Annotated in this window: 348 protein-coding genes, 6 tRNA genes, 6 rRNA genes, 5 pseudogenes and 1 riboswitch (1 of these 366 running past the window's edge); of the genes and pseudogenes, 128 read left to right on the forward strand and 237 right to left on the reverse strand. The window is 72.5% G+C overall.

The window, feature by feature from the left end:
* Nucleotides 1-411 precede the first annotated feature (411 nt).
* Entirely contained in the window at nt 412-903 is a 492-nt protein-coding gene (locus tag OG823_RS10285; RefSeq protein ID WP_371479160.1) for a hypothetical protein, read from the reverse strand.
* A gap of 629 nt (nt 904-1,532) precedes the next feature.
* Here OG823_RS10285 and OG823_RS10290 point away from each other — a divergent pair.
* Entirely contained in the window at nt 1,533-2,006 is a 474-nt protein-coding gene (locus OG823_RS10290) for a hypothetical protein (RefSeq protein WP_371479161.1), read from the forward strand.
* On the forward strand, nt 2,003-2,356 hold the full coding sequence (locus OG823_RS10295) for a hypothetical protein (RefSeq protein ID WP_110673530.1): 354 nt from the start codon (nt 2,003-2,005) through the stop codon (nt 2,354-2,356). The genes OG823_RS10290 and OG823_RS10295 overlap by 4 nt, the downstream gene beginning before the upstream one ends.
* A gap of 718 nt (nt 2,357-3,074) precedes the next feature.
* Here the strand turns inward: OG823_RS10295 and OG823_RS10300 are convergent.
* Complete coding sequence (locus tag OG823_RS10300; RefSeq protein ID WP_371479162.1) at nt 3,075-3,455, reverse strand: winged helix-turn-helix domain-containing protein; 381 nt, start codon at nt 3,453-3,455, stop codon at nt 3,075-3,077.
* Between the two features lie 352 nt (nt 3,456-3,807).
* On the opposite strand from OG823_RS10300, the gene OG823_RS10305 reads away from it, so the two are divergent.
* Genes OG823_RS10305 through OG823_RS10315 form a run of 3 tightly spaced genes read left to right on the forward strand, consistent with a single transcriptional unit; the run spans nt 3,808 to nt 7,021 of the window.
* A complete protein-coding gene (locus tag OG823_RS10305) occupies nt 3,808-5,523 on the forward strand; it encodes a replication initiator (RefSeq protein ID WP_371479163.1) in 1,716 nt (571 codons plus the stop codon).
* The gene (locus OG823_RS10310; RefSeq protein ID WP_371479164.1) at nt 5,520-5,705 is read left to right on the forward strand and encodes a helix-turn-helix domain-containing protein; all 186 of its coding nucleotides are present in this window, start codon (nt 5,520-5,522) and stop codon (nt 5,703-5,705) included. The genes OG823_RS10305 and OG823_RS10310 overlap by 4 nt, the downstream gene beginning before the upstream one ends.
* A complete protein-coding gene (locus OG823_RS10315; protein WP_371479165.1) occupies nt 5,705-7,021 on the forward strand; it encodes a tyrosine-type recombinase/integrase in 1,317 nt (438 codons plus the stop codon). The genes OG823_RS10310 and OG823_RS10315 overlap by 1 nt, the downstream gene beginning before the upstream one ends.
* 171 nt (nt 7,022-7,192) lie before the next feature.
* On the opposite strand, the gene OG823_RS10320 is transcribed toward OG823_RS10315, so the two are convergent.
* Nucleotides 7,193-7,492 (reverse strand): hypothetical protein, encoded by a 300-nt coding sequence (locus OG823_RS10320; protein ID WP_371479166.1) that lies wholly within the window; start codon nt 7,490-7,492, stop codon nt 7,193-7,195.
* A 9-nt stretch (nt 7,493-7,501) separates the two neighbouring features.
* Nucleotides 7,502-14,419, reverse strand: coding sequence for a polymorphic toxin-type HINT domain-containing protein (locus tag OG823_RS10325; RefSeq protein ID WP_371479167.1), 6,918 nt, complete (start codon nt 14,417-14,419; stop codon nt 7,502-7,504).
* Nucleotides 14,420-14,489: 70 nt separating this feature from the next.
* Between OG823_RS10325 and OG823_RS10330 the strand changes: the two genes are divergently transcribed.
* Nucleotides 14,490-14,789: a hypothetical protein gene (locus tag OG823_RS10330; RefSeq protein ID WP_371479168.1), complete on the forward strand. Its 300-nt coding sequence runs from the start codon at nt 14,490-14,492 to the stop codon at nt 14,787-14,789.
* Nucleotides 14,790-15,340: 551 nt separating this feature from the next.
* Here OG823_RS10330 and OG823_RS10335 read toward each other — a convergent pair.
* Nucleotides 15,341-15,565 carry a hypothetical protein gene (locus OG823_RS10335; protein WP_371479169.1) on the reverse strand — a complete coding sequence of 75 codons (225 nt, stop codon included), beginning with the start codon at nt 15,563-15,565 and terminating at the stop codon, nt 15,341-15,343.
* On the opposite strand from OG823_RS10335, the gene OG823_RS10340 reads away from it, so the two are divergent.
* A complete protein-coding gene (locus OG823_RS10340) occupies nt 15,534-19,433 on the forward strand; it encodes a ricin-type beta-trefoil lectin domain protein (RefSeq protein ID WP_371479170.1) in 3,900 nt (1,299 codons plus the stop codon). The genes OG823_RS10335 and OG823_RS10340 overlap by 32 nt on opposite strands.
* A gap of 289 nt (nt 19,434-19,722) precedes the next feature.
* The gene (locus tag OG823_RS10345) at nt 19,723-23,697 is read left to right on the forward strand and encodes a beta-N-acetylglucosaminidase domain-containing protein (protein WP_371479171.1); all 3,975 of its coding nucleotides are present in this window, start codon (nt 19,723-19,725) and stop codon (nt 23,695-23,697) included.
* Between the two features lie 300 nt (nt 23,698-23,997).
* On the opposite strand, the pseudogene OG823_RS10350 reads toward OG823_RS10345, so the two are convergent.
* Nucleotides 23,998-24,501, reverse strand: a pseudogene (locus OG823_RS10350) (HNH endonuclease); the annotation flags it as partial.
* A 437-nt stretch (nt 24,502-24,938) separates the two neighbouring features.
* Between OG823_RS10350 and OG823_RS10355 the strand changes: the two are divergent.
* The 8 genes from OG823_RS10355 (at nt 24,939) to OG823_RS10390 (ending at nt 34,609) form a co-directional block, all read left to right on the forward strand.
* On the forward strand, nt 24,939-26,126 hold the full coding sequence (locus OG823_RS10355) for a mechanosensitive ion channel family protein (RefSeq protein WP_371479172.1): 1,188 nt from the start codon (nt 24,939-24,941) through the stop codon (nt 26,124-26,126).
* 246 nt (nt 26,127-26,372) lie between these two features.
* Nucleotides 26,373-27,563, forward strand: coding sequence for an ROK family transcriptional regulator (locus OG823_RS10360; protein ID WP_371479173.1), 1,191 nt, complete (start codon nt 26,373-26,375; stop codon nt 27,561-27,563).
* Nucleotides 27,564-27,724: 161 nt separating this feature from the next.
* Complete coding sequence (locus OG823_RS10365; protein WP_371479174.1) at nt 27,725-29,080, forward strand: ABC transporter substrate-binding protein; 1,356 nt, start codon at nt 27,725-27,727, stop codon at nt 29,078-29,080.
* A gap of 18 nt (nt 29,081-29,098) precedes the next feature.
* Nucleotides 29,099-30,082: a carbohydrate ABC transporter permease gene (locus tag OG823_RS10370; RefSeq protein WP_371479175.1), complete on the forward strand. Its 984-nt coding sequence runs from the start codon at nt 29,099-29,101 to the stop codon at nt 30,080-30,082.
* A gap of 2 nt (nt 30,083-30,084) precedes the next feature.
* The gene (locus tag OG823_RS10375) at nt 30,085-31,005 is read left to right on the forward strand and encodes a carbohydrate ABC transporter permease (protein ID WP_371479176.1); all 921 of its coding nucleotides are present in this window, start codon (nt 30,085-30,087) and stop codon (nt 31,003-31,005) included.
* Between the two features lie 11 nt (nt 31,006-31,016).
* The gene (locus tag OG823_RS10380) at nt 31,017-32,297 is read left to right on the forward strand and encodes a 6-phospho-beta-glucosidase (protein ID WP_371484409.1); all 1,281 of its coding nucleotides are present in this window, start codon (nt 31,017-31,019) and stop codon (nt 32,295-32,297) included.
* 121 nt (nt 32,298-32,418) lie between these two features.
* Entirely contained in the window at nt 32,419-33,456 is a 1,038-nt protein-coding gene (locus OG823_RS10385) for an N-acetylglucosamine kinase (RefSeq protein WP_371479177.1), read from the forward strand.
* Between the two features lie 208 nt (nt 33,457-33,664).
* Nucleotides 33,665-34,609: an alpha/beta hydrolase gene (locus tag OG823_RS10390; protein ID WP_371479178.1), complete on the forward strand. Its 945-nt coding sequence runs from the start codon at nt 33,665-33,667 to the stop codon at nt 34,607-34,609.
* 31 nt (nt 34,610-34,640) lie between these two features.
* Here OG823_RS10390 and OG823_RS10395 read toward each other — a convergent pair whose 3' ends face one another.
* Nucleotides 34,641-35,801, reverse strand: coding sequence for a PucR family transcriptional regulator (locus OG823_RS10395; RefSeq protein WP_371479179.1), 1,161 nt, complete (start codon nt 35,799-35,801; stop codon nt 34,641-34,643).
* Between the two features lie 241 nt (nt 35,802-36,042).
* Between OG823_RS10395 and OG823_RS10400 the strand changes: the two genes are divergently transcribed.
* The 3 genes from OG823_RS10400 to OG823_RS10410 all read left to right on the forward strand — a co-directional run bounded on the left by OG823_RS10400 (nt 36,043) and on the right by OG823_RS10410 (nt 39,762).
* Nucleotides 36,043-36,783: a polysaccharide deacetylase family protein gene (locus tag OG823_RS10400; protein ID WP_371479180.1), complete on the forward strand. Its 741-nt coding sequence runs from the start codon at nt 36,043-36,045 to the stop codon at nt 36,781-36,783.
* A 149-nt stretch (nt 36,784-36,932) separates the two neighbouring features.
* A complete protein-coding gene (locus OG823_RS10405; RefSeq protein WP_371479181.1) occupies nt 36,933-38,318 on the forward strand; it encodes a PHB depolymerase family esterase in 1,386 nt (461 codons plus the stop codon).
* A 73-nt stretch (nt 38,319-38,391) separates the two neighbouring features.
* A complete protein-coding gene (locus OG823_RS10410) occupies nt 38,392-39,762 on the forward strand; it encodes an SGNH/GDSL hydrolase family protein (protein ID WP_371479182.1) in 1,371 nt (456 codons plus the stop codon).
* A gap of 129 nt (nt 39,763-39,891) precedes the next feature.
* On the opposite strand, the gene OG823_RS10415 is transcribed toward OG823_RS10410, so the two are convergent.
* A complete protein-coding gene (locus tag OG823_RS10415; RefSeq protein WP_371479183.1) occupies nt 39,892-40,677 on the reverse strand; it encodes an alpha/beta fold hydrolase in 786 nt (261 codons plus the stop codon).
* Between the two features lie 153 nt (nt 40,678-40,830).
* Nucleotides 40,831-41,460, reverse strand: a complete 630-nt coding sequence (locus tag OG823_RS10420; RefSeq protein WP_371479184.1) for a DJ-1/PfpI family protein — start codon at nt 41,458-41,460, stop codon at nt 40,831-40,833.
* 266 nt (nt 41,461-41,726) lie between these two features.
* Here OG823_RS10420 and OG823_RS10425 point away from each other — a divergent pair, with 266 nt between their 5' ends.
* Nucleotides 41,727-42,197 carry a PPOX class F420-dependent oxidoreductase gene (locus tag OG823_RS10425; RefSeq protein WP_371479185.1) on the forward strand — a complete coding sequence of 157 codons (471 nt, stop codon included), beginning with the start codon at nt 41,727-41,729 and terminating at the stop codon, nt 42,195-42,197.
* Between the two features lie 590 nt (nt 42,198-42,787).
* Here OG823_RS10425 and OG823_RS10430 read toward each other — a convergent pair.
* Nucleotides 42,788-43,096 (reverse strand): AzlD domain-containing protein, encoded by a 309-nt coding sequence (locus tag OG823_RS10430; RefSeq protein WP_371479186.1) that lies wholly within the window; start codon nt 43,094-43,096, stop codon nt 42,788-42,790.
* Entirely contained in the window at nt 43,093-43,818 is a 726-nt protein-coding gene (locus tag OG823_RS10435; RefSeq protein ID WP_371479187.1) for an AzlC family ABC transporter permease, read from the reverse strand. Before OG823_RS10435 ends, OG823_RS10430 begins: the two co-directional genes overlap by 4 nt.
* Before the next feature lie 136 nt (nt 43,819-43,954).
* Here OG823_RS10435 and OG823_RS10440 point away from each other — a divergent pair, with 136 nt between their 5' ends.
* From OG823_RS10440 to OG823_RS10450, 3 genes and pseudogenes are all read left to right on the forward strand, one after another.
* Nucleotides 43,955-44,539, forward strand: coding sequence for a helix-turn-helix domain-containing protein (locus tag OG823_RS10440; protein WP_371479188.1), 585 nt, complete (start codon nt 43,955-43,957; stop codon nt 44,537-44,539).
* A 64-nt stretch (nt 44,540-44,603) separates the two neighbouring features.
* Nucleotides 44,604-44,732, forward strand: a pseudogene (locus OG823_RS10445) (DNA polymerase III); the annotation flags it as partial.
* A gap of 211 nt (nt 44,733-44,943) precedes the next feature.
* Nucleotides 44,944-46,812 carry a DUF4157 domain-containing protein gene (locus OG823_RS10450; RefSeq protein WP_371479189.1) on the forward strand — a complete coding sequence of 623 codons (1,869 nt, stop codon included), beginning with the start codon at nt 44,944-44,946 and terminating at the stop codon, nt 46,810-46,812.
* A gap of 173 nt (nt 46,813-46,985) precedes the next feature.
* On the opposite strand, the gene OG823_RS10455 is transcribed toward OG823_RS10450, so the two are convergent.
* Entirely contained in the window at nt 46,986-47,123 is a 138-nt protein-coding gene (locus tag OG823_RS10455; RefSeq protein WP_371479190.1) for a DUF397 domain-containing protein, read from the reverse strand.
* The gene (locus tag OG823_RS10460; protein ID WP_371479191.1) at nt 47,086-48,042 is read right to left on the reverse strand and encodes a Scr1 family TA system antitoxin-like transcriptional regulator; all 957 of its coding nucleotides are present in this window, start codon (nt 48,040-48,042) and stop codon (nt 47,086-47,088) included. The genes OG823_RS10455 and OG823_RS10460 overlap by 38 nt, the downstream gene beginning before the upstream one ends.
* A 182-nt stretch (nt 48,043-48,224) precedes the next feature.
* Here OG823_RS10460 and OG823_RS10465 point away from each other — a divergent pair, with 182 nt between their 5' ends.
* Complete coding sequence (locus OG823_RS10465; protein WP_371479192.1) at nt 48,225-48,689, forward strand: ATP-binding protein; 465 nt, start codon at nt 48,225-48,227, stop codon at nt 48,687-48,689.
* Entirely contained in the window at nt 48,686-49,111 is a 426-nt protein-coding gene (locus OG823_RS10470; RefSeq protein ID WP_371479193.1) for a hypothetical protein, read from the forward strand. Before OG823_RS10465 ends, OG823_RS10470 begins: the two co-directional genes overlap by 4 nt.
* On the opposite strand, the gene OG823_RS10475 is transcribed toward OG823_RS10470, so the two are convergent.
* From OG823_RS10475 to OG823_RS10485, 3 genes are all read right to left on the reverse strand, one after another.
* Nucleotides 49,080-49,763, reverse strand: a complete 684-nt coding sequence (locus OG823_RS10475) for a histidine phosphatase family protein (RefSeq protein ID WP_371479194.1) — start codon at nt 49,761-49,763, stop codon at nt 49,080-49,082. The two genes, OG823_RS10470 and OG823_RS10475, sit on opposite strands and share 32 nt — an antisense overlap.
* A 169-nt stretch (nt 49,764-49,932) precedes the next feature.
* On the reverse strand, nt 49,933-50,892 hold the full coding sequence (locus OG823_RS10480; RefSeq protein WP_371479195.1) for a GlxA family transcriptional regulator: 960 nt from the start codon (nt 50,890-50,892) through the stop codon (nt 49,933-49,935).
* A 165-nt stretch (nt 50,893-51,057) separates the two neighbouring features.
* Nucleotides 51,058-51,603 (reverse strand): RNA polymerase sigma factor, encoded by a 546-nt coding sequence (locus OG823_RS10485; RefSeq protein WP_371479196.1) that lies wholly within the window; start codon nt 51,601-51,603, stop codon nt 51,058-51,060.
* Nucleotides 51,604-51,789: 186 nt separating this feature from the next.
* On the opposite strand from OG823_RS10485, the gene OG823_RS10490 reads away from it, so the two are divergent.
* From OG823_RS10490 to OG823_RS10500, 3 genes are all read left to right on the forward strand, one after another.
* Nucleotides 51,790-52,245 carry a multiprotein-bridging factor 1 family protein gene (locus tag OG823_RS10490; protein WP_371479197.1) on the forward strand — a complete coding sequence of 152 codons (456 nt, stop codon included), beginning with the start codon at nt 51,790-51,792 and terminating at the stop codon, nt 52,243-52,245.
* 14 nt (nt 52,246-52,259) lie between these two features.
* The gene (locus OG823_RS10495) at nt 52,260-52,754 is read left to right on the forward strand and encodes a hypothetical protein (protein WP_371479198.1); all 495 of its coding nucleotides are present in this window, start codon (nt 52,260-52,262) and stop codon (nt 52,752-52,754) included.
* Between the two features lie 256 nt (nt 52,755-53,010).
* Nucleotides 53,011-53,433, forward strand: a complete 423-nt coding sequence (locus OG823_RS10500) for a hypothetical protein (RefSeq protein WP_371479199.1) — start codon at nt 53,011-53,013, stop codon at nt 53,431-53,433.
* 129 nt (nt 53,434-53,562) lie between these two features.
* Here OG823_RS10500 and OG823_RS10505 read toward each other — a convergent pair whose 3' ends face one another.
* Nucleotides 53,563-54,135, reverse strand: coding sequence for a nucleosidase (locus tag OG823_RS10505; RefSeq protein WP_371479200.1), 573 nt, complete (start codon nt 54,133-54,135; stop codon nt 53,563-53,565).
* 269 nt (nt 54,136-54,404) lie between these two features.
* On the opposite strand from OG823_RS10505, the gene OG823_RS10510 reads away from it, so the two are divergent.
* The 10 genes from OG823_RS10510 to OG823_RS10555 all read left to right on the forward strand — a co-directional run bounded on the left by OG823_RS10510 (nt 54,405) and on the right by OG823_RS10555 (nt 67,900).
* On the forward strand, nt 54,405-55,859 hold the full coding sequence (locus OG823_RS10510) for a hypothetical protein (protein WP_371479201.1): 1,455 nt from the start codon (nt 54,405-54,407) through the stop codon (nt 55,857-55,859).
* Between the two features lie 35 nt (nt 55,860-55,894).
* A complete protein-coding gene (locus OG823_RS10515) occupies nt 55,895-56,851 on the forward strand; it encodes a transporter substrate-binding domain-containing protein (RefSeq protein ID WP_371479202.1) in 957 nt (318 codons plus the stop codon).
* A 61-nt stretch (nt 56,852-56,912) separates the two neighbouring features.
* Nucleotides 56,913-58,286, forward strand: coding sequence for a hypothetical protein (locus OG823_RS10520; protein WP_371484412.1), 1,374 nt, complete (start codon nt 56,913-56,915; stop codon nt 58,284-58,286).
* A 5-nt stretch (nt 58,287-58,291) separates the two neighbouring features.
* Nucleotides 58,292-60,805 (forward strand): tetratricopeptide repeat protein, encoded by a 2,514-nt coding sequence (locus tag OG823_RS10525; RefSeq protein ID WP_371484414.1) that lies wholly within the window; start codon nt 58,292-58,294, stop codon nt 60,803-60,805.
* A 3-nt stretch (nt 60,806-60,808) separates the two neighbouring features.
* Nucleotides 60,809-62,212 (forward strand): PP2C family serine/threonine-protein phosphatase, encoded by a 1,404-nt coding sequence (locus tag OG823_RS10530; protein ID WP_371479203.1) that lies wholly within the window; start codon nt 60,809-60,811, stop codon nt 62,210-62,212.
* 104 nt (nt 62,213-62,316) lie between these two features.
* Nucleotides 62,317-63,672 carry a VWA domain-containing protein gene (locus tag OG823_RS10535; RefSeq protein WP_371479204.1) on the forward strand — a complete coding sequence of 452 codons (1,356 nt, stop codon included), beginning with the start codon at nt 62,317-62,319 and terminating at the stop codon, nt 63,670-63,672.
* Nucleotides 63,673-63,729: 57 nt separating this feature from the next.
* On the forward strand, nt 63,730-65,043 hold the full coding sequence (locus OG823_RS10540) for an FHA domain-containing protein (RefSeq protein WP_371479205.1): 1,314 nt from the start codon (nt 63,730-63,732) through the stop codon (nt 65,041-65,043).
* A 194-nt stretch (nt 65,044-65,237) separates the two neighbouring features.
* Nucleotides 65,238-66,155, forward strand: a complete 918-nt coding sequence (locus tag OG823_RS10545; RefSeq protein WP_371479206.1) for an ATP-binding cassette domain-containing protein — start codon at nt 65,238-65,240, stop codon at nt 66,153-66,155.
* Nucleotides 66,152-67,321, forward strand: coding sequence for an ABC transporter permease (locus tag OG823_RS10550; protein ID WP_371479207.1), 1,170 nt, complete (start codon nt 66,152-66,154; stop codon nt 67,319-67,321). The genes OG823_RS10545 and OG823_RS10550 overlap by 4 nt, the downstream gene beginning before the upstream one ends.
* A gap of 177 nt (nt 67,322-67,498) precedes the next feature.
* Nucleotides 67,499-67,900 (forward strand): globin, encoded by a 402-nt coding sequence (locus OG823_RS10555; protein WP_371479208.1) that lies wholly within the window; start codon nt 67,499-67,501, stop codon nt 67,898-67,900.
* 66 nt (nt 67,901-67,966) lie between these two features.
* On the opposite strand, the gene OG823_RS10560 is transcribed toward OG823_RS10555, so the two are convergent.
* From OG823_RS10560 to OG823_RS10580, 5 genes are all read right to left on the reverse strand, one after another.
* Entirely contained in the window at nt 67,967-68,710 is a 744-nt protein-coding gene (locus OG823_RS10560; protein WP_371479209.1) for a hypothetical protein, read from the reverse strand.
* 218 nt (nt 68,711-68,928) lie between these two features.
* Nucleotides 68,929-69,378 carry an acyl-CoA thioesterase gene (locus OG823_RS10565; RefSeq protein ID WP_371479210.1) on the reverse strand — a complete coding sequence of 150 codons (450 nt, stop codon included), beginning with the start codon at nt 69,376-69,378 and terminating at the stop codon, nt 68,929-68,931.
* Between the two features lie 158 nt (nt 69,379-69,536).
* Nucleotides 69,537-71,201, reverse strand: coding sequence for an energy-dependent translational throttle protein EttA (ettA, locus tag OG823_RS10570; protein ID WP_371479211.1), 1,665 nt, complete (start codon nt 71,199-71,201; stop codon nt 69,537-69,539).
* Nucleotides 71,202-71,447: 246 nt separating this feature from the next.
* Nucleotides 71,448-72,854, reverse strand: a complete 1,407-nt coding sequence (locus tag OG823_RS10575) for a Cys-Gln thioester bond-forming surface protein (RefSeq protein ID WP_371479213.1) — start codon at nt 72,852-72,854, stop codon at nt 71,448-71,450.
* A 344-nt stretch (nt 72,855-73,198) separates the two neighbouring features.
* On the reverse strand, nt 73,199-73,861 hold the full coding sequence (locus OG823_RS10580; RefSeq protein WP_371479215.1) for a single-stranded DNA-binding protein: 663 nt from the start codon (nt 73,859-73,861) through the stop codon (nt 73,199-73,201).
* 753 nt (nt 73,862-74,614) lie between these two features.
* Here OG823_RS10580 and OG823_RS10585 point away from each other — a divergent pair.
* Both OG823_RS10585 and OG823_RS10590 read left to right on the forward strand, forming a co-directional pair.
* Nucleotides 74,615-74,690, forward strand: a tRNA-Arg gene (locus OG823_RS10585).
* Nucleotides 74,691-75,039: 349 nt separating this feature from the next.
* On the forward strand, nt 75,040-75,849 hold the full coding sequence (locus OG823_RS10590; RefSeq protein ID WP_371479216.1) for an enoyl-CoA hydratase/isomerase family protein: 810 nt from the start codon (nt 75,040-75,042) through the stop codon (nt 75,847-75,849).
* A gap of 81 nt (nt 75,850-75,930) precedes the next feature.
* Here OG823_RS10590 and OG823_RS10595 read toward each other — a convergent pair whose 3' ends face one another.
* Nucleotides 75,931-76,725, reverse strand: coding sequence for a phytanoyl-CoA dioxygenase family protein (locus OG823_RS10595; RefSeq protein ID WP_371479217.1), 795 nt, complete (start codon nt 76,723-76,725; stop codon nt 75,931-75,933).
* 119 nt (nt 76,726-76,844) lie between these two features.
* Between OG823_RS10595 and OG823_RS10600 the strand changes: the two genes are divergently transcribed.
* Nucleotides 76,845-77,420 (forward strand): hypothetical protein, encoded by a 576-nt coding sequence (locus OG823_RS10600; RefSeq protein WP_371479218.1) that lies wholly within the window; start codon nt 76,845-76,847, stop codon nt 77,418-77,420.
* Between the two features lie 58 nt (nt 77,421-77,478).
* On the opposite strand, the gene OG823_RS10605 is transcribed toward OG823_RS10600, so the two are convergent.
* Entirely contained in the window at nt 77,479-78,720 is a 1,242-nt protein-coding gene (locus OG823_RS10605) for an acyl-CoA dehydrogenase family protein (protein WP_371479219.1), read from the reverse strand.
* A gap of 236 nt (nt 78,721-78,956) precedes the next feature.
* On the opposite strand from OG823_RS10605, the gene OG823_RS10610 reads away from it, so the two are divergent.
* The gene (locus tag OG823_RS10610) at nt 78,957-79,610 is read left to right on the forward strand and encodes a TetR family transcriptional regulator (protein WP_371479220.1); all 654 of its coding nucleotides are present in this window, start codon (nt 78,957-78,959) and stop codon (nt 79,608-79,610) included.
* Nucleotides 79,611-79,808: 198 nt separating this feature from the next.
* On the opposite strand, the gene OG823_RS10615 is transcribed toward OG823_RS10610, so the two are convergent.
* Nucleotides 79,809-81,833 (reverse strand): M3 family metallopeptidase, encoded by a 2,025-nt coding sequence (locus OG823_RS10615; RefSeq protein WP_371479221.1) that lies wholly within the window; start codon nt 81,831-81,833, stop codon nt 79,809-79,811.
* 263 nt (nt 81,834-82,096) lie between these two features.
* Here OG823_RS10615 and OG823_RS10620 point away from each other — a divergent pair, with 263 nt between their 5' ends.
* Nucleotides 82,097-83,830, forward strand: a complete 1,734-nt coding sequence (locus OG823_RS10620; protein ID WP_371479222.1) for a bifunctional 3'-5' exonuclease/DNA polymerase — start codon at nt 82,097-82,099, stop codon at nt 83,828-83,830.
* A pseudogene (locus OG823_RS10625) lies at nt 83,831-84,415 on the forward strand (dihydroxyacetone kinase subunit DhaK); the annotation flags it as partial. It lies immediately after the preceding gene.
* Nucleotides 84,416-84,478: 63 nt separating this feature from the next.
* Here the strand turns inward: OG823_RS10625 and OG823_RS10630 are convergent.
* Complete coding sequence (locus OG823_RS10630) at nt 84,479-85,696, reverse strand: PP2C family protein-serine/threonine phosphatase (RefSeq protein WP_371479223.1); 1,218 nt, start codon at nt 85,694-85,696, stop codon at nt 84,479-84,481.
* Between the two features lie 308 nt (nt 85,697-86,004).
* Here OG823_RS10630 and OG823_RS10635 point away from each other — a divergent pair, with 308 nt between their 5' ends.
* A complete protein-coding gene (locus tag OG823_RS10635) occupies nt 86,005-86,223 on the forward strand; it encodes a heavy-metal-associated domain-containing protein (RefSeq protein ID WP_371479224.1) in 219 nt (72 codons plus the stop codon).
* Between the two features lie 71 nt (nt 86,224-86,294).
* Entirely contained in the window at nt 86,295-88,586 is a 2,292-nt protein-coding gene (locus OG823_RS10640) for a heavy metal translocating P-type ATPase (protein ID WP_371479225.1), read from the forward strand.
* Between the two features lie 94 nt (nt 88,587-88,680).
* Here the strand turns inward: OG823_RS10640 and OG823_RS10645 are convergent, their stop codons facing one another.
* The 3 genes from OG823_RS10645 to OG823_RS10655 form a co-directional block, all read right to left on the reverse strand.
* Nucleotides 88,681-89,400, reverse strand: a complete 720-nt coding sequence (locus OG823_RS10645) for an SDR family NAD(P)-dependent oxidoreductase (RefSeq protein WP_371479226.1) — start codon at nt 89,398-89,400, stop codon at nt 88,681-88,683.
* Nucleotides 89,401-89,971: 571 nt separating this feature from the next.
* Nucleotides 89,972-91,282, reverse strand: a complete 1,311-nt coding sequence (locus OG823_RS10650) for a citrate synthase (protein WP_371479227.1) — start codon at nt 91,280-91,282, stop codon at nt 89,972-89,974.
* Nucleotides 91,283-91,496: 214 nt separating this feature from the next.
* Entirely contained in the window at nt 91,497-93,701 is a 2,205-nt protein-coding gene (locus OG823_RS10655) for an ATP-dependent RecD-like DNA helicase (protein WP_371479228.1), read from the reverse strand.
* A gap of 220 nt (nt 93,702-93,921) precedes the next feature.
* On the opposite strand from OG823_RS10655, the gene OG823_RS10660 reads away from it, so the two are divergent.
* Together OG823_RS10660 and OG823_RS10665 are read left to right on the forward strand one after the other, a co-directional pair.
* Nucleotides 93,922-94,713, forward strand: coding sequence for a VOC family protein (locus OG823_RS10660; protein ID WP_371479229.1), 792 nt, complete (start codon nt 93,922-93,924; stop codon nt 94,711-94,713).
* A gap of 146 nt (nt 94,714-94,859) precedes the next feature.
* Entirely contained in the window at nt 94,860-95,312 is a 453-nt protein-coding gene (locus tag OG823_RS10665) for an N-acetyltransferase family protein (protein ID WP_371479230.1), read from the forward strand.
* Nucleotides 95,313-95,376: 64 nt separating this feature from the next.
* Here OG823_RS10665 and rrf (OG823_RS10670) read toward each other — a convergent pair.
* From rrf (OG823_RS10670) to OG823_RS10695, 6 genes are all read right to left on the reverse strand, one after another.
* Nucleotides 95,377-95,493: ribosomal RNA gene (rrf, locus tag OG823_RS10670) — 5S ribosomal RNA — on the reverse strand.
* Nucleotides 95,494-95,583: 90 nt separating this feature from the next.
* Nucleotides 95,584-98,721 (reverse strand): 23S ribosomal RNA (locus OG823_RS10675).
* A 285-nt stretch (nt 98,722-99,006) separates the two neighbouring features.
* Nucleotides 99,007-100,530, reverse strand: a 16S ribosomal RNA gene (locus OG823_RS10680).
* Together the 16S, 23S and 5S rRNA genes form the textbook arrangement of a ribosomal RNA operon.
* Before the next feature lie 521 nt (nt 100,531-101,051).
* Nucleotides 101,052-101,858 carry a DUF3710 domain-containing protein gene (locus OG823_RS10685; protein ID WP_371479231.1) on the reverse strand — a complete coding sequence of 269 codons (807 nt, stop codon included), beginning with the start codon at nt 101,856-101,858 and terminating at the stop codon, nt 101,052-101,054.
* Between the two features lie 57 nt (nt 101,859-101,915).
* A complete protein-coding gene (dut, locus tag OG823_RS10690) occupies nt 101,916-102,383 on the reverse strand; it encodes a dUTP diphosphatase (protein WP_371479232.1) in 468 nt (155 codons plus the stop codon).
* Nucleotides 102,380-102,919 (reverse strand): PaaI family thioesterase, encoded by a 540-nt coding sequence (locus OG823_RS10695; protein WP_371484416.1) that lies wholly within the window; start codon nt 102,917-102,919, stop codon nt 102,380-102,382. The genes dut and OG823_RS10695 overlap by 4 nt, the downstream gene beginning before the upstream one ends.
* 205 nt (nt 102,920-103,124) lie before the next feature.
* Here OG823_RS10695 and OG823_RS10700 point away from each other — a divergent pair, with 205 nt between their 5' ends.
* A complete protein-coding gene (locus OG823_RS10700) occupies nt 103,125-103,571 on the forward strand; it encodes a DUF3093 domain-containing protein (protein ID WP_371479233.1) in 447 nt (148 codons plus the stop codon).
* A 300-nt stretch (nt 103,572-103,871) separates the two neighbouring features.
* Here OG823_RS10700 and OG823_RS10705 read toward each other — a convergent pair whose 3' ends face one another.
* The 4 genes from OG823_RS10705 to OG823_RS10720 form a co-directional block, all read right to left on the reverse strand.
* A complete protein-coding gene (locus OG823_RS10705; RefSeq protein WP_073924890.1) occupies nt 103,872-104,171 on the reverse strand; it encodes a DUF4193 domain-containing protein in 300 nt (99 codons plus the stop codon).
* Between the two features lie 482 nt (nt 104,172-104,653).
* Nucleotides 104,654-105,637: an acyl-ACP desaturase gene (locus tag OG823_RS10710; protein WP_371479234.1), complete on the reverse strand. Its 984-nt coding sequence runs from the start codon at nt 105,635-105,637 to the stop codon at nt 104,654-104,656.
* Nucleotides 105,638-105,885: 248 nt separating this feature from the next.
* Nucleotides 105,886-107,193 (reverse strand): sensor histidine kinase, encoded by a 1,308-nt coding sequence (locus OG823_RS10715; RefSeq protein ID WP_371479235.1) that lies wholly within the window; start codon nt 107,191-107,193, stop codon nt 105,886-105,888.
* Between the two features lie 134 nt (nt 107,194-107,327).
* Nucleotides 107,328-107,981, reverse strand: coding sequence for a response regulator transcription factor (locus OG823_RS10720; protein WP_371479236.1), 654 nt, complete (start codon nt 107,979-107,981; stop codon nt 107,328-107,330).
* 519 nt (nt 107,982-108,500) lie between these two features.
* Between OG823_RS10720 and OG823_RS10725 the strand changes: the two genes are divergently transcribed.
* Complete coding sequence (locus tag OG823_RS10725; protein ID WP_073924886.1) at nt 108,501-108,686, forward strand: hypothetical protein; 186 nt, start codon at nt 108,501-108,503, stop codon at nt 108,684-108,686.
* A gap of 88 nt (nt 108,687-108,774) precedes the next feature.
* Here the strand turns inward: OG823_RS10725 and OG823_RS10730 are convergent, their stop codons facing one another.
* Together OG823_RS10730 and OG823_RS10735 are read right to left on the reverse strand one after the other, a co-directional pair.
* Nucleotides 108,775-109,590, reverse strand: coding sequence for an inositol monophosphatase family protein (locus OG823_RS10730; RefSeq protein ID WP_371479237.1), 816 nt, complete (start codon nt 109,588-109,590; stop codon nt 108,775-108,777).
* A 63-nt stretch (nt 109,591-109,653) separates the two neighbouring features.
* The gene (locus OG823_RS10735) at nt 109,654-110,829 is read right to left on the reverse strand and encodes a ferrochelatase (protein ID WP_371479238.1); all 1,176 of its coding nucleotides are present in this window, start codon (nt 110,827-110,829) and stop codon (nt 109,654-109,656) included.
* Between the two features lie 145 nt (nt 110,830-110,974).
* Here OG823_RS10735 and OG823_RS10740 point away from each other — a divergent pair, with 145 nt between their 5' ends.
* Nucleotides 110,975-112,231, forward strand: a complete 1,257-nt coding sequence (locus tag OG823_RS10740) for an MFS transporter (protein WP_371479239.1) — start codon at nt 110,975-110,977, stop codon at nt 112,229-112,231.
* A 103-nt stretch (nt 112,232-112,334) separates the two neighbouring features.
* A complete protein-coding gene (locus OG823_RS10745) occupies nt 112,335-113,651 on the forward strand; it encodes a D-arabinono-1,4-lactone oxidase (protein ID WP_371479240.1) in 1,317 nt (438 codons plus the stop codon).
* 10 nt (nt 113,652-113,661) lie between these two features.
* On the opposite strand, the gene OG823_RS10750 is transcribed toward OG823_RS10745, so the two are convergent.
* Nucleotides 113,662-114,366, reverse strand: coding sequence for a hypothetical protein (locus OG823_RS10750; RefSeq protein WP_371479241.1), 705 nt, complete (start codon nt 114,364-114,366; stop codon nt 113,662-113,664).
* 648 nt (nt 114,367-115,014) lie between these two features.
* Here OG823_RS10750 and sepH point away from each other — a divergent pair.
* Nucleotides 115,015-116,091 (forward strand): septation protein SepH, encoded by a 1,077-nt coding sequence (gene sepH, locus OG823_RS10755; protein ID WP_371479242.1) that lies wholly within the window; start codon nt 115,015-115,017, stop codon nt 116,089-116,091.
* Between the two features lie 137 nt (nt 116,092-116,228).
* On the opposite strand, the gene OG823_RS10760 is transcribed toward sepH, so the two are convergent.
* The 5 genes from OG823_RS10760 to OG823_RS10780 all read right to left on the reverse strand — a co-directional run bounded on the left by OG823_RS10760 (nt 116,229) and on the right by OG823_RS10780 (nt 122,555).
* Complete coding sequence (locus tag OG823_RS10760; protein ID WP_371479243.1) at nt 116,229-117,080, reverse strand: sulfurtransferase; 852 nt, start codon at nt 117,078-117,080, stop codon at nt 116,229-116,231.
* A 110-nt stretch (nt 117,081-117,190) separates the two neighbouring features.
* Nucleotides 117,191-117,844, reverse strand: a complete 654-nt coding sequence (locus OG823_RS10765) for a thymidine kinase (RefSeq protein WP_371479244.1) — start codon at nt 117,842-117,844, stop codon at nt 117,191-117,193.
* A 36-nt stretch (nt 117,845-117,880) separates the two neighbouring features.
* Nucleotides 117,881-119,068, reverse strand: a complete 1,188-nt coding sequence (locus OG823_RS10770; RefSeq protein WP_371479245.1) for an alkaline phosphatase family protein — start codon at nt 119,066-119,068, stop codon at nt 117,881-117,883.
* 65 nt (nt 119,069-119,133) lie between these two features.
* Nucleotides 119,134-119,727: a DUF5998 family protein gene (locus OG823_RS10775; protein ID WP_371479247.1), complete on the reverse strand. Its 594-nt coding sequence runs from the start codon at nt 119,725-119,727 to the stop codon at nt 119,134-119,136.
* A gap of 95 nt (nt 119,728-119,822) precedes the next feature.
* Nucleotides 119,823-122,555 (reverse strand): GNAT family N-acetyltransferase, encoded by a 2,733-nt coding sequence (locus OG823_RS10780; protein ID WP_371484418.1) that lies wholly within the window; start codon nt 122,553-122,555, stop codon nt 119,823-119,825.
* 401 nt (nt 122,556-122,956) lie between these two features.
* Between OG823_RS10780 and OG823_RS10785 the strand changes: the two genes are divergently transcribed.
* Together OG823_RS10785 and OG823_RS10790 are read left to right on the forward strand one after the other, a co-directional pair.
* The gene (locus tag OG823_RS10785; RefSeq protein ID WP_371479248.1) at nt 122,957-123,235 is read left to right on the forward strand and encodes an HPr family phosphocarrier protein; all 279 of its coding nucleotides are present in this window, start codon (nt 122,957-122,959) and stop codon (nt 123,233-123,235) included.
* A 180-nt stretch (nt 123,236-123,415) separates the two neighbouring features.
* Entirely contained in the window at nt 123,416-124,186 is a 771-nt protein-coding gene (locus OG823_RS10790; protein WP_371479249.1) for a GNAT family N-acetyltransferase, read from the forward strand.
* A gap of 33 nt (nt 124,187-124,219) precedes the next feature.
* On the opposite strand, the gene OG823_RS10795 is transcribed toward OG823_RS10790, so the two are convergent.
* The 3 genes from OG823_RS10795 to OG823_RS10805 form a co-directional block, all read right to left on the reverse strand.
* Nucleotides 124,220-125,413 (reverse strand): RtcB family protein, encoded by a 1,194-nt coding sequence (locus OG823_RS10795; protein WP_371479250.1) that lies wholly within the window; start codon nt 125,411-125,413, stop codon nt 124,220-124,222.
* A gap of 389 nt (nt 125,414-125,802) precedes the next feature.
* Nucleotides 125,803-127,194 carry a M16 family metallopeptidase gene (locus OG823_RS10800; protein WP_371479251.1) on the reverse strand — a complete coding sequence of 464 codons (1,392 nt, stop codon included), beginning with the start codon at nt 127,192-127,194 and terminating at the stop codon, nt 125,803-125,805.
* On the reverse strand, nt 127,191-128,558 hold the full coding sequence (locus OG823_RS10805) for a M16 family metallopeptidase (RefSeq protein WP_371479252.1): 1,368 nt from the start codon (nt 128,556-128,558) through the stop codon (nt 127,191-127,193). The genes OG823_RS10800 and OG823_RS10805 overlap by 4 nt, the downstream gene beginning before the upstream one ends.
* A gap of 312 nt (nt 128,559-128,870) precedes the next feature.
* On the opposite strand from OG823_RS10805, the gene OG823_RS10810 reads away from it, so the two are divergent.
* The 6 genes from OG823_RS10810 to OG823_RS10835 all read left to right on the forward strand — a co-directional run bounded on the left by OG823_RS10810 (nt 128,871) and on the right by OG823_RS10835 (nt 135,997).
* Complete coding sequence (locus OG823_RS10810; RefSeq protein ID WP_371479253.1) at nt 128,871-131,321, forward strand: DNA topoisomerase (ATP-hydrolyzing) subunit A; 2,451 nt, start codon at nt 128,871-128,873, stop codon at nt 131,319-131,321.
* A gap of 277 nt (nt 131,322-131,598) precedes the next feature.
* Nucleotides 131,599-131,892: a WXG100 family type VII secretion target gene (locus tag OG823_RS10815; protein WP_371479254.1), complete on the forward strand. Its 294-nt coding sequence runs from the start codon at nt 131,599-131,601 to the stop codon at nt 131,890-131,892.
* Between the two features lie 73 nt (nt 131,893-131,965).
* Nucleotides 131,966-133,237 carry a hypothetical protein gene (locus tag OG823_RS10820; RefSeq protein WP_371479255.1) on the forward strand — a complete coding sequence of 424 codons (1,272 nt, stop codon included), beginning with the start codon at nt 131,966-131,968 and terminating at the stop codon, nt 133,235-133,237.
* Between the two features lie 15 nt (nt 133,238-133,252).
* The gene (locus OG823_RS10825; protein WP_371479256.1) at nt 133,253-134,194 is read left to right on the forward strand and encodes a hypothetical protein; all 942 of its coding nucleotides are present in this window, start codon (nt 133,253-133,255) and stop codon (nt 134,192-134,194) included.
* 157 nt (nt 134,195-134,351) lie between these two features.
* Complete coding sequence (locus tag OG823_RS10830; RefSeq protein WP_371479257.1) at nt 134,352-135,071, forward strand: hypothetical protein; 720 nt, start codon at nt 134,352-134,354, stop codon at nt 135,069-135,071.
* Between the two features lie 23 nt (nt 135,072-135,094).
* Nucleotides 135,095-135,997 carry a sucrase ferredoxin gene (locus tag OG823_RS10835; protein ID WP_371479258.1) on the forward strand — a complete coding sequence of 301 codons (903 nt, stop codon included), beginning with the start codon at nt 135,095-135,097 and terminating at the stop codon, nt 135,995-135,997.
* Nucleotides 135,998-136,142: 145 nt separating this feature from the next.
* Here the strand turns inward: OG823_RS10835 and OG823_RS10840 are convergent, their stop codons facing one another.
* From OG823_RS10840 to OG823_RS10850, 3 genes are all read right to left on the reverse strand, one after another.
* Complete coding sequence (locus OG823_RS10840; RefSeq protein ID WP_371479259.1) at nt 136,143-137,204, reverse strand: ABC transporter substrate-binding protein; 1,062 nt, start codon at nt 137,202-137,204, stop codon at nt 136,143-136,145.
* Nucleotides 137,205-137,346: 142 nt separating this feature from the next.
* Nucleotides 137,347-138,216 (reverse strand): ABC transporter permease, encoded by an 870-nt coding sequence (locus OG823_RS10845; RefSeq protein WP_371479260.1) that lies wholly within the window; start codon nt 138,214-138,216, stop codon nt 137,347-137,349.
* Nucleotides 138,206-139,081 (reverse strand): ABC transporter ATP-binding protein, encoded by an 876-nt coding sequence (locus OG823_RS10850; RefSeq protein WP_371479261.1) that lies wholly within the window; start codon nt 139,079-139,081, stop codon nt 138,206-138,208. The genes OG823_RS10845 and OG823_RS10850 overlap by 11 nt, the downstream gene beginning before the upstream one ends.
* 294 nt (nt 139,082-139,375) lie before the next feature.
* On the opposite strand from OG823_RS10850, the gene OG823_RS10855 reads away from it, so the two are divergent.
* Both OG823_RS10855 and OG823_RS10860 read left to right on the forward strand, forming a co-directional pair.
* A complete protein-coding gene (locus OG823_RS10855) occupies nt 139,376-140,983 on the forward strand; it encodes an ATP-binding protein (protein WP_371479262.1) in 1,608 nt (535 codons plus the stop codon).
* Nucleotides 140,980-141,672 (forward strand): response regulator, encoded by a 693-nt coding sequence (locus tag OG823_RS10860; protein WP_371479263.1) that lies wholly within the window; start codon nt 140,980-140,982, stop codon nt 141,670-141,672. Before OG823_RS10855 ends, OG823_RS10860 begins: the two co-directional genes overlap by 4 nt.
* 108 nt (nt 141,673-141,780) lie before the next feature.
* On the opposite strand, the gene OG823_RS10865 is transcribed toward OG823_RS10860, so the two are convergent.
* From OG823_RS10865 to OG823_RS10875, 3 genes are all read right to left on the reverse strand, one after another.
* Nucleotides 141,781-143,409: a cation acetate symporter gene (locus tag OG823_RS10865; protein WP_371479264.1), complete on the reverse strand. Its 1,629-nt coding sequence runs from the start codon at nt 143,407-143,409 to the stop codon at nt 141,781-141,783.
* Nucleotides 143,406-143,792, reverse strand: coding sequence for a DUF485 domain-containing protein (locus OG823_RS10870; RefSeq protein ID WP_371479266.1), 387 nt, complete (start codon nt 143,790-143,792; stop codon nt 143,406-143,408). The genes OG823_RS10865 and OG823_RS10870 overlap by 4 nt, the downstream gene beginning before the upstream one ends.
* 694 nt (nt 143,793-144,486) lie before the next feature.
* Nucleotides 144,487-146,601 (reverse strand): type IIA DNA topoisomerase subunit B, encoded by a 2,115-nt coding sequence (locus OG823_RS10875; RefSeq protein ID WP_371479267.1) that lies wholly within the window; start codon nt 146,599-146,601, stop codon nt 144,487-144,489.
* Between the two features lie 647 nt (nt 146,602-147,248).
* Between OG823_RS10875 and OG823_RS10880 the strand changes: the two genes are divergently transcribed.
* The gene (locus OG823_RS10880; RefSeq protein ID WP_371479269.1) at nt 147,249-147,482 is read left to right on the forward strand and encodes a hypothetical protein; all 234 of its coding nucleotides are present in this window, start codon (nt 147,249-147,251) and stop codon (nt 147,480-147,482) included.
* Nucleotides 147,483-147,781: 299 nt separating this feature from the next.
* Here OG823_RS10880 and OG823_RS10885 read toward each other — a convergent pair whose 3' ends face one another.
* The 7 genes from OG823_RS10885 to OG823_RS10915 form a co-directional block, all read right to left on the reverse strand.
* On the reverse strand, nt 147,782-148,711 hold the full coding sequence (locus OG823_RS10885; protein WP_371479270.1) for a trypsin-like serine protease: 930 nt from the start codon (nt 148,709-148,711) through the stop codon (nt 147,782-147,784).
* 197 nt (nt 148,712-148,908) lie between these two features.
* Nucleotides 148,909-150,498 (reverse strand): RNA polymerase sigma factor, encoded by a 1,590-nt coding sequence (locus OG823_RS10890; RefSeq protein ID WP_371479271.1) that lies wholly within the window; start codon nt 150,496-150,498, stop codon nt 148,909-148,911.
* Between the two features lie 570 nt (nt 150,499-151,068).
* Nucleotides 151,069-152,001: a FadR/GntR family transcriptional regulator gene (locus OG823_RS10895; RefSeq protein WP_371479272.1), complete on the reverse strand. Its 933-nt coding sequence runs from the start codon at nt 151,999-152,001 to the stop codon at nt 151,069-151,071.
* 147 nt (nt 152,002-152,148) lie between these two features.
* Nucleotides 152,149-153,039, reverse strand: coding sequence for a hypothetical protein (locus OG823_RS10900; protein WP_371479273.1), 891 nt, complete (start codon nt 153,037-153,039; stop codon nt 152,149-152,151).
* Entirely contained in the window at nt 153,036-154,385 is a 1,350-nt protein-coding gene (locus OG823_RS10905) for an ATP-binding cassette domain-containing protein (RefSeq protein WP_371479274.1), read from the reverse strand. The genes OG823_RS10900 and OG823_RS10905 overlap by 4 nt, the downstream gene beginning before the upstream one ends.
* 420 nt (nt 154,386-154,805) lie before the next feature.
* Nucleotides 154,806-155,549 carry an NUDIX domain-containing protein gene (locus OG823_RS10910; RefSeq protein WP_371479275.1) on the reverse strand — a complete coding sequence of 248 codons (744 nt, stop codon included), beginning with the start codon at nt 155,547-155,549 and terminating at the stop codon, nt 154,806-154,808.
* A 400-nt stretch (nt 155,550-155,949) separates the two neighbouring features.
* The gene (locus OG823_RS10915; RefSeq protein WP_371484419.1) at nt 155,950-157,890 is read right to left on the reverse strand and encodes a glycogen debranching N-terminal domain-containing protein; all 1,941 of its coding nucleotides are present in this window, start codon (nt 157,888-157,890) and stop codon (nt 155,950-155,952) included.
* Nucleotides 157,891-158,731: 841 nt separating this feature from the next.
* On the opposite strand from OG823_RS10915, the gene OG823_RS10920 reads away from it, so the two are divergent.
* Entirely contained in the window at nt 158,732-160,045 is a 1,314-nt protein-coding gene (locus tag OG823_RS10920) for an alpha/beta fold hydrolase (RefSeq protein ID WP_371479276.1), read from the forward strand.
* 77 nt (nt 160,046-160,122) lie between these two features.
* On the opposite strand, the gene OG823_RS10925 is transcribed toward OG823_RS10920, so the two are convergent.
* Nucleotides 160,123-161,718: a DUF4192 domain-containing protein gene (locus OG823_RS10925; RefSeq protein ID WP_371479277.1), complete on the reverse strand. Its 1,596-nt coding sequence runs from the start codon at nt 161,716-161,718 to the stop codon at nt 160,123-160,125.
* 228 nt (nt 161,719-161,946) lie between these two features.
* Here OG823_RS10925 and OG823_RS10930 point away from each other — a divergent pair, with 228 nt between their 5' ends.
* On the forward strand, nt 161,947-164,256 hold the full coding sequence (locus tag OG823_RS10930; RefSeq protein ID WP_371479278.1) for a RecQ family ATP-dependent DNA helicase: 2,310 nt from the start codon (nt 161,947-161,949) through the stop codon (nt 164,254-164,256).
* 439 nt (nt 164,257-164,695) lie between these two features.
* Nucleotides 164,696-165,364 carry a hypothetical protein gene (locus tag OG823_RS10935; protein WP_371479279.1) on the forward strand — a complete coding sequence of 223 codons (669 nt, stop codon included), beginning with the start codon at nt 164,696-164,698 and terminating at the stop codon, nt 165,362-165,364.
* A 344-nt stretch (nt 165,365-165,708) separates the two neighbouring features.
* Here OG823_RS10935 and OG823_RS10940 read toward each other — a convergent pair whose 3' ends face one another.
* From OG823_RS10940 to OG823_RS10950, 3 genes are all read right to left on the reverse strand, one after another.
* Nucleotides 165,709-166,413: a hypothetical protein gene (locus OG823_RS10940; protein ID WP_371484755.1), complete on the reverse strand. Its 705-nt coding sequence runs from the start codon at nt 166,411-166,413 to the stop codon at nt 165,709-165,711.
* Between the two features lie 169 nt (nt 166,414-166,582).
* Nucleotides 166,583-167,266 (reverse strand): ribonuclease HII, encoded by a 684-nt coding sequence (locus OG823_RS10945; RefSeq protein ID WP_371479280.1) that lies wholly within the window; start codon nt 167,264-167,266, stop codon nt 166,583-166,585.
* Between the two features lie 166 nt (nt 167,267-167,432).
* Nucleotides 167,433-168,155 carry a TetR/AcrR family transcriptional regulator gene (locus OG823_RS10950; protein WP_371479281.1) on the reverse strand — a complete coding sequence of 241 codons (723 nt, stop codon included), beginning with the start codon at nt 168,153-168,155 and terminating at the stop codon, nt 167,433-167,435.
* Between the two features lie 230 nt (nt 168,156-168,385).
* On the opposite strand from OG823_RS10950, the gene OG823_RS10955 reads away from it, so the two are divergent.
* Nucleotides 168,386-169,900 carry an MFS transporter gene (locus OG823_RS10955; protein ID WP_371479282.1) on the forward strand — a complete coding sequence of 505 codons (1,515 nt, stop codon included), beginning with the start codon at nt 168,386-168,388 and terminating at the stop codon, nt 169,898-169,900.
* 133 nt (nt 169,901-170,033) lie between these two features.
* Here the strand turns inward: OG823_RS10955 and OG823_RS10960 are convergent, their stop codons facing one another.
* From OG823_RS10960 to OG823_RS11020, 13 genes are all read right to left on the reverse strand, one after another.
* The gene (locus OG823_RS10960; protein WP_371479283.1) at nt 170,034-171,620 is read right to left on the reverse strand and encodes a DUF4153 domain-containing protein; all 1,587 of its coding nucleotides are present in this window, start codon (nt 171,618-171,620) and stop codon (nt 170,034-170,036) included.
* A gap of 563 nt (nt 171,621-172,183) precedes the next feature.
* Nucleotides 172,184-173,254 carry a carbohydrate ABC transporter permease gene (locus tag OG823_RS10965; protein WP_371479284.1) on the reverse strand — a complete coding sequence of 357 codons (1,071 nt, stop codon included), beginning with the start codon at nt 173,252-173,254 and terminating at the stop codon, nt 172,184-172,186.
* Complete coding sequence (locus OG823_RS10970) at nt 173,251-174,258, reverse strand: carbohydrate ABC transporter permease (protein WP_371479285.1); 1,008 nt, start codon at nt 174,256-174,258, stop codon at nt 173,251-173,253. The genes OG823_RS10965 and OG823_RS10970 overlap by 4 nt, the downstream gene beginning before the upstream one ends.
* 187 nt (nt 174,259-174,445) lie before the next feature.
* On the reverse strand, nt 174,446-175,804 hold the full coding sequence (locus OG823_RS10975) for an ABC transporter substrate-binding protein (protein WP_371479286.1): 1,359 nt from the start codon (nt 175,802-175,804) through the stop codon (nt 174,446-174,448).
* Between the two features lie 250 nt (nt 175,805-176,054).
* Nucleotides 176,055-177,260, reverse strand: coding sequence for a cytochrome P450 (locus tag OG823_RS10980; RefSeq protein ID WP_371484420.1), 1,206 nt, complete (start codon nt 177,258-177,260; stop codon nt 176,055-176,057).
* 64 nt (nt 177,261-177,324) lie between these two features.
* Nucleotides 177,325-178,578 (reverse strand): cytochrome P450, encoded by a 1,254-nt coding sequence (locus tag OG823_RS10985; protein ID WP_371479287.1) that lies wholly within the window; start codon nt 178,576-178,578, stop codon nt 177,325-177,327.
* A complete protein-coding gene (locus tag OG823_RS10990; protein WP_371479288.1) occupies nt 178,575-179,246 on the reverse strand; it encodes an ATP/GTP-binding protein in 672 nt (223 codons plus the stop codon). Before OG823_RS10990 ends, OG823_RS10985 begins: the two co-directional genes overlap by 4 nt.
* The gene (locus OG823_RS10995) at nt 179,227-179,610 is read right to left on the reverse strand and encodes a DUF742 domain-containing protein (protein WP_371479289.1); all 384 of its coding nucleotides are present in this window, start codon (nt 179,608-179,610) and stop codon (nt 179,227-179,229) included. The genes OG823_RS10990 and OG823_RS10995 overlap by 20 nt, the downstream gene beginning before the upstream one ends.
* Nucleotides 179,607-180,044: a roadblock/LC7 domain-containing protein gene (locus OG823_RS11000; RefSeq protein ID WP_371479290.1), complete on the reverse strand. Its 438-nt coding sequence runs from the start codon at nt 180,042-180,044 to the stop codon at nt 179,607-179,609. Before OG823_RS11000 ends, OG823_RS10995 begins: the two co-directional genes overlap by 4 nt.
* Entirely contained in the window at nt 180,041-181,630 is a 1,590-nt protein-coding gene (locus OG823_RS11005; RefSeq protein ID WP_371479291.1) for an ATP-binding protein, read from the reverse strand. The genes OG823_RS11000 and OG823_RS11005 overlap by 4 nt, the downstream gene beginning before the upstream one ends.
* 245 nt (nt 181,631-181,875) lie before the next feature.
* Nucleotides 181,876-182,448 carry a Clp protease N-terminal domain-containing protein gene (locus OG823_RS11010; protein WP_371479292.1) on the reverse strand — a complete coding sequence of 191 codons (573 nt, stop codon included), beginning with the start codon at nt 182,446-182,448 and terminating at the stop codon, nt 181,876-181,878.
* A gap of 1 nt (nt 182,449) precedes the next feature.
* The gene (locus tag OG823_RS11015) at nt 182,450-182,680 is read right to left on the reverse strand and encodes an RNA polymerase subunit sigma-70 (RefSeq protein WP_371479293.1); all 231 of its coding nucleotides are present in this window, start codon (nt 182,678-182,680) and stop codon (nt 182,450-182,452) included.
* A 31-nt stretch (nt 182,681-182,711) separates the two neighbouring features.
* On the reverse strand, nt 182,712-183,527 hold the full coding sequence (locus tag OG823_RS11020) for an SDR family oxidoreductase (RefSeq protein WP_371484421.1): 816 nt from the start codon (nt 183,525-183,527) through the stop codon (nt 182,712-182,714).
* 198 nt (nt 183,528-183,725) lie between these two features.
* Here OG823_RS11020 and OG823_RS11025 point away from each other — a divergent pair, with 198 nt between their 5' ends.
* On the forward strand, nt 183,726-184,400 hold the full coding sequence (locus OG823_RS11025; RefSeq protein WP_371479294.1) for a formylglycine-generating enzyme family protein: 675 nt from the start codon (nt 183,726-183,728) through the stop codon (nt 184,398-184,400).
* 143 nt (nt 184,401-184,543) lie between these two features.
* Here the strand turns inward: OG823_RS11025 and OG823_RS11030 are convergent, their stop codons facing one another.
* On the reverse strand, nt 184,544-187,432 hold the full coding sequence (locus tag OG823_RS11030; protein WP_371479295.1) for a vitamin B12-dependent ribonucleotide reductase: 2,889 nt from the start codon (nt 187,430-187,432) through the stop codon (nt 184,544-184,546).
* Nucleotides 187,433-187,713: 281 nt separating this feature from the next.
* Nucleotides 187,714-188,211, reverse strand: coding sequence for a transcriptional regulator NrdR (gene nrdR / locus OG823_RS11035; RefSeq protein WP_371479296.1), 498 nt, complete (start codon nt 188,209-188,211; stop codon nt 187,714-187,716).
* A 310-nt stretch (nt 188,212-188,521) separates the two neighbouring features.
* Here nrdR and lexA point away from each other — a divergent pair, with 310 nt between their 5' ends.
* Entirely contained in the window at nt 188,522-189,406 is an 885-nt protein-coding gene (gene lexA, locus OG823_RS11040; RefSeq protein ID WP_371479297.1) for a transcriptional repressor LexA, read from the forward strand.
* A gap of 137 nt (nt 189,407-189,543) precedes the next feature.
* On the opposite strand, the gene OG823_RS11045 is transcribed toward lexA, so the two are convergent.
* From OG823_RS11045 to OG823_RS11065, 5 genes are read right to left on the reverse strand one after another with little or no spacing between them, the layout of a single operon-like run.
* Entirely contained in the window at nt 189,544-191,655 is a 2,112-nt protein-coding gene (locus OG823_RS11045) for an ATP-dependent DNA helicase (RefSeq protein WP_371479298.1), read from the reverse strand.
* A gap of 12 nt (nt 191,656-191,667) precedes the next feature.
* Nucleotides 191,668-193,506, reverse strand: coding sequence for an IucA/IucC family siderophore biosynthesis protein (locus OG823_RS11050; RefSeq protein ID WP_371479299.1), 1,839 nt, complete (start codon nt 193,504-193,506; stop codon nt 191,668-191,670).
* Nucleotides 193,484-194,866, reverse strand: a complete 1,383-nt coding sequence (locus tag OG823_RS11055; protein ID WP_371479300.1) for a lysine N(6)-hydroxylase/L-ornithine N(5)-oxygenase family protein — start codon at nt 194,864-194,866, stop codon at nt 193,484-193,486. The genes OG823_RS11050 and OG823_RS11055 overlap by 23 nt, the downstream gene beginning before the upstream one ends.
* Nucleotides 194,867-194,881: 15 nt before the next feature.
* Entirely contained in the window at nt 194,882-195,643 is a 762-nt protein-coding gene (locus OG823_RS11060) for a GNAT family N-acetyltransferase (protein WP_371484422.1), read from the reverse strand.
* Entirely contained in the window at nt 195,535-197,556 is a 2,022-nt protein-coding gene (locus OG823_RS11065) for an IucA/IucC family protein (RefSeq protein ID WP_371479301.1), read from the reverse strand. Before OG823_RS11065 ends, OG823_RS11060 begins: the two co-directional genes overlap by 109 nt.
* 436 nt (nt 197,557-197,992) lie before the next feature.
* On the opposite strand from OG823_RS11065, the gene OG823_RS11070 reads away from it, so the two are divergent.
* Entirely contained in the window at nt 197,993-199,150 is a 1,158-nt protein-coding gene (locus tag OG823_RS11070) for a serine protease (protein WP_371479302.1), read from the forward strand.
* Between the two features lie 144 nt (nt 199,151-199,294).
* On the opposite strand, the gene hflX is transcribed toward OG823_RS11070, so the two are convergent.
* From hflX to miaA, 5 genes are all read right to left on the reverse strand, one after another.
* Nucleotides 199,295-200,800 carry a GTPase HflX gene (hflX, locus tag OG823_RS11075; RefSeq protein ID WP_371479303.1) on the reverse strand — a complete coding sequence of 502 codons (1,506 nt, stop codon included), beginning with the start codon at nt 200,798-200,800 and terminating at the stop codon, nt 199,295-199,297.
* A gap of 149 nt (nt 200,801-200,949) precedes the next feature.
* Nucleotides 200,950-203,364 (reverse strand): bifunctional (p)ppGpp synthetase/guanosine-3',5'-bis(diphosphate) 3'-pyrophosphohydrolase, encoded by a 2,415-nt coding sequence (locus OG823_RS11080; RefSeq protein WP_371479304.1) that lies wholly within the window; start codon nt 203,362-203,364, stop codon nt 200,950-200,952.
* Nucleotides 203,365-203,579: 215 nt separating this feature from the next.
* Nucleotides 203,580-204,470 carry a diaminopimelate epimerase gene (gene dapF / locus OG823_RS11085; RefSeq protein WP_371484423.1) on the reverse strand — a complete coding sequence of 297 codons (891 nt, stop codon included), beginning with the start codon at nt 204,468-204,470 and terminating at the stop codon, nt 203,580-203,582.
* A gap of 64 nt (nt 204,471-204,534) precedes the next feature.
* Nucleotides 204,535-205,038, reverse strand: coding sequence for a hypothetical protein (locus OG823_RS11090; protein WP_371479305.1), 504 nt, complete (start codon nt 205,036-205,038; stop codon nt 204,535-204,537).
* A 237-nt stretch (nt 205,039-205,275) separates the two neighbouring features.
* Complete coding sequence (miaA, locus tag OG823_RS11095) at nt 205,276-206,226, reverse strand: tRNA (adenosine(37)-N6)-dimethylallyltransferase MiaA (RefSeq protein WP_371479306.1); 951 nt, start codon at nt 206,224-206,226, stop codon at nt 205,276-205,278.
* 213 nt (nt 206,227-206,439) lie between these two features.
* On the opposite strand from miaA, the gene OG823_RS11100 reads away from it, so the two are divergent.
* Nucleotides 206,440-206,703 carry an antitoxin gene (locus OG823_RS11100; protein WP_371479307.1) on the forward strand — a complete coding sequence of 88 codons (264 nt, stop codon included), beginning with the start codon at nt 206,440-206,442 and terminating at the stop codon, nt 206,701-206,703.
* 65 nt (nt 206,704-206,768) lie between these two features.
* Here the strand turns inward: OG823_RS11100 and OG823_RS11105 are convergent, their stop codons facing one another.
* Both OG823_RS11105 and miaB read right to left on the reverse strand, forming a co-directional pair.
* Entirely contained in the window at nt 206,769-207,467 is a 699-nt protein-coding gene (locus tag OG823_RS11105) for a class III extradiol dioxygenase subunit B-like domain-containing protein (protein WP_371479308.1), read from the reverse strand.
* A 131-nt stretch (nt 207,468-207,598) separates the two neighbouring features.
* Nucleotides 207,599-209,098, reverse strand: a complete 1,500-nt coding sequence (gene miaB / locus OG823_RS11110; protein ID WP_371479309.1) for a tRNA (N6-isopentenyl adenosine(37)-C2)-methylthiotransferase MiaB — start codon at nt 209,096-209,098, stop codon at nt 207,599-207,601.
* Nucleotides 209,099-209,231: 133 nt separating this feature from the next.
* On the opposite strand from miaB, the gene OG823_RS11115 reads away from it, so the two are divergent.
* Complete coding sequence (locus tag OG823_RS11115) at nt 209,232-210,248, forward strand: TAXI family TRAP transporter solute-binding subunit (RefSeq protein ID WP_371479310.1); 1,017 nt, start codon at nt 209,232-209,234, stop codon at nt 210,246-210,248.
* 90 nt (nt 210,249-210,338) lie between these two features.
* Here the strand turns inward: OG823_RS11115 and OG823_RS11120 are convergent, their stop codons facing one another.
* Both OG823_RS11120 and OG823_RS11125 read right to left on the reverse strand, forming a co-directional pair.
* Nucleotides 210,339-211,796, reverse strand: a complete 1,458-nt coding sequence (locus tag OG823_RS11120; protein WP_371479311.1) for a sensor histidine kinase — start codon at nt 211,794-211,796, stop codon at nt 210,339-210,341.
* 6 nt (nt 211,797-211,802) lie between these two features.
* Nucleotides 211,803-212,645: a response regulator transcription factor gene (locus OG823_RS11125; RefSeq protein ID WP_371479312.1), complete on the reverse strand. Its 843-nt coding sequence runs from the start codon at nt 212,643-212,645 to the stop codon at nt 211,803-211,805.
* A 501-nt stretch (nt 212,646-213,146) separates the two neighbouring features.
* Here OG823_RS11125 and OG823_RS11130 point away from each other — a divergent pair.
* The 5 genes from OG823_RS11130 to OG823_RS11150 all read left to right on the forward strand — a co-directional run bounded on the left by OG823_RS11130 (nt 213,147) and on the right by OG823_RS11150 (nt 218,347).
* Nucleotides 213,147-213,920, forward strand: coding sequence for an amino acid ABC transporter ATP-binding protein (locus OG823_RS11130; protein ID WP_371479313.1), 774 nt, complete (start codon nt 213,147-213,149; stop codon nt 213,918-213,920).
* Between the two features lie 131 nt (nt 213,921-214,051).
* Nucleotides 214,052-214,957, forward strand: a complete 906-nt coding sequence (locus OG823_RS11135) for a glutamate ABC transporter substrate-binding protein (RefSeq protein ID WP_371479314.1) — start codon at nt 214,052-214,054, stop codon at nt 214,955-214,957.
* A 68-nt stretch (nt 214,958-215,025) separates the two neighbouring features.
* Nucleotides 215,026-215,676, forward strand: coding sequence for an amino acid ABC transporter permease (locus OG823_RS11140; RefSeq protein ID WP_371479315.1), 651 nt, complete (start codon nt 215,026-215,028; stop codon nt 215,674-215,676).
* On the forward strand, nt 215,673-216,524 hold the full coding sequence (locus OG823_RS11145; protein WP_371479316.1) for an amino acid ABC transporter permease: 852 nt from the start codon (nt 215,673-215,675) through the stop codon (nt 216,522-216,524). The genes OG823_RS11140 and OG823_RS11145 overlap by 4 nt, the downstream gene beginning before the upstream one ends.
* Nucleotides 216,525-216,649: 125 nt before the next feature.
* The gene (locus tag OG823_RS11150) at nt 216,650-218,347 is read left to right on the forward strand and encodes an FAD-dependent monooxygenase (RefSeq protein WP_371479317.1); all 1,698 of its coding nucleotides are present in this window, start codon (nt 216,650-216,652) and stop codon (nt 218,345-218,347) included.
* Nucleotides 218,348-218,405: 58 nt separating this feature from the next.
* Here OG823_RS11150 and rny read toward each other — a convergent pair whose 3' ends face one another.
* From rny to OG823_RS11185, 7 genes are all read right to left on the reverse strand, one after another.
* Nucleotides 218,406-219,860, reverse strand: a complete 1,455-nt coding sequence (gene rny, locus OG823_RS11155; RefSeq protein ID WP_371479318.1) for a ribonuclease Y — start codon at nt 219,858-219,860, stop codon at nt 218,406-218,408.
* A 288-nt stretch (nt 219,861-220,148) separates the two neighbouring features.
* Nucleotides 220,149-221,048, reverse strand: coding sequence for a recombination regulator RecX (gene recX / locus OG823_RS11160; protein ID WP_371479319.1), 900 nt, complete (start codon nt 221,046-221,048; stop codon nt 220,149-220,151).
* 7 nt (nt 221,049-221,055) lie between these two features.
* Entirely contained in the window at nt 221,056-222,198 is a 1,143-nt protein-coding gene (gene recA, locus OG823_RS11165; protein ID WP_371479320.1) for a recombinase RecA, read from the reverse strand.
* A 192-nt stretch (nt 222,199-222,390) separates the two neighbouring features.
* A complete protein-coding gene (locus tag OG823_RS11170) occupies nt 222,391-223,536 on the reverse strand; it encodes an AI-2E family transporter (RefSeq protein WP_371479321.1) in 1,146 nt (381 codons plus the stop codon).
* A gap of 266 nt (nt 223,537-223,802) precedes the next feature.
* Nucleotides 223,803-223,997 (reverse strand): DUF3046 domain-containing protein, encoded by a 195-nt coding sequence (locus OG823_RS11175; protein WP_371479322.1) that lies wholly within the window; start codon nt 223,995-223,997, stop codon nt 223,803-223,805.
* A 7-nt stretch (nt 223,998-224,004) separates the two neighbouring features.
* Nucleotides 224,005-224,688 carry a GNAT family N-acetyltransferase gene (locus tag OG823_RS11180; RefSeq protein ID WP_371479323.1) on the reverse strand — a complete coding sequence of 228 codons (684 nt, stop codon included), beginning with the start codon at nt 224,686-224,688 and terminating at the stop codon, nt 224,005-224,007.
* 214 nt (nt 224,689-224,902) lie between these two features.
* Nucleotides 224,903-226,459, reverse strand: a complete 1,557-nt coding sequence (locus tag OG823_RS11185) for a S8 family serine peptidase (RefSeq protein ID WP_371479324.1) — start codon at nt 226,457-226,459, stop codon at nt 224,903-224,905.
* Nucleotides 226,460-226,765: 306 nt separating this feature from the next.
* On the opposite strand from OG823_RS11185, the gene OG823_RS11190 reads away from it, so the two are divergent.
* Nucleotides 226,766-231,523 carry an ATP-dependent helicase gene (locus OG823_RS11190; protein ID WP_371479325.1) on the forward strand — a complete coding sequence of 1,586 codons (4,758 nt, stop codon included), beginning with the start codon at nt 226,766-226,768 and terminating at the stop codon, nt 231,521-231,523.
* Nucleotides 231,524-231,609: 86 nt separating this feature from the next.
* On the opposite strand, the gene OG823_RS11195 is transcribed toward OG823_RS11190, so the two are convergent.
* The 9 genes from OG823_RS11195 to OG823_RS11235 all read right to left on the reverse strand — a co-directional run bounded on the left by OG823_RS11195 (nt 231,610) and on the right by OG823_RS11235 (nt 244,914).
* On the reverse strand, nt 231,610-231,891 hold the full coding sequence (locus OG823_RS11195; protein WP_371479326.1) for a hypothetical protein: 282 nt from the start codon (nt 231,889-231,891) through the stop codon (nt 231,610-231,612).
* A 66-nt stretch (nt 231,892-231,957) separates the two neighbouring features.
* Entirely contained in the window at nt 231,958-232,329 is a 372-nt protein-coding gene (locus OG823_RS11200; RefSeq protein WP_371479327.1) for a helix-turn-helix domain-containing protein, read from the reverse strand.
* 302 nt (nt 232,330-232,631) lie between these two features.
* Nucleotides 232,632-233,147, reverse strand: coding sequence for a CinA family protein (locus OG823_RS11205; protein WP_371479328.1), 516 nt, complete (start codon nt 233,145-233,147; stop codon nt 232,632-232,634).
* Nucleotides 233,144-233,782: a CDP-diacylglycerol--glycerol-3-phosphate 3-phosphatidyltransferase gene (gene pgsA, locus OG823_RS11210; RefSeq protein WP_371479329.1), complete on the reverse strand. Its 639-nt coding sequence runs from the start codon at nt 233,780-233,782 to the stop codon at nt 233,144-233,146. The genes OG823_RS11205 and pgsA overlap by 4 nt, the downstream gene beginning before the upstream one ends.
* On the reverse strand, nt 233,779-235,269 hold the full coding sequence (gene rimO, locus OG823_RS11215; protein ID WP_371479330.1) for a 30S ribosomal protein S12 methylthiotransferase RimO: 1,491 nt from the start codon (nt 235,267-235,269) through the stop codon (nt 233,779-233,781). Before rimO ends, pgsA begins: the two co-directional genes overlap by 4 nt.
* Before the next feature lie 83 nt (nt 235,270-235,352).
* The gene (locus tag OG823_RS11220; RefSeq protein WP_371479331.1) at nt 235,353-236,240 is read right to left on the reverse strand and encodes a helix-turn-helix domain-containing protein; all 888 of its coding nucleotides are present in this window, start codon (nt 236,238-236,240) and stop codon (nt 235,353-235,355) included.
* A 306-nt stretch (nt 236,241-236,546) separates the two neighbouring features.
* Nucleotides 236,547-239,276, reverse strand: coding sequence for a DNA translocase FtsK (locus OG823_RS11225; RefSeq protein WP_371479332.1), 2,730 nt, complete (start codon nt 239,274-239,276; stop codon nt 236,547-236,549).
* Between the two features lie 158 nt (nt 239,277-239,434).
* Nucleotides 239,435-240,073 carry a response regulator gene (locus tag OG823_RS11230; RefSeq protein ID WP_371479333.1) on the reverse strand — a complete coding sequence of 213 codons (639 nt, stop codon included), beginning with the start codon at nt 240,071-240,073 and terminating at the stop codon, nt 239,435-239,437.
* 332 nt (nt 240,074-240,405) lie between these two features.
* Complete coding sequence (locus OG823_RS11235) at nt 240,406-244,914, reverse strand: HAMP domain-containing protein (protein ID WP_371484424.1); 4,509 nt, start codon at nt 244,912-244,914, stop codon at nt 240,406-240,408.
* Nucleotides 244,915-245,488: 574 nt separating this feature from the next.
* Between OG823_RS11235 and OG823_RS11240 the strand changes: the two genes are divergently transcribed.
* Nucleotides 245,489-248,053 carry a SpoIIE family protein phosphatase gene (locus tag OG823_RS11240; protein ID WP_371479334.1) on the forward strand — a complete coding sequence of 855 codons (2,565 nt, stop codon included), beginning with the start codon at nt 245,489-245,491 and terminating at the stop codon, nt 248,051-248,053.
* A gap of 416 nt (nt 248,054-248,469) precedes the next feature.
* Nucleotides 248,470-249,033 carry an acetate uptake transporter gene (locus OG823_RS11245; RefSeq protein ID WP_371479335.1) on the forward strand — a complete coding sequence of 188 codons (564 nt, stop codon included), beginning with the start codon at nt 248,470-248,472 and terminating at the stop codon, nt 249,031-249,033.
* A 192-nt stretch (nt 249,034-249,225) separates the two neighbouring features.
* On the opposite strand, the gene OG823_RS11250 is transcribed toward OG823_RS11245, so the two are convergent.
* From OG823_RS11250 to OG823_RS11305, 12 genes are all read right to left on the reverse strand, one after another.
* Complete coding sequence (locus tag OG823_RS11250; protein WP_371479336.1) at nt 249,226-250,071, reverse strand: phosphatase PAP2 family protein; 846 nt, start codon at nt 250,069-250,071, stop codon at nt 249,226-249,228.
* A gap of 96 nt (nt 250,072-250,167) precedes the next feature.
* A 5S ribosomal RNA gene (gene rrf, locus OG823_RS11255) occupies nt 250,168-250,284 on the reverse strand.
* Nucleotides 250,285-250,374: 90 nt separating this feature from the next.
* Nucleotides 250,375-253,496, reverse strand: a 23S ribosomal RNA gene (locus OG823_RS11260).
* 285 nt (nt 253,497-253,781) lie between these two features.
* Nucleotides 253,782-255,305 (reverse strand): 16S ribosomal RNA (locus OG823_RS11265).
* 694 nt (nt 255,306-255,999) lie between these two features.
* Complete coding sequence (locus OG823_RS11270) at nt 256,000-257,538, reverse strand: CoA-acylating methylmalonate-semialdehyde dehydrogenase (RefSeq protein ID WP_371479337.1); 1,539 nt, start codon at nt 257,536-257,538, stop codon at nt 256,000-256,002.
* Between the two features lie 174 nt (nt 257,539-257,712).
* Nucleotides 257,713-258,234: a bifunctional DNA primase/polymerase gene (locus OG823_RS11275; RefSeq protein ID WP_371479338.1), complete on the reverse strand. Its 522-nt coding sequence runs from the start codon at nt 258,232-258,234 to the stop codon at nt 257,713-257,715.
* A gap of 195 nt (nt 258,235-258,429) precedes the next feature.
* Nucleotides 258,430-259,824 carry an NAD(P)/FAD-dependent oxidoreductase gene (locus OG823_RS11280; protein ID WP_371479340.1) on the reverse strand — a complete coding sequence of 465 codons (1,395 nt, stop codon included), beginning with the start codon at nt 259,822-259,824 and terminating at the stop codon, nt 258,430-258,432.
* Nucleotides 259,825-259,910: 86 nt separating this feature from the next.
* Nucleotides 259,911-260,714 carry an ABC transporter permease gene (locus OG823_RS11285; protein ID WP_371479341.1) on the reverse strand — a complete coding sequence of 268 codons (804 nt, stop codon included), beginning with the start codon at nt 260,712-260,714 and terminating at the stop codon, nt 259,911-259,913.
* Nucleotides 260,714-261,658 carry an ABC transporter permease gene (locus OG823_RS11290; protein WP_371479342.1) on the reverse strand — a complete coding sequence of 315 codons (945 nt, stop codon included), beginning with the start codon at nt 261,656-261,658 and terminating at the stop codon, nt 260,714-260,716. The genes OG823_RS11285 and OG823_RS11290 overlap by 1 nt, the downstream gene beginning before the upstream one ends.
* A complete protein-coding gene (locus OG823_RS11295; protein WP_371479343.1) occupies nt 261,655-262,797 on the reverse strand; it encodes an ABC transporter ATP-binding protein in 1,143 nt (380 codons plus the stop codon). The genes OG823_RS11290 and OG823_RS11295 overlap by 4 nt, the downstream gene beginning before the upstream one ends.
* A gap of 75 nt (nt 262,798-262,872) precedes the next feature.
* The gene (locus tag OG823_RS11300; RefSeq protein WP_371479345.1) at nt 262,873-264,126 is read right to left on the reverse strand and encodes a PotD/PotF family extracellular solute-binding protein; all 1,254 of its coding nucleotides are present in this window, start codon (nt 264,124-264,126) and stop codon (nt 262,873-262,875) included.
* Nucleotides 264,127-264,200: 74 nt separating this feature from the next.
* The gene (locus tag OG823_RS11305; protein ID WP_371479346.1) at nt 264,201-265,718 is read right to left on the reverse strand and encodes a gamma-aminobutyraldehyde dehydrogenase; all 1,518 of its coding nucleotides are present in this window, start codon (nt 265,716-265,718) and stop codon (nt 264,201-264,203) included.
* A gap of 553 nt (nt 265,719-266,271) precedes the next feature.
* On the opposite strand from OG823_RS11305, the gene OG823_RS11310 reads away from it, so the two are divergent.
* Entirely contained in the window at nt 266,272-267,951 is a 1,680-nt protein-coding gene (locus OG823_RS11310) for a PucR family transcriptional regulator (RefSeq protein WP_371479347.1), read from the forward strand.
* 12 nt (nt 267,952-267,963) lie between these two features.
* Here the strand turns inward: OG823_RS11310 and OG823_RS11315 are convergent, their stop codons facing one another.
* From OG823_RS11315 to OG823_RS11325, 3 genes are all read right to left on the reverse strand, one after another.
* The gene (locus OG823_RS11315) at nt 267,964-269,139 is read right to left on the reverse strand and encodes a spermidine/putrescine ABC transporter substrate-binding protein (protein WP_371484426.1); all 1,176 of its coding nucleotides are present in this window, start codon (nt 269,137-269,139) and stop codon (nt 267,964-267,966) included.
* Between the two features lie 73 nt (nt 269,140-269,212).
* A complete protein-coding gene (locus OG823_RS11320; RefSeq protein ID WP_371479348.1) occupies nt 269,213-270,571 on the reverse strand; it encodes an aspartate aminotransferase family protein in 1,359 nt (452 codons plus the stop codon).
* A gap of 168 nt (nt 270,572-270,739) precedes the next feature.
* The gene (locus tag OG823_RS11325) at nt 270,740-272,185 is read right to left on the reverse strand and encodes a gamma-aminobutyraldehyde dehydrogenase (protein WP_371479349.1); all 1,446 of its coding nucleotides are present in this window, start codon (nt 272,183-272,185) and stop codon (nt 270,740-270,742) included.
* A 277-nt stretch (nt 272,186-272,462) separates the two neighbouring features.
* Here OG823_RS11325 and OG823_RS11330 point away from each other — a divergent pair, with 277 nt between their 5' ends.
* From OG823_RS11330 to OG823_RS11345, 4 genes are all read left to right on the forward strand, one after another.
* Entirely contained in the window at nt 272,463-272,936 is a 474-nt protein-coding gene (locus OG823_RS11330) for an Lrp/AsnC family transcriptional regulator (RefSeq protein WP_371479350.1), read from the forward strand.
* A complete protein-coding gene (locus OG823_RS11335; RefSeq protein ID WP_371479351.1) occupies nt 272,933-274,324 on the forward strand; it encodes an aspartate aminotransferase family protein in 1,392 nt (463 codons plus the stop codon). Before OG823_RS11330 ends, OG823_RS11335 begins: the two co-directional genes overlap by 4 nt.
* 212 nt (nt 274,325-274,536) lie before the next feature.
* Nucleotides 274,537-275,370 carry an ABC transporter ATP-binding protein gene (locus tag OG823_RS11340; protein WP_371479352.1) on the forward strand — a complete coding sequence of 278 codons (834 nt, stop codon included), beginning with the start codon at nt 274,537-274,539 and terminating at the stop codon, nt 275,368-275,370.
* Between the two features lie 16 nt (nt 275,371-275,386).
* Nucleotides 275,387-276,541 carry a hypothetical protein gene (locus tag OG823_RS11345; RefSeq protein ID WP_371479353.1) on the forward strand — a complete coding sequence of 385 codons (1,155 nt, stop codon included), beginning with the start codon at nt 275,387-275,389 and terminating at the stop codon, nt 276,539-276,541.
* A gap of 48 nt (nt 276,542-276,589) precedes the next feature.
* Here OG823_RS11345 and rlmN read toward each other — a convergent pair whose 3' ends face one another.
* From rlmN to rpsB, 6 genes are all read right to left on the reverse strand, one after another.
* Nucleotides 276,590-277,690 (reverse strand): 23S rRNA (adenine(2503)-C(2))-methyltransferase RlmN, encoded by a 1,101-nt coding sequence (gene rlmN, locus OG823_RS11350; protein WP_371479354.1) that lies wholly within the window; start codon nt 277,688-277,690, stop codon nt 276,590-276,592.
* Between the two features lie 254 nt (nt 277,691-277,944).
* Entirely contained in the window at nt 277,945-279,189 is a 1,245-nt protein-coding gene (locus OG823_RS11355; RefSeq protein ID WP_371479355.1) for a phosphatidate cytidylyltransferase, read from the reverse strand.
* Between the two features lie 164 nt (nt 279,190-279,353).
* Entirely contained in the window at nt 279,354-279,911 is a 558-nt protein-coding gene (frr, locus tag OG823_RS11360; RefSeq protein WP_371479356.1) for a ribosome recycling factor, read from the reverse strand.
* 102 nt (nt 279,912-280,013) lie between these two features.
* Nucleotides 280,014-280,769, reverse strand: a complete 756-nt coding sequence (gene pyrH / locus OG823_RS11365; RefSeq protein WP_371479357.1) for a UMP kinase — start codon at nt 280,767-280,769, stop codon at nt 280,014-280,016.
* Between the two features lie 251 nt (nt 280,770-281,020).
* The gene (gene tsf, locus OG823_RS11370; protein ID WP_371479358.1) at nt 281,021-281,860 is read right to left on the reverse strand and encodes a translation elongation factor Ts; all 840 of its coding nucleotides are present in this window, start codon (nt 281,858-281,860) and stop codon (nt 281,021-281,023) included.
* 129 nt (nt 281,861-281,989) lie between these two features.
* The gene (gene rpsB / locus OG823_RS11375) at nt 281,990-282,937 is read right to left on the reverse strand and encodes a 30S ribosomal protein S2 (protein ID WP_371479359.1); all 948 of its coding nucleotides are present in this window, start codon (nt 282,935-282,937) and stop codon (nt 281,990-281,992) included.
* A 652-nt stretch (nt 282,938-283,589) separates the two neighbouring features.
* Between rpsB and OG823_RS11380 the strand changes: the two genes are divergently transcribed.
* Complete coding sequence (locus OG823_RS11380) at nt 283,590-284,333, forward strand: murein hydrolase activator EnvC (RefSeq protein WP_371479360.1); 744 nt, start codon at nt 283,590-283,592, stop codon at nt 284,331-284,333.
* A 179-nt stretch (nt 284,334-284,512) separates the two neighbouring features.
* Here OG823_RS11380 and OG823_RS11385 read toward each other — a convergent pair whose 3' ends face one another.
* The 18 genes from OG823_RS11385 to proS all read right to left on the reverse strand — a co-directional run bounded on the left by OG823_RS11385 (nt 284,513) and on the right by proS (nt 302,296).
* Nucleotides 284,513-285,193: a TetR/AcrR family transcriptional regulator gene (locus tag OG823_RS11385; RefSeq protein WP_371484427.1), complete on the reverse strand. Its 681-nt coding sequence runs from the start codon at nt 285,191-285,193 to the stop codon at nt 284,513-284,515.
* A 386-nt stretch (nt 285,194-285,579) separates the two neighbouring features.
* The gene (gene whiG / locus OG823_RS11390; RefSeq protein ID WP_371484429.1) at nt 285,580-286,428 is read right to left on the reverse strand and encodes an RNA polymerase sigma factor WhiG; all 849 of its coding nucleotides are present in this window, start codon (nt 286,426-286,428) and stop codon (nt 285,580-285,582) included.
* A 531-nt stretch (nt 286,429-286,959) separates the two neighbouring features.
* Entirely contained in the window at nt 286,960-288,273 is a 1,314-nt protein-coding gene (dprA, locus tag OG823_RS11395) for a DNA-processing protein DprA (protein ID WP_371484431.1), read from the reverse strand.
* A 233-nt stretch (nt 288,274-288,506) separates the two neighbouring features.
* The gene (locus OG823_RS11400; protein ID WP_371479361.1) at nt 288,507-290,108 is read right to left on the reverse strand and encodes a YifB family Mg chelatase-like AAA ATPase; all 1,602 of its coding nucleotides are present in this window, start codon (nt 290,106-290,108) and stop codon (nt 288,507-288,509) included.
* A gap of 1 nt (nt 290,109) precedes the next feature.
* The gene (locus OG823_RS11405) at nt 290,110-290,652 is read right to left on the reverse strand and encodes a YraN family protein (protein ID WP_371479362.1); all 543 of its coding nucleotides are present in this window, start codon (nt 290,650-290,652) and stop codon (nt 290,110-290,112) included.
* A gap of 332 nt (nt 290,653-290,984) precedes the next feature.
* On the reverse strand, nt 290,985-291,311 hold the full coding sequence (locus OG823_RS11410) for a DUF2469 domain-containing protein (RefSeq protein ID WP_190213000.1): 327 nt from the start codon (nt 291,309-291,311) through the stop codon (nt 290,985-290,987).
* A gap of 54 nt (nt 291,312-291,365) precedes the next feature.
* A complete protein-coding gene (locus tag OG823_RS11415; RefSeq protein WP_371479363.1) occupies nt 291,366-291,839 on the reverse strand; it encodes an NUDIX hydrolase in 474 nt (157 codons plus the stop codon).
* A gap of 154 nt (nt 291,840-291,993) precedes the next feature.
* The gene (lepB, locus tag OG823_RS11420; RefSeq protein ID WP_371479364.1) at nt 291,994-292,773 is read right to left on the reverse strand and encodes a signal peptidase I; all 780 of its coding nucleotides are present in this window, start codon (nt 292,771-292,773) and stop codon (nt 291,994-291,996) included.
* 195 nt (nt 292,774-292,968) lie between these two features.
* Nucleotides 292,969-293,943, reverse strand: coding sequence for a signal peptidase I (gene lepB / locus OG823_RS11425; protein ID WP_371479365.1), 975 nt, complete (start codon nt 293,941-293,943; stop codon nt 292,969-292,971).
* A 246-nt stretch (nt 293,944-294,189) separates the two neighbouring features.
* Nucleotides 294,190-295,218 (reverse strand): signal peptidase I, encoded by a 1,029-nt coding sequence (lepB, locus tag OG823_RS11430; protein WP_371479366.1) that lies wholly within the window; start codon nt 295,216-295,218, stop codon nt 294,190-294,192.
* Nucleotides 295,219-295,357: 139 nt separating this feature from the next.
* On the reverse strand, nt 295,358-296,128 hold the full coding sequence (gene lepB, locus OG823_RS11435; RefSeq protein ID WP_371484432.1) for a signal peptidase I: 771 nt from the start codon (nt 296,126-296,128) through the stop codon (nt 295,358-295,360).
* Nucleotides 296,129-296,443: 315 nt separating this feature from the next.
* Nucleotides 296,444-296,794 carry a 50S ribosomal protein L19 gene (gene rplS, locus OG823_RS11440; protein ID WP_073925982.1) on the reverse strand — a complete coding sequence of 117 codons (351 nt, stop codon included), beginning with the start codon at nt 296,792-296,794 and terminating at the stop codon, nt 296,444-296,446.
* A 154-nt stretch (nt 296,795-296,948) separates the two neighbouring features.
* A complete protein-coding gene (trmD, locus tag OG823_RS11445) occupies nt 296,949-297,767 on the reverse strand; it encodes a tRNA (guanosine(37)-N1)-methyltransferase TrmD (protein ID WP_371479367.1) in 819 nt (272 codons plus the stop codon).
* Between the two features lie 212 nt (nt 297,768-297,979).
* The gene (gene rimM, locus OG823_RS11450) at nt 297,980-298,630 is read right to left on the reverse strand and encodes a ribosome maturation factor RimM (protein WP_371479368.1); all 651 of its coding nucleotides are present in this window, start codon (nt 298,628-298,630) and stop codon (nt 297,980-297,982) included.
* A 225-nt stretch (nt 298,631-298,855) separates the two neighbouring features.
* Entirely contained in the window at nt 298,856-299,095 is a 240-nt protein-coding gene (locus tag OG823_RS11455) for an RNA-binding protein (protein WP_371479369.1), read from the reverse strand.
* 2 nt (nt 299,096-299,097) lie between these two features.
* Nucleotides 299,098-299,529, reverse strand: coding sequence for a 30S ribosomal protein S16 (gene rpsP, locus OG823_RS11460; protein ID WP_371479370.1), 432 nt, complete (start codon nt 299,527-299,529; stop codon nt 299,098-299,100).
* 391 nt (nt 299,530-299,920) lie between these two features.
* Nucleotides 299,921-300,499: a hypothetical protein gene (locus OG823_RS11465; protein WP_371479371.1), complete on the reverse strand. Its 579-nt coding sequence runs from the start codon at nt 300,497-300,499 to the stop codon at nt 299,921-299,923.
* Between the two features lie 384 nt (nt 300,500-300,883).
* Nucleotides 300,884-302,296: a proline--tRNA ligase gene (proS, locus tag OG823_RS11470; RefSeq protein ID WP_371479372.1), complete on the reverse strand. Its 1,413-nt coding sequence runs from the start codon at nt 302,294-302,296 to the stop codon at nt 300,884-300,886.
* A gap of 219 nt (nt 302,297-302,515) precedes the next feature.
* Here proS and OG823_RS11475 point away from each other — a divergent pair, with 219 nt between their 5' ends.
* Nucleotides 302,516-303,358, forward strand: coding sequence for a class I SAM-dependent methyltransferase (locus OG823_RS11475; RefSeq protein WP_371479373.1), 843 nt, complete (start codon nt 302,516-302,518; stop codon nt 303,356-303,358).
* Between the two features lie 194 nt (nt 303,359-303,552).
* On the opposite strand, the gene OG823_RS11480 is transcribed toward OG823_RS11475, so the two are convergent.
* The 6 genes from OG823_RS11480 to OG823_RS11505 all read right to left on the reverse strand — a co-directional run bounded on the left by OG823_RS11480 (nt 303,553) and on the right by OG823_RS11505 (nt 312,142).
* Nucleotides 303,553-304,080, reverse strand: coding sequence for a GNAT family N-acetyltransferase (locus tag OG823_RS11480; protein WP_371479374.1), 528 nt, complete (start codon nt 304,078-304,080; stop codon nt 303,553-303,555).
* A 111-nt stretch (nt 304,081-304,191) separates the two neighbouring features.
* A complete protein-coding gene (gene ffh / locus OG823_RS11485; RefSeq protein ID WP_371479375.1) occupies nt 304,192-305,760 on the reverse strand; it encodes a signal recognition particle protein in 1,569 nt (522 codons plus the stop codon).
* A 318-nt stretch (nt 305,761-306,078) separates the two neighbouring features.
* Nucleotides 306,079-308,562 (reverse strand): [protein-PII] uridylyltransferase, encoded by a 2,484-nt coding sequence (locus OG823_RS11490; RefSeq protein WP_371479377.1) that lies wholly within the window; start codon nt 308,560-308,562, stop codon nt 306,079-306,081.
* Between the two features lie 127 nt (nt 308,563-308,689).
* Complete coding sequence (locus OG823_RS11495; protein ID WP_371479378.1) at nt 308,690-309,028, reverse strand: P-II family nitrogen regulator; 339 nt, start codon at nt 309,026-309,028, stop codon at nt 308,690-308,692.
* Nucleotides 309,028-310,377 (reverse strand): ammonium transporter, encoded by a 1,350-nt coding sequence (locus tag OG823_RS11500; protein ID WP_371479379.1) that lies wholly within the window; start codon nt 310,375-310,377, stop codon nt 309,028-309,030. Before OG823_RS11500 ends, OG823_RS11495 begins: the two co-directional genes overlap by 1 nt.
* A gap of 310 nt (nt 310,378-310,687) precedes the next feature.
* Complete coding sequence (locus OG823_RS11505; protein ID WP_371479380.1) at nt 310,688-312,142, reverse strand: hypothetical protein; 1,455 nt, start codon at nt 312,140-312,142, stop codon at nt 310,688-310,690.
* Nucleotides 312,143-312,797: 655 nt separating this feature from the next.
* Here OG823_RS11505 and OG823_RS11510 point away from each other — a divergent pair.
* Complete coding sequence (locus OG823_RS11510) at nt 312,798-313,517, forward strand: bifunctional DNA primase/polymerase (RefSeq protein ID WP_371479381.1); 720 nt, start codon at nt 312,798-312,800, stop codon at nt 313,515-313,517.
* 131 nt (nt 313,518-313,648) lie between these two features.
* On the opposite strand, the gene ftsY is transcribed toward OG823_RS11510, so the two are convergent.
* From ftsY to OG823_RS11530, 4 genes are all read right to left on the reverse strand, one after another.
* Complete coding sequence (gene ftsY, locus OG823_RS11515) at nt 313,649-314,845, reverse strand: signal recognition particle-docking protein FtsY (RefSeq protein ID WP_371479382.1); 1,197 nt, start codon at nt 314,843-314,845, stop codon at nt 313,649-313,651.
* 272 nt (nt 314,846-315,117) lie between these two features.
* Nucleotides 315,118-318,732 (reverse strand): chromosome segregation protein SMC, encoded by a 3,615-nt coding sequence (smc, locus tag OG823_RS11520; RefSeq protein ID WP_371479383.1) that lies wholly within the window; start codon nt 318,730-318,732, stop codon nt 315,118-315,120.
* A 309-nt stretch (nt 318,733-319,041) separates the two neighbouring features.
* Entirely contained in the window at nt 319,042-319,245 is a 204-nt protein-coding gene (locus OG823_RS11525; RefSeq protein ID WP_371479384.1) for a hypothetical protein, read from the reverse strand.
* 471 nt (nt 319,246-319,716) lie between these two features.
* Entirely contained in the window at nt 319,717-320,010 is a 294-nt protein-coding gene (locus tag OG823_RS11530; protein WP_371479385.1) for an acylphosphatase, read from the reverse strand.
* A gap of 147 nt (nt 320,011-320,157) precedes the next feature.
* Between OG823_RS11530 and OG823_RS11535 the strand changes: the two genes are divergently transcribed.
* Entirely contained in the window at nt 320,158-321,033 is an 876-nt protein-coding gene (locus OG823_RS11535; RefSeq protein ID WP_371479386.1) for a CAP domain-containing protein, read from the forward strand.
* Nucleotides 321,034-321,184: 151 nt separating this feature from the next.
* Here OG823_RS11535 and OG823_RS11540 read toward each other — a convergent pair whose 3' ends face one another.
* Nucleotides 321,185-322,576, reverse strand: a complete 1,392-nt coding sequence (locus tag OG823_RS11540) for a hypothetical protein (RefSeq protein WP_371479387.1) — start codon at nt 322,574-322,576, stop codon at nt 321,185-321,187.
* Between the two features lie 352 nt (nt 322,577-322,928).
* Here OG823_RS11540 and OG823_RS11545 point away from each other — a divergent pair, with 352 nt between their 5' ends.
* A complete protein-coding gene (locus tag OG823_RS11545; RefSeq protein WP_371479388.1) occupies nt 322,929-323,846 on the forward strand; it encodes a hypothetical protein in 918 nt (305 codons plus the stop codon).
* Nucleotides 323,847-323,888: 42 nt separating this feature from the next.
* Here the strand turns inward: OG823_RS11545 and mutM are convergent, their stop codons facing one another.
* The 9 genes from mutM to OG823_RS11590 all read right to left on the reverse strand — a co-directional run bounded on the left by mutM (nt 323,889) and on the right by OG823_RS11590 (nt 333,325).
* Nucleotides 323,889-324,758, reverse strand: a complete 870-nt coding sequence (mutM, locus tag OG823_RS11550) for a bifunctional DNA-formamidopyrimidine glycosylase/DNA-(apurinic or apyrimidinic site) lyase (protein ID WP_371479389.1) — start codon at nt 324,756-324,758, stop codon at nt 323,889-323,891.
* A gap of 116 nt (nt 324,759-324,874) precedes the next feature.
* Nucleotides 324,875-325,648 carry a ribonuclease III gene (rnc, locus tag OG823_RS11555; RefSeq protein ID WP_371479390.1) on the reverse strand — a complete coding sequence of 258 codons (774 nt, stop codon included), beginning with the start codon at nt 325,646-325,648 and terminating at the stop codon, nt 324,875-324,877.
* Nucleotides 325,649-325,668: 20 nt separating this feature from the next.
* Nucleotides 325,669-325,842, reverse strand: coding sequence for a 50S ribosomal protein L32 (rpmF, locus tag OG823_RS11560; protein ID WP_030056747.1), 174 nt, complete (start codon nt 325,840-325,842; stop codon nt 325,669-325,671).
* A 2-nt stretch (nt 325,843-325,844) separates the two neighbouring features.
* Nucleotides 325,845-326,492, reverse strand: a complete 648-nt coding sequence (locus OG823_RS11565; protein ID WP_371479391.1) for a DUF177 domain-containing protein — start codon at nt 326,490-326,492, stop codon at nt 325,845-325,847.
* A 190-nt stretch (nt 326,493-326,682) separates the two neighbouring features.
* Complete coding sequence (locus tag OG823_RS11570; protein ID WP_371479392.1) at nt 326,683-327,942, reverse strand: cell division initiation protein; 1,260 nt, start codon at nt 327,940-327,942, stop codon at nt 326,683-326,685.
* 185 nt (nt 327,943-328,127) lie between these two features.
* Nucleotides 328,128-328,616 (reverse strand): pantetheine-phosphate adenylyltransferase, encoded by a 489-nt coding sequence (gene coaD, locus OG823_RS11575; protein ID WP_371479393.1) that lies wholly within the window; start codon nt 328,614-328,616, stop codon nt 328,128-328,130.
* A gap of 46 nt (nt 328,617-328,662) precedes the next feature.
* Entirely contained in the window at nt 328,663-329,247 is a 585-nt protein-coding gene (gene rsmD / locus OG823_RS11580; RefSeq protein ID WP_371479394.1) for a 16S rRNA (guanine(966)-N(2))-methyltransferase RsmD, read from the reverse strand.
* A gap of 120 nt (nt 329,248-329,367) precedes the next feature.
* Nucleotides 329,368-331,590: an ATP-dependent DNA helicase RecG gene (recG, locus tag OG823_RS11585; RefSeq protein WP_371484434.1), complete on the reverse strand. Its 2,223-nt coding sequence runs from the start codon at nt 331,588-331,590 to the stop codon at nt 329,368-329,370.
* Between the two features lie 61 nt (nt 331,591-331,651).
* Nucleotides 331,652-333,325, reverse strand: a complete 1,674-nt coding sequence (locus OG823_RS11590; RefSeq protein WP_371479395.1) for a DAK2 domain-containing protein — start codon at nt 333,323-333,325, stop codon at nt 331,652-331,654.
* A gap of 342 nt (nt 333,326-333,667) precedes the next feature.
* Here OG823_RS11590 and rpmB point away from each other — a divergent pair, with 342 nt between their 5' ends.
* Nucleotides 333,668-333,853: a 50S ribosomal protein L28 gene (gene rpmB, locus OG823_RS11595; protein ID WP_014138233.1), complete on the forward strand. Its 186-nt coding sequence runs from the start codon at nt 333,668-333,670 to the stop codon at nt 333,851-333,853.
* 137 nt (nt 333,854-333,990) lie between these two features.
* Here the strand turns inward: rpmB and thiD are convergent, their stop codons facing one another.
* From thiD to OG823_RS11610, 3 genes are all read right to left on the reverse strand, one after another.
* Complete coding sequence (gene thiD, locus OG823_RS11600; protein ID WP_371479396.1) at nt 333,991-334,788, reverse strand: bifunctional hydroxymethylpyrimidine kinase/phosphomethylpyrimidine kinase; 798 nt, start codon at nt 334,786-334,788, stop codon at nt 333,991-333,993.
* 23 nt (nt 334,789-334,811) lie between these two features.
* Nucleotides 334,812-335,837 (reverse strand): 6-phosphofructokinase, encoded by a 1,026-nt coding sequence (locus OG823_RS11605; protein WP_371479397.1) that lies wholly within the window; start codon nt 335,835-335,837, stop codon nt 334,812-334,814.
* A gap of 281 nt (nt 335,838-336,118) precedes the next feature.
* Nucleotides 336,119-337,096 (reverse strand): thiamine-phosphate kinase, encoded by a 978-nt coding sequence (locus OG823_RS11610; protein ID WP_371479398.1) that lies wholly within the window; start codon nt 337,094-337,096, stop codon nt 336,119-336,121.
* A 209-nt stretch (nt 337,097-337,305) separates the two neighbouring features.
* On the opposite strand from OG823_RS11610, the gene OG823_RS11615 reads away from it, so the two are divergent.
* Nucleotides 337,306-337,539: an Lrp/AsnC family transcriptional regulator gene (locus tag OG823_RS11615; RefSeq protein ID WP_371479399.1), complete on the forward strand. Its 234-nt coding sequence runs from the start codon at nt 337,306-337,308 to the stop codon at nt 337,537-337,539.
* 20 nt (nt 337,540-337,559) lie between these two features.
* Nucleotides 337,560-338,117, forward strand: coding sequence for a DUF3515 domain-containing protein (locus OG823_RS11620; protein ID WP_371479400.1), 558 nt, complete (start codon nt 337,560-337,562; stop codon nt 338,115-338,117).
* 36 nt (nt 338,118-338,153) lie between these two features.
* On the opposite strand, the gene OG823_RS11625 is transcribed toward OG823_RS11620, so the two are convergent.
* From OG823_RS11625 to OG823_RS11635, 3 genes are all read right to left on the reverse strand, one after another.
* The gene (locus tag OG823_RS11625) at nt 338,154-339,305 is read right to left on the reverse strand and encodes a D-alanine--D-alanine ligase family protein (protein ID WP_371479401.1); all 1,152 of its coding nucleotides are present in this window, start codon (nt 339,303-339,305) and stop codon (nt 338,154-338,156) included.
* A gap of 107 nt (nt 339,306-339,412) precedes the next feature.
* The gene (locus OG823_RS11630) at nt 339,413-340,414 is read right to left on the reverse strand and encodes an NAD(P)H-dependent glycerol-3-phosphate dehydrogenase (protein ID WP_371479403.1); all 1,002 of its coding nucleotides are present in this window, start codon (nt 340,412-340,414) and stop codon (nt 339,413-339,415) included.
* Nucleotides 340,411-341,259: a lysophospholipid acyltransferase family protein gene (locus tag OG823_RS11635; protein ID WP_371479404.1), complete on the reverse strand. Its 849-nt coding sequence runs from the start codon at nt 341,257-341,259 to the stop codon at nt 340,411-340,413. Before OG823_RS11635 ends, OG823_RS11630 begins: the two co-directional genes overlap by 4 nt.
* A 231-nt stretch (nt 341,260-341,490) precedes the next feature.
* Between OG823_RS11635 and cofC the strand changes: the two genes are divergently transcribed.
* Both cofC and OG823_RS11645 read left to right on the forward strand, forming a co-directional pair.
* Nucleotides 341,491-342,189 carry a 2-phospho-L-lactate guanylyltransferase gene (cofC, locus tag OG823_RS11640; RefSeq protein ID WP_371479405.1) on the forward strand — a complete coding sequence of 233 codons (699 nt, stop codon included), beginning with the start codon at nt 341,491-341,493 and terminating at the stop codon, nt 342,187-342,189.
* Nucleotides 342,190-342,271: 82 nt separating this feature from the next.
* The gene (locus tag OG823_RS11645; RefSeq protein WP_371479406.1) at nt 342,272-342,508 is read left to right on the forward strand and encodes a hypothetical protein; all 237 of its coding nucleotides are present in this window, start codon (nt 342,272-342,274) and stop codon (nt 342,506-342,508) included.
* A 27-nt stretch (nt 342,509-342,535) separates the two neighbouring features.
* On the opposite strand, the gene OG823_RS11650 is transcribed toward OG823_RS11645, so the two are convergent.
* The gene (locus OG823_RS11650; protein ID WP_371479408.1) at nt 342,536-342,889 is read right to left on the reverse strand and encodes a hypothetical protein; all 354 of its coding nucleotides are present in this window, start codon (nt 342,887-342,889) and stop codon (nt 342,536-342,538) included.
* Complete coding sequence (locus OG823_RS11655; RefSeq protein WP_371479409.1) at nt 342,886-343,137, reverse strand: hypothetical protein; 252 nt, start codon at nt 343,135-343,137, stop codon at nt 342,886-342,888. Before OG823_RS11655 ends, OG823_RS11650 begins: the two co-directional genes overlap by 4 nt.
* A 136-nt stretch (nt 343,138-343,273) precedes the next feature.
* Between OG823_RS11655 and OG823_RS11660 the strand changes: the two genes are divergently transcribed.
* A complete protein-coding gene (locus OG823_RS11660) occupies nt 343,274-344,035 on the forward strand; it encodes a GntR family transcriptional regulator (RefSeq protein ID WP_371479410.1) in 762 nt (253 codons plus the stop codon).
* A 162-nt stretch (nt 344,036-344,197) separates the two neighbouring features.
* On the opposite strand, the gene OG823_RS11665 is transcribed toward OG823_RS11660, so the two are convergent.
* From OG823_RS11665 to leuC, 4 genes are all read right to left on the reverse strand, one after another.
* Nucleotides 344,198-344,911 (reverse strand): HU family DNA-binding protein, encoded by a 714-nt coding sequence (locus OG823_RS11665; protein ID WP_371479411.1) that lies wholly within the window; start codon nt 344,909-344,911, stop codon nt 344,198-344,200.
* A 133-nt stretch (nt 344,912-345,044) separates the two neighbouring features.
* On the reverse strand, nt 345,045-345,395 hold the full coding sequence (locus OG823_RS11670; protein ID WP_371479412.1) for a hypothetical protein: 351 nt from the start codon (nt 345,393-345,395) through the stop codon (nt 345,045-345,047).
* 147 nt (nt 345,396-345,542) lie between these two features.
* Entirely contained in the window at nt 345,543-346,139 is a 597-nt protein-coding gene (gene leuD, locus OG823_RS11675; protein WP_371479413.1) for a 3-isopropylmalate dehydratase small subunit, read from the reverse strand.
* 5 nt (nt 346,140-346,144) lie between these two features.
* Nucleotides 346,145-347,566, reverse strand: coding sequence for a 3-isopropylmalate dehydratase large subunit (leuC, locus tag OG823_RS11680; RefSeq protein WP_371479414.1), 1,422 nt, complete (start codon nt 347,564-347,566; stop codon nt 346,145-346,147).
* Nucleotides 347,567-347,800: 234 nt separating this feature from the next.
* Here leuC and ndgR point away from each other — a divergent pair, with 234 nt between their 5' ends.
* The gene (ndgR, locus tag OG823_RS11685) at nt 347,801-348,514 is read left to right on the forward strand and encodes an IclR family transcriptional regulator NdgR (RefSeq protein ID WP_266320902.1); all 714 of its coding nucleotides are present in this window, start codon (nt 347,801-347,803) and stop codon (nt 348,512-348,514) included.
* Between the two features lie 342 nt (nt 348,515-348,856).
* On the opposite strand, the gene OG823_RS11690 is transcribed toward ndgR, so the two are convergent.
* The 8 genes from OG823_RS11690 to OG823_RS11725 all read right to left on the reverse strand — a co-directional run bounded on the left by OG823_RS11690 (nt 348,857) and on the right by OG823_RS11725 (nt 352,452).
* Nucleotides 348,857-348,931, reverse strand: a tRNA-Gln gene (locus OG823_RS11690).
* A gap of 43 nt (nt 348,932-348,974) precedes the next feature.
* Nucleotides 348,975-349,050 (reverse strand) — tRNA-Glu (locus OG823_RS11695).
* Nucleotides 349,051-349,120: 70 nt separating this feature from the next.
* Nucleotides 349,121-349,196, reverse strand: a tRNA-Glu gene (locus tag OG823_RS11700).
* Between the two features lie 28 nt (nt 349,197-349,224).
* A tRNA-Glu gene (locus OG823_RS11705) sits at nt 349,225-349,297 on the reverse strand.
* A gap of 29 nt (nt 349,298-349,326) precedes the next feature.
* Nucleotides 349,327-349,398 (reverse strand) — tRNA-Gln (locus tag OG823_RS11710).
* Between the two features lie 210 nt (nt 349,399-349,608).
* A complete protein-coding gene (gltX, locus tag OG823_RS11715; RefSeq protein WP_371479415.1) occupies nt 349,609-351,120 on the reverse strand; it encodes a glutamate--tRNA ligase in 1,512 nt (503 codons plus the stop codon).
* A complete protein-coding gene (locus OG823_RS11720) occupies nt 351,113-351,913 on the reverse strand; it encodes a fumarylacetoacetate hydrolase family protein (RefSeq protein ID WP_371479416.1) in 801 nt (266 codons plus the stop codon). The genes gltX and OG823_RS11720 overlap by 8 nt, the downstream gene beginning before the upstream one ends.
* A 314-nt stretch (nt 351,914-352,227) precedes the next feature.
* Nucleotides 352,228-352,452, reverse strand: a complete 225-nt coding sequence (locus OG823_RS11725; protein WP_371479417.1) for a hypothetical protein — start codon at nt 352,450-352,452, stop codon at nt 352,228-352,230.
* 712 nt (nt 352,453-353,164) lie between these two features.
* Here OG823_RS11725 and OG823_RS11730 point away from each other — a divergent pair.
* From OG823_RS11730 to OG823_RS11765, 8 genes are all read left to right on the forward strand, one after another.
* Entirely contained in the window at nt 353,165-356,848 is a 3,684-nt protein-coding gene (locus OG823_RS11730) for a nitrate- and nitrite sensing domain-containing protein (protein WP_371479418.1), read from the forward strand.
* Nucleotides 356,849-356,858: 10 nt separating this feature from the next.
* Nucleotides 356,859-357,272 (forward strand): roadblock/LC7 domain-containing protein, encoded by a 414-nt coding sequence (locus tag OG823_RS11735; RefSeq protein ID WP_073926031.1) that lies wholly within the window; start codon nt 356,859-356,861, stop codon nt 357,270-357,272.
* 204 nt (nt 357,273-357,476) lie between these two features.
* Nucleotides 357,477-357,902, forward strand: coding sequence for a DUF742 domain-containing protein (locus OG823_RS11740; protein ID WP_371479419.1), 426 nt, complete (start codon nt 357,477-357,479; stop codon nt 357,900-357,902).
* Nucleotides 357,883-358,467, forward strand: coding sequence for an ATP/GTP-binding protein (locus OG823_RS11745; RefSeq protein WP_371479421.1), 585 nt, complete (start codon nt 357,883-357,885; stop codon nt 358,465-358,467). Before OG823_RS11740 ends, OG823_RS11745 begins: the two co-directional genes overlap by 20 nt.
* A gap of 350 nt (nt 358,468-358,817) precedes the next feature.
* On the forward strand, nt 358,818-362,366 hold the full coding sequence (locus OG823_RS11750) for a nitrate- and nitrite sensing domain-containing protein (protein ID WP_371479422.1): 3,549 nt from the start codon (nt 358,818-358,820) through the stop codon (nt 362,364-362,366).
* A gap of 10 nt (nt 362,367-362,376) precedes the next feature.
* Nucleotides 362,377-362,790 carry a roadblock/LC7 domain-containing protein gene (locus OG823_RS11755; RefSeq protein WP_073926031.1) on the forward strand — a complete coding sequence of 138 codons (414 nt, stop codon included), beginning with the start codon at nt 362,377-362,379 and terminating at the stop codon, nt 362,788-362,790.
* Between the two features lie 161 nt (nt 362,791-362,951).
* Nucleotides 362,952-363,641: a DUF742 domain-containing protein gene (locus OG823_RS11760; protein WP_371479423.1), complete on the forward strand. Its 690-nt coding sequence runs from the start codon at nt 362,952-362,954 to the stop codon at nt 363,639-363,641.
* The gene (locus tag OG823_RS11765; protein WP_371479424.1) at nt 363,622-364,206 is read left to right on the forward strand and encodes an ATP/GTP-binding protein; all 585 of its coding nucleotides are present in this window, start codon (nt 363,622-363,624) and stop codon (nt 364,204-364,206) included. Before OG823_RS11760 ends, OG823_RS11765 begins: the two co-directional genes overlap by 20 nt.
* A 124-nt stretch (nt 364,207-364,330) precedes the next feature.
* Here the strand turns inward: OG823_RS11765 and cimA are convergent, their stop codons facing one another.
* The 4 genes from cimA to OG823_RS11785 form a co-directional block, all read right to left on the reverse strand.
* The gene (cimA, locus tag OG823_RS11770; RefSeq protein ID WP_371479425.1) at nt 364,331-365,938 is read right to left on the reverse strand and encodes a citramalate synthase; all 1,608 of its coding nucleotides are present in this window, start codon (nt 365,936-365,938) and stop codon (nt 364,331-364,333) included.
* 437 nt (nt 365,939-366,375) lie between these two features.
* Entirely contained in the window at nt 366,376-367,488 is a 1,113-nt protein-coding gene (locus tag OG823_RS11775; protein ID WP_371479426.1) for a branched-chain amino acid aminotransferase, read from the reverse strand.
* 180 nt (nt 367,489-367,668) lie between these two features.
* Nucleotides 367,669-368,706, reverse strand: a complete 1,038-nt coding sequence (locus tag OG823_RS11780) for a 3-isopropylmalate dehydrogenase (protein ID WP_371479427.1) — start codon at nt 368,704-368,706, stop codon at nt 367,669-367,671.
* A gap of 120 nt (nt 368,707-368,826) precedes the next feature.
* Nucleotides 368,827-368,982, reverse strand: a complete 156-nt coding sequence (locus OG823_RS11785) for a hypothetical protein (RefSeq protein WP_371479428.1) — start codon at nt 368,980-368,982, stop codon at nt 368,827-368,829.
* Nucleotides 368,983-369,076: 94 nt separating this feature from the next.
* On the opposite strand from OG823_RS11785, the gene OG823_RS11790 reads away from it, so the two are divergent.
* Nucleotides 369,077-371,578, forward strand: coding sequence for a YfhO family protein (locus OG823_RS11790; RefSeq protein ID WP_371479429.1), 2,502 nt, complete (start codon nt 369,077-369,079; stop codon nt 371,576-371,578).
* 78 nt (nt 371,579-371,656) lie between these two features.
* Here OG823_RS11790 and OG823_RS11795 read toward each other — a convergent pair whose 3' ends face one another.
* From OG823_RS11795 to OG823_RS11890, 20 genes and pseudogenes are all read right to left on the reverse strand, one after another.
* Entirely contained in the window at nt 371,657-375,001 is a 3,345-nt protein-coding gene (locus tag OG823_RS11795; protein ID WP_371479430.1) for a S8 family serine peptidase, read from the reverse strand.
* A gap of 236 nt (nt 375,002-375,237) precedes the next feature.
* Complete coding sequence (locus OG823_RS11800; protein ID WP_371484756.1) at nt 375,238-375,405, reverse strand: hypothetical protein; 168 nt, start codon at nt 375,403-375,405, stop codon at nt 375,238-375,240.
* A gap of 319 nt (nt 375,406-375,724) precedes the next feature.
* Nucleotides 375,725-377,311, reverse strand: a complete 1,587-nt coding sequence (serA, locus tag OG823_RS11805; RefSeq protein WP_371484435.1) for a phosphoglycerate dehydrogenase — start codon at nt 377,309-377,311, stop codon at nt 375,725-375,727.
* Nucleotides 377,312-377,609: 298 nt separating this feature from the next.
* Nucleotides 377,610-378,608 carry a ketol-acid reductoisomerase gene (ilvC, locus tag OG823_RS11810; RefSeq protein WP_371479431.1) on the reverse strand — a complete coding sequence of 333 codons (999 nt, stop codon included), beginning with the start codon at nt 378,606-378,608 and terminating at the stop codon, nt 377,610-377,612.
* Between the two features lie 128 nt (nt 378,609-378,736).
* Nucleotides 378,737-379,261, reverse strand: a complete 525-nt coding sequence (gene ilvN / locus OG823_RS11815; RefSeq protein ID WP_371479432.1) for an acetolactate synthase small subunit — start codon at nt 379,259-379,261, stop codon at nt 378,737-378,739.
* A gap of 33 nt (nt 379,262-379,294) precedes the next feature.
* Nucleotides 379,295-381,148 carry an acetolactate synthase large subunit gene (locus OG823_RS11820; protein ID WP_371479433.1) on the reverse strand — a complete coding sequence of 618 codons (1,854 nt, stop codon included), beginning with the start codon at nt 381,146-381,148 and terminating at the stop codon, nt 379,295-379,297.
* Nucleotides 381,149-381,474: 326 nt separating this feature from the next.
* Nucleotides 381,475-384,426, reverse strand: a complete 2,952-nt coding sequence (locus OG823_RS11825) for a putative bifunctional diguanylate cyclase/phosphodiesterase (protein WP_371484437.1) — start codon at nt 384,424-384,426, stop codon at nt 381,475-381,477.
* A gap of 784 nt (nt 384,427-385,210) precedes the next feature.
* Nucleotides 385,211-388,279: an AAA family ATPase gene (locus tag OG823_RS11830; protein WP_371479434.1), complete on the reverse strand. Its 3,069-nt coding sequence runs from the start codon at nt 388,277-388,279 to the stop codon at nt 385,211-385,213.
* A gap of 131 nt (nt 388,280-388,410) precedes the next feature.
* The gene (locus tag OG823_RS11835) at nt 388,411-388,614 is read right to left on the reverse strand and encodes a hypothetical protein (RefSeq protein ID WP_371479435.1); all 204 of its coding nucleotides are present in this window, start codon (nt 388,612-388,614) and stop codon (nt 388,411-388,413) included.
* A gap of 296 nt (nt 388,615-388,910) precedes the next feature.
* Nucleotides 388,911-390,416: an Asp-tRNA(Asn)/Glu-tRNA(Gln) amidotransferase subunit GatB gene (gatB, locus tag OG823_RS11840; protein ID WP_371479436.1), complete on the reverse strand. Its 1,506-nt coding sequence runs from the start codon at nt 390,414-390,416 to the stop codon at nt 388,911-388,913.
* 77 nt (nt 390,417-390,493) lie between these two features.
* Nucleotides 390,494-390,733 carry a hypothetical protein gene (locus tag OG823_RS11845; RefSeq protein ID WP_079198072.1) on the reverse strand — a complete coding sequence of 80 codons (240 nt, stop codon included), beginning with the start codon at nt 390,731-390,733 and terminating at the stop codon, nt 390,494-390,496.
* Nucleotides 390,730-392,223, reverse strand: coding sequence for an Asp-tRNA(Asn)/Glu-tRNA(Gln) amidotransferase subunit GatA (gene gatA / locus OG823_RS11850; protein ID WP_371479438.1), 1,494 nt, complete (start codon nt 392,221-392,223; stop codon nt 390,730-390,732). Before gatA ends, OG823_RS11845 begins: the two co-directional genes overlap by 4 nt.
* Nucleotides 392,224-392,227: 4 nt before the next feature.
* Nucleotides 392,228-392,524: an Asp-tRNA(Asn)/Glu-tRNA(Gln) amidotransferase subunit GatC gene (gene gatC / locus OG823_RS11855; RefSeq protein ID WP_073926050.1), complete on the reverse strand. Its 297-nt coding sequence runs from the start codon at nt 392,522-392,524 to the stop codon at nt 392,228-392,230.
* A 223-nt stretch (nt 392,525-392,747) separates the two neighbouring features.
* Nucleotides 392,748-394,496: pseudogene (locus OG823_RS11860) on the reverse strand (putative bifunctional diguanylate cyclase/phosphodiesterase); the annotation flags it as partial.
* A 335-nt stretch (nt 394,497-394,831) separates the two neighbouring features.
* A complete protein-coding gene (gene ligA / locus OG823_RS11865; protein ID WP_371479439.1) occupies nt 394,832-397,252 on the reverse strand; it encodes an NAD-dependent DNA ligase LigA in 2,421 nt (806 codons plus the stop codon).
* 18 nt (nt 397,253-397,270) lie between these two features.
* Nucleotides 397,271-398,299, reverse strand: a complete 1,029-nt coding sequence (locus OG823_RS11870; RefSeq protein ID WP_371479440.1) for a methionine synthase — start codon at nt 398,297-398,299, stop codon at nt 397,271-397,273.
* A 185-nt stretch (nt 398,300-398,484) separates the two neighbouring features.
* On the reverse strand, nt 398,485-399,174 hold the full coding sequence (locus OG823_RS11875) for an SDR family oxidoreductase (RefSeq protein ID WP_371479441.1): 690 nt from the start codon (nt 399,172-399,174) through the stop codon (nt 398,485-398,487).
* Nucleotides 399,175-399,186: 12 nt separating this feature from the next.
* Nucleotides 399,187-399,714: a TIGR00730 family Rossman fold protein gene (locus tag OG823_RS11880; protein ID WP_371479442.1), complete on the reverse strand. Its 528-nt coding sequence runs from the start codon at nt 399,712-399,714 to the stop codon at nt 399,187-399,189.
* 70 nt (nt 399,715-399,784) lie between these two features.
* Complete coding sequence (gene mnmA / locus OG823_RS11885; RefSeq protein ID WP_371479443.1) at nt 399,785-400,939, reverse strand: tRNA 2-thiouridine(34) synthase MnmA; 1,155 nt, start codon at nt 400,937-400,939, stop codon at nt 399,785-399,787.
* Between the two features lie 116 nt (nt 400,940-401,055).
* A complete protein-coding gene (locus OG823_RS11890) occupies nt 401,056-402,240 on the reverse strand; it encodes a cysteine desulfurase family protein (RefSeq protein WP_371479444.1) in 1,185 nt (394 codons plus the stop codon).
* A gap of 237 nt (nt 402,241-402,477) precedes the next feature.
* Here OG823_RS11890 and OG823_RS11895 point away from each other — a divergent pair, with 237 nt between their 5' ends.
* Nucleotides 402,478-403,314: an IclR family transcriptional regulator gene (locus OG823_RS11895; protein ID WP_371479445.1), complete on the forward strand. Its 837-nt coding sequence runs from the start codon at nt 402,478-402,480 to the stop codon at nt 403,312-403,314.
* Here OG823_RS11895 and OG823_RS11900 read toward each other — a convergent pair.
* A complete protein-coding gene (locus tag OG823_RS11900; RefSeq protein WP_371479446.1) occupies nt 403,250-403,909 on the reverse strand; it encodes a trimeric intracellular cation channel family protein in 660 nt (219 codons plus the stop codon). The two genes, OG823_RS11895 and OG823_RS11900, sit on opposite strands and share 65 nt — an antisense overlap.
* Nucleotides 403,910-404,069: 160 nt before the next feature.
* On the opposite strand from OG823_RS11900, the gene OG823_RS11905 reads away from it, so the two are divergent.
* Nucleotides 404,070-404,423: a VOC family protein gene (locus OG823_RS11905; RefSeq protein WP_371479447.1), complete on the forward strand. Its 354-nt coding sequence runs from the start codon at nt 404,070-404,072 to the stop codon at nt 404,421-404,423.
* 24 nt (nt 404,424-404,447) lie between these two features.
* Here the strand turns inward: OG823_RS11905 and OG823_RS11910 are convergent, their stop codons facing one another.
* Nucleotides 404,448-404,897 (reverse strand): ATP-binding protein, encoded by a 450-nt coding sequence (locus OG823_RS11910; RefSeq protein WP_371479449.1) that lies wholly within the window; start codon nt 404,895-404,897, stop codon nt 404,448-404,450.
* A 266-nt stretch (nt 404,898-405,163) separates the two neighbouring features.
* Here OG823_RS11910 and OG823_RS11915 point away from each other — a divergent pair, with 266 nt between their 5' ends.
* Both OG823_RS11915 and OG823_RS11920 read left to right on the forward strand, forming a co-directional pair.
* A complete protein-coding gene (locus tag OG823_RS11915; protein WP_371479451.1) occupies nt 405,164-406,051 on the forward strand; it encodes a helix-turn-helix domain-containing protein in 888 nt (295 codons plus the stop codon).
* 10 nt (nt 406,052-406,061) lie between these two features.
* A complete protein-coding gene (locus tag OG823_RS11920; RefSeq protein ID WP_371479452.1) occupies nt 406,062-406,262 on the forward strand; it encodes a DUF397 domain-containing protein in 201 nt (66 codons plus the stop codon).
* A 76-nt stretch (nt 406,263-406,338) separates the two neighbouring features.
* Here OG823_RS11920 and OG823_RS11925 read toward each other — a convergent pair whose 3' ends face one another.
* From OG823_RS11925 to OG823_RS11955, 7 genes are all read right to left on the reverse strand, one after another.
* Nucleotides 406,339-407,385 carry an ABC transporter ATP-binding protein gene (locus tag OG823_RS11925; RefSeq protein WP_371479453.1) on the reverse strand — a complete coding sequence of 349 codons (1,047 nt, stop codon included), beginning with the start codon at nt 407,383-407,385 and terminating at the stop codon, nt 406,339-406,341.
* A 22-nt stretch (nt 407,386-407,407) separates the two neighbouring features.
* Nucleotides 407,408-408,490, reverse strand: a complete 1,083-nt coding sequence (locus OG823_RS11930) for an ABC transporter ATP-binding protein (protein WP_371479454.1) — start codon at nt 408,488-408,490, stop codon at nt 407,408-407,410.
* Nucleotides 408,487-409,485: an ABC transporter permease gene (locus OG823_RS11935; RefSeq protein WP_371479455.1), complete on the reverse strand. Its 999-nt coding sequence runs from the start codon at nt 409,483-409,485 to the stop codon at nt 408,487-408,489. Before OG823_RS11935 ends, OG823_RS11930 begins: the two co-directional genes overlap by 4 nt.
* 121 nt (nt 409,486-409,606) lie before the next feature.
* A complete protein-coding gene (locus OG823_RS11940) occupies nt 409,607-411,379 on the reverse strand; it encodes an ABC transporter substrate-binding protein (RefSeq protein ID WP_371479456.1) in 1,773 nt (590 codons plus the stop codon).
* Between the two features lie 219 nt (nt 411,380-411,598).
* The gene (locus OG823_RS11945) at nt 411,599-412,597 is read right to left on the reverse strand and encodes an ABC transporter permease (RefSeq protein ID WP_371479457.1); all 999 of its coding nucleotides are present in this window, start codon (nt 412,595-412,597) and stop codon (nt 411,599-411,601) included.
* A 602-nt stretch (nt 412,598-413,199) separates the two neighbouring features.
* Entirely contained in the window at nt 413,200-414,105 is a 906-nt protein-coding gene (locus tag OG823_RS11950) for an enhanced serine sensitivity protein SseB C-terminal domain-containing protein (protein WP_371479458.1), read from the reverse strand.
* 247 nt (nt 414,106-414,352) lie between these two features.
* Nucleotides 414,353-415,150 carry an enhanced serine sensitivity protein SseB gene (locus OG823_RS11955; RefSeq protein WP_371479459.1) on the reverse strand — a complete coding sequence of 266 codons (798 nt, stop codon included), beginning with the start codon at nt 415,148-415,150 and terminating at the stop codon, nt 414,353-414,355.
* 402 nt (nt 415,151-415,552) lie between these two features.
* A riboswitch (glycine riboswitch) is annotated at nt 415,553-415,658 on the forward strand.
* Nucleotides 415,659-415,865: 207 nt separating this feature from the next.
* On the opposite strand from OG823_RS11955, the gene gcvT reads away from it, so the two are divergent.
* The 4 genes and pseudogenes from gcvT to OG823_RS11975 all read left to right on the forward strand — a co-directional run bounded on the left by gcvT (nt 415,866) and on the right by OG823_RS11975 (nt 420,370).
* Entirely contained in the window at nt 415,866-416,987 is a 1,122-nt protein-coding gene (gene gcvT, locus OG823_RS11960; RefSeq protein WP_371479460.1) for a glycine cleavage system aminomethyltransferase GcvT, read from the forward strand.
* A 100-nt stretch (nt 416,988-417,087) separates the two neighbouring features.
* Nucleotides 417,088-417,465: a glycine cleavage system protein GcvH gene (gene gcvH / locus OG823_RS11965; RefSeq protein ID WP_371479462.1), complete on the forward strand. Its 378-nt coding sequence runs from the start codon at nt 417,088-417,090 to the stop codon at nt 417,463-417,465.
* A 131-nt stretch (nt 417,466-417,596) separates the two neighbouring features.
* Nucleotides 417,597-418,865, forward strand: coding sequence for a serine hydroxymethyltransferase (glyA, locus tag OG823_RS11970; RefSeq protein WP_371479463.1), 1,269 nt, complete (start codon nt 417,597-417,599; stop codon nt 418,863-418,865).
* A 165-nt stretch (nt 418,866-419,030) separates the two neighbouring features.
* Nucleotides 419,031-420,370, forward strand: a pseudogene (locus OG823_RS11975) (L-serine ammonia-lyase).
* Nucleotides 420,371-420,792: 422 nt separating this feature from the next.
* Here OG823_RS11975 and OG823_RS11980 read toward each other — a convergent pair.
* From OG823_RS11980 to OG823_RS11995, 4 genes are all read right to left on the reverse strand, one after another.
* The gene (locus tag OG823_RS11980; protein ID WP_371479464.1) at nt 420,793-421,332 is read right to left on the reverse strand and encodes an ATP-binding protein; all 540 of its coding nucleotides are present in this window, start codon (nt 421,330-421,332) and stop codon (nt 420,793-420,795) included.
* A gap of 150 nt (nt 421,333-421,482) precedes the next feature.
* On the reverse strand, nt 421,483-422,721 hold the full coding sequence (locus OG823_RS11985) for an Ig-like domain-containing protein (protein ID WP_371479465.1): 1,239 nt from the start codon (nt 422,719-422,721) through the stop codon (nt 421,483-421,485).
* A 365-nt stretch (nt 422,722-423,086) separates the two neighbouring features.
* Nucleotides 423,087-424,346: an Ig-like domain-containing protein gene (locus tag OG823_RS11990; protein ID WP_371479466.1), complete on the reverse strand. Its 1,260-nt coding sequence runs from the start codon at nt 424,344-424,346 to the stop codon at nt 423,087-423,089.
* A 195-nt stretch (nt 424,347-424,541) separates the two neighbouring features.
* On the reverse strand, nt 424,542-425,954 hold the full coding sequence (locus tag OG823_RS11995; RefSeq protein WP_371479467.1) for an Ig-like domain-containing protein: 1,413 nt from the start codon (nt 425,952-425,954) through the stop codon (nt 424,542-424,544).
* Between the two features lie 323 nt (nt 425,955-426,277).
* Between OG823_RS11995 and glgX the strand changes: the two genes are divergently transcribed.
* The 3 genes from glgX (at nt 426,278) to OG823_RS12010 (ending at nt 432,484) form a co-directional block, all read left to right on the forward strand.
* Entirely contained in the window at nt 426,278-428,590 is a 2,313-nt protein-coding gene (glgX, locus tag OG823_RS12000) for a glycogen debranching protein GlgX (protein ID WP_371479468.1), read from the forward strand.
* Nucleotides 428,591-428,678: 88 nt separating this feature from the next.
* Nucleotides 428,679-430,628, forward strand: coding sequence for an ABC transporter ATP-binding protein (locus tag OG823_RS12005; protein WP_371479469.1), 1,950 nt, complete (start codon nt 428,679-428,681; stop codon nt 430,626-430,628).
* Nucleotides 430,625-432,484 (forward strand): ABC transporter ATP-binding protein, encoded by a 1,860-nt coding sequence (locus tag OG823_RS12010; protein ID WP_371479470.1) that lies wholly within the window; start codon nt 430,625-430,627, stop codon nt 432,482-432,484. The genes OG823_RS12005 and OG823_RS12010 overlap by 4 nt, the downstream gene beginning before the upstream one ends.
* 112 nt (nt 432,485-432,596) lie before the next feature.
* On the opposite strand, the gene glgP is transcribed toward OG823_RS12010, so the two are convergent.
* Nucleotides 432,597-435,281: an alpha-glucan family phosphorylase gene (gene glgP, locus OG823_RS12015; protein WP_371479471.1), complete on the reverse strand. Its 2,685-nt coding sequence runs from the start codon at nt 435,279-435,281 to the stop codon at nt 432,597-432,599.
* Nucleotides 435,282-436,229: 948 nt separating this feature from the next.
* On the opposite strand from glgP, the gene OG823_RS12020 reads away from it, so the two are divergent.
* The 7 genes from OG823_RS12020 to pyk all read left to right on the forward strand — a co-directional run bounded on the left by OG823_RS12020 (nt 436,230) and on the right by pyk (nt 449,354).
* Nucleotides 436,230-438,185: an alpha-1,4-glucan--maltose-1-phosphate maltosyltransferase gene (locus OG823_RS12020; protein ID WP_371484438.1), complete on the forward strand. Its 1,956-nt coding sequence runs from the start codon at nt 436,230-436,232 to the stop codon at nt 438,183-438,185.
* A complete protein-coding gene (gene treS / locus OG823_RS12025; RefSeq protein ID WP_371479473.1) occupies nt 438,182-439,915 on the forward strand; it encodes a maltose alpha-D-glucosyltransferase in 1,734 nt (577 codons plus the stop codon). Before OG823_RS12020 ends, treS begins: the two co-directional genes overlap by 4 nt.
* 264 nt (nt 439,916-440,179) lie before the next feature.
* Nucleotides 440,180-441,670 carry a phosphotransferase gene (locus OG823_RS12030; RefSeq protein WP_371479474.1) on the forward strand — a complete coding sequence of 497 codons (1,491 nt, stop codon included), beginning with the start codon at nt 440,180-440,182 and terminating at the stop codon, nt 441,668-441,670.
* 40 nt (nt 441,671-441,710) lie between these two features.
* The gene (gene glgB / locus OG823_RS12035) at nt 441,711-444,179 is read left to right on the forward strand and encodes a 1,4-alpha-glucan branching protein GlgB (protein ID WP_371479475.1); all 2,469 of its coding nucleotides are present in this window, start codon (nt 441,711-441,713) and stop codon (nt 444,177-444,179) included.
* Nucleotides 444,180-444,452: 273 nt separating this feature from the next.
* On the forward strand, nt 444,453-446,588 hold the full coding sequence (pta, locus tag OG823_RS12040) for a phosphate acetyltransferase (protein ID WP_371479476.1): 2,136 nt from the start codon (nt 444,453-444,455) through the stop codon (nt 446,586-446,588).
* Nucleotides 446,585-447,811 (forward strand): acetate kinase, encoded by a 1,227-nt coding sequence (locus OG823_RS12045; protein ID WP_371479477.1) that lies wholly within the window; start codon nt 446,585-446,587, stop codon nt 447,809-447,811. The genes pta and OG823_RS12045 overlap by 4 nt, the downstream gene beginning before the upstream one ends.
* A gap of 112 nt (nt 447,812-447,923) precedes the next feature.
* Complete coding sequence (pyk, locus tag OG823_RS12050) at nt 447,924-449,354, forward strand: pyruvate kinase (protein WP_371479478.1); 1,431 nt, start codon at nt 447,924-447,926, stop codon at nt 449,352-449,354.
* A 94-nt stretch (nt 449,355-449,448) separates the two neighbouring features.
* Here the strand turns inward: pyk and OG823_RS12055 are convergent, their stop codons facing one another.
* The 4 genes from OG823_RS12055 to OG823_RS12070 form a co-directional block, all read right to left on the reverse strand.
* On the reverse strand, nt 449,449-450,765 hold the full coding sequence (locus OG823_RS12055) for a hypothetical protein (protein WP_371479479.1): 1,317 nt from the start codon (nt 450,763-450,765) through the stop codon (nt 449,449-449,451).
* Entirely contained in the window at nt 450,762-451,358 is a 597-nt protein-coding gene (locus tag OG823_RS12060; RefSeq protein ID WP_371479480.1) for a DUF6114 domain-containing protein, read from the reverse strand. Before OG823_RS12060 ends, OG823_RS12055 begins: the two co-directional genes overlap by 4 nt.
* A 130-nt stretch (nt 451,359-451,488) precedes the next feature.
* Entirely contained in the window at nt 451,489-452,148 is a 660-nt protein-coding gene (locus OG823_RS12065; RefSeq protein ID WP_371479481.1) for a DUF6230 family protein, read from the reverse strand.
* Nucleotides 452,149-452,881: 733 nt separating this feature from the next.
* Nucleotides 452,882-453,877, reverse strand: a complete 996-nt coding sequence (locus OG823_RS12070) for a tetratricopeptide repeat protein (protein ID WP_371479482.1) — start codon at nt 453,875-453,877, stop codon at nt 452,882-452,884.
* 418 nt (nt 453,878-454,295) lie between these two features.
* Here OG823_RS12070 and OG823_RS12075 point away from each other — a divergent pair, with 418 nt between their 5' ends.
* Nucleotides 454,296-454,997, forward strand: coding sequence for a TetR/AcrR family transcriptional regulator (locus OG823_RS12075; protein WP_371479483.1), 702 nt, complete (start codon nt 454,296-454,298; stop codon nt 454,995-454,997).
* 82 nt (nt 454,998-455,079) lie between these two features.
* Here the strand turns inward: OG823_RS12075 and OG823_RS12080 are convergent, their stop codons facing one another.
* The 3 genes from OG823_RS12080 to OG823_RS12090 all read right to left on the reverse strand — a co-directional run bounded on the left by OG823_RS12080 (nt 455,080) and on the right by OG823_RS12090 (nt 457,933).
* Complete coding sequence (locus OG823_RS12080; RefSeq protein ID WP_371479484.1) at nt 455,080-456,765, reverse strand: methylmalonyl-CoA mutase; 1,686 nt, start codon at nt 456,763-456,765, stop codon at nt 455,080-455,082.
* Nucleotides 456,766-456,944: 179 nt separating this feature from the next.
* Nucleotides 456,945-457,283 (reverse strand): DUF3817 domain-containing protein, encoded by a 339-nt coding sequence (locus OG823_RS12085; RefSeq protein ID WP_371479485.1) that lies wholly within the window; start codon nt 457,281-457,283, stop codon nt 456,945-456,947.
* 122 nt (nt 457,284-457,405) lie between these two features.
* Nucleotides 457,406-457,933, reverse strand: coding sequence for a MarR family winged helix-turn-helix transcriptional regulator (locus OG823_RS12090; protein WP_371479486.1), 528 nt, complete (start codon nt 457,931-457,933; stop codon nt 457,406-457,408).
* Nucleotides 457,934-458,417: 484 nt separating this feature from the next.
* Between OG823_RS12090 and OG823_RS12095 the strand changes: the two genes are divergently transcribed.
* Nucleotides 458,418-460,058, forward strand: coding sequence for a M4 family metallopeptidase (locus OG823_RS12095; protein WP_371479487.1), 1,641 nt, complete (start codon nt 458,418-458,420; stop codon nt 460,056-460,058).
* Between the two features lie 82 nt (nt 460,059-460,140).
* On the opposite strand, the gene OG823_RS12100 is transcribed toward OG823_RS12095, so the two are convergent.
* Nucleotides 460,141-460,479, reverse strand: a complete 339-nt coding sequence (locus tag OG823_RS12100; RefSeq protein WP_371479488.1) for a DUF3817 domain-containing protein — start codon at nt 460,477-460,479, stop codon at nt 460,141-460,143.
* Between the two features lie 267 nt (nt 460,480-460,746).
* Here OG823_RS12100 and OG823_RS12105 point away from each other — a divergent pair, with 267 nt between their 5' ends.
* Nucleotides 460,747-461,373 carry the 5' portion of a DUF2127 domain-containing protein gene (locus OG823_RS12105; RefSeq protein ID WP_371479489.1) on the forward strand. Its footprint extends 168 nt past the window's final position, so the window shows 627 of its 795 coding nt (coding positions 1-627); it begins with the start codon at nt 460,747-460,749; its stop codon lies off the right edge, out of view.

A 461,373-nucleotide genomic window follows, 5' to 3' on the forward strand; every position in this document is an offset into this window, starting at 1 on the left:
CGGCGGGGCCGCGCACCGGGCCGGACGCCCCGCATACGTCCATGCAGATCCGCAGCAGCCCGTTGGTGCCGGACTTGTTGGCCGGACTGGTCGGCGCCCGCGTAGGCGTTCCACTGTTGCGGGTCGCCGACGTCCGTGACGGGGCCGGGGCTGATGAAGCGCCCTGTCTCTGTTGCCTGCGATCCGACCGTAGGACGGTCGAAGGCAACAACTTGCTCCGCTGCGGGGAGGGAGTCCTTGCGCGTACACCTCGGCGATGTTGTGGATCTGCGAGTGCCAGAGCCGACCAAATCGCCTCGGACCTCCAGCAGCCGTGAAGACACAGCTGGAAGCAGTGGACAGACGAGGCTTCCTCAAGCGGCAGAGCGCCCGTCCGAGCAGCGCACTCACAAGATCACCGGACGGCGATCCTTAAATCAGACCCCGGCGGTCTGCCAAACTGTCGAGCAGTTGACGCGCAACCGCAGCCACAGCAGCATCCGAGTCCTGCGTAATCGATTCGATGATTCCCTTCGACGCCGCTACTGCCGCCCTCGAATTCTCTTCCCAGGAGACCTTTTCATCATAGGATGAACGATACTGCGGCGCGGCAGCAGCCGCGGCATCAGCCCATTGCCGCGTGGAATTCACAGCAGCAATCAACTCCAGAATCTCAATCCGGCAATTCACTTCGGGAAGTCTCGCCAATTCCATCAGAAATGGAATCACGCTAGCCGTGGCCTCCGTGAGAACAAATCCCAATTCACACACCCGATCCGCCAGCTCATCAATGGCATCACGGGCATCGTCCTCACCGACCCAAGCCAACTTTGAAAGCAGCGCCGGAAGTTCGACCGCTGAACCCGTAGCGTCGGAGAGTTCGCCCCATCGAACAGCAGAGAGTCGCTTGAGCGGCCTTCCCATTGCATCACCCTTGGAATAGATCAGTTACCTGGAACCTCGACATCACAGCCTGGCATTGCGGACACGCCGGGAGCAAATCCCTATATCGGGCGTGATCGAATGGCTTTCGGAGCATCGCTAGGCTACTGCTTCCGCGCACCAGGTCGCCAGCCTTCATCGCCTGGGCGATGCAGCCTATTTCGGCACACCCTCCGTGATGGCCAGTTTGACCAATAACTCGACGCAACGGCAGGGGGAGACTCCTCAATGCCTCACCCGTCCTGCGGGTACTGATATCGAAATAAGTATTCCCCGAAGGTGTCAACAGAACGCTCGCTACACCCTCATTCTTCCCAGGTGCAAGCCTGGCCAGATCGGTGTATGCCCGGAGATCACACTCCAAGCCATTCGTATTGTGGACCAGGACCGGCGTGGCCCCCGCCAGCACATAGTACGTGTGGCACGCGGTCGCTCGCTACCTGCATTTTCGCTGGTCAGGGGCTATATAACGGTCCGTCGAGGTGTGCCGATGTGCGTCGGTGTGCGTGATTGTTGCCGTCACTACTGCCGTCAGAGGTCTAGTCCATTGGGGAAGAGTCAACCGCCGCGCCGTCTATCCATCGATTGACATCCGAGCTACTGTGGATGTCATGACTGCGGCCTACGAGGACATGCCCTTCAGTGAGCTTCTCCACCATCCCGCCGCGACTACGCGTCGGCTCGATGCCGTCCGCGCGCTGCGGCTGCGCAGACGCGACGCGGAGGACCTGGCCCTGATGCGCGTCGACCAAATGGAGCGCGACACCACCGTCGTGGACTTCACCTCCCGCCTGCTCGCCGGGCTGGTCCGGACCGAGAACATCGGCGCCCTGCGCCAGGCGCTGCCCGAAGCCCTCCCCTGGAGCGCCTTCCTGCCCGCCGAGGACATCGACACCCTGCTCGCCGAGCTGGTCGACACGGCGCGCGGCGCGGTGGCCCTGGACAACCTCTCACCGATCGCACTGCTGCTCGCCCAGTGGAGGCACAGCGCCGAGATCTATGCGGACCCTGCCTTGCACGCACTGCTCACCCGTGAACCCGAGGGCGACCTCGGTCCCGTCCCCGCGCCCGGGGCAGCGGAGTGAGCCCGAAGCGCGGAGACCGGGCCGCGCCACCCCCGACCGGCGACGAGTACGACCTCCGGTTCGCCAACACCGAGGCCGCCGACGGCTGGGAACACCTGAGCCGCCAGGCACCGGGCAACCTGCGCCGCGCCTTCGAGCGGATCCGCGCCACTCCCCGCGCCGCCGACATCCCCGACCGCCAGCACCGACTCAAGGGCAAACTCGGTACCACCACCTACAAGGGGCAAACCCTGGAACGCTGGCAGTACGAAGTCACTGGTGGAGGACGTATCTGGTACCTGCTCGACGATGCCAACCGCACCGCCTGGATCACCTACGCCGGCACCGGCCACCCCAAGGCCACGGACTGACGTGCTCACGGGCGACTGTCCGGCAGAGCACGCACGACCCGCCCCCGGGTCAGCCCCTCTTCCCGTTGGATAGCCCGTTGGGATATCCAACGGGACAACTTGCTCTGCCAGGAGCCCGGTTCCGGTCAGCCCGTCGTGCTGGCCGGTTGTCGCTTCCGCTGCCCCACCGTCTCGTCGGCTCGGCTTGTCGCTGAACTGCTCGCGTCCTGACCGTCCCGACCGCGCGGGGGCGAGTTCGGGCAACTGCTGGTCGGAGTCCCGGCACACGGCACTGCTCGTCCGTGGGCCGGTCGCTCGGCGCGGGTGCGGTCAGTGGGTCGGCGCGACGTCGGCCGCCGCCCTCGGCGAGCGCGACGATAGAAACGAAGGGTCGGCCCCCTGGCCGACCCCGTGCCTGCGATCCGGCCGTAGGACGGTCGCAGGCGACAACTTGCTCCGCAAGGGGCAAGGACTCCTTACCCCATAACTTGCTCCGATCTGGTCGGTGCTGGGGTAAGCAGCGCTTACCGCACAACTTGCTCCCATCGGGCACCAGTCGAGCCCCGCTCACGACCCGGCGGACCGCTGACCGCCGACACCCGTGCATACCTCGGGGCCGGTCCGACCCTGGGTCGGTCGGCGACGTCGGGCCACCTCCAGCGGGCGGGGCCCGCCTTGAACCTCGTAGAGAAAATCTGGACGCACGACTCCAGCCCCTGGCCGTCCAGCGGCCGACGGGTCAGCGGTCTCGCTCGGTGCTGCCTGCTTCGAGGGCCTCGACGCGGGCACGCAGAGCGGTGAGCTGATCAAGCGTCTGGGCCAGTGCCAGCTCCAGCGCCTCGACGCGCGCCGCCGTCCCGCCGACGGGCGTGTTCCCCGCCGCCCCGTCATCTGAGTTGCCGTCGGCGTCGGGGTGGGCGACGAAGGCTCCCTTGCCGGGGCGGGAGATCGCGTAGCCGTCCTGCTTCAGCAGGGCCATGGCTTTCTGCACGGACAGGCTGGAGGCCCCGTACTCCGCCATCAGCACGGCCTGCGTCGGCAGCGCGTCCCCGGGGTTCAGCTCCCCGGAGCGGATCCGCTCCCGCAGGGCCTCGGCGATGACTTCGAACGTCAGCAACACCGTGCCGCCCGCCGGTTTACGTCCCCGCCGCCCCACCGTCACCGCAGGTCACCCCGCTTTCTCTGCGCCTCTATCACCGAAATCCGGCCGGTCCAAAACGGAGGACCGGGGCCACAGTACTCGCGTCGCCACCGGCCACCGAAATAGATGAGGAGGGATGCACTTGAATGCGCGCTTGAAGCGATGCTACCTTCACGCACCGCTGGTGAACACCACCGCTGACCAGGCCAGACGTCCCCGGCCCACCATCCGCGCCCGCCGCCACGCGCACCGTGCCCACGTGCGCCGACCACCCTGGTCGCCCCTCAATCGCCTCTCCTCTTCTCCCGACTCCTGCCGGAGGCCTGTCCCCATGCCCGCGCAGCTCCAACTCCCCACCCCCGCAACCACCTCCACTCCCGCCAGCACGGCGTTCGCCGCACCGGCGCTCACCACCAGCGCCGACACGTCCGCGAACAGGAACTCGGCCCTGGAACGCCGGGCGCGGCTGACCGCCAGGCTGGCCAAGCTCGCCGCCGCCGGATACCTCGCACCCCTGGCCCGGCAGATCGGCTCCCTGGGCGGCTGCGCCCGCCCGATCCGCATGACCGGACACCGCACCCGCCTGGACAGTGCCACCGGCCAGATCCTCGACCACCTCGACACCCGCCACCTGCCCGCCGGCGAACTCCTGGTGCGCTGCGGCAACCGCCGCACCACCCGCTGCCCCGCCTGCTCCACCCTCTACCGCTACGACACCTACCAGCTCATCGCCGCCGGACTACGCGGCGGCAAGACCGTCCCCACCACCGTCGCCACCCACCCTCGCGTCTTCGCCACCCTCACCGCCCCCGGCTTCGGCCCCGTCCACAACCAACCCGGCACCGCCCCCTGCACCTGCGGCACCCGGCACGACGACGGCGACCCGCTCCTCGGCACCCCGCTGAACCCGCAGCAGTACGACTACACCGGCGCGGTGCTGTGGAACGCCCACGCCCCCGCCCTGTGGGCCCGCTTCACCACCCACCTGCGCCGCGAGATCGCCAACGCCGCCGGACTCACCCAGCGCACCCTGCGCCACCACGCCACGCTCTCCTACGCCAAGGTCGCCGAATACCAAAAGCGCGGCCAGATCCACTTCCACACCGTCATCCGCCTCGATGGACCCACCGGACCCACCAGCACTCCGCCTGCCTGGGCCACCACCGAACTCCTCGACCATGCCGTCCGCGCAGCTACCAAGCGCACTCGCGTCCAGCACCAACACCCCACCACGTCCGGGGAGGCCGACCCGGCACAGTCGAGGGGGCACACGGCGTTCCGGTTCGGGCGGCAGATCGACGTCCGCGCGATCCGCAGCGCCGACTTCACCGGCGACGCCCCCGTCACCGACCGGCACGTCGCCGCCTACATCGCCAAGTACGCCACCAAGGGCGCCGAGACCACCACCGGCACCCTCGACCGCCGACTCCCCTTCCTCGCCGAACTCGCCCAGCACGACCTCACCGACCACGCCCGCCGCATGATCCACGCCGCCTGGCACCTTGGTGCCCGGCCCGAGCACGCCCACCTCCGCCTGCGCCAGTGGGCCCACATGCTCGGCTTCCGAGGCCACTTCTCCACCCGCACCCGCCGCTACTCCACCACCCTCACCCACCTCCGAGCCGAACGCACCGCCTGGCGCACCCACCAACCCGAAACCGCTGCCCCGACGCCGACCGACCCGGCAATGGTCGACCGGCACGCCGGACTGCCGATCGGTGGGGGCCGGTCGGTCACTGACCGGCACGGTGACCACGATGACCTGATCGCCGGTCACACCGACCGTGGCCCCGGTCACCCCGCCGGTCACCGCGCGAATGACGGGCGATCCGGCGGCGCGGACACGACGCTGGTGATCTCGCACTGGCAGTACGCCGGAACCGGCCTCCTGCCCGAACTCGCGCACCTCGCCGACCTCCTGGCCACCCCACCGCGCCCCCGGCCCGAGCAACCGAGCCGACCCAGGCACGCACAGCGCTCCGGTGACCGGGCCGGTCACTCCACTGACCCGCTGACCACCCCCGTCCAGACGGGGGCGATCGCATGACCGCCGACAGCGAACTCCTCACCGTCCCCGAGGTCATGGCCCGCCTCAAGATCAGCCGCTCCACCGTCTACGACCTCATCCGCACCCGGCAGCTCGCCTCCATCACCATCGGCCGCGCCCGCCGCATCCCCACCCACGCCCTGACCGCCCTCGTCCACCACCAACTCGAAGAGGCAGCCTGATGACCACCGGCCCCACCTCCACTCCCGGCACCGGCTCGCGCAGGGTCCGCGCCAACGGGGACGGCACCGTCTACCAGCGCAAGGACGGACGCTGGGAAGCCGCCGGATACGTCCTGGCCGTCGGCGACACCCGCAAGCGCGTCCGCGTCTACGGCGCCACCCGGAAGGAGGCGCTGGCTCAGCTGACCGAGAAGATCGCCACCAGCAACCGCGGCGTCCCCGTACCCACCGCACAGGGCAGCCTCGGCGCCTACCTGACGTACTGGCTGGAGAACGTCGCAGTCCACCAGCTCCGCGAGACCACCCACACCCGCTACACCGCCTGCACGAACCGCTACCTCATCCCCGGCCTCGGCAAGAAGAAGCTCGCCAAGCTCACCGCCAAGGATGTCCGCACCTGGCTCAACCAGCTCCGCACCACCTGCCAGTGCTGTGCACGCGGCCTCGACGCCGCCCGCGACCAGCCCCGCTGCTGCGCGACCAGCACGTGCTGCGGCAAGCGGCTCTCCCCGCTGACCCTTGCCTACATCCACTCCGTGCTCAAGTCCGCCTTGGAGCACGCCGTCCGGGAAGAGGAGATCCCGCGCAACGTCGCCCGAAACGTTCGCACCGGTACACCCCGGCCCCGCCGCTTCGAACCCCTCACCACAGACGAAGCCCGCACCTTCCTCGCCGCCGCCCAGGGCCACCGCCTCCACGCGCTGTTCGAACTCGCCCTCCGCACCGGACTACGCAAGGGCGAACTCCTCGGCCTGCGCTGGGAAGACCTCGACCATGGCAGCGGCACCGCCAGCATCCGCCGCACCCTCCAGCGCACCCGCACCGGCGGCCTGACCACCCTCCCCACCAAGACCGTCAGCTCCGAACGCCGAATCGCCCTCCCTGCCCCCTGCCTGCTCTCACTCCGCGCCCACCGGGAGCAACAGGCCCAGGAGAAGGAGAAGGCCGGCGCGGGCTGGGTGGCCAGCGGCCACGTCTTCACCCGGCCCGACGGCCACCCCATCGAACCCGCCACCCTCACACGCCACTTCAACGCACTCCTTCGCCGCTCCCACCTGCGGGCGATCCGCTTCCACGACCTGAGGCACTCAACCGCGACACTCCTCCTGGAACAGGGCGTCGAACTCGTCGTCATCAAGGAGCTGCTGGGTCACGCCCACATCGGCGTCACCGCGACCGTGTACGCCCACGTCCGACTCCGGCTCCAGCGCCAAGCCATCGACCTCCTCGGCCACGCCCTCCGCAAGCCGTCGGACACTACCGCCAAGCCCGACGACGGCGACGACCCGCCGCTTTGCGCAGCCCCCGTCCGCTGACGTTGCCGTCAACTACTGCCGTCAGGCTCCCATGAGAGACCAAAGCAGCCCCGCCGGAAAACCCGGCGGGGCTGCTTTCTGCATACCAGATTAGATTCCTTCATCGCGCGCAGGCGGATGCTGGAGGCTTATAGCTGCAACCACAATATGCGGCTCATCTGGAGATCATTGTCACGGAGTTCCTAGAATGCCTGCCACTGTTTCGTGAACCTGGGTGGCGATGCGAGTCAGTTGCCTGGCCTCGTCAGCTCCACGCGCAGCCCTTTCCATCTGCCACTCGATGAACATCGGAGCGAACCAGATGAGCTTCACGAGCCTCGAATCGATCATCTCCCCGGGCTGTGGGATCTGCGAAAGCAGTGCCACATAGGCCTCACCCGCATCCAGATCGAACTGCCCCGATCGGAGCTTCCCAAGGAATCCCGACTCGTCATCCCAGGCCGCATCTAGCAGCTCCAGCAACTCTTCCAAGACAGCCTCCTACGGCCAGAAGCCAACGATCGCATCCGCTGGCACATTTTGCCAGATTAGCACCTCAGAGTCCTTCCTGGCGTAGGCACTATGCCTCGGACTTGACGGGAAAGGCCCATCGGAGATATCCGTGTACCTAAATGGAATGCGGCGCAGGTCAATTGCCACCACCCCATTGCCTTGATTATATTTCCCAAAGGCGGTGGCCGGATCCTTACTCGTGGATATCCAGGGCGTCATCTTCTTTCCGGCCACGTGCGACAGTGGCGACACGCCAGCATTACTGGGATCCCGCGCCGTAAGGCCCACCGAATGGTCCTCACCCTGGGCGAGGGCTCGGTAAACGATATTTCCATCGGGATCCGGCCCAGCGGGAGGGCACGAATTGTGGACAAGGACTGGCGTGGTCCCTGCCAGCACATAGTACGTGTGGAGGTTGGCGACGGTCAGGTTGTGCGTGGTGACCGCATAGGCGTAGTTCCGCACAGCCTGGACCGTGAGCGTGCTGCCGTCCGCTCGGCGGAGGTGCTCGCCGGATCGGAGCTCGCCGGCGTCGACCCACTGGCGGCGGGTCTCGCTCCAGTACGGGTGGTGGTGAGTGGAGGTGATGACCGCCGCAGCCGCGGGCGGGCCTCGGGGGCTGGCGTCGCTGGTGAGGGTGAGGTCGGTGAAGTCCGTGTCGTCCGGCGTGGTGATCGTCGCGGTGACCGTCTCCGGGTGGGTCTCGCCGGTCTGCGGATCAGTTGCCGTCACGACGTCGCCGACGCGAACCTGATCGATGGGCTTGGTGGTGCCGTCCGCCATCAGGACGGCCGTGCCGGAGGGGAAGCTGTTGCGCGCTGTCGAGCAACTCGTGCCCGCCGCCTCGTCGACTTCCTCCTTGGCCGCGTGGGACTCCGTGCTCGCGGCATCGCCGGCCGTCTCCTTGGCCGCCTTTTCCTCCGCGGCCGTGGCGGCCGCCTTCTCTGCGGTTCTGGCCTCCTCGGCGGCGGTCTTGGCTCGAACGATCGCCTTCTCCGCGTCCAGTGCCGCGCGTTCGCCGGCGCGGATGATGTCGTAGGCCTTGTCTATCTCTTTGTAGATCTTGAAAGCCTTGATGCCGACCTTGACGGCTTTGAAGATCTTGCCCCAGGGCACCGCGTTGAGCGCGGTGTTGACACAGGCCATCACATCGCCCTTGGTGAAGCAGTCACGGGCGTCGTTGAAGCCGATCAGGTCACCGATCATGTCGATCACCTGGTGCTGGATCTCGTCGCGCTTGCGCTTGCCCTCGTTGATGACCTTCTGGGCGTTGTCGCTGTCGGCCTGCGCGGCCGTGACCTCCTGGTCCGTGGCCGAGGGTGGCGGCGTGGGGGTGGACGCCGGCTGGGTGTTGCGCACCGGGTCGGACGGGCCGCATACGTCCATGCACATCCGCAGCAGCCCGTTGGCGTCGGACTTGTTGACCGGACTGTTGTTGGCGTACGCGTAGGCGTTCCACTGCTGCGGGTCGCCGGCGTCCGTGATGGGGTCGGGGCTGATGAAGCGCCCTGTCTTGGGGTCGTACTCCCGGGCGCCGAGGAGGGTGAAGCCCGTGGCCGTCTCCTTGGTGCCGCCGACGAAACCCTTGTCGCCGGCCCAGACGCCGGCACCCGGCTGAGTGCCGCGCTCATTGCCGAACGGGTCGGTGGGACGGCGGACTTGGGCGAGCGTGCTGGAGTCGAACTGGACGCCGTTGGTGCCGTGCGGATCGGACGCCTGGTAGGCCAGGGTGGAGGCGCCCTTGGTGATCGTCCGGGTGACCGACAGGCCGTCCGGGGCCGCGTAGCTGCGGACGTCCGTCACGACACCGGTCGCGGTGTCGAGGGTCAGCTGGTCAGCGCCCAGATTGAGGGTGGTCTTCCCCGGATCCCGGCGGATCAGCTGGTTGCCGGAGCCGTCGTAGAGGTACTTGGTACCAAGGCTCTGCGCGGTTCCGCTGATCTGGTCGAGCTTGCCCTGCGGGTTCCAGGTCAGAGTCTGCGTACCCGGGGTACTGGTGATGGCTGCGGTGTTGCCCGACGCGTCGTAGGTGTACGACGTGACCGCGCTCCCGGCCGGGCCGGTCCGAGTGGACTTCACCAGTGCGTGCGGACCGCCCGTACCGCCGCCCGTGGCCGGATCGGTGGTAGGCGTGTTCGGACCGGTGGCGAAGGTCTGGGTGGTGGTGACGTCCTTGCTGGTGTCACCGGTGACGTCCTTCTGGACCAGCTTGGTGCGGTTGCCGGTCAAGTCGTACTCGTACTGCTGCCAGTACGGCGCGGGCCCTCCGACCTTCGGTGTGCCCGCGTTGGCGCAGCCACCGATGTTGGGAACGCTCGGCTGGGCGGCGACGGTCTGGGTGCCGGTGTCGGTCCAGGCCTGAGTGAGCCGACCCAGGTAGTCGTGGGTGAAGCACTGCAGGTCCGCCACCGTGCCGTCCTGGGCGTCACGGACGGAGGTGACCTGGCCCAGCGCGTTGTACGTGTAGTCGTTGACGTCGACGTCGGCGTTGGGCGAGTTCTGCTTGTTCACGATCGAGCGGGTGACCCTGCCCGTGGCATCGTCGATCGTCATCGTGGAGACGACCTGAGCACCGGACGAGCCGAGCGTGGTGCGGATGGGTCGGCCATACGGGTCGTACCGCACGTCCACGACGTACGGTGTGGCCGACAGTCCGACCGTGCCCGACAGTCCGGTCAGTTGGCCGACCGTGTTGAAGGCGAAGGTCAGGGTCTCCGCGCCCCTACCGGCCACGGTGGGGAGCTGGGTGGTCGCCAACCGGCCGGCCTTGTCGTACTTGTTGGTGGTGGGGTAGGTCCCGCCGAGTGCGTCTTCGGTCGAGGGGATCGTGATCTTGCTGCCGAGTTCGCGGTAGCCGATGTCGTAGCCCGTGACCTCGGACTTGTAGGCGTCGCGGGTGCCGGTCGGTCCTTGGGCGTATCGGGTCGTGGAGGTGGGCTTGCCGAGCACCAGACTGTCGTAGGTCCATGCCACGACCTGCTTGGCGGAGTCAGCGGCCGTGCCCTCGTAGGTTCCCGTCACACGGCCCAGCAGATCGGTGGCACTGGTGGTGCTCTCACCTCGCGCATCCGTGGTCGTGACGAGGTTCTTGGTGTCGTCGTACGTAGTGGTGCCGATGCCTGAGTCCGGGTCGGCACTCCTCACCGGCCGGCCGAGCAGGTCGTACTCGTAGGTCCACTGGTTTCCCACGGCGTCCCTACGCCACGCCTCCTTGCCGGACACCGTGTAGCCGTAGGTCGTCTCGTCGTACGCGCCGGTCGGGGTGTTGGCCCGGTACTGGCGCAGCGCCGTGGTCCGTCCCCGGCCGTCGGTGACCGTCGCGGTGGCGTAGCCACCGGCCGGCGGCACGGTTCGCGTCTCATCGGCGCCGACGTACTGGGTGCTGCTGCGCCACTGCTCGACGCCCAACGACTGGAAGATCGTAGCCGTGGTACGGCCTAGGCCGTCGTACTTCTGCACCGTCTGCGCCGGGATCTGACCGTCGGGGTTGACCCCGCCGTTGGGCATGAAGAGTGCGCCACTCGGTACGGCCTGGTCGTTGTAGTACGCGGCGCTGGTCTTGGTCTGCCAGCCGTGCGAGTCGAACAGAGCGTCCGTGATCATGCGGCCCGGTGCGCCGGACGGCGTCGAGGCCTGGGTCTGGCGAATCCGGCCCAGGCCGTCGTAGATCGTGAAGCTGGAGGTGTAGGTCCTCAGATCGCCCATCAGCGCCTGGGTCAGCACGGTCGAGGGCGCGTTGGTGCCGTTGAGGGCGTAGGAGAACGTCCGGTTGGGCAACGCACCCTTGCTCCGGTCATAACCAGGTTGCCAGGAGGCCGTGCCGCGGCCGAGGGCGTCGTAGTCCTGCTCGGAGACACGGCCGTTCTCGTCCTGGACCTTCACCGGCAGAGCGCGGCCGACATCCAGGGTGGTGACGTTCTGCCAGCCGAGCGGGTTGGTGTGGGTGATCACGGTCGGGAGCGAACCGGTGGCCGGACTGTAGGCGGTCCTGGTCTCAGCCCCGAGCTTGTGGGTGTCGTCCTTCCGGGTCGGGTCGATGGTGCTGAGGACGCGACCGTAGGCGTCGAAGGTCGCCTCTGCGGTGAGGCGGTACTTGGGAGTGGAGCCGTCATAGCCCTCCAGCACCTCGGTGGCGGTCTGCTCGAACTTGGTACCGGCCTGGCCCCACTCCAGGGAGTCGAAGTACGAGCGGGTGTCGGCCACCGTGTTGGCGGCGGTCGCACTCTGGTCGCAGCCGCCGGAGAGGATCAGGGTGCGCGAAGCGAGTTGGGTCAGAGCGCCGTTCGGGCCGGTCGCGTAGGTGAACGAGGTGCAGAGCATCTGCTCGGGGTGCGCCAGGTCCCCCTTGTCCTCCACGGTCAGCGGGCGGGCAAGGTCCGTGGTGTCGTAGGTGGACGCCTGTTCAGTGGTGCGCCAGGTGCCGTTCGCGAGCTTGGAACGTGTCGTGACCTTGCCGCTGGCGGTGGCCCTGGCGGTGATCGGCGGCATGCCGCCGGACTGCGCACGGGTCGCCGTGATCGCGCCGAGCCATGGGGTGGAGACCACGTCGGAGACCACACTCCCGTTGGCCTCGTCATAGGTGCGGGTGTCACGGATGTAGCCGGCCAGGACGTTCTCGTCGACGATGCTGCCACCCTGGACGTCCGGGACGGAGACGCTGCGCTTGGTACCGTCGGCGAGTACGTCACCGTCCATGCCGCGTAGGAATGTGGAGACCGACTGCGTGCGCGGCGCCTCGACGGCGCTGCCGGAGCCCGAGCGGGTGGTGACTGTCGCGTAGCCGCGGAACTGGTCCCAGGTCCGCATCTTGGGATCGGCGAGCTCGGAGTCATTGCGGTGCCAGGCCGCGCCGCCGCCGTACTCGTAGTCCACGACGGTGCTGACGGAGCCGGTCACCGCGTCCTGTTGGGTGACGGACTGGACGATGACCTTGTTGAACCAGTCGTACACGGGATCGGCTGCCGACTGCCCCGGCAGGTACCACCTCACCGGCATGCAGGCCATCGTGTTGCTGTCCTCGGAGGACGGCATGTGACCGGCAACGCGAGAGCATTCGGCAGGCTTGTAGACGACGTTGACCACGCCACCGGTCTCGGTGGTGATCTTCTGGATGCGCGGCCGTCTGTACGGCTCCACCGATGCGTGCGTGCCATCGGGGCGGATGATCTCGCCGTCGACACGGTTGGGGATCTGCAGCGGCTGGAAGGCGACTGCAGGGAGGGTGATCGGCGTCTTGCCGTTGCTGCCGGTGCGCTGCACCGAGTCCAGCCACAGTGCCGGGGACGTACCGTCGCCGGGATCCTGGAAGGACTGGTTCAGCGCGAAGGAGTCCACCGAGCGGTACGCGGTGGTGGTCGGGTCCCAGACCTCTGTGTCGATCTTCGTAAGGCGCCGGGTGCTCCAGAACGTCGGCGAGTACACGGTGCAGTCACCGGTCGCGTCACAGGTCTGGTCGATGGGTGTGTCGGGCCACGACTTCGCGTTGGCCTTCACCCGCTGCGCGGGATCACAGGTGATGGCGTCGGCCGGGATGCAACGCTCGGTCGTGCGGAACCACGCCTGGGCGGCCGGGTTGGCCTTGCCCTTCGCGGCGATCTGGTCGGGCAGGAGCTGGCCGTAGCCGACCCAGACGGGGTAACTCGCGCGCTCGTACTGAGTGCGGGTGCCGGCGCCCTGGTTCTGGCCGCCACCACGGGAGTAGGAGTTGTGCTCCTGCGCGTACCGATAGGTGATCAGGTTCTGGTGCGGATCGACGACGTAGTCCAGCGACCACTGCCAACCCATCTGCGACCAGGAGTTGGTCGCCGGGGAGGCGGACTTCATGCACGGGTCCTGACCACCGGGCCAGTACACCGGCACCGTGGAGACGGAGTCGGAGGCCGTGTCGGTGCCGTCACCACCGGGCAGGTGGTTCGCACCGAAGTAGAACTGGGTGCCGTCGACGGTGGTGATCCGCCATGCCTCGCCCGCCCACGCACTGTTGCTCCGACCGGTCAGACGCTCGACCCTGGTACCGTCCTCGCCCTGCAGGTGCCAGGCGCAGGAGGTGTCGTCGCGCACCAGTTGGCCGGCGTGGCCCGCGAGCGACAGGGACAGGAGGTCCCCACCCCAGCACTGGTCGCCGGAGTTCTCCACTCCAGCGTCCTTGCAGCCCTTGTAACCGCGCGTGATCGAGCCCGGCTGCCACTCCCAACCGTCACCGATCCACGACGGCTGCGCGTTCGTCGACGCCGTCCTCCCGTCCACCGCCGCCGAGTCGTAGGCCAGCGAGACGCTCGGGGCGGAGCCGCCCAGCGCGGACGGCATCTCCACCGTGTACCCGTACGTGAAGTTCGCCGCGTTCGCACCTGCCTGCCACGACGACGAAGGCGTCAACGGCGAGGCCGAGAAGTCGCCGGACGAACCCGACGGACCCGCCTCCACCGCCAGCGCCACCACCGGACCACCGCTCGGCGCGGCGGTCGGAGCGGCGAAGGCGCTCACAGAGGAGGAGGACTTCGTGGCCGACGACGCGGTGGCGGCAGACGTGACCGCCGGGACGTCGATGTCCGCGACCAGTCGCCCGGCGTCGTCGCGGTGTGACGCGACCGGCGTGCGGGTGGTGCAGCCAGCCGCTCCCGGAGTTGTCAGTGCGCAGCCCGGGAGCTGCACCACCCGTGCCCGGTCGGACCAGTTGGCGCCCGCCGCGCTGGCCCACGCGGACGTGTCAAGGCCCACCTCGACCTTACCCGCCGAGCCGCCCTCGCCCGTGTCCGCCACCGAGAGCAGAGCGCCGTTCACGCCGGCCGCGCGGGTCTTCGCCTCGTCGGCGAGCTCCACCCGCAGCTTTACGTCCCCGCCCTCGCCGGGTGCCAGTGGCGCCGCCTGCGCCGAAGCCGTCGAACCCGGTGCCTGCTCTACCCACACCGGCAGGGAACCAACCTGCACCGGCGAGTTCGCCGGCGCCGCGTCCCGAACAGCGGAGGAGGAGGCTGCAGTGGCGTCCGGCAGTACTGTCGTCGCCGCCCCCGAGGCCGGTCCCGCCGTCTCGGGTGGAGACCACTTCCTACCCGGATCGGCCGCGTGCCCGTCCGCCTTCGCGTCCACACCCTTCACCGGCGACGACTGCGGCAACGGCGTGTTCGGCGGGATCCACACCGCCGGCGGCTTCACCGCATCCGCCACTGCCTCCGTCGAAGGAATCGTCACCACCGACATCAGCACTGCCAGCGCCGACACCGCGGCCAACCGAGAACAACGTGAGCGCACGAACAGCCCAGCACGACGCGACAACTGATTCCCCCACAAAGCCCAGCACGACGAACACGGACACCGCCGGATCAGGGGCACCCTAGGAGCCGCCGCTCGACCCCGGGAGGGATTTCTCAGAATTTGCCGACGTGGCCAACATCACCTCCGGCGCAATGTGCTACGTCTAGAGACAATCCGGGCAGGCGGCCAATCAAGTCCGTTGACAGAGAAGAAAATATGAAGCGACCGTGGCGTCGATCCATGTAGATTTCACATCTCACGACGGGGACTCATGTCGCGACCACATCCGCCCGCAGAGATACCCAGGTCCCGAACCGCCCTGCGGCGGGGACCCTTCCGCTCGGCGCTGCTTCCGATGGCCGGCGCAGCCGTACTCTCGCTCGGCGCCGGCCTGCTCGTCGCTCCCATCGCGACCGCCGCTCCCGACAGGGGGCACGGACCTGCTGAGACCTCCTGGCCCGTCACGCCCGCACAGCCTGGTGCCGCGGGACAGGCCGAGGCCGTCAAGTCCGCCCAGGGCAAAGCGAGGAGCACCGGCCAGCGGACCGTCATCGATGCGCTGACCACGGGGAGTAGTCAGACGTTCGCGAATCCGGACGGCTCGCTCAGCACCGACACGAGCTCGGCGCCGGAACGGGTGAAGGGTGCGGACGGCGGTTGGCGCAGCATCGACGCGACGCTCGAGGCGAACGCGGACGGCACGCTCTCACCGACGGCCGTGCCCTCGACGCTGATGTTCTCCGGCGGCGGCAGCGGCCCGATGGCCACCATGGCGACGGTCGACGGCAAGAAGCTCGCCATCAGGGCGCCCTTCGACCTGCCCAGGCCGACCGTCGACGGTGGCAGCGCCTACTACCGCTCCGTCCTCCCGGACGTCGATCTTGAGCTGAGTGCCACCAAACTCGGCGGCTGGCGCCAGGTCCTGATCGTGCACACCGTGCAGGCCGCGGCCGACCCGAAGATCAGAAATCTCCACCTCGACGTCATCGCCGACGGACTGACGGTCAAGGCCGATGACGCAGGCAACCTCGCCGCCGTCGATGCCACCGGCGCACCCCGTTTCGCGGCTCCGAGCCCCGTCCTGTGGGACTCTGCCACCGCGCCGGCCACGGACTCGGCAGGGCCAATCCCGGAGAACGGCCAGGGCGAGTCGGCCGCCATGGCGGCTCCGGTACAGGCCGAGTCCGTCGAGACCGCCACCGCAACGGCGTCCAGCGCCGACGGCCCTGGTGCCGGTGCCAACGTGGGGCGGGTAGCGGTCTCCGCGAGCAGCACCGGCATGGACCTCGTGCCGGACACCTCGACACTCGGTCAGGGCACCGGCCCGTGGTACATCGACCCGGGCTGGAACCCGAGTGCTGACAACGGGATGCAGGCCTGGGCGCAGGTCCAGGAGTACTACCCGGAGACGATGGAGTACAACAGCACCGCGTCCAACCAGGACAAGCCGGCCGCCGGCTACTGCGGATACATCAACTCCGCCAATCCGTGCCCGGAGACCGGCCGTACCCGGGCGTACTTCCAAGTCGGCGTCAACTCGCAGATCTGGGGCACCACCGTCCTGGGGGCGAAGCTGTACGCCAGCATCGTCGCATCCTCCAGCCCATCGACCTCAACGCCGATGGGCCTGTACTCGACCGGCCCCATCAACCAGTGGACCCGATGGAACGCGCAGCCCTGCGGCACCGGTTCCACCATGCAGGGCTGCACCAAGATCGGCGGAAACTGGATCGCCGGTACCGGTGGCATCGAGTACGACGTCACCAGCCAGATGAGCACCGCCGCGGCCCAGCACTCGAGCGACTTCACCTTCGGTTTCGCCCCCGACGACGAGTACAACAAGTTGTACCGCCAGCGGTTCGCCAACAACCCCCACATCGTGGTGACGTACGACATCGCCCCGAGCATCGGCTCTCCGCGTACCAGCCCCACTCCGGGGTTCGCCCGGGACGCGTCCTCCGACCCGTGCTCCACTCCCAACACCACGAACCCGTGGGACAAGCCGGGCTGGGTCGGCCTGAACACCGACATCACACTCAAGACCGACACCTGGTCGCCCACGGGTGAACAGCTCTGGACCACGTTCCAGATCTGGGACGACGACAACGGCGGCCAGTCGCAGTTCCACGAGAGCGGGTGGAACGCCAGCTCCGGCGACGTCGCAGTCAGCGTCGGCCCGCTGATCGACGGGCACCAGTACGGTTGGACGGCCCGCACCGGCGACGGCACCCTCGGCAGCCAGAGCTCCAGGATGTGCTTCCTGCGCGTCGACCGGACGCCACCGACCGCCCGGGTCACGTCTACGGACTTCCCCGAATCCGGCACGCTCGGCGGACACCCGAAGTTCGAGAACGAGCCGGGGGTCTTCACGCTCAGCGGCACCGACCCGGCGCCGGCCTCTGGTGGCCGTTCATCCGGTCTGGCCTGCGCCCGCTGGACCACCGACCCGGTCCAGGCTGCGGCCACCGGCTGGCACTGCACCGATAAGGACGCCCACATCGTCACGATCGACAACGGGTCCGTGGACGTGTCGATCAAACCGGCGCACTGGGGAACCAACTTCGTCTTCCTTCAGACCATCGACGACGCCGGGAACATGTCCCAACCGGTCTCCTACAGCTACTACGCGCCGTCCAACCCGAACGGCCCGAAGCCGATCCTGGGCGACATCACCGGTGACCGGGCGGCGGACGTCCTGCTGCCCGACAGTTCGGGCAACCTGCGGCTGATCAGCGGCGGCGCCGACCCGTATCTTGCGCCGAACGCTCAGACGTGGTCGGCGCCCGGGGGCAACGGTTGGAGCACCGTCCAGACCACCCACCGCGGGTCGCTGACCGAGAGGACTGTCGACGACCTGATCGCCCACGAGACGACGCCACAGGATCCGAACCACAAGTACTCACCGAGCCTCTACCTGTACGCCAACGACAGCCAAGGCCGCTTCGACGGGCAGTCGCCGGGCGAGCTCTTCAAGCAGACCACCTGTCTGCTGCCCGACTTCTCACCCATCACCTGCTCGGACTACGGCTACGGTCCCGACTGGTCCAAGGTCTCCCAGATCGCAGCCCTCGGCGCCTTCGCCGGGGACTCGGCCTTCCAGGCAGGCACCGGCCTCTGGGGTCTGCCCCGTACCTCGCTGCTGTTCATCGAGGACGGCAGGCTCTGGTTGGGCACCTCGACGAGCGTCCAGATGCTCGATGGACCAGCCGTCCTGCTATCCAACAGCGACAACACCAAGGACTGGGACCACTACGACCTGGTCACTCCCGGTGCGGCCGAAGGCACCGATCAACCCACCGTCTGGGCACGGTCCAAGGTCGACGGCTCCCTTCACGCCTTCGCGATCAAGGGCGGGAGCACACCCGACCTGAGCGGCTTCAAGGACCCGAGCGCCGGCTTGATCGCCAACGGCGTCGACCCGAAGCTCTACCCTACGATCGGATCCGACGGAGACCTGAACGGTGACGGGATCCCCGACCTCTGGGCCGTGGACACCAACAAGCAGTTGGTCTCCTGGAACGGTGTCGGCAACAAGGCGCCGGACGGTCTCAGGACCGGCCCGACCGTGACGGGGCTGAGCCAGACCCCCGTCGTCGTGGGCAACCTCAACCGGCCCACCGCCAACTGGCTGGCCGCGCCGGACGGAAGCAACACCATCGCCGACGGGCAGGGCGGATTCGTCGGAACCGCCTCTGGCGTCGGTTGGTCCCAGGACTCCCCCGGTGGCCGCGACACCACGGTCGGCACCTTCACAAGGGACGGGAAATCGACCATCACCATGGGCGCCCCGGTCATCGACACCCGCAAGAGCTTCACCATCTCCGCCTGGGTCAAGCCCGGCTCTGACGGGGGCGTCATCGCCTCCCAGGACGCCGCGCACGGCAGTGACTTCATGCTGTACAACGACGGCGGCGGGGCCGCCTGGCGGTTCGCGCTGAGCTACGCGGACGACGACGGCTGGTCGTACCACTACACGGACAACCTCAATGCCGCGGCGACCGTTCGAACCGGAGTCTGGACCCAGATCACCGCCTCGTACAACAAGGACAGCGGGCTGATGGCCCTGTATGTCGACGGGACGCTCGCCGGCACGGGCTACCACCCCGCCTCCGACAGTTCCGCGCCCTCCAACAACTTCGTCCTGGGGCGCTACAAGGTCCGGAGCCAGGCGAGCACCACGTTCAACGGCAGTCTGAGCAGCATCGCGGTCTATCCCTTCGCCGTGGCTTCCGCCGCGCCGGGTACGTCCGGCGCCATCTCCTCCGGGGTGAACGGGGGAATGTGCGTCGACGACAACGCGGGTTCCACCAACGACGGTAGTGCGATCCAGCTCTACACCTGTAACGGCGGCCCGGCCCAGCAGTGGTCGCCGGCTTCGGACGGGTCGGTGCGGGTACTGACGGGCTGTCTGTCTCCGCAGAACTCGGGCCTCATCAACGGCACCCCGATCGAGTACCACTCCTGCAACGGCACGCCGTCCCAGGTGTGGATTCCGAACGCGAACGGGACGCTGTACAACCCGGCCTCCGGTCGCTGCCTCGACCTGCCGGGCTGGAACGCGGTCAACGGCAACCGCCTGCAGCTCTGGGACTGCCACTCCGGGGCGTCCCAGCAATGGATCATCCCGAGTCTGCGCACCGCGCCCCTCCCGGCGCCGCCGCAGTCCTGACCCTCCCCGGCCCGGCCGGGAGCACGACCGGGTGGACGGGCCCGTCGCCGAGACCGCGCGGCGGGCCCGTTCGTTCCTGCGCGACTCGTCCACGGACCCCGACACGTCATCAATCGAGACATATGAGGCATACACCCCCGCGACGTTGACACCGCCTGTCTCAGCTGGTGGGCTTTGGCCGCGACGTGGATCGCAGGTGGTGGGACGCGGCAGCGCGGCCCGGCGCGGTTCGCTGGCCACGTCGTCCGTCCGGCTCGTTGACCTGGGCACTCACCGCGAGGAGTCTCCTGTGCAGTCCCGTGTGTCCGTCGCCGCCGGCCGTCGGCTGAGGCAGCAGTTGGAGCAGAGCGCCGCCCTTCGGGACGTGCTCCACCACCCGGCGGCGCTCGCGGCGCGCCGGGCGACGGCCAGGACCGCGCGGCAGCTGGCACCACGGGCCGCGGACCGGATGATCGCGGATCTCAAGGGGACGGAGCCGCTGCTGGCGTCCGTGCGCGCGGAGCGCGGCACCGTCCACGGCACCGGCACCGTGCGGATCCCGGCTCCCCGGCGGCGGACCCTGCAGATGGCCGCGACGCTCTCGGCGGCGGCCGTGGTCGGCGGACTGCTGGTGAGCGGCCCGGTGTCGTACGCCGCGCCGCCCTCGTACGCGGCGGCGGCCGCCGACCTCACGGGTGAGACGGACGCGGCGCCGCAGACGCCGCTCGGCAGCGTCGCCGACCCGCAGGTGTTCCCGCGCCCGCAGCAGCAGAGCGTGGCCGGCCGGCCGGTGACCGTACCCGCCGAGGTGGCGCTGGTGCTCGCGCCCAAGGCGGACGACGGCGCCGTGGACGCGGTGCGCGAGGTGCTGGGCATCGCCGGTGCGAACACGCTGACCCCGCGACCCGACTCGCCCGCGCCGGCCGCCGGTTCGCTGGTGGTGTACGTCGGCGGCCCGGGCGAGGGCGCGGACGGCACGGTGGACCGGGTACTGCGCGAGCTGACGGTGGCGGCGGGCGGCTCGGACAGCGCGGCGCCCTCGCCGGGCGGGCTGCCGGCCGGCGGATACGTCCTGGCGGCCGGTCAGCTGCCCGCGCAGGGCGGCGGGACGTACGGCGCGGTGGTGCTCGCCGGGGTCGACGCCACCGGCACGTACTACGCGGCGCAGAGCATGCGGCAACTGCTGGCGGCCGTCCCGGGCGGCCAGGGCCAGGGCCCGACGGCCGAACCGGCCGGCGCGGGCAGCCTCGGCCTGCCCGGGATCGCCCTGCGGGACTGGCCGTCCGGAGCGCCGGTGCGCGGCACCGCCGAGGCCTTCTACGGCACGCCGTGGACGCAGCACCAGCGGCTGGAGCAGTTGGAGTTCCTCGGCCGCTCCAAGCAGAACTTCTACCTCTACTCCCCCGGCGACGACCCGCTGCGGCTGTCCCGCTGGCGCGACGCCTACCCCGCCGGCCAGGCCGCGGACCTCGCGGCGCTCGCCTCCGCCGCCCGCCGCGGCCACATCACGCTCGGCTACGCGATCGACCCCGGCCAGTCGTTCTGCTACAGCTCGGGCAAGGACCTCGACGCGCTGGTCGCCAAACTGGAGAGCCTGCGCAAGCTGGGCTTCGGCGCCTTCCAGCTGCAGTTCCTGGACGTCAGCTACGACGAGTGGCACTGCGGCGCGGACAAGCACACCTACGGAACCGGCCCGGCCGCCGCCGCGAAGGCGCAGGCCGAACTGGTCGGCAAGGTCCAGCAGCGGCTGGCCGCCGGGGGCGGGGCACCAGTGCCCCTCTCGGTGGTGCCCACCGAGTACCACCAGCAGGGCGCCACCCCGTACCGCTCGGCGCTGGCGGCCGCACTGCCCGAGGGCGTCCAGGTCGCCTGGAGCGGCGTCGGGGTGATCCCGGACCGGATCACGGCCGCTCAGACCGCCGACACCGGCTCGCTGTACGGGCACCCGCTGGTCACCATGGACAACTACCCGGTCAACGACTCCAGCCCGGACCGCCTCTACCTCGGCGCGTACACCGGCCGCGACCCCGAAGTCGCCACCCGCTCGGCGGTGCTGCTGACCGGCGCGATGCAGCAGCCGGTGGCCTCCCGGGTCGCGCTGGCCACGGCGGGCGACTTCGCCTGGAACCCGGCCGGCTACCAGCCGCAGCAGTCCTGGCAGGCCGCGCTGCGCTCGCTGGCGGGCCCCACCGCCGCCCCCGCCGGAGCCGCCGCGGCCCCGGCGGGCCCGGGGTCGGCGCTCGCCGCCGTCACCGCGCTGGCCGGCAACAGCTCCTCGTCCCCGCTGGCCAAGCAGGAGTCCGGCTACCTGGCCCCGCTGCTGGACCGGTTCTGGGCCGCGCTGGAGCCGGGCGCCCCGGACCCCGCCGCGGTGGCCGCCGCGGCGGCCCCGCTGCGCGAGGCGTTCACCGCGATGGCGAGCGCGCCGCTGACCCTGGCGGCCGATCCGGCGACGGCCGCGCTGGCCGCCGAGGCGGGGCCCTGGCTCACCTCGCTGCGCACCTACGGGCTGGCCGGGCAGTGCGCGATCGACATGCTGGTGGCGCAGCACGGCGGGGACGGCTCCGCCGCCTGGAAGGCCCGGGTCGCGCTGAGCGGGCTGCGCGAGCAGGCCGCGCAGAGCCCGGCGACGGTCGGCGCGGGCGTGCTCGGCCCGTTCCTGGAGCGGGCGGTCGCGGCCGCCGACACCTGGGCGGGTGTCGCCGGCGGCGGTGTCCGGGCGACCAGCACCCTGGGCAGCGCGGGCGACCACGCGCCGGTGCTCATGACGGACGGCGCGGCCGACAGCTTCTACTGGAGCTCGGCGCCCCCGCAGCCGGGCGACGCGGTCGGGCTGGATCTCGGCGACGGCCGTCCGGTGGGCAGCGTGACGCTGCTGATGGGCTCCTGGGGCAACGGCCCGGACGCCGCCACCGCGACGGACGACTACGTCCGGGACGGGGTGCTGGAGTACTCCACCGGCGAGGGCGGCTGGAAGCAGCTGGCCCAGCTGCGGAACCAGCGGAGCGTGACCGTGGCCGTCCCGGCCGGCGAGGTGGTGCGGGCGGTTCGCCTGCGTGCCACCTCGGCGCAGAAGACGGCGGTCGCGATACGCGAGTTCAGCGTGACGGCGCCGGGAGACGCCCCGACCAGCGTCTCCGGCGGCCCGGCCGCCGCCCCCGGCTTCTCGGCCGCGGCCGTGCTGGACGGCAACCCCGACACCGCCTACCGGGCCGCCGTCGCGCCGACCGCCGACGACGCCCCGCTGACCGTCGAGCTCGGCGAGGACCGCCCGCTGGACCGGCTGACCGTGCTCACCGACCCCGGCGTGCGGGCCACCGCGACCGTGCAGGTCCGCCACGCGGACGGCAGCTGGGTGCCGATCGGCACCGTCCAGCCCGGCTACAACGAGCTGCCCGCCGGCGGGCTGCCGGCCGGCGCGATCCGGCTGATCTGGAACCCCGGGGGCGAGCCGCCGGTGGTGAACCAGGTGATCCCCTGGTACGCCGACGCCCCGGCCGCCCGCCTCACCCTGTCGGACACCACGGTGGACGCGGTGACCGGCGCGAACGCCCCCGTCCAGACCCGCGCGCTCGTCGAGGCCGGCCGGCCGGAGGGGGTCAGCGGCGAGCTGCACACCGAGGTACCGGCGGTCGCGAAGGGGCTGACGGTCACTCCGGCGGGCGCGGTCAGCGTGCCGCGCGGCGGCAAGGTCGGCACCCCGCTGCTGGTCACCGCAACCGCCGAGACGCCCACCGGGACGTACGCGGTACCGGTCACGTTCACCGCCGGCGCGGCCACCGTCCGCCAGGTGCTGCAGGTGCACGTGGTGCCGCCGACCGGCGGCCCGGATCTCGCCGGCACCGCGACCGCCGACTCCTCGGGTGACGAGACCAAGGCCTTCCCCGCCTCGGCGGTCGCCGACGGCGACCCGAAGACCCGCTGGTCCTCCCCCGCGGCGGACGGCGCCTGGGTGCAGCTGAAGCTCCCGCAGGCCGTCCACCTGGGCGCGGCGGTGCTGCACTGGCAGGCCGCCTACGCCTCCTCGTACAAGCTGCAGACCTCGGCCGACGGCGTGACCTGGACGACGGTGGCGAGCGTCGACGACGGTGGCGGCGGGACGGAGACGGTGCGGTTCGACGCGCCGGACGCGCGGTACCTGCGGATGCAGGGCGTCTCCCGGGCGACCAAGTACGGCTACTCGCTCTGGGGCATCGAACTGTACGCGGTGGCCACGAGCACCCCGGCGGGTACGCAGGCGCAGTCGTCGCCCCCGGTCGCGCCCGGCGCCACGCCCCCGGCGTGATCGCGCCGCCCCGGCGTGGGCGCTCCGACGCGCGCCGGTCCCGGACGGACGGCGGGCCGCCGGCGCTCCCGCTGCGGGGGCGCCGGCGGCCCATGAGGCGTACCGGAGAATGACGGGGCAGGCCCTTGTGGAACGCGATCAGGCGGAGAGCGGTTCGGGCTGCTCGCCGCGGCGGGCCGATGCGGGGCGCGTGGTGGCGCCGTGCACCGGCGTGGGGTGGGCTGCGTGCGCCCGGCCGAGCTGCACCGGGTGAGCCCCGGCGTACTCGCTATGGTCGTGGTGCTCGTACTCACGGAACTGGTCGTTCGCCCCGTAGGGCTCCAGGTAGGGGCGCCAGCGCGGGTCCTTGATCCCGGTGCCGATGATGCGCCAGGCCAGGCCGCTGGGCGGGGCGGGCTGGTGCTTCATCCGCCAGCCGAGTTCGGTGAGGTGCCGGTCGGCCTTGGTGTGGTTGCAGCGGCGGCAGGCCGCCACCACGTTGTCCCACCGGTGCTGGCCGCCCCGGCTGCGCGGAATGACGTGGTCGACGCTGGTCGCGGCGGCCCCGCAGTAGACGCACCGCCCGTGGTCACGGGCGAACAGGGCGCGGCGGGTGAGCGGGACGGGCCCGCAGAAGGGGACCCGGACGAAGCGGGTCAGACGGACGACGGACGGCGCCGGAAGGGCGCTGGTGGCGCTGTGCAGAGTGATTCCCGAGTCCTCCAGGCTGACCGCCTTGTGGTTGAGGACCAGGATGAGTGCGCGGCGCATCGATACGACACCGAGTGGCTCGTAGGACGCGTTGAGGACCAGGACATGCGGCACGGATGCCTCCTTGGACGCCTGCGGCGCGTGGCTCGCGCCGGGACGAGCGGTTCGACCACGCAGCGGGTGCGTGATCTCCCCCAGTGTCGCCTTACGCGTTGGTACGGCGCCACCACTCCTGTGTAACGGACCTGACGTGGATTCCGGATGTGCTTTCGGTCATAACCGGTATGCCCAGGTGGTGGCCGGTTGCACACCCCCGCTCCCGGCCGGGCGCGGCGGGCCCCGCCGGGGCGGGCCGTCACCCGGCCCCGGCGGGCCGTCGGCCGGTCGGCGCAGCCCTGACTGCGCGTCCGGGCGCCGGCCGGGCCCGCGGCCGCGTGCGGGAGCGCCCCCGAGCGCCCGCTAGGCTGGTCCGGACGGTCCGCGGGCCCGGGAGCGAGCACAGCGCCGGGTGCCGGCGGCCCCGCCACCGCTCCCTTCAGGAAGGCCCGCACGTGTCCTGGTCCGCTGTCACCGGTCTTCTAGCCGACGCGGCCCCGGCTGCCGCCGGCACCACGACGACGGTCCCCGGCGAGTCACCGTCCGGGCTCGACCTCAGACTCCCCACCAGCGCGCAGGAGGTCGGCACCAGCACCAAGCAGGCCGCGAGCTGGCTGGACGCGCACTGGCAGGAATGGATCGCGAGCGGCGTGCGGATGGTCTTCATCGTGGTCCTCGCGCTGGTCCTGCGGGCCATGGTGCGCAAGCTGATCACCCAGCTGATCACCCGGATGACCAGGCCGCCCGAGGACGACGCGGCCGAGCCCAGCCGGCTCGGCGGGCTGCTGGCGAACACCGGGGTGGTCAACCCCGAGCGGCGCCGGCAGCGCTCGGAGGCGATCGGTTCGGTGCTGCGCAGCGTGGCCTCGTTCACCATCCTGGGCACGGCCGCGCTGATGGTGCTGTCGGCGCTGGGGATGAACCTGGCCCCGCTGCTGGCCAGTGCCGGGGTCGCGGGCGTGGCGATCGGTTTCGGCGCGCGCAACCTGGTGACGGACTTCCTCTCCGGCGTCTTCATGATCATGGAGGACCAGTACGGCGTCGGCGACGAGATCGACACCGGCGTGGCCACCGGCACCGTGCTGGAGGTCGGCCTGCGGGTGACGAAGCTGCGCGGGGGCAACGGCGAGATCTGGTACATCCGCAACGGCGAGGTGAAGCGGATCGCCAACATGAGCCAGGGCTGGTCGACCGCCTCGGTGGACGTCCAGGTCGGGTACAAGGAGGACCTGGTCAGGGTCGGCGCGCTGATCCACGAGACGGCGGAGGTGCTGGCCAAGGAGGCGCCCTTCGACGAGCTGGTCTGGGCCCCCGTCACCCTGCTCGGGCTGGAGTCGGTGGCGGCGGACTCGGTGGTCCTGCGGGCCGAGGCGCGTACGGCCCCGGGCAAGGCCTCGGTGGTCGCCCGGGCGCTGCGCCAGCGGCTGAAGAGCGCCTTCGACGAGGCCGGGATCAAGCTGAAGGAGGAGCCGCCCGCGGTGGCCGCCGGGCTCGCCGCCGCGGCCGCGAGCGCCGTGGTGGACGCCGCCCCGCCGTCGGTGCTGGCCGACCCCGCCTCGCCCCGGGCGCTGGCGACGGCGCCGATACCGGCACCGGCCCGCCCCGCCGACGAGAGCGGTCCCGCTCCCACGAAGTCCGGCTGACCGGCCGGCCCGCAGCACCGCCCGCCGCCCACCGGCGGCCCCCCGGAGCCCCGCTCCTCCGCTCGTCGGAGGGCGGGGCTCCGCGGCGTCCGGTAACGGATCGGCATCCACCTGCGGGGAGCCCATTGACACCCTCCGGAGCCGGGTTCTACGGTCCTCTCCAAGCGACTGGAAAGTTTCCTAACAGTTCTTGTCGCAACCACCCCGGCCGGTCGACCGCGCCCTGGACAGAGGAGGATCGACGCTGTGACCGAGAACACCCCCCGCATCCCCCTCGCCGGTACCCCCAGCCTGCTGCGCGCCATCAACGACCGGGCCGCACTGCAGTTGCTGCTGGAGAACGGCCCGTTGTCCCGGACCCAGATCGGCACCCTGACCGGGCTGTCCAAGCCGACCGCCTCGCAGTTGCTCGCCCGGCTGGAGGCGGCCGGACTGGTCGTACCGGTCGGCACCACCGCGGGCGGCCCCGGACCCAACGCGCAGCTCTACGAGGTCGACCCGTCCGCCGGGTACGTCGCCGGGATCGACGTCACCACCAGCCACGTCCGGGTCGCGGTCGCCGACATCACCGGCCGCACCCTCGCCGAGCACCGCGTCCCGTCCAGGGGCTGGCCGGCCGCCGCGACGGTCGAGCGGGTCGCCGAGGCGGTCGCCGACACGCTGCAGCGGGCCGGCCTGGCCCCCGGTGCGCTGCGCGAGGTCGTGGTCGGCCTCGGCGGCGCCCCCGACCCGGTCACCAGCAAGCTGCGCTACGCCTCGCACCTGCCGGGCTGGCACTCGCCGCGGCTGACCGAGGAGCTGTCGGCCGCCCTGGACGCGCCGGTCAGCATCGAGAACGACGTCAACCTGGCCGCCGTCGCCGAGCAGGCCTCCGGCGCGGCCCGGGGCTGCGAGGACTTCGTCCTGCTCTGGGCGGGCGAGGGCATCGGCGCCGCGATCGTCATCGCCGGACGGCTGCACCGCGGCTTCACCGGCGGCGCCGGCGAGGTCGGCTACATGCCCGTCCCCGGCGCGCCGGTGGTCCGGGACGTACGCCGCAAGAACTCCGGCGGGTTCCAGGAGCTCGTCGGCGAACCGGCCGTCCGGGCCCTCGCCCGGGAGCACGGCATCACCGCGCCGACCGCCGAGGAGGCGGTGCTGCTGGCCCTGGAGACCCCGGGCGCCGGCGACGATCTCCTCACCGCCCTGGCCGGCCGGCTCGCGGTCGGCCTGGCCGTGATCGTCTCCGTCGTCGACCCGCAACTCGTGGTGGTCTCCGGCGGCGTGGCGATCGCCGGCGGCGAACGCCTGCGCCTGCTCGTCGAGGAGGAACTGGCCCGGATCGCCATCTCCCGGCCCGAGGTGCGCAGCAGCGCCGTTCCCGGGTCGCCCGTGCTGCACGGCGCGCTCCAACGCGCCCTCGCCGCCGCCCGCGAGGCGGTCTTCTCCACCCACTGATCCACCCACGGATCCGCCCACCGACCCTCCCCGCACCGGCTCACCGCTCCACCCGAATCCGCAACCCGGGCCCGACCGGCCCACGCTCCGCTTCTCCCGACCCCCCACTGCGGGCCACCCGGCAATGGCGCCTGCCCGCACACCCCCAGGAGGACCTCGAAGTGCACGCCACCAGCTCCCGCAGAACCCGCCGTACGGTCGCCGCGATCACCGGCAGCGCCGTCCTGGCCCTCCTCGCCACCGCCTGCACCGGCACCAGCGCGGGCAGCGCGAACGACGGCTCGGCCGCCGGCAAGGACGTCACGATCAACTTCTGGCACGGTTGGAGCCAGGACAGCGAGACCAAGGCGATCAACGACAACATCGCCGCCTTCGAGAAGGCCCACCCGAACATCCACGTCAAGGCCGTCGGCAACATCACCGACGACAAGATCAACCAGGCGCTGCGGGCCGGTGGCGACGACGCGCCCGACGTGATCTCCTCCTTCACCACCAACAACGTGGGCACGTTCTGTTCGTCCAAGGTCTTCGCCGACCTGAACCCGATGCTCAAGAAGGACGGCATCGACGCCGCCAAGACCTTCCCGGCGGCGATGCTCAACTACACGCAGTACCAGGGCAACCAGTGCTCGCTGCCGCTGCTCGGCGACGCGTTCGGCCTGTACTACAACAAGACCGCCTTCGCCACCGCCGGCATCACCTCCGCCCCGAAGACCTTCAGCGAGTTCGCCGCCGACGCCGCCAAGCTGACCGTCCCGGACGGCGACGGCTTCAAGCAGCTCGGCTTCCTGCCGAACTACCACGGGTACGAGACCACCACCGAGCACTTCCTCGGCCAGTACGGCCCGACGTACTTCGGCGCCGACGGCAAGTCGGACATCGCCACCGACCCGAAGGTCGCCGCGATGCTCAACTGGCAGAAGGGCCTGGTCGAGCAGCTCGGCGGGTTCGACAAGCTGGAGAAGTTCCGCACCACCTTCGGCGACGAGTTCAGCGCCAAGAACCCGTTCGAGACCGGCCAGGTCGCGATGGCGCTCGACGGTGAGTGGCGGACCGCCTCGATCGCGGCCGACAAGCCGTCCATCGAGTGGGCCACCGCGCCGTTCCCGGTGCCGGACGACCAGGCCGACACCTACGGGCGCGGCTACCAGACCGGCACCATCATCGGCATCTCCCAGCACAGCCAGAAGCAGACCGCGGCCTGGGAGCTGGTCAAGTACCTGACCACCGACACCGACGCGGTGGTGAGCTTCGCCAACGCGATCCACAACGTGCCGAGCACCTTCGCCGCGCTGAACTCGCCGAAGCTGGACGCCGACGAGAACTTCAAGACGTTCATCGACATCACCAAGAACGCCCACTCCGGTACCACTCCCGCCAGCGTCAACGGCGGCGCGTACCTGGTCTCCCTCCAGCAGCTCGGCTACGACGTCGAGTCGGGCAAGCAGCCGGACGTCGCGGCCGGACTGGCCGCCACCGCCAAGGAAATCGACGCCGCCGTCAACCAGGCGAAGTAGCGATAGCGAGCAACACACATGGCAATCTCGTTCGGCTCCCGCAAGGCGAGTGCCGGACTGCCCGTCCCGGCGGCGCTTCGCAGCAAGCGCCGCCGGGAGGCGGCCCGCACCCTGGCCTTCCTCTCGCCCTGGCTGATCGGCTTCGGCTTCTTCTTCGTCTACCCCCTGGTCTCCACCGTCTACTTCTCCTTCACCCGGTACGACGGCTTCAGCGCCCCGGTCTTCACCGGCCTGAAGAACTGGTCGTACGTGTTCAACGACTACCCGGCGTTCTGGCAGGGCCTGCAGAACACCATGTGGCTGGTCGTGGTGATGGTCTCGCTGCGGGTGCTCTTCGGCCTCGGCATCGGGATGCTGATCACCAAGGTGAAGTCCGGTGTCGGCTTCTTCCGCACCGCGTTCTACCTGCCCTACCTGGCCCCGCCGGTGGCCGCGACGATGGCCTTCGCCTTCCTGCTCAACCCCGGCACCGGCCCGGTCAACCACGTGCTCGGCAAGCTCGGCCTGCCGCAGCCGGGCTGGTTCACCGACCCGGCCTGGTCCAAGCCCGCGCTGACCATGCTCGCCATGTGGGGCATCGGGGACCTGATGGTCATCTTCATGGCGGCCCTGCTGGACGTCCCGACGGAGCAGTACGAGGCCGCCGAACTCGACGGCGCCGGCCCGTTCCAGAAGTTCCGGTTCGTCACGCTGCCGAACATCTCCCCGATCATCATGTTCGCGGTGGTCACCGGCGTGATCCAGACGATGCAGTACTACACCCAGGCCATCGTGGCCGGGAAGGTCGCCAGCGGCATCATCGGCGGCTCCGGCCAGCAGTTCGAGCCCGGCTACCCGCACGGCTCGACCTGGACCCTGCCGCAGATGGTCTACAACCTGGGCTTCCAGCGCTTCGACACCGGCTCCGCCTGTGTGATCGCCCTGATCCTGTTCGCCATCTCGATGGCCTTCACGTCGATCCTCCTGCGCCGCAAGTCCGGCTTCATGGCGGGTGAGGACTAACCATGACTCTCAGCTCCACGCTCTCCACGTCCACGTCCGCCCCGGGGGCCGGCTCCGGCTCGGCGCGGGCCTCGTCCCAGGCGCTGCGGACCGCGCGGCGCAGGGCGGCCCTGCACTGGGTGGCGGTGCACTCGCTCGCGATCGCCGCCGCCCTGTTCTTCCTGCTGCCGTTCGTCTTCGTCTTCCTCACCTCGGTGATGACCGACCGCCAGGCGCTCACCACCAACCTCTGGCCCACCAGCTGGCAGTGGGGCAACTACCTCAAGGTCTGGGACACCCCCGGCTTCCTCACCTGGTGGCGCAACACGCTGCTCTACGCCGGCCTGGGCACCGTCCTGACCGTCGCCTCCAGCCTCCCGGTCGCCTACGCGCTGGCCAAGTTCCGCTTCCGCGGCCGCAACCTCGCCCTGATGGCCGTCATCTCGATGATGATGCTCCCGCCCCAGGTCACCATCATCCCGATGTACCTGTTCTGGGCGAAGCAGATGCACCTCAGCGGCACCCTGTGGCCGCTCATCATCCCGATGGCCTTCGGCGACGCCTTCTCGATCTTCCTCCTGCGCCAGTTCCTGCTGACCATCCCCAAGGAGTACATCGAGGCCGCCCGGATCGACGGCTGCGGTGAGTTCCGCATCCTTCTCAGGGTCGTCCTGCCGATGGCCAGGCCCGCGATCGCCGCGGTCGGACTGTTCCAGTTCTTCTACGCCTGGAACGACTACTTCGGCCCGCAGATCTACGCCAGCGAGAACCCCGGCGCCTGGACCCTCTCCTTCGGCCTCGAATCCTTCAAGGGCGCCCACCACACCAACTGGAACCTCACGATGGCCGCCACCCTCCTCGTCATGGCACCCGTCATCGTCCTCTTCTTCTTCGCCCAGAAAGCCTTCATCGAAGGCGTCACACTGACAGGGGTCAAGGGCTGATGTCCCGCACTCTGAAGCTCGCCATCGTCGGCGGCGGATCCACCTACACCCCCGAGCTGATCGACGGCTTCGCCCGGCTGCGCGACACCCTGCCGATCGGCGAACTCGTCCTGATCGACCCCGCGGCGGACCGGCTGGAGCTGGTCGGCGGCCTGGCCAGGCGGATCTTCGCCAAGCAGGGCCACCCGGGAACGGTCTCCACCACGACCGACGTCGCGGCCGGTGTGCAGGGCGCGGACGCCGTGCTGCTCCAGCTGCGGGTCGGCGGGCAGGCCGCCCGCGACCGGGACGAGACCTGGCCGCTGGAGTGCGGCTGCGTCGGCCAGGAGACCACCGGGGCCGGCGGGCTCGCCAAGGCCCTGCGGACCGTCCCGGTGGTGCTCGACATCGCCGAGCAGGTGCGCCGGGCCAACCCGGACGCCTGGATCGTCGACTTCACCAACCCGGTCGGCATCGTCACCCGGGCCCTGCAGAACGCCGGGCACAAGGCCGTCGGCCTGTGCAACGTGGCGATCGGCTTCCAGCGGCGCTTCGCCAAGCACCTCGGTGTCGACCCCGAGCTGGTCCGCCTCGACCACGTCGGCCTGAACCACCTCAGCTGGGAGCGCGGCGTCACGCTGCTCGACGCCCCCGGCTCGGGCACCGGACGGGAGGTGCTGCCGGAGCTGCTGGCGAGCCACGGCGAGGAGATCTCCGCGGACCTCCACCTGCCGCTGCCGGTCATCCGGCGCCTGGGCGTGGTGCCCTCGTACTACCTGCGGTACTTCTACCAGCACGACGTGGTGGTGGAGGAGCTGAAGGTCAAGGGTTCGCGCGCCTCCGAGGTCGCCGCCATCGAACGGCAACTGCTCGACATGTACGCCGACCCGGCGCTGGACACCAAGCCCGAGTTGCTCGCCCAGCGCGGCGGGGCGTTCTACTCGGAGGCGGCCGTCCAGCTGATCGCCTCCCTGCTGGGCACCGACGGGCGCACCACCGTGCAGGTCGTGAACACCCGCAACGACGGCATCCTGCCCTTCCTGCCGGACGACGCCGTGATCGAGGTACCGGCCGAGGTGGACGCCGCCGGGGTGCGTCCGCTGCCCCAGCGCCCGGTCGAGCCGCTCTACGCGGGTCTGATCGCCGGTGTGACCGCCTACGAGCAACTCGCCCTGGAGGCGGCGCTCAAGGGCGGCCGCGACCGGGTCTTCGACGCCCTGCTCGCGCACCCCCTGGTCGGCCAGCTGGAGCTCGCCGAGCAGCTGACCGACAGCCTGCTCGCGCACAACCGTGAGCACCTGAGCTGGGCCTGAGCACCCCCGCAGAGCCCGGACGGCTCCCGGAGCCCGGACCACCCACCTGTGCCGGGCCCGCAGCACCACCCAGAACCCCGGCCGGAACAGCGGCCTGGGCACGTACGAGCGCGGGGACCTGATGACCCACCAGCCCGAACCACTCCAGCCCGGCGTACTCGCCATCGACGCGGGCAACAGCAAGACCGACGTCGCTCTCGTCGCCGCCGACGGGACCGTCCTCGGCACCGCCCGCGGCGGCGGATTCCAGCCGCAGCTGGTCGGCGGCCCGCGGGCGGCGATCGTCTCCCTCGCCCCGCTGGTCGAGGCGGCGGCGGCCGCCGCCGGCCTCTCCACCGCCGACGGGGTGCTGACCGACCACGTCAGCGCCTGTCTGGCCAACGCCGACCTCCCGCTGGAGGAGCAGCTGCTGCAGAGCGCCCTGGAGGAGCAGGGGTGGGGAGCCAGCAGCGCGGCGGTGAACGACACCTTCGGCCTGCTGCGGGCCGGCACCGACGGTCCCCGGGGGGTGGCGGTGGTGTGCGGCGCGGGGATCAACTGCGTCGGGCTGCTGCCGGACGGGCGCACCGCGCGCTTCCCGGCCCTCGGTGAGCTGACCGGGGACTGGGGCGGCGGCGCCGGCCTGGCGACCTCCAGCATGTGGCACGCCGTCCGCGCGGAGGACGGCCGCGGCCCGGCCACCGCCTTGGCCCCCGCCATCGCCGCGCACTTCGGCCTGCGGAGCGCCGGCGCGGTCGCCGAGGCGCTGCACCTGGGGCAGGTCGAGAAGTGGCGGCTGCACGAGATCGTCCGGCTGCTGTTCACGGCCGCCGAGAGCGGCGACGCGATCGCGCTGGATCTGGTGGACCGCCAGGCGGACGAGATCACCCGGCTCGCGGTGGTCGCCCTCACCCGGCTCGACCTGCTCGGCGAGAGCACCCCCGTGGTGCTCGGCGGCGGTGTCCTGGCGTCCCGTCAGCCACTGCTGATCGACAACGTCACCGCTCGCCTGGCGGTCGCCGCGCCGCACGCCGTGCCGCGCGTCGTGGTCGCGCCGCCGGTCCTCGGCGCCGCCCTGCTGGGCCTGGACCACCTCGACGCCGCCGGCCTCGGCCGGGGCCCCGCCGCCCACGAGCGGCTGCGGGCCGCGTACTCGGCCGTGCAGCCCGTCGCGGCCTGACGCGCGGCCCCGGCGCCCGCCGTGGCCGCGCCGGGCCCGGCGCGCCGGCGTCCGCCGAAGCGGTCGTCCGGGCGGGTCCGCACACCCGTCCGGACGGCTCCTTCGGCGGACGCCGCCCGTCCGGCCCCGCACCGCCACTGGCCCCGGGCGCTGCGGCGTGGCAGCGTACCGGTGTCCACCCGCCGGGCCCGGCCGTGAGGGAGCAGCCATGCGGTACCGCTTCGACCCCGAACTCGCCGCCGCGCTGGCGATGTCCGTCGACGTCGACCTGTCGGATCTCGACGCCGCCCGGGCGGCCCAGGCGGCCGAACTGGCGGGCACCGTGCGGCGGGCCGACAGTCGCGGCGTGAGCGTCGGCGACCTGCGCGTCCCCGGGCCGCCCGGCGCTCCCGAGGTCGCCCTGCGCACCTACCGCCCCCAGGGCGTGGCCGGGCCGCTGCCCGTGCTGTGCAGCCTGCACGGCGGTGGATTCGTGCTCGGCGACCTGGACGTCGACCACGAGAGCAACCTCCGGTTCTGCCGCGAACTCGGGGTGTTCGTGGTCGCCGTGGACTACCGGCTGGCCCCCGAACACCCCTACCCGGCCGCCCTGGAGGACTGCTACGCCGCACTTCGCTGGATCGCCGGGAGCGCCGCCGCCGAGGGCCTGCGGCCCGACCGGATCGCGGTGTGGGGCGACAGCGCCGGGGCCGGCCTCGCCGCCGGCCTCGCCCTGCTGGCCCGCGACCGCGGCGGCCCCGCGCTCTGCTTCCAGCACCTGCACAGCCCGGCCCTGGACGACCGCCAGTCCACCCCCAGCGCCCTGAGCTGCACCGACACCCCGATCTGGAACCGGCGCAACGCCCGGATCGGCTGGGACGCCTACCTCGGCCCCGGGATCCCCGGGACGCCCGGGGTCCCGGTGTACGCCGCACCGGCCCGGGCCGACGACCTGACCGGGCTGCCGCCCGCGTACGTCGCCGTCATGGAGCACGACCCCCTGCACGACGAGGGGGTCGACCACGCCCGCGCCCTGCGGGCCGCCGGGGTCCCCACCGAACTGCACGTCTTCCCGGGCACGTTCCACGGCGCGGCCATGGTCGGCCACGCCGGCGTCGTGCAGCGGATGACGGCCGAGGCGCTCGCGGTGCTGCGCCACGCCCTGACCGGCTGAGCGCCCGCGCCCGGAGCCGGCGTCCGGCCGCTCAGGGCGTCGGATCGGCGGCCAACCGCCGGGCGTACAGGGCCAACTGAGCCCGGAAGCGGTCCTGCGGATCACGCAGCCGCCAGTCGAGCGCGCCTTCCACGTGGGCCAGTCGGGCCGCCACCGAGCTGTGGTGCAGGTGCAGTTCGGCCGCCGCCTGGCGAAGCGAGCCGGTGCGGCAGAAGGCGGCCAGCGCGGCGATGCTCAGCGCGCCGCCCTCCCGTCCGGCCAGCTCGTCCAGCGCCCGGACGTCCGGCTCCGCCCGCAACCGCTCGGCCGGGATCTGCGCCAGCAGCGCCACCGGCCCCAACTCGTCGTGGTCCACCAGTGCTTCGTCCGGCGCTCCCGCGCCGGCGAACCGCAGCGCCGAGCGGGCCTGCGCCCAGGACGCCGAAGCCGCCATCGGCTCGGCGGCCCCGCCGATCCCCACCCGCACCCCGCGGGCGGACTCCCGCAGGGCGGCCCGCTCGCCCAGCACTGCCCGCAGCTCGCCGGCCGGTGACGCTCCGCCGTCCCGGCGCTGCAGCAGCACCACGCCGAGGCGCCCCACCCGGGCCACCCGGACGGCCGCCGGCAGCGCGCCCCGGCCGAGCAGCGCCACCGCCTCCACCCCGGGATCGGCCGGATCGGCCCTCCCCTGCGGCGCGGTGGCGGGATCGACGGCGACCGCGACGACCCGCAGCGGCGGCTCCGGCGCCAGGCCGAGCAGCCGTAGCGCGCGGGCCCGGTCCTCCACCGCCTCCCGCTCGGAGAGCACCAGTTCCACCAGGGCCGGATCGGCCACGTGCGGCGGCTCGGCGCTCCGGGGCGGGCCGCCCAGCAGCCGAGCGGCGATCGCCATCCACTCCAGCACCAGATCGTCGAACGGGCCCGCCACACCGGGCCGTTCCAGCCAGACCCGGCCGCCTCCGGCCAGCCCTGCCTCGCCCGACACCAGCCCGGGCGTGCCCGGCAGGGCCACACCGTCCGGCCCGTACCGGGCGGTGCGCCCGTCGGCGAGCAGCAGCCCGGCCGGGCACTCGGCCAGGCCGGCGGTGGAGCGCGCCAGCATGCCTGGATCGAGGGCGCCACCGCGCAGCAGCGCCTCGAAGTGGGCGATCACCCGGACCGCGCTGGCCGCGTCCGCGTCGAGCGCCGACAGGCGCAGCAACAAGCCCTTCACAGCCGGAGTATAGGGAGACCCCGCGCTCCGCCGACAGGGCGCCGCGAGCCCCGGCCGCGCCGCCGGGCCCGCGGGCGGCGGGCCCGCGCACCGGTCGGACGGCGGCCGCCGTTGTCCCGACGCCTGTCGGATGCCCCGCGCCGACGCGCCGTGTCACCGTGTGGTCACGGCGCACCGAGCGCCGGCCGGGCCTCCCCCAGCGGATCGCTCGTCCCCCTGACCCACCACCCCGGGAAGCCACGTGTCCACGGATCCGAGCAGCTCCACCGCCGACGCGGCGCAGCCGGCCCGGCAGCTACGCGGCCTCGCCGCGCCGCCGCCGCCCACCGGCCTCTCGCCGGGATCCGGCGCGGTGGCGGCGCCCGCCGAGGCCGCCCGGCCCGACACCACGATCGTCGACTCGACCGGGCGCGGGGGCGCCTCGGTGGCGCTCACCTTCGACGACGGTCCCGACCCGGTGGCCACGCCGCGGCTGCTCGCGGTGTTGCGCGAGCAGCACGTCAGGGCGGTGTTCTCGCTCTGGGGCGAGCACGTCCGGGAGCATCCGGAGCTGGTCCGCGCCATCGCCGCCGACGGCCACACGCTCTGCAACCACACCATGCACCACGAGGACATGGGCAGCTGGGGCCCGGAGCGGATCCGCGCGGACCTGGCGCGGACCAGTGCGCTGATCCACCGGGCGGCCCCCGCGGCGCCGATCCGCCACTTTCGTGCCCCGTACGGGAGTTGGGGATCCACGCCGGAGGTCGCGGTCCAGCTCGGGATGCAGCCGCTGGGCTGGCGGCTGGCGATCGGGGACTGGGAGCCGCCCGGCACCGACGAGCTGGTCCGGCGACTGGTGGAGGGCATCACCCCCGGCGCCGTGGTGCTGATGCACGACGGCGGCGGCGATCGCACCCAGACGGTCGAGGCGGTGGCCCGGATCATCCCCGAACTCAGGTCGAAGGGATGGCACTTCGACACCCCCGCCCGGCACGGCTGACCCCCGCCCGCCTGGGCCGGCCCCGCCCGGCACCCGCCCGTCAGGGCCCCCTCGGCCGGGGCCGGCGTCCCCACCCGCCGGCCCCTCCGCTCCCAACGCGGCCCCCACCCGGCCGCGTGCGCCGCACCGCGAATCGAGAGGACAGGGACATGTCCGCACTCCAGGGCTCCACCGCACCCCCCACGAGGCGTCGAAAGCCGCTCCGGACGCTGCTCACCGTGCTGGCGGGCGCCGTCGCCCCGCTGCTGGCGGCGCTGCTCGCGCTCGCCGGGCCGGCCACCGCCGCGCAGCTCACCGAGGTCACCGGCTTCGGCCCGAACCCGAGCGGCCTGCGGATGTACGAGTACGTGCCGGCCAGTGCCCCCGCGTCCGGTGCTCCCGTCCTGGTGGCGGTGCACTACTGCACCGGTACGGGCCCGGCCTTCTTCTCCGGCACCGAGTTCGCCTCGCTCGCCGACCGCTACGGCTTCATCGTGGTCTACCCGTCCGCGACGCGCAGCGGCGGCTGCTTCGACGTCTCCTCGCCGCAGGCGCTCACCCACGACGGCGGCAGCGACCCGGTGGGCATCGTCTCCATGGTCCGCAGCGCCGTCCAGCGCCACGCCGCGGACGCCGGCCGGGTGTACGTCACCGGTGCCTCCTCCGGCGCCATGATGACCAACGTCCTGCTCGGGGACTACCCGGACGTCTTCAAGGCCGGCGCCGCCTTCATGGGGGTGCCGTTCGGCTGCTTCGCGACCACCGACGGTTCCGGCTGGAACAGCGCCTGCGCCAACGGCACCGTGAGCAGGACCCCGGCGCAGTGGGGGGATCTGGTCCGTGGCGCCTACCCGGGCTACACCGGCCCCCGGCCCCGGATGCAGGTCTGGCACGGCACCGAGGACACCACGCTGCACTACCCGAACTTCGCCGAAGAGATCAAGCAGTGGACCGACGTCCTCGGCGTGGGCCAGACCCCCGTCCTGACCGACCACCCGCAGAGCACCTGGACCCGGACCCGCTACGGCGCGAACGCCACCCAGGCGCCGGTCGAGGCGATCAGCGTCCAGGGCGCCGGCCACACGCTGCCCGCCACCGGCATGGCGGCGGCGGCCATCGCCGGCCTGGACGCCACCTCCGGACCGAGCGCCCCGCCCACCAGTACCCCGCCCACCAGTACGCCGCCCACCACTCCCCCGGCGAGCACACCTCCGCCCACCACCACCCCGCCCACGGCCGGCGCGTGCAGCGTCTCCTACACCACCAGCGCCTGGAACACCGGCTTCACCGCGGCCGTCACCATCACCAACACCGGCACCGCCGCCGTCAACGGCTGGACGCTGACCTTCACGCTGCCGACCGGGCAGGCCATCACCTCCGGCTGGAACGCGACCTACGCACCGTCCACCGGGACGGTGAGTGCCAGGAACCTCGCCTACAACGCCGCGCTGGCTCCCGGAGCCTCCACCTCGATCGGCTTCCAGGCCAACCACACCGGCGACACCACCAGGCCCGCCGGGTTCACCCTGAACGGCACCTCCTGCAGCATCAGCTGACGCCCCATCAGACGATCCATCGTTCCTGCGGCGGGGGGCGACCCCCGCCGCAGCCGTCCCCGGAGCCCGAACCATGAAACGAACGCCCTCGGTCGCCGCCCTGGCCGTCGCCGGTGTCCTCTGCGCGGCCGGCCTGGCCACCGCGCCCGCCACGGGCGGCTCGGCCGCCGCCGCCCCGGCGGACGCCGGCTCGCACCTCCCGCCGGGCCACTGGGTGAGCACCTGGACCGCGATGCCGCAGCTGACCGAACCCGCCAACCTGCCGCCCGCTCCGTTCACCCGCGAGAACCTGGTGCTGGACGACACCACGCTGCGCCAGACCGTCCACCTGTCGGTCGGCGGCCGGCACCTGCGGCTGCGCTTCTCCAACGCCTTCGGCGGCGCGCCGCTGCCCGTCACCGCGGTCTCGGTGGCCCTCCCCGCCGACGGCCGGGCGGGGGTCAGCGCGATCCGGCCGGGCACCTCCCGGTCGGTGACCTTCGACGGCCACGGCTCCACCAGTGTCCCGGTCGGCGCCCAGGTGGTCTCCGACCCGCTGGACCTCGACGTGCCGCCCGGCTCCAACCTGACCGTGACGACCTACCTCGCCCACGGCCAGGCCTCCGACGCCATCACCTCGCACCCCGGCTCACGGACCACCTCCTACCTGTTCCCCGGCGACGGGGTCGACGCCACCGACCTGCCCGGAGCCACCCCCGTCGACCACTGGTACCTCCTCAGCGGCGTCGAGACCTGGGCCGGGAGCGGCACCTCGGCGGCCGTCGTACTGGGTGACTCGCTCACCGACGGCAGGGGCTCCACCACCAACCTCAACGACCGGTGGCCGGACCAGCTGCTCGCCCGGCTCGAAACGGGCCCGGACTCCTCGGGCACCGCCGTCCTCAACCAGGCGGCCGGCGGCAACCGCGTGCTGAACGACGGCCTCGGCCCGAACGCGCTGGCCCGTCTGGACCGCGACGTGCTCGCCCAGAGCGGGGTGGAGTGGCTGGTCGTCTTCGAGGGCGTCAACGACATCGGTACCGCCGACGCCACGACCGCCGCCCAGCAACAGGTCGCGGACGACCTGATCGCCGCGTACGAGCAGATCGTGCGACGTGCCCACGCCCAGGGCATCCGGGTCTACGGCGCCACCCTGCTGCCCTTCGGCGGCAACACCGGTTACGACGACGCGGACGGACGGCGCGAGGCGGCCCGGCAGACGGTCAACCGGTGGATCCGCACCTCCGGCGGCTTCGACGACGTGGTCGACTTCGACCGGGCGGTCCGGGATCCCGCACACCCCGGGCAGCTGCTGGCGACCGTCGACAGCGGTGACCACCTGCACCTGAACCCGGCGGGGTACCGGCTGCTGGCCGACGCCGTGCCCGAGCGGCTGTTCCAGCGGCGGCCGCTGCCGGCCGACTTCGGCTACCAGGACGCCGCCCCCGCGCGCCGGAGCGGCTGAGCCGGGGCGGCCCGCCTGACCGGACCCCCGGAGTGGGCGGGGTGCCGCGGGCCGAACGACGTCGGCCCCGGCCCCGGCCCTCCGGTGCTCCGGTGCTCCGGTGCTCCGGTACTCCGGTGCGTCGCAGCGTCAGCGGGCGAGGAACGGCCGCAGTGCCGCGACGAGTTCGGTGGGCGCCTCCAGCGCGATGAGGTGGGCCGCGGTGGGGAACTCGACCAGCTCGGCGCCGGGGATCCCGGCGGCGTACCGGCGGGCGATGTCCTGGAAGTCGGCGACGTCGAGGCGACCGATTCCGACCAGCGTGGGAACGGCGATCGTGGCGAGGTCGCCCTCCGCGCCACCTCGGGAGTGTTCTCCGACGGCGTCCTGGTTCACCAGCGACGTCCGCAGCGGGGCGAGCACCTCCTCGACCAAGCCCGGGGCGACGTCCTCCCAGCCGCGGACCGGCCCGCGCAGCCACATGTCCAGGTTCACCCGGACGGCGGTGTCCAGGTCGCCCGCGGCCAGGGCAGCCGTCTCGGCCTCGTCGTAGGCGATCATCTCCGCCGACCAGTCGTAGCCGGGCCACGGCGGGGCGAGCAGGGTCAGCGACCGCACCCGGCCCGGTCGGGTGAGAGCGAAGTTCACCGCCACCCGGGCGCCCCAGGACGCGCCGACGAGGCGCACGCGTTCGTGACCGAGATGGTCCAGCAGGCGGCACAGGTCGTCGGTCTCACTGAACGGGCCGGCCGGGGGCGCGGACTCGCCGAAGCCGCGCAGGTCGTAGCGGATCACCGTGTGGTGCTCCGCGAGGGCGGGCACGACCGCGTCCCACATGTGGTGGTCGGCGACGCCGGCGTGCACGAGGACGACGGGCGGACCCTCGCCGGTGACGGTGTAGGACAGGTGGCCGAGGTCGTCGGCAAGGATGATCATCCGCAGATACTCGCAGTCCGTCGCCGCACCGGCCACCGCATATGCGGTCCCGCGGAACGACTGCGAACGCCCTCCGGCATGCGAACGCCCTCCGGCGTCACCCTGCGGACGATGGCCGGCCCGCCGTGCGCCCACCGGCACCGGGCCGCGTGGTCACCGTCCCTGGGCCAGGGCGCGGGCCCGTTCGAGCACCTCGGCCGGGGCCTTGGCCACGGAGCCGGTGTCGAACGGGGGCTGCGGGTCGTACTCGGTGTAGAGCTGGATCGCCTGGGCGACCGTGTCGTCGCTGATCAGAGCCGCCAGCCGGATCGCCATGTCGATTCCGGAGGACACCCCGGCGGAGGTGATGATCCGACCGTGGCGGACCACCCGTTCGGGGGTGTAGACGGCGCCGTACGCCTCCAGTTCGGCGACCGCGCCCCAGTGGGTGGCGGCGGTCAGACCGTTCAGCAGGCCGGCCGCGCCGAGCACCAGCGCTCCCGTGCAGACCGAGGTGGTGAAGCGGGTGCCGGCGTGGACGCGGCGGACCCAGTCGAGGAAGTCGGGGTCGCCCGCCACGGTCCGGCTGCCCGCCCCGCCGGGGACCACCAGGACGTCGCAGCGCTCCACCTCGGAGTACGCGGTCGGCACGTGCACGGGCAGTGCGCCCAGCACGTCCCGTACCGGCCCGGCTTCGGGGGCGACGAAGCGCACGGTGGCGCCGGGCACGTGGGCCAGGATCTCGTACGGTCCGATCGCGTCGAGCGGCTCGAAGCGGTCGAAGAGCGGGATCACGATGTCCATGCGCCGCATCCTAGTGCCGGACCTGCGCGCGCCCCGGGTTTGACGTGCGGTCAGGCCGCCTGCGGGCGGCGGCGGTCGCGGCGGCTGGCCGCCCCCGGGACGGTCGTCGGTTCGGGCTTCGCGCGGGGTGGCGCGGTGCGGCGTGCCGCCCCCGGGACGCCGGCGAGTGGTCCGCCCGACGGTCCGGCGTGGCGGGACGGTCCCGGAGCTCACGCCGGTGGCGGATCCGGGGCCCGACGCCGCCCGCGTCTTCTAGGCTGGCCGGCATGAGCCCTTCGATCGCCTCCAACACCCGTGTGACGCTGGCCGAGCTGCTGGACTTCGTCCGCCCCCGCCACCGCGCGATCCTTCTCACCCGCCGCTCCGACGGCACTCCGCAGGCCTCACCGCTGACCTGCGGGGTGGACGACGCCGGACGCATCGTGGTGTCCACCTACCCGGAGCGGGCCAAGGTCCGCAACGCCCGCCGGGACGCGTCGGTCAGCGTGGTCGTCCTGTCCGACGACTGGGACGGCGCCTGGGTGCAGGTCGACGGCGACGCCGAGGTGATCGACACTCCGGAGTCGGTGGAACCGCTGGTGGAGTACTACCGCAACATCGCCGGTGAGCACCCGGACTGGGACGAGTACCGGGCCGCGATGGTCAAGCAGGGCAAGTCACTGGTCCGGATCACCCCGCGCCGCTGGGGGCCGATCGCCACCGGTGGCTTCCCCTCCCGCCTGGTCGAGGACCAGTAGGCGCGGCGCCTGCGGACGGCCACTTCGACGTACCGGGCCGGGGCCGACCGTCCGTCAGGCCGCGGCGGGCGAGTTCACCTGCTGCTCACGGCCCCGACGCCCGGACGTGGTCCGAACCTGTCGCGGCCGTGGCTAGCATCCGGTGTGACCTCGACCGAACCGCCGTCCGAGCAGCCCTCGCCACCGCGCCCCACCGTCGGCCGGCTCGCCGCGGCACTGGCCGGCGGCGGCTGGGGCGCCGGTGCGCTCCGGCCGATGCCGGCGGTCGGTGCCGGCGTGCTGTTCCTCGGCCTGCTCTCGGCCCGGCCGGGTCCTGCGGTACGACCCGGAGGACCCGTCGGCCGGCCGAGCCGGTGACCGAGCTGGAGCGGCTGGTGGCGCTGCACCGCACCGGCGGCCTGAGCGACACCGAGTTCGCACGCGCCGGGCGCCGGTGTCCGTCGGACCGGTCGCGGTGAGCCGCGGCCCGCGGGCGTCGGCCCGGCGGACGGGGCGCACCCGCCCGCGCGGTCGCCCGCTGCCGTCCGAACCCGGTCGGCCGAGGGATCGGCCGCCGGGCCGGCCGGGGAGCGCGGTCGGCCCCGGAACCCTCAGCCACCTACCAACCTGGCCAGCGCGGTGACCACCACCGCGAGGCCGACGACCAGCAGGAACGGCGCCCGGCGCCAGACCGCGATCCCGGCGGCGGCCAGGCCGAGGGCTCGGGCGTCGAGGGTGAGCCCGCCTTCCTCGCCGAAGGTCTGCAGGGCGGTGAGGGCGGCCAGCAGGGCGACCGGGATCAGTGCGGCGTAGCGCCGGACGACGGGGCGCTCCAGCAGTCCGGCCGGGACGCTCAGCCCGAGCAGCTTGAGCAGGTAGCAGCCCAGCGCGGTGGCGCCGATGGCGATCCAGGCGGTCATCCGAGGTCCTCCGTCGGGTCGGCGGCCCGCTCGCGGCGGGTGAGCGCCAGCACGAGCGGTACGGCGGCGAGTGCGAGCAGCACCGGTACGCCGGTCGGCAGCACGACGGTGGCGGCCAGCGCCAGCGCGGCGCCCGCACCGGCGACCTTCAGCTCGGTCGGCCCCTCGCGCAGGCGGGGCGCGAGCAGTGCGAGGAACACCGCGGGCCCGGCCGCGTCCAGCCCGTACGCCGCCGGGTCGCCGAGGGCGTCCGCGCCCATCGCCCCGGCCAGGGTGCAGAGGTTCCAGGTGAGGAAGAGGCTTGCCGCGGTGACGGCGTAGCCGAGCCGGGCGGTACGGCGGTCGGGCTGGGTGAGCGCGACGGCGGCGGTCTCGTCGATCATGAAGTGGGCGGCGAACGGCCGCAGCAGCCGGGAGAACCCGAGGCCGGGCCCGAGGCGCAGCCCGTAGAAGGCGTTGCGGGCGCCGAGGAAGAGCGCGCCGAGCACGGCGGCCGGCAGGGCCGCGCCCGCGGCGAGCGCGGTGACCAGCGCGAACTGCGAGGCGCCGGTGAACACGAGCAGGCTCAGCGCGCAGGTCTGCCAGACACTCAGGTGCGCGGCGCTGCCGGCGACGCCGAACGCCAGTCCGGAGACGCCGACGGTGAGCCCGATGCCGAGCGAGTCGCGGACCACCGTGCGGGTGGCGGCGGTCGGCGGCCTGATGTCCTGTTCCACGCTCATCCGGGCATCCTGGAGTCCGTCACGGAGCAGCGCCGCCGCGAGGTGATGTTCGCCTTGGCGAACGTCCGTCCATTAGAGTGAACGAGATGAGCGCCACGTTCGTCAAGTCGAACGGGCAGACTTCTGGAGCGAACAGATGGCAGACGGTTCACCGGACGGGGACGACCGGCCCGCCCTCAACCCGATCGCCCTGATCGCGGTGTCGATCCGCCGCGAGCGCGAACGCACCGGCCTGTCGATGACCGAGCTGGCCAAGCGGGCCGGGATCGCCAAGTCGACCCTCTCCCAGCTGGAGTCGGGCACCGGCAACCCCAGCGTGGAGACTCTCTGGGCACTCGGTGTCGCGCTGGGCGTGCCGTTCAGCCGACTGGTCGACCCGCCGCGGCCGGCCGTCCGGGTGATCCGCGCCGGCGAGGGGCCGGTGACCCACTCGGAGCGTGCCGACTACGCCGCCACCCTGCTGGCCTCCTGCCCGCCGAACGCCCGCCGCGACATCTACCGCATCGAGGCCCAGCCCGGCGAGGCCCGCGCCTCGGACCCCCACATGCCCGGCAGTATCGAGCATCTGCTGATCAGTACCGGCCGCGCACTGGTCGGCCCCACCGAGGACCCGTACGAGCTCGGTCCCGGCGACTACATCGCCTACCCCGGCGACGCCCCGCACATCTTCAAGGCCCTCGTCCCGGACACCACCGCGGTGATCGTGATGGAGCACGTCTGAGCGGACGCGGCGGCCCGGCGAAATCCGGGTGCCCCGGTGACTCCCGCGCCCTACGCTCGGCCGGATGAGGAGCACGGGGACCGGGACGCTGCTGAACGTGGTCGACGTCGAGGCCACCTGCTGGGAGGACCGGCCACCGCCCGACGCGGTCAGCGAGATCATCGAGATCGGCCTCACCGTGGTCGACCTCGCGCACCGGGGCTCCTGGCCCGCCGAGGACGGCTCCTGACCGTGCCGACGGGCCGGGCCGGGCCGCACACGATGTCAGGGCCCCACGGTCCGGCGCGCGGCGTCGCGGTACCGGCGCCCGTCCGGCCGGCCGACTGTGCCCTTTCGTACCTGGCGCGGGGGCCGTGCCCCGTATATCCAGGAGAAGCCATGTTCTCGGCGATGAAGGGGTTGTGATGCGCGGTCAGGACGGTGCCGGAAAGGCTGCTGCGGAGAACGCTCCCGATCGGGCCCGCAAGCCCCCGGCGGCGGGCGGCGGGCCGCTCGGCGGGCTCCTTGCCCTGCAGAGCACGATCGGGAACGCGGCTGTCGTCCAGATGCTGCGGGCCGTCGGCCACCTGCCCGCCCAGGAGCAGCACCGGCACGGCGGCGGCTGCGGCCACCAGCAGGCGGAGCCGGGCCCCGTGCAGCGCTCCGCGGTCCCGGATGTGCTGCGTACGACCGGCCGGCCGTTGGACGGTGCCACCCGCACGGACATGGAGGCCCGGCTCGGTGCCGACTTCTCCGACGTGCGCGTCCACAACGACGCCGCCGCCAAGGCCTCGGCGGCCGAGGTGGGCGCTCGCGCCTACACCTCCGGCAGTCACGTCGTCCTCGGTGACGGCGGAGGCGACAAGCACACCCTGGCCCATGAGCTCACCCACGTCATCCAGCAACGCCGGGGGCCCGTCGCCGGCACCGACAACGGTTCGGGGCTGAGCGTCTCCGACCCCTCCGACCGTTTCGAGCGCGAAGCGGAAGCCACCGCCACCGCCGTGATGGCCCGCCCGCTGCCCGCCGTCGCGGAGCACCGGCACGCACAGGCTCCGGTCGGCGCCGGCGGGCCGCCCCTGCAGCGTGCCGCGCTCGCGGTGACCGGGGAGCCGGTGGCGGTGCAGCGGATCGTCAGGGTGAGCCCCCAGATGTACATGCAGGGCATGAACGTCACTCCCGGGACCATCACGGCGGGCCAGCTTCTCCAGTACGTGTTCTTCGCGGTCAAGGACGACCTCGCGCTGGCCTCCAGGCTCCCCAACACCACGACCGAGGAGGCGGCGGCCTTCCAGGCGGACATGGCCCGCGTGCGAACCCTGATGAAGCCCGGGACTCGCGACCTGCCGGCGGCGGTGGCCGCGGTCACCGCCCTGGTGGGGAAGATCAACGCTCACCTGGAGAACGCGGAGATCCACGGCGTGTACGAGTCGAACGTCAACCCCACGAGCCACCCCGAGGGGCCTGGCGCCATGATCCCGGTCCCGAACCGGAACACGCGCTACGCGACCACTCCGAGCGCCCCCTACACGCACACGCCGGCGCAGCACCAGCCGGACGAGCCGCGATGGGGGGACGACGAGACGATGTTCGCGAACATGGCGGCCGCTCTGGGGCCCGGAGTGTTCCAGGAGCCCGGGATGTACCCCGAGGTGGCGCCGAGGACGGCGACCGGAGGAACCAACCTCCCGCTGAAACGGCTCACCTGGCAACAGACGGTCGGCATGCTGCCGCGTCCGCTGCTCAACCTGCTGTTCGACGTGCGGTTCCAGCTGGAGGCACCCGTCGGATCACCGGTCGTGGTGGACGAGCGGACAAACGCCGAGACGGCGCCGGACGTACGGGAGAAGAGCCCCAGCAAGCCGGGGACACTGCGCAGCTGGCACCAGGACGCCTACGGCAGGCTGCCGAACACCAACTTCGACCCTGCCGCCGTCCCGGCGAACGCGGCACCGTTGCACGACAAGTACAGCGAGCACTCGCAGAGCGGCGCCGGATCGTCGATCACCACCGCGATCCCTGCACCCGTCGGGCTCGCCGAGTACACCGGCACGGGCAGCAACTGGGAGCACAACACCAAGGTGGTCCTCGACTACGTCAACAAGCGGGTCTATCTCACCCTGACGCATTACCAGTACTGGGCGCTGATTCCCTCGGAGCAGGGTGGTGCGCCGTACGCGTTCTGGCAGAGCCCCGGCCAGGATCTGGCCCAGGCCCGAGGCGCTCTCGGCCAGGAGCCGCGAGGAGATCGGGCGATCATGATGAGTCCGTGGCTGGAGATCGCCATGACGTGACGGCGCCCGGCCGTGAAAGCGTCCTCGTCGATGTTTGTGGGACGACGCGACGTGCGGCTGGATCGCCACTGGGCGGTGTCGTGTTCGGCCGGTGCTCCACCAGCCGCACATCCCGGATGCGCACCGCTCCCGGCATGATCCCCACGGCGAGGTCGGTGAGCACCTGCGGCCGGTCAGGAGCCGGCCGGGAACTCACCCTCCCGGACACCGGCCACGAACGCCTGCCACGCGTCGGCGCCGAAGACCAGCGCCGGACCCTCCGGGTCCTTGGAGTCACGCACGGGGACGAGGCCGGGGAACCCGGGGGCCACCTCGATGCACTCGCCGCCGTTGGAGCCGCTGTAGCTGCTCTTGCGCCACGCCGCTGCTTCGAAGTCCACGTTGGTCATGATCGTCATACCTCTCCATCTCGTCGATGATCAAGGCAGCAGACTCGCTGGTCGAGAGTGCGTCCGCCCGAAGCACATCATAGTCTCGACGATGACGGGCAATCAGTTTCGGTTCCTCACCGAAATGCCCTCGATCCAAGCTCTCCGAGTAGACCAGTTCATGTCCGTCAACCATGGTCAGAAGTGTCATCGAGATATCGGGCAGCGTCAGGTTCTCCAGATGGAAGGCAGCCACCTGGAGGATGACGTTCGGCCGCTGCGCGACGGCCAGCAGGCGCGCCAACTGCCCTCGCATCACAACAGGACCCCCGACCGTTCGCCGGATCGCGCTCTCGTCGAGAACAACCACCAGCAAGGGAGCGTCATCTGTCATGAAGCGGTGCTGGCGACTCATTCGGGCATTGACCCGCTCCTCGATCGAGAAAGCGTTCTCCGACCACGCCTCACGCGAGAAGAGGGCCCGCGCGTACTCCTCGGTCTGCAGGAGGCCATAGATTCGAGAAGCCTGGAACGTCCTGATGGCAGTCGCCTCCGCCTCCAAGTCGGCGAACCGCTTGAACCAATCAGGATGTTCGACATCACCGGCGTACCAGTCGACCCGCGACCACATCCGCAGCAGCGAGCCGTCCATCCGCAGTACCTGGTCGCAGCTTCGGGCGAAGTGCTCCTGCGGCACGCGCTGGCCGGACTCGACCCGGGTGACCAGCGTCCGGTCGCAGTGCAGGAGTTTGGCCAGTTCGGCCTGGGAGTAGCCGGCGGATTCGCGGGCGTGCTGCAGTTCGCCGCCGAACAGCACCGCCGAACTGACGGTCGAACCGGACTCGGGCCTGCGTCGCGGCATGCTCAACCCCCGTAGTGACGTGCGCCCCTGGCACCATCGATCGGTCGTCACGGTATCCCGGCACACCGATGCTTGTTAGCGGAACGGATCTGTTCCCTCGCTTTGCGTGAGGACGCGCGCCGGGGCTCGGCGCGCGTGCTCCGGAGCACACTCGATGGATCACGCCCGGAGGTGGCCCAGTCATGCCCGAAACCCTCGACAGAACACCGGCCCTGGACGGCGAGTACGTCTGCTGGCTGCCGCGCCATCGCAGATCGCCGGGGGCGGCACGCCGGCTGCTGCGGGACTTCCTGGCCGAAAGGGCCGGTGGCGGGCGGTTCCTGGAGACCGGGGAGCTGCTCCTCAGCGAGCTGGTCACCAACGCGGTCGAGCACGCCAGGGTGTCGGGGCGTCTGATCAAGGTGCGGTACGCACTGCGGGGCGGGCGGCTGCGGGTCGAGGTGCACGACCCCGTGCCGGAGCGTCCCACCGTCCGGCAGGCGGCGGTGGAGGACGAGGACGGGCGGGGCATGCTGCTCGTCCGGGAGCTGTCCGAGCGCTGGGGCTGCTGCCCGCGCGCGGGCGGGGTGGGCAAGTTCGTCTGGTTCGAGTGCGCTCCGGCGGATCTCCCCCCGGGCCACGAGGTCGCCCGCGAGGTCCCGGCGTGACGGGGGCGGCGGCGCGGCGGTGGCCGTGCATCGCCCGGCATCTCGGCGGAGCGGACGACCCCGGCGACACCACGTCGGCCGTTCTGCTGGACGCGGTCGAGTCCGCGCTCACGGCGGGGTCGGCCCGTGCGCGGACACTGGCGCAGGTGCTGGCCCCGGTCCGTGCCTACCTGCTGTGGGCGCTGGACGGATGGGAGGGTCCGGCGGAGCGGCCGTTCGAGGGCGGATCGGTCTTCGCCGGGGAGATCGGGCGCAGCGGTCGGCCGCCGGTGCGGGTACGGGTCGAGCTCCAGGCGCTCGGCGCGGCCGACGACCGTCTGGTGAACGCTCCTCCGGGGGCGGGGCGGCCCGCACCCGGCAGGAGCGCCGGGGTCACCGGGGTCGGCGGGGTCAGCCGGCCGGCGGGGTCTCGGGGCGGGTGACGACGAGCCCGGCGGGGCTGTCCTCGTCGGCGCCCTCCACGGCCGGGCCGCCGAGCGGCGAGCCCATCCAGGAGTGCGCCTTCCAACCGTCGGCCGGTGTGCCCTCCAGGACCACCACGCCGGTGTTGTCCAGCGGGTGGGCGGCGGCGAACGGTACGTCCACGTTCTCGACCCGGGCCGCCGTCCACATCCGGATCGCCGCGCCGTGGCTGACCAGGACGGCGGTCCGCACCCCGGAGCCGGCGGCCTCGGCGACCACCTCGTCGAACCGGCCCAGCGCCTCCGTACCGCTCTCACCACCGGGCATCCGCCGCTCGGTGTCGCCGAGGGACCAGGCGAACGCCGTCCGCATGTACGTGCTGCCCGCCTCGTCGTCGCCGCGCATCTCCAGGTCGCCGGCGGTCAGTTCGCGCAGCCCGTCCCGGATCCGGACCTCCAGCCCGAGTGCCTCGGCCAGCGGGGCGGCGGTCTGCTGCGTGCGGATCAGCGTGGAGGCGTACAGCGCCTCGACGGCCTCCCCCTCCAGCGCGGCCGGCAGCGCGGCCGCCTGCCGGTGGCCGCGCTCCGTGAGCTCGGCGCCGGGCCGGGCGGTGTCCAGCAGGCGGCCGAGGTTGGACGACGTCTCTCCGTGGCGAATCAGCAGCAGTCGCATGGTGCGGGTCCGGCTCCGATCTCGATCCTGTACGGGCGGCCGGTGCGGGCACCCGGGCCTCCATGGTGCCAGGGCGGGGCGCTCCTGACAGGCGGACGCGGGCGGCGGAGCGGTGGTGATCGCCACGCCGCGCACGGCCCGGCGGGCCCCGGACGGCGCGCGGCGGCCGTCAGCCCGCGTCCCGGCCCCGGAAGGTGCGGCGGTACTCGCGGGGAGCCAGGCCGATCCGGCGCACGAAGGCGGGGCGCAGCGAGACGGCGGAGCTGAAACCGCAGCGGACGGCGATCTCGTCCACCGGCAGGTCGGTCCCCTCCAGCAGCCGCTGGACGGCCAGCACCCGCTGCTCCGCCAGCCAGCGCTGCGGAGTGGTGCCGGTGGTCTCGACGAAGCGGCGGGCGAACGAGCGCTCCGACATCAGGGCGACGCCCGCCATCCGGCGGACCGTCCAGGGCTCGGCCGGCGCGGCCAGCACCTCCGTGCGGACCCGGGTCAGCGGGTCGTCGCCGGTCTCCTCGGGGACGGGCGAGGGGATGAACTGGGCCTGGCCGCCGGCCCGGAACGGCGCGGTGACCATGAAGCGGGCGATCGCGGCGGCGGCCTGCTGGCCGTGGGCGGAGCGGACCAGGTGCAGGCAGAGATCGATGCCGGCGGCGACACCGGCGGACGTCCAGATCTCGCCGTCGCCGGTGAACAGCACGGTGGGGTCGACGCGCACGGCGGGATGGCGCTCGGCGAGTTCGCCCGCGAGCGCCCAGTGCGTGGTGGCGTCGCGACCGTCCAGCAGTCCCGCGTCCGCCAGGACGAAGGCGCCCGAGCAGAGGGAGGCGACCGGGATGCCGTGCGCGTGGACGGCGCGCAGCGCGGCGTGGACGGCCGGGTCGACCGGCGACAGCGGGTCCTCGACTCCGGGCACCACCACCAGGTCACAGGTCAGCAGGGTGTCCAGGCCGTGGTCGGGGACGCGCTCCAGGCCACCGCCGAACCGGACCCGGGCGCCGTCGGGTCCGCAGATCCGCAGATCGAAGGCCGGCAGGCCGAGCCGTCCCGGGCGCCCGGACCACACCTCGCCGATCACCGAGTAGTCGAAGGCCCGTACGCGGTCGAAGATCAGGCAGCCCACTGTGCGCATGGCGGAAATCTATCGATCGGCGGCTCCCCCGGTCCTCACCGGCCCCTGACGACCCCCGCACGATGGGACGCAGGACGGACACCAGCGCCTTCGACGCCCGCTCACCGTCGCCCCCGACGGGCGGGCCGGCCGGCGCCGGATCGCCCGGCCGCCGCCGGCCGGCGCTCAGGGCGAGGGCTCCTCGGCCAGCGTGCGGCGGAGGTTGACCCGGGCGCGGTAGGTGAGGGTCTTGACCGCGCCGACCCGCAGGCCGATCCGGGTGGCGATCTCCTTGGAGCTCAGACCGCCCCAGTAGCGGAGTGTCACCGCCGTCCGCTGGTGGTCGTTCAGGGCCGAGAGCGCCGCGAATACCCGGTCGGCCTCGACGATCGCCATCACGAGATCCTCCACCCGAATACCCGCGTCGGTGTCGGCGACGGTCTCGAAGGCCGACTCCCGACGGGTCGAGCGCCGTTTGTCGTGGTCGAGCATCAGATTACGGGCGATGGTGATTATCCAGGCCCCCATGTCGGTGCCGGTGAACTGGTATCCGCCGATTCCCGCCATTGCCCTGACAAAAGTGTCCTGGGTCAGATCCTCGGCCAGTGCGCGATTCCCGGTGCGTCGCGTCAGGAATGACAGCACTCGACCCTGATAGAGCCGATACAGCTCGGTCCAGGCAGCGCTGTCGCCGGCCTTGGCGGCCTCGATCAGCGCCGGCGTGACAGTCATGCCGGACCTCCTTCGTGGGGAAGGGCTGCCACGTTAGGAGGCCACGTGCAGGCGTGCAAGCGATTCCATGGAATTGACCCGTCCGCATCTCATCAAGAAGCAATGACCTGTGATGATGAAGAGAACGGGGGCTTGCGAGCATGCAAGCGCACGCCTGCCGAAGGCACACGCGATAGCCTGCGCGCCATGCAGTTGACAGGTGACACCTCGGACGCGACCACCCCGGCCCAACGCTTCGGGGCCGTCGTCCACGAGGCCGCGCAACGAGCCGGCTACGACCTCACCCCGGGGACCGGCGGGCGCCTCGCACTGGCCCGGGAGACCGGAATGAGCGCTTCTGCGGTGGGCCGCATGCTGCGCGGCGAAACGCTTCCGAGACCCTCCCAATTCCAGCGAATTGCCCAGGTGGTGCACGTCGACCTGCACGAGCTGCTGGTGCGCGGCGGGATTGTTTCCGAGGATTCCGCAAACGATCTCGGTCGGGGTGTACGATCACCCATCACTCCCGAAGAAGCACTGGACAGCTGGGGTGTCACCCACCCCGTGATCCGAAAATTCCTCCTCGCCACCATTGCGCAGGGAATCACCCTGCAGCGGGAGAGCGGGCACGAAAGTCGCGGGGGAGGCGCTGCGCACATGTAGAGGTGAGGCCAGAAATGCCGAGAATCCCGCCGAGGACGACCGACGGTCTGCGCGCGGCCGCAGCGATCGGCGGCATCGCCTCGATCGTGGCCGGCTCCTACGACTCCCGTTGGATCCCCGCCCTCGGCTGCCTCGCCGTCGTCACCCTGTCCGTCACGGAGTTCGCGCTGGCCCGGGTGCGCCGCTGGCTCGCCGGGGCCCGGGCGCGGGAGGAGCGGCAGCTCGCCCAGGTCACGGCGCGGCAGGGCGGTCCCACCCGCCGGGAACCGGAGGATGACGAGACGTCCGACGCGCTGCTTCGCCTGCTCGAAGCCGTCCATCAGGAGTTGAACCTCGCCAACGAGGAGGCGGCCAGGGCCCGCGCCGACCTCGCCGACCTCACCCGCGAGTGGAACGCCCTCGTCCAGGAGTCGCTCTGCCGGCAGCTCGGCTTCTGCGGACCGCCCGGGCCGGACCGACCGTCACCCGGCAACCGCCCCCGGCCGCCCGGCCCGCCGGGACACCGCTGAGCGAGTGCACAGGAGCCCCACAAGCACCGGGCGCACCACGGGTCCCGGGCGTGCACGGTGTACGCGCGGTGACCCACACCGGGCGGCGGATCCGAAAGCACCACGCCCGACACCGTGTATCGGTCCGATGAACATTTCCCGGGCCGGTCGTATTGCCCGATTTGGCCGTTGCTCCCGGAAAGCACCGTCACTACGCTCTCCCGGCCCGGCCCGGTTCTCTCGGGCGGGTCTCGAACCACACAGGGGAGCACGCCCGATGGCGATCCGTAAGTCCACCATCCAGGAGCAGGTCGCCCAGGCGATCGCGTCGATCGAGCCGAACGACCGCCCGGTCGTCACGTTCCAGAGCATCACCGGGCCGAGCCCGTGGCTGATGAACGCCCTGGGCCTGATCGGCCAGCTCCTCGTCAAGTACTACTACGTGACGCTGACCGAGCGCGTGGTCGTGGTGCACCGTGCCTCGCGCATCTCCAACCGCCCGCAGGAGATCGTCCACGTCGTGCCGCTGGAGCAGGCCCGCCTGCTCGTCAGCGACGTGCGCCGCAACCCGCTCTGGAGCTCGCTGCGCTTCCAGTTCCCCGGCGAGGCCACCCCGACCCGCCTGAACGTCGGTCGCTACTGGCGTGCCGAGCTGGACGTCTTCGTCCCGGCCCTGACCGGGCAGCAGATCGCCGCCTGACCCGGCACCCGAAGCACGGTGAAGGGGGCCGGTCCCACCCGGGGCCGGCCCCCTTCACGCCGCTCCGGCGGATGCCGGGAGTGGCACGCCGGACGGTGACGGGGCCCGCGCGGCCCCCGGCTCACAGGCTCACAGGCCCCGGTCGTGGGCCCAGTCCGCGAGTACGCGGGCACAGGTGTCGACGGACTCGCGCCAGGTGCGGTCCGCGCCCGCCCCGGCCTCGTCGCTGACGTGCTTGACCAGCCGGATCGGCACCCCGGCCCGCTCGGCCACGGTCGCCAGCGCGTACCCCTCCATGTCGACCAGGTCGGCGCTGCGGGCCAGGCGTTCACGGGCCGCGGGATCGGAGACGAAGAGATCACCGGTGGCCAGCGTCGGACCCTTCTCGCCGACGGTGATCGGGGCGCCGTAGGTGCGGCCGGTCAGGGCGCGCAGCACCGGGGTGTCGATGTCGTGCTGGAGCACCTCGCCGATCTCGTGGGTGCCGGCCCAGCCCGGGCGCAGCGCCCCGGCGGTCCCCAGGTTCACGATCTCCGACGGCCGGTCGCCACCGGCCAGCACGGTCGCCAGCGCGGCAGTCGCGTTGATCTTCCCTATCCCGGTGAGCAGCACGGGAAGGCCCTCGCCGAGGTACGCCGCCTCCTCCTGGACGGCGACGACGAGGAGCGGGCGGTCGGGGGAGATCGTTCCGAGCAGACGCATGGCGCCATGGTACGGAGCGCGCCCGGATGACCGGAAGTGTCGGTTTCACCCCCTCCTGGCCTGACCGGTACCGCAACCGCATAGGGTGCATCCCGCGTCGCCCTGTTCGGGACCGCCCCCGGCACGGCCCGCCACGGGGAGCGGGGCGGGCCACGGGGCCGAAGCTCAAGATCGGCGCAAGTCCGGTGTGACTGTCACGACCGGCGGCCATACTGCTGGCAACGACCGGGCCCCGTACGCGGGCCGGGGGCTCTGGGGAGGGTGGGGCGGTGGCGACACCGGTACGTACGGAGGAGCAGGGTCCTGAATCGGTCGCGACCGGCGCCGCCGCGGTGCGGCCCGGCCGCCCGCCGGCCGGCCCCTCGACGGGGGCGCCCGGGTCGGTCGCCGCGAGCCGTCCGCGGACACGGCTGCGCCGGGTGGCCGACGCCCGGCACTCCGCGCCGGGGCGGTTGCGGCTCGCGGGGGCGCTGCTGGCGGTGCTCGCCGCGGTGTTCGGCGCGCTGACGCTCTGGCAGGTCGACTCGCGCGCTCGGGCGGCGGAGCGGGTGGTCTCCTACAGTCAGCCGCTCAGCCAGACGGCCGCCGACATCCGGCGCTCGCTCGCCGACGCCGACACCACGGCGGCGACCGGCTTCCTGCTCGCCGGAGCCGAACCGAAGGCCGTCCGGCAGCGCTACGAGGACGATCTGGCAACCGCCTCCCGACTGATCACCGAGGCGGCGGCGCGGACCACCGCCTCCTCCCCCGCCCAGGCGTGGCTCTCCTCGCTCAACCAGGGCATCCCCACCTACGCCGGCCTGGTGGAGACCGCCCGGGCGAACGACCGGCAGGGTTTCCCGCTCGGTGGCGCCTACCTGCGGTACGCCTCGCAGCAGATGCGCGGCACCCTGCTGCCGGCGGCCGCGAAGCTCGCCGCCGAGGAGGACCGGGCGCTGGCCCGGGACTACGCCGAGGCGGGCGCCGCGCCGTGGGCCGCCTACGGACTGGGACTGGTGGCACTGACCGCGCTGGTACTGGTGCAGAGGGTGCTGTTCCGGCGGACCAACCGGGTGTTCAACATCGGTCTGGTGGGCGCGACCGCCGCCGTGCTGGCCGCCCTGCTGTTCCTGGCGGGCGGCAGCTGGGTGGTCAACGACCGGCTGGCCCGGGCCAAGCAGGCGGGTTCGGTGCCGCTGGAGGCGCTGAACACCGCCCGGGTCGACGTGCTGACGGCCCGACTGGCGGAGAACCTGCACCTGGTCGCCCGCGGGTCGAGCACCATCTACGCGGACCTCTGGGCCGCGACCACCGAGGAGCTGACCGGCAAGGCGGCGCCGGACGGGCGCCCCGGACAGGGCGGGGCGCTGGCCGACGCGCAGCGCCTCGCCCCCGCCGAGGCCGCCGAGGCGCTCACCCGGGCCCGCACGGAGTACGCCACCTGGTTCGCCCGGCACGCGGCGGCGGTGACCAAGGAGTCCTCGGACGGCGACTACCAGGGCGCGGTGGACGCCACGATCACCGTCAGGGAGGCCGACGTCCCGAACACCTCGGACGCCTCCTTCGCCGCCACCGACCTGCAGTTGGAGAAGGCGGCGGTCATCGAGCAGGCGAGGTTCAGGCAGTCCGCGAGCGGTACCGCCGCCCTGCTGGAGACCCTGGCGGCCGGTGCGGGCGTGCTCGCCCTGCTGGCGGCGGTCAGCGCGGTGCGCGGCCTCGGCCGCCGACTGGCCGAGTACCGGTGACCGGTGGAGGGGCGGACGTGGTGAAGGGGCGGGAGATGACCACAGGAACGGTACGGGGACGAATCGGCGCCCGGGGCCGCGCGGTGGCGGCGGTGGCGCTGCTGACGGCGGCGGCCGGCCTGCTCGGCGCGGGAAGCCCGCGGGGGGCCGTGCTGCCGGCCGCCGTGGGCGGTGTGCAGGCGGCGCAGCAGGGCCCGCCGGCGGCGGATCCGACCTGCGACGTGACGAAGAGCGTGCCGGCGAGCCGCCAGGACGGCCCCGCCGTCCAGGCGATCAGGAACAACCGGAGCCTGGTCGTCGGCGTCGACCAGAACAGCTACCGGTGGGGGGCGCGCAACCCGTCCACGGGTGAGATCGAGGGCTTCGACATCGACCTCGCCAAGGCCATCGGCACGGCCATCATGGGCGATCCCTCCAGGATCACCTTCAAGGCGGTGCCGACGGCCGAGCGGGTCGAGTTCCTCCAGGACGGCAAGGTCGACATGATCGTCCGCACCATGACGATCACCTGCGACCGGCTCGGCCAGGTCGCCTTCTCCAAGCCGTACTTCAAGACCTCCAACCGCCTGCTGGTGCCCAAGGCGGCGGGCGTGAAGACCTTCGACGAGGCGTTGAAGGGCAGGACGTCCTGCGCGGCGCGCAGTTCCTCGGCCGAGGACGAGCTGAAGGCCAACCCGCGCGGCTCGACGCTCGTCTCCGTCGAGAACCAGCTGGACTGCCTGGTGCTGATGCAGCTCGGCAAGGTCGACGCGACGATGACCGACGACGGCCTGGCCGCCGGGCAGGCCGCCCAGGACACCACCGTCACCATGCTGGACGAGCGGGTCCGGCCCGGCTACATGGGCGTGGCGATGAAACTGGGCAACGACGACCTGGTCGCCCGGGTCAACCAGGTACTGGCCGACTACCAGGCGAGCGGGGGGTGGCGGGCCGCCTACGACAAGTGGCTCAAGCCCACCATGCACGACGACGCCGACCAGTTCCGGCCGTGAGGCCCCGGCGTGCGGCACCCCTGACGGAACACCGATGGCCGAGCGAGCGCAGAGAGAGGACGTGGCGGTGGCAGGATCTGCCGGTCCGGCGATGAACCGGGAGGAGGTGGACCGCGCACTGGCACGCCTGGGCGCGGAGCGCGACGCCGTCGAGGCGGCCCTGCTCTCGTTGCAGGACCACCCGGGCCGCCGACTGCTGGAGGGGGCCTCGCTGGCCGGTCGCACCGAGGAGCGCTGGTCCGTCGCCGGGCAGGGCCTGCCGCTGCTCTGGGCGCTCTTCGACCGCTACTCCGAGGCGCTCGCCTCGGCCCGGGCCGTGCGGGCCCGCCGGGCGAGGCCGGGCGCACCCGAGCTGGCCGAACTGAACGAGCTGCTCAGCGGGCCGGCCGTGGCCGTCCCCGGCGGCGCGCTGCCGGACGGCCCGCACCGGCTCGGCGCACCGGCCCGGCTGGTCGAGCACGTCAGCCTGGCCGACCTGATGAACCGGATGAACGGCTGGTACGCCACCGTGCTGGACGTGGTCGACGCCGCCGACGCCGTCTGGTCCGCGCTGCCCGCCCGGATCGACCTGCTGCTGGCCGAGCTGCGCCGGGTGCAGAGCCTGGCGGGTTCGCTCGGCGTACGGGCCGGCGCCCACCCGATCGGCGACGACCTGGTCGAACTGGACGCCGCGCTGACGGAGCTGCGCGCCGAGGTGCTGGCCGACCCGCTGGCCCTGTGGCGGCCCTCCCGGGTGCCGGCCCAGCGCGGCACCGCCCCGGAGGGGAGCGCGCCGACCGGTGCGGGCGGGATGGTCGACACCGAGCGGTTCGACCGGGCCGGCCGGGCACTGGACGGCATCCGGCTCGAACTGGAGGGCCTGCTGAGGCTGCGGGACGACGCGGAGGAGCGCCTGCAGCAGGTCGGCGACCTGCTGCGGCGGGCCGACGCGACGCTCACCGAGGCCCGCCGGGCACGCGGCGAGGTGCTGGCGAAGATAGCCGCCACCGAGGTGCCCGCGGTGCCGGGGCCCGCCTCGGCGATGCGCGAACGCGTCGTGCTCGCACTGGAGTTGCGACAGAGCGGGCAGTGGCACCGGCTGGCCCCGCTGCTGGACGAGCTGGAGGACGCCGCGGCCAAGGAGCTCGGCCGGGCCCGGCAGGCGCTCACCGAGGTGACCCAGCCGCTGGCCGTCCGGGCCGAGTTGCGCGGGCGGTTGGACGCGTACAAGGCGATGGCCGCCCGGCTGCGGGTCGCCGAGGACCCGGAGGTGATCGAGCGCTACGAGAAGGCCCGCTGGCTGCTCTGGAGCGCTCCGTGCGACCTGCGGGCGGCGGCCGGCGCGGTGGCCCGCTTCCAGCAGTCCCTGCGGCCGGTGGCCGAGAGCGCCCGACCGCCCGGCGGCGGATCACAGGACGGACCGGACGACGGTCGGAGCGAGGGGCAGGGGGCGTGAGTTCCATGAGCGAGGCGTGTGCGCGGCCGGACTGCACCGGCGGCGGGGTCATCGACGAGGACGGGTTCTGCACCGAGTGCGGGCTGGCGCCGGCCGTGGCCGTACCGGTCGGCGGCCCGGAGGCGTCCGGGGAGCCGGGCGCGGAGCCGGCCGGCGGCCCGGGATCGGCCTGCACCCGGGACTGCCCGGGGACGATCGACCCGGACGGCTACTGCGACGAGTGCGGTCTGGCGGCCGAGCCGGCCGGGCCCGGCCCCGGGCGGCCGCACCTGCCCTCGGCCCGGCTCGCCCCGGAGTCCTCGCGCTCGCTGCGCACCTCCCGCACGGGCTCCGCGCGCTCGATGTCCGGCCGCTCCCGCGCGCACCGCTCGACCCGTACCGGCAGCGGCCGTTCCCTGTCGGTGCGCAGCAGCCGGGCCGGCGGCAGCGCCGCCACCCGCAGCCGGCTGGGCGCGGGCCTGGTGACCGTCCCGACCGTGCCCGGCCAGGACCCTTCCCAGGCCGTCCTGACCGACCCGCAGGTGCCGGAGCGCAAGCGCTTCTGCTCCAGGTGCGACGCCCCGGTGGGCCGGGAGAAGAACGGCGCGCCCGGCCGGCCCGAGGGCTTCTGCACCCAGTGCGGCACGCCCTACTCGTTCACGCCCAAGCTGCGGCGCGGCGACCTGGTCGGCGGCCAGTACGAGGTGCTGGGCTGCCTGGCGCACGGCGGCCTCGGCTGGATCTACCTGGCGGTCGACCGCCGCGTCAACGACAAGTGGGTGGTGCTCAAGGGCCTGCTGGACACCGGGGACGAGGACGCGCTGGCGGTGGCCGTGGCCGAACGCCGCTTCCTGGCCGAGGTGGACCACCCGAACATCGTCCGCATCATCAACTTCGCCGAGCACCCCGACCCGCGCACCGGCTCGACCGACGGCTACATCGTGATGGAGTACGTCGGCGGCAAGTCGCTCAAGGACATCGCCGACGAGCGCCGCACCCCGGACGGCCGGCGCGAGCCGCTGCCGGTCGAGCAGGCGATCGCGTACGCGCTGGAGGCGCTGCCCGCGCTGGGCCACCTGCACAGCCGGGGGCTGGTGTACTGCGACTTCAAGATCGACAACGTGATCCAGAGCGAGGACTCGCTCAAGATCATCGACATGGGTGCCGTCCGCCGCCTCGACGACGACGGCCCGATCTACGGCACCGTCGGCTACCAGGCGCCCGAGATCGCCACCGACGGCCCCACCCCCGCCTCCGACCTCTACACGGTGGCCCGCACCCTCGCGGTGCTGAGCTTCGACTTCCAGGGCTACAGCACCACGTACCGCGAGGAGCTGCCCGGCCCCGAGGACGTCCCGCTCTTCGCCGCGTACGAGTCGTACTACCGCTTCCTGCTCCGCGCCACCGACCCGGATCCGGCCCGCCGGTTCTCCTCCGCCGAGGAGATGGCCGACCAGCTGACCGGCGTGCTGCGGGAGATCCTGGCGTTGCGCGACGACCGGCCGCGGCCCGCGCTGTCCACGCTCTTCGGACCGGAACTGCGGGTCGTCGACACCGAGCTGGTGGCGCTCGCCACGACACCCGGCGAACTTCGGGTCACCCCGCTCGACCCGGCCGCCGCCGCCCTCGCACTGCCCGTCCCCCGGGTCGACCCCGAGGACCCCAACGCCGGGTTCCTCGCCGCGCTGATCGCCACGGACCCGGACGAGGCGCTCACCGCCCTCGCCGGCGCCCCCGCCGAGTCGGTCGAGCGGACCCTGCGCGAGCTGCGGGCCCGTCTCGAACTCGGCCACGCCGCCGAGGCGCAGGAGTCGCTCGCCGCGCTGGAGAGCGACCACCAGGGCGACTGGCGGGTGGTCTGGTACCGGGGGCTGGCCGCGCTGACGGCCGCCGGCAGCGCGACCGGCACGGCCCGCACCGGGCAGCTGACCGCCGCCGCCGAGGCGTTCGACGCGCTCTACGACGCCTTCCCCGGCGAGGCCGCGCCGAAGCTGGCGCTCGGTGTCTGCGCCGAACTGCTCGGCAACGGCGAGGACGCCGCGGAGTTCTACCGCCTGGTGTGGACCACCGACCACGCCTACGTCAGCGCCGCCTTCGCCCTGGCCCGGGTACGGCTCGCGGCCGGGGAGCGCGCGGACGCCGTCCGAGCGCTGGAGTCGGTGCCCGCCACCTCCAGCCACCACACCGCCGCCCGGATCGGCGCCGTCCGGGCCCGGCTGCGCGAGCGGCCCGCCACCGATCCGCTCGGCGGGGACCTCGGCGCCTGCTCCGACCAGCTCACCCGGCTCGGCCTGGACGACCGGCGGCGGGAGGAACTCGCCGTCGAGGTGCTGGGCGCCGCGCTCGGCTGGGTGCTCGCCGGCCGCCCCGGCGCGGAGGGCGGGGAGCTCACCGTGCTGGGACAACCCGTCGCCGAACGGGAACTGCGCTTCGCCCTGGAACACTCCTACCGGGTACTCGCCCGGTTGGCCGACCGGGCGCAGGTCAGGATCGAGATGGTGGAACGGGCCAACCGGACCCGCCCCAGGACGTGGGTGTAACCAATGCCGCAGCAGACCGTGTGTCCGAGCTGTTCCGAGCCGCTGGATCCGCAGGACGTGTACTGCGGAGCCTGCGGCACCGGCCGCCACGACCCGGGACCGAGGGCGATGCCGGCCGGCTGGGTCGCCGGTCCGGGCCCGGCAACCGCCTCCGCCGGTGCCGGTGAGCGGGCCGGTGCCGGTGATCGGGCCGCCGCCGGGGATTCGCCGACCCTGCGGATGAGCCTGGCCCAGCGCCCCGGCCCCGGCCTGGTGCCGGGCGTGGACTGCGCGCACTGCGGCGCGCCGCAGGTCACCACCGACGGGTACTGCGAAGCCTGCGGCGGTGCCCAGCCCCGCCCGCGCGACCACATGGAGAAGGTGCTCGCGGGCGTCGCCGGGGTGAGCGACCGGGGTGTGCGCCACCATCGCAACGAGGACTCCTTCACCGTCGCCGCCACGTCGCTGCCCGGGGGCGTCCCCGCCGTGGTCGCGGTGGTCTGCGACGGCGTCTCCTCCTCCGACCGGCCCGACGAGGCCTCCGAGACCGCCGTGGACAGCGCCTCCGAAGCCCTGCTGACGGCGCTGGAGCGGGGCGAGGACCCGACCGTCGCGATGCGCGCCGCGATCGCCGAGGCCGCCCGCGCGGTCGCCGCCCTGGCCGAGGAGGGCGGCTCGCCCGCCCGGCCCGACGTCAACGCCCCGGCCTGCACCTACGTCAGCGCGGTCGCGGCCGCCGGCCGGGTCACCATCGGCTGGGTGGGCGACACCCGGGCGTACTGGATCCCCGACGACCGGGTCTCGGCCGAGCCGTTCCGGCTGACCCAGGACGACTCCTGGGCCGCCCGGATGGTCGAGGCCGGTTTGATGGCCGAGGCCGAGGCGTACGCCGACCCGCGCGCGCACGCGATCACCGGCTGGCTCGGCGCCGACGCCGAGGAGGTCGTCCCGCACACCCTGGACTTCACCCCGCACGTGCCCGGCGTCCTGCTGGTCTGCACCGACGGACTGTGGAACTACGCCGAGGCGGCCACCGACCTCGCGTACCTCGTACGCTCCGACGCCCGGACGGATCCGCTCGCGGCGGCCCGCACGCTGGTGACGTTCGCCATCGAGGCCGGCGGCCACGACAACATCACCGTCGCCGTGCTGCCGGTCCTGCCCGCCACCGATCTGGCCGGCACCGGGCACGCCGCCACCGTGGCGGACCTGCCGGTGACCGGCTCCCCGGCCGAACCCGAACCGCCGGAGCACGACGACACCCTGCCGGACATCCCCGTGATCGGCTCGCCGCGGGCACCGCTGCCGCCGCTCCCCCCGCGACCGCCCGTCCCGCCGCAGCCCGTCCAGCCGCAGCCCGTCCAGCCGGTGCCCCCGGCGGCGCCGCCCGCCGTACCCGCGCCGCCGCAGCACGCGCCCGCGCGCTGAGCGCCGCCGCACCGGACGCGCCGGACAGCCCGGCGCGTCCGCTGCGTCCGGTGCGGCCACCCGCGTCCTTGGACGTCCCGACCATCCGACAGGAGCCCCGAGCCATGGCCACTCTGGCAAAGTCGAATCTGCCCCGGTTCGACGTGGACATCTTCCAGAACGAGTTCCTCGCGGACGGCGCCCGCGAGGTCAACGCGATCGTCACCGTGACCGCCACCGGCGGGGGCACCTCGGGCGGCCGTCCGCTGCCGACCGACGCCGGTCCGCAGGGCGACGGCGCGGCGCAGTCCTCGGCCGTGGTGATCATGGTCGACTGCTCGGGCTCGATGGAGTACCCCGCGAGCAAGATGCGCGGCGCGCGGGACGCCACCGCCGCCGCCATCGACACCGTCCGCGACGGCGTCGCGTTCGCGGTGGTGGCCGGCACCCACGAGGCCAAGGAGGTCTACCCCGGCGACGGCGGCCTGGCGATCGCCGGCCCCGCCACCCGGAGCGCGGCCAAGGAGGCGCTGCGCCGGCTCACCCCCGGCGGCGGCACCGCGATGGGCGGGTGGCTGGCCAAGGCCGACCGGCTCTTCCTGACCCGGCGCGACATCCCCATCCGGCACGCGATCCTGCTCACCGACGGGAAGAACGAGCACGAGAGCGCCGCCGACCTCGACCGCGCGATCGAGCGGGTGACCGGCCACTTCACCGCCGACTGCCGGGGGGTGGGCACCGACTGGCAGGTGGCCGAGCTGCGGAAGATCTCCTCCGCCCTGCTCGGCAGCGTCGACATCGTGGCGGAGCCGTCCGGCCTGGTCGAGGACTTCCGCTCGATGATGGAGAACGCGATGGGCAAGCAGGTCGCGGACGTCGCCCTGCGGGTCTGGACGCCCGCCAACGCCGTGGTGAAGTTCGTCAAGCAGGTCGCCCCCAGCGTCGAGGACCTCACCGGGCGCCGGGCCGAGGCCGGCCCGAGGGCCGGTGACTACCCCACCGGCTCCTGGGGCGACGAGAGCCGCGACTACCACGTCTGCATCGAGGTGCCGGCCGCGGGCGTCGGCAACGTGATGCTCGCCGCCCGGATCAGCCTGGTGCTGCCGCAACCGGGCGGGGCGGCGCCCGAGGTGCTCTCCCAAGGTCTGGTCAAGGCCGTCTGGACGGACGACCTGGCCTCCTCCACCCGGATCAGCCCGCAGGTCGCCCACTACACCGGGCAGGCCGAGCTCGCCTCCTCGATCCAGGAGGGCCTGGCCGCGCACCGCGCGGGCGATCTGGACCGGGCGACGGCCAAGCTCGGCGCCGCCGTGCGGATCGCCCACGCGATCGGCAACGAGGGCACGTTCAAACTGCTGCAGAAGGTGGTGGATGTGGTGGATCCGAAGGAGGGTACGGTTCGGTTTCGTAAGGATGTCAGCGAGGCCGACTCGATGACCCTGGAGACCCGGTCGACCAAGACCGTTCGCGTCAAGAAGTGACCGGGCGCACGCCCGGCCGGAAGCGGCCCCAACAGGCTGGAAACGAGGGGGGACCTGATGCCGATCTGCCCGAGGGGCCATGAGTCGCAGGCCGAGGACTGGTGCGACTTCTGCGGCTTCCCGATGACACCGCCGCCCGGCCTGGCCGTACCGGGCCGGGTCGCGCCCGCCCCGGCGCAGCCCGCTCCCGCGCCGGCCCGGGCGTTCCCGGACGTCACCGAGGGGCTCACGGTCTGCCCGATCTGCCGCAGCCCGCAGACCGGCCGGTACTGCGAGGAGTGCGGGTACGACTACGACCTCTCCTCCCCCTCGCGCCGCCAACCGCCCGCGCCGGCGCCCGCGAGCCTCGCGCCCCCGGCTCCACCGGCACCCGCGGCGCCGGGCGGCATCCCGGCCGCGTACGGCGGTACCCGGGCACCCCAGCAGGCCCAGCAGGCCCAGCAGGCCCAGCAGCCGCCCCGGCCGCAGCAGCCGGGGGCCCCCTCCGGCGGGTACGGCTACCCGCAGCCGTCGTCCTACGAGCCGCGGGCCGAGTACGAGAAGCCCGCGCCGTACGAGCGGCCGACGTTCGAGAAGCCCGCGCCGTACGAGCCCCCCGCGCCGTACGAGCAGGCGCCGTACGAACAGCCCCGGTACGAGCAGGCCCCTTACGAGCAGCCGCAGTACGAGCAGCGCGGCTACGAGCAGCCCGGGGCCTACCCCGAACCCGCTCCGTACCAGGAGCCCGGCGGGTACCAGGAGCCCGGCCGTCCGTACGAGCAGCCGGGCGGGTACCGGCAGCCGGACGGGTTCGAGCGCCCCGGTGCGCAGGAGTCGGCCGGCGGCCCGGTCTACGCGCAGCCGGGGCCGACCCCGCAGGGTGAGGAGTTCGGCACCTCCTTCAAGCTCGCCCCGCCGCTCGTCCCGGGCTCGGCGCGGACCCCCGCGCACGGCGTCGCCTCCCCGGGGGCCGAGCAGACCCGCGGGACCTGGATGGCGGTGGTCTCCGCCGACCGCGAGTACTTCACCGACATGATGGCGCGCAGCGGTCCCGAGGCCGCCGGGCTGTTCTTCCCGCCGTACTGCCCGGAGCGGCGGATCCCGCTGACCGGGCGGGGCCAGCTGCGGATCGGCCGGCGCAGCCAGCAGCGCGGCACCGTGCCGGAGATCGATCTCTCGGTGCCCCCGGAGGACCCGGGGGCCTCGCACCAGCACGCGCTGCTGGCCGAGCAGGCGGACGGCAGCTGGGTGCTGGTGGACCAGGACTCCACCAACGGCACGACGGTCAACGGCGGCGCGGAGTCGGTCGCCCCGCACACCGCTATCCCGCTGAACGACGGGGACCGCGTGCACGTCGGCGCCTGGACCACGATCACGCTGCACCGTTCCTGAGAGATCCCCGCTGCGGGGCCGGGCCACAGCGGCCCGGTCCCGGTCGCGGTCCCGAGGCCGACGGGGCGCCGGCCCACCGCCGGCCCCCGCGGCCGCGGGCCGGCCGGAGCACTCCGGCGCGGGATGCGAACGATCTTCAATAAAATCGCACAGAGTGCTGCCGCGAACGTGCCCCTCCCCTACTGTCAGGGCACATGACTGCAGCTATCACCGCCGACGGCATACGTCAGCGGTACGGGGATGTCCAGGCTGTCGACGGGGTGTCACTCACCGTCGAGACTGGCGAGTTCTACGGAATCCTGGGGCCCAACGGGGCCGGCAAGACCACCACTCTGGAGATCCTGGAGGGGATCCGCCAGCCCGACGAGGGCCGCGTCGAGCTGCTGGGGCTGTCGCCCTGGCCTCGTAACAAGGAGCTGCTGCCGCGCATCGGCGTGCAGTTCCAGGCCTCCGCGTTCTTCAACAAGCTGACGGCGCGGGAGACCATCCGCACCTTCGCGTCCTTCTACGGGGTAGGTGCCAAGCGGGCCGACGCGATGCTCGAACGGGTCGGGCTCGCCGAGTCCGCCTCGGCCATGACCGACAAGATGTCCGGCGGCCAGGCCCAGCGCCTGTCCATCGCCTGCGCGCTGGCGCACGATCCGGAGCTCGTCTTCCTCGACGAGCCCACCACCGGGCTCGACCCGCAGGCCCGTCGCAACCTCTGGGACCTGCTGCGCGACATCAACGGCGAGGGCCGGACCGTCGTGCTCACCACCCACTACCTGGACGAGGCCGAGATCCTCTGCGACCGCGTCTCGGTGATGGACCACGGCAAGGTGCTGCGGACCGGGGCACCCGCGGCACTGGTACGCGACATCGACGACACCGTCCGGGTCAGCGTGGAGTCCGGCGTGCTCTCCCTGGAGTCCGCCCGCGAGCTGCTCACGGCGGCCGGCGCCGAGAGCGCCTCGGTGGAGGACGACGGCGTCTCGCTCACGGTCGCCACCCGCGCCCCCGCACCGGTGCTCGCCGTGCTCGCCGAGCACGGCGCCCTGCGTGGCCTGGAAGTACGCGGCGCCACCCTGGAGGACGTCTTCCTCCAGCTCACCGGACGGGAGTACCGCGCATGAGCGCCGAGGAGACGGCGACCGCCGCCGACCGTGGCAGTGTCCCCGCCCAGCGCACCGCCGGCCCCGGCGGTGCCCGGCCCGGTGCGGCCGACGAGCGGGTCAGCGCCTTCCGCAGCCTCTCCCGGGTGATGATCGTGGCGTTCGTGCGGGACCGCACGGCCGTCTTCTTCGTGATCCTCTTCCCGCTGATGTTCCTGCTGCTCTTCGGCACCCTGCTCAAGGGCGCCGGCAGCCCGCACGCCAAGGTCGCCCAGGTCGGCGCCGTCCAGCTGCTGGACTCGGTCCAGGGCGACGGGCGGACCGAGCTGGAGAAGGTCCTCAGCATCACCAGGACCGACGACGCGGCCGGGGCACTGGCCAAGGTCAAGAAGGGCGAGCTGGACGCACTCGTCCAGCAGGGTCCGGACGGCCGGATCGAGCTGCGCTTCAGCGCCGCCGACCAGGTCCGCGCCGCCAGCGTGCAGGGCATCGTGAACGCCGTGATCCAGCAGGCCAACCAGGAGGCCAGTGGCAAGCCGGCCGCCTTCACCCTGGACGCGGCCCAGGTCGAGGACAACTCGCTCAAGCCGATCCAGTTCCTCACCCCCGGCCTGCTGGGCTGGGCGGTCGCCACCGGAGCCGTCTTCGGGGCCTCGCTGACGCTGGTCTCCTGGCGCCAGAAGAAGGTGCTGCGCAGGCTGCGGCTCGCGCCGGTGAGCCCGGTCGCGATCATCTCCTCGCGGGTCGCGGTGAGCATCCTCACCGCGCTCACCCAGACCGCGGTGTTCCTGGGGGTGGCGACCACGCCCTTCTTCGGGCTGAAGCTGACCGGCAGCTGGTGGCTGATCATCCCGCTGGTGATCTGCGCCACGATCGCCTTCATGTCGATCGGCCTGCTGGCCGGATCGCTGGCGAAGACGGAGGAGGCGGCGAACGGCATCTCGCAGATCATCGTGCTGCCGATGTCCTTCCTCTCCGGGTCGTTCTTCCCGATGGACGACGCCCCGACCTGGCTGAAGACGCTCTCCGACGCCTTCCCGCTGAAGCACATGGTCACCGCCTCCCAGGCGGTGCTCAGCCGGGGCGGCGGACTGTCGGACGCGCTGCCCACCATGGGCGGACTGCTGCTCTTCGCCGCCGTCCTGACCGCGATCGCCTCCCGCTTCTTCCGCTGGGAGGACGCCTGAGCGGTGCGCCGGGTGCCTGTCGGGCCCCCGACGGACGCCCGGCGCACGGTCGACGAGCGCCCGGTGAGTTCCCGCTGAGCGTCCGGTGAGTTCCCGCTGAGTGCCTCCTGGCGCGGTCGGGGTCGTACGCCGAAAGTCCTGGTGTACGACCCCGACGGCGTCTGCGACCATGGTCGGGTGACTGAGATCGGGCATGACACACGCAGCGAGGAGACCTTTTTCGACGCGGTCGGCGGCGAGGAGACCTTCCGGCGGCTGGTGCACCGGTTCTACCAGGGCGTCGCCGGGGACGAGTTGCTGCGCCCGATGTACCCGGAGGACCTCGGCCCGGCCGAGGAGCGCTTCGCCCTGTTCCTGATCCAGTACTGGGGCGGCCCCCGCACGTACAGCGATCAGCGCGGACACCCCCGGCTGCGGATGCGGCACGTGCCGTTCAAGGTCGACCGCGCCGCGCACGACGCCTGGCTCCGGCACATGCGCACGGCGCTGGACGAACTCGCCCTGGCGCCGGACGCGGAGCGCCAGCTCTGGGACTACCTCACCTACGCCGCCGCCTCGATGATCAACACCGCCGGCTGACACCGCGCGACCGCCCCGACCGTCACACACGTGACGGCCGGCCCGGTGACGGGGGACGACCGGCGGTCAGCCCCGCAGCGGGCTGAGCCCGAGCCCGGCCCCCGGCGCGGAGACCGTCCGGACCGCGACCGACCCTGCCGGCGCGCTCAGCCGCAGCCACGCTCCGGCCCGGTGCACCGTGAGCGGCGCGGCCGGCTTCAGGAACCCGATCACGTACGAGGCGTGGGCGGCGCGCAGCGGCAGCGCGGGCACCGCGGTCAGCGGGCGGGACCAGATCTCGTCCGCCAGAGCGTCCAGTACGGCGCGGGTGCGGTGGTGCTCGGGCACCGCCTCGCTGCGCTCCCTGAACTCGCGCACCGCCGCCGTCAGCTCGGGCACGACCTCGACGGCCGGTGGCGCGGCCAGCAGCCGCCAGCCCGTCCGGGGCGGCAGCAGGCCGGCCCAGGCGGGGCCGGTGACCGGCGCGGGAAGCGTCACGGTGTTCGCGCCGTCGTCGATGTCGTCCAGCAGCCGTCCCGCCGAGACCGTGCGGTCCACCGGCGTGAGCGGCCCGGCCAGCCGAGCCGTCCGGACGGCCACGGCGCCCGAGCTGCCCAGTGGCAGCCGCCCGAAGACGGCGAGCACGCCCGGCGCCGCCTCCTCCTGCGCCGGGAGCCGCCCGGCCTGCCCGCCGGCCTGCCCGCCGCCCTGCCCGACGGCCTGCAGCCGCACCGCCGCCGCCCGGTCGAAGCGCAACAGTCGCACCAGGAAGGCGGCGAGATCGGCGGCCTCCCCGGCGTCGCCGAGGACGAGGCGGGCGGTACTGGTCAACGGTGGCTCACTCCGGATCGGCGATACGTGGCGGACGGACGGCGCCGGGTTCTCCCCGGACGGCGCCGCGCCCCACCCGGACGACGGCGCGATCGGACGCACTCGCGGCGGCCCGGAGAGGCTCCTTGCCGCGGGACGCGCCAGCCGCAGGGCGAGGAGTCCGCACGCGGCCGCGCGCCCGGCTGCACGGCGCAGGTGGCCGCGGTGGTCGGGGGCGGTCAGGCCGCGACGGCGGCCGCGGGCTTCTCGGCATCCATGAAACGGCCGAGGAAGTCGCGTTCCACGGCGCTGATCCGGCGCGGCCGGCCGGCCTGCAGGTCGTACGGGACGACGACGGTCGACGCCCGGACGTAGACCGTCTCGGTGCCGTCCTCGGCGGTGTCCTTGACCTCGTACGACACGCTCAGCGACGCGGCGCCGATCCGGGTGACCCAGGTCTCGATGGTGACCGGCTCCGGCCGGTGCACCAGGGGGAGCTTGTAGTCGATCTCGTGCCGGGCCACCACGGAGCCGCCCGCGAACTCCCCGGCACCCGCCTCGGCGGCCTGGGTGAACATGAAGTCGATCCGGGCCTCCTCCAGGTAGCGCAGGAAGACCACGTTGTTGACGTGCCCGAAGGCGTCCATGTCGGACCACCGCAGCGGGCAGGCGTAGATGTGGCGTGCCACAGGCGTTCTCCTCAAACTTCCGGTGCCCCGTCGGTCTCCGATGAGCCTACGGGCGGCGGCCCGGCAGACCGCCCCATGGGGCAAGCCTGCCGGGCCGGCGTTGCGAGAAGGTCGCCGTCGGGCGGCGTGCCCCGACGGCGGGCCTCCTCACGCGGTGATCAGCCCCGGGTCAGCTTCTTGTAGGTGGCCCGGTGCGGGCGGGCGGCGTCGGCGCCCAGCCGCTCGATCTTGTTCTTCTCGTACGAGTCGAAGTTGCCCTCGAACCAGAACCAGTTGCTGTCACCCTCGTAGGCGAGGATGTGGGTGGCGACCCGGTCCAGGAACCACCGGTCGTGGGAGATGACCACGGCGCAGCCGGGGAACTCCAGCAGGGCGTTCTCCAGCGAGCCGAGCGTCTCGACGTCGAGGTCGTTGGTCGGCTCGTCGAGGAGCAGCAGGTTGCCGCCCTGCTTGAGGGTGAGCGCCAGGTTGAGGCGGTTGCGCTCACCACCGGAGAGGATACCGGCCGGCTTCTGCTGGTCCGGGCCCTTGAAGCCGAACGCCGAGACGTAGGCACGGGACGGCATCTCGACCTGGCCGACGTTGATCCAGTCCAGCTCGTCGGAGACGACGGCCCACAGGGTCTTCTTCGGGTCGATGTTGGCGCGGCCCTGGTCGACGTAGCTGACCTTGACCGTCTCGCCGACCTTGATCGAGCCGCCGTCCGGCTGCTCCTCGCCGAGCAGCATCTTGAACAGGGTCGTCTTGCCGGCGCCGTTCGGGCCGATGACACCCACGATGCCGTTGCGCGGCAGGGTGAAGCTCAGGTTGTCGATCAGGACCTTGTCACCGAAGCCCTTGGAGAGGTTGTTCACCTCGACCACGATGCTGCCCAGACGCGGGCCCGGCGGGATCTGGATCTCCTCGAAGTCCAGCTTCCGCATCTTGTCGGCCTCGGCCGCCATCTCCTCGTACCGCGCCAGGCGGGCCTTGGACTTGACCTGGCGGCCCTTGGCGTTGGAGCGGACCCACTCCAGCTCCTCCTTGAGCCGCTTGGCGCGCTTGGCGTCCTTCTGGCCCTCGACCTTGAGGCGGGACTGCTTGGCCTCCAGGTACGTGGAGTAGTTGCCCTCGTAGCCGATCGCCCGGCCGCGGTCGAGCTCAAGGATCCAGCCCGCCACGTTGTCCAGGAAGTACCGGTCGTGGGTGACGGCGACAACGGTGCCGGCGTACTTGGCCAGGTGCTGCTCCAGCCAGTTCACCGACTCGGCGTCGAGGTGGTTGGTGGGCTCGTCGAGGAGCAGCAGGTCGGGGGCCTCCAGCAGCAGCTTGCAGAGGGCCACGCGGCGGCGCTCACCACCGGAGAGCTTGGTGACCGGCCAGTCGCCGGGCGGGCAGCCCAGGGCGTCCATGGCCTGCTCCAGCTGGGCGTCGAGGTCCCAGGCGTTGGAGTGGTCCAGCTTCTCCTGGAGCTTGCCCATCTCGTCGAGCAGTTCGTCGGAGTAGTCGGTCGCCATCAGTTCGGCGATCTCGTTGAAGCGGTCGAGCTGGCCCTTGACCTCGCGAACGCCGTCCTGGACGTTCTCGAGGACGGTCTTGGTCTCGTCGAGCGGGGGCTCCTGGAGGAGCATGCCGACGGAGTAGCCGGGCGAGAGGTAGGCCTCGCCGTTGGAGGGCTGCTCCAGGCCGGCCATCATCTTCAGCACCGTGGACTTGCCGGCGCCGTTGGGGCCAACGACGCCGATCTTCGCCCCGGGGAGGAAGTTGAGCGTCACGTCGTCAAGGATGACCTTGTCGCCGTGGGCCTTGCGCAGCTTGCGCATGGTGTAGATGAATTCCGCCACGTGAGATCGCTCCGGCGTCGTCGGGAGTATTCGGCTTGCAGCCTTCCATTGTGCCGCACCGGGCCGGACCTCCCGAACGCCCGTGGTAGCGGCCCCGGTCCGCCCGGCCCGCCGCGTGCGGACGGCCCGGTCCTGCGCGCGATTCGCGCAGGACCGGGCCGTCGGACACGAGCACCGGGGCGGAGCGTCACTCCGGGTCGGCACGCCGGCGCGGTTCGGGCCGCGCCGGCGGGGGTGTACCGCGGATCAGGCCGCGTTGCCGCTGTGGCGACCGCGACGGCGCAGGACGAAGACCGCGGCGCCACCGGCCAGGACCAGCGCACCGGCGACACCGGCGAGCACCGGGGTGGCGCTGCTGCCACCGGTGGCGGCGAGACCGCCGCCCGGGGTGGCGGAGGCGCTGGCGGTGGCCTTGGTGCCGGCGGGAACGGAGGCGGAGGCGGTCGCCGACGGCGAGGCCGAGGGGGTGGTCACGCTGGTGACCTTGCAGTCCAGGACGCCCTTGAACTCCTGGGCGAAGCCGTTGGGCCCGGAGACCTTGATGTCGTACGCGGTGTCCTCGGCGACCGGGACGAGCGCCTTTCCGGACTTGCCCGGCTGCACGGTGACCGAGGTGCCCGGCTGGACCGTGACGGTCGCGGGCTGGTCACCGGTGTTGGTGACCGTCACCTCGACGCCGCCCTGGGCGCAGTCGACCTCGGAGGTGGCGGCGAGGATCGCGCCCTTGGCCTTGGTCCAGGTGGCCTTGGCCGTGTCGGTGACGTTGAGCTTGCTGGAGCCGGCCAGGATCATGGTCTGGCTGTGGCTCTCGGTGGTGTAGCCCTTGCTCAGGAAGACCCGGCCGGTCGGCACCACGGTGCTGGCCGAGGCGCTCACGGTGGCGGAGCCGTCGGCCGCGTCGGCCGGGACGGCCAGGAAGAACTGGGTGTCCTTGGCGATCGGGCCCTTCAGGGCGCCGACCGGCTTGCCGTCCTTGTCGACCAGGGCGGCCTTGCCCGCGGTGTCACCGGAGACCGACAGCTTGACCTCGTCGGCGCTGCTGTTGAGCGTGAACGGGCCGAGCTTGTCGCCGGTCTTGCCGGCCACGGCCTCGGGGGCGATGGTGAGCGAGGGCTTCGGCTCGGCCGCGATGCCCTTGTTCGTGTCGCCCACCAGGTAGGCGGTGAGCTTCGCGGCGTTCGCGTTCTTCGGCGTGGCGTGGGTCTTGCCGTCCGAGAAGTGCCAGATCGCGGCCTGGGTGCCGGCCGCGGCGTCCTGCTTGGAGAGCTTGTCCGCGCCGACGGTCTTGGCGAGCGCCGTGAGGTCGGTGACCTTGGGGTAGGAGTTCTCCAGGATCCAGCGGATCTTGGCCGCGGCGTCCGCCTTGGCCGCCCCGCCGAGCGAGCTCGACTTCCAGTCGGCCTCCTGGTACTCCACGCTCTTGTCGAGCCGGACACCGTGGTCGATGTCGATGCAGTACGTCTGGATCGTGCCGTCCGCCGTCTTGAGGGTGAACAGACCGCCCTCCTCGGTGCGACCGGGCTCGACCGAGATCTCCTCGCTCTCCATGGTCGGCTGCAGGACGGCGGTGACCCCCGCCCCCGCGCCGTCGGCGGCCGTCGCCGAGCCGGTGCCCAGAAGGCTCCCGCCGACGACCAAGGTGGACGTGAGCATGACAGTAGCTATACGGGGAAGAGCCCCCCGCTGCCTGTGGAACATGTGTGATCCCTCCGGGCCGGGCGATGCCGATGGCAGCCCGCCCTGCATTGCCACGCCCCTGCGGCGCCGCTGCACTTGTGTGAACCATAGGCATCATATTGAGCCGCGAGGGCGCGCAAACCACCGTGCCGAATCCGGACGATACCGTATCTGTATCGTTATCAACCCCGAGATCGTCCGCTTCTTCTGACGATCAGCCAGCATCTCCCGAGGAATCGACGGAGCCCGGAATTGCGCCTTCGATAGGTCAAGAAGTATCTCGATCGGCACACTTGACGACTCCATGTGACACCTGACGCTCACACGACGGCCACCTCCCCGTCGGTGGACGGGCCACCCGCGGACCTCCCCTCGGCCGCCACCGACGCCCGCCTCGCGGCGACCGCCGCGACGATCCAGTCGGGCACCGGCGGCTCCTCCGGCACCCCGCCCTGCTGCTCCCGACCGGCTCCGGGAGCGCCGGCAAGACCCTCGGCGACGCCCGCCACCCCGCCCGCCACTCCCCCCGCGGCCAGTGCGGCGGGGCCCCGTTCGACGCCCCCGGGATCAGCGCCGATCGGCCAGGGCGCCGCCGAACCGCCCGACTGCTGCTCCGACTTGCTCCGGACCGCCCACCGGAACGCCGAGGTGCCGCGACTCAGGTCGTGTCCGACCGACCGGGCATCGATCTCCACCGCGCTGCGGCGGCGCTCCCCCTCGTCCCACTCCCTGACCCGCAGTCGGCCGCTCACCACCACCGGATCCCCCTTGCTCAACGAGCTGACCAGATTGGCCGCGAGCCAGCGCCAGGCGACCACCGTCACCCAGTGGGTGTCGCCGTCGACCCAGTCGCCCTTGACCCGGTCGTAGCGGCGCTCGGTGGCCACCAGCCGGAAGTTGGCCACCGGCACCCCGCCCGTCGTCCGGGCGTAGGTCACCGGCGAGGCCACATTGCCGACCATCGTCACCAGGGTCTCGTTCACAGGACACCCTCCGTTCGCAGCGATGCACCGTACGGAATCGACCGGTGCGAGACGAGCGTGCTCTTCACCGAAAATCCCCACAAGTGAGATCAGAAATCCTGTGGATAACTCCGCCTTGTGGAAAACCGGCGAAAATCCACGGGCTGAATATCGGATCGGTGAACGGGTGATGGACACGCCCTCCGCGCGGCACCCCGCGCGGCACCCCGCCCGGGCGCGCACCCCGGGCGCGGGGGCGACTCCCGGCGCCCGGGCGGGCCCCGGGCGCGCCGCCCGCCCGGGCGGCCACCCACCCCTACCTGCGGGGTCATGACAACACCGGGACCGTTCGCTGCCGCACGAAACACCCCGAACGAGTGGCTCCGGAAGCCATCCACCCACGTCATCCGACCGAAGGAACCCGAATAGGGCCCCCCACCCGCCCCCGGAACGGTGCTTTCTTCGGTCCGAATCCATAACGGGTGGGGCGACAGCCCCGTAACGACTGCACAACGTCCGGCGTCAGAGCCTGCCAGACCGCTGCACGCACGGCCTCCACCTGCGATTATCGGACCGCCCAACCGAAGCCGACACACCCCTGACGGTGCCGTCGGGCCCGGCGGAGGAACCGGGCAGCCTTATCCTGTCCCCAACAGGGCAAGGGTTCCGCCACCCCCAACCGCACCCCCACCCCGGGGCCGGGTACCGGGCGCCGAAAGGCATCCACCACTCGTCCTCGGCGACGGTCACGCCCTGTCCGGGTCGGCCGGTCACGCCCCCATAGCTCAGCGGATAGAGCACCCGCCTTCTAAGCGGTAGGTCGCAGGTTCGAATCCTGCTGGGGGCACCACGTGCTCCCGATCTGCGGGAACGCCGGGCCGTCGGGCTCCGGCCGGACACGCGCCACGGGCCCGGCCGGGACTCCCGCCGGGCCCCTCGCGCTCCACGACCGCCCGTCAGACCGTCCTCGCCCCCGCCGTCCCCCACCCGCCCCCCACCATCGCCCGGTCGGCCGGGCGGACCGCGCCGGACGGACCACGGAACAGACCGCGCGCCGGACGGACCGCACGGCGCAGGCCGACCAGGGCCGGGTGTCCGGTCCGGCGTCGGGGCCGTCATCAGGAGGCGGGCACCCGCTGCGCCGGCCGACCGCCCTGCGAGAGTGTCCGGGACACGACCAGCCACCGCCGGAGGTACCGATGACCGGATCAGCACTGCTCCAGGGGCGTACCGCCCTGCCGGCCGGAGTCGAGGGCCTGCGGGCGTACACCGGTCCGGACGGGGTCGCCGTGCTGGTGCTCGACCGCCCGCAGCGGCGCAACGCGCTCACCCTCGCGATGTGGCAGGCCCTGCCGAAGACGCTCGACCTGATCGCCGAACAACCGGGCGTACGGGCGCTGCTGCTCACCGGCGCGGCGGGCACCTTCAGCGCGGGTGCGGACATCGCCGAGCTCGCCGAGGTGTACGGCGACCCGGAGCGGGCCGACGCCTACCACGCCGAGAACGTCGTCGCCGAGGAGGCGCTGGCCGCCTTCCCGCACCCCACCATCGCCGTGGTGCACGGGGCGTGTGTCGGCGGCGGGTGCCAGCTGGCGGTCGCCTGCGACCTGCGCTTCGGATCGGACGGCGCCCGGCTGGGGATCACCCCGGCCAAGTTGGGCGTGGTCTATCCGGCGGTACCGACCGTCCGGCTGGCCCGACTGGTCGGCCCGGGGCGCGCCAAGTACCTGCTGTTCTCCGGCGAACTGGTGAGCGCCACGCGGGCTGCGGAGCTGGGGCTGCTGGACGAGGTGGTCGCCGACGCCGAACTGGACGACCGGGCGGTCGAGTTCGCCCGGCTGCTGACCAAGCGCTCACCACAGACGATCGGGGCCGTCAAGGCGGCCCTGGCCGGCCCTTCGGCGCAGGCCGCCGCGGCGATCGAGCCGTGGGCGCGGCGCTCGCGCGAGGCTCCGGACGTACGTGAGGGTTTGGCCGCCTTCCTGGAGCGACGCGAACCGCGCTTCTGAGCAACCGCCGTGGCGCCTCCCCGAACGCGCGACGCTCCGGCGCCCGTCGGTCGGCGCGGTCCGGGCCGGCCGGCGCGGGTTCTAGCGGTCCAGGCCGAGGCCGCGTCGGACGGCCGTCTCCACCGGGGAGTGGTCGCCGTCGGGGCGGTCCAACTCCAGCAGTCCCACCGGGTCCAGGCCCGGTTGGGCCATGAAGCGGGGCTCACCGCCGCGGTGCGGCTGGGCCGCGTGGACGAGGAAGGGGTGACAGAGGTAGACGTCGCCCGCCCGGCCGGTGGCGAGCACCGTGGGGCGGTCCGGGGCGTCCAGCCGTCCGGCCCGGTCGAGAACGCCGGCGAGCGACAGGCCGTTCATCCCGTCCTCGCCGACCGGCAGCAGGAACCGCGGCACGTCCAGGTGCGAGCCGGCCTTGATCCGGGTCGGCGCCTCGTCCTCGCCGACGTCCGAGAAGAGGAAGAGCATCAGCAGCGCCCGGCCGCGCGAGCGCAGGTTGGTCCAGTACCAGTGGGCGCCGTCCGGAAGATAGCTGCCCTCGACGTGCCAGCCGGCGTCGCCCGGATCGTCCGGGTGTGGGAACCGGACCGGGAAGGTGCCCAGGCCGGTCCGTGGGAGCCACCGCCCCCTGCCCACCAGCTGGTCGAACGCACCGTGCAGGACCGGGGTGTTGGCGGCCAGCCGGAACGGCTCGTCCGCGTAGCCGCCGAGCCTGACCACCGGCTTGGTCCGCGTCGTCCGGTCGGACGGGTCGAGCCCGGTCCGCTCCCAGAGCAGTGCCCGGCCGGCCTCGGCCAGCTCACGCGGGAAGGCCCCTTCGAGGTGCAGGTAACCGTCCTCGGTGAACCGCTCGATCTGCTGTTGCGTCAGCACGTCGCTCATTGGCGCAGTCTCGTCCAGGTCGCGAGCGGTCGGCCACCGATATTCGGCCCCGACGGAGGGGTCGCCGCCGACTTGTAGGATCGGCGGGCAACCTGATCCGACTGCCGCTGGAGAGCCCGATGACCGAGACCGCCTGGGCCCGGCGGGTCACCGACGGGGTCGAGCCCAAGAACGTGATCATCGCGGTGCTGCCGCTGGTCGGTGGCCTGCGCTACGGCTGGTCCGGTCTCGGGTGGGCCGCCTTCGCCGCGCTGTTCGCGGCCGTCGTGCCGACCTGGTTCATCCGGCGGGGCATGCGTCGGGGCCGGTGGGAGGACCGGCACGTCGGCCAGCGCAAGCGCCGGCTGGTGGTGATCCCCTTCATCATGCTCTCGGTGCTCACCAGCTTCGCCGTGATGCTCCGGCTGGACGCACCGGCCGACATGACCGCCATGGTGCTGGCGATGTTCGCCTCGCTGGTGCCGATCATGGTGATCACCGTCTGGTGGAAGATCTCCATCCACACCGCCGTGGCGAGCGGCGCGGTGGCCTGCCTGGCGATCGCGCTCGGACCGTGGTGGCTGCTGCTCTACCCGTTGGTGGCGGTCATCGGATGGTCCCGCGTGGTGCTCCGGGACCACACGAGGGCGCAGACCCTCGCCGGCGCGGCGGTCGGCGCGCTGACCGCCGGCCTGACCTTCTGGTCGGCGCGCTGACCGCCGGCCCGGCCCGCTGACCGGGGCCGGGCCACCGGGGCGGACCGCCCGGCCCCGGTCAGCGGATCGGCATCCCCGAGATGGTCCGGGCGATCACCAGGCGCTGGATCTCGCTCGTCCCCTCGAAGATCGAGTAGATGGCGCTGTCCCGGTGCATCCGCTCCACCGGGTACTCCCGGGTGTAGCCGTTGCCACCGAGGATCTGCATCGCCTGCGCCGTCACCCACTTCGCCGTCTCACCCGCGTACAGCTTGGACATCGAGCCCTCGGCCGAGGTGAACGGCTGCTGGTTGGCCGCCATCCAGGAGGCCCGCCAGACCAGCAGCCGGGAGGCGTCGATCCGGGTCTTCATGTCGGCCAGGGTGAACGCGACACCCTGGTTGTCGATGATCGGCCGGCCGAACTGCACCCGGGTCTTCGCGTAGTCGAGCGCGACCTCGTACGCGGCCCTGGCGATGCCGATGGCCTGCGCGCCGACGGCGGGGCGGGACGCCTCGAAGGTGGCCATGGCGGCGTTCTTGACCGAACCGGTCCTGCTGGGGGTGCCGGTGCCGGCCGCCCGCTCGCGGGCCCGGGCGAGCCGCTCGTCCAGCTTCTCCTTGCCGCCGAGCAGGCAGTGCCCCGGGATCCGGACGTCGTCCAGCACCACCTCGGCGGTGTGCGAGGCACGGATTCCGTGCTTCTTGAACTTCTGCCCCTGCGACAGGCCGGGGGTGTCCGGCGGGATCACGAAGGAGGCCTGCCCACGGGCCCCGAGCGCGGGATCCACCGTCGCCACCACCACGTGCACGGAGGCGATGCCGCCGTTGGTGGCCCAGGTCTTGGTGCCGTTGAGCACCCACTCGTCCTTGGCCTCGTCGTGGACGGCCCGGGTGCGCAGCGCCGAGACGTCCGAGCCCGCGTCCGGCTCGGAGGAGCAGAACGCGGCGACCTTGACGTCGTCGGGCGTGCCGAACATCTGCGGCGCCCAGGTGCCGATCTGCTCGTCGGTGCCGTTGGCGAGGACGGCCACGGCCGCGAGTGTGGTCCCGACGATCGACAGCCCGATGCCGGCGTCGCCCCAGAACAGCTCCTCCATCGCGATCGGGATGCCGACACCCGAGGGGTCGAAGTACTGCTGGGCGTAGAAGTCCAGCGAGTAGATGCCGAGTCTGGCCGCCTCCTGGATGATCGGCCAGGGCGTCTCCTCGCGCTCGTCCCACTCGGCCGCGGCCGGGCGCATCACGTCGGCGGCGAAGCCGTGCAGCCAGTCGCGCACGGCGAGCTGGTCGGTGCCCGGGTCCAGCGAGAAGGTGCTCATGGTGCCTCCGGTCGAAGAGGTCCGCGGGGAGTGGTGCCGCGGCGGGTGGAGCTGCGGGAAGTGGCGCCGCGGGGATTGGGCACCGGGGTGCAGGACGATGCCGGGGTTCGGGTCTCACCAAGGGGTGTCGGAGGTGTGTTACCGCCGGTAACATCGCTGGGAGTCTGCTACTGATACGTAGGAAATGTCAACGCCCACCCCGAAGCCGGCCACCGAACCCCCGCCAGGAGCCGCCCGTGCCGCCCGCCCCCGCCACCTCCGGCGAGCCCCGCAGGGAACAACTGCTGAACGCCGCCGACCGGGTCGTCCAGCGCGAGGGCCCGGGCGCGAGCATGAACGCCATCGCCGCCGAGGCCGGCATCACCAAGCCGATCCTGTACCGGCACTTCGGCGACCGTACCGGCCTCATCCGCGCACTCACCGAACGCCACACCGGGGGGCTGCTGGCCGCCGTGCGGGCCGCGCTGAACGAACCGCTGGAGCGGCGTGACCGCGTCGAGCACGTCCTGGACACCTACCTCGCGGGCATCGAGTCCCGTCCACAGGTCTACCGCCTGCTCACCCACCCCGAGACCGGCGATCCGACCGGGGCCGGCAACGCCCTGGCACCGGCCCTGCGGCAGATCGCCCAGGAGATCACCGACGCGGTGCTGCACCAGGTCGATCTCGGGCCGGAGGCGGAGCTGCTCTCCGAGGCCTGGGGCCGCGCCATCACCGGCATGGTGCTGGCGGCCGGCGACTGGTGGCTGGAGACCGGGCCGTGCCCGCGCCCCCGGATGGTCCAGGTGCTGGCCGACCTCCTCTGGGGCCGCCTCGCCGCCGCCTCGGATCTGCCCGGCGCCACCATGCCGGCCGTCCCGACGGCCGAGAGCGCCACTCCGGCCGACTGAACTCCACTGTGGGGCAGGGAGGTCAGCTGTGGGGCGGGGACGTCCGGCGCCATCGGCGCTCACCCTCGCCGTCGGCCGCGGGAGATCCAGGATGCGTCCGGTACGAGCACCGCGGTCACGGCCGCAGCCCGCCGAGCCGCCGGACGCTGAGCCGCCGGACGCCGGGGCCCGCCAAGGCGGCGGCGGACCCCGGTCCGGTCAGGCCAGACCCCGCCGGGCCAGCAGCGGGCCGGGCAGCGGGTCACGCCCGACCACCGCGCGGAAGCACTCCATCGCGTCCACGCTGCCGCCCCGGGAGAGCAGTTCGGCCCGGAAGATCTCCCCGCTCTCACGCACGCCGCGCCCGTTGCCGCGGAACCACTCCACGGTCTCGGCGTCGAGCACCTCGGACCAGACGTAGGCGTAGTACCCGGCGCTGTAGTCGTTCGAGAAGATGTGGTTGAAGTAGGTGGTGCGGTAGCGCGGCGGCACCGCCACCGACGTCAGACCGGCCTTCGCCAGCGCCTGGGCCTCGAACTCCTGCGCGTCGTCGATCGGCAGGCCCGCCGGGATGGTGTGCCAGGCCCAGTCGAGCAGGGCCGCGGCCAGGTACTCCACCGTCCGGAAGCCCTGCCCGAAGCCCTCCGCGGCACTCATCCGCTCGACCAGTTCGGCCGGCAGCGGCTCCCCCGTGACGTGGTGTTTGGCGTAGTTGGCCAGCACGGCGGGCCAGGTCATCCACATCTCGTTGACCTGGGAGGGGAACTCGACGAAGTCCCTGGGCACTTCGGTGCCGGCGAACAACGGGTAGCGCACGGCCGAGAACAGCCCGTGCAGCGCGTGGCCGAACTCGTGGAAGAGCGTGCGCACCTCGTCCCAGGTGAGCAGCACCGGCTCGCCGGGGGCCGGACGGGCGATGTTGAGGTTGTTCAGCACCACCGGGCGCCGGCCCAGCAGCTCCGACTGCGAGACCAGTTCGTCCATCCAGGCACCGCCGCGCTTGGAGGCCCGGGCGTGGAAGTCCCCCAGGAACAGGCCCAGCGAGCCGCCGTCCTCCTCGAACACCTCGAAGACTCGGGCGTCGGGGTGGTAGCCCACCAGATCCGGCCGCTCGGTGAAGGTCAGCCCGTACGCCAGGCCGGCCGCGAAGAACACCCCGTCGTGCAGCACCCGCTCCAGCTCGAAGTACGGGCGCAGCGCCGCCGCGTCCACGTCGTAGGACGTCTGCCGGACCTTCTCCGCGTAGTACGCCCAGTCGTGCGCGCCGATCTCGGTGATCCCGTCGGCCTCGGCCGCCTTCGCCAGCAGGGCGGCCTCCCGCTCGGCGTTGGCCACCGCCGGCGCCACCATCCGGGCGAGCAGCGCGTCGACCGCCGCGACGCTGCCCGCGGTCTCGTCCTCGACCACGTACGCCGCGTGGCTCGGGTGGCCGAGCAGCGCGGCCCGCTCCGCCCGCAGCCCGGCCATCCGGATCGCCAACGGGCCGTTGCTCTCCACCGCGCGGCCGAGCGAGGCCGCCAGCAGGCGCTCGCGCACGGAGCGGTCGGTGAGCGAGGCCAGCTCGGTCTGGTTGGAGAAGTTCTTCAGGCTGAGCACGTGAGCGCCGTCGTGGCCGAGCGCCCGGCCGTTCTCGGCCGCGGCCGCGACGGCGTCCGCCGACAGCCCGTCGAGCTGCTCGACGCCGTCCAGCACCAGCGCCCGGGCCCGGGTGTCGGCCGCGACGTTCTGCTGGAACGCCGTCGAGGCGGAGGCGAGTTCACCGTTCAACTCGCGCAACCGGGCCTGCTCGGCGGGGCCGAGCCGGGCGCCGGCCCGCACGAAGCGGGTGTGGTGGCGCTCGAGCAGCCGCAGCGCCTGCGGGTCCAGGCCGAGTGTCGCGCGGCGCTCGTACAGGGCCTCGATCCGGGCGAAGAGCGCGCCGTCCAGGTGGACGGCGTCCCGGTGGGCGGCGAGCCGGGGGCTGATCTCCGCGTCCAGCGCGTCCAGGGCGTCGTCGGTGTCGGCGGAGCTCTGGTTGTGGAAGACGGCGCCGACCCGCCGCAGCAGGGCGCCGGAACGCTCCAGCGCCACGAGGGTGTTGTCGAAGGTCGGAGCCTGCGGGCCGGCCGTGATCGCCGCGATCTCGGCGAGCTGGTCGGCCATGCCGCGCTCGAAGGCGGGCAGGTAGTGCTCTTGCCGGATCTCGGCGAAGGGCGGGAGTTCGTAGACCAGGGTGCTGGGCTCGAAGAAGGGATTCTCGGTCATCCCGCCGACCCTAGCCGGTGCCGTTCGCGCTGCCTACGGGCAGCCGACGGTCGGTCAGCGGACGACCGCCGCGGACGGGACGCGGCAGCCGGTGCGCCGGGGCGCTCCGCCCGCGCACCCGTCGCCCCGCGCACCCGGCGCCGCCGGTCCTCCGCGGCCGGCCCGCGCCTCACCCGCACTGTCGGACCCCGCCGCTACTGTCGAACACACCACCGTGGTGCCCGGCAGCCAGCGCCCGGCGCCCAGCAGCGAGAGAAGACCCCGTGCCACCCCGGATCGCCCTGGCCCCCGACCCGCACGGTCCCGGCGGCCGCCTCCAGCCCCTGGACGACGCCGGTGCGCCGCTCGGTCCGGCCGTCCACGCGGCCGATCTCGCCGCCGCCGTGGCCGACCACGAGGGCGCCTCCCACCCCCGATGGGTCTGGGCCTGCACGGACAGCGCGTACGTCCCGCTGCTGCCGCGGCTCCCCGACCGGCTGGCTCGCTGCCACGACCTGCGCCTGGTGGAGGCCCTGCTGCTGACCCAGGAGGGCCTGTTCGGGCGGCCCCGCTCGCTGGGCGCCGCCTGGGCCAGGCTGCACCGCCTCCCGGTGCCGCCCGACCTGCCGGAGTCGGCGGGCCCCGACGACCAGGACACCCTGTTCGCCCCGGACCGTCTGCAACTCCCGCCCGCCACCGACCCGCTCCAGGCCGTCGTCGCCGTGCACGCCGACCAGCTGCGCCGGATCCGGGCCGTCGCCGAACCTCCCGGCGCGGCGCCGGCCATCGCCGGGGCCCCCGCGGCCGCCCGCTTCCGCCTGCTCGCCGCCGCCGAGTCGGCCGGTGCGCTGATCGCCGCCGAGATGGCGTACGACGGTCTGCCCTGGCGCACGGACGTCCACGACGCGATGCTGACCGAACTGCTCGGTCCCCGCCCGCAGATCCCCGGCGCCCAGCCCTGGCGCCTGGCCGAACTCGCCGCCGAGCTCCAGCGGGCCCTCGGCGGGCGGCCGTTCAATCCCGACTCGCACACCCAGGTGCTGCGTGCCTTCGCCGACCAGGGCGTCCACCTGGGCTCCACCCGCTCCTGGGAGCTGCGCGGGGTCGACCACCCGGCGGCGGCGCTGCTGATCCGCTACAAGGAGCTGTCCCGGATCCACGCCGCCCACGGCTGGGCGTGGCAGGACGCCTGGGCACGCGGCGGCCGGTTCCGGCCCGAGTACGTGGTCGGCGGTGTGGTGTCGGGACGCTGGGCGAGCCGGGGCGGCGGCGCACTCCAGATCCCGCGCGTCCTTCGCGGCGCGGTGGTCGCCGACCCCGGCTGGCTGCTGGTGGTCGCGGACGCCGCCCAGCTCGAACCGCGGGTGCTGGCCGCCCTCTCCCAGGACGCCGGCCTGGCCCGCAGCGCCGCCGAGGGCGACCTCTACGCCGCGCTCGCCGCGACCGCCTTCCAGGGGGACCGGGCCAAGGCCAAGCTCGGCCTGCTCGGCGCGATGTACGGGCAGACCAGCGGCGACATCGGCCCGCTGCTCGCCACCCTGCGCCGGCGCTACCCGGCCGCGATGGGGTACGTGGAGGCGGCGGCCCGCACCGGTGAGGACGGCGGTGTGGTCGGCTCCCGGCTCGGCCGGATCTGCCCGCCGCCGTCCTCCGACTGGCTGGACCTCACCGAGGATCCGGACAGTACGGCCGACACCGGGGGCCGCTCGGCCCGCGCCCGGGGCCGGTTCACCCGCAACTTCGTCATCCAGGCCAGCGCGGCCGACTGGGCGCTGGCCCTGCTGGCGGCGCTGCGCCGTCGGCTGGCCGTCCTGGAGGCGGGCCCCGGCGACCGCCCGCACCTGGTGTTCTTCCAGCACGACGAGGTGGTGGTGCACACCCCGGCCAACCTCGCCGACCAGGTGGCCGCCGCCGTCGAGGAGGCCGCCGAGGAGGCCCGCGCCCTGGTCTTCGGCGACACCCCGGTCCGTTTCCCGCTCACCACCGCGATCGTCGACTGCTACGCCGACGCCAAGTGAGCCCCCGTGCCCGACCAGATGCTCGCGGCCGCCCGCGCCGTCGGGACGGGAGCCGGGGTGGTGTTCGTGGTGAAGAACTACACCGGCGACGTGATGAACTTCCGGCTGGCCGCGGAGCTCGCCACCGAGGAGGGCATCGAGGTCCGCACCGTGCTGGTCGACGACGACGTCGCGGTCGGCGCTTCCACCGCAACGGCCGGGCGCCGCGGCACCGGGGCCACCGTCCTGGTCGAGAAGATCGCGGGCGCGCTGGCGGAGCGCGGCGGCGGGCTGGACGCGGTCGCCGCGCTGGGCGAGCGCGTCAACGCGGCCTCCCGGTCCTTCGCGGTCGCCACGATGGTGGACGCGTACACCCCCGCGCTGGCCGCCTTCGAGCAGGCCGTCGACGGCGGGGCGGGTCTGGCGGACGCGGCCTCGGGCGCCGCCGACGCGGCCGAACAGGGCATGCGCGACACCGTCGCGCTCCAGGCCCGCAAGGGCCGGGCCTCCTACCTCGGCCCGCGCAGCATCGGCCACCAGGACCCGGGAGCCACCTCCACCGCCCTGCTGTTCCGGGCTCTGGCGGACGCCACCCGGCCGATCTGACGCCGCTCGGGGCGCTGCGGAATTCAGCCCGGCCACCGCGGGTTCAGCCCGGCAGCCGCGGGTTCAGACCGGCAGCCCGGCCCGCTCCGGTGCGGCGCCCTCGCCGGCCCTCCCGTCCGTCCGGCTGATCAGCAGCAGCAGGGCGTCGTCCCCGAGCTCACCGCCGGTGTGCCGCAGCAGGTCGGCGTAGAGCCGGGCGACCGCGGCCTCCAGCTCGGCCGGCGAGCGCGCCGCACCGCGCACCAGCGGGCCGACCCGTTCGGCCAGCGGGTAGAAGACCCCGGTGCTGTGGTGGCGGGCCTCGACGACGCCGTCGGTGCAGAGCACCAGCACGTCGCTGCGGTCGAAGGGCAGGTGCCAGCTGCGCGGTTCGCCCGGTGCCAGCCACCCGAGCCCCAGCGGGACCCAGGGGTCGGGGGACTCCAGCACGAGCACCGCGCCGTCCCCCGTGACCTGCACCGGCGGCACGTGCCCGTAGTGCAGCAGCTCGACCGCCCCGGGCGTGCGGAACTCCACGAAGAGCGCGGTGGTGAAGTCGCCGTCCGGCACGTGCCGCTCCACACTCGCCTCGATCCGGGCCGCCACCCCGGGCAGCCGCCCCTCGTCGTAGGCGGCCTCCCGGAACGCACCCAGGACGACGGCGGCGGTCTGCACCGCGCCCAGGCCCTTGCCCCGCACGTCGCCGACCAGCACCCGGGTGCCGTGCGGCGTCTCCAGCACCGAGTAGAGGTCCCCGCCGATCCGGGCCTCGTCGGCGGCGGAGGCGTACCGGACCGCCAGCCGCAGCGGGCCGACCGCGGGACCGGGCAGCCGCAGCAGGGCGCGCTGGGCGGCCTCGGCGACCGAACTGACGGCGGCGAAGGCGGCGGCGCGGCGCATCCTGATCTTCGCCACCCAGGCGCTGAACGCGGTCAGCACCACGTAGCTGACCATCGCGCCGAAGAGGAAGCGGTTGTCGTTGACGTTGTCGACCTCGTCGTAGTGGCTCAGGCCGAAGACGGTGACCAGCCCGAGGGAGCAGATCAGCAGCAGCTCGCGCGGCCGGAGCGTGAGGGCGGCGACCGAGGGGACGACCGTCATCAGCGGGGCCAGATAGCGGTCCTTGCCGGAGAGCAGGTCGGCCAGCGCCACCAGGAACATGGCGACCAGCGCCGGGGTGGCCCGCCGCATCCAGGAGATGTCCTGGAGGTCCACCGCCTGCAGGGCGCTGCGCCGGCGCCGTGCGGGGGCACCGGCAGCCTTCAGGTCCACGGGAGACTGGGCGCGACGGGTCCTGGGCACGTAACCGAACATAGCGGACGATCTACCCACCCGCCCGCGACTCCTCGGGCCCACCGGCCGCCCGGCAGGTGCGGCGCGCGGGCGGCGCTCCGGCTCGGCGACGCGCCGTTTCGCGGCTCTCCGGCCGGGATCCGGACGGAACGTGCCCGGGCACATACCCTCGGCAATCGAGCCGCCCTCCCGGTGCGGCCGGCGGCACCCTCCCCCAGCATCCGGAATACCCGGTGGGGGTATCGTGTTGTGAACAGACAGAAGCAGACAGAGCGAGCACGGGCCAAGGCCCGTGGATCCACCTCCCGGAGGTCCCGATGTCCAACACCATCACGTACAGCGTCACCGGTATGAGCTGCGGTCACTGCGAGAAGTCGGTCAGCACCGAGGTCTCCGCCATCCCCGGCGTCACGGAGGTGGCCGCCGACGCCAAGGCCGGGACGGTGACGGTGTCCTCGGCCGACCCGCTGGACGACGCCCGGGTCCGCGCCGCCGTCGACGAGGCGGGCTACGAGCTCGTCGGCCGCTCGGCCTGACCCCCCGGGGTACGGCGGGGCCGTCGCATCCCCCGGCCCCGCCGTACGCTCCGTACCAGGAGGAGGACGAGATGAGCACCACCACCCCCGGCGCCACCACCCCCGCCGCGCCGGCCGCACCCCCGGCGGGCGAACGCGTCGAGCTCTCGATCGGCGGAATGACCTGCGCCTCCTGCGCGGCCCGGATCGAGAAGAAGCTCAACCGGATGGACGGCGTCCAGGCGGTCGTGAACTTCGCCACCGAGCGGGCCAGGGTCGACTTCGGCCCCGGCGTGAGCGTGGCCGATCTCATCGCCACCGTGGAGCGCACCGGATACACCGCCGCACCACCCGCACCGCCCGCACCACCCGCCGCCCGGGACGCCGGCGAGCCGACCACGGCCACCCCCGATCCGCTCCGTGAGCGCCTGGTGATCAGCGCGGTGCTGACCGTCCCGGTGGTACTGCTCTCGATGATCCCGGCGCTGCAGTTCGACAACTGGCAGTGGCTCGCGTTCGCGCTGACCGGCCCGGTCGTCGTGTACGGCGGCCTGCCCTTCCACCGTGCCGCCTGGACCAACCTGCGGCACGGCGCCGCCACCATGGACACCCTGGTCTCGCTCGGCACCCTGGCTGCCTTCGGCTGGTCGGTCTGGGCGCTGTTCCTCGGCCGGGCCGGCATGACCGGCATGCGGCACGATTTCTCCCTCGCGGTCGGCCGCGGCGACGCCTCGTCCACGCTCTACCTGGAGACCGCCGCCGCCGTCACCGTGCTGATCCTGCTCGGGCGCTGGCTGGAGGCCCGCTCCAAGCGACGGGCCGGAGCCGCCCTGCACGCCCTGCTCGACCTCGGGGCCAAGGACGTCACCGTCCTCCAGGGCGGCCGCGAGGTGCGGCTGCCGGTCGGGCGGCTGACCGTCGGCACCCGCTTCGTGGTGCGCCCCGGCGAGAAGATCGCCACCGACGGCCTGGTGGTCGAGGGCGCCTCCGCCGTGGACGCCTCGATGCTGACCGGCGAGTCCGTCCCGGTCGAGGTGACGGTGGGGGACCGGGTCACCGGCGCCACGGTCAACGCCGGCGGACGCCTCGTGGTCGAAGCCACCCGGGTCGGCGCCGACACCAGCCTGGCCCGGATGGCCAGACTGGTCGAGGAGGCGCAGAACGGCAAGGCCGCGGCCCAGCGCCTGGCCGACCGCATCTCGGCGGTGTTCGTGCCCGTCGTCATCCTGATCGCCCTGGCCACCCTGGTCGGCTGGCTGCTGGTGAGCAACAGCCCCACCGAGGCTTTCACCGCCGCCGTGGCCGTCCTGATCATCGCGTGCCCCTGCGCGCTGGGGCTGGCCACACCAACCGCGCTGATGGTGGGCACCGGCCGGGGCGCCCAGCTCGGCATCCTGATCAAGGGCCCCGAGGTGCTGGAGACCACCCGCAGGGTGGACACCGTCGTGCTGGACAAGACCGGCACCGTCACCACCGGCAGCATGGCCCTCACCGCCGTGCACACCGCGGCCGGCGTCGACGCGGCGCAGGCACTGCGGCTGGCCGGCGCACTGGAGCACGCCTCCGAGCACCCGATCGCCCGGGCGATCGCCACCGCGGCCGCGGAGCGGTCGGGCACGCTGCCGGCCGTCGAGGACTTCCGGAGCGTTCCCGGCCTGGGCGTGCGGGGCGTGGTCGAGGGCCACGCCGTGACCGCCGGCCGGACGGCCCTGCTGGCCGATCTCGCACAGTCCCTGCCACCCGTCCTCGCCGAGGCCGTCGAGGCGGCCGAGGCGGCCGGGCGCACCGCGGTCGCGGTGGGCTGGGACGGCGAGGCCCGGGCCGTCCTGGAGATCGCCGACACGGTGAAGCCCACCAGCGCCCGGGCGATCGCCGAACTGCGCGCCCTGGGCCTGCGGCCGGTGCTGCTCACCGGTGACAACCGGAGGGTCGCCGAGGCGGTCGCGGCCGAGGTCGGCATCGACCCGGCGGACGTGATCGCCGAGGTGCTCCCCGAGGAGAAGGTCGCCACCGTGCGGAGGCTGCAGGCCGAGGGCCGCTCGGTGGCCATGGTCGGCGACGGCGTCAACGACGCGGCCGCGCTCGCCCAGGCCGACCTCGGCCTGGCGATGGGCACCGGCACGGACGCGGCGATCGAGGCGGGTGACCTCACCCTGGTCCGGGGCGACCTGCGCTCGGCGGCCGACGCCATCCGGCTCTCGCGCCGCACGCTCGGCACCATCAAGGGCAACCTATTCTGGGCCTTCGCCTACAACGTCGCGGCGATCCCGCTGGCCGCGGCCGGCCTGCTCAACCCGGTGGTGGCGGGCGCCGCGATGGCCTTCTCCTCGGTCTTCGTGGTCACCAACAGCCTCCGGCTGCGCCGCTTCCGGGCCGCCGCCTGACGGCCGAGGACCGCAGGAGGCAGACCCGCAGACCCGCAGACCGGCGACCGCGGGCCCGTGCCGGAGAACCGGTGCGGGCCCGCGGTCGTGCGGCTCAACGGCCGAGCAGTTCCCCGCCGTTGAGGTGGAGGATCTCGCCGGTGATGAAACCCGCCTCGGCGGAGGCCAGGAACTGCACCGCGGCCGCCACCTCCCCGGTCTCGCCGATCCGGCCGAGCAGCGTCCGGGAGGCCCGGCGGGCGACCTCCGCCTCGTCCAGCCTGGGCCCGAAGAACTCGGTGCCGGCCACCGTTCCGGGCGCGACGATGTTGGCCGTGATGCCGGAGGGGCCGAGCTGGGCCGCCAGGAAGTGGTTCCAGGCGTGCAGCGACGCCTTGGCGGCGCCGTACGAGCCGGCGCCGCGCAGGGCGGCGATCGAGCTGACCGTGACCACCCGGCCGGCGCCCTGGGTGAGCCGGTCGCGCACGGACTCGGTGAGCAGGACCACGGTCAGCACGTTGCGCTCGAAGTCGCCGCGCCAGCGGGCCAGCAGCGCGTGCGGGCCGGCGCCGGGCACCGTCTCACGGCTGCCCGCGTTGTTGACCAGGACGTCGATCCCGGCCGGCAGTTCGGCGAGCGCGTGCTCGACGGCGTCCGGGTCGGCGAGGTCGCAGACGAGTGGGGTCACGGTCGGGCCCAGGGCGGCGGCGGCCTGCTCCAGGACGGCCCGACGGCGCCCCACGATCACGACCTCGTCGCCCGCTTCGGCGAATCTCCGCGCGATCTCGTACCCGATGCCGGTACCACCACCGGTGACGACGACGTTCCTGGCCATCTGCGCACTCCCTCCCCGGCCCGGCCACCGCGCTGTCGACGCGCGGGCGGTCCGTACCGGAATGCCACGATTCCTATCACGCTGGGTCGCCGTGGCTGCGGGGAGGGTGACGTCGCGCGCGGTGGATGATGTGATATGAGGCTGCCATCGGGCGCCTACGGAGCGTGGCGAGAGACAGCTCACACCCCCCAGCCGTAACTTTGTGAGGGCTGATACGTCTTAGCTTTGTAGTGCGGCAGTTTTCGGCGCGCGACGGCGGGGCGTTTTCCCGTCGCGCCACCGCGCGGCTCCGGCTGCCGCCGACGGGGCTCCGGCGGGCCCCGGGACGATCGCCGCTGGTCGGCGGTCTTCGCGCACGACGCCGGGGGCGTGGCGGGTCAGGGGCGCTTTGAGCGGCCGCCCCTGACCGCAGCCGCCCCCGGACGTCGTGCGCCGAACGGAGCGGCGCCGCTCCGGGTGCGCCGACCCTTCGGACACACGTTCAGAATCGAACACACGCACAGGGGCCCGGCCGCAGCCACTCGGGAACGAGTGACGACGACCGGGCCCCTGCGGTACCGGCGGGCGTTGCTCAGCGCGCGTCGAGACCGACGTAGTCGCGGATCTCGGTACCGGTGTAGATCTGACGCGGGCGGCCGATACGGCTCGTCGGGTCGTTGATCATCTCGTGCCAGTGGGCGATCCAGCCCGGCAGCCGGCCGAGGGCGAACAGCACGGTGAACATGCTGGTCGGGAAGCCCATGGCGCGGTAGATCAGGCCGGTGTAGAAGTCCACGTTCGGGTAGAGCTTGCGCGAGACGAAGAAGTCGTCGTTGAGCGCGTGCTCCTCCAGCTTCAGCGCGATCTCCAGCAGCTCGTCGGACTTGCCGAGCTGGGCCAGGACGTCGTGCGCGAGGCCCTTGACCACGGCGGCGCGCGGGTCGAAGGCCTTGTACACGCGGTGCCCGAAGCCCATGAGCTTCACGCCGTCCTCGCGGTTCTTCACCTTGCGGATGAAGGAGTCGACGTCGCCGCCGTCCTTCTGGATCTGCTCCAGCATCTCCAGCACGGCCTGGTTGGCGCCGCCGTGCAGCGGGCCCCAGAGCGCCGAGATGCCCGCCGAGATCGAGGCGAACTGGTTGGCGTGGCTGGACCCGACCAGGCGCACCGTGGAGGTCGAGCAGTTCTGCTCGTGGTCCGCGTGCAGGATCAGCAGCTTGTCGAGCGCGTTCACCACGACCGGGTTGAGCTCGTAGTCCTCGGCGGGGACGGCGAAGGTCATCCGCAGGAAGTTCTCGACGTAGCCGAGGTCGTTGCGCGGGTAGACGAACGGCTGGCCGACCGACTTCTTGTAGGCGTAGGCCGCGATGGTCGGCAGCTTCGCCAGCAGACGGACGGTCGACAGGTGGCGCTGGCCGGCGTCGAACGGGTTGTGACTGTCCTGGTAGAACGTCGACAGCGCGCCGACCACCGAGGACAGCATCGCCATCGGGTGCGCGTCCCGGGGGAAGCCCTGGTAGAAGCGCTTGACGTCCTCGTGCAACAGGGTGTGCTGGGTGATCTCGTTGCTGAAGACCGCCAGCTGGTCGGCGTTCGGCAGCTCGCCGTTGATCAGGAGGTACGCGGTCTCGATGAAGCTGCCCTGCTCGGCCAGCTGCTCGATCGGGTAACCGCGGTAGCGCAGGATGCCGTTGTCGCCGTCCACGAAGGTGATCGCGGACTTGTAGGCGGCGGTGTTGCCGAAGCCGTTGTCCAGGGTCACCAGGCCGGTCTGCGGGAGCAGCTTCGAGATGTCGAAGCCGGCGTTGCCCGCAGTGCTCGGGACGACGGGGTACTCGTACTCGCCGCCCTGGTACCGCAGTACTACAGCGTCTGGACTGTTCTCGCTCACGCTCTTCCTCACCGACGAAATGAATCCTCATCCAAGGTGCCCTGACTGTCTCTACCATCCCCCATCTGGCGGACAGTTGCGCACCCGGGGTGGCCCGAAAGGGCCGTCCCCTACAAAACCCTTCGCCGCAGCCGGTATGAACCGGACAAGATCGGCACCACTCCAGGCTCTGCCCTAAATCTCTTCACGTCAAGAGAACTCTAGAGGCAAGGGACCCGTTGGAGAATCATCCAGTCGCCAGTCGGTGGTCCAGGGCGGAGTGCCTGCGACCTGCGCTGACCGTCCGAACCGCCTGTCCGATCGCTCTCCGTGACCCGACGAGCACAACCAGTTGTTTTGCCCTGGTCACCGCGGTGTAGAGCAGATTTCGCTGGAGCATCGTCCAGGCCGAGGTGGTGACCGGAATCACCACGGCGGGGTACTCGCTGCCCTGCGAACGATGGATCGTCACGGCGTACGCGTGCGCCAGTTCGTCGAGCTCGTCGAAGTCGTAGCCGATCTCCTCGTCCTCGTCGGTGAGCACGGTGAGGCGCTGGTCGTCGACGCTCAGCGAGGTCACCACGCCGACCGTGCCGTTGAAGACGCCGTTCTGCCCCTTCTCGTAGTTGTTCCTGATCTGGGTGACCTTGTCCCCCACCCGGAACGTCCGCCCGCCGAAGCGGCGCTCGGCCAGCCCCTCGCGCCCCGGTGTGACCGCGGCCTGGAGGAGCGTGTTCAGGTTGCCCGCGCCGGCCGGCCCCCGGTGCATCGGCGCCAGCACCTGGACGTCGCGCCGCGGGTCGAGGCCGAACCGCTGCGGGATCCGCCGCGCCACCACGTCGACCGTCAGACCGGCCGCCCGCTCGGTGTCGTCCTCCACGAAGAGGAAGAAGTCCGCCAGACCCTCCGTCCGGGGCGGCAGGCCCTCGTTGATCCGGTGCGCGTTGGTGACCACACCGGACTCCTGGGCCTGCCGGAAGATCCGGGTCAGCCGCACCGACGGCACGGGGCTGCCCGCCGCCAGCATGTCCCGCAGCACCTCGCCGGCGCCCACCGAGGGCAGCTGGTCCACATCACCCACGAACAGCAGGTGGGCGCCCGGCGCGACCGCCTTGACCAGCTTGTTCGCCAGGATCAGGTCCAGCATCGAGGCTTCGTCCACCACCACCAGATCCGCGTCCAGCGGCCGGTCCCGATCGTAGGCCGCCTCGCCGCCCGGCCGCAGTTCCAGCAAGCGGTGCACGGTGGAGGCCTGCGCCCCGGTCAGCTCCGACAGCCGCTTGGCCGCCCGGCCGGTCGGTGCCGCCAGCACCACCTTGGCGCGCTTCGCCAGCGCCAGCGCCACGATCGACTTGACCGTGAACGACTTGCCGCACCCGGGACCGCCGGTCAGCACCGCGACCTTCTCGGTCAGCGCGAGCCGTACCGACTGCTCCTGCTCGGGCGCCAGCTCGGCCCCCGTCCGCTTCGCCAGCCAGCCCAGTGCGGCCGTCCAGTCCACGTCCGCGAAGCCGGGCATCCGGTCGGTGTCCGCCCGCAGCAGCCGCAGCAGCTGGTTGGAGAGTGAGATCTCCGCCCGGTGGAACGGCACCAGGTACACCGCCGTCACCGGCTGCCCGCCCTCGCCGGGGACCGCCTCACGCACCACGCCCTCCTGCGCGACCAGCTCGGCCAGACAGTCGATCACCAGCCCGACGTCCACCTGGAGCAGTTTCACGCCGTCCGCGATCAGCCGCTCCTCGGGGAGGTAGCAGTGCCCCTGGTCGCTGCTCTGCGAGAGCGCGTACTGCAGACCCGCCTTCACACGCTCCGGGCTGTCGTGGGGGATCCCGACCGCCTGGGCGATCCGGTCCGCCGTCAGGAAGCCGATGCCCCAGACGTCCGAGGCCAGCCGGTACGGCTCGTTCTTCACCACACCGATCGAGGCGTCGCCGTACTTCTTGAAGATCCGCACCGCGAGCGAGGTCGACACCCCGACCCCCTGCAGGAAGACCATCACCTCCTTGATGGCCTTCTGCTCCTCCCAGGCCGCGGCGATCTTCTTGGTCCGCTTCGGTCCCAGGCCCGGCACCTCGATCAACCGGGCGGGTGAGTTCTCGATCACCTCCAGGGTGTCCACCCCGAAGGCCTCGACGATCCGCTCCGCGAAGCGCGGGCCGATCCCCTTGATCAGCCCCGAGCCCAGGTAGCGCTGGATGCCCTGGATCGTCGCCGGCAGCACCGTGGTGTAGTTCTCGACCACGAACTGCTTGCCGTACTGCGGATGCGACGCCCAGCGCCCGTGCAGCCGGAGCGACTCACCCGGCTGCGCGCCCAGCAGCGCGCCGACCACCGTCAGCAGGTCGTTGGCCCCCCGCCCGGTGTCGACGCGGGCGACGGTGTAGCCCGTCTCCTCGTTGGCGTACGTGATCCGCTCCAGTACCCCGTCCAGCTGGGCGAGCTGACGTGGCACGGCTGGTTGCTGCGTGGCCACGGAACCCCCTTGCCGGTGCGGGTGACCATCCGCCACGCACCGTACCGCCCGGGTACGACATGGCGGGAATCGCACCGCTCCCGTCGCCGCCGGTCGCCGCCCGCGCTGCGGCGACCGGCCACGGGTGGAAGGCTGGACCGGACGGGGAGGAAGACCATGTGCGCCCGCCCGCGGCGGGCCCGGCCCAGGAGCGCGCGCCATGCTGAGCACCGACCACGTCCCCGGCTCCCCCAACTGGCTCGACCTCGCCGCCGCCGACACCACGGCCGCCGGGGCGTTCTACACCTCCCTCTTCGGCTGGGAGCTGGCCTCGGCCGGTCCGGCCGCCGGTGGCTACGGCTTCTTCCGGCAGGACGGGCGGACGGTCGCGGCGCTCGGTCCGCTCACCGAGGACGGCGCCTCGCCCACCTGGACGGTCTACTTCGCCACCCCGGACGCCGACCGGACCACCGCCCTGGTGGAGCGCGCCGGCGGCAAGGTCCGGTTCGCCCCCTTCGACGTCTTCACCAACGGCCGGATGGCCGGCTTCACCGACCCGACCGGCGCCGACTTCGCCGTCTGGCAGCCCCGTGACACCCTCGGCCTGGACGCGGTGAACTCCCCCGGCGCGCTCTGCTGGACGGAGTGCTACAGCACCGACGCCGAGGCCGCGAAGACCTTCTACCGGGCCGTCTTCGACTGGCGGGAACAGGACCTCCCGTTCGGCGATCTCACCTACACCGTCCTCACCCCGGCCGGCGGGGGCACCGACGACGTCCAGGGCGGCATCATGCAGCTCGGCCCCGAACAGACCGCCGCCGGGACCACGTCGCACTGGCTGCCCTACTTCGAGGTCACCGACCCGGACGCCTGCGCCGCCGCCGCCGAGCGGCTGGGCGCGACCGTACGGATCCCGCCCATGGACGTGCACGGGATCGGCCGGCTCGCCCAGGTGATCGATCCGGGCGGCGCCGTCCTCGCGGTCATCAGGAGCGCCGAGCCCGGTCGGTGACGGCCTCTCACCCGCCTCCCGGCGGCCTCCGCGGGCCGCGGCGCCTCCACAGGGCGCCCGAGGGCCCGCGCGGGCCCCGGCGGGGGCCTCACGACCCGCCGCCGGTGCACCGGCGGCGGGCTCCCGGGCTCGCCTACCCTGTGGCCATGACCGACCTGTTGATCCGCCCGGCCACGTCCGAGGACCTGCCTGCCATCGTGGCCATGCTCGCCGACGATCCGCTCGGCGCGGTCCGGGAGTCCCCGGACGACCTGACGCCCTACCGAGCCGCCCTCGCCCGGATCCTGGCCGACCCGCAGCAGAGCCTCGTCGTCGCCGAACGCCACGGGCGAACGGTCGGCACGCTCCAGCTCACCCTGGTCCCCGGGATCTCCCGCCGGGGCTCGACCCGCACGATCATCGAGGGTGTGCGCGTCCACGCGGACGAGCGCCGAGGCGGGCTGGGCACCGAGCTCATCCGGTGGGCGATCGACAGGTCCAGGGAGCTCGGCGCCGACCTGGTCCAGCTGACCTCGGACGCCACCCGGACGGACGCCCGCCGCTTCTACGAGCGGCTGGGATTCGTCGCCTCGCACGTCGGGTTCAAACTCCCGCTGTGAACACCGGGGCACAAACGCAGACAACCCCCACCCGGAACCGGGTGGGGGTTGTCTGTGAATGATTGTTCGGCGGCGTCCTACTCTCCCACAGGGTCCCCCCTGCAGTACCATCGGCGCTGTGAGGCTTAGCTTCCGGGTTCGGAATGTAACCGGGCGTTTCCCTCACGCTATGACCACCGAAACACTATGAAACTGTCACCGCACCGCTCTCCCCGTGGCCCGGGAAAAACGGGGTCGTTGTTTCAGAACAACACAGTGGACGCGAGCAACTGAGGACAAGCCCTCGGCCTATTAGTACCGGTCAGCTCCACCCCTTACAGGGCTTCCACATCCGGCCTATCAACCCAGTCGTCTACTGGGAGCCTTACCCTCTCAAGGAGGTGGGAATACTCATCTCGAAGCAGGCTTCCCGCTTAGATGCTTTCAGCGGTTATCCCTCCCGAACGTAGCCAACCAGCCATGCCCTTGGCAGGACAACTGGCACACCAGAGGTTCGTCCGTCCCGGTCCTCTCGTACTAGGGACAGCCCTTCTCAATATTCCTACGCGCACAGCGGATAGGGACCGAACTGTCTCACGACGTTCTAAACCCAGCTCGCGTACCGCTTTAATGGGCGAACAGCCCAACCCTTGGGACCTACTCCAGCCCCAGGATGCGACGAGCCGACATCGAGGTGCCAAACCATCCCGTCGATATGGACTCTTGGGGAAGATCAGCCTGTTATCCCCGGGGTACCTTTTATCCGTTGAGCGACGGCGCTTCCACAAGCCACCGCCGGATCACTAGTCCCTGCTTTCGCACCTGCTCGACCCGTCGGTCTCACAGTCAAGCTCCCTTGTGCACTTACACTCAACACCTGATTGCCAACCAGGCTGAGGGAACCTTTGGGCGCCTCCGTTACTCTTTAGGAGGCAACCGCCCCAGTTAAACTACCCACCAGACACTGTCCCTGATCCGGATCACGGACCCAGGTTAGACATCCAGCACGACCAGAGTGGTATTTCAACGTCGACTCCACAACCACTGGCGTGGCCGCTTCAAAGTCTCCCACCTATCCTACACAAGCCGAACCGAACACCAATATCAAGCTATAGTAAAGGTCCCGGGGTCTTTCCGTCCTGCTGCGCGAAACGAGCATCTTTACTCGTAATGCAATTTCACCGGGCCTATGGTTGAGACAGTCGAGAAGTCGTTACGCCATTCGTGCAGGTCGGAACTTACCCGACAAGGAATTTCGCTACCTTAGGATGGTTATAGTTACCACCGCCGTTTACTGGCGCTTAAGTTCTCAGCTTCGCCGAGACGAATCTCGACTAACCGGTCCCCTTAACGTTCCAGCACCGGGCAGGCGTCAGTCCGTATACATCGCCTTACGGCTTCGCACGGACCTGTGTTTTTAGTAAACAGTCGCTTCTCGCTGGTCTCTGCGGCCGGCCCCAGCTCAGAGTGCAAGACTCATCACCAGTTCCGGCCCCCCTTCTCCCGAAGTTACGGGGGCATTTTGCCGAGTTCCTTAACCATAGTTCACCCGAACGCCTCGGTATTCTCTACCTGACCACCTGAGTCGGTTTGGGGTACGGGCCGCCATGAAACTCGCTAGAGGCTTTTCTCGACAGCATAGGATCATCCACTTCACCACAATCGGCTCGGCATCAGGTCTCAGCCTCAATGAGTGACGGATTTGCCTATCACTCGGCCTACACCCTTACCCCGGGACAACCACCGCCCGGGCTGGACTACCTTCCTGCGTCACCCCATCGCTCACCTACTACCCTGTTGGGTCAGCGGCTCCACCACGTCCCTTTGTCCGAAGACTCCGGGCCGGCTTCACGGCTTTAGCATTCAGAGGTTCGACGTTGGCGCTTCAAAGCGGGTACGGGAATATCAACCCGTTGTCCATCGACTACGCCTGTCGGCCTCGCCTTAGGTCCCGACTTACCCTGGGCAGATCAGCTTGACCCAGGAACCCTTGGTCAATCGGCGCAAGAGTTTCTCACTCTTGTATCGCTACTCATGCCTGCATTCTCACTCGTGTCCCGTCCACAACTGGATTCCTCCGCTGCTTCACCCGGAACACGACGCTCCCCTACCCATCACAGCCCCCGTTGGGGGTATTGCTGCAATGACACGACTTCGGTGGTGTGCTTGAGCCCCGCTACATTGTCGGCGCGGAATCACTTGACCAGTGAGCTATTACGCACTCTTTCAAGGGTGGCTGCTTCTAAGCCAACCTCCTGGTTGTCTCTGCGACTCCACATCCTTTCCCACTTAGCACACGCTTAGGGACCTTAGTCGGTGTTCTGGGCTGTTTCCCTCTCGACCATGGAGCTTATCCCCCACAGTCTCACTGCCACGCTCTCACTTACCGGCATTCGGAGTTTGGCTAAGGTCAGTAACCCGTTGAGGCCCATCGCCTATCCAGTGCTCTACCTCCGGCAAGAAACACGTGACGCTGCACCTAAATGCATTTCGGGGAGAACCAGCTATCACGGAGTTTGATTGGCCTTTCACCCCTAACCACAGGTCATCCCCCAGGTTTTCAACCCTGGTGGGTTCGGTCCTCCACGAAGTCTTACCTCCGCTTCAACCTGCCCATGGCTAGATCACTCCGCTTCGGGTCTTGGGCATGCAACTACGCATCTAAAAAGACGCTGCGCCCTATTCGGACTCGCTTTCGCTACGGCTACCCCACACGGGTTAACCTCGCTACACACCGCAAACTCGCAGGCTCATTCTTCAAAAGGCACGCAGTCACGAGACACACAGCAAGCTGCACGTCCGACGCTCCCACGGCTTGTAGGCACACGGTTTCAGGTACTATTTCACTCCGCTCCCGCGGTACTTTTCACCATTCCCTCACGGTACTATCCGCTATCGGTCACCAGGGAATATTTAGGCTTAGCGGGTGGTCCCGCCAGATTCACACGGAATTTCTCGGGCTCCGTGCTACTTGGGAGAAGCTCAAGTGAGCCGCTGATGTTTCGTCTACGGGGGTCTTACCCTCTACGCCGGACCTTTCGCATGTCCTTCGACTACACCAACGGTTTCTGACTCACCCAGCCGCCGGCAGACGACTGAAGAACTTTCCCACGACCCCTACTACGCAACCCCTGCCGGGTATCACACGTAACAGGTTTAGCCTCATCCGGTTTCGCTCGCCACTACTCCCGGAATCACGGTTGTTTTCTCTTCCTGCGGGTACTGAGATGTTTCACTTCCCCGCGTTCCCTCCACATACCCTATGTGTTCAGGTATGGGTGACAGCCCATGACGACTGCCGGGTTTCCCCATTCGGAAACCCCCGGATCAAAGCCTGGTTGACGGCTCCCCGGGGACTATCGTGGCCTCCCACGTCCTTCATCGGTTCCTGGTGCCAAGGCATCCACCGTGCGCCCTTAAAAACTTGGCCACAGATGCTCGCGTCCACTGTGCAGTTCTCAAACAACGACCAGTCACCCACCATCAACGCGTCACGACGCATCTCAAGTAGGACCGGCACTGAAGCAACGACCATGACAGCCGTTCCCTCAGGACCCAACAACGTGCCCGCCACGACCCAACCCCACCGGATGCTTTCCACGCGCCGAAGCGCAGTACTCGCGGTCGATGAGACCGAACCGTGCCGAATAGTCAACGTTCCACCCATGAGCAACCGTGTGAGACATTCGCTCACATCCGGCTATGTGCTCCTTAGAAAGGAGGTGATCCAGCCGCACCTTCCGGTACGGCTACCTTGTTACGACTTCGTCCCAATCGCTGGTCCCACCTTCGACGGCTCCTCCCCTTACGGGTTAGGCCACCGGCTTCGGGTGTTACCGACTTTCGTGACGTGACGGGCGGTGTGTACAAGGCCCGGGAACGTATTCACCGCAGCATGCTGATCTGCGATTACTAGCAACTCCAACTTCATGGGGTCGAGTTGCAGACCCCAATCCGAACTGAGGCCGGCTTTTTGGGATTCGCTCCGCCTCGCGGCATCGCAGCCCTTTGTACCGACCATTGTAGCACGTGTGCAGCCCAAGACATAAGGGGCATGATGATTTGACGTCGTCCCCACCTTCCTCCGAGTTGACCCCGGCAGTCTCCTGTGAGTCCCCATCACCCCGAAAGGCATGCTGGCAACACAGAACAAGGGTTGCGCTCGTTGCGGGACTTAACCCAACATCTCACGACACGAGCTGACGACAACCATGCACCACCTGTATACCGACCACAAGGGGGCGACCATCTCTGGCCGTTTCCGGTATATGTCAAGCCTTGGTAAGGTTCTTCGCGTTGCGTCGAATTAAGCCACATGCTCCGCTGCTTGTGCGGGCCCCCGTCAATTCCTTTGAGTTTTAGCCTTGCGGCCGTACTCCCCAGGCGGGGAACTTAATGCGTTAGCTGCGGCACCGACGACGTGGAATGTCGCCAACACCTAGTTCCCAACGTTTACGGCGTGGACTACCAGGGTATCTAATCCTGTTCGCTCCCCACGCTTTCGCTCCTCAGCGTCAGTAATGGCCCAGAGATCCGCCTTCGCCACCGGTGTTCCTCCTGATATCTGCGCATTTCACCGCTACACCAGGAATTCCGATCTCCCCTACCACACTCTAGCCTGCCCGTATCGAATGCAGACCCGGGGTTAAGCCCCGGGCTTTCACATCCGACGCGACAGGCCGCCTACGAGCTCTTTACGCCCAATAATTCCGGACAACGCTCGCACCCTACGTATTACCGCGGCTGCTGGCACGTAGTTAGCCGGTGCTTCTTCTGCAGGTACCGTCACTTGCGCTTCTTCCCTGCTGAAAGAGGTTTACAACCCGAAGGCCGTCATCCCTCACGCGGCGTCGCTGCATCAGGCTTTCGCCCATTGTGCAATATTCCCCACTGCTGCCTCCCGTAGGAGTCTGGGCCGTGTCTCAGTCCCAGTGTGGCCGGTCGCCCTCTCAGGCCGGCTACCCGTCGTCGCCTTGGTAGGCCATTACCCCACCAACAAGCTGATAGGCCGCGGGCTCATCCTGCACCGCCGGAGCTTTACACCAACCCCCATGCGGAGGAAGGTCATATCCGGTATTAGACCCCGTTTCCAGGGCTTGTCCCAGAGTGCAGGGCAGATTGCCCACGTGTTACTCACCCGTTCGCCACTGATCCACCCCGAAGGGCTTCACCGTTCGACTTGCATGTGTTAAGCACGCCGCCAGCGTTCGTCCTGAGCCAGGATCAAACTCTCCGTGAATGTCTGCTCGTAATCGAGCGGCCACTCGCGTTGAGCGGCGCGGCGACCCCCGGAATAGGGAAGTCCCGCGCACTGCGTCCTCGCTAGTGTTTTGTTACCAAAGGAATCTCCAACCCGGATCGAACGACCCGGGCCGGGGATGTCAACATATCTGGCGTTGACTTTTGGCACGCTGTTGAGTTCTCAAGGAACGGACACTTCCTTCGAGCCGCTCTCACGGTCTCTCCGGGCGCTTCGTTCTTTCGTGTTCCAAGCTTATCAGACGTTTTCCGCTCCGTTTTCCGGAGTTTCGTTTATCCGATATGCTCTGGCCTTTCGGCGCTCCCGAACTCTAGCAGAGTTTCTCGGGCCGCTTTTCCCGCCCGAATCCGAACCTGGGGTTCGAATCCTTCGGGGGAAGCCTGCTGCCACTGGGGCAACCCGGAGAACTGTACGGGGGTCGGTCGGCACAAGCAAATCGCCCCCGCCCCGGAGGTCCGGGGCGAGGGCGATCCGACGTGGGACGGCGCTTGAGCTGCGGTTCAGCGGACCTCGGTGATCTCCGGGCCGCGGGCGAACGGGTCGAGGGCGGCGCCGCCGAAGCGGGCTCCGGTGGCGTCCTCGACGGCGGTGGCACCGCCGTCGGCCACCATCTGGGCGTCCTCGGGCAGCTTGAGCACGATCGGGTCGCGCGGCGCCATCGGAACCTCGCCACGCACCACGACGGTCTGCTGGAAGACCTGCTCGAGGACGCCGGCCATCTCCGGCTGGACCGCGGCCTGTCCGGAGATCACGCCGCGCAGGAACCAGCGCGGTCCGTCGCAGCCCACGAAGCGGACCAGCTGGACACCCTGGGTGCCGTCCGGCAGCTGCACGGGGACCTGGGCGCGGAGGTGCCAGCCCAGCGGGCCCTCCTCCTCCTCGATCAGGCCGCCCTGGGCGGTGATGCCGTTGGCGATCTCCTCGCGGACCTCACCCCAGATGCCCTCGGACTTGGGGGCCGCGAAGGCCTGGAGCTGGATGGCACTGTTGCCGAGGACCAGCGTGGCGGCGACGATCGCGTCACCGGCGACCTCGACCCGCAGCTCCATGCCCTCGACCCCGGGGACCAGGAGACCTCCGAGGTCCACCCGGCCCTCCTCCGGCTGCTCCAGCTCGGAGTGGTCCCACGGGCCGTCCGGACGGGGGGCCGGCGGCAGGCCGACCCGCTCCGCCTGATCCGGCTCGGTCTCGTTCTCGCTCTCGGAGTCGGCGGAACCTTCGACGTCATCGGCCGTCTCGTCGGCGCTGATGGCGTCCTCGGCGAGCTGCTCGACAGCGTCCTCGCTCTTCTGGCGACGACGGAACACGGTCACTGTCCTTCCCGGTCGAAGACCGACACGAATACCTGCTCGGCCGCGGGCAGCCTAGACCGCCGCATGGCCACCGGTCGACCCGAACCCACCCTCGGCACGTGCCGACCCGGGCAGTTCGGCCACCTCGTGGAAGCGGGCCTTCTCGACCTGCTGGATCACCAGCTGGGCGATTCGGTCCCCACGGCGGAAGCTGACCCCCTCGCGCGGGTCCAGATTGACGACGATCACCTTGATCTCCCCACGGTACCCGGCATCGACCGTCCCTGGGGCGTTCACAAGGGCAACTCCGCAACGAGCTGCGAGTCCCGAACGCGCGTGCACGAACGCCGCGTAGCCGTCCGGAAGCGCCACGGCGATGCCGGTCGGCAGGACGACGCGTTCGCCCGGGGCCAACTCGGCGTCCACCGTGGTGCGCAGGTCGGCGCCGGCGTCGCCGGGCTGCGCGTAGGCGGGCAGCGGCAACTCGGGGTCGATTCGCCTGATCAGAACGTCTACCGGCGGACGGGCGGTGGTGCTCACGGATTCACCTCGAAGGCTCGGGCGCGCTTGAACAGATCAGGGTCGTCCAGGGCCTGCTTGATGTCCTCGGGACGACCGTGCTTGGTGAAGTGTTCCAGCTTCACCTGAACGAAGAGCGCCTGCGCCCGGATCGCCACCGGTCCGTCGGGGCCGCCGATCCGGCCCTCGGCCGCGCTGTAGATCTTCCGGCCGTGCACCCCGGTGACCCGGGCACGGATGTGCAGCACCGAGTCGACCGGGACGGGACGGACGAAGTCCGTCTCCAGCCGGCCGGTGACGGCCGGCGCGTGCAGCAGCCAGTTCAGCGAGCCGAGGGTCTCGTCGAGCGCGGTGGTGAGCAGGCCGCCGTGGGCCAGGCCCGGGCCGCCCTGGTGGTCCGCCCCGACGGTGAACTCGGCGGTGACCTCCAGGCCTTCCCCGGCCGTCACGGTCATCCGGAGCCCGGAGGGGACCAGGGGGCCGCAGCCGAAGCAGTGGTCGTAGTGCGGGCCCAGCAGGGTGCCGGGCGCCGGGGCCTCGGGCGCCCGGGGCGGCAGGACGGCGCCCTCGGGTGGCGTGGTCGGCGAGAGCGGGGCGAACGGGGCGGGCGGGACGGCAGAGCGCCCGACGGGCTGCTCCGAGCCCTTCGACGCCGGCTGGGAGGCTATGGATCCGGTCACGCGGCCACCCTACCGATGGGTAGGACCGGCCCGGCCGGGGGCGGCGTCCCCGGGCCCGCGCGGTGGCGCCCACAATGGAGGCATGTACGACGAACGCCTCACCGCTCCCCGCACCTGGTGGCTTCTCCCGCTCGCGATCGGGCTGACGCTCGCGCTGATCCTGCTGCGGGTCGGCGCCGTCCCCGCCCTGATCGGGCTGGTGGTCGGGATCGCGGCCGGCGCGGCCGCGGTCAGCAGCTACGGGTCGGCCCGGATCCGGGTGGTGCAGGGCTCGCTGGTGGCCGGCCAGGCCAGGATCCCGGTCGGGGCGCTCGGCGAGGCACACCCGCTGAGCCCGGTCGAGGCGGTGGCCTGGCGCGGAGTGAAGTCGGACGCCCGGGCCTTCATGCTGCTGCGCAGCTACGTGCCCACGGCGCTGCGGGTGGAGGTCACGGACCCGGCCGACCCGACGCCGTACCTGTACCTGTCGACCCGCTCCCCCGAGAAGCTCGCGGCCGCCCTGGCCGAGGCCCGGCGGCACGTCGCCTGAGACGGGCGCGACGGCCCCGGACGGACCCGGGAAACGGAGGAGGGACGGTTCCGCGACTGCGGGACCGTCCCTCCTTTTCCGGTACCACCGTTGCCGGCGGTGGTGCTGGTACTGCTGATGGAACCTTTACCGCCGGTACTTCCGGTACTGCTGCTACTGCGGTGTTCTGCAGGACCAGCCTGCCGGTGCGGCCGTCAGGACGGCCGCCGGATCTGCCTCCGACCCCGATGGCCGGGGCCGGACGGGGCGGTGTGCCGAGCCCACGCGGAGCGTGGGACCCGGGCCCTGACCGCCCGGTGCTCAGGCGCCGCAGTCCCGGCAGATCGGGTTGCCGTTCTTCTCGCTGTACAGCTGGCTGCGGTGGTGGACCAGGAAGCAGCTCATGCAGGTGAACTCGTCGGCCTGGCGCGGAAGCACCCGGACGGAGAGTTCCTCGTTCGAGAGGTCGGCGCCCGGGAGCTCCAGGCCCTCGGCCGCCTCGAACTCGTCGACGTCGACCGAGCTGGTCGACTTCTCGTTCCGGCGAGCCTTCAGTTCCTCGATGCTGTCCTCGTTGAGGTCGTCATCGGTCTTGCGTGGGGTGTCGTAGTCCGTTGCCATTTTTTCGCTCTCCCCCTCCGGGTGTCTGCTGTTGTGTGCGGGTATCTCCAGCGCACGTAACGCACGGCGGGCCGGTCTTGTGCCCGACCCGAGGGCGAGATTTTGCCTTACTTCAAGCCCTGTTACTCAATCGACACTCAGCCGGAGGCCCGTTGGGGTGATCCGGCCGGGCCGGGGCGACCTCACGCAGGGCCATCACCGGCCGCCGGCCGGCCCCCGTGAATGGACACCCACAGTGAGCGGCCACGCGGTCGGCCGCCGCCCGATCCCCTGCCCACCTGCGGAGATCGTCAATCCCGTCGAACCGTCCGAACACGGGCGTCGATCACGCAACGCGACCGGTGTGGCCCACGTCATGATCACCCTACGGGGTCGCCCGATCGTGTGGCGCAACCGGGTGTGACGTTGCTCACGTTACGAATCTTTCGGGCAAAATCTGGAAAATCCACCCACCACGGGCCCCTGTCGCGACCCGCCGCGACCTACTTCTTCGCCGCGTTGGCGGCACGGCGGGCCAGCAGGGCGGCCTGACGCTCGTCGAACCTGGTCGCCTGGGTGTCGAGCCCGTCCAGGAAGATCCCGAGCTCCTGCTGGGCCTGCAGGCCCTCGGGGCCGAGGCCACCGGTCTCCATGACCCTGAGATGGCGCAGCACCGGCTGGAGCACGTCGTCGTGGTGGATCCGGAGGTTGTAGATGCCGCCGATGGCGATCTGGGCGGCGGAGCGCTCGAAGCCCGGCATCCCGTGACCGGGCATCCGGAAGTCGATCACGACGTCGGCGATGGCCCGCATGGCGAGGTCGGGCGCGATCTCCAGGGCGGCCTTCAGCAGGTTGCGGTAGAAGACCATGTGCAGGTTCTCGTCGTTGGCGATCTTCGCGAGCAGCTGCTCGCAGAGCGGGTCGCCGGCGTAGTGGCCCGTGTTGCGGTGCGAGATCCGGGTGGCGAGCTCCTGGAAGGCCACGTACGCGACCGAGTGCAGCATGCTGTGCGAGTTGTCGGACTCGAAGCCCTCCGACATGTGGATCATGCGGGCCCGCTCCAGCTCCACCGGGTCCACGGCCCGGGTGGCCAGCAGGTAGTCGCGCAGCGCTATGCCGTGCCGGCCCTCCTCCGCGGTCCAGCGGTGCACCCAGGTGCCCCAGGCGCCCTCGCGGCCGAACATGGTGGCGATCTCGTGGTGGTAGCTGGGGAGGTTGTCCTCGGTCAGCAGGTTCACCACCAGCGAGATCCGGCCGAGCGGGGTCACCTTGGACTGCTCCAGGGACCACGCCTCGCCGCCGAGCACGCCGTCGAAGTCGCGGCCCAGGCTCCACGGGACGTACTCGTGGGGCATCCACTCCTTGGCGACCTTCAGGTGGCGGTTGAGCTCGGTCTCCACCACCTCTTCGAGGGCGAGGATCAGACGCGCGTCGGTCCAGGCGGCCGAACCGGTCGTTGCGGTGCGCTGCACGGGGGCGATGGTCACGGCTCTTGCTCCTGGGGGACGGGAACGCTGAGGGGCATACTCACTGGGCACTTGCGCGGACGCCTACGAGCTCACTTACGGATGCGTAGGTTACGACACCGTAAGTTGCTGGGACCGGAAATGACAAGCCGCCCCCGGCCAGCGCTTATGTCGTTCTGACACCGGCGGCCGGGGGCGGCGGATGGTCTGCGCACGGAGCGCGGCGACCCGGAGGGCGTGTGCGGGCGCGTACCGGCCCGCACGCGCGTTCAGGCGCCCGGGATGCGTACCCGCATGGTGAGGCCGCCACCGGCGCGCGGAGTGGCCTCGATGGCACCACCGTGCGCCCGGACCACCGAGCGGACGATGGACAGGCCCAGTCCGACCCCCTTGTCGCTGCGGGTCCGGTCGGCGCCCTTGACCCGGCGGAACGGCTCGAAGATGTGCTCCAGTTCGTAGCCGGGCACCACCGGGCCGGTGTTGCTGACCACCAGCTCGCCTCCCCCGCCGGGGACCGCCGCGGTGGAGATCTCCACCCAGCCGTCGGCCAGGTTGTAGCGCACCGCGTTCTGGACCAGGTTGAGCGCGATGCGCTCCAGCAGGACGCCGTTTCCGGACACGGTGGTCGGCGCGAGCGTGGCGCGCACCTCCACCTCGCGACGGGACGCCTCCGGACGGACCTGCTCCAGCGCCCGGGTGGCCACCTCGGAGAGCTCCACCGGTCGGCGGTCGAGCAGCTCGTTGTCGCTGCGGGCCAGCAGCAGCAGGCCCTCGACCAGCTGCTCGCTGCGTTCGTTGGTGGCGAGCAGCGTCTTGCCGAGCTGCTGGAGATCGGGGGACGCCTGCGGATCCGAGAGCTGGACCTCCAGCAGCGTGCGGTTGATCGCCAGTGGCGTGCGCAGTTCGTGCGAGGCGTTGGCGACGAACCTGCGCTGGGAGTCGAAGGAGCGGTCCAGGCGGTCCAGCATGCCGTCGAAGGTGTCGGCGAGCTCCTTGAGCTCGTCGTCCGGACCGTCCAGCTCGATCCGCCGGTGCAGGTCGGAGCCGGCCACCTCGCGGGCGGTACGGGTGATCCGGCCCAGCGGGCTGAGCACCCGGCCTGCCATCGCGTAGCCGGCGATGAAGGCGATCACGGCGAGGCAGAGCAGGACGGTGAGGGACTTGCGCAGCAGGGTGTCCAGCGAACGCTGGCTCGCCGCGTTGTGGTAGCCGGTGAACCACTGGTTGAAGGTCTGGGCGGTGACCGTCTGCCCGTCCGGCGTGGAGATCGTCACGCCCGGGCCGATGGCCAGCTTGGGCGGCCCGACCTCGTGGAAGGCCTGCTGGACGAAGAAGTACATCAGGAGCAGCAGCACGACGCCGGCCATCAGGAACATGCCGCCGTAGAGCAGGGTCAGCCGGATCCGGATGGTGGGCCGGAACGGCATCCAGGCGAGCAGCCCGTCGCCCGGGGTGTAGACCTGCGGCTGCGGGTGGATCTTCGGCGGACGCGGGGCCTGGGCGGGACGGGGCGGCACGGCGTGCGGGCCTCCGGCGGGCATGCCGGACGGCCCGCCGACCGGGGGCGGGGTGGTCATGACGGTCCTCTCGGGTGATCCGGGCGCGGGGCCCGGCGGAGCACTGGGCCGGTGAGGGCGGGGGCCGGTGAGGGCGGGGGCCGGTGAGGGCGGGGGCCGGTGAGGGCGGGGGCCGGTGAGGGCGGGGGCCGGGGTCAGATCCGGTAGCCGGAGCCGGGGACGGTGATGATCACCGCCGGGTCCCCGAGCTTGCGGCGCAGGGTCATCACGGTGACCCGGACGACGTTGGTGAACGGGTCGGTGTGCTCGTCCCAGGCCTTCTCCAGCAGTTGCTCCGCCGAGACCACCGCGCCGCCGGCCCGCATCAGGACCTCCAGCACGGCGAACTCCTTGGGGGCGAGCTGGATCGGCTTGCCGTCCCGGATCACCTCGCGGCGGCCGGGGTCGAGCGAGATCCCGGCGCGTTCCAGCACCGGCGGCAGCGGGACGGTCGCGCGCCGGCCCAGGGCCCGTACCCGGGCGACGAGTTCGCTGAAGGCGAACGGCTTGGGAAGGTAGTCGTCGGCGCCGATCTCCAGGCCCTCGACCCGGTCGCTGATGTCGCCGGAGGCGGTCAGCATGATCACCCGGGTGGCGAGGCCCTGCTCCACCACGCTGCGACAGACGTCGTCGCCGTGCACCAGCGGGAGGTCGCGGTCCAGGACGACCACGTCGTAGTCGTTCACCGCGATTCGCTGGAGGGCGGCCTCCCCGTCGTACACCACGTCGACGGCCATCGCCTCGCGGCGCAGACCGGTGGCGACGGCTTCGGCGAGCAGCTGCTCGTCCTCGACGACGAGTACCCGCACGATGGTTGTCCCTTCTCCAGGCACCCGGCCCACCGTGGACCGCCCCTCGCGGGCCGGGCCGCGAGGAACGCGGGCCGGGGTCCACCGGGAGCGGACGCACGACTCCGACGGTGGCTCCATCCTGCCTGGTTCGCGGGTAAAGCAGCTGTAAGGCCGCTCCGCGACCGGGCGGGCCCGTGCGGGGTACGGCCCGGGGCCGGCCGCCGGGCCGGCCGAACCGACGGACCGCGCTCCGCTTGGACCGTGACGCGGGCAACTTTCTTTCCCGGGGAGGTTTCCTGCGGCCCGGGGTGGGGAGGACACGTTCACACACCCGCGATCTGGCTCTTCGCCGGTCGCACCCACCCGCCGTGCGTTCATCCGCACCGGCCAGGGGCTGGGACGTCATCGGGAGCGGCCGCAGGCCGTCTCCGCGCCCGACCGGAGATCATCACCGGCCACGGACGCTTTCGTTGGCCCCGAACCCCTTCCGCCGGGGAACGCGCGAACGTGCACGTCCGACACAGTAAGGGGGCCCGTATGGACGCCTTCACCGCCGGAATCCTGCAGCGCATACAGAACGCCGAACAGGATCTGCACCGCGCAATCGAGTCCGGGGACGAGTTCCTGGCCGAGGTGGAGCAGTCCGAGCTGGACGATCTCCGCCGGCTCGCTGCCGACCACGGCGTCGACACGGTGCTGGAGCGGCACCGCGCCGCTGCCTGACCGACCCGACCCCGACCCGTAGCGGTCCGCGAAACCCAAGCCCTGGTACCTGCGTACCAGGGCTCTTCGCTGTTCCGGGCCCCCTCGCTCAGTCCCGCCAGGCGCCGAGTTCCTCAAGGCGGGCCTGGAGCGGCTCGAACACCCCGGGGGGCGCGGTGACGGTGAGCGCGCCGTCGGCGGGCCCGCCGGGGCGGCCGCCGCAGAGCGCGCCGGCCTCCGCGGCGATCAGGAGCCCGGCGGCCCGGTCCCAGGGCTGCAGCCCGCGCTCGAAGAAGCCGTCCAGGCGCCCCGCGGCGACGTCGCAGAGATCGACGGCGGCCGCGCCGCCCCGGCGGATGTCGCGGACCTCGGGCAGCAGGGCGAGCAGGACCTCGGCCTGTCGCGCGCGCACCGACTGCACGTAGTTGAAGCCGGTGCCGATGAGCGCCTGGCCCCAGGGCGGCGCGGGCCGGGTGCCGATCGGGCGGCCGTCGAGGTGGGCGCCACCGCCGAGCACGGCGTGGAACACCTCGCCCCGGGCGGGTACGGCGACCACGCCGACCACCGCCCGCCCGTCCAGTTCGGCGGCCACGCTGACACCCCAGGAGGGCAGCCCGTACAGGTAGTTGACCGTGCCGTCCAGTGGGTCGACGACCCAGCGCACACCGCTGGTGCCGGAGCGGTCCGCGCCCTCCTCGCCGAGGTAGCCGTCCTCGGGACGACGGCCGGTGATCAGCTCCAGGACGAGCTTCTCGGAGGCCAGGTCCATCTCGGTGACCACGTCGACGGGGCTGCTCTTGGTGCCCGCGACACCGAGGTCGGCGGGGCGCCCGTCGCGCAGCAGGGCGCCGGCCCGGTGGGCGGCGTCCAGGGCGAGGGCGAGCAGTTCGTCGAGCAGTTCGGGGCTGGGCTCGCGGCTGGGCACGGGTGTCCTCTCGATGGTTCGGCGGTGACTCGGCGGTGAAACGGGACGGTCGGGCGGGCCCGCTCAGGCCTCGGCGGCGGCCGGACGCGCGGCGCGCGGGTTGGGGCAGCAGGCCACGGGGCAGACGTCGTGGCCGGGGCCGAGCCGGCCGAGGGCGCAGCGCTCGGGCCGCTCGCCGCGCTCGGTCGCGGCGCGCTCCAGCAGGAGTTCGCGCACGGCCGCCGTGAACCGGGGGTCGGCGCCCACGGTCGCGGCCCGGGTGACCGGCAGGCCGAGCTCGGCGGCCCTGGCCGCCGCCTCGGTGTCGAGGTCGTACTTGACCTCCATGTGGTCGGAGACGAAGCCGATCGGCACCATCACCACGGCCGGGGCGCCGGCCTCGTGGACGGCCGCCAGGTGGTCGCAGATGTCGGGCTCCAGCCAGGGGACGTGCGGGGCGCCGCTGCGGCTCTGGAAGACCAGCTCCCAGGGGCGGTCCGCGACCCCGGTGGCCTCGGCGACGGCTTCGGCGACCAGCCGCGCGACCTCCAGGTGCTGGGCGACGTACGCGCCTCCGGGGGCGCCCCGGGCCGGGTCGTCGGGGGCGCCGGAGGTCTCGGCCATCGTGTCGGGGATGGAGTGCGTGGTGAAGGCCAGCCGGGCGCCGTCCCGGACGGCGGCCGGGAGTTCGGCGAGTGCGGCCAGGGTGGACTCGGCCATCGGGCGGACGAAGCCGGGGTGGTTGTAGAAGTGCCGCAGCTTGTCGATCCGCAGCGCGGGCAGGCCCTCCGTGGCGAGCTGCCCGAGCGCGTCGGCGAGGTTCTCGCGGTACTGGCGGCAGCCGGAGTAGCCGGCGTACGCGCTGGTGGCCAGCACGGCGACCCGGCGGTGCCCGTCCGCCGCGATCTCGCGCAGCGCGTCGACCAGGTAGGGGGCCCAGTTGCGGTTGCCCCAGTAGACCGGCAGATCGAGGCCGTGGCCGGCGAAGTCCTTGCGCAGGGCCGCGAGCAGCTCGCGGTTCTGCTCGTTGATCGGGCTGACGCCGCCGAACAGGAAGTAGTGCTTGCCGACCTCCTTGAGCCGCTCCGTCGGGATCCCGCGGCCGCGGGTGACGTTCTCCAGGAAGGGCACCACCTCCTCGGGGGCCTCGGGCCCGCCGAAGGAGAGCAGCAGCAGGGCGTCGTAGGGGGCGGCCGGGTCGTGGGCCGGAGCCCGGCCGGCCTCGGCGCCGGTGACTGAGGGTGTGCGCGCGTCGGACATGGCACTGATCCTGCCACTGCCGGGCCGCCGCTTGCGGGCGGGGGACGGCCACGATCTGTCCGGTTTATCTCGTTTGCCAAGTTACGTAAGCTGTCTACTCCAGCGATGTTCCTTACCGAGTGTTCCTTCCCCACGCGGAGCCCCAGTGCTGTCCAGCTACCGCCGGATCTTCGCCGCCCCCGGCAGTCCGGCCTTCTCCTCCGCCGGGTTCGTCGCCCGGCTGCCGATCTCGATGACCGGCATCGGCATCGTCACCATGCTGTCGCAGCTGCGCGGCTCCTACGCAGTGGCGGGCGCGGTGTCGGCGGTGCTGGCACTGTCGGCCGCGGCGGCCGGACCGCAGGTGTCCCGGCTGGTGGACCGCTACGGACAGCGCCGGGTGGCCCTGCCGGCGACCGCGATCACCATCGCCGCGGTCACCGCGCTGCTGCTCTGTGCCCGGCTCGGCGCACCCGACTGGACGCTCTTCGTCTTCGCCGCCGCCATGGGCGGCATGCCCAGCACCGGCGCGATGGTGCGGGCCCGCTGGGCCCATCTGTACCGCGACGACGGGCCCAGGCTGCACACCGCGTACTCGTTCGAGGCGGTGGTGGACGAGATCTGCTTCATCGTCGGCCCGATCCTCTCGATCGGCCTGGCCACCGCGGTCTTCCCGGAGGCGGGGGTGCTGCTGGCCGCGGTGTTCCTCACGGTGGGGGTGGTGCTGTTCACCGCGCAGCGCGGCACCGAGCCGCCCGTCCACCCGGCCGCCCACCGCTCGGGCGGCTCGGCGATCCGCACCGCCGGGCTCCAGGTGCTGGTGCTGACCTTCGTGGCGACCGGTGCGGTCTTCGGGTCGGTGGAGGTGGTGACGGTGGCCTTCGCGCAGGAGCAGGGGCACACCGCCGCGTCCAGCGTGGTGCTGGCGGTCTACGCGCTGGGCTCCTGTCTGGCCGGGGTGGTGTTCGGGACGCTCAGGCTGAAGGGCTCGATGGCCGTGCGGTTCACGGTCGGGATCGCGCTGATGGCGGTCAGCATGGTGCCGCTGGTGGTGGTCGGCCAGGCCGTCACCGGGACGGCCGGGCTGGTGGCGATAGGCGGCGCGCTGTTCGTCACCGGCATCTCGATCTCGCCGACCCTGATCACCGCGATGGCCCTGGTCGAGCGGCTCGTCCCGGCGGCGCAGCTGACCGAGGGAATGACCTGGACCACCACCGGACTGGCCCTCGGCGTGGCCGTGGGCTCCTCGGCGGCCGGCTGGGTGGTGGACGCCGCGGGCGCCCCGACCGGGTACTGGGTGCCGGTCGGCGCGGCCGCGTTCGGCGCTCTGACGGCGCTGGCCGGCCTCGGCCGACTGCGCTCGGGGCTGCCCGCCGTGGAGGCCGGCGACGATGCCCCGCAGACCGTAGACCTGGGGCGTTGAACTGGCTACGCTCCCTACCCACGGGTAGCGGCCGGGGCTGCGGCCCCGTGCGCCACCCCGGACAGTGCCGACACCGTTCGGCCCCGGAGCAGGAGGCGCAGCAATGCCCCAGGCCATCACCGCCGGTCGCTGGACCAACTGGGCCGGCAACCAGAGCGCCCACCCGGCCGAGGTGGCGACCCCTTCGTCCGCGGCCGAACTGGGCGAGCTGATCCGGCGGGCGGCCGAGGCCGGCCGCACGGTCAAGGCGGTCGGCTCCGGGCACTCCTTCACCGCGATCGCCTCGGCCGGCGACGGCGTGCTGGTCCGCCCGGAGGGGCTCACCGCCGTCCGGGAGCTGGACCGCGAGGCCGGCACCGTCACCGTGGAGTCCGGCCTGCCGCTCTCCCGGCTGAACCGCCTGCTGGAGGCGGCCGGTCTGTCGCTGACCAACATGGGCGACATCGAGGTGCAGACCGTGGCCGGCGCCACCAGCACCGGCACCCACGGCACCGGCCGCGACTCCGGGTCGCTCGCCGCGCAGATACGGGCGCTGGAGATCGTCCTGGCCGACGGCAGTGTGCGGCAGTGCTCGCCGACCGAGAACCCCGGGCTGTTCCAGGGCGCCCGGCTGGGGCTCGGCGCGCTCGGCGTGGTCACCGCGATCACCTTCGGCGTGGAGCCGGCCTTCCTGCTCACCGCGCACGAGCGGCCGATGCGCTTCGACGAGGTGGTCGACCGGCTGGACGACCTGGCCGCCGTCAACGAGCACTTCGAGTTCTACTGGTTCCCGCACACCGACCGCTGCTCCACCAAGCGCAACAACCGCAGCCAGGGGCCGGCCGCGCCGCTGCCACGGTTCAAGGCGTGGCTGGACGACGACTTCCTCTCCAACACGGTCTGGGAGGGTGCCTGCCGGGTGGGCCGGCGCTTCCCCGCCTCGATCCCGTCGATCGCGGCCGTGGCCAGCCGCGCGTGGTCCGAGCGGACGTACACCGACACCGCGTACCGGGTGTTCACCAGCCCGCGCACGGTGCGCTTCACGGAGATGGAGTACGCCGTGCCGCGCGAGGCGGCGGCGACCGTGCTGCGCGAGCTGAAGGCGCTGGTCGAGCGCTCGCGCTGGCGGGTCAGCTTCCCGGTCGAGGTGCGGTTCGCGCCCGCCGACGACCTCTGGCTGTCCACCGCGAGCGGCCGCGACAGCGTCTACATCGCCGTCCACCTCTACCGGGGCACCACCGACCAGGGCTACTTCACCGAGGTCGAGAAGCTGATGACCGCCCACCGGGGCCGTCCGCACTGGGGCAAGCTGCACACCCGGGACGCCGGGTACCTCGCGGACGTGTACCCGCGCTTCGGCGACTTCACCGCGCTGCGCGACGAGGTCGACCCGCAGCGGGTGTTCGGCAACGACTACCTGCGCCGGGTGCTCGGGGCGTAGGCCCGCTCCGTCAGGGCGTCGCGGTTGCGGCCGGCGAAGCGGTCCCGGACGGGTCGGCGGGGGTGGCGCCCGGCGCCGGGTCGGCCGATCCGCCGGTCTGCGGCGCGGGCGAGGCATGGCCGCTCCCCGACGGCGCGGCCGTCGTCGGCGCGGAGGTCGGGCCGGTGGTCCGGCTCGGTGCGGCGGACGGCGCCGAGGGCGAGGCGCCGGGTGTGTGCTCACCGGGCGCGGGCGCCGAGGGCGAGGGCGATCCGGTCGCGGGCGGGGCGGACGGCCGGTGGCCGACCGTGCCGCCGAAGGAGGTTCCCTCTCCCGTCCCGCCCCGGACGGTCGCCGAGACGGGCTGCCCGGTGGCCAGTTCGAAGGCCACGATCGGGACCATCGCCAGGACGAAGACCAGCGCCGAGACCGCCGTGAAGGACCTCCAGGTCCGCCGCCGGCCGGCTTTCAGCACCGGGGAGCGGTGCCAGTCGCCGTCGGCGGGCCCGGCCCCCTCGCCGCGGGCCGGTGCCGGACGCAGGGTGTTCACCATGTCACCGGGGCCCCGGTCGGTCGCCTCGCGCAGCTGCTGCCCGGTACGCCGGAAGACGTGTTGGAGGACGGCGCCGCTCGTGGTGGCGGCGATGCTCACCACCGCCGCGCCGGTGATCGTCCCGGCGACCCCCAGTTGGGAGGCGAGGACGGCGCCGACCACGGTCGCCAGTGCACTGGCCACGACCTGAGTCACACTCAGATCGATCCTCCGGCCGCCCTTCGCACCGTCGTCCGCCTTCGCCGCGGGCCCCGCCGGGGGTTTCGCGGCGGCCTTCTGGTCCGGCATCAATATCCCTCGGTCAGTTCGACTGTTCTTCGAACAAGTCATTCCATCTTGCACAAAGAAGGACACAAGGGGCGAATATCCGGTTCTCGGCGGTCGATATATGTGAAGATGATCACCGTCCGGTCGTCAACGGTCCGCCGTTGAAGGGCCCACTCTTGAGATTCCCGTGAATCGCGGGAGACTTGAGCGGCGAGCCGCCCCTCCGGATGCCACGAATGGAGTACTGTTCGTGGAGCCTGAGCCTTTGGTCGACTTGTCGACTGCCCATCAACCGGCAGATCCGCCAGCGACCACGGCGCGGGAACGCACGGCGACGCCCGTCCCGGATCGTCGCATCGCTCCACGTGCGAACTGTGGTGACCGTTGGCGGCTCACACCGCCAGTGCCGGGACACTCAGGCGCGACGTCGACCGCGACGTGGCAAAAAGGCAACCGTGCCACAGCGGCGCAGCCGGGCAGAAGCCCGACACGCCGGAGAACTCAGCAAGGTTGTGGCCAGTCGCCAGTGGGCAGGCCACACTCAGTACGGGAGCAGCGACGCAGGTGACGTCGGCAGGCACCACCCGGGAGGTAACCGTGCCCGAACTGCGCGTCGTGGCCGTCAGCAACGACGGCACACGGCTGGTGCTCAAGGCTGCCGACAGCACGGAGTACACCCTCCCCATCGACGAGCGGCTACGCGCCGCCGTCCGCGGGGACCGGCCGCGCCTCGGTCAGATCGAGATCGAGGTCGAGAGCCACCTCCGCCCCCGTGACATCCAGGCGCGGATACGAGCAGGCGCCTCCGCCGAGGAGGTCGCCCAGGCCGCCGGCATCTCGGTCGACCGGGTCCGCCGCTTCGAGGGCCCCGTGCTCGCCGAGCGCGCCTTCATGGCCGAGCGCGCCCGCAAGACCGCGATCCGCCGGCACGGCGAGTCCACCGGGCCCCAGCTCGGCGACGCCGTCGCCGAGCGCCTGACCCTGCGCGGCGCCGAGAAGGACACCGAGCGGTGGGACTCCTGGCGCCGCGACGACGGCACCTGGGAGGTCGTCCTCGGGTACCGCGCGGACGGCGAGGGCCGCTCCGCCAGCTGGACGTACGACCCGCCCCGCCGCCTGGTCCAGCCGAACGACGACGAGGCCCGCGCGCTGATCGGCGAGAACGTCGAGCGCGAGGAGGAACAGGTCTTCCCGTTCATCCCGCGGATCGCCCGGCTCCCCCACGACCGCCCGCTGCGCCCGATGATCGACCGGCCCTCGGCCGACCGGATCATGTCGTCGCGCGAGGTCCGGGAGTCCCGGGAGGCCACGGCCGAGGCGCGGGACTCGCTGACCAGCCTGCTGGACGTGGTGCCCGCGTTCCGGGAGAACCTCGCGGTCGGCCCCGCCCCGGCGGAACCCGCGGTGGCCGAGGTCGTCGAGGAGGTCGAGGAGCCTTCGGTTGCCCCCGCGGCCGGCATCGGCGCCGGTTCGGCGTACGCGGACATCCTGATGCCGCGCGCGGTCGCCCCGCACCGGGAACGGCTGGTCGGCACCACCGACCGGCAGGCCGAGGCGGACGGCGTGCGGCCCGGGCGGCGGGCCACGGTGCCCAGCTGGGACGAGATCGTCTTCGGCAGCCGGCGCAAGAAGCAGGAGTAGCAGGGCGGCAGTGGGCCGCGGCCACGAGGACCGGTACCGGGCCTCGGCGCCGGGCCCGCGCTGCGAGAGCGCTGTGCGACGGCGGCCGCCTCCCTCGGGAGGCGGCCGCCCTCTGCGTGTCGGGGTGTGACGCCCGGTCAGCCCGGGTGGGCGCCGGTGGCGGCGGGGCGGGCCGGATCGCCGCACCAGTCGCTCCACGAGCCCGGGTACAGCACCGCCGGGAGGCCGGCCGCCTCCAGCGCCAGGATCTGGTGGGCCGCGGTGACACCCGATCCGCAGTAGACCGCCACCTCCCGCTCCCCCGCGCCGAGCGCGGCGAAACGGGCGGCCAGCGCGGCGGCCGGCAGGAAGCGCCCGTCCGAACCCAGGTTCTCGGTGGTCGGAGCCGACACCGCGCCCGGGATGTGCCCGGCCCGCGGGTCGAGCGGCTCCAGCTCTCCGCGGTAGCGCTCGCCCGCCCGGGCGTCCAGCAGCAGACCGGTCCGGGCGAACGCGGCGGCGCCGTCCGCGTCGAGGGTGGGCAGGTGCCCGGGCACCGGCTTGAAGTCACCCTCCGCCGCCGGCGGCAGCCCGGTGCCGAGCGGCAGTCCCGCCTCCTGCCAGGCGGCCAGCCCGCCGTCCAGCACCCGCACGTCCGGGTGCCCGGCCCAGCGCAGCAGCCACCAGGCCCGGGCGGCGGACATCGCCGGGCCCGCGTCGTACACGACCACCGGGCGCCGGGCGTCGACACCCGCGCGGCGCAGTGCCGCGCCGAGGACCTCCGGATCGGGCAGCGGGTGCCGGCCGCCGGCGCCGGGCGGGGCCGCCAGCTCGCTGTCGAGGTCGACGAAGTACGCACCGGGCAGGTGGCCCGCCTCGTAGTCCCCCACCCGGGAGGTGCTGCCCAGCTGGAAGCGGATGTCGAGCAGCACCGGCGGCCGGGTGGAGGCGAGGGCCGTCTCCAGCTCGGCCACGGAGATCAGCGGGGAGTCCTGCGCGAAGTCGTCCATGGCGGCCATTCTTGCGCAGCGACCCGGACGGCGGGCCTCCTGTTAACACCATTGCCACATGCGGGCCCCCGCACGGGCCGCGGGCACGCCGCCGGCGACCGACGCTCCGCTCAGGCCTGCTGCTCGAACGGCAGGACGTCGGGCGAGAGCACCGAGACGCGGGCGGCCGCGGCGGTCAGCCGACGGCGGTGGTGGCGCCGGCAGAGCACCTCGTAGCCGATCTCGTCCTCGCTGACGCTGATGTCGCCGACCACGACCTGCGCGCCCTCGACCACCATCACGCCGCCGACGGTACGGGCGTTGTGGGTGGCCCGGGCGCCGCACCAGCAGAGCGCCTCGACCTGGAGGACCTCCACCCGGTCGGCGAGTTCGATCAGTCGCTGCGAGCCGGGGAACAGCCGGGTGCGGAAGTCCGTGGTGATGCCGAAGGTGAAGACGTCGATGCCCAGTTCGTCCACCACCCGGGCCAACTGGTCGACCTGCCCGGCCGCGTAGAAGTTGGCCTCGTCGCAGATCAGGTAGTCGACCCGGCCGCCGGCGGAGAGCAGCTGCACCACGTGGGCGTGGAAGTCGAACGCGTCCGTCACCTCCACCGCGTCAGCGCGCAGGCCGAGCCGGCTGGAGATGGTGGAGGCCCCGGCCCGGTCGTGGCGGGAGAAGATGATCCCCTGCCGGCCGCGGGCGGCGTGGTTGTGGTCCAGCTGGAGTGCGAGCGTCGACTTGCCGCAGTCCATCGTCCCGGAGAAGAACACCAGTTCAGCCATGGGTGGTGCAGAGGCCCTTCGGTTGGGGTGGGCGGCTCAGCCGCGGACTTCGAGCAGCGGTACGTGTTGCTCGGCCGGGGTCATCGACCCGTGCAGGCCGATCATCGTGGACTCGCCGGGCTCGCTGCGGGAGGCGGTGACCGCGATGTCGTCCCGGGCCGCCGCGACCACGTCGCCGATCCGCTGGTAGACCCGGTCGTCGACCACCGGGCCGAACCAGCCCGCCGCGATCGCCTGCTCCCTGGTCGCCACCCACATCCGGTCGCCGAGCACCTCGCTCCAGACGGTGTACACATCGGAGGCCGCGCCGGGCACCGCGTACACGTGCCGGGCCCGGCCCTCCCCGCCGAGCAGGGCGACGCCGGCGCTGAGCTCCCAGTCGTCGTCGAAGTCGATCCGGTCCTCCGGCGCGATGTCGATCATGCCGTGGTCGGCCGTCACGTACAGCGCGGAGCGCGGCGGCAGTTGCTCGGCCAGCCGCCGCGCCAGCCGGTCGACGGTGTTCAGCGTCATCCGCCAGTCGTCCGAGTCGACGCCGAACCGGTGCCCGGCGCCGTCCAGTTCACTGACGTACGTGTAGACCAGCGCCCGGTCGTTCTCGGCCAGCCACCGCGCCGCGAGATCCATCCGCTCCTCGCCGGTGGTGCGGCCGAGGAAGGTGCCGCCGGAGAGCGCCACCTTGGTCAGCGGGGTGTTCACGAACAGCGGCGAGGAGACCTGGCAGGTCGCCACGCCGGCCGCCTGGACCTGCTCGAAGACCGTCGGGTAGGGCTGCCAGACCCGCGGCTCGGTCGGCGGCTGCCAGCGCAGCTGGTTCATCAGGTAGCCGGTGCCGGGGACGGCGACGGTGTACCCGGCCAGCCCGTGCCGGCCCGGCGGCAGGCCGGTGCCGACCGAGGCGAGCGAGGTCGCGGTGGTCGCCGGGAAGCCGGCGGTGAGCGGGCGCCCGGCGCCGCCCATCGAGCTGCCGGTCAGCGAGCTGAGGAACGGCGCGTACTCGGGGTGGCGCAGCAGCAGCTCCCAGCCCAGACCGTCGACCAGGAACACGCAGACCCGGTCGGCGGGCGCGATCGGCAGGGCGGATCCGAAGCCGGGCACGCCGAGCCCGGCCGCCACCGAGGGCAGCAGGTCGCAGAGCGAGCCGCTGCCGTACAGCGGCGCGGGGGCGTCGGCCGGGTCCAGGATCTCGAAGGAGTCGTAGCCGTCGGCGGGTGCGAGTGTCATCGTGGAGTTCTGGTTCCTGGGGGCTTCGGGTCCGTGGTCAGGCGTCCGTGGTCAGGCGTCCGTGGTCAGGCCCGGCCGCTGCTGATCGTCGCCTCGGACAGTGCCCGGGCGAAGACCAGCGCCTGCGCGACCGTCTCCGGGCCGTCGCCGGCCTCGCTGACCCGCAGGGAGAGGTCGTCGGCCGTCGCGGAGCCGGTGTAGCCGTGGTCGGCGTCGCAGTTCGGGTCCGAGCAGCCGGCCGGCTCCAGGTCGAGCCGCTGGACGGCGCCCCAGCCGATGGTCAGGACCACCTCGCGCGGCAGGGTGCCGGGGGTGTACGTCTCGGGGTTGGAGACCATCCTGCTGAGCACCACCGAGCCGATCCGGTCCAGGCGGACGCTCTCGGTCGAGGTGGTCGCGTACGGCACCGGGCTGTCGGCGTCGCCGGACTGCTCGTCCGTGTGGCTGACCACGAACCGGGTCGGGGTGAGCACCAGCACGGTGACGTGCCGGCGTACCTCGTTGGCGTCGAAGGTGGTCTCCTGGTGGACCAGGTAGGAGCTGATCGGCTCGGAACCCACCGCGGACTCGACCGCCTCGGACACCAGGGCCGGGTAGTAGCCACTGCGCTCGATCGCCGTGCGCAGGTCCTGAGTGTTGGTGGTACCGGTCTTGGCCATAGCTCCATCCTGGCATGGTCCGCCGACGAAGCGGGCGGCACGGCGCCGGGGCGGCCGGCGCGCGGCACCCCGGGACGGGGCGCAACCAAGGAAGGTTACAGGGTGCTCATGGCGCGCGGGCCCAGATCGCTGCGTACCGGCAGCGGGGCGATCCGCACGCGCGCCCCCAGGATCGCCAGCCCGTGCGGCGCCACGACCACGGGTTCGAGGTCCACCGAGGCCACCTCCGGCAGGTCGTCGACCAGCCGCGACACCCGCAGCAGCACCTCCTCCAGCGCGGCGGTGTCCACCGGGTCCGAGCCCCGCCAGCCGAACAGCAGCGGCGCCGCCCTGACCTCCCGGATGAGACTCGCCACATCCTGGTCGGTGGCGGGCACCAGCCGGTGCGCGACGTCGCCGAGCAGTTCCGCCGGGGCGCCGGCCAGACCGAAGGAGAGGATCGTGCCCACCGCGGGGTCGACGGTCGCGCCGATCACGGTGTCCACCCCGCGCGGGGCCAGGCCCTGGACGACCAGCTGCGCCGGACCGGCGCCCCCGAGCAGCGCGTCCAGCTCCCGGTGGGCCCGGCGCAGGCCGGGCTCCCCGGTCAGGTCGAGCCGGACGCTGCCCAGATCCGGACGATGGCGCAGGTGCGGGGCGGTGGCCTTGAGCGCGACGGGGTAGCCGAGGGTGGCCGCGGCCCGGACCGCGCTCGTCTCGTCCGGTGCGGGCAGCGTCGGGTGGACGTCGATGCCGTAGGTGGCGAGCAACGCGTTGCCGTCCGCCTCGGGCAGGGTGATCCGGGCGCCGCCCGGCTGGAGCCGGGCCGCGACGGCCGCCCGGGTGCCGAGCGCCGCGTCCACCAGTCGGCGGGCGGCCCCCTCGTCCACGCCGTCCAGCTCGGGGACGCGCGCGGTCTCCTCGGCCGCGGCGGTCCGGCGGCGCCAGTCGGCGTACCGGACGGCGTGCGCCAGTGCGTGCACGGCCCGCTCCGGCGTCGGGTAGGCGGGCACCCCGCCCGGCCGCAGCCGGCCCGGCAGGTCGGTCAGCGCCAGGTGGGCGAGCACCAACGGCTTGCCCAACTCCCTTGCCCTGAGCGCCGCCTCCAGCAGCGCGTCGGCGATCTCCGGGTCGTCCGAGCCCGGGTCGCTCTCGTGCAGGCGGCCCCCCACGAAGGCGTGCGCGGAGGTGCCGATCGGCGGGATCGCCACCGCGATCACCGCGTCCACCGCCGGGTCGGACAGCGCGGTCTCCAGGGCGATCCGGAAGTTCTCCCCGGTGGCCGCGGTGGTCAGGTCGACCGGGGTGCGCGGGCGCAGCCCCGCCGAGAGGCAGGTGTCGTACGTCAGCAGGCCCATGGAGTCGGAGTTGCCGACCACCGCGACCCGGTCCCCGGGCGGCAGCGGCTGGCGGGCGAGCAGCTCACCGGTGTCGTACAGGTCGGTGATGGTGTCCACCCGCAGCACGCCGGCCTGCTGGAACAGCGCGTCGGCGGTGGCGTCGCGCAGGCCGCTGACGGCGGGCTGGACGGCGTGGCCGGGCGGCAGACTGCCGGTGTGCCTGGCCCCCTTGACCACCACCACCGGCTTGACGGTGGCCAGCCGGCGGGCGATCCGGGTGAACTTGCGGGGGTTGCCGAAGGACTCCAGGTACAGCAGCACCACCTCGGTGGCCGGGTCCTCCTCCCAGTACTGGAGCAGATCGTTGCCGGAGACGTCGGAGCGGTTGCCCACCGAGGCGAAGGAGGAGACGCCGAGGCCGCGCCGGTGGGCGGCCTCCAGCAGCGCGACGCCGATCGCCCCGGACTGGCAGAAGATCCCGAACCCGCCGCGCGCGGGCAGCACCGGCGCGAGCGAGGCGTTCAGCGGTCGCTCGGGGTCGGTGTTGATCAGGCCGAACGCGTTCGGGCCGATCACCCGCATCCCGGCCGCGCGGGCCTGGCGCACCAGCGCCCGCTGGCGGTCGCGGCCCTCCGGGCCGGTCTCGGCGTAGCCGGCGGTGACCACCACCAGGCCCTGCACGCCGTGCGCGCCGCAGTCCGCGACCGCGCCCGGCACCGCGGCCGCCGGGACGGCGATCACCGCGAGGTCCACCGGCCCCGGTATCTCCAGCACCGAGGGGTACACCGGCACGCCGTCCAGCTCGGTGCCCGGCCCGGCGTTGCGGTTCACCGCGTACACCGGGCCGCCGAAGCCCGCCAGGTCGTGCAGGATCGCCCGGCCCACCGTCCCCGGGGTGCGCGAGACCCCGACCACCGCGACCGAGCGCGGGGTCAGCAGCCGCTGGACCGAACGGGCCTCGGCGCGGTGTTCGCGGGCCCGCATGACCGCCAGCGAGGCGGCGGTGGGTTCCAGGTCGAACTCCAGGTGCACCACGCCGTCGGCGAAGCTGCGCCGCTGGGTGTAGCCGGCGTCGGTGAAGACCTTGACCATCTTGCGGTTCTCGGGGAGCACCTCGGCGATGAACCGGCGGATGCCGCGCTCCTGGGCGACGGCCCCGATGTGCTCCAGCAGGGCGGAGGCCACGCCCCGGCCCTGGTGGGCGTCCTGCACCAGGAACGCCACCTCGGCGGTGGTGCCCTGCTCGGAGGGCCGCCCGGTGGCGTCGATCCGGTCGTAGCGGACGGTCGCGATGAAGCGGTCGCGCACGACCACGGCCAGGCCCACCCGGTTGACGTAGTCGTGATGCGTGAAGCGCCGTACGTCCTTGTCGGAGAGCCGGGGGTAGGGCGCGAAGAACCGGAAGTACTTGGACTGGTCGGAGACCTGCTCGTAGAACTCCACCAGGCGCTGCGCGTCGGCGGTGGTGATCGGCCGGATCCGGGCCGTGCCGCCGTCGCGCAGCAGCACGTCCGCCTCCCAGTGCCGGGGATAGCCCGGCTCCTCGGTCGGCCGCTGCGGCTCGGCCGGCCGTCGCTGTCCGGCGTCGGCCGGTCCGTCGGCGGGCTCCGGCGCACCGGCCGGTTTCTGCTCGCCGGCCGGCCGGAGCGGGTCGGTCGGCCGGGCCTGCGGTACCGAGGAGTCGTCCACATTCGTCAGGTTATCCGGCGGCGAGCCGCATGGCGCCGGGCACGCGCCCACGGCAGTGTGGAGGCACGGCCACCGGCGCCCCCGCCAGGGCGGGAGCGCAGCTCGCAGGCCGTTCCCCCGCCATGTGCGCGACAGCACGGCAGCCCTTCACACATGCAACACTGGTCTAGACAACATGGCCGTCCCCGAAACATGGCCAGCAACACCGAAAGGCACGTCTCATGGCTGAGCGCCGCGTCACCATCGGTTGGGCCGAGGGCCTGCACGCCCGTCCCGCCTCCATTTTCGTCCGCGCCGTCACGGCCACGGGCGTGCCGATGACCATCGCCAAGCCCGGCGGCAAGCCCGTCAACGCCGCCTCCATGCTCGGCCTGCTGGGCCTGGGCGCCGAGGGCGGCGAGGAGATCGTCCTGGCCTCCGAGGCCGACGACGCCGCGCCGGCCCTCGACCGCGTCGCGAAGCTGGTCCACGACGGACTCGACGAACTGCCCGCCGCCTGAGCCGGCCCTTCCCACCCAGGGGTGCACCGGCGCCGGTGCGCCCCTGCGCCGTGTCCGGGCCCGCGCCCGTGGGGCGCCCGGGTCCGCCCCGACGCCGCGTCCGGGCCCACGCCGTCTCCGGGCCCGCGCCGTCTCCGGGCCCCCCCGTGGGGCTCGCCGGCGCACTGCGAGAATCGGGCCGTGCGTGAACTGACGACCATCGCCGAACTGCGCGACGCCGCCGAGGACGACGCCCTGCCGCTCTGGGCCGCGCAGGGTTTCGCCACCGGCGCCCGCGCCTGGACCCACGCCGGGGCGGTCGCCGTCGCCGGCCCCCGGCTCTCCCTCCGCGACCGCCTGGCCGTGCGCGGCCCGGCTCCCGCCGCCGCCCGCCTGGTGCGCCACGCGCTCGCCGAGGCCGGCCCCTCCTACCGGCCGGTCGGGGACACCGACCTGATCGCCTCGCTGCTCGCGGCCGTCCCCGGGCTGGCCCTGGTGGACACCTTCGGCTGGATGGAGATCGGCGGCTCCCGACTCGCCGCCCCCGCCGACGCCCACTGGCTGCGCCCCGACGAGCTGCCGCAGGCCGCCGCCCTGATCGCCGAGGCCTACCCCGGCTCCTACGCCCGCCCCGAGGACCGGTCGGGCGCCCGGACGGTCCACCGGTCGGGCGCCCGGACGGCCCATCGCTGGGCCGGCGTGCGGGACGGCGCCGGCCGCCTGACCGCCGTCGCCGCCGACGCCTGGAGCGCCCCCGAGGTCGGCTTCCTCGCCGGCGTCGCCGCCCACCCCCGGCACGGGCGCGGCCGCGGCCACGCCGAGGCCGCCTGCCGGCTGGTCCTGGACACCCTGCTGCGCCGCAGCGGCCGGGCCGCCCTGATGGTCGACGGCGACAACCCGGCCGCGATCCGGCTCTACCACCGCCTCGGCCTGCACTGGCGCGACGTGTCGGCCGCCGCCGTGGAGGGCTGACCGCCACCCGGCGGCCGCGCCGCCCGGGAGCGGTCAGCCCTTCACGCAGACCACCTGCTTGAGGTGGGCGACGACCTCCACCAGGTCCTTCTGCTGCGCCATGACCTTCTCGATCGACTTGTAGGCGCCCGGGATCTCGTCCACCACGCCGCTGTCCTTGCGGCACTCGACGCCCCTGGTCTGCTCCTCCAGGTCCTTGGTGGTGAACCGCTTCTTGGCGGCGCCCCGGCTCATCTTCCGGCCGGCGCCGTGGGAGGCCGAGTTGAAGGCCGCCTCGTTGCCGAGACCACGGACGATGTACGAGCCCGTGCCCATCGATCCGGGAATGATGCCGAGATCACCCGTACCGGCCCTGATCGCACCCTTGCGGGTGACGAGCAGGTCGACTCCGTCGTAGCGCTCCTCGGCGACGTAGTTGTGGTGACAGCTGATCACCTCGTCGAAGGCGACCTTCGCCCTGGCGAACTCCCGGCGCATCACGTCCTGGAGCAGGGCCATCATGATCGCCCGGTTGTGCCTGGCGTACTCCTGCGCCCAGAACAGGTCCTGCCGGTAGGCGGCCATCTGCGGGGTGTCCGCGACGAACACCGCCAGATCCCGGTCCACCAGGCCCTGGTTGTGCGGCAGCGAGCGGGCGACGCCCATGTGGTGGTCCGCCAGTTCCTTACCGATGTTGCGGGATCCGGAGTGCAGCATCAACCAGACGGAACCGCTCGTGTCGAGGCACACCTCGGTGAAGTGGTTTCCGGATCCGAGCGTCCCCATCTGCTGCGCGGCCCGCTCGCGCCGCCACTTCACCTCCGGCGCGATCCCGTCGAACCGCTGCCAGAAGTCGTCCCATCCCGCCGTCGGGGCGCCCTGCAGCGTGTGCGGGTCGACCGGATCGGCGTGCAGCCCCCGACCGACCGGGATCGCCCGCTCGATCCTGGAGCGCAGCCGGGAGAGGTCGTCCGGCAGGTCCTTCGCGGTGAGCGAGGTCCTCACGGCGCTCATCCCGCAGCCGATGTCGACGCCGACCGCCGCCGGGCAGACCGCGTCCTTCATGGCGATGACGGATCCGACGGTCGCGCCCTTGCCCAGGTGGACGTCGGGCATCACGGCGAGGCCGTGCAGCCAGGGCAGGGAGCTGATGTTGCGCAACTGCTGGAGGGCCTGGCTCTCGACGGTGGCCGGGTCGGCCCACATCCGGATCGGGATCCCGGCGCCGGGGATTTCGGTGTACGACATGGTTCAACGACCTCCGGGGTCGACTGGTTTCACGGGTGGTTCCGGGGGTGCCGCGCGTAGCTTCCGGCGGGGCTCGGGAAGGTCCGGGGGTACGGCGCCGCGATCGGGCGACAGCGCTCGGGCGCTGCGATCGGGCCGGCGGCGCTCAGGCGCTGCGGCGTCGTCGCGAGGCGGGACGGAGCGGTCTCGGGGAGCGCTGGGCGCCGGTGGTGCGCCGGGTGGGCTCGACCCGCATGGTGACCGCCTCCTCTCGTCGTCGCGTCGTCTCGTCGTCTCGCCGTGCGGGAGCCATCTACCCACGGACGGGGAGAGGGTCGCAACGCAATAAAGCACGAAGGGGCCCGGCGGAGTTGATGCCCCGCCGGGCCCCGTCCGGATCCGGTACGCCGTCAGGAGGTGATGACGGTGACCTCGCCGATGCCGAGCTTGCCGACCGGCTCGGCGATCTCGGCGGCGTCGCCGACGAGCACGGTGAACAGGCGGTCCGGCGGGAACGCCGCGACCACGGCCTCGGTGGCGGCGGCGGTGCCGAGTTCGGCGAGCCGGCGGTAGAACTCCGCCTGGTAGTCGTCGGGCAGCGCCTGCTCGACCTGGTCGGCCAGGGTGCCGGCGACCGAGCCCGCGGTCTCGAACTTGAGCGGGGCGACGCCGACCAGGAACTGGACGGCCTCGTCGCGCTCGGCGTCGGTGAGCCCCTCGGCGGCGAGCGTGCGCAGGATCGTCCAGGTGTCGGCGAGGGCCGGCGCGGTGGAGGCGGTGTCGACCGAGCCGCTGATCGCGAGCATCGCCCGGCCGGTGCCGTCGGCCGCGGAGCGCAGCGGCTGGGCGAAGGCGCGGACGCCGTAGGTGTAGCCCTTCTCCTCGCGCAGGACGCGGTCGAGCCGCGAGGTGAGGGTGCCGCCGAGGCAGTAGGTGCCGAGGATCTGGGCGGCCCAGCTGTCGTCGTGGCGGTCCGGGCCGATCCGGCCGATCAGCAGCTGCGTCTGGACGGAGCCGGGACGGTCGACGATGACGACCCGGCCGGTGTCGTCGGCGGTGACCGGGGCGTGCGTGCTCGGCCGGCCGGCGGTGCCGCTCCAGACCCCGAGGGTGCTCTCCAGCAGGGCCGGGAGGTCGGTGCCGGTGAGGTCGCCGACGACCACGACGGTGGTGGTGCCGGGGCGGATGTGGGCGTCGTAGAACGCCTTGACCGCCGGCCGGTCGATGGACCGGACCGTCTCGGCCGTGCCGCCGCGCGGGCGGGAGAGGCGGTCGGCGGCGTCGAAGAGGCCCGCGTAGAGGGCCTTGGCCGCACGGCGGGCCGGGTTGGCCTGCTCGTGGACGATCTCGTCGAGCCGGTTGGCGACGAGCCGCTCGATCTCGTCCTCGGGCAGGGCCGGGGCGCGCAGGGCGTCGGCGAGCAGCCCGAGGCCGCGCTGCAGCCGGGAGGCGGGGACTTCGAGCGAGACCCGGATGCACGGGTGGTCGGCGTGCGCGTCGAGGGTGGCGCCGGCGCGCTCCAGCTCGGCCGCGAACTGCTCGGCCGTCAGGGTGTCGGTGCCCTCGTTGAGCGCGCGGGCGAGGATGCCGGCGACGCCGTCGAGGCCCTCGGGCTCGGCCGCGAGCGGGACGTCGAGCAGCACGTCCACGGCGACCAGCTGCTGGCCGGGACGGTCGCAGTACAGCACGGTGATGCCGTTGGCGAGGGTGGTGCGCTCCGGCCGGGGGAACGCCCAGGGCGTGGGCGTCCCCGGCCGGGGCTGGGGGTGGAAGGTCATGACGGGGGTGGGGTCGGTGCTCATGCGGCCGTCTCCTCCTGGGTCTCGTCGGTGCCGGCTGCGTCGTCGTTGTCGTCCCCGGTGGTGGGCTCGTAGACGAGCACGGCGCGGTTGTCGGGGCGCAGCCGGGCCGCGGCGACGGCCTTGATCTCCTCGGCGGTGATGTCGAGGACCTTGGGCAGCGCCTCGTTCACCAGCTTCGGGTCGCCGAACAGGACGGCGTAGCGGCAGAGTTCGTCGGCGCGACCGGCGACGGTGGTGAGCCGGTCCAGCCACTCGCGCTCGATCTGGGCCTGGGCGCGCTCCAGTTCCTCGGCCGTGGGGCCCTCGGCCGCGAAGCGGGCGAGCTCCTCGTCGACGGCGGTCTCGATCTGCTCGATGGTCGCCTCGCCGGAGGTCTTGACGTCGAGCCAGCCGAGCGAGGGGGCGCCGGCCAGGCGCAGCAGGCCGAAGCCCGCCACCACGGCGGTGCGGTCGCGGCGCACCAGCCGGTTGTAGAGGCGGCTGGACTCGCCGCTGCCGAGGATGGTGAGCGCCAGGTCGGCGGCGTCGGCCTCACGGGTGCCGTCGTGCGGCAGCCGGTAGGCGGCCATCAGGGCGCGGGAGGGGACGTCCTCGTCGATCAGTTCGCGGGGCTCGGCGCCGATGACCTCGGGCAGGGTGCCGTCGCGCGGGGGCTGCTTGCCGTCGTGGGCGGGGATGGTGGCGAAGTACTTCTCGACCCAGGCGACGGTCTGCTCCGGGTCGATGTCGCCGACCACGGACAGCACGGCGTTGTTGGGCGCGTAGTACGTGCGGAAGAACGCGCGGGCGTCCTCCAGCGTGGCGGCGTCCAGGTCGGCCATGGAGCCGATGGGCGTGTGGTGGTACGGGTGCCCGTCGGGGAAGGAGAGCGCGGTGAGCTTCTCGAACGCGGTGCCGTACGGGACGTTGTCGTAGCGCTGGCGGCGCTCGTTCTTGACGACGTCGCGCTGGTTCTCCATCGAGGTCTCGTCCAGGGCGCTGAGCAGCGAACCCATCCGGTCCGCCTCCAGCCAGAGCGCGAGCTCCAACTGGTGGGCGGGCATGGTCTCGAAGTAGTTGGTGCGCTCGAAGCTGGTGGTGCCGTTGAGCGAACCGCCGGCGCCCTGGACGAGCTCGAAGTGCCCGTTGTTGGAGACGTTGGCGGAGCCCTGGAACATGAGGTGCTCGAAGAGGTGGGCGAGACCCGTGCGGCCCTTGACCTCGTGGCGGGAGCCGACGTCGTACCAGAGGCACACGGCGGCCACCGGGGTGAGGTGGTCCTCGGAGATCACGACCCGCAGGCCGTTGGCCAGGCGGTGTTCGGTGATGGCGATGGCAGCGCCAGTGCCTCCGGTGGAGGCGGCTGCGGGGGCCGGGTTGGCCATGCGCTCGGGTCCTTCCCGTCGTCGAGGTCGGGGGGTTCGGTGGGCTTCCCCCACCGGGGGTGCGTGGGCGTCCCCATTGTGGTGCAACGCGTGGGGCCCGTGGTTGTGTCCGCGCGGGGAGGGCGTTCGCCACGGGCGGAAGCGGCGCGCGCACGCGAGGCGCGGGTGGACGGACGGGAGGCCGTTCGGGCCCGGGGAGAGCCCTTGGCGGGGTCTGTCCGTCACAGGGTCCACAATGGGGGCGCTGAACGACCATGCCGACAGGTGTCGACGACAAGACGAAGCCGACAGACGTAAGGGAGCCCCGCCGCGATGGCCCGCCGCAGTTCGCCCACCCCGCCGCCCGGAGACTTCGAGGAGCGGATCCTCGATGTCGATGTCGTGGACGAGATGGAGGGCTCCTTCCTGGAGTACGCCTACTCGGTGATCTACTCGCGTGCGCTTCCCGACGCGCGGGACGGTCTGAAGCCGGTGCACCGGCGCATCCTCTACCAGGCCAACGAGATGGGCCTGCGCCCGGACCGGGCGCACGTGAAGTGCGCCCGCGTGGTCGGCGAGGTGATGGGCCGGCTGCACCCGCACGGCGACGCGTCCATCTACGACTCCGTCGTGCGGATGGCGCAGCCGTTCTCGATGCGGCTGCCGCTGATCGACGGCCACGGCAACTTCGGCTCGCTCGGCAACGACGACCCGCCGGCGGCTATGCGGTACACGGAGTCGCGGCTGACCTCGGCGTCGATGGCGCTGGTGGAGTCGATCCACGAGGAAACCGTCGACTTCGGGCCCAACTACGACGGCAGCGAGCAGGAGCCCTTGGTGCTCCCCGCGGCCTTCCCGAACCTGCTGGTGAACGGCACCTCCGGGATCGCGGTCGGCATGGCGACGAACATGCCGCCGCACAACCTGGCCGAGGTGGTGGCGGCGGCCCGGCACCTGATCAAGCACCCGTCGGCGGATCTCGACACCCTGATGCGCTTCGTGCCGGGCCCGGACCTGCCCACCGGCGGGCGGATCGTCGGGCTCTCCGGCATCCGGGACGCGTACGAGAGCGGCCGCGGCACCTTCCGGATCCGGGCGACCACCTCGGTGGAGAACGTCACGCCGCGCCGCAAGGGCATCGTGGTGACGGAGCTGCCGTACACGGTGGGCCCGGAGAAGGTGATCGGCAAGATCAAGGACCTGGTCAACGCGAAGAAGCTGCAGGGCATCGCGGACGTCAAGGACCTCACCGACCGCGCGCACGGGCTGCGGCTGGTGATCGAGGTGAAGAACGGCTTCGTGCCGGAGGCGCTGCTGGAGCAGCTCTACAAGCTGACGCCGATGGAGGAGACCTTCGGCATCAACAACGTGGCCCTGGTGGACGGTCAGCCGCTGACGCTGGGTCTGAAGGAGCTGCTGGAGGTCTACGTCGACCACCGCTTCGAGGTGGTCCGCCGGCGCAGCGACTTCCGGCGGCGCAAGCGCCAGGAGCGGCTGCACCTGGTCGAGGGTCTGCTGGTGGCGCTCGTCGACATCGACGAGGTCATCGCGATCATCCGCTCCAGCGAGAACGCGACGCAGGCCAAGGAGCGGCTGATCGAGCGCTTCTCGCTGTCCGAGACGCAGACCTCCTACATCCTGGACACTCCGCTGCGGCGCCTGACCCGCTTCGACCGGGTGGAGCTGGAGAGCGAGCAGGAGAAGCTCAACTCGGAGATCGCCGAGCTGACGGAGATCCTGGAGTCGGACACCCGGCTGCGCGGTGTGGTCTCCTCCGAGCTGGCCGCGGTGTCGAAGCAGTTCGGCACGGAGCGGCGGACGGTGCTGCTGGAGGCGGGCGCGGTGCCGGCCGCCTCGCTGGCGGTGCCGCTGGAGGTGGCGGACGATCCCTGCCGGGTGCTGCTGTCGTCGACGGGCCTGCTGGCCCGGACGGCGGACGGCGAGCCGCTGGAGGTCGCGCAGTCGCGGGGCAGACACGACGTGATCGTGTCCGCGGTGCCCGCGACGGCACGCGCCGACGTCGGCGTGGTGACGTCCGCCGGCCGGGTGCTGCGCCTGCCGGTGATCGATCTGCCGGGTCTGCCCCCGACGCCCTCGCCGACGCTGGCCGGCGGCGCGCAGGTCTCGGAGTTCCTGCGCCTGGAGACCGGCGAGCGGGCGATCGCGCTGACCACGCTGGACGAGTCCTCGCCGGGGCTGGCACTGGGCACGCTGCAGGGCGTGGTCAAGCGGGTGGTTCCGGAGTGGCCGTCGAACAAGGACGAGTTCGAGGTGATCGCCCTGAAGGAGGGCGACGAGCTGGTCGGCGCGGTGGAACTGCGCACCGGTGAGGAGGACCTGGTCTTCATCACCTCGGACGCCCAGCTGCTGCGCTACCCGGCGGGCCAGGTCCGCCCGCAGGGGCGTCCGGCCGGCGGCATGGCGGGGGTGAAGCTGGTGGACGGCGCCCGGGTGCTGTCGTTCACCGCGGTGGATCCCGCGGTGGACGCGGTGGTGGTGTCGGTCGCCGGCGCCTCGGGGACGCTGGCGGGTGAGGCGCAGACCAGCTGGAAGGTCACGCCGTTCGAGCAGTACCCGCGCAAGGGCCGCGCCACCGGCGGGGTGCGCTGCCAGCGGTTCCTGCGTGGCGAGGACGCGTTGGCGTTCGCCTGGGCGGGCGCCGCGCCGGCCAGGGCGACGACGGACAAGGGCTCGCCGGTCGAGCTGCCGGAGCGCGATCCGCGCCGGGACGGCTCCGGTACGCCGGTGACGACGCCGATCGCGGCGGTGGCCGGCCCGGCATAACGGCGGCCGGTCGGCCGGTCGGCCGGTGGGTCGGTCGACAGGAGGAGGGGGTGCCCCAGGGCGCCCCCTCCTCCTTGCGTTGCGGTGCCCCTTCGCGCGACGCGCCCCGGCGGCGGAGCGCCCGCGGGGGTCGGGGCTGGATGCCCGCGGGGGCCGGGGCTGCGCGGCCGTCCTCCGGGAGGGCGTCAATTCACCGATTTTTAGTCATGATTGGTAAAAGCTGATACAACGTTCGAGTCAAGAGCCGGTATCGGATGGATTCATCGGGGGTGTGGTCGTGGCCGACAGCTTCAGGATCGACCTGACGCGGATGCAGGCGGTGTCCCGGCAGCTCGGCGAGTGCGGTGAGCGCATGCGCTCCGTCACCCGGCGGCTGGAGCACCTGGGCGACTCGAAGCAGACGGGGACGGCGGCCCTGGACGGCGCCGTCGAGCACTTCGAGGACGAGTGGCACGGCGGCATCGGCCGGATGGCCGAACTCGCCGAGGACCTCCACCGGGGCCTCGACGGGACGCTCAAGGCCTATACGGAGACCGAGAGCGGTACCGCCAGGGGTTTCGGCGCGGCCTGAGCGGCGCGGGTGGCCCGGGCGGCCCGGGTGAAGAGTCGACGGGGACGACGGGGACGACGGGGATGCGGAGCGGATGAGCGACCACAACTGGCCCGGCCTGGGGTTCTGCCCGGCACCGGGCGATCTGGGCTCGATCGAGCAGGTGTACGCGAACGTGGACGCGGTGGCGCGCGAGCTGGACGAGCTGCAGCACGCCCTGGCGGACATCGGCAGGAGCGGGGGTGCCTGGGAGGGCGACGCGGCGGAGGCCTTCGCGGCGAAGCTGGGCGAACTGCCGAAGTACCTGGACACCGGTCACCGGTCCATGGCCGCCTGCTCGTTGGCGCTGAAGACCTGGCACACCCAGCTGGCCGGACACCTGGACACCGGCCGGTCGCTGGAGGCCCGGGCGGCCGAGCTCCGCAGCCGGGTGAAGCGGGAGGACGCGGAGCTGGAGGAGCTGGGCGCCTCACTGGACGGCTACCGGTTCGCGGCGAACCCCAACCAGGAGCAGTACGACGCCGAGTACGAGGAGTACCAACGGCGGCTGGCCGTCTGCAAGCGCGACCACGGGTCGCTGGACGAGGTCGTGGCCACGGCCCGCAGGGAGCTCGACGAGCACCGCGCCAACGCCGACGCGGCGGCCCGCGCGGTGCGCACCGCGGCCGAGAACCATCCGCCGGACCCGGGCTTCTTCGACAAGCTGCTCGGCGGTCTGCGGGCGGCCTGGAAGGGCGTCTCGGACTGGCTGGTCGAGCACGCCGACACGCTGTCCAAGATCTCGGCCGGGCTTGCCGTGGCGGCCCTGGCGGTCTCCTGGATCCCGGTCGTGGGACAGGTGGCGGGCGCCGTCCTGGGCGCCGGGGCGGTGCTGTGCAGTGCGGGTGCGCTGATCGGCCACGGTGTGGGCAAGGCCCGTGGCAAGGACGTCTCCTGGCTGGACATCGGCCTGGACACGCTCGGTGTCGTCCCGGGTGTAGGCGCCGTCAAGGGCTTCGCGACGGCCGGCAGGGTCGCCACGGCGGCCAAGGGGGTCGGGCTGGCGGGCAGGGCGCGGGCCCCGATCACCGCGCTGGCCGACTCCGTGAAACTGGCCCGGGGGGCGAGCGTCGGGGAGCGGGTGGCCGGCGCGGGCAAGGGGTTGTTCGAGATGACCGCCAACCCGATCTCCACCAAGGGCATCGGCCGGACGCTGGAGAAGCTCACCGGCCACGTGATCGACCCGAGGATCATCACCGGCTCGGTGAAGGGGCTGGGCCTCGGCCACAAGCTGCTGGGCGGCGAGGAGCAGGAGCTCCGCACCGTCGCGCCGGGCCCCGCCCCGCGCCCCGCGCCCGCCCCCTTCCTGCGCGCCGTGGCCGCCTGAGCAGAGGACCGACCGATGCAGCGGACCCCCGTACTTCCCGTCCACGGATCCCGGTTGGCGGCCCTCCCGGACGTCCGCGAGCAAGCCCGCCGGGACGCCGCCCGGCTCGGCCTCGACCTGCTGGACGACGCCGTCGCCACCCGGGTGGTCGCCGACCACCTGCGGCTGAGGAGCTCCGGCGGCTGGCACGACGAGCTCGGCGGTGTGCTGGTCATCGGCGGAGCGGTGGCGGCGGCGATCCTGGCCGGCTCGCTCGGCTCACCGGTGGAACCGAGGGCGGCGGCCGCGTTCGGCCTCGCCTGCGCGGCCGTGCCGCTCGGCGTCCTGGTCTGGTTCCTGGGCAACCGCCTGGGCGCCCGCAAACGCCTCGCGGCCGAGCGCTTCGCCGCCTACGACGCCCTGCTGGCGCGGGCCCGGCAGGGGGGCACGGCCGTCCCGGTGCCCGCCGGGTGGCACCCCGGGCCCGGCCGGGCGGAGAGCGGCGGGGACGCCCGGGGCCGGTCGCCGCTGCTGCCCGCTCAGGTGTTCGCGCAGGACCAGGAACTCCGGTGGACCGCCGCCCGCCTCGGCGCCGAGCACCGGATCGACTACCTGGACGAGCCGGCGGTGCGGGCGCTGCTGGCCGCGCAACAGCGGTCGGTCGGCCGGATCCGGCTCTGGGCCGGGCTGCTCACCCTCGGTCTGACGGCCACCGGCGGCGCGGTCGGGATCGGCCTGACGCTCACCGCGGGTTCCCCCGGGCGCAACGGCGTGCTCGCCGCGGCGGCGGTGCTCGGCCTGCTGACCGTGGTGCCGCTCGGGCAGCTGCTCAGGGCGGTGCGCGGCTGGCGCGGTGGCGTGCGCGACGGCGCCCGCGGCTACCTCGCGCTGCTGGCCGCGGCCCGCGCCCGCGGCGTGGCCGTGCCCGCACCGCCCTCCTGGCTGGACACCGCCGGTACGGCGAGGACCTGGCGCTGAGCCCGGCGCCCGCCCCGCCCGCCCCGCACTGACCACCAGCGCCGCCGGCCCCCGCCCGCACCACCAGCGCCGCCGGCCCCTGCCCGCACCACCGCCCACTCCTACCGCCCCTGGAGCCCCTGTGTCCCTGCCCGGAGGACCTGCCGCGACCGAGCCGGTGACCGTTGCCACGGCCGGCGACGGCGCCGACGAGCTGCCGTTGCAGGTGCGGTTCGTCGTACCCCCCGCCTTCCACGAGATACCGGTGCTCGGCACCGAGGAGCAGATCGCCGAGGGCCTGTGGGAGATGGTCTGCGAGGTGCTGGCCCCCGAGAGCGACGAGATCAGGATCGAGTGGGCCGCGATGCTGATCGCCATGATCCCGCCGATGGCCGAGGCCGGGGTGATGTACGCCGGACTCTGCCTGCTCGACGTCGACGGCCGGCCGAGCACCGCCAACGTGCTGATGACGATGAATCCGCTCGACGGCATCCGCTACGAGGAGGCCGTCGAGGTCACCCTGCGCGACCTCGCCCAGGGCCACCCGGAGGCCGAGGTGACCGAGATCGAACTCCCGGCCGGCCGGGCGGCGGTCATGATCGGCGGCGCCGTCACCCCGGTCACCGGACGGCAGGCGGCGGCAGCGGACGCCACCGTCTCCACCTCGGTGATCCAGGTGTACCTGCCGCTGCCCGACGAGCAGCGGATGCTGACCATGGAGCTCAGCACCCCGTGCGCCGAGGACTGGGATCTCTACTCGGCCGTCTTCGCCGACATCGTGCGCAGCATCCACCTGGAGTTCGCCGCGGTGGAGACCGGACCGGCGCTGCTGCCCGAGCAGAGGGCGTACCTGCCGGACGGCGAGACCCGGGCGCGGATCGCCGCCGCCTTCGGCTGATCGGCGGGGGTAGGCTCCGCCGGGTGAGCACCTGCGCGACGGCGTCGCTTGAACTGTCCGAGCCCCTGGCCGCCACCGCGGCGACGGCCCTCACCTGGATCCTGATCGAGCAGACCGGGCCCTGGGGTGCGAAGGCGCTGACCGAGAGCCACCTCGATCCGTCCCTCGGCCGGGCCCTGGACGCGGCCTGCGCCGGCACCGGCGTGCGGATCGCGCTGATCCGGCGGCCCGGGCGGCACGCGGACCGGCTGCCGGGGGCCCGGCACGAGGTGATCGTCGCGCACACCGTCCCGGGCCGTTCCTGGGTCCGGCGTGCCTCGGTCGGCGACCCGGCCGAACTGCTGGCGCTGGACTTCGGCGCCCTCGGAGCGGGCCGGCACCAGGATTTCGGTACCGCGCACCTCGGCGGGCCGGTGGCCCTGGTGTGCACCAACGGGCGCCGGGACCGCTGCTGCGCGCTGCTGGGCCGCCCGCTCGCGGCGGAGCTGGCGGCGGCCGGTCACAGCGAGGTCTGGGAGGTCACCCATCTGGGCGGGCACCGCTTCTCCCCCACCATGCTGGTGCTGCCGTACGGCTACGCGTACGGGCGGCTGACGCCGGAGAGTGCCAAGGAGGTGCTGTCCGCCACCGCCTCCGGGCACATGGTGCCGCAGTGGTCGCGCGGCTGCTCGGGCTGGGACCGGCCGGGTCAGGCGGCGGAGCAGGCCGTCCGGGAGCTGACCGGCGAGACCCGGGTGGACGTCCTGACGCTCACCCAGCAGCCGGCCGGCGAGGGGCGCTGGACGGTCGCGGTGCGCCACGAGGACGGCCGGGACTGGCAGGTGGAGGTCGTGCAGGGCGCGAGCGAGCCGCCGCGTCCGGAGAGCTGCGGCAAGGCGGCGGCGACGCCCTCCCGGATGGACGTGACGAGCGTCCGGGAGCTCTGACCGCGGCCGGCGCACGGCGGCACCGGCCACGGCGAGGTGACGGCCCCGCACCCGCTGTCCAAGGCGGTGCGGGGCCGTCACACCGTACAGCGGACCACCGGCCGGCGGCTCGGCCGGGTGGCGGTTTCGCGGTACGGAGGGCAGGTCAGCCGGTCGCGGCCCGGCTGACGAACTCGGTGGTGTAGGTCCTGGCGAGGTCGATGGACGCCGCCTTGCCCTGGACGTCCGGGTGGAAGGCGGCGAGGACGGCGAGCACCGTCCTCGGGCCGTCGGCGGGCATCACGCCGTCGGTGGTGAACATCGGCAGGGTCGCCTTGATCGCGGCGGCGTACTGCGCGGCGCCGCCCTGGCCGTAGTCGGCCGGCATCCGGGCGGCGATCTCCTCGGGCGAGTGGCTGGACATCCACTTCAGCGTCCGGACGAAGGCGTCGGCCAGCTTCTGGGTGGTGTCCTTGTTCTTCTCGACCCAGTCGGTGTTCATGTAGAGCGAGGACGAGGGGTAGAGGCCGCCGAGCGCCGCCTTGGAGCCCTCGGGCGTGCGCATGTCGTAGAGCACCTTGCCGAGGCCCTTGTCGAGGATGTTGGCGACCGTCGGGTCGGTGGTCATGCCGGCGTCGATGCTGCCCTGCTGGAGACCGGCGATGAAGGTCTGGCCGGCGCCCACCGCGACCGGGCTGAAGTCGCTCACCGCCACGCCGTTCTTGACGGCGAGGTACTTGGTGAGGAAGTCGGTGGAGGAGCCCAGGCTGGTGACGCCGAGCTTGCGGCCCTTGAAGTCCGCGCCGGACCTGATCGCGTCGGCCTTCTCGGTGGAGACCACCTCCACCTCGCCGGGGGCCTGCGAGAACTGCACCACCGACTCGACGATCTTGCCCTTGGCCTGAAGGTCGATGGTGTGGTCGTAGAAGCCGACCGCGCCCTGGACGTCGCCGGCGAGCAGCGCCGTGGTGGCGTTGACGCCGGCGGGCTCACTCATCAGCTCGACGTTGACGCCGGCGTCGGCGAAGTAGCCGAGCCGCTGGGTGAGCATGGCGGGCAGGTAGATGACCTTGTCCAGGCCGCCGACCATGATCTTGACCTTGGGCCCGTCGACGGACCGGCCGGCGGGCGCGGCGCCGGTGTGCGCGCCTCCCGCCGCGTCGTTGGCACAGGCCGAGAGGGGGACGAGGAGGACGGCGGCGAGGGCGACTGCGGCGGCTCTGCGCATGGGGTGGAGCCTCTCTGCGAGGTGGGGGAGGTACTGCCGGGGGTGGGGGGCGTGGGGGCCTGGTGGGGGCGCGAGCGGGGGCGAGGGCGCGGGCGAGGGCGAGGGCGGGCGGCTCACCCGTACGGAAGGCGGACCGAGCCGGTCAGCGGCCGTCGCCGGCGTCCGCGGGCTTCCAGCGGAAGAGCCGCTTCTCGGCGAACGTGAGCAGTCCCTCGGTGAACAGCGCGACCACCGCGAGGATGGTCATCGCCGCGTAGACGCCGGCGGCGTTGAAGGTGCCCTGGGCGGCCGCGACCATCAGGCCGAGCCCCTTGGTGGCACCGATGTACTCGCCGACGATGGCGCCGATCAGTGCGAAGCCGAAGCTGACGTGCAGGCTGGTGAAGATCCAGGTGGTGGCGGCGGGGATGACCACCTGGAGGGTCACCCTGCGGTTGTTCGCGCCCAGGATGCGGGCGTTGGCGACCAGGTTGCGGTCCACCTCCCGGGCGCCCTGGAAGGCGTTGAAGAAGACCGGGAAGAAGACCAGGACGACCGCCGAGGCGATCTTGGAGGCCGGGCCGAGGCCGAACCAGATCAGGAAGATCGGTGCCAGCACGATGCGGGGGATCGCGTTCAGCACCTTGATGTACGGGCCGAGCACGTCCGCCAGAAAGCGGATCCGGCCGAGCGCGATGCCGAGCAGCACCCCGCCGACGACACCGACGACCCAGCCGGTCATCGCCTCGTAGAGGGTGTAGGCGATCTGTTCGCCGAGCGAGCCCTGCGCGGTGCCGTGGGTGATCCAGAGCCAGATCTGGCTCCAGATCTTCGACGGCTGGGAGAAGTTGAACGGGTCGATGACGCCGTTGCGGGCGCAGAACTCCCACAGCCCGAGGAAGGCCGCCAGGACCAGCACCCGCGCGCCCTGGACGGTGAACCGCCGGTTGCGGGCGGCGCGCTCGCGCGCCTCGGTGCGGGTGGCCGCCGGTGCGGCGACGGCGGGAGGCTGGATCGTGGTCTCAAGCGGCATTGCCCGCTCCTCTCTCGCGGGTGATGCGGACCTCTTCGCCGAGCGACGCCCAGATCTCGCGGTAGATCTCGACGAACCGGGGTTCCAGCCGGACGGCCTCGACCGTGCGGGGGCGCGGCAGGTCGACGGTGAAGATCTCCTTGACCGTGGCGGGACCGGCCGTCATGACGACGACCCGGTCGGCGAGCGCGATGGCCTCGTCCAGGTCGTGGGTGACGAAGACGACCGACGAGCCGGTCCCGGCCCACAGGTCGAGCAGCTGGTCGGACATCAGGGCGCGGGTCTGCACGTCCAGGGCCGAGAACGGCTCGTCCATCAGCAGGATCTTCGGGTCGTTGACGAAGGTCTGGGCGAGTGCGACGCGCTTGCGCATACCGCCGGAGAGCTGGTGCGGGTACCGGTCCTCGAAGGCGGCCAGACCGACCCGGGCCAGCCAGTCGCGGGCGCGCTCCCGGGCCTCGGCGGCGGGCACCCCCCGGAACCGGGGACCGGCCATCACGTTGGACAGCACCGTCCGCCAGGGGAAGACGGCGTCCTGCTGGAAGACGAAGCCGACGTGCTCGTTGATCCCGTCGACCGTCTCCCCCTGCACCCGCACCTCACCCTCGGTGGGCTCCTCCAGGCCGCTGACCAGCGTCAACGTCGTCGACTTGCCGCAGCCGGTGGGGCCGACCACAGCGACGAACTCACCCTGCGCGACGGTCAGGTCGAGATCCCGGACGGCCGTGTGCAGCGAGCCGGACGGTGTCCTGAACCTCTTGGTCGCATTGGTCAGCTCGATCGCGGGGACGGCGACGGCGGAGCCGCCGGGCCGCGTCGGAGCGCTCGTGCCCCCTCCGACGACAGGTTTTCCTTGCTCGCTCATGAGACCTCCGGGATCCGGCGCCATCGCCGGGTTCTGTGCGGTGCTCCGGAGGTTAGAAGTGGCGTCGGCCACAGCGGGAGCCTTCTCGGCGTACTGCGGATTCCGTGCGTTGAGGGCTTTTCTGCTCGTTTTGCCTGCGCTACAACAGCGGGGGGCCGGCTGACAGAAACGCCACGGAAACGTAAGGTGTCCTCCCCCGCGCACCCGCTCCGGCCTGCGGCGACGCGCCCTGTCCGGTGCCCCGCCGCACCCGGCTGCCCGCCGGCACCGCAGCTTCGAGAGAGGAGGACCCGGATGAGGCGTCCGCACTGGCCCCGCCGGGTCTTCGCCCAGCTGCTGCTGAGCCAGACCGTGGTGACCGTGGGCGTCACCGCCGTGACCGCCGGGCTCTTCCTCGCCCCGGTCAGCTCCGAGCTGGACCGCGACGCGATGCAGCGCGCCCTGTCCATCGCGCAGTCCACGGCCGCCGACGAGAGCATCGCCCGGGCCGCCCAGGACCGCGACGCCGCCGCCGCGCAGTCCAACGCCGAGCAGATCAGGCTGGCCACCGGCGCGAGCTTCGTGGTGATCACCGATCTGGACGGCATCCGGCTCTCGCACACCGACCCGGGCCGGATCGGCCAGCGGGTCAGCACGGACCCGGAGCCCGCGCTGAACGGGCACAGCGTGACCGCCCTCCAGCAGGGCACCCTCGGCCGCACGGCGCGGGGCAAGGTGCCGCTGCGGCTCGCGGACGGCCGCATCGTGGGCGAGGTCTCGGTGGGGATCAGCGACGACTCGATCCGGCACCGGATGTTCGCCATGGTCGCGGGCATCCTGCTCTGCGCGGGCGCCGGGCTGGCAGCGGGCCTGGCCGCCACCCTGGTGCTGGCCAGGCACCTGAAGCGGCGCACGCACAACATCGCGCTCGCCGACATCTCGGCCCTGCTGGTGGAGCGCGAGGCGATGCTGCACGGCATCCGCGAGGGCATGGTCGCGCTGGACCGGCACGGGCGGATCAGGCTGGCCAACGACGAGGCCCGCCGGCTGCTGGCACTGCCCGAGGGCTGCACCGGCCGGCCGATCGACGCCGTCCTGCCGCCCGGCCGGCTCGCCGACGTGCTCACCGGGCGGATCGAGGGCGCCGACCTGCCCGCCGTACGGGGCGACCGGGTGCTGGTGGTGAACCGGATGGCCACCGACGAGGACGGCGCCGTGGTGACCCTGCGCGACCGCACCGAGCTGGAGTCGCTGGTCCGCGAGCTGGACACCACCCGCAGCCTCACCGAGGCACTGCGGGCCCAGGACCACGAGCACGCCAACCGGATGCACACCGTGCTCGGGCTGCTGGAGCTCGGGCGGCACGATCAGGCGGTGGCGTTCATCTCGGAGCAGTCCGGCTCGCACGCGGCGGTCGTCGCCAGGATCTCCGAGCAGGTCCAGGACCCGCACGTGGCCGCGCTGCTCGCGGGCAAGGCCGCGGTCGCCGCCGAGCGCGGCGTACGGCTGACGATCACGGCGGCCAGTCACCTGCCCGACGCGGCCCTGGACGCCCGTGCGCTGGTCACCGTGCTCGGCAACCTGATCGACAACGCCGTCGACTCGCTGAGCTCCGACGCCCGCCGGGCCGGGGTGGTCGAGGTGACCCTGCTCTCGGCCGGCTCCACCCTGCTGCTGGGGGTCGAGGACAACGGCCCCGGTGTCCCGTCCCGGCTCGCCGACCGGATCTTCGAGGAGGGCTGGAGCAGCAAGGACGCCCCCGCGCACCGCCCCCGAGGTCTGGGCCTGGCGATGGTCCGGCGCCTCGTCGAGCGCACCGGCGGCCGGATCGCCGTCGACCGGGGCCCGCTCGGCGGCGCCCGGTTCACCGTCGAACTACCCGAAGCCCTGCACCCCGTGGCAGCCCTGGAGGCGGCACCGTGATCGACATCCTGGTGGTGGACGACGACTTCCGGGTCGCCGACGTGCACGCCGCCTACGCCGCCAAGGTGCCCGGCTTCCGGGTGGTCGGCACCGCGCACAGCGCCGGCGAGGCGCTGGCCGCGCTGGAGCGCCGCCCGGTGGACCTCGTCCTGCTCGACCACCACCTCCCGGACGAGACCGGGCTCGAACTGGTCCGCCGGATGCGCGAACGGCGGATCGGCTGCGACGTCATGATGGTCACCGCCGCCCGGGACGTCTCCACGGTGCACGCCGCCATGCAGCACGGCGCCCTGCAGTACCTGGTCAAGCCGTTCACCTTCGCCGGGCTGCGGGACAAGCTCGTCTCGTACGCCGATCTGCGGCACGCGCTGGCCGGCCCGGCCGCCCGGGAGGCCTGCCAGGACGAGGTGGACCGGATGTTCGCCACCCTGCGCGGCGCCGCCCCGCCGGTGGCGAGCCTGCCCAAGGGGCACTCCGCGCCGACCACCGACCTGGTGCTCGGTGTGCTGCGCCGATCGGGCCGGCCGCTCTCCGCCCAGGAGGTCGCGGACGCCACCGGCCTGAGCCGCTCCACCGCGCAGCGCTACCTCAAGCAGTTGGAACGCGACCGGCGGCTGCGGCTCAGCCTGCGTTACGGCGACACCGGCCGGCCCGAGCACCGGTACGTCCTGCCGGCCGAGCGGCGCTGAGCACCGGAGGCGACGACCTACGACGGACCGAATGGCCGACGGCCCTTCACCTCTCCTCCCCTCGGAGAGACGTGAAGGGCCGTCGGCCACCGGGGCGCGGCGGACCGGTCAGGCGGCGCCGGTACCGGTCAGGGCACGGACCTCGAGCTCCGCGTACCGGTCGGCGTCCGGCTTCTCCCGGGAGACCAGCGTGCCGAGCCAGCCGGCCAGGAAGCCCAGCGGGATGGAGACCAACCCGGGGTTCTCCAGCGGGAACCAGTGGAAGTCGACGCCGGGGAAGACCGCCGTCCGACTGCCGGAGACCACCGGCGAGAAGATCACCAGCAGGACCGCCGGCACCAGCCCGCCGTACACCGACCAGACCGCGCCCCGGGTGGTGAAGCGCTGCCAGAACAGGCTGAACAGCAGCACCGGCAGATTGGCCGAGGCGGCGACGGCGAAGGCGAGACCGACCAGGAACGCCACGTTCAACTGCTGGGCGAACAGGCTCAGGACGATGGCCAGCGCACCGATGGCCACCGCCGCGATCCGGGCCACCAGCACCTCGCGGTGCTCCGTCACCGGCGGCTCGTCCGCCCGCCGCCAGGCCCGCGCGTACAGGTCGTGGGCGAAGGCCGCCGAGGAGGCGAGGGTGAGGCCGGCGACCACGGCCAGGATGGTGGCGAAGGCGATCGCGGAGATCAGCGCGAAGAGGATGATCCCCCAGGTGCTGCCGGTGCCGCCGCCGAGGTCGAGGGCCAGCAGCGGGACGGCCGTGTTGCCCGCCGGGTTGGCCGCCCGGACGGCGGGTGAACCGATCAGCGCGGTGGCGCCGAGGCCGAGCACGATGGCCATCAGGTAGAACGCGCCGACCAGGCCGATCGCCCACATCGTGGAGCGCCGGGCGGCGCGGGCGGTGGGCACGGTGTAGAAGCGGGACAGGATGTGCGGCAACCCGGCCGTACCGAGCACCAGCGCGAGCCCCAGGCTGAAGAAGTCGAGCCGGCTGGTGACCCCCGTGCCGTACTTGAGACCGGGCTCCAGGTAGCGCTGCCCGGCGCCGCTGCCCTGGGCGGCGGTCCGCATCAGGTCGGCCACGTCCCCGTGGAAGCGGACCAGCACCAGGACGGTGAGCAGCACGGAGCCGGCGATCAGCAGGAAGGCCTTGACGATCTGGATCCAGGTGGTGGCCCGCATACCGCCGACCGTCACGTAGACGATCATCAGGGCGCCGACACCGACGATCGTCCAGGTCTTCGCCTGACCGCTGTCGGTGCCCAGCAGCAGGGCCACCAGGCTGCCCGCGCCGACCATCTGCGCGATCAGGTACAGCAGGGTCACGACGATGCTGGCGCTCCCGGCCGCGGCCCGGACCGGGCGGTCGCGCATGCGCAGGGCGAGCACGTCGGCCAGGGTGTAGCGGCCCGCGTTGCGGACCAGCTCGGCGACCAGCATCAGCACGACCAGCCAGGCCACCAGGAAGCCGATGCTGTAGAGCACGCCGTCGTAGCCGTACAGCGCGATCAGGCCCGCGACGCCGAGGAAGGACGCGGCCGAGAGGTAGTCGCCGGAGAGGGCGAAGCCGTTCTGCAACGGGCTGAAATCCCGTCCGCCGGCGAAGAAGTCCTCGGCGGCCTGGCCCCGGCGGCCGACCCAGAGCGTGATGGCCAGGGTGACCAGGACGACGACGGCGAACAGGGCGATCGCGAGGCCGTGGTGCTGACCGGTGGGCGCGAGCGTGGGCGGGGTGGCGGTCATCGCAGGCGGTCCTGGGTGTTCCAGCGCAGTTCGAGGGCGGCTCGGTCGCGCTTGGTGCGGGCGTTGCGGGCGTAGAGCCAGGTCAGCAGGAAGGTCGAGGCGAACTGGAGCAGCCCGAGCACCCAGGCCACGTTGAGCGGCCCGGCCACCTGGCGGCGCATCAGCCCCGGTGCCGCGGCCTGCGCGGCCACGTAGAACAGGTACCAGCCGAGGAACACGCCGGTCACGGGGAAGACGAACGCCCGGTAGCTGCGCCGGATCTCCTGGAACGCCGCACTGCTCTGCACCGCCCGGTAGATCTCGGCGGCCTCGGCGGCATCGGGGGAGACCGGCCGAGCGGCGGGAGCGGCCGCCGCCGGGGCGGGCACGGAGGCGGCGGGCACGGGAGCCCCGGGGACGGGTACGTGAGCCGCGGCTACGGCCGGGACGGGTACGGGAGCCGCGGGTACGGACGAGGCCGTCCGCGCCGGCGCCGGGATCCGACGGGCCTTCGGCACGGAGCGGGCTGACCTGGCCGACCGCCCGGCCCACCAGTCGAACCGCTCGCCCTGATCGGGACTGTTCGCGTGCTGTTGTGGCACTGCTGCTCCTGGGCCGGCGCGCTCTGACCGCACCATGATGGTCGCGCCGCCACACCCCTCTGCGCCCGTTTGCACATACGTTCACTCGATGAGGTGAGGAATCACCTCGGACGGCCCAGAGCGGCGCGCCACCGGGTGACATCCGGCCCGCTCCGGAGGCGACCGGGGCGGGGCGACCGGCCGGGGACGACCGGGGCGAGGCGACCGGCCGGGGACGACCGGGGCGACCGGCTCTCGCCGGAGGCGAGTGCCCAGGAGCCGAGGCGGGCCACTACCGCGAGGACCGCGAGGACGTTGACGAGGCCGCTCATCGGGTTCTCCGTATCGGGCGGAAGGCCTGGTGGTGGCCCCTCCGACGCTACGGACCGCACGCCCCGGCGGGGTCGGGGCCAGGGTTGACGGGGAACACCGAGGGCTCTCCACCCTCGGGTGGAGAGCCCTCACGCAATGCGCGGCACCGCCGTGTGCGGCGGCTCGGGCGCCGGGGCGGCGCGGCTCAGGCGTCGATGCGGGAGCGGTCCAGGGTGGCCGCCGAGTCCACGATGAACTCCTTGCGCGGGGCGACGTCGTTGCCCATCAGCAGGTCGAAGATCCGCTCCGCCTGCACCAGGTCGCCGAGGTTGATCCGGCGCAGGGTGCGGTGGCGCGGGTCCATGGTGGTCTCGGCCAGCTGGTCGGCGTCCATCTCGCCGAGGCCCTTGTAGCGCTGGACCGGCTCCTTCCAGCGCTGCCCCTTGCGCTGGAACTCCAGCATGGTGCTGCGCAGCTCGGCGTCGGAGTAGGTGTAGTGGTACTTCTCCTGGCCGCGCTTGGGGTTGGTGAGCTCGATCCGGTGCAGCGGCGGCACCGCCGCGAAGACCCGGCCCTGCTCGATCATCGGGCGCATGTAGCGCTGAAACAGCGTCAGCAGCAGCGTGCGGATGTGCGATCCGTCGACGTCGGCGTCGGCCATGAAGATGACCCGGCCGTAGCGGGCCTGGTCGATGTCGAAGGTCCGCCCCGAGCCGGCCCCTATGACCTGGATGATGGCCGCGCACTCGGCGTTCTTGAGCATGTCCGAGACGGAGGCCTTCTGGACGTTCAGGATCTTGCCGCGGATCGGCAGCAGGGCCTGGAACTCGGAGTTGCGGGCCAGCTTGGCGGTGCCGAGCGCGGAGTCGCCCTCCACGATGAAGAGTTCGCTGCGCTCGACGTCGTCACTGCGGCAGTCGGCGAGCTTGGCGGGCAGCGAGGACGTCTCCAGCGCGGTCTTCCGGCGCTGGGCCTCCTTGTGCTGGCGGGCCGCGACCCGGGTGCGGGCCGCCGCGACGACCTTGTCCAGGACGGCGCGGGCCTGGAGCTTCTCGTCCTTCTTCGGGGAGGTCAGGAAGGCTTTGAGCTCCTTGGCCACGACCGCCGCGACGATCCGGTTGGCGGCCGAGGTGCCCAGTACCTCCTTGGTCTGGCCCTCGAACTGCGGCTCGGCGAGCCGGACGGTGACGACGGCGGTGAGGCCCTCGGTGGCGTCGTCCTTGGTGACGTCGTCCTCGGCGACCCGCAGCAGCTTGGCCGCCCGCAGGGCCTCGTTGACCGTCTTGGCCAGCGAGCGCTCGAAGCCGGTGACGTGGGTGCCGCCCTTGGGGGTGGCGATGATGTTCACGAAGGAGCGCAGCGTGGTGTCGTACCCGGCGCCCCAGCGCAGGGCGATGTCCACACCGAGGGTGCGGGTCACCTCGGTGGGGGTCATGTGGCCGAGCTCGTCCAGGACGGGGACGGTCTCCTTGAAGGTGCCCTCGCCGCGCAGCCGCAGGACGTCGCAGACCGGCTTGTCGGGCGCCAGGAACTCGCAGAACTCGCCGATGCCGCCGTCGTAGCGGAACGTCGACTCCTCGACCTTCTCGCTCTCCGTCAACCGCTCGTCACGCACGACGATGGTGAGGCCGGGGACCAGGAAGGCGGTCTGCCGGGCCCGGCTGTGCAGGCCCTCCAGGGAGATCCTGGCTTCCTTGAGGAAGATCTGGCGGTCGGCCCAGTAGCGGATCCGGGTGCCGGTGCGGCCCTTGGGGACCTTGCGGGCCCTGACGAGGCCGTTGGCGGGCTCGAAGGGCGCGTCCGGGCTGAGTTCGGTGAAGATGCCGGGGGTGCCCCGGCGGAAGCTGATGGCGTGGGTGTGGCCGTTGCGGTCGACCTCGACGTCCAGACGGGCGGAGAGGGCGTTCACCACCGAGGCGCCGACGCCGTGCAGACCGCCGGAGGCGGCGTAGGAGCCACCACCGAACTTACCGCCGGCGTGCAGCTTCGTCATCACGACCTCGACACCGGACAGGCCGGTCTTCGGCTCGACGTCGACCGGGATGCCGCGGCCGTTGTCCCGGACCTCCACCGAGGCGTCGTCGCGAAGAACGACCTCGATGCGGTCGCAGTGACCGCCCAGGGCCTCGTCCACCGAGTTGTCGATGATCTCCCAGAGGCAGTGCATCAGGCCGCGACTGTCGGTCGAGCCGATGTACATGCCGGGGCGCTTGCGGACCGCCTCCAGACCCTCCAGGACGAGCAGATGCCGAGCGGTGTAGTTGGACCCGTCGTCGCCGGACAGCAGGGCGGCCGACGGCGCGCTCTTCGCGGCGCTCATGCCCGCGCCCCGGTACGCCCGGCGGGCGCTTGGCGCACCGCACACCTGTTGCTGGTTCGCTCGCTCCGCTCGCTCACGCGGTGCTCTCCTCGGTGAAGTTCTGTCTCGTCGGTCACATCCGGCCCGGTCAGTGCATCACACCGGTCCGACAGCGGTTCCGTTCCGGTACCCGCTCCGGTACCACTGCGTGTGCGCTCCCCTTCGCTCGGTGCGCACACACCCCGGTCCGCGGCCCCTGCACGTCCGGCCCGGCCCGCGCAGCCTGTACGCGCTGCGCGAACAGACTCTGCGGTGGACGCGGAGCAGCCGAGCGCCATCTCCTCCCGAAATCACTGGCCCTGGCGGACCGTGGGGCGGAGCGCAGGCGCTGGAACTGCCGTGATGCAGGCTACCGGCGACGGGGCCGGGGCTTATGCTCCAACCCAGCAGAGGATTATGCTACGCGGACCTCGCCCCCCGTTCCGATCGGGAGTTCGAGTGATGAGCGGATCCTGGGAATCGGTACGCATGAACCACCGACGCCCGGGGCACCTCCTCATCAACACCAGCAGAATCCTCAAAGAAGAAAAGCCACGAGCGGGAACGTTTTCGGCCTGGTTGGATGTTGACCCTGGTACGACAGCTCGTCGAGCTAGAGAAGAGGCGACGTGACTACTGTTCTGACACCTGCGAGCCCGCTGACCGCGGCAGACCGCTGCGACCGCTGCGGCGCCCAGGCCTACCTGCGCGTCGTACTCGCGAGCGGCGGAGAGCTGCTCTTCTGCGCCCACCACGGGCGGAAGTTCGAGCCTGAGCTCAAGAAGATCGCCGTCGAGATACAGGACGAGAGCGGCCGTCTCACCACCGCGACCACCACCACGGCTTCCGAGGAAGAGCGCTGACCGGCGCTCCACCGACGAACCGCATCGGGTCGTGCCCGGCCGGCACGCTCCGATGAGCCGGACGACCGGCCCCAGCCAGGGGCCGCTCGTCCGGTTTTGACGTTCCCGGGCCCCGGTCCGATGGACATCGGACCGGGAGCCGCCGGACCGGCCACCCTGCCGGCCCGTCGGCGCTGCGTGTTGCCGTGGTCACTTTCTGACGTGACGTCGGAGCGTGGCCGTCCGGTCACGGCGCCCCGGATCGCACCGGGCGGCGTGCCCGGTTGGGTCGGGCCGCCGTGCGGCCTGCCCGCCCGCGGTCACAGCACGGCCTGCACGGCGTCGGCCACCGCCGACAGTCGCGTGTAGACGCCCGGGTGGGCCGCCTCGGCGCAGCCGGTACCCCAGGAGACCAGCCCGGCCAGGCGTCCGGCGACCACCAACGGGCCGCCACTGTCGCCCTGGCAGGCGTCCTTCCCGCCCTCCGCCTCACCGGCGCAGACCATGCCGCGCGCGTCGAAATGGCCGTCGGGACCGCCCGGATAGGCATGGGCACACGTCTCGTCCGCGACGATCGGCACGTCGACGCCACGGAGCGTGGACGAGTAGTGACCGTCGCCGACCGTGTCGCCCCAGCCGAAGACCTGCGCCCTGGTGCCGGCCGCGTAGGGCTCCGTCTCGCCCTGGCCGACCATGCCGACCACGGGCCTGCCGTCCTGCGGCCGGGCCAGGGTGAGCACCGCCACGTCGTTCATGTTGGCGACGAAGGAGTAGTCGGGGTGGATCCAGATGTTCTGGACCTCCACCTCACGACCCGTGGAGCCGCGCAGATCGTCCCGGCCGACCAGGACCCGCAGCCCCGGGCGGTCCACCCGCCGACCGTTGGTCTCGTCGTAGAAGCAGTGCGCGGCCGTCACCACCTTGGTCGCCGTCACCAGGGCGCCCCCGCAGAACTGGCCGGAGCGACCGGTACCGAACTGCTGGCGGCTGGCCAGCGCCACCACCCAGGGGTGATCGGCGGTGACGGTCGGCGCCCCGCCGACGATCCGGCGCTGCGGTTCCGCCGAGGCGGCCGGACCGAGCGCGAGCAGGGACACCGGCAGCACGGCCGCCAGGGCCAGCAGACCGGCCCGCCGCCCGCCGCGCGGCGGGCGGACACCCTTCGGCGAGGCGGCCGGCACCCCCGCGGCGTACGTCGCGGGGGTCTGCGGCGCGGCGGCGTCCGGCAGGGCGTCCCGCGTGTCCGTCATGTCCGGGTTGGGCAGCACCGTGTCTCCAGGTTGATTCGGTGGCAGGCAACCGGCACAGCGTAGTCGAGTGAACACGGCGTGCGACGGAACCGCGCATCGGAAACACCCGGACGAGCTACGGGGCGGGACGGCGGTTGACGCCAGGAGGCCCGGAGCGGCTGCTCCGGGCCTCCTGTGGCGTTCGTGAACCGCGGCGGCTAGTCCAGGTAGTCGCGCAGGACCTGCGAGCGCGAGGGGTGGCGAAGCTTGGACATCGTCTTGGACTCGATCTGGCGGATCCGCTCACGGGTGACCCCGTAGACCTTGCCGATCTCGTCCAGCGTCTTCGGCTGGCCGTCGGTCAGGCCGAAGCGCATCGAGACCACGCCGGCCTCGCGCTCGCTCAGGGTGTCGAGCACCGAGTGCAGCTGCTCCTGGAGCAGGGTGAAGCTGACCGCGTCGGCCGGTACGACCGCCTCGGAGTCCTCGATGAGGTCACCGAACTCGCTGTCGCCGTCCTCGCCGAGCGGGGTGTGCAGGGAGATCGGCTCGCGCCCGTACTTCTGGACCTCGATGACCTTCTCGGGGGTCATGTCGAGTTCCTTGGCCAGCTCCTCCGGAGTGGGCTCGCGGCCCAGGTCCTGGAGCATCTGGCGCTGGACACGGGCCAGCTTGTTGATGACCTCGACCATGTGCACCGGGATACGGATGGTGCGGGCCTGGTCGGCCATCGCGCGCGTGATCGCCTGGCGGATCCACCACGTCGCGTAGGTGGAGAACTTGTAGCCCTTGGTGTAGTCGAACTTCTCGACCGCGCGGATCAGGCCGAGGTTGCCCTCCTGGATGAGGTCCAGGAAGAGCATGCCGCGACCGGTGTAGCGCTTGGCCAGCGAGACCACCAGGCGGAGGTTGGCCTCCAGCAGGTGGTTCTTGGCGCGGCGGCCGTCCTCGGCGATGATCTCCAGCTCGCGCTTGAGCTTGGGGGCCAGCTTGTCCGCGGCGCTCAGCTTGTCCTCGGCGAAGAGGCCGGCCTCGATCCGCTTGGCGAGCTCGACCTCCTGCTCGGCGTTGAGCAGCGGGACCTTGCCGATCTGCTTCAGGTAGTCCTTGACCGGGTCGGCGGTGGCGCCGGCGACGGCGACCTGCTGGGCCGGCGCGTCGTCCTCGTCGTCGTCCGAGAGCACGAAGCCCTGCGACTCCTCCTCGGGCTCGGCCTCCTCGCCCTTGGCACCGGGAGTGGTCTCCTCGACCGCCTCCTCCTCGCCGAGAAGCTCCTCGCCGCCCTTGCCGACCGTCTTCTTGGCGACGGCCTTCTTGGCGGGCGCGGCGGCCTTCTTCGCGACGGTCTTCCTGGCGGGCGCGGCGACCTTCCTCGCGGCGGCACCGACCTCACCGGTCGAACCGGCCTCGGCCTGAGCGGCCGCAACGGCGACGACCGCCGGGGCCACCGGCGCACCCGGGGCGATGCGCACCGGGGGCTTGGTCGGAGCGGACGGGGTCCGAGTGGTGACGGCCTTGGTGGCGGTGCGCTTGGTGGTGCTCTTGGCCGCGACACTCTTGCGCTTGGCGGCGGCCGGCTCGGCCGCGCTGACCATGAGGTCCACGCCTTCCTCGATCAGCACCTGATTGAGGCTGCGCATGACGTTCTTCCACTTGGTGACCGGGATCTGGTCCGCCTCGAAAGCCTGACGCACGTCGTCACCGGCGATCTGCCCCTGGGCCTTGCCCCGCTCGATGAGCGCCAGCAGAGCCGCGGACTCGGCGATCTCGGGGGGGAGCGAACGGGATGTGCTGGCCGACACGAACAACCTCTCGGACGATGAGTGAACTCGAACCCGTACCGGACCGCCCGAGCGGGCGGGGAAGGATCACGCGTGGCGGGCACGCGGCGTCGATTCCGACCGACTCGGGCTTGCGGGCTGGGTTTGCAGGACGGCAGCAGCGCCGCAGACCAACACAGCATTCTGACATGGTGGTGGTATTCCGGAGCTGCTTCCGCTCCGTACACATCGCTGCCACCCGTCAAGTGTTACGCATGGCGTTGGTGGCGCGGGTCACACCCTCGGGTCGGGGTCCGAGACCCGTCCCGATCGGCTGCGGCCGCTCACCCGCCGCCGCACTCCCGCCGCCGCACTCCCGATGCGCCTCCTGTTCGCCGCCGGACACCTCGACCGGCATCGCGGTCCGCCCTCCCGGCCGACCGTCCGAACCCACCACGCCGGGTGAACGGGACGGCCCTCCGAGGGCTGCCGATGGGCATCCGGAGGGCCGTGGACCGCGGCGCGGGGCTTTTGCTCGTGAACGGCACCGGGTGTTCCGCACGGATCGTGCGCGGGATCCCGCCGGGGATCGCCGGTCGGATCGTCCGCCCGGGACGCTCAGTGCTCGCGCGGTGCGGGGACGGAGGGCTCGATCTCCGGGTGGACGGTGAGCAGCGCCCGGGTCGCCGCTTCGGCCGCCGTGCCGTCGCCCGTGCCCAGCGCGTCGACCAGCCGGATGTGCAGACCGACCGAGGACTCCGAGGGCCGCTCGCAGGAGGCGGACGCACCGCCGGAGACCTGGAGTGCGCAGGAGATGATCCCCGAGAGGTGCTCCAGCATCCGGTTGCCCGCCATCTGCAGGACCAGGATGTGCAGCTCGCCGTCGGCCCGCGCGAACGTGAGCTGGTCGGCCTGGGCGGTGGCGTGGCCCATGATCTCGGTCAGCTCGACCAGGCGCTGCTGGACGTCCTCCCGGCCGTGGCCGGCGGCCAGCCGGGCCGCCAGCGGCTCGATCGCCCAGCGGAGCTCGAACAGCTCGCGGCGCTGCTCGTCGCGCTGCGGACCGAAGGCGCGCCACTCGATGATGTCGGGGTCGAGCAGGTTCCAGTCGGCGACCGGACGGACCCGGGTGCCGACGTTGGGACGCGCGCTGACCAGGCCCTTGGCCTCCAGTACGCGCAGGGATTCACGGACGACGGTGCGGGAGACCTCGAACCGCTGGCCGATCTCCTCGGGGACGAGCGGCCGGTCGGCACCGAGATCCCCGGAGACGATCATCTGGCCGAGCTGCTGGACGAGCTGGCCGTGCAGGCCGCGGCCGCGGCTGCTGGTGGTCTTGCGTCCGACCCGGACGAGGTCGGACTCGACTCCGTCCCAGCGGGGCGCCGGCGGGGTCGGCCGGTCGGCGTAGGAGAAACGGTCCAGCTCACCGGGGCCGGGGGCGGGGCCGTCGGCCGGACGGGTGGTGGTCATGGTGGGGTGCGCAAGGGTACTCACACATCCTTTGTCGGCGATCGGCGGGCACAGCTTGAGAATTCTCGTGAAAAGCACACGAAAGGGTGATCGCCCGTGACCGGATAATTGACTTCTTATCAGGCAGAACCGCCTATTCCGCCCGGCTGTGGTCACATCGTCCTGACATGACGTCACCATCGTGCGGATGCGCGGAGATGGAGGGCCTCCGGGCGCGGCGGATCCTCAGAGCTCGCGGCGGCGCACCTGCGCCGCCAGGGCCACGAGCAGCAACAGGGCCGCGGGGACCGCCAGGGCCCCGATCAGCACCGGATCCGCCGGATCGAGCGGGCCGCCGCCCGCCGCACCGGCGCTCGCGCGGGCCCAGTCGAAGCCGTACCGGTCGAAGCCGTACGGGAAGGACAGCAGCTCGGCCACCGCGTCCGAGCGGCCGGTACCGCTCTGCCGCAGGAACAGGGCCAGCCCAGCCTCCAGCAGCACCGGCAGGGCGGAGAGCAGCAGGATGCCGGCCGCCGCGCTGCGGGTGAGCGAGGCGGTCAGCACGCCCGCGCCGCCGGCCGCGACCACCATGAGCACGAACGCGCCCAGGACCAGCGGCAGCCGCACCCCGGCGCCCGGAGCACCCGGGGCGAGAGCGGTGGAGGTGAGCGCGTCCGCGGTGCCGGCGGTCGCGGAGAAGGCCCCCGGGGTGAAGACCTGCCGGGCGTCCACCCCGGGCGCGAGCGCCAACCGGGTCACCACGGCGTCGAGCAGCAGGGTGACCACACCGAGCACGGCGGCGACCGCGCCGATCACGACGGTCTTCCCGACCAGCAGCCGTACCCGACGCAGGTACCCGACCCGCGAGGCCGCCAGACCGGGGTGGCGGACCTCGTGCCCGTACGAGAGCGCGCCCAGCACCCCCGCGCCGAGGGCCGCGATCGGGAGCGGCAGCAGCGGTACGGCCGCGGTCACCGGCCGCAGGGCCGCCACGAGCGTCAGCGGCCCGGCCGGCACCTGCCGGGCGAGCAGCGCCGCGACGGCCGCGTCGCAGAGCAGGACTGCGGCGAGGACGATCCAGGTCGAACGGAGGCCGCGCAACCGGCGGACCTCGTAGGCCAGTACGCGCACGGTCACTCGCTCCGGTGGTCGGTGCCGGGCCCGGGCAGGGGCGCGGGGTGGCGGACGGGATCCTCGGTGGGGCGGACCGCGGGACGGGCGCCGAGGTGGTCGGTGAGGTGGTCGGTGAGGTGGTCGGTGAGGTGGTCGGTGAGGTGGTCGGCGGGCCGGTCGCCGAGGTGGTCGGTGACGTGGCCGGTGAGGTGGTCGGCGGGCCGGTCGGCGAGGTGGTCGGCGGGGTGCGCCGTGGCCTGGTCGTCGGGGTGCGTCGTGGGGGGTGTCGCGACCCTGGTCCGTGCCGTCGATTCGGCGGCCGACCTACCGGACGGCACGACGGCCTCCCCCGCAGACGGGCCCGCGCCCGCCGACCGGAGCGCGTAGGACGGCTCCGCGGGGCGGCGCAACTGGGGTACGGCGGGCACCGGCTGGGCCGCGCGCCCCTGCTGGAGGCGCACATGGCCGGAGCGCCCGGAGGCAGCGGGCAGAACGGCCCGGACGGCGGGCTGCTCGGCCACCCGGTCCGCCAGTTCGTGCAGCAGGATGCCGTGCCGGTAGGCCAGTTCACCGATCTCCGTACGGCCGATCCCGGCCACCGCGATGCCCACCGCGCCCTCCCGGCGCACCTCGGCGCCCTGTTCCGCGAGCAGGTCGGCGAGCCTGGCCATCTGCGGGCCCCGGACGGCGACCTCGGAGCGAAGCCGCGTCGATCGGAACTCGGCGACGGGCTGGTCCGCGACCAGGCGGCCGTGCTCCAGCGTGACCACCCGGTCCGCGACCTCGGCCGCCTCCCGCGCGGTGCGGGTGGTCATCAGGACCGTCCCGCCCGCGACGGCGAAGGAGCGCAGGAACGAGTGGAACCACTCGACGTTCCGGGGTGACAACCCCTCGGTCGGCGCGTCCAGCAGCAGCGTGCCCGGATCTCCGAGCAGGGCCCCGGCGAGCGCGAGCCGACGGTTCATCCCCGGCGAGAAGGTCCGCAGCCGGTAGTCGGCGACCGTGGCCAGCCGGGTCTGCTCCAACAGCTCGTCGGCCCGCTTCGCCGGCACTCCGGCGGCGGCGGCGAGCATCCGCAGGTGTCCACGGGCCTTTCGCCCGGGGTGGCCGGCGACCGTGCGGGCGGCGGGAAGCACGACACCGACCTCCCGCTCGGGCCGGCGAAGACCTCGGTAGGTCCGGCCGTCGAAGAGCGTGACACCCTGACCGCGTTCGAGTTGGACCATCAGACGCAACGCGGTGGTCTTGCCCGCGTCCTCCGGCCCCAGGACGGCGGTCACCATGCCCGGCCTGGCGTCGAAGGTGAGATCGAGCAGGGCCGGGGGGCGGCCCCGGCGATAGCTCTTGGTCAGTCCGGTGATCTGGATCATCGCTGGCTGCTCCCATGCCCTCGGCCGACCGGGTCCGCGCGGCCCGGACTCCCCCGATGTCCCCGCGCCAGCACACTAGGTGCCCACAAGGGAGATCTCGGGCATTACGGGTGCGGCGGTCGACACAAGTCCGCCCACCTCACCCGATCAGGGGACAAATACGTCCGCCGGGGCAGGCGTCGGACAGCTGCGGCGAGACGGGCGGGGCACCGGCCGGGGCACCGGCCGGACCGCTACGAGGGCCGGGACGGGCGGGACACCGACCGGTTGCCCGGGACGAGCGGGCGGGCTGCCCGGACAGGCGGGCACCAAGACGGGGCGGGTGTCCGGTCGCGCGGGCACCCGGGCAGCGGCGGGTGTCCCGGCGCGCGCGGTCGGGCGGCCGCGGATGCTGCGCGACAGGGCGTCGGCGCGGTCGGGTCAGGACTCCGGGCGGAGCATCGGCGGGTTGAGGTCCGTTGCCCCGCCCGCGGTGAAGAGCTGCGCCGGACGGCCGCCCTGACGGGTCGTCGTACCGCCGGAAGGCAGCAGGAAACCCGGAGTGCCGGTGACCTTCCGGTGGAAGTTCCGCGGGTCGAGCGAGACGCCCCAGACCGCCTCGTAGACCCGGCGCAGCTCGCCGACGGTGAACTCCGCCGAGCAGAAGGCCGTTGCCAGCGAGGAGTACTCGATCTTGGAGCGAGCCCGCTCCACGCCGTCGGCGAGGATCAGCCCGTGGTCGAAGGCGAGCGGCACGCCGTCGACCGGGTTGCCGCCCAGCAGATCCGCGACCGGGGCCCAGCGGGCGCTGCTGGCGTCGCCGCCGGGGCGGGGGGTCGGCAGATCGGGCGCGAGCACCAGGTACGCCACGCTGACCACCCGCATCCGGGGGTCGCGTTGCGGATGGCCGTAGGTGGCCAGCTGCTCCAGGTGGGCTCCGGCCGAACCGTGCTCGGGCGCGGAGTGCGCCCGTAGTCCGGTCTCCTCGGCCAGCTCGCGGGACGCCGCCTCGGCGAGGCCCTCGTCGAGGCGGACGAAGCCACCGGGCAACGCCCAGTAGCCCTGGAACGGTGGCTCACCCCGTCGGACCAGCAGGGCGCAGAGCGCGTCCTCCCGCACCGTCAGCACCACCAGGTCGACCGTGACAGCGAACGGGGGGAAGGCCGACGGGTCATAACGCGACATGCGGACGATCATAGTCGTCTCTCTGACGATAAGCACAGGCCGCCCGACAGGCCCCGGGCGGTCCCCCTGGGCCGTCGCCTCCGGACGCCCGCCGGCGGCCGGGCCGGTCGGCCCAGCGGGGTGGCACCGACGCGACCGAGTGACCCCTGCCCGCCGGTGGGCGGGGCAACGGGCGCCCGCCGGTGGGCGAGGCGGGGGGCGTCTCGACGACAGGCCGGGCTCTCCCGGCGGGCAACACGACTGCGGCGCACCTCCCTGTGCTGCGGCGCACCTCCCTGTGCCACCCGTACCGGACCACACCGGGGCAAGGCAGCCCCGGCCGGCGCAACCCCGGCTCAGTGCCACCCGGCTAAGTGCCACCCGGCGCGGTGCCGAGCACCGCGCCGACGGGGCGGCGCCGTCAGCGGGATCCGAGCTGAAGCTCCGCGGACGCCTCCTCCACCACCGCCACACCGATCCGGCTCACCCGGACCGAGAACGGCTCCCCGGCCACCCGCAGACCGGTCAGCTGGAGTTCCCCGAGGGGCGCCGTGCTGGCGGGCCGGACGGTCACCCGTCCGGCCGGGGTGTCCGGTCGGACTCCGGCCAGGGCGAAGACCGCGTGGACCGCTCCCGCCGCCGAGACGGCCGCCGGGCGGCAGGCCGCCGGGTGCGGAACCGGCGGGCAGCCCGCCACCCGCTGCTCGCCCGCGTACATCTCAGGGAGGCGCCCCTCCAGGAAGGCCGAGGCTCCCAGCAGGCCCTCCAGCAGCGCGCCGGCCTCCCGTTCGAAGCCCGCTTCGGCCAGCCCCCCGACCGCGATCGCGGTCTCGTGCACCCGCACCGCTCCGCTTCGGTGACCGAGGGGGTTGAAGCGCGGGGACTTCGCACTGAGTGTCCGCAGGCCCCATCCGCAGTCCAACTCCGGCGCGGTGAGGCGCTGCGCCAGCATCCGGGTCTGCTCCCGGTCGAGCAGGCCCTCGTGCCGGCCCCCGTCGCCGGACAGCCCGGGATCCAGCAGGTGAACGAGGGAGGAGGCCAGCGCGGGCAGCGGCCGGCCCCCGGCGGCCAGCGCGGCGGCCGGACGGCCGCCCGAGAGGTCGTCGACCCAGAAGCGCTCACGGAAGCGCGAACGCAGGGCGGCCGCCCAGTCACGCCATTCCTCGGCCCCGGGCCGGCCGAACGCCTCCAACAGCTCCGCTCCGTGCAGCGCGGCACGCAGCGCTTGTGCCTGGACCTCGCTCCGGGCCGCCGGAGCGTTCGTCGCACGCTCCTCCACGGGGCGGCTCAGATCCGTCACGAAGCCCTCGATCAGGCCGGTGCGCAGCGTGCCGAGAGCGCGCTCGGCCGCTGGGAGCAGCTCGGCGACCTCCTGCCGCGGCAGGCCCCAGCGCCAGGCCTCGGCCAGCACGGTGACGAACAGCAGGGTGGCCTCGGTGGCCGTGCAGGACGGCGGCAGCTCGGGCCCCGCATGCCGCAGCGCGCCGGGAAGAAGGCCCTCCGGAGCCCGGCCCGGCCCGGCGGCGGGTTGCTGACGGCGGGCCAGCGCACGCAGCGTCCCGGCGGCCAGGCGGGTGCCGAGGGGCAGCATGAGTCTGGCCGCCCAGAGCGCGTCGGCGGCGGCCAGGCCCAGGCGCCAGGGGGCGCCGGAGGCGGCGTAGAGGTCGGTGGGCCGGTCCGGGTCGGCGAGCAGCAGGCCGCCCAGGGCGTCCAGCGAGCGTGGAACGAGCAGTTCGACACGCGGATCGTCGCAGCGCACCTCGACGTCCGACCAGGGAAGCGGCACTCCCGTACCCCGGCCGCCCGGGGGCCTGGGGCCGGGCCCGGTGCTCTCCAGCTCGGTCCGCAACTCCACGGACCACCGTGATCCCGGCTGGATCTCCAGATCCCATCGCAGCACCCCCGCACCGGCCAGGACGGCGTGCGGTGAGGGCTTGGCCGTCACCGTGGCGCTGCGCCCGTGCCCGCTCCAGCGCAGGCCCGCCGACTGCACCTGGCTGGGCAGGTCGGAGGAGCGCAGTCCGGCGGCGATCTCGGCGATCGGCCCGAGATCGGTGCCCATCGCCAGTTCGAGCGGCAGGCGGGCCGGGCGGCTCCCGCCGTTGCGCACGGTGATGGTCTCGACGCCGTCGGCATGTCGCAACCGCTCGACGGTGAGGGCCGGATCCGGGTCGGGATCTCCGGGCAGGCGGATCGCGCCGAGGAAGCGTGCCTCCGCGGCCGAGGTGAGCGTGCCCTGGAGCGGCAGCGGTTCGATACCGCCGAGCCGCAGCTCAAGTCGGGCCAGCACCCGGAGCCCCGACCGGTAGAAGCCGTGCAGGCCGTGCCCGCGCAGCTGGCCGTCCGGCCCGGACGCCGTCATCGCGGGCGCGTTGACGCAGACCACCGCGTGGTGGGCGGCCGCGGGCTGTGGACGGCCGGGGGCCGCAGCCCGCTGCGGTCCCGCCTGGGTGTGGTCCGGCCGTGCCGTGGGTCTCGGTGCGCCGACCACGGTCTCGGCCGGCGCGGCCTGGGGCGGCCTCGTGGTGGTCACCGGACTCTCCTCCTCTCGGCGGTCCGCCGGCCGAGAGGCCGGCAGGCCGCGATCATCTGCGGTGCTTGCGTGCGTGTGTGTCGCGTGTGCTTGGCATGTGCGTTGCGTGGGTGCCTGTGTGCGTGCCTGTGCCTGTGTCTGTTTCCGTGTCTGTGTACGTCTGCGATCTCGTGCTGTTCGACCTGCCGGTCCTACCCGGTCGGCGGTCGGACGGAACTGCCGAGCCGCCGGTCCTGCGGACCGGTGAGCTCCCTGTGCGGAGGTGGCTCCGCGTCGAGCCCCCGGTCCTGCGGACCGGCCGTCCTCGCCGCATCCGGCCCGCACCACGATGTGCCGGCCGAGTGGGGCACCGCGAACGACGCCGTCGCCCTGACGACGGCCCTCCGCAGGATGAAACGCCCCGGACCCTCGACAGGTCACGGCATCGGTTCGCCGCGGCCCTGCCCCGGTACCGCCCGGCCCACCCGGCGGGACGGCGCCGGGAACGGCTGCCACCAGCACGGGCTGACGCTCCGCAACCGCGTTCCACCGGCCCGGGGCCGATGTGCGGCGGCCACCGAACTGATGCCCGGCCGCCGTCAGGATACGGTGCCTTGGTCACGGGACCGGCACCGGCAACACCGGGGACCGCGCCCGTGACAACCGTGACCAGCTCGTACCGAGGAGTTGCATGTCCACCGCCAGTCGGCTGCCCGGAATCGTCACGACCGATCACGTCTTCCGCCTGCCTCTCGATCACACCACTCCCGAGGGCGAGCACATCGAGGTGTACGCCCGGGAGGTGGTCGCCGCCGGCCGGGAGAGCGACGATCTGCCCTGGCTGCTGTTCCTCCAGGGCGGCCCGGGCGGCAAGGCCGGCCGCCCACTCGGCCGGGACGGCTGGCTCGTGCGCGCACTCGACGACTACCGGGTGCTGCTGCTGGACCAGCGCGGCACCGGGCGCTCCACCCCGGCCACCCGGCAGACGCTGGCCCGGCGGGGGACGCCCCGGGCGCAGGCCGACTATCTCGCGCACTTCCGGGCCGACTCCATCGTCCGGGACGCCGAGCTGATCCGTCGCCGGCTGCTGGGCGACGACGGGCGCTGGAGCCTGCTCGGCCAGAGCTTCGGCGGTTTCTGCACGCTGACCTACCTCTCGATCGCCCCCGAGAGCCTGCGCGAGGCTTTCGTCACCGGTGGACTGGCGGGGCTGCACAGCTCCGCCGAGGACGTCTACCGCGCGGCGTACCCCCGGGTGATCCGCAAGAACGAGGCGCACTACGCCCGTTACCCGGACGACGTGGCCGCGGTGCGGCGGATCGCCGCGCACCTGGCCGGCTCCCCCGCCGAACTGCCCGACGGCGGACTGCTCACCGTCGAGGCCTTCCAGGCCCTGGGCACCCTGCTCGGCGGTGCGTCGGGCTCGGACACCCTGCACTACCTCCTGGAGGAGGCCTGGGTCGAGGGAGTGTCGGGCGCCGAACTGTCGGACACCTTCCTGGCCGAGGCCCAGGCCAAGCTGTCCTTCGCACAGGGGCCGCTGTACGCCGTACTGCACGAGTCGATCTACGGACAGCGGACGGTGGACCCGGCGGGAACGGGATGGGCCGCCGAGCGCGTCCGCGAGGAGTTCCCCGCCTTCGACGCCGCCGCCGCGCTCGACTCCGGGGCGCCGGTCCTGTTCACCGGCGAGATGATCTACCCCTGGATGTTCGAGACCGACCCCGCTCTTCGCCCGCTGCGGGAGACGGCCCGACTCCTCGCCGAACGCACCGACTGGCCCGACCTCTACGACCCGGCGCGGCTGGCGGCCAACGAGGTGCCGGTCATGGCGGCGATCTATCACGACGACATGTACGTGGACACGGCCGCCTCCCTGGAGACGGCGGGCGCCGTACGCGGCCTGCGGTTCTGGATCACCAACGAGTGGGAGCACGACGGTCTCCGGGTGAGTGGCGGCAAGGTGCTGGACCGCCTGATCGCGATGGCGCGCGGGGAGTTCTAGCCGGACGGCTCCCGGGCCCACCCGCCGGTGCGGAGCCGACGGGCGGGCGGGGTCCGCGACGGACGGGGCCGTCACGGTCAGGATCCGATCCGGGCGTTGCGGGCCCGACACCCGCCGCCGGGCGCGCCGGCGGCACGCCTCGCCTCCTCGCACCCTGCTCCCGACCCGTCGGCGAGCCCTTCGGCGGTGCGCCCGAGGATCCGCCGGCGCAGCCTGACCCGACGCGCGGACGGCCACCGGGCGGACGGCCGAGGGCCGGGCAGCGGGTCGGGGCCGCGGCCGGCCCCCGGGTGGGGACCTCCCCCGGGCTCGGGCTCGGGCTCGGGCTCGGGGCCGCGCTCGGCGCCCGGCCCCGCGCCCGGCCCTGACTCCTCCGCTGCCCGCACCGCCGCTTCCGCCCCCTCCGCGGACGGCGGTGCCCCGAGCGGCGTTCCAGGTGACGCTCCGGGCGGCGCTCCGGGCGCCGAGGGCGACCCCGGACTCGGCCGGGCCCCGGCGGCCCCTCTGCGTGCCCGCTCGGCCCGCAGGCCCTTCAGCAGGAGGTCGGGGGGCAGGCCTCCGTTCAACGATTCGTGGAGCAACTGCGCCAGCAGGTAGTACGGATCGAGCTTCAGCACCCGGGCCAGGGCGATCCGGGCCGTCGCGCTGTCCCCCGCGAGCCAGGACGTCCACGCGAGCAGGGTCAGCGGCGCCGACGCGCACTCGTCGTACGGAATCACGCAGCGCTGGGCGAGGAATCGCCAGAGCCGCTGGGCTCCGGCCAGTTCGTCGGGCTCCGCGAACTCGGCGGCCCGGTCGCGCAGGCGCTTGTCCTGGAGTCCCGTCAGCAGCAGGGCCGCCCGGTGCTCGTCGATCCCCCGCGCGCCGGCGATGAACTCCGCCATCACCTCGTCGAGCAGCGCGCCGGCCCGATCCCCCTCGGGCGTGTTCAGGCCGCCCGCGGGGTGGGCGAAGCGCTCCAGGGCGAGGCGCTGGCGCTCCGCCTCCGGCCCGTCGATCGGCGCCAGACCCGCCATGATCGCCTTACGGCTGCCACGCGGGGCCAGGCCGGCGAAGGTGGCGGCGGCGACCACCGGCCCGGGGCCGCTCGTGCGACGGATCACCGTGCCCGTCGGCTCGCAGCAACCCGTCCGGTTGCAGAGGAACGACCACCACCGGCCGTCCGAGACGCAGAGCGACTCCTTGACCTTCACTCCCCGCAGCTCGAAGGCGGCCCGCAGCTCCTCGGCCAGCGGTTCCAGGCGCTCCACCGTCGTCCGGCCCTCGCGACGGCGTCGCCCCGGACCGCGGGTGGCCGGATCGGCGCCGGTCGCACCATCGGCGGCGTCCGGGGCGTGGCCGGGGTCTTCGGGCCTGCCGGGATCCGGATCCTGACAGAGGTAGAGCAGCACCTGGGCCGGCTTCCCGCCCCGCTGCTCGGAGAGCCGGACCAGCAGCGCGGCCGTCTCGCCGGCCGCCTCCTGCCACTCCTCGGGGCTTTCGGGGATGTCCAGCCGGATCACTCCGCCCTGCTCCAGGTCCGCGCCGTGCAGCCCGACCGCGACGATGCTGTCGTCGGGGAAGAAGCCGAGGAGGTAGGGGAGCAGCTCGGCCATGTCCGCCGGGCCGCGCATCCTGACCGGCAGGTGGCCCGGAAGGGGATTCGATGACAGTGTGGAGCGTTCGTCGTTCATGGACGGAAGAATGCCGTGGTGCGTTTTCCCCCGCCGGAATTGGCGAATTCCTGTGGACAACTCCCGCCTGTGGATATCCGTCACCCATTCGGCTCGCACCAAAGCCACTCGCACGAGCGGGATTTGACGCCATCTCGTTTCACCGGCTTTCCGGTCCCCGTCGCGATCCACCGGGCCACCGCCCCGGGCCGTTGGCCGTTTGTCGGCCCGACCCTGTTACATGGACGCATGGATCAGCCCGAGACCCCCTCCAGCCCGACGGCCGACACCTCCGACACCTCCGACACCGCTGCCGACCGAAGCGGCGCCACGCCGGCGCCGGCGGCCCCCGACGCGCACGGCTCCGACGGCGCGGGTGCCGGCGGCACGTCCGGGCCCGAGCGGGCCGCCGTGCGGGCGCGGGCCGAGGCCGTGCTGCGCGAGCTGGCAGGCCCCTCCGCGACCCTGCGTGAGGACCAGTGGCTGGCGATCGAGGCCCTGGTCGTCGATCACCGCCGGGCCCTGGTCGTCCAGCGCACCGGCTGGGGCAAGTCCGCCGTGTACTTCATCGCCACCGCCCTGCTGCGCGGTCGCGGCGCCGGTCCCACGGTGATCGTCTCGCCACTGCTCGCCCTCATGCGCAACCAGGTGGAGTCGGCCGCCCGGGCCGGGATCCGCGCCCGCACCATCAACTCGGCGAACACCGAGGAGTGGGACGAGATCCAGGCCGAGGTCGCGGCAGGGGCCGTGGACATCCTGCTGGTCAGCCCCGAGCGGCTGAACAATCCCGACTTCCGTGATCAGGTGCTGCCCAAGCTGGCCGCCTCCACCGGCCTGCTGGTGGTCGACGAGGCGCACTGCATCTCCGACTGGGGCCACGACTTCCGACCCGACTACCGGCGCCTTCGCACCATGCTCGCCGATCTGTCGCCCGGGGTTCCGGTGCTGGCCACCACCGCCACCGCCAACGCCCGGGTGACCGCCGACGTCGCCGAGCAGCTGGGCACCGGCACCACGGACGAGCACGCGCTCGTGCTGCGCGGCCCGCTCGACCGGGAGAGCCTGAGCCTCGCCGTGCTCGCCCTGCCGGATCCCGCGCACCGCCTGGCCTGGCTGGCCGATCACCTGGACCGGCTGCCCGGCTCCGGCATCATCTACACGCTCACGGTGGCCGCCGCGGACGAGGTCACCGCCTTCCTGCGGGAGCGCGGTTTCACCGTCGCCTCGTACTCGGGGCGCACGGAGGACGCGGAGCGCCGATCCGCCGAGGCCGATCTGCTGGCCAACAGGGTGAAGGCGCTGGTGGCGACCTCGGCTCTGGGCATGGGCTTCGACAAGCCCGACCTCGGGTTCGTCGTCCACCTCGGCTCGCCCAGCTCCCCGATCGCGTACTACCAGCAGGTCGGCCGCGCCGGGCGCGGGGTGGACCGGGCCGAGGTGCTGCTGCTCCCCGGACGCGAGGACGAAGCGATCTGGCGCTACTTCGCCTCCCTCGCCTTCCCGCCGGAGGAGCAGGTCCGGCGGACGATCGACGCGCTGGCGCAGGCCGGGCGGCCGTTGTCGACGGCGGCGCTGGAGCCCCGGGTCGATCTGCGGCGGGCCCGGCTGGAGACCATGCTCAAGGTCCTGGACGTGGACGGCGCCGTGCGCCGGGTCAAGGGCGGCTGGACGGCCACGGGACAGCCCTGGGCGTACGACACCGCCCGCTACGCCAAGGTGGCGGCCTCCCGGGAGGCCGAGCAGCGCGCGATGCGCGAGTACGCGTCCACCTCCGCCTGCCGGATGGAGTTCCTGCGCCGCCAGTTGGACGACGAGCAGGCGGCTCCCTGCGGCCGCTGCGACAACTGCGCGGGCGCCCGGCACACCGCCGACGTGTCCGCCGAGGCGTTGGGGACCGCCCGTGCGGCACTCGGCCGCCCCGGGGTGACCTTCGAGCCCCGACGCCTGTGGCCGACCGGGATGGAGTCGCTCGGCGTCCCGCTCAAGGGCCGGATCCCGGCGGGCGAACAGGCCGAGACCGGGCGCGCCCTCGGCCGGCTCTCCGACATCGGCTGGGGCAACCGGCTGCGCGCGATGCTGGCCGATCAGGCGCCGGACGCGACCGTCCCCACCGATGTGGTGAACGCCCTTGTCTCCGTCCTCGCCGACTGGGCCCGCGGGCCCGGCGGCTGGGCCGGCCCGGCGACGGCCGAGGGCGGCCGGCTGGAGCGACCGGTCGGCGTGGTCACCCTGGCCTCGGCCGGGCGGCCCCAGCTGGTCGGCAGCCTGGGCGCGCAGATCGCGTCGATCGGCCGGCTCCCGCTCCTGGGCCGGGTCGAGTACGCGGCCGGCCACGCGCCGCAGGGCGGGCGGAGCAACAGCGCCCAGCGGCTGCACTCGCTGGCGGGCGCGTTGGTCCTGCCGCCGGCGTTGGAGAACGCGCTCGCCGAGGCGGCCGGCCCGGTGCTGCTGGTCGACGACCTGGTCGACTCGGGCTGGACGGTCACGGTCGCGGCCCGCCTCCTGCGTCGGGCCGGCGCGAGCACGGTGCTGCCCCTGGTGCTGGCCGTCCAGGGGTGACGCCTGCCGGGGCGGCCACCCGGCGGCAGGACCGCGGTGGCCCGGACCACGGTCCGGGCCACCGCACCGGGCAGGTCCGGCGGCCGTGCGAGGCGGGTGCGGCGCTGTGAGGGGCGGGCTCGGACGGCCGTGAGGGGCGGGGCGGGAGGGAGGCCGAAGCTGCGGCGGCGCCCTGCCGGGCGGTCCCTCGCCGGGGGAACGGCCGGGCGTCTGCAGCAAGACCTCCCGCCTCGGCCGAATGGCATCGCCGGCGCCGTGGAATATATCCGGCAGAACGTCGAGATTCGGACCGGATTCACCGGTCCGTCGTTGCCGGTCCGGCCCATCTGACGTGAGAATTGGAGCGTACCCACGTGCCTGGTCCGACGGACCCGGCCTTCGGCGTACGCGGGCACCCGTGTGCCCGACGGATCGGGGAAGGAGGATCGTGATCAACGGTATGGACCGAGATCGGTATCCCCTCGCCCGGAGCGCCGACCCCAGGCGCACCCTCGACCTCGAGAGCTGGACGGCAGCGGCCGTCCCGCTGCTGCGGGATCCGCGCGAGTTCGTGACCGAGCTGCACCGGCGCCACCTGCCGCAGCCGGGCACCGTGGTCGTGACCGTCCTGGACGCGCTGCACCAGGTCTCGGCCTCGGCCTCCTTCATGCCCCGGCCGCACCACCGCGACGGCTGGCAGCACCGCAACGCGATCCTGGCCCACCTGCGTCAGGTGATTCCGCACGGCCTGCGGCGTGCCGCGCCGACCCACACCGCCGTGCTGCTGCGCTGCCGGGACGGTGCGGCCGGCTGGTCACCGGAGGACGGCACCTGGATGTGGGCCCTGCACGATGCGGCGGCGCTGCACGGGCTGCGCTGCGGTTCGTACGTCACGCTCACCCCGGCAGGGTGGCGGATCCTCGGCGACGACCGCAGCGGACGCAGTCCGCACGCCGGGTCCTGGGTGGACGGGCCGGTGCACACCGTCACCGAGCTCCCGCCCCGAGCACCGGGGGTGGCCACGACGGACACCGCCACCACCACGACCCTCCCGGACCGGGGAGCCGAAGCGTGGTCCCCCGCCCGGGTGACCGGCGTGGAGCGCCCCAGACGCAGCGCCGCCCGCTGAGGCCCCGAAGGGCCGCAGCGGGCGCGGCGGACACGGCTGGCACGGACACGGCGGACCGCCGAGGCGGCGCCAGGACGAACGGGACGGACAGCTCGAACACCGCGGTCGGCACAGCACCGCGGGGCCGGGCCAGGCCAGGCCAGCCACGACGGACATCCGGAGCCCGGACACCCTCGGCATCACCCGATCGGCCCAGCACACCCGATCAGCTCAGCACACCCGATCGGCCCAGCGCACCCGATCAGCTCAGCACACCCGTCCGAACCGGCGCACCGACCGAACAGCGCACCCGATCCGGCGACAGCACCCGATCGAACCGGCGCCCGTCCCGGCACCGCCCCCGGTCACACCGGCGCCGGCCGTCCTTCCGCCGCGCCGGTGACGCCGGCCGGCCGGGCCCCACCGCAAACGACCACCAGGTCGTCGGCGTGCCCGAGCGCCGTCCGGAACGCCTGCGCGGCGCGGTCGGCGGAGGCGTCGTTGACGACGAGCACCACCACCTCCCGGCGGACAGGGCGAGCCGGGGCGGCGTCCGCGTAGAAGACGTCGGCCCCCTCGGAGAGCTGCGCCCAGTAGCGCTCCTCTCCGAACGACAGCTCGTGCGTGTGCCAGGGGTGCGGTTCGCCGACCGTCAGGACCAGGATGTCGCCCGGCTTGCGACCGGACTCCAACAGCTCGTCCACCATCTCGTCGGCGCGCTCCAGCGCGTCACCCGCGGTGGCGCCGACGTGCCGGACGGCCGGGGCGGGACGACGGGCGGCCGGGGCGGGACGACGGGCGGCCGGGCCCGGCTCGGTGGCCCGGACGGGCGGGGGCGGAGGCCCCGGCCTGGCGGCACGGGGCGGTGCCGGGCGGGGCGGCCCGGGGCGCGGCCCCGGCGTGGCGGCCACCGAAGTGGCCACGCCGAGGGAGTGGGTGGGGTTGAGGACAGGGAACGCGCTGCTGGCAGCAGGCGTGCGGAGGGCTTGTGCGTCCGACTCGCGGGGGAAGGGAACGCCGGGGCCCGGGATGCTCTCGTGAATATCCGGCTCCTCGGGGAAGACAGGCATACCCGGATATCTATCAAATGCCGCTCGGACGCGCACGGGCGCCCCACCCCTTGAACACCGGACGGCCACGCACCGACGGCTGGCCATCACCTCGGAGAGCGACGGGCACCGGGCCGGCGGACCGCTCGCCGCGCGGCGACAGGCGCCTCCCGCCGCTGCCGTCGAATCGTCAGAAACCCAGCGTGAGCTGCTCGTCCGCCGATTCGAGGGCGCGTCCGCGCTTGAGGTGACGCCACTGCGGCAGGGCGTCCAGGTAGGACCAGGAGAGCCGGTGGTGCTCGGTCGGGCCGAGTTCCTCCAACGCGGCGCGATGCACCGGGGAGGGGTAACCGGCGTTCTCGGCGAAGCCGAACGCGGGGTGGCCCTCGCCGATCTCGGCCATCAGGCCGTCCCGGTGCACCTTGGCGAGCACCGAGGCCGCGGAGACGCAGATGCACGACTGGTCCCCCTTGATCACCGTACGGACCTGCCAGGGCCCGCCGAGGTAGTCGTGCTTTCCGTCGAGGATCACCGCGTCGGGCCGGATCGGAAGCGCCTCCAGGGCCCGGACCGCCGCCAGTCGCAGTGCGGCCGTCATGCCGAGGTCGTCGCACTCCCGCGCGGAGGCGTGGCCCAGTGCGTACGCGCTGACCCAGTCGGCCAGCAGGGGCGCGAGGGCCGAGCGGCGGCGCTCGGTGAGCAACTTCGAGTCGGTCAGCCCGTCCGGCGGCTTGCGCAGTCCAGTGATCGCCGCGCCCACCGTCACCGGGCCGGCCCATGAGCCGCGCCCGACCTCGTCGAGTCCGACGACCACCTTGGCGCCGGCCCGGCGCAGGGAGCGCTCGACGGAGTGGGTCGGGGGGACGACAGGCATGGCGGGATCCGTTCGGTAGGGCTGCCTCCAGCGTACGGCCCGCCGTGCCCCGCCCGGGAGCGCGGTGCCGGGCGGTGGCGGACGGACGGACAGGCAGGCAGGCAGGCGGACAGGCGGACAGGCGGACAACACACGACAGCGGGCAGGGACGGCAACGCGCTACGCGCTACCGCCGCACCATCGGCATCAGCACCTCGTCCACCAGCTCGGCCGAGAAACCCGGCTCGAGCCGGTCGCCGCCGCACATCTTCACGCGGTACATCAGCATGGCCGGGGCGATGTCGGCGACCATGGCGTTGTCCGCGCCGGGGCGGACGTCGCCACGCTCCACGCCCCGGCCGAGGACGGCCAGGGTGGAGGTCTTGGTGGGGATGACGACCCGGTCGACGACGAAATCCCTGAACACCTGACCCTGCGCCGAGTGCCCGTGGTCCAGTTCGTTCATCAGCGCGTGCATCGCCCCGCCGGCCCGGGACTCCATCGCCGCCAGGTACCGGTCGATGAGCAGCAGCAACTCGCTCCTGACCGAGCCGAGATCCGGAACCTCGGCGGGCGGGGGAAGCGTCGCGTCCAAGGCGTCGAGGACGAGTTCCATCTTGGAGGCCCAGCGCCGGTAGAGCGCCGCCTTACCGGTTCGCGCGCTGGTCGCGACCCCCTCCATGGTCAGTCGCGCGTACCCGCCGCTGGTCAGGTGGTCGAGGGTGGCCTCGAAGATCGCCTCCTCCAGCTCCCGGCCGCGCCGGCGTACCGGCCTGGCCGGCCCGGCGACCGGTCCGACCGGCTCGCCCACCGGCATGTCCGCCGCCGGGCGGGCGATCAGCGTACGGCCGGTCGGCACCGTCTCGGCCGCCGGACCGCCAACCGCCTGCGGTAGCACCGTCTGACTCATCGCCACCAACCTTAGAGAACGCTTGCGTTCACAAATATCCACCGGCTAGGGTCCACCTTAGTGAACGCTGCCGTTCCTTCATAGCCCGTGCAGTCCACCGCACCCCGGACCGACGGGTACATCCGCACGCACACCGGGCGACGGGCTGCGGGAACCGGCCGGATCGCGGCCCGGCCCTCCGCCGGTGCCGGCCGACATCATACGAAGCAGTAGCCAGCAGGGGGCTCATCATGGCTGTCTCCGACACACTCAGCAAGAACTCACCACCGAGCGACGCGAGTCGTGGCAAAGGCATCACCCTGGCCGTGATCGCGGCCAGCCAGCTCATGGTGCTTCTCGACGCCACCATCGTGAACATCGCGCTACCGAAGATCCGGGACGCGCTGCAGTTCTCCACCACGGATCTCTCCTGGGTGATCAACGCCTACACCCTGACCTTCGGCGGCCTGTTGCTGCTCGGCGGCCGGGCCGGCGACATTCTCGGCCGGCGCCGGGTGTTCATCTTCGGCACGCTGCTCTTCGGCTTCGCCTCCCTGCTCGGCGGCTTCGCCCAGAGCGGCGGAATGCTGCTGGCCGCGCGCGCCCTGCAGGGCATCGGCGGCGCGATCTGCTCGCCGACCGCCTTCGCCCTGATCGCCACCAACTTCGACGAAGGGCCCGAGCGCAACAAGGCGTTCGGCGTCTCCTCCGCCGTGGCCGGATCCGGCGCGGCGATCGGCCTGCTCGCGGGCGGCCTGCTGACCGAGTACCTCGACTGGCGCTGGGTCTTCTTCGTCAACGTGCCGCTCGCGGCGCTGATCGCGATCGCCGCGCCCCGCTACATCACCGAGTCCGAGCGCACCTCCGGCCGGTTCGACCTCCCGGGCGCACTGACCTCCACCCTCGGTCTGGTGACCCTCGTCTACGGGTTCATCCGGGCGGCGTCCGACGGCTGGTCCGACGGCCTGACGCTGGCCTCGTTCGTCCTGGGCGTCGCGCTGATGGCGGTGTTCCTGGGCATCGAGCGGCGCACCAGGCAGCCCATCACGCCATTGCACCTGTTCTCCGACCGCAGCCGCACCGGCAGCCTGGTGATGATGCTCTGCCTGTCGGCGGCCATGTTCGGCATCTTCTTCTACATCACCCTGTTCGTGCAGGGACCTCTCGGCTACAGCCCGCTGCGTGCCGGCGTGGCCTTCCTGCCGGTCAGCGTGTCGATCATCTTCGCCGCACAGCTCGCCTCCAGCCTCCAGGTCAGGTACGGCCCCAAGCCGTTCATGGTCGGCGGCGGCCTCCTGGTCACGATCGGGCTCACCTGGCTGACCCGGATGAACGCCGAGAGCGGCTACGCCGACGGGGTGCTCGGCCCGATGCTGCTGTTCGGCTTCGGCATGGGGTTGATCTTCGTCCCGGCGATGCTGCTCTCGGTCACCGGGGTCGCCCCGGCGGAGACCGGCGCCGCCTCGGGCCTGCTGAACTCGATGCAGCAGGTCGGCGGCTCGCTCGGCCTGTCCATCCTCACCACGGTGTTCGCCCGCGCCGCCGCCGACAAGGCGGCCGAGCTCAAGGCGGCCGCGCCGACGGACGTCGCCCCGACCGGGGAACAGCTGGCGAGCGCCGGGAACCAGGTGCTCACGTACGGCATCTCGCACGGCTTCGTCATCGGCGCCGCGCTGGCCGCGGTCGCCCTGCTCGTGGCGATCTTCATGATCAAGTCCCGGCCGAACGGCCTGCCCGCCGAGAGCGCCGCGGGCGCGATGCTCTGACCGGCCCTCACGACCGGTCGCCCACAAGGCGGCCACGACCGACGGCGCAGGCCGGAAGGACTCCCCGCCTTCCGACCTGCGCCGTCGTCCGCTTCCCCCCGCTCCCTCGCAGTGCCCCGCGGTGCCCCCGCGGTCAGTAGTCGTACTCGTCCGACCGGTCGAAGCCGACCCGCCCGCAGGCGCGGCGCGGCTGGTCGTCCAGCGGACGCGCGGTGAAGACGTCCCGTGCACGGGTTTTCGCGAGACTGACGGCGTACCAGGGTTCGGAGCCGCCGGCCTCGGACCAGAGCGACTCCAGGGCGCAGGTGCGCAGGTCGTCGGGCAGGGCGTCCAGCGCGGGCACGGCGTCGACCGAGAGATCCCGGACGTTGCGCAGGTCGATCTGGCCGGTGCGCTCGTAGCGGGCCACGTTCTGCCGGGCGATGACGGCGTCGGGCCCGATCAGCCCGTACACGGCGACGGTGAGCGCGGCGCTGAGGACCACCGCGCGCGGCAGCCAGGCCGCCGAGCGCACCAGGCCGGTGGCGATGACCAGCAGGAACACCACGCCGAGCCAGATCTCCACGACCAGTACCCAGAGCCGCAGCCGGGTCAGGCCCGAGGCGTCCACGTAGAAGTACATCCGCACCAGCGCCGAGCCGACCACCACCAGGCTGAGCACGCAGAGCGTCCCGAGCAGCACCGTAGCCAGCCGGCGGTCGCCGGGCGTCGACCGGGGCGCCCAGCGCTTGGCCAGGGCGACCACGCCGAGCGTGAGGACGGTGACCACGGTGAGCTGCCAGAAGCCCTGCCGGGCGTACTCGGAGCGGCTCATCCCGGTGTTGGTCATGATGGCGTCGCGGCCGCCGACCAGGACGACCACCTGCACCACGGTGAAGACGGCGAACATCAGGTTCAGTGCGCCCAGCGGAAGCGCCCACTCCAGCCGGCCGCGCTCACGGCCCGGGCCGGTCCGCGCGAGGTCCCAGCGTCGCGGGCCGGCCGCGATGTGCGCGAAGGACAGCGCGGTGACGGTGCCGAGGACGAGCAGGACGAAGCGCAGCGGCAGTTCACCCAGGTCGAACGAGGGCGTCAGGCTGCTCATCACGTCGGCCATGGCCGCGTCGGCGCTCGCGAACAGGGCGCCGAAGACGATCAGCAGCACGGCTGCCACGACCAGTGCCTTCAGCAGTGGCAGCACCTTCTGCTTGGCCGGGTACTCGCGGCCGCGCAGGGCGTTCACCCCCCACAGGAACGAGGGCACGAGCTGCCACAGGACCCCGGGCAGCGCGAGCGTGACACCCGCCCAACGGCGTCCGCCGTGCAGGGCGAGCGAGGTGAGCGCCAACGCCGCGACGACGGAGAGCACGGTCGGCCATCCGGCGTCCCAGAGCGCGGGGATCACCAGCAGGACCACCGCGAGCGCACTCCACACGAGGGTCCAGGGGCGCACCCGGCGCCCGGCGGCGCGCGCGGTGAGCCCGGCGGCGGTGGCGGCGCCGGCCGCGCAGAGCAGCAGGTTGAGACCGAGCCCGTCGCCCAGCAGCCAGGCCGTCAGCAGCCCGGTGATCAGGGAGGCCAGCAGAACCCGGGGGGTGGCGGCCGCCCGGGGGCCGGGCGCGGTGTCGGTGATCAGCTTGATCTGCGGGGCGGGCTGGGGCCGGAACGGCGGCGCACCGTAGGGCGGCCGGACGGCGTACGGGTCGTGTCCGGCGGGCCCCTGCGGCCCGGGCGGGGGCACGTCGGACGGCGTTCCGCCCGGCAGTGGACCCTCGGGCGCGGGTATCCCGGGCATCGGCTGGTCAGGCGGCTGGTCGGACGGCTGGTTCGGCGACGGCTCAGGTGCGGACAGGCCGGACATCGGTCCCCCTCGGCAGGTCGGTGGGCATGCGGAAACCGCCCACGGGCAGTCCGCCGGCCGGCGCTGAGGAGCGCCGCGACATGACGCAGACTCTAGGGAAAACAGATCGTTCTGAACAAGTTCAAATCGTGCGCGGAGTGGTTGTGTCACTGAGCTGTGACAGAGCCGCGCCGGCCGTAGTGCCTCCTGGCCGGGGCGCGGGGAGTCGGGCCAGGGTCGCGGGCGGGCACGGCGGACGCGGGCAGACGCGGGCAGGCATGGGCGAGCGCGGGCGAGCACGAGCAGCCGCGGAGGTCAGGGACTCGGCTCCGCGCGGGGGCGCAGCGCGCGGACAGGCCCCGGGGCGCGCGCCCCGGGGCCTGTCCGCAGAGCCGGGTGCCGGCACCCGGGCGCGGGTCGAGGGGCGGCCCCGGAGCGGTTCGGCCCCGGACCGCCCGGGCGGCTCAGCCCTTGACCGACCCGGCCAGCAGGCCGCGGACGAAGTAGCGCTGCAGGCTGAAGAAGACCACCAGCGGGATGATGATCGAGAGGAACGCGCCCGCCGTCAGGAGCTCCCAGCGCCCGCCGAACGAGCCGGAGAGCTGGGCGAGGCGGACCGTCATCGGCGCGACCTCCGGCGTGCCGCCGGCGAAGGTCAGCGCCACCAGCAGGTCGTTCCAGACCCAGAGGAACTGGAAGATCGCGAACGAGGCCAGCGCCGGCGTGCAGAGCGGCAGCACGATCGAGCGGAAGATCTTGAAGTGCGAGGCTCCGTCGACCACCGCCGCCTCCATCAGGTCGCGCGGAAGCTGCGAGATGAAGTTGTGCAGCAGGAAGATCGCCAGCGGCAGCGCGAACATGGTGTGCGCCAGCCAGACCGGCGCGTACGTCCCGCTCAGGTTGAAGGCCGGGACGACGGTCAGCGACCCGAGGTGCGCGCCGCCCGAGAACAGCTGCAGCATCGGGATCAGCGCCATCTGCAGCGGCACCACCTGGAGCGCGAAGATGATGAAGAAGACGGTGTCACTGCCCCGGAACCTCACCCAGGACAGCCCGTACGCCGCCATCGCCGCGATCACCAGCGGGAAGATCGTCGCCGGCACGCTGATCGCCAGCGAGTTCACCATGTACGGCAGCAGGCCGCCGCTGACACCGAATCCGCCCTCGAAGAGCACCGTGTGGTAGTTGGAGAGGCCGAGGTCCGGGTGGGTGAAGACCTCCCACCAGCCGCTGGTCGCCACGTCCTGCTTGGGTCGCAGCGAGGTCGCCAGCAGCCCCAGGGTGGGGATGGTCCAGAGCACCGTCACGAGGATCACGAACAGCGAGCCGAACGGGCTGCTGAACGCCTTGCGCACCGGGCCGTGGGCGGGGGTCGTCCCGGTCTTCGCGAGGCGGCCGCCGCCGGCCGCCACCTTCCGCTCCGCGGGCGGGTCGGCGGGCGTCGCGGCCACGGCGGGCGTGGTCTCGTCGGGCGTGGTCTCGTCGGGCGTGGTCTCGTCGGGGTCGGCGGCCGCGGCCGCGCTGTGCTCGTTCATCGGACGGCACGCTCCTTGCGCAGCTGGACGATGTTGTAGGCCACCAGCGGCAGCACCGCGAGGAAGAGGATCACCGCGAGGGCACTGCCCCGGCCGGTGTTGAACTGCACGAACGACTGCGAGTACATCTCGTTCGCCAGGACCTGGGTGCCGAAGTTGCCGCCGGTCATCGTCCGGACGATGTCGAAGGCCTTCAGCGTGGTGATCATGACGGTGGTGAGCACCACCACCAGCGTGGTGCGGATCATCGGCACCGTGACGAACCAGAACAGCTTGAAACCGCCGGCGCCGTCCAGTCGGGCCGCCTCGGTGACCTCGTCCGGGATGGCCTTGATCGCGGCCGAGAGCACCACCATGGCGAAGCCGGTCTGCACCCAGACCATGACTGCCATCAGCAGGAAGGTGTTCAGCGGCTGGGAGAGCATCCAGTTCGGCGGGTGCTGCCAGCCCAGGCCGATCGCCAGCTGGCTGAGCAGGCCGATCTGCGGCTGAGAGGCGTCTCGGGCCTCGTAGACGAACTTGAAGATGATGCTCGCGCCGACGAGCGAGATCGCCATCGGCATGAAGATCAGCGACTTGTAGACCGACTGCCCGCGCATCCGGTCCACGAGCAGTGCGAGGACCAGTCCGAGGCCGGTCGCGGCCAGCGGCGCCACCAGCAGCCAGAGCAGCGTGTTGAACAGGACGTGGTGGATGCCGTCGTTGGTCAGCGCCCAGCCGTAGTTCTTGCCGCCGAGGAAGCGGGTGCTGTCGTCGTTGTAGAAGCTGAGGTACACCGTGCGCACCAGGGGTGCGACGAGTCCGATGATCAGCAGCAGCACGGCGGGGCCCAGGAAGACGCCGACCGCGAGCGGGCGGCCGAGCCGCCCGGAGGCGCGGCCGGCGACGTAGAAGACCACCAGCAGGATGCCGAGGAAGCCGGCGACGGCCCCGAGGCTGTTGCCGAGCTTGACGCTCGCGTCGGTCCACGCGCCGTCGGCGAGCAGAGCCCTGGTGACGGACATGGATGTTCGTCCTTCCTGGGATCCCTGGGGCCCGGTGGTACAGCGGCGGGACAGGGGTGGGGCGGAGACGGGGCTGCCGGTGGGCAGTGGGGCGGGCGGTGCGGGTGGGTGGCCCCGCACCGCCCTCGTCAGGTGGTCCTGGAGGGGCGGGCGCCGGCCGGTGGGCCGGCGTCCGCCCGTCGGGGGTCTACTGCGGCCAGGCGCCGTCGATGTCGCCGGCGACCCGCTGGATCGACTGGCCCTCGGCGAACCAGGCGGTGAGCGACTTCCACTCCTGCCCGGAGCCGACCGCGGCCGGCATCAGGTCCGAGGCGTCGAAGCGGAAGGTCGCGGTGGGGTCGGTCAGCGCAGCGGCGGAGAGCTGGTCGATGGGGTCGGTGTACAGGCTCTTGTCGACGCCCTGGTTGGCCGACACCCAGCCGGTCGCGGTCTTCACCCGGCTGCCGGCCCAGTCCGAGCTGGACAGGTAGTTCTGCACCGCCTGCACCTCGGGCCGGTCGGAGAACGCGGCGAGGAACTCGCCACCGCCCTCGACCGGGTTGGCGACCGAGGGGTTCACGGCCGGCAGGTGGAAGGCGAACACGTCGCCGTCCGGCGCGACCTTGGTGCCCTGCGGCCACTGGGCCTTGTAGAACGAGGCCTGCTGCAGCATCCCGCACTTGCCGGTGAGGATCGGCGCACCGGCGTCCTGGAAGGTGGTGGTGGCGATCGACTTCACGTCGCCGATGCCGCCGTTCACCCAGGCCGGGTTCTGCATCCAGCCGGCCACCGTCTGCATCGCGGTGGTGATCTTCTCGTCGCTGAACTTGACCTGGTGGCTGACCCACTGGTCGTAGACGTCACCGCCGTACGAGCCGAGGACGACCTCCTCCAGCCAGTCGGTGGCCGGCCAGCCGGTGGCCGTGCCGGAGCCGATGCCGCCGCACCAGGGCTTGAGGTCGCCGCCGGCCTTGGCCAGCTTGTCGCTGGCCGCCATCAGGTCGGCCCAGGTCTTCGGCTCCTCGATGCCGGCCGCCTTGAAGGTCTTCGGCGAGTACCAGACCAGCGACTTCATGTTGGCGCTCATCGGCGCCGCGTAGAAGGTGCCGTTGACCGAGCCGTAGGTCTTCCAGACCGGGCTCCACTTGTCCTCGTTGGCCACCGTGCCGGCCGGCGGCTTGACGACCTTGCCGCTCTTGACCATCTGGGCCAGCAGGCCGGGCTGCGGGATGATCGCGAAGTCGGGGGCGTTGCCGCCGCTCACCCGGACGGGGAGCTGGGACTCGAAGTCGTTGGAGCCCTCGTAGCTGATCTTGATGCCCGTACATTTGCTGAAGTCGGCCCAGGACTTCTCCAGGTTGTCCGACTCCGGGCTGAGGATCGAGGCGAACATGGTCACCTTGGTCCCCGAGTGCCCCGCGTAGGGCTGGAACTTCGCGCAGTCACCGGTGAGTGCGGCAGCCGAACCGGAACTGCCGCTCGAACCGCCCGAGCTGTTGGAACAGGCGGCGGTGAGCGCCAGGGCCAGGATCGCGGGGGCCACCAGCAGGCGGCGACGGGCGGTCATCGGCACATCTCGGCGGTGCTCGGAGTGGGGGTCATCGCGTCCTCCTGGCCGGGGCTTCAAACATTCAGCGATAAGGCGGAGCAACACTGCGTTGTGCACGTCATCGTCCGTACCCAGCGGTAGCTGGCTTGAAGACGTTAACGTAATGGCAACCTGTCGCCAAGGCATGCGTTCGACCTTCATCGCCCAGTGCCCCAGTCGTGACCCGCCCGTGCTGGAGGCCCCCGGCCGGCGGGGGCCTCCGAGGGGCTCAGAGCCGGACCGGAAGCTCCCGCAGACTGTTCACTATCAGTGAGGGGGACGGTGCCAGCTCGTCGTCCGCGACCGCCAGCGCGAGGGCGGGGAAGCGCTCGAACAGGGCCGGCAGCGCGACCCCGGCCTCCAGGCGCGCGAGCGGCGACCCGGGGCATACGTGCGGTCCGTGACCGAAGGAGAGGTGGCGCACCGGGTCACGGGTGACGTCGAACAGCTCGGCGGTGACACCGTGCTGCAGGGGATCACGGCCGATCGCGTTGTAGGAGATCAGCACCGGCGCACCCGCGGGTATCACCGCCTCGCCGACCGGTACGTCCTCGGCGGCGAACCGGAAGAGGAAGTTGCTGGTCGGGGGCGTCCAGCGGAGCGACTCCTCGACCACCGCCGCCCAGGAGACCTCGCCGGACCGGACCAGCGCCAGCTGCTCCGGATGGGTGAGCAGCGCCCGGACCGCGTTGGTGATCAGGTTGACCGTCGTCTCGTGGCCCGCCGCGATCATCACCAGCAGGGTGGAGACCACCTCCTCGTCGCTCAGCGCGCCGCCCTCGACGTCCGCGGCGAGCAGCGCGCTGGTCAGGTCCTCCGCCGGCTCCACCCGGCGCCGGGCGACCAGGTCCCCGACGAAGCCGTAGAGGGCGAGCCGGGTGGCGGGCACCTCCTCCGGGGCGGCGACGCTGCTGAACAGGCTCTCGTACAGGGCGCGCAGTCGGCCGTGGTCGCTCTCCGGGAACCCCAGCAGCGAGCCGATCACGCTCATCGGCAGCGGGAAGGCGAACCCGCCCTTGAGGTCCACCTCCGGCTCCCCCTCGGCCAGCGCGTCCAGCAACCGGTGGGTGATCGCCTCCACCCGGGGCCGCATCAGCTCGACCCGGCGCGGGGTGAAGGCCTGCGCGACCAGGGCGCGCAACCGCTTGTGCTCCGGCCCGTCGGCGGTGACCATGCTCGGGCCGGGCGCCGCCAGCGCGATCAGCGGCCAGGTCTCGGGGATCTCCCCCCGCTGGTAGGCCGCCCAGTGCGCGATGTCCTTCACCAGGCGGCGGTCGGTCAGCAGATCCCGGGCGGCCGCGTGCTGGGTGACGGCCCACGCCGCGACCCCGCCGGGCAGCTCGACCGGAGCGGCCGGCCCGGCCGCACGCAGGGCCGCGCCTTCGGCCGCGTTGTCACGGGCGAACGGGTCGAGAACGATCGGTGTGCTCAACAGGGGCTCCTTCGTGAGGTGGTGCGGCGGAAGTGCCCGGCCGCGCGCCGGGTGGCGCGGGCACCGGTCAGCCGTGGCCGACGACGGCACCGGGGGTGAAGACGGCGGGCAGCGCCACCAGGGCGCGCATCCAGGCCGACGGCCGCCAGACCAGGGCCTGCTCGGACACCCCGAGCCGGATGTCCGGCACGCGGTCCAGCAGCACCTCGATCGCGGTGGTCGAGATCACCTCGGCGATCTCCTGGGCCGGGAAGGGGCAGCGGTGGTCGCCGTGCGAGAAGCTCAGGTGCGCGTTGTTGCCCTCGGCGGCGCGGCCCGAGGCCCCCCGGACGGCCGGGTCCTGGTTGGCGGCGGCCAACCCCAGCAGCACCATGTCGCCGGCCGCGATCCGCCGGCCGCCCAGCTGGGTGTCGCCGGTGGCCCACCGCCCGGCGAAGATCTGGGTCGGGGTGTCCTCCCAGAGCACCTCGCTCAGGGCCTGGCTGACGCTGCGCCGCCCGCCGGAGAGCGCGGAGGCGAAGCGGTCGTCCGTCAGCATCAGGCGCAGCGCGTTGGAGATCCAGTTGGCGGTCGGCTGGTGGCCGGCCACCATCAGGACGGTCAGGTCCCGCATGAGCTCCTCGTCGGTCAGCCCGGCCGGGTGGGCCAGCATCCGCGAGGGGACGTCCGCCCCCGGGTTCTCGTGCTTGGCCGCGACCAGGTCGATCATGCTTCGGGCCATCCGGTGCTGGGCGTCGAGCGCGGCGGGGCCGCCGTCCAGGACGTCCAGGATGGAGCGGATCAGGACGGGCGTCTCGTCCTCGTCGATGCCGAAGATCCGGCAGAGCACCAGCAGCGGCAGCCGGTCGGCGTACTCGGCGACCAGATCGCACTCGCCGCGCCCGGAGAAACCGTCCACCAGGCGGTCGGCGACCTCCTCGCAGTGCTTGCGGACCTCGTACGGGTCCACCCCGGCCAGCGCGTCGGTCACGGCGCCGGCCCGGCGGCGGTGCTCCTCGCCCTCGGTGTAGAGCATCGAGGGCAGCGGCGCCACCATCGGCGTCAGCGGCCAGTCCTCGGGAATGTCCGGCCAGGCGTTCCAGCGCTTGGAGTCGCGGCCGAACAGCTTCGGCCGGCCGGTCACCAACTGCAGCTCCCGGTAGCCGAGCACCAGCCAGGCCGGGACGCCGCCGCCGACCTCCACCGGCGCGACCGGCCCGTAGCGCTCCCGCAGCTCCTGGTAGACCTGGGACGGATCGGTCTGGAAGCGCGGGCCGTACAGCGGGGCCGCGTCGGCGTGCGCGGGGCAGCCCGGCGGCGGGGTGAGGGCGGGCTCGGTCACTGGGTGCTCTCCTGTTCGGCTTCGGCCAGGGTGTGCAGATGGCGGACGAGCTCGATCAGCACCTGCTTGCTCGACTCGCGGTCACGCGCGTCGCAGTCCACCAGCGGCACCCGGTCGGGCAGGTCCAGCGCCCGGCGGACCTGGGCCAGGGTGTGGGTCGGTTCCGCGAAGACGTTGCGGGCGACGACGAAGGGCGTGCCGTGCTGCTCCAGCCGGTCGATGGCGTACCAGGAGTCGGCCAGGCGGCGGGTGTCCACCAGGACCACGGCGCCGAGCGCGCCGCTGAACAGGCGGTCCCAGAGGAACCAGAACCGCTCCTGTCCGGGCGCCCCGAACAGGTACAGCACGTTCCGCTCGGAGAGGGTGATCCGGCCGAAGTCGAACGCGACCGTGGTCGAGCGCTTCCCCGGAGAGGCCGAGGGGTCGTCGACGCCGACGCCCGCCCGGGTCATGGTCTCCTCGGTGTTGAGCGGACGGATCTCGCTGACCGCGCCGACCAGGGTGGTCTTGCCGACCCCGAAGCCGCCCACCACGACGATCTTCATTCCGTTGTCGGCGGCCGGGCCGAGCGCGGTCCGCGGTTCGAGCAGGGCGGTGCCCGGCCGCCCGGACCGGCCGTCGTCGGGCCGGGCGCTCTCGCGGCCGGCGTCAGAGCTGTTGGAGTCCATCGAGCACCTGCTTCAACGTGTCGAGATCGGGCAGCCGGGGAGCGGCTCCGGAGCGCCGGGCCGGGGAGAACCGGGGATGGCGCGCGCTCACCCGGCCGGCCTCCAGGAGGTCGCCCAGCAGGATCTTCGCGACGGACACCGGCAGCCCGAGGTCGGCGGCGATCTCCACCACCGCCGTCGGGGCGGCGCACATCCGCAGGATCCGGGCGTGCTCGGACTGCATGCCCGGCTGCGGCTCCTGCTCGGCGACGATCAGCGTGACCAGGTCGAGGGCGTTCTCCGCAGCGCGGCTGCGCCCTCCGGTGACGGTGTAGAGGCGATCCGGGTCGTCGTCGCGGCCCGGCAGCAACGGCGGCCCGCTCATGCCCGGGTGGTGGTGCCCGTGGCGGCGCCGCCGTCGGGATCGCGGGGCGGCGCACTGAGGTGGGTGCCGATCTGTTCGATCAGACCGTGCATGTTGTGGCCCACCACGCCGACGTCGGCGTCGTCGTCCGTGATCACGGCCAGGTGCGCGCCCTGACCGGCCGCCACGATGCACAGGATGCCGCCGTGGAACTCCGTCATCGACTGGCGTACACCGCCGCCGTGGTCGCCGAACTCGATGGAGGCGCCGTGCGCCAGGCTCTGCATGCCGGAGGCGATGGCCGCCAGCTGGTCCGCCTGGTCGGTGCTCAGCGCGGCGGTGTGACAGAGCTTCAGGCCGTCGGCCGAGAGCACCAGTGCGTGACGGGCACCGGGCGTGGCGGTCAGCAGGTTCTCCAGCAGCCAGTCGAGGTCGCGGTCGGTCGCGCTGCTCATCGGGAGTCGTCCTTCGGGGATGCGGGGGAATCGTCGGGGGTGTTCGGGGCCTGCAGGGCTCGGCGGAAGGCCCCGAACCGGGCGGCGGCCGGCGTCTTCGCCGGGCCGGCTGTGCCGGATCCGCCTGGGTGGGCGGTGGCGGGTGCAGGGCGTACGGGCGCGCCCGCGGGGGTCGCGGCGGCGAGGGTCTGGCCGCGCCGCCGCTGGGGCAGCCCGCCGTCCGCGGTCTCCGGCGACGCGTCGGCGGCCTGCTCCCGGCCGCCGGAGCGGCGCGGCTCGGCGACCGGCCGCTCCCGGAGCGGATCGGGCGCCCGGGCCGGGTCCGGCACCGGGTGGGTGATCAGCTGTTGGGGAATCAGCATGACGACGCCGGTGCCGCCTCGCGCGGACGGGCGGAACGAGATCTGCAGCCCGTGCTTGCGGGCCAGCGAGCCGACCACCGCCAGCCCGAGCCGGGTACCGGCCGAGAGGGTGCTGAGGTCGAGCGGCTCGGCGCAGACCGCCCGTTCGGCCCGGCGCAGCCAGCCGTCGCCGAGGCCGAGGCCGCCGTCCTCGACGGTGATCACCAGTCCGGCGTGCACCTCCTCGACGTAGACGTGCACCTCAGCCGGCGGGGCGGAGAAGTTGGTGGCGTTGTCGAGCAGTTCGGCGAGCGCGTGCATCACGCCCTCGGCGGCGTAGCCGGCCACGGCCGCGCCGCTGGCGTTGTGCAGCCGCACCCGCTGGTAGGCGGCGATCCGGCCGAGTGCGCCGCGCAGCACCGACTCGACGCCGATCGGCTTGGTCCAGCGGCGGCCGGAGCGGGCGCCGGTGAGCACGGCGATGCTGTCGGCCAGCCTGCCCGCCTGGGCGGTGGCGTGGTCGAGCCGCAGCAGGTCGCCGAGGACCTCCTCGTCGTGCCGGTGCTGCATCTCGCGCAGCTCGGCGTGCATGCTGGTGGCCAGTGCCTGGACGCGTCCGGCCGCGGTGGCGCAGACCGCCAGCGCCGCCGCCCGGACCCGCTCGCCGTGGCCGACCTGTTCGGCGACGGTGCGCAGCAGGGCGACGTGCGGGTGGCGGCGGTGCGCCGCCAGGGCGGTGTCGACGGAGGCGCCGGCCCGCAGGCGTTCGACCACCGCGGGCAGGATCTCGTCGGCCAGCCGGACGAGTTCGGCGCGTTCGGCGCCGGCCCTCTCGGCGCCGGCCAGGGCGGTCGCGAGTTCCGCACGGGCGGTGGCCGCCTCGGCGAGGGCGGCCGCCCGCTCGGCCCCGGCGGTCCGGGCGGCGGCGAGGGCCTCGGCGGCCTGCGCGCGGGCGGCCTCGGCGCCGGTCCGGGCGGTTTCCAGGGCGGCCCGGCAGTCGGCCACTTCGGCGGCGGCCCGGCGGGCCCGTCCGTCGGCGGAGGCGGCGACGCCCACCGCGATCAGCCACAGAACGACCACGGCACAGACCGCGGCGACGGTGAGCGGCTGGTGAGCGGCTGCGGCCCGGGCCACGGCGACCGGTCCGGCGACGGCCGCCAGCAGGACGGCGGCGGCCCCCAGCGCCGCGGTGCGGGGGGCCGGTCTCCGGGAGGGGCCGCGCTCGGATCTCGTGCGTGCTCTCATCAATCCGGTCCTCGGCAGCAGGCTTCGACGCAGGGCGGGCGACAGCGCACAGCCGCCCGGGTGCCGATGGCACCTCCGGACGGCTGATCAGTTCGCGCGATCGGCAGATCATATCCATTCATCGGACGTACTCAAGTGGCCAGTTGACGGACAGTCTGAGACGTCCACAGTCCCCACACGGATCGCCCGGCGCGAACTACCCCACGGGCGGCCGGGCGAGTACGGCCTCGATCGCTCGGCGCGAACTACCCCACGGGCGGCCGGGCGAGTACGGCCTCGATCGCCCGGCGCACCGCCGCGGGGTCCGCCCCGTGACCGGCGATCACCCGGGCACCCGCTCCACGGCCCTCGCGCAGCAGCCCCAGCACGAGATGACCCGACGCGATCTCGCCGGAGCGCAACCGGGACGACTCCCGGAGTGACAGCTCCAGCACCTTCTTCGCCTCGTCGGAGAACGGCAGCCGTCCGCCCTCGCTCCTGAACCAGCCCTTTCCGCGCTCGCTCGCCGGGGCCGGCCCGTCGAGCGCGCCCGCCCCGAACTCCGCCTCGACCGCCGCCCGGACCGCGTCCAGATCCACCCCGATCGCGGCCAGCGCCTGACCGTCGTCGGCATCGCCGCGCAGCCGGAGCACGGCCGCCCGGGCGGTGACGAGATCGAGCCCGGCGTCGATCAGGACGCGGGCCGCCGGGTCCTCCGTCTGCCGCAGCACCCCGAGCAGCAGGTGCTCGCCGCCGATCACGGTATGACGTAGGGCGGCCGCCTCCTCGCGGGCCTGGACGACCGCACTGCGTGCGGCCACGGTGAATCGCTCGAACATCTCAGCCTCCGTCCTTCTCGAAACCGCGCCTGGCGTACTTCTTGTGGACGGCCTGCCGGCTCACGCCCAGGCAGACCGCGATGTCCTGCCAGGACCAGCCCTGTCCACGGGCGTTGCCCACTTGGAGGTCCTCCAGGCGGTCCGCCAGATCGCGCAGTGCGCGGACCGCCCGAAGTCCCACGGCGGGGTCACGACTGCTCGCGGCAGCCGCGAGTTCCTTGGTGTCGCTCATGCTGTCAACCTAGGTTGACAGCACCCGGATGTCAACCCTGGTTGACGCCTCCGTCCCGGTCGCGCCGCTCCCGCCCGGAGCCCGGGCCCCGGCCGCCGAACCGCTCGGCCAGTGCCTGCGCGAAGGTACCCACCCCGTCGGCGCGCTCCGGCGTCAGGTTTCCACCCGCCCTCAGCTGCCGGAAGGCCGCACCGGGCAGCCGCACGGGCAGCAGCACCCGGCGCAGCCCGGCCGCCCGGAGGTAGGCCAGCGCCAGCTCGCGGTGCCCGAGCACCTGGGGCCCCCCGATCTCCGGCGCGTACCCCGCCGGCGCCCCGCCCACCAGCTCGACCAGCCGGGCCGCGACCTCCCGGACGTCCACCGGCTGGACGCGCACCCCGGCCGCCACCGGGACCACCGGCGACCTGGCGCTGACCTTCAGGACGGTCATCACCAGGTCGTGGAACTGGGTCGCCCGCAGGATCGTCCAGCCCACCCCCGAGTCGCGCACCAGCCGCTCGGCCGCCAGCTTCGCCCGGTAGTAGCCGATCGGCACCCGGTCCACCCCGACGATCGACACGTACACCAGGTGCGGCACCCCGGCCCGGCGCAGCGCCGCCGTCAGGTTCGCCGTCGCCGCGACATCCCCCTTGCCCTGGGTGGTCGCACAGTCGACCACCGCCGCCACACCGGCCACGGCGGCGTCCACCCCCTCCCCCGTGGTGAGATCCCCCACCACCCACGCGTGCCCGCCACCCGAACGCTGGCGGCGGCTCAGCACCCGCACCTCGTGGCCCCGTGCGAGCAGCAGGCGCACCACCTCGCTGCCCAGCGTGCCGGTACCTCCGGTCACCAGAATCGGCTTCATCACGACCTCACTCTCCTCGTCCTCGGGAACAACGACCGGACGGCCCCGCGGAGCGTGACATCGGCCCCGAACGGAGCAGGCCGTCGCCGCCCGAGCACCGCCGCGACCGGCCCGAAGCGGGCTGCGGCGGGCGAACGGCGGGTTCCTGCGGGCGAACGGCGGCCCGGACCGGCCCGGCGTCGGTATGATCACCGGTCCATGGAGACGAGCGCGGAACTCGGGATGACGCCCATCGCGGCCGGACGGGTGGTGCTGAGCGACCGGCGCACGCAACGGAGTTGGCCGGCCGACCTCGCACCGTACGAGCTGTCGGCCTTCCCGGTCACCCAGGACCGGTACGCCCAGGTCACCGGCCTGTGGCCGAGCAGTGTGCGGGGCGAGCGGCTGCCCGTCGAGGGGGTGTCCTGGCACGACGCCGTCCGGTTCTGCAACGCCCTGTCCCGCGCCGAGGGCCTGGCACCCGCCTACCGCCTCGACTCCGGCGCCGAGACCGTCGAGTGGGACGCGGCCGCCGACGGCTACCGGCTGCCGACCGAGGCCGAGTGGGAGTACGCCTGCCGGGCCGGCACCGAGCAGCCGCGGTACGGGCCGCTCGACGAGATCGCCTGGCACCGCGGCAACTCTCAGGAGCGGATGCACGAGGTGGGCGGCAGGCGGCCGAACGCCTGGGGGCTCCACGACATGCTGGGCAACGTCTGGGAGTGGTGCTGGGACCTCTACGACGCCGAGGTCTACGGCAGCTACCGGGTGCTGCGCGGGGGCGGGTGGTTCGACGAGCGCTGGAGCTGCCGCGCCTCGGTACGGCGCCGCAGCCACCCGACCTTCCGGATCGACGACGTGGGCTTCCGCGTCGCGCGCACCGCGGGGCGCTGACCCCGGGACACGGGACACGGGACAGCGGCGCACGCGGACACGCCGAAGGGGACCGGCCGTCGGCCGGTCCCCTTCGGGTCACTGCTCAGCAGGGCGCGCGGACCGGGCCGGGTACGTCACACCCGGCCCGGACCCGCCCGGTGTCAGCTGCAGCCGCTGGTCGAGCCGCAGCCCTCGCAGAGGTAGCAGCTGCCCGCGCGGCGCATCTTGGTGCCGCAGGAGAAGCAGAGCGGGGCGTCGGCGTTCAGGCCGAGCTGGATCTCCATCAGTTCGGTGGAGTTGTGCGCCTGGGCCGGGGCGGCCTTCGGCTGCTCGACGGCGGCCGGCCGGGCCGGGGCGACCGGTTCGACGGCGCGGGGAGCGGACTGGGCCAGGCCCTCGACGTCCAGCTCGTCGCCCTCCAGCGGCTCGTAGGAGCCGGTGTCCAGGTGCCGCTGACGCTCCTCGACCGAGTGGATGCCGAGCGCGGAGCGGGTCTCGAACGGGAGGAAGTCGAGTGCCAGGCGACGGAAGATGTAGTCCACGATCGACTGCGCCATCCGCACGTCCGGGTCGTCCGTCAGACCGGCCGGCTCGAAGCGCATGTTGGTGAACTTCGAGACGTAGGTCTCCAACGGCACGCCGTACTGGAGGCCGACCGAGACGGCGATGGAGAAGGCGTCCATCATGCCCGCGAGGGTCGAGCCCTGCTTGGACATCTTGAGGAAGACCTCGCCCAGACCGTCGTCCGGGTAGGAGTTGGCGGTCATGTAGCCCTCGGCGCCGCCCACCGTGAAGGAGGTGGTGATGCCCGGACGGCCCTTGGGGAGGCGCTTGCGCACCGGGCGGTACTCGACGACCTGCTGGACGACGGGGGACGCCTCGGCCTTGGGCGCCTCGACCGCGGGGGTCTTGGTCTTGGCCGAGAGCGGCTGACCGACCTTGCAGTTGTCGCGGTAGATGGCCAGCGCCTTGACGCCGAGCTTCCACGCCTCGAAGTAGATCTCCTCGATCTCCTCGACGGTGGCGCTCTGGGGCATGTTGACGGTCTTGGAGATCGCGCCGGAGATCCACGGCTGGATGGCCGCCATCATCCGCACGTGGCCCATCGCCGAGATGACCCGCTCGCCCATGGCGCAGTCGAACACCTCGTAGTGCTCGGGCTTCAGGCTCGGGGCGTCCACCACGTTGCCGTGCTCGGAGATGTGGTCGACGACCGCCTCGATCTGCTCGGGCTGGTAGCCGAGGCGCTTGAGGGCGCGCGGCACCGTGCCGTTGACGATCTGCATCGAGCCGCCGCCGACCAGCTTCTTGAACTTGACCAGGGCGAGGTCGGGCTCGACCCCGGTGGTGTCGCAGTCCATCATCAGGCCGATGGTCCCGGTGGGGGCGAGCACCGACGCCTGGGCGTTGCGGAAACCGTGCTGCGCACCGATGCGCAGCACGTCCTGCCAGGTCTCCGTGGCCGCGGCCCAGACCGGGGCGTCCAGCTCGTCCGACGGGACGGTGGCGGCGTTGGCGTCCGCGTGCTGGCGCATGACCCGCAGGTGCGGCTCGGCGTTGCGGGCGTAGCCGTCGTACGGGCCGACCACGCCGGCCAGCTCGGCGCCGCGGCGGTAGGCGGTGCCGGTCATCAGCGAGGTGATGGCGCCGGCCAGCGCGCGGCCGCCCTCGGAGTCGTAGGCGTGGCCGGTGGCCATCAGCAGGGCGCCGAGGTTGGCGTAGCCGATGCCGAGCTGGCGGTAGGCGCGGGTGGTCTCGCCGATCTTCTCGGTGGGGAAGTCGGCGAAGCAGATGGAGATGTCCATCGCGGTGATGACCAGCTCGACGACCTTGGCGAAGCGCTCGGCGTCGAAGCTGTCGTCGTCGCGCAGGAACTTCATCAGGTTGAGCGAGGCGAGGTTGCAGCTGGAGTTGTCCAGGTGCATGTACTCGGAGCAGGGGTTGGACGCGTTGATGCGGCCGGACTCCGGGCAGGTGTGCCAGTGGTTGATCGTCGAGTCGTACTGGATGCCGGGGTCGGCGCAGGCCCAGGCGGCCTCGGCCATCTTGCGGAAGAGCTTCTTGGCGTCGACGGTCTCGATGACCTCGCCGGTCATCCGGGCGCGCAGGCCGAACTCGGTGCCGTTCTCGACCGCGGTCATGAACTCGTCGGAGACCCGGACCGAGTTGTTGGCGTTCTGGTACTGGACGGAGGTGATGTCATCCCCGCCGAGGTCCATGTCGAAGCCCGCGTCGCGCAGGGCGCGGATCTTCTCCTCCTCCTTCACCTTGGTCTCGATGAAGGCCTCGACGTCCGGGTGGTCCACGTCCAGGACGACCATCTTGGCCGCGCGGCGGGTCGCGCCGCCCGACTTGATGGTGCCGGCGGAGGCATCCGCGCCGCGCATGAAGGAGACCGGGCCGGAGGCGTTGCCGCCGGAGGACAGCAGCTCCTTGGAGGACCGGATCCGGGAGAGGTTGAGGCCGGCGCCGGAGCCGCCCTTGAAGATCATGCCCTCTTCCTTGTACCAGTCGAGGATCGACTCCATGGAGTCGTCGACGGCCAGGATGAAGCAGGCGCTGACCTGCTGGGGCTGCTTGGTGCCGACGTTGAACCAGACCGGCGAGTTGAAGCTGAAGACCTGGTGGAGGAGGGCGTAGGTCAGCTCGTGCTCGAAGACCTCGGCGTCCTCGGGAGCGGTGAAGTAGCCGTTCTTCTCCCCGGCGGCGCGGTAGGTGAGCACCACCCGGTCGATGATCTGCTTGAGGCTCCACTCGCGCTGGGGGCTGCCCACGGCGCCGCGGAAGTACTTGGAGGTGACGATGTTCACCGCGTTCACCGACCAGCTGTCGGGGAACTCCACGCCGCGCTGCTCGAAGTTGATCGAGCCGTCGCGCCAGTTGGTCATGACGACGTCGCGGCGCTCCCAGGTGACCTCGTCGTAGGGGTGCACTCCAGGGGTGGTGTGGATGCGCTCGATCCGCAGACCGCCCTTGGGGGCCTTTCCGGCGCCCCTGGCCGCCTTGTCGGACTTGGACCCGCGTGCGGAACCGCTCGTCGTGTCTGTCACTTCTCGCTCCTCCTCCTGGGCAAACGCCCTCGGCGCCCCTTTGCTTCCGGGGTGCCGTTGGTTCGCTTCTCCTGGTGTGCGGGCAGTCGGTGGCGCCGGCTGCTCACGCACGGTTTGTGGTGTTCTGTGCCCAGCTTTCGGGCACGCGTCAGCCCCGAGGGGCCGGTCGGTACGGTTCTAGGTTCTAGTACCTCTGTGTTACGTCGGCGGGTCGCCGTACGCGTCGGTACGGTTCGCCGTGCCGGCGTGCGCGTCGGTACGGGTCGTGCGGTGCGCGCCGGTCAGGGCGCGGCGACGGGAGCCGGCACCGGGGTGCCGACCTCCAGGCTGAAGGGCCGCTCGGCGCGGAGCTCCGCGATGGCGGCCTCGAAGTCCTCGAGCCCGTCGTACGCCCGGTACACGCTGGCGAAGCGCAGGTAGGCGACGACGTCGAGGTCCTTGAGCGGACCGAGTATGGCGAGCCCCACGTCGTGTGTCGAGAGCTCCGCGCTGCCACTGGCCCGCAGGCACTCCTCGACCCGCTGGCCGAGCTGGGCGAGCGCGTCCTCGGTGACCGGTCGTCCCTGGCAGGCCTTGCGGACGCCGGAGATGACCTTCTCCCGACTGAACGGCTCGGTGACGCCGCTGCGCTTGATGACCATCAGCGCGGCCGTCTCCACCGTGGTGAAACGGCGGCTGCAGTCGGGGCACTGCCGGCGGCGGCGGATCGAGCTTCCGTCGTCGGTGGTACGACTGTCGACGACGCGACTGTCGGAGTGCCTACAGAAGGGGCAGTGCACCTTGAGGAATCCCTCCCTGGCATGACGTGCGGACCAGACAAGTCTACGCGATGAGGCGGGCCCGACCACAACCTGTGGACCCGAGGAGCAGACTAGCCACTACATGTAGCTCTCTGCGGCATCCGATGTACCAGGCGTGTCGCCCGGGATTAGACTTTGTCGAGTCGAACATTTAATCGATGTACAACAAAGCCTTGATCGAGTGTGCCAACTCTCGAATAATTCACTCGAACGTGTGTTTGGCGCAACCTTTCGATAGGTGCTGCCGTTGGGCTGGCGAAGGGGAGGACATCCGTCGAGAGGGGCCGCCGTGAACACGATCGAGAGCAACACCATCCCGGTGCAGGAACACTCCCAGCTCAAGGTGGGGCAGCGCACCACGAACCAGCAGAGTGTGGACCACAGCATGGACCGTAGCGAAGACCACCGCCTGGTCGGCCAGGCCGTCACGAGCGTCAGCCGCGTCCCGGACCAGTCGATCGAGCACTCCTCCACCCAGGACGGCGCTCTCGGCAACCCGGCCCCCACCCGCCTGCCGGGCCGCCCGCCGGGCATCCGTACCGACGAGGCCGGACTGACCGAGCGCCAGCGCCGCGTCATCGAGGTCATCCGGGATTCCGTCCAGCGCCGGGGCTACCCGCCGAGCATGCGTGAGATCGGCCAGGCCGTCGGCCTGTCGAGCACCTCCTCGGTCGCCCACCAGCTGATGGCCCTGGAGCGCAAGGGCTTCCTCCGCCGGGACCCGCACCGCCCCCGGGCGTACGAGGTGCGCGGGGTGGAGGTCAGCCGCCCGAACACCGCCGAGACGGCGGGCCGTCCGTCCACCTCCTACGTGCCGCTGGTCGGCCGGATCGCCGCCGGTGGCCCGATCCTGGCCGAGCAGACCGTCGAGGACGTCTTCCCCCTCCCCCGTCAGCTGGTCGGCGAGGGGGAGCTCTTCGCGCTCACCGTCCGCGGCGACTCGATGATCGAGGCCGCGATCTGTGACGGCGACTGGGTGACCGTCCGCCGGCAGCCGGTCGCCGAGAACGGCGACATCGTGGCCGCGATGATCGACGGCGAAGCCACCGTCAAGCGGCTGAAGCGCGAGGACGGCCGGATCTGGCTGATGCCGCACAACCCGGCGTACGACCCGATCCCCGGCGACAACGCGACCATTCTCGGCAAGGTCGTCGCGGTGCTCCGCCGGCTCTGACCCACCGGCACGTGGAACGCCGACACGGACGCCAGGGCGCACGACAGATGAAGGGGGCTCCGGCAGCGGCCGGAGCCCCCTCTGTCGTCCACTGTCGTCCTCTGCCGTCCGCCGCGGAGAACGCGCCGTCCTGACGGTCAGCCGCGCTTGGCGACCGGGCGCGGCTCGGGCGCCGAGGCGTCGATCGCCGCCAGCGAGCGGCGCACCTGGTTGCGGTCGGTGGTGTACCAGAACTCCGGCATCGAGGACCGGAAGAAGCCGCCGTACCGGGCGGTGGCCAGCCTCGGATCCAGCACCGCCACCACCCCCTTGTCGTCCGCCGCGCGGACCAACCGGCCGGCGCCCTGCGCCATCAGCAGCGCGGCGTGGGTGGCCGCGACCGCCATGAAGCCGTTCCCGCCGCCCTCCTCGACCGCCTTCTGCCGGGCGCTCATCAGCGGGTCGTCCGGGCGCGGGAAGGGAATCCGGTCCATCACGACCAGCTGGCAGGCCGAGCCCGGCACGTCGACGCCCTGCCAGAGCGAGAGCGTGCCGAACAGGCAGGCCGACGCCTCCGAGGCGAAATCCCGGATCAGCTCGCCGAGGGTGTCCTCGCCCTGCAGCAGGATCCGGTTGTCCAGCCGCTCGCGCATCGCCTCGGCCGCCGCCTGGGCGGCCCGCATCGAGGAGAACAGCCCGAGGGTCCGGCCGCCGGCCGCCCCGATCAGCTCCTCCAGCTCCGCCAGCATCTCCGGCCGGTCGGGCTCCCGGCCCGGCGGCGGCAGATGCCTGGCCACGTAGAGGATGCCCTGCTTCGGGTACGCGAACGGCGAGCCGACGTCGATGCCGCGCCAGTACGGCGGGCTGTCCTCGCCGACCTCCGGCTCGGACTCCTGCGGCCCCCGGAGGTCGGCCAGCCGGCCCTCGCCGGGCAGGCCCACCGAGGCCGCCACACCGTGGAAGTCCCCGCCGAGCTTGAGGGTCGCCGAGGTCAGGACGACCGAGCGCTCCTTGTAGAGGTTCTCCCGCAACAGCCCCGACACGCTGAGCGGCGCGACCCGCAGGGAGGCCGTGCCCAGGCCGAAGCGGTCCGGGCGCTCGATCCACACCACGTCGTACTCGGACTCCGACAGCAGGCGCTCGGCCGTCTCGTGCAGCGTCTCGGCGGAGGCCATCGCCTGCTTGCGGACCGCGTCCTCGTCGGTGAGCGCCTTGTCCCTGGTCTCCCCCAGCGAGGTGATCACCTGGCGGGCCGCGTCGCGGATCGCCGCGACCGCGTAGGAGAGGTACTCGGGCAGCTCCTCGACCCGGCCGGGCTGCGCCGTCTCCATCAGGCCGTGGTAGCTCTCGGCGGCGGCCTGCAGCGCGTCCACCGCCTTCTCGTTGGCGAGCCGGGCGGCCCGCTTCACCGTCCGGTTGACGGCGCCGACGGTGAGCTCCGCGGTGGCCGCGCCGGTCACCCGGTTCACCAGCTCGTGCGCCTCGTCCACGATCAGCAGCCCGTGCTCCGGCAGCACCGGGGCGCCCTCGATCGCGTCGATCGCCAGCATCGCGTGGTTGGTGACGACGATGTCCGCGAGCTTGGCCCGCTCGCGTGCCTTCTCCGCGAAGCACTCCGGGCCGTAGGCGCACCTGCTGGCGCCCAGGCACTCCTTGGACGTGACGGAGAGCTGCGCCCAGGCCTTGTCGGAGACGCCGGGGGTGAGGTCGTCGCGATCCCCGGTCTCCGTCTCGTCCGCCCAGTCGCGCAGCCGCAGGACGTCGCGGCCGAGCTTGCCGGTCGGACCACCGAGGGCGTCGACCGCGTCGAACAGGCCCTCGCCCTCCTCGCTAGGCGTGCCCTCGTGCGCGCGGTGCAGGCAGAGGTAGTTGGAGCGGCCCTTGAGCATCGCGAACAGCGGCCGGCGGCGCAGCACCGGGTGCAGGGCGTCGACCGTCCGCGGCAGGTCCCGCTCCACCAGCTGGCGCTGGAGCGCCAGGGTGGCCGTGGCGACCACCACCCTGTCGCCGTGCGCGAGCGCCGGGACGAGGTACGCCAGGGACTTTCCGGTGCCGGTGCCGGCCTGCACGAGCAGGTGCTCGCCGTGGTCGACGGCGTCGGAGACGGCCTCGGCCATCCGGACCTGGCCGGGGCGCTCCACGCCGCCGACCGCGGCGACCGCCGCGTGCAGCAGTTCCGGGAGACGGGCCCGGGAGGCCAAGTCGGCGGGGGCGGCTGCTGCCTCGGCGTCGTCGCCGGGCAGGGGCTGGGGTTGGGAGTCGTTCGTCATCGCCCTCCCACCCTACGGCGCGGGGGTGACAATCCGGCTCCGCTGTCCCGGCATCGCCTCGATCACGCCGGGGTGCAGTGCGTTGGGCACCTCGCCGTGCACGGCCGCGTGCGGGCGCCGGGGGCGGTCCCGGTAGCCGTCGAGCAGCAGGCGGTTGCGGTTCAGGCAGAGCCGGTCGATCACCGGGCGGAACAGGTCGAACAGCCGGAAGCGCTCGCCCAGCTCGGGGAAGCGTGCCTGGTAGTCGAGGATCTCGGCGCGCAGCAGGCTCCAGAACTCGGCCTCCGGCAGCCGCAGCCGGGGGTCGGACTGCCGGTCGAGCAGCGGGGCGAGGTAGCGGTAGACGCCGATGAACAGGCCGGAGTGGAGGAACTGGCAGAGGAAGTCCGGGGAGTCCCGCAGGAGGACGCCGCCGACCTCGGCCGGGACGCCGCGCAGTTCGGGCAGGTCCTGGTCGCTGAGGTTGACGTCGTCCACGAAGTCCTTGACCGCGAGGCGCACCGGGACGTCGTGCTCGTCGAACACCACGATGGCGTTCTCGCCGTGCGGTGAGAACACCGTGCCGTAGCGGTAGAGGAAGTGCAGCAGCGGCGGGAGCATCGCCCCGAAGAGCCGGGCCACCCACTCCCGCGCGCTCAGCCCGGAGCGGGCGATCAGTTCGACGGTCAGCGGACGGCCGTCCGCACCCGACTGCAGCAGCGCCGCAAGGGTGCGGGCCCGCTCACCGGGGTCGAGGAAGGGGCCGAGCGACTGGCGCCAGATCGCGCCGAGCAGTTCCTTGTACTGGTAGGGGGCTTCGGGAAGCTCCCGGTAGACCGGGTGGTCGACGGTCACCGAGGCGATCTCGCCGAGCAGGATCACCCGGCACTCGTCGCGCAGGAAGGCGTCACCGTCCCGCAGTCCGTGGATCCACTCGGTCACGGCGGGTGCGATCAGCGTGCGCTCGGTCGGCAGGCCCCGCCAGACCAGGGTGTTGAGGATCGCCAGCGGCAGCTTGACCGTACAGCGCTCGGGGCGGGTGACGTTGAAGAACGAGCGGATGGACTGCTGGGGCAGGCGCAGGTCCCCGTCCGAGGCCAGCGGGACGATCTCACCGCTGGCGATCCAGGGGGCGAACAGCGGGAGGACGGTCTCGTCCCACTGCCAGGGGTGCACGGGCAGCAGCAGGTAGTCGCCGGCGGCGTCGCCGAGCACCGCCCGCAGCGCCTGTGGATCGTCCAGTTCGGCGCGGTAGAGCTGCTCGGGATCCTCCAGTCCGGCCACGCCCCGGTAGCCGGCGAGCCGCTTGTGCACGGCGATCCAGGGCAACGGACGGGCGGTGCGCGCCTCCGGGGCCCAGCGGGCGGCGTCGGCGGCCGAGAAGCCCAGCCGGCCCTTGTTCGGGACGATCCAGGGGTGGCCGCCCTGCCGCCCCTCCAGCTCGGTGTGACTCAGCTCCGCCAGTTCGGCGGCGGTCGGCGCGGTGGCGAGCAGATGGGCGTCGGCGAGCAGGGTGGCCGTGAGTTCGCGGACCAGGTGGCCGGTGGTGTCCCCGCCCAGCCCCAGCGTGTGCCGGGCGAACTGCAGGAAGCGCAGCGGGTCGAGCTCGGAGTCGTGCGAGCAGTGCAGGGTGGCCGGGTCCACCTGCCAGCCGTCGTACGCGCCGCGGCGGGCGGTGAAGCGGTAGCCGACGGAGCCGGGGAGGTCGAGCCGGTAACGGCCGTCCCCCTCGGGGACGGGCGTGATCAGCTCCTCGTACGCGAACTCCCCGAGCATCTTGGCCAGCATCGCCCGGCGGGCCTGCTGCCAGTGCCCGGAGGTGAGTTGCGGGGGCAGGTACAGCGGCGGCTCAGCGGCTGGCTGCTGCGGCACGGGTCCACTCCTGGGGTCGCGGGAGGCCGGTTGCGGTGGGGGCGGTACTGGTGCTGCCGCCGGGGGCGAAGGTGGTCCAGGCGGTACGGCCGGGCAGCCGGTGGACGGTGCGCCCCGCGACGGAGTTGAGGATCACGGCGGCCCGGTACGCGCCGAGACCGAGATCGGGCGCGCCGACGCCGTGGGTGTGCAGTTCGGCGTTCTGAACGTACAGGCCGCCGGTCAACTCCGGGAGGGTGGCGACGCGATGGTCGAGGTCGACGCGGTAGCGGCCCGCCTCGTCCCAGTCGATCAGGGCGGCCAGTGGTTCCAGCGCGGCCGGCCGGGCGGCCCGGTAACCGGTGGCGAGGATCACCGCGTCGGTGCGCACCAGGTGCTCGGCGGCGGAGTCGACGTGCCGGCAGCGCAGTTCGAAGCCGCCGCACGGGCCGGGGCGCGCGTCGGTGACGGCGGTGCCGGGGGTGATCTCCACGGGCACGGCGTCGAGCGGGCGGCCGACGGTGCGCTCGTACAGGTGGTCGTGGATCTCGGCGAGGGTCTCGGCGCTGGCCGCCTTGTGCAGCTGCCACTGGGCGGCGACCAGGTCGTCCCGCACACCGGCCGGCAGGGCGTGGAAGTACCGGGTGTAGTCGGGGGTGAAGTGCTCCAGGCCGAGTTTGGAGTACTCCATCGGGGCCAGCGCCCGGGTACGGGTGAGCCAGCGCAGCCGGGTGCCGTCGCCGCCGCGCCGGCGCAGCAGGTCGAGGAAGACCTCGGCGCCGGACTGGCCGGAGCCGACCACGGTGATGTCCCGGGCGCCGTCCAGGGCGGCCCGGCGGTCCAGGTGGTCGGCCGAGTGCCAGGCCAGCGGGTGACCGTCGAGCGCGGCGAACGCCTCGGGGCGGACCGGACCGGTGCCGACCCCGAGCACGACGTTGCGGGCGAGGACCTCGGTGCGCCCGCCTGTGGCGGTGTCGGTCAGCTCCGCCCGGAACAGGCCGCCGGCCCGGTGCAGCGCGGTGACCTCGGTGCCGAAGCGGCAGGCGGCCAGTCGTTCGGCGGCCCAGCGGCAGTAGTGGTCGTACTCGCGCCGGGGCAGCTGGAAGCGCTCCGCGAAGTAGAACGGGAAGAGCCGCTCCTGCTCGCGCAGGTAGTTCAGGAAGGACCACGGGCTGGTGGGGTCCACCAGCGAGACCAGGTCGGCCAGGAACGGCACCTGCATCCTGGCGCCGTCGACCAGCATGCCGTGGTGCCAGCGGAACTCCGGCCGCGTGTCGCAGAACAGGGTGCTCAGGCCGGGCTCGCGGTCCGCGAGGGCGGCCAGCGAGAGGTTGAACGGGCCGATGCCGACGCCGAGCAGGTCGTAGGGAGGTGTGTCCATGGAGGAGGAGGTGTCCTAGGGGAGAGTCGGGGAGGCGTGCTCCGGGTGGCCGGAGGGCCGCTGCCGGATCATCAGGGCGGCGCGCTTGGCGGGGAGGTCGACCTCGGCGGCGAGGTGGAAGCCGGCCCGCTGGAAGGCGCGCACCGAGGGCAGGTTGCGCACGTCGGGCTCGGCGACGACCCGGTGGCAGCGCGGACGCACCTGGAGGATCCGCTCGGCGAGGGCGGCCAGCAGCAGCGTGCCGAGCCCCCGGCCGCGGGCCGTGGTGGGCCCGAGCAGCAGGTGGACGCCGGTGTCGTGCGGGCGCGCCGGGTAGTGCAGGGCGAGCGGATCCAGGTCGGCCCGGTAGACCTCCCAGTAGCTCATCGGGGTGCCGTCCAGCAGTCCCATGCAGGGCACGCTGCGGCCGTCACCGTCGAGTTGCTCCCGCAGGTGCTGCTCGGTGGTGGCGGGCGGCCCGTCCAGCTCCCAGAACGCCGCGACCTCGGGGTCGTTCATCCACTCCACGAGCAGCGGGAGGTCGGGGGTGAGGCGCACGGGACGCAGCCGGAAGTCGCCCGCGTCGGTGGGCACGGTGCCCCACCGGGCGACGCCGTCGAGCAGGTCGGCGGGTACGCGCCGGGCCGGCGATCCGGGGCGCGGCCGCGCCCCGGTCCGGGGGGAGGTGGTCACGCGGCGGCCGCCGGGTTGGCGATGTCGACGTACACCGACTGCGTCTCGACCGGGCCGACCAGTTCGTCCAGGCCGTGCAGCCGGGTCAGCAGGTTGGCCTTGCAGCGCAGCGTGGGCGAGTCCAGCAGGTGGGCCGGCAGCGCCGAACCGGTCGCCCGCGCGCGGGAGCCGGCCAGGAACCGGCGCAGGGCGGCGAGCAGCACGTGCTCGTCGGCGAGCCGCTGCGAGCCGAGGGCGCCGATCAGCCCGAGGACGTGGTTGATGCCGAGGTAGTAGGCGAACCGCTCGTCGGCGACGGCGTCCTCCACGAAGGTGTCGCTGGCGGCGCCGAGGCCGGGCAGACGGGCGTCCAGGTGTTCCGCGTGCGAGGCACGGAAGTAGTAGCCCTGGTTGTCGCGGTAGCGGCCGCCCACCGGCCAGCCCTCGGCGTCCAGCAGGACGAGGCTGTTCTGCTGGTGGGCCTCCAGGGCGATGCCGGCCCGGCCGTCCAGCCAGAGCACCGGCAGCACCACGGCGTCGAGGTAGCGCAGGAACCACTCGGTGGCCACCGTGGGCAGCGTGCGGCCGCACCGGGCGGAGAGCGCCCGCAGGATGTCGCCGAGCTGCGAGCGGACCAGCTCGGCGGGGCCGGCCGGCTGCTCGGCGACGAGTCCGGCCACGCACAGCGCCCGCTGGTCCGGCCCGAAGGGCTGTTGCCGCAGGACGGTGTCCAGTCCGCTCGGGTCCGCCGGTCCCTGCGGGCCGCCGAGCAGATCCACGCCGATCCAGGCCGGGTCCCGGACGATGTCGAAGCCGGGGTGGGCGGCCCGCCACTCGCCGCCGAGACCGCTCTCCAGCAGGCGGTGCACCTCCAGGCCGCGGTGCAGCTCCTTGCGGAGGTTCTCCCGACGGGAGTTGGTGATCCGCAGGCCGAGCGAGAGCTTGAGCATCCAGGGTGTGCCCGGGCGGTAGACCGTCCGCACGGAGGAGGTGGGGTACCAGGGCTCGCCGTGCGGACCGAGGTCGCGCAGCCGGCCGTCCGCCAGCAGTTCGGCGACGGCCGGGCGCAGGGCCAGCTCACGGGCCTGCCAGGGGTGCAGTGGCAGCGCGGCGGTACCGGGCGGGAGCAGGCCCGGGCTGCCGAGCAGGCCGGCGGTGATCCGTTCGGCGCTCTCGGCCAGCGCGGAGCCCGCGGCCAGCAGCTCGCGGTCGACGGCGTACCAGTGCAGCCGGAAGGAGCCGTGCAGCTCCGGGGAGTAGGCGGCGCTCTGGGCCGGCCCCAGGCCGTCGCGGCTCTTCGGGGTGGGGTGCAGCGGGTGGCCGAGGAGCAGGGCCTGTTCGGCCGTCAGGAACGGCGTGGCGACGGGCTGCGGGCCGGCCTGCCGCCGGTACGCCAGGATGTCGGCGGTCCGGGACACCGAGTCGGCGACCCGGGCGGCCAGGTCCGCGATCTGGCCCGGGTCGGGGCGCCGGGCGGCGGCCGCGGCGAGCAGCGCGGCGGCGGTGACGGCGTCCACCGGGGCGCCCGGCGCCCGGGCCCCGGCCGCCACGGGGGGCTGCTCACCGGCTGCGGGAGCCCCGGCGGCGCCGGTGAGCGCGGCGGGGCCGAAGCGGTGCCAGCCGCAGGGCGACCAGTGGCGGACGGGGACGGTGATCCGGGCGGCGCCGCCGAGTACGGGGATCCGGAGCCGGCCGTCGGGGTCGGGGGTCGCCCCGGTCTCACGGGTCCAGCAGCGCAGCAGCGCCTCCAGCGCGGCCTGCTCGGCGGCCACGGCCGGGTCCTGGTCCAGCAGCCGGTCGGGGTGGTCGCACTCGAGGTGCGGCCGGGCCGCGCCCGGGTGGTCGGCCGCGGGGCGGACGGTGCCGGGGTGTTCCGCGGCGGGCTCCGGCGGGCCGTCCTCCCGAGGGCGGTCGCGGTCCAGGGCGTGCGGATCGGGAGCGGTTTGCTCCGAGGCCGGCTGCTGTGGCACCGCCTGCTCCGGCAGGTACGGGGCTTCCGTCTGGGCTGCGGTCGGGGCTCCGGTGAGGGCGGTGCTCAAGGCTGCTCCTTGGGGCGCGTGGGACTGCGGGCGCGACAACGTCAGGGGTCGTCCGGCAGACGCCGTTCACCGCGCTTCAGGTAAGGGTTACCTATCCATGAGGGGTGATCACAAGAACGGCTCACTCGTTAAGGTGAAGACCGGGGCTTACTCACCCCCAGGAGGGATTCCCTCCTGTTCCAACGAGCCGGCGGCCCGTCGATCACGGCCGGTCAGGCATCGATGACCGGTGCACGTGATCCGCGACCGACCGGCGGACCACGCCGTCCGGCCGGTGGGGGACCGCCGGCCGGGCGGCGCACAGTGGGGGGAACACCGAGCCATGCCAAGGATCCGCCGGTCAGCCGGCCGGCCGCACGCGACGCCGGCCCGGCCGGCCCCACGCCGCCGGGCGGTCGCAGTCGGCGCCGCGCTCCTGACGACCGCCCTTCTCACCGTGACGGCCTGCGGCCCCGGCGGGGCCGACCCGCGGTCCGCCGGGTCGGGCGGCGGGGTGATCGGCGGCCTGACACTGCCGTCCGGTCTCCCGTCCGGCCTGCTCGACGGGCTGCCGAAGAGCTGGGACGACCTGAAGCGCTGGAGCTTCGAGGACTGGGACAACTGGGCCTCGCGGCACGTCTTCGACAATCCCGTCGTCAAGGACTTCTGGAGTCCGGACCGGATGGCCGACTCCAGGCCGGCCGACCCGGCACCGCCCGCGCCCGTCCCGGCCACCACGGGCCCCCCGATCGCTCCGGTCACCCCGACCGACCGGGCCACCGCGACCGCCACCCCTGCGACCGTCGCCACACCCTCCGCGGACGCCGGCGCCACCGATCCCGAGCCCGCCGTGGTGCGGGCCACCCCGGTGGGCCGACCGTATCTGAACCGGCCCTCGGGCAAGGTGTTCTTCACCGCCGACGGCGGCCGGGGCAACTGCTCGGCCACCGTGATCGCCGACCCGGCGCACCCCGGCCGGAGCAACCTGGTCTGGACGGCGGCCCACTGCGTGCACCGGGGCAGGGGCGGGGGCTTCTACCAGGACCTGGTGTTCGTGCCGGCGTACAACGACTCGGGAGCGGCCAGCGCCGGCCGGAAGGCACCACTGGGCCAACTCGCTCCCCTGGGAACCTGGTGGGCCGACACGGTGGTCCCGTCACCGCAGTGGACGGCCGAGGGTGGCGGCACGGGTGACGCGGCGAACCAGTACGACTTCGCCGTCATGCGGGTGCACGAGCAGAACGGGGACGGCAGGTCGCTGGAGGAGACGGTCGGCGCCGCCGTGCCCGTCTGGTTCGACGCGCCACGCGACACGCTGTCGGTCTCCGCCTGGGGCTATCCGCTCTACAAACCTTTCGACGGGCAGGAGTTGTACGGCTGCGACGGCGGCCGGCCGGCCCGGCTGTCGTTCGACGCCAAGCGCCCCCCGATGCTCACCATCGGCTGCGACATGACCCAGGGCGCCAGCGGCGGCGGCTGGTTCGCGACCATGCCGGACGGACGGACGGCGCTGGTGAGCGACACCTCGATCGGCACCGTGGACCACACCTCGTTGAGCGGGCCCTACCTGGAGGGCGTCGCCCGACAGGCCCTGGACTACATCTCCAGGAAGTAGCGCCCCCGACGGCGTGGTCGCCGCCTCCACCACGCCGATGCGACGCCGGTCACCGGAGGGGCACACAGCACGGCGGGCCCGGGACTCCTTCGAGTCCCGGGCCCGCCGTGACGCGGCCGGTCGGTCGGCCGGTGACGCGGGGCCTCAGCCCTGAGTCACCACACTGAAGCGCTCCAGCTCGGCCGCCAGCTCGGCGGCCACCTTGGCCTTGAGCAGCGTGCCCTCGCCGGTGTGCTCGGTGGAGAGCAGCTCGCCCTCGGCGTGCACCCGGGAGACCAGGTCGCCCCGGGTGTACGGCACCAGCACCTCGACCTCGATGGCCGGTCGCGGCAGCTCGTCGTCGATGAGGCGCAGCAGCTCCTCGATGCCCTGGCCGCTGCGGGCCGAGACCACGATGGCGTGCGGCTCACGGCGCAGCAGGCGCTGCAGGACGTGCGGGTCGGCGGCATCCGCCTTGTTGATCACCACGATCTCCGGCACGTTCTGCGCGTCGACCGAGACGATCACCTCGCGGACGGCGGCCAGCTGCGTCTCCGGCTCCGGGTGGGAGCCGTCGACCACGTGCAGGATGAGGTCGGCGTCGGCGACCTCCTCCATGGTGGAGCGGAACGCCTCCACCAGGTGGTGCGGGAGGTGGCGCACGAAGCCGACGGTGTCGGCCAGCGTGTACACCCGGCCGCTCGGGGTCTGGGCCCGGCGCACGGTCGGGTCCAGGGTGGCGAACAGGGCGTTCTCCACCAGGACGCCCGCGCCGGTGAGCCGGTTGAGCAGCGACGACTTGCCGGCGTTGGTGTAGCCGGCGATGGCCACGGACGGCACCTGGTGGCGCTTGCGCTCCTGGCGCTTGGTGTCGCGGCCCTTCTTCATGTCGGCGATCTCCCTGCGGAGCTTCGCCATCTTCTCCCGGATCCGGCGCCGGTCGGTCTCGATCTTGGTCTCACCGGGACCACGGGTGGCCATACCGCCGCCGGACGAGCCGGAACCGCCACCACCCATCTGCCGGGAGAGCGACTGACCCCAGCCGCGCAGGCGCGGCAGCATGTACTGCATCTGCGCGAGCGACACCTGCGCCTTGCCCTCACGCGACTTGGCGTGCTGGGCGAAGATGTCCAGGATCAGGGCCGTGCGGTCGACGACCTTGACCTTGACGACGTCCTCCAGCTGGATCAGCTGGCCGGGGGTGAGCTCGCCGTCGCAGACGACGGTGTCGGCGCCGGTGGCGGCGACGATGTCACGCAGCTCGCGCGCCTTGCCGGAGCCGATGTAGGTCGCCGGGTCCGGCTTGTCACGGCGCTGGATGACGCCGTCCAGAACCTCGGAGCCGGCGGTCTCGGCGAGGGCGGCGAGCTCGGCGAGCGAGTTGTCGGCCTCCTCGACGGTGCCGTCCGTCCAGACACCGACGAGCACCACGCGCTCCAGGCGGAGCTGGCGGTACTCGACCTCGGTGACGTCCTGGAGCTCGGTGGAGAGGCCGGCGACACGGCGCAGGGCCGCGCGGTCGCTGCGGTCGTGCTGGTCGCCGTCGTAGTGGCGGTCGTGGTCCTCGTCGATGGCCGCGAGGTCCTCGTCCATCAGGGCCTCGGCCCGGAGGTCGCCGAGGCGACGGGAGGAGTCACCGGATTGGTCGCGGGTTTCGAACGTGGAGGTCATTCTGTCCTTTGGGTGCTGGTGCGGGTGGCGGTGCGTGACCGCATCGAACGGTCGCACGTGGAGTCTGCCCGGCTGCCGCCCCGTTTACCTGTCGGGCGAAGTATGAGCTACCCCTCGGTACCGCGGGTGCCTGTGACGCTTGTACGTCCTCAGAACGCCGTGGACCTGCCGTGAATTCCCCATGATGGTCGCACGCCCGGTGCGGGCGGGTCACCCTGATTTCCGTCCCCCGGCTGCTCGGGCCGGCTGACGTCGTACACGCCGGAGACCCGCAGCATCGCGCGCATCACCAGCGGCAGGGCCTGCGCCGTCGGCAGTTCGACGGTGTAGGTGTGGCGCACCCGGAGTTCCTTCGGGGGCTCGACCTCCGCCGAGACGATCCCGATGCCCTCCGCGGACATCACCGCCGTGAGGTCGGCCAGCAGCCGGGGCCGGTTCAGTGCCTCGGCGCGCAGGGTGACGCGGTAGCCGGAGGGGGGAACGGCGTCCGCCACCCAGTCGACGCCGAGCGGGGGGCGTCCGTCGGTCCGCATCCGCTCGGCCGTCGGACAGCCCGTCCGGTGCACGGTGACGGCGCCGCCGCGGATCGCGAAGCCCGTCACCTCGTCCGGCGGGACGGGCGTGCAGCACCGGGCCAGCCGGACGGGCGCGCCGGGCAGGCCCTCCACGCTGACCGGCGCGGCGCCGCGGGCGGCGGCGGGCGGCGCCTGCGGGGCGGGCTGACCGTCCGCCCGACCGGTGCGCACCGCCGGCGCCCCGGCGGGGTGCTCCGCCAGCCAGCGTTCGATGGCCAGCCGGGCACCCGGGGTACGGGCGTACGCCAGCCACTCGGGGTCGGGGCCGGACGGCTCGCCCGCCGCGCCGCCGGGACCGTCCTCGGTGAGGACACCCAGCAGGTCGCCGTCCTGCAGCGCGGTGGAGAGCGCGGTGAGCCGGCCGTTGACCCGGGCACCGATACATCGGTGCCCGGTCTCCTCGCCGAGCAGGTAGGCGGCGTCGACGCAGCTGGCCCCGGCGCGCAGCTGAAGCGTTTCGCCGCTCTCGGTCACGACGGTGATCTCGCGGTCGCCGGCCAGCTCGGCGGTCAGGGTGGACCAGAAGGCGTCCGGGTCGGGCGTGTCCTGCTGCCACTGCAGCAACCGGCTGAGCCATCCGGGGCGGGCCGGATCGGTGCGGTCCAGCTCGTCGGGGACGACCTGCCCGGCCACCGGTGCCGCGCACTGGCCGCCGGGCTGCTCCGGCTCCCCCAGGGCGACCACGCCCGTCTCGGCGACCCGGTGCATCAGCCGGGTGCGGACCAGTACCTCGACCACCTCGCCGTCGACGGCGACGGCGGTGTGCAGGGACTGGTACAGGTTGAACTTGGGCGCCGCCACGAAGTCCTTGAACTCGCCCGGCAGCGGGGTCCAGCAGGTGTGCAGTTCGCCGAGCACGGCGTAGCAGTCCGCGTTGTCCTCGACCACCACCAGCACCCGCCCGAAGTCGGCGGGGTGCAGACCCTGCGGCGGCCCGTCCGGCCCGGCCCGGCCCGCGCGCTTCACCATGACCCGGTGGACCGAGACGCCGTGCCTGGGTCGCACGGTGACCTCGGCGGACACCCCGGCCTCGGCGAGCTGGCGGGCCAGCCCGGCCGTGAAGGGCTGGAGCAGGGTGTCCGGCCGCTCCTCGTGCGCGGCGACCAGTGCCCTGGTCCGGGCGTGCTCCTCGGGGTGGAGGGTGGCGAAGACGATGTCCTCCAGCTCGGCCTTCACCACCTGGATGCCCAGCCGCTCGGCCAGCGGGATCAGCACGTCCCTGGTGACCTTGGCGATCCGTACCTGGCTGGCGGGCTTCATGTGACGGATCGTCCGCATGTTGTGCAGGCGGTCGGCCAGCTTGATGACCATCACCCGGACGTCGTCCCCGGTGGCGACCAGCATCTTCCGGAAGGTCTCGGCCTCGGCCGCCGCCCCGAAGTCGACCTTCTCCAGCTTCGTCACCCCGTCGACCAGATAGGCCACTTCGGGCCCGAAGTCGGCACTGACCTGATCGAGGGTCACCTCGGTGTCCTCGACCGTGTCGTGGAGGAGCGAGGCGACCAACGTGGTGGTGCCCGCGCCGAGTTGGGCGAGGATCATGGTGACGGCCAGCGGGTGGGTGATGAACGGCTCGCCGCTCTTGCGCGTCTGGCCCCGGTGGCTGGCCTCCGCCGTCCGGTAGGCCCGGCCCAGCAGGGCGAGGTCCGCCTGCGGGTGGTGCCGGCGGTGGGCCTGCACGATCGGCTCGATGGCGTCCGGCAGCGGCTGGCGGCCGGTGGCGAGCAGGGCCGCCCGCCCCGCCCGGCCCAGGGCGCCCCGGCCGAGCCCGCCGAGCGGACGTCTGGAGCCGCTGGGCCGCGCAGGACCGGCCGCCACCGCGGGGGCGGAGTCACCGGGCGCGGGTGCACCCGGTCCCGGCCCGCCGGCGGGCGGGGCTGCGACGTGGAGCGCGGCACCGAGGGGTGCGGCGCCGAGGGGCAGCGCGGCACCGAGCGGCTGTGCGGCACTGAGCTGCCCAGTCTCGGGCTGCCCGGCTTCGATGGTCATCGGCACCTCCGGCAGCGATCACCGGAACGACTGCCGACCCGGTGGTCCATGCTACCGAGCACAGCACGTTCCGCGATGCCCCGCTTCCCTTCCGTCATCGGGATCACCCGATCGGGGGGATTCACGGCGGAACGAAATGGGCAAAACGAGCCACCACGGATCGGCCATCGCCCCGGCGGGCGAGGGCCGGGCCCGGAAACGGCGGGCGGCGCCGGTCAGCCGGCGAGCGCGAGCCACCCCGCGTCCAGCGTCCCGCTGCCGACGATCACCGCGGCGCCGGTCATCTCCACCCGGCCGTCCGGGTGCTCGGTGATGGCCAGGCTCCCGCCCGGCAGGTCCACGGTGTAGCTGACGCTCTCGCCGGTGACCGCCGGGTCGGCGCCGTCGCGGCGGGCGGTCGCCACGGCGACCGCGCAGGCGCCGGTGCCACAGGAGCGGGTCTCGCCCGAGCCCCGCTCGTGCACCCTCATGGCGACGTGCCGCGGGCCCCGGTCGACCACGAACTCCACGTTGACGCCCTCCGGGTAGACGCCGTCCGGGCTGGTCAGCGGCGCGGTCAAGAGGTCGCCGGCCTGGTCGAGGTCGTCGACGAAGGCCACCGCGTGCGGGTTGCCCATGTTCACGTTGCGGGCCGGCCAGCGCCGCGCGCCGACCGCGACCTCGATGTCGTCGGGGCCCGGCAGCAGCGCGCTGCCCATCTCCACGGTGACGGCCCCGGGGGTTCCGTCGGCGGCGTCCGGCGCGATCAGCACCCCTCGTACCCCGGCCCGGGTGGCGACGGCCAGCGGCCCGGGCTCGGCCAGGCCGGCGTGCACCAGGTAGCGGGCGAAGACGCGTACCCCGTTTCCGCACATCTCGGCGATGCTGCCGTCGGAGTTGCGGTAGTCCATGAACCACTCGGCCCGGTCGGCCAGGTGGGCGGCGGCCGGGTCGGCGGCCGAGCGGACCACCCGCAGCAGGCCGTCACCGCCGATGCCGGCCCGCCGGTCGCAGAGCGCGGCGACGGTCCGCGGGCCGATCGTCAGCAGCCCGTCCGGGTCGGGGATGATGACGAAGTCGTTCTGGGTGCCGTGCCCCTTGAGGAAGGGGAGGCCGGACGGCTGCAACGGGGATTCGCTCACACCGACGATGGTACCGAGCGTCCCGGGCGGACCGCGGTGGTGTCGGAGCTCAGGCGTGCAGGTGGACGACCCGCCAGACGGCCAGCGCGAAGCAGAGCAGAGCGATCAGCGTGTAGATCACGATGGCGCGCCAGTCGGCCCGGACCCCGGAGCCGCGACGCGGCAGGCCCGGCCACTTGTACCCGGCGTGCCGGGCGGCCATCGCACCCCAGCCGACCGAGGCGGCGGTGAGCAGCAGGCCGAGCATCCCGACCATCGCCCCACCGGAGCCGAACGCGAGCGGGAAGCCGAACATCAGCGAGCCAAGGGCCGCCAGCAGGGCGATCGGAAGCGTCTGCCACCAGCGGAGTCTTCGGCGCGGCCGGATCTCACGCTCGTGCACCACACCGCCCGGACCGAGGTCGTCGAGCGTCGGCAGGGCGAGCGCGTAGGAGGTGAGCCCGTCGAGGGGCGGCAGGTCGGGCAGATCCGCCAGAGTCGGTGCGCCGCTCTCGCCGGGCTCGATGCTGACGCTCATCCGCTGCTCGGTTTCGGGGCCGGTACCCGTCGACACGCGGCCTCCCCTGACAGTTCGACACGAGTCCGGACCACGGCCGGTGCGGCCGGCCCTCGCGGCCGGTCTCCTCTGTGTCGATGATGGCATGTCCAAGGTGGCCGACGGCCCGTCCCAAGGGGTCTTCGGGTGATCCGTGGCCATGACGTGATCCGGCTGTAACCGCTGGTTCGTCCTGCACGGGAAGCTGCGTGCGCAGCTGCACCACCTGTTGGCCGGATCCCGCCGCTGTGCGGCTCAGACCCGCCCTCCGGGCTGATGGCCGATCAGTTCCAGCGAGCGCTGGAGCAGCTCCGCCGGGTCCGCGCCCGCCGGGCGGGCCAGCCAGTGGATGCGATCGTCGCGGCGGAACCAGGACTCCTGGCGGCGGGCGAAGCGCTTGGTCGCGCGGACGGTCTCCGCTTTGGCCTCGTCCTCGGTGCACTCGCCGGCGAAGTGGTCCAGCACCTGCTGGTAGCCGAGCGCGCGGGAGGCCGTCAGGCCCGCGCGCAGACCGAGTTTCTCCAGTTCGCGGACCTCCTCCAGCAGACCCGCCCCCCACATCCGGTCGACCCGCAGGGTGATCCGCTCGTCCAGCTCGGGCCGGGGCAGCGCGACGCCGATCTGCACGGCGTCGTACACGGCGGTGTTGCCCGGCAGGTTGGCGGTGAACGGCAGACCGGTGATCTCGATGACCTCCAGCGCGCGCACGATCCGGCGGCCGTTGCCGGGCAGGATCGCCTCGGCCGCGGCCGGGTCGAGGCCGGCCAGCCGCCGGTGCATGGCGCCCGAACCCAGCTCCTCCAGCTCGCTCTCCAGCCGGGCGCGGACCGCCGGGTCGGTGCCGGGGAACTCCATCTCGTCGATCGCCGCCCGGACGTACAGCCCGGAGCCGCCGACCAGGACGGGGGTGCGGCCGGCGGCGAGCAGCCGGTCGATCTCGGCGCGGGCCAGGCGCTGGTACTCGGCGACGCTGGCGGCCTCGGTGACGTCCCAGACGTCGAGGAGGTGGTGCGGGACGCCGCCGCGCTCCTCGACCGTGAGCTTGGCGGTGCCGATGTCCATGCCGCGGTAGAGCTGCATCGAGTCGGTGTTGATCACTTCGCCGTCGAGACTGCGGGCGAGTGCGACGGCGAGGTCGGACTTGCCGGCGGCGGTCGCGCCGACCACGGAGACGACACGGGGCGGGGTGGAGGAAGAGCTGCTCACGGGCCAAGTCTCGCAAACCCGGCGCCGCGCCGGTCGGGTCGCGTCCGCCGATGCCCCACTACGGGACGATATGACTGGTATCAGCCGGTCCACCTGTTGGCGGGTGACCGCGGGCGGTGGAGAACGACTCGGCGTGGACCAGCGTTGAGAACAGCGAAGGATGAGCCGCCCCGCGGGTCCGGGCGGCCGGACGCGACGACGGGAGACGTCACCATGGGCATGATGGACAACCTCAAGGGCAAGGCCGAGGAGCTCAAGGAGAAGGCGAGCGAGCTGGCGGGCAAGCACAACGAGCAGATCGACCACGTGGTGGACAAGGCCGGCGGAGCCATCGACAAGGCCACCAAGGGCAAGTACAGCGGGAAGATCGAGCACGGCGCCACCAGGGCCAAGGGCGCGGTGGAGGACTTCGCCCACAAGCCCGCGGACCCGGCCGGCGGCGCCGGTACCGACACCGGCACCGGTCCTTCCGTCTGAGCGCCCGGGAGCGGGGCGACGCCCGAGGTCCTTCGCCCGGGGGCCCGGCCACCGAGCCGGTGGGCTCAGCCCCAGGAGGCGACGAAGTACCCGACTCCGTACGGGGCGTCCTGGTAGGTCAGGCGGGCGGTGAGCCCGGTTCCCTCGGCCGCGCCGGCGAGCACCTGCCAGGGCGCCCGGCCCTCGGCCAGCAGCTCGGCCGCCAGCCCGGCGTCCAGCCCGGCCAGCGCCGCGAGGTCGGCGGAGCCCAGCGCCCGCGCGACGGCGCCGTCGTACTCCTCGGCGCGCCCGTCCAGATAGCCGGGTGCCTTCAGCGAACGACGGGCGCTGCCGTCGCCCATCACCAGCAGGCCGACCCGGTCGGCGAGGCCGGCCAGGCCCTCCCCGAGCCCGGCCATCCGGGCGGCGGGTGAGTCGGCGGGCACCGCGCAGGCGTGCGTCGGCACGGCCGCGCCCGCCTGCTCCAGCAGCCAGGCCCCGATCGTGAGGGCCGGCGCCAGCTCCGGCCCGTCGACGCCTCCCGAGGGCAGCCGGACGACCCGCCCGACCCCGTAGCGGTGCAGCGACCCGACGCCGCCCTCGGTCCAGACCTCGGCCTCCGGTCCGGTCCCCACCACGACGATCAGCTCGGGACCGGCCGCCAGCAGGGCGGCGACCGCCTCGGCGCAGGCCGCGCGCAGCGGCTCCAGCTCGGCGGCCGCCCCGGCGGCGACCTCGGGCACGAGCAGGGGCGGGCAGGGGCAGACGGCGGCGGCTACGAGCATGTCGATCACTCTATCGGGGCGGCCGGCCGCACCGGGGCGACTCGGGCCCCGCGCCCGCCCCGCGGCAACGGCGCGGGGCCCGGAGAGGCGCTCCTCTCCGGGCCCCGCGCCGTCGTGCCGGCAGGTCGCCGTCAGTCGCCGCAGCAGGCGCCCGCCGGGGCGGCCGGGGCCGGCGCGGGCGCCCCGATGCCGGGCAGGCCCAGCATGACGCCGGCCGGCCTGGCGGCCGGTGCGGCCTGCCGCTTCTCCCAGGCGTCGCCCGCCCGGGTGCGGCGGACCGCGGTGGTCGGGCCCTCGGCGAGCAGGTGGTGCGGCGCGGCGTAGGTGATCTCGACCGTGACCACGTCGCCCGGCCGGACCGGACCGGCGGGCCGGGTGAAGTGCACCAGGCGGTTGTCGGGCGCCCGGCCGGAGAGCCGGTCGGTGCGGTCGTCCTTCTTCCCCTCGCCCTCGGCCACCAGCACCTCCAGGGTGCGGCCGACCTGCTTCTTGTTCTCGCCCCAGGAGATCTCCTCCTGGAGGGCGATCAGCCGGTTGTAGCGCTCCTGCACCACGGCCTTCGGGATCTGGTCCGCCATCTCGGCGGCCGGGGTCCCGGGGCGCTTGGAGTACTGGAAGGTGAAGGCGTTGGCGAACCGGGCCTCGCGGACGACGTGCAGGGTCTGCTCGAAGTCCTCCTCGGTCTCGCCGGGGAACCCCACGATGATGTCGGTGGAGATGGCGGCGTCCGGCATCGCCTCGCGCACCTTGTGGATGATCCCGAGGAACCGATCCTGGCGGTACGAGCGGCGCATCGCCTTCAGCACGGTGTCCGAACCGGACTGCAGCGGCATGTGCAGCTGGTGCATCACGTTCGGGGTCTCGGCCATCGCGGCGATCACGTCGTCGGTGAAGTCACGGGGGTGCGGCGAGGTGAAGCGGATCCGCTCCAGGCCCTCGATCCGGCCGGCGGCCCGCAGCAGCTTGGAGAAGGCCTCACGGTCGCCGAGGTCGGAGCCGTAGGCGTTGACGTTCTGGCCGAGCAGGGTGACCTCGATGACGCCCTCGTCCACCAGCGCCTCGATCTCGGCGAGGACGTCGCCGGGGCGGCGGTCCTCCTCCTTGCCGCGCAGCGCGGGGACGATGCAGAAGGTGCAGGTGTTGTTGCAGCCCACCGAGATGGCGACCCACGCGGCGTACGCGGACTCGCGCCGGGTCGGCAGGGTGGAGGGGAAGGTCTCCAGCGACTCCAGGATCTCCACCTGGGCCTGCTGCTCGACCCGGGCCCGCTCCAGCAGCGCGGGCAGGTGGCCGATGTTGTGGGTGCCGAAGACCACGTCGACCCAGGGCGCCTTGCGCACGATGGTGTCGCGGTCCTTCTGCGCGAGACAGCCGCCGACCGCGATCTGCATGCCCTTGTGGCGGGTCTTCGCGGGCGCCAGCTGGCCGAGGTTGCCGTACAGCTTGTTGTCGGCGTTCTCGCGCACCGCGCAGGTGTTGAAGACCACCAGGTCGGGATCACTCTCCGCCGGGGTGGCCTTGACGTATCCCGCGTCCTCCAGCAGCCCGGACAGGCGCTCGGAGTCGTGGACGTTCATCTGGCAGCCGTACGTGACGACCTTGTAGCTCTTCGATCCGCTGTCACCGCTCACACAGACCAGGGTAAGGGCACGGCGCCCGGCCTCTCCCGGGCCGGTCCCGGGCGCCCGGGCGGGGGCATCACAACTCGGCCCGTTCCCGGGGCTTCCCCTCCCGTTCTCCTCTCCGGGCTGGCAGTATCCCCCCATGGCCCCCTCCCCCAGCGCCCGTCTCGGCCGGGCCGCCCGTGCGGCGGCCCGCAGCCGGCTCTGGCGCGCCGTCCTGGCGATGGTGCTGGTGACGGGCGCGCTGGGCGGCTGGTGGATGTCCTCGGCCGGCGCCGCCGGCTATCCCAGGGGGGCGACGGGCTTCGCGACCGGTGTCCGGAGCGGGGTCTACGACCGGTACGGCCAGCTGCTGCAGAAGGAGGTCCCCCGGGCGATGCCCGGTGTGCGGCTGCGCCTGGACAACTCGCAGGGCTCCATCGACAACCTGGAGCGGGTCACCTCCGGCAGCGACGACTTCGCGATAGCGACCGCCGACTCCGTCGCCGGGTACGACGGTCCGGGCAAGGACCGGCTGCGCGCGATCGCCCGGCTCTACGACGACTACTTCCAGCTGGTCGTGCCGGCCGGCTCCCCGGTCAGGCGCACGGCCGACCTCAAGGGGCTGCGGGTCGGCGTCGGCCAGTCGCTGTCCGGGGTGAACCTGGTGACCAGGCGGCTGCTGGCCTCGGCCGGACTCGACCCGGACCACGACGTGAGACCGTCGATGCTGGGGGTCGGCGACGCCGCCGACCAGCTGCGGGCGGGCAACCTCGACGCGTTCTTCTGGTCCGGGGGGCTGCCCACCACCGCGCTGACCGACCTCTCCCAGCGCTTCCCGATCAAGATCGTGCCGCTCGGCGACCTGGTGGACGGCCTGCACCGGATGAGCGGCGACGGCACCGACGCCTACCGGGCGGCGACCATTCCCGTGAACACCTACCCGGGGACGCCGACCGAGCCGGTGGCCACGGTCGCGGTGCCGAACCTGCTGGTCACCCGGGCCGACGTGGACACCGATCTGGTGCAGGGCATGACCCGCGCGGTGATCGACAGCCGGGACCGGATCGGCGCCGAGGTGCACGCCGCCCAGCTGGTGGACCTGCGGACCGCCGTGTACACCGACCCGCTCCCGCTCCACGAGGGCGCCAAGCGCTACTACCGCTCGGTCAAACCCTGACCTTCCCACCGCCGCCGCCCCGCCTGGGACGCCCGCCCCGGGCGTCGGCCCGGCGGCCCGGCTGCCGGCCCGGCCGGATCGGCGGGCGGATCAGCGGGCGCGCCGTCCGCTGAGCGGCACGGCCAGCGTCACGGCCAGCCCGCTCGGCTCGACCGGGTCGAACGAGAGCTCGCCGCCGCCCGCCAGCAGCAGTGTCCGGGCGATCGACAGCCCGAGCCCCGAGCCGTCCACGTTCTGGTGGCGCGGACTGCGCCAGAACCGGTCACCGACCCGGGCCAGTTCCTCCTCGGTGAGGCCGGGCCCCGCGTCGGAGACGGTGACCGCGACCTCCTTGCGGCGCACGGCGACCAGCACCCGCACCCGGCCGCCGGGCGGGGAGAACTTCAGCGCGTTGTCCAGCACCGCGTCCAGCGCGCTCCCGAACCCGATCGGATCGGCCATGCCCAGGGCCAGCGGCGGCCCGTCCCAGGCGAGCTCGACGCCGCGCTGCTCGGCGACCGGGCGCCAGGCGTCGATCCGGGCCAGTCCCAGCGCGGCCAGGTCGGTCGGCTCGGGCTCGGGGCGGGCGTGCTCGGCGGTGGCCAGCCCCAGCAGGTCGTCCAGCACCCGGGCGAGCCGGACGCCCTCCTCGCGGACCGCGCCCAGCTCCTCCTCCCGCCCGTCCGGCAGTTCGAGGCCGAGCAGCTCGACCCGCAGCATCAGGGCCGCCAGCGGGTTGCGCAGCTGGTGCGAGGCGTCCGCCACGAAGGCCTTCTGCTGGTCCAGCGCGAGCACCACGTGGTCGGCCATCTCGTTGAACGAGCCGGCCAGGCGCTGCAGCTCGGGCGGTCCGCCACCGGGCGCGACCCGGGCGTTCATCCGGCCGGTGGCGATGTCGTGGGTCGCCCGGTCCAGGGTGCGCACCGGGCGCAGCACCCACTCGGTGAGCCGGATCGCCAGCAGGACGGCGACGATCATCGCGACCGCCTCGCCCCCCGCGATGACGAACCAGCCGCGCATCATCCGCTCCCGCAGCGGACCGGTGGGGGACTCGATGAGCACCACCGCGACCACGTCGCCGTCCCGGACCACCGGCGCGGCGACCGCGAGTGTGCGGTCCGGGGTCCACGGCCAGACCTGGGGCGGGTTGTGGCTGCGGCGCCCGTCCAGCGCCTCGTGGAACGCCTGGTCGTCCCAGCCGGTGGCGGGGACGTGCCAGTCGGCGGGTGCGACGGCGATCGGACTGCCGTCCCGGGCGAAGAGGCCGATCCACGCGCCGTACAGCTCGTGGTAGCGGGCGACCTCGGTGCGCAGCGCGTTGCGGCGGCTGTTGTCGGGCAGGGCCTGCGCGCTCGTGGCGCCGTCCGTCGCGGCCGCGCCGTTCTGCGCCACTGCGGCGGACGGCGCCGAGTCGGGCAGGTCCTGGGCGAAGCGGGCGGCGTCGTCCAGCCGGTCGACCACCACCTTGCTCTGCTCGGCCGCCGCGACGGCGCCGGCCAGCGGCAGCCCGAGGGCGGCCAGCACGCAGGCCATCAGGGAGAGCAGGATGCCCAGGAGGCGGGTGCGCACGAGCCGTCAGTGCTCCGGGCCGGTCGTCAGGGGCAGGTCGTCCGGCTGGGCGGGCCCCTGCTCGGCCTTCGAGGGGGCGTCGGCGGGCGCGCCGGCGTCGACGGACCCGGCGGGTGCGTCGGCGGCCTGCGGCGCGTCGGGGGACTCCGGGATCAGCCGGTACCCCACCCCCCGGACGGCCTCGACCAGGCCGGGCAGCGCGAGCTTGGTGCGCAGCGAACCGATGTGCACCTCCAGCGTGCGGCCGTTGCCCTCCCAGCCGCTGCGCCAGACCTCGCTGAAGATCTGCTCGCGTCGGTAGACCACGCCCGGGCTCTGCGCGAGCAGGGCCAGCAGGTCGAACTCCTTGCGGGTGAGCGGTACGTCCCGGCCGTCCACGCTGACCCGGCGGCGTTCGCGGTCGATCCGGATGCCGCGCGACTCCAGCGGCCCGCCGGGAGCGGGCGCGGTGTCGTCGGTGGCGGCGGCCGGAGCGGCCGGAGCGGCGCCGCGCCGGGCCACCGCGTGGATGCGGGCGAGCAGCTCGCCCATGTCGTACGGCTTGGTGACGTAGTCGTCGGCGCCGAGGTTGAGCCCGTGGATCCGGGAGCGGATGTCGGCGCGCGCGGTCACCATGATCACGGGGACGCCGCTGCCGGCTCTGATCCGGCTGCACACCTCGAAGCCGTCGCGGTCGGGCAGCCCGAGGTCCAGGAGCACGACCCGATAGGGCTCGTTGCCGTCGGGCACCAGCGCGTCCAGCGCCTCGTGGCCGCTGCGGGCGTGCCTAACCTGGAAGCCGTGCCGGCTCAGGACCGCGACCAGTGCCGCGGCCACGCGCTCGTCGTCCTCGACGAGGAGCAGTCTCATGTCGCCTCCTTCCCGCAGGTCCGCCCGGGCGGACCCGGTCCCGGGCGCCCTCCGCGGTCCCGCCCGGTGTCCTGGGCAGTATGGGCCAGCGGGCCCGCCGGGCGCCAGGCTCGGTCACGCTGGGCCACCGGGCAGGTACCGCGGCGGACCGGGCTCGGTCCAGGCCGCCTGCCGCCGGGGGCGGACCGCGGCCGCGCGGTCACCCGTCGTGCCCGGCCCGCGGCGGACCCGGCCGGGCGGTGTGCCGTTGATGTGGCCGGATCGTGATCCTCAAGTTCCGCTCAGATCGGCTGACGTGGCATCGTCACCGCTCCTAGGGTCGCCCCACCGGGGGCTGCGAGCTCCGCCGGCTTCCGGCCCCCGGCACCACGGCGACCGGGTGACGCGTCGTGACGGTCGGCCGCACGTCGGCCGACCGGACGGCGCGTCAGCAGACACCGCATCACCGGCACTGCCGCCCGGGGCGCTTCGCTCCGGGCCGACACGAGGGAGCAAGGCGCGATGACCGAGAGCACCGGCACCGACTCGATCGCCGCCGCCGGCCCGCTGGTGGTGCTGGACGGGGTCAACAAGCACTTCGGCGCCCTGCACGTGCTCCAAGACATCAACCTGGAGATCGCCCAGGGCGAGGTGGTGGTCCTGATCGGGCCCTCCGGCTCGGGCAAGTCCACGCTCTGCCGCACCATCAACCGTCTGGAGACGGTGGACTCCGGCTCGATCACGATCGACGGCCGCCCGCTGCCCGCCGAGGGCAAGGAGCTGGCCCGGCTGCGCGCGGACGTCGGGATGGTGTTCCAGAGCTTCAATCTCTTCGCGCACAAGACGGTGCTGGAGAACGTGGTGCTCGGCCAGGTCAAGGTGCGCCGGCTGCCCCGGGACGAGGCCGTCGCCACCGCCCGGACCCTGCTGGACCGGGTCGGGGTGGGCGCGCAGGCCGACAAGTACCCGGCGCAGCTCTCCGGCGGCCAGCAGCAGCGCGTGGCTATCGCCCGCGCCCTCGCGATGAACCCCAAGGTCATGCTCTTCGACGAGCCCACCTCGGCCCTCGACCCCGAGATGATCAACGAGGTGCTGGAGGTCATGCGGCGGCTCGCCGCCGACGGCATGACGATGGTCGTGGTCACCCATGAGATGGGTTTCGCGCGGTCCGCCGCCAACCGCGTGCTGTTCATGGCCGACGGCCGGATCGTCGAGGAGAGCAGCCCCGAGGCCTTCTTCACCGCCCCGCGCAGCGACCGCGCGAAGGACTTCCTTTCCAAGATCCTGCACCACTGACCGCGCACCTGCTCCAGTATCGGTGTGCCGGGGGTGGACGGCCCGATGCCGTTCCCGCCCGCCTCCGTACGGAACTTCACGATCCCAGCGCCCGGTTGAGCCGTGGCCCTGCCCAGAGGAGAACGACCCTCATGAGGACTCGTCGCATCATCGCCGCCGCGCTCTGTGCCGTCGCACTCACCGCCACCACCGCCGCCTGCGGCAAGAGCGGCTCACCGAGCGACAGCGCCGCCACCGCCGGCGCCCCGCAGCTGCCGACGTACCAGGTGAAGTCGGACGTCAAGCTGGACGGCTCGAAGACCTTCGCCGAGGCCAAGAAGCGCGGCAAGCTGATCATCGGCGCCAAGGCCGACCAGCCCTTCCTCGGCTTCGAGGACCTCACCACCAACACCCGCAACGGCTTCGACATCGAGGTCGCCAAGATGGTCGCCGCCGACCTCGGCTTCTCGCCCGACCAGATCCAGTGGCAGACGCTGGTCTCCTCGCAGCGCGAGCCGGCCATCGCGAACGGCCAGATCGACTACTACGTCGGCACCTACAGCATCAACGACGAGCGCAAGAAGCAGGTCTCCTTCGCCGGGCCGTACTACATCGCCGGCCAGGACCTGCTGGTGGCCAAGGACAACACCTCCATCACCGGCCCGGAGTCCACCAAGGACAAGAACGTCTGCACCGCGACCGGCTCCACCTCGATCAAGAACATCGAGAAGTACGGCCCGAAGATCACCCAGTACGACGGCTACTCGGCGTGCGTGGAGAAGCTGCTCTCCGGCGAGGTCGACGCCGTCACCACCGACGACGCGATCCTCAAGGGCTTCGCGTCCAAGTACGCCGGCAAGCTCAAGGTCGTCGGCAAGCCGTTCACCACGGAGAACTACGGCGTCGGCCTGAACAAGGACGACAAGGCGCTGCGGGACGCGATCAGCGACGCGCTCAAGGCCCACCAGGACAACGGGGACTGGAAGAAGGCGTACGACGCCACCCTCGGCCTGTCCGGCTCCCCCACGCCCGCGATCCCGCCGCTGGTCCGCTACTGATCCGCACCTGATCCGCACCTGACCACCCCGTAGGACCAGGTTCCCAAGAACGAGAGGAGGGCCGCCGGATGGGCATCATGTTCGAAAACGGCAACTTCGCGCTGTTCCGCGACGGTTTCCTGCAGACGATCGAGCTGAGCGCGATCAGCGCCGTGCTCGCCATGCTGCTGGGCACCCTGCTGGCGGCCTTCCGGGTCTCCCCGATACCGGCGCTGCGCGCCTTCGGCACCGGCTGGGTGACGATCTTCCGGAACACCCCGCTCACCCTGCTGTTCTTCGCCGTCGAGTTCGGCCTGCCGGCCCTCGACGTGCATTTCAGCCACTTCACCTTCGCCGTGCTCGCGCTCGGCTTCTACACCGCGAGCTTCGTCTGCGAGGTGCTGCGCTCCGGCATCAACACCGTCCCGCTCGGCCAGGCCGAGGCGGCCCGCAGCCTGGGGATGACTTTCGGTCAAACTCTGGGCCTGGTGGTGCTGCCGCAGGCCGCGCGGACCGTACTCCCGCCGCTGAGCAGCGTGTTCATCGCGCTGCCGAGGAACTCGGCGATCGCCGGCGCCTTCAGCGTCGACGAGCTCTACCACGTACAGCAGACCCTCTCCGAGCAGGGCTACTCGATCTTCGCGATCTTCTTCTGGGTGGCCCTGGCCTACCTGGTGATCAGCGCGGCCGTGAACCTGCTGTTCCGCTTCCTGGAGAAACTGACGGCGGTGGCCCGATGAGCAGCCTCTTCACCCGTTCCGGCTCGGCGAGCGTCCTCTACGACGCCCCGGGGCCGCGCGCCCGGATCCGCTACCGGGTGTTCGGCGTGCTCTCGCTGCTCGGCATCGCCGCGCTGCTCTGGTACGCCTACGACAGCCTGGCGAGCAACGGCCAGTTCGACGGCGGCCTGTGGGACCTCTTCCAGTACACCGCCATCCAGCAGCGGATCCTCGACGGCGTCCTGAGCACGCTCAAGGCCTTCGGCCTGGCCGCGCTGTTCTCGCTCACGCTCGGGGCGCTGCTCGCGGCCGGCCGCCTCTCCGACCACCGGCCGCTGCGCTGGGCCGCCACCGCGTTCGTCCAGTTCTTCCGGGCGATGCCGCTGCTGATCCTGATCGTCGCGCTGTACTACGCGTTCTTCGCCAAGAACCCGATGTGGGCGCTGGTGCTCGGGCTCACCCTCTACAACGGCTCCGTCCAGGCCGAGATCATCCGCTCGGGCGTGAACGCGCTGCCACGCGGCCAGAGCGAGGCCGCCTTCGCCCTCGGTATGCGCAAGAGCCAGGTCATGACGAGCATCCTGGTGCCGCAGGCGGTCCGCTCGATGCTCCCGGCGATGATCGGCCAGATGGTGGTGACCCTCAAGGACACCTCGCTCGGCTACGTCATCACCTACGGCGAGCTGCTGTACGTCGGCAAGCAGATCGCCGCCCAGCCGCTCAACTCGGCGGGCTTCCCGTACATCCCGGTGGTCCTGGTGATGGCACCGATCTACATCCTGATGTGCCTGCTGCTGACCGCGCTCGCCCGCTGGATCGAGGCGCGCGGACGTCGCGGCGCGAACCGGCGCACACCGGCCGCTGCTTGACGGACACGCAGGTGATCTGTTGCATTGCTCTTCGTGACACCACCCGGGACCATCCTCGCGGCATATGACGCCCCCTCCACCCGAGCGTCGGCCTGCCGCCGCCCGGCCGGGCGGGAGGTCACCCCGTGGATCCGGTGATCGTGGTCGGGGCCGGGCCGGTCGGCCTGGCCCTGGCCCTCGCCCTCGCCCGGCAGGAGGTGCCGAGCATCGTCCTGGACGAGGGCAGCGGCCTGTGCGCCGAAGGGCCGCGCAGCGTCGTGCTCGGACGGGACGGCACGGCCCTCCTGGCCCGCCTCGGATACACCCGGGCCGCCTCCGACGCCGCCCGCTGGGACAGCTTCACCATCTGGCGCCGCCGCCAGGAGGTCCTGCGGGTCGACCTCGCCGGTACGCCCGCCCTGCACCTGCCCCAGCACCGGCTCCAGCGCGGCCTGCGGGACGCGCTCACCGCGACCCCTCTCGTCCGGCTCGCCCCGCTCAGCCGGGTGGTCGAACTCGAACAGGACCGCGACGGCGTCAGCGTCCGCACCCGCAACCCGCAGGACGGCACCGAGACCTGGTGGCGCGGCAGCCACGTGGTCGGCTGCGACGGCGCCCGCTCGGCCGTCCGCAAGCTGCTGAAGATCCGCTTTCCCGGCCGGCCGGCGGTCGACCGGCACGCCGTCGCCACCGTCCGCGTCGACCTGCCCTTCCCCGGCGAGGCCAGGCTGCACCGCGAGCCACCGTGGCGCGGCGACCGGGAGGCCTCCGCCCGCCCGCTCCCGGACGGCCTCTGGCGCCTCGACTGGCGGCTTCCCCCCGGTCGGCCCGCCCCGACCGAGCCGGTCGACCCGCACGCCACCTGGCCCGGCATCGTCACCGGGGACACCCTGCTGACCCGGGTGAGGTCCACCCTCACCGGCTGGTGCGGCGAGCTCCCCCGCTACGACCTGCTGGCCGCCGCCGACCACACCGCCCAGCAGCGGCTGGCCGCCCGGTTCCGCAACGGCCGCTGCTTCCTGGCCGGCGACGCCGCCCATCTGCACGGCGCGCTGGGCATGCAGAACCTCGCCGACGGGCTGCGCGACGCCGACAACCTCGCCTGGCGGCTCGCACTCGCCTGGCACCTGCACTCCGGCGGCCGGCAGGACGCCGACTCCCCCGCCGGCTCCCTGCTCGACGGCTACGAGTCCGAGCGCCGCGGCGCGGTCGGCGCCCGGCTGCGCGCCGTCGACCAGACCATGCCGCTGCTGCGCCCGCTGCGCGGCTGGCAGCACACCCGCCGCTCGCTGCTCACCGGCTCGTTCCGCAAGCACGCCCCGCTGCTCGCGGACGGCCAGCTCGGAACCGGCCGCTTCGGCGGCGCCCCGGCCTATCCGGCCGCGCCCTCCGGCGTCCCCACCAGGGTCCCGGTCCAGCGGGGGGCCGGCCGGGGCACCTCACTGACCGAGCTGCTGCCCGCGACCTCGCCCGGGGTGCTGGTGCCCGACCTGCCCGTCCTGGCCATGGACGGAGCCGCCGACCAGCTGCACGCCCGACTCGGGGCGACCTTCCTGCTGCTGCTGGTCGCCCCCGGCACCGCCGTCTGGTCGGCCCAGCACTGGCTGGGCGCCGGGCTGATGCCCAGACTCGCCGAGGTCGCCGCCGCCCTGCCGGTGCCCGCCGAGGTCCTGGTCACCGAGGACTACCCCGGCGCCGCCCCGCACACCGTGCTGCTGATCCGCCCCGACGGGCACCTGGTCGGGTCCACCCAGGGGTGCCGCGCCGAGGATCTCCAGGCCCTCGCCGACGGCGCCCGGGGCGGGCCGGCCCCGCTCGCGGGAACGCCCGAACCGGCCGCCTGACGGCGCGCCGGGCGCCCGGTGGCCGAGGGGGCGGTCACCCGGTCGGGTCACCCGGTCGCTACCGGGCGACCGCCGTGACCCGGCTCTCCCGCACCACCGTGATCCTGATCTGACCCGGATAGGTGAGCTCCTGCGCCACCCGCTTGGCGACCTCCCGGGCGATGACCTGCGCCCGGACGTCGTCGACCACGTCCGGCTGCACCATCACCCGTACCTCCCGCCCCGCCTGCATCGCGAACACCTTCGACACCCCGTCGTGGGCGCCCGCGATCTCCTCAAGGCGCTCCAGCCGCCGGACGTACGTCTCCAGCGACTCCCGCCGCGCGCCGGGTCGGCCGCCCGAGCAGGCGTCGGCGGCCTGCGTCAGGACGGCCTCCACCGTCCGGGGGTCCACCTCGCCGTGGTGCGCCTCGATCGCGTGGACGACCTCCGCCGGCTCCCCGTGCCGCCGGGCCAGCTCCGCGCCGATCGCCGCGTGACTGCCCTCGACCTCGTGGGTCAGGGCCTTGCCGATGTCGTGCAGCAGAGTGGCCCGGCGCACCAGGGTGGCGTCCACGCCCAGCTCGGACGCCATCATCCCGCCGATGTGCGCCGACTCCACCAGGTGCCCGAGCACGTTCTGTCCGTAGGAGGTGCGGTAGCGCAGGGTGCCCAGCAGCCGGACGAGCTGCGGGGCCATCTCGCCGACCCGCGCGGCCAGCAGGGCGTCCTCGCCCGCCCGGACGCACAGCCGCTCGACCTCCGCCCGGCTGCGCTCGTGCACCTCCTCGATCCGCAGCGGGTGGATCCGGCCGTCCGCGACCAGGGTCTCCAGGGTCAGTCGCGCGGTCTCCCGGCGCACCGGGTCGAAGCAGGACAGCTGGACCGACTCGGGGGTGTCGTCGACGATCAGGTTGACCCCGGTGACGGCCTCGAAGGCCCGGATGTTGCGGCCCTCCCGGCCGATGATCCGGCCCTTCATGTCCTCCCCCGGCAGGCGGAACACCGACACCACCGTCTCCGCGGTCTGCTCGCTGGCCAGCCGCTGGATGGCACCGGCGATGATCTCCCGGGCCCGCCCGTCGGCCTCCGCCTTCGCGGTCCGCTCGATCTCCCGGACCGAGACCGCGGCCTCGCGCCGGGCCTCCGTCTCCGCCTCCGCCACCAGCTCGGCCCTGGCCCGCTCCGCGCTCAGCCCGGCGACCCGCTCCAGCGCGGCGCGGCGGCCGGCCTCCAGCTCCCGTGCCGCGCCGCGGTCGCGCTCCAGATCGGCGGCCTGCCGGCCGAGCTCCGCCTCCCGGGTACGCAGGCGGCCGAGTTCCTCGGCGAGCCGCTCCTCCCGCCGGTCCAGCTCACCACGCAGCTGGGCGGTCCGTGTCTCGGCCCACTCCCGGGCCTGGGCGCCCTCCCGCGCCGCTCTGCGCTGGGCGGCCTGCAACCGGCGGATCATCAGCCAGGTCAGCCCCAGGACGACGACCAGTACGCCCGCCACCAGCAGCGAGCCGACCGATCCGGCACCCACCGCGATCTTCATCCAGCCCACTCCCCGTCCCCTGCGCGCCCGGTGTCCCTGCGCGCTCTGCTGTCGCGGCGGTGAGGGGCCTGCCGGGGCCGGTGACGCCGGCCGGCGTGGCTCTCTCAGCCTCGACTGCGGGGCAATTCGGCAATGGAGCAAGCCGCACGGACCCGACTCCGACCGCGTCGGGGCATACCTGCCCGACACGTGATCGAAGTGCTCCCTCACTGCTTGCGAGGCTAAGCGCAGGTTACGAAACGGTCAAGATGCGATCGAGAGTTGACTTCGTATCCCCCTGACGCGACATCACCGGAAGTCCGCGTCGTCCTCGCCGGTCAGCGGGTCGTCCTCCTCGCCGAGGGCCTCCCGGACGACCCGGAAGGCCAGCCCCTCCGAGTAGCCACGCCGGGCGAGCATGCCGACCAGCCTGCGCATCCTGGCCTGCCGCTCCAGTCCGCGCGTCGCGCGCAGTTTGCGGTCCACCAGGGCGCGCGCCGCCTCGCCCTCCTCCTCGGAGCCGAGCCGGCCGACCGCCTGCTCGACCAGCTCGCCGGCCACCCCCCGGGTGCGCAGCTCCTGGGCCAGCGCGCGACGGGCCAGCCCCCGGCCGGCGTGCCGTGACTCGACCCAGGCGTCGGCGAAGGCCGCGTCGTCGATCAGCCGGACCTCCTCCAGCCGGTCCAGCACCTGCTCGGCCACGTCGTCCGGGATCTCCCGGCGGCGCAGCGCGTCCGCGAGCTGCTTGCGGGTCTTGGCCGTACCGGTGAGCAACCGCAGGCAGATGTCCCGGGCCCGGGACTCCGGATCGGCGGGCTCCTCGGCGCGCGCACCGCGCGCCGGACCGTCGCCACCTGGCCGTCGACCCGACCGCCCCCGCTCGACGCCGCCGCGGCGGGCCCCGCCGCCCGCGTTCTCCCGGCGCTCCGCCCGGGCGCTCCCCACCCGGTCCGGCGCGGGGCCGGGCTCGGACTCGGACTCGGACTCGGGATCCGGATCGAACGCGGGCTCCGGATCGGACTCCGCCGCCAGCGCGGAGCGCCGTCGGCGCCGCCCTGCCGGCAGCTCGGAGGCGGGCGTCAGGAGCAGCCCCGGACCGTCGCCGGTGCCGGACTCGCCCGGCACCCCCCTGCCGAACAGCCCCTCCCCCGGGTCCGGCGCCGTACGGCCGGACCCGGGACGGGGCTGGTGTTCCTCGTCGTCGCGCATCAACGGCTCAGGCCTTGGCCGCCGCCGCCGCCGTCTTCTTCGCCGCAGCCGTCTTGGCGGCGGTCGCGGTGATCGGCTTCGCGCCGCCCTCGGCCACGTCACCCGCGGCGGCCGGAGTGGCCGGGGTGCCCGCCTCGGCCGCCGGGGTCTCCGACTTCGGGCCGATGCCCAGCTTCTCCTTGATCTTCCGCTCGATCTCCTCGGCGAGCTGGGGGTTGTCCCGCAGGAAGTTGCGGGCGTTCTCCTTGCCCTGGCCGAGCTGGTCGCCCTCGTACGTGTACCAGGCGCCGGCCTTGCGGATGAAGCCGTTCTCGACACCCATGTCGATCAGGCCGCCCTCCCAGCTGATGCCGTGGCCGTAGAGGATGTCGAACTCGGCCTGCTTGAACGGCGCGGCGACCTTGTTCTTGACCACCTTGACGCGGGTGCGGTTGCCGACCGCCTCGGTGCCGTCCTTCAGCGTCTCGATCCGGCGGATGTCCAGACGCACGGAGGCGTAGAACTTCAGCGCGCGGCCACCGGTGGTGGTCTCGGGCGAGCCGAACATGACGCCGATCTTCTCGCGGAGCTGGTTGATGAAGATCGCCGTGGTGTTCGACTGGTTCAGCGCACCGGCGATCTTCCGCAGCGCCTGGCTCATCAGGCGGGCCTGCAGACCGACGTGCGAGTCGCCCATCTCACCCTCGATCTCGGCGCGCGGCACGAGGGCCGCGACCGAGTCGATGATGATCAGGTCGACCGCGCCGGAGCGGATCAGCATGTCCGTGATCTCCAGCGCCTGCTCACCGGTGTCCGGCTGGCTGACCAGCAGGGAGTCGGTGTCGACCCCGAGCTTGCGGGCGTACTCCGGGTCGAGGGCGTGCTCCGCGTCGACGAAGGCGACCGTACCGCCGAGCTTCTGGGCGCTGGCCGCGGCGTGCAGGGTCAGCGTCGTCTTGCCGGAGGACTCCGGACCGTAGATCTCGATCACCCGGCCGCGCGGGAGGCCGCCGACGCCGAGCGCGACGTCCAGCGCCGTGGATCCGGTCGGGATGACGTCGATCGGGGCCCGGGACTGGTCGCCGAGGCGCATCACCGATCCCTTGCCGAACTGCCGCTCAATCTGGGCGAGGGCGTTCTCAAGAGCCTTCTCGCGATCCGTGCCTGCCATGGCTTCCACCCTCGGGTTCTGTCCTGTGCGCTTCATCGTCCTCGACGCTAGCGCGTCCCACTGACAATCGGCCCCGACCGGGCTCCGCCTGTGGAGAACTCACCGCCGGAGAGTACAAAGAACATATGTTCGATTCACATCGAAAAGCAAGGAGCCGCCCCGGCCCGTCCGGCCGTCCCCCGCCCCACCTGCCTACTCCTCCCGGTCGGGGCCGGCGCCGACCATGGACCGCAACCGGCGTGCCGTCTGCCGCCTGCGCTCCCTGCGCGCCTCCCGGCGCTGCTCACCACGGTCGATCCGCGGGTCGGTCGCCACCTCGTAGCGGCGCACGTACGTGCCGACGAAGCCCTGCAGCGTGGCCGCCGCCGGGATGGCGATCAGGGCGCCGACCGCACCGAGCAGCGCGGCGCCGGCGATCACCGAGCCGAACGCGACCGCGGGGTGCACGTCCACCGTCCTGGCCGTGATCCGCGGATGCAGCAGGTAGTTCTCGATCTGCTGGTACACGACGACGAAGGCCAGGACCCAGAGCGCGTCCACCGGCTGCACGGTCAGCGCGACCAGCACCGGGAGGGCGCCCGCCAGGTAGGTGCCGATGGTCGGGACGAACTGCGACATCACCCCGACCCAGACCGCGAGCGCCGCGGAGTACGGCAGGTCCAGCGCGGCGAACATGATCCAGTGCGCGGCCGCCGAGACCACCGCCAGCAGTGCCCGCGAGTAGAGGTAGCCGCCGGTCTTGGCCAGCGCGATCTCCCAGGCCCGCAGCACCTCGCCCTGCATGGCGGGCGGCAGCAGCGAGCAGACCGTGCGGCGTACGCGGGGCCCGTCGGCGGTGAAGTAGAAGGTGAAGAGGCCCACGGTGAAGGCCTGGAAGAGCCCGCCGATCAGGGTGCTCGACACCCCCCAGACGTTGTCGGCCGCCTGTTGGGCGTAGGTCTCGATGCTTCCCGAGTCCTTCAGCAGCCGCCGGCGCAGCTCGTCCAGCGAGAGGTCCTGGTGGAAGGTCCGGTTGACCCAGTGGATCAGGCCGTCCACCAGGTGCGGCAGGTCTCCGGCGATCTTCGCCACCTGGTCCACCAGCAGGGTGCCGAGTGCGGCCAGGAATCCCACGATGGCCAGCGCCACCGTGACGAAGACCAGGAACGTGCCCAGGCCGCGCCGCATCCCGCGGGCGGCCATCCGGTCCACGGCCGGCTCCAGCGCCAGCGACAGGAAGAACGAGACGATCAGCATCACGAACAGGTCGATCAGCTGGTGGAAGGCCCAGTCGGCCAGCTTGAAGAGCCCGACCAGCACCAGCGCCAGCAGCATCGCGCGCGGCAGCCAGCGGGGCATCGCGCCGCCCCACCCGCCCGCGGGGCGCAGACCCTCGGGCCGGACGGGGCGTGGCCCGGCGGTCTCGGCCGCCGGGGGTGGTACGGACGATGCGGGCGGCGTGGGAGAGGTGGGCGGTGTGTCCGGTTTCTGGGTTTCTGGGCTACTTACCACCCGCACAGTCTCACCCATGGATCCGGCCCCGAGTGCTGCCCCGGCCCGGTGGGTCGCCCGCCGCCGACGCCCGCCGCCGACCCCCGGCGCGGCGCGGCCGCGGAGCTCCGCGCTCAGCGCAGCAGGGTCGACACGCCCTGGGTGTCGCAGACCACCCGCCAGACGTCCTTGGCCTCCCAGCCGGCCGCCAGCGCCTCCCTGACCGTCCGGCCGCCGAGCTCGCTCATCAGATGGTCGGACGCGAAGGACTCCGCGTACACCTCACCGAAGTGCTCGTACATCCGTCGCCAGAACTCCGTCAGCCTCATGCGCCCATTATCCCGAACCCGAACGGACCGGCCCTCGGCCGGGCGCTCGGCCGGGATCTGATCCGGGACCTGATCCGGGGCCTGATCCGGGGCCCCGGCCGGCACCGGTCCGAGGGCCGGGCGCGGGCGCCGCCCCGTCGCGCTCCAGGGCGTACTCGACGTCGCCGTGCTCGTCCCCCGCGATCCGCTCCGGCCACTCCTGCCGGAAGGTGCGGACGTACCGGAGGCCGGCCTTCTCCATCACCCGGCGGGAGCCCGCGTTGACCGCCATCGTCCGAGCGATCACGCGTCGCACGCCCAGGTCGGCGAACCCCAGCCGGATCAGGGCGAGCGATCCCTCCGTCGCCAGGCCCCGGCCCCAGGCGGCCCGGCGCAGCCGGTAGCCGAGTTCGACCTCCGCCGTGGGCCGCTCCGGGTCGGTGGGGCAGAACTCGAACCAGCCGACGAACCGCCCGCCGGCCGCCCGCTCCTCGGCCGCCCAGAGGCCGAGGCCCGGACGGTCCGCGTACCGCTCGTAGTGGCCCAGCAGGCGGGGCAGCAGCTCGTTCGCGACCTCCTCGCGAGGGGTCGCCCGCCCGCCGGTGAGGTGGCGCATGACCCGGGGATCGCTATCCAGCTCGACCAGGTGGTCCACGTCCTGGGGGGTGAAGCGGCGCAGCACCAGCCGCTCCGTGGTCAGCAGTACCGTCATACCCGCGATGCTCGCCGGACCGGGGGCGGGTGTCACCGGGTTTTCGGCCGAGGTAAGCCGCGGGCGACCGGACGGACCGGCCGACGGACGGCACGACTGCGGCCCGGCTGCGGCCCGGGGACCGCGCGGAGCAGGGCCGTCCTCCGCGCCGGACGGCGGGGGCGGTCCAGTGCCGGACGGCGGGGGCAGATCAGTGCGGGACGGCGGGGGCGGGTCAGTGCGGCAGGGTGACGATCCCGGCGCCGTAGTACTGCCGGTCACCGCAGCCCTGGGCGACGCGCGGGCAGGCGTCGGCCGCCGTCCGGGCGAGCAGGGCGCTCAGCCGGTCGGAGTCGTAGTCCGGGTGCAGGGCGGCGGCGACGGCCACCGCACCGGTCACGTGCGCGGCCGCCATCGAGGTGCCGGCCAGCGCGGTGTACTGCCCGTCCGGCCAGTCGGAGACCACCGCGCCCTGGACGCCGGCGTCGGGGTCGCCGCCGGGCGCCGCCAGCGAGACCCGCCCGCGCCCGTAATTGGTGTACGCGGACGGCCGGCCGTCGCGGTTGACGGCGGTCACCGTCACCACCCCGGGCAGTTCGCCCGGCAGCCGGACGCACTCGACTCCGAGGTTGCGGCTCAGCGCGGGCCCGGAGACCCGGTCGTTGGGGCTGCGCTCGTCGGTGCGGGCACCGCCCAGGTCCTGCCCGTCGTTGCCGGCGGAGGCGACCACCACCGCACCCTTGCCCCGGGCGTAGTCCACCGCCCTGGCGACCGCCGTGACCACGGCGGCCTGATCCGGCTCCTCGGGGCAGTTGTACTTCCACGGGTCGGCGAAGTAGCTGTTGTTGATCGCCTTCGCGCCGTGGTCGGCGGCCCAGAGCATGCCGCAGACGATGTTCTCGGGGTAGTACTGGCCGAGCGGCCCGAGCAGCCGGACCGCCCCGATCCGCACGCCCGGGGCGACCCCCATCACCCCGTGGCCGTCACGGGCCGCGCCGACGATCCCGGCCACGTGGGTGCCGTGGCCGCTCTCGGTGACACCGGGATCCGGTCGCCAGGCGCCGGAGCGGGCGTCCGGGCGTCCGTCCGCGCAGGAGGCGGAGCTCTTCGGGTCGACCGCGGCACGCAGGTCGGGGTGGGTGTCGTCGACCCCGGAGTCGAGCACCGCGACCATCACCTTGCGCAGCGAGTCGGGGGAGGGCACGCCCGGGTCGGCCGCCGGCGTGCGCAGCAGGGCCGAGGAGGTGTCCGTGCCCGGGTGGGCGCCGGCACCGACCATCGCGATGTTCCAACTGTCCTGCTCACCGGGATCGGGCACCGTCGCGGTGGTGTCGTCGCCGCTCTCCCCCGAGCCGCCCGGGCTGTCGGGCTCCACCGCGTCCGCCCCGGCGGCGAGGGCCGCCCCGGCGCGGAAGTCCCCCGCGCCGCCGAGCGGGCGGGGCGGGCTCGGCACGGGCGCCGTCCTGGTGGCCCCGACCGCGGCGATCCCGGGGCGGGCCCGCACCTTCTCGGCGAACCCGGTGCTCGCGTACGCGAGGACGGCGCCGATCTGCGGGTAGTCCTGGACGACGTCGGCGCCGGCGGCACGCGCCTCGTCGTGGGCCAGCGCCGCACCCGTGGCGTCGGGGTGGTCGGCGAGCACCAGGTAGCTGAGGTAGGAGCGGCCCGGTCCGGCCACGTAGGGGACGGCGCCGGCCAGCACCAGCGCGGTCAGCAGCATCGCGAGCAGCACCCGCAGTGGCATCCGGCACGACCTCGCGGCGCCGCTCTCGGCCAGGTGGACCTGCTCCATCGCGCCGGTCTCCGCTCCTCGGCCCCGCCCGGATCATGGGTCTGAATCCTCACCATAGAAGCGTATTATCCGTTTTGTCCTTTTCGGCTACGGCAGACGGCAGACGACCCGCCCGGAGCACCGGAGGCCGGCGGCCGGTGCTCGGGCGCCCTGGCCGGTCCCCCGCGCACACCCGCCGCCGCACACCAGCCGCACAGCCGCCACCCGCCAACCACCACCCACCGCACAGCCGCCACCCGCCAACCACCACCCGCCGCACGGCCCTCGGAGCCGACCGCTGTCAGCGGCACACGGCACCATGGGGGCATGGCGCCCCGTACTCCCGCCCAACCGCCCGCCGACCCGCCGCCGACGGCCCCCGCCGACCCGCTGGCCGGCTTCGCCCCGGCCACCCGGGCCTGGTTCACGGGCGCCTTCACCGCCCCGACCGACGCCCAGACCGAGGCCTGGCGGGCGCTCCGGCAGGAGGCCGACGTCCTGGTGGTGGCCCCCACCGGCTCGGGCAAGACGCTCGCGGCCTTCCTCTCCGCCCTCGACCACCTGAGCAGCACCCCGCCGCCCGCCGACCCCCGACGCCGCTGCCGGGTCCTGTACATCTCCCCGCTCAAGGCGCTCGCGGTCGACGTCGAGCGCAACCTGCGTGCGCCGCTCGCCGGGCTGCGCCAGGCGTCCGTCCGGCTCGGGCTGCCCGAGCCGGAGGTCCAGGTCGGCATCCGCTCGGGCGACACCCCGGCCGCCGACCGCCGGCGCTTCGCGACCCACCCGCCGGACATCCTGATCACCACCCCCGAGTCGCTCTTCCTGCTCCTCACCTCGGCCGCCCGGGAGGCACTGCGCGGGATCGACACCGTGATCCTCGACGAGGTGCACGCCGTCGCCGGCACCAAGCGCGGCGCCCACCTGGCGCTGAGCCTGGAGAGGCTGGACGAGCTGCTGGAGCGGCCCGCCCGCCGGATCGGCCTCTCCGCCACCGTCCGGCCGGTCGAGGAGGTCGCCCGCTACCTCAGCCCGCGGCGCGGCGCCACGATCGTCCAGCCGCCCTCCGCCAAGCGGTTCGACCTCTCCGTCGTCGTCCCGGTCGCCGACCTGGCCGACCTGCCGGCCGCGCCGGCCGGCCCGGCCGGCTCCGACGACGGTCCGGGCGCGCCCGCCGGCCGTCAGGACGGCGGCGCCTCCGTCTGGCCGCACGTCGAGGAGCGGATCGTCGACCTGGTCCAGGCGCACCGCTCGACGATCGTCTTCGCCAACTCCCGCCGGCTCGCCGAGCGGCTCTGCAACCGGCTGAACGAGATCGCCCTGGAGCGCGCCACCGGCACCCCGCTGCCCGAGTCGCACGCCCCGGCCCAGCTGATGGCCGAGTCCGGCGTCGCCAGGGGCGCGCCGCCCGTGCTCGCCCGCGCGCACCACGGCTCGGTCTCCAAGGAGCAGCGCGCGCTGGTCGAGGAGGAGCTGAAGGCGGGCCGGCTGCCCGCCGTGGTCGCCACCTCCAGCCTGGAGCTGGGCATCGACATGGGCGCCGTCGAGCTGGTCGTCCAGGTCGAGTCGCCGCCCTCGGTCGCCTCCGGCCTGCAACGGGTCGGCCGGGCGGGCCACCAGGTCGGCGCGGTCTCCACCGGCGTCTTCTTCCCCAAGTACCGGGGGGACCTGGTGCAGTCCGCCGTGGTCACCGAGCGGATGCGGGCCGGGCTGATCGAGGCGCTGCGGATCCCGCGCAACCCGCTGGACGTCCTCGCCCAGCAGCTGGTCGCGATCACCGCCCTGGACACCTGGCCGGTCGACGACCTGCTCGCCCTGGTCCGCCGCGCGGCGCCGTTCGCCACCCTGCCGCAGTCCGCCTTCGACGCGGTGTTGGACATGCTGGCCGGCCGCTACCCCTCCGACGCCTTCGCCGAGCTGCGTCCGCGCCTGGTCTGGGACCGCGTCGCCGGCACCGTCGCCGGCCGCCCCGGGGCCCAGCGGCTCGCCGTCACCTCCGGGGGGACCATCCCCGACCGGGGCCTGTTCGGCGTCTTCATCGCCGGGACCGACCCCAAGAAGGGCGGCGGGCGGGTGGGCGAGCTGGACGAGGAGATGGTCTACGAGTCCCGGGTCGGCGACGTCTTCACCCTGGGCACCACCTCCTGGCGGATCGAGGAGATCACCCACGACAGGGTGCTGGTCACCCCGGCGCCCGGCGTTCCGGGCCGGCTGCCGTTCTGGAAGGGCGACACCCTCGGCCGCCCGCTGGAGCTGGGCCGGGCGCTCGGCGCCTTCGTCCGCGAGCTGGGTTCGCTCACCCCGGAGCAGGCCGGCGAGCGGCTGCGCGCCGCGGGCCTGGACGACTGGGCCTGCGGCAACCTGCTGGACTACCTCGCCGAGCAGCGCACCGCCTGCGGCCACCTGCCCGACGACCGCACCATCGTGGTCGAACGCTTCCGCGACGAGCTGGGCGACTGGCGGATCGTCATCCACTCCCCCTTCGGCGCCCAGGTGCACGCCCCCTGGGCGCTGGCGCTGGCCGCCCGCCTGCGGGAGAAGCACGGCCTGGACCCGCAGGTGATGCACGCCGACGACGGCATCGTGCTGCGCCTGCCGGACGCCGACCTGCTCTCCGTGGACTTCGACTTCGCCTCTCCGGCGGCCGGTCCGCCCGACCAGGCCCCGGTGGGGGCGGACGCCGCCCTGTTCGACCCGGCCGAGATCGAGCAGCTCGTCACCGACCAGGTCGGCGGCTCCGCGCTGTTCGCCTCCCGGTTCCGCGAGTGCGCCGGGCGCGCGCTGCTGCTTCCCCGGCGCAGCCCCGGCCGGCGCACCCCGCTCTGGCAGCAGCGCCAGCGGGCCTCCCAGCTGCTGGAGGTCGCCTCCGAGTACGGCTCCTTCCCGATCGTCCTGGAGGCCGTCCGGGAGTGCCTGCAGGACGTCTTCGACGTGCCCGGCCTGGTCGAGCTGATGGGCGATCTGGAGTCCCGCGCCGTCCGCCTGGTCGAGGTCACCACCCCCGAACCCTCGCCCTTCGCCCGCTCCCTGCTCTTCGGCTACGTCGCGCAGTTCCTGTACGAGGGCGATTCACCGCTGGCCGAGCGCCGAGCGGCCGCGCTCTCCCTCGACTCCCGGCTGCTCTCCGAGCTGCTCGGCCAGGCCGAGCTGCGCGAGCTGCTCGACCCGGCGGTGCTCGCCGAGCTGGAGGCCGAACTCCAGCGGCTCACCCCCGAGCGGCGGATCAAGGACGTCGAGGGGGTCGCCGACGCGCTGCGCCTGCTGGGCCCGCTCGACGAGGCCGAGCTGACGGCCAGGGGCGCCGAGCCGCTCTGGGCCCTCGAACTGGAGGCGTCCCGCAGAGCGATCCGGGTGCGGGTCGGCGGCCGGGAGCGCTGGTCGGCGATCGAGGACGCCGGCCGGCTGCGCGACGCCCTCGGCACTCCGCTGCCCGTGGGCGTTCCGGAGGCGTTCACCGAGCCGGTCAAGGATCCGCTGGGCGATCTGCTGGCCCGCTACGCCCGCACCCACGGTCCGTTCACGGCCGCCGAGGCGGCCGAGCGCTTCGGCCTGGGCGCGGCGGTGGTCACCGGGGCCCTGCAGCGGCTGACCGCCTCCGGGCGGCTGGTCCAGGGCGAGTTCCGGCCGGTCGAGGGGCACACCGCCACCGTCGAGTGGTGCGACGCGGAGGTCCTGCGGCGGCTGCGGCGCCGTTCGCTGGCCGCCCTGCGCCAGGAGGTCGAGGCGGTGCCGCCCGGCGCGCTGGCCGCCTTCCTGCCGCAGTGGCAGCACCTGGCCGGGCACCGGCTGCGCGGTATCGACGGGCTGGTCCGGGTGGTCGAGCAGCTCCAGGGCACCGCACTGCCCGCCTCCGCGCTGGAGAAGCTCGTCCTCCCGGCCCGGCTGAGCGACTACCACCCGGCCATGCTGGACGAGCTGACGGCGGCCGGCGAGGTCAGCTGGTCCGGGGCGGGCGCACTGCCGGGCAAGGACGGCTGGGTCGGCCTGCACCTCGCGGAGAGCTCCCACCTGCTGCGTCCGGAGCCCGTCCCGCTCTCCCTCACGCCCGTCCACAGCGCCCTGCTGGAGGCCCTGGCGGGCGGCTACGGCCTGTTCTTCCGGCAACTGGCCGAACGGGTCGGGGCGGCGGGTGAGCAGGCCGGGGATCCGCCGGCCGACCCGGACATCGTGGCGGCCCTCTGGGACCTGCTCTGGGCCGGGTACGTCACCAACGACACCCTCGCCCCGCTGCGCGCCCTGCTGGGCTCCGGCCGGACGGCGGGCGCGACGGCCCACCGGTCGCCCCGCTCCGCTCCGCGCGGCCGGTACGGCGGCGCGGGGCGGTCCCTGGGCCGGTCGGCTGCGGGCGCCGGCCGGAGCGGTCCGCCGACGGTGGCCGGCCGGTGGTCCCTACTGCCGGACTTCGCCGCCGACCCGACCGTCCGGGCCACCGCACGCGCCCAGAGCCTGCTCGACCGGCACGGCCTGCTGACCCGTGGCACGGTGGCCGCCGAGCGGGTGCCGGGCGGCTTCGCGGGGGTCTACCGGGTGCTCGCGGCCATGGAGGAGCGGGGGCGGGCCCGCCGGGGCTACTTCGTGGAGGGGCTCGGCGGAGCGCAGTTCGCCATGGAGGGCGCGGCCGACCGCCTGCGCGCCGTCAGCACGCGCCTGGAACGCTCCCGGGGCACCGAGTGGCCCGGGAGCACCGGCGCCGAACCCCCTCAGCCGCTGGTGCTGGCCGCCGCCGACCCGGCCAACGTGTACGGAGCCGCCCTGCCCTGGCCCGAGCCGCCGACCGGTCCCGAGGGCGCCACCGCCACGACCGCCCACCGGCCCGGCCGCAAGGCGGGTGCACTGGTCGTCCTGGTGGACGGCGAGCTGGCGCTGTACGTGGAGCGGGGCGGGAAGTCCCTGCTGGCCTGGCCCGCGGAGCCGGCCACCCGCTCGCTCGCCGCCGAGGCCCTGGCCAGGGCGGTACGGGACGGCGCGCTCGGCAGCGTCACGGTCGAGAGGGCCAACGGAGAGCCGGCCCTGACCTCGGAACTCGGCGCCGCCCTGGAGGCCGCGGGCTTCCATCCGACGCCGCGCGGCCTGCGCCTACGCCCGTGAGCCCGTGAGCCCGTGAGCGCCTGAGCCCGTAAGCGCCGGGCCTCGACGGCCGTGGGGCGGGCCCACGGCCGTCGAGGCCCGGCGCGTCACTCGCAGTGGTCCGCCGGAGACCTCTCGGCGGTGACGTGTTCACCCGATCGACGGGACGGACCGGTCGACCTCGGGTCGGCGTGCACGGGCAGCAGCCCCAGGGCCCAGCCGCCGGCCGCCAGCACGCCCAGTACGGCGCCGTCGGTACCCGGAGCCCCGGAGAGCAGCAGACGGCCGCCCAGGACCGCTCCCAGGCCCGCCAGGGCCCATCGCAGCGGCCGCAGCCGGCGTAGGCGTATTCGAGCGTCGGCCAGGACCGTCACCGCGACCGCGTGCATCGCCGCCTCCTCGGTTCGTCGCCGGGCCGGGCCCGGGTCGGCCCAGGAGGGCGGCTTCCGGTCCGGTCAGGCCGCGACCACGTCCACGGCCGCGGCCTTGGGCGTGATGGAACTCATCCGGTCGACGCCGGGAGCCGGCAGCTGCACCGGCTCGAGGACCGGCCTCAGAAGTTCACCTTCGGAGAGGGTGGCCATCGCCGCAAGTTCGGCGAGCGAGAGTTCGTCGCTGACCTCGCGCATGACCTCGGACATCCGAACGTCGAGTGCGTCGCAGATGGCGGAGAGCAGCTCGGAGGATGCCTCCTTCTGTCCCCGCTCGACCTCGGAGAGGTAACCGAGCGAAACCCTGGCTGCTGCCGACACCTCGCGAAGTGTGCGGCCCTGGCGCTGGCGCTGCCGACGCAGTACATCGCCCAGTAGGCGACGGAGCAGGATCATCGGTGCCTCCCTCCTCGGACTGCGGATCGAGATGTCACGTCCCCACCGTACCGCCTTGCCCGGTTCGCGTGCGGGGACCGTGGTCGTGTTCACTCTGGGCTGCAAGGCTGCCCCCTCCCCTGTTTCCGTTGTCCCACCCGGCTCGACCGGCCCCTCGCTGTGCCCGTTCCGGGGAGCGCGGCCGGCGCCGCGCGGTCGTGTGCTACCTGGTTTCTGCCCAACCAGGGCCTTCGATCTAACACGATCCTCCAGCTATGGCGGACGGTTCCGCCGGTTCGGCAGATCTCGGTTCGACGGAGATCTCACTTCGGCCCCGAACGACCGCTCCGCAGCCGCTCGACGAGCAGCTCCAGTGCGCCCGTCACCGCCATGCGACGGATTGTGGCACGCTCCCCGGACAACCGGGGCGAAGTGACCAGACTTCCCCCAGGACCCGCGAATGCCAGGTACACCGTCCCCACCTGCTGTCCGTCCTGCGGCTCCGGCCCGGCCACACCGGTGGTCGCGAGACCGTGGGTGGCGCCGAGCAGCCGTCGCACGCCCTCGGCCATCTGGCGCGCCACGACGGGGTGCACCGGGCCGTGGACGGCCAGCAGGCCCTCGTCCACGCCCAGGACGGAGGCCTTCAGTTCGGTCGCGTAGGCGGTGACCGAGCCCCGGAAGGTGGCCGAGGCGCCGGGGACGTCGACCAGCGCGGCCGCCAGCAGCCCCCCGGTCAGCGACTCGGCGACCGCCAGCGTGCCCCCCACGGCCTGCAGGGCCGCGTGCGCCTGCCCGGCGAGGCCGAAGTCCCCGCCGTCCCCCGTCGCCCCGCTCACCGGCCCTCGCGCTCCTTCGCCAGGCCCTGGCGGCGCATCCGCACCGCCTGGCCGACGTAGTCCAGAGCGGTGCCCAGCGTCAGCAGCACCGCGATGCCCATGAGCAGGGCGCGGGCGGTGGCCAGCCAGCCGGTCAGCTCCAGGACGTACATGCCCACCGCGATGCCCTGGGTGAGCGTCTTGATCTTGCCGCCGCGGCTGGCCGGGATCACGCCGTAGCGGATCACCCAGAACCGCATCAGGGTGATCCCCAGCTCGCGGGCGAGGATGACCACCGTGATCCACCAGGGCAGGTCCCCGAGGACGGAGAGGCCGACCAGCGCGGAGCCCATGATCGCCTTGTCGGCGATCGGGTCGGCGATCTTGCCGAAGTCGGTGACCAGGCCCTTGCGCCGGGCGATCTCGCCGTCGAACAGGTCGGTGATCATCGCGATGGCGAAGGTGGCCCAGGCCACCGAGCGCCACTTGGGGTCGTGGCCGCCGTCCGCGAAGAGCAGCAGCACGAAGACCGGCACCAGCAGCAGCCGGAGCATGGTCAGCATGTTCGCGATGTTCCAGATGCCCGGCGGCGGCGGCAGCGGGGCCCCCGCCCGTCCGGGACGGGCCGCGGCCGGGGCGCCGGGCCCCTTGGTCATTCGCCGGCTCCGGTGGCGACCACGCCGGCGGCCGCCACCGCGACGCGGACCGGCTCCAGCACCTCGGCGATCAGGTCGACGCCCTCGCTGGCGACCACCCTGGCCCGGTAGAACCGGCCGACCTCGGGGTTCTCCACCCCGGTGAGCGTGGTGAGGCCGTCCGTCTCCGGTGCCTGGTGGGCCGCCCGGCCCTCGACCAGATCGCCGTCCACGGACTCCACCAGCACCTCCACCTCGGTGCCGATCCGCTGCTCGGCCCGCTGGGCGGTCAGCTCCTCGGCCAGCCGGGACAACCGGGCCAGCCGGTCGGCCACCACGTCCTCGGACAGCTTGCCGTCGAAGGTCGCGGCCTCGGTGCCGTCCTCGTCCGAGTAGCCGAAGACGCCGATCGCGTCCAGGCCGGCGTGCGTGACGAAGCGCTCCAGCTCGGCGAAGTCCTCCTCGGTCTCACCGGGGAAGCCGACGATGAAGTTGGAGCGGGCGCCGGCCTGCGGGGCCTTGCCGCGGATGGTGCCGAGCAGCTCGAGGAACTGGTCGGTGTTGCCGAAGCGCCGCATCCGGCGCAGCACGGCCGGCGCGGAGTGCTGGAACGACAGGTCGAAGTACGGGACGACGTCCTCGGTGCCGGTCATCACGTCGATCAGGCCCGGGCGCATCTCGGCGGGCTGCAGGTAGCTGACCCGGACCCGCTCGATGCCGGGCACCGCCGCGATCTCGCTCAGCAGCGTCTCCAGCAGGCGGATGTCACCGAGGTCCTTGCCGTACGAGGTGTTGTTCTCGCTGACCAGCACGACCTCGCGCACGCCCTGCCCGGCCAGCCACTGGGCCTCGTGCAGCACGTCGGAGGGGCGGCGGGAGATGAACGAGCCGCGGAAGGCCGGGATCGCGCAGAAGGAGCACCGCCGGTCGCAGCCCGAGGCGAGCTTGATCGAGGCGACCGGGTTGTCGTCCAGCCGCTTGCGCAGGGTGCGCGGGCCGGAGGCGGGGGCGAGGCCGTCGGGGAGGTCCTCCGGGGCGCCGTGGCCGGGCAGGGCCACCTCGGCCGCGGCGGCCTGGCGTTCCACGGGGGTGAGCGGGAGCAGCTTGCGACGGTCGCGCGGGAGGTGCGCGGCGTGGTGGCCGCCGGAGAGGATGGTCTGGAGCCGCTCGGTGATGTTGGCGTAGTCGTCGAAACCGAGCACCGCGTCGGCCTCGGGCAGCGCGTCGGCGAGTTCCTTGCCGTAGCGCTCGGCCATGCAGCCGACGGCGACGACCGCCTGGGTGCGGCCGTGACCCTTCAGGTCGTTGGCCTCCAGCAGGGCGTCGACGGAGTCCTTCTTGGCGGCCTCGACGAACCCGCAGGTGTTGACGACGGCGACGTCGGCGTCGGCGGCGTCGTCGACCAGCAGCCAGCCATCGGCCTCCAGTCGCCCGGCGAGTTCCTCGGAGTCCACCTCGTTGCGGGCGCATCCGAGCGTGACAAGGGCGACAGTACGGCGTTCAGGCATAGAGCCAAGATTAACGCGCGGCCCCGGGGACCTTCGCCCCGGAGGCCGCGCGCCTCGGATCTGCGGCTGTCGCAGCCGCCGGTTCAGCCCGCCTGCGGGTCTCCGGGGGTGTACGTGACGTGCACCACCTGGCCGTCCTTGCCCGCCGGACCGAGGTCCTTGCCGTTGACGTACACGTGCACGGCCCCGGCGTTTCCGATCACGAGCTTGATCTGCTTGGCGTCGGTGAAAGTCTGGTCCTGACCGGATTCGATGTTGTTCTGGTAGAGCGACTTGCCGGTGCCGTCCACGGCGGACACCCAGCTGGCGTCCTTCTCCGCGACGAGCTTGACGGTCACCTTGTCGGCCGGCGCGGCCGCGATCGCCGCGACGCTGGGTGCGGGCGCCGGCGGCTGGACGCTGGGGGAGGCCGCCACGGCGGAGCCGGTGCCGGATCCGCTGGGCAGTGGTGCGCTGGCCGAGCCGGTGCCGGCACCGCCGGTCCGGCCGCTGACCAGGTTGAAGCCGATCAGCACGACCACCGCGAAGATCGCGGCGACCATGGCCGCCGTCCAGTTCGGCCGGCGTCGGTCGGTGACCTTGATCGGACCGGTGTCGAGCAGTTGGCTGGGCCGCTTCGCCGCCGGTGCGCCGCCGTGTGCGACGTCGTACCGGGCGACCAGGACCTCGCCGTCGATGCCGACCGCTCGCGCGATCGACCGGATGTGGCCACGGGCGTAGAAATCGCCGCCGCAGCGGCCGAAGTCGTCCTCCTCGATGGCGTGGACTATGGGAACGCGAACGCGCGTACTCGCGCTCACCTGGTCGACCGTGAGGCCCGCCTCGATCCGGGCGGCCGACAGCAGCCGCCCGATGCTCACGGCGTCGGCGGCCGGATCAGGCTCACCGGACACGGCCACGACCGGATCGGAACCGGCCTGGACGGCGGAGGATCGACGGTTGTCACGGTCCGGGGACTTGCCGATGGTCACTGGGCGCGCCTTTCGAGCGGATGGCCACCTGCTGGAGGAACAGTCTAGGGGCGGGGTCGGAACGATTCTCAAGCGGAACAGGCCCGAACGTGCGTGCCGGTTCCGGCCGGGGCCGGCCGGGTCGGCGGTCGTCGGATGACGGGCGGTCACCCCGGCAGGGCAGCAGTGCTCCCCGGCCCTGTGACGCGGCGGCAACCGCTTCGGTTCCCACCGCTCCTGCTGTCCTCCGAACGAGTGAAACCACCCGGAGGCCACTGCTCTCCCGGGCCGGCGTACGGCCCGGGACACTGCTCTTCGTGGGGGCGGCTACCCCCGGATGCTCAGGATCACGCCGTCCAACTCGTCGGGTGTGACGAGCACGTCGCGGGCCTTGGACCCCTCGCTGGGGCCAACGATCCCACGGGACTCCATCAGGTCCATCAACCGGCCCGCCTTGGCGAAGCCGACCCGCAGTTTGCGCTGGAGCATCGAGGTCGAACCGAACTGCGTGGAGACCACCAGCTCGACCGCCTGGATCAGCAGGTCGAGGTCGTCGCCGATCTCCTCGTCGACCTCCTTCTTCGGCCCGCCGCCCACCGTCACGTCGTCCCGGTAGGTGGCGGTCAGCTGGTCCTTGCAGTGCTGGACCACGGCGGCGATCTCCGCCTCCGTGACGAACGCGCCCTGCATCCGGATCGGCTTGCTGGAGCCCATCGGCAGGAAGAGCGCGTCGCCCTTGCCGATCAGCTTCTCCGCGCCGGGCTGGTCCAGGATGACCCGGGAGTCCATCATCGCCGAGGTCGCGAACGCCAGCCGGGACGGCACGTTCGCCTTGATCAGACCGGTCACCACGTCCACCGAGGGCCGCTGGGTGGCGAGCACCAGGTGGATGCCGGCCGCCCGGGCCAGCTGGGTGATCCGGACCACCGAGTCCTCGACGTCGCGCGGGGCGACCATCATCAGGTCGGCAAGCTCGTCGACGATCACCAGCAGGTACGGGTACGGCGTCAGTTCCCGCTCGCTGCCGAGCGGCGGGGTCAGTTTGCCGGCCTTGACGGCGGCGTTGAAGTCGTCCACGTGGCGGAACCCGAACGCGGCCAGGTCGTCGTAGCGCAGGTCCATCTCACGGACCACCCACTGCAGGGCCTCGGCGGCCTTCTTCGGGTTGGTGATGATCGGCGTGATCAGGTGCGGGATGCCCTCGTACGCCGTCAGCTCGACCCGCTTGGGGTCGACCAGCACCATCCTCACCTCGTCCGGAGTGGCCCTGGCCAGAACCGAGGTGATCAGGCAGTTGATGCAGGAGGACTTTCCCGCGCCGGTCGCGCCCGCCACCAGGATGTGCGGCATCTTCGCCAGGTTGGCCATCACGGTGTGGCCCTCGACGTCCTTGCCCATGCCGACCAGCATCGGGTGCTGGTCGTCGGCCGCCGCGCGCGAGCGCAGCAGGTCGCCGAGGTTGACCATCTCCCGGTCGAGGTTGGGGATCTCGATGCCGACCGCCGACTTGCCCGGGATCGGGCTGATGATCCGTACGTCCGCGCTGGCCACCGCGTAGGCGATGTTCTTGGCGAGCGCGGTGATCCGCTCGACCTTGACCGCCGGTCCGAGCTCGACCTCGTAGCGGGTGACCGTCGGGCCCCGGGTGAATCCGGTGACCCTGGCGTCCACCTTGAACTCGGAGAAGACGCCGGTCAGCTGGGCCACCACGTCGTCGTTGATCTTGCTGCGGGTCTTGCCGGGCCCGCCGCGCTCCAGCAGGTCGAGCGAGGGCAGCGCGTAGCCGACGCCGCCGGAGAGCTGGAGCTGCTCCATCCGCGCGGGGGCCGGGCCGTGCTCCTCGGGTGCGGGCCGGCCGGCCGCACGGGCCGCGGGGACGGCCGGCTCCTCCGGCGGGGCGGTGCGGTCCTGGACCTGGTGCATCATGTCGGCCACGGCGGGCGAGGCGGGCACCCCGTACATCAGGGCGCCGTCCAGGTCGGCCGCCACCCCCGCGGCGATGTCGCGGGTCGCGTACGGGTCGTCGCCGGAGCGGACACCGCCGGGCCCGGACTTGGCGAACATGTCGGGGACGGCCGACTCCGGATCGGCGTCGTCGGCCTGCTTGCGCCGGCGGCGCCGGCGGCGGGCGGCGATCTCGTCGCCGGCGCCCTCCACCGTGAAGGGCAGCGCGTCCGGGTCGGCGTCCTCCGGCGGATCCGTGGAGAACTCGCGCTCCGGCGCACGCCCCTCGGCCGCCTCGGCCTCGGCGGACGGCTCGACGACGCCCAGCCGCACGCCCACCGACCGCAGCCGCTCGGGAATCCGGTTGACCGGCGTCGCCGTGACCACCAGCAGGCCGAAGAAGGCGAGCAGCAGCAGCAGCGGAACGGCCAGCGGCGGACCGGCGGCGGCCATCATCGGCGTGGAGGCGGCCCAGCCGACGATGCCGCCGGCGCTCCGGATCCGGGTCGCGCCACCGGCCATCGCGGGCGCGCCGCAGCCGATGTGCACCAGGCCGAGCACGCCGACCACCAGCGCGCTCAGGCCGATGACGATCCGTCCGTTGGCCTCCGGAAGCTCCGGATGGCGCATCAGCCGGACCCCGACCGACGCCAGCAGGAACGGCACCAGCACGTCGAGCCGCCCGAACAGCCCGGAGACCACGTTGGTCGCCGCCTCACCGAGCCAGCCCTGCGGGCTGAACCACGTACCGGCGGCCGTCACCAGGGCCAGCGCCAGCAGCAGCAGGCCGACGCCGTCCTTGCGGTGGTCCGGATGCAGGCCCTTGGCACCGTCGCCGAAACCCCGGAAGAGCGCGCCGACGCTGTGCGCAAGGCCCAGCCAGACGGCGCGCACGGCGCGGAAGAGTATCGGCCTGGGCGGCGCGGGGGCCGGGACCGGCCTGACCACGGCCTTCTTCGCGACCACCTTCCGGGCGGGCGCCTTGGCCGCCTTCGCGGCCGGTGCCTTGGCCGGCGGCCTCGCGGCGGCCTTCTTCGACGGTCCCGGAGCCGGGGTGCGCGCGGCCCCCCGGCGCGAGCCGCTGATGTCGCTTCCGGGCGTCCGAGTGGCCATGGTCCAGCAGCCTACCGGCGGCGCACCGCTGTGGACACGTGCTCGACCGCCGGGCGGCGGGCGTGTCGCAGACACACCGTCACGCCGGCCGCGGTTCACCTGGACGGGCCAACCGACCGACCTCCCGCGGCAGGGACCGGCGGGAATCCTGCTCCGGCTCAGTCCGAGCCGGGGCGCATCGCCTCCAGGGCGCGGCGCAGGCCGGCCAGCTTGCGCTCGAGGTCGGCGGCGGTCGCGGCGGCGCCGGAGTCGTCCGTGCCGTCCAGCTGCTTGGTCAGCGCCTCCGCCTGCTCCTCGACCGAGGCCAGCCGCGCGGACAGCTCGCTCAGCAGCGCACCGCCGAGGGCCGGCTGCGCCTCGCCCGCCTCCAGCTGGAGGCGCAGCAGCGCGGCCTGCTCCTTGAGCTGGCAGTTCTTCACGTAGAGGTCGACGAAGACGGAGACCTTGGCCCGCAGCACCCAGGGGTCGAAGGGCTTGGAGATGTAGTCGACCGCTCCGGCCGCGTAGCCACGGAAGGTGTGGTGCGGCCCGTGGTTGATCGCGGTCAGGAAGATGATCGGGATGTCCCTGGTCCGCTCGCGGCGCTTGATGTGGGAGGCCGTCTCGAAGCCGTCCATCCCGGGCATCTGGACGTCCAGCAGGATCACCGCGAAGTCGTCGGTCAGCAGCGCCTTCAGCGCCTCCTCACCGGACGCGGCCCGGACCAGCGTCTGGTCGAGCGCCGAGAGGATGGCCTCCAGGGCCAGCAGGTTCTCCGGCCGGTCGTCGACCAGGAGGATCTTCGCTTTCTGCACCACGACCCGCCCTCCTGCCGCCTGCCGCCCAGGGGACGGCACCTTTGTACTGCCCACCACTACCCCGGTCATGCTAGCCCGACCCCCTCGTCCGCCACATCGCCCGGTGGCATGCGGACCGCCGGACCCGCGCGGCGGCCGCACCGACGACCGCCCGGACAGGGCCCGGCGCTGTCCTGCGCTGAGTCGCCGTTCGGTCACTGTTCGCAACGATCGGTGACCCTACCGGGTTCCCGGCCCTCCCCGCCAGCGAACCAGCGCGGGCACCGGCGCGGGGGCCGCGCCGGGCTCCCCCTCCCACGCCCCGGCCGGGCCGCCCGCGGACCGGCGCCGGGTCACGCCTGCTCCAGCCAGTGGTGCATCACGGTCAGCAGGTGGTCGGTCTCGACCGGCTTGGTGATGTGGTCGGTGGCGCCCGCCTCTATGCTCTTCTCCCGGTCGCCCTTCATCGCCTTGGCGGTCAGCGCGATGATCGGCAGCCCGGCGAACTGGGGCATCCGGCGGATCGCCTCGGTCGTGGCGTAGCCGTCCATCTCCGGCATCATGATGTCCATCAGGACCAGCGCCACGTCCTCGTGCTGCTCCAGGACCTCGATGCCCTCCCGGCCGTTCTCGGCGTACAGCACCGTCAGGCCGTGCTGCTCCAGCACGCTGGTGAGCGCGAAGACGTTGCGGATGTCGTCGTCCACGATCAGCACCTGCTCGCCGTCGAACCGGCCGTCGAACCGCCCCTGCGGCCGGTCCCCGGTGCCCGGACGGGCGGCCTGCTCGGCGAACTGGCGCGGGATCGGCTCCTCGGCGGCCGCCCGACGGCGCTCGACGGCACCCCGACGGCGCTCCTCGGCCAGTTCACGGACCTCCTGGGCCCAGTGGTCCGCCGGGTTCTCCCCGACCGGTACGGGCGTGCCCACGGGCGTCACGCCGACCGAGGCCCGCACCGCCGGGGCGGCGGGGCGCTCGGGGACGGACGGGTCGGGGGCCTCACTGCGCAACGGCAGGTACAGCGTGAAGGTGGAACCCCGGCCGAGCTCGCTCTCGGCGTGGATCTCGCCGCCGAGCAGCCGGGCGATCTCGCGGCTGATCGAGAGCCCGAGGCCGGTGCCGCCGTACTTGCGGCTGGTGCCGCCGTCGGCCTGCTTGAACGCCTCGAAGATCTCCCTGAGCTTGTTGCCGGGGATGCCGATCCCGGTGTCGGAGACCGAGAAGGCGACCAGCTCCTCGTCCGGGTCGGTGATCGCGCCGGCCTCCAGCAGCTGCTCGCGCACGTGCTGCGGCACCTCGCTGCCGGCCGGGCGGATGTACAGGTCCACGGCCCCGCTGTCGGTGAACTTCACCGCGTTGGAGAGCAGGTTGCGAAGCACCTGCTGGAGCCGCTGCTCGTCGGTGTGCAGGGTGACCGGCAGCTCGGGCGAGACCCGGACGGCGAAGTCCAGGCTCTTGTCCACGGTGAGCGGCCGGAACGCCGCCTCGACGTAGTCGACCAGCTGGACCAGCGCGATCTTCGCCGGGCGGACGTCCATCTTGCCCGCCTCGACCTTGGAGAGGTCGAGGATGTCGTTGATCAGCTGGAGCAGGTCGGAGCCGGCGCCGTGGATGGTGTCGGCGAACTCGACCTGCTTGGGCGAGAGGTTGCCCTCGTTGTTGTCGGAGAGCAGCCTGGCGAGGATCAGCAGCGAGTTCAGCGGTGTACGCAGCTCGTGCGACATGTTCGCGAGGAACTCGCTCTTGTACCGCGAGGCGAGCGCGAGCTGCTCGGCGCGCTCCTCCAGGACCTGCCTGGCCTCCTCGATCTCGCTGTTCTTGATCTCGATGTCGCGGTTCTGCTGGGCGAGCTGCTCGGCCTTCTCCTGGAGCTCCTCGTTGGTGCGCTCCAGCTCCTCCTGCCGGGCCTCCAGCTCGGCCGAGCGCATGGAGAGCTCGGCGGTGAGCCGCTGGGACTCCAGCAGCAGGCCCTCGGTCTTGGTGTTGACGCTGATGGTGTTGACGGTCACGCCGATCAGGTCGGCGATCTGGTTGAGGAAGTCCAGCGCGACGGTGGTGAAGGAGCTGAAGGTGGCCAGCTCGATGACACCGAGCAGCCGGCCCTCGAACAGCACCGGCAGGACCACCACGTGGGCCGGCGAGGCCTCGCCCAGCCCGGAGGCGATCTTCAGGTATCCGGGCGGGGCCTCCTTCAGGATGATCGAGCGCTTCTCCACCGCCGCCTGGCCGACCAGCGACTCCCCGGGCCGGAAGGTGGTCGGCATCGCCCGCCGCTGGTAGCCGTAGCTGCCGATCAGGCGCAGCACGGTGTCGTTCTCGTCGTCGTCCTCGGTGATCAGTTCGGCGGTCCGGCCGGCCGGCTGGGCCAGGAAGAAGGCGCCGTGCTGGGCCGAGACCACCGGCGTCAGCTCCGTCATGATCAGCGAGGCGACCGCCTCCAGGTCGCGGCGGCCCTGGAGCAGGCCGGTGACGCGGGCCAGGTTGGTCTTCAGCCAGTCCTGCTCCTGGTTGGTGCGGGTGGTCTCGCGCAGGTTGGCGATCATCTGGTTGATGTTGTCCTTGAGCTCGTCGAGCTCCCCGGACGCGTCGACGTCGATCCGCAGGCTGAGGTCGCCCCGGGTCACCGCGGTGGCGACCTGGGCGATCGCGCGCACCTGGCGGGTCAGGTTGTTGGCCAGTTCGTTCACCGACTCGGTGAGGTCCTGCCAGGTACCGTCGACGCCCGGCACCCGGGCCTGGCCGCCCAGGCGACCGTCGGTGCCGACCTCTCGGGCCACCCGGGTGACCTCGGCCGCGAACGAGCCGAGCTGGTCGACCATCGTGTTGATGCTGGTCTTCAGCTGGAGGATCTCGCCGCGGGCGTCCACGTCGATCTTCTGCGAGAGGTCGCCGCGCGCCACCGCCGTGATGACCAGCGCGATGTTGCGCACCTGACCGGTCAGGTTGTTCGCCATCAGGTTGACGTTGTCGGTGAGGTCCTTCCAGATGCCGGCCACCCCGGGCACTCCGGCCTGGCCGCCCAGGATGCCGTCGGTGCCCACCTCGCGGGCCACCCGCGTCACCTGCACCGCGAAGGCCGACAGCTGGTCGACCATCGTGTTGAGGGTGCCCGCCAGGGCGGCGACCTCGCCCTGCGCCTCGATGGTGATCTTCTTGGAGAGGTCGCCGCTCGCCACCGCGGTGGCGACCTCCGCGATGTTGCGGACCTGGCTGGTCAGGTTGGACGCCATGAAGTTGACGTTGTCGGTCAGGTCCTTCCAGATGCCCGACACCCCGCGCACCCGGGCCTGGCCGCCGAGGATGCCCTCGGTGCCGACCTCGCGGGCCACCCGGGTCACCTCGTCCGCGAAGGCCGACAGCTGGTCGACCATCGTGTTGACGGTGGTGACCAGCTCCAGGATCTCGCCGCGGGCGTCCACCGTGATCTTCTTCGACACGTCGCCGCGGGCCACCGCCGTGGTCACCTCGGCGATGTTGCGGACCTGACTGGTCAGGTTGTTGGCCATCAGGTTGACGCTGTTGGTCAGGTCCTTCCAGGTGCCGGAGACCCCGGGCACGCTGGCCTGGCCGCCGAGGATGCCCTCGGTTCCGACGTCCCGGGCGACCCTGGTCACCTCGTCGGCGAAGGCGCCCAGCTGGTCGACCATCGTGTTGATGGTGTTCTTCAGCTCCAGGATCTCGCCCCTGGCGTCCACCTGGATCTTCTGCGAGAGGTCGCCCTTGGCGACGGCCGTGGTCACCTGCGCGATGTTGCGGACCTGGTCCGTCAGGTTGTTGGCCATGAAGTTGACGTTGTCCGTGAGGTCCCGCCACACCCCGGCCGCTCCCGGCACCTGGGCCTGCCCGCCCAGCCGGCCCTCGGTACCCACCTGGCGGGCCACCCGGGTCACCTGCTCGGCGAAGCCGGAGAGCTGGTCGACCATCGTGTTGATGGTGTTCTTCAGCTCCAGGATCTCGCCCCTGGCGTCCACCTCGATCTTCTGCGAGAGGTCGCCGCGCGCCACCGCCGTGGTGACCTGCGCGATGTTGCGGACCTGGCCGGTCAGGTTGTTGGCCATGAAGTTGACCGAGTCGGTCAGGTCCCGCCACACCCCGGCGACCCCCGGCACCTGCGCCTGCCCGCCCAGCCGGCCCTCGGTACCCACGTCGCGGGCGACCCTGGTCACCTGCGCGGCAAAGGAGTTGAGTTGGTCCACCATCGTGTTGACGGTGTTCTTCAGCTCCAGCATCTCGCCGGCCACGTCCACCGTGACCTTGTGCGAGAGATCACCCTTGGCGACCGCCGTGGTCACCTCCGCGATGTTGCGCACCTGCGCGGTCAGCCGCCCCGCCATCGTGTTGACCGAGTCGGCGAGGTCCTTCCAGCTGCCCGACATCGACCGCACCCGGGCCTGCCCGCCGAGCTTGCCCTCCGTCCCGACCTCGACCGCGACCCTGGTCACCTCGTCGGTGAACTCCGAGAGCTGCTCGACCAGTCCGTTGACCGTCCGCCCGATCCGCAGGTACTCCCCGCGCAAGGGGTGGCTCACCCCGCTGGTGTGGACGGAGCGCAACTCCATCTTCTGTTCCAGGTCCCCCTCGGCGATCGAGGTGAGCACCCGGCCCACCTCGGCCATCGGGCGGGCCAGGTCGTCGATCAGCGCGTTGCAGTTGTCGACGGCCGCCATCCAGGCGCCCTCGCCCGCGCCGGTCTCCAGGCGCTCGGAGAGCCGCCCCTCCCGGCCGACCGCCCGCCGCACCCTGGCCAGTTCGCCGGTGAGGTGCTGATTGCGCTCCGCGACCTCGTTGAACACCGCGGCGATCTCGGCCAGCGGCCCGTCGCCCGGCACGGACAACCGCCGCTTGAAGTTGCCGTCGCGCATGGCGGTCAGCGCGGCCAGCACCTTGCGCAGGTCGGCCGGCTCGGCGCCCCGGCTGTGACCCGGGCGCCGCCCGGCGGCGCCCCTCGGCGTGGCCCCGGAGCGTCCACCGCGGGCGGCGGGCGTCGTCGTACCGGTTGCGTCCTTGGTGGCCGAACTCAACGGGACCCTCCCACATCGTGAACTGTCCAGTACCGCCCAAAACCACTCGGGCACGGGCACCGGCGCGGCGGAGACGCCGCTACGGAGGCCGCCAGGCCCGCCGTCACCGCTTCGACCGTACTGCGCGATCAGACCGTTGCGGACCCCCCAGTCTGGCAGTACTGGCGCCGGGTGCACGGCCGGTTGCGCTCGGTTGGTGCGACTCCCGGCCAAACACGTGCGCAGAATCACCCGCAGGTGCCTGTTTCGGCTCCCCGTACCCATGGGCACCCCAGCGGAAAGTAGGGTGGAGCGCTGCACCGGCCCGCACGCGGGACTCGGCGCCGCCACCCGGCAGGCGCAGCAGGCGAGTCGGCCCCGGAGCGTCCACCGTGTGCGGCGGGCAGCAGGGCCTGAGCAGAGGAGTCGTGGCAACGTGGTCACCGCGCGCGCAGCCGCCACCTTCCGACCGGTGGACCGGTCGGCCGCCGCCGCACGCGGTTTCGTCCGCGACGCGCTGCTGAGCTGGGGGCTGCCCGAGGTCGTCGACGACGCGGTCGTGCTGGTCAGCGAACTCGTCACCAACGCCGTCGTGCACGCCGGAACCGACGCCGAGGTCTGCTGTCTGCGGGAGGCCGAGACCATCCGGGTCGAGGTCACCGACCACCACCCCGAACGCGGCCTGCCCTCCTTCGCGGACGTCCCGGACGCCGCGGAGGGACGCTACGCCGACCCGGACGACGAGGGCGGACGCGGCCTGCTGATGTGCTCGGCGCTGTCGTCCTGCTGGGGCGTCGAGTACGCGGCCGGGCGCAAGACCGTCTGGTTCCGCCTGCCGCTGCCCGACCACGTGGTCGGCACCCGCTACGCCGTCCCGGCCGCTCCCGGCGACGAACTGCCCAGCACCGACGGTCCGGTGCACGTCGCGGTGGTCCAGGTCGACGAGCACGGCCTCGTCCTGGCCTGGAATCCCGACGCCGAGGCGCTGTTCCTGCACCGCGCCGAGGACGTCCTCGGCCGCCCCTGGGCCGAGTTCGCCGCCTGGCCGCAGTCGGCGGGCATCGGGCTGGGCCTCGGCGAGACGCTGCGTCTGGCCCGCTGGGAGGGCGGCTTCGGCCTGCGCCGCGCGGACGGGCTCACGGTCGAGGTCTACGGCGTGCAGATCCGGGTCCGCGACGTGGAGGGCGTCCCGTCCACCCTCTGCCTGCTGGTCCGCGAGATCGACCGCGCGGTCCTGCGCTCCCCCGCGCGGACCATCACGGGCGATCCCGTGCCCCCGGCCGAGAGCCAGCTCGACCTGCTGGCCGGCCCGGCCGCCGAGGACGACCTACCGGCGCTCCTCCAGCGCACCGCCGAGCGGGCCCGCGACCTGCTCGACGCCGACGCCGCGTACCTGCTGCTCACCACGGACGACGAGAGCGAGTTCGAGGTCCGTGCCGCCACCGGTCTCAGCGCCGCGCGCCGCCGCTACGCCCGCTTCCCGGTGGAGCAGGGCCACAGCCGGTTCGACTCGGCCCGCCTGCCCGCCGTCCACGAGGACCTCTCGCTGCGCCCGGCCCCCGTACCGCTGCTCGCCGACAGCGGGATGCGCTCGCTGATCACCGTCCCGCTCAAGGTCGAGGGCCGCCTGATCGGCTCGATCGGCGTCGCGGCGGCCGCCCCCGGGCGCTACGACAACGAGGACGCGCTGCGCCTGCAGTTCGCCGCCGACCGGGTCGCCCTCGTCCTGGAGAGTGCCCGGCTGGCCGAGCTGGAACGCCTGCGCCGGGGCTCGCTCTCCTTCCTCGTCGAGGCCTCCGAACTGCTCGCGGGGACCTTGGAGCACGAGCAGACCCTCGCCCTGATGGCGCAGATGGCCGTGCCCACCCTCGCCTCCTGGTGCGCCGTGTACACCACCGGGGACAGCAGCGGACCGGCGTCCCTCGCCTTCGTCCTGCACCAGGACGAGGACCGGATCGACCCGCTGCGGCACGTGCTCGACAAGATCCCGGCGCCCGACTCGGGCCCCGCTCCCGGTGCCCGGTTCTGGACGGGCCCGGCCGACGCCGCCCGGCCCGGCGGCCCGGCGGACGGCCCGGAGCTCGCGGGCCTGCTGGGCGAGACCGTGGTGCTCCCGCTGGCCGCCCGCAACCGGGTGATCGGCCTGCTCGCGCTCGGCGCCCCCACCGGCGTGCGCTTCCGGCAGGAGATCCTCGAACTCGCCGAGGACCTCTCCCGGCGGGCCGCCCTGGCCCTCGACAACTCCCGTCTCTACTCCGAGCGCACGGCCACCAGTCAGGCCCTGCAGCGGAGCCTGCTGCCTCCGGAACTGCCCGAGATCCCCGGCGTCGAGGTGGACGTCTACTACCAGGCGGCCGGCGAGGGCAACGAGGTCGGCGGCGACTTCTACGACCTCTTCCCGATCCGTGAGGGCACCTACGGCTTCGCCATCGGCGACGTCTGCGGCACCGGACCGGAGGCCGCCTCCGTGACCGGCCTGGCCCGGCACTCGCTGCGCCTGCTCGCCCGGGAGGGACTGGACGCCCCCCAGGTCCTGCGGCGCCTCAACGCCGCCATCCTGGACGAGGGTTCGCGCAGCCGCTTCCTCACCCTGCTGTACGGCGAGATGACCCCGAGGGCGGACGGCTGCACCGAGCTGTCGATGGTCTGCGCCGGCCACCCGCTGCCGCTGCGGCTGCGCACCGACGGACAGGTCGACCAGGCGGCCACCCCCCAGCCGCTGCTGGGCGTGATGGAGGATCTGGAACTGACCGCCGAACAGCTGGTGCTGGAGCCGGGCGAGGTGCTCCTCTGCGTCACCGACGGCGTCACCGAACGGCGGGAGGGGCTCAGGATGCTTGGCGACGACGGACTCGCCCAGGTGCTCACCGGCTGCACCGGCCTGACCGCCGGCGCGGTCGCCACCCGGGTGCAGCGCGCGGTGGAACGCTTCGCGCCGGAGCCGCCGTCGGACGACATGGCCATCCTGACGATCCGGATCCCCACCCAGCGGGCGGACTGACGGCCCGTCGGCTCCGGTCGCCCGGACCGGGGCCCGCGGGCCGGACGAGCGCCCGCCGCGGCCGCGTCCTGCGGAGGCCCGCCGCGCCGACCCGGCTCGGCCGCCCTCCGACGGGTTCCGTTCGCCCGGCCGGCCGGCACCGTTCACCAACCGGCCAATCGTGAGTGGCCAACAGCATACGACCATACAAATTGTGCCATTCACAAGGGTACAAGCGCCCCTGCGCCGGGTAGACCGGATTCACCGGGGAATCCCCCGGCGGGGACACTGACCAGCGACTCTTCTGCTGGCACTTCAACTGGCCGCTGCCGTCCGCACCTTCCTTTCGTGCGCCCACGGCCCGGCCGAGCGCAGCCACCTCATCGCTCGCATTGACAGCGCCTCATCAGGCGCGCCCAGAGTGAAAGGAGCCTCCGGTGAGCAACGAAGCTACCGGGGCGCAGATCGCCCGTCCATCAGGAGCCGACGCCGGCTCCCTCGGATATCTCGCACTCGGACTCACCCTCCTCGCCTACGGACTGCTCTCCACCGGCATCCTCAGCGGCACGGGTGCCAAGGACGCAGCCACTCTCGCCCACCTGGTCGGCGGGCTGACCCTGTTCATCGCCGGCCTCTGGCAGTTCCGCTCGGGCGAGGGCTTCACCGGCACCGCGTTCACCAGCCTCGGCGCCTTCTGGGCCGTCTGGTCCGGCGCGGGCGGGGCAGGCAAGAACGCCACCGGCCTGTTCCTGCTGCTGTGGACGCTGCTGGCCCTCACGCTGGCGGCCGCCGGCTGGAACTCCGGCCTGTTCAGCCGTGCCGTCTACGGCCTGCTCGCCCTGTCGCTGGCGCTGTCCGCCATCGGCGTGTTCGCCGGCTCCGGCGGCCTGGGCAAGTTCGCCGGGTGGGTCGCGGCGGTCTCCGGCCTCGTCGCCTGGTACTCCGCCACCGCCGCGCTGACCAACAGCGGCTGGGGCCGGGCGGTACTGCCGGTCAGGTAGCGGGGGCACTCGGTCTCCGAGCGCTCCACGCACCGTGGGCCGGGCCTCCTCAAGAGGCCCGGCCCACGGGTGCACCCGCCGGTGTACGGCTCGTCCGGCACCGGCGGACGGCACCCCGGCCGTACGAGGGGGCACGGCGTGCCGGGGGCGCCGGATGCCGCCCGGGTGTGCCGACGGGGCCACCCGAGCCGGTCAGCGGCCCACCGAGGCCCGCGCGGGGGCCGTACGGGGCTCCCCGGCCCCCGCCGGCGCCGTCCGGGCCGCGCGGCGCCGCCGGACCGCCCACTGGGCGCCCAAGGTCAGCGCCAGGATGAACACCCCGACCAGCCCGTCGGCCCAGAAGTGGTTCGCCGTCACGATGACGACCCACACGGTCAGCAGCGGATGCAGCAGCACGAGCCAGCGCAGGGAGCTGCGCGACACCGTGATGACCGCCACCGCCACCAGGACGCACCACGCCACGTGCACCGAGGGCATGGCGGACAGCTGGTCGGCGACCACCACCCCGCCGACCGCTCCGCCGTAGACGGACTGCCCGTACTCCGCCGCCACGTCGACGAAGCCGTTCCCAGGCAACATCCGGGGCGGCGCCACCGGGATGAACTGGACCACCAGGCAGACCGCCGTGGTCACCATGACGGTGGTCCGCACCCAGGCGTACCGCGCGCGATGACGTACGAAGACCCACAGCAGCACCGCGATCATCACCGCGAAGTGCATCGAGGCGTAGTAGTAGTTCGCGGCCTTCACCAGAACCGGGTACGGCACCGCAGCGCGCTGCAGGGCGGCTTCGTCCGGCAGGCCGAGACTCAACTCCGTCCGATGGATCCAGGACGCCCGGTCCAGCGCGTGATCCGCGCTCATCAGCGAGAGCCGGCCCACCAGCTGCCAGAGCGCGAAGAGCGCGAGCAGGATGCCGGCCTCCCGCAAGAAGCTCCCGACGGCCGGTCTTCGGACCCGCTTGGCCGCGTACGCGGCCGCGAACAGGGCGACCGAGGCGCCACCGGCCGTCTGCCACGAAAGGGTCAGGTTCTGCACTGGACGCGCCTCTCCACCGAGCTCAGGTTGTGCTGGCAGAGACGTTAACGCAAAGAAGCCCCCTCCCGGACGGGAGGGGGCTTCTTCGGAATGATTGTTCGGCGGCGTCCTACTCTCCCACAGGGTCCCCCCTGCAGTACCATCGGCGCTGTGAGGCTTAGCTTCCGGGTTCGGAATGTAACCGGGCGTTTCCCTCACGCTATGACCACCGAAACACTATGAAACTGTCACCGCACCGCTCTCCCCGTGGCCCGGGAAAAACGGGGTCGTTGTTTCAGAACAACACAGTGGACGCGAGCAACTGAGGACAAGCCCTCGGCCTATTAGTACCGGTCAGCTCCACCCCTTACAGGGCTTCCACATCCGGCCTATCAACCCAGTCGTCTACTGGGAGCCTTACCCTCTCAAGGAGGTGGGAATACTCATCTCGAAGCAGGCTTCCCGCTTAGATGCTTTCAGCGGTTATCCCTCCCGAACGTAGCCAACCAGCCATGCCCTTGGCAGGACAACTGGCACACCAGAGGTTCGTCCGTCCCGGTCCTCTCGTACTAGGGACAGCCCTTCTCAATATTCCTACGCGCACAGCGGATAGGGACCGAACTGTCTCACGACGTTCTAAACCCAGCTCGCGTACCGCTTTAATGGGCGAACAGCCCAACCCTTGGGACCTACTCCAGCCCCAGGATGCGACGAGCCGACATCGAGGTGCCAAACCATCCCGTCGATATGGACTCTTGGGGAAGATCAGCCTGTTATCCCCGGGGTACCTTTTATCCGTTGAGCGACGGCGCTTCCACAAGCCACCGCCGGATCACTAGTCCCTGCTTTCGCACCTGCTCGACCCGTCGGTCTCACAGTCAAGCTCCCTTGTGCACTTACACTCAACACCTGATTGCCAACCAGGCTGAGGGAACCTTTGGGCGCCTCCGTTACTCTTTAGGAGGCAACCGCCCCAGTTAAACTACCCACCAGACACTGTCCCTGATCCGGATCACGGACCCAGGTTAGACATCCAGCACGACCAGAGTGGTATTTCAACGTCGACTCCACAACCACTGGCGTGGCCGCTTCAAAGTCTCCCACCTATCCTACACAAGCCGAACCGAACACCAATATCAAGCTATAGTAAAGGTCCCGGGGTCTTTCCGTCCTGCTGCGCGAAACGAGCATCTTTACTCGTAATGCAATTTCACCGGGCCTATGGTTGAGACAGTCGAGAAGTCGTTACGCCATTCGTGCAGGTCGGAACTTACCCGACAAGGAATTTCGCTACCTTAGGATGGTTATAGTTACCACCGCCGTTTACTGGCGCTTAAGTTCTCAGCTTCGCCGAGACGAATCTCGACTAACCGGTCCCCTTAACGTTCCAGCACCGGGCAGGCGTCAGTCCGTATACATCGCCTTACGGCTTCGCACGGACCTGTGTTTTTAGTAAACAGTCGCTTCTCGCTGGTCTCTGCGGCCGGCCCCAGCTCAGAGTGCAAGACTCATCACCAGTTCCGGCCCCCCTTCTCCCGAAGTTACGGGGGCATTTTGCCGAGTTCCTTAACCATAGTTCACCCGAACGCCTCGGTATTCTCTACCTGACCACCTGAGTCGGTTTGGGGTACGGGCCGCCATGAAACTCGCTAGAGGCTTTTCTCGACAGCATAGGATCATCCACTTCACCACAATCGGCTCGGCATCAGGTCTCAGCCTCAATGAGTGACGGATTTGCCTATCACTCGGCCTACACCCTTACCCCGGGACAACCACCGCCCGGGCTGGACTACCTTCCTGCGTCACCCCATCGCTCACCTACTACCCTGTTGGGTCAGCGGCTCCACCACGTCCCTTTGTCCGAAGACTCCGGGCCGGCTTCACGGCTTTAGCATTCAGAGGTTCGACGTTGGCGCTTCAAAGCGGGTACGGGAATATCAACCCGTTGTCCATCGACTACGCCTGTCGGCCTCGCCTTAGGTCCCGACTTACCCTGGGCAGATCAGCTTGACCCAGGAACCCTTGGTCAATCGGCGCAAGAGTTTCTCACTCTTGTATCGCTACTCATGCCTGCATTCTCACTCGTGTCCCGTCCACAACTGGATTCCTCCGCTGCTTCACCCGGAACACGACGCTCCCCTACCCATCACAGCCCCCGTTGGGGGTATTGCTGCAATGACACGACTTCGGTGGTGTGCTTGAGCCCCGCTACATTGTCGGCGCGGAATCACTTGACCAGTGAGCTATTACGCACTCTTTCAAGGGTGGCTGCTTCTAAGCCAACCTCCTGGTTGTCTCTGCGACTCCACATCCTTTCCCACTTAGCACACGCTTAGGGACCTTAGTCGGTGTTCTGGGCTGTTTCCCTCTCGACCATGGAGCTTATCCCCCACAGTCTCACTGCCACGCTCTCACTTACCGGCATTCGGAGTTTGGCTAAGGTCAGTAACCCGTTGAGGCCCATCGCCTATCCAGTGCTCTACCTCCGGCAAGAAACACGTGACGCTGCACCTAAATGCATTTCGGGGAGAACCAGCTATCACGGAGTTTGATTGGCCTTTCACCCCTAACCACAGGTCATCCCCCAGGTTTTCAACCCTGGTGGGTTCGGTCCTCCACGAAGTCTTACCTCCGCTTCAACCTGCCCATGGCTAGATCACTCCGCTTCGGGTCTTGGGCATGCAACTGAAACGCCCTATTCGGACTCGCTTTCGCTACGGCTACCCCACACGGGTTAACCTCGCTACACACCGCAAACTCGCAGGCTCATTCTTCAAAAGGCACGCAGTCACGAGACACACAGCAAGCTGCACGTCCGACGCTCCCACGGCTTGTAGGCACACGGTTTCAGGTACTATTTCACTCCGCTCCCGCGGTACTTTTCACCATTCCCTCACGGTACTATCCGCTATCGGTCACCAGGGAATATTTAGGCTTAGCGGGTGGTCCCGCCAGATTCACACGGAATTTCTCGGGCTCCGTGCTACTTGGGAGAAGCTCAAGTGAGCCGCTGATGTTTCGTCTACGGGGGTCTTACCCTCTACGCCGGACCTTTCGCATGTCCTTCGACTACACCAACGGTTTCTGACTCACCCAGCCGCCGGCAGACGACTGAAGAACTTTCCCACGACCCCTACTACGCAACCCCTGCCGGGTATCACACGTAACAGGTTTAGCCTCATCCGGTTTCGCTCGCCACTACTCCCGGAATCACGGTTGTTTTCTCTTCCTGCGGGTACTGAGATGTTTCACTTCCCCGCGTTCCCTCCACATACCCTATGTGTTCAGGTATGGGTGACAGCCCATGACGACTGCCGGGTTTCCCCATTCGGAAACCCCCGGATCAAAGCCTGGTTGACGGCTCCCCGGGGACTATCGTGGCCTCCCACGTCCTTCATCGGTTCCTGGTGCCAAGGCATCCACCGTGCGCCCTTAAAAACTTGGCCACAGATGCTCGCGTCCACTGTGCAGTTCTCAAACAACGACCAGTCACCCACCATCAACGCGTCACGACGCATCTCAAGTAGGACCGGCACTGAAGCAACGACCATCACAGCCGTTCCCTCAGGACCCAACAACGTGCCCGCCACGACCCAACCCCACCAGATGCTTTCCACGCGCCGAAGCGCAGTACTCGCGGTCGATGAGACCGAACCGTGCCGAATAGTCAACGTTCCACCCATGAGCAACCGTGTGAGACATTCGCTCACATCCGGCTATGTGCTCCTTAGAAAGGAGGTGATCCAGCCGCACCTTCCGGTACGGCTACCTTGTTACGACTTCGTCCCAATCGCTGGTCCCACCTTCGACGGCTCCTCCCCTTACGGGTTAGGCCACCGGCTTCGGGTGTTACCGACTTTCGTGACGTGACGGGCGGTGTGTACAAGGCCCGGGAACGTATTCACCGCAGCATGCTGATCTGCGATTACTAGCAACTCCAACTTCATGGGGTCGAGTTGCAGACCCCAATCCGAACTGAGGCCGGCTTTTTGGGATTCGCTCCGCCTCGCGGCATCGCAGCCCTTTGTACCGACCATTGTAGCACGTGTGCAGCCCAAGACATAAGGGGCATGATGATTTGACGTCGTCCCCACCTTCCTCCGAGTTGACCCCGGCAGTCTCCTGTGAGTCCCCATCACCCCGAAAGGCATGCTGGCAACACAGAACAAGGGTTGCGCTCGTTGCGGGACTTAACCCAACATCTCACGACACGAGCTGACGACAACCATGCACCACCTGTATACCGACCACAAGGGGGCGACCATCTCTGGCCGTTTCCGGTATATGTCAAGCCTTGGTAAGGTTCTTCGCGTTGCGTCGAATTAAGCCACATGCTCCGCTGCTTGTGCGGGCCCCCGTCAATTCCTTTGAGTTTTAGCCTTGCGGCCGTACTCCCCAGGCGGGGAACTTAATGCGTTAGCTGCGGCACCGACGACGTGGAATGTCGCCAACACCTAGTTCCCAACGTTTACGGCGTGGACTACCAGGGTATCTAATCCTGTTCGCTCCCCACGCTTTCGCTCCTCAGCGTCAGTAATGGCCCAGAGATCCGCCTTCGCCACCGGTGTTCCTCCTGATATCTGCGCATTTCACCGCTACACCAGGAATTCCGATCTCCCCTACCACACTCTAGCCTGCCCGTATCGAATGCAGACCCGGGGTTAAGCCCCGGGCTTTCACATCCGACGCGACAGGCCGCCTACGAGCTCTTTACGCCCAATAATTCCGGACAACGCTCGCACCCTACGTATTACCGCGGCTGCTGGCACGTAGTTAGCCGGTGCTTCTTCTGCAGGTACCGTCACTTGCGCTTCTTCCCTGCTGAAAGAGGTTTACAACCCGAAGGCCGTCATCCCTCACGCGGCGTCGCTGCATCAGGCTTTCGCCCATTGTGCAATATTCCCCACTGCTGCCTCCCGTAGGAGTCTGGGCCGTGTCTCAGTCCCAGTGTGGCCGGTCGCCCTCTCAGGCCGGCTACCCGTCGTCGCCTTGGTAGGCCATTACCCCACCAACAAGCTGATAGGCCGCGGGCTCATCCTGCACCGCCGGAGCTTTACACCCACCCCCATGCGGAGGAAGGTCATATCCGGTATTAGACCCCGTTTCCAGGGCTTGTCCCAGAGTGCAGGGCAGATTGCCCACGTGTTACTCACCCGTTCGCCACTGATCCACCCCGAAGGGCTTCACCGTTCGACTTGCATGTGTTAAGCACGCCGCCAGCGTTCGTCCTGAGCCAGGATCAAACTCTCCGTGAATGTCTGCTCGTAATCGAGCGGCCACCCGCGTTGAGCGGCGCGGCGACCCCCGGAATAGGGAAGCCCCGCGCACTGCGTCCTCGCTAGTGTTTTGTTACCAAAGGAATCTCCAACCCGGATCGAACGACCCGGGCCGGGGATGTCAACATATCTGGCGTTGACTTTTGGCACGCTGTTGAGTTCTCAAGGAACGGACACTTCCTTCGAGCCGCTCTCACGGTCTCTCCGGGCGCTTCGTTCTTTCGTGTTTCAAGCTTATCAGATGTTCGCCGCTCCGTTTACCGGAGTTTCGCTTCCCTGACCTGCTTTCCTTCGGCCTTTCGGCACTCCCAGACTCTACCAGAGTCTTTCGTGCGTTCCGGCCTTCGGAAGGCTTTCACCGAACCGACCTGACGGCCCGTCCGATGCCTCAAACCTTAGCTCAGCCCCGCCCCGAAAGGCGAATCCGAGCCAATTCACCGAAACCACACACGCCAATTAATCGCACTGGAATACGCCGAAGCGAAACCCCATGGCGATGGAGAGGAAGGTGGTTCGTGGAGTGGCCGCCCCGGGACCGTCCGCGCTGACTGCGTGTCCGGTGCTCCCTGTCGAGCGACTAGGGAACACTACGCCGATACTGTCGCCGAGGCAAACAGGGCCTGCCGACCGCGACGGACGCGGTCGGCAGGCCCTGCGGGGCGTACGGGCGGGCTCAGCTGTTGGTCGGGAAGCCCAGGTTGATCCCGCCGTGGGACGGGTCCAGCCAGCGCTGGGTGACGGCCTTGCCGCGGGTGAAGAACTGGACGCCGTCCGGTCCGTAGGCGTGGGTGTCACCGAAGAGGGACGCCTTCCAACCGCCGAAGGAGTAGTAGGCGACCGGCACCGGGATCGGCACGTTGATGCCGACCATGCCGACCTCGACCTCGTGCTGGAACCGGCGGGCCGCGCCACCGTCGTTGGTGAAGATGGCGGTGCCGTTGCCGTACGGGTTCGCGTTGATGAGCGCGAGGCCCTCGTCGTACGAGCCGACCCGGACCACCGAGAGCACCGGGCCGAAGATCTCGTCGTTGTAGACGGACATGCCCGGCTTCACGTGGTCGAACAGCGTCGGACCGAGCCAGAAGCCGTCGGTGGTGGGCGCGCCGTTGGCGTCCTCGCCGGCGATCGGGTGCTTGCGGCCGTCGACGGCCAGCTCGGCGCCGTCGGCGACACCGGACTCGACGTAGGAGGTGACCTTGTCCCGGTGCTGACCGGTGACGAGCGGACCCATGTCGGAGTCGCCGTTGCAGCCCGGGCCGACCTTGAGGGTGGCCATCCGCTGCTTGATCTTGTCGACCAGCTCGTCGCCGATCGGGTCGACCGCCACCAGGACGGAGACCGCCATGCAGCGCTCACCTGCTGCGCCGAAGCCGGCGTTGATGGCCGCGTCCGCGCTGAGGTCCAGGTCGGCGTCGGGCAGGACCAGCATGTGGTTCTTCGCGCCGCCGAGGGCCTGGACGCGCTTGCCGTAGCGGGTGCCCGTCTCGTAGACGTAGCGGGCGATCGGGGTCGAGCCGACGAAGCTGACGGACTTGACGTCCGGGTGCTCCAGCAGCCGGTCGACGGCGGCCTTGTCGCCGTGCACGACGTTGAAGACGCCGTCCGGCAGACCGGCCTCCTTCCACAGCTCGGCGATGAAGTTGGCGGCGGACGGGTCCTTCTCGGAGGGCTTGAGCACCACGGTGTTGCCCGCCGCGATGGCGATCGGGAAGAACCACATCGGCACCATGGCCGGGAAGTTGAACGGTGAGATGATCGCGACCGGGCCGAGCGGCTGACGGATCGAGTAGACGTCCACACCGGTGGAAGCCTGCTCGGTGAAGCCGCCCTTGATCAGCTGCGGAATGCCGCAGGCGTACTCGACGACCTCCTGGCCGCGGGCGATCTCGCCGAGGGCGTCCGAGTGCACCTTGCCGTGCTCGCCGACGATGATCGCGGCCAGCTCGTCCTTACGGGAGTTGAGCAGCTCGCGGAAGCTGAAGAGGACCGTGGTGCGCTTCGCCACCGAGGCGTTGCGCCAGTCCGCGAAGGCGGAGGCCGCGGCGGCGACCGCCTGGTCGACCTCGGCGATCCCGGCGAAGTCGACGTGACCTGCCACCTGGCCGGTGGCCGGGTCGAAGATCTCGCCGCGGCGCGGTGCGGAACCGGCGGTGGCGACGCTCGCGCCGCCGATCCAGTGGGTGAGGTGCTTGGTCGCGTTGGGCTTGCTCAAGATCGTCTGCCTCCGAAGTCCCGGGCGGCTCTCGTACCGCCGGTCCCTTTGTGCGGCGCCGCCCGAGCAGTCGGCCGGGCGACGGGATCACGGGGCTACCGCGCTCGTCGTCCAGTCTGGTCGCCGGGGCGCCCGCCCTCAACGAGCAGGCTGACGGGGATCCGGGATTCAGCCTTACAGGTCGTCGGCCGTGTGGTCCGGATGGCCCACTCCGGGGCGACGCCCGGGGCGGACCGAGCCCGCGCGCCCGTCGGCGGCCAGCTCGGCGGCCGCCTCGTGCAGGGCGAGCTCCAGCGGTACGGGCGCGTTGAGGCGCCCGGATCCGTCCGGTGCGACCAGCCAGCGCAACCCGCGCCCGCGCACACCCGGACGCGGGACCACGATCCAGGTGCCCTCCCCCGCCACGCGTAAGCCGGTTCCCAGCAAGCGCGCCCCGGTGCCCGGGGGGACGAGGAAGCCGACGTTCTCGGACCCGCGGTCGGCGAGCACCGGACCGGGCCGGGCCGCCGCGCGGCTCAGTACCGCGAGCGCCGTCAGCCCCAGTGTTCCGGGCACCGTCAGGACGTCCCAGCGCCGCCCGGCCGGCAGCATCATCAGGCCGGCGCCGCTTCGCCGCCACGCGTGCCGGCAGGCGGCCGGATCCCGGGAGGCCTCGGCCAGCCAGTTCGTCCCGTCGGTCGCTCCGGTGCTCGTCATCGCACGTCCTCTGCTCTCCGCGGTGCGGCGGTCCGAGCGCCGCCGTCAGCTAGGAGAGGCGGAAGCCGGCGCAGTCTTACAGCGTTCCGGCGGACCCCACCGGTCCTGCACGGTTCGACCCGGGTGCGCACGACGGCGCCGGGGCGCACCCCGTGGAGGGATGCGCCCCGGCGCCGTGGCCCCGTAGCGGGTGGTTCAGCTGTCGAAGCCGAGACCCAGCCGGTCGAGCGTGCGCAGCCAGAGATTGCGGCGTCCGCCGTTGTGGTCGGCGCGGTCGAGGGACCACTTGGTCATCTCGATCCCGGCCCACCGCACCGGCTCCGGCGGGAAGGGCAGCGGCTTGCTGCGCACCATCTCCAGAGCGGTCCGCTCGGTCCGCTCACCGGCGAGCAGGTCGAGCATCACCTCGGCGCCGTACCGGGTCGCGCCCACGCCGAGGCCGGTGTAGCCCGCCGCGTACGCGACCCGGCCCCGGTAGGCGGTGTCGAAGAAGGCGGAGAACCGGGTGCAGGTGTCGATCGCGCCGCCCCAGGCATGGGTGAAGCGCAGTCCCACCAGCTGCGGGAAGCAGCGGAAGAAGTTGCCGGACAGCGTGCGGAAGGTCTCCGGGCGCTGGTCGTACTCCTCACGGACCCTGCCGCCGAACTGGTAGACGGCGTCGTAGCCGCCCCAGAGGATCCGGTTGTCGGCCGAGAGCCGGAAGTAGTGGAACTTGTTGGCGCTGTCGCCGAGCCCCTGCCGGCCGCTCCAGCCGATCGAGGCGAGCTGCTCATCGCTGAGCGGCTCCGTCATCAGCGCGTAGTCGTAGACCGGCACCACGTACGGGCGGACCCGCTTGACCAGGGACGGGAAGACGTTGGTGCCCAGCGCCACCCGCCGGGCGAAGACCCGGCCGTACGGGGTGCGGACGGCCATGCCGGTCCCGTGTTCGGCGAGGTCGGTGCCCCTGGTCCGTTCGAAGATCCGCACGCCCTGGCCGAGGCAGGCCTGCTTGAGGCCCCAGGCCAGCTTGGCGGGGTGGACCATCGCCACGCCCTCCTTGTCCCAGATCCCGCCCAGGAAGGTGGGCGAGTCGACCTCCGCGCGCAACGCGTCGGCGTCCAGGACCGTCAGGTCGAGGCCGTACCCGGCGACCGCCTCGGCGATCTCGTGCAGTTCCTCCAGTTGGTGCGGCTGGGTGGCGACGTCGATCTCGCCGGTGCGCTCCCACTCGGCGTCGATGCCGTAGCGCTTGAGGGTGTCCTCGATGGCCTGCAGGTTGGCGGCGCCCTGGCGTTCGAGCTCGGCCAGCTCGCCGGGCCAGCGCTGCAGGCCGTTGCCGAAACCGTGGGTGAGGCTCGCGGCGCAGAAGCCGCCGTTGCGGCCGGACGCGGCCCAGCCGATCTCGTTGCCCTCGATCAGGACGACGTCGAGCGACGGGTCCCGCTCCTTGGCGATCAGCGCCGTCCAGAGGCCGGTGTAACCGCCGCCGACGACCAGCAGGTCGCAGCCGGTGTCTCCGACGAGGGCGGGCAGCGCCTCCGGCCGACCCGGATCCTCCAGCCAGAAGGGGGTGGGCCTGGCGTCACTGAGCGCGCGGACGGAGTCCATGCATTATCAGCCACTTTCTGGACATTGATGGTGATTTCGGTACAACAACTGGAGGGTACCCAGCGGGCGGCGGTCCGGACCGGAGGTCAGGTGCTCGCCTTACGGCGGTTCCCGAGCCACTGCCCGCCGACGGTCAGGGCGACCGCCGCGACGAACATGGCCGTGCCGATGACGTTCACCTGGACCGGAATGCCCCGTTGCGAGGCACCCCAGACGAACATCGGGAAGGTCACGGTGGTCGGGCCGGAGTTGAACTGGGTGATGATGAAGTCGTCGAAGGAGAGTGCGAAGCTGAGCAGCGCGCCGGCGGCGATGCCGGGGGCGGCGAGCGGCAGGGTGATCCGCAGGAAGGTCTGCACCGGGGTGGCGTAGAGATCCTGGGCGGCCTGCTCCAGCCGTGGGTCCATGCTCATCACGCGGGCCTTGACCGCCGTCACCACGAAGCTCAGGCAGAACATGACGTGCGCGATGAGGATGGTGGCGAAGCCGAACGGGATGCGCATGTTGAGGAACAGCGTGCCCAGCGAGGCGGCCATCACGACCTCGGGCATCGCCATCGGCAGGAAGATCATCGCGCTGGTGGCGGCCCGGCCGCGGAAGCGGAAGCGGGCCAGCGCGAAGGCGACCATCGTGCCCAGCACCGTGGCGCCGATCGTGGCGAGCACGGCGACCTGCAGGCTCAGCGAGAGCGACTGGCACATGTCGGCGACGCCGCAGGGGTTGGTCCAGGCGTCGGTGGAGAACGAGGACCACTCGTAGTTGAACTTGCCGACCGGCTTGTTGAACGAGAAGGCCAGTACGACCAGGTTGGGGAGCACCAGGTAGACGAGGGCGAGAATGCCCGCGAGCACCACCAGGTGGGCGCGGATCCACGAGAAGATTCGGGACATCAGACCAGTTCCTCCGTCCCGGCCTTGCGCATGTAGACCGTCACCATGCCCAGGATCAGGGCCATCAGGATGAAGCTCAGGGCGGCTGCCGTCGGATAGTCCAGGACGTTCAGGAACTGCTTCTGGATCCCGTTGCCGACCATCTGCTCGCTCGGCGAGCCCAGCAGCTGGGCGTTGATGTAGTCGCCGGAGGCGGGGATGAAGGTGAGCAGCGTGCCGGCCACCACACCCGGCAGCGAGATCGGGAACGTCACCCTGCGGAAGGTCGTGAACGGGCGGGCGTACAGATCACCGGCCGCCTCGTGCAGGCGCGGGTCGATCCGCTCCAGCGAGGTGTAGAGCGGAAGGATCATGAACGGCAGGAAGTTGTACGTCAGACCGCAGACCACCGCGAGCGGCGTGGCCAGCACGCGGTCCCCGGAGGTCAGCCCGATCGCGCCGGTGAGGTCCAGGACGTGCAGCGTGTTGAGCACGCCGACCACCGGGCCGCCGTCGGACAGGATGGTCTTCCAGGCCAGCGTGCGGATCAGGAAGCTGGTGAAGAACGGTGCGATCACCAGGATCAGGATGACGTTGCGCCAGCGCTTGCTCGCCTTGAAGGCGATCGTGTAGGCGAGCGGGTAGCCGACGGCCAGGCAGAGCACGGTGGCGATGGCGGCGTAGGAGAACGAACGGACGAAGTGCCACTTGTACTCGTCCAGGGCGTCCCAGTAGGTGGCGAAGTGCCAGGTGAGCCTGAAGCCCTGCTCCAGCGAGCCGGTCTGCAGCGAGGTGGAGGCCTGGTAGACCATCGGCACCGCGAAGAAGACCACCAGCCAGGCGATGCCGGGCAGCAGCAGCCAGTACGCGGTGAGCTTGCGGCGCGGGCGCCGGCCGGCCGGGGCGGCGGCGGCGCCGTCGGGCGGTGACGCCTGTGGGGGCGCGGGTGCGGTGGTGGCCGTCATGCCGCCTCCTCCCCCGTGCCCGCGTCGATCGCCTGGGTGGCGTCCATGCCGAAGGAGTGAGCGGGGTTCCAGTGCAGGACGACGGGCGCGCCGGGGGTGATCCGGGTGTCCCGCTCCATGTTCTGCTCGAAGACCGCGAGGTCCTGGCCGCTGTCGGTGCGCACGACGTACTGGGTGGAGACGCCGATGAAGCTGGAGTCGACGACGGTGCCGGAGAGGCGGTTGCGGCCTTCGGCGACCTCGGCCGAGGCGTGCGCGATGGTGATCTTCTCGGGGCGCACGCCGAGGTAGATCTCCTTGGCCCCGGTGACGCAGCGGGCGCTGGGCAGGGCGAGGCGGGCGGCGCCGGCGGTGAGCAGCAGGTCCGCGCCGTCGCTGCCGGTGACCTGGGCGGGAATCAGGTTGGACTGGCCGAGGAAGTTGGCCACGAAGGTGCTGGCGGGGTTCTCGTACAGGTCGGCGGGGGCGCCGAGCTGCTCGACCCGGCCGCCGTTCATCACCGCGATGGTGTCGGCCATGGTCATGGCCTCCTCCTGGTCGTGGGTGACGTGGACGAAGGTGATGCCGACCTCGGTCTGGATCCGCTTGAGCTCCAGCTGCATCTGCCGGCGCAGCTTGAGGTCGAGGGCGCCGAGCGGCTCGTCCAGGAGCAGGACCTGCGGGTGGTTGATCAGGGCCCGGGCGACGGCCACGCGCTGCTGCTGGCCGCCGGAGAGCTGGTGCGGCTTGCGCCGGGCGTACTGGCCGAGTTCGACCAGCTCCAGCATGTCCTCGACCTGCTTCCTGACGTCCTTGCGGCCGCGCCGGCGCAGGCCGAACGCGACGTTCTCGAAGATGTCCAGGTGCGGGAAGAGCGCGTAGCTCTGGAAGACGGTGTTCACCGGCCGCTTGTAGGGGGGCAGCGCGGTGACGTCCTGGCCGCCGATCACGACGGTGCCGCTGGTGGGCTCCTCCAGGCCGGCGATCATGCGCAGCGTGGTGGTCTTGCCGCAGCCGGAGGCCCCGAGCAGGGCGAAGAAGGACCCCTGGGGGACGGTCAGGTCGAGCGGGTGGACGGCCGTGAACGCGCCGTACGTCTTGCCTATGCCGGTGAGGCGGACGTCGCCGCCCGCGGCCGCGTCGCTCAGCTGCTCTGTCATGGTGTCTCTCTGTCTGAAGCCGGTGGGGGCTGACGCCGGTGGGGTCGGCTGTCAGGGCTGGGCCGTTGGGGAGGGTCAGGCGCCGATCAGCTTGGAGAACTTCTCCTCGAAGTCGCTCTCCTCGGCCTCGGCCAGCGAGCGGAAGACGTGCACCTTGGCGGCCATCTCGGGGGTGGGGACGACCAGCGGGTTGGCGGCGGTGTCCGGGGAGAGGGCGACGAGCTCCTGCTGCATCCCGGTGACGGCGGAGACGAAGCCGATGCCGGCGACCAACTGGGCCGCGATCTTCGGCTGGTAGTAGAAGTCGATCAGGTGCTCGGCGTTGGCCTTGTGCTGGGCCTTCGCCGGAATCACCATGTTGTCGGTGGAGGAGACGTAGCCCTTCTCCGGGATGACGAACTCGATGTCGGGGTTGTCGGCCTTCAGCTGGATCAGGTCACCGCCCCAGGCGAGGCAGGCCGCGATGTCTCCGGAGGAGAGCTCCTGGCCGTAGTCGTTGCCGGTGAACTTGCGGATCTGCTTGCTGTCGACGCCCTTCTGCAGACGGGCGACGGCAGCGTCGTAGTCGTCGGCGGTGAAGTTCGCCGGATCCTTGTCCATGTCCAGCAGGGTCATCCCGATGGTGTCGCGCATCTCGGAGAGGAAGGTCACCCGGCCCTTGAGGTCGGGGTCGTCGAGCAGCTGGCTGACGCTGGTGACCGGCTTGCCCTTGGTGGCCTTCGCGTTGTACGCGATCACGACCTGGATGCCGGCCCAGGGGTAGCTGTACATCCGGCCCGGGTCCCAGTCCGGGGCGCGGAAGCGGGACTCGATGTTGGTGATGGCCGTGGTGACGTTCGACTGGTCGAGTTTCTGCACCCAGCCGAGCCGGATCAGCCGGGCGACCATCCAGTCGGTGAGCACCATGACGTCGCGGCCGGTGTCCTGGCCGGCCGCCAGCTGCGGCTTGACCTTGCCGAAGAACTCGACGTTGTCGTTGACGTCCTCGGTGTACCTGACCTTGATGCCGGTGGCGGCGGTGAAGGCCTCGATGGTGCCGTGCTTCTCGCTGTCCGTCTCGTCCGTGTCGATGTAGAGCGGCCAGTTGGAGAAGTTCACCACCTTGTCGGTGTCGGAGAGGTCCTTGGCCGCGTTCTCGGCCGAGTCACCGGTGGCGGCCGTCCTGGCTGCCGGTATGCCGCACGCCGCGAGGGTGCCGGCGCCCGCGGTGAGGACGGCGGCGCGCAGCATCGCCCGGCGGGTGACGGCGGCGCGGCCGCCGGCCAGACTGCGCTCCCAGGCCCTGCGGACGGGATCCGGCAGGCCGTCGGTGATCTCTTTGAGCTCCATGCTGGAACGCCCTCCGGGGGGAAGTGAGGGGGCGGCCCGCCGGTGACCGTGGGGGCGGCGGGCCGTCCAAGGGCTTATCTGTCTCCGAAAACGGTGCGGTGCCAGTCCTTGCGGGCCACCGCGGTGGTGTCGTACATGACGTGCTTGACCTGCGTGTACTCGTCGAGCGAGTACTGCGACATGTCCTTGCCGTAGCCGGAGGACTTGTAGCCGCCGTGCGGCATCTCGCTGATGATCGGGATGTGGTCGTTGACCCAGACGCAGCCGGCCGCGATCTCACGGGTGGCGCGCAGGGAGCGGTGGATGTCGCGGGTCCAGGCGGAGGCGGCCAGGCCGTACGGGGTGTCGTTGGCCAGGCGCAGGCCCTCCTCGTCGCTGTCGAAGGGCAGCGCGACGAGCACCGGGCCGAAGATCTCGCCCTGGACGACCTCGCTGTCCTGGGAGACGCCGGTGATCAGCGTGGGCCGGTAGTAGGCGCCCCGGGTGAGGTCGGTGCCGTCGTGGCCCTGGGCGGGCGCGTGGCCGCCGGCCGCGATGACGGCGCCGTAGCCGCGGGCGCGCTCGACGAAGGCGGCCACCCGGTCGCGGTGGGTGAAGGAGACCAGCGGGCCGAGGTCGGTCCGCGGGTTGAGCGGGTCGCCGAGGCGGATCGCCTCGAAGAGTTCGGCGACGCCGGCCACGAAGGCGTCGTACAGGGGCCGCTGGACGTAGGCGCGGGTGGCGGCGGTGCAGTCCTGGCCGCTGTTGATCAGTGATCCGGCGACGGCGCCGTGGATCGCGGCGTCCAGGTCGGCGTCGTCGAAGACCACGAAGGGGGCCTTGCCGCCGAGCTCCAGGTGGGTGCGCTTGGCGGTGCCGGCGGCCAGCTCGGCGACCCGCCTGCCGACCGGGGTGGAGCCCGTGAAGGAGACCATCGCGACGCCGGGGTGCGAGACCAGGTGTTCGCCGGCGCCGCGCCCGGCGCCGGTGACGACGTTGACGACGCCGTCCGGGATGCCCGCCTCAGTGCAGGCGCGGGCGAACATCAGGGAGGTCAGCGGGGTCAGCTCGGCGGGCTTCAGCACGATGGTGTTACCGGCCGCGATGGCCGGGAGGATCTTCCAGGCGGCCATCTGCAGCGGGTAGTTCCACGGGGAGATGGAGCCGACCACGCCGATCGCCTCCCGGCGGACGTACGAGGTGTGGTCGCCGGAGTACTCGCCCGCCGCCTTGCCCTCCAGGCTGCGGGCGGCGCCGGCGAAGAACGCGGTGTTGTCGATCGTGCCGGGGACGTCGAACTCGGTGGAGAGCTTGATCGGCTTGCCGGTCTGCGCGGTCTCGACCCGGGCGAGCTCCTCGGCGGCTCCGGCGAGCACGGCGGAGAGCCTGAGCAGGGCCTCGGAGCGGGCCCCGGGGGTGGCGCCCGCCCACTCGGGCAGCGCGGCCCGGGCGGCGGCCACGGCGGCGTCGACGTCCGCGGTGGAGGCGAGGGTGACCTGCTGGACGACGCTGCCGTCCGCCGGGTTGACCACCTGGAACGGCTCGTCGCCCGTCCCCCTGGTCGGCCGGCCGGCGATGTGGTGCGCGCCCGCGCTGAAGTCGGTCAGGTCCATCTCTGGTTCCTCCATGTGCCCGGTGGTTCGGCTGCCGCATGTGGTGATCACTTCTGCACTGCATGCTGCCCGCCGTGGTCGGCGCGATCCCGTAGCCCGGGCGGTGCGACTGGTCGAGTCGGCGCCCGGGGGTTACGGGGCCCTGGGGGTCTCCTGGGCCGTCCGGCTGATCACCGAGATCCGTGATCCTGACACCACAGCTTTGCGGCTACAAGGGATTCCGTTGTTGCTTTCTGGTTACGCGACGGAATCCGAGGTGATGTCGGTGATTCGCCACGGCAGGTGCGCCGCAGCCGACTCGCTGACGATGCCTCGTGCCGTGCGGGGGTGACAAGGACCACTCCGCCAGCGTCCGTGGAGATGGCCTTACAAGGTGCAAGGGTTGGTGGAGGGCGACAGGTCGTCGCCGCGAGGGATGATTCACCTGACACAGTGCTCACCCCGGTGCCCGGCCGGGCCGTGTCCGACCCCCGCCCGGCCGGGCACCGCGCCCCGTCGCGGGCGCCCGGCGCCCCCGCCCCGTCCCGTCCCGTCCCGTCCCCGGAGGCCCGACGTGCTCCCCACCGTCGCCCGCGTGCTCGACCTCGAGGTGATGCGGCGCGGGCTGCCCCAGGTGGTGGCCGGCGCCGCGCACCTGGAACGCCCTGTCCGCTGGGTCCACGTCAGCGAACTGCCTGACGTGGCCGGCATGCTGCAGGGCGGTGAGCTGGTGCTGACCACCGGCATCGCGCTGCCGGAGGACCGCGACGGCCTGGCCCGCTACGTCCGGGAGCTGGACGAGGTCGGCGTCGCGGGGCTGGTGGTCGAGTTCGGGCGGCGCTACTTCGACAACCTGCCGCGCGCCCTGGTGCACGCGGCCGAACAGCGCGGCCTGCCCCTGATCGTGCTCCGGCGCGAGCTGCGCTTCGTCGCCGTGACCGAGGCCGTGCACGCCCTGGTGGTCAACGCCCAGCTGGAGCAGCTGCGCACCTCGGAGGCGGTGCACCAGGTCTTCAACGAGCTGGCCGTGGAGGGCGCGGAGCCCGCCGAGGTGGTCCGCCAGGTGGCCCGGATGGCCGGCGCGGCCGTCGTCCTGGAGAACCTCGCACACCAGGTACTGGCCCACGACACGGCCGGCCGCCCCGAGACGGAACTCCTGGAGGGCTGGGAGCGCCGCTCCCGCGGTGTCCGGCCGGCCGGGCGGACCGGGCACGACCCGCGCAGCGGCTGGCTGGTGACGGCGGTCGGCGCGCGCGGGCAGGACTGGGGGCGGCTGATCCTGGTGGACGAACCCGGAGCGCTGCCCGAGGGCGTCGCGCACCCGTACGCGATGCTGCTGGAGCGCGGCGCGGCGACCCTCGCCCTCAACCGGCTGGTGCTGCGGGACCGCGAGAGCCTGGAGCGCCAGACCCACCGCACCCTGCTGGCCGGCATCCTCACGCACGCGCTGACCGTCTCCGAGGTGGCCCTGCGGGCCCAGGCGCTGGGCGTACCGCTGGAGGGGCGGCGCCTCGTCGGGGTGGTGCTGCGCCAGCGCCGGGGGCCCAGCCCGGCGGCTCTGGAGGCCCAGGCGCGGCTGCGGGACTTCACCGAGCTGGCCGCCACCGCGGTCCGCGCCTGCCGGCTCTCGGCCCTGGTCGGCGCGCTGGACGACGAGGGAGTCGGGGTGCTGATCGCGCTCGGCTCGCAGCAGGACGAGCACGGCGCGCTGGACGCCTTCGCCGCCGCCCTGCGCCGGCTGGCCGCCGACACCGGCCGCGAGCCCGGCGCGGCCGGCGCCCAGCCGGCGCCACCCCGGGCGGTCGAGCCGGTGGTCGCGGTCGGCTCCTCGGTCGGCTCGGTCCGCGACGCCCGCCGCACCCTGCTGGAGGCCACCCAGGTCGCGGACGCCGCCCTGCACGACGCGCCGGGCGGACGCGCCGCCGCGTACTACCGCCTGCCGGACGTCCGGCTGCGCGGCCTGCTCCACCTGCTGCGCGACGACGCCCGGTTGCAGACGTACGTCGAGCGCGAGTTGGGGCCGCTGCTGGCGTACGACGCCGAGCACGGCGGCCAGCTGGTCCAGATGCTGCGGATCTACCTGGAGCACGGCCGCAACAAGTCGGCGGCCGCGGACGCCGCGCACCTGTCCAGGCCGTCGTTCTACGACCGGCTGCACAAGGTCGAGCGGATCCTCGCCGTCGACCTGGACCAGGTGGAGTCCTGCCTCTCCCTGCACGTCGCGCTGCTCGCGCTGGACGCCGTCCGCCGCTGAGGCGGCGCCCGGTCAGACGCCCGTGATCCGCCCCCAGACCCGGTGGAAGTCGGGCCGTTCGGCCGCCGTGACGTCCCGCATGGTGTGCAGCCGGGTGCGCATCTCGTCGGTCGGGAAGATCAGCGGTTCCTCGGCCAGCGCGGCCTTCTCCGCGTCCCCGCTGCCGGCCAGCACGTCGCGGGCCGCCGGGACGGGGCAGATGTACTGGACGAAGGCCGCCAGCTCGGCGGCCACCTCGGGCCGGTAGTAGTAGTCGATGACCCGCTCGGCGTTCTCCTTGTGCCGGGCCCGGTTGGGCACCAGCAGGCTCTCCGACCAGAGTTCGCCGCCCTCCTGCGGCACCACGAACTCGATGTCGGGGTTCTCGGCCTTCAGCTGGATCGCGTCACCGGAGTATGCCTGGCAGGCGAGGGCCGCGCCGGAGGCCAGGTCGCTGGTGTAGTCGTTGCCGGTGAAGCGGCGGATGTGCCGGGCGTCGACCAGCCGCTGCACCCTGTCCATGGCCCGGTGCGCGTCGTCGGAGTCGAAGCCGGCGATGTCGGTGCCGTCGGCGAGCATCATCAGGCCGATCGCCTCGTCCAGTCCGGCGAACAGCGTGACCCGCCCCTTGAGGTCGGGGGCCCAGAGATCCTCGGTGGTCCTGATCTCCCGGCCGAGCGCCTTGCGGTTGTAGGCGATGCCGGTGATCCCGGACTGCCAGGGCACGCTGCGGGCGCGACCGGGGTCGAAGGCGGGGTTGCCCAGCTGCGGGTCGAGGTGCTCGGTGACGTTGGGCAGGTTGGCCCGGTCGAGTGCCTGCACCCAGCCGAGCGAGACGTAGCGCCCCGCCATCCAGTCGCTGATCACCATGAGGTCGCGGCCGGGGTCGCTGCCCTGGGTGAGCACCGGGCCCATCTTGCCGAAGAACTCGTCGTTGTCGTTGATGTCCTCGGTGTAGGTGACGGCTATGCCGGTCTCCTCGGCGAACGTGTCGAGGGTCGGGCGGCCGCCGGTCTCCTCGTCGACGTCGATGTACTGCGTCCAGTTGGAGAAGACCAGTTTCCGGTCCGTCTCCGAACGGTCGGCGACGGAGCGCCGGTCGTCGGGGACGTACGCCGCCGGGATGCCGCAGCCGGTCAGGGCGCCGGCCCCGAAGAGGCCGGCGGCGCTGCCGACGACGGCGCGGCGGGAGAGCGTGGTGCGCAAGATGGGGCCTCCGGGACATGAGAGGGCCCCGGGCAGGCTGCCGCCCGGGGCCCTTCCGCTGGATCCTGATCGTTGGTCAGACGGTGTGCGCGTCCGTCAGCGTGAGCACCTCGTCGAGGACCGCGAGGCCGGCCTTGGCCTCCTCCTCCGTGACGGTGCACGGCGGCACCACGTGGAAGCGGTTCATGTTGACGAAGGGCCACAGGCCGCGCTGCTTGCAGGCGGCCGCGAGCTCGGCCATCGGCGCGTTGGCGGGGCCGGCCGCGTTGTACGGCACCATCGGCTCGCGGGTCTCGCGGTTCTTCACGAGGTCGAGCGCCCAGAACACCCCGAGGCCGCGCACCTCGCCGATCGAGGGGTGGCGCTCCGCCAGCTCCCGCAGGCCGGGGCCGAGTACGTCCTCGCCGATCCGCCTGGCGTTCTCGACGATGCCCTCCTCGGCCATCGCGTTGATGGTCGCGACGGCGGAGGCACAGGCCAGCGGGTGGCCTGAGTAGGTGAGGCCGCCCGGGAAGGGCCGCTCGGCGAAGGTGGCGGCGATCTCGGCGCTGATCGCGACGCCGCCCAGCGGCACGTAGCCGGAGTTGACGCCCTTGGCGAAGGTGAGCAGGTCGGGGGTGACGCCCCAGTGGTCGGCGGCGAACCACTCGCCGGTCCGGCCGAAGCCGGCCATCACCTCGTCCAGGATGAGGACGATCCCGAACCTGTCGCAGATCGCCCGCACACCCGCCAGGTAGCCGGGCGGCGGGATCAGGACGCCGGCGGTGCCGACCACGGTCTCCAGGATGATCGCCGCCACGGTGCCGGGCCCCTCGAACGCGATCACCTGCTCCAGGTGCTCCAGCGCGCGCTCACACTCCTGTGCCTCGTTCTCGGCGTGGAAGTTGGAGCGGTAGGCGTACGGGCCCCAGAAGTGCACGACACCGGAGACGCCGGTCTCGTTGGCCCAGCGGCGCGGATCCCCGGTGAGCGCGATCGCGTTGGCGGTGGCGCCGTGGTACGAGCGGTAGGTCGACATGATCTTCTGCCGGCCGGTGTGCAGACGGGCGAGGCGGATGGCGTTCTCGTTCGCCTCGGCGCCGCCGTTGGTGAAGAAGATCTTGTCGAGGTCACCGGGGGTGCGCTCGGCGATCAGCCGGGCGGCCTCGCTGCGCGACTCCACGGCGAAGCCGGGTGCGATGGTGCAGAGCTTGGCGGCCTGCTCCTGGATCGCGGCGACCACCTTGGGGTGCTGGTGGCCGATGTTGGTGTTCACCAGCTGGGAGGAGAAGTCGAGGTAGCGGTTGCCCTCGTAGTCCCAGAAGTACGAGCCCTCGGCGCCGGCCACCGCGAGGGGGTCGATCAGGGCCTGGGCGGACCACGAGTGGAAGACGTGCGCGCGGTCGGCGGCCTTGACTGCCTGCCCGGCTGCTGAGTCAGCGGTGGGGATGCTCATGACCGTAAGGGTAGGCAAGCGCGCCTTCCCCGGGCAGCTTCATCCTGTCAGCCGGACGGGCGATCCGCCGACAGGATGACAGGGACGGCGCCCCCGCACACGCGGGGCCCGGCCGTACGCGGGGTACGGCCGGGCCCGGTGCGGTCGGATCGCCCGGCCGGACGTCCGTCAGATCGCGGTCATGACGTGCTTGACGCGGGTGTAGTCCTCGAAGCCGTAGGACGAGAGGTCCTTGCCGTAGCCGGACTTCTTGAATCCGCCGTGCGGCATCTCGGCCACCAGCGGGATGTGCGTGTTGATCCACACGCAGCCGAAGTCCAGCCGGCGCGACATCCGCATCGCACGGCCGTGGTCCTTGGTCCACACCGAGGAGGCGAGCGCGAACTCCACCCCGTTGGCGTAGTCGACGGCCTGGTCCTCGTCGGTGAACCGCTGCACCGTGATGACGGGGCCGAAGACCTCGTTCTGGATGATCTCGTCGTCCTGGTTCAGGCCGGAGACCACGGTCGGGGCGTAGAAGTAGCCGACCTCGCCGACGCGGTGGCCGCCGGCCTCCACCTTGGCGTGGCCGGGCAGACGGTCGATGAAGCCGGCCACCTGCTTGAGCTGGTTGGCGTTGTTCAGCGGGCCGTAGAGCACGTCCTCGTCGTCCACCCCGCCGGTCTTCGTCTCGGCCGCGGCCTTGGCGAGGGCCTCGACGAAGGCGTCGTGGATGGACTCGTGCACCAGCACCCGGGTGGCGGCGGTGCAGTCCTGGCCGGCGTTGAAGTAGCCCGCCACCGAGATGCCCTCGACCGCCTCGGCGATGTCGGCGTCCTCGAAGACCACGACCGGGGCCTTGCCGCCCAGCTCCAGGTGGACGCGCTTGACGTCCTTGGAGGCGGACTCGGCGACCTGGATGCCGGCCCGGACCGAGCCGGTGATCGAGGCCATCGCCGGCGTGCGGTGCTCGACCATCAGGCGTCCGGTCTCCCGGTCGCCGCAGATCACGTTGAAGATGCCGGCCGGCAGCTCCATGTCCTTCAGGATGCCGCCGATGATCTCGGCGAGCAGCGTGCTGGACGCCGGCGTGGTGTCGGAGGGCTTGAGCACGACGGTGTTGCCCGCGGCGATGGCCGGGGCGAACTTCCAGACCGCCATCATCATCGGGTAGTTCCACGGCGCGACCTGGGCGCAGACGCCGACCGGCTCACGACGGACGATCGAGGTCATGCCCTCCATGTACTCGCCCGCGGCCTTGCCCTCCAGCAGGCGGGCGGCGCCGGCGAAGAAGCGGATCTGATCGGCCATCGGGCCGATCTCCTCGGACCTGGTCAGCCCCCGCGGCTTGCCGGTGTTGCGGCACTCGGCGTCCACCAGCTCGTCGGCGCGCTCCTCGACCGCGTCGGCGATCTTCAGCAGCAGCCTCTGCCGGGTGCTCGGGGTGGCGTCGCGCCAGACCGGAAAGGCGGCCGCGGCCGCGGCCATCGCGGCGTCCACGTCGGCGGCGCCGGACAGCGGGGAGGTGGCGTACGCCTCGCCGGTGGTCGGATCCACGATCTCCAGCGTCCGGCCGTCCGCCGCATCGACGAACTCGCCGTTGATGTAGTTGCGCAGCGTGTGAAGGTCGCTCACGGGTCTCTCCTCGGTCTGGCCTGCGGCGTTGCAGGGTCCGGCGCCCAGGATACGTCGGCGCCGAGTGGCCCGGCCGGGTCCGGCGCGGTCCACTGATGGGGTGCGCACCCGTCTGTCGCAGGTGCGCGCGGTACGCGGCAAGAGTATCCGCTTCACTGCTGGTATCGACAGGCCATTGCCGAAATAGCGATGAAATCCGTACGCGATTTCAAGGACCGCAACGAAATCAGCAGCACCTGCGCTTGCGAACGCGCAGCTGATCAGGCACAGTGGCGACGTGGCCAACCGCGACCGGAACGCCAGCGTTCCACTCGACTCCGCCTCCAAGGCGATCATCGAGCAGCTGCAGGAGGACGGGCGGCGCCCGTACGCCGCCATCGGCAAGGCCGTCGGCCTGTCGGAGGCGGCGGTGCGCCAACGCGTCCAGAAGCTGCTCGACCAAGGCGTGATGCAGATCGTCGCCGTCACCGACCCCCTCACTGTCGGGTTCACCCGTCAGGCGATGGTCGGGATCAACGTCGAGGGAGACATCGAGGCCGTCGCCGATGCGCTGGCCGCCCTCGACGAGGTGGACTACGTGGTCTGCACCGCCGGCTCGTTCGACCTGTTGGCCGAACTGGTCTGCGAGGACGACGAGCACCTGCTCGAAATGATCAACAAGCGCATCCGCTCGCTTCCCGGCGTGCGGAGCACCGAGAGCTTCGTTTATCTGAAGCTCCGGAAACAGACCTACACCTGGGGCACCCGATGAGCGCCGACCCGGCACAGAAGGACCTTTCGAAGACCGCCTACGACCACCTGTGGATGCACTTCACCCGCATGTCGTCGTACGAGAACTCCCCCGTGCCGACGATCGTCAAGGGCAAGGGCACCTACATCTGGGACGACAAGGGCAGGAAGTACCTGGACGGCCTCGCCGGGCTGTTCGTCGTCCAGGCCGGCCACGGCCGCGAGGAGCTGGCCGAGGCCGCTGCCAAGCAGGCCAAGGAGCTTGCCTTCTTCCCGGTGTGGAGCTACGCCCACCCCAAGGCCGTCGAGCTGGCCGAGCGCCTGGCCAACTACGCCCCGGGCGACCTCAACAAGGTCTTCTTCTCCACCGGTGGCGGCGAGGCCGTCGAGACCGCCTGGAAGCTCGCCAAGCAGTACTTCAAGCTGACCGGCAAGCCGACCAAGTACAAGGTCATCTCGCGCGCCGTCGCCTACCACGGCACCCCGCAGGGCGCCCTGTCCATCACCGGCCTGCCGGGCCTCAAGGCCCCGTTCGAGCCGCTGGTGCCGGGCACCCACAAGGCGCCGAACACCAACATCTACCGCGCCCCCGCGTTCCTGGAGCGCGACGGCGTGATCGACCCGGAGGCCTACGGCCGCTGGTGCGCCGACGAGATCGAGCAGGCCATCCTGTTCGAGGGCGCCGAGACCGTGGCCGCCGTCTTCGTCGAGCCGGTGCAGAACGCCGGCGGCTGCTTCCCGCCGCCGCCCGGGTACTTCGCCCGTCTGCGCGAGATCTGCGACCGCCACGACGTGCTGCTCGTCTCGGACGAGGTCATCTGCGCCTTCGGCCGCCTGGGCACCATGTTCGGCGCCGACAAGTTCGGCTACCAGCCCGACATGATCACCTGCGCCAAGGGCATGACCTCGGGCTACTCCCCGATCGGCGCCACGATCATCTCCGACCGCCTGGCCGAGCCGTTCTACAAGGGCGACAACACCTTCCTGCACGGCTACACCTTCGGTGGCCACCCGGTCTCCTCCGCGGTCGCGCTGGCCAACCTCGACATCTTCGAGCGCGAGGGCCTGAACCAGCACGTGCTGGACAACGAGGCGAACTTCCTCGGCACCCTGGACAAACTGCGCGACCTGCCGATCGTCGGCGACGTGCGCGGCAACGGGTTCTTCTACGGCATCGAGCTCGTCAAGGACAAGGTCACCAAGGAGTCCTTCAACGACGACGAGGTCGAGCGCGTGCTCTACGGCTTCCTGTCGAAGGCGCTCTTCGACAACGGCCTGTACTGCCGCGCCGACGACCGTGGGGACCCGGTCATCCAGCTGGCTCCGCCGCTGATCTCCGACCAGTCGACCTTCGACGAGATCGAGCAGATCCTGCGGGTGAGCCTCACCGACGCGTGGGCGAAGATCTAGTCGGACCTTTCTCCCCACCCTCCGCCGAAGGGCGGCCCGGAGCACGTGCTCCGGGCCGCCCTTCGGTGCGTCCGGACGGGGGGACACGCCGCTTTCGTCCGGATTTCCACCTGTTCGGTCCTGTGTGCCGCAACCTCTTCGTGTCCTTGTCGTTCTAATCTGACGACTGTCATATCGCGATGGATCACGTTTTGGACCGGCGGAGGAGTTTCATGTCAGCGGCCCCGCCTGACAACGACGTGCTGTGGGCCCGAGGGATCGTCAAGTCCCACCACGGCACTCCCGCCCTGCGCGGGGTCTCGCTCGGCGTCCGGATCGGCGAAGTACTCGCCGTCACCGGCCCGCGCGGCTCCGGGAAGAGCACCCTGCTCGGCTGCCTGGCCGGCCTGCTGCCGGTGGACGAGGGGGAGGTCTGGTTCAACAGCTCCCCCGTGCACACCCTCGGCCGGGCCGGCCGCGCGCGTCTGCGCCGCGACCGCTTCGGCTTCGTCGGCTCACAGCCGCACCTGGTGCCGGAGCTGACGGCCCGTGAGAACGTGGCGCTGCCGCTGCTGCTGGCCGGCGCCGGGAACCGGGCCGCCCGCACCGCCGCCGACGAGTGGCTGGAGCGGCTCGACGTCGCCGACACCGCTCGGCTGCGCCCCGAGCAGCTCCTGCAGAGCCAGCGCCAGCGGATCGCGGTGGCACGGGCGCTCGCCCCGATGCCACCGGTGGTCTTCGCCGACGACCCCACGGCGCCGCTGCACCGCGAGGCCGCCGACCAGATCCTGCGGATACTGTCCAGCGCGGCCCGCTCCCACCAGCTCACCCTGGTCCTGGCCACCCACGATCCGGAGCAGGCGCGGTACGCCGACCGGACCGTCGCGCTGGTCGACGGGCGGCTGGCCGCCGTGCCCGGGCCGCTCGACCCAGAACCCCTCACCCGCGAGGCGGTCACCGCCGGGCGTTCCACCCCCGGCCGGCCGCCCGCCGAACCGGCCGACGCCGCTGCCGGCGCCGGACCGGCCGGCAGCGGAGCTTCCGCCGTACCCGCCACGCCTCGGTAGCGCTGAAAGAGTCGACGTGTTCTATCTCCGCCTCGCCCGGGGCTACCGGGCCCCCGATCTCGGCCGCTGGCTGCTGACCGCAGCCGCCGCGGCCGTGGTCGCGGGCTTCCTCCTGCGCGCTCTCGGACGCGCCCTGAGCGACCCGCTGGGCAGCGGCGACGCCGTCGTGCGGCTGCTCTGGTGCCTGCCGGCGCTCGCCGCCGTCTCCTGGTTCGCGGCGGTCGCCGCCCGCGCCGTACCGGCGCAGCGCCCCGAGCGGATCGCCGGGCTGATCAGCGCGGGCGCCGGCCCCGGCCGGATCCGCGCCCTGATCGCCGGGGAGAGCGCCCTCGCCGCCGGCCTCGGCAGCGCCCTGACGCTGGTGGTCTTCCTCGTCCTTCGCAACGACATCGCGGGTGCGACGCTGGCCCCCGAGCTCGGCATGGGTGTGGCCCTGCCCGCCGCGGCCCCGGTCACCCTGCTGGCCCTGCTGCCCCTGCTCGCCGGAGCCGGCGCCGCGATCGCCGTACCGGTCGGCGACACGCTGCCCGGCAGCGGACCGCGCCCCGCACCGCACCGCTTCCACGTCCTGCGGGTCGCGGTGCCCGTCGGCCTGCTCGTCACCGGCGTCGCCCTGGAGCTCTACGGCCTGCGGCCCGGCGCCGGGGAGAACGCCCGACCCGTCCGGCTGCCCGCCGGGCTCGGCAGCAGCAACCTCGCCACGCTCGCCGGCTGGGCCGTCACCGCGCTGGGCCTGGCCCTGCTGACCGGGCCGCTGCTGGCCTGGGCCGGACGGCTGCTGGCGATCGCCCGGCCGACCCCGCTGCGCCTGCTGGCCGGGCGGGGCCTGACCGCGCAGGCCCGCCGGCTGGGCCCGCCGCTGGCCGTCCTCGCACTGACCCTCGCGGTGGTCCTGACGGTGATCCGGTACTGGGTGGCCGCCCCCGGCACCGCCGACGTCCTACCGGTCGTCGAGACCGGGCTGGTCGTCGGGTGCGCCGTCGCCGCGGTCCTCACCAGGCTGGCCGAGATCCGCGGCACGCGGCGGGACGTCACCGAGGACCTGCTCAGGCTCGGAGCCCCGCCCCGACTGCTGTACGGCGCCGTCGCCCTTCGGGTGCTCACCGCCGGCACCGTCCTGCTGGTTACCGGCGGGCTCACCGCTCTGCTCGGCGCCGCCGTCCTGGCCTGACCGGGCCTCGGCGGCGGCGCCGTCGCGGAGCGCGCGTCCCTGTGAAGGTCAGCCGGCGGCGGCGAGCTGACCGCAGGCGCCGTCGATCTCCTGGCCGCGGGTGTCACGGACCGTCGTCGGCACACCGTGCGACTGCAGCACCCGGACGAACTCGCGCTCGTCCTCGGGGCGGGACGCCGTCCACTTCGAGCCGGGCGTGGGGTTGAGCGGGATCAGGTTGACGTGGACCCGGTGCTTCTTGATCAAGCGGCCCAGCAGGTCGGCGCGCCAGGCCTGGTCGTTGATGTCCTTGATCAACGCGTACTCGATGGAGATCCGCCGGCCGGACTTCTCCGCGTAGTTCCAGGCCGCGTCGAGGACCTCCGCGACGTTCCAGCGGGTGTTGACCGGCACGAGCTCGTTTCGCAGCTCGTCGTCCGGCGCGTGCAGCGAGAGGGCGAGGCGCACGCTGAGCTCCTCGTCCGCCAGGCGGTTCATGGCGGGAACGAGACCGACGGTGGAGACCGTGATGCCGCGCTGCGACATGCCGAAGCCATCCGGCGCGGGGTCGGTGAGGCGGCGGATCGACTTCAGCACCCGGTTGAAGTTGGCCAGCGGCTCGCCCATGCCCATGAAGACCACGTTCGACAGGCGGGCCTCGCCGCCGGGGATCTCCCCGGCCCTCAGCGCGCGCATGCCGGCCGCGATCTGCTCGACGATCTCGGCGGTGGACAGGTTGCGCGTCAGGCCGGCCTGACCGGTCGCGCAGAACGGGCAGTTCATGCCGCAGCCGGCCTGTGAACTGATGCACATGGTGACCCGGTCCGGGTAGCGCATCAGCACCGACTCGACGAGCGTGCCGTCGAAGAGCTTCCACAGCGTCTTGCGCGTGGTGTCCTCGTCGCACGAGACGTGGCGCACGACCGACATCAGCTCCGGCAGCAGCGCCTCGGTCAGCTTCTCGCGGCTGGCCGAGGGGATGTCCGTCCACTCGGCCGGGTCGTTCGACATCCGGCCGAAGTAGTGGTTGGACAGCTGCTTGGCGCGGAACGGCTGCTCGCCCAGCTCGGCGACGGCCTCCTTGCGCTCGGCGGGGCTGAGGTCGGCAAGGTGTCGCGGGGGCTTGGCGCCACGCGGCGCGACAAAGGTCAGTTCTCCGGGTACAGGCATGGTTGTTCAAGTGTCGCAGATGACGGCAAGTGCCCCGGTTGACGCCCGCCGGCGGCCGTCCCCCGACCCCGGGCGCCTCGCACGGCCCCCGGACGGGCCTCGGGCGGGCCGCAGGCCCCGGCGAGGTCGCCGGGGCCTGCGGAGGTGGTGCACGCGGTGGTGGGCTCGTGACCGGGTGGGCTCGTGACCGGGTGGGCTCGTGACCGGGTGGGCACGTGACCGGGTGGGCACGTGACCGGCCGACTGCCTACCGGTCAGCTGCCGACGAAGGCCGCGAGCAGCAGCCAGACCACGGGCGCGGTCGGCAGCAGCGAGTCCAGCCGGTCCATGATGCCGCCGTGGCCCGGGAGGAGCGTGCCCATGTCCTTGATCCCCAGATCGCGCTTGATCATGGACTCGCCGAGGTCGCCGAGGGTCGCGGTGACGGCCGCACAGCCCCCCAGGATCAGGCCCTGCCACCAGATGCCGTCGTCGATGATCAACTGCATCAGCAACGCCCCGGCCAGCATCGACAGCGCGATGCCGCCCGCCAGGCCCTCGCGGGTCTTGCCCGGGCTGATGGTGGGTGCCAGCTTGGTCTTCCCGAACTTGTAGCCCACCGCGTAGGCCCCGGTGTCACTGCAGACCGTGACGATCAGGAAGAGCACGATCCGCTGCGGTCCGTCGTCCGCGGCCAGCATCATCGCGACGAAGGTGGCCAGGAACGGCACGTAGAAGGCGGTGAAGATGCCCGCCGTCACGTCCCGGAGGTAGTTCTCCGGCGGCGCGGCCATCCGCCACACCATCACCGCCAGGCCGGTCAGGGCGAGCGAGGCGGCGGCCCACTGCACACCGGCCCAGTAGCCGGTGGAGAGCATCGCCACGCTGCCGGCCGCCACCGGGACCAGCGGCGACCTGATCTCCTTGCGCTCCGTGAGTCGGCTGGAGAGCTCCCAGACGCCGACCACGACGGCGGCCATCACCACGACCAGGAACAGGGCCTTGACGAAGAACAGCGAGGCGATGATCACCGCACCGAGGCCGACGCCCACGCCTATCGCGGCCTGGAGATTGCGGCCGCCGCGCTGCTTGCGAGGCTGCGGGTCGGGCTGGGCCACTGGTGTCTCCTGCCCTGGGTAGGACGGCACGGGGTGGGGCTGCACCAGCGGCGCCACGGGGGGCTGCGGCGCTTGGTACGAGGGTGCGGGCGACTGCGGCGGATACGGCGAGGCCGCCGGCGGCCACTGGGCCGGCTGCGGCTGCGCGGGGTGCGCCGCGGGGTCGAGCAGCCCGGTCAGCGGCGGCAGCACCACCGTCTCCTCCACCGCCGGGACGGCGGCAGTGGGCGGTTCGTCGCGGAACAGCGGGCCGCTCAGCCTGCCCGCCACCCGCGTCTGCTGCTGTTCCGATGCCCGCGCGGGCCCGTGGACGGGCACCGGAGCGGGAGCGGGCTGCCCGTACGGCCCGGGCGAGGCCTCCCGGGGGAGCTCCTGGCCGGAGCCGTCCTGGACTGGGCGCATGAACTGAGTCTGCTCCGCATCGGCCCCCCAGTACACCGGAGACTGCTGCGAGTGACCCATTCGGTGCTGGTCACCCGCAGCAGGCGTCGGCGCGGCGGGGTACGGCGGCAGGTACTGCTGGTCGGATGGGCCCCAGTAGCCGGGGGCGTCAGGGGCGTCGTTCATCAGACTTCGAGCAGCTCGGCTTCCTTGTGCTTCAGGAGCTCGTCGACCTGCGCGACGAAACGCGCGGTGAGGTCGTCCAGCTCCTTCTCGGCGCGGCGGCCCTCGTCCTCGCCGTGCTCGCCGTCCTTGACCAGCTTGTCGATCGTGTCCTTGGCCTTGCGGCGGACCGAGCGGATGGAGACCTTGGCGTCCTCACCCTTGCTGCGCGCGACCTTGATGTACTCCTTGCGGCGCTCCTCGGTCAGCTGAGGGAACGACACCCGGATGATCGAACCGTCGTTGGACGGGTTGACGCCCAGGTCCGAGTCGCGGATCGCGGTCTCGATGTTGCGCAGCGCCGTCTTGTCGAACGGCGTGACGATGGCCATCCGCGGCTCCGGCACGGCGAACGAGGCGAGCTGGTTGATCGGCGTCAGGGCGCCGTAGTAGTCCGCCACGATCTTGGCGAACATCGCCGGGTGCGCCCGGCCGGTACGGATGGCGGCGAAGTCGTCCTTGGCGACGACCACGGCCTTCTCCATCTTCTCCTCGGCTTCGAGGAGGGTCTCTTCGATCACGGTCTGCTCCCTGTCCGGTGTGCCTTGATGCCGTACTGATGATCCGCCGGGCCGCTGCGGGCCCGGCCGGCGGCTTGCTGCTGCGGCCGACGTGCAGGCCGCTCAGGCCCGGACGGCGTCCTGGCTGATGAGCGTGCCGATCTTCTCACTCTTCACCGCGCGCGCGATATTGCCCTCGGCCAGCAGCTCGAAGACCAGCATCGGCAGGTTGTTGTCCTTGCACAGCGTGATCGCGGTGAGGTCGGCGACCTTGAGGTCACGCGCGATGACCTCGGAGTACTCCAGGGCGTCGAACTTGACCGCCTCCGGGTTGGTCCGGGGATCGGCGTCGTAGACACCGTCGACGCCGTTCTTGCCCATCAGCAGCACCTCGGCGTGGATCTCCAGCGCGCGCTGGACGGCCGTGGTGTCGGTGGAGAAGTACGGCATGCCCATCCCGGCGCCGAAGATGACCACACGGCCCTTCTCCAGGTGCCGGACGGCACGCAGCGGCAGGTACGGCTCGGCCACCTGGCCCATCGTGATGGCGGTCTGGACCCGGGTCTCGATGCCTTCCTTGATCAGGAAGTCCTGGAGTGCGAGGCAGTTCATCACGGTGCCGAGCATGCCCATGTAGTCGGAACGGGCCCGGTCCATGCCGCGGACCTGGAGCTCCGCACCACGGAAGAAGTTGCCGCCGCCGATCACCACGGCGACCTCGGTACCGCCGCGGACCACCGTGGCGATCTCACGGGCGATCTTGTGCACGACGTCCGGGTCGACGCCGAGGCCGCCGCCACCGGCGAACGCCTCACCGGACAGCTTGAGCAGAACCCGGCGGCGCCGGACCTCCTGCGCGGACTCCTGCGTCTCCTGCATGGACTTCTCCTTCTACACCTGCTGATTCACAGACCCGGGTGTGCGGAGCCCCGGCCTGCGCGTACACGCGAGGAGGCCACTGCCGCGGGAACCGGTACGGTGTCCTGCACGGCAATGGCCTCCTCGTCGTTCATGGTGCCGACGTGCCCCCTGGGGGTGCGGAGAGCCCGATCGGCGCGTTCCTTCCCGTCCGGTCAGCGGACGGGGACGGTTCCTACCCTATGCGGGCCGGAACCTCCGGGGAACGTGGCTCAGGCGCCGACGCGGAAGCGCGCGAAACGCTTGAGGGTGACGCCGTTCTCCTCGAGAACCTTGGCGACGGACTTCTTGTTGTCCTTCGCGAAGGCCTGCTCCAGGACGGAGTTCTCCTTGACGAAGCCGGTGACGCGACCCTCGACGATCTTCGGCAGGGCGGCCTCGGGCTTGCCCTCCTCGCGAGCGGTGGCCTCGGCGACGCGACGCTCGTTCTCGAGGTCCTCGGCCGGGATGTCCTCGCGGGAGAGGTACTTCGGGGCGAAGGCCGCGATGTGCTGCGCGACGTCCTTGGCGACCACGGCGTTCTCGGTGTCGAGCTCGACGAGGACACCGATGGTCGGCGGGAGGTCCGGGTCCGACTTGTGCAGGTAGACGGCGACGTAGCTGTCAGCGTCGAACTGCGCGAAGCGACGGAAGACGATCTTCTCGCCCAGGGACGCGTTGGCCTCGTCCACGAACTGCTGGACGCTCTTGCCGGCCTCGATCTCGCTGGCCAGCGCGGCCTCGAGGTCGGCCGGGGAGGTGGCGGCGACGTGTGCGGCGATCGCGTTGGCGACCTCGACGAACTTGCCGCCCTTGGCGACGAAGTCGGTCTCGCAGTTCAGCTCGACCAGCACGCCGGACTTGTTGCCCTCGGCGATCAGCGCGGCGACGGCGCCGTTGGAGGCGTCACGGCCCTCGCGCTTGGCGACGCCCTTCTGACCCTTGATGCGGAGCTGCTCGACGGCCTTCTGGACGTCACCGTCGGCCTCGACGAGAGCGTTCTTGCAGTCCAGCATGCCGGCGCCGGTGAGCTCACGGAGCTTCTTGACGTCCGCGGCGGTGTAGTTCGCCATGGTGTGAATCTCTTCTCGCGTCTCGCGTGTCTGCGTGGGGTTGCGCCGGGGCTGGTGGTTCAGCCCCGGCACGGGAGAGAGGGGCACTTACCGGTGTCGTACCGGCGAGTGCCCCTCACCCTTGGTACGTCAGGCCTGCTCGGCCTCGGCGGCCGGAGCCTCGGTGACCTCGGCAGCAGCCTCGGCGGCGGGAGCCTCGGCCGCAGCCTCGGTCTCGGCCTCGGCGGCGGGGGCCTCGACGGCGGGGGTCTCGGCCTCAGCCTCGACAGCGGCCTCGGCGACCGGGGCCTCCTCGGCCTTCTTGTCGCCCTCGATGAGGTCCTTCTCCCAGTCGGCCAGCGGCTGGTCGGCGCCCGGCTCGGCCTTGACGTCGCCCTTCGCGACACCGGCGCGGGCCTTCAGGCCCTCCGCGACGGCGTCGGCGATCACGCGGGTCAGCAGCGTGACGGAGCGGATCGCGTCGTCGTTGCCCGGGATCTTGTAGTCGACCTCGTCGGGGTCGCAGTTGGTGTCGAGGATGGCGACGACCGGGATGTTGAGCTTCCGGGCCTCGCCGACCGCGATGTGCTCCTTCTTGGTGTCGACGATCCAGACAGCGCTGGGAACGCGCTGCATGTCACGGATACCGCCAAGGGTCTTCTCGAGCTTGGTGTGCTCGCGCTCCAGAACGAGGAGCTCCTTCTTGGTGAGGCCCGAACCGGCCACGTCCGAGAAGTCGATCTCGCCGAGCTCCTTCATCCGCTGAAGGCGCTTGTAGACCGTCTGGAAGTTGGTCAGCATGCCGCCGAGCCAGCGCTGGTTCACGTAGGGCATGCCCACGCGGGTGGCCTGCTCGGCGATGGCCTCCTGGGCCTGCTTCTTGGTACCGACGAAGAGGACGCTGCCGCCGTGGGCAACGGTCTCCTTGACGAACTCGAAGGCGCGGTCGATGTAGTTCAGCGACTGCAGCAGGTCGATGATGTAGATGCCGTTGCGCTCCGTGAAGATGAAGCGCTTCATCTTCGGGTTCCAACGACGGGTCTGGTGACCGAAGTGGACGCCGCTCTCCAGCAGCTCCCGCATCGTGACGACGGCCATGGCCGTGCTCCTCGGTGTTACGCCCGGCTCCGGCGTTTCCGCCGCTGCCGGGTCGGGCTCGGTTTTGTCCGTGGCGGCCAGGTGACCGCCACGCCTGACGCCCCGGACGTGCCGAGCCGCTGCGGCCTGGGCGGTCGTAACCGCGTCAGGCTCGGCGGACCGAGCGGCACTCGCACTGGCGATGACGGCGGCTGAGCCGTACCCGATCGACCGGTGGCGGGGCGTGCGAAGTCGACCCGGCAGACCGGGTCGCGTGTGAAGTGTACGGGAAGCGCCGCACAAGGGGCGACTCAGCGGCGTCCGGCCCCTCGCTCCGTGCACCTTTCACCTCGGACGGACGCGTCCGGCGGGGTGCTCGGGGCCCGGTTCGGGTGGCGGGGGCGGGCGCTTCGAGCGGGGTTCGTGCGGGTGCTTCGAGCGAGGTTCGAGCGAGGTTCGAGCGGCTTCGGACGGCGACGGGCAGTTCCGGGGGGCGACGGCAGGCGCTCCGGCTGTGCTCAGGGCAGCGATGGGCAGCGATGGGCGGCTTCGGGCGGCTTCGGGCGGCTGCCCGCACTCGTCGGAGGGACACCGGTTGTCCACAACGGGCGGTTGTCCACAGGCATCGGGCAGGGGCTGGCGGTGCAGACAAAGCAGGGCGAACCTCCACTGCATGACAGCACATCTCAGCCTCGTCCGGCCTCTCGCCCGTCCGTCCCGGGCCTCCCGGGCCTCCCGGGCCTCCGGGGCCTCACTGCCGCCGCCCGCGCCGGACCAGGGCCGACGGGCGCTGCTGCTGGCCCTGTTGCTCACCGCGGTGTTCCTGGTGGCGCTTCCCGAGCCGCTGGTCCACGCCCGGACGACGGCGGACTCGACGTCGCACGCGGGCGGGCGTGGAGGCGGGAGTCCGCGGCAGTACGGGGACGGGGACGGCACCTTCGGCCGGAACGTGACGGGCTCGGGCCGTGTGGCCTTGACGGATCCTGCCCCCGGGCGCTCCTGGCCGGTGGGCGGGCCGGCCGGAGTCCTGCGCCGCTTCCAGCCGCCTCCCACCACCTGGGCCCCGGGGCATCGCGGAGTCGACCTCGTGGCAGCCCCCGACATCGAGGTGCGCGCGGCCGCGCCCGGAGTGGTCGTCTTCTCCGGCGTGGTCGCCGGGCGCCCGGTGCTCACCGTGAGTCACTCCGGCTCCGGTACCCCACCTCTGCGGACGACCTACATGCCCGTCAACGGGAGCGTCCCGGTGGGCACAACCGTGACGGCGGGCCAACCGATCGGCCGACTCGCCACGGTCGCCGGGCACTGCGGCGAGAGCTGCCTCCACTGGGGGCTGCTACGCGGGAGCCGCTACCTGGATCCGCTCGCCCTCCTGGGCAACGGAACCGCCCGGTTGCTCCCCCTGCGGAGCGGCAGCTGACCCGGGCGCTGACAGAGCCGGCCCGGACGGCTGGACATGGCTCGAGGCGGGGCGCATGGCCCGGCGCGTGGCGGGGCCGGGGGTCGGGGGCCAGTGGTCGGGGGCCCAGGGCTCGGAGGCCAGGGCTCGGAGGCCAGGGCTCGGGGAGGGCTCGGCAGAGGCGACGGCCGGGAGTGAATTCAGAGCCGGGGCGGGAGTCCCGGTCCGGTGGAGGGCGTGCCCGAGCCGGACTGTGCCCCGTGGGCAGCGAGCGCCCCGTCAGGCGGATTCGGTCGCGGCCGCACCCGCGGCCCGGGGCACAGTCCGTGCAACGCCAGCGCGACCGCGGCATCCGCGATCACCTGCGAATCCTCCGGGAGCGACGCGGCCGCGCGGTGTTCGCTCTGCCTCACGGCTGCTTCCACCACGCCCTGCAGCAGACCGGCCGCCAGCCGGGGCTGGTCGTGACCGAGATCCTCCAGGGCCTGGACGACCAGGCCGACCAGCCGGCCGTGGGCGGCACGGATCCGCTCCCGCGCCGCCTCGTCGAGTTCCAGCGCGGAGATCGCCGCCACCGCCCGGTGTCGCGGATCGCCGGCGAGCACCAGTTGTCCCCGGATGTAGGCCTCGATCCGGTCGGCCGCCCGATCACAACCGGCCATACCGGCCTCGATCTCGGCCGCCCACAGCGGGAAGTCCACCTCGCACAGGGCCTCGACCACGGCGGCACGCGATCGGAAATACTCGTAGACCGAGGATCGGGCCAGCCCGGTGCTCGCCGCGAGCGCAGGGAACGTGAGAGCTTCCATGCCGCCCTCGGTGAGCAGGCTGCGCGCAGCGTCGAGGAGGGCAGCCCGCTGCAGCTGGCGATGCTCGGCCACGGTGGCTGCTCGGATCTTCGGCACAGCTCCACTGTACGGAGCCCGCCGCTCCGCCGGAACGCCTGCGCGCCGTCCCGCTGGCGGAGCGGTCACCACCGTCGCTCACCGGCCTTGCCCACCAGCTGGGCCACCCGGCAGCCGCGCTACCGGGCCGGGCGCCCACCGGATGCCGCCACCCGGCGGGGGCGCACCAAGCAGACCCAATCCGGGGATGTGCAGGATCCGGGGATGTGCAGGGCGGACGGCGGTCTACGGGCGAGCAGTGCGATGGCCAGGCGGACGCGGCGAACCCGCACGGGCGGGCGGGTGAGCGGGTGAGCGGGGCCTGGAGCGGGGAGCCCTGCGGTGCGCCGAGTGCCGAGGTGGCCCCGGACCGGGCGCCCGCTTCAGCGGATGTCGGACAGTTTGGCCCGCAGCTGCAGAACCGACTTGGTGTGGATCTGGCTGACCCGGCTCTCCGTCACACCCAGCACCTGCCCGATCTCGGCCAGGGTGAGGCCTTCGTAGTAGTAGAGCGTGACGACGGTCTTCTCCCGCTCAGGGAGGGTGTTGATCGCGTTCGCCAGCAGTCGGCGCAGCTCACGATCCTCGGCGACCGCGACCGGGTTGTCCGCGCCGCGGTCCTCCAGGACGTCCACCAGGCTGAGCCGGTCCCCGCCCTCCCCCACCGGGTGGAGCAGTTCGTCCAAGGCGACGACATTGGCGAGCGAGAGCTGGCTGAAGATGGCGTGCAGGTCCTCGATGGCGATCCCCATCTCGGCTGCCACCTCGGGCTCGTGCGGCGTACGACGCAGCCTGGCCTCCAGCGTGGCGTACGTTCGCTCGACCGCCTTCGCCTTCTGCCGCACCGACCGAGGGATCCAGTCGAGGGCCCGCAGCTCGTCGATGATGGCGCCGCGGATCCGGCTGATGGCGTAGGTCTCGAACTTGATCGCACGGTCGACATCGAACTTCTCGATCGCGTCGATCAGTCCGAAGACACCCGAGGAGACGAAGTCGGCCTGCTCGACATTGGCGGGCAGGCCCACGCCCACCCGGCCGGCGACGTACTTGACCAGTGGGGAGTAGTGCAGGATCAGCTGCTCCCGCAGTCGGGCGTCGCCGGTCTCCTTGTACGAACGCCACAACACCTCCAACGCGGTCCGTTCCGGTTCTCCCGTCTCCCGCCGGGCCGCCGGGGTCCGACCGGAGGCGGTCGTGGTCGGCCGTCGCTGCGCCCCGGCCTTCGCCGCGATACGGGCCGTACGCTGCCTGCCGCCCGGGCGAAGGCCGGCGCCGCCGTCGGTGGGCAGCGTCTCGACCGCCCCGACGAGCCCGACCGGGGCCGCCGAGTCAATCGGGTCGACCGGAGCGCCGGGATCGGTCGACGCAGCCGGTCCGGCCGGTCGGGCCGGCGCGGCAGGACCGGCCTGAGACGCCGCGGCCGGCGCGCCGCCTGCCGCAGCGGGCCGCCCGCTCTGCCGGGTCAGCCCCATCCCGCCCAGTGCCTTCTGCTGGACGTCCGCCACGGAGCGCGTCTCGGTCCTCGGCCCCCCCGAGGACCGACCGCTACCGGTCACCCTGTGTCCGGGAATGTGTGTGGGCATACGTTGGTCTGCGCCGTTCTGCCGAGTCGTGTGCTGATAGGGAAGCCATAGGGAGCGTAGCGTGACCGACTCGCTGCAATGCGCTACCGCCACTCGGTCGTCCCCCGATCCGGTGGCCTTCGACCCGCCCACAGGGGGCGCGCGGCAGCCGCCGGCAGCGCTCGGATTTGGCCGCGCGCGTCACCCCTTCCGAACGACCCGCCAATGCGCCCCGGCACGCTCGACGAATCCCAACGAGCCGAGCTCGTAGAGCCGTTGCAGGACCTCGTCCGGCGGCAGTCCGGACTGCCTGGCCAGTCGTTCCACCGGTGCGCCGTCCGCGCACGCGGGCACCGCCTCGAGCACGCGCGCCACCGCCGGTTCCAGGAGATCCCGCGAAAGGACCGGCCCGGCGCGCCGCGGCGCGAGATCGTCGCCCATGGCGCCGATCAGTTCGCCGATCTCCGCCGCATCCGTGACCAGGGTCGCCGCTCCGCTGCGGATCAGCGCGTGCACTCCGGCGGACAGCTCCGACGTCACCGGGCCGGCGACGCCCATGACGTGCCGGTTGAGATCCCGGGCGCGCCGCGCCGTACTGAGCGCCCCGCTGCGCACAGCGGCTTCGACCACCACCGTGCCCCGGGTCAGCGCGGCGATGACCCGGTTGCGCAGCACGAACCGGAATCTGTTGGGGTGCTGCCCGGGCGGCAGCTCGCTCAGCAGCAGCCCCTGCTCCGAGATGCGACGGATCAGCTCCGTGTGCCCCGCCGGATAGGCGACGTCCACTCCGCAGGCGAGCACCCCCATGGTCATGCCCCCGACCGCGAGAGCGCCCCGATGGGCGGCGGCATCGATCCCGTACGCCGCTCCCGAGACCACCACCCAGCCCCGCTCGGCCAGCTGTGCGCCCAGCTCCCCGGCGACGTGCGCTCCGTACGCGGTGCAGGCGCGGGCGCCGACCACCGCTACCGACCGGAGGGCCAGGAGACGCAGCGAGCCGGTGCCCCGGAGCCAGAGCCCGACGGGGCGGCCGGGGCCCAGGTCGTCGAGCTGGCTGGGCCACTCCGTGTCCCCCGGAATGATGAAGCGTCCACCCCGCTCCTGTACCCGTTCCAGGTCCGCCTCGGGGTCGAGGTCGGCGAGCCGTGCGCGGTAGGCGGCCAGCCGTCCCGGCTCCAGATCGAGATCGGTACCGGCGTCGCCGGGAGCAGCGCCCTCCCGGAGGCTGCGCACGACGGTGGTGGCTTCGCACTGGAGAAGCCACCGGCCGATGACCGCGTCGCCGGGCTCCGTGAGCCTGCTGAGCGCCGCCCGGGCAAGGCGTTCGCGGCTCGGATCCTCCGAGGTGGCGGCGTCCCGGGGCGCGATCTCCGCGGCGCCGCGGGACGGGACGCCGCGCGAAACGGCTCTCGGCGGTAGGGCTCCCGGTAGCGGGGCTCCCGGTGGTTGGGCTCCCGCTCCCGGAGCCGTCCTCGGGTGCGGAGTTCGGGGCTTCCGAGTTCCCAGCCCCGGCATCTCCGATCCCGGGGGCGGGTCCTGCTGCACCGTGTACGTCGTGCGATCCACCGTCACCTCCATGGTTGATCTCCTGTCGGTGGTGTTCCGTCGGAACGCCTCGTGCGTTGAGGTCGGATTGGGAGACGTGCCCAACCAACGGCTCGCCGGCGCGCGCCGCCATCGCCTCACGGATGTGCCGGGGGGTGCGGCAGGCGGCCCGCACATCCCTTCTGGGTCATTGGGAGGGCCGCTCACCCCCGCGTGGCCGGGCCGTGCGCCACTCCGGTACGCAGGACGAGGGCCGTGCGGAGATCGCGTTGGTCGGGGCGGTCCCGGCCCGCCAGATCGGCCACCGTCCAGGCGACCCGCAGCACCCGGTCCAGGCCACGGGCGGTGAGCAGGCCGCGCTCCAGCTGGTGGGAGACGTCCGTCATGGCACCCGGCGCGAGTCCCCACCGCGTGCGCAGCTGATGGCCGGGCACCTCGGCGTTGGTCCGCCACGGCGTGTCGCTCAGGCGCACGGCTGCCCGCTCCCGGGCCTCCCGTACCCGAGCTGCCACGGTCGCGGTGCTCTCGGCCGTGGTGTCGCGCTCCATCAGCTCCGCCCGGGTCACCGGAGCCACCTCGACCTGGAGATCCACCCGATCCAGCAGTGGGCCCGACAGCCGTCCCTGGTAGCGGTTCACCATGGCCGGTGTGCACTCGCAGCCCCCACCGCGCTGCGAGTGGCGCCCGCAGGGGCAGGGGTTCGCCGCGAGACAGAGCAGGAACCGGGCGGGGAGCCTGAGCGAGCCGGCCGATCGGGCGATCACCACCTCGCCCGACTCCAGCGGCTGGCGCAGGGCGTCCAGCACACGCACCGGAAACTCGGGAGCCTCGTCCAGGAAGAGCACTCCGCGGTGGGCCAATGAGACCGCGCCCGGGCGGGGGAGCCCACTGCCCCCACCGACGATCGCGGGCATCGTTGTCGAGTGGTGCGGGGCGCAGTACGGCGGCCCTGCGATCAGTGGCCGTCCGGGCGGCAGGAGACCCGCGACGGAGTGCACAGCGGTGACTTCCAGGGCCTCGGCCCGGGTCAGGGGTGGGAGCAGCGCCGGCAGCCGCTCGGCCAGCATGGTCTTTCCCGCTCCGGGCGGGCCTTTGAGGTAGAGGTGGTGGCCTCCCGCCGCGGCGATCTCCAACGCGCGGCGCGCCTCGTACTGGCCGGCGACGTCGGCGAGATCCACCTGCGAGTTCTCCCGCCCGGCCAGGCCACGTACACCCGCGCCGGGCAGCATCAGACCGGCCAGGAGCGGGTCGGGCCGTCCGTTGACCGTGTCGGAGGGCTCCTCCGGCACCGGTGCGTCGGTGAGGACGGCGATCAGTTGGCGAAGGCTCCGAACTCCGATGACCGAGACCCCGGGCACCAGCGCCGCTTCGGCGGCGGTCTGCTCGGCCACGACCACCTGCCGATAGCCGGCTTCGGCCGCGGCGAGGACGGACGGCAGCACCCCCCGCACCGGCCGCACCCGTCCGTCCAGACCCAGCTCGCCGATGATCAGGAGTTCGGCGATGGCGGACGGATCCAGCCGCTCTGCCGCCGCGAGCACGGCGCAGGCCACGGCCAGGTCGAAGCCGCTACCGCTCTTGGGCACCGATGCCGGACTCAATCCGACCGTCAGCTTGCGCTGGGGCCAGGTCTCACCACTGTTCACGACCGCGGCCCGGACCCGGTCCCGGGCCTCGGAGAGCGCCTTGTCGGGCAGCCCGACCAGACTGAACGCGGCGACTCCGGGCTCGAGGTCCGCCTGGACCTCGACCACGACGCCGTCGACCCCCATCAGTGCCACCGAGCAGGTACGGGCGAATGCCACGTCATACCGCCCCTCGGAGGTGATCGACGGAGGCAGCGCCCTTGATCCGGTTGATGACGGCCACCAGATCGATGCGCACCCCGCCCGGCGGCGCCGGGGTGGGCCAGAGCGGGTCCTCGGTTGCCGTCTCGGGCCCGCCGATCCCCTCGGCCAGCAGGGCGAAGTGGAGGGGCCAGCGCTCGCTGAGCCACCGCTCGGCCAGTCTTCGCAGGCGCTCCGCCTTGGTCGTGTCGATCGCTTCACTGGGCTGCTGGAAGCTCCGTTCGGAACGGGTCTTCACCTCGCAGACGGCCAGCGTCTCGCCGTCGAGGGCGACGATGTCCAGCTCGCCCTCGACGCAGCGCCAGTTCCGTTCCAGAATGCGCAGTCCGTCCGCGCTCAGCCGACGGGCGGCGACCTCCTCACCGTAACGACCCAGCGCGTTCGTGCCGCGCCTGAGCGGTGGGCGGGATCGCCCGGCCGGTGCGTCCCTGTCCCGGCCGTCCGCACGTGCCGGCTCCGCCGGTCCGCTGCGGGGCTCCCCGGGATCGCTCGCCCGCGCCACTCCCGGCGATCTCTCGGCGAGTGCCTCGTCCGCACGCCGGTCGGATGCCTTCGTTCCGGCCGCGCCGGCGGCCCGCGCCGGGCTACCGCCCGGACCCCGCGTCGCGCTCCTCCGTGCGGTCTGCCGCGGACGCTTCTGCGTACGCGGCTCTGTGCTCTGTTCCGAGTCGGGCACAGTGATCACCTCCGGTCACGGAGGCTGCCGTGCGGCCCGGGAAGTGACCAGGCACAGCCGATTTCCTGTGGATAACCCGGGGCTGTGGATAACTGGTGTCACCCGCAGGAGTGAGGTATCCGGTCATCTCTGGACAACGGAGCAGGCGCGGTCCACCGTCAGTTTCCGAAGCCCGAATCGTCCGAGGGCAACTCCAGATCGCTCTTCGCCAGCTCCTCGATGTTGACGTCCTTGAACGTCAGCACCCTGACCTTGCGGACGAACCGGGCCGGCCGGTACATGTCCCAGACCCAGGCATCAGCCATCGACACCTCGAAGAAGACCTCGCCCTGGAGCGAGTGAACCTGCAGCTCGTAGTCGTTCGTGAGGTAGAAACGCCGTTCCGTCTCGATCACGTACTTGAACAGGCCGACTACGTCCCGGTACTCCCGGTAGAGCTTGAGCTCCATCTCGGTCTCGTACTTTTCGAGATCCTCGGCACTCATTCAGGCGTCCCCTCAGCTCGTCAGTGCACCCATTGTGGACCACGGCACCCGCCGTCAGAGCCGTACCGGAGTGACTGGTGGCCCATCGGCCAACAGCTGCTCCAGGAACCCCGCAAGTCCGACCGGGTAGACGGTCTCCCCGGTCTGCCGAAGCTCGGCCACGGTCCACCAGCGCGCCTCCAGCAGCAGGGCGTGTTCCTCTGCGGCCGTGCCGGGAAGGTCGACCTCGCAAGCGGCCGTGCGTGCCAGCAGAAAGCGCTGGTCCTGTTCGAATGCCTGTCCCCGAAAGGAGAACGACACCGTGCCGTACGCCACCTCCGGCCCCAGAGCCACGGATCTCAGGCCCGTCTCCTCGGCGATCTCCCGCAGCGCGGCCTCGCGCACGCTCTCCCCCGGCTCCAGGCCTCCTCCCGGGGTGATCCACCACATGACGTCCGGGAGGGCCGGGTCGAAACCGCGCAGCAGCAGAAGGCGCTCCCGTTCGTCCAGCAGGAGCACCCGAGCCGCTCTGCGCCGCTCGATCGCCATCACCGTGCCTCCCGTCCGATCCGCCCGGCCCACCGGCATCGCACCGCGGCGGCCGTTCCCGTCCGGGCCTGCTCGGACCGCACTCGCTCCGACCGCGCCGGGCCGGACACCGTCCGATCCCGTCCCACAGCTTCGAAGCAGTTCAGCCCCGGGGTCAGGCCGCTGTTCCGGCCTTGCTCCGTCGGCGTCCGACCCGCCCCGCCCATCCTGCCACTCCGCTCACGGCACACGTCAGCACGATCAGCCCCGCCCCGACGACCGTGGCGTAGGCGGCCGGCTCCAAGGGCCCCGGAGCGCTCGCCCCCGGCCCGCCGACGGCATCGAACGATCCCGGCCGCCCGAGCATCCCCAGCCTGCCGAAAGGCTGGATCGTCGCCTCGACGCGGGCGACCACGTCCGTGGCCGGGACGCTCCCGCCCGCCACCTCCACGTGGGTACGGGAGTCCAGCGAGTTCATGCGGTTGTCCCCGAGCATGAACAGGCGGCCGGCCGGCACCTGCACGCTGAACGCCGCGCCCTGGACACCGTCCTTCGTCAGGTACGGCTCGTCGACGGCCTCGCCGTTGACCGACAGCCGATTCCCGTCGCCGCAGCACGCGACGGTGTCGCCGCCGACCGCGACCACCCGCTTGACCATCAGCTCTCCGCCCCATGCCTGGTCACGGAAGACCACCACGTCCCCACGACCGACGGTGCCCCCGTCGGCCTTCCGGGCGAGCACCGTGTCGCCGATCTGCAGGGTCGGCGTCATCGAGGCGGACGGGATCCGGTAGGGGCGGTAGTCCACCGCGATCAGGGCGAATCCTCCGAGCATCAGTACCAGCCCCAGCCCGATCGCCACCCCCTGCACGATCGAGCTCGGCCGCCGCCCGGGCCGGGCGGCACGTACCGGTCGGCCGGCAGCCTGGTCCGCCTTCTCCGCGACATTGCTCATGGATACCGTCCAACCCTGGGGGACCTACGGGCGGGCCGTGGCCGGGGGCACGAATGCCGACGGGCCGTGGCACGTCCGAGCAGATTACTCGTCGGTACCACGGCCCGCGCAAGACCCGAAGCCTCCCCAGTCCCGCATCCAGAACCGCACCCACACTAGGGAAGGAGCCGATCAGGATGCAGCAGGACGCCGCCGTCAGGCGTTGTTCCGCCGCCTCGCCCAGCGGACCAGCGGCAGCAGACCGACCGCTCCGGCCACGCCGGCGACCGGCGGGGCGAAGGGCGCGGCCGCCGCCAGACCCTTCTGGTCGAAGGTGTCCGGCACCGGCAGCGTCGCCCAGTGGTTGAGCGGCCAGGCCACCACGAACGCCCGACCCACCACATCGCTGACCGGGACGGTGCCGCCACCGGGCTGGTCCATGTGGTAGCGGGAGTCCAACGAGTCGGCCCGGTGGTCGCCCATCACCCAGATCCGGCCGTCGGGCACGTGGACCGGTCCGAACTGCTTGGTGCCACACGGAGTGTTGCCCGGGAAGACGTAGGGCTCGTCGAGTGCGATGCCATTGACCTTGACCGGCCCCTCGCCCTCGCACTCCACGGTGTCGCCGCCCACCGCGATGACCCGCTTGATCAGGTCCTTCTCATTCGCCGACGGCATCAGACCGACGAAACTCAGCACGTCCTGGACGCCTCTGACGAAGGAGTTGTTGCTCTGCTGGGAAGGCTCGTCGTTCAGCCAGCCGCCCGGGTCGTGGAAGACCACGACGTCGCCCCGCTCGGGCTCCGCTCCGAACCAGGGCGTCAACTTGTCCACCAGCACGCGGTCGCCGACCTGCAGAGTGTTCTGCATCGACTCGGACGGGATGGAGAACGCCTGGACGAAGAACGTCTTGATCACCAGTGCCAGGATCAGCGCGATCCCGACCAGGATCGGCAGTTCCTTCCAGAAGGACCGCTGCTTGCGTTCCGAGCCGGAGGTTCCCGCCTCTCCCTCCTCGTCGGCGGCGGTCGCCGGAACGTCGTCCGCGCTGTTCCGGTCCTCGGCCGACTTTGCCGCGGTGTTCTCGACGGAGTCCGAGGACTCCGCCGACTCGGCAGACCGGGACGTCCGGCCGCCGGCGCCCTCGGGCTCTCCGGCGCCTGAACGTGCGCCGATCACCAAATCCCCCACGACATCTCCTCCCAGCTGTGCGGACGCTCGTGCGTCCGCTCTCACCAGTGCCGCACAGCGGGCACCACGCTCAACAACCTGACTGTCAACCACACCGGGACTGCTCGCCGGAGCACACCCGGCACCGACACGGCCGCAGGGGTGATCAGTACCTCGTACCGGTTACCCCAGCACTTCTCTATCACTCCCAGGCGTCCGGTCCGCGATCCCACACGCCGGCCTCGACGGCCACCGGACGGGAGGGCCCTATCCCGTCGTCACCGACCGACGACGGACGATGAGCGGGAGGAAGCCCAACACACCCATAACGAGCGGAGGTTCCGTCGGAACCGGCCTGACCCCCAACGAATACGGCACGGCGCCCAGCGCCACCCCCGGCGACGGCAACGAGGAGAGTGAAGCAGGCTCGTCCAGTTGATGAAAGCGCTTCATCGGCCAGGCGATCACGAACGCACGCCCCACCACATTGCCCAACGGGATCGTGCCCTGTCCCGGGTTTCCCATGTGGAAGCGCGAGTCGGCGGAGACGTCCCGGTGGTCCCCCATCACCCACAAGCGCCCCTGCGGCACCTGCACCTTGAAGGGCTGCCGGGAGGGCACGTTTCCCTCGGCGAGATACGGCTCGTCGACAGGTGTGCCGTTGACGCTGATCCGTCCCTGATCGTCACAGCACTCCACCGTGTCGCCGCCGACTCCGATGACCCGCTTGATCAGGTCCTGCTCGTTGTCCGAGGGCAGCAGTCCGACATAGGTGAAGACCGTCTTGACCCCGTGCATGACCGGCCCATCGGTGGAGGCCTTGTGCTCGCTCTCCAACCAGCCGCCGGGATCCTTGAAAACCACCACATCGCCACGTTTCGGCTCGCTGCCGAACCACGGAGTGAGCTTGTCCACCAGCACTCGGTCACCGATCTGGATGGTCTGCTCCATCGAACCGGAGGGGATCACGAAGACCTGCACGAGGAAGGTCTTCATCACCAGCGCGACCAGCAGCGCGACCACGAGGATCAGAGGGAACTCCCGCAGGAACGATCGCCTGCGCCGACGGGCGGCACGCTGCGCGCTGCGCCTGCGCTCGGCCCGCCCACGCCCGGCCGCCCCCACCTCGGTGACCGCCTTGCCCCCCGCGGCGTCGGTGGCGACGTCCAGGGCCACGTCGGCCACAACAGCGGTCGCAACGAGCCCCGTCGGCCTGCCACCATCGCCCCTGCCACCGCCGGTACGGACATCGCCGACCGTGCTGATGCCGATGTCGCCGTCGACGACGGAGCCCACGGCGCCGGATATGAGGCGGTTCTCCTCCGAGCCCGACTCGTCGACCCTCCCGACGGTCGCGGACCGGCCGTCGTCCCTCCCCGAAGGCGGAGCCGGTGTGGCCGCGGGCCCGTCGGAGCGGCGACCGGGCGCCTTCGCCCTACCCCTCGTCCCCATGGCCACCTGTCCTCCCTGGCGCGGCGAAGATCGCCGGGCGGTCCAGGCCGGTCCAGTGGCCGACGGGGAAGACGACCCAGTCGGCCCGGCCGATCACCTTGTGCTCGGGCACGAAACCGCCGCCCGGCTCACCGAGATGGTCACGCGAGTCGCGGGAGACGCTCCGGTGGTCACCCATCACCCACAACTTGCCGGCCGGCACCACGATGTCGAACGCCACGCTGGAGGGAGCGTCACCGGCCTGGAGATAGGCCGACTCGTCGAGCGGGACGCCGTTGACCGTGAGCGGCCCACCCGGGCCAGGGCTGGTCACCCGATCCCCGCCCACCCCGATCACACGCTTCACGTAGACCGTGTCACCGGCCGGGGCCAGGCCGAGATCCTCTCCGAGAGCACGCAGGCTCGGGCCGATCCCGGTCGGCTCGGACGACTGGGGAAGGAAGGAACCGGTGCCGTCGAACACCACGACGTCGCCACGCCGGACGTGCCCGCCGAAGGCGTACGCCAGCTTGTCGACCACCAGACGGTCGCCCGGGCGCAGGGTGTTCTCCATCGACCCGGAGGGGACGGCGAACGGCCGCGCCACAAAGGCGTTCACGAGCAGCAGCGCCAGCAGGCAGACGCCTGCCAGCCGAAGAAGGTCCCGCAGCCACCGACGTCCGTGTCCGCCCTCGCCGTCGCCGTCGCATTCACGAGCTCGATCACGGCCCGCGTCGGTGGCGTCGACATCGGCATCGGCATCGGCGTCGGAGATGTCCGAGCTCGCCGCCCGGCACTCCGGCCCGGGGTTCGCGCTCGTGGCAAGTTCCGCGACGACCGCGGCATCCGATTGCGCGGCGGGACGGGGGTGCGCGGTCACCCTGCCGTCGGTCGCCCGGGTCACCTCGGCGGCGGGGCCCGGTTCGGAAACAGCCGCGGACCGCGACGGCCTGTCCGCACCCTTGGGTACGGAACTGCCGTCGCGGTCCGCGATTGGTTCGTACGTGCTCATCGGGGGCTGAGCTTACCTTGCGGCATGCCGGCCCCGTCGAGCGTACCGACCCCTCGGCCAGGCCAGGGGGTCAGCGGATCAGCGGTCGCGCTTCTCCTTGATCTTCGCGGCCTTGCCGCGCAGGTCACGGAGGTAGTACAGCTTGGCGCGGCGGACCGCACCGCGGGTCACGACCTCGATCTTCTCGACGACCGGGGTGTGCACCGGGAAGGTACGCTCCACGCCGACGTTGAAGCTCACCTTGCGGACGGTGAAGGTCTCACCGATGCCGGAGCCGTGACGACGGATGACGACGCCCTGGAAGATCTGGACACGGGAGCGGTTGCCCTCGATGACCCGGACGTGAACCTTCAGGGTGTCACCGGCGCGGAACGCGGGGATGTCGGAACGCAGCGAGGCCGCGTCGACAGCAGCGAGCTTGTTGCTCATGTTGCTCTCCATCGCAGGCGCCACGGGCCGCCCACGGAAGTTCGTCACAATGGGGTGTGTTGCGGGCCGCACGGGTTGGCGGTGATCCCCCCGTGGCGGGGGCACCGGTCCAGCTGACTCCTACGTGAGCAGTCCAGCGACAGACAACAGCCGCCTATTCTTCCACATCATCGGCCAGGGACCGAAATCGGCCGAGCCGCTCGTCCCAGGCCAGACCGAGGATGCTGAGAGCCTCCCGGTCCTTCTTGTCGAACCCCTCGTACTTCCAGCGCTCCACGAGGTCGGGACGGTTCGCCAGGGTACGACCGAAGGCCTGCTCACGCCGCCAGCGGGCGATCTTGCCGTGGTTACCGCTGAGCAGCACCTCCGGCACCGCCCGGCCACGCCACTCGGCGGGCTTGGTGTAGACGGGCCCCTCCAGCAGGTCAGCCATGGCTCCGGGGGCGAACGAGTCGTCCCGGTGGGACTCGGCATTGCCCAGCACGCCGGGAAGCAGTCGGGCGACGGCCTCGACCATCACCAGCACGGCGACCTCGCCACCGGCCAGCACGTAGTCACCGATCGAGGCCTCGACGACCGGCATCCGTGTGGCGGCCTCCTCGATCACCCGTCGGTCGATGCCCTCGTACCGGGCGGGCGCGAAGGCGAGCCAGGGCAGCGCCGCGAGTTCCTGCGCCAGCTCCTGGGTGAAGGGGCGGCCGCTCGGCGTCGGCACCACCAGGGTGGGCACCGCGCCTTCCTGTCCGGCGCCTGTCACCGCGTCCAGCGCCGCCGCCCACGGCTCGGGCTTCATCACCATGCCGGGGCCACCCCCGTACGGGGTGTCGTCCACGGTGCGGTGCACGTCGGTCGTCCAACTGCGCAGGTCGTGCACGTGGACGTCGAGCTGTCCGCGCGCGCGGGCCTTGCCCACGAGCGAGACGTTCAGGGGCTCAAGGTACTCGGGGAAGATCGTGACGACGTCGATCCGCATCCCGTGCCGGACGGAACCGCCGGACGGAACCACCGGACGGACGACCGCGGCTTCAGCTCCGGCTCCGGCTCCGGCTCCGGCTCCGGCTCCCGCGTCCACGGCGGTGCCAACGGTGTCGCCGATTCGCGCTTCGTCGTCGGCCCCGGCGCCCACCCCGGATCCGGGTCCGAGTCCGGCCGGGGCATCGGGACTGCCGACACCCTGCGGCGACGTCATACGTCGCCCCCGGCGCTCTCGCCCGTGACAGCCCCGCCCGCGACGTCCTCGCCCTCGGCAGCCGCGTCCTCGACGACCGCGTCCGCGTCCTCGACGACCGCCTCCGCCTCGGATTCGTCGTTCACGACCACGGCGTCCGCCGCGTCGATGAGCCCCGGGGGCGGGTCGATGACCACGCGCTGGTTCTCGAGGTCGATGGTCGGCACGATCCTCGTGACGAACGGCACCAGCACTTCGGTGCCGTCGGCCTTCTCCACGGTGAGCAGGTCCTGGTAGGGCAGGTGCACGACCTCGGTCAGCTCGCCCACGGGCGTGCCGTCCAACAGGACGACGTCGAGCCCGATCAGCTGGTGGTCGTAGAACTCCTCCGGATCGTCCGGACGCTCCTCCGGGTCGACCTCGGAGATCAGGATGGTCCCCCGCAGGGCCTCGGCCGCGTTGCGGTCGTTGACCCCCGCGAAGCGCAGCAGCAGCCGGCCGCTGTGGACCTTGCCGGACTCGACGGTCAGCGGGCCGGTCGACGCCGGGTCGGTGAGCACGACCGCCCCGGGGCCGAGCCGCAGCTCCGGCTCGTCGGTCCGGACTTCGACGCTGACGTCCCCCTTGATGCCGTGGGCGCGGCCGATCTTGCCGACGACGAGCTGCACGGTGATCGCTCTCCTGAGTTCAGGTACTGGCCGAATGACGGAAACATGCGGCCGACCGAACATCCGGGCCGGCCGACCTGCCGGCCTGGGGCCCGCGCGGGTCGGCCGGCCGAAGGGCCTGCGGACCGGCGAACGGACTGGCCGGCGAACGAAAAACAAGGCCGGCCGGGACGACAAGCGTCCCGACCGGCCCCAAGCAGACTGCCTGTCCGCACAGTGGCGGAATCAGTGAATGCTGTCCACGTCGACGAGGTCGACCCGGACGTTGCGACCGCCGAGCGCGCCGACCACGGTGCGCAGAGCGCGCGCGGTCCGGCCGCCACGGCCGATCACCTTGCCGAGATCATCGGGGTGCACCCGCACCTCGATGGTGTTGCCCCGACGCAGGGTGCGCGAGCGCACCTGTACCTCGTCGGGGTGCTCGACGATGCCCTTCACCAGGTGATCGAGGGCGTCCTCGATCACGATCAGGCCTCGGTGGAAGCGGCGTCGGCCTCGGCCTCGGCCTTGTCCGACTTCTTGGCCTTCGGGGTGATGGCAACACCGGTGGTGCTGTCCTCGAAGCCGGCGACGGCCTTCGCGAAGAGGTGCGAGAAGTCCTCGACCTTGGGCTCGGCGACCTTGAGCGGCGCCGGAGCCGGGAGGCCCTTGAACTTCTGCCAGTCGCCGGTCAGCTTGAGGATGGCGAGCACCGGCTCGGTCGGCTGGGCGCCGACGGACAGCCAGTACTGCGCGCGGTCGGTGTCGACCTCGATCTTCGAGGGGTCGTAGGTCGGCTGGTAGATGCCGATCTCCTCGATCGCGCGACCGTCACGCTTGGTGCGGGCGTCGGCGACGATGATGCGGTAGTGCGGGGCGCGAATCTTGCCGAGACGCTTGAGCTTGATCTTGACTGCCACGGGAGTGGATTCTCCTGGAGTTGACGTGGGTGAGCGGCCGCGTCCTCCGCGTGGGGTTGCGGGGTCGGCCGTTCAAGGGACACGCCAGCCGTAGGAGAGAGGGGTCCTGCTCGGCTGCCGAGTACTCAGCTGTCAATTGTGCCACACCGCCGCAGGTCGGCCCGACAGGGGTCGCGACGGGCACCCGCGCCACCCCACCCGGCCCGCCCGCCCGGCCCCGCCCGCGCCGCGGGGCCGACCACCCCTGGACCCGGGGGTCGGGCCCGTCCAGCTGCTTGCGCCCCCGCTCGACCGGCGCCGGCCGCCGGGCGTCACCGCCGCCCGGGCGTGCCCGGAAAACTCGAAGGCCTGGCCGACCATGAGCTCGCGCTCCGGTCAGCCAGGCCCCTGACTACGCAATCTTGAACGGCTGCTGGCAGGCACCACAGACGATCGAGGCCTGCGCGAGCACCGACGGCACCACCCGGACGTTGCGACCGCACCCGCAGATCGCCTTGACCCGGACTCCGCCCCCGGAGGAGCCGTGCCGGGCCGCGGGGCCCCGGAAGGCGCGCGAGGCGCCGTCGCCGGCCACGGCCTCCTGATGGGCACCGAGCGCATGGTCGAGCCGCTCGATCGTGTCGGCGTACCTCTCCTGCGTCTCCTTGAGCATGGTCACCTGGGAGAAGCCACTGCTCGCGTGCGGCTCGACCGGGTGGGCCAGCCCGAGCTCGGAGGCGAGCAGCAGGAAGCGCCGGTTGTGGTAGCGCCCGGCCCGCGAGGTGTCCCGGATGTCCCGGGCGGCGGCCAGGCCGTGGGCGGCCTCGTGGAGCAGCCGCTCGAAACCGAGCCGGGTGCCACAGGCCGAGGAGGATTCGCCGATGAGGGCCTCGGGCGAGGCCAGATCGGGGAGATCCTGGTGGTGGGTCTGGATGTCACTCCAGGCGGCGGCCAGTTCGGCCGCGAGGACGAGGGGCTGTGTCGTGCTCACGCTAGACCAACGATGGAGTGCGTGCCGATGTTCCGGGGCGTCCCGTTCTCCTGGAATTCCCAGGAAACTCTCAGGAATACGCGGCAGCGCGCATATTGCGTGTTATCGATCTGACGCAAGACCAACCCCCTGCAAGTGTGGACCCGTCGGAGTTCGGCGGGCTCGTCTGCTTCCGCCCCTGGGCGGGCGATCGCCCAAGACGTACGGCCCGTCGCCCTCGTCGAGTTGACAGGGCCACGGGCCGTACACCGTACCGCTATTCCGTTAATACCGGGAGTTGACCGGTCAGTAGGCATGTCAACAGGTGAGACGATCGCCCCCACCGCGACGAAAGAAGCCTGCCGGGCCGGAACAGAACCGTCCGGTAACCACCTTGAAATCGAATCAGTAGGCGCGCGCGACGATCGCGATATTGCCGGCCTGGTCGTCCGTCAACGGCACGGAGCCGTCGGCGGCGACGATGCAGCGCACCGATACGCCCTGCTCGGCCAGCTTGGCCTCGCCCTCCGGGCCGAGGTCGGCCCAGGAGATGCGGCCCCAGCCGGTGGCGGCGGCCTCGATCGCCTCGTCGATCGTGGTGACGTCGACGGTGCGGGACTCGCGGCGCTCGCGGGACTGACGGAGCAGCAGCGCCTGGTCCTCCTCCAGGAGGCCGGGCAGCAGCGCCGCCAGGCCGTCGATCGCGACCGGCTCCTTGCCACCGGGGATGCGACGGGCCAGCATCGCGGTGCCGCCCTCCAGGTCGCGCGGGCCGACCTCGATGCGCACCGGTACGCCCTTGAGCTCCCAGTCGACGGCACGGCGGCCGAACGGGGTGTCGGTGCGGTCGTCGACCACGACCCTGATGCCCGCGGCCTCCAGCTCCGCGCCGATCTCGCGGACCTTGGCCAGCACGGCGTCGTCGCCCTTGATGGCGAGGACGACGGCCTGGGTCGCGGCCAGTCGCGGCGGCACGCGCAGGCCGTTGTCGTCGCCGTGCGACATGATCAGGCCGCCGACCATCCGGGTCGAGACGCCCCAGGAGGTCTGCCAGACGTGCTCGCGCTCCGCGCCCTGCAGCTGGTAGGTGGTGTTGAACGCCTTGGCGAAGTTCTGGCCCAGCTCGTGGCTGGTGCCCATCTGCAGCGCCTTGCCGTCACCCATCATGCCTTCGAGGGTGAGGGTGTTGATGGCACCCGCGAAGCGCTCCTTGGCGGTCTTGCGACCGAGCACCACGTCGATGCCGAGCACGTTGATCATGAAGTCCGCGTAGACCTCGGTGTGGATGCGGGAGGCGTACGCCCGCGCGTCCTCGTAGGTGGCGTGGGCCGTGTGGCCCTCCTGCCAGAGGAACTCGGTGGTGCGCAGGAAGACGCGCGGACGCAGCTCCCAGCGGACCACGTTGGCCCACTGGTTGATCAGCAGGGGCAGGTCCCGGTGGCTCTGCACCCACTTGGAGAAGTACTCGTTGATGATCGTCTCGGAGGTGGGCCGGACGACGACCGGCTCCTCCAGTTCCTTGCCGCCGCCGTGGGTGACCACCGCGAGCTCGGGCGCGAAGCCCTCGACGTGCTCGGCTTCCCTGGTCAGGTAGGACTGCGGGATGAACATCGGGAAGTAGGCGTTCTGAGCGCCGGCCTTCTTGATGCGGGCGTCCATCTCCTGCTGCATCCGCTCCCACAGGCCGTAGCCGTACGGTCGGATGACCATGGTGCCGCGCACCGGACCGTTGTCGGCCAGCTCGGCCTTGTTGATGAGGTCCTGGTACCAGCGCGGGAAGTCGTCCGCCTGGGGGGTGAGAACGGGTGCCTTTGCCATGGGGCGAATCGTACGGGGCATTCGGCCCCTCCTCCGAATCCGCCCGGGCCCGCGCCGCGTCCGATCGGGCGCTCGGGGCGCGGGGGCGCACGCCCGCGGCGCGCGGACAGCACGCTGTACCCCTCTGGACGGCGCGCCCGAGCCGCTGTTCGCTGGAGGGGGGCGGGACCTTGGGGGGAGCCACGGACACGACACCGAAGGACCGGATAGGAGGCCGCGATGGCTTCAGCGCAGGCGACCGGTACGACCGCAGAGCACGCGCTGGTACAGGACCGAACAGAGCCCGACGGGCCGGGGCCCGGCCGGGCCCGCGACTGGGCCGAGATCCAGGAACGGATGCTCGTACCGCTCTACGAGGCGGTCCACGACCGCCTGGAGGTCGGCCCGGCCACCAGCGTGCTCGGCCTCGGCTGCCGGTCGGGGCTGGCGCTGCTGCTCGCGGCGGGGCGGGGCGCCGAGGTCGCCGGACTGGAGGCGCAGCCGGAGCTGCGGCAGCTGGCCCGGGAGCGCCGGCTGCGGGTCGGAGCGGAGGGCCGGCCGGGGGGCCGGACCACGGCGGAGCAGGACGACGTCCCCCGCACGGCCTATTCACTGGTGACGGTTTTCGAGCAGCTGCCGGGAGCCTGCGACCCCGCACGGGTGGTCGCCGAAGCGGCACGTCTCACCCTGGCCGGCGGGCATGTGGTGCTGGCCGCGTGGGGTCCGCCCGAGCGCTGCGAGAGCGCGGCCGTGCTGGACGTGGCGCGCCGGCGGGCCGGGCGGACCACCGCGCGCGACCCGTTCGCGCTGAGCGCGCCCGGCGGCCTGGAGGACCTGCTCCTGGGCACGGGCCTGCGGCCGGCCGGCAGTGGCCGGGTGAGCTGCCCGTTCGCGTACGCGGACCTGGACAGCGCGGTGCGCGGGCTGCTCTCCACGGGCCTCTACGACAGCGCGGTCGAGTTCTCCGGCCGCTCGCTGGTGGCCAAGGAGCTGGAGGAGATCCTGCACCCCTACCGGCGGCCGGGCGGCGCGGTACGGATGGCGAACGTCTTCCGGTACGTCATCGCGGAGCGGATGCGCTGAGGCGACCGCGGGGCGGGGCGCACGTCGCACGACGTGCGCCCCGCCCCGCACGGACACACCCTCCCCGACCGGACACGCCCTCCCCGACCACCCCCACCTCAACCCGCGCGCGCCACGGCCCGCACGCACCTCAACCCGCGCGCGCCACGGCCCGCACGCACCCCGCCCCGCACGCGCCCCGCCCGGCTGCCCGCTCAGTCCGTCGGCAGGCCCGGCCGCTCCTCCGCCGTCAGGGCGAACCGCTCGTGGTCGCGCCACGCACCGCCGAGGAACAGCATCCGGGGTGTGAAGCCCTCGTGCCGGAAGCCCAGCCGGCGGGCCATCGCGATCGAGCGCTCGTTGTCCGGCTGCACGTTGATCTCCAGTCGGTGCAGACCGAGGCCGCCGTCCGCCTGGGCGGCGAGGCAGTGATCGACGACCAGCAGCATGCCCTCGGTCATCCGGCCGGTCCCGACGAACGGCAGGTACGAGTCGTAGCCGAGCGCGCCGTTGCAGAACCGGCCCATCACGATGTTCGCCACGTTGCACTTGCCGACCAGCCCACCGGTGGCCTGGTCGACGATCAAAAAGGTCCGCAGGCCGGCGCCCTGGCGGGTCAGCAGCTCGGGCAGCCCGTCCGGCTCGACCGGGTTCCAGCGGCCGATGTGCCCGGCGGACCGCCGAACGGCCTCGGCGTACTGCTCCACGTCTGCGGGCCTCGGCGCCCGAATCGTCACTCGCACTCCCCCATCATCGGGCACGCCCCCGGGTACGCGGACGGCCCGCCGCCCGGGTGTACCGGGTGGCGGGCCGAAGCGGTGGAGCGGGAGCGCCCCGGGGGGCTCCGAGCCGGGTCAGAGCAGGTCCTTGAACTCCTTGGGGAGCTCGAAGTCGGCCGGGCCCTTGCCCGCACCGAGCCCGAACGCGCCACCCTCGGCGGGAGCCTGCTGGCCGGCGCCCGGGCCGAGGGCGCGGCGCTCAGCGGCGGCCTGCTCCTCCTGCGCCCGCTTCAGCGGGTTGCCGGACTTCTTGCGGCCCTTGGCGGGCTGGGACTTCTTGCCGGACTTCTTCGCACCGCCGCCCATGCCCGGGATGCCGGGCATACCGGGCATGCCCTTGCCGGAGGCCATCGCGGACATCATCTTGCGGGCCTCGAAGAACCGCTCGACCAGGTTGTTGACCTCACCGACGCCGGTGCCCGAACCCTTGGCGATGCGCAGCCGGCGCGAGCCGTTGATGAGCTTGGGGTCGGTCCGCTCGGCCGGGGTCATCGACTTGATGATCGCGCCGACGCGGTTGACGTCCTTGTCGTCGATGTTGTTGATCTGCTCGCGGATCTGGCCCATGCCCGGCAGCATGCCGAGCAGCTTGGAGATCGAGCCCATCTTCTGGACCTGCTCCAGCTGCGACAGGAAGTCGTCGAGCGTGAAGTCCTTGCCGCCGCCCTGCAGCTTGGAGGCGATCTTCTCGGCCTCGGCCTGCGAGAAGGTCTGCTCGGCCTTCTCGATCAGGGAGAGCATGTCGCCCATGCCGAGGATGCGCGAGGCCATCCGGTCCGGGTGGAAGGCGTCGAACTCGTCGACCTTCTCGCCGTTGGAGGCGAACATGATCTGCCGGCCGGTGACGTGCGCGACCGAGAGGGCCGCGCCACCACGGGCGTCGCCGTCGAGCTTGGAGAGCACCACACCGGTGAAGTCGACGCCGTCGAGGAAGGCCTGTGCGGTGGTGACCGCGTCCTGGCCGATCATCGCGTCGACGACGAAGAGGACCTCGTCCGGGTTGACCGCGGCCCGGATGTCGGCGGCCTGCTGCATCAGGTCGGCGTCGATGCCGAGGCGGCCGGCGGTGTCGACGATGACGACGTCGTACTGCTTCTGCTTGGCGTACTCGATCGAGTCGCGGGCGACCTTGACCGGGTCGCCGACGCCGTTGCCCGGTTCGGGGGCGTAGATCGCCACACCGGCGCGCTCGGCGACGACGGTCAGCTGGTTGACGGCGTTGGGGCGCTGGAGGTCACAGGCCACGAGCAGCGGCGTGTGCTTCTGCGACTTCAGCCAATAGCCGAGCTTGCCCGCGAGGGTGGTCTTACCGGCACCCTGCAGACCGGCCAGCATGATCACCGTCGGGCCGGTCTTGGCGAACCGGACCCTTCGGGTCTCGCCGCCGAGGATGTTGATGAGCTCCTCGTTGACGATCTTGATGATCTGCTGGGCCGGGTTCAGCGCACCGGACACCTCGGCGCCGAGCGCCCGGTCCTTGACCTGCTTGATGAAGGCCCGGACCACCGGCAGCGCGACATCCGCTTCGAGCAGCGCGATCCGGATCTCGCGGGCGGTGGCGTCGATGTCCGCCTCGCTGAGGCGGCCCTTGCCCCGGAGGTTCTTGAACGTCGCTGCGAGGCGATCGGAAAGAGTGTCGAACACGTCGTCGCGGGTCCCTTGCGGCATCGATACGGGTACGGTCGTCGCCCCCAGGGTATCCGGCCGCCCCGGGTACGGTCTCCACCCCTGGGGCGGCGGCCTTCGGCCGAGCGGCGCGGCCCCGGACGTCGGCACCGCGAACCGGCACCGCGAACCGGCACCGCGAACCGGCGCGGGAGCCCCGGCGGCGCCGCGACCCGGGCGGCTCCCGGCCCGTCCGTGGGCGGCTCCCGGCCCGTCCGCGGGCAGCTCCCGGCCCGTCCGCGGGGGGGGCGCCCGACTCTCCGACGCGCCGGCCGCCGGAGCCTCCGCGCCCCCGGCTCACCCGAGCGCCGCCTGCACCTGGGCCGCCACCTCCGCGGCCCGCTGCTGGGCCAGCGGCCGGCCGGCCGGGTCGGTGACGTAGAAGGCGTCGACGGCGTCCGCCCCGAGCGTGGAGATGTGCGCGGTGCGCACCCGCACGCCCGCCTCGTCCAGCGCGCGGCCGATCCGGTGCAGCAGGCCGGGGGCGTCGTGGGCCCGGACCTCCAGGACGGTGGCGGTCGCGGAGGCCCCGCCCGGGGCGACCGACACCACCGGCGGCGGGGTGCTGATCCCGCGCCGCCGGGGCGCCGCGGCGTCGCGTTCGGCGAGCTTGCGCGAGACGTCCAGCGAGCCCTCCAGGGCCCGGCGCAGGTCGGCCCGCAGGCGCGCCGCCTCGGGGAGGTCGCCGAACTCGGCGGTGACCGTCCAGGAGATCAGCAGGACGGCTCCGACGCCGATCGGGTCCAGTTCGCGCAGCCCGGCCGCGCGGACGGTGAGGCGGTGCAGGGCGAGCACGCCGGCGACGGTGCCGAGCAGGCCGGGGCGATCGGGGATGGCCAGGGTCAGATCGACGCCCATCGCCTCGGTGGCGAAGGACTCCAGGTCGCTCCGGGCGTGCAGGGAGAGCGCCGGGCCCTGGGTGCGGGCCGCCTCGATGGCGAGGCGCTCCTCCTCCGCGGTCGGTTCGGCGTCCGTCGGATGGGCGCCGCCGACGCCGAAGGCCGGGGGCTGACCGCCGCCCGCCAGCTGCGCGGCCGCGCGACCGACCAGGCCGTCCACCAGCGAGGCCCGCCAGCTGCTCCAGGCGGCCGGGCCGGTCGCGGTGGCGTCGGCCTCGGTGAGCGCGTGCAGCAGTTCCAGGTGCGAGGCGGTGCCGACGACCTTGGTGATCAGGTCGACGGTGGCGGGGTCGTCCGGGTCGCGCCGGGTCGCGGTGTCGACCAGCGTCAGGTGGTGGCGCACCAGCAGCGCGAGGGTCTCGGTGTCGGCGTGGTCGAAGCCCATCCGGACGGCCACGTCGCGGACGATCACCTCCCCCGCCTCCGAGTGGTCGCCCGGCCAGCCCTTGCCGATGTCGTGCAGCAGCGCCGCGACCAGCAGCAGGTCGGGGCGGGCCACCCGGCGGGTCATCGCGGCGGCCCGGACCGCCGTCTCGACCAGGTGCCGGTCGACCGTCCAGCGGTGCACGGCGTTGCGCTGCGGGCGGCATCGCACCCGCTCCCAGTCCGGCAGCAGCCGGGTGATCAGCCCCTCCGCCTCCAGCGCCTCCCAGACCGGGACGCACGCCTCCCCCGCGCCCAACAGTGTGACCAGCTGCTCGCGGGCCTCGTCCGGCCAGGGCACCGGCAGCGGTCTGGCCTCGGCGGCGAGCCGCCGCACGGTCGCGTAGGAGATGGTGAGGCCGGCCTGTGCGGCGGCCGCGGCGGCGCGCAGCGGCAGCACCGGATCGTTGGCGGGCCGGGCGCCCTGGGCGAGGACGGCCTCGCCGTCCTGCTCGACCACGCCCTCGGCGAGCGGACGGCGCTCGACGGCGCCGCGGGCCACCGCGCCGGTGCCGCGCCCCACGCCGCTGAACGGGAAGGTGAGCCGGGACGAGCGGCGGCCCCGCGCGGAGCGGGCCGCGAGGACCCGCTCGACGGCGCGCCAGGTGACGTCCCCGGCGTAGCTGACGGTGCGGGCGCACTCGTAGACCTGGCGCAGCAGCGTGTCGGCGTCCAGCACGCCGAGGGCGGCCGCCACCTGGTCCTGGTCCTGGAGGCTGAGGCGGTCGGTGGCCCGGCCGGTCGTCAGGTGCAGCGCGTCGCGGACGTCGCTGAGACGCCGGGCGGCGGCCTCCAGCCCGTCGCGCGGGGCGTCGGCGAGCCAGGAGGCGGCGATCGCGTTGAGGGCGACGACGTCGCGCAGGCCGCCCCTGGCCTCCTTGAGGTCCGGCTCCAGCAGGAAGGAGAGCTCGCCGTGCCGCTCGGCCCGCTCCGCGCAGAGCTCGTGCAGCTCGGGCAGGCGGGTGGCGGCGGTCGCCCGCCAGTCGGACAGGACGGCGGAGCGCAGCGAGGCGGTGAGGGCGCCGTCACCGGCGATGTGCCGGGCGTCCAGCAGGCCGAGCTGGGCCTTGAGGTCCTCGGCGGCGACCGAGCGGGCCTCGGCGACGGTCCGCACGGAGTGGTCCAGGGCGGCGGCGTTGTCCCAGACGGGATACCAGATGCGCTCCGGCAGGGCGCTGTCGATCGGGCCCTCGTGCAGCAGCAGGACGTCGAGGTCGCTGCGCGGGGAGAGCTCGCCGCGGCCGTAGCCGCCGACCGCGACCAGGGCCACCCCCGGCGGGGCGTCGGCGGCGGTGAGCAGGCCGGACAGCCAGCGGTCGGTGAGTGCGGCCAGTGCGGCCCGGCGCTCGGCGCCGGTGACGGACGGGTCGGCGAACAGGCGGGCGCGGGCGCCGCCGTAGTCGGTGGGCCCGTCCTGCGCGTCGGCGGGCGGGGAAGGAGGGTTGGCGTCGGTCGTCATGTCGAGATCCCCATCCGTCGTCCGGGCGCTGCACGGGCCTGATATGCCGTCAGCGGACCTGCGGCCGGAGACCGGCCGCAGATCCGCGTGAGGTGGTATCGAGAGGAATGCTAGATCCAGCGGTGGGCTAGAGGGCGTCGGGCCCGCGCTCGCCGGTCCGGACCCGGACGGCGGTCTCGACCGGGACGCTCCAGACCTTGCCGTCGCCGATCTTGCCGGTCCGGGCGGCCTTCACCAGGACGTCGATCAGCTGCTCGGCGTCGTCGTCCTCGACCAGCACCTCGATCCGGACCTTCGGTACCAGGTCGACGGTGTACTCCGCGCCCCGGTAGACCTCGGTGTGACCGCGCTGGCGACCGTAGCCGCTGGCCTCCGTCACGGTGAGGCCGTGCACTCCGAAGGCCTGCAGGGCGGCCTTCACGTCGTCCAGCCGGTGCGGCTTGATGACCGCGGTGATGAGCTTCATCAGGCGTCGACCTCAGTCTTCTCGGCGGTGCTGGCGGTGGTACCGGCGGACTTGGCGGCGGCCTTCTCGACACCCGACACCGCGCGGCTCAGGCTGGCGCCCATCGCGCTGAAGTCGTACGCGGACTCGGCGTGCTCGGCCTGGTCGATGCCGGCCACCTCGACGTCCTCGGTGACCCGGAAGCCGATGGTCTTGTGGATCGCGGTGCCGAGCAGCCAGGACATCACGAAGGAGTAGACCGCGACCGCTGCCACGCCCATCGCCTGCTTGCCGAGCTGGTCGAGGCCGCCGCCGTAGAACAGGCCCTTGGCGGTCTGGCCGACGCCACCGGTGGCGAAGAGGCCGATGAGCAGCGAGCCGATCGCACCGCCGACGGCGTGCACGCCGACCACGTCGAGCGAGTCGTCGAAGCCGAAGCGGTACTTGAGGCTGATCGCCGCGGCGCAGGCCGCGCCGGCGATCAGGCCGATCGCGATCGAGCCGAGCGGGCTGACCGAGCCGCAGGCGGGGGTGATGGCGACCAGGCCGGCGACGGCGCCCGAGGCGGCACCCAGCGTGGTGAACGCGCCGTGCTTGAGCTTCTCGTAGACGAGCCAGCCGAGGACCGCGGCGGCGGTGGCGATCTGGGTGTTGATCAGGGCCATCGACGCGACGCCGTTGGCGGCCAGTGCCGAGCCCGCGTTGAAGCCGAACCAGCCGAACCACAGCAGACCGGAACCGAGCATCACCAGCGGCAGGCTGTGCGGGCGCATGGGGTCACGCTTGAAGCCGACCCGCTTGCCGAGCACCAGGCAGAGCGCGAGGCCCGCCACACCGGCGTTGATGTGGACCGCGGTGCCACCGGCGAAGTCGATCACACCGTTGCGGTCGCCGAGCCAGCCGCCGTTGCCGCCGTCGAAGAAGAAGACCCAGTGCGCGACGGGGAAGTAGACCACGCTCACCCAGAGGGCGATGAACAGGGCCCAGGCGCCGAACTTGGCCCGGTCCGCGATCGCGCCGCTGATCAGGGCGGGGGTGATGATGGCGAACATCAGCTGGAAGGCGGCGAAGGTGGTGGTGGGGATGGTGCCGGTCAGCTGGTTGAGGCCGATGCCGCGCATCCCCAGGAAGTCGAGGTTGCCGATCAGGCCGGCGCCGGCGTCGGGGCCGAAGCTGAGGGTGTAGCCGTAGAGAACCCAGAGCACGCTGACGATCGCGAGCGAAATGAAGCTCATGACCAGCATGTTGAGTGTGCTCTTGACCCTGACCATGCCCCCGTAGAAGAAGGCCAGGCCCGGGGTCATCAACATGACCAGGGCCGCACTGATGAGCACAAAGGCGGTATCGCCTGCGCTGAAGCCGTCCGGCATCGGCGTCTCCTCGTGAATGAATGCCGCTCCACCCGTGGGTACCTGTCCCGTGCCACCCGGGGTGTCGGCGATGAGAAGGAGAGTGTCGAAGGCGGGTTTCGGCCGATGCGGCTGGGTGTTTCACGGCCGTGACGACGTGAACGCCCGGGTTACGCGGACGTGAACTACGGCCGTGCCATGACAGGACATGGGTTACCGTTCGGCCGCACAGCACGAGGAGTGCTCAAACGATCACCGACCGTGGGGGCGGCGGCCCCCACGGTCGGTGATCGGTTTCGGTGGACGGCCGGTGATGGCCGGATCCGTGCGGTCAGACCGCCGAGGCGAACTCCGGGATCTCCTGGACCACCCGGTCGGCCAGCCGGCTGACCCCGGGCACTCCCCTGAAGGTGCGGTTGGCCGCCTCCGAGGTCTTGCGGACCCGGGTGTTCAGCCGCTCCGAGCGCACCTTGGCGGCGATGTCCACCGCCTGCTCGGCCATCACGGCGGCCTGCTCGGGCTCGTTCTGCAGCAGGTGCACACTGGCCATGCCGACCAGGTTGAAGGCGTACGAGCGGACATGGTCCTCGTCCTGGCGGAACAGGTCGACGGCCCGCTCCATCACCGGTGCCGCCATCGAGGCGTACAGCTCGCTCCGGCTGGAGTGGTAGGCGAGGTCGCGGTAGGAGTGGGCGTTCTCGGCGTTGAGCTCGGCCGCCGAGAAGAACTTCAGCCAGTCCGGGTCGTTGTCGCCCTCGCGGATGTCGGTGAAGGTGTCCTCCGCCAGCCGGACGGCCCGGGCACAGCGGTTGACCTCGCCGATCGTCGAGTACGCGCGCGCCTCCATCGCGTACAGCAGGGACTGCTGCTTGGGGGTGGCGGAGTCGCGGCTGCCGTACTGGGCGAGGTGAATCAGCTCCAGGGCGTCCTCGCCGCGGTTGAGGTGGATCATCTGGCGGCTCATGTCGGTGAGGATGAGCGCGCCGAAGGGACGGTCGCCCGCCTCCTTGGCGGCGTGCAGCGCGAGCACGTAGTACTTCTGCGCGCTGGGGTGCATGCCGACGTCGTAGGACATCCAGCCGGCGAGGTGGGCGAGTTCGGCGGTGAGCCGGAACAGCCTGCGGGTGGTCTGCTCGGGGTAGCTCTCCTGCAGCAGGTCGGTGACCTCGTGCAGTTGGCCGACCACGGCCTTGCGGCGCAGACCTCCGCCGTTCTGGGCGTCCCACTGGCGGAACATGACCGTGGTCTGTTCCAGCAGCTCCAGTTCGGGCTCGGAGAGCCGGCCGCTGAACGGCTCGCCGCCGTTGGCGGCGGCCAGGATCGGGGTGGGCGCGCCGCCGGGGCCGGGGGTCAGCCAGCGCTGCATCGGCTCGATCAGCGCGGCCCCGGCCGTCAGGGCCAGCGAAGTGCCCAGGAAGCCTCGCCGGTTGAGCATCAGGTCGCTGCGCGAGTACTCGCTGATCAGCTGGACCGTCTGCGGGGCGCTCCACGGCAGGTCGACGCCGCCGCCGACGGTCGAGACCGGGACGGCCACCCGCAGGCCGAGATCCTCCACCGAGACCACCGAGCCGAACCGTTCGGAGAACAGCTCCGACATGATCTTCGGAATCGGCTCGCGCGGCTGTTCGCCGTCCAGCCAGCGGCGCACCCGTGAGGTGTCGGTGGAGACGTGGTGCGCCCCGATCTGGCGGGCCCGGCGGTTGACCTGCCGGGCCAACTCGCCCTTGGACCAGCCGCTTCGGCCGAACCACGAGGTCAACTTCTCGTTGGGTTGCTTCTCTGCCATGGGAACGTCCCCATCCCGCCCGGCCCCGCCCACGGGGCCCCGCTCGTGGTGCCCGACGGTCGCGGGCGCTTCCTAGACGTGCCGTACCTGTTGGTGATCGTGCGCTGCCGTGCCCGCACAGTGCCCGTGGTGCCCTCGCGCCGCCGTGTCGCGCCGCTCCCGTACTGGTGTTCCACCGCTCACGAGCGACTCGTCGACTCCCCAACTCCCCTCCGGGGACGGGCCGGAGTGGACGAGGTGTCGCGGCCGGTGAGCTGAACGTAACGCCCTTTCGACCATCCGGGGGAGCATCGCCGGGGAAACGCCACCTTTCGCCACCCCCACGAGTGAACTGTGGGCGGTCAGCACACGGTTCACTGGATGCTCCGAGCCGCCCGGCATATGCAGGGCGCCAAGTCACCACCGGAGCACCACCCGTACGGCAATCGGCAGGAGCCCCGCGGGAGTTTGCCCGCCCGGCCGGCCCCCGGGCGGGCCCGCTCCCCGAGGATCCCCCCGGCCGCCCGGCCGGCGGGGGCGATCCCCGGATCACACCGGACGAACTGGCGCACGCGGACCTCTGCGCGCCGTCCACGCACCACGCGCACCACATCGGACAATCGATGCACCGTCACCATCCCGTAACCACCGGCAACGAGAACCTGTTGGGGGAGGCATGGACAACCTGTTCGGCGATCTTCGGCTGGGACACCTGCGGCTCGCACCGCGCGGCACCCGGCGTCGCACCCGCGCCACCGCGTTCCAGGCTGCGGCCGAGTACACCGGCCGCTGGGGCTGGGCGGTCGCCACCGGCCGGGCGCCCGGCGGCGCACGCCCGGCGGTCCGCTCCGGTCCGCCGACGGGCTGCCCCTGCGGCGCGGCCCGCTGCGCGGCGCCCGGTCTGCACCCCGCCACCGGCGCCGAACCGCCCACCGGCTCCGCCCCGCGGCCGCTCGCCGGAGCGCGCGGCGCCGAGGGAGCCGTGCTGTTCCCCACCGGCCGGGCCTTCGACGCCCTGGACGTGCCGGAGCAGGCCGGCCTCCAGGCGCTGGTCCGGCTGGAGCGGATGGGCACCCAGGTCGGCCCGGTGCTGGCGGCGCCGACCGGACGCCTGCAGTTCCTGGTGGCGGCGGGCACCGCCCGGATGCTGCCGGACCTGCTCTACCGGATGGGCTGGGACGACGCCGAGCTCGATCTCGCCTGTCACGGCGAGGGCAGCTACGTCGCCGCCCCGCCGACCGTCCTGGAGGGGCTCGGCCCGGTCCGCTGGCTGCGCCGGCCGACCCGGGACAACGCGAGCTGTCCGCCGGAGGCCCGCCTGCTGCTCGGCACCCTGGCCTACGCCTGTCATCGCAGCCGCGAGCGGAGCGCCGAGCCCGCCTGGATCGCGTCCTGATCAGGGCGCCGCGGCGCCGGTGAACGGCGAAGGGCCACTCCCCCCACAGGGGAACCGCGAAGGGCCGCTCCCCCCGCAGGAGAACGGCCCTCGGTGCCGGCCCCGGGCCTCGGCCCAGGACCGGATGGCGGTCAGTCGCCGATCAGCGCGTCGACGAACGCGGCGGGCTCGAACGGCGCGAGGTCGTCCGCGCCCTCGCCCAGCCCGATCAGCTTGACCGGGACGCCCAGCTCCCGCTGCACCGCGATCACGATGCCGCCCTTGGCGGTGCCGTCCAGCTTGGTCAGCACGATGCCGGTGATGTCGACGACCTCGGCGAAGACCCTGGCCTGCACCAGCCCGTTCTGGCCGGTGGTGGCGTCGAGCACGAGCAGTACCTCGTCCACCGGGCCGTGCTTCTCGACGACCCGCTTGACCTTGCCCAGCTCGTCCATCAGGCCGGTCTTGGTGTGCAGCCGGCCTGCGGTGTCCACCAGGACGGTGTCGGCGCCCTCGGCGATGCCCTCCTTGACCGCGTCGAAGGCGACCGAGGCCGGGTCGCCGCCCTCGGGGCCGCGCACGGTCCGCGCACCGACCCGCTCGCCCCAGGTCTGCAGCTGGTCGGCGGCGGCCGCCCGGAAGGTGTCGGCCGCGCCGAGCACCACCTTGCGGCCGTCGGCCACCAGTACCCGGCCGAGCTTGCCCGAGGTCGTGGTCTTGCCGACGCCGTTGACGCCGACCACCAGCACGACGGCCGGGCGGCCGTCCGCGCGCTTGGCGGTGTGCAGCGTACGGTCGACGTCCGCGCCGATCAGGCCGACGAGCTCCTCGTGCAGCAGGCCGCGCAGCTCGGCCGGGGTCCGGGTGCCGAGCACCTTGACCCTGGTCCGCAGGCTCTCCACCAGCTCCTGGGTGGGCTTCACGCCGACGTCGGCGATCAGCAGGGTCTCCTCGATCTCCTCCCAGGTGTCCTCGTCCAGACGCTCGCGGGAGAGCAGCGTGAGCAGGCCCTTGCCGAGGGAGTTCTGCGAACGGGACAGCCGCGAACGCAGCCGGACCAGCCGGCCCGCGGTCGGCTCGGGGATCTCCAGGGGCGGCGCGAGCTCGGCCTCCTCGACCGGCGGGAGCTCGACCTCCTCGACGGTCTGCACCGGCTCCTCGACCGGCGCGGCGGCCTCGTCCCCGACCTGGGGCTCGGGCCTGGGTTCCGTCGGCGCCTTCGGCGCCGTGATGACCGGCGCCGAGGCCTTCGGCGGCAGCTCCCTGCGTCGCCTCCCGCCGACGACCAGACCCGCGATCGCGCCGATGACGGCCACCGCGATGATCACGGCAAGGATCACGAATTCCACATCAAACTCCTTCGCTGGGTGCCCGCCCGTGAGGCCGGGAGTACTGGTGATCCTTAGCCCGGCGGCCCGGAGCGCCGCCGCTTCACTGCCCGGCCGCCGCCCGTGCCGTCCGGCAGCGGTCGTGGCCCGCCGCCGTCGGAGTGCCCTCCGGTGGCAGGGTGCGCAGCCCCCTCGCGGGGCGAGAGGGAGGAGTCACAACGCTCCCAGTATCGGTGACCGGCCCGTGGAAGCGGCACACGCCCGGCCCGGGGCGGGTGCCCGGCGGGCGGGGGTCAGCGGGCGACCGGCCCCGGCTCCCGGCGCTCTCCCCCGGCCCGGCCGGCGGCCGGTACGCCGGCCCGCAGCCGCTGGCTGATCACCTGCGAGATCCCGTCGCCCTTCATGGTCACGCCGTACAGCGCGTCGGCGCATTCCATGGTGAGTTTCTGGTGGGTGATCACGATCAGCTGGGAGCTCTCCCGCAGCTCCTCCATGATCGCGATCAGCCGGCGCAGGTTGGTCTCGTCCAGCGCCGCCTCCACCTCGTCCATCACGTAGAACGGGCTGGGCCGCGCCTTGAAGATCGACACCAGCAGGGCCACCGCCGTGAGGGAGCGCTCACCGCCGGAGAGCAGGGACAGCCGCTTGACCCGCTTGCCCGGCGGACGCGCCTCCACCTCCACCCCGGTGGTCAGCATGTCGTCGGGGTCGGTCAGCACCAGCCGCCCCTCGCCGCCCGGGAAGAGCCGCGAGAAGACGCCCTCGAACTGCGCCGCCGTGTCCAGGTAGGCGGCGGTGAACAGCTGCTCGACCCTGAGATCGACGTCCTTGACGATCTCCAGCAGGTCGCGCCGGCTGCGCTTGAGGTCGTCCAACTGCTCGCCCAGGAACGAGTGCCGCTCCTCCAGCGCCTCGAACTCCTCCAGCGCCAGCGGATTGACCCTGCCCAGCTGCTGGTACGCCCGCTCGGCGGCGCGCAGTCGCTTCTCCTGCTCGCTCCGGACGTACGGCCCGGGCGCGCCCGGCTCCTGCCCGTCCTCCGGGACGGACGGCGGTACCGGCCGGTCCGGTCCGAAGCCGGCGAGCAGTTCGCCGGCCTCGATCCCGAACTCCTCCAGGGACCTCGCCTCCAGCTGCTCGATCCGCAGCCGCTGCTCGGCGCGCAGCACCTCGTCGCGATGGCCGGCGTCGACCAGCGCGTCCAGTTCGCTCTTGAGTTCGCGTCCGTGCTCGCGCCCGGCCCGCAGTTCGCTCTCCCGGTCGCCCCGGTCCTGCTCCACCTGCGCCCGCTCGGCGTCGGCCCGGGAGAGCGAGACCTCCAGGCAGGCGAGCAGCTGCCGGGCGCCGGCCGCGACGGCGTTCGCCACAACCCCCTCGTGCTCGGCCCGCCGGCGTCCGGCCGCCGCCCGCGCGCGGGCCTCCCGCTCGGCCCGCGCCGAGCGCTCCAGCTGGTCGGCCCGGCCCGCCAGCCCCCGGACCCGCTCCTCGTGGGTGCGCACGGCCAACCTGGTCTCCAGTTCGACCTGCCGGGCCCGGGCGGACTCCTCGGTCAACCGGGCCTGTTCACAGGCGTCGGGCTCCTGTTCCTCCGACGCGGCCGACTCCTCGACCGCGGCGAGCCGCCGCGCCGACTCCTCGGCCGCGGCCAGCGCCTCTTCCACGCCCTCCTCGGCCCGGGCCGCCGAGGCGGCGAGCCGCTGCGCCTCGCCGACCGCGGCCCTGGCCTGACCGCCGAGCCGCCCCAACGCGCCCGCCACCCGGGCCCGCTCCTTCTCCGCCTGCCGGACCCCCAGAGCCAGTCGCTCCACCTCGGCGACCGCCTCCCGGCGCTGCCCGCCGGCCTCGGCGAGCCGCTCGGCCAGCTGCGCGCACCGGGCGTCCAGCTCCTCGATCGCGTGGGCGGCCTCCTCCACCGCGGCCCGGGTCTCCAGCAGGCTCGGCGCACCGGCCGAGCCACCCTGTGCGAAGCCCGCGCCCAGGCGGTCGCCGTCCGCCGTGTAGGCCACCACCTCGCTTTCCTCCCGCACCAGTTGCTGCGCCTCCTCCAGACCGGCCACCACCACGGCGCCGGCCAGCAGGGCCCGCACCGCGGGCAGCAGTGCGGCCGGGCCGTCCACCAGGTCCGCGGCCCGGCGGGCACCGTCGGGCAGCCTGGCGGGCGGCTGCCGGTGCCCGTCGTACGGCGGCCGGCCCGCGATCAGCAGCGCGGCCCGGCCCGCGTCCTCCTTGCGGAGCAGGCGCAGCGCCTGCGCGGCGGCGTCCAGGCCGTCCACCGCGACGGCGTCCGCCGCCGCCCCGAGGGCCGCGGCGACGGCCGTCTCGTGTCCCGCTTCGACCTTCAGCAGTGCGGCGGCCGGCCCGAGCAGCCCGGCGAGCCGGTCCGAGGCGGCGAGCAGCGCGCCGCTGCCGTCCTTGCGGCGCAGCCCGAGGGCGAGCGCCTCCCGGCGGGCGGCGGCGGCGGCCCGCTCCCGCTCGGCGGTGCCCACCGCGTCCCGGACGGCGGCGAGTTCACGCTCCCGTTCGCCGAGCGCGGCGCGGGCCCGCTGATGGCCGGCTTCCAGCTCGTCGTCCTGCTCCGCCAGGCCGTCCACCTCGTCCTGGAGCTGCTGGAACTCCTGCTGGGCGGCCTCGGCGCGCACCAGTGCCTCGTCCCTGGCCTCGGCGAGGCGGCCGATCTCGGCCTGCACGCCGGCCGCCTTCGAGCGGGCCGCGGTTGCCTGCCCCTGCAGCCTGGCCAGACCCTCGCGCCGGTCCGCGACGGCGCGCGCGGCGGCCTTCAACCGGCTTTCCTCCTGCTGGAGTTCACGCTCCCGCTCGGCCCGGGTCTCGACCGCCTCGGCCAGCGCGTACCGCGCCTGTTCCAGCGCCTCGGCGAGCTCGCTCTCCTCATCCCGGACCCGCTCTGCCTCGTGCTCCAGCTCCTGCGGGTCGCGCCCGGGCCGCTCCTGCGCCAGGCCGCTGCTGAGCGCGTGCCGGGCCCTGGCCTCGGCCAGGCCGACGGTTCCCCTGGCCCGTTCGGTCAACGCGGAGAGCCGGTACCAGGTCTGCCTGGCCTCCTCCAGGCGCGGTCCGAGCTGCTGGACCTGCGCCTCCAGGACGGCTTCGCGCTGCTGGGCGCGGGCGAGTTCCTGCTCCACCACCGAGCGGCGCCGGCGCAGCGCCAGTTCGTCCGCGATCTCGGCCTCGGCGGCGTGGCGGAGTGTCAGCAGGTCGTCCGCCAGCAGCCGCAGCCTGGCGTCGCGCAGGTCGGCCTGGATCCCGGCCGCGCGCCGGGCGATCTTCGCCTGGCGTCCGAGCGGCCCGAGCTGCCGACGGAGTTCGGCCACGAGATCCTGGACGCGGTTGAGGTTGACCTGCATCGCGTCCAGCTTGCGCAGCGCCTTCTCCTTGCGCTTGCGGTGCTTGAGGACGCCTGCCGCCTCCTCGATGAAGGCCCGGCGGCCCATCGGGTCGGCCTGCAGCACGGAGTCCAGTCGGCCCTGACCCACGATCACGTGCATCTCGCGGCCGATGCCGGAGTCGGAGAGCAGCTCCTGGATGTCGAGCAGGCGGCAGGTGTCCCCGTTCAGCGCGTACTCGCTGCCGCCGTTGCGGAACATCGTGCGGGTGATCGTCACCTCGGCGTAGTCGATGGGCAGCGCGCCGTCGGTGTTGTCGATGGTGAGGCTGACCTCGGCCCGGCCGAGGGGGCTTCGCCCGCTCGTCCCGGCGAAGATGACGTCCTCCATCTTGCCGCCGCGCAGCGACTTGGCGCCCTGCTCGCCCATCACCCAGGACAGCGCGTCCACCACGTTGGACTTGCCGGAGCCGTTGGGGCCGACCACACAGGTGATGCCCGGCTCGAAGCGCAGCGTGGTGGCGGAGGCGAAGGACTTGAAACCGCGCAGGGTCAGGCTCTTCAGGTGCACGCGCCGGCTCTCCTCGTCACTCGCCCGACCCCCCGGCGACTGTATCCGGCCGGGCTGCCGGACGGTTTCAGGCCCGCGGACGGCAGGCATCCGGACGGTTTCAGGTGCGCGGCCGAGGGGAACCTAAGCGGCAGGGGGTCGGACAGGGGGCGATGACGCAGGGCCGGAGACGACGCGCAGAGCGGTGCGGCGACGGCCCTGGCGCGCCGGGAGACGACGAAGGGACGCCGGTCAGGGCGTCCCTTGCAAGCTGCGTCCCTTGCGGGAGCTCAGTGCACAACGGCGTCGATCAGCGGAGCCAACCGGGGATCAGGTGAGTGCCGGCTCGCGCTGGTCCAGATCGATGCTGCTGAGCAGCGAGTGCTCGTCAGCGACAGCGGCGAGAGCGTCGTTCTCGGCCTGCATCCGAATGAGCTCGGACTCCAGATCCTGAACGCGCTGCTGCAGCCGTCGCATCTCGGTGAGCATTCGCGGGTCGGGGCCGCCGACGTACCCGAGAAGCGCCTTTGCCATGATGAGTGGTCCTCCACGCTGAGTGACCGAACCTGAGCGGTATGGGTCTAGGGGGAAGGGGGACGCACGCGCGTCGCGCCACCGGCAGTGCTGGCTGGGCACTACGGAACAGCCACCGTGAGCTGGGCTCACGAGGGCATGCACCTACCGGGAAAACGCGGTCGTGTGCGCGGGTTTCCAGCGTCTCACCAAAGACGGAACGGGTCAACACGATCACCGCACGCTACCGCGCCCCTGTCACCTGCACGGCGGAGGAGTCACGCCGGGCGGTCTCGGGCGGGGGTCCACCGGTGCGTGCCGGTGGATCACTGCTCGATGCGGAGTCAACCACGAGTCTGCCCGGAAGGCAACCGCACGACACCGGCAGTTCCGTACGGAATGGCCCAGTCCGCCTTGCGGTCCCGTCCGAAGCGGCCGAACGGCGTCCTGCCAGGCGATTCGTCCGATGCGCCCGACCGGCGCACCGGCCGCTCAGCGGATCGCGAAGCCGTCGTAGCCGTCGCCGGTCGCCGTCCAGATCTCGGTCACGCCGGTGACCGCCCCGGGAGTGCCCGGGCCGCGCAGCAGGGCCAGCAGCCGCTCGCAGTCGGCGGGCAGGCCCTCCGCCACCACCTGCACCCGGCCGTCGCCGAGGTTGCTCGCATAACCGGTCAGGCCGATCTCCAGCGCCCGGGCCCGCGTCCACCAGCGGAAGCCCACCTGCTGGACCCTGCCGCGCACCCATGCGGTGGCCCGGACGGGTTCGTTGCTGTCACGACCATGCATGCCCACGACCCTATCCGGGCCACCGGGCGGCCGCTCCCGGCGGCCACACTCCCCCCACCTCTCCTTTTCCGTCCATCCTCTCCCGTCACTGCCGGTATGCCCTAGAGTCCTCACCGATCGCTCACAGTTTCGGGAGGGGCCAGCGCCATGGCACGACACGCACGCGGTCCGCAGCCCGCAGCCGAGTACTCCCCCGCTCAGGAGCCCGCCGGCCGGGCCGACCGCCGGCGCGCCAAGGCGGCCCGTCAGAAGCGCCGCAGGACGGGCGGACTGCTCGCGATCTGCGCCACCGCGCTCGCCGCCGGCGCCGGCGGCGTGGTCAGCGGGGTCCTGCCGGCGCCGGGAATGAGCGTGGCCGCGGGCGACCTGACCGTGGGCGGCCTGCCGCCGGCCGGCAGCAGCGGGCCCGCCGACGCCGGGGCGTCCGCGCCGTCCGGCTCGGCGCGCGGGGACGCCTCGCCGGCGGCCGACCGAGGCGAGGCCCGCTCACCGCTGGCCTCCCCCTCCGCGACGGCCTCGCCCACCGCCTCGCCCACGGCCACCCCGACGGCCACCGCCGCAGCACCGTCGCCCACCGCCACCACCACCACGCCCCGTCCGAGCGCCACCGCGAAGACCTCGCCCTCCGCAAGCCCGGCCAAGAAGGCCGCCGGCCCCGCCGCGGCCGTCCTCTCCCTGGTCAACGAGCAGCGCGCGCAGGCCGGCTGCGGGCCGGTGACCGCCGACGCGCGACTGGACGCGCTGGCACAGGCGTTCAGCGACGACATGGCCGCCCGTGGCTTCTTCGACCACACCGACCCGGACGGCCACACTCCGTGGGACCGCGCCAAGGCGGCCGGCATCTCCAACCTCGGCGGCGAGAACATCGCCCGGGGCCAGGCCACCCCCGAGGCGGTGATGACCGCCTGGATGAACAGCCCGGGCCACCGCGCCAATATCCTGAACTGCAACTTCACCACGCTGGGTGTGGGCGTCCACCAGGGGTCGGGCGGGCCCTGGTGGACACAGGACTTCGGCTTCTGAGCGGCGCCGCCGACCTACGTCACCCCTGAACGGTCACCTCTGAACCGTCACGCCTGAACCGTCGCGCCTCGACGCGCCTGCGGCGCGGCTCCCGTACCCCGGGGCCGCGCCGCAGTCTTCGCCCGTCGCCGGCGGGCGCGCCGGTCAGCGCTCAGAATCCGCCGCCGAAATCCCCTCCACCGCCGCCGTCGAAGCCGCCACCGCCGCCGAAATCGCCACCGCCGCCGTCGAAGCCGCCGAAGTCCTGGGAATCGAAGTCCCCACCGGAGAAGTCGCCGCCGTCGACATCGCCACCGTCCTGGTCGCCGTCGAAACCGCCGTGCTGGCCGGGCGTGCCCCAGGCCTGGCCACCGCCCGTCATCGAGCCGAGCATGGTGCCGACCAGCAGGCCCGGCAGCAGCCCGCCGCCCCCGTACCCGCCGAAGTAGCCGCCCGCCCACGGGCCGTAGGCCGGGCCGGCGTTCCAGTACGGCTGCGGACCGTGCTCGGTCGCGACCGTACGGATGTCCGGTTCCTGGCCGGAGGCGAGCCGGACGGCGTCCGCCGCGCAGACCGGGACGGGACGGGTGGCGCCGCCGCCCGGCGCCCACTCGGTGTCCTGCACGGACGGGCCGTGCCGGGGGTCGAAGAAGCACGGCGGACGGCGCTCGGGCAGCGGCCGCCCCTCGCGCCTGGCCGCCAGCGTGGCCAGGGCGAAGCGGCCGCCCTCCAGCGCCTCGGTGACCGCCGTGACGTCCTCCGGACCCTTCGCCTCGTCCATGGTGCGCTTGGCGCGCTCGTACGAGTCCAGTCCCTGCGTGTAGTCACCGCGCTGGGCGTCGTCCGCGTCCGGGGCGCCGGGGCTGAAGTCGAGCCGGTCGAGCTCCTCGCCGAAGGCCGTGATGTCCTCGTCGACGACCCGGCGCAGCTGGTCGAGCTCGGCCCGGCGCCGCTCCTCCTTGCGCTTCCCGGCGCGCCGGAACAGCAGCAGGACACCGCCGCCGGCCAGCGCCAGCAGCGCGAGTGGGACGACGATCGCGGCCACCGGGACGCCGCCCCCGGAGGAGGCCACCCCGTGGCCCTTGACCTGCGGCAGGGCCTGGTCGACGAAGTCGGTGACGGTGCCGTTGACGTCGCCCGGGTGGGAGCGCAGGGCCGCACCGGCGATCTTGTCGGCCGTGGCCGGGGCGAGCGCGGCCCGGTCCGAACGGGCCAGGAACCGGTCGCCGCGCCAGATCGCGTAGGTGCCCACGATGCCGACCTTGGTCCGCAGGTCCTCGAAGACCGTCCGGGCCGCGTAGTCGTCGGTGGCCGGCACGACCGCCACGAACACCGGCTTGTCGGCGGCCTTGATCCTCGCCGCCAGGGCGTCGGCCTGGCTCCGGCTGAACCGGCCCTCCATCGCCGGGTCGACGAAGACCTGGCTCTGCTTGAGGGCCGAGGTGGCGGCGTCCAGGCCGCCCGCCGCGGAGGCTGCCGGGGCCAGCAGGAGCAGCAGCCCGAGCAGCACCGCCACCAGGGCCGCGGGCCCGGCGGCCGGGGAACGTCGAGCAAGTGGTCTCATGGCACCGACGCTACCGCCCCGGCCCCGGGCCCTTCACCCCTGGCCGCCCGCCGAGCCCGGTCCGGGACGGGCGCGTGAGCGCCGCGCTCCGATCGCCCGGGGCGCAGCGCGCCGCGCGGCGGGACCCGGGCCGCGGGACCCGGGCCGCGGGACCCGGGCCGCACGCTGCCCGTCCGTCGCCCCGGGCGGGCCGCGCCACCACCGCGACCGGGCATAGTGGTGCCTGTCCGCCCGCCGTACCGGCCACGTCCCGGCCGCCCGCGCATACCTCGCACTCCCCCGCACGTCACTCCCCGCACGTCAGTCCCCCTGCCTCCTTCTCAACCTCCCTCTCTCCCGATCGGAGCATGTGGTGTTCATCGGCCTCGTGACCGCTGTCGGAGCCTCGGTCTGCTACGGCACCGGCTCCGTCCTCCAGGCCGTCGGCTCCCGCCGCTCCGCGCGTGAGGAGGCCGCCGCGCGGGGCCGCGAGGCCGGAATCACCGAGCACGGCGGCCCGAGCCTCGCCTCGACCGCGAAGGCCGTTGTCACCTGGGAGTTCATCCTCGGCACGGTGCTCGACTTCGTCGGGTTCCTGCTGGGGGCCCTGTCCGCGCGGCTGCTCCCGCTGTTCCTCTCCCAGACGGTCATCAGCGCGAATCTGGTCGTCACGGCGCTGCTGAGCGTCAGGCTGCTGGGCCTCCGGCTCAAGCGTCCGGAGTGGGCGTCGATCGGCGTCCTCTGCGCGGCCCTGGTCCTGTTGGCGGTGGCCGCCGGGCCGGAGGGCGGCCACGACGTCGCGGCGGCGGTGCACTGGTGGCTGCTGGGCGTCTCGGTCGTCCTGATCGCCGGCGGCAGCCTGCTCGTACGCCGGCTCGGCGCGGGCGCCGCGATCGCGGCGGGTCTGCTCTCCGGCCTGGGGTTCGGCGCCCTGGGCGTCGGCGTGCGGATCCTGGACGGCCTCGACCCGTTCGCGCTCGGCGAGCTGCTGAGCGACCCCGCCCTGTACGCGATCCTGATCGGCGGCCTCGGCGGGATGTACCTGCACACGGTCGCGCTGCAGACCGGCTCGGTCAACGGCGCGACGGCCGCCCTGGTCGTCGGCGAGACGGTCGTGCCCGGCGTGGTCGGCGTCGTCTGGCTGGGCGACTCCGCACGGGACGGCCTGGGCTGGCTGGCCGCCTTCGGATTCGTCCTCGCGGTGGTCTCGGCCGTCTGCGTGGCCCACTTCGGGGAGAGCGAGCAGGAGATCGACGCCGACCCGCAGGCGGCGGCGCTCAGCGAGCACTGACCTCCGGCGGCCGCGGTCGGCGCGGCGCCCTGCCGCAGCCGGTCAGCGCGGGCGCGGGACGGGCTGGCAGCGCGGGCAGAAGTAGCTGGAGCGGTTCATCCAGGCCGCACGGCGGATCGGGGTCCCGCAGCGGCCGCAGGGCTCGCCCTCGCGCCCGTAGGCGTCCAGGTCGCGGGAGAAGTAGCCGCTCTGACCGTTCACGTTGACGTAGAGACTGTCGAAGCTGGTGCCGCCGACGGCCAGCGCCGCGTTCATCACCTCGCGGGCGTGCGCGAGCAGCAGGACGCCCTGCGGACGGGTGAGGGCGGCGGTCGGCCGGTCGTAGTGCAGCCGGGCGCGCCAGAGCGCCTCGTCGGCGTAGATGTTGCCGACGCCGCTGATCAGGGTCTGGTCGAGCAGCGCCCGCTTGACGGTGGTGCGCTTGGCCCGCAGCGCGGCGATGAAGGCGCCGTCGTCGAAGCGCGGGTCCAGCGGGTCACGGGCGATGTGCGCGATGGAGACCGGGGTGCCCTCCGAGTCCCCCTCCTGCGCCTCCTCGACGGCGAGGCCGCCGAACGTCCGCTGGTCCACGAAGCGCAGTTCGCGTCCGCCGTCGGTGAAACGCAGGCGCACGCGCAGGTGGGTCTCGTCGGGCGCGGACGGGTCCTGGACGAGGAGCTGACCGCTCATCCCGAGGTGGCCGATCAGCGAGAAACCCGTGCCGGTGCCGGTCAGGGGCACCCAGAGGTACTTGCCGCGCCGCCGGGCCCCGCCGAGGGTGGTGCCGGTGAGGCGGGCCGTGAAGTCGGCGGCCCCGGCCGGCTGCCGGCGGACGGCGCGCGGGTGCAGCACCTGGACCTCGGCGACGGTGCGGTCCGCCACCCAGTCGGCCAGCCCGCGCCGGACGACCTCCACCTCGGGAAGTTCGGGCATGGCGTCCTCCGGCCGTCGCGGTTCGTCGGACCCGTGAGCGGGCTCAGGGGGCGGTACTCGGCGCCCGGTGGACCCGAGGCCGATCGCCGCGGGCCGGGCCACCGGGGGCTCGGGGCTCAGGCGTCGCCGGGCAGGCTGTCCGCGTACTTGGCCTTGATCGCGCGCCAGGCGCTCTCGGCGGCCTTCTGCTCGGCTTCCTTCTTCGAGCGTCCCACGCCACTGCCGAAGTCCTGTCCGGCCACCCGGGCGGCGGCGGTGAAGGACTTCTCGTGGTCCGGGCCGGACTCCTCGATGACGTACTCGGGCACGCCGATGCCGGCGGCCGCGGTGAGTTCCTGGAGGCTGGTCTTCCAGTCCAGTCCGGCCCCGAGCTGAGAGGACTCCTCGATCAGCGGGTCGAACAGGCGGTGGACGAAGTCGGTCGCGGCGTCCAGGCCCTGGTCCAGGTAGACGGCGCCGATGACGGCTTCGACGGTGTCGGCGAGGATCGACGACTTGTCGCGGCCGCCGGTGCCCTCCTCACCCTTGCCGAGGCGGATGAAGGTGCCGAGTTCGAGGCCGCGGCCGACCTCGGCGAGCGCGCGGGAGTTGACCACCGCGGCGCGAAGCTTGGCGAGCGTGCCCTCGGGGACGTCCGGGTGGACGCGGTAGAGGGTGTCCGTGACCACCAGGCCCAGCACCGAGTCGCCGAGGAACTCCAGGCGCTCGTTGGTGGGCAGTCCGCCGTTCTCGTAGGCGAAGCTGCGGTGGGTCAGGGCACGTACCAGAAGGGCGCGCTCGAGTGTGTACCCGAGGCGCCCTTCCAGGACGTCGTATTCGGTCGAAGCCGGCCCGCCGCCCTTGCTTCCGTTGGCAGAAGCCTGCTTGCGGGATGAGTTACTGTCCGACATCGATCCGTGCACCCCGCCGATCAGACCGAGAGGACCTGGCGACGGTTGTACGTGCCGCAGCTCGGGCACGCGATGTGACCCAGCTTCGGCTCGTGGCAGCGGTCGCACGCCACGAGGGCGGGGACAACGGCCTTCCAGTTGGACCGGCGGTGGCGCGTGTTGCTGCGCGACATCTTCCGCTTCGGAACAGCCACGGCTACTTCTCCTGGTTCTCGGCGGCACCCTCACGGGTGTCGCTGGTCTTGATTCCGTCACCCTCGTCGCCAGGGGCGGCGGAGAGTCCCTGCAGAGCCGCCCACCGGGGGTCGGCGGCGTCATGGTGGTGCGTCGGGTCGTCGCTCAGGCGTACTCCGCATTCGGAGCACAGGCCCAGGCAGTCTTCCTGGCACACCGGCTGCAGCGGCAGTGCGAGCACCACCGCGTCACGCAGCACCGGCTGGAGGTCGAAGTAATCGCCCTCCAGGCGGTAAGTCTCTTCTTCGTCGTCCTCGTCGAGGTCGTCGGCGGCGCCCGCGGAGCGGCCGCGCACCTTCTCGTCGGACTCCGGGTAGTAGAACAGCTCCTGGAAGTCGACGTCGATCGCGTCCTCGACCGGCTCCAGGCAGCGTACGCACTCACCCTCGACGCGCGCCTCGGCGGTACCCGTGACGAGAACGCCCTCGACCACGGACTCCAGGCGGAGCTCCACGGTGATCCGGCTCTTCTCGGGCACACCGATCACGTCGATGATGCCCAGGCCCTCGGGGGCCTCCACGGGACGGGTCACCTTGCGCAGCGAGCCGGGGCGACGGCCGAGCTCGTGCGTGTCGAACACGAGGGGGTCGCGGTGGTCGAGGCGGTTCAAGGTGTCCTGACTTCCTGAGGCGGCACGCGTGGTGCGTGGCGCGGGTGGTTCGTACGGGGTGCGGCGCTGCGCTTCGCTACGATGCGCGGGCAGCCGGACCGGACCGGCGCGAACAGGCCGGAGTGGTCAGACTACCGGACACTCCGGCCAGGCCCAACTTCGCGCCGTCCGCCCTTGCCCGGCCGGGCCCTCAGCGGCCGCCGAGCTCCCGCAGCCTGGTCATGTCGATCATGCTGGTGTCGAAGAAGCTGGTCTCGTCCAGACCGGGCTGCTGGGAGGCCTGCTGGGGCAGCGCGAGCTGGCCCGATCCCTGCTGATGACCGTGCTGGTAGCCGTCGGCCGCGGGCACCGGGTTGCCCCAGGCGTCGTACTGCACGCCCTCCTGCCCCGTGAACCCGCCCTGCTGCTGGTAGCCGCCGGGGTCGACGGGGTTGCCCCAGGCGTCCTGCTGGGCGGGTGCCTGCGCGGGGTAGCCGGGCTGCTGCTGGTAGGCGTACTGGTTGCCGTACGGGTCCTGCCCGCCCTGGGACGACTGGTCGAAACCCCCGCCGTAGACGTCCGCGTACTGGGTGCCCTCGGGGGCGCCCGCGTACTGCGCCGCGGCCGGGTAGGCGGCCTCGCCCGGATCCTGCCAGCCGGCCGCGGCCGGGGTCTGCTCGGGCCAGCTCTGCTGCTGCGGCACGTCCTCCGCCCGGTACCAGGGCTGCTCGTCGGCGTTCGTCCCGTCGCCGTAGCCGTCGGCGAACCCGGCGGCGACCGCCTCGGCGCGGTTCTTGAGGTGCTGCGCCTCGTCGGCCGCGGCCAGGTAGGCGCCCAGGTCGTCGACGGGGGCCTTGCCGATCAGCTTGTCGCGGCCCTTGCCGACGGCCTCCAGCGTCTTGCTGAGGACGATCTCCAGGGTGGCGAGCTTCACATCGACGTACTCGTCGACCTCGGGGCTCGGGCTGATCCGCGGCTGGAACTCCTCGCCGTCGCTCTCGGCGTCCGGCTCGGTCTCGAAGACGCTGGAGTCGCCGCGCAGCTTGGTGCGGCCGCGGCCGACGGCGCCGAGCGTCTTGGTGAGCACGACCTCGAAGTTGGCCAGCTTGCTGTCCACGTAGTCGTCGGCCTCGACGCGCTTGGCCTCCACCTCGGCGTGGGCCTCGGCCAGGATGCGGTCCGCCTCGGCCTGCGCCCGGCGGACCACCTCGGTGTCGGAGATCAGCGACCCGCGCTCGGCGTGCGCGCCCTGGATGATGCGCTCGGCCTCGGCCTCGGCCCCGGCCACCACCTGCTCGTGGTCGGCCATCACCGACTGGGCGTGCGCCAGTTCGGCGGGCAGCGCCCCCCGGAGATCCTGGAGCAGCCCGACGAGTTCGGCGCGGTTCACCACACAGGAGGCCGACATCGGCATCGACCGGGCGTTCTCGACGGCCGCGACGATCTGGTCGACCTTGTTCTGCACGTCCACGGGGCTTCGTCTTTCCGTGTGCCGCCGACGTCCGGCGGAGGCAGGCCCGGCGCGGTGCACCTCACCGCAGGGCAGGAGTACAGACTGTACGGCCACTGCGGCGAGAGCTCACAACACCTGGGCCGGGCCGACCGTCCGGCAGGGGGGCAGCTGGTGACGAAGCGGCAGAAAAGGGACCGTCCGGACTACTGCTCCTGCCGCTCGGCGATCCGCTCGACCAGCCGGCGGTTCACCGTCTCCGGCAGCAGGTGGGAGACGTCGCCGCCGTACGAGGCGACCTCCTTGACCAGGCTGGACGAGAGGAAGCTGTACGTCGGCGAGGTCGGCACGAAGAGCGTCTCGACACCGGTCAGACCGTGGTTCATCTGCGCCATCTGCAGCTCGTAGTCGAAGTCGCTGACCGCCCGCAGGCCCTTGATGATCGCGGGGATGCCGCGGTCCCGGCAGAAGTCCACCAGCAGGCCGGCGTGCGAGTCCACCTCGATGTTGCCGTAGTGCCCGCAGGTCTCCTCGATCAGCGCGATCCGCTCCTCGACGCTGAACAGCCCCTGCTTGTTCCTGTTGATCAGCACCGCGACGTGCACCACGTCGTACAGCTTCGAGGCCCGCTCGATGATGTCGAGGTGGCCGTTGGTGATCGGGTCGAACGATCCGGGACAGACGGCGCGACGCATGAGGTGTGCTCCCTCGTGGGGGTCGGTGCTGCGGGTGGTGGCCCGGCTACGAGTGTTGCCGGGTCTCGGCGGCGGCGCGACCGTACCAGAGGGTGCCTTCGCCGTACCGGCGCGAGCGCAGCACTTCGAAGCCCTCGGGCCAGTCGAACCCACCGCCCCTGGTGCTGCGCTCCACGGTGACGAGTGCGTCGTCCGCGAGCCAGCCCCCGGCCGCCATTGTGATCAGCATCTCGCGCACCTCCTCGTCCGTGACGGCGTACGGCGGGTCGAGGAAGACCAGGTCGTAGCCGCTCTCCGGAGGCCGTCCGGCGATCACCCGCTCGGCCCGGTCGGCCCGCACCTCGACGCCGGGCAGCGCGACGATCCGGACGTTCTCCCGGATCACCTTCGCCGCCTGCGCGTCGGCCTCGACCAGCAGCACGTGCTCGGCGCCGCGCGAGAGCGCCTCCAGGCCGACCGCGCCCGAACCGCCGAAGAGGTCCAGCATCCGGGCGCCGTGCAGGGTGCCGCGCAGCGACTCCAGGGTGGAGAACATCGCCTCGCGGGCCTTGTCGGAGGTCGGCCGGGTGCTCCGGCCGGGCGGCACGGCCAGGCGGCGGCCGCCGGCCGTCCCGGCGATCACGCGGGTCATGGGGTGGGGTGTCCTTTCGTGGCGGAGTCCCGCCGGCCGGCCGGCGGGACTCCCCCATTCAAGCGCGGTTCACGGCCGCCCGCGGCACCCGGCGCCCGCCGGGCCCGCCCCGGAGCGCGGTCAGCCCTTCTCCATGTAGGCGGCGCGCTCCTCGTCCAGCAGGCCGGACAGGGCCGTCCGCAGGTCCGGGTGGTCCACCAGCGCGGGGTCGACCGCGACCAGGGCGGTGGCCTCGGCGCGGGCGGTGGTGATGACCTCCTCGTCCTCCAGTACGGAGAGCACCTTGAGCGAGGACTTCACGCCGGACTGGGCCTGGCCCAGCACGTCGCCCTCGCGGCGCTGTTCGAGGTCGATCCGGGAGAGCTCGAAGCCGTCCAGGGTGCCGGCCACCGCGTCCAGCCGGGCCCGGGCCGGGCTGGCCCCGGGCATGTCGCTGACCAGCAGGCACAGGCCCGGCGCGCTGCCCCGGCCGACCCGGCCGCGCAGCTGGTGCAGCTGGGAGACGCCGAACCGGTCGGCGTCCATGATGACCATCGCGGTGGAGTTGGGGACGTTGACCCCGACCTCGATCACCGTGGTGGCGACCAGCACGTCCACCTGTCCGGCCGCGAAGCGGCGCATCACGTCGTCCTTGGCCTCGGGCGGCAGCCTCCCGTGCAGGATCTCGATCCGCAGGCCCGCCAACGGGCCCTTGGCGAGCATGTCGGCGGTCTCCAGCACGGCCAGCGGGGGCCGGCGGTCCTCGCTCGACGCTCCCAGGTCCTCCGGATCGTCGGGCTGGGACCTGCGCCGCTTCGCGGCGGCCTTCGGATCCTGCTCCTCGTCGCCGATCCGCGGACACACCACGTACGCCTGGTGGCCCTTGCCGACCTCCTCGCGCACCCGCTCCCAGGCGCGGGCCAGGAAGTTGGGCTTCTCCACGGCCGGCACCACATGGGTGGAGATGGGTGAGCGGCCGGCCGGGAGCTGGTCCAGCACGGACGTCTCCAGATCGCCGAAGACCGTCATGGCGACGGTGCGCGGGATCGGCGTCGCCGTCATGACCAGCAGGTGCGGCGGTTGTTCGCCCTTGGCGCGCAGCGCGTCGCGCTGCTCCACGCCGAACCGGTGCTGCTCGTCGACGACGACCAGGCCGAGGTCCTGGAACTGGACCTTGTCCTCGATCAGGGCGTGGGTGCCGATGGCGATCCCGGCGTCGCCGCAGGCCATGTCGAGCATCGCCTGCCGCCGGGCGGGCACGCCCATCGAGCCGGTCAGCAGGACGACCCTGGTGGCCAGGTCGGCGCCGCCGAGCATGCCGCCCTGGGCGAGATCGCCCATCATCTCGACGATCGAGCGGTGGTGCTGCTGCGCGAGCACCTCGGTGGGGGCGAGCAGGACGGCCTGGCCCCCGGCGTCGACCACGGTCAGCATGGCGCGCAGCGCGACCATGGTCTTGCCCGAACCGACCTCGCCCTGGAGCAGCCGGTGCATCGGGTGCGAGGTGGCCAGGTCGGCGAAGATCTCGCCGGAGACGTTCCGCTGGCCCTCGGTGAGGGTGAACGGCAGCCGGGCGTCGAAGGCGTCCAGCAGCCCGCCCTCGCGGGCCGGGCGGGGCACCGCGGGCAGGGCGGAGTCGGCGGCCCGGCGCTGGGCCAGGGCGACCTGGAGGACGAAGGCCTCGTCCCAGCGCAGCCGGCCGCGGGCGCGCTCGACGTCGGCCTGGCTCATCGGCCGGTGCACGAGTTCGAGGGCCTCGGGCAGCGGGATCAGGTCGTGCCGCTCGCGCAGGTCGGCGGGCAGCGGTTCGCCGACCCCCTCCCAGCCGGTGGTGGCGAGGCTGTCCAGGGCGGTCCGCACGCAGACGCCGATCGTCCAGGTCTGCACCTTGGCACTGGCCGGGTAGACCGGGATCAGCCGGCCGGCGAACTCGGCGGCCACCGCGGAGTCCGCCTCCTCGTCCAGCAGCTGGTAGTCGGGGGAGACCAGTTGGCGGGTGCGGTTGAACTGGCCGACCTTGCCCGCGAACAGGCCCTGCGCGCCGGGGCGCAGCTCCTTCTGGCGCCAGCCCTGGTTGAAGAACACCAGGCTCAGGTGCCCGCGCCCGTCGGTCACCACGACCTCCAGGCGGTCGCCCCTGCGGCCCCTGAAAGGGATCAGGGTGACCTTCTCGATCCGGGCGAGCACCGTGACGTGCTCGTCGATCTCCAGCTCGTCGAGGCTGGTGAGCTGGCCGCGTTCGGCGTACCGGCGCGGGTAGTGGTGCAGCAGGTCACCGACCGTGTGCAGCTTGAGGCCGTCGGCGAGCACCTTCGCGGTGCGGTCGCCGACGAGCTTGGTCAGGGGTTCGTCGAGTGCGGCCATCACGCCCCAATTGGACACCAACGCACCGACAACCCGGTGCACCGCGCCCTGCTCGATCCCCTCACTCCACGCCGATGAGCAGCGGGGCGGACTCCTGACCGCCCTCGAAGACCACCGCGTCGACCTCCGGACGCTGCCGCCGGGCGTGCGCGACGAGCTGGTCGGCGAGGCCGTCGGGTGCGCCCTCGCCGAGGATCAGGGTGACGAGTTCACCGCCGGCTGCGAGCATCCGGGCCAGCACCGTCTCCCCCGTCCCGGCCAGGTCCGCCCCGATCACGGCGACGTCGCCGTCGATCAGGCCGAGCACGTCACCGGCCTGGCAGACGCCGGCCATCGTCCAGGACTCCCCCTCCGCGACGGCGAGTTCGGCGTACCGGGTGGCGCCGGCCGCGGAGGTCATCGCGACCACGTCCTCGTCGAAGCGGCGGGACGCCTCGTGCACGGCGAGCGCGGCCAGGCCCTGGACGGGCGAGCGGGTGGGCAGCACCGCGATCCGCACGCCCTCCTCGCGCAGCTGGTCGGCGGCCGCGCCGGCGGCGGCGCGCAGTTCGGGGTCGTTCAGCAGCAGGACGAGCTCGCGGGCGCCGGTCCGGCGCACGGCCTCGGCGAGTTCGGCGCTGGCCGGCGGGCGGTCCGGGTCGGCGTGCAGGACGGCCGCGCCGGCCTGCTCGCACAGGTCGGCGAGGCCGGTGCCGCTCACCACGCTGAGCACCGCGCGGGTCCGCGGCCGGCGCTCGCCCCGGGGAGCGCCGTCGGTGCCCGCGCGGGCGGCGGCCTCGGCGAAGTGGGTGATCCGGATCCGGTGCGGGCGCCCGGCCCCGACACCGGCCTCGACGGCGGCGCCGGCGTCGTCCACGTGCACGTGGACGTTCCACAGGCCGTCGCCGCCGCCGACCACCAGGGAGTCCCCGAGCGCCGCCAGGCGCTCCCGCAGGGCCGGCAGCGCCGAGTCCGGAGCGTCGAGCAGGTAGATGACCTCGAAGGCGGGGTGGCCGGGGCCGGGCGGCCGCACGTGCCCCTCGCAGCCGGCCGCGAAGCCCGTCGCGCCGATCGGCGGCAGTGGCTGGTTCAGCGCGAGCGGCCCCATCGGCCGGTGGCCGGCGACGGCGTCGGCGAGTGCGCCGAGGACGGCCACCAGACCGCGGCCGCCGGCGTCCACCACGCCCGCCTCGGCGAGCACGTCGAGCTGCTCTGGCGTGTGGAGCAGGGCCCGCCGGGCGGCCCGGTGGGCGGTGTCGGCGACCTCGGACAGAGCGGCGCCGGCCACGTCCGCCTCCCGGGCGGCGGTGGCGGCCACGGTGAGCAGCGTCCCCTCCACCGGGTCGGCGACGGCCTGGTAGGCGGATTCGGCGGCGCGCGACAGGGCGGCGCGCAGGCGGTCGGCGCCGCCGCCGGCGGCGAGGGCCTCGGCCAGGCCGCGCAGCCACTGGGCGAGGATGACGCCCGAGTTGCCCCGGGCGCCGATCAGCGCGCCCCGGGCCATCGCGCGGACGGCGGTGGCCAGGTCCGGCCCGGTTCCGTCGTCCGCGCCCGGGTCGGTGCCGGGGGCGACGGTGAAGCAGTTCTCGACGGCCGCCGCCGCCGCCTCGACGGTCAGGTAGAGGTTGGTGCCGGTGTCCCCGTCGGGTACGGGGTAGACGTTGAGCGCGTCGATCTCCTCGCGGGCCTGGCCGAGCGAGCCCAGGGCGAGGCGGCACCAGGTCCGCACGGCCGGGGCGTCGAGCGTGTGCAGCACCAGGTCTCCTCCGGATGGGACGCCGCGGATGGCTGTGGGGACGCTGCGGGCGGCGCGGGGCGATGGTGGCAGGTTATCGGGGCGCACCGGGGAAAGCGGCTGGCAGGAGGCCCGGAGCGACGGCCCGTGCGGGCCGGTCGCCGGGGCGTCCGGAGGGCACCGAGGCGGGGTAAACCCTCCGGACGTGGTAGTTTCGTTGAACGGGAGCAAGCGTTGTATGCTCTTCCGGTTGCCTGGAACAGTCCAGGCTCACCCCTCGAACCGGTCCGGTCCACGTGAGTGGCCCGTTGGTTCGGCCGGGGTTTTCGAACGTAAATGATCTGAAGTCTTGGAGTGACTCCTGTGGCTGCCAACTGCGACGTCTGCGGCAAGGGGCCGGGCTTCGGCAACAGCATCTCCCACTCACACCGCCGCACCCCTCGTCGTTGGAACCCCAACATTCAGACGGTGCGCGCTGTGATCGGGCGGACGCCGAAGCGGCTCAACGTCTGCACCTCGTGCATCAAGGCCGGTAAGGTCTCGCGCTGACGCGCAGACCGGTAAGCCGGTCCTCCAGTGAGCTGGTCCATCCCCGGATGGACCGGCTTTCTGTTTTTCCCGGCCGTCACGGCTCGTCCCGCACGAGGTGACCGCACGCCGGCGGCGTCCGCGCGCCCGCGCGGGCGTCAGCGCATGCGCCAGCCGTGGTCGACCGGGCCGATGCCCGCGCCGAGCGCGAAGCCGGCCGCGATCGCGCCGGTGACGTACTCCTTGGCGGCGGCCACCGCCCCGGGCATGTCCCGGCCCTTGGCGAGCTCGGCGGCGATCGCGCTGGCCAGCGTGCAGCCCGTGCCGTGGGTGTGCCGGTTGTCGTAGCGCGGGGCGCGGAACCAGTGCTCCTCCCCCGGGCCGCCGTACAGCAGGTCGGCGGCCTCGCCCTCCAGGTGGCCGCCCTTGACCAGCACCCAGCGCGGGCCGAGGTCGAGCAGCGCGCGGGCGGCGTCCGGCATGTCGGCCTGCCCGGTGACGGTGATCCCGGTGAGCTGCGCCACCTCGTGCAGGTTGGGCGTGGCGAGGGTGGCGACCGGCAGCAGCCGCTCCCGTACGGTGGCGACGGCCTCGGCCGCCAGCAGCGCGTCCCCGTGCTTGGAGACGCCGACGGGGTCGACCACCACCGGGGCGCCGACACCGGCGAGCAGCTCGGAGACGGTCTCGACGAGCTCGATCGAGGCGAGCATGCCGGTCTTCACGGCCTGCACGCCGATGTCGTCGACCACGCTGCGGAACTGGGCCCGGACGGCCTCCGCGGGCAGCTCCCAGTAGCCCTGGACGCCGAGCGAGTTCTGCGCGGTCACCGCGGTGATCACGCTCATGCCGTGGACGCCGAGGGCGAGCATCGCCTTGAGGTCGGCCTGGATGCCCGCCCCGCCGCCGGAGTCGGAGCCGGCGACGGTGAGCACGCGGGGGGGAGCAGTCGAGATCATGGACGCCAACCTACCCGCAGGCGTCACAGCACGGCTTCGGACTCCGCCCAGCGGTCGGCCGGCACCGTCTTGAGCCGGGTGACGGCCTCCGCGATCGGCACCAGCTCGATGCTGCTGCCGCGCAGCGCGGTGAAGTGGCCGAAGGCGCCCTGGTGGACGGCCTCGACGGCGTGCCAGCCGAAGCGGGTGGCGAGCACCCGGTCGAGGGCGGTGGGGGTGCCCCCGCGCTGGGTGTGCCCGAGGATGACCGGCCGGGCCTCCTTGCCGAGCAGGTCCTCCAGCTCGTGGGCGAGCCGGGTGCCGATGCCGCCGAACGTCCGGTGGCCGTACTGGTCGATGTCCCCGTGGTCGAAGCGCATGGTGCCCTCGAGCGGTGCGGCTCCCTCGGCGACGGCGATGATGGCGAACTTCTTGCCGCGCTCGAAGCGGTCCTCGACCATCCGCGCGACGACCTCGATGTCGAAGGGCTTCTCGGGGATGAGGATGCCGTGGGCACCGCCGGCCATGCCCGCGGTGAGGGTGATCCAGCCGGTGTGCCGCCCCATCAGCTCGACCACCATGACGCGCTGGTGCGACTCGGCGGTGGTCTTCAGCCGGTCGATGGCCTCGGTGGCGACGTGCACGGCGGTGTCGAAGCCGAAGGTGACGTCGGTGCAGTCGATGTCGTTGTCGATGGTCTTGGGGACGCCGACCACCGGCAGGCCCGCGTCGCTGAACTTCTTGGCGGCGGTGAGCGTGCCCTCGCCGCCGATCGCGATCAGCGCGTCGATGCCGATGTTGCGGGCCAGCGTGCGGGCGTTCTCGACGGCCCAGGCGATCCGCTCGCGCTGGACCCGCGCCGAGCCGAGGATGGTGCCGCCGAGTGTGAGCAGGCCGGTCACGTCGTCGTGCGAGACGGGCCGGCTGCGGCCCTCGATCAGGCCGAGGAAGCCGTCCTCGATGCCGATGATCTCGTCACCGTGGACGTCGGTGCCCCGGTGCACCACCGAGCGGATCACCGCGTTGAGGCCGGGGCAGTCGCCGCCGCTGGTCAGGACACCGATTCGCATGGTGGCTGTGCTCTCCCGATCCGTGGGCACGCGCCCCCGGGTAGATGGATGCCGACGGTCCGCCGGATCGGCCGTGACCACCCTCCTTGACGGCATGTACCGGACAAAAGGGGTGGGGCCGACAACGACGGCAAGCCTACGCGCTCGCCGGGCCGGCACGACCGCGCCCGGCCCGCGCCCGGCCGGTCGCCGGGGCGCTGCGGAGCAGGTGCGCCCGGGGCCCGGCGCCGGACCGGTGGGCGCGGCGGCCGACGGCGCGTCCGACGGTGCGGCCGACGGCGCTAGTCGGCGAAGTGGTCCCAGCCGCCGACGCGGTCCCAGGGCGCTCCGTCCACGGTGACCCGGCCGCTGGCCGGAGCCGCCCCCGTGCCGCGCACGGCGCGCACCACCTCGCCGATCACCCGCCAGCGGGCGGGCAGGGGGGCGCTCGCCGGGAAGGTCGCCACGATCGCGTGGTCCTCACCGCCGGAGAGCACCCAGACCAGCGGGTCGACACCGACCGCCTGCCCGATGTCGGCCATCTGCGCCGGGACGTCGAAGTCGGCGGCCCGCAGGTCGATGTCGACGCCACTGGCCTTCGCCACGTGGCCGAGGTCGGCGACCAGGCCGTCACTCACGTCGATCATGGCGGTGGCGCCCAGCTCCGCCGCGGCCGGCCCCGCGTGGTAGGGCGGCTCCGGGCGGCGGTGTGCCTCGACGAAGGCCCGCGGCGAGCGGAACCCGCGCTGGAGGACGGTCAGCCCGGCGGCGGACCAGCCGAGCCAGCCGGTCACCGCCACCACGTCCCCGACCTGCGCGCCGGAGCGGACCACCGGGGCCCGCCCCTGGAGGTCGCCGAGCGCGGTGATGGCCAGGGTGATGGTGTCGCCGCGCACCACGTCGCCGCCGACCACGGCCGCGCCCGCCACCTGGCACTCGTCGCGCAGCCCGTCCATCAGTTCGGTGGCCCAGGTGGTGGGCAGGTCGGCGGGGGCGACCAGGCCGAGCAGTATCGCGGTCGGCACCGCGCCCATCGCGGCCACGTCCGCGAGGTTCTGCGCGGCGCACTTGCGCCCGACGTCGTAGGCGGTGGACCAGTCCCGGCGGAAGTGCCGGCCCTCGATCAGCACGTCGGTGGTGGCCACCACCCGGCCGTCCGGCGTCCGGACCACGGCGGCGTCGTCCCCCGGGCCGAGTTCGACCGCCGGGGTGGACTGCAGCCTGGCGGTCAGCTCCTTGATGAGTCCGAACTCGCCGAGCTCGCCCACGGTCCCCTGCATGCGCCGTCCTCTCCCGTCTGGAACACACCGCTGCGCGCGCCGTGTTTCGATCCCGCGCGCAGCGTACGCCCTCCGACGGTGCACGGGTCTCCCCTCCCCGCCCCGCTGCGCGGTAGCGTGGTGATCGGACTGCCGGTGAGCCCGTCCCCCTCCACCACCCCGGGCGATCACGGCGGCGATCTCCGTACCCAGCCGCTCTGGAGGCCCCCGTGGTACAGGCGTACATCCTGATCCAGACCGAGGTGGGCAAGGCCACGTCCGTGGCGCAGTCCATCGCGAGGATCGAAGGCGTCCTCCAGGCCGAGGACGTCACCGGGCCGTACGACGTGATCGTGCGCGCCGAGGCGGACACCGTGGACGACCTGGGGCGGCTGGTGGTCGCGAAGATCCAGCAGGTCGAGGGGATCACCCGGACGCTGACCTGTCCGGTGGTCCATCTGTAGGGCCCCGATACCATCGGCGGGTGACCCGAGCCGACCGCGTCCCCCGCGCCCTCAAGGCCCTGCCCGCACCGCTGAGGTGGCTCTCGGCGCCGGTGGCGCTGCTCGGCTGCGTCGCGCTGCTGGTCGGCAACTGGGGCGCGCCGGCGCAGCCCGCCGCGCCGACCCCGAGGGCGAGCGAGCTGCCGTACTGCGAGGCGTTCGCCCGGGCGCTGCCGCAGAGCCTGCTGGGCCGTGCCCGCACACCCACGGACTCCCCGTTCGTCGCCGTCTGGAACAGCTCGCCGCGGACCGTCGTCCGCTGCGGGGTGCCGCGCCCGGACGGTCTCAACGGGCCCCGTGCGCTGGACAGCGCCCCCGAGGTCAACGGCGTCCAGTGGTTCGACGAGCCGGACGGCGAGGGCGGCTACCGCTTCACCACCGTGCTGCGCTACGCCAACGTCGAGGTGACCGTCCCGGCCGGGGCCTACCCCAACTACGCCGATCCGCTGCCGAGCGTCTCCGACGTGGTGGCGGCCACCGTCCCGATCTGGGGCGAGAAGGCCGGTGCGGCCACGGCGTCGGCCTCCGCCGCGCCCTGACCGCACCGGCCCGTGGCCGTCGGCGTACTGATCGCTTCAGCGCAGACCGGTCGAGCGGCCCAGCGCCGCCCGCAGCAGCCGGTCGATGAGCTCCGGGTACGCCAGACCGCTGGCCTCCCACATCTTGGGGTAGGCCGAGATGGGCGTGAACCCGGGCATGGTGTTGATCTCGTTGACCACCCAGCTGCCGTCCTCCAGCAGGAAGAAGTCCACCCGGGCCAGGCCCTCGCAGCCGAGCGCCTCGAACGCGGCGATCGCCTGGCGGCGGATCTCGGCGGTCTCGGCCTCGGTGAGCCGGGCCGGGATCTGCACCTCGGAGGAGTCGATGTACTTGGCCTCGAAGTCGTAGAACTCGTAGCCGCTGCCGACCACGATCTCGGCGGGGACGCTGGCGCGCGGCCCGTCCTCGAACTCCAGGACGGCGCATTCGATCTCACGGCCGCGGACGCCGGCCTCGACGATCACCTTGGGGTCGTGCCGACGGGCCTCCTCGATCGCCGCGTCCAGCTCGGTGAGGTCCTTGACCTTGGTGATGCCCATGCTGGAGCCGGCCCGGCAGGGCTTGACGAACAGCGGCAGACCGAGCGCGGCGATCCGCGTCCGCGCGGCGGCGCGGCCCTGCTCGGACTCCCAGTCGCGGGGGCGCAGCACCGTGTAGGTGCCCACGCCGATGCCGTGCGACTCCAGGATCCGCTTGGTGAACTCCTTGTCCATGCCGACCGCGCTGGCCAGCACGCCGTTGCCGACGTACGGCACGCCCGAGAGTTCCAGCAGGCCCTGCAGGGTGCCGTCCTCGCCCCAGGGGCCGTGCAGCAGCGGCAGCACCACGTCGACCTCGCCGAGGACCTTGGGCGCGGCGCCCGGCTCGCTCCAGACCACCTCCCGGCTGTCCGGGCCGGTGGGCAGCACGACCTGGCCCTCCAGGGACTCGGCTACCTCGGCCACGTCCGGCAGCCTGCCGTCGGTGATGGCCATCCGGGTGGGGTCGTCACTGACCAGGGCCCAGCGGCCCTCGTGGGTGATGCCGATCGGCAGCACCTCGTACTTGTCGCGGTCGATGGCCCTGAGCACGCTGCCCGCGGTGGAGACCGAGATGGCGTGCTCCGAGCTGCGCCCGCCGAAGACGATCGCCACGCGCGGCTTGGCGGCGGCAGCGGACTGGTTCGGGGGGGTCTGTTCGATGCTCATATCGGCCATGAGACTACCGTGCGACCCTTTGCCTCCGTGTTACCAGCGCGCCGGTCGCCGTTCGCGCCCCCGCCCCACTCGCCGGCGGGCCCCGCGGCGGCCGGACGCTACCGGCGCTCCGCCTTCGCCGAGCGCGCCATCAGCGCCGCCAGCACCTCCTGGGTGGGGCGCCCGTGGTGCACCACGTCCACCACGGCCTGGACGAGCGGCATCTCCACCCCGCTGCGCCGGGCCAGGTCGAGCACCGACTCGCAGGACTTGACGCCCTCGGCGGTCTGGCTGGTGGCGGCGATGGTCTCGGCCAGGGACATCCCGCGGCCCAGGTTGGTGCCGAAGGTGTGGTTGCGCGACAGCGGCGAGGAGCAGGTGGCGACCAGGTCGCCCATCCCGGCGAGCCCGGCGAAGGTGTACGGGTCGGCGCCCAGCGCCTCGCCGAGCCGGGTGATCTCGGCCAGCCCGCGGGTGATCAGCGTCGCCTTGGTGTTGTCGCCCAGCCCCATGCCGTCCGCCATGCCGACCGCCAGACCGATCACGTTCTTGACCGCGCCGCCCAGCTCGCAGCCCACCACGTCGGTGTTGGTGTACGGACGGAAGTACGGCGTGTGGCAGGCCGCCTGGAGCCGCTTGGCGACCAGCTCGTCGGTGCAGGCCACCACGCTCGCCGCGGGCTGCCGGTTGGCGATCTCCCGCGCCAGGTTGGGGCCGCTGACGACCGCCACCCGCTCCGGGCCGACCCCGGCGACCTCGGCGATGACCTCGCTCATCCGCTTCGCGGTGCCGAGCTCGATCCCCTTCATCAGGCTGACCAGCACCGTCTGCGGCTCCAGCAGCGGCGTCCAGGCGGCGAGGTTCTCCCGCAGGGTCTGCGAGGGCACCGTGAGGAACGCGAAGTCGGCGCCGGCCAGCGCGGCGGCCGCGTCGGTGGTCGCCGTGACCGCACCGGGAAGCGTGACACCCGGCAGGTAGTCCGGGTTGACGTGCGTCGCGTTGATCGCGTCGACCAGCTCGGGGCGGCGGCCCCAGAGGGTCACCTCGCAGCCCGCGTCGGCGAGGATCATCGCGAACGCGGTCCCCCAGGAACCGGCACTGAACACGGCGCAACGGGTCACTTGCTGTTCTCCTCGGTGGTGCTGTCGTCGGTGCCGCCCACGCTGCGGGCGCCGGCGGCCCGGTGGCGTTCGGCGGTGGCCTTGACCGCACGGGCCCGGGCGGCCGTCCGCATGTCGTACCGCTCGGCCGGCGGCTGCTCGCCGCGGATCCCGGCCAGCACCTCGGTGATAGCCGCCATGATGTCCTCGGTGGCGTCGCGCAGGACCTTCGGGGTCAGCTCCTGCCCCTGGTAGCGGCTGAGGTCCACCGGCGGCCCGGCCGCCACGACCACCTTGTGCCGCGGGAACAGGCTGACCCGGCCCTTGCCGGCGGTGCCCCGCCCGTACGGCGGGATGATCTCGTGGGCGCCCCAGTGCGCGACCGGGATGACCGGCGCGCCGGTCATCAGCGCGACCCTGGCCACCCCGCTCTTGCCGGTCATCGGCCAGAGGTCCGGATCGCGGGTGAGCGTGCCCTCCGGGTAGAACTGCACGCACTGCCCGCCGTTGACCGCGTCGATGGCCGCCCTGAACGCCTGCGCGGCGTCGGTCGACTCGCGGAACACCGGGATCTGGCCGGTCTTGCGCAGCATGAAGCCGATGAACGGCACCGAGAACAGCGAGGACTTGCCCAGTATCCGCGGCGGGCGCCCGCTGTTGTACTGCCAGTGCGCGTAGACCACCGGGTCGATGATCGAGTTGTGGTTGACCGCCGCGAGGAAGCCGCCGTCCTTGGGGAGGTGCTCCCATCCCCTCCAGTCCGGCTTCACCAGCGCGGTCGTCACGGGCTTGACCAGCACGGCCGCGAAGCGGTACCAGATGCCGTAATCGGCGTTGCCGAAGCCGGCGTACGAGCGGCGGGCCACCCCAGGTCCTCCTTGTCCGGTGCGACACGTGGGGTGCCGCAGGTCAGTCGCCCCCGGTGTCCCCGGCCGGGGGGCCGGCGCTCGGATCCGAGCGCGGAACAGTCTCGCCCGACCGCTCACCGGCTGTCGAGCGAACCCCTTCGGGCCGGCCCGGCTCACGTGACCAATCGCACGCCAGCCCGGGGCGGGCCGCCTGGCGGGGGCTCCGGGACCGGCGCCACAATGGCGCCGATGACCCTGGACACGGTACGCCCCGACGGCGCCCTCCTGCCCCCCGCACCCGCCACCGGGTGGGCGCTGGTGCTTCCGCTCAAGTCGCTGGCGCTCGCCAAGAGCCGGCTAGGCCCGTTCGCGGGGCCGCACCGCGCCGACCTGGCACTGGCGTTCGCCCTCGACACCGTCACCGCCGCGCTGGCCTGCCCGGGCGTGTCCCGGGTGGTGGTGGTGACCGGCGACCGACCGGCCGGCGAGCGACTGGCCGCGCTCGGCGCACTGGTGGTCGGCGACGAACCCGGGGGCGGCCTCAACCCCGCGCTGGCGCACGGCGCCTCGTACGCCCGGGCGCTCCACCCGCACGCCCCGCTGGCCGCCCTCTCCGCCGACCTGCCCGCGCTGCGCCCGGCCGAACTCGCTCGTGTCCTCGCGGCGGTGCCCGCCACCGGCCGGGCCTTTCTGGCCGACTCCCCCGGGTTCGGCACCACGCTGCTGGCCTGCGCGCCCCGGGCTGCGCTGGCACCCGCCTTCGGCGACGGGTCCAGGGCCCGCCACGCGGCCGGCGGCGCCCGGGAGATCCTGCTGCCCGACGTCCCCTCGGTGCGGCGCGACGTGGACACCGGCGAGGATCTGCTGGAGGCGCTCGCGCTCGGGGTGGGCCCGCACACGACGGCGGCCGCCGCCGCGCTGGCCCGAACGGGAGCGCGCCCGGCGTGAGGGGCCCCGGGGGACCGGCCGTCAGCTGCGCCCGGGACGGCGGCGCCCCGGGCCGGGCACCCCGCCTCGATATGCTGCACGCATGCAGGCCACCGCGTTCACCTTCGACCCCGACACCCGCGCGGGCTCCGTGCTGCTCGACGACGGCACCCCGGTGCCGTTCGGCGCCGCCGCCTTCGACGCCGGCGGCCTGCGGCTGCTGCGCCCCGGGCAACGCGTGCGGATCCGCACCGAGGGCGACGGCGAGGCCCGCCGGGTGGTCTTCGTGACCCTGCAGACCTTCCCCGACCCGGGGGCCGGGGCGCCCCTTACGGCCTAGGCCGGAGCCGCCGCGACGCCCCGGGCGTCAGTGCGCCGGCGTGACCCGGACCGAGTGCAGCCGGCCGGCCATCCGGAAGGTCAGGCTCAACTCGCCGTCCCGCTCGATGGATTCCTCGATCCTCGCGACCGCTCCGGGTCCCAGGAAGTAGCGGTACGCCTCGTACTGGGTCCAGCCCAGCGGCAGCACCCGCATCGCCTCCCACAGCGCCGCCACCGCGTCGGCGGCCCGGCCGAACGTCGCCGGCGGCGTGATGTCCTCGATCTCCACCGTCACCGCCCCTCCGGGCGACCACCGGCGGCCTGCTCCCGTGCGCCCGCTCCGGGCCCCGTTCACCGTGGCCCCGGTCGTCGCGGCGTCGTCCACCGTGGCGTCGTTCACGCTGACTGCTCCCGGTCCTCGTCGAGTTCGGCCCAGACGGCCTGGGCCGCTTCGCTGTACTGGTGCCCGTAGCGGTCGGCCCCGGCCAGTGCGTCGAGCACCGCCCGGTGGGCCTCGTCGCTGAGATGTCCGGGCAGTGCCGCCTCGACCCGGTAGCCGCCCGCCGTGCCACGGCGGACGCGCGCCCTGGCGCCGGTGGCCACGGCGAGACGAAAGGCAAGGTCAAACGCCTTGGTGTGGGCGCGCACCGACTCTCCCGCGAGCGATAGTCACGGACGGTAAATCTAAAGCATTAGATTCCACCTGATGCATTAGATTTGTCAACGCTGAATCACCGCCCTGCCGGTCCGGGCAGCGGCGGAGCCCGCCGCCCGGGAGAGCCAGATGCCCTCAGAGGTGCCCCCGTACCAGCAGATCTCGGACGACCTGCGCCGACGCGTCACCGAGGGCGAGTGGGGCCCCGGCGAGCGCCTTCCCTCCCGCGCCCAGCTCGCCCTGGCCTACGGGGTGGGCGCCAACGTCCTGCAGCGGGCGCAGGAGCGCCTGATCACCGAGGGCCTGCTGGAGGGGCGCGCGGGCTCCGGAACGTACGTCAGGACACCCACCGAGCGCTCCCGGATGGTCCGGACCCGGCACGGCGAGCGGCGCGGAGATTCACCCTTCCGAGCGGACCTGCGGGAACGCGGGCGCACCGGCAGCTGGGAGTCCAACAGTTACGTGCGGACCCCGGCGCCGGAGCACGTCGCCGCGCGGCTCGGGATCGCACCGGGCGAACTCACCGTCCGCACCTGCTACGAGTTCCTCGTCGACGGCCGCCCCGCGCAGCTCGCCGAGAGCTGGGAGCCGATGGCCGTCACCGGCGGGACGCCGGTCCTGATGCCCGAGTTCGGGCCGCTGGCCGGCCGGGGCGTGGTGGAGCGGATGGCCTCGATCGGCGTCGTGGTGGACTTCGCGGTCGAGGTACCGCGTCCGGGCCGCGCCACGGCCGACCAGGCCAATCTGCTCGGAATCTCGACCGGTGACCTGGTCACCCTGGTCGAACGGACTTACTTCGATCCGGACGGACGAGCGGTGGAGACCGCCGACATCGTCATCCCGGACACGTTGTGGGAAATCGCGTACGAGTTCCCCGTCGAACGCCGTTAGCGGCCGCCCCCGGGGGCCGCGCCGCCGGAACGAAAAGAGCCGTGGCGGCCCGCCACCCGGAATTCCGAGTGTGCGGGCCGCCACGGCTCACGACCCCGGGGGGTCGTCGCCCGGAGGCGTCCGGGCGGGTGCGCCCGGATACCGCTGAGGACTTCGCGCGCGTTACTTCGCGGTGGTCTTGCGGGCGGTGGTCTTGCGCGTGGTGGTCTTCTTGGCCGGGGCGGTCTTCTTGACCGCGGTGGCCTTCTTCGCCGTGGTGGTCTTCTTGGCGGCGGCGGCCGGGGTGGCCGCGGTCTTCTTGACGGTGGCCGCCTTCTTGGCGGTGGTGGCCGTGGTCTTCTTCGCGGCGGCGGTGGTGGTCGCCTTCTTGACCGCGGCCGCCTTCTTGGCGGTGGTGGCCGTGGTCTTCTTCGCGGCGGCGGCGGTGGTGGTGGCCGTCTTCTTCGCGGCGGTCTTCCTCGTCGCGGCCGGGGCGGCGGCGGCCGCGGTCGCGGCGCGCTTGGTGGCGGCACGCTTCACGGCGGCGGTGGTGCCGGACTTGCCCGGGGTGAGGGAACCCTTGGGGGCCTTCTTGACCGAGGGGCCCTCCTTCGGCAGCTTCTTGCTGCCGCTCACCAGGTCCTTGAAGCCCTGGCCGGGGCGGAAGCGGGGCACCGAGGTCTTCTTGACCTTGACCTTCTCGCCGGTCTGCGGGTTGCGGGCGAAGCGCGCGGAGCGCTCCACCTTCTCGAAGGTGCCGAAACCGGTGACCGACACCCGGTCACCCGCCACAACGGCACGCACCATGGTGTCGAGCACTGCGTCGACGGCCTCTGCGGCAGCCTTGCGACCGCCCAGCTGCTCGGCCACCGCTTCGACAAGCTGAGCCTTGTTCACGTCTTCCCCTTCAGAAACGGGCGCCGGATGATTCCATCCGTTCAATTCGCACGTTAGGTATGTATCTGCGGACTTTCAATTACCAAACGCGCGAATCACCCTAGTGTCGCAATGGATTTGCGCGTCTGCGACCTCAGCGGACGGGCGGGGGCCCCTCGTCGAGGTCCTGGACAAAGCGACTCAACCGCCGTGCCGCCTCCGGAAGATCGCGCTTGGCGGCCTCGGTGACGGTCAGCAGCTGACGGGTGAGAGCGGTCTTCGCATCGGCAGACACGTTCAGCGCATGCACGCGGGCGTGAGCTTGCTTCAACCGCTCGGCCACGAGCGCGAAGAGCGCTGCGACTTCCGGGTCGTCCGGCACCTCGTCGAACGAGGTGCCGTCGTCGTCCGGCCGATCGTCAATTCGGCGTTCGGCTCGCCGGCCCGCGGTCTCCGACGACGCGGGTTCGGGGCCCGCGTACGGAGGTTCATGGTGCCGGTGCATGTACTGATTGTGCCATCTGCACGGAGTTGTGCTGCGCGCGGGTTTATCCGCAGCCCACGTCAGGCCCTAAGTCGGGCCTGCACAAGCGGATGGCCCGCCCCCCCGAGGGGGGACGGGCCATCCGGTGAAGCATGGGCAATGACGGTCTCAGGCGACCGGCAGCGTACGCGGTTTGAAGGCCGGGCGGGTGGTCTCGAACGCCGCGATGTCACCCTCGTTCCGCAGGGTGATGCTGATGTCGTCGAGGCCGTTCAGCAGCCGCCAGCGGACGTTGTCGTCCAGCTCGAAAGCGGCCGTGATGCCCTCGGCGCGCACCTCGCGGGCCTCCAGGTCCACCGTGATCTCGGCGGTCGGGTCGGCCTCCGTGAGGGCCCACAGCTGCTCCACGGTCTCCTGCGGCAGCAGCACCGTGAGCAGGCCGTTCTTCAGCGAGTTGCCGCGGAAGATGTCGGCGAAGCGCGAGGAGATGACGGCGTGGAAGCCGTAGTTCTGCAGCGCCCAGACGGCGTGCTCGCGGGAGGAGCCGGTGCCGAACTCGGGGCCGGTCACCAGGACGGTAGCGCCGCTGCGCTCGGGCTGGTTGAGGACGAACGCCTCGTCCTTGCGCCACGCCTCGAACAGGCCGCCCTCGAAGCCGGTGCGGGTGACCTTCTTCAGCCAGTGGGCCGGGATGATCTGGTCGGTGTCCACGTTGCTGCGACGCAGCGGGACGGCGCGACCGGTGTGGGTGGTGAACTTCTCCATGCTGCTCAGGCCTCCACAGCGATGTCGGACGAGAGGTCGGCGGGTGCGGCCAGCCGGCCCAGCAGTGCGGTGGCGGCGGCGACCTGGGGCGAGACCAGGTGGGTGCGTCCGCCCTTGCCCTGCCGGCCCTCGAAGTTGCGGTTCGAGGTCGAGGCGCAACGCTCGCCGGGGGCCAGCTGGTCGGGGTTCATGCCCAGGCACATCGAGCAGCCCGCGTGCCGCCATTCGGCGCCGGCGGCGGTGAAGACCTTGTCCAGGCCCTCCTCGACGGCCTGCAGGGCGACCCGGACCGAACCGGGGACGACCAGCATCCGCACGCCGTCGGCGATGGTGCGGCCGTCCAGGATGGCCGCGGCGGCGCGCAGGTCCTCGATCCGGCCGTTGGTGCAGGAGCCGACGAAGACGGCGTCGACCTTGACCTCGCGCAGCGGCGTACCGGCCTCCAGGCCCATGTACTTGAGCGCGTTCTCGGCCGCCACCCGCTCCTGTGGGTCGGCGAACGAGGCCGGGTCCGGCACGTCGGCGCCGAGCGGGGCGCCCTGGCCCGGGTTGGTGCCCCAGGTGACGAACGGGGTCAGCTGGGTGGCGTCGATGAAGATCTCGTGGTCGAAGACCGCGTCCTCGTCGGTGCCCAGCGTCTTCCAGTACTCGACCGCGGCGTCCCAGTCCTCGCCCCGGGGGGCGTGCGGGCGACCCTCCAGGTAGTCGAAGGTGGTCTGGTCCGGGGCGATCATGCCGGCCCGGGCGCCCGCCTCGATGGACATGTTGCAGATGGTCATCCGGGCCTCCATGGAGAGGCCGCGGATCGCGGAGCCGCGGTACTCCAGGACGTAGCCCTGGCCGCCGCCGGTGCCGATCCTGGTGATGATGGCGAGGATCAGGTCCTTGGCGGTGACGCCCTCGGGCAGCTCGCCCTCGACCGTGATGGCCATCGTCCTGAACGGGGCCAGCGGCAGCGTCTGCGTGGCCAGCACGTGCTCGACCTGGCTGGTGCCGATGCCGAACGCCAGTGCGCCGAAGGCGCCGTGGGTGGAGGTGTGCGAGTCGCCGCAGACCACGGTGGTGCCCGGCTGGGTCAGGCCCAGCTGGGGCCCCACCACGTGGACGACGCCCTGCTCGATGTCGCCCAGCGAGTGGATGCGCACCCCGAACTCGGCCGCGTTGCGGCGCAGCGTCTCCAGCTGCACGCGCGAGACCGGGTCGGCGATCGGCTTGTCGATGTCGACGGTGGGGGTGTTGTGGTCCTCGGTGGCGATCGTGAGGTCGGTCCGGCGGACCTTGCGACCGGCCAGCCGGAGGCCGTCGAAGGCCTGCGGGCTGGTCACCTCGTGCAGCAGGTGCAGATCGATGAAGAGCAGGTCGGGCTCGCCCTCGGCGCGCCGGACGACATGGTCGTCCCAGACCTTCTCTGCGAGTGTCCGTCCCATCGGATTCCCTCCAGCCGGCCGCTCTGCCGGCCTTCTCGTGTGGTCGAGGTCACTGCCTGTCGTCGCCCTGGTCAGGCTCGTCTCGGGCGACCTGCACACCGGTTCTCGGTCCCCCGGGCGCGCCGCTGTTGTCGGCGGCCACAGGGGGCGTCTTCCGGGCTGCTTCCTCAAGAGTGGCGCTTTTCCTGGAAGATTGAACTTGCGTCTCGCGGAATGAGACTGCAGTATCAGGGCATGGACAACTCTAGCGGCGTCGGCGTTCTCGACAAGGCCGCTCTGGTGCTGAGCGCACTGGAGTCGGGCCCCGCCACGTTGGCGGGGCTGGTCGCCGCCACCGGCTTGGCGCGGCCCACCGCCCACCGACTCGCCGTCGCACTCGAACACCACCGCCTGGTCACCAGGGACATGCAGGGCCGTTTCATCCTCGGCCCCCGACTCTCCGAACTCTCCGCCGCGGCGGGCGAGGACCGGCTGCTCGCCACCGCGGGCCCGGTCCTGACCCACCTGCGCGACGTCACCGGCGAGAGCGCACAGCTCTACCGCCGGCAGGGCGAGATGCGGATCTGCGTCGCCGCCGCCGAGCGACTCTCCGGCCTGCGGGACACCGTCCCGGTCGGCAGCACCCTGCCGATGAAGGCCGGCTCCGCCGCGCAGGTCCTGCTGGCGTGGGAGGAGCCCGAGCGCCTCCACCGGGGCCTGCAGGGGGCCCGGTTCACCGCCACCGCGCTGAGCGGCGTCCGGCGCCGCGGCTGGGCCCAGTCGATCGGCGAGCGCGAGCCGGGCGTGGCCTCCGTCTCGGCGCCCGTGCGGGGCCCCTCCAACCGCGTGGTGGCCGCCGTCTCGGTCTCCGGTCCCATCGAGCGCCTCACCCGGCACCCGGGGCGCATGCACGCCCAGGCCATCATCGAGGCCGCCAACCGGCTCACCGAGGCCCTGCGCCGTAGCTGAACACCCCCGTCCGCCCTCCGCCCTCCGCAGAACGGTCCCGCCCGGCACACCGGGCGGGACCTCTTCGTGCGCGGGGACGGCCGGCGGGGACGGCCGGTGGGGACGGCCTGCGGGAACGGACCGCGGACGGACGCGGATCGAAACGGACGGCCGGACGGTCCGGCGGCGGCCGGACGGACTGCCGGCGGGATCACCCGAGCGGAAAGCCATCGGGTGGAGAGCGGTCGACGGGCGCTCCGGGGAACCGCCCGCCGAGAACGGGGCGACCGAACAGCCCCGCGAAATACCGGCGAATGCACAAGAACCCCGGTGGTCACCGGGGTTCTCGAATTTCCGTACTTCTGGCTGGGGTACCAGGACTCGAACCTAGACTAAATGAACCAGAATCACTCGTGCTGCCAATTACACCATACCCCAACAAAGCATTCAGCCGATGGGCTTGCCCACCGGCTTACTGCTCTGGTACCCCCGACCGGATTCGAACCGGCGCTACTGCCGTGAGAGGGCAGCGTGCTAGGCCGCTACACAACGGGGGCAAACTTGGTGATCCCGACTTCGCCGCCTCCGGGGTTTCACATCGTCCGGATGGTGACAGTGGTAAGGATCTGGTACCCCCGACCGGATTCGAACCGGCGCTACTGCCGTGAGAGGGCAGCGTGCTAGGCCGCTACACAACGGGGGCATTTCTCGCAGGAGTCTCACGACTCCGGTACCCCCGACCGGATTCGAACCGGCGCTACTGCCGTGAGAGGGCAGCGTGCTAGGCCGCTACACAACGGGGGCTTGTACTGCTGGGTGACACCTGTACTGCGCTGGGGTACCAGGACTCGAACCTAGACTAAATGAACCAGAATCACTCGTGCTGCCAATTACACCATACCCCACCTGAGTTCAACCCCTACGGGGTCTTGCTCGGCGTTGCGCCCGCGGTGTGGTCCTGACGAGGTTTCTGGTCCCTCGCCGTTCCCTTCCGGGCGGCGCAGAAAGAACATTACCCGATGCCGGGCGCCGCTCCAAAATCGATAACCGCAGGCCGCGCGGGCGGGCTGCGGGCCCGGTCCTCTGACCAGGCCCGCAACCCGTCGTGGGGCGACTCAGGCCGCCGGGACGGCCTCCAGGGCCGCCGTCAGCCGGCGCAGCGTCTCGGCGCGGCCGAGCAGCTCCATCGACTCGAAGAGCGGCGGCGAGATCCGGCGGCCGGTGACGGCCACCCGCAGCGGCGTGAAGGCGAACTTGGGCTTGATGCCCAGGCCGTCCACCAGGGCCTCCCGCAGAGCGGCCTGGATCGGCTCGGGGGTGAAGTCCTCGAGCGCCTCCAGTGCCTTGATGCTGGCCTCCAGCACCGGACGGGCGTCCTGGCCGAGGACCTTGGCGGCGTCCTCCGGGTCCACCGCGAAGTCCGCCGGCGCCACGAAGAGGAAGCCCGCCATGGTGACGATCTCGCTGAGGACGACCATCCGCTCCTGGGTCAGCGGCGCCACCTTCGCCAGCAGGTCGAGCTGCTCGGCGCTCGGCTCGGCCGGCAGCAGGCCGGGGGCCTGCAGGTACGGGACCAGCCGGCGGACGAACTCGTCCGGGGCCAGTTCGCGCAGGTGGCGGGCGTTGATCGCCTCGCACTTCTTCAGGTCGAAACGCGCCGGGTTGGCGTTCACCTTCGCGATGTCGAAGGCCGCCACCAGCTCGTCCATCGAGAAGTGGTCGTCGTCCGCGGAGAGCGACCAGCCCAGCAGGGCAAGGTAGTTGAGCAGGCCCTCGGGCAGGAAGCCGCGCTCGCGATAGAGGTTGAGCGAGGCCTGCGGGTCGCGCTTGGAGAGCTTCTTGTTGCCCTCGCCCATCACGTACGGCAGGTGCCCGAAGCGCGGGGTGGAGCCGTCGCCGACGCCGATCCCGGCCAGCGCCGCGTACAGCGCGACCTGACGCGGGGTGGAGGAGAGCAGGTCCTCGCCGCGCAGCACGTGCGTGATGCCCATCAGGGCGTCGTCCACCGGGTTGACCAGGGTGTAGAGCGGCGCGCCGTTGGCCCGGACGATGCCGTAGTCCGGGACGTTCTCGGGCTCGAAGCTGAGCGTGCCGCGGACCAGGTCCTCGAAGACGACGGTGCTGTCGGGCATCCGGAAGCGCAGGATGGGCAGGCGCCCCTCCTGGCGGTAGACCGCGACCTGGTCGGCCGTCAGCTCGCGGCAGTGGCCGTCGTAGCCGGAGGGCTTGCCGGCGGCGCGGGCCGCCTCGCGGCGGGCGTCCAGCTCCTCGGTGCTGCAGAAGCACTCGTAGGCGTGGCCGGCCTCGTGCAGGCGGCGGGCGACGTCCGCGTAGACGTCCATCCGCTGCGACTGCCGGTACGGCTCGTGCGGGCCGCCGACCTCGGGGCCCTCGTCCCAGTCGAAGCCGAGCCAGCGCATCGCGTCGAGCAGCTGGTCGTAGGAGTCCTCGGAGTCGCGGGCCGCGTCGGTGTCCTCGATACGGAAGACCAGCGTGCCGCCGTGGTGGCGGGCGAAGGCCCAGTTGAACAGGGCGGTGCGGACCAGGCCGACGTGCGGGTTGCCGGTCGGGGACGGACAGAAGCGGACCCGGACGGTCGGGTCCGGATCCGCGGATGCGTTAGCCACGCTTGATCACCTTATTGGCGAGAGTGCCGATGCCTTCGATGGAGACGGCGACCTCGTCGCCGACGTTGATGGGGCCGACCCCCGCGGGGGTGCCCGTGAGGATGACGTCGCCCGGGAGCAGGGTCATGGCCTCGGAGATGTGGACGATCAGCTCGGCGATCGAGCGGACCATCAGGGAGGTCCGGCCGGCCTGCCGGAGCTCGCCGTTGACGGTGCAGGTGACCGCCAGGTCCGCCGGGTCGAGCTCGGTCTCGATCCACGGGCCGAGCGGGCAGGAGGTGTCGAAGCCCTTGGCCCGGGCCCACTGGCCCTCGCGCTGCTGCACGTCCCGGGCGGTCACGTCGTTGGCGCAGGTGTAGCCGAGGATCACCTCGGGCACCCGCTCCAGCGGCACCTCCCGGCACATCCGCCCGATCACCACGGCGAGTTCGGCCTCGTGCTGGACGTCCGAGGAGAACGGCGGGTACGCGATGTTCTCGGTCGGACCGATCACCGAGGTGGAGGGCTTGAAGAAGGTCAGCGGGACGTCGGGGACCTCGTGGCCGAGCTCGGCCGCGTGCGCCGCGTAGTTGCGTCCGACCGCGACGATCTTGTTCGGCAGCATCGGGGTGAGCAGTCGCACGTCCTGCATGCGGTAGCTCTCACCGGTCAGCTGAGGCGGGCCGAAGGGGTGTCCGGCCAGGGCGTGGACGACCAGGGAGTCGGGTTGGGAGGTGTCGCCCTCGACCACGCCGAAGGAGACGCTGCCGGCGGCAGGACTCCCTTCCCGGACGGAAAACCTGGCAATGCGCACGGCTGGGCTACCCCTCGCTTCGTCGGCCGCCCGGGGCGCGCCCGGGCGCTGGCGGGCCGCTCGACCTGACGCGGCCCCGCTCAATCGCCCCCAGGCTATCGCGTGAGCCCCCCGGTGCCCGCTTTGCCCCTTATGCGGGCACCTCACGGTCCGTCGGCCGGCGGTGGACCGCGAGAACCACCGGTCGGCCCGGAAGCCGCCGGAGGGCGCCGCCGCCGCGTCGTCCGCGGTGGCGACGCCCTCCGGGGCGTACGGGTGCTCCCGATGCGCGCCCGATGGGGCGTGCGGCCGGCGCTCGCGCGCCGTCGACTGCGTCAGACCCCCGGGGCCGCCACGACGGGGGCGACCATCAGGACCGTGCGGCGCGGATTGGCCGTGCTGGCCGGCAGGTCGGTGCCGTAGGTGGCGATGTCCTCGGGCTTGCGCGCACCCGGCAGCCGGGTGAAGTCCTGGACGGAGGCCAGCGTGGTCCGGCGCGGGTTCGCCGTCGAGCGGGCGACGAGCGTGGACTGGTTGGCGTTGTTCGCCGGCTGGGGCATTGCGACACACCTCGGGGTAAGGGCCGGCCCGGAGGCATCGACCGGGGGCTTCCTGGGCAAGCAGTGGACGAGCGGAACGTCGGCACCGTCCGGAGCCGCTCGGCAGGGCGACCACGCGGAACGGACACCGAACGGCGGACAGGGAGATCGGGCCCCGCTGCCGACAGAGCCAGATTAAGGATCTCTTTCCACAGTCGCCGTGACCAAAGCTACACATTGACCTGTGATTTTGCTCACAAATTGCCGAGCAATTCCCCCGGATCGGCCAAAATCGCCGCATTGGAATATTGCGACATATTTCCTATATCGGGCAAACAGGCAGCCAAGCGACTCTTGTTGATCTGTGGTCGGCTTGGCATGTATCCGGCGAGTGTCCGAAAAAGGCGGTATTCCGGTCCTGTTACCGCACAGTAAGTGAACCGTTGCGAGCACTGGGTAGTACCCGGTGAACCACCACAGCGCCCCTTGTTGGACTTCCCCCGCTGTGCTGGAATGCCACGGACCGTGGGAAAGGACCCGTCCACCCCGGTAGACCCGCTCTCCCGGACCGGCCGGGGTGCGGATGGAAACTCGACACCGTCCCAGGCCGCGGCAACGCGGCGGGACGCCCGGTCCAGAGGTTGCGACGCCAGTGCAGGGACGTTTCAAAAGGGGTAGCGGCGCCGCGGGCGACCCCGAGTCGCAAGAGCCCGCAGCAGCCCCCCACCAGGCAGTGCCCCAGGGCGGTCCGGGAGACCGGGCAGCCGGCGGCCAGACCGAACCGGGCGCTGCCGACACCATCGAGCAGGACGAACGGGCCTCCAAGCGGGCCAAGCTCCGCTCCACCCTGACCAGGCGCCGGGCCACCGGTATGAGCCGGCTCGCGATGCGCAACTGGCGCATCCGGACCCGTCTGATCGCGCTGCTGCTCCTGCCGGTGCTCGTGGCACTGGTCTTCGGCGGCCTGCGCATCCAGACCGCCATGCAGGCCTCCCAGCAGCTGTCCCAGATGGCCAACCTGAGCGACCTGGCCAAGAAGGCGACCAACCTCGCCGACGCCCTGCAGACCGAGCGCGACATCAGCGCCGGCCCGCGGACCCGCGGGGGTCAGGCGGACGACGAGGTCAACGCCTCGCGCAAGAACACCGACGACCTGAGCAAGATCTTCACCGCCTCCGCCGACAAGTTCGAGAACCTGGAACTCTCCGGCGGCAAGGCCCTGCTCCTGCAGGTCCGGCGTGACATCAACTCGGTCGCCGAGGCTCGCCGCGACGCCTACACGAACAACCAGAACATCCAGGCCACGATCACGTCCTACGACGTGATCATCAAGGACCTGCTCTCGATCACCCAGGACATCGCGCTCGCGTCCAACAACAGCGACCTGGTCCGCGCGACCCGCGCCCTCCAGCAGTTCTCGCTGGCGAAGGACATCACCTCGCAGCAGCGCGCGCTGATCAGCGCCGCCCTGGCCAACCCCGCCGGCCCGGACCTGAGCCTGAGCGACGAGTCCTTCGGTATCCGGCTGCGCGGCGCGTACGACAACGCCATCGGCAACTTCAACAGCATCTACACCGCGCACGACCTGGACGCCCAGCGCGCGCAGCTGAGCTTCAACCCGCTGATCGCCGACGCCGACCGCTACTCGCACTCGATCCTCCAGCAGAGCGGCATCCGGCAGAGCGAGGCCCGCAGCTACAAGGACTGGTACGAGGCCGCCAGCGCGAAGATCACCCAGCAGCGCCGGATCGAGAGCCGGCTGATCGAGAACCTCGACGGCAAGGCCCAGCAGCTGCAGTCCGCCGCCGACACCGAGGCCCTGATCACCGGTGGCCTGGTCGCGCTCGTGCTGCTCGTCGCCATCGCCGGTGCCGCGATGATCGCCCGCTCGATGGTGCGCTCGCTGACCCGTCTGCAGACCGCCGCCGAGGACGTCGCCGAGCGGCGTCTGCCCGAGCTGGTCAAGACGCTCTCCGAGAGCGACCCGCACGACGTCGACATCACCGTCGAGCCGGTCGGCGTCGACTCGACCGACGAGATCGGCCACGTGGCGCACGCGTTCGACATGGTGCACAGCGAGGCCGTCCGCCTCGCCGCCGAGCAGGCCCTCCTGCGAGGCAACATCAACGCGATGTTCACCAACCTGTCGCGCCGCAGCCAGGGCCTCATCCAGCGCCAGCTGTCGCTGATCTCCGAGCTGGAGAGCCGCGAGGCGGACCCCGACCAGCTCGCCAGCCTCTTCAAGCTCGACCACCTCGCGACCCGTATGCGCCGTAACGGCGAGAACCTCCTCGTCCTCGCGGGCGAGGACCCGGGCCGTCGCTGGACCAGGCCCGTCCCGCTGGTCGACGTGCTGCGCGCCGCCGCCTCCGAGGTGGAGCAGTACGAGCGCATCGAGCTGGCCTCCGTGCCGTCGGCCGAGGTCGCCGGCCGGGTCGTCAACGACCTCGTCCACCTGCTCGCCGAGCTGCTGGAGAACGCCACCTCGTTCTCCAGCCCGCAGACCCGCGTGCGGGTCACCGGTCACGCCCTGCCGGACGGCCGGGTGCTGATCGAGATCCACGACACCGGCATCGGCCTCAGCCCCGACGACCTCGCGGACATCAACGAGCGCCTCGCCAACCCTCCGGTGGTGGACGTCTCGGTCTCCCGCCGGATGGGCCTGTTCGTGGTCGGCCGGCTCTCCCTGCGGCACGGCATCCGGATCCAGCTGCGTCCCAGCGACTCCGGCGGCACCACCGCACTCGTCATGCTCCCGGTGGACGTCACCAACTCCGCCGACCGCCGCGGCGGTCGTCCCGGCGGCCCCGGCAAGCAGCCGCGCGGCGTCGGTCCGACCGCTCGCCAGCAGCGCCAGGTGCCCGGCCAGGGCCCGGCCGCCGCGCTCCCCCAGGGCCCCGGCGGCGGAGCTCCCGGCGGCGCCCCCGGCAGCCGTCCGCAGCTCGGCCAGGGTGGCCCCGGCGGCCGTCCCGGCGGCCCCGGCAACGGTCTGCCGACGCGTCAGGCCGGTCAGTCGCTTCGGGAGAACCCGCAGGCGGGCTCCTCCCAGGGCGGCCCGAACATGTTCGCCCAGTCGAGCGGCTCCGGCCGTCAGGCACCCGCTCCGCAGGGCGGCCCCGGCCGTCCCGGCCAGGCACTGCCCCGTCGCGGGCAGCAGCCCGAGCAGGGCGGGGCGCCGGCCGGCCGGCGTCCGGGCCAGGAGCGCCCGCGCCCCGGCGCGGAGTTCCCGGAGCAGGCCGGACGGCCGTCCGAGCAGTCGCAGCACGGCCGGGCCGACCAGCCCACCCGCGGCGGCCGCCCGGACGCCCCGCAGGACGGTCCCGCCCGCCGCCAGCCGCAGCAGCGGCCCGGCGGACAGAACCCCGACGCGGGGCAGGCCCTGCCGCAGCGTCCGCTGCCGCAGGGGGCCCAGGCCGCGCACGCGCCGGCCGAGCCCTCGCAGGCGGAGACCACCGCGCAGTTCGCCCGGCCGCGCTTCGAGGCCAGCGAGATCGACCCGCGCGACCCGCTCGGCCTCGGTCTGGTCGAGCCGGTGCTGCCGAGCGTGCCGAACCCGGCCCGTCCGGAGGCGGTGCGCCAGGAGCCCGTCCGCCAGGAGCAGTACCGGCCCGAGCCGATGGCCCTGCCGACCGCACCCTCCGGTGCGGGCGCCCAGGAGCGCGCCGCGGCTCCCGCGGCGGAGCAGGCCGACTCCCGCTGGTTCCGCGAGGACGGCCGCTCCGTCGCCGACCAGCAGGCCGGCGCCCGGGCGTCGTACCAGCCCCGGCGGCCCGGCACCAGCGCACCCGGCTTCGACGGCCGGCCCGAGGGGCAGAGCCAGTCGCCCTACCAGAGCCAGGGTCAGCCGCAGGGCCGTCCCCAGGGTCAGGGTCAGGGTCAGCCGCAGGGCCGTCCCCAGGGTCAGGGTCAGGGTCAGGGTCAGCCGCAGGGCCGTCCCCAGGGTCAGGGTCAGCCGCAGGGCCAGCCGCAGGGCCGTCCCCAGGGCCAGGGTCAGGGTCAGCCGCAGGGCCAGCCCGGCCAGGGCGACGCCCCGTGGCGGCCGTCCGCGAACGACGAGCGCTGGCGCCGTGCCGAGCAGCTCCGCGAGCCCTCGACCGACGGCATCACGATGTCGGGTCTGCCGCGGCGCACCCCGCAGGCCAATCTGGTCTCCGGCACGGCGGAGCAGGCTCCGCTGACCGGCCCGCAGGTCTCACGCGCCCCCGAGGAGGTCCGCGGCCGGCTCACCAACCTGCGCCGCGGCATCCAGCAGGGCCGCCGGGCCGGGGTCGAGCAGAGTGGCGGTCAGGGCAACCCTGCATCCCCGGGCCATGGTGCTCAGCAGGCCGGATTCGATAGTTTCGGATCTCGGGGGGACGGCAACGAGGCCGGCCGCAACGTGAGCTTCGGCAACGGCGCAGACCACCAGGAGCGTTGAGTTGAGTCAGATGAGCCAGGCCGCACAGAACCTGAACTGGCTGATCACCAATTTCGTGGACAACACCCCTGGGGTGTCCCACACAGTGGTGGTCTCCGCCGACGGGCTCCTGCTCGCCATGTCCGAAGGCTTCCCCCGCGACCGCGCCGACCAGCTCGCCGCCGTCGCGTCCGGCCTCACCTCCCTGACCTCCGGCGCCTCGCGCATCTTCGAGGGCGGGGAGGTCAACCAGACCGTCGTCGAGATGGAACGGGGATTCCTCTTCCTCATGGCCGTCAGCGACGGCTCCTCCCTCGCCGTCCTCGCCTCCCCCGACTCCGACATCGGCCTCGTCGGATACGAGATGGCCCTCCTCGTCGACCGCGCCGGCACCGTACTCACCCCCGCACTGCGCGCCGAACTCCAGGGCAGTCTCCTGCACTGACCAGGCGCACGGAGCGTCCCCCACCCCCGTGCACCGGACCGACGGGCACCCGATCCACCTCACCCACCTCCACGCCGGGCCCGACCGGGCCCGGCGCCCCACCCTCAGTCAGCGGCCGGTCCCTTCGGCCGCTGACATCGCCTCAGCCGGGTACCTCCCCGGCTGGAACCGGCTGCGGACGGCTGCAGCGCAAGGAGGACCCAGATGACCCCGCCCCCGACACCCGCCGGCTCGTACGGCTCCGGGTACGGCAGCGGCTACGGTGGCCAGCAGTCCGACGGCTACGAGCAGCAGCCACTGGTCCGTCCGTACGCGATGACCGGCGGCCGCACCCGGCCGCGGTACCAGCTCGCGATCGAGGCGCTGATCTCGACCACGCCGGCCGCCGAGCGCACGGGCGGGCTCCTGCCCGAGCACCAGCGGATCGTCGGGCTCTGCCGCGAGGTCAAGTCCGTCGCGGAGATCTCCGCACTCGCCGGTGTGCCGCTGGGGGTGGCCCGTATCCTCGTTGCCGACCTCGCCGAGGCCGGCCTTGTCGCCATCCACCAGCCCGCCGCCGCGGGCGAGTCGGGCGGAACGCCCGACGTCACGCTGCTCGAAAGGGTCCTCAGTGGACTTCGCAAGCTCTAACGCGGCCCCCGCGACCCGCGCCACCACCTCCGCGAAGATCGTGGTCGCGGGCGGCTTCGGCGTCGGCAAGACGACCCTCGTCGGCGCCGTCTCCGAGATCAACCCCCTGCGCACCGAAGCCGTCATGACCAGCGCCAGCGCCGGCATCGACGACCTCACCCACACCGCCGGCAAGACGACCACCACCGTCGCCATGGACTTCGGCCGAATCACCCTCGACGAAGACCTCATCCTCTACCTCTTCGGCACCCCCGGCCAGGACCGCTTCTGGTTCATGTGGGACGACCTCGTCCGCGGCGCCATCGGCGCCGTCGTCCTCGTCGACACCCGCCGCCTCGCCGACTGCTTCCCCGCCCTCGACTACTTCGAGAACAGCGGACTGCCCTTCGTCGTCGCACTCAACGGCTTCGAAGGACACCAGCCCCACACCCCCGACGAAGTCCGCGAAGCACTCCAACTGGGCCCCGACACCCCCGTCATCGCCCTCGACGCCCGCCGACGCGACAGCGCCAAAAGCGCCCTCATCACCCTCGTCGAACACGCCCTCCTCGCCCGACTCCGCTGACCACAGGCCCGCCCGTCCGCCCCTGCCGGCGGGCGGGCGGGCTGCTGCGCACGCGGTATAAGCAGTGGATAACGGTTCGGTAGGCATTTGGTGATCGACAATGACGTGCAGTAGCCGATCAACGTCACTCAGCGCCAGCAACAGGGCAGTTCGTACGGGGATGATGTCAAATGTCCGATCTGGGCGGCGTCAGGTGATCACTTGGACCTGTTTGTCCCACATCCCTGCACGTGCTGAAATTCCAGCTACCCCGAAGTCGGTTACGGCAGTTCCACCCAGCCAGCGGGCTGCTGCCAGGGGTAGCGCTGGATTGATCCATGGCCGCCAGTCGGCCGAGAGGTTGTTGTCGAGTGAGGCGTAAGCAGCCAGTCACCCCGCAGCGGCGCTCCGAGCCCCGCCAGAGCGAGCCGAACGGTACCGCCGCAGAACCCACCGGGTTCTCCGCGTTCACCCCGGCCGAGGAGCGGCCCGCGGTCGGCGCGAGCGGGCCTGCGGCACCGGGCGCGAGCGCCACGGGTGCGTCCGAGCGCAGAGCGGCGCCGAAGCCCGAGCCGGAGCCCGAGAGCCCCAAGGCGTCGAGCGGACGGTACGAGTTCCTCGCCCCGCGCAACTGGCGCGTGCCCACCCGCCTGGTCGCGATCCTGCTGATCCCGGTCATCATCGGCCTGGTCTTCGGCGGTCTGCGCGTCAACACGTCGATCGACGACTACGGCAAGGCCGACCGCGCGGTGCGCACCGCCGAGCTGGCTCGTGCGGCCACCAAGCTGGCCGACGCGCTGGAGAACGAGCGCGACCAGTCGCTGACCCCGCTGCTGATCCACCAGGACCCCAACGGGACCGTTCCCAAGCTCCGCGCGCTGACCGACGCCGCGCTCAAGGACTACCAGGCCGCGTACGCGAAGATCGCCGACGACGCCCTGCTGGCACACCGCAACGAGGCCTTCCAGAGCCTCGCCGTGTCGCTGCCGCACCTGCGCGACAACGCCTACAAGCCCGAGCTGTTCGCCACCGCGACCCAGGCCGCGTACTCGGCGCTGATCGCGCCGCTGATGGCGTACGACAACTCGGTCGGCTTCGGCAGCTCCAGCGTCACCAGCAAGGGCCGCGCGATCTACGCCATCTCGCTGGGCAAGGCCTCCGCCTCCACCCAGCGCGCGCTGATGCTGCACCTGCTGGTCGGCATCCAGGCCAACTCCACGACCCGGTACGAGAACAACGAGCTGATCCAGCAGCTGCTGGTCTCCGCCAAGCTCGAGCAGGTCTCGATCGCCGAGTTCAACACCGGCAGCGCCCCCGAGGACGCCAAGGTCTACGCCGACGCGCTGGTCGCCCAGGCCAACGCCGAGCAGCGGGCCGCCCTGCGGATGCCCAACGGCAGCGCGCCGACCGTGCCCGGTCTGCTCGCCATCGGCATGAGCTACAGCCAGGCCGCCGCCGAGGGCCAGAGCCGGGGCCGGGCCGCCGCCGACGCCGCGATCAAGGAGGCGGTGGACGCGGGCCTCACCCCGCAGAACTGGAACCAGGCCACCACCACCCACATGGCGAGCCTGCGCGCCACCGAGAACACCCTGCTGGACGAGGTCGTCGCCGACGCCGCGAACCTGAAGTCGCGCGCCAACACCGACGCCTGGCTGAACTCGATCATCGTGCTCGCCGCGCTCGCGCTGGCCGGTCTGCTGACCGGCTTCATCGCCCGCTCGATGATCCTCGGCATGCGCACCCTGAACAGCGCCGCGCTGGAGATCGCCAACCACCGCCTTCCCGAGCTGGTCGAGCGGCTCTCCAAGACCGACCCGGACCGGGTGGACACCTCCGTCTCCCCGATCCCGCTGCACGGCAAGGACGAGATCGGCGAGGTCGCCCGCGCCTTCGACCAGGTCCACCGGCAGGCGGTCTCGCTGGCCGCCGAGCAGGCACTGCTGCGAGGGAACGTCAACGCGATCTTCACCAACCTGTCGCGCCGCAGCCAGGGCCTCATCCAGCGCCAGCTGGCGCTGATCACGGACCTGGAGAACAACGAGGCCGACCCGGACCAGCTGGAGAACCTCTTCAAGCTGGACCACCTCGCGACCCGTATGCGCCGCAACGGTGAGAACCTGCTCGTCCTCGCGGGCGAGGAGGCCGGCCGCCGCTGGAACACCCCGGTGCCGCTGGTCGACGTGCTGCGCGCCGCCTCCTCCGAGGTGGAGCAGTACGAGCGCGTGGAGCTGGCCGGCATCCCCGAGGCCGAGGTCATCGGCGCCGCCGTGACCGACCTCGTCCACCTGCTCGCCGAGCTGCTGGAGAACGCCACCACGTTCTCCAGCCCGCAGACCCGGGTGCTGGTCAACGCCACCCGCCTGCCGGACGGCCGGGTGCTGGTCGAGATCCACGACAAGGGCATCGGCCTCACCGCCGAGGACTTCGCCGAGATCAACGAGAAGCTGGCCGAGCCGCCCACGGTCGACGCCACCATCTCCCGCCGGATGGGCCTGTTCGTGGTCGGCCGGCTCTCCCAGCGGCACGACGTCCGGGTCCAGCTGCGGCCCTCCGGCGAGTCGGCCGGCACCACCTCGCTGGTGATGCTGCCGCACCACCTGACCGAGATGAACGCCCCGGCGGAGCCGGAGGAGCAGTTCACCGTCTCCCGGATCTTCGCCGAGCAGGAGTCGGACCAGGACGAGTGGGCCCCGGGGCTCCAGGGCCCCGCCCGCAGCGCCGCCGAACTGGGCTTCGACGACCACCTGACCGGCTCCAGCGGCGCCAGCGGCTTCAGCCCGGCCCTGGAGGCCGTCCAGCGCTCGCAGCGGCTCGACCAGCAGCGCCGTGCCGCGCTGGAGGCCGGCCCCGGTTCCGCCGAACTGCTGGACGCCGAGATCGAGGAGACCCCCTACGGGGCCGGCCCCGACGACGAGTACCGGCAGCAGGACCAGGCCGCGCCCGCCTCGCCGTACGCGCCGGAGCCCTACCAGGGCGACCAGGGCTACGAGCAGGACCCGTACGGTCGTCCGCTGCAGGGCGGGCAGACCTTCGGCGAGGGCGGCTTCGGGGAGGGCGGGCAGTACACCGACGGGCAGTACGCCGAGGCCCCGTACGGCGACACCCAGTACTCCGACGCCCAGTACGGCGGGTACGACGACGGCCGGTACGTCGGCCAGCAGTACGCCGAGACCGGCTACGACGGCTACCAGGGCGACCAGTACGGCCGGGAGCAGTACTCCGAGTACGCGGACGACTCGTACCGCGGCAACGGCCTGCCGGTGCGCGAGGAGGCCCCCTCGGGCCACCCGTACCCGCCGGAGCAGCCCGCCGCACTGCCGCCGGGCGGGGACTCCCCGACGCTGTCCTCCGGGCTGCCGCAGCGCCGTCCGGGCCAGCAGCTGGCCGGCGGCGGGGCCCCCGGCCTCGGCGCCCGGGCCATCGGCGAGCAGGAGCCGGGCGACAAGCCCAACTGGTTCACCGGTGCCAAGGAGACGGCCGCCGTCCCCGAGCCGCGCGGTCACGAGGTGTCGGCGCTCGGCGGGTACGGGCCGACCGGCCCCACCGCCCAGCCGCAGGGCTCCCCGGGCTGGCAGTCGCCCAACGACGGCGACTGGCAGCGGGCCGAGCAGCTTCGCGAGCCGGCCGCGGGCGGCGTGACGCCCTCCGGGCTGCCGCGCCGGGTGCCCAAGCAGAACCTGGTCGCCGGCAACGCCAAGCCGACCCCGCAGGACGGCCCGCAGGTCTCGCGGACCCCCGAGGAGGTCCGCGGGCGGCTCACCAACCTGCGCCGCGGCGTGGAGCAGGGCCGCAGCGCCAGCAGCGGATCCGGGAACACCGGAAGCTTCCGGATCGACCCCGAACAGACCGACAGGTCCGGCGACGGACCGCAGAACCGCAGCACCGATCTCTTCGGCGGCTCGAACCACCAGGAGCGTTGAGTTGAGTCAGATGAGCCAGGCCGCACAGAACCTGAACTGGCTGATCACCAATTTCGTGGACAACACCCCCGGGGTGTCCCACACAGTGGTGGTCTCCGCCGACGGGCTCCTGCTCGCCATGTCCGAAGGCTTTCCCCGCGACCGCGCCGACCAGCTCGCCGCCGTCGCGTCCGGCCTCACCTCCCTGACCTCCGGCGCCTCGCGCATCTTCGAGGGCGGGGAGGTCAACCAGACCGTCGTCGAGATGGAACGGGGATTCCTCTTCCTCATGGCCGTCAGCGACGGCTCCTCCCTCGCCGTCCTCGCCTCCCCCGACTCCGACATCGGCCTCGTCGGATACGAGATGGCCCTCCTCGTCGACCGCGCCGGCACCGTACTCACCCCCGCACTGCGCGCCGAACTCCAGGGCAGTCTCCTGCACTGACGGACCGTCGGATACCGTCCTGGTATTCGAAGCACCTCTGCGCCCGTCCCGGGCCCGCGCTTCGCGGGCTCGGGTTCGGACGTTGTACGGCCTTCGCACCACCGGTCCCGGACTCGTCCGGGGCTCGCAACGCACCGCCGCACCTTGTGAGGAGAGGATCCGTGAACACGCCCGACGACCATAGCGGCCAGTACGGCGTTCCGTACCCAGGCACAGGCCACGACGCCTTCGGAGCCCCTGGCGTCGGCCACGGTCAGCAGTACGGCCGCCGGCAGCAGCAGTCCGGCCAGGAGTACGGCACCCGGCCGCAGTACGGCCAGCCGTCCTACCAGCAACAGCCGTACCAGCAGGATCAGTACGAGCAGCAGCAGCCGCAGTACGGCCAGGAGTACGGCGCCCGGCCGCAGTACGGCCAGCAGCCACCGTTCGAGCAGCACCCCGGCGCCTACCCCGCGCCCGAGGAGCCCGGCCGGGTGGAGGAGTACGAGGACTACGAGGACGACGAGGACTCCGGTCCGCTGATCCGTCCGTTCGCGATGACCGGCGGCCGCACCCGGCCCCGCTACGAACTCGCCCTGGAAGCACTGGTCTCCGCGAGCGTCGACCCGCAGCGCATGGCCACCCTGCTCCCCGAGCACCAGCGGATCTGCGCCCTGTGCACCGAGGTCAAGTCGGTCGCCGAGGTGTCCGCCCTGCTCTCACTGCCCCTGGGGGTGGCCCGCATTCTGGTGGCCGACCTCGCGGAGGCCGGCCTCGTGGCCATCCACCAGCCCGCTTCCGGCGGCGAATCCGGAAACCAGCCCGACGTCACGCTGCTCGAAAGGGTCCTCAGTGGACTTCGCAACCTCTAACGCGGCCCCCGCGACCCGCGCCACCACCTCCGCGAAGATCGTGGTCGCGGGCGGCTTCGGCGTCGGCAAGACGACCCTCGTCGGCGCCGTCTCCGAGATCAACCCCCTGCGCACCGAAGCCGTCATGACCAGCGCCAGCGCCGGCATCGACGACCTCACCCACACCGCCGGCAAGACGACCACCACCGTCGCCATGGACTTCGGCCGAATCACCCTCGACGAAGACCTCATCCTCTACCTCTTCGGCACCCCCGGCCAGGACCGCTTCTGGTTCATGTGGGACGACCTCGTCCGCGGCGCCATCGGCGCCGTCGTCCTCGTCGACACCCGCCGCCTCGCCGACTGCTTCCCCGCCCTCGACTACTTCGAGAACAGCGGACTGCCCTTCGTCGTCGCACTCAACGGCTTCGAAGGACACCAGCCCCACACCCCCGACGAAGTCCGCGAAGCACTCCAACTGGGCCCCGACACCCCCGTCATCGCCCTCGACGCCCGCCGACGCGACAGCGCCAAAAGCGCCCTCATCACCCTCGTCGAACACGCCCTCCTCGCCCGACTCCGCTGAGCCGGCCGCACCCGGGCGTTCCCCCACCGCCCCGTACCGGCGCGGGAGGAAGCAGCACGGCCCACGGACCGATCCGGTCCGTGGGCCGCTCGCTGACGCGCCGTCGTCCGACGCGCTCCGGTGGTCAGTCCTGCGGGTCGAGTCCCGCGCGGATCAGGCCGAAGGTGTAGGCGTCCTCCAGTGCGCGCCAGGACGAGGCGATCACGTTGTCCGCGACCCCGACCGTCGACCAGGACGCGGTCCCGTCGGTGGACTCGATCAGCACCCGGGTCTTGGAGCCCGTCCCGTGCTGGCCCTCCAGGATGCGCACCTTGTAGTCCACCAGCTCCATCTTGGCGAGCTGCGGGTAGATCCCCTCGAGCGCCGTACGCAGCGCCCGGTCCAGCGCGTCCACCGGACCGTTGCCCTCGCCGGTCGCGACCCGGCGCTCACCCTTGGCCCAGAGCTTCACGGTCGCCTCGTTGCCGGCGTTGCCGTCCGGCAGCTGCTCGCTGATGGTCCGCCAGGACTCCACCGTGAAGAACCGCTCCGGACCGCCGCGCACCTCGTCGCGCAGCAGCAGTTCGAAGGAGGCGTCGGCGGCCTCGTAGGTGAAGCCGAGGTTCTCCTGCTCCTTGACCTTGGCGACCACCCGGCCGACCAGGTCCCGGTCGGCGGAGAGGTCGTAGCCCAGCTCCTTGCCCTTGAGTTCGACCGAGGCCCGGCCGGCCATGTCGGAGACGAGCATCCGCATGGTGTTGCCGACCTGCTCGGGGTCGATGTGCTGGTAGAGGTCCGGATCCACCTTGATCGCCGAGGCGTGCAGCCCGGCCTTGTGCGCGAACGCCGAGACGCCGACGTACGGCTGGTGGGTGGACGGGGTCAGGTTCACCACCTCGGCGATGGCGTGCGAGATCCGGGTCATCTCGGCCAGCCGGCCCTCCGGCAGCACCCGCATGCCGTACTTGATCTCCAGGGCGGCCACCACCGGGAAGAGGTTGGCGTTGCCGACCCGCTCGCCGTAGCCGTTGGCGGTGCACTGCACGTGGGTCGCTCCGGCGTCCACCGCGGCCAGCGAGTTGGCCACCGCGCAGCCGGTGTCGTCCTGGGCGTGCATGCCGATCCGGGCACCGGTGGAGGCGATCACGTCGGCGACCACCTCGTGCACGCCCGCCGGCAGCATCCCGCCGTTGGTGTCGCAGAGCACCACCACGTCGGTGCCGGCCTCGTGCGCGGTCCGGACCACGGCGAGGGCGTACTCGCGGTTCGCCTTGTAGCCGTCGAAGAAGTGCTCGCAGTCGATGAACACCCGACGGCCCTGCGAGCGAAGGAACGTGACGCTGTCCCGGATCATCTCCAGGTTCTCGTCCAGCGTGGTGCGAAGGGCCAGCTCGACGTGGCGGTCGTGCGCCTTGGCGACCAGGGTGACCACCGGGGCGCCCGAGTTGACGAGGGCGGCCAGCTGGGGGTCGTCGGCGGCCTTGCCGCCGGCCCGGCGGGTGGCGCCGAAGGCGACCAGCTGCGCGTTCCGCAGGTCCAGCTCGGCGGCGGCGCGGGCGAAGAACTCGGTGTCCCGGGGGTTGGCGCCGGGCCAGCCGCCCTCGATGAAGCCGACGCCGAACTCGTCCAGGTACCGGGCAATGTTCAGCTTGTCGGCCACCGTGAGGTTGATCCCCTCGCGCTGCGCGCCGTCGCGCAGGGTGGTGTCGAAGACGTGGAAGCTGTCGTTGGGTTGGCTGCTGGCCTCGGTCATGGCCCTGGTCTCTCCGTTCGGGCTGGTCCCCTCCCGCCCGGAACGGGGCGGGAGGGGGACTGCTGTAGCCGGATGTATGACTCCACTGTCCAAGCATGCCCGCGCACCACCCGGAGGCCCGGACAGCCCGTGGTGGGGGCTCCGGCCGGTCCGGGTCCTGCTCCGCGGGCTGGAGGTGGGCCTGCGGGGCAAAACAAAAGACCCCTCGCGGGTGCGAGAGGTCTGCGCGCGGGTCTGGACGCCATGAGGGCTCCGCGAGAGGGTACTGCGGAGCGGTCACTGCGGACCGGCGCGCCTGCTGCTAATAATGAGCGCGAGCGAGGACACGTTCGCAGTCTGGCACAGCATCCGCGATACGGGTGCGGCGTCTCGCCATCCGGGACGGGCGTGGCCCGCGCCGGGTGCCCCGCCGCGGCGGGGCACCCGGGGGTGCCGGATCAGACGATCCTGTGCAGCCAGCCGTGGGTGTCGGGGGCCTGGCCGCCCTGGACCGCCAGCAGCGCACGGCGCAGCTCCAGCGTGATCGGGCCGGGCTCGCCGGCGCCGACCGCCCAGTCGGCTCGGGCCGACCTGACCGAACCGACCGGGGTGATGACGGCGGCGGTGCCGCAGGCGAAGACCTCGGTGAGGGTGCCGTCGGCGTTGCCCTGCTTCCACTCGTCGGTGGAGATCCGGCGCTCCTCGACGGCGTAGCCGAGATCGGCGGCCATCGCGAGCAGCGAGTCGCGGGTGATGCCCGGGAGGAGGGCGCCCGACAGCTCGGGGGTGACGATCTTCGCGTCCGCACCCTCGCCGAAGACGAAGTACAGGTTCATCCCGCCCATCTCCTCGATCCACCGGTGCTCGGCGGCGTCGAGCCAGACGACCTGGTCGCAGCCCTTCTCGGCGGCCTGGGCCTGGGCGATCAGCGAGGCGGCGTAGTTGCCGGCGCACTTCGCGGTGCCGGTGCCGCCGGGAGCCGCGCGGACGTACTCCTCGGAGAGCCAGACCGAGACCGGCTTGACGCCGCCGGGGAAGTAGGCGCCGGCCGGCGAGGCGATGATCATGAAGAGGTACTCGTTGGCGGGGCGGACACCCAGGCCGACCTCGGTGGCGAACATGAACGGCCGCAGGTACAGGCTCTGCTCGGGCTCGCTGGGGACCCACGCCTGGTCCTGCTGGACGAGCAGTTCGACGGCCTCGACGAAGGTCTCGACGGGCAGCTCGGGCATCGCCAGCCGGCGGGCGGAGGCCTGGAAGCGCTCGGCGTTGGCGGTCGGGCGGAAGGTCGCGATGGAGCCGTCGGCCTGCCGGTACGCCTTGAGGCCCTCGAAGATCGACTGGCCGTAGTGCAGGGTCATGTTCGCCGGGTCGATCTCCAGCGGCGCGTACGGGGTCAGCTGCGCGTCGTGCCAGCCCCGGCCCTCGGTCCAGCGGATGGTGACCATGTGGTCGGTGAAGACCCGACCGAAGCCGGGGTTGGCCAGCCTCGCCGTTCGCTCCGCGTCGGCCAGCGGGTGGGCGGAGGGCTTGAGGTCGAACGTGATGGGCGCCTGGGTGGGCGTGCTCATGGCTGTCTGTCCTTCACCGTGGGGTTGGTCCGGGCCCTGCCCGTCGGTGCTTCGGACTGATCGAACACACGACGGCACGGCCCACTGTTGATGGTCGCATCTAGAGGGCCGTGCCGAACAGCTGGCCCGGGTGCCGTCCGAATCGGACGTCGCCCGGGAGCTGGGAGGTACTCCGGCCCGTCAGCCGGATACTCGGGCGACGATCGCGTCGCCGACCTGCGAGGTGGAGCGGGCACCGGAGCGCTCGGCCAGGTCGGCGGCCACGGCGGCCTCGACCTTGGCGGCCTCGGCGGCGAAGCCGAGGTGCTCCAGCAGCATGGCGACCGACAGCACGGTGGCGGTCGGGTCGGCCTTGGCCTGGCCGGCGATGTCGGGGGCCGAGCCGTGGACCGGCTCGAACATCGACGGGAACTCGCCGGTCGGGTTGATGTTGCCGCTCGCCGCCAGGCCGATGCCACCGGTGACGGCGGCGGCCAGGTCGGTGAGGATGTCGCCGAAGAGGTTGTCGGTGACGATCACGTCGAAGCGCTCGGGCTGGGTGACGAAGAAGATCGTCGCGGCGTCGACGTGCAGGTAGTCGGTGGTGACCTCGGGGAACTCCTGGCCGACCTGGGCGAAGATCCGCGACCACAGGTGACCGGCGTGCACCAGCACGTTGTTCTTGTGGACCAGGGTCAGCTTCCTGCGCGGACGGGCGGCGGCGCGGCGGTAGGCGTCGCGGACCACGCGCTCGATGCCGTACGCGGTGTTGAGGCTGACCTCGGTGGCGACCTCGTGCTCGGTGCCGGTGCGCAGCGTGCCGCCGTTGCCGACGTACGGGCCCTCGGTGCCCTCGCGGATGACCACGAAGTCGATGGCGGGCTCGCCGGCCAGCGGGGACTTCACGCCGGGGAACAGCTTGCCCGGGCGGAGGTTGATGTGGTGGTCGAAGGCGAAGCGCAGCTTGAGCAGCAGCCCGCGCTCCAGCACGCCGGAGGGGACGCTCGGGTCGCCGATGGCGCCGAGCAGGATCGCGTCGAAGCCCTTGAGCTCCTCCAGCACGCTGTCCGGGAGGGTCTCCCCGGTGCGGTTGTAGCGGCGGGCACCGAGGTCGTACTCGGTGGCCTCCACCTTGACGTCCGCGGGGAGGGCGGCGCTGAGGACCTTGAGGCCTTCGGCCACCACTTCCTGGCCGATGCCGTCACCGGGGATCACTGCGAGACGAAGGCTACGAGACATGCAGGCGACCCTACTCCGGTGTCCAGGGAGTGACACCTGACGTCCACTATCCGGACGCACGTGTCGCCGACCGGCCCGGCGTCGGACCAGCTCGACGTCGACCGGGAACGGGCGGTCGAGCTAGAGCACCGTGTGGTGGATGCCCGCCACGCCGTACCCGCCGGTGGCCGGATCGAGCTCGTGCACGAGGACCACCGGGCGGCCGCCGTCGCTCTCCACCCGCCAGAAGTGCGGAATGCCGGCGACGGCGTACGTGCGGCGCCCGGGAGAAGCCACTCCGACGAGGGAGCGCATCGCGTTCACGCGCGCCCCCGCCACCTATGCTCGATTCGATCAGGCCGGGACATTCCTCGCAGAACGGACCCGTGCAGTGAGCGACAGCACCACCCGCCGCCGGGAGGCCGCCGCCGCAGGTTTTGCCGCCGCCGCCTCGGCGGGGGTGTACTGCCTGGCGACGGCGCTGCGCGGCGGGCAGCCGTTCGGCCCGCCGGTGCCCGGCCGGCTCACCGACGTGACGGTGCCGCTGCACGCGCACCTGTCGGACCTGCTGCACGGCGCCACCACCGGTGACCTGCTGTTCACCTGGAACAGCGGCTTCGGCGCGCCGTTCCTGCCGGACGTCCTGACCGGGCTGGGCAACCCCTTCTCCTGGCCGGCCGCACTCCTCCCGGCCTCCTGCGCCGCCGTCTCCGTACTGGTGGCCGGCCTGCTGACCATCGCCCTGGCGGCCGCCCTGATGACGTACGCGCTGGGCCGGTTGCACCCCGGCCCGGCGCCGCTGCGGGCACTGCTGGCGATCGGCTACGGGCTCTGCGCCTGGGTGCCCGCCGAGGGCGCGGCAAACCCGGTGCGGCTCTGGGGCCTGGTCTCGCTGCCCCTGCTGCTGCTGGCCGGCGACTGGTGTCTGCACGAGCGGCGCTGGGCCCCGGGCACCCTCTGCGTCGCGGCCGCGTGGAGCCTCAGTACTCACACCGCCGCGATGGCCACCCTCGCGGCCGGACTGGTCCTGCTGATCAGGCTGGTGGCCGCAGGGCCGGCCCTGCCCGGGCGCACCGGGCGGGCCCGGGTGCGGGTGATCGGCCGGGCGGTGACCATGGCCGCGGTCGGCGTGCTGGCCGCCTCACCGGTGCTGTTCGTGCTGGTGACGGCCGTCCGGGACGCCCAGCCGGCACTGCTCGGCCCCGAGGCCACCCCCGGTCCGGTGGCCGAGCTGGCGCGGCTGCTGCCGGGCAGTCCCCCGCGCCCCCCGCTGCCGGCCGTCGCGGTCGGCGTACCGGCCCTGCTGCTCGCCGCGAGCCTGCCGTTCAACCGGCGGGTGCGGGCCCGCGAGCGGGTCGCCTGGTGCACCCTGCCGGCGGTGGCCGGGGTGAGCCTGGTGTGGAAGCCGGAGGTCTTGATCTGGCACGGCCCGGCGCTGCCGGTCGGCGGGCCGGCCCGGGTGGCCTTCGTGCTCGGCGGTCTGCTGGTGGCGGCGGCCTGGGTCTCGCTCTCGCACCGGCCGCGGCCGCCCGCCCTGCTCGGCGGCGCCTGCCTGGTGCTGCTGCTCGCGCTGTCCGCGGGCAGCGAGGACGCCCTGGGCACCGCGGGCCGGCTGTGGCTCGCCGGGGGCGGCGCGCTGGTGCTGGCCGCCCTGTGGGCGCTGGAGCGGCTGCACACCCGGCGCCGGGCGAGCGCCCTGGTGACGGCGGCGCTGGCCTGCGTGGTGCTGGGCGGCGCCCTGCGGTCGCTGGACGCGGAGGCCGGGCCGACCGGCACCGGTCCGGACCGGGCGGCCGCGCAGGCCGCGGCCCGCCGGGCGGTGCGGGCGGCCGCCGACTGGCCCCGCTCCCGATCGGATCCGGGCCCGCACGCGTTCACCGCCAACGACCCGCTGCTGCTCGACGGCGAGGGCGGCGGGTACGCCTCGGACACGCTGCCCGCCGCCACCGCCGAGGCGCTGCACGGCCTCGGCGCCGGCTGGACGCTCGGCGGACGACGCACCTTCAGCCCCGAGGACCCGGTGGGCCGGGCCCTGTTCGCGGTCGGCGGCCGTCTGGACGACGGGCCGCCCCCGGACGGCTTCACCCCTCGGCGGGCGCCCGCCCCACCGCTGGTCACCGTCCACCCGGCCGGGCCGCCCGACACCTCGACCGTGTGGTCCCGGCGGGAGGCCCTGCTCGGCGGGTCCGTCTACGACGTGCCGGTCCTGGCCCCGGCCGGCGGGCCCGCGGCGCAGCCGCACGGGAGCAGCGGCTGGTCCGTCCCCGCCACCCCGGCGGGGGCTGCCGCCACGACGCTGGCCGGGAGCTGCACGCCCGGCAGTACGGCGTACTTCCACGGCCTCTGGTTCAACGGCACCGTGACGGGCCTGGGCACCACCTACGCGGTGGGCGGTTCGCAGCCGGCCACCGCGGGCGCCGTGCACCTGCTCGGCACCGTGCCGGCCGACGGGCGGGTCGAGGTGCTGCTGCGGACCGCCGCCACCGGCCAGATCCCGGCCCGCCCGGTCGGCTGTCTGCGGGCCGCCGACCTCGCCGCCGCGCTGGCCCGGCTGACCGCGACCGGAGCGCGGACGATCACCGCGGGCGGCCACGGCCTCGCCGCGGTGCTGCCGGCCGGCAGCACCGGAACCGCCGTCCTGTCCGTCCCGGCCGTCCGGGGCTGGGTCTGCTCGGCCGGCGGCGGCCGGTACGCGCCGGCGGAGCCGTACCTCGGCCTGGTCTCCGTCCCGCTGGGGGCGGGCGCCGACCGCGTGTCGTGCTCGTACCGGGTGCCGGGGCTGGCCGCCGGGGCGGTGCTGGGCCTGGCAGCGGTCGGGGTGATCGCCCTGGTGGCGGTCACCCACTGGCCCCGGCGCCGGCCGGCCCGTCGGGTACGGGCGACCGGAGGGTGACGGCGGCCCCCGGACGGACGGCCGGCCCGCCCGGCACCCGGTCGGGTGTCGGACGGGCCGGCCGTCGGAGCGGGCGGATCAGCCGAGCGTGACGATCTGCGCCCGCCGGCCGTCCGGGTTGAGGTGGTGGAGCAGCAGCAGCCGGGTCGGGTCGCCGTCCGCCCGTCGGACCTCCAGGACGCCGCTCGGACGCTCCGGCGCGAGGACGGCGGCCGGACCGCCGAGTCCGCTGCGGACGTCCAGCGCGGGGTGCAGCACGTCGAACGCGATGGTCGGACGTTCGCCGTCCAGGCCGATGGTGGAGAGCGCGCCGGCCACCTTGGGCAGCCCGGGCTCGGCCAGGCCCGTCCACAGTCCGTAGTGGATCACCGAGGCGCCCTCCCGGATCCCGGGCAGCGCCGAGAGCCGGACCGGCAGGACGACGCTGTCGCTGTCCAGCAGGTCGGTGTCGGTGTCGCCCCAGCGGGCGTTGAGCGGCTGGACGTCCAGCTCCTTGCCGGTGCGGGCGTCCAGCGTCCGGGCCACCAGGACGTCGCTGCCCGGCAGACGGTCGGCCGAGACGACGGCGTCGGTGGTGCCGTCGCCGTCGGTGTCGAGATCGGCCCGTACGGCGAACACGCCGACCGGCGTGACCACGGGTGCCCAGAGGTTCGCGGCGAGATAGAGCACGGGCCCCGCGGAGCCGGCCGGCGCGTCCGTCGCGGCGCCGACCGCGCGCAGGTCGGCGCCGCGGTCACCGGGGCGGTCCACGCAGAGGGCCTCGGCGGGCAGCTCCGGGGTGCAGTCCGGCCAGCGCTCGCCCTCGCCGCCCAGCGCGAACGCGCTGACCAGGCCGCCGCCCGGGGTGGGGGCGGCGGAGCCGCCGAGCGCCAGCAGGGTGGCGGAGCGGGCGATCCTGGCCCGGACGGTGGCGGCGATGTCGGAGGCGGGCCGGGGCGCGGCGTGCAGCGGCACCCGCAGCTCCGGCGGGGCGGCGGCGCCGGTGGCCGTGCCCTCCGGGGTGAGCAGCAGCAGGCCGGAGAGCTCGCCGCGGTAGCTGCGGGCGTGCCCGGCCTGCTCGGTGTCGGTGGTCGGGTCGGGTGCCCGGTCGAGCTCGCCGGGCACCGCGAGCGTGACGCTCACCCGCGCGGCGCCGCCGGCCGGGACGGTGATCCGCGCCGGGGCGGCCGTGAAGCCGGCGCCGGGCAGCTCGGTCGCGCCGCGGTAGCCGGTGCGGTAGGTGAGCGGCGCGGCGGAGAAGTTGCGGACCTCGACCTCACGGGTGAGCGTCAGCGGGCCGGTGACCGGCACCGGGCCGAAGGAGACCCCGACCGCGCCCTCGACGGCGCCCTCCCCCGCCGCGTAGGCGACGGCGGGCGTGGCGACCGCGAGATCGACCCGGGCGCGACCGGCCCCGGTGCGCTCCGGCCCGTACGCCGGACCGCTGCGGTCGTCACCCGGGAAGGTGTCGGCGCCGGTGTTCATCAGCGCCGCCTTGACCTGTTCCACGCTCCGGTCCGGGTGCGCGGCGCGGACCAGTGCGACCAGGCCGGCCACGTGCGGCGCGGCCATCGACGTGCCGCTCTCCCGCATGCCGTCGGAGCCGGTACCGGCCTTGGCGGACCAGATGGTCTCGCCGGGCGCCGCGAGGTCGGGCTTGACCACGCCGGGCACGCCGATGCCGCGTGAGGTGAAGTCGGTGAGCGTGTCGGTGCGTTGCGGCTGTTCCTGCGGGACGACGCCGTGCAGGGCGTTGCCCGGGGTGGCGAGCTGGACCCGGACCGGACCGGCCGCCACCGCGTCGAGGAGCCTGCGGCCGTCGGCGCGGGCCAGCAGCACGGCCGGGATCCGGTCGTTGCCGGAGATCTCGGCCAGGTGGTCGTCCACGGCGGCGTACAGGGCGCCGATCGCTCCGGCGTCCGCCGCGTGGTCGGCGCGGGGGCCGGATCCGCAGGCCCGCTCGGACTCCTTGGTCTGCCAGGTCAGCAGCGCGATCCTGCCGTCGAGCCGTGCCCGGTCGGCCGGGCTGAAGGCGGCGCAGCCGTCCTGCTGGTCGGCGGGCACCGCGAGTTCGCCGGAGACGTCCTGGACGGACCAGCCCCGGTAGCGCGAGCTCCAGTGCGCGGGAAGGACGCCGGCCAGCGCGGCGGGGGCGAGCACCCGCAGGCCGTCCGCGTCGCTGTGCGGGTCCACCGAGGCGGCGACGGTGATCGCGCGGGGGGCGCTGCCGGGGCTGCCGCCGATGCCGTAGACGTCGCCCTCGTTGCCGGCCGAGGCGACCACCGCGGTGCCGAGTGCGGAGAGGTGGTCGGCGGCGAGGGAGTCGGCGTCGTCGGTGTTGCCGAAGCGGCTGCCGAGCGAGAGGTTGACCACGTCCAGGCGGTCGGAGAGGTCGCCGTCGCCGTTCGGGTCGGCCGCCAGGTCCAGGGCCCGGGCGAGCAGGTCGGTGGAGCCGTCGCAGCCGAACACCCGGATCGCGTACAGCTGGGCGCCGGGCGCCGCGCCCGGGCCGACCCGGAAGGCGGCCGGGTCCAGGCCCGGACGGTAGGGGCCGGTGTACGGGTGGCCGTCGGCGCTCACGCCGAGGCCGGCCGCCGTGCCGGCCACGTGGGTGCCGTGGCCGTTGAGCGCGCAGTCGATCGGGTTGGCGTCCGGGTGCGGGTCCGGTTGGAAGTGCGGGGACGCCGGGTCGGGGTTGTAGTCGTCGCCGACCAGGTCCGTGCCGCCGCTCACCTTGGCGTTCGGGAAGAGGTTCGCCGGCGCGGGTTTCGCGCCGTCGACGGCCTTGAAGGCCTGCTCGGTGCCGGGACCGCCGAAGTCCGCGTGGGTGTAGTCGATGCCGCTGTCGATGATGCCGATCCGGGTGCCCCGGCCGGTGTCGGGCGCGGCCGCGCCCTCGCCGCCGGCCGCGCCCGACCACACCTCGGGCGCGCCGGTGAGCGGGACGGAGTAGGAGTTGTCACGCTCCTTGCGGACGATCGGGTGCACCGCCCGGACCCCGGGCAGCGCCCGCAACGCGGGCAGCGCGGCGGCCGGCACGGTGACCGCGAGGCCGGTGAGCAGTGCCTGGGTGCGGTAGAGCTCGTGGACGGCGGGGGCGGCCCGGTGGACCGAGCGGGCCAGCGCGTCCAACGCGCCGACCGCAACGCGGCGCTGCCGGGCGCCGGCCTCGGCGGCCTCCCGGCGGATCTCCTCGGGGGTGCGCAGGGCGCGCCCGGCCGCGGCGCCGGCGCGGCGCCAGGCCGGGGCCGCGGCCTCGGTGCCGAGCTCCAGCAGCACGGTGACGGACCGGCCGGTCGCACCCCGGACGGGTCCGGGCGCGCCGCTGCCCGCGCCGGTGGCGGGACCGGCGCCCAGCGCGAGCGGCCCGGCCACCAGGGCGAGCGCGGTGGCGACTCTGAGGCCGACACCGCGGAGCGGACGGCGGACGGATTGCTTGAGCACGGGGCCCTCTCCCCCGGTGGGGATGGACCGATCCGCACGTGTTCCGCTGACGGCCGCACCGCGCGGCCGTCGATCGCCCCTCCGAGAGGCTTCAAATTACGATCATCGCGCCACTTCGGGCGAGCAACTTCCCTCGTACGGGGAGTACTTGCACTCTTGGGAGTGACGTGGCGTCAGGCCATCCGGGGGAAGGAGCGCCACCGGCGGACACCGCCCGCCGGTGGCCCGGGGCGGACCTAGCCGAGGTGGCCGGTCACGCCGCCGTTGTCACGCAGGTCGAGCGCCCGCTGGAGGGCGGCGGCCGCCCGGGGGTTGGGCTCGGCCCGGCGTCGGCGGCGCGGCGCGGGCGCGGCCGGGGCGGCACGGTGGTCACGGTGGGTGAGCAGATCTGCGACGGGGGGCATACCGGGCTCCTCGGTTCAGTGCACACACGGGTGCTGAGGGTGGGGAGGTGGGTACGCCGGGCAGGGGTCGCCTGCCCTTGGTGCGTACGGCACACACGGGCCACGCGCCCCGACCGGTAGGTAGGTGCCAGGGGTGGCTGACCGTATGGCTCTTTCACGGTACGACGTCCCACCCGTCGCTGTCTGCCCAACTACTTGGATTTCCTAGTATCTGAGACGGGACTCACTCCACTGCCCCGGAGGGCGCCCGCGAAACGACGACGGCCCTCCCGTCACGAGGACGGAAGGGCCGTGGCGCGGGCCGCCGGAGCGGCTCGGGTCAGCGCAGGTCGACCGAACGGGCGAACTTGGCGCCGATCTCGGCCGCGATGGCCGACAGCACCTCCTGCGGGATCTGACTGTCGACGGTGATCGAGGCCAGCGCGCCCTCGCCGTCCCGGGCGACCTGCATGCCCGCGATGTTGATGCCCGCGTCACCGAGGTGGCGGCCGAGGATGCCGACCACGCCGGGGCGGTCCTCGTACTTGAAGAACGCCATGTGGTCGGTGAGCGCCACGTCCACGTCGAAGGCGTCCACGCCGACGATCTTCTGGATCTGCTTCGGGCCGGACAGCGTGCCCGAGATGGCGATCTCGCCACCGTCGGAGAGCGTGCCGCGCACCGTGATGACGTTGCGGTGCTCGGGGCTCTCGCTGCTGGTCGTCAGACGCACCTCGACGCCGCGCTCCTGCGCGAACAGCGGGGCGTTGACGTAGCTGACCGTCTCCGCCACGACGTCCTCGAACACACCCTTGAGCGCGGAGAGTTCGAGCACCTTGACGTCGTGCTGGGTGATCTCGCCACGCACCTCGACGTCGAGCCGGACGGCCACCTCGCCGGCCAGCGCGGTGAAGATCCGGCCGAGCTTCTCGGCGAGCGGCAGGCCCGGGCGCACGTCCTCGGCGATCACGCCGCCCTGGACGTTCACGGCGTCCGGTACCAGCTCGCCGGCGAGCGCCAGGCGCACGGACCTGGCGACCGCGATGCCGGCCTTCTCCTGCGCCTCGTCGGTGGAGGCGCCCAGGTGCGGGGTGGCGACCACGTTGTCGAAGGCGAACAGCGGGGAGTCGGTGCAGGGCTCCTTGGCGTACACGTCCAGGCCGGCGCCGGCCACCCGGCCGTCGCGCAGGGCGCTGGCGAGCGCCGCCTCGTCCACGATGCCGCCACGGGCCGCGTTGACGATGCGCACGGTCGGCTTGACCTTGTGCAGCGCCTCGTCGCCGATCAGGCCGATCGTCTCCGGGGTCTTCGGGAGGTGGACGGTGATGAAGTCCGAGACCTCCAGCAGCTCCTCCAGCGAGAGCAGCTTGACGCCCATCTGGGCCGCGCGGGCGGCCTGGATGTAGGGGTCGTAGGCCACGATCTTCATGCCGAAGGCGGACATGCGCTGGGCGACCAGCACGCCGATCCGGCCGAGGCCGACGACGCCGAGGGTCTTCTCGCTGAGCTCGACGCCGGTGTACTTGTTGCGCTTCCACTCGCCCTGCTTGAGGGCGGCGTTGGCGGGCGCGATGTGGCGGGCGCTGGCGATCAGCAGACCACAGGCGAGCTCGGCGGCGGTGACGATGTTGGAGGTCGGCGCGTTGACGACCATCACGCCGGCCTTGGTGGCGGCGGCGACGTCGACGTTGTCCAGGCCGACGCCCGCGCGGGCGACGACCTTCAGCTTCTTGGCGGCGGCCAGGGCCTCGGCGTCGACCTTGGTGGCGCTGCGGATGAGGATCGCGTCCACATCGGCGATGGCGGCCAGCAGTTCGGTGCGGTCGGCCCCGTTGCAGTGGCGGATCTCGAAGTCCGGGCCCAGTGCGTCAACGGTGGCGGGCGACAGCTCCTCGGCGATCAGGACGACGGCGCTCTTGGATGTCACAGTGCTCACGACAGTGTGTCCTTAACTGTCCGGTTCTCCCCGGTCCATGGCACGAAGGTGGCGTGACCAGCGGGGGAAGGTGGCATGCCGCGTAGATAGACGCACGACGCTGTGGGCCTGACGCGCACTCGGAAGTGTATCGACGGGCGAGGGGGTCGGCTGCTCCCGTACGGCGAAATCACCCGCACGGGATCAACCAAGATGTACAGACGGGGCAGGCCCGTTGAGAGGCCTGCCCCGGCCGGACAGGTGCCGCGCGCGGGCCTCCCGGAGGAGGCGCCGACGCGCGGCGGGCGGCTTACGCCTCTTCCTTGACCCAGCTCATCAGCTTGCGGAGCTTCTTGCCGGTGGTCTCCAGCAGGTGCTCGGAGTCGGCGCTCTTGTACTCGTTGTACTTCGGCAGGCCGGCCTTGTACTCGGCGATCCAGGTGTTGGCGAAGGTGCCGTCCTGGATCTCGGCGAGGACCTTCTTCATCTCGGCCTTGGTGTCGGCGGTGATGATGCGCGGGCCGGTGACGTAGTCGCCCCACTCGGCGGTCTCCGAGACGGACCAGCGCATCTTCTCCAGGCCGCCCTCGTACATGAGGTCGACGATGAGCTTCAGCTCGTGCAGGCACTCGAAGTAGGCGATCTCCGGCTGGTAGCCGGCCTCGACCAGGGTCTCGAAACCGGCCTTGACCAGGGCGGCGGTGCCACCGCAGAGGACGGCCTGCTCACCGAACAGGTCGGTCTCGGTCTCCTCGGTGAAGGTGGTCTTGATGACGCCGGCCTTGGTGGCGCCGATGCCCTTGGCGTACGAGAGCGCCAGGTCCAGGCCCTTGCCGGTGGCGTCCTGCTCGACGGCGACGATCGCGGGGACACCGCGGCCCTCGACGTACTGGCGGCGCACCAGGTGGCCCGGGCCCTTCGGGGCGACCATGCAGACGTCGACGTCGGCCGGCGGGGTGATGAAGCCGAAGCGGATGTTGAGGCCGTGGCCGAAGAAGAGGGCGTCGCCCGCCTTCAGGTTCGGCTCGATGGCCTCCTTGTACACGTCGCCCTGGATCGGGTCCGGCACAAGGATCATGATGACGTCGGCCTCGGCGGCGGCCTCGGACGGCGAGACGACGCGCAGGCCGGCCTCCTCCGCCTTGGCGCGGGACTTCGAGCCCTCCAAGAGGCCGACACGGACGTCCACGCCCGAGTCGCGCAGCGACAGCGCGTGGGCGTGGCCCTGGCTGCCGTAGCCGATGACCGCGACCTTGCGGCCCTGGATGATGGACAGGTCGGCGTCGTCTTCGTAGAACAGCTCGGCCACGGGGGCACATCTCCTTGCGTGATGGTGATGCCGGGTGGTGCGGTACCCACGGTACGTGGACCCGGCGGGGGTGTGGGGCGTTGCTTCAGGTGGTGAGACGGGTCGCGTCGTCGAGCGACCGGCCGTCACTACGCGCTGCGGTCCAGCGCGCGCAGCGAACGGTCGGTGATCGAACGGGCACCGCGCCCGACGGCCACCAGGCCGGACTGCACGAGCTCCTTGATGCCGAAGGGCTCCAGCATCCGGAGCATCGCCTCCAGCTTGTCGGAGCTGCCGGTGGCCTCGATGGTCACCGCGTCGGGTGAGACGTCGACCGTCTTGGCGCGGAACAGCTGGACGATCTCGACGATCTGCGACCGGGTGTCGTTGTCGGCGCGGACCTTCACCAGGACCAGTTCGCGCTGGATCGCAGCGGACTGGTCGAGTTCGACGATCTTTATCACGTTGACGAGCTTGTTGAGCTGCTTGGTGACCTGCTCCAGCGGGAGGTCCTCGACGTTGACCACGATGGTCATCCGGGAGATGTCCGGGTGCTCGGTGGGGCCGACGGCGAGGGAGTCGATGTTGAAACCCCGACGGGAGAACAGGGCGGCGATGCGCGCGAGCACGCCGGGCTTGTTCTCGACCAGGACGGAGAGGGTGTGCTTGGACATTTCGTAGCTCTCTCTGGTTCTGGTGGTCGGAGGTCAGTCGAGGTCGTCGCCGAAGTCCGGGCGCACGTCCCGGGCGGCGAGGATCTCGTCGTTGCTGGTGCCGGCGGCGACCATCGGCCAGACCATGGCGTCCTGGTGCACGATGAAGTCGATCACGACCGGGCGGTCGTTGATCTCCATCGCCTGCTTGATCACCGCGTCCAGGTCCTCCGGGCGCTCGCACCGCAGCCCGACACAGCCCATCGCCTCGGCGAGCAGGACGAAGTCGGGGATCCGGGTGCCCTGGAGCGGCGCGGCGATGCCGTCGTGCTCCGGGCCCGCGTGCAGCACGGTGTTGGAGTAGCGCTGGTTGTAGAAGAGCGTCTGCCACTGGCGGACCATGCCCAGCGAGCCGTTGTTGATGACGGCGACCTTGATCGGGATGTTGTTCAGCGCGCAGGTGACCAGTTCCTGGTTGGTCATCTGGAAGCAGCCGTCGCCGTCGATGGCCCACACCGGGACGTCCGGACGGCCCGCCTTGGCGCCCATGGCGGCCGGCACGGCGTAGCCCATGGTGCCCGCGCCACCCGAGTTGAGCCAGGTGGCGGGCTTCTCGTAGCTGATGAACTGCGAGGCCCACATCTGGTGTTGGCCGACACCCGCCGCGTAGATCGCGTCCGGGCCGACCAGCTCGCCGATCCGCTCGATGACCTGCTGCGGGGCGAGGCCGCCGGCCGGCGCGCTCTCGTAGCCGAGCGGGTAGGTGGTCTTCCACTCGTTGAGCCGCAGCCACCAGTCGGCGTAGTCGGCCGTGTGGCCGGCGTCGAACTCGGCCTGGACCGCGACGATCAGGTCGGCCAGCACCTCGCGGGCGTCACCGACGATCGGCACGTCCGCCGGGCGGTTCTTGCCGATCTCGGCGGGGTCGATGTCGGCGTGCACGACCTTGGCGTACGGGGCGAAGCTGTCCAGCTTGCCGGTCACCCGGTCGTCGAAGCGGGCGCCGAGGGTGAAGAGCAGGTCCGACTTCTGCAGCGCGGTGACGGCCGGGACGCTGCCGTGCATGCCCGGCATGCCCAGGTGCTGCGGGTGGCTGTCGGGGAAAGCGCCGAGCGCCATCAGCGTGGTGACGACCGGGGCGCCGGTCAGTTCCGCCAGGATCCGCAGCTCGGCGGTGGCGTTCGCCTTGAGCACGCCGCCGCCGACGTACAGCACCGGCTTCTTCGCGCCGACCAGCATCCTCGCGGCCTCGCGGATCTGCTTGGCGTGCGGCTTGGTCACCGGGCGGTAGCCGGGCAGCGAGGTCTCCACCGGCCAGCGGAAGGTGGTGGTGGCCTGCAGCGCGTCCTTGGCGATGTCGACCAGGACCGGGCCGGGGCGGCCGGTGGCGGCGATGTGGAACGCCTCGGCGATCACCCGGGGGATCTCGGACGGGTCGGTGACCAGGAAGTTGTGCTTGGTGATCGGCATCGTGATGCCGCAGATGTCCGCCTCCTGGAAGGCGTCGGTGCCGATCGCCTTGGAGGCGACCTGCCCGGTGATCGCGACGATCGGCACGGAGTCCATGTAGGCGTCGGCGATCGGGGTCACCAGGTTGGTCGCACCGGGGCCCGAGGTCGCCATGCAGACGCCGACCCGGCCGGTGGCCTGCGCGTAGCCGGTGGCGGCGTGACCGGCACCCTGCTCGTGGCGGACCAGGATGTGACGGACCTTGCGCGAGTCCATCAGCGGGTCGTACGCGGGAAGGATGGCCCCGCCCGGGATGCCGAAGACGGTGTCCGCGCCCACGGCCTCCAGCGAGCGGATGAGCGACTGCGCGCCGGTCATGGTCTCGACGACGTGCTGGGGACCCGGCGCATGGGCGGCCGGGGTGTCCCCACGGCGGGGGGATGCGGCGTGCTCGGTCATCTGCCTGTCTCTTCTCGGGTTCTGCCGGCCCGGGCAGCGTGCCCTCACCGGTGGGGAGGGTGCCTGCGGCGGACCGGTCGCCGGCTCTGCCCCAATCCTCCGCCCGATCCCTGTGGAGTGGGAGGGCGAGGTGTCGGGGCCAGTGGTCTAGCGGGTGTTCCAGCAGCTTCAGTGCAACAAAAAACCCCTCGTGCCCAGGGCATGCGAGGGGTGGCGCGTCGGTCTGTCACGAGCGGGGCATCGAAGCCCGCTCAGCCGACGCGCCCGCCAAGTACGAGAATTCGGGTGCGCATGGCAACGACCTTCCTCCCGGGCGGTGTCGAGTGTCAAGCGGGTGGGATGGCGGTCTCACCATGCGGACCATGCCCCGGACTGCCGATCCCACGGCGTTCGGGCAGGTCGGAGGCACCGTGGTGATGTGCGACACGCCCCGGTCCCACCTCCCCGCGGCCACCCGATCGGGTGTCGGCGGCGAGATGGGCGCGGCGGGCCGAGAGTGCCCCGACCGGCCTCGGCAGCGGATACACCCGCCGCCCCAGCGCCCGGCGCAGCCGCTGCTCCTCCAAGGGCTGGGCGAAGGCAGTCCCCTGTCCCTGGCGGCAGCCCAGCTCCTGCAGCACCACCACCTGCCGGGGCAGGTCGACCCCCTCGGCGGCGGTGACCAGCCCGAGGTCGCGGCCGAGCCGCAGCGCGTGGCCGGCCAGGGCGCGGGTGAGGGCCGAGTCGGCGAGGTCGTCGACCAGGCTGTGGTCCAGCTTGAGCGCGTCGAACGGGAGCCTGGCCAGCGCGCCGAGCGAACCGCTGCCGGCCCCGAAGCCCGCGACGGCGGTGGAGACCCCGAGCCGGCGCAGCGCCGTCAGCCGGCGGCCGAGCTCGTCGGCGGTGGCGTCCGGGCCGGTCCTGGCGACCTCGATCACCAGCTGGGAGGCGGGCAGGCCGCTCTCGCGCAGGACCGCCGCGATGGTCTCGTACATGCCCGGCGCGCAGAGCCGCTCGGCGGACAGCCGCAGCGAGACCGGCACGGGCGCCGAGCGCGGACGCGCGCCCTCGGCCCCGCGCAGGGCGGCCGCCGACACCACCTCACGGACCAGCCAGCGGGAGAAGCGGGTCGCCCCGTCGCCCTGCTCGACGGTGCGCAGGAACTCGGCGGGGGTGAGCAGCAGTCCCTGGGCGGAGCGCCAGCGGGCCTGCGCCTCGACCACCGCGACGGCTCCGGTGGTCAGATCGACCACCGGCTGGTGGAGCAGCGTGAAGCTGCCCTCCCGGACGGCCACCCGCAGCCGCTCCTCCAGCTCGGAGCGGCGCTCGAGGTCGGCCCGCATGGCCGGGGAGTAGAGCACCACCCGGCCCTTGCCCTCGGACTTGGCCCGGTACATCGCCAGGTCGGCGTTGCGCATCAGCTCGTCGGTGGCGGCTCTCGGGTCGGCGGGCACCGGGCCGCCCCCGGCCGCGCCGGCGCCCTCGGCGGTCCGCGCCCGGGGGGGCCTGGCGAAGGCGATCCCGATGCTGGCCGCGACGCCGAGTTCGGCCCCGCCGATCCAGTACGGCTCGGAGAGCGCCGAGCGCAGCCGCTCGGCCAGTTCCTGCACCTGGACACGGCCGAGCCGGCCGCAGACCAGGGCGGCGAACTCGTCACCGCCGAAGCGGGCCACGGTGTCACCGGCCCGGACCACTCCCTGCAGCCGGCGGGCCGCCTGCACCAGCAGTTCGTCGCCGACCTGGTGCCCGGCGCTGTCGTTGACCGCCTTGAAGCCGTCCAGGTCGAGGAAGAGCACCGCGACCGTCGAGGTGTCGCCCTCCCGCGCCCCGCGCTGCCCCCGCGGTGCGCCCTCGCCCCGCTCGCCCAGCGCGGCCCGCACCCGCTGCGCGAACAGTGCGCGGTTGGGCAGGTCGGTGAGCGGGTCGTGGAAGGCGTTGTGCTGGAGCTGGGCCTGCAGCATCACCCGCTCGGTGACGTCCCGGCTGTTGAGGATCAGGCCCTCGCGGTAGCGGTTGACGGTGGACTCCACGTGCAGCCACTCACCGCCGCCGGAGCGGATCCGGCACTCCACCCGGGCGGACGGCTCCGCGGTGCCGGGGCTGCGGTGGGCCGCGTGCTGGCACTTCACCAGCAGCCGGCGCACCTCCAGCAGCACCCGGTCCACGTCCTCCGGGTGGACCAGGTTGAGCAGGTTGCCGCCGACCAGCTCCGCCGGATCGCGGTTGTAGACGCGCAGGGCGGCCGGGCTCACGTAGGAGAGCACGCCGTTCGCCCCGGCGATCATGATCACGTCGCTGGATCCCTGCACCAGGGAGCGGAAGTGCGCCTCCTTCTGGGCCAGCTCCTGGGCCAGCGAGAGGTTGTCCAGCAGCATCACGCCCTGGCGCAGGATCAGCGCCAGACCGACGGTGCAGGCCGCCGAGGCGACCACCCGGTCCAGCGCGTGGCCACCGAGCGCGTTGTAGAGGATGCCCGCGGTGCAGACCGCCGCCGCCACGTAGGGGGTGAGCGCGCTGAAGGTGGTGGACACCCGCCGCAGCGGGACACCGGTGGCCGAGGGGTGCTCACGGCTGGGCCGGCGCCGGCGCGGTGACCACGGCGCCCAGGCCAGCAGCAGACTGCCGGCGAACCAGCCGGCGTCCAGCAGTTCGCCGGAGTGGTAGGTGCTGCGCAGCTCGGGCGAGGTGAACAGGGCGTCGCAGACCACGGTGACGGCGAGGCCCACCATCGCGGTGTGCACGGCCGCCCGGTTGCCGTCCCGGCTGCGGAAGCGCAGCCCGACCACCAGACTCACCAGCAGGATGTCCAGCACGGGGTAGGCCAGCCCCAGCGCCAGGCGCAGCGGGTCGCCGCTCTCCCCCTGCGCGGTGCGCCCGAGCGCCAGGCTCCAGCTGAGGGTGAACAGCGAGCCGGCCACCAGCCAGCCGTCGAGCACCAGGTAGACCCAGCCGGCGGCGGTACGGGGCCGCTGGGCGAGCACCAGCAGGCCGGTGATGGCGAGCGGCGCGAAGAGCAGGAAGGCGTACTCGGCCAGCGAGTCCTGGGGGAGCGTGGTGCCCAGCACCACCTCGTACCAGCCCCAGGTGCCGTTGCCGAAGGCCACCATCGCGGAGGAGAGGCCGAACAGCAGCCAGGCCTGGCGCAGGTGACCGCTCACGGTGCACCCGTGCACCAGGCAGGAGAGCGCGGCGGCCAGTGCCGCGGCGGCCAACCCGAAGTCGCCCATGAACAGGGCGAGTCCGGGGGATCCCCAGCCGAGCGCGGCGCCCAGCGCGTAGGCCAGGCAGAGGGCGGCCATCAGCCCGCCGGGCAGGCGCGGGCTGCGCAGGAGGCGGGCCGCCCGGCCCGGCCGGGGCGCGGGGCCCTCGCCGGGGCCCTCGGCAGGCTCGTGGGGCGGGTGGTGGTGCGGACCCCCGGCCGGGTCGGCCGCTTCAGGGCCGGGGCCGTCGGCGGGGGACGAGGGGTGGTCGGGGACGCCGGGCCCGGGCCGGCCGGACAGCACCGCATCGGTGGAGCTCACTCGACATCTCCCCCTCCGGCCCGGGGCCTGTGGGCGCCCGGGCGTGGGCCGCGCCGCCGACCGGTGTGGCCACGGGCCACCGACCGCGCGGGCCGGCCCGGCGCCCCGTGGGGGCGGCGACCCGGGGGGCCGGCGACGCCGAGACCGCCGCGCCGCACCGATGTTCCCGGTCGGGACACTACACCACTCCGGTCACTCAACGAGACATGTATTGAACGTAGAGTAATGGTCGGGGGGTGCGAAAACGGGCGCTCTCCGGGCGGATCCACCCCATTCGGCGGCGGCGCGCGCCCGGGGGCTCACACCACGCGCACCGGAGCACGGGGACGGCGGACGGGCCGTCGGCGCAGGCCGGCGAGTGGACGGCGATCGGGCCCGCGACGTACCCGGCGGCCACCGGCGCGCGGCGGAGCGCCGGACGCACCCGGCGGATCCGCCGGCCGGGCCCGACGCCCGGGCGTGTCAGCACCGCGCGGTGCCGCCCGGGAGGTGTCGGCACGGCATGTCGCCAGGGCGCGTCGTGCACGGCATGCCGGGCACGGCGCGCGTCGGGCAGGGCCTGTCAGCCGGCCAGCGACGCCGGGGCGTCCGGGAACAGCCGCAGCCGGTGCGCCAGCGCGGCCGCCTCGCCCCGGCCGGCGACCGAGAGCTTGGCCAGGATGTTGGAGACGTGCACACTCGCCGTCTTCGGGGAGATGAACAGCTCCTCGGCGATCTGCCGGTTGGTCCGGCCGCGGGCGAGCAGCCGCAGCACGTCCCGCTCGCGCGGGGTGAGGCCGAGGGCCTCGGCGGCCCCCGGCGCGGGCGCCGCCGCGCGCTCGGGCCGCTCTCCCGGAGCGGTCAGGGTGACCCCGGCCCGGTCGGCGAGGGAGGCGATCTCACCGAGCAGATGGCGGTCCCCGCGGACGCGGGCCAGCTCCGCGGCCTCCCGCAGCAGATCCGCGGCCGCCTCCCGGCGCCCGCCGACGGCCTCGGTCTCGGCGGCCCGCAGCAGTGCCAGTGCCAGCGGGTACGGCAGCCCGGTGCGGCGCAGCGGTTCGAGCGCGGCCGCCCAGTGCGCGGGCGTGTCGGCGCCCTCGGCCCGGGCGAGTTCGGCGTCCACCAGGCGGGCCCAGCCGAGGTGCAGCGCCACCTTCGGTGCGAGCCCCGCCGCGACCCCGGCGATCAGGGCCAGCGCCCGCGCGCGGCCCGGATCGGCGGCCGGCAGGCCCCGGGTGTCCGCCTCCACCCGGGCGCCGACCGCGAGCAGCGGGAGCAGCAGCGCCTCTCCCCCGCGCGGCAGCGGCCCCTCCAGCACGTCCAGGAGTTCGGCCCTGGCCTCCAGCGGCCGGCCGCACCGCCCGGCCAGCTCCACCGCCAGCACCGCGAGCGGCACCAGGTGCTGGAACTGGCAGACCCGGTGGGCCGTGCGGGCCTGGGCCAGCAGCCGGGCGGCGACCGGGAGATCACCCCGCATCAGGGCGAGGTCACCGCGGACCCGGTCCAGGAACTCGGCGTGGGTGCTGGACGGCCGCTCGCTCTCCGAGCCGGCCAGCACCTCGGCCGCCTCCTGCGCCCGGCCGGTGGCGATCAGCGCCTCGGCGAGGTTGCCGGCCAGGATGGCACCGGTGTTGCGCAGCAGTCCGGTGTTGCCGGCCGCCTCCAGACCCTCACGGGCGAAGGCCGCCGCCTCCTGCGAGCGGCCCTGCGAGTGCAGCAGGCTGGCCAGGTTGTTGAGCCCGCGCAGCAGGAGGTCGGGGGCGCCGGCCGCGGCCCTGGTGGCCGCGACGGCCTCGGTCAGGAGCGCGACGCCGGCCGAGGGGTCGTCCTCCAGATCGCTGCGCATGGTGCCGAGGGTCATCAGCGCGTGCTGCTCGACGTCGGACGCACCGACCCGGCGGGCGATCCGCACCGCCCGCTCGGCCAGCGCGATGTGCTCCTCGGTGGGGTTGCTGAGCATCCCGGCGGCCGCGCCCAGCGCGAACACCTCGGCCTGCACGGCGGACGGCTCCAGGTTCTCGACCAGCCGCTGGGCGTACGCCAGCTCCTCCTCGTCGCCCGCCCGGTTCAGATGGCCGAGCATCCGGGCGCGGTACATCCGGAACCAGGCCGCGCGGGCCGGGCTCTGGGTCTCGTCCACCAGCTTCAGCGCCCGCTTGGCCAGGCTCAGTCCGCGCTCGCGGTCACCGCTGCGGCGGGCGGCGACGACCGCCTCCGCCAGCACGTCGACCAGCTGAAGCTTCTCGCAGGACGCGTCGTGGGTGCCGGGGGCGCAGCCGCAGGGCGGGTAGGTCTCGGCCCAGTCGTAGGGGCGCAGGGTGCCGTCCAGGACCTCGGCGGAGACCTGGTCCCACAGTTCGAGGGCGCGCTCCAGCATCCGCAGCTGCTCGGCGAAGGCGTTGCGCCGGCGGGCCGCGCGGGCGGCGTCCAGTGCGCTCGGCAGCGCCCGGGCGCTGTCGTGCGCGTGGTACCAGTAGTTCGCGAGCCGGGCCGGGCGGTCCTCCTTGCAGACCAGTCCGGGCTGTTCCTCGATCACCGTCGCGTAGCGCCGGTTGATCCGGTGCCGCTCACCGGGCAGCAGGTCGTCCGAGACGGCCTCGCGGACCAGGGCGTGCCGGAAGCGGTAGCCGTCGCCGTCGGTGTCCTGGCGCAGGATGTTGGCGCCGACGGCGGTGCGCAGGGATTCGATGAGCGCCTCCTCGCCGTCGTCCAGCACGGCGGCGAGCAGGGTGTGCTCGATGTAGGAGCCGCCCTCGGCGGCGATCCGGACGACCCGTTGGGCGTCCTCGGGCAGCGCCTCGACCCGGACCAGCAGGATGTCGCGCAGCGAGTCGGTGAGCCCGGCCGCGCAGCCCTCCTGGAAGGACGTCGCGAGCTCCTCGACGAAGAAGGGGTTGCCCTCGGAGCGGTGGTGGATCCGGTCGACGAGTTCGCCGTCCGGGGCGGCGGTGCCCAGGATGCCGGCCAGCTGCTCGGCCACCTCGCCCCGGCCGAACCGCTCCAGCTCCAGCCGCTGGACGATCCGCAGCCGCTCCAGCTCGACCAGGAAGGGGCGCAGCGGGTGCCGGCGGTGCAGGTCGTCGGTGCGGTAGGTCGCGACGATCAGGACACGGGCGCGGTGCAGGGTGCGCAGCAGGTACGCGAGCAGTTCACGGGTCGAGCGGTCGGACCAGTGCAGGTCCTCGACCGCGAGCACCAGGGTGCGCTCGGCGCTGAGCCGTTCGAAGAGGCGGGCGGTGTGCTCGAAGAGGTGGGCCCGGCCGTACTCGTCGTTGGGCTCGCCGTCGGGCTCCCCGAAGTCGGGGAACAGCCGGGCGAGATGGCCCTCCAGTCCGGCGGCGGCGGCCTCCAGCTCCGCTCCCAGGGTGCGGTGCAGCCGGCGCAGCGCGGTGGCCAGCGGGGCGTAGGGCAGTCCTTCGGCGCCGATCTCGGGACAGTTGCCGAGTGTGGTGACCACGCCCGGACGGCCGGTGTCGGCGTCGCAGGCCTGTTGGAGGAACTCCTCCAGCAGCCTCGTCTTGCCCACACCCGCCTCGCCGCCGATCAGGACGGCCTGCGGCCTGCCCTCCCCGGCGCGGCGCAGCGCAGCGGCCAGCGCGGTGATCTCGGGGCCACGGCCGACGAAGACGGGACTCACCGATATCTGCTGCATGGGCCCGAGCATGCCACAGGCCCGTGGGCGCGGCCGAGTGCTTATCGGGGCGCCGCAACGGCCGGAGGGGGAGGCGCCGGTGGCGTCCTCCCCCTCCTTCTCCTCGGCGGCACCCGATGTGTGCCGGTCCGTCAGCATTCCGCGGGTCGTGCCGCGCGCTGGTCGGCCCCGCCGCCCCCTACCCCGCCGCCGAGCCGGCCGAGGACCGCCGCCAGGGCCGGCAGCCGGCGGCCCCGCCCGGGCAGCGCGGCCCGGGCCTCGGCGATCAGCCGGTGGTGCTCGGCGCGGGCCTGGAGCTCCCGGGCCCGCTGCTGGATGAGCTCGTACTCGATCATGGTGTTTCCCCTCGACCTCGGTCTGTCGTCCTGAGAGGAAGACTGCTCGCCCAGGGGGGTGCGCCACATCGGCAGCCTGCCGCATCTTCCGGCGCCCGGGAGCCTTAGACCGGGTCGCCCGGGAACGCCGCGAGCCCGTACGCACCCCGGAACAGGGGTACGTACGGGCTCGAAGGTGCCGTGGGGCGCCCGGGTGGTCTAAGGACCACCGGACACCGGCCGGGGGCGGCACTAAGGGGGTCCTAGTAGGAGCCGCGGAGGGACTCAGCGGTCCTGGTAGGAGCCCCTGGAGGGAGTCAGGCGGCGCCGAGCCTCTCCAGGATCAGGTCCTTCACCCGGGCCGCGTCGGCCTGGCCGCGGGTGGCCTTCATGACCGCGCCGACCAGGGCGCCGACCGCGGCGACCTTGCCGTCCCGGATCTTGTCGGCGACGGCGGCGTTCTCCGCGATGGCCTGGTCGACCGCCGCGCCGAGCGCGGAGTCGTCCGAGACGACGGCCAGGCCGCGCGCGGCCACGACCTCGTCCGGCTCGCCCTCGCCGGCCAGCACGGCCTCGATGACCTGGCGGGCCAGCTTGTCGTTGAGCTTGCCCTCGGCGACCAGCGCGGTGACCCGGGCGACCTGCGCCGGGGTGATCGGCTGCTCGGCGAGGTCGGTGCCGGTCTCGTTGGCGCGGCGGGCCAGCTCGCCCATCCACCACTTGCGGGCCTGGTCGGCGGGGGCACCGGCCGCGATGGTCTCCAGGATCGGCTCGACCGCGCCGGCGTTCAGCACGGACTGCATGTCCTTGTCCGACAGGCCCCACTCGCCCTGGAGGCGGGCACGGCGCACGCGCGGCAGCTCGGGCAGGCCGGAGCGCAGCTCCTCGACCCACTCCCGGGCGGGCGCGATCGGGACGAGGTCCGGCTCGGGGAAGTAGCGGTAGTCCTCGGCGTTGTCCTTGATCCGGCCGGCCGTGGTGGAGCCGTCCTCCTCGTGGAAGTGCCGGGTCTCCTGCACGATGGTGCCGCCGTCGCCGAGGACGGTGGCGTGCCGCATGATCTCGAACCGGGCGGCCCGCTCCACGCTGCGCAGCGAGTTGACGTTCTTGGTCTCCGAGCGGGTGCCGAACTTCTCCCGCCCGTGCGGGCGCAGCGACAGGTTCACGTCGCAGCGCATCTGGCCCTTGTCCATCCGGGCCTCGGAGACGCCCAGCGCCTTGATCAGCTCACGCAGCTCGGCGACGTACGCCTTGGCGACCTCGGGAGCACGGGCGCCGGCGCCCTCGATCGGCTTGGTGACGATCTCGATCAGCGGGATGCCGGCCCGGTTGTAGTCGAGCAGCGAGTGCGAGGCGCCGTGGATGCGGCCGGTCGCGCCGCCGATGTGCGAGGACTTGCCGGTGTCCTCCTCCATGTGGGCGCGCTCGATCTGGACCCGGAAGGTCTCGCCGTCCTCCAGCTGCACGTCGAGGTAGCCGTTGAAGGCGATCGGCTCGTCGTACTGCGAGGTCTGGAAGTTCTTCGGCATGTCCGGGTAGAAGTAGTTCTTCCGGGCGAAGCGGCACCACTCGGCGATGTCGCAGTTCAGCGCCAGGCCGATCTTGATCGCCGACTCGACGCCGATCGCGTTGACCACCGGCAGCGAGCCGGGCAGGCCCAGGCAGGTCGGGCAGACCTGGCTGTTCGGCTCGGCGCCCAGCTCGGTCGAGCAGCCGCAGAACATCTTCGTCTTGGTGCCCAGCTCGACGTGGACCTCAAGGCCCATCACCGGGTCGTACGACGCGAGAGCGTCCTCGTAGGAGACCAGGTTACTGACGCTCACAGCGTCCCCTTCACTAAAAAGTCTTCGGAGGTACGGGCCCGGCCCCCGGTGTTCGGGAGCCGGACCCGGGCGGGCTCTCAGCCCAGCAGTACGTCGTCGTCGCCGAGCTGCTTGAGCTCACGGATCAGCAGCGCGGCGCCGGTGACCAGGGCCAGCGCGCCGACCACGGCGTTGATCAGCTTCAGGTTGTCGTGCTCGTCCTGGGCCTTCCGGACGTCCTTCGCGATCGAGATCGCACCGAACGCCGTCGTCCCGAGGGAGAGCCAGAGACCGGGCTTCGAGTGCTTGAAGCCCTTGGCCTTCGCAATGCTGCTCACAGTGCCGGTGCCTCCTCCAGCAGGGTGTGACCCCACTTGTCGTTGAGCGCGGCCTCGACGGCGCCGCCCACGCGGTACAGGCGGTCGTCCGCCATCGCGGGTGCGATGATCTGCAGGCCGACCGGGAGATTGTCCTCCGGCGCGAGCCCGCAGGGCAGTGACATGGCCGAGTTGCCCGCCAGGTTGGAGGGGATCGTGCACAGGTCGGCCAGGTACATGGCCAGCGGGTCGTCGGCGCGCTCGCCGATCGGGAAGGCCGTGGTCGGCGTGGTCGGGGAGACCAGCACGTCCACGCCCGCGAAGGCCGCGTCGAAGTCGCGCGAGATGAGCGTGCGGACCTTCTGGGCCGAACCGTAGTAGGCGTCGTAGTAGCCCGAGGAGAGCGCGTACGTGCCCAGGATGATGCGGCGCTTCACCTCCGCGCCGAAGCCGGCCTCACGGGTGAGGGCGGTGACGTCCTCGGCGGAGCGGGTGCCGTCGTCGCCGACCCGCAGGCCGTAGCGCATGGCGTCGAAGCGGGCCAGGTTGGAGGAGGCCTCGCTCGGCGCGATCAGGTAGTACGCGGGCATCGCCAGCGTGAAGGACGGGCAGGAGACCTCGACGACCTCGGCGCCCAGCTCGCGCAGCAGCTCCACCGACTCCTCGAAGCGCTGCATCACGCCGGCCTGGTAGCCCTCGCCGGCGAACTCCTTGACCACGCCGATCCGCATGCCGCGCACGTCACGGCGCTTCGCGGCCTCGACCACGGCCGGCACCGGCGCGTTGATCGAGGTGGAGTCCAGCGGGTCGTACCCGGCGATGGCCTCGTGCAGCAGCGCGGTGTCGAGCACCGTACGGGCGCAGGGCCCGCCCTGGTCCAGCGAGGACGAGAAGGCGATCAGGCCGTAGCGGGAGACCGAGCCGTAGGTGGGCTTGACGCCGACCGTGCCGGTGACGGCGCCGGGCTGACGGATCGATCCGCCGGTGTCGGTGCCGATCGCGAGCGGCGCCTCGAAGGCGGCCAGCGCGGCGGCCGAACCGCCGCCGGAGCCGCCGGGGATGCGGGAGAGGTCCCAGGGGTTGCCGGTCGGGCCGTAGGCGCTGTTCTCGGTGGAGGACCCCATGGCGAACTCGTCCATGTTGGTCTTGCCGAGGATGACGACGCCGGCGTCCTTCAGACGGCCGGTCAGCGTCGCGTCGTAGGGCGGCAGCCAGCCTTCCAGGATCTTGGAGCCGGCCGTGGTCGGGATGCCCTTGGTGGTGAAGACGTCCTTGAGCGCGAGCGGGACGCCGGCCAGCGGGCCGAGCTCCTCGCCCTTGGCCCGCTTGGCGTCGACGGCGCGGGCCGCGCTCAGCGCGCCCTCGGTGTCGACGTGCAGGAAGGCGTTCACCTTCTTGTCGACGGCGTCGATCCGGTCCAGGTGGGCCTGGGCCACCTCGACGGCGCTGACGTCGCCCTTGGCGATCGCGGCGGCGGTCTCGGCGGCCGTGCGGCGGATGAGGTCGGTCATGGGATTAGTCCTCCCCCAGGATCTGCGGCACGCGGAAACGCTGCTCCTCGGCGGCCGGCGCACCGGCCAGGGCCTCGTCCGGGGTGAGCGAGGGGCGCACCTCGTCCGCGCGCATGACGTTGGTCAGCGGCAGCGGGTGGGAGGTCGGCGGGACGTCCTGTCCGGCGACCTCGGAAACGCGGGCGACCGCGCCGATGATCACGTCGAGCTGCTCGGCGAAGTGGTCCAGCTCTTCGGCCTGCAACTCCAGACGCGACAGCCGGGCGAGGTGGGCGACCTCCTCGCGCGTGATGCCAGGCATGCAGCGATCCTCAAGGTGAGTTCTGGTGAGCCGGGGCAGCGGCGAAGCGGCGCCCGGCCGGACGGGGCCCGGCGGCACCGCCGCCCGACCTACCCGTCCTCGTGGTCTGTGGCCCCATCCTAGGGGGCGCCGCCCGGGCGGCGGCCACGTGAATACGCCCGCGGGGCCCGCGGCGCCCCCGGCGGCAGGGCCCGGGGGGCGGGCGTCGCGGCCCGTCCCCGCCTCAGCGCTGCTCCCACCGGGGCGCGCTGGGCGCGGCCGGCTCGGCCTGGACGGCCTGCACCGGCGGAGCGGTCCGGGGCGCCGCGGCGGGGACGACGGACGGGACGACGGACGGCAGCCCGGCGGCCAGCGCCGGCGGCAGCACGGACGGCGGACCGGCGGTGAGGGCGCCGGGCCCGGACGCGGGCAGCGCGGGCGGCGTCATGCGCTCGACCGGCGGCGCGCCGATCCGGTGCACCTGCAACCAGGCGGTGGCCTGCTCGGCCGGCAGCGCGGCCGAGACCAGCCAGCCCTGGACCGCGTCCACCCCCATGGCGTGCAGCTGCTCCCAGGTCTCGTCGTCCTCGACGCCCTCGGCGACCACGGTCAGCCCCAGCGAGTGCGCCAGCTCGACCGAGCAGCGGACCACCGCCGCGTCGTGGTCGTCGGCGACCATCCGGGAGACGAAGGAGCGGTCGATCTTCAGTTCACCGACCGGCAGGCTGCGCAGCCGCACCAGCGAGGAGTAGCCGGTCCCGAAGTCGTCCAGCGACATCCCGACGCCGTAGTCGCGCAGCTCGGCGAGGGTGTCGGCGGCCCGGCGGGAGTCGTCCAGCAGGAGCCGCTCGGTGATCTCCAGTTGAAGGGCGTGGGCCGGCACGCCGTGCCGGACCAGGTGCCCGGCGACCCGTTGGGCGAAGCCGGGGTTGAGCACGTCGCGGGGCGAGACGTTGACCGCGACCTGGACCTGGAGGCCGTGCCGGCGCCAGAGCGCGAGCTGGCCGACCGCCGCCTCCAGCACGTAGTCGGTGAGCCGGGGCATCAGGCCGCTGGACTCGGCGAGCCCGACGAACTCGTCCGGCGAGACCCGCCCCTGCCCGGGCCGCTCCCAGCGCAGCAGTGCCTCCAGGCCGACCACCCGGCCGTCGAAGGCCACCTTCGGCTGGTAGTGCAGCTGCACCTCGCCGGTCTCCAGGGCCCGGCGCAGATCGCCGAGCAGCCCGATCCGGTACGGCGTGTCGGCGTCCTGGGCCTCGTCGTAGCACTCGACGCCGCTGCGGCCGCGTTGGGCGTGGCCCATCGCGACGTCCGCCCGGCGCAGCAGCGACTCCGCGTCCTGAGCGTGCTCCGGGTAGACGCAGACCCCGGCGCTGGCCTCCAGGACGAGCAGCAGGCCGTCGAGGCGGATCGGCGCGGCGAGCTCGGCGATCAGGGTCTTGGCGATCCGCTCCAGGGTGTCCGGGCAGCCGATGCCGGGCATCAGGACGGCGAACTCGTCACCGCCCATCCGGGCCACCACGGGCCGCTGGCCGTTCCGGGCGGCCGGTGCCAGGGCGGCGAACACGTCGTCCACCGACTCGCCGCCGTGGCCGCTGTGGGCGCCGGGGCGCAGCGCCCGGTGCAGGCGGCGGGCGATGTGCACCAGCAGGCGGTCGCCGGCCGTGTGCCCGAGGGTGTCGTTGAGCGAGCGGAACCGGTCGAGGTCGAGCAGGATCAGCCCGACGCTGTAGCCCTCGTCGTGGTCGGCGATCGCCTCCTGGGCCGCCAGCAGGAGCGCCTGACGGTTCGGCAGGTCGGTCAGCGGGTCGGTGAGCTGGTCGCGGGCGCGGTCCCGGGCGATCCGCCAGGCGGCGACCAGGACGGCCAGCGGCACCGCGAAGAGCGGGAGCAGCTCCGGTTCGTAGCGGTACACCAGGACGGCCAGCGGGATGAGTGGCGCGGCCCCGGCCAGCAAGACGCCGAGCAGCAGGACAGCTCCCGCCACCCCCTGCGGCGGGCGTGTGGGCGCGCCGCCGGTCCTACGATCCATAAGCCCTGTCCTCCGTTGGGCCCGCCCCGATTCAGGCCGCTTCACGGTGAGATGCCAAGCCGGCGCCGGAGGCCGCCCGGGCATGGCGTGACCCCAGCGGAGACCGGCTCAGCCGGCGCCCCCACCCCTGCTGACACTCTGTTGGGCACCAGGGTAAGCCGGGGCCAACCGGAAGGGCAGACTTTCGGGCAAGCGGGAATGTGCCACCGGTGTGCGCTCGGGCACAGTGGCACCACAGCCGCTCCCCGCGCCGCACCCGGCGATGACGCCGCATCACGGCGCGGACGGGCGGCCCGTCAGGTTTCGGGTGACTCCTCGGCCGGCTCCCCGGCGGGCGCGGCGGGCCCCTCCCCCTGCTCCTCGGCGGGCGCGGCGCCGGCCTTGGCGGGCTCGTCCGCGGCCCCGGCGGCCCCGGCAGCGGCCCCGGCGGGCTCCGTGACGGGCTCCGTGACGGGCTCCTCGACGGGCTCCTCGACGGGCGGCAGGCCGAGGTGCTCGCGGGCCGCCGCCGGGCCCTGCTCCAGCAGGACGGCGAAGCCGGCGTCGTCCAGCACCGGCAGTTTCAGCTGGACGGCCTTGTCGTACTTGGAGCCGGGGTTGTCGCCGGCCACCACGAAGTCGGTCTTCTTCGACACCGAACCGGTGACCTTGGCCCCACGCGAGGTCAGCGCCTCCTTGGCGCCGTCCCTGGTGTGGCCGGCCAGGGTGCCCGTGACGACGAGCGTCAGGCCCTCCAGCGGTCGGGGGCCCTCGTCCTCGGCGGCCTCCTCGGTGAACCTCACCCCGGCGGCCCGCCACTTCTCCAGGATCTCCCGGTGCCACTCCTCCTCATACCACTCCTTGATGGAGCGCGCGATGATCGGACCGACGCCCTCGGTGGCCGCCAGCTCCTCCTCGGTGGCGGCGAAGATCCGGTCCAGGTCGCGGAACTCGCGGGCCAGTGCCTCCGCCGAGACCGGCCCGACGTGGCGGATCGACAGGCCGTTGACGTAGCGCCAGAGCGGTCGGTCCTTGGCCCTGTCCAGGTTCTCCAGCAGCAGGGTGGCCGTCTTCTTCGGCTCGCCCTTGAGGTTGGCGAAGAAGGTCATGACCTTCTCCTTGCCGGTCTTGTCGTCCAGCTTCGGCATGCCGGACTTCTGGTCGCGGACCTTGACCTTGATCGGCAGGAGCTGGTCCAGCGTCAGGCCGAAGATGTCGCCCTCGTTCCCGACCGGCGGCCGGGCCGGCTCCAGCGGCTGGGTGAGCGCGGTCGCGGCGACGTAGCCGAGGCCGTCGATGTCGAGCGAGGAGCGGCCGCCGAGGAAGGCGATCCGCTCGCGGACCTGGGCCGGGCAGAACCGGGCGTTGGGGCAGCGCAGGTCGATGTCCCCCTCGGACATCGGGCGCAGTTCGGCGCCGCACTCGTGGCAGTGCGAGGGCATCACGAACTCCCGCTCGGTGCCGTCGCGGACGTCCTCCACCGGGCCGAGGATCTCGGGGATGACGTCCCCGGCCTTGCGCAGCACCACGGTGTCGCCGAGCAGCACGCCCTTGGCCTTGACCACCTGCTGGTTGTGCAGCGTCGCGTACTGGACCATCGAGCCGGCCACCTTGACCGGCTCGGCGAGCACCGCGAAGGGCGTCGCCCGGCCGGTGCGGCCGATGCCGATCTGGATGCTGGCCAGCTCGGCGGTGACCTCCTCCGGCGGGTACTTCCAGGCGATCGCCCAGCGCGGCGACTTGGAGGTGGCGCCGAGCCGGCCCTGCAGGGCGATCTCGTCCACCTTGACGACGACGCCGTCGATCTCGTGCTCGACGGAGTGCCGCTGCTCGCCGAACTGCTTGACGAAGGCGCGGACCTCCTCCAGCGTGGCGACCACCCGGTTGTGCCGCGCGGTGGGCAGGCCCCAGTCGTGCAGCAGCCGGTACGCGTGCGACTGGCAGTCGATGTCGAAGCCGACCCGGGCGCCGATGCCGTGCACCACCATATGCAGCGGGCGCGACGCCGTGACCAGCGGGTCCTTCATCCGCAGCGAGCCGGCGGCGGCGTTGCGCGGGTTCGCGAACAGCTTCAGCAGGGCGTGCGGGCGCTTGCCCTGCCCGGCGCGCTCCTCGTTCTCCAGGCGGCGGCGCTCGTTCTCGGCCGCGAAGGAGGCGTTGAGCTCGGCGAAGGCCTCGGTCGGCAGGTAGACCTCACCGCGGATCTCCACCAGCTCCGGGAGGTCGTCACCGTGGAGCCGGTGCGGGATCTCCTTGATCGTGCGGACGTTGGCGGTGATGTCCTCGCCGACCCGGCCGGTGCCGCGGGTGGCCGCCAGCACCAGCACGCCGTTCTCGTAGGTGAGGTTGACGGCCAGGCCGTCCACCTTGAGCTCGCAGAGGTAGTGGTACTCCAGGCCGTCCAGCTCGCGGGCGACGCGCTCGGCCCAGGCGGACAGCTCCTCGTCGTCCATCGCGTTGTCCAGGCTGAGCAGCCGCTCGCGGTGCTCGACCTTGGCGAAGCCGTCGGCGACCGCGCCGCCGACCTTCTGGGAGGGCGAGTCGGGGGTGACCAGCGCCGGGTGCCCGGCCTCCAGCGCCTCCAGCTCCCGCATCAGGGCGTCGAAGCCGGCGTCGCTGACGACCGGTGCGTCCTGCTCGTAGTACCGGACGCGGTGGCCCTCGATCTCGGCCGCCAGTGCGGCGTGCCGCTCGCGCACCTCCACCGGGATCTCCTCCCAGCCCTCGACAGCCGCCACCGTCCGCCTCCTACCGTCTCACTCCGGGTTGTCCACCAGACTCTGCGCCGCCTTCACGCTGAGTGACAGTGCCCTGCGCGCGTACTCCGGGCTCGCCCCGGCCAGCCCGCAGGTCGGCGTCACCAGCACCCGGCGGCCCAGCAGTTCCGGATCCAGCCCGAGCCTGCGCCACAACGTCCTGACACCCTGGACACTACCGGCAGGGTCCGACACTGCACCTGATTGAGCAGCTGGCCCGTCGGTGGAGGGCACCACACCGGCGAGGATCCGGGTGCCGGCCTCGACCGCCTCACCGAGGTCGTCGTCATCACGCTCCGTCAGGAGGGCGAAGTCCAGCGACACTCCGGCGACGCCGGCCCGACGCAGCAGCGGGATCGGCACGCCCGGCGCGCAGCAGTGCACCAGGACGGGGACGTCCAGCGCGGTGATCACGCTCCGCAGCACCTCCTCGGCGACCTGGCGGTCGACGGAGCGCAGCCGCTGGAAGCCGCTGGCGGTCTTCACGCCCCCGTTGAGGACGGCGGGCAGCGAGGGCTCGTCCAGCTGGAGGACCACCTGCGCGCCGGGGATCCGGCGCCGGACGTCCTCCAGATGACGGCGCAGGCCCTCGGTGAGCGAGGCGGCGATGCCGCGGCAGGCACCGGCGTCGCGCAGCGCCTTCTCCCCGTTCCTGGTCTCGATCGAGGCGGCCAGCGTCCAGGGCCCGACCGCCTGGATCTTCAGCGCGCCCTGGTGGCCCTGGGTGAACTCCTCCAGCGCGTCGAGGTCCTCGCCGAGCCAGGAGCGCGCCCGTCGGGTGTCGCGCCCGGGGCGGTCGGCGAAGCGCCAGCCGCTGGGCTCGGTCTGCGCGAACAGCTCGACCAGCAGCCCGGCGCCGCGCCCGATCATGTCGGCACCCGGTCCCCGCGCGGGCAGTTCGGGCAGGTACGGGAGGTGCTCCAGGGCGCCGACGGCGGTCCTGGCGGCCTCCCGCGCGTCGGTGCCGGGCATCGAGCCGACGCCGGTCGCGGCGCCGTGCAGGTCGGGGAAGGCGGTTTCGGTGCTCACCCGGCGAAGCCTACGGGCCTCACGGGGTCCGGTGCGCCGGGGCGCCGTCCGACGTCTCCGGCCGGGTTCCCGACGCCGGGCGTCCTCCCCCGGCCGTGGCGGTGGGCGCCGAGGCGCCGGTCCGACCCGAACGGTCGGAGCCGGCCTGCCCGCGTCGGACCCCGCCTGCCCGCGTCGGCCCCGGCCTACCTGCCCGGACGGACGGTGATCTCGGTGATCTCGGCGTCGCGCGGCAGGTCGAGGGCGGTCAGGACCGCCCTGGCCACCGACTCCGGGTCGATCCAGCGCTCGGGCTCGTACGGCGCGCCCTCCTGCTGGTGCACCCTGACCTGCATCATGGTCGCCGTCCGGCCGGGGTAGACCGAGGTGACCCGGACCCCGTTGGCGTGCTCCTCGGCGCGCAGCGCGTCGGCGAGCGCGCGCAGCCCGAACTTGCTGGCCGCGTAGCCGCCCCAGTTCGCGTCGGCCCGCAGGCCGGCGCCGGAGTTGACGAAGACGACGTGCCCGCGGACCAGCCGGACGGAGGGCAGCACCAGGCGGGTCAGCTCGGCCGGCGAGACCAGGTTGACGTTCAGCTGCTCCTGCCAGGCCTTGACCGGGAGATCGCCGATCTCCCCGAGCTGGACGACACCGGCGATGTGCAGCAGCGAGTCGATCTCGACCGGCAGCTCCTGCTGTCCGAGGATCCAGGACAGCTTGGCGGGGTCGGCGAGGTCCGCGACCAGGGTGTGCGCGCCGGGGAAGCGCTCGCGCAGTTCGGCGGCCCGGCGGGCGTTGCGGGCGAACAGCCAGAGGTTCTCGCCGCGCTCGGCGAGGCGCTCGGCCACGACGGCGCCGATGCCGGATCCCGCGCCGGTGATCAGGTGGTTTCCCATGGGCCAACCCTCTCAGGCTCGGGCTTCGAGGTGGGTGAAGACCTCGGCCGGATCGGCGGTGAAGGTGATCAGCTCGGCGAGCGGGCGGGGCAGGAAGCCCTCGCTGTCCATCCGCGCCAGCTGGGTGCGCAGGCCCTCGTAGAAGCCGTCGGAGTCGAGCACCACCACCGGCTTGTCGTGCAGGGCGTGCTTCTTGAGCTCCAGCACCTCGGTGACCTCGTCCAGCGTGCCGAGGCCGCCGACCAGGACGACCACGGCGTCCGCGCGCATCAGCAGCTGGGCCTTGCGCTCGGCCAGGTCGCGGGTGGTCACGAGCTCGTCGGCGCCCTGGTACGCCTTGTGGGCGAGCATGTCGACCGAGATGCCGACCAGCTTGCCGCCGGCCGCCTTCACCCGGTCGGCGAGCCGGCCCATCAGACCGGCGTGCGAGCCGCCCCAGACCAGGGTGTGGCCGCGCTCGCCGAGCAGTCGGGCGAACTCGTCGGCGGGGGCGGTGTAGTCGTCCAGGGAGTACGCGGAGCAGAAGACGCAGATATTCATGATGCTCCTGGTGTATCACGGGCGTCCGCGCCCGCTCGCCTCCGCCCCGGGCGGGGCCGGCCGGGGCCGGCTACGCGCTGACGGCCCGTCGCTCGGTGCTCGCGATGGTGGCCGAGCCGACCACCCGGGTCCCGTCGTACAGCACCACGGCCTGGCCGGGCGCGATGCCCCGGGCGGGGGTGTCCAGGTCGACCCGCAGCTCGCCGTCCACCAGCGCGGCGGTGACCGGCACCTCCTCGCCGTGGGCGCGCAGCTGGGCGGTGTACCGGCCCTCGACGACCGTCTCGGAGCCGCACCAGCGCGGGCGGACGGCGGTCAGTGACAGCACGTCCAGGCCCTCGGCCGGGCCGACCGTGACGGTGTTGTCGACCGGCGAGATGTCCAGGACGTAGCGCGGCTTGCCGTCCGCGGCGGGGCGGCCGATCCGCAGGCCCTTGCGCTGGCCGATGGTGAAGCCGTAGGCGCCGTCGTGCTCGCCGATCCGGTTGCCGTCGGTGTCGACGATGTCGCCGGCGGCGGTGCCGAGGTGCTTGGCCAGGAAGCCCTGGGTGTCGCCGTCGGCGATGAAGCAGATGTCGTGGCTGTCGGGCTTCTTGGCCACGGCCAGGCCCCGGCGCTCGGCCTCCTCGCGGATGACGTCCTTGGTGGTGTCGCCGAGCGGGAAGAGCGCGTGGGCGAGCTGGTCGGCGTCGAGCACGCCGAGGACGTAGCTCTGGTCCTTGGCGGGGTCGGCGGCGCGGTGCAACTGCCGCTCGCCGCCGGGCAGGTCGACGATCCGGGCGTAGTGGCCGGTGCAGACCGCGTCGAAGCCGAGCGCGATCGCCTTGTCCAGCAGGGCCGCGAACTTGATCTTCTCGTTGCAGCGCAGGCAGGGGTTGGGGGTGCGGCCGGCCGCGTACTCGGCGACGAAGTCGTCGATGACGTCCTCGCGGAAGCGCTCGGCGAGATCCCAGACGTAGAACGGGATGCCGATCACGTCGGCGGCCCGGCGGGCGTCGCGGGAGTCCTCGATGGTGCAGCAGCCGCGCGCGCCGGTCCGGAAGGACTGGGGGTTGGCCGAGAGCGCCAGGTGCACGCCGGTCACCTCGTGGCCGGCCTCGGCGGCGCGGGCGGCGGCGACGGCGGAGTCGACGCCGCCGGACATCGCGGCCAGAACGCGCAGGCGGCGTCCGCCCGTCGCGTCGGTCGGCTTCGGACCAGTGGGAGCACCCGGGAAGTCAGTCATGATGCGTCCAAGAGTACGTGGTCGCCCCCGGTGCCCCGCAGGAGATCGCCGGGCCGCGGGAGCGGCCGGGGTGCGCGGGGAGCCACGCCGGTGCGAGGCGGGGCGTCGGTCACGGCCTAGCGGCGGGCCGCCGCCGCCAGACCGGCGTTGCGCGAGCGCAGCACGGCCGGCTCGATCGCGGCGGCCAGCGCCGCGACGTCCGCCCCGGTCGAGGTGTGGCCGAACGAGAACCGCAGCGAGGCCCTGGCGAGCACCGGGTCGACGCCCATCGCCAGCAGGACGTGGCTGGGCTGCGGCACGCCCGCCGAGCAGGCCGAGCCGGTCGAGCACTCGATGCCCTGGGCGTCCAGCAGCATCAGCAGGGCGTCGCCCTCGCAGCCGGGGAAGGAGAAGTGCGCGTTGGCCGGCAGCCGGCCGGCGGCGGACGGGTCGCCGTTGAGCAGCGCGTCCGGGACGGCGCCGAGCACCACCGCGATCAGCTCGTCGCGCAGCGCGCAGAGCGCGGTGGCGTGCTCGGCCCGGCGCTCGACCGCGATCGCGGCGGCGGCGGCGAAGCCGGCGGCGGCCGGTGCGTCCAGGGTGCCGGAGCGGACGTCCCGCTCCTGGCCGCCACCGTGCAGCAGCGGCACCGGCGTCGCCCCGCGCGAGAGCAGCAGGGCGCCGATCCCGAACGGACCGCCGATCTTGTGGCCGGTGACGGTCAGCGCGGTCAGGCCCGACTCGGCGAAGGAGAGCGGCACCTGGCCGAGCGCCTGCACCGCGTCGGCGTGCATCGGGATGCCGTACTCGCTCGCCACGGCCGCGAGTTCGGCGACCGGCTGGATGGTGCCGACCTCGTTGTTGGCCCACATCACGGTGACCAGCGCGACCGAGCCCGGATCCGCCTCGATCGCCTCGCGCAGCGCCTCGGGGTGCACCCGGCCGTAGCGGTCCACCGGGAGGTACTCGACCCGGGCGCCCTCGTGCTCGGCGAGCCAGTCCACGGCGTCCAGCACCGCGTGGTGCTCCACCGGGCTGGCCAGCACCCTGGTCCGGGCCGGATCGGCGCCCCGGCGGGCCCAGTAGAGGCCCTTGACCGCGAGGTTGTCCGACTCGGTACCGCCGCCGGTGAGCACGATCTCGCTCGGCCGGGCGCCCAGCGCCTCCGCGAGCGACTCGCGGGACTCCTCGACCACCCGTCGGGCCCGGCGGCCCGCCGCGTGCAGGGAGGAGGCGTTGCCGACGACACCGAGGTGCGCCGTCATCGCGGCGATCGCCTCGGGCAGCATCGGCGTGGTCGCCGCATGGTCCAGGTATGGCATAACCCGTCGATTGTAGAGGGCGGCCGGGTCACGATTCGGCCATTGCACCCTCTGCAACGCGTCGTTAGCCTGGCGCCACACAACGGACCGGCCCGGAACAGGACCGGAACACGGGTGCCGCCACCACGGAGCCGCCCCGGACCCCACGACCCGCCGCCCGAGCACGCGGCCGGCCGCGGCCCCGGAGCGGCCCGGTGCGCCCGCCCGGTCCGACCCACCGGCGCTCAGGGGGGCTCCATGTCACAGTCGCTCGACCGGGCACTGACGGTCCTGGCCTCGCTCGGCGACGGCCCGGCCTCCCTCGAACAGGCCGCGAGTTCGATCGACGTGCACAAGTCCACCGCCCTGCGGCTGCTGCGCACGCTGGAGGCGCACGGCTTCGTCCACCGGCAGTCCGACCACCGCTACCGCCTGGGCGGACGGCTCTTCTCGCTCGCCCAGCAGGCCCTGGAGGAGGTCGACGTCCGCCAGGTCGCGGCGCCCTACCTGGCCTCCCTCAACGAGCGGTACGGCCACACCGTGCACCTCGCGGTGCTGGAGGACGGCGAGGTCGTCTACCTGGACAAGGTGGAGAGCCGCTACCCCGTCAGCCCCGGCTCCTGGCTCGGCTCCGCGTCCCGGATCGGCCGACGGGTGCCCGCCAACGCCACCGCCCTCGGCCGCGTGCTGCTCGCCGACCTGCCGCCGGAGCAGCTGGCCGCGCTGCCGACCGCCGCCACGGCGCCCGCCAGGGCGCCCCGTCGGCCCGGCTCCGCCGAGGCCCGCCGCACGGAGGAACTGCTCGGCGACCTGGCCGCCGTCAAGCGCCTCGGCTGGTCGATGGACAGCGGCGAGCATCAGGAGGCGGTCACCAGCATCGCCGCCCCGATCTCCGGCAGCGGCGGGCGGGCGGTCGCCGCCTGCGCGATCTCCGCCCCCGCCGACGTCGCCCCGGCGGCGGAGCTGACCCGGCTGCTGCCGGAGCTGCTCTGTACGGTCGAGGCGATCTCGCTGGCGTACGGCGGCTCCCCTACTCCTCGCTGGTGCGAGAACCGTTGCGGTGCCAAGCACGCGGCGCCCGCCAGCCGAACCTGAGCGCGAACATCCGCAGCATGAAGGCGGTCAGCGCCGCCGTCGTCCCGGTCGCCGCCGTCAGGTCGTCGAACGCGATCAGCACGGCGACCAGCGCGGAGCCGATCAGCGCGGGCACGGCGTAGATCTCGCGGTCCCAGCGCAGCAGCGAGGGGATCTCCTGCGCCAGCACGTCGCGCATCACACCGCCGCCCGCCGCGGTGACCATCCCGAGCGCGACCGAGGCCACCGAACCCAGCCCGTAGTCGTGCGCCTTCGCCGTACCGGTGACGCAGAACAGCCCGAGGCCGAGCGCGTCCAGGGTCTGCACGCTCCGGTTGATCCGCTCGACCTGCGGGTGCAGGAAGAACACCACCAGCCCGGCCGCCAGCGGCGTCGAGAAGTACCCGAGGTTGGTGAACGCCGCCACCGGCGTCGCCCCGATCACCAGGTCGCGCATCACCCCGCCGCCGAGCGCCGTCACCTCGGCGAGCACACAGATGCCGAAGATGTCCATGTTCTTGCGCACGGCGAGCAGGCCGCCGGACAGGGCGAAGACGAAGATGCCGACCAGGTCGAGGGTCTGCTGCACGTCGGCGGGGAAGATCTGCGAGGTCACCGGGCCAGTCTCCACCGCGCCGCCGGCCGGCCCCGCCACCGGCCGCCCGACGCGGCCCGCGGGCGGAACGGGCGGTCGCGGTCCCGGTCCCGGTCCGGCCGGTGGGCGCCGCCGGGGCGTCACCGTCCCGATCCGAGGCGCCGCGCGCTAGCGTGGGGACATGGCACTGGAGTGGGAGCAAGTCATCGTCGACGCGAACGACCCCGTCGCGCTGGGCCGTTGGTGGGCCGAGGCGCTCGGCTGGGTGGTGGTCGACGACTCGTCCGACGAGTTCGAGATCCGGCCCGCACCGGAGCGGCTGCCCGGCGTCCTCTTCGTCCGCGCGGTCGACCCGAGGGTGGTGAAGAACCGCCTGCACCTGGACTTCCGGCCCGACGGCGACCAGGCGGCCGAGGTGGAACGACTGCTCGCGCTCGGCGCCCGGCGCGCGGACATCGGCCAGGGCGAGCAGACCTGGACGGTGCTCGCCGACCCGGAGGGCAACGAGTTCTGCGTGCTGAGCGTCCGCCGCTGAGGACGCCCGGCGCCGGGGCTGCGCTCAGCCTCGGCCCAGATCGTCCAGCCGGAGCAGGAACCAGACCGCCTTGACGCCGCCCTCGGGCAGGTGCACGCCCCAGCTGTCGGCGAGCGCGTCCACCAGCGGCAGGCCCCGGCCGGACTCCGCGCAGAGGTTCTCGTCCGTGCTCACCCGGACCGGGAAGCCGGGCGCCCGGTCGGTCACCGTGACCAGCAGCAGTGGCCCGTACCGGGCGGCGTGGAACGCGGCGAACCGGCCGCCCGCGTGCGTCAGCGCGTTGGTCAGCAGCTCGGTGGCGAGAAGTTCCGCGGTGTGGACGGTGTCGGGGCCGAACCCGCGCAGCCCGCCGCGCAGCATCTCGCGGGCGAGCCGCCCCGGCAGATGGCTCGGGGACGGCCCGAAGTGCACGGCCCACACCGGCTTGCGGCGCTGGGCGGGGAGTTCGGCACGGGGGACGAGGACTGCGGACATGGCTGCTCCTCCACGAAGAGTGCGCTCGGGCGTTCGCCACCGTGGCCGGTCCGGGAGGCGCTGATGGAGAACGCGGCTCGTGCCGGGTGCACTGCGGGTTTACTGACGGTACGTCCGTGAGCGGATCACTACCGACGGTAGGACATGAGGTTCCATGCGTGCAACAAGTTCGCGTGAAACACTGTCCTTGTGATCCCCGATTCACTCGCAGGGGTGGCATCGAGCGGCAGGGGAACCGGGGAGCACCCCGGCAGAAGGGACCGACGTTGGCACTCAGGACTCACATCAGCGAACGTCAAAGGCGGTTCGGCGCAGAGGTGCGCAAGCTCCGCGAGAACGCAGAGCTCTCCGTCAAGCAGGCCGGAGCCGTCGTCGGCATGGGCGGCCCGCAGCTCAGTCACATCGAGGCCGGACGGACGGGCCTCGACGCCCTACGACTGGAGACACTGCTCGACTCCTTTGGTTGCACAGATGCGACCTATCGACAGGAGCTACTGGCCATGGGGGCGAGCAACGGAAAGGGCTGGTGGACCACCTACCGGGACAGGGTTCCCAAGCTCTCGCTCGACCTCGCGGAACTCGAGGAGCGCTCGCTCGTCGTGGACGACTACGAGACCTTCTACATCCCGGGCCATCTGCAGATCACGGAGTACGCCGAGGCGATCTACACGGACGCGTACCGGAGCAAGGGCTGGGACGTCGGGACAGCGGTCGAGTTCCGCACCGAGCGACAGCGCATCCTCTTCGACGAGGAGCGGCAGTTCCGATTCGTCATCCACGAGGCGGCGTTGCAGATGCGCTTCCCCGGCGCCGAAGTGATGCGGGCCCAACTGCTCCATCTGCTGCGGGCCGCGGAGCGCCCGAACGTGACGATCCAGGTGCTGCCGTTCACCGTCGAGAGAATGCCGCCGCACGCCGGGCCGTTCCTCCTCTGCGATCCCGGCTCTCCGGACCTGGCCACCATCGTCCTGGATCACCCCAGTCGCACCGAGTATCTTGGGGATGCGACGTCCATCGCCACGTTCCGCGAGACCTTCAGCCAGTTGAGCGCCCTCGCGCTACCTGCGGTCGACACCGCTCGGGAGCCCAGGGCGCACTCGTCGCGGGACTCCTGGGGGATCATCCAGCATCTCCTGTACCTGCTCCAGCTCTGAAAGGCACACCGTGTCCGACCTCGCGTGGCAGAAGTCGTCGTTCAGTGGGGCGAACGACGGAAGCAACTGCCTCGAACTCGCCTGCGGCGAAGGGCCGGAGCGGCACCTTCGTGAGTCGGACGCCCCGGACGCGATCGTCACGACCAGTCGCGAGAAGCTGCGCGCGTTCATCCTGGGTGTGAAGGCCGGCGAGTTCGACCACCTGATCTGAACCACCGAGGCGGCGTACCCCGGCACCTGGCCCGGGGTACGCCGCCTCGCCACGCCGTCTCGGCGCGGCCGTCCGGTCAACCGGCGGCCGGCTCCGGGCCGTTCTCCGGGAAGTGGCAGGCGACCTGGTGGCCGGTCTGCAGGGCGACCAGCGGCGGCTCCTGCGCGGCGCAGACGTCCTGGGCCTTCCAGCAGCGGGTGCGGAAGCGGCAGCCGCTGGGCGGGTTGATCGGGGACGGGACGTCGCCGGTGAGCAGGATGCGCTGACGCTGCTCCTTGCGCCGGGGGTCGGGCACCGGGACGGCCGACATCAGAGCCGTGGTGTACGGGTGCCTGGGGCTCTTGTAGAGGGAGTCCCGGTCGGCGATCTCGACGATCTTGCCGAGGTACATCACCGCGACCCGGTCCGAGACGTGCCGGACCACCGAGAGGTCGTGCGCGATGATCAGGTAGGTGAGGCCGAGTTCCTTCTGGAGGTCGTCCAGCAGGTTGACCACCTGGGCCTGGATCGAGACGTCCAGGGCGGAGACCGGCTCGTCCGCGACGATCATCTTGGGCCGCAGGGCGAGCGCGCGGGCGATGCCGATGCGCTGGCGCTGGCCGCCGGAGAACTCGTGCGGGTAGCGGTTGTAGTGCTCGGGGCTGAGCCCGCAGAGCTCCAGCAGCTCCTGGACGGCCTTCTTGACGCCGCCCTCGGTCTGCACCTTCTGCAGCCGGAACGGGGCCCCGACGATGGTGCCGACGGTGTGCCGGGGGTTCAGCGAGGAGTACGGGTCCTGGAAGATCATCTGGATGTCGCGGCGCAGCGGCCGCATCGCCCCGGTGCCCAGGTGGGTGATGTCGACGCCCTCGAACTCGACGGTACCGGCGGTCGGCTCGTCCAGGCGGGTGACCAGCCGGCCCATCGTGGACTTGCCGCAGCCGGACTCGCCGACCACGCCCAGCGTCTCCCCCGCGTTGACGGTGAAGTCGATGCCGTCCACCGCCCGCACGGCGCCGGACTGCCGGCGCAGCAGGCCCTTGGTGAGCGGGAAGTGCCTGGTGAGGCCGGTCACCCTGAGCAGCGGTTCGCGGTCCGAGGCGGGCGCCGGTGACGGGATCGCCGCGACCTGAGTGTCCGTCATGAGAGTTCTCCTGAAACGTGGTTCACAGCCGGGGCGCGATCTCGTCGGTGAAGATCCGGTGCCGGTCGGCGATCGGCAGATGGCAGGCCGCATGGTGGCCGGGGGTGGCCTCCGCGAGGACCGGCACCTCGGTCGTCGAGCGCCCGCCGGTCAGTTCGACGTACGGGCAACGCGGGTGGAAGGCGCAGCCGGTGGGCACGTTGATCAGGCTGGGCGGGGTGCCCTTGACCGGGATCAGCCGGTCCTGGAGCTCCCGGTCCAGGCGGGGCATCGAGCCGAGCAGGCCCCAGGTGTACGGGTGCTCGGGAGCGTCGAACAGCGTTGCCGCCGGGCCCCGTTCGATGCACTTGCCGCCGTACATCACCAGGATGTCGTCGGCGAGTTCGGCGACCACCCCGAGGTCGTGGGTGATGATGATGACGGCCGAGCCGAACTCCTGCTGGAGGTCGCGGATGAGGTCCAGGATCTGCGCCTGGACGGTGACGTCCAGTGCGGTGGTGGGCTCGTCCGCGATCAGCAGCGACGGGTCGTTGACCAGGGCCATGGCGATCATCGCGCGCTGGCGCATACCGCCGGAGAACTCGTGCGGGTAGGCGTCGACCCGCTTGTCGGGCTGCGGGATGCCGACCCGGTCGAGCATCTCGATCGCCCGGGTGCGGGCCTGCTTCTTGCTGGTGCCCGGGTGGTGCGCCCGGTAGCCCTCGACGATCTGCGCGCCCACCGTGTAGTAGGGGTGCATCGCGGTGAGCGGGTCCTGGAAGATCATGGCCATCTTCTGGCCTCGCAGCTGCCGGACCCGGTCGGGGGCGGCGCCGATCAGCTCCTCGCCGTCCAGCCAGACCTCGCCGGAGATCTGCGGGGCGCCGCGCTTGGTGCCGGTGCGGTGCAGTCCCATGATCGAGAGCGAGGTGACGGACTTGCCGGAGCCGGACTCGCCGACGATGCCGAGGGTCTTGCCCTTCTCCAGCGAGAAGTTCAGGCCGTCGACCGACTTCACCAGACCGTCGTCGGTCGGGAAGTGCACCCGCAGGTCGCGGACGGTGAGGAAGCCCTCGGGCGGGGTGGCCGTCTTCTGCAGGCGGTCCTGGGTCTGGGTCTTGCTCACGTCAGCCTCACCCGAGGGTCGACAACGGCGTACAGCAGGTCAACCAGCAGGTTGGCCATGATGATGAAGAAGCCGGCGAAGAGCGTCACGCCCATGATCACCGGAAGGTCGCTGGAGGAGATCGCGGCGACCGCCTCGTAGCCGAGGCCACGGAAGTTGAAGGTGGTCTCGGTGAGCACCGCGCCGCCGATCAGGCCGCCGAGGTCCATGCCGAAGACGGTCAGGATCGGGGTGAGGGTGGAGCGCAGGGCGTGCTTGCCGATGACCGTCCGCTCGCCGAGGCCCTTGGCCCGGGCGGTGCGGATGTAGTCCTCGCCGAGTACGTCGAGCAGGGTGGCCCGGGTGAGCCGGGCGTACGTCGCGGCGTAGAGGAAGGCCAGGGTGATCCAGGGCAGTATCAGGTTCTGGAACCAGGCCACCGGGTCGTCCGTCAGCGCGACGTAGTCGTGCGGGAACCAGCCGAGCTGGTAGACGAAGAGCGCGCTGGCGATCATGCCGGTGAAGTAGATCGGCAGCGAGACGCCGGCCAGCGCGGTGGTCATCGCGAAGCGGTCGAGCAGGGTGCGCCGGCGCAGCGCGGAGACCACGCCGGTCGCGGTGCCGAAGCCCAACCACAGGATGGCCGCGCCGAAGGCGAGCGAGGTGGTGACGCCGAGGCGCTTGAGCAGCAGCGGCCAGACCGCCTGCTCGGTCTTGAAGGAGTAACCGAGGCAGGGGGCCGAGCAGTGGGTGACGTCGACCCCGGTGCTGTAGTCGCGCCCGACGAGCAGGCCCTTCACGAACAGGAAGTACTGCTCGACGATCGATTTGTCCAGGCCCATCTTGTGCCTGATGCCCTCGATCGCCGCCTTGTCCGCGATCTTGCCGACGTAGAGCAGTGCGGGGTCGCTGCCGGCGAGTTTCGGCACCATGAAGAAGATGCCGAAGGTGACCGCGGAGACCACCAGCAGCATGGCGACGACGTTGACGAGTCGTCGGATGAGATACACGAGCACTGCGGCCGGCGCCGCCGGTCACCGGCCGGGCCCCCTCGTGGGGGGCCCGGCCGGCCCGGCGAAGCCTTCACCTGCCCTTCGGACTAGCGGTACGAACTACGGAAGCGGGCTGAGCGGCAGGTCACTTGCCGTCGGAGACACCGAGGGCCTGGAAGTCGATCTCGCCGCCCAGGGCGTCCTGGGTGTAGACGTTGGTCAGGCGCGGGTTGCGGTAGTTGAGCGCCTTGTCGGCCACGATCGGCAGGTAGTACCCGCTGTCGACGACCTTGTGGTTGATCTTCTTGTACAGGTCGGCGGCCTTGGCCGGGTCGGACGCGGCGGTCGCGGCGTCGAACCAGCCGTTGATCTCCGGGTCGTTGATCTCGGAGTAGTTGCTGTTGCCGTTCTGGGTGATGAACCGGCCGTCGGTGAGCGGCTGGAGGAAACCGCTGCCGTTCGGGTAGTCGGCCGCCCAGCCCATCACGATCAGGCCGTAGGCCTTGCTCGCCACCACGCCCGGCGAGCCGATCTCGGAGGCGATCAGCTTGCCGTCGTACTGGTCGACGGTGACGTCGACGTTGATGGCCTTCAGCGCGCTCTGCAGGGCGACCGCGGAGTTGACTTCCTTCTCCTTGTTGCCGCGCACCGCGATGTTGGTCTTGAAGCCGTCCGGCTTGCCGCAGGCCGCCAGCTCCTCCTTGGCCTTCGCCAGGTCGGGCTTGCCCTTGGTGAAGCCGTACGGGTCGTAGTCGTCCGAGCCGAGGATGTTCGGCGGCAGCATCGAGCCGTAGGTCGAGCCGGCCGCCGAGCCGCCGCGGGCGGTCTGCAGCGCCGTGGTGTCGGCCGCGTACAGGACGGCCTTGCGGCAGTGCTCGTTGTCGAACGGCGCGACCTTCGGGACCACCGAGATGTAGCGGATGAAGCCGGTGTAGGCGTCGTCGGTGTTGGCCTTGAGCGCCGGGTCGGTGAGCACCTTGGCCTGGGCGGCCTGGGAGAGGCCGGTCTGGCTGAAGTCCATGTCGGCCGAGCCGTCCAGCAGGCGGGCGTCCATGTCGTCGGAGTTGGTGGTGATGGTCAGCTTGACGACGTCCGGCAGGGCCTTGCGGACGGTGTCGGTGGACTGGTCCCAGTTCTCGTTGCGGACCAGCTCGACGGCCTTGCCCGGGTCGATCGACTTGAACTTGTACGGGCCCGAGGAGACCGGCTTGTCACCGTACTTGGAGCCGGTGTCGAGCTTCTGCGGCACCGGGGAGGCGCTGCCCATCGCGAGCAGGTAGAGGAAGGACGAGTCCGGCTTGTCCAGCTTGAAGACGATGGTCGAGTCGTCCGGGGTCTGGACCGACTTGAGACCCAGCTTGTCGGGGTCGGTGTCGGTGTAGGGGCCCTTGTAACCCTGGCCCTGGTCGAGGGAGTTGATCAGGTAGGTCGGGCCGCCGCTGATGACGTCCTGGGCGAAGATGCGCTCGATGCCGTACTTGATGTCCTTCGAGGTGATCGGCGAGCCGTCCTCGAACTTCAGGCCGCTCTTGAGCTTGAAGGTGTAGGTCTTGCCGTCGGCGGCCATCTCCGGCTGGGCCGAGGCCAGGTCGGGGACCAGCTTGAGGCCGTCCTTGCCGGGCTTGGAGTCGTACGTCAGCAGCGTGCGGGCGTAGTAGCGCTGGAAGTTCCACACCGAGGCGTAGTAGGCGCGGCCCGGGTCCCAGGAGTCGGCGTCCGTGCTGGTCCACAGGTTGATGGTGCCGCCCTTCTTGTCCGAAGGGTTGAGCACCTTGCCGACCGCGGCGTTGAAGCCACCCGCACTGGAGCCCTTGCTGGCGTCGCTGCTGCCGCCGCCCTTGGTGCCGCCACAGGCGGACACGGTGAGCGCCAGCGTGGCCACCAGGGCTGCGGCGGCGAGCGTCCGGTTACGCGTCATGAGTACGGTTCCTCCTGATATGTGCGGGCCCGATCGGTCCGCCGAGGCGTGCTGTCCCCGGGTGCGGGGGTGGACTGGCTGGGGTTGAGCACGGGGTGCGCCGGACTGCTGGAGCCCTGCCGCCCGGGCCGGGCAGGATCACTCCGGCCCGGTCGCCCCTGGGGCTCAGTTGCCCTTGGGGGCTCAGTTGCCCTTGGGGGCTCAGTTGCCCTTGGGGGCTCAGTTGCCCTTGGGGTCGAGCGCGTCACGCAGGCCGTCACCGAAGAGGTTGAAGGCGAGCACCGTGACGAAGATGGCGAGGCCGGGGACGACCATGTAGGTCGGGTCGACCTGGTAGATCTTGGTGGCCTGCGAGAGCATCTGGCCCCAGGACGGCGTGGGCGGCTTGACCCCGGCGCCCAGGAAGCTGAGGGCCGCCTCGCTGAGGATGTTGGTCGGGATGATCAGCGTCGCGTAGACGAGGATCGGGGCGACCAGGTTGGGCAGCAGCTCGCGCAACAGGATGTGCACCGGACCGGCGCCGAGACTGCGGGCCGCGTCGACGAACTCCCGTTCGCGCAGCGACAGGGCCTGCCCGCGGACGATCCGGCCGATGTAGGGCCAGCCGAAGAAGCCGATCACCAGGATCAGGATCGCCATCCGGACCCCGCTGCCGCTCAGGCCGAGCAGGTTGTCCGGCATCACGGAGACCAGCGCGATGGAGAAGAGCAGCTGCGGGAAGGCCAGCAGGACGTCCATCACCCTGCTGATCGCCGCGTCCACCCAGCCGCCGAAGTAGCCGGCCGCGACGCCCATCAGGACCCCGATGACCACCGAGACGGCGGCCGCGGAGAAGGCCACCAGCAGGGAGATCTGGGCCCCGTAGAGGATCCGGCTGAAGACGTCCCGGCCGAAGGTGGGGTCGACGCCCAGCAGGTAGTCACCGCTGATACCGCCGAACGCGCCCTTGGGCAGGCCCAGATCGGGGTTGATCTGGTCCGGGTGCGGCTCGTCGACCGGGTGGCCGAAGAGCGAGCTGAGCACCGGTGCGAGCAACGCGGCGAGGATCAGCAGCACCACCACGATGCCGCCCGCGAGGGCGACCTTGTCGCGTTTGAGCCGGTCCCAGGCGATCCTGCCCGGGGAGCGGCCCTCGATCGTTCGGGCCGGTACCACGGCGCTCTGCGGTCCGGCGGTGGCCTGGCCGGCGGATCCGGTGGTGTCGATGGGTGTGGTCATGAGTCAGTTCGGTCCCCTCGCCGACGGTGGCCGGCCCACGGTGCCCTCTCACCCGGTGCCGCGGCCCGATCGGGCCACGGCTGCGTGAGTGGGCGGCGCTGCTGATGCGTTGCGTTGCGGTGCTGGGCAGTGCGGTGCGTGTGCAGCGTTGCGGCAGCGGTGCAGCGGTACGGCTCTGCAGCGGTGCGGTGGTGCGCCGGCCGCCGGTCGGCGGTACGGCGGTGCGGAAGTACAGCGGTGCGGAAGTACGGCGGAACGGAGGTGCTCAGGCGGCCCGTGCGGGATGCGCATCGCACGGAGCCCACGGTCGGTGAGCGCGTTCGCCCTTGTGGGGCCGTGCTGTGGACCGCATTGCGCAGAACTCTCTGTCATGCGGACGGGCTTGCGCCAGACCTGCCAACCGAAGGATGCCCAACTGTGATCTGTCGGCATGCACACCGGTTTCAGGCGCATAAGGTTCTTCACATAGCTGTTACATGCATGTCAAGATCATCGCCAAGAATGGCCGGTCGCCACACCGGAAAACGCCACGACCGGCCTGATTGGTCATCAGGCCGGTCGGTGATGGAGAGAGTTCCGGCGAAGGATCAGTGAAGATCTTTTCAGCGGCCGGGGTACCCCTGCCAGGGCTGCTGCGGCCAGCCCGGCTGCTGCTGGGCGCCGTAGGGGTACGAGGGCTGCGGCGGGTAGGGTGCGGCCGGGTAGGGCCCGACCGGCGGCCGGCCCGGGCCCGCGGCCTCCCGGTCGAAGAACGGGCGCGCGTTGGCCCGCATCCACATCGCCACCGGGTCGTACTCGTCCGCCATCGCCACCGTCGAGACCGCCAGGCCCTCGGGGGCCACCGCGATCGCCCGCTGCATCAGCGCCCGGACCGCCTCCACCGCGGGCGGCGAGGTGTCGTACAGCTCCAGGCCGATCGCCAGGTACGGCTCGCCGACCGCCGGGCGCACCCAGGCGCGGCGCAGTGCCCTGACCGCCCGGACCTCCATCGCCTGGTGCTCCAGCAGACCGTAGAACTGCGGCGCCTGGACCTGGGGTTCGCTCAGCTGGAGCGGCCCGGCCGGCAGCCGGTCCAGGCCGGCCGCGATCCGGCGCAGGTCGGCCCAGGGGATGCCGACCCCGCCACCCGGGGCGTGCGGGTTCAGCCACAGCCCCCAGCGGGTGCGGTACAGCGAGGCGGCGATCTCCTGGCCGGTGATCACCTCGTGCCCGCGGACCCAGCCACTCGCCGCGAGCTGCTCGGGCGAGGTGACGGCCGGCGCGTAGCCGTGCCCGGAGACGTCCATGTTCCCGTACTGGGCGTCGGGACTGCCCGGCGTACCGTGCCAGAGCAGCATCCAGACCTGGCCCTCGGCCAGGGCGCGCAGCAGGACCTCGTACGCCTCGAAGCGATCCGGCCCGACCTCGCGCAGTGCCCGCTCCAACGCGCCCGGGTCCGCGACGGGACGCGCGGCGGGGGGCGGACCCCAGGGCCCCGGCGCACCGGCGCCGGCCGCTCCCGCGCTCATCGGCGCACCCCCGCGCGCGCGTATGCGCGCACTGCCGTGCACGCCGCCGCCTTCGCCGTGCGCACCTCGCCGGCCGCCGCGCGAAGTGCGCACCGTCTGCCGGCGCGCTCGCCCCGCTCGCCCACTTCGAGCCCTCTTCCTGGTCTGCCGCCGCCACTGTGGCAGGGTTGTCCGTCCCGGGATGTCCGCAGGCAGCCTATGGGGCGCTGCGGACAGTCGCCATGCCGACGTGCCCCGGCCGGCCCGATCACATCCGTACGTGGAACGGCTGTACCCGGTTCAGCAGCCACTCGACCACCGGGTCGTCCACCAGGTCGAGCAGCACGAGGTGGACGCCCCCCGGCAGCGGAGCGGTTCCCAGCGCCCGCCCGAGCGCCTCGTTCACCGCCGCCGGGTCGGCCGGCCAGGCCGGGTCGAGCTGGACGCCGACGAACAGCACGGTCGGCTCCCCCTCCACGCTGGCCAGCGCCCGACGAGCCGTCAGCACACCGGGCAGAGAAGAGAGTTCGGCGCTCGCCGCGGCCAGGAAGCCGAACGGCTCCTCCTGCGGCGACGGTTCGCGCAGCGCCACCCGGCCACCGGCCGCGGCGTCCTCGCCGCCGTCCCAACGATCCTCGCGCGGCCCGCGCCGCAGCTCCGCCACCCCCGCCGGCGGCACCGGGATCCCCACCGGCGCGTGCGGGTTCACCGCGATGCCGAGCCCGAGCGGCATCCCCCGGGCGAACTCCCAGACCGGGGCGACCGCGAAGGCCAGCCCCGGGGCGTGCTGGAGGAACTGCTCCTGGGACGAGAACACCGGGACGTACGGCGCACCGGCCAGCTCGATGGTCGGCAGGTCCAGCGACTGCCCCTGCGGGTCCGCACCGGCCGGCAGCGGCACCCAGACCTGGCTGCGCGCCAGCACCTCGATCACCCTGGGCGTGGCACCCGGATCACCGAGCGCGGCGGTGAGCACCTGCTCCAACTCGTTCGCCGGCCAACTGCCGCCGGCCGGCGCCGCCTCCGCACTGCCCCACCCCTGCGTGTCCTCCACCGGGTACCCCATAAGCCCCTGTACCGCCCCATCTCTCGCCGCTGCCGCACAAGCCTATCGGCCCACACCGCCCCCGCACCGGCCACGCCGAGCCCTGCAGGGCCCCGCCCGACCCGCCCCCGGACCAGCCGAGCCCCCACCAGCCCGCGAGCGAGCCGAAGGGGCGCGCCGGTGCCGAAAGGGCCCCTCCAGCCCGCGAGCGAGCCGAAGGGGCGCGCCGGTGCCGAAAGGGAGAGAGCGAGGAAGGGAGCGAAGCGACCGCGGGAGCGACGACCGTCGGCGCCGGACCAAAGCGCCCCGGAGGCGAGCCGAGCCCAAGACAGGAACAGCCCCGGAGGCGAGCCGAGCCTGTGAGACACTGTCCGCGTCCTCGTGCGCGATTCGGCCGGGGCGCCCAACTCCATACAGGCCGCTCGAACCCGCGCGGGAGAGTCCGGAGCGCCAGCCCAGCTGGTGCGGCCGGCGCCGAAGGAGCAAGTCCTCCCCGGAATCTCTCAGGCACCCCTACCGCACGGGCGAGGCACATCTGGAAAGTGGCCACGGCCCTGCCGTGCGCCCACCCACGGTGCAAGCCGCCATGCTGTCCCCAGGGCAGCGCGCGGTGAAGCTCTCAGGTTGTGACGACAGATGGGGAGACCCAGCCGCCGCATGCCCGCGCGCAGGTCGAGCCCCACCGGGCCGGTCCGGCGTGTGCACACCTGAGTGCCAAGCCCAAGGAGTACAGGCCATGTCGTCCCCCCGTCTCACCGCGCTCGACGCGCTGCACCGCGCCCTCGGCGCCACCATGACCGACTTCGCCGGCTGGGACATGCCGCTGCGCTACGGCAGCGAGCGCGAGGAGCACCTCGCCGTCCGTACGAAGGCCGGGCTGTTCGACCTCTCGCACATGGGCGAGATCACCGTGACCGGCCCGCAGGCCGGCGAGCTGCTCGACCACGCGCTGGTCGGCTTCATCTCGGCGCTCGGCGTGCTGCGCGCCCGCTACACGATGATCTGCGCCGAGGACGGCGGCATCCTGGACGACCTGATCGTCTACCGCACCGCCGAGGACGAGTACCTCGTGGTGGCCAACGCCTCCAACGCCCAGCTGGTGCTGGACGAGCTGACCGCCCGCGCCGCCGGCTTCGACGCCGTGGTGCGCGACGACCGCGACGCGTACGCGCTCATCGCCGTCCAGGGCCCGGAGGCGAACGGCATCCTGGCCTCGGTCACCGACGCCGACCTGCCCGGCCTCAAGTACTACGCGCTGCTGCCCGCCACCGTGGCCGGCAAGCAGGTCTGGCTCGCGCGCACCGGTTACACCGGCGAGGACGGGTTCGAGATCTTCTCGGCCCCCGCCGACGCCGAGCACCTGTGGACGGCGCTGACCGAGGCGGGCCGGGAGGCCGGCCTGGTCCCCTGCGGCCTCTCCTGCCGCGACACGCTGCGCCTGGAGGCGGGCATGCCGCTGTACGGCCACGAGCTGAACACCGGCCTGACCCCGTTCGACGCGGGCCTGGGCCGGGTCGTGCGCTTCGACAAGACCACCAACGGCGGGGCGTTCGTCGGCCGTGAGGCGCTGGAGCGGGCGGCCGCCGAGGCCGGGGCCAACCCGCCGCGGGTGCTGGTCGGCCTGGTCTCCGAGGGCCGGCGCGTGCCGCGGGCCGAGTACGCCGTGGTGGACGCCGAGGGCGCCCCGATCGGCCTGATCACCTCGGGCGCGCCGTCCCCGACGCTGGGCCGGCCCATCGCGATCGCGTACGTGGACGCCGCGCACGCCACGCCGGGCAGCACCGTCGCGGTGGACGTGCGCGGCAAGCACGAGCCCGTCGAGGTCGTCGCCCTGCCGTTCTACAAGCGCGCCCGCTGAGCCGACGCCCGCACCGCGAGCCCCCTGCCCGACGTCCGCCCGTCGGACATTTCGGCCACCCGTTTTCCGCCGACCGCTTCCCATCCTGGAGAATGACGCCATGAGCAACCCCCAGCACCTGCAGTTCAGCAAGGAGCACGAGTGGCTGACCGCCGCCGAGGGCGGTGTCTCGACCATCGGCATCACCGCCCACGCGGCCGACGCCCTCGGTGACATCGTCTACGTGCAGCTGCCCGAGGTCGGCGACGCCGTCACCGCAGGTGAGACCTGTGGCGAGCTCGAATCCACCAAGTCGGTCAGCGACCTCTACTCCCCCGCCACCGGCGAGGTCACCGAGGTCAACCAGGCCGTCATCGACGAGCCGGCCCTGGTGAACTCCGCCCCCTTCGAGGGCGGCTGGCTGTTCAAGGTCCGGCTCGACGGCGAGCCGGCCGACCTGCTGAGCGCCGACGAGTACACCGCCCTCACCGGCGGCTGAGCCACCCCGACGGGGCGGCCGCAGCGAGGCGGCCGCCCCCGCCCGGTCCCTTGCCCGCTCCCGCCCGCCGCCAGGCCGCCTCCCCGGCCGATCCGTGGCGCGCGGCTGCCCCATGACGGGAAGATCCCACGATGACGGTTCTCAACCAGTCCCTGCACGCTCTCGACCCGGAGATCGCCGCCGCGGTCGACGCCGAGCTGCACCGCCAGCAGACCACCCTGGAAATGATCGCCTCCGAGAACTTCGCCCCGGTGGCGGTCATGGAGGCCCAGGGCTCGGTGCTGACCAACAAGTACGCCGAGGGCTACCCCGGCCGCCGGTACTACGGCGGCTGCGAGCACGTCGACGTGGCCGAGCAGATCGCCATCGACCGGGTGAAGGCCCTGTTCGGCGCCGAGCACGCCAACGTCCAGCCGCACTCGGGTGCGCAGGCCAACGCCGCCGCGATGTTCGCGCTGATCCAGCCGGGCGACACCATCCTGGGCCTGAGCCTGGCCCACGGCGGTCACCTGACCCACGGCATGAAGATCAACTTCTCCGGCAAGCTCTACAACGTGGCCGCGTACCACGTCGACGAGAAGACCAACCTGGTCGACATGGCCGAGGTCGAGCGCCTGGCCAAGGAGCACCAGCCCAAGCTGATCATCGCCGGCTGGTCCGCCTACCCGCGCCAGCTGGACTTCGCCGCCTTCCGCCGCATCGCGGACGAGGTCGGCGCCCTGCTGATGGTCGACATGGCGCACTTCGCCGGCCTGGTGGCCGCGGGCCTGCACCCCAACCCGGTGCCGTACGCGGACGTGGTGACCACCACCACCCACAAGACCCTCGGCGGCCCCCGCGGCGGCGTGATCCTCTCCAAGGCCGAGTACGCCAAGAAGATCAACTCCGCGGTCTTCCCCGGCCAGCAGGGTGGCCCGCTGGAGCACGTGATCGCCGCCAAGGCGGTCGCCTTCAAGGTCGCCGCCTCCGAGGAGTTCAAGGAGCGCCAGCAGCGCACCCTGGCCGGCGCCAAGATCCTCGCCGAGCGCCTGCTCAAGGACGACGCGACCGCGGCCGGTGTCTCCGTGCTCTCCGGCGGGACCGACGTCCACCTCGTCCTGGTGGACCTGCGCAACAGCGAGCTGGACGGCCAGCAGGCCGAGGACCGCCTGCACGAGGTCGGCATCACCGTCAACCGCAACGCCGTCCCGAACGACCCGCGCCCGCCGATGGTCACCTCCGGCCTGCGGATCGGCACCCCGGCGCTCGCCACCCGCGGCTTCCAGGCCGAGGACTTCAGCGAGGTGGCGGACGTCATCGCCGAGGCTCTGCTGCCCGCCTTCGACGCGACCAAGGCCGCCGCGCTGAAGGCCCGGGTCTCCGCCCTGGCCGCGAAGTACCCGCTGTACCCGAACCTGTAAGTCCTTCGGCAGTACTCGGCAGTACTCGGCAGTACACCGTGAGGCGGCCCACCCCCGCCGTCCTCCCGGATCCCCGGGGCACCGCGCACACTGGAACGTGGAGCGCGGTGCCCCGACCCATGCACCAGCTTGTCCTTCCACGAGACCAGACAAGGACGTCCCCCCGTGGCCATCAGCGTCTTCGACCTCTTCTCCGTCGGCATCGGTCCGTCGAGTTCCCACACCGTCGGCCCGATGCGGGCCGCGCGGATGTTCGCCCGCCGACTGAAGTCCGAGGGGTTGCTGGCCCAGACCGCCGCCGTCCGCGCCGAACTCTTCGGCTCGCTGGGCGCCACCGGCCACGGCCACGGCACCCCCAAGGCCGTCCTGCTCGGCCTGGAGGGCAACTCCCCGCGCACCGTGGACGTCGACCAGGCCGACCTGGACGTCGAGCGGATCAAGGCGACGAAGCAGCTGCGGCTGCTCGGCGACGACGTGGCCGACGCCCACCGGATCGCCTTCGACCCCGACACCCAGCTGATCCTGCACCGGCGCCGCTCGCTTCCGTACCACGCCAACGGGATGACCCTGGCCGCGTACGACGCCGACGGCGTGCCCGTACTGGAGAAGACGTACTACTCGGTCGGCGGAAGCCGGACGACACCGCGCTGCGCTACCCCTTCCGCACCGGCGAGGAGCTGCTGCGGCTCACCCGGGAGACCGGACTGTCGATCTCCGGCCTGATGCTGGAGAACGAGAAGGCCTGGCGCAGCGAGGCCGAGATCCGCACCGGGCTGCTGGAGATCTGGCGGGTGATGCAGGAGTGCGTCGCCGCCGGGATGTCCCGCGAGGGGATCCTGCCCGGCGGGCTCAAGGTCCGCCGCCGAGCCGCCTCGGGCGCCCGGGCGATGCGCGCGGAGGGCATCGGCCCGGCCAACGCGATGGAGTGGGTCACCCTCTACGCGATGGCCGTCAACGAGGAGAACGCCTCCGGGCAGCGGGTCGTCACCGCGCCGACCAACGGCGCGGCGGGCATCATCCCGGCCGTGCTGCACTACTTCCTGAACTTCATCCCCGGCGCGGACGAGGACGGCATCGTCCGCTTCCTGCTCGCGGCGGGCGCGATCGGCATGCTCTTCAAGGAGAACGCCTCCATCTCCGGCGCCGAGGTCGGCTGCCAGGGCGAGGTCGGCTCGGCCTGCTCGATGGCGGCCGGCGGCCTGGCCGAGGTGCTGGGCGGCTCGCCCGAGCAGGTGGAGAACGCCGCCGAGATCGGCATCGAGCACAACCTGGGTCTGACCTGCGACCCGGTCGGCGGCCTGGTCCAGATCCCGTGCATCGAGCGCAACGGCATGGCCTCGGTCAAGGCGATCACGGCGGCCCGGATGGCGCTGCGCGGCGACGGCCGCCACCACGTCTCGCTCGACAAGGCGATCAAGACCATGAAGGAGACCGGCGCCGACATGAAGGTCAAGTACAAGGAGACCTCGCGCGGCGGCCTCGCGGTCAACGTCATCGAGTGCTGAACCGGGCCCGGCGGTCGGGTGCGCTCCCGGCGGAGAACGATCATCAACGATGAATGATCAAAGGTCAGTTCGCGGATCCCTTCACGCACCAAAGGTGAAGTGGGTTACAAACCTTCCAATCCAAGACGTTCGGTTTGCTCACATCGTGAGACACATGCGATAGTCGAAGGAGTCCGGGGCGTGACGACGCCCCGGACGCGAACCACGGCCGACCATCCGACCTGGCACGGCCGTCCCCCATCGCGCGGTACGCACCCCCCTGACCGGCGCGATGACCTGCACGGGCCCCCACGCCGACCACGGCGACCGGGGGCCCTGCGTGTTTCCGGGCCGCCGGGGTCCGGCCCGCGCGGCCCTGGCCGGTCCTGCCGGGCACGGCAGACGGCCCGCCCCGAGCCGGCTCCGCTCCCGGCCCCGCTCCCTCAGCCCCGCTCGCGCAGCTTCAGCTCGAACCAGACGCCTTTGCCGCGCGGGAGTAAGTCCGCCCCCCAGCGGTCGGCCAGCTCGTCGACCAGCAGCAGTCCGTTGCCCGCCTGGCCGCCCGGCTCGGCGACGATCCGGCAGGGCAGGGCCCGCGAGGAGTCCCGCACCTCGACCCGGAGCCAGCCCGGCCGCTTCTGCACCTGGAGCCCGATCGTGCGGCCGGCGGCGTGGCGGACGGCGTTGGCGACCAGCTCGCCGGTGAGCAGCTCGCCGACCTCCAGCTGCTGGTGCAGATCCCAGGACTGCAGCACCGAGAGGACCAGCCGGCGGGCCACCGAGGCGGATCCCGGCCTGGACGGCAGCAGGACCTCGTCCGATCCCGTCTGGTCGCGCAGCCGGCCGAAGCAGATCTGTTCCAGCTCCGCCGGGCTGAGCCGCTCCAGGGCCGCCAGCGCCAGCGGGCCGCCCCCCGAGGCGAGGTCACCGACCGTACCGGCACCAGGATGTGATGACTGTTCCGCTTCGCCCCATCCCGCCATGCGCTCCATCATTGCGGAACGCATGCGGCCGCGTACGGACAATGAGCAAACAATCACCACCCGTCCGGCATATGCCGCCGGCGGCCCGATCGTTCATCGGACCGCCGTCGGCCTTCCACCGCCCGTACCGGGGCGGCCCCGCTCGTCGTGCTACCAGGAACCCCAGGCCACGTTCCAACCGCTGAGCCCGTTGTCCGGCTCCACCTGGCCCCGGTCGGAGTGCAGCACGGTCACCACGTCGCCGACCATCGACGACGCGTAGAACCGGCCGGCCACCGTGGACTCGCCGCCGCCCTTGACGTCCTGGAGCCCGACGCAGCCGTGGCTGGTGTTCGACCTGCCGAAGGAGTCGCCCCACCAGTTGCCGTGCAGGTAGGTACCGGAGTCGGTCAGTCGCATCGAGTGCGGCACCATCAGGTCGTACGGCGCCCCGGTCATCCCCGGCAGGGTGCTGGACTGCATCCGCACCACGCCCTCCTTGGCGGAGATCACCATCGTGCCGCCCCAGGTCGGGTGCTCGGGTGAGCCCGAGGTGATCGGGATGACGGAGCTCTGGCCGTCGCGCACCACGGTCATCCGGTGGGTGTCGGCGTCCACCGTGGAGACCTGGGAGCGGCCGATGGTGAACGGCTCGTCGGTGTCCACCCCGCCGTAGACACCGGGCGAGATCTCGACGCTCTTCAGCCGGTAGTGGACGGTCACTCTGGTCCCCGGCTTCCAGTACGCCTCGGGGCGCAGGTCCAGCCGGCGGTCACCGAACCAGTGGCCCTTGACCTCGGTGCCGTTGTCGGTCTCGAAGGTGATGCCCTTGGCCACCTCCGCCTTGTCGCGCACGTCCTTGTCGAACGTCAGCGAGACGATCATGCCGACGCCGTACGTCTCGCCGGCCGTGACGTTGTCGGAGGGGCTCGCCTCGTGCTGCGGGGTCAGCGTGGTGAAGCTGCTGTCCGCCGAGGCGACCACCCCGGCCGCGTCGGCGGCCACCGCGTTCACCCGGTAGGCCGTGCCGACGGCGAGCGGCGCCGCCGGGGCCCACCTGGCGCCGTCGGGGGTGGTGCTCCCGGGTATCTCCCGGCCGTCCTTGTCGGTCACGTGCACGGTGGTCAGCCTCCCGCCCGCCACCGAGACCTGCAGCGCGCCCGGCGCGACGTCCGCGGCGCCGTTCCTCGGCGTGATGTCCAGCACCGCCGCGGAGACCTTCGGCTGCGGCTGCCCGGACTTCCCGGCCACCGGCGCCGCCGGGGCCGAGGCGCCGCCCCCGGCCATCGCGGCCTGTGCCCCGCCGCCCGCACTCGCGCTCGCGCCACTCGCGCCGCCACCGCAGGCGGTGGTCAGCACCAGCACCCCGCCCAGGAGCGCGGCGGCCGCTGCCCTGCGTATCGGCCCCACGGGCCTGACTGTCGACTGCACGGCCGACTCCCTCCCTCGATCGCCGGACCCTGACCGGCTCTCCAGCTCACTGGACGCCGCCCCCACCGGAAAAGTTGCGCCCGTCCTCATAGCGTTACCGCGCGGGCCCTGCGCCACACGACCGGGCGCCGGGAAGCCGGGCCCCGGGAACGGCCGACGGCCACGACGGCCCGGCGGGGCGAGGCGCGGCACGGCCCGACGGGGCGCACCGCACGGCGGGAGGACCCGGCGGGACGGCCCGGGCGCCGGACCGGGAAGGAGCCGGGAAACGGACCGGGAAACGGACCGGCCCGGCCCCTGCGGACAGGGGCCGGGCCGTCGTACGAGCGGGACGAGCGGGCGGACTACCAGTTCTTCCAGTTCATCGTCCAGCCGCTCAGCCCGTTGGACGGGTCGACGACGGCGCTGGTCGAGTTCTTGATCGTGACGGGGTCGCCGACGATCGAGTCGTTGAAGAACTTGCCGGCCACCGAGCTGTCGCTGCCGCCCTGGACGTCCTGCATCGAGATGCAGCCGTGGCTGGTGTTCGCGACGCCGAACTTGTTGCCCCAGTAGTTGCCGTGCAGGAACGTGCCCGAGTCGGTCAGCCGCATCGCGTGCGGGACGTCCTTGATGTCGTACTCCGCGCCCAGGCCGACCGTCTGGGAGTTCATCCTGGTGACCTTCTCCTTGCTGGAGATCACCATGGTGCCGTTCCACGAGGCGTTCTTGGCGTCGCCCAGGGTGACCGGCAGGACGGTGCTCTTGCCGTCGCGGGTCACGGTCATCTGGTGCGTGGCCGAGTCCGCCTCGGAGATCTGCGAGCGGCCGATGACGAAGGGCTCGTCCTTGTCCACGTCGCCGTAGACGCCGGGCGAGACCTCGACGTTCTTCAGCCGGTACTTGATGGTCACCTTGGTGCCGGACGCCCAGAACTTCTCCGGGCGGAAGTCCACCCGCTGGCTGCCGAACCAGTGGCCCTTGACCGTGGTGCCGTCGCTGGCGGTGACGGTGATGCCCGCCAGCACCGCGTCCTGGTTCTTGATCGCCTTGTTGAACCGTACCGAGACGATCATGCCGACGCCGTAGGTGGCGTTGTCGGCGATGTTGTCGTTGGTGGAGACGGTCTTGGCCGGCGTGAGCGTGGTGAAGCTCGTGGTGGACGCGGCCACCAGGCCGGCGGCATCCGCGGCCTGCGCGTTCACCGTGTACACCGTGCCGACGGTCAGCGGCGCGGACGGCTTCCAGCCGAGCCCGTCCGCGGTGACGGCCCCCGGAACCGCCTTGCCGTCCTTGTCGGTCACCGCGACGGTGGTGAGCTTGCCACCGGTCACCGAGACGGCCAGCCCGGTGGTCGGATTGACGTCCTGGGCCCCGTCGGCCGGCTGGACGTTCAGTACCGCCGCCGACACCTTCGGGGTGTCGGGCGTGGCCGCACCGCCCTTGGCCGCGTCGGTGGCCGCCGCCGCCGTGTCGTTGCTCCCCCCGGCGCCGGCCGTGCCGGCGCCCGACGAACAGGCGGCCCCCAGCAACAGCACACCGCCCATCGTCAGCGCCACGGCGCCACGGCGCCCCCAGCGGTTGGTCCTGCGTATCGTGGCGTTACCCGCCTGAACCGGCTTCACTCGGTCTCTCCCCTCCCGGTATCCACCCTGAATACACGCGCTGGTGCCCGGATTGGTTTCACCGGCGCGGGTCTTCTTCACACCAGGCCCAAGGGCGAGGAGCAGGATAGCCGGGCGGGATGAGGAAATCCCCGGCGGGAGGGTGCTGCCCGAGGGTGCGCGACCGGGAACACCCGGGGTACTCCCGGCCAACGCTCAGCGGACTCCCACGGCGCCCCGGCCGGACGCGGCGGGCCCGGCGCCGGCCCGGGCACGCGCCCCCGGCCCGGTGCCCGGGTCCGCGCCCACGCTCCGGTCGGCGCTCGCACTCGGGGCCGGCGTCGTCCGGGCGGTCGGTGTCGGGGGCGGCGTCGGCGTCGGGGGCGGGGGCGGCGTCGGCCGCGCGCTCGGGGTCGGATCGGGCGCCGGGCCGCCCGGCACCAGGGCGCTGCCGGCCAGCCACTGCCCCCACGGCATGTTCCAGCCGTTCAGCCCGTTCTGCGGCGGAACGCTCTCCCCCGCCGAGCCGCGCACCTCGATCACGTCGCCGGTGATGGTGTGCTCGAAGAGCCAGCCCGCCGGGGTGTCGCCGACGCCGCCCTTGGCGTCGGCCAGGCCGATGCAGCCGTGGCTGGTGTTGTCGTTGCCGAAGACCTCCGGGTCGGCCCAGTAGTTGCCGTGGATGAAGGTGCCGGAGGTGGTGAGCCGCATCGCGTGCGGGACGTCCTTGATGTCGTACTCGTCGCCGAGGCCGACCGTCTGCGAGTTCATCCTGGTGACCTTGAACTTCTCCGAGACGACCAGCGCCCCCAGATAGGTGGTGTGGTCGGGGGCGCCGCCGGAGATCTTCAGCCGCCGCACCACCTTGCCGCCCTGGCGGACGGTGAGCGTGTGCTCGTCCAGGTCGACCTCGCTGACCTGGGCCCGGCCGATCGTGAAGCGGACGTCCTTGGCCTGCGTCCCGAGCTCACCCGGGGCGCCCTGCACGCCCTTGAGGCGCAGCGCGACGGCCACCCGGGTGCCCGGCGCCCAGTACTGCTGCGGGCGGAAGTCCAGCCGCTGGTCGCCGAACCAGTGGGCGGCCACCGGCACGGGCGGGTCGGCGGTGACCCGCACCGCCCGCTCGACCGCGGCGCGGTCGGCGATCGGACGGCTGAAGCGCAGCGAGACGGGCATGCCGACGCCGACCGTGCTGCCGTCCTCGGGGGTGAAGAAGGCGACGAAGGTACGGGCCCTGGCGATGGTGCTGAACGTGGCGTGCCGAGTGGCGCGGGCGCCGTCCCCGGCCACCGCGGTCGCGTCCAGGGAGTAGGTGGTGCCCAGTGCCAGCAGGCCGTCCGGGGTCCAGGAGCCGCCGTCCTCGGTGATCGTGCCGGGCACCTCGGTGCCCCTGCCGTCCCGGAACCGGACCGACTCCAGCCGCCCGCCCTCGGCCGGGGTCACCTTCACCGGGCCCTCCGGCGCGACGTCCCTGGCGCCGTCGCCGGGAGCGACCACGATCGCCGGGCGGGAGGCGGGCGGCGGCGCGACGCCGGTCGGATCGGATGGCGTCCCGCCGGCGCAGCCGGTGAGCAGGCAGAGTACGAGCGCGGCCGTACGCCGTGCCCAGAGCCGCGGTCCGGGGCGCATCCGGCCTCCCGATGTGTGTCCGTCCGTCCGATGGCGGGCCGCCCGCCGCCCTGGCATCCGCCGGTCCACGGCAGGCCGGCGGCGCGTCACCGGGGTGCCGTCCGCGGGCCCATGGGTCGAACCGCTCGATGTGGGGCATAACGACCGTATCGCCGAGGGGACACGAACGGATGTATTCGGCCAGGGAACGCCGGGATGGCTCACCGGGAGACAGAATCGTTCACGGTCCGTCACAAGACGATCCACCACGTGACAGCGGCATCCGATCAGGGAACAAGTGGGGCACGGGGTTACGGGACACTCGGTGCTGGGAGGGTGCGGCCATGACGGCACGGCAGGAGCTGGGACCGGGTGTACGACCGGGGGGATCCGCCGACCGGGACGGATCCGCGCAACGGCCCGCCCCGACCGGGGCCGCGCCGGCCGCCGCCGCCCCGGACACGCGGCCTCCCGAGGGGCCCGCGACACCCTGGCCCGGCAGCTGGCAACCGCTCGGCGCCCGCTTCCGGACCGGGCCCGAGGGCAGCCGGGGCACCAACTTCGCGCTCTGGGCGGCCGGCGCCGAGGCCGTCGACCTCTGTCTCTTCGACGAGGACGGCGGGGAGACCAGACACCGGCTCACCGAGCAGGACTTCCAGACCTGGCACGGCTACCTGCCGGGCGTCCTGCCCGGCACCCGCTACGGCTTCCGGGTCCACGGCCGCTGGGACCCGTGGACCGGTGCCCGCTGGAACCCGGCGAAGCTGCTGCTCGACCCGTACGCCCGCGCCGTCGACGGCGACTACACCGCGCACGACGCCACCTGCGGCTCGGTCCGCGACTGGCCCGAGCGCGAGGTCGCCGACACCGTCCGCGACAACCGGGACTCCGCCCCGTACGTCCCCAAGGCCGTGGTCGTCCACGACGACGACGACTGGTACGACGACCAGCGGCCCAAGACGCCCTGGGCCGAGACCGTCCTGTACGAGGTGCACGTGCGCGGCTTCACCATGCGTCACCCCGACGTGCCGCCCGAGCTGCGCGGCACGTACGCCGGGCTGGCCCACCCGGCCGCCGTCGAGCACCTCACCGCGCTCGGGGTGACCGCCGTCGAACTGCTGCCGGTGCACCAGTACGCCGACGAGGACCACCTCCAGGCCCGTGGCCTGACCAACTACTGGGGCTACAACAGCATCGGCTACTTCGCCCCGCACGCCGGCTACAGCTCCTCCGGCAGCCGGGGGCAACAGGTCGGCGAGTTCAAGCGGATGGTCCGCGCGCTGCACGCCGCCGGGATCGAGGTCATCCTCGACGTCGTCTACAACCACACCGCCGAGGCCGGGGAGCTCGGCCCCACCCTCTCGCTGCGGGGCATCGACAACGCCGGCTACTACCGCCTCCCGCTGCACCGCCGTCGGGCCTACGCCGACTACACCGGCTGCGGCAACACCCTCGACACCCGCCAGCCGCAGACCGTCCGGCTGATCACCGACTCGCTGCGCTACTGGGTCACCGAGATGGGGGTCGACGGCTTCCGCTTCGACCTCGCCGCCGCGCTCGCCCGCGGCAACGACGGCGTCGAGATGCACCACCCCTTCCTCGCCGCCGTCTCGCAGGATCCCGTGCTCAGCCGGGTCAAGCTGATCGCCGAACCCTGGGACGTCGGCCCCGGCGGCTACCAGGTCGGCGGGTTCCCGCCGCTGTGGGCCGAGTGGAACGACAAGTACCGCGACACCGTGCGGGACTTCTGGCGCGGCGCCCGGCCAGACGTACGCGAGCTCGGCTACCGGCTCTCCGGCTCCTCGGACCTCTACCAGCGCGGCGGCCGCCGCCCCTACGCCTCCGTCAACTTCGTCACCGCCCACGACGGCTTCACCCTGCGCGACCTGGTCAGCCACCAGCACAAGCACAACGAGGCCAACGGCGAGGAGAACCGGGACGGCACCGACGACAACCGCTCCTGGAACTGCGGCGCCGAGGGGGAGAGCTCCGACCCCGCCGTCCTCGGCCTGCGACAGCGCCAGCTGCGCAACCTGCTCGCCACCCTGCTGCTCTCCACCGGCGTCCCGATGCTCACCGCCGGCGACGAGCTCGGCCGCACCCAGGGCGGCAACAACAACGCGTACTGCCAGGACAACGAGGTCAGCTGGCTCGACTGGTCGCTCCTGGACGACCCGGGCTGGCGCTCGCTGCGCGACCTCACCGCCCGCCTGGTCCGACTGCGTCGCCGGCACCCGGTGCTGCGCCAGCGGGCCTTCTTCTCCGGCCGCGCCGCCGTCCCCGGCGGACAGCCCGACCTGGCCTGGTTCACCCCGCAGGGGCGGGAGATGACGGAGGCCGACTGGTTCACCCCGACGGCGGGCCTCGGCATGCTGCTCTCCGGCACCGCGATGTCCGAGCGCGACCAGCACGGCCACCCGCTGCGGGACGACAGCTTCCTGCTGCTGCTCAACGCGGGCGAGCACGCCGTCCCCTTCACCCTGCCGGGCGAGCCCCGCGCGGACGCGTACGGGAGCGTCGTCGACACCGCCCTGCCTGATCAGGGCGGTCCGCCGGACGCCACCCACCCCGCGGCCGGCACCCTCACCCTCCCCGCCCGCTCCCTGCACCTGCTGCGGCTGCTGCCCGCCCGCGCCGACGGCGACCGTCCCGGGTAGGGCCGACCGCCCGGCGGTGGCCGGTTCCCGCCGACAGGGGCAAAAAACCGGATGAGAAGTGACCGGGCACCGACATACCCTCACGGCGATGGCCGAGAACCAAGAGTCCACGCTGCCGCAGTCGCCACCCCGACCCGAGCAGGAGGCCCCGGCTCCCCCCACCCGGGAGTCCGGCGCCGCTCCCCGCAGCCCCACCGCCCCCGAACACCGGTCGACGGTCCGCTCGCTGCTGCGCCTGCGCCCGTACGCGCGGGCGATCCGCTGGCGGCTGGCCGCCGCGATCACCGCGGCCATGGTCGCCTCCGGCAGCGTCCTGGTCGTCCCCCTGGTCCTCGGCCGGATCGTGGACGGCCCGATCGCCCGCAACGACCTTCCGGCGCTCTGGCCGCCGGCCGCGCTGCTCCTGGTGCTCGGCCTGGTCGAAGCGGTGCTGTTCTACACCCGACGGGTGATCCTGGCCCGCCCGCTGGCCTCGCTGGAGACCGCGATGCGCGGCGACCTGTACGCCAAGCTCCAGCGGCTGCCGGTCTCCTTCCACGACCGCTGGAGCTCCGGTCAGCTGCTCTCCCGCGCCACCTCCGACATGTACACCATGCGGCTGTTCCTGGCCTTCCCGCTGGTCTTCCTGATCGTCAACTCGGCCATGTTCCTGGCCGGCACCGCCGTGATGTTCACCCTCGACTGGCGGCTCGCGCTGATCACCCTGGTGCCGGCCGCGCCGCTGATCGTGCTGACCCGGCACTTCGAGTCGGGCTACTCCGCGGCCGCCCGCCGCGCCCAGGACCAGAACGGCGACCTCGCCACGGTGATCGAGGAGTCCGTCCTCGGCATCCGGATCCTGAAGGCCTTCGGCCGCCACCGCACGATGGCCGAGAACTTCCGTCGCCGGACCCACGACCTGCGCGCGACCGAGCTCCACAAGGCCGGTCTGCTGGCCAACCTGTGGGCCGTCATCGTCGGCCTGCCGGAGCTGGCGCTCGGCTGCGCGCTGGCCGTCGGCGCATACCTGGTCGCCCAGGACGAGCTGAGCACCGGCGCCCTGGTGGCGTTCCTGTCCACCGCGCTGGCGCTGCGCTGGCCGGTGGAGTCGCTCGGCTGGCTGCTCGCCTACGCCAACGAGGCCGCCACCGCCACCGACCGCTTCTTCGAGGTGCTGGACGAGCCGGAGCACCCGGCCGGGCCGGCCGGCGCCTCCCCCGAGGCGGACGCCTCCCCCGAGGCGGACGCCTCCCCCGAGGCCGACGACGGGGAGCGGGGCATCCGGCTGCGCGGCGTCCGCTTCCGCTACCCGGACGCGCCCGAGGACACCCCGGACCTGCTGCGCGGGATCGACCTGCACATCCGCAGCGGCGAGACGATGGCCCTGGTCGGCGCGACCGGCAGCGGCAAGACCACGCTGACCGCGCTGCTCCCCCGCCTGTACGAGGCGACCGGCGGCGTCATCACGCTGGACGGCCGCGACATCAGGGGCATCCCCCGGCCCCGGCTGCGCGAACTGGTCTCGGTCGCGTTCGAGGAGCCGACCCTGTTCTCGGCCTCGGTCGGCGAGAACGTGCTGATGGGCGCCCCCGGCGCGTCCGCCGAGCAGCTCGACCGGGCCCTGGCGACCGCCCAGGCCGGTTTCGTCGAACACCTTCCGGCGGGCGTCGGAACCCAGGTCGGCGAGCAGGGCCTCAGCCTGTCGGGGGGGCAGCGCCAGCGACTGGCCCTGGCCCGCGCGGTGGTCGGCGACCCGGCCTTCCTGGTGCTGGACGACCCGCTCTCCGCGCTGGACGTGCACACCGAGGCGCTGGTCGAGCAGGCCCTGCGGCAGGTGCTCGGCTCCACCACCGCGCTGGTGGTGGCCCACCGCCCGAGCACCGTCCAACTGGCCGACCGGGTGGCCGTGCTGGACGACGGCCGGATCGCCGCCGTCGGGACGCACCAGGAGCTGCTGGCGTCCTGCGCGGTCTACCGCCACCTGATGACGGGCGCGTCCGTGCCGGGCGAGCCCGCCGGCGCCGACGCCCCCGTCATGGAAGGGAGCCCCACCCGATGAGCACCACCACGGTCGAACCGGCCACCGAGGCGGAGCCCGAGGAACTCCCGCCGCCCGCCACCGACGAGGAGGACATCCCCGTTCCGCCCGGCGCCGCCCGCGCCCTGCTGGCCGGGCTGCTCGGCCCGCACCGGGCCGCGATCGCCGTCGCGATGCTGGTCATCCTGGTGCAGCAGGCCGCGCTGCAGGCGGGGCCGCTGCTGGTCGCGCTGACGATGGACCGCGCCGTCCCGGCGCTGCGCGAGCACGACGGCGGCCCGCTGGTCGCCGTCATCTCGGCGTACCTGGGCTGCGCCGCGCTGAGCACCGTCCTGCAGCGCGCGTTCATCCGGATGAGCGCCCGGATCAACCAGGACATCCTGCTGGAGCTGCGCGGCCGGATCTTCCGGCACGCCCAGCGGCTCAGCCTGGACTTCCACGAGCGCTACACCTCCGGCCGGATCACCTCACGCGCGACCAGCGACGTGGACGCCCTGCGCGAGCTGCTCTCCGAGGGCCTGCAGGAGCTGCTGACGGTCTTCCTGTCGGTGTTCTACATCTCGGTGCTGCTGCTGGTGATGGACTGGCGCCTGGGTCTGGTCTCGCTGCTCTCCTTCCTCCCGCTCGTCCTGATCACCCGGTCGTTCCGCAGCCGCTCCCGTCGGGTCTACCGCCGCTCGCGCACCGCCGTCGCCTCGCTGATCGTGAAGTTCACCGAGACCATGAACGGCATCCGGCCGGTGCAGGCGTTCCGCCGGGAGAGCGCCAACGAGGCCTCCTTCGGGGAGCTCAACGACCGCTCGGCGACCGCCACCGCGGACGGGCTCCTGGAGCTCGCCCGGTTCGTCGGCCTGTCCCGGGCGACGGCCAACGTCTGGGTCACCGGTGTGGTGGTGCTCGGCGCCTTCATGGTCACCGACGGCAGCCTGGAGCTGGGCGTGCTGACCGGCTTCGTGCTCTACCTGCGCCGGCTGTACGACCCGATCGACCAGCTGGCGATGTTCCTGAACAGCTATCAGTCGGCGGCCGCCGCGCTGGAGAAGATCGCCGGCCTGCTGGCCCACGAGCCGACCGTGGCCGAGCCGGCCGCACCCCTCCCGCTGCCCGCGCGGGCCGTGCTCCCGGCGGGCGGACGGGTCGGCGGCCGCGAGGTGGCGTTCCAGGGCACCCGGTTCGCGTACCGCACGGGCAAGGAGGTGCTGCCGGCCTTCGACCTGGTGCTGCCCGCCGGGCGGACCACCGCCGTGGTCGGGGCGACCGGCGCCGGAAAGTCGACGCTGGCCAAGCTGCTCGCCCGCTTCTACGACCCGACCGACGGCCGGATCACCCTGGACGGCGTGGACCTGCGCGATCTGGCCGGCTCCGAACTCCGGCGCGGGGTGGTGATGGTGACCCAGGAGTCGTTCCTGTTCTCCGGGACGGTGGCCGAGAACATCGCGATCGGCCGGCCCGGCGCCACCCGCGAGGAGATCGAGGAGGCCGCCCGCGCGATCGGCGCGTACGACTTCGTCGCCGCACTGCCGGAGGGCTTCGACACCGACGTCCGCAAGCGCGGCGGCCGGATCTCGGCGGGCCAGCGCCAGCTGGTCGCCTTCGCCCGCGCGCTGCTGGCCGACCCGGCCGTGCTGATCCTGGACGAGGCCACCTCCTCGCTGGACGTCCCGGGCGAGCAGGCCGTGCAACGCGCCCTGCGGACGGTACTGGCGGGCCGGACGGCGGTGATCATCGCCCACCGGCTCTCCACCGTGGAGATCGCCGACCGGGTCCTGGTGATGGAGCAGGGCCGGATCGTCGAGGACGGCACCCCCGCCGAGCTGATCGGCGGCGCGGGCCGCTTCGCCGGACTCCACCAGACCTGGCGCGCCGGACTGGTCTGAGCCGGTGGACACCGGCTGAGCACCGGGCGGTGAACGCCCGGCGGCGGGCAGCGCCCGTGGCGGCGCGCGAAACGGCCGGGCCCCGAGCGGGGCCCGGCCGTCCACGGCGGGTTCAGCGCAGCAGGCCGGCGTCCATCCCGACCGACTCCGCGGGCAGCGCGACCAGGCCGAGTTCGGCCGGCGAGGCCAACAGGGGATGGGCGGGCAGCACCCGGACGGTGTAGCCGAACGGTCCGGTCCGGCTGAGTTCGAGCGAGCCCTCGTAGCGGGTCCGGCCGTCCAGGTCCGGTCCGCCGGCCGGTTTGAGGGCCAGCACGGCGGCGTCCGAGATGCCGTCGCTCTCGTCCACCCGGCCGGAGACCACCTGGACGTCCACGTCGGTCGGCTCCAGCGCGCCCAGGGAGACCTGGACCCGCAGCGCCAGCGCGCTGCCCAGCTCCTGCGCCTCGTCGGGGCACTCCGCCTCGACGTGCTCGACCCGGACGGCGGGCCAGGCCTGACGCACCTTGGCCTTCCACTCGGCGAGCCCCCGGGCGCCGGCGTGCGGGGCGCCGCCGGGGCGTGCGGCGGCCAGCTCGCGCTGCGCCACCGCCGCGGGCGTGTAGAGCCGCTCGACGTACTCGCGGACCATCCGGCCGGCCATCACCTTGGGCCCGAGGGTGACCAGGGTGTGCCGCACCATCGCGATCCACCGGTGCGGCAGGCCGTCGGCGCCCCGGTCGTAGAAGCGGGCCGCCACCTGGTGCTCGATCAGGTCGTACAGGGCGGCGGACTCGATGTCGTCGCGGCGCTCGGCCTCGGCGCTCTCCGGGTCCAGCACGCTGCCGACACCGTCGGCGGTGGGGATCGCCCAGCCGTTCTGGCCGTCGTACCACTCGTCCCACCAGCCGTCCAGGACGGACAGGTTGAGGCAGCCGTTGAGCGCCGCCTTCATCCCGGAGGTCCCGCAGGCCTCCAGCGGCCGGAGCGGGTTGTTCAGCCAGATGTCGCAACCGGGGTAGAGGCGCTGGGCCATCGCCATGTCGTAGTCGGGCAGGAAGACGATCCGGTGCCGGACGGCCGGGTCGTCGGCGAAGGCGACCATCTGCTGGATCAGCCGCTTGCCGCCGTCGTCCGCCGGGTGGGCCTTTCCGGCCACCACGATCTGCACCGGCCGGGTGGGGTGCAGCAGCAGCGCGCGCAGCCGCTGCTGGTCGCGGAGCATCAGGGTGAGCCGCTTGTACGAGGGCACCCGGCGGGCGAACCCGATGGTGAGCACGTCGGGGTCGAGGACGGAGTCCACCCAGCCCAGTTCGGCGTCGCCGGCGCCGCGCTGGCGCCAGGAGGTGCGCACCCGCCGCCGGGCCTCGTCGACGAGCTGGGCCCGCAGGGCCCGCCGCAGCTCCCAGATCTCGGTGTTGCCGATCCGCTCCAGCCCGGTCCAGCGCTTGGTCTCGCCGGTGGTCATGGCGTCCTCGGCCCGCTCGGCACCGATCTCGGCCGCCCCGAGCCGGACCACCGCCGGATCGATCCAGGTGGCCGCGTGGACGCCGTTGGTCACGGAGTCGATCGGTACCTCGGCGGCGTCGAAGCCCGGCCAGAGACCGTTGAACATCGACCGGCTGACCTCGCCGTGCAGGGTGGAGACGCCGTTGGCGCGCTGGGCGAGCCGCAGGCCCATGGCGGCCATGTTGAACAGCTTGGGGTCACCGCCGCGCCAGCTCTCGGCGCCGAGCGCGAGGACCTGCTCGACGGGGACACCGGAGAGCGCCGTGTCGCCGGTGAAGTGCCGGGCGACCAGATCGCGGTCGAAGCGGTCGATGCCGGCCGGGACCGGCGTGTGGGTGGTGAAGAGCGTGCCGGCCCGGACCGCCTCCAGGGCCGAGGCGAAGTCGAGGCCGGAGCCGTCGCCGCCGGTGCCGGCGATCAGCTCCCTGATCCGCTCCACGCCGAGGAAGCCGGCGTGCCCCTCGTTGGTGTGGAAGACCTCGGGCGCGGGGTGACCGGTGAGCCGGCAGTACGTGCGCACGGCGCGGACCCCGCCGATGCCCAGCAGCATCTCCTGGAGCAGCCGGTGCTCGCTGCCGCCGCCGTACAGGCGGTCCGTCACGTCTCGTTCGGCGGCCGAGTTGGCCTCGATGTCGGAGTCGAGCAGCAGCAGCGGGACCCGCCCGACCTGTGCCTTCCAGATGTGCGCGGCGAGGGTGCGGCCGGCCGGCAGGGCGAGGTCGATCCGGACGGGTGAGCCGTCGGCCTCGCGGAGCAGGCTGACCGCGAGTTCGTCGGGGTCGAGCAGGGGGTAGCGCTCCTGCTGCCAGCCGTCCCGGCTCAGGGACTGCCGGAAGTAGCCGTGCCGGTAGAACAGGCCCACGCCGATCAGCGGCGCGCCGAGGTCGCTGGCGGCCTTGAGGTGGTCGCCGGCCAGGATGCCGAGGCCGCCGGAGTACTGCGGCAGGGCGGCGGCGATGCCGTACTCCGGCGAGAAGTAGGCGATCGCGGCGGGCAGGGGGGTGTCGCGCACGGCGGACTGGTACCAGCGCGGGCCGCTCAGGTACTCCCGCAGGTCGTCGGCGAGATCGCCGAGCCGGCGCAGGAACCTGCGGTCCCCGGCCAGGGCGGCCAGCCGGGCGGCCGGGACCTCGCCGAGCAGGCGCACCGGATCCTCGCCGGTGGCGGCCCAGACCTCTGGATCGACGGAACGGAAAAGGTCTCTGGTCTCCGAGTGCCAGGACCAGCGCAGGTTGAGCGCGAGCTCGTGCAAGGGCTGGAGTTGTTCGGGCAGGACGGTGCGGACGGTGAATCTGCGGATTGCCTTCACGGCGTGAAGCGTAGACCCGTGAGCCCCCATGAGGCTGCGTCACCTGGCGTATTGGTGATCCGTTCGGCCTATTGATGAGATCGCATTCGGCGCATTGGACTGCGCAGGGGGCGCACGCGGCGCACTTTTCCAAGTCCCGCACCACCAATGCGTGAACACCGTGGAACAGATTGATTTCCGCTGGCCGATATACCCCCTGGTGCGTCCGAAAGTGTCGTCGTACCGCTGCGTAGGTCTTGTAGACGGTGCCACTATGAACAAAGGTCGTAGATGCTGCGGGGTGTGCGGCGACGGGTGGCGCCCCCTGGATGCAGCACGTCCGAATCCTGATCTCGTTGACGAACCCTCACCTTCCCTAGCCCATTCGGCCCTCGCTGCCGTTCCGACGCGTTTCCTTGTGCCCTCTCCGCTCGTTCACGGGTGGGTTGGGTCGCACTGGGGCGCGCCCGGAGAGGCGTGCGCCGGGACGCGCGCGGGCTCTCGGGCTCCCGGCTACAGGCGTGGCCGGAGTCGGGCGGGTTGCCGGGCTCGGCGGCGCGGGCAGGCTCCGGAGGCGCGACCTCCCCCCACCCACGCAGTTCTCCCGGTACTCCCCTGGCCCCGGACCGGCCGGCGGGAGCTGCCGCCGATCTCGGGCAGGAGCTTGGCATGCACGGCGACACGCGGGACCAGTCGGCACCGGTGGCCGACACCCTCGACACGGCTCTCGAAGCGACGCTCACCCGGTCGGTCGAACGGGCCCAGCCCGCCGAACGGGCGGACTCCGACACCCAGACGGACCCGGCGATGCCCAAACCCCGGGCGGCCGCCGCGGCCCGGCCGGACCGAGAACCCGCGACCGACGCCGACCCGGCCGCCGCCCCGCGCAAACGGGCGGCCCGGACGGCCGCACCCCGGACGACCACGCCCCGCAAGACCGCACCCCGCAAGACGACAGAGAGCGACACCGTGATCGGCCGCATCCCCGTCCTGGACGTCAGCCCCCTCGTGGACGCCGGCCGCCGCCCGGCCAAGGCCGTGGTCGGCGAGGCCTTCGAGGTCACCGCCACCGTCTTCCGCGAAGGCCACGACGCGGTCAGCGCCAACGTGGTGCTGCGCGACCCGCGCGGCCGCGGAAGCGTCTGGACGCCGATGCGGGAGCTGGCCCCCGGCACGGACCGCTGGGGCGCGAGCGTCACCCCCAGCTCGGCCGGGCGCTGGTCCTACCTGATCGAGGCCTGGAGCGACCCGGTGGCCACCTGGCGCAAGGCCGCCGCGGTGAAGCTGCCGGCCGGGATCGACACCGCGCTCGTGCTGGAGGAGGGCGCGCAGCTGCTGGAGCGCGCCGCCGCCGGCGTGCCGAAGAAGGAGGGCCGGGCGTTCGTCCTGGCGGCCGTGGACGCGCTGCGCGAGCCCGGCCTGCCGCCGCTGTCCCGGCTGGCCGCCGCGCTGGCCCCCGAGGTGACCGAACTGCTGGCCCGCCACCCGTTGCGCGAGCTGGTCACCTCGACCCGGCCGCTGCCGCTCCAGGTGGACCGCGAGCGGGCGCTGTTCGGCTCCTGGTACGAATTCTTCCCCCGTTCGGAGGGCGCCGTCGTCGACCCGACCGGCGTCGAGCCGCCGCGCTCGGGCACCCTGCGCACGGCCGCCGAGCGCCTGCCCGCGGTCGCCGCGATGGGCTTCGACGTGGTGTACCTGCCGCCGGTGCACCCGATCGGGCGGGCCTTCCGCAAGGGCCCGGACAACACCCTGACGGCCGGCCGGCACGACGTCGGCTCCCCCTGGGCGATCGGCTCGCCGGAGGGCGGCCACGACGCCGTGCACCCGGACCTAGGCACCATCGAGGACTTCGACCACTTCGTCGCCGAGGCCACCGCCCTGCACCTGGAGGTCGCGCTGGACTTCGCCCTCCAGTGCTCCCCCGACCACCCGTGGGTGAACAAGCACCCGGAGTGGTTCACCCACCGGGTGGACGGCACCGTCGCGTACGCCGAGAACCCGCCGAAGAAGTACCAGGACATCTATCCGGTCAACTTCGACCAGGACTTCGACGGCATCGTCAAGGAGACCCTGCGGCTGCTGCGGTTCTGGATGGGGCACGGCGTACGGATCTTCCGGGTCGACAATCCGCACACCAAGCCGGTGGTGTTCTGGGAGAAGGTGCTCGGCGACATCGCCCGCACCGATCCCGACGTGGTCTTCCTGGCCGAGGCGTTCACCCGCCCGGCGATGATGCACACCCTGGGGAAGATCGGTTTCCACCAGTCGTACACCTACTTCACCTGGCGCACCACGAAGCAGGAGATCACCGAGTACGTCACCGAGCTGTCCGGCGAGGCGGCCGCGTACATGCGGCCGAACTTCTTCGCCAACACCCCGGACATCCTGCCGGAGCACCTGCAGACCGGCGGCCGGGCCGCGTTCGCGATCCGCGCCGTGCTGGCCGCCACGCTCTCCCCCAGCTACGGCGTCTACGCCGGCTTCGAGCTGTTCGAGAACGAGCCGGTCGAGCCGGGCTCGGAGGAGTACCTGCGCTCGGAGAAGTACGAGCTGCGTCCCCGGGACTGGAGCCGCACCGACACCCTCGCCCCGCTGCTGACGGTGCTGAACCGGCTCCGCCGGCGCCACCCCGCCCTGCAGCAGCTGCGCGACGTGCGCTTCCACGCCACGGACAACGACCAGGTGCTCGCCTTCTCCAAGACCGCCGTCACCGAGGACGGCCTCACCGACCGTGTGATCACCGTGGTCAACCTGGACCCGCACCACGTCCAGGAGGCCACCGTCACGCTGGACGGCGACGGGCCCTACGCGGTGCACGACGAGCTGACCGGAGCCGCCTTCGGGTGGGGCCGGCACAACTACGTCCGGCTCGATCCCTCGACGGAGCCGGCTCACGTCCTCACGGTTCGGAGGAACCCAGCGTGACAGTGAACGAGCCCGTCCCCGACACCTTCGCCGAGACCTCGAAAAAGGACCTGGACCCGGAGTGGTTCAAACGGGCGGTGTTCTACGAGGTGCTGGTGCGGTCCTTCCAGGACAGCAACGGCGACGGCGTCGGTGATCTCCAGGGGCTCACGTCCAAGCTCGACTACCTGCAGTGGCTCGGGGTCGACTGCCTCTGGCTGCCGCCCTTCTTCGCCTCCCCGCTGCGCGACGGCGGCTACGACGTCGCCGACTACAAGTCGGTGCTGCCGGAGTTCGGCGACCTGGCCGACTTCATGGAGTTCGTGGACGCCGCGCACGCCCGCGGCATGCGGGTGATCATCGACTTCGTGATGAACCACACCAGCGACCAGCACCCGTGGTTCCAGGCCTCCCGGGAGGACCCGGACGGCCCGTACGGCGACTTCTACATGTGGGCCGACGACGACAAGCAGTACCCGGACGCCCGGATCATCTTCGTCGACACCGAGACGTCCAACTGGACGTACGACCCGGTCCGCAAGCAGTACTTCTGGCACCGGTTCTTCTCGCACCAGCCGGACCTCAACTACGACAACCCCCGCGTGCAGGAGGAGATGGTCGCGGGCCTGCGGTTCTGGCTGGACCTCGGCATCGACGGGTTCCGGCTCGACGCGGTGCCGTACCTGTTCGCGCGGGAGGGGACCAACTGCGAGAACCTCCCGGAGACGCACGAGTTCCTGCAGCGGGTCCGCAAGGAGATCGACGCGGACTACCCGGACACCGTGCTGCTGGCCGAGGCCAACCAGTGGCCGGAGGACGTCGTCGACTACTTCGGCGACTTCGGCTCCGGCGGCGACGAGTGCCACATGGCGTTCCACTTCCCGGTGATGCCGCGGATCTTCATGGCCGTCCGGCGGGAGAGCCGCTACCCGGTCTCGGAGATCCTCGCCAAGACGCCGACCATCCCCGGCAACTGCCAGTGGGGCATCTTCCTGCGCAACCACGACGAGCTGACCCTGGAGATGGTCACCGACGAGGAGCGCGACTACATGTACGCGGAGTACGCCAAGGACCCGCGGATGCGGGCCAACGTGGGCATCCGCCGGCGCCTCGCCCCGCTGCTGGAGAACGACCGCAACCAGATCGAGCTGTTCACGGCCCTGTTGCTGTCCCTGCCCGGCTCCCCGGTGCTGTACTACGGGGACGAGATCGGCATGGGCGACAACATCTGGCTGGGCGACCGGGACGGCGTGCGCACGCCGATGCAGTGGACGCCCGACCGCAACGCGGGTTTCTCCTCCGCCGACCCGGGCAGGCTCAGTCTGCCACCCATCATGGACCCGGTGTACGGCTACCAGGTGACGAACGTCGAGGCGCAGCAGAGCAGTTCGAGTTCACTGCTGCACTGGACGCGTCGCATGATCGAGATCCGCAAGCTCAATCCGGCCTTCGGCCTCGGGACGTACACCGAACTGCCCTCCAGCAATCCCGCGGTCCTGGCCTTCGTGCGCGAGCACGAGGGTGACCTGGTCATGTGCGTGAACAACTTCTCGCGGTTCGCGCAGCCGACCGAGTTGGACCTGCGGCAGTACGGGGGCCGGTACCCGGTGGAGCTGATCGGCGGGGTGCGCTTCCCCTCGATCGGCGAGTGGCCGTACCTGCTCACCCTCGCAGGCCACGGCTTCTACTGGTTCCAGCTCCGCAAGCCGCCCCGCCCGGACGGGCCCCGCCCCTCCGGGCGCAAGAAGTAACGGTCCACCAAGCAGTCACGGGCCTGCGGGCCCCCCGGCCCGGTGGACCAAGCCCTCCGGGGCGCACGGGAGTTCGAAACCCGAGCGCCCCGGCGGAAGCTGAACGACACCGCGTACGGAGAACAGCCCAACGGCTCACCACACTATGGCGTGACACCCGAGCACCGCTCGCGTGCCGTCGCCGCCGCGCCGCCGAAATCCGGAAGACTGACGGGCCCGGCCAGACCCGTCGGGCAGTAGGCCCGCTTCCGGGGAAAGGGAGTCATGTCCGAAACCTCCCGGTCTGAAGCCCACGTGCACCGTGATACCCCCACCGGCACCGCCGTGCCGGTCGGATCGCGCGGCACCGGGGTCCGCAGGACCGCCCTGGGAGTCAGCGAGCTGATCCAGGCAGCGCTGCCACTGATCGCCGACTGGCTCCCCACCCAGCGCTGGTACGCCGGCAAGGGCCGCGCCATCACCGGCCTCACACCCGTGGTCGGCACCCCCCTGCAGGTCGGGGACCCCTCGCTGCTGCACCTGCTGCTGCGGGTCGAGCACTCGGCCGGCGGCGGCGCGTCGAACGGCGACATCTACCAGCTGCTCCTCGGCACCCGCTCCGAGGAGCCGGCGGGGATCGGCCCGGGCGCCGTGCTGGGGCGGCTCAACCAGGGCCCCTACGACGGCGCCGTGCTCTACGACGCCGTGCACGACCCGGAGCTGACCGGCCGGCTGCTGGAGCACCTGGCCACCGGCGACCGCTTCGGCTCGCTGTCCTTCCGCCGTACCCCGGGCCCCGGCCTGCCCGCCAACCTGCCGGGCCGGGCCAGCACCGCCGAGCAGAGCAACAGCTCCGTCATCTACGGGACGGCCCTGATCCTCAAGCTCTTCCGCCGGATCAGCCCCGGCACCAACCCGGACCTCGAACTCTCGCTGGCCCTCTCGCGGGCCGGCTCCACCCGCATCCCGCGGGTCGCCGCCTGGTTCGAGAGCCGGCTGGAGCGCGCCGAACCTGCCACGCTCGGCCTGCTGCAGCGCTACCTGCCGGATGCCGAGGACGGCTGGGAGCTGGCGCTGGACCAGGTCGGCCGGCTCAAGGGCGACCCCTCCCCCGGCAACTTCGCCATCGAGGCGCACCGCCTCGGGCGGGCCACCGCCGAGGTGCACCGGGTGCTGGCCCGCTCGATGCCGGTCGCCCGGCTCGACCGCACCCAGACCCGCCAGCTGGCCACCGCGATGGCCGACCGGCTGGACAGCGCCGTCTCGGCCGTCCCCGGCCTGCTGCGCTACCGCTCGGCGCTGCGCAGCGCGTTCCAGCAGCTCGCCGACGCCCACCCGGACGGCATGCCGGTCCAGCGGATCCACGGCGACCTGCACCTCGGCCAGGCGATGCGCACCCCGCAGGGCTGGGTGCTGCTGGACTTCGAGGGGGAGCCGGCGAAGTCGGTGGCCGAGCGGCGGGAGCCGCAGACCGCGCTGCGGGACGTCGCCGCGATGCTGCGCTCCTTCGACTACGCGGCCGCGCACCTGCTGGCGGGCGGCCCGGTCGATCCGGAGCTGGCGCATCTCGCGGCGGCCTGGGCCGCCCGCAACCGGACGGCGTACTGCGCGGGCTACACCGCCGGCGGGGGCACCGACCCGGCGGCCTCGCCGGAGCTGATGCGCGCGCTGGAGATCGACAAGGCGGTGTACGAGGTGGTGTACGAGGCCCGGCACCGGCCCAGCTGGCTGCCCATCCCGCTCGCCGCCATCAACCGGCTGGCCCTGACCGTCTGACCGCTCCACCGGCACACCGACCCCGCAGGAGGACCCCGTCGTGACTCCGCTCGACCTGCCAGGCCGCACCACCCCCGCCGTACCCGCCACGTTCCTCGCGGGCAAGGACTCACCGAGGCGCGAGCCGGTGGTGCCCCAGCGGGCCGAGGCGGAGCGGGCGGCACCTGCCGCGTCCGTGCCGCCCGCCGTCCCTGCCGCGCCCGCACCGGCCGCCGTCCCGGCCCCGGCCACCGCGCCCGGACCGACCGCCGTGCACCAGCCGACCGCCGCCGCGTCCGCGGGGCCCGCCCACAGCGGCGCCCTGCGGCTGCCGGAGGCCCCGCTGCCGCCCTCCGAGGTGGATCGGCTGGTCTCCGGCGCCCATCACGACCCGCACGCCCTGCTGGGCGCCCACCCGACCAACGGCGGTACCGCGATCCGGGTGCTGCGCCCGTTCGCCGAGCGGGTCGTGGTCGAGACCGGCCAGGGCCCGGCCGAACTCACCCACCAGCAGAACGGCCTCTTCACCGGCCTGCTGCCGGGCAGCGACCTGCACCACTCGGCGATGGCCGAGCACCGGCTGCTGGTCAGCTACCCCGGCGGCGAGCCGCTGGCGCAGTACGACGGCTACCGCGCCCGCCCCACCCTCGGCGAGCTCGACCTGCACCTGATCTCCGAGGGGCGGCACGAGCAGCTCTGGCGGGCGCTCGGCTCGCACGTACGGACGGTGGACGGCGTCCCGGGCACCGCGTTCGCGGTGTGGGCGCCGAACGCCGCGGGCGTGCGGTTGATCGGCGACCTCAACCACTGGGACGGCACCGGCCACCCGATGCGCTCGCTGGGCTCCTCGGGCATCTGGGAGCTCTTCGTGCCCGGGCTGGGCGAGGGGGCCCAGTACAAGTACGAGATCCGCACCCGGGACGGCCGGGTGCTCGACAAGGCCGACCCGCTCGCCCGCGCCACCCAGTGCCCGCCCGGCACCGCCTCCGTCGTCACCTCCTCCGGGTACGCCTGGCAGGACGGCGAGTGGCTGGCCCGGCGGGCCGAGACGGTGCACCACCGCGCGCCGATGTCCGTCTACGAGCTGCACCTGGCGTCCTGGCGGCCCGACCTCACCACGTACCGCGAGATCGCCGAGGAACTCCCCGGTTACCTGAAGCGGCTGAACTTCACCCACGTGGAGTTCATGCCGGTCATGGAGCACCCCTTCGGCGGCTCCTGGGGCTACCAGGTCTCCGGCTTCTACGCGCCGACCGCCCGGCTCGGGAGCCCGGACGACTTCCGGTACCTGGTCGACACCCTGCACCGGCACGGCATCGGCGTGATCGTCGACTGGGTGCCCGCGCACTTCCCCAAGGACGACTTCGCGCTGGCCCGCTTCGACGGCGAACCGCTCTACGAGCCCGCCGACCCGCTGCGCGCCGAGCACCCCGACTGGGGCACCCTGGAGTTCGACTACGGCCGTACCGAGGTCCGCAACTTCCTGGTCGCCAACGCGGTGTACTGGTGCGAGGAGTTCCACATCGACGGCCTGCGGGTGGACGCCGTCGCCTCGATGCTCTACCTCGACTACTCCCGCGAGGGCGGCGCCTGGACGCCCAACCAGTTCGGCGGCCGGGAGAACCTGGACGCGGCCGCCTTCCTGCAGGAGATGAACGCCACCGTCTACCGGCGCTGCCCCGGTGTGATCACCATCGCCGAGGAGTCCACCGCGTGGGCCGGCGTCACCCGCCCCACCGACAGCGGCGGCCTGGGCTTCGGCCTGAAGTGGAACATGGGCTGGATGCACGACTCCCTGGTCTACATCTCCAAGGAGCCGGTGCACCGCAAGTACCACCACAACGAGATCACCTTCTCGATGGTGTACGCCTACTCGGAGAACTACGTCCTGCCGATCTCGCACGACGAGGTGGTGCACGGCAAGCAGGCGCTGGTCTCCAAGATGCCCGGCGACTGGTGGCAGCAGCGCGCCAACCACCGCGCCTACCTGGGCTTCATGTGGGCCCACCCCGGCAAGCAACTGCTCTTCATGGGACAGGAGTTCGCGCAGGGTTCGGAGTGGGACCACGAGCAGGGCCCGCAGTGGTGGGTGCTCGCCGACGACTGGCCGGCCGCCGCCGACCACCGGGGCGTACGGGAGCTGGTAGGCGAGCTCAACCGCGTCTACCTGGACGCCCCGGCGCTGTGGGAGCAGGACACCACCCCGGACGGCTTCCGCTGGCTGGACGGCGGGGCCGCCGAGGACAACCTGCTCTCCTTCGTCCGGTACGCCGCCGACGGCACCCCCCTGGTGGCCGTCTGCAACTTCTCCCCCGTGGTGCGCCGCGACTACCGGGTCGGCCTGCCCGCCCTGGCCGGCCGGGACCAGCTGTGGGAGGAGGCGCTCAACACCGACGCCGAGGTGTTCGGCGGCAGCGGTGTGGCCAACTCCCGCCCGATCAAGGCCGAGGCGCACCCCTGGAACGGCCAGGACCGCAGCGCCGAGCTGATCCTCCCCCCGCTGGCCACGGTCTGGCTCCGCCCGGCCTGAGCTCGCCGCCCGGGTGGCGGGGCCACCGCCGCCACCCGGGCGTGACCGGCACACCCGGCACGGCGGGAGGACCGGGCCGTTCACCACGGCGGTCCTCCCGGGCGCCGCACCCGGCCGGCGCTCCGGCGTTCCGGCGTCACGGCCGCGTGGCGGCGGGCCGGCCGCGCGGACCCCGCTCGGAGGCGAACACACGGCCGCGATGCGAAGGTAGGGTCGGATCGGCTCCCACCGTGGACGAGCCGGGAGTGATCCTCACCGAACGGAGACACCCGCGTGGCGCGCAGCGTGTACGTGACCGGGATCGATCGGGGGGACGGCCGGCAGGCCGTCGAACTCGGGGTCATGGAACTGCTCACCCGCCAGGTGGACCGGGTGGGTGTCTTCCGCCCGCTGGTGCACGCGCACGCGCCCGGCGAGGCGGGCAGCGACCACGTGGTCGAGCTGCTGCGGGACCGCTACCGGCTCGACCTCCCCACCGACGAGCTGTACGGCCTCACCTACGAGGCGGCCGCAGCGCTCCAGGCGGCGCAGGGGCAGGACGAGCTGGTCGGCACGCTGGTCGAGCGCTTCCGCGCGCTGGAGCGCCGGTGCCAGGCGGTCCTGGTGCTCGGCACCGACTTCGCGGACACCAACATCCCGGACGAGCTGGCCTTCAACGCCCGGCTCGCCAACGAGTTCGGGGCGGCCGTGCTCCCGGTGGTCGGCGGCCACGCCGAGGACCCGGCGGCGGTCGTCGCCGAGGTCCGCAACGCCTACCGCGCCTACCGGGACCTCGGCTGCTCCAGCCTGGCGATGATCGCCAACCGGGTCGCCCCCGGCGCCGCGCAGGAGGTGCGACGCGGCCTCGGCGAGAAGCTGCCCGTCCCGGCGTACGTGATCCCCGAGGAGCCCGCGCTGGCCGCGCCGACCGTGGCACAGCTGGTCGAGGCGACCGGCGCGGAGGTGCTGCTCGGCGACGCGGCGGGCCTGGCCAGGGACGTCCGCGGGTTCGTGTTCGGCGGGGCCATGCTGCCCACCTTCCTGACCGCGCTGACCGACGGGGCCCTGGTGGTCACCCCCGGGGACCGGGCCGACCTGCTGATCGGCTCGCTCGCCGCACACGCCGCCGGCGCCCCGCCGATCGCCGGCGTCCTGCTGACGCTCGGCCAGACACCGGGCCCGAACGTGATGGCCCTCGCCACCCGGCTGGCCCCCGGCACCCCCGTCGCGGTCGTCCCCGAGGGCAGCTGGATCACCGCCGCCGCGCTGACCCACGTGGAGGGCAAGCTCACCACGGCCAGCCCCCGCAAGGCCGAGATCGCCCTCGGCCTGTTCGAACTGAACGTGGACACGGCCGAGTTGACCAAGCGGATCGAGCTGAGCCGCTCGGAGCGGGTCACCCCGATGATGTTCGAGCACGAGCTGCTGGAGCGGGCCCGCGCGGACCGCCGGCACGTGGTGCTGCCCGAGGGCACCGAGGAACGGGTGCTGCGCGCGGCCGAGATCCTGCTGCGGCGCAACATCTGCGACCTCACCCTGCTCGGCGACCCGGACGCCGTCCGCCGCAGGGCGGCGGCGCTGGGCATCGCGCTCCCGCAGCACGAGAGCGCCGGCGACCGCGCCCGGGTGCGGATCGTCGACCCGGCGACCAGCCCGCTGCGCCAGCAGTTCGCCGAGCTGTACACCCGGCTTCGCGCCCACAAGGGCATGACGGTGGAGCTCGCCCTGGACGTGGTCACGGACGTCTCGTACTTCGGCACCCTGATGGTCCAGGAGGGCATCGCCGACGGGATGGTCTCCGGCGCCGTCCACTCCACGGCCGCCACCATCCGGCCGGCCTTCGAGGTGATCAAGACCTCGCCCGGCGCGGCGATCGTCTCCTCGGTGTTCTTCATGTGCCTGGCCGACAAGGTCCTGGTGTACGGCGACTGCGCGGTCAACCCCGACCCGGACGCCCGGCAGCTGGCCGACATCGCCGTCCAGGCCGCCGGGACGGCCGCCCAGTTCGGCGTCGAGCCGAGGATCGCGATGCTCTCCTACTCGACCGGCACCTCGGGCTCCGGCGCGGACGTGGACAAGGTCCGCAGGGCCACCGAACTGGTCCGCGAGCTGCGCCCCGACCTGCTGGTCGAGGGCCCGATCCAGTACGACGCGGCGGTGGACGCGCATGTCGCCGCCACCAAGCTGCCGGGCTCGCCGGTCGCCGGGCGGGCCACGGTGCTGATCTTCCCCGACCTGAACACCGGCAACAACACCTACAAGGCCGTCCAGCGCTCGGCGGGCGCGGTCGCGGTCGGCCCCGTCCTGCAGGGCCTGCGCAAGCCCGTGAACGACCTGTCGCGCGGCGCCCTGGTCGAGGACATCGTCCACACCGTCGCCATCACCGCCATCCAGGCCCAGAACAACGCCGAAGGAGCGCAGCAGAGTTGAGCCCGGGAACCCGCGTCCTCGTCCTGAACGCCGGCTCCTCGTCGGTGAAGTACCAGCTGATCGACATGCTCGACGGCTCCCGCCTGGCCTCCGGCCTGGTCGAGCGGATCGGCGAGCAGAGCGGCCGGCTGCTGCACACCGCGCCCGGCGGCGAGCGGCGCGAGAGCGTGCGGGCCTTCCCCGACCACGGCGCCGCGCTGACGGCGGCGGCCGGGGAGCTCGCCGCCGACGGCCTCGACCTGGACTCCCCCGAGCTGGCCGCGATCGGCCACCGGGTGGTCCACGGCGGCCTGCGGTTCACCGCGCCGACCGTGGTCGACGACGAGGTGCTGGCCGAGATCCGCCGGCTGATCCCGGTGGCACCGCTGCACAACCCGGCGAACATCACCGGCATCGAGGTGGCCCGCGCGCTGCGCCCGGATCTCCCGCAGGTCGCCGTCTTCGACACCGCCTTCCACACCGGCATGCCGGAGTACGCGGCCCGGTACGCGATCGACAAGCGGGTCGCGGACGAGCACCGGGTGCGCCGCTACGGCTTCCACGGGACGTCCCACCAGTACGTCTCGCGTGAGACCGCCCGGCTGCTGGGCCGGGCCCCGGCCGAGGTGAACGTGATCGTGCTGCACCTGGGCAACGGCGGCTCGGTCTCGGCCGTCCGGGGCGGGGTCTGCGTGGAGACCTCGATGGGGCTGACGCCGCTGGAGGGCCTGGTGATGGGCACCCGCTCGGGCGACGTCGACCCGGGCGTGGTCTTCCACCTGCACCGGGTCGGCGGCATGTCGATCGACGAGATCGACGACCTGCTGAACCGCCGCAGCGGCCTGCTCGGCCTGTGCGGGGACAACGACATGCGGGAGGTCCTGCGCAGGGCCGAGGAGGGCGACGCGGACGCGGAGCTCGCCTTCCGGAGCTACGTCCACCGGCTGCGCAAGTACATCGGCGCGTACTACGCGGTGCTGGGCCGGGTGGACGCGATCGCCTTCACGGCGGGCGTCGGCGAGAACGCGGCGCCGGTCCGGGCGGCCGCGACCGCCGGCCTGGAGGCGCTCGGCATCGCGGTGGACCCGGCACTGAACTCGGTCCGCTCGGACCGGGCCCGGGTGATCTCCCCGGAGTTCCCCCGGACGGGCGGGGCGGCCCGGGTGACCGTCGCCGTGGTGCCGACCGACGAGGAACTGGAGATCGCCCGGCAGGCCTTCGCCCTGGTGCACGCGGACGGCTGAGCCCTCCGGGCGCCCCGGAGGCCCCGCGTCTCAGGCCTCGGAATGCTTCGTCGGCGATTCCTCACGTTTCGCGGCGAATGCAGCTATAACACGAACGGATAGACTGATCCATATGCGCCGAGCGAAAATTGTCTGCACCCTGGGTCCCGCGACGGACTCCTACGAACAGCTGAAGGCCATCGTCGAGGCGGGCATGAACGTCGCCCGACTCAACATGAGCCACGGCTCCCACCCGGAGCACGAGGAGCGGTACCACAAGGTCCGCCAGGTGTCCGAGGACACCGGTCGGCCGATCGGCATCCTCGCCGACCTGCAGGGCCCGAAGATCCGTCTGGCCACCTTCGCCAACGGACCGGTGACCGTCGACAACGGCGACGAGTTCATCATCACCACCGAGGACGTCCCCGGTGACCAGCACATCTGCGGTACCACCTACAAGGGCCTGCCCGGCGACGTGAAGCCCGGCGACCCGGTCCTGATCAACGACGGCGTCATCGCACTGGAGGTCGTCAGCGTCGACGGCCCCCGCGTGAAGACCGTCGTCGTCGAGGGCGGCGTGCTCTCGAACAACAAGGGCATCAACCTCCCGGGCGCGGCCGTCAACGTCCCCGCCCTGTCCGAGAAGGACAAGGACGACCTGCGGTTCGCCCTGCAGCTGGGCGTCGACATGGTCGCCCTGTCGTTCGTCCGCAACGCCGCGGACATCGACGACGTGCACAAGGTCATGGACGAGGTCGGCATCCGCGTCCCGGTCATCGCCAAGATCGAGAAGCCGCAGGCCGTCGAGGCCATGGAGGAGATCGTCCTCGCCTTCGACGCGATCATGGTCGCCCGTGGCGACCTCGCGGTCGAGTACCCGCTGGAGCGGGTGCCGCTGGTCCAGAAGCAGCTGATCACGCTGGCCCGCCGCAACGCGAAGCCGGTCATCGTCGCCACCCAGATGATGGAGTCGATGATCCACGCCTCGCGGCCCACCCGCGCCGAGGCCTCGGACGTCGCCAACGCCATCCTGGACGGTGCCGACGCGGTCATGCTGTCGGCCGAGTCGAGCGTCGGCAAGTATCCGGTCGAGACGGTCCGCACCATGAGCCGGATCGCCGAGACGGCCGAGGAGGCGATGCTGGAGCAGGGCCTGCAGCCGCTGAACCCGGGGCGCAAGCCGCGCACCCAGGGCGGCTCGATCGCCCGCGCCGCGTGCGAGCTGGGCGACTTCCTCAACGCCAAGTCGCTGGTCGCGTTCACCAAGTCCGGTGACACCGCCCGCCGCCTGTCGCGCTACCGCTCGCCCATCCCGGTGGTCGCGTTCACCCCGGACGCCGCCACCCGCAACCAGCTCACGCTGAGCTGGGGTGTCGAGTCGCAGCTGACCGAGCAGGTCGGCTCGACCGACGAGATGGTGCTCCAGGTCGACCGCGAGCTGCTCAGCATGGGTGACCTCACCGAGGGCGACACCGTGATCGTCACGGCCGGCTCGCCCCCCGGCGTCCCCGGCAACACCAACATGGTCCAGGTTCACCACCTGGGCACGCGCGGCGAGGTCTGACCCGCCCCGCACCCCGAACGCCCGTGGGGCGGCTCCTCCGATGCCGGAGGAGCCGCCCCACGGGCGTTGTCACGTCGCCCGACGACCGGTCGGCTCAGTTGGTGTAGGGCTCGTCGTCGTTGTACAGGTGCATGCCCGGGATCTTCAGGGTGCCGCCGAACTGGCCGGCCTGGACGGCCTCCACCCCGGTCATCTCCATGTCGAGCGGGATCGGGACGGCGCCGATCAGATCCCAGAGCCAGCGCGGCAGGGTGTCCGGGGTGAGGGTGATCTCGCCGAGGTCGATCGGGATCGGCAGGCCGAGGATCTTCGACAGGTGGCCGGAGAGCCGCTCCACGTACATGGTGACCGGGCCCTTGCGCATCGTCGAGGTGCTGCCGGGAGCGCCCTTGACGTGGAAGGTCTTGCCGTTGCCCTGCAGCGTCGACATGTCGAGGTTCTCGATGTCGACGGTGTCGACCGTGAACTTCAGGACGCGCTTGGTCCCGCTGACCATGTGGACGTCGTACACCCCGTTGAAGACCGCGCCGTGCAGCCCCAGCCGGCTGCTGCGCAGCGTCCAGTTCTGCTCCGGGACGACGTCCCCGCCCGGCGCGTTCCGAGCGGCCACCGCACGGGTGTCCACCGCGCAGTTCGGGTTGGCGCTCGCCGAGGCCGACGGGCTCGGGGCGGCGGCGGCCTTCGGGGTCGCGGCCGCGGCCTTCGGACTCGCCGAGGCCGACGGCTGCTTCGCCGCCGGCGAGGCGGCGGGGGCCGCGGCCGCCTGCGGCGCCGGCCGGGCGGCGGGCGCCCCGGAGGGTGACGCGACGCCCGACGGCGACGCGGCGGACCGGGTGGCGGCGGGCGAGGACGAGGGCGAGGCCGACGGGCTCGGGGTGGCGGACGGGTGGAGCAGGTTGCCGATCCCGTCGAGGACGTCGCCGATGATGCCCGCCTGCACCGCGGCGGGGGCGGCGGACGCACCGGCGACGGGCACCACGTAGGCCGCGCCGATCACCTGGCCGCCGGTGGCGCTGCCGGCCTTCACCGCGGGCGCGGCGGTGGCGGGCGCCGAGGCGGCGGTGGTGGGCGCGGTGGTGGCGGGCGCCGAGGGGGCGGTGGCGGGCGCCGAGGGGGTGGCGGCCGGGTCGGGCAGCGGGGTCAGGTCGCCCTTGGGCACCGGCGTCTCGCTCAGCACGGTGTCCGAGGCGGTGTCGGGGGCGCTGGCGCAGGCCTTGCCCGCCGAGGTGTCGGCGGAGGCCAGCGTCGGGCTGTAGACGGCGCCCATCAGCAGCGCCGTCGGGACCGCCGCCATCGCCAGCGCGCGGCCGCGCAGGCGGTTGCGGGCCGAGATCCTGGGCGCGGCGTGCCGGCCGCCCGCGACGCCGCGCTGCCCGGGTATCGCGGGCTCGGTGTCCTCGGGCCCGGTCACCGCGCGTCCTCCGGTTCCCCGGCCTGTGCGGGAACGGCGCCGTGGGCCGTCGGGGCGGCGTGCCTGGGACCGGTGGACTGGTCGGCGACGGGCTGCTCGGCGGCAGGCTGCTGGGCGTGCTCGGCGGCGGGCTGCTCGGCGGTGCGCGCGAGGGCCTCGGTGGGGGCGTCCGGGGCCGTCTGCGGCTCCTTCAGCGGCGCCCAGGCCACCATCAGGCCGCCGCCGACCAGGCCGGGGATCAGCGCCAGGCCGAAGCCCGCCAGGTTGGAGACCGGGATCGAGACCAGGGTCAGCAGGGTGGTGGCCACCCCCGCGAAGACCCGGCTGATCGGCTGGTACCAGGCGGTCAGGCCCAGCACCATCAGCAGGATGCCGATGATCAGCGAACCGGAGCCGGCCGTGGTGGCCATGGCGATGGTCATGCCGTTGAGCGAGAGCTTGGCGTACGGGAAGTAGAGGATCGGGACGCCGGCGACCATGGCCAGGACGCCGGCCCAGAACGGACGAGTGCGGCGCCAGGTCCGGAACCTCAGCCGCAGGCGGGTGGCGCCGCCGGCTTCGTCGGGCCACACGGGGGCGGTTGCGCTGGACATGATGCAGCTCCTCGACGGTGTCTACGAGGGGAAGAAACTGATGGAGCGGCCGGGAGCGGCATGACTGCGCCGCCCCCGGCCAGAAGAACCGTCACCAGGGTGCGCCGGCCGACGCACCCTCAGCGTGGGTTCAGAAGCACTCGTTGCCCTTGCCGTCGCCGTTCTTCAGCGACAGGCTCAGACCGTTGAGCGTGAAGGTGCCGGCCGAGGTGGCCCGGGCGGTCTGCTGGACACCGCTGAGGTCCGCCACCTTGGCCGACTGGGCGAAGCCCGCGGCGCCGCTGGGCAGGCCGGCGCCCATCTTCGGGGAGATGGGGTGCCAGCCGTTGGTGGCCGTCCCGGCGAGGGTGGAGGCGTCCTGACCGATGTTGATGTCGGTGAACTCGGCGTCCGCGTCGAGCTGCTCGAGGTCGATGAGCAGGTTCTTCGCCGTGACCGGCTTCTTCGGGTCGGTGCCCGCGTGCAGTTGGAGGGTGATCTTGCCGAGGCCGAGGGCACTCAGGTCGGTGACCACGGACTGGCACAGGTTGTTGATGGTCGCGGTGTCGAACGCCGACACGGCGACCGGGTGCATCGTCCCGTTGGTCTCGACGTCGACCGCGCCGAACTGGGCGAAGTTGGTGCCGTGCAGGTGGTCGGTGCTGACCTTGAACTGCTGACCGGAGATGCTGAACGAGGCGGCCAGCGCGCTGTTGGCGATGCTGACGCCGACGGCCGCCGTCGCCACCAGGCTGGGCACCATCACCAGGGCGAAGCGCTTCCAGCGGGTCTTGCCGTAGGTCTGGGACATGCGAGTCCTCCTTCTAGGACGTACATCTCCGGCACCTCCCGGTGCGTGCACCGGTGGTGGCCTGGGATGGGAGAGAGCTACGTCCTCGGTAGCGGAGAGCGCCATGAGTGCCGTCGGGTCCGGGTGCCGCAGTGCGCGGCACGTCCGTTCCAGCACCGGCCACCTGTGGGGGCGGCGGGTGCGACCGACGACATCGGCGATCACCCCCGAGCGACAACCAGCGACCGCGCGGGCTGCGCGGCCGAACGAAGGACAGGAACCGCTGTGGGTTCGCGGATACCCCCCTGCCCTCCCTGCCGGCGGCCGGAGCCGTCGACTGCCCGGTGGGGATCCCGTGTGCTCCGTTCCGCCGGCCGGCTGCCGGGGTGAAGTGTGGGGACCAGGCGTCGCCGATCGTGCTCGAATCCCGGTCGAAGCACAAGAGGTTCATTACTGACGGGTAATCCAACAACAGGTGGCATTGATCATGGTTTCGCCCCTGCCATCACCCAGCGTGACGAAATGAAGGATTCGTGCCGAGGAAATCCGGGGGAAACACGCCGGAAACGCCCCTGGACGACCACCAAGGGTGATCGTCCAGGGGCGTTGTCAAGATTTGGTAAACCTGGGCCCGGATGACCGGATTGTCGCCAAATCGCCAGCGACACCGCAGGTCACCCGCCGTGCCGGCGGAGCGGTGGAGGCCCGCCCGGAACGCCGCCCCGAAACGGCGGCGCCGGCGCCCTCTCCGGGCTCAGAACAGCACGCGGGCCAGCGCGCCCCGGGCCGCGGTCACCCGCGGCTCGTCCGCACCGATGACCTCGAACAGCTCCAGCAGCCGCAGCCGGGCGGTGTCGCGGTCCGCGCCGAAGGTCCGCCCGACGGTGTCGACCAGCCGCCCGAAGGCGTCCTCGACGTGCCCGCCCACCAGATCCAGGTCGGCCGCGTCCAGCTGGGCGGCGACGTCCTTCGGATCGGCCGCCGCCGCCAGCCGCACGGCCTGCGGGTCGAAGCTCTCCACCCGGCGCAGCAGCTGCGCCTGGGCCAGGCCCAGCTTGGCCTCGGCGTTGCCGGGCTGGTCCAGCAGGACGTTCTGGTACGCCTGGACGGCGCCGCCCAGGTCGCCGCGGTCCAGCGCGTCGTGCGCGGCGGCCAGCGCCGGGTCCTCCGGGACGTACGGGCCCTGCTCGCCGTCCTGCGCCGGACCGGCGCCGGCGCCGCCCACCACGCCGAACCGCTGCTCGGCGACCAGGATCAGCTGGTCCAGCACCTTGCGGACGTTGGCCTCGTTCTCGGCGCCCTGGAACAGCGGCACCAGCTGGCCGGCCACCACGGCCATCACGGCCGGGATGCCCTGGATGCCGAACTGCTGGGAGATCAGCGGATTGGCGTCGACGTCGATCTTGGCCAGGATGATCCGGCCGGCGTACTCCTCGGCCAGCCGCTCCAGGATCGGGCTGAGCTGCTTGCAGGGCCCGCACCACTCGGCCCAGAAGTCGATGACCACCGGCACTTCGGTGGAACGCTGGACGACCTCGGCCTCGAAGGTGTCCTCGGTGACGTCGATGACGAGCGGGTAGTCCGGGCCGGCCGGGGCGATCCCGGCTTCCTCGGCGGCCGCCGCCTGGCGGGCCCGCTCGGCCCTGGCCTGCTCGGCCTTCTGGGCGGCCTCGCCGGCTGCCTTCACCGCTGCGAGGTCGACGGCACCGCGCAGGGCGGAGCTGGTGGGACGCGAATTCCGTGGCTGCATGGCACCATCCTCCCCCGTCCGTGCCGGTGTCGGGCGCCATCCGCCGGAAAGGTCGTGCCGCGCTGGTCCGCGCGGCCCGAGCCGCCCGTGCGGGAGCCCGCTCCCCCGGTGCTTCTCGTACTGCCCACATCTGCCGTGCCTGCTCCGGCGCGGATCCCCACCCGTGCCGTGCGCCGCCCCGTCCCACCGGGGCCGCTCCCCGGCCTGTCGGCCGGCGGGCGTTGACGCGAGGTTGTCACTCTTTCGCTACGAGTCGTAGCGTAACTGCACCAAGGCCCCCCGCCGCAAGACCCCGCGGCCCTCCCGGGACGTGAGCTGCCCCACTTTCGGCGCCCGCACCGCTGCCAACGGGGGCGATCAGTCGCTACCGTTACCCGTCCCACCCATGTTACTTACCAGTAGAACGCAAGGAGGCCAGGTGTCCGCCACCCCGACCCCCTTGACGCAGCCACCGTCCGAGCCGCGGGCGGCGGGCGGGGCGCCCTCCCCCGGACCCGAGGGCGCCGCCCGCACCAAGGGCCGGCCGCGCAGCGCCGCCGCCGACCGCGCGATCCTCGACGCCACCCGCGAGGCCCTGGCCGAACTCGGCTGGGGCGGGCTGACCATGGGCCACGTCGCCACCCGGGCCGGGGTCGCCAAGACCACGCTCTACCGCCGCTGGCCCTCCAAGAACGAACTCGTGGTCGACGCCGTCGCCACCCTCTTCGACGAGCTCGTGCTGACCGACCTCGGCAGCCTGCGGGCCGACATCGAGGCCGTGGTGCAGGAGTTCGCCGCCCTGCTGGCCCGCCCCGAGACCCAGGCCGCGCTGCTCGCGCTGTTCGCCGAGGGCACCCGTGACCCCCAGCTGCGCCGCCGCATCCGGGAGGCGATCGTCGATCCGCAGAAGCAGCTGGTGCGCCAGGGCCGGGCCAACGCCCAGGCGCGCGGCGAGCTCACCGCGGACCACGGCGAGGAGGCCGCCGCCGAGGAGATCGACATCATCTTCGACACCATCGCCGGCACCGTCGAGCACCGGATCCTGGTCAGCGGCGAACCGGTGACCGCGGAGTGGGTGCGGCGCTTCACCACCCTGCTGCTCGGCCCCTTCCCGAGTCTCACCGGGACCGCCGGGCGCTGACCGCCCCCGGCGCCGCTCCCGCCCCGGGGCACGGCGAAGCCCGGGACGGCCCCTGCGGACGGCCCCGGGCAGGCGACGGCGGTCAGAACCTGGCGGTCTCCCGGTAGGTGCCCCACTCGTCCCGCAGGGCGTTGCAGATCTCGCCCAGCGTGGCCTCGGCCCGGACGGCGTCCAGCATCGGCGGGATCATGTTGCCGCCGGAGCGGGCCGCCGCGAGCATCGCCTCCAGACCGGCCGCGACCGCCGCCCCGTCCCGGGCCGCGCGGCGGGAGCCGAGCACCCGGACCTGCTCGCGCTCGACCTCGTGGCTGACCCGGAGGATCTCCAGTTCGGGGGTGACGCTGCGGGGGTGGCAGTTGACGCCGACCACCAGCTTGTCGCCCTTCTCCAGCGACTGCTGGTACTGGAAGGCCGCCTCGGCGATCTCGCCGGTGAAGTAGCCCTCCTCGATGCCGCGCAGGATGCCGGCCGTCATCGGGCCGATCGGGTGGTCCTCGCGGCCCTTGTCCAGGATCCGCCGGAAGATCTCCTCGGCCTGCGCCTCGATCCGGTCGGTGAGCGCCTCCACGTACCAGGAGCCGCCGAGCGGATCGGCCACGTTCGCGACACCGGTCTCCTCCATCAGCACCTGCTGGGTGCGCAGGGCGATCTCGGCGGCCTGCTCGGAGGGCAGCGCCAGGGTCTCGTCCAGGGCGTTGGTGTGGAGCGAGTTGGTGCCGCCGAGGACCGCGGAGAGCGCCTCGACGGCGGTGCGGACCACGTTGTTGTACGGCTGCTGGGCGGTCAGCGAGACGCCCGCGGTCTGGGTGTGGAAGCGCAGCCACTGCGCCTTGTCCGTCCGCGCGCCGTACCGCTCCCGCATCCAGCGGGCCCAGATCCGGCGGGCGGCGCGGAACTTGGCGATCTCCTCGAAGAAGTCCAGGTGCGCGTCGAAGAAGAACGACAGGCCGGGGGCGAAGACGTCCACGTCCAGGCCCCGTGACAGGCCCAGCTCGACGTACGCGAAGCCGTCCGCGAGGGTGTACGCGAGCTCCTGGGCGGCCGTCGACCCGGCCTCGCGGATGTGGTAGCCGGAGACCGACAGGGGCTTGTAGGCGGGGATCCCCTCGGCGCAGTACGCCATCAGGTCGCCGATCAGGCGCAGGTGCGGCTCGGGGGCGAAGAGCCACTCCTTCTGGGCGATGTACTCCTTGAAGATGTCGGTCTGCAGGGTGCCGTTGAGCACCGCCGGGTCGACGCCCTGGCGCTCGGCCGCGACCAGGTACATGCAGAAGATCGGCACGGCCGGGCCGCTGATCGTCATCGAGGTGGTGACGTCGCCGAGCGGGATGTCCCGGAACAGCACCTCCATGTCGGCGGCCGAGTCGATCGCCACCCCGCAGTGGCCGACCTCGCCGAGCGACTTGGCGTCGTCGGAGTCGTAGCCCATCAGGGTGGGCATGTCGAAGGCCACCGAGAGGCCGCCGCCGCCCGCCTCCAGGATCATCCGGTAGCGCTCGTTGGTCTGCTCGGCGTTGCCGAAGCCGGCGAACTGGCGGATGGTCCAGGTGCGCCCCCGGTAGCCGGTGGCGTGCAGGCCCCGCGTGTAGGGGTACTCCCCGGGCCAGCCGATCCGCTCGAAGCCCTCGTACGGCTGCCCGGCCGGCGGGCCGTAGACCGGCTCGACGGATTCACCGGACAGGGTGCTGAAGTCCGCGTCCCGCTTGCGCGCGCTGTCGTACCGCTGCTGCCAGCGTTGCCGACCGCGCTCGATCTCCTCGGCGTTCATGGCCCCGGACTCCGCTCCGTAGGGCCGCCACGGCGTCGGGGCGGCACTGTTGCTTGGACGTCCCGCCAATTTACTAGGATGTCCTAGTACTTGTCGACGGCGGCATGCCCCGGGCGGTCGTCCGGGCATGCGAAAGGGCGCCCCCGCCCCGGAGGGAGGAGGCGCCCCGATGGGCTCCGTCAGACGCCGGCCGGCTGCTGGACGGCGGTGGGCGCCGGCTGCCCGGTCGCCTCCCGCACCACCCGGCGCTCGGCGAAGAAGGACGCGAAGGGGATGCAGCCCGCCGCGAGGGTGAAGACCAGCCGGCCCAGCGGCCACTTGAGCTTCTGGCCGAGCAGGAAGGTCACCACGAAGTACCCGATGTAGAGGTAGCCGTGCAGCATCGCCACGTAGGTGGTGAGGTCCTCAGCGGCGCCGAAGCCGTACTTCGCGACCATGAAGCCGCAGAAGACCAGCAGCGCACAGCCGGTCGCAATCGCCAGGGCCCGGTACCAGCCCAGCAGGGGGGTCGCCTTCATTCCTACATCGCCTCGCTCGGCAGGATCGGTTGGTACGTCCGGATCTGCGCACCGCTTCCCCGAGGGTAGCCGCCGTGACGGCGCGCCCCGCGCGCACCCCCCGCGGCGGGCGAGCGGGCCGGTCAGCGGTCGGCCGGCTCCTCGGCCGGGCTGAAGTCGCCCGCCGACACCCGCAGCGGCCTGATCAGGTCGAACACCTGCCGGCACTGGTCCGCGTCGTAGTCCTCCAGGCCGAACTCCATCGCCATCAGCTCCCGGGTCGCCTCCTCGACGGCCCGCCGGCCCCGGTCGGTGATCGAGGCGAGCACGCCCCGCCCGTCCAGCGGGTTGGGGCGCCGGGCCACCAGGCCGGCCCGCTCCAGGCGGTCGACGGTGTTGGTGACGCTGGTGGGGTGGACCATCAGCCGCTCGCCGATCTTGGAGAGCGAGAGCTCACCGGTGCGGCTGAAGGTGAGCAGCACCAGGGCCTCGTACCGGGCGAACGTCAGCCCGTAGGGCTTGAGCACCGCGTCGACGCGGGCGAGCAGGATCTGGTGGGCGCGCATGACCGAGGTGATCGCCGCCATCGAGGGGACCGCGCCCCAACGGCGGGTCCAGAGCTCGTCGGCGCGGGCGATCGGGTCGAAGTCGAGTGCGAGGGGCTTGGCCACGCCTCCCACCGTACCGGCGGGTGCGGCGCGGGGTAGCAGGCGTCCCTGATCGTGGACAAGACCGGCGCCTGGCGGGATGTCGCCAGTCTCCCCGCCAGGTACATACCAGGACATTGCAGCGGTGTGAACGCCGGACCACCGGAGGGCAACCGCCCGGCGCCGCGCGGGAATCGGGCCCGCTGACCGCCCATCAGCGGCGAAACCTCCCGCCCTTCAGGCAATTTGAGTGATTTGTCGGAATTGACCGGTCGACCCCGCCTGGCGAGGTCCTGCCAATTCCTGAGCGATACCTGTCATTTCACTTTTCGGATTGTCATGCTTCTGGCCAGCCCCGTACGACACCCGCCCCCCACCCCACCGGCAGGTGCCGCATGACCGCACGGAGCAGCACGTCAGCGCCCGTCCCGCCCCGACGGCACTAACCCCGGTGCCCCGGGACGCAGCGCGACCGCGCACACGCGGTTGTACCGGAAGGAATCCGTACGTGAAGCGAAAGCTCGCAGCCGGCGCCGTACTGTCCGCCGCCGCCCTTCTCACCGGCGTGATCCAGGTGAGCGCGGCCCAGGCCGGCCCCGTCCCCGCGCCGCAGGCGCAGGCGCAGGCCGCACAGCAGCGCGCCGCCCTGATCGCCGTGGCGAACGGCCAGTCCGTACCGCTGGCCCGGGCGCTGGCGCTCGGCAGCCAGGAGCAGTTGGTCGCCAAGGACGCCGTGGTGGACGCCAACGGCACCCGTCACCTGCGCTACGAGCGCACCCTCGGCGGGCTGCCGGTGCTCGGCGGCGACCTGGTCGTGCACCAGGGCGCCGACGGCACGGTGACCTCGGTCGACAAGGCGGTCGAGGGGCAGTTGTCGCTGCCGAGCCTCACCCCCGCGCTGTCCGCCGACAAGGCCGCCGCGCAGGCCGACGGCGCCGTCCGGGCCACCATCGGCGCCACCGTGGACAAGGACGAGCAGCCCCTGAAGGAGGTCGGGCAGGCCGGCGCCGCGAAGCTGGTCGTCTGGGCCGCCTCGGGCACCCCGCGGCTGGCCTACCAGACCGTCGTCGAGGGCGTGCGCGCCGACGGCACCCCGAGCCGGCAGACCCTGGTGACCGACGCCGCCAGCGGCGCGGTGCTCTCCACCCACGAGGACATCCAGACCGCTGCCGGCACCGGCAAGGGCGTCTTCGTCGGCTCCGTGGCGCTGACCACCACGCTGAGCGGCTCGACCTACCAGCTCAAGGACGCCACCCGCGGCGGCCAGTACACCACCGACCTCGCGCACAAGACCTCCGGCACCGGCACCCTCTACACCGACGCCGACAACGCCTGGGGCGACGGCACCGTCTCCAGCGGCCAGTCCGCCGCGGTGGACGCCCAGTACGGCGTCGCCGCCACCTGGGACTTCTACAAGAGCACCTTCGGGCGCAACGGCATCAAGAACAACGGCGTCGGCGCCTACAGCCGGGTCCACTACGGCAACAACTACGTGAACGCCTTCTGGGACGACTCCTGCTTCTGCATGACGTACGGCGACGGCGCGAGCAACACCCACCCGCTCACCGAGATCGACGTGGCCGGCCATGAGATGAGCCACGGCGTCACCTCGTCGACGGCCGGGCTGAACTACTCGGGTGAGTCCGGCGGCCTGAACGAGGCCACCAGCGACATCTTCGGCACGATGGTGGAGTTCTACGCCAACCTGCCGAAGGACAACCCGGACTACCTCATCGGCGAACTGATCAACATCAACGGCAACGGCACCCCGCTGCGCTACATGGACAAGCCCTCCAAGGACGGCGGCTCGGCCGACTCCTGGTACTCGGGTGTCGGCAACCTCGACGTCCACTACTCCTCGGGCGTCGCCAACCACTTCTTCTACCTGCTGTCCGAGGGCAGCGGCGCGAAGACCGTCAACGGGGTCAGCTACAACAGCCCGACCTCCAACGGCTCCACGGTCACCGGCATCACCCGGGCCAAGGCCGCGCAGATCTGGTACCGCGCGCTGACCGTGTACTTCACCTCGACCACCAACTACAAGGCCGCCCGCACCGCCACCCTCAAGGCGGCGACGGACCTGTACGGCTCCACCTCCACCGAGTACAAGGCGGTGGCGGCCGCCTGGAGCGCCGTCAACGTCAGCTGACGCGACGCAGGACCGGCACGCGCGGCGCCGGGACCCGGACGGGTCCCGGCGCCGCGCGTCGTGCGCTGCGCGGCCGCGGCCGTCAGGCGGCGGCGGTCCCGCGCTCGGCGGCGGCCGGCGCCGGGTACTCCCCGCGCTCCTCCTTGGCGAGCATCCGCTCGGCGAAGAAGCCGCCGGTCGGCAGGACGGACAGGACGAACAGCAGGGCGCCGCGCTTGAGGTCCCACTTCTGCTGCTGCCAGGCCAGGATCAGGAAGACCACGTAGAGGATGAAGAGCATCCCGTGGATCATCCCCATCACCGGCACGCCGTTGAAGCTGGTGGTCCGCTTCAGCACCGAGCAGACCATCAGCAGGATGAAGGACAGGCCCTCGGGGCCGGAGACAAGGCGCAGGCGGTGGACGGCGCTGCTGGGCTTCACGGGCGGTTACCTCATTGCGGCGGGGGCGGGGACGCGAGGGCTGCGAGCTTGTGAATCGACTCACAAGCCGCGATCCATTATCACCGAGCCGACGGCGGGCGCGGCGCGCGGGGCCCCCGCCGTGCCCGATCTCACAGGCGGCCCGGGTCACAGCCCTGCCACAGAAGCGCGGCCGGGGTCGGGCCGCGCCCCGCGTCCGCTCTATCCTGCTGCTGCCGCACGGCCCGGCGTCCCGGGCCGGCCACACCGAGCACGGGGGACCGAGAGATGTTCAAACCGGACTGGAACCGACGGACGTGCTCACGGCGCGGCCACATCACCTACGCGCCGACCGAGCCCGACCTGCGCCGCCGCCTGCACGCCGCCACCGAGCTCGGCGACGCCTGGCGCTGCCTTCGCTGCGGGGACTTCGAGCTGGGCGAACCGCACGGCTCCGGGCCCGCCGAGGAGGCCCCGCTGGTCCCCCGCGGCAAGGCCCTGCGGGATCTGTTCATCCTGCGCTTCCTCGCGGTGGAGCGACTGCTGCGCGGCCTGCTGGTCGTGCTCGCGGCCTGGGCGGTCTGGCGGTTCTCGAACAGTCAGGACTCGATGCGCCGGCTGTTCGACGAGAACCTGACGGTCTTCAGGCCGGTGACCGACCACTTCCACTGGGATCTCGAACACTCCCCCGTGGTGGACACCATCCGCAAGACCTTCGACTACCAGCACAAGACCCTGCTGATCGTGGCGGTCGCGCTGATCGCCTACGCGCTGATCGAGATCGTCGAGGCGGTCGGCCTCTGGATGGGCCGGCGCTGGGCCGAGTACCTCACCGTGGTGGCCACCGCGGCCTTCCTGCCGCTGGAGGTCTACGAGCTCACCGAGCACGTGAGCGCGCTGAAGGTCTGCACGCTG

The organism is Kitasatospora sp. NBC_00315 (assembly GCF_041435095.1).
In the GTDB taxonomy this organism is placed as follows: Bacteria; Actinomycetota; Actinomycetes; order Streptomycetales; family Streptomycetaceae; genus Kitasatospora.

What these genes read in the sequence shown, in the direction of transcription:
- OG823_RS11660 (WP_371479410.1), top strand. Translation starts at nt 343,274, where the DNA reads ATGCCCTCAGAGGTGCCCCCGTACCAGCAGATCTCGGACGACCTGCGC.
- OG823_RS11955 (WP_371479459.1), bottom strand. Translation starts at nt 415,150, where the DNA reads ATGGGGTACCCGGTGGAGGACACGCAGGGGTGGGGCAGTGCGGAGGCG.
- OG823_RS11340 (WP_371479352.1), top strand. Translation starts at nt 274,537, where the DNA reads ATGTCAGCGGCCCCGCCTGACAACGACGTGCTGTGGGCCCGAGGGATC.
- OG823_RS11010 (WP_371479292.1), bottom strand. Translation starts at nt 182,448, where the DNA reads ATGTTCGAGCGATTCACCGTGGCCGCACGCAGTGCGGTCGTCCAGGCC.
- OG823_RS10490 (WP_371479197.1), top strand. Translation starts at nt 51,790, where the DNA reads ATGCAGTTGACAGGTGACACCTCGGACGCGACCACCCCGGCCCAACGC.
- rimO (WP_371479330.1), bottom strand. Translation starts at nt 235,269, where the DNA reads ATGCCTGAACGCCGTACTGTCGCCCTTGTCACGCTCGGATGCGCCCGC.
- rny (WP_371479318.1), bottom strand. Translation starts at nt 219,860, where the DNA reads ATGAAGATCGCGGTGGGTGCCGGATCGGTCGGCTCGCTGCTGGTGGCG.
- OG823_RS11780 (WP_371479427.1), bottom strand. Translation starts at nt 368,706, where the DNA reads ATGTCTCGTAGCCTTCGTCTCGCAGTGATCCCCGGTGACGGCATCGGC.
- OG823_RS10375 (WP_371479176.1), top strand. Translation starts at nt 30,085, where the DNA reads ATGACTCTCAGCTCCACGCTCTCCACGTCCACGTCCGCCCCGGGGGCC.
- trmD (WP_371479367.1), bottom strand. Translation starts at nt 297,767, where the DNA reads ATGCGGATCGACGTCGTCACGATCTTCCCCGAGTACCTTGAGCCCCTG.
- OG823_RS12065 (WP_371479481.1), bottom strand. Translation starts at nt 452,148, where the DNA reads ATGTCCCAGACCTACGGCAAGACCCGCTGGAAGCGCTTCGCCCTGGTG.
- pyk (WP_371479478.1), top strand. Translation starts at nt 447,924, where the DNA reads ATGCGCCGAGCGAAAATTGTCTGCACCCTGGGTCCCGCGACGGACTCC.
- OG823_RS11605 (WP_371479397.1), bottom strand. Translation starts at nt 335,837, where the DNA reads ATGCGAATCGGTGTCCTGACCAGCGGCGGCGACTGCCCCGGCCTCAAC.
- OG823_RS10495 (WP_371479198.1), top strand. Translation starts at nt 52,260, where the DNA reads ATGCCGAGAATCCCGCCGAGGACGACCGACGGTCTGCGCGCGGCCGCA.
- OG823_RS10315 (WP_371479165.1), top strand. Translation starts at nt 5,705, where the DNA reads ATGACCACCGGCCCCACCTCCACTCCCGGCACCGGCTCGCGCAGGGTC.
- OG823_RS11735 (WP_073926031.1), top strand. Translation starts at nt 356,859, where the DNA reads ATGAGCCAGGCCGCACAGAACCTGAACTGGCTGATCACCAATTTCGTG.
- OG823_RS11115 (WP_371479310.1), top strand. Translation starts at nt 209,232, where the DNA reads ATGGCCCCCTCCCCCAGCGCCCGTCTCGGCCGGGCCGCCCGTGCGGCG.
- OG823_RS10855 (WP_371479262.1), top strand. Translation starts at nt 139,376, where the DNA reads ATGAGGCGTCCGCACTGGCCCCGCCGGGTCTTCGCCCAGCTGCTGCTG.
- proS (WP_371479372.1), bottom strand. Translation starts at nt 302,296, where the DNA reads ATGGCAAAGGCACCCGTTCTCACCCCCCAGGCGGACGACTTCCCGCGC.
- coaD (WP_371479393.1), bottom strand. Translation starts at nt 328,616, where the DNA reads ATGCGTCGCGCCGTCTGTCCCGGATCGTTCGACCCGATCACCAACGGC.
- OG823_RS10540 (WP_371479205.1), top strand. Translation starts at nt 63,730, where the DNA reads ATGCCGATCTGCCCGAGGGGCCATGAGTCGCAGGCCGAGGACTGGTGC.
- OG823_RS10605 (WP_371479219.1), bottom strand. Translation starts at nt 78,720, where the DNA reads ATGAGCACCTTCTCGCTGGACCCGGGCACCGACCAGCTCGCCGTGCGC.
- OG823_RS11285 (WP_371479341.1), bottom strand. Translation starts at nt 260,714, where the DNA reads ATGTCCCGAATCTTCTCGTGGATCCGCGCCCACCTGGTGGTGCTCGCG.
- OG823_RS11015 (WP_371479293.1), bottom strand. Translation starts at nt 182,680, where the DNA reads ATGAGCGACACCAAGGAACTCGCGGCTGCCGCGAGCAGTCGTGACCCC.
- OG823_RS10285 (WP_371479160.1), bottom strand. Translation starts at nt 903, where the DNA reads ATGGGAAGGCCGCTCAAGCGACTCTCTGCTGTTCGATGGGGCGAACTC.
- OG823_RS11005 (WP_371479291.1), bottom strand. Translation starts at nt 181,630, where the DNA reads ATGAGAGCACGCACGAGATCCGAGCGCGGCCCCTCCCGGAGACCGGCC.
- OG823_RS11000 (WP_371479290.1), bottom strand. Translation starts at nt 180,044, where the DNA reads ATGAGCAGCGCGACCGACCGCGACCTCGACTGGCTGCTGGAGAACCTG.
- rpsB (WP_371479359.1), bottom strand. Translation starts at nt 282,937, where the DNA reads ATGGCCGTCGTCACGATGCGGGAGCTGCTGGAGAGCGGCGTCCACTTC.
- OG823_RS10725 (WP_073924886.1), top strand. Translation starts at nt 108,501, where the DNA reads ATGGACGCCTTCACCGCCGGAATCCTGCAGCGCATACAGAACGCCGAA.
- OG823_RS10840 (WP_371479259.1), bottom strand. Translation starts at nt 137,204, where the DNA reads ATGCGCAGAGCCGCCGCAGTCGCCCTCGCCGCCGTCCTCCTCGTCCCC.
- OG823_RS11925 (WP_371479453.1), bottom strand. Translation starts at nt 407,385, where the DNA reads ATGACGGACACTCAGGTCGCGGCGATCCCGTCACCGGCGCCCGCCTCG.
- OG823_RS10800 (WP_371479251.1), bottom strand. Translation starts at nt 127,194, where the DNA reads ATGAGCACCGACCCCACCCCCGTCATGACCTTCCACCCCCAGCCCCGG.
- OG823_RS11355 (WP_371479355.1), bottom strand. Translation starts at nt 279,189, where the DNA reads ATGCGCCCAGTCCAGGACGGCTCCGGCCAGGAGCTCCCCCGGGAGGCC.
- OG823_RS11875 (WP_371479441.1), bottom strand. Translation starts at nt 399,174, where the DNA reads ATGGGAAACCACCTGATCACCGGCGCGGGATCCGGCATCGGCGCCGTC.
- OG823_RS11835 (WP_371479435.1), bottom strand. Translation starts at nt 388,614, where the DNA reads ATGATCGAGTACGAGCTCATCCAGCAGCGGGCCCGGGAGCTCCAGGCC.
- OG823_RS10970 (WP_371479285.1), bottom strand. Translation starts at nt 174,258, where the DNA reads ATGTCCGTCACCAGGGCTCTGCTCGCCGACGGCGCGTGGACCGACGCG.
- OG823_RS11540 (WP_371479387.1), bottom strand. Translation starts at nt 322,576, where the DNA reads ATGAGACCACTTGCTCGACGTTCCCCGGCCGCCGGGCCCGCGGCCCTG.
- OG823_RS10955 (WP_371479282.1), top strand. Translation starts at nt 168,386, where the DNA reads ATGGCTGTCTCCGACACACTCAGCAAGAACTCACCACCGAGCGACGCG.
- OG823_RS10735 (WP_371479238.1), bottom strand. Translation starts at nt 110,829, where the DNA reads ATGTCCGACGCGCGCACACCCTCAGTCACCGGCGCCGAGGCCGGCCGG.
- OG823_RS10440 (WP_371479188.1), top strand. Translation starts at nt 43,955, where the DNA reads ATGGCAGACGGTTCACCGGACGGGGACGACCGGCCCGCCCTCAACCCG.
- OG823_RS10950 (WP_371479281.1), bottom strand. Translation starts at nt 168,155, where the DNA reads ATGAGTCAGACGGTGCTACCGCAGGCGGTTGGCGGTCCGGCGGCCGAG.
- OG823_RS10530 (WP_371479203.1), top strand. Translation starts at nt 60,809, where the DNA reads ATGCCGCAGCAGACCGTGTGTCCGAGCTGTTCCGAGCCGCTGGATCCG.
- OG823_RS11530 (WP_371479385.1), bottom strand. Translation starts at nt 320,010, where the DNA reads ATGCATGGTCGTGACAGCAACGAACCCGTCCGGGCCACCGCATGGGTG.
- OG823_RS11510 (WP_371479381.1), top strand. Translation starts at nt 312,798, where the DNA reads ATGGACAACCTGTTCGGCGATCTTCGGCTGGGACACCTGCGGCTCGCA.
- OG823_RS11490 (WP_371479377.1), bottom strand. Translation starts at nt 308,562, where the DNA reads ATGACGACCGACGCCAACCCTCCTTCCCCGCCCGCCGACGCGCAGGAC.
- OG823_RS11880 (WP_371479442.1), bottom strand. Translation starts at nt 399,714, where the DNA reads ATGAATATCTGCGTCTTCTGCTCCGCGTACTCCCTGGACGACTACACC.
- OG823_RS11280 (WP_371479340.1), bottom strand. Translation starts at nt 259,824, where the DNA reads ATGGACTCCGTCCGCGCGCTCAGTGACGCCAGGCCCACCCCCTTCTGG.
- OG823_RS11475 (WP_371479373.1), top strand. Translation starts at nt 302,516, where the DNA reads ATGGCTTCAGCGCAGGCGACCGGTACGACCGCAGAGCACGCGCTGGTA.
- OG823_RS11175 (WP_371479322.1), bottom strand. Translation starts at nt 223,997, where the DNA reads ATGAGGCTGACGGAGTTCTGGCGACGGATGTACGAGCACTTCGGTGAG.
- OG823_RS10965 (WP_371479284.1), bottom strand. Translation starts at nt 173,254, where the DNA reads ATGAACGAGCACAGCGCGGCCGCGGCCGCCGACCCCGACGAGACCACG.
- OG823_RS11100 (WP_371479307.1), top strand. Translation starts at nt 206,440, where the DNA reads ATGGGCATGATGGACAACCTCAAGGGCAAGGCCGAGGAGCTCAAGGAG.
- OG823_RS10645 (WP_371479226.1), bottom strand. Translation starts at nt 89,400, where the DNA reads ATGGCCAGGAACGTCGTCGTCACCGGTGGTGGTACCGGCATCGGGTAC.
- pgsA (WP_371479329.1), bottom strand. Translation starts at nt 233,782, where the DNA reads ATGACCAAGGGGCCCGGCGCCCCGGCCGCGGCCCGTCCCGGACGGGCG.
- cofC (WP_371479405.1), top strand. Translation starts at nt 341,491, where the DNA reads ATGACCCTGGACACGGTACGCCCCGACGGCGCCCTCCTGCCCCCCGCA.
- OG823_RS10465 (WP_371479192.1), top strand. Translation starts at nt 48,225, where the DNA reads ATGCCCGAAACCCTCGACAGAACACCGGCCCTGGACGGCGAGTACGTC.
- OG823_RS10715 (WP_371479235.1), bottom strand. Translation starts at nt 107,193, where the DNA reads ATGACCACCCCGCCCCCGGTCGGCGGGCCGTCCGGCATGCCCGCCGGA.
- OG823_RS10920 (WP_371479276.1), top strand. Translation starts at nt 158,732, where the DNA reads ATGTCCACCGCCAGTCGGCTGCCCGGAATCGTCACGACCGATCACGTC.
- OG823_RS12005 (WP_371479469.1), top strand. Translation starts at nt 428,679, where the DNA reads ATGGCCGAGAACCAAGAGTCCACGCTGCCGCAGTCGCCACCCCGACCC.
- OG823_RS10810 (WP_371479253.1), top strand. Translation starts at nt 128,871, where the DNA reads ATGGCCCGCCGCAGTTCGCCCACCCCGCCGCCCGGAGACTTCGAGGAG.
- OG823_RS10590 (WP_371479216.1), top strand. Translation starts at nt 75,040, where the DNA reads ATGACCGGATCAGCACTGCTCCAGGGGCGTACCGCCCTGCCGGCCGGA.
- OG823_RS11525 (WP_371479384.1), bottom strand. Translation starts at nt 319,245, where the DNA reads ATGGCAAAGGCGCTTCTCGGGTACGTCGGCGGCCCCGACCCGCGAATG.
- OG823_RS10945 (WP_371479280.1), bottom strand. Translation starts at nt 167,266, where the DNA reads ATGCCTGTCGTCCCCCCGACCCACTCCGTCGAGCGCTCCCTGCGCCGG.
- OG823_RS11940 (WP_371479456.1), bottom strand. Translation starts at nt 411,379, where the DNA reads ATGACGCGTAACCGGACGCTCGCCGCCGCAGCCCTGGTGGCCACGCTG.
- OG823_RS11140 (WP_371479315.1), top strand. Translation starts at nt 215,026, where the DNA reads ATGGGCATCATGTTCGAAAACGGCAACTTCGCGCTGTTCCGCGACGGT.
- OG823_RS10390 (WP_371479178.1), top strand. Translation starts at nt 33,665, where the DNA reads ATGCGGTACCGCTTCGACCCCGAACTCGCCGCCGCGCTGGCGATGTCC.
- OG823_RS11495 (WP_371479378.1), bottom strand. Translation starts at nt 309,028, where the DNA reads ATGAAGCTCATCACCGCGGTCATCAAGCCGCACCGGCTGGACGACGTG.
- OG823_RS11890 (WP_371479444.1), bottom strand. Translation starts at nt 402,240, where the DNA reads ATGCCATACCTGGACCATGCGGCGACCACGCCGATGCTGCCCGAGGCG.
- OG823_RS10340 (WP_371479170.1), top strand. Translation starts at nt 15,534, where the DNA reads ATGGCGACGGTCGACGGCAAGAAGCTCGCCATCAGGGCGCCCTTCGAC.
- OG823_RS11130 (WP_371479313.1), top strand. Translation starts at nt 213,147, where the DNA reads ATGACCGAGAGCACCGGCACCGACTCGATCGCCGCCGCCGGCCCGCTG.
- OG823_RS11995 (WP_371479467.1), bottom strand. Translation starts at nt 425,954, where the DNA reads ATGCGCCCCGGACCGCGGCTCTGGGCACGGCGTACGGCCGCGCTCGTA.
- recG (WP_371484434.1), bottom strand. Translation starts at nt 331,590, where the DNA reads ATGGCCGCACTCGACGAACCCCTGACCAAGCTCGTCGGCGACCGCACC.
- OG823_RS10905 (WP_371479274.1), bottom strand. Translation starts at nt 154,385, where the DNA reads ATGATCCAGATCACCGGACTGACCAAGAGCTATCGCCGGGGCCGCCCC.
- OG823_RS11145 (WP_371479316.1), top strand. Translation starts at nt 215,673, where the DNA reads ATGAGCAGCCTCTTCACCCGTTCCGGCTCGGCGAGCGTCCTCTACGAC.
- mnmA (WP_371479443.1), bottom strand. Translation starts at nt 400,939, where the DNA reads ATGACTGACTTCCCGGGTGCTCCCACTGGTCCGAAGCCGACCGACGCG.
- OG823_RS11185 (WP_371479324.1), bottom strand. Translation starts at nt 226,459, where the DNA reads ATGGAGCAGGTCCACCTGGCCGAGAGCGGCGCCGCGAGGTCGTGCCGG.
- hflX (WP_371479303.1), bottom strand. Translation starts at nt 200,800, where the DNA reads ATGACCTCCACGTTCGAAACCCGCGACCAATCCGGTGACTCCTCCCGT.
- OG823_RS10915 (WP_371484419.1), bottom strand. Translation starts at nt 157,890, where the DNA reads ATGACGGCGTCCGGGCCGGACGGCCAGCTGCGCGGGCACGGCCTGCAC.
- OG823_RS10665 (WP_371479230.1), top strand. Translation starts at nt 94,860, where the DNA reads ATGACCGACCTGTTGATCCGCCCGGCCACGTCCGAGGACCTGCCTGCC.
- OG823_RS10845 (WP_371479260.1), bottom strand. Translation starts at nt 138,216, where the DNA reads ATGCCGCTTGAGACCACGATCCAGCCTCCCGCCGTCGCCGCACCGGCG.
- OG823_RS10460 (WP_371479191.1), bottom strand. Translation starts at nt 48,042, where the DNA reads ATGCCGCGACGCAGGCCCGAGTCCGGTTCGACCGTCAGTTCGGCGGTG.
- OG823_RS10505 (WP_371479200.1), bottom strand. Translation starts at nt 54,135, where the DNA reads ATGCGTCTGCTCGGAACGATCTCCCCCGACCGCCCGCTCCTCGTCGTC.
- OG823_RS10765 (WP_371479244.1), bottom strand. Translation starts at nt 117,844, where the DNA reads ATGGCTGAACTGGTGTTCTTCTCCGGGACGATGGACTGCGGCAAGTCG.
- OG823_RS11295 (WP_371479343.1), bottom strand. Translation starts at nt 262,797, where the DNA reads ATGACAGAGCAGCTGAGCGACGCGGCCGCGGGCGGCGACGTCCGCCTC.
- OG823_RS11025 (WP_371479294.1), top strand. Translation starts at nt 183,726, where the DNA reads ATGGAGACGAGCGCGGAACTCGGGATGACGCCCATCGCGGCCGGACGG.
- OG823_RS10450 (WP_371479189.1), top strand. Translation starts at nt 44,944, where the DNA reads ATGCGCGGTCAGGACGGTGCCGGAAAGGCTGCTGCGGAGAACGCTCCC.
- OG823_RS10615 (WP_371479221.1), bottom strand. Translation starts at nt 81,833, where the DNA reads ATGACCGAGAATCCCTTCTTCGAGCCCAGCACCCTGGTCTACGAACTC.
- OG823_RS10805 (WP_371479252.1), bottom strand. Translation starts at nt 128,558, where the DNA reads ATGGCCAACCCGGCCCCCGCAGCCGCCTCCACCGGAGGCACTGGCGCT.
- OG823_RS10975 (WP_371479286.1), bottom strand. Translation starts at nt 175,804, where the DNA reads ATGACCGCCCGTCGCCGCCTGCTGGTGGCCCCCGCGATCCTGGCCCTG.
- OG823_RS11950 (WP_371479458.1), bottom strand. Translation starts at nt 414,105, where the DNA reads ATGAGCGCGGGAGCGGCCGGCGCCGGTGCGCCGGGGCCCTGGGGTCCG.
- gcvT (WP_371479460.1), top strand. Translation starts at nt 415,866, where the DNA reads ATGTCGTCCCCCCGTCTCACCGCGCTCGACGCGCTGCACCGCGCCCTC.
- OG823_RS12030 (WP_371479474.1), top strand. Translation starts at nt 440,180, where the DNA reads ATGTCCGAAACCTCCCGGTCTGAAGCCCACGTGCACCGTGATACCCCC.
- cimA (WP_371479425.1), bottom strand. Translation starts at nt 365,938, where the DNA reads ATGACCGAGGCCAGCAGCCAACCCAACGACAGCTTCCACGTCTTCGAC.
- OG823_RS12060 (WP_371479480.1), bottom strand. Translation starts at nt 451,358, where the DNA reads ATGTCCAGCGCAACCGCCCCCGTGTGGCCCGACGAAGCCGGCGGCGCC.
- OG823_RS10290 (WP_371479161.1), top strand. Translation starts at nt 1,533, where the DNA reads ATGACTGCGGCCTACGAGGACATGCCCTTCAGTGAGCTTCTCCACCAT.
- OG823_RS10700 (WP_371479233.1), top strand. Translation starts at nt 103,125, where the DNA reads ATGTACGACGAACGCCTCACCGCTCCCCGCACCTGGTGGCTTCTCCCG.
- OG823_RS11195 (WP_371479326.1), bottom strand. Translation starts at nt 231,891, where the DNA reads ATGCACGCGGTCGCGGTGACGGTCCTGGCCGACGCTCGAATACGCCTA.
- OG823_RS11725 (WP_371479417.1), bottom strand. Translation starts at nt 352,452, where the DNA reads ATGCCCCAGCCGGCGAACAACGCCAACCAGTCCACGCTCGTCGCCCGC.
- OG823_RS10475 (WP_371479194.1), bottom strand. Translation starts at nt 49,763, where the DNA reads ATGCGACTGCTGCTGATTCGCCACGGAGAGACGTCGTCCAACCTCGGC.
- OG823_RS10910 (WP_371479275.1), bottom strand. Translation starts at nt 155,549, where the DNA reads ATGTCGCGTTATGACCCGTCGGCCTTCCCCCCGTTCGCTGTCACGGTC.
- mutM (WP_371479389.1), bottom strand. Translation starts at nt 324,758, where the DNA reads ATGCCCGAACTTCCCGAGGTGGAGGTCGTCCGGCGCGGGCTGGCCGAC.
- OG823_RS11910 (WP_371479449.1), bottom strand. Translation starts at nt 404,897, where the DNA reads ATGTCCGCAGTCCTCGTCCCCCGTGCCGAACTCCCCGCCCAGCGCCGC.
- OG823_RS10885 (WP_371479270.1), bottom strand. Translation starts at nt 148,711, where the DNA reads ATGACGGACACGCGGGACGCCCTGCCGGACGCCGCCGCGCCGCAGACC.
- OG823_RS11135 (WP_371479314.1), top strand. Translation starts at nt 214,052, where the DNA reads ATGAGGACTCGTCGCATCATCGCCGCCGCGCTCTGTGCCGTCGCACTC.
- recX (WP_371479319.1), bottom strand. Translation starts at nt 221,048, where the DNA reads ATGCGCGACGACGAGGAACACCAGCCCCGTCCCGGGTCCGGCCGTACG.
- OG823_RS12080 (WP_371479484.1), bottom strand. Translation starts at nt 456,765, where the DNA reads ATGAACGCCGAGGAGATCGAGCGCGGTCGGCAACGCTGGCAGCAGCGG.
- OG823_RS10545 (WP_371479206.1), top strand. Translation starts at nt 65,238, where the DNA reads ATGACTGCAGCTATCACCGCCGACGGCATACGTCAGCGGTACGGGGAT.
- OG823_RS10405 (WP_371479181.1), top strand. Translation starts at nt 36,933, where the DNA reads ATGTCCGCACTCCAGGGCTCCACCGCACCCCCCACGAGGCGTCGAAAG.
- OG823_RS11125 (WP_371479312.1), bottom strand. Translation starts at nt 212,645, where the DNA reads ATGAGACTGCTCCTCGTCGAGGACGACGAGCGCGTGGCCGCGGCACTG.
- OG823_RS10535 (WP_371479204.1), top strand. Translation starts at nt 62,317, where the DNA reads ATGGCCACTCTGGCAAAGTCGAATCTGCCCCGGTTCGACGTGGACATC.
- OG823_RS10935 (WP_371479279.1), top strand. Translation starts at nt 164,696, where the DNA reads ATGGACCGAGATCGGTATCCCCTCGCCCGGAGCGCCGACCCCAGGCGC.
- OG823_RS10990 (WP_371479288.1), bottom strand. Translation starts at nt 179,246, where the DNA reads ATGGACTCCAACAGCTCTGACGCCGGCCGCGAGAGCGCCCGGCCCGAC.
- OG823_RS11190 (WP_371479325.1), top strand. Translation starts at nt 226,766, where the DNA reads ATGGCGCCCCGTACTCCCGCCCAACCGCCCGCCGACCCGCCGCCGACG.
- OG823_RS11500 (WP_371479379.1), bottom strand. Translation starts at nt 310,377, where the DNA reads ATGCCGGACGGCTTCAGCGCAGGCGATACCGCCTTTGTGCTCATCAGT.
- OG823_RS10850 (WP_371479261.1), bottom strand. Translation starts at nt 139,081, where the DNA reads ATGAGCGAGCAAGGAAAACCTGTCGTCGGAGGGGGCACGAGCGCTCCG.
- OG823_RS11180 (WP_371479323.1), bottom strand. Translation starts at nt 224,688, where the DNA reads ATGACGGTACTGCTGACCACGGAGCGGCTGGTGCTGCGCCGCTTCACC.
- rlmN (WP_371479354.1), bottom strand. Translation starts at nt 277,690, where the DNA reads ATGCCTGTACCCGGAGAACTGACCTTTGTCGCGCCGCGTGGCGCCAAG.
- lepB (WP_371479364.1), bottom strand. Translation starts at nt 292,773, where the DNA reads ATGAGCAATGTCGCGGAGAAGGCGGACCAGGCTGCCGGCCGACCGGTA.
- OG823_RS11415 (WP_371479363.1), bottom strand. Translation starts at nt 291,839, where the DNA reads ATGGCGATCGAGCGGCGCAGAGCGGCTCGGGTGCTCCTGCTGGACGAA.
- OG823_RS11945 (WP_371479457.1), bottom strand. Translation starts at nt 412,597, where the DNA reads ATGACCACACCCATCGACACCACCGGATCCGCCGGCCAGGCCACCGCC.
- OG823_RS11380 (WP_371479360.1), top strand. Translation starts at nt 283,590, where the DNA reads ATGACAGCACATCTCAGCCTCGTCCGGCCTCTCGCCCGTCCGTCCCGG.
- OG823_RS11200 (WP_371479327.1), bottom strand. Translation starts at nt 232,329, where the DNA reads ATGATCCTGCTCCGTCGCCTACTGGGCGATGTACTGCGTCGGCAGCGC.
- tsf (WP_371479358.1), bottom strand. Translation starts at nt 281,860, where the DNA reads ATGGCGAACTACACCGCCGCGGACGTCAAGAAGCTCCGTGAGCTCACC.
- OG823_RS11895 (WP_371479445.1), top strand. Translation starts at nt 402,478, where the DNA reads ATGTCACAGTCGCTCGACCGGGCACTGACGGTCCTGGCCTCGCTCGGC.
- OG823_RS11535 (WP_371479386.1), top strand. Translation starts at nt 320,158, where the DNA reads ATGGCACGACACGCACGCGGTCCGCAGCCCGCAGCCGAGTACTCCCCC.
- OG823_RS10515 (WP_371479202.1), top strand. Translation starts at nt 55,895, where the DNA reads ATGACCACAGGAACGGTACGGGGACGAATCGGCGCCCGGGGCCGCGCG.
- OG823_RS10640 (WP_371479225.1), top strand. Translation starts at nt 86,295, where the DNA reads ATGAGCACCACCACCCCCGGCGCCACCACCCCCGCCGCGCCGGCCGCA.
- OG823_RS12010 (WP_371479470.1), top strand. Translation starts at nt 430,625, where the DNA reads ATGAGCACCACCACGGTCGAACCGGCCACCGAGGCGGAGCCCGAGGAA.
- OG823_RS10775 (WP_371479247.1), bottom strand. Translation starts at nt 119,727, where the DNA reads ATGGCCAAGACCGGTACCACCAACACTCAGGACCTGCGCACGGCGATC.
- OG823_RS11105 (WP_371479308.1), bottom strand. Translation starts at nt 207,467, where the DNA reads ATGCTCGTAGCCGCCGCCGTCTGCCCCTGCCCGCCCCTGCTCGTGCCC.
- OG823_RS10930 (WP_371479278.1), top strand. Translation starts at nt 161,947, where the DNA reads ATGGATCAGCCCGAGACCCCCTCCAGCCCGACGGCCGACACCTCCGAC.
- leuC (WP_371479414.1), bottom strand. Translation starts at nt 347,566, where the DNA reads ATGGGACGGACACTCGCAGAGAAGGTCTGGGACGACCATGTCGTCCGG.
- OG823_RS10705 (WP_073924890.1), bottom strand. Translation starts at nt 104,171, where the DNA reads ATGGCAACGGACTACGACACCCCACGCAAGACCGATGACGACCTCAAC.
- OG823_RS11830 (WP_371479434.1), bottom strand. Translation starts at nt 388,279, where the DNA reads ATGCAGCAGATATCGGTGAGTCCCGTCTTCGTCGGCCGTGGCCCCGAG.
- OG823_RS10425 (WP_371479185.1), top strand. Translation starts at nt 41,727, where the DNA reads ATGAGCCCTTCGATCGCCTCCAACACCCGTGTGACGCTGGCCGAGCTG.
- ilvN (WP_371479432.1), bottom strand. Translation starts at nt 379,261, where the DNA reads ATGTCCAAGCACACCCTCTCCGTCCTGGTCGAGAACAAGCCCGGCGTG.
- OG823_RS11825 (WP_371484437.1), bottom strand. Translation starts at nt 384,426, where the DNA reads ATGGCCGCCCTCTGCCTGGCCTACGCGCTGGGCGCCGCGCTCGGCTGG.
- ndgR (WP_266320902.1), top strand. Translation starts at nt 347,801, where the DNA reads ATGGACAACTCTAGCGGCGTCGGCGTTCTCGACAAGGCCGCTCTGGTG.
- OG823_RS11290 (WP_371479342.1), bottom strand. Translation starts at nt 261,658, where the DNA reads ATGACGGCCACCACCGCACCCGCGCCCCCACAGGCGTCACCGCCCGAC.
- OG823_RS11235 (WP_371484424.1), bottom strand. Translation starts at nt 244,914, where the DNA reads ATGCGCGACGGCAACTTCAAGCGGCGGTTGTCCGTGCCGGGCGACGGG.
- glgX (WP_371479468.1), top strand. Translation starts at nt 426,278, where the DNA reads ATGACGGCACGGCAGGAGCTGGGACCGGGTGTACGACCGGGGGGATCC.
- OG823_RS10770 (WP_371479245.1), bottom strand. Translation starts at nt 119,068, where the DNA reads ATGACACTCGCACCCGCCGACGGCTACGACTCCTTCGAGATCCTGGAC.
- OG823_RS11505 (WP_371479380.1), bottom strand. Translation starts at nt 312,142, where the DNA reads ATGGCAGAGAAGCAACCCAACGAGAAGTTGACCTCGTGGTTCGGCCGA.
- OG823_RS10310 (WP_371479164.1), top strand. Translation starts at nt 5,520, where the DNA reads ATGACCGCCGACAGCGAACTCCTCACCGTCCCCGAGGTCATGGCCCGC.
- OG823_RS10825 (WP_371479256.1), top strand. Translation starts at nt 133,253, where the DNA reads ATGCAGCGGACCCCCGTACTTCCCGTCCACGGATCCCGGTTGGCGGCC.
- OG823_RS10415 (WP_371479183.1), bottom strand. Translation starts at nt 40,677, where the DNA reads ATGATCATCCTTGCCGACGACCTCGGCCACCTGTCCTACACCGTCACC.
- OG823_RS11905 (WP_371479447.1), top strand. Translation starts at nt 404,070, where the DNA reads ATGGCACTGGAGTGGGAGCAAGTCATCGTCGACGCGAACGACCCCGTC.
- OG823_RS12070 (WP_371479482.1), bottom strand. Translation starts at nt 453,877, where the DNA reads ATGCAGCCACGGAATTCGCGTCCCACCAGCTCCGCCCTGCGCGGTGCC.
- OG823_RS10435 (WP_371479187.1), bottom strand. Translation starts at nt 43,818, where the DNA reads ATGAGCGTGGAACAGGACATCAGGCCGCCGACCGCCGCCACCCGCACG.
- OG823_RS10485 (WP_371479196.1), bottom strand. Translation starts at nt 51,603, where the DNA reads ATGACTGTCACGCCGGCGCTGATCGAGGCCGCCAAGGCCGGCGACAGC.
- recA (WP_371479320.1), bottom strand. Translation starts at nt 222,198, where the DNA reads ATGGCAGGCACGGATCGCGAGAAGGCTCTTGAGAACGCCCTCGCCCAG.
- OG823_RS11300 (WP_371479345.1), bottom strand. Translation starts at nt 264,126, where the DNA reads ATGGAGCTCAAAGAGATCACCGACGGCCTGCCGGATCCCGTCCGCAGG.
- OG823_RS10410 (WP_371479182.1), top strand. Translation starts at nt 38,392, where the DNA reads ATGAAACGAACGCCCTCGGTCGCCGCCCTGGCCGTCGCCGGTGTCCTC.
- OG823_RS10760 (WP_371479243.1), bottom strand. Translation starts at nt 117,080, where the DNA reads ATGGACGACTTCGCGCAGGACTCCCCGCTGATCTCCGTGGCCGAGCTG.
- OG823_RS11740 (WP_371479419.1), top strand. Translation starts at nt 357,477, where the DNA reads ATGACCCCGCCCCCGACACCCGCCGGCTCGTACGGCTCCGGGTACGGC.
- OG823_RS10335 (WP_371479169.1), bottom strand. Translation starts at nt 15,565, where the DNA reads ATGGCGAGCTTCTTGCCGTCGACCGTCGCCATGGTGGCCATCGGGCCG.
- OG823_RS11170 (WP_371479321.1), bottom strand. Translation starts at nt 223,536, where the DNA reads ATGCCCCGCTGGCTGCCGCGCGCGATGCTGCTGGCGCTGGTGCTGGTC.
- leuD (WP_371479413.1), bottom strand. Translation starts at nt 346,139, where the DNA reads ATGGAGAAGTTCACCACCCACACCGGTCGCGCCGTCCCGCTGCGTCGC.
- OG823_RS10660 (WP_371479229.1), top strand. Translation starts at nt 93,922, where the DNA reads ATGCTGAGCACCGACCACGTCCCCGGCTCCCCCAACTGGCTCGACCTC.
- OG823_RS10600 (WP_371479218.1), top strand. Translation starts at nt 76,845, where the DNA reads ATGACCGAGACCGCCTGGGCCCGGCGGGTCACCGACGGGGTCGAGCCC.
- OG823_RS10925 (WP_371479277.1), bottom strand. Translation starts at nt 161,718, where the DNA reads ATGAACGACGAACGCTCCACACTGTCATCGAATCCCCTTCCGGGCCAC.
- OG823_RS10875 (WP_371479267.1), bottom strand. Translation starts at nt 146,601, where the DNA reads ATGAGCGCCGCGAAGAGCGCGCCGTCGGCCGCCCTGCTGTCCGGCGAC.
- gatA (WP_371479438.1), bottom strand. Translation starts at nt 392,223, where the DNA reads ATGACCGACCTCATCCGCCGCACGGCCGCCGAGACCGCCGCCGCGATC.
- OG823_RS11410 (WP_190213000.1), bottom strand. Translation starts at nt 291,311, where the DNA reads ATGAGTGCCGAGGATCTCGAAAAGTACGAGACCGAGATGGAGCTCAAG.
- OG823_RS10525 (WP_371484414.1), top strand. Translation starts at nt 58,292, where the DNA reads ATGAGCGAGGCGTGTGCGCGGCCGGACTGCACCGGCGGCGGGGTCATC.
- gatC (WP_073926050.1), bottom strand. Translation starts at nt 392,524, where the DNA reads ATGCCTGGCATCACGCGCGAGGAGGTCGCCCACCTCGCCCGGCTGTCG.
- OG823_RS10500 (WP_371479199.1), top strand. Translation starts at nt 53,011, where the DNA reads ATGGCGATCCGTAAGTCCACCATCCAGGAGCAGGTCGCCCAGGCGATC.
- OG823_RS10745 (WP_371479240.1), top strand. Translation starts at nt 112,335, where the DNA reads ATGCCCCAGGCCATCACCGCCGGTCGCTGGACCAACTGGGCCGGCAAC.
- OG823_RS10785 (WP_371479248.1), top strand. Translation starts at nt 122,957, where the DNA reads ATGGCTGAGCGCCGCGTCACCATCGGTTGGGCCGAGGGCCTGCACGCC.
- OG823_RS11670 (WP_371479412.1), bottom strand. Translation starts at nt 345,395, where the DNA reads ATGCACCGGCACCATGAACCTCCGTACGCGGGCCCCGAACCCGCGTCG.
- OG823_RS11820 (WP_371479433.1), bottom strand. Translation starts at nt 381,148, where the DNA reads ATGACCGAGCACGCCGCATCCCCCCGCCGTGGGGACACCCCGGCCGCC.
- glyA (WP_371479463.1), top strand. Translation starts at nt 417,597, where the DNA reads ATGACGGTTCTCAACCAGTCCCTGCACGCTCTCGACCCGGAGATCGCC.
- OG823_RS10430 (WP_371479186.1), bottom strand. Translation starts at nt 43,096, where the DNA reads ATGACCGCCTGGATCGCCATCGGCGCCACCGCGCTGGGCTGCTACCTG.
- OG823_RS11980 (WP_371479464.1), bottom strand. Translation starts at nt 421,332, where the DNA reads ATGGCGGGATGGGGCGAAGCGGAACAGTCATCACATCCTGGTGCCGGT.
- OG823_RS10370 (WP_371479175.1), top strand. Translation starts at nt 29,099, where the DNA reads ATGGCAATCTCGTTCGGCTCCCGCAAGGCGAGTGCCGGACTGCCCGTC.
- OG823_RS11225 (WP_371479332.1), bottom strand. Translation starts at nt 239,276, where the DNA reads ATGGCCACTCGGACGCCCGGAAGCGACATCAGCGGCTCGCGCCGGGGG.
- OG823_RS11275 (WP_371479338.1), bottom strand. Translation starts at nt 258,234, where the DNA reads ATGACGAGCACCGGAGCGACCGACGGGACGAACTGGCTGGCCGAGGCC.
- OG823_RS10575 (WP_371479213.1), bottom strand. Translation starts at nt 72,854, where the DNA reads ATGCTCACGTCCACCTTGGTCGTCGGCGGGAGCCTTCTGGGCACCGGC.
- OG823_RS10550 (WP_371479207.1), top strand. Translation starts at nt 66,152, where the DNA reads ATGAGCGCCGAGGAGACGGCGACCGCCGCCGACCGTGGCAGTGTCCCC.
- OG823_RS10480 (WP_371479195.1), bottom strand. Translation starts at nt 50,892, where the DNA reads ATGCGCACAGTGGGCTGCCTGATCTTCGACCGCGTACGGGCCTTCGAC.
- OG823_RS12085 (WP_371479485.1), bottom strand. Translation starts at nt 457,283, where the DNA reads ATGAAGGCGACCCCCCTGCTGGGCTGGTACCGGGCCCTGGCGATTGCG.
- dprA (WP_371484431.1), bottom strand. Translation starts at nt 288,273, where the DNA reads ATGCCGGGGCTGGGAACTCGGAAGCCCCGAACTCCGCACCCGAGGACG.
- OG823_RS10420 (WP_371479184.1), bottom strand. Translation starts at nt 41,460, where the DNA reads ATGGACATCGTGATCCCGCTCTTCGACCGCTTCGAGCCGCTCGACGCG.
- OG823_RS10305 (WP_371479163.1), top strand. Translation starts at nt 3,808, where the DNA reads ATGCCCGCGCAGCTCCAACTCCCCACCCCCGCAACCACCTCCACTCCC.
- OG823_RS10795 (WP_371479250.1), bottom strand. Translation starts at nt 125,413, where the DNA reads ATGTCGTACACCGAAATCCCCGGCGCCGGGATCCCGATCCGGATGTGG.
- OG823_RS10595 (WP_371479217.1), bottom strand. Translation starts at nt 76,725, where the DNA reads ATGAGCGACGTGCTGACGCAACAGCAGATCGAGCGGTTCACCGAGGAC.
- gcvH (WP_371479462.1), top strand. Translation starts at nt 417,088, where the DNA reads ATGAGCAACCCCCAGCACCTGCAGTTCAGCAAGGAGCACGAGTGGCTG.
- OG823_RS10865 (WP_371479264.1), bottom strand. Translation starts at nt 143,409, where the DNA reads ATGACCGCCACCCCGCCCACGCTCGCGCCCACCGGTCAGCACCACGGC.
- rsmD (WP_371479394.1), bottom strand. Translation starts at nt 329,247, where the DNA reads ATGACCCGCGTGATCGCCGGGACGGCCGGCGGCCGCCGCCTGGCCGTG.
- OG823_RS10820 (WP_371479255.1), top strand. Translation starts at nt 131,966, where the DNA reads ATGAGCGACCACAACTGGCCCGGCCTGGGGTTCTGCCCGGCACCGGGC.
- OG823_RS11080 (WP_371479304.1), bottom strand. Translation starts at nt 203,364, where the DNA reads ATGACCATCGAAGCCGGGCAGCCCGAGACTGGGCAGCTCAGTGCCGCA.
- OG823_RS10635 (WP_371479224.1), top strand. Translation starts at nt 86,005, where the DNA reads ATGTCCAACACCATCACGTACAGCGTCACCGGTATGAGCTGCGGTCAC.
- OG823_RS11610 (WP_371479398.1), bottom strand. Translation starts at nt 337,096, where the DNA reads ATGCAGGGGACCGTGGGCGAGCTCGGCGAGTTCGGACTCATCAAGGAG.
- OG823_RS11625 (WP_371479401.1), bottom strand. Translation starts at nt 339,305, where the DNA reads ATGAGCATCGAACAGACCCCCCCGAACCAGTCCGCTGCCGCCGCCAAG.
- OG823_RS11020 (WP_371484421.1), bottom strand. Translation starts at nt 183,527, where the DNA reads ATGAAGCCGATTCTGGTGACCGGAGGTACCGGCACGCTGGGCAGCGAG.
- thiD (WP_371479396.1), bottom strand. Translation starts at nt 334,788, where the DNA reads ATGATCTCGACTGCTCCCCCCCGCGTGCTCACCGTCGCCGGCTCCGAC.
- OG823_RS10995 (WP_371479289.1), bottom strand. Translation starts at nt 179,610, where the DNA reads ATGAGCGGGCCGCCGTTGCTGCCGGGCCGCGACGACGACCCGGATCGC.
- OG823_RS11645 (WP_371479406.1), top strand. Translation starts at nt 342,272, where the DNA reads ATGCAGGCCACCGCGTTCACCTTCGACCCCGACACCCGCGCGGGCTCC.
- OG823_RS11755 (WP_073926031.1), top strand. Translation starts at nt 362,377, where the DNA reads ATGAGCCAGGCCGCACAGAACCTGAACTGGCTGATCACCAATTTCGTG.
- OG823_RS11055 (WP_371479300.1), bottom strand. Translation starts at nt 194,866, where the DNA reads ATGGACACACCTCCCTACGACCTGCTCGGCGTCGGCATCGGCCCGTTC.
- OG823_RS10385 (WP_371479177.1), top strand. Translation starts at nt 32,419, where the DNA reads ATGACCCACCAGCCCGAACCACTCCAGCCCGGCGTACTCGCCATCGAC.
- rplS (WP_073925982.1), bottom strand. Translation starts at nt 296,794, where the DNA reads ATGAGCAACAAGCTCGCTGCTGTCGACGCGGCCTCGCTGCGTTCCGAC.
- OG823_RS11305 (WP_371479346.1), bottom strand. Translation starts at nt 265,718, where the DNA reads ATGGACCTGACCGACTTCAGCGCGGGCGCGCACCACATCGCCGGCCGG.
- OG823_RS11800 (WP_371484756.1), bottom strand. Translation starts at nt 375,405, where the DNA reads ATGCCCCCCGTCGCAGATCTGCTCACCCACCGTGACCACCGTGCCGCC.
- OG823_RS11335 (WP_371479351.1), top strand. Translation starts at nt 272,933, where the DNA reads ATGAGCGCCGACCCGGCACAGAAGGACCTTTCGAAGACCGCCTACGAC.
- OG823_RS11775 (WP_371479426.1), bottom strand. Translation starts at nt 367,488, where the DNA reads ATGAGCACGCCCACCCAGGCGCCCATCACGTTCGACCTCAAGCCCTCC.
- pyrH (WP_371479357.1), bottom strand. Translation starts at nt 280,769, where the DNA reads ATGCAGGAGACGCAGGAGTCCGCGCAGGAGGTCCGGCGCCGCCGGGTT.
- OG823_RS10940 (WP_371484755.1), bottom strand. Translation starts at nt 166,413, where the DNA reads ATGCCTGTCTTCCCCGAGGAGCCGGATATTCACGAGAGCATCCCGGGC.
- OG823_RS11045 (WP_371479298.1), bottom strand. Translation starts at nt 191,655, where the DNA reads ATGACGAACGACTCCCAACCCCAGCCCCTGCCCGGCGACGACGCCGAG.
- OG823_RS11320 (WP_371479348.1), bottom strand. Translation starts at nt 270,571, where the DNA reads ATGAGCATCCCCACCGCTGACTCAGCAGCCGGGCAGGCAGTCAAGGCC.
- rnc (WP_371479390.1), bottom strand. Translation starts at nt 325,648, where the DNA reads ATGTCGGACAGTAACTCATCCCGCAAGCAGGCTTCTGCCAACGGAAGC.